General features: G+C 41.6%; 396 protein-coding genes, 1 tRNA gene, 1 rRNA gene, 2 pseudogenes, 4 riboswitches and 3 other annotated features (2 of these 407 cut by a window edge). Of the genes and pseudogenes, 81 read left to right on the top strand and 319 right to left on the bottom strand.

Annotated features, from left to right (window positions below; genetic code table 11):
* The 14 genes from IGI84_RS07335 to IGI84_RS07270 form a co-directional block, all read right to left on the bottom strand.
* Positions 1-675, bottom strand: a 16S ribosomal RNA gene (locus tag IGI84_RS07335) (it extends 885 nt beyond the left edge of the window).
* A 542-nt stretch (positions 676-1,217) separates the two neighbouring features.
* Positions 1,218-1,403, bottom strand: coding sequence for a hypothetical protein (locus IGI84_RS07330; RefSeq protein ID WP_005236216.1), 186 nt, complete (start codon positions 1,401-1,403; stop codon positions 1,218-1,220).
* Between the two features lie 138 nt (positions 1,404-1,541).
* Positions 1,542-2,063: a GNAT family N-acetyltransferase gene (locus tag IGI84_RS07325; protein WP_081118984.1), complete on the bottom strand. Its 522-nt coding sequence runs from the start codon at positions 2,061-2,063 to the stop codon at positions 1,542-1,544.
* A 57-nt stretch (positions 2,064-2,120) separates the two neighbouring features.
* Complete coding sequence (locus IGI84_RS07320) at positions 2,121-3,059, bottom strand: dihydroorotate oxidase (protein WP_430600941.1); 939 nt, start codon at positions 3,057-3,059, stop codon at positions 2,121-2,123.
* Positions 3,060-3,265: 206 nt separating this feature from the next.
* On the bottom strand, positions 3,266-4,306 hold the full coding sequence (locus tag IGI84_RS07315; RefSeq protein WP_200127608.1) for a galactitol-1-phosphate 5-dehydrogenase: 1,041 nt from the start codon (positions 4,304-4,306) through the stop codon (positions 3,266-3,268).
* A 17-nt stretch (positions 4,307-4,323) separates the two neighbouring features.
* A complete protein-coding gene (locus IGI84_RS07310) occupies positions 4,324-4,983 on the bottom strand; it encodes a class II aldolase/adducin family protein (RefSeq protein WP_081118981.1) in 660 nt (219 codons plus the stop codon).
* Positions 4,949-6,871, bottom strand: coding sequence for a PTS sugar transporter subunit IIA (locus IGI84_RS07305; RefSeq protein ID WP_220426104.1), 1,923 nt, complete (start codon positions 6,869-6,871; stop codon positions 4,949-4,951). Before IGI84_RS07305 ends, IGI84_RS07310 begins: the two co-directional genes overlap by 35 nt.
* 11 nt (positions 6,872-6,882) lie before the next feature.
* Positions 6,883-7,323, bottom strand: a complete 441-nt coding sequence (locus tag IGI84_RS07300) for a PTS sugar transporter subunit IIA (protein ID WP_008381342.1) — start codon at positions 7,321-7,323, stop codon at positions 6,883-6,885.
* 62 nt (positions 7,324-7,385) lie between these two features.
* Entirely contained in the window at positions 7,386-8,642 is a 1,257-nt protein-coding gene (locus tag IGI84_RS07295) for a PTS transporter subunit IIC (protein ID WP_081118979.1), read from the bottom strand.
* A 2-nt stretch (positions 8,643-8,644) separates the two neighbouring features.
* On the bottom strand, positions 8,645-8,947 hold the full coding sequence (locus tag IGI84_RS07290; protein WP_005236235.1) for a PTS sugar transporter subunit IIB: 303 nt from the start codon (positions 8,945-8,947) through the stop codon (positions 8,645-8,647).
* A gap of 24 nt (positions 8,948-8,971) precedes the next feature.
* Positions 8,972-10,045: an alcohol dehydrogenase catalytic domain-containing protein gene (locus IGI84_RS07285; protein ID WP_233619169.1), complete on the bottom strand. Its 1,074-nt coding sequence runs from the start codon at positions 10,043-10,045 to the stop codon at positions 8,972-8,974.
* 538 nt (positions 10,046-10,583) lie between these two features.
* Positions 10,584-10,901, bottom strand: coding sequence for a DUF2500 domain-containing protein (locus tag IGI84_RS07280; protein ID WP_081118978.1), 318 nt, complete (start codon positions 10,899-10,901; stop codon positions 10,584-10,586).
* A gap of 756 nt (positions 10,902-11,657) precedes the next feature.
* Entirely contained in the window at positions 11,658-11,987 is a 330-nt protein-coding gene (locus IGI84_RS07275) for a metal-sulfur cluster assembly factor (protein WP_005231940.1), read from the bottom strand.
* Positions 11,988-12,061: 74 nt separating this feature from the next.
* Entirely contained in the window at positions 12,062-12,997 is a 936-nt protein-coding gene (locus IGI84_RS07270; RefSeq protein ID WP_005230189.1) for a YitT family protein, read from the bottom strand.
* Positions 12,998-13,150: 153 nt separating this feature from the next.
* On the opposite strand from IGI84_RS07270, the gene IGI84_RS07265 reads away from it, so the two are divergent.
* Positions 13,151-13,642 (top strand): YajQ family cyclic di-GMP-binding protein, encoded by a 492-nt coding sequence (locus IGI84_RS07265; protein WP_005230187.1) that lies wholly within the window; start codon positions 13,151-13,153, stop codon positions 13,640-13,642.
* 90 nt (positions 13,643-13,732) lie between these two features.
* Here the strand turns inward: IGI84_RS07265 and IGI84_RS07260 are convergent, their stop codons facing one another.
* The 3 genes from IGI84_RS07260 to IGI84_RS07250 all read right to left on the bottom strand — a co-directional run bounded on the left by IGI84_RS07260 (position 13,733) and on the right by IGI84_RS07250 (position 17,703).
* Positions 13,733-16,219 (bottom strand): ATP-dependent DNA helicase, encoded by a 2,487-nt coding sequence (locus IGI84_RS07260; RefSeq protein WP_200124912.1) that lies wholly within the window; start codon positions 16,217-16,219, stop codon positions 13,733-13,735.
* 254 nt (positions 16,220-16,473) lie between these two features.
* Positions 16,474-17,010 carry a hypothetical protein gene (locus tag IGI84_RS07255; protein ID WP_081118975.1) on the bottom strand — a complete coding sequence of 179 codons (537 nt, stop codon included), beginning with the start codon at positions 17,008-17,010 and terminating at the stop codon, positions 16,474-16,476.
* A gap of 279 nt (positions 17,011-17,289) precedes the next feature.
* The gene (locus tag IGI84_RS07250) at positions 17,290-17,703 is read right to left on the bottom strand and encodes a GNAT family N-acetyltransferase (protein ID WP_200124914.1); all 414 of its coding nucleotides are present in this window, start codon (positions 17,701-17,703) and stop codon (positions 17,290-17,292) included.
* 98 nt (positions 17,704-17,801) lie between these two features.
* Between IGI84_RS07250 and IGI84_RS07245 the strand changes: the two genes are divergently transcribed.
* The 3 genes from IGI84_RS07245 (at position 17,802) to IGI84_RS07235 (ending at position 20,143) form a co-directional block, all read left to right on the top strand.
* Complete coding sequence (locus tag IGI84_RS07245; protein WP_077453727.1) at positions 17,802-18,422, top strand: MBL fold metallo-hydrolase; 621 nt, start codon at positions 17,802-17,804, stop codon at positions 18,420-18,422.
* A 33-nt stretch (positions 18,423-18,455) separates the two neighbouring features.
* Complete coding sequence (locus tag IGI84_RS07240) at positions 18,456-19,160, top strand: histidine phosphatase family protein (protein ID WP_077453728.1); 705 nt, start codon at positions 18,456-18,458, stop codon at positions 19,158-19,160.
* A 149-nt stretch (positions 19,161-19,309) separates the two neighbouring features.
* Positions 19,310-20,143, top strand: a complete 834-nt coding sequence (locus IGI84_RS07235; RefSeq protein ID WP_081118973.1) for an undecaprenyl-diphosphate phosphatase — start codon at positions 19,310-19,312, stop codon at positions 20,141-20,143.
* A 75-nt stretch (positions 20,144-20,218) separates the two neighbouring features.
* Here the strand turns inward: IGI84_RS07235 and IGI84_RS07230 are convergent, their stop codons facing one another.
* Both IGI84_RS07230 and IGI84_RS07225 read right to left on the bottom strand, forming a co-directional pair.
* Positions 20,219-20,842: a DUF47 domain-containing protein gene (locus IGI84_RS07230; protein WP_077453729.1), complete on the bottom strand. Its 624-nt coding sequence runs from the start codon at positions 20,840-20,842 to the stop codon at positions 20,219-20,221.
* Between the two features lie 12 nt (positions 20,843-20,854).
* A complete protein-coding gene (locus IGI84_RS07225; RefSeq protein WP_081118972.1) occupies positions 20,855-21,910 on the bottom strand; it encodes an inorganic phosphate transporter in 1,056 nt (351 codons plus the stop codon).
* A gap of 237 nt (positions 21,911-22,147) precedes the next feature.
* On the opposite strand from IGI84_RS07225, the gene rpsT reads away from it, so the two are divergent.
* Positions 22,148-22,402, top strand: coding sequence for a 30S ribosomal protein S20 (rpsT, locus tag IGI84_RS07220; protein WP_005230162.1), 255 nt, complete (start codon positions 22,148-22,150; stop codon positions 22,400-22,402).
* Positions 22,403-22,454: 52 nt separating this feature from the next.
* Here rpsT and holA read toward each other — a convergent pair whose 3' ends face one another.
* From holA to IGI84_RS07170, 10 genes are all read right to left on the bottom strand, one after another.
* Complete coding sequence (holA, locus tag IGI84_RS07215; protein WP_286088808.1) at positions 22,455-23,474, bottom strand: DNA polymerase III subunit delta; 1,020 nt, start codon at positions 23,472-23,474, stop codon at positions 22,455-22,457.
* Positions 23,475-23,505: 31 nt separating this feature from the next.
* The gene (locus IGI84_RS07210) at positions 23,506-25,749 is read right to left on the bottom strand and encodes a DNA internalization-related competence protein ComEC/Rec2 (protein WP_220426148.1); all 2,244 of its coding nucleotides are present in this window, start codon (positions 25,747-25,749) and stop codon (positions 23,506-23,508) included.
* On the bottom strand, positions 25,721-26,218 hold the full coding sequence (locus tag IGI84_RS07205) for a ComE operon protein 2 (protein WP_005230159.1): 498 nt from the start codon (positions 26,216-26,218) through the stop codon (positions 25,721-25,723). Before IGI84_RS07205 ends, IGI84_RS07210 begins: the two co-directional genes overlap by 29 nt.
* A gap of 93 nt (positions 26,219-26,311) precedes the next feature.
* Complete coding sequence (locus IGI84_RS07200; protein ID WP_081118969.1) at positions 26,312-26,953, bottom strand: ComEA family DNA-binding protein; 642 nt, start codon at positions 26,951-26,953, stop codon at positions 26,312-26,314.
* A gap of 119 nt (positions 26,954-27,072) precedes the next feature.
* A complete protein-coding gene (locus tag IGI84_RS07195; RefSeq protein WP_081118968.1) occupies positions 27,073-28,113 on the bottom strand; it encodes a CAP domain-containing protein in 1,041 nt (346 codons plus the stop codon).
* Between the two features lie 305 nt (positions 28,114-28,418).
* Positions 28,419-29,036 (bottom strand): HAD-IA family hydrolase, encoded by a 618-nt coding sequence (locus IGI84_RS07190; protein WP_081118967.1) that lies wholly within the window; start codon positions 29,034-29,036, stop codon positions 28,419-28,421.
* A 216-nt stretch (positions 29,037-29,252) separates the two neighbouring features.
* A complete protein-coding gene (locus tag IGI84_RS07185) occupies positions 29,253-30,812 on the bottom strand; it encodes a TPM domain-containing protein (RefSeq protein ID WP_200124927.1) in 1,560 nt (519 codons plus the stop codon).
* 174 nt (positions 30,813-30,986) lie between these two features.
* Positions 30,987-32,336, bottom strand: coding sequence for a PFL family protein (locus IGI84_RS07180; protein WP_081118965.1), 1,350 nt, complete (start codon positions 32,334-32,336; stop codon positions 30,987-30,989).
* A gap of 8 nt (positions 32,337-32,344) precedes the next feature.
* Positions 32,345-32,611: an ACT domain-containing protein gene (locus IGI84_RS07175; protein ID WP_081118964.1), complete on the bottom strand. Its 267-nt coding sequence runs from the start codon at positions 32,609-32,611 to the stop codon at positions 32,345-32,347.
* A gap of 103 nt (positions 32,612-32,714) precedes the next feature.
* Positions 32,715-33,377, bottom strand: coding sequence for a 2,3-bisphosphoglycerate-dependent phosphoglycerate mutase (locus IGI84_RS07170; protein ID WP_081118963.1), 663 nt, complete (start codon positions 33,375-33,377; stop codon positions 32,715-32,717).
* A 415-nt stretch (positions 33,378-33,792) separates the two neighbouring features.
* On the opposite strand from IGI84_RS07170, the gene IGI84_RS07165 reads away from it, so the two are divergent.
* Genes IGI84_RS07165 through IGI84_RS07155 form a run of 3 tightly spaced genes read left to right on the top strand, consistent with a single transcriptional unit; the run spans position 33,793 to position 37,161 of the window.
* Positions 33,793-35,274 carry an ABC transporter permease subunit gene (locus tag IGI84_RS07165; protein WP_081118961.1) on the top strand — a complete coding sequence of 494 codons (1,482 nt, stop codon included), beginning with the start codon at positions 33,793-33,795 and terminating at the stop codon, positions 35,272-35,274.
* Positions 35,267-35,989 (top strand): amino acid ABC transporter ATP-binding protein, encoded by a 723-nt coding sequence (locus tag IGI84_RS07160; protein ID WP_200124929.1) that lies wholly within the window; start codon positions 35,267-35,269, stop codon positions 35,987-35,989. Before IGI84_RS07165 ends, IGI84_RS07160 begins: the two co-directional genes overlap by 8 nt.
* 17 nt (positions 35,990-36,006) lie before the next feature.
* Positions 36,007-37,161: a pyridoxal phosphate-dependent aminotransferase gene (locus tag IGI84_RS07155; RefSeq protein WP_200124931.1), complete on the top strand. Its 1,155-nt coding sequence runs from the start codon at positions 36,007-36,009 to the stop codon at positions 37,159-37,161.
* 134 nt (positions 37,162-37,295) lie between these two features.
* Here IGI84_RS07155 and IGI84_RS07150 read toward each other — a convergent pair whose 3' ends face one another.
* The gene (locus tag IGI84_RS07150; protein ID WP_200124933.1) at positions 37,296-38,003 is read right to left on the bottom strand and encodes a DUF4811 domain-containing protein; all 708 of its coding nucleotides are present in this window, start codon (positions 38,001-38,003) and stop codon (positions 37,296-37,298) included.
* A complete protein-coding gene (locus tag IGI84_RS07145; protein WP_216682762.1) occupies positions 38,000-39,478 on the bottom strand; it encodes an MDR family MFS transporter in 1,479 nt (492 codons plus the stop codon). The genes IGI84_RS07150 and IGI84_RS07145 overlap by 4 nt, the downstream gene beginning before the upstream one ends.
* 137 nt (positions 39,479-39,615) lie before the next feature.
* Between IGI84_RS07145 and IGI84_RS07140 the strand changes: the two genes are divergently transcribed.
* The 3 genes from IGI84_RS07140 to spxB all read left to right on the top strand — a co-directional run bounded on the left by IGI84_RS07140 (position 39,616) and on the right by spxB (position 42,829).
* Positions 39,616-40,101 carry a MerR family transcriptional regulator gene (locus tag IGI84_RS07140; protein WP_081118958.1) on the top strand — a complete coding sequence of 162 codons (486 nt, stop codon included), beginning with the start codon at positions 39,616-39,618 and terminating at the stop codon, positions 40,099-40,101.
* A 174-nt stretch (positions 40,102-40,275) separates the two neighbouring features.
* Positions 40,276-40,968, top strand: coding sequence for an N-acetylmannosamine-6-phosphate 2-epimerase (locus IGI84_RS07135; protein WP_216682761.1), 693 nt, complete (start codon positions 40,276-40,278; stop codon positions 40,966-40,968).
* Positions 40,969-41,095: 127 nt separating this feature from the next.
* Positions 41,096-42,829: a pyruvate oxidase gene (gene spxB, locus IGI84_RS07130; protein WP_430600940.1), complete on the top strand. Its 1,734-nt coding sequence runs from the start codon at positions 41,096-41,098 to the stop codon at positions 42,827-42,829.
* 75 nt (positions 42,830-42,904) lie between these two features.
* Here the strand turns inward: spxB and IGI84_RS07125 are convergent, their stop codons facing one another.
* The gene (locus IGI84_RS07125; RefSeq protein ID WP_005236316.1) at positions 42,905-43,033 is read right to left on the bottom strand and encodes a hypothetical protein; all 129 of its coding nucleotides are present in this window, start codon (positions 43,031-43,033) and stop codon (positions 42,905-42,907) included.
* A gap of 409 nt (positions 43,034-43,442) precedes the next feature.
* Between IGI84_RS07125 and IGI84_RS07120 the strand changes: the two genes are divergently transcribed.
* Positions 43,443-43,988: an NfeD family protein gene (locus IGI84_RS07120; RefSeq protein ID WP_142962551.1), complete on the top strand. Its 546-nt coding sequence runs from the start codon at positions 43,443-43,445 to the stop codon at positions 43,986-43,988.
* Positions 43,989-44,013: 25 nt separating this feature from the next.
* On the top strand, positions 44,014-45,468 hold the full coding sequence (locus IGI84_RS07115) for a flotillin family protein (protein WP_142962552.1): 1,455 nt from the start codon (positions 44,014-44,016) through the stop codon (positions 45,466-45,468).
* Between the two features lie 78 nt (positions 45,469-45,546).
* Here the strand turns inward: IGI84_RS07115 and IGI84_RS07110 are convergent, their stop codons facing one another.
* From IGI84_RS07110 to IGI84_RS07100, 3 genes are all read right to left on the bottom strand, one after another.
* Positions 45,547-46,116, bottom strand: coding sequence for a sugar O-acetyltransferase (locus tag IGI84_RS07110; RefSeq protein ID WP_142962553.1), 570 nt, complete (start codon positions 46,114-46,116; stop codon positions 45,547-45,549).
* 22 nt (positions 46,117-46,138) lie between these two features.
* Entirely contained in the window at positions 46,139-46,651 is a 513-nt protein-coding gene (locus tag IGI84_RS07105; RefSeq protein WP_142962554.1) for a cyclophilin-like fold protein, read from the bottom strand.
* A gap of 124 nt (positions 46,652-46,775) precedes the next feature.
* Positions 46,776-47,873, bottom strand: coding sequence for an alpha/beta hydrolase (locus IGI84_RS07100; protein ID WP_430600939.1), 1,098 nt, complete (start codon positions 47,871-47,873; stop codon positions 46,776-46,778).
* 207 nt (positions 47,874-48,080) lie between these two features.
* Between IGI84_RS07100 and IGI84_RS07095 the strand changes: the two genes are divergently transcribed.
* Positions 48,081-48,971, top strand: coding sequence for a LysR family transcriptional regulator (locus IGI84_RS07095; RefSeq protein ID WP_220426150.1), 891 nt, complete (start codon positions 48,081-48,083; stop codon positions 48,969-48,971).
* 296 nt (positions 48,972-49,267) lie between these two features.
* Here the strand turns inward: IGI84_RS07095 and IGI84_RS07090 are convergent, their stop codons facing one another.
* The 23 genes from IGI84_RS07090 to IGI84_RS06980 form a co-directional block, all read right to left on the bottom strand.
* Positions 49,268-49,729 carry a DUF3788 domain-containing protein gene (locus tag IGI84_RS07090; protein ID WP_220426151.1) on the bottom strand — a complete coding sequence of 154 codons (462 nt, stop codon included), beginning with the start codon at positions 49,727-49,729 and terminating at the stop codon, positions 49,268-49,270.
* Positions 49,730-49,765: 36 nt separating this feature from the next.
* Complete coding sequence (locus IGI84_RS07085) at positions 49,766-49,969, bottom strand: DUF3788 family protein (RefSeq protein WP_430600960.1); 204 nt, start codon at positions 49,967-49,969, stop codon at positions 49,766-49,768.
* Positions 49,962-50,261, bottom strand: a complete 300-nt coding sequence (locus tag IGI84_RS07080) for a DUF3788 family protein (RefSeq protein WP_430600938.1) — start codon at positions 50,259-50,261, stop codon at positions 49,962-49,964. The genes IGI84_RS07085 and IGI84_RS07080 overlap by 8 nt, the downstream gene beginning before the upstream one ends.
* A 323-nt stretch (positions 50,262-50,584) precedes the next feature.
* On the bottom strand, positions 50,585-51,073 hold the full coding sequence (locus IGI84_RS07075) for a hypothetical protein (protein ID WP_081118935.1): 489 nt from the start codon (positions 51,071-51,073) through the stop codon (positions 50,585-50,587).
* A 59-nt stretch (positions 51,074-51,132) separates the two neighbouring features.
* A complete protein-coding gene (locus tag IGI84_RS07070) occupies positions 51,133-51,435 on the bottom strand; it encodes an antibiotic biosynthesis monooxygenase family protein (protein WP_081118934.1) in 303 nt (100 codons plus the stop codon).
* A 171-nt stretch (positions 51,436-51,606) separates the two neighbouring features.
* Positions 51,607-51,954, bottom strand: a complete 348-nt coding sequence (locus IGI84_RS07065; RefSeq protein WP_170920159.1) for a hypothetical protein — start codon at positions 51,952-51,954, stop codon at positions 51,607-51,609.
* A 283-nt stretch (positions 51,955-52,237) separates the two neighbouring features.
* Positions 52,238-53,221 carry a serine hydrolase domain-containing protein gene (locus IGI84_RS07060; protein WP_430600937.1) on the bottom strand — a complete coding sequence of 328 codons (984 nt, stop codon included), beginning with the start codon at positions 53,219-53,221 and terminating at the stop codon, positions 52,238-52,240.
* 139 nt (positions 53,222-53,360) lie between these two features.
* Positions 53,361-53,897, bottom strand: coding sequence for a CDP-alcohol phosphatidyltransferase family protein (locus IGI84_RS07055; protein WP_081118931.1), 537 nt, complete (start codon positions 53,895-53,897; stop codon positions 53,361-53,363).
* A 133-nt stretch (positions 53,898-54,030) separates the two neighbouring features.
* The gene (locus tag IGI84_RS07050) at positions 54,031-54,723 is read right to left on the bottom strand and encodes a M23 family metallopeptidase (RefSeq protein WP_430600936.1); all 693 of its coding nucleotides are present in this window, start codon (positions 54,721-54,723) and stop codon (positions 54,031-54,033) included.
* A gap of 320 nt (positions 54,724-55,043) precedes the next feature.
* Entirely contained in the window at positions 55,044-57,017 is a 1,974-nt protein-coding gene (locus IGI84_RS07045) for an ABC transporter permease (RefSeq protein ID WP_220426153.1), read from the bottom strand.
* Positions 57,018-57,020: 3 nt separating this feature from the next.
* Positions 57,021-57,779: an ABC transporter ATP-binding protein gene (locus tag IGI84_RS07040; RefSeq protein WP_010749611.1), complete on the bottom strand. Its 759-nt coding sequence runs from the start codon at positions 57,777-57,779 to the stop codon at positions 57,021-57,023.
* A gap of 93 nt (positions 57,780-57,872) precedes the next feature.
* Positions 57,873-58,856, bottom strand: a complete 984-nt coding sequence (locus tag IGI84_RS07035; RefSeq protein ID WP_081118927.1) for a sensor histidine kinase — start codon at positions 58,854-58,856, stop codon at positions 57,873-57,875.
* Positions 58,849-59,541, bottom strand: coding sequence for a response regulator transcription factor (locus tag IGI84_RS07030; protein WP_081118926.1), 693 nt, complete (start codon positions 59,539-59,541; stop codon positions 58,849-58,851). The genes IGI84_RS07035 and IGI84_RS07030 overlap by 8 nt, the downstream gene beginning before the upstream one ends.
* Positions 59,542-59,650: 109 nt before the next feature.
* Entirely contained in the window at positions 59,651-60,481 is an 831-nt protein-coding gene (locus IGI84_RS07025; protein ID WP_081118925.1) for a prenyltransferase, read from the bottom strand.
* Positions 60,482-60,816: 335 nt separating this feature from the next.
* Positions 60,817-61,245: a VOC family protein gene (locus IGI84_RS07020; protein WP_081118924.1), complete on the bottom strand. Its 429-nt coding sequence runs from the start codon at positions 61,243-61,245 to the stop codon at positions 60,817-60,819.
* Between the two features lie 74 nt (positions 61,246-61,319).
* Positions 61,320-62,981: a phosphoenolpyruvate carboxykinase (ATP) gene (locus IGI84_RS07015; RefSeq protein WP_081118923.1), complete on the bottom strand. Its 1,662-nt coding sequence runs from the start codon at positions 62,979-62,981 to the stop codon at positions 61,320-61,322.
* A 558-nt stretch (positions 62,982-63,539) separates the two neighbouring features.
* Positions 63,540-64,301, bottom strand: coding sequence for an SDR family NAD(P)-dependent oxidoreductase (locus IGI84_RS07010; RefSeq protein ID WP_081118922.1), 762 nt, complete (start codon positions 64,299-64,301; stop codon positions 63,540-63,542).
* 1 nt (position 64,302) lies between these two features.
* Entirely contained in the window at positions 64,303-64,734 is a 432-nt protein-coding gene (locus IGI84_RS07005) for a MerR family transcriptional regulator (protein ID WP_081118921.1), read from the bottom strand.
* 183 nt (positions 64,735-64,917) lie between these two features.
* Entirely contained in the window at positions 64,918-66,291 is a 1,374-nt protein-coding gene (rlmD, locus tag IGI84_RS07000; protein ID WP_081118920.1) for a 23S rRNA (uracil(1939)-C(5))-methyltransferase RlmD, read from the bottom strand.
* Between the two features lie 240 nt (positions 66,292-66,531).
* Positions 66,532-68,370, bottom strand: coding sequence for a translational GTPase TypA (gene typA / locus IGI84_RS06995; protein ID WP_016611080.1), 1,839 nt, complete (start codon positions 68,368-68,370; stop codon positions 66,532-66,534).
* A gap of 129 nt (positions 68,371-68,499) precedes the next feature.
* Positions 68,500-69,267 (bottom strand): inositol monophosphatase family protein, encoded by a 768-nt coding sequence (locus IGI84_RS06990; protein WP_430600935.1) that lies wholly within the window; start codon positions 69,265-69,267, stop codon positions 68,500-68,502.
* Between the two features lie 8 nt (positions 69,268-69,275).
* Complete coding sequence (locus IGI84_RS06985; protein WP_081118917.1) at positions 69,276-69,548, bottom strand: UPF0223 family protein; 273 nt, start codon at positions 69,546-69,548, stop codon at positions 69,276-69,278.
* Positions 69,549-69,756: 208 nt separating this feature from the next.
* Positions 69,757-70,662, bottom strand: coding sequence for a hypothetical protein (locus IGI84_RS06980; protein WP_081118916.1), 906 nt, complete (start codon positions 70,660-70,662; stop codon positions 69,757-69,759).
* A gap of 188 nt (positions 70,663-70,850) precedes the next feature.
* Here IGI84_RS06980 and IGI84_RS06975 point away from each other — a divergent pair, with 188 nt between their 5' ends.
* A complete protein-coding gene (locus tag IGI84_RS06975; RefSeq protein WP_077453782.1) occupies positions 70,851-71,375 on the top strand; it encodes a type 1 glutamine amidotransferase domain-containing protein in 525 nt (174 codons plus the stop codon).
* A 74-nt stretch (positions 71,376-71,449) separates the two neighbouring features.
* Here IGI84_RS06975 and IGI84_RS06970 read toward each other — a convergent pair whose 3' ends face one another.
* The 19 genes from IGI84_RS06970 to purC form a co-directional block, all read right to left on the bottom strand.
* On the bottom strand, positions 71,450-72,649 hold the full coding sequence (locus IGI84_RS06970) for an MFS transporter (protein WP_081118915.1): 1,200 nt from the start codon (positions 72,647-72,649) through the stop codon (positions 71,450-71,452).
* Between the two features lie 162 nt (positions 72,650-72,811).
* Positions 72,812-74,083 (bottom strand): O-acetylhomoserine aminocarboxypropyltransferase/cysteine synthase family protein, encoded by a 1,272-nt coding sequence (locus tag IGI84_RS06965; RefSeq protein WP_081118914.1) that lies wholly within the window; start codon positions 74,081-74,083, stop codon positions 72,812-72,814.
* A gap of 50 nt (positions 74,084-74,133) precedes the next feature.
* Positions 74,134-74,387, bottom strand: a binding site (T-box leader).
* A 110-nt stretch (positions 74,388-74,497) separates the two neighbouring features.
* Complete coding sequence (lpdA, locus tag IGI84_RS06960) at positions 74,498-75,904, bottom strand: dihydrolipoyl dehydrogenase (protein ID WP_005230052.1); 1,407 nt, start codon at positions 75,902-75,904, stop codon at positions 74,498-74,500.
* 7 nt (positions 75,905-75,911) lie between these two features.
* Positions 75,912-77,558 carry a dihydrolipoyllysine-residue acetyltransferase gene (locus tag IGI84_RS06955; RefSeq protein ID WP_430600934.1) on the bottom strand — a complete coding sequence of 549 codons (1,647 nt, stop codon included), beginning with the start codon at positions 77,556-77,558 and terminating at the stop codon, positions 75,912-75,914.
* Between the two features lie 25 nt (positions 77,559-77,583).
* The gene (locus tag IGI84_RS06950) at positions 77,584-78,561 is read right to left on the bottom strand and encodes an alpha-ketoacid dehydrogenase subunit beta (protein WP_005230047.1); all 978 of its coding nucleotides are present in this window, start codon (positions 78,559-78,561) and stop codon (positions 77,584-77,586) included.
* A gap of 2 nt (positions 78,562-78,563) precedes the next feature.
* Entirely contained in the window at positions 78,564-79,673 is a 1,110-nt protein-coding gene (gene pdhA, locus IGI84_RS06945; RefSeq protein ID WP_005231936.1) for a pyruvate dehydrogenase (acetyl-transferring) E1 component subunit alpha, read from the bottom strand.
* A 435-nt stretch (positions 79,674-80,108) separates the two neighbouring features.
* Positions 80,109-82,700: a magnesium-translocating P-type ATPase gene (gene mgtA, locus IGI84_RS06940; protein WP_081118912.1), complete on the bottom strand. Its 2,592-nt coding sequence runs from the start codon at positions 82,698-82,700 to the stop codon at positions 80,109-80,111.
* Between the two features lie 187 nt (positions 82,701-82,887).
* Positions 82,888-83,059, bottom strand: a riboswitch (M-box (ykoK) riboswitch).
* A gap of 389 nt (positions 83,060-83,448) precedes the next feature.
* Entirely contained in the window at positions 83,449-84,549 is a 1,101-nt protein-coding gene (gene wecB / locus IGI84_RS06935; protein ID WP_081118546.1) for a non-hydrolyzing UDP-N-acetylglucosamine 2-epimerase, read from the bottom strand.
* A gap of 122 nt (positions 84,550-84,671) precedes the next feature.
* A complete protein-coding gene (guaC, locus tag IGI84_RS06930) occupies positions 84,672-85,649 on the bottom strand; it encodes a GMP reductase (protein WP_005230038.1) in 978 nt (325 codons plus the stop codon).
* A 210-nt stretch (positions 85,650-85,859) separates the two neighbouring features.
* A complete protein-coding gene (locus tag IGI84_RS06925) occupies positions 85,860-86,774 on the bottom strand; it encodes an aldo/keto reductase (protein ID WP_081118545.1) in 915 nt (304 codons plus the stop codon).
* Between the two features lie 169 nt (positions 86,775-86,943).
* Positions 86,944-88,230, bottom strand: coding sequence for a phosphoribosylamine--glycine ligase (purD, locus tag IGI84_RS06920; protein WP_081118544.1), 1,287 nt, complete (start codon positions 88,228-88,230; stop codon positions 86,944-86,946).
* 16 nt (positions 88,231-88,246) lie between these two features.
* Positions 88,247-89,782, bottom strand: a complete 1,536-nt coding sequence (gene purH, locus IGI84_RS06915; protein ID WP_081118543.1) for a bifunctional phosphoribosylaminoimidazolecarboxamide formyltransferase/IMP cyclohydrolase — start codon at positions 89,780-89,782, stop codon at positions 88,247-88,249.
* The gene (gene purN / locus IGI84_RS06910; RefSeq protein ID WP_081118542.1) at positions 89,775-90,359 is read right to left on the bottom strand and encodes a phosphoribosylglycinamide formyltransferase; all 585 of its coding nucleotides are present in this window, start codon (positions 90,357-90,359) and stop codon (positions 89,775-89,777) included. Before purN ends, purH begins: the two co-directional genes overlap by 8 nt.
* Positions 90,356-91,402: a phosphoribosylformylglycinamidine cyclo-ligase gene (gene purM / locus IGI84_RS06905; protein WP_081118541.1), complete on the bottom strand. Its 1,047-nt coding sequence runs from the start codon at positions 91,400-91,402 to the stop codon at positions 90,356-90,358. Before purM ends, purN begins: the two co-directional genes overlap by 4 nt.
* 115 nt (positions 91,403-91,517) lie before the next feature.
* Entirely contained in the window at positions 91,518-92,942 is a 1,425-nt protein-coding gene (gene purF / locus IGI84_RS06900; RefSeq protein WP_010749590.1) for an amidophosphoribosyltransferase, read from the bottom strand.
* On the bottom strand, positions 92,927-95,155 hold the full coding sequence (purL, locus tag IGI84_RS06895; protein WP_170920135.1) for a phosphoribosylformylglycinamidine synthase subunit PurL: 2,229 nt from the start codon (positions 95,153-95,155) through the stop codon (positions 92,927-92,929). The genes purF and purL overlap by 16 nt, the downstream gene beginning before the upstream one ends.
* Positions 95,148-95,825 carry a phosphoribosylformylglycinamidine synthase subunit PurQ gene (gene purQ / locus IGI84_RS06890; protein ID WP_016620871.1) on the bottom strand — a complete coding sequence of 226 codons (678 nt, stop codon included), beginning with the start codon at positions 95,823-95,825 and terminating at the stop codon, positions 95,148-95,150. The genes purL and purQ overlap by 8 nt, the downstream gene beginning before the upstream one ends.
* Positions 95,822-96,094, bottom strand: a complete 273-nt coding sequence (gene purS, locus IGI84_RS06885; protein WP_081118540.1) for a phosphoribosylformylglycinamidine synthase subunit PurS — start codon at positions 96,092-96,094, stop codon at positions 95,822-95,824. Before purS ends, purQ begins: the two co-directional genes overlap by 4 nt.
* Positions 96,085-96,810 carry a phosphoribosylaminoimidazolesuccinocarboxamide synthase gene (gene purC, locus IGI84_RS06880; protein WP_081118539.1) on the bottom strand — a complete coding sequence of 242 codons (726 nt, stop codon included), beginning with the start codon at positions 96,808-96,810 and terminating at the stop codon, positions 96,085-96,087. The genes purS and purC overlap by 10 nt, the downstream gene beginning before the upstream one ends.
* A gap of 214 nt (positions 96,811-97,024) precedes the next feature.
* Here purC and IGI84_RS06875 point away from each other — a divergent pair, with 214 nt between their 5' ends.
* The 3 genes from IGI84_RS06875 (at position 97,025) to IGI84_RS06865 (ending at position 100,216) form a co-directional block, all read left to right on the top strand.
* Entirely contained in the window at positions 97,025-97,459 is a 435-nt protein-coding gene (locus tag IGI84_RS06875; protein ID WP_081118538.1) for a hypothetical protein, read from the top strand.
* A gap of 101 nt (positions 97,460-97,560) precedes the next feature.
* Positions 97,561-98,166: a DUF1054 domain-containing protein gene (locus IGI84_RS06870; RefSeq protein ID WP_081118537.1), complete on the top strand. Its 606-nt coding sequence runs from the start codon at positions 97,561-97,563 to the stop codon at positions 98,164-98,166.
* 1 nt (position 98,167) lies between these two features.
* Entirely contained in the window at positions 98,168-100,216 is a 2,049-nt protein-coding gene (locus IGI84_RS06865) for a penicillin-binding transpeptidase domain-containing protein (RefSeq protein WP_081118536.1), read from the top strand.
* 45 nt (positions 100,217-100,261) lie between these two features.
* Here IGI84_RS06865 and purB read toward each other — a convergent pair whose 3' ends face one another.
* The 9 genes from purB to IGI84_RS06820 form a co-directional block, all read right to left on the bottom strand.
* Positions 100,262-101,560, bottom strand: coding sequence for an adenylosuccinate lyase (gene purB / locus IGI84_RS06860; RefSeq protein ID WP_200125005.1), 1,299 nt, complete (start codon positions 101,558-101,560; stop codon positions 100,262-100,264).
* Positions 101,561-101,573: 13 nt separating this feature from the next.
* Positions 101,574-102,692 (bottom strand): 5-(carboxyamino)imidazole ribonucleotide synthase, encoded by a 1,119-nt coding sequence (gene purK, locus IGI84_RS06855; RefSeq protein WP_170920134.1) that lies wholly within the window; start codon positions 102,690-102,692, stop codon positions 101,574-101,576.
* Positions 102,685-103,173 (bottom strand): 5-(carboxyamino)imidazole ribonucleotide mutase, encoded by a 489-nt coding sequence (gene purE, locus IGI84_RS06850; protein ID WP_081118533.1) that lies wholly within the window; start codon positions 103,171-103,173, stop codon positions 102,685-102,687. Before purE ends, purK begins: the two co-directional genes overlap by 8 nt.
* Before the next feature lie 328 nt (positions 103,174-103,501).
* A complete protein-coding gene (locus IGI84_RS06845; RefSeq protein WP_081118532.1) occupies positions 103,502-104,806 on the bottom strand; it encodes a nucleobase:cation symporter-2 family protein in 1,305 nt (434 codons plus the stop codon).
* Positions 104,806-105,387, bottom strand: coding sequence for a xanthine phosphoribosyltransferase (locus IGI84_RS06840; RefSeq protein WP_081118531.1), 582 nt, complete (start codon positions 105,385-105,387; stop codon positions 104,806-104,808). Before IGI84_RS06840 ends, IGI84_RS06845 begins: the two co-directional genes overlap by 1 nt.
* Positions 105,388-105,463: 76 nt before the next feature.
* Positions 105,464-105,561: riboswitch (purine riboswitch) on the bottom strand.
* A gap of 82 nt (positions 105,562-105,643) precedes the next feature.
* Positions 105,644-106,321 carry a hypothetical protein gene (locus tag IGI84_RS06835; RefSeq protein ID WP_010749577.1) on the bottom strand — a complete coding sequence of 226 codons (678 nt, stop codon included), beginning with the start codon at positions 106,319-106,321 and terminating at the stop codon, positions 105,644-105,646.
* A 20-nt stretch (positions 106,322-106,341) separates the two neighbouring features.
* Positions 106,342-106,947, bottom strand: a complete 606-nt coding sequence (locus tag IGI84_RS06830) for a glycoside hydrolase family 73 protein (RefSeq protein WP_005229997.1) — start codon at positions 106,945-106,947, stop codon at positions 106,342-106,344.
* Positions 106,944-107,954, bottom strand: a complete 1,011-nt coding sequence (locus IGI84_RS06825; protein ID WP_081118552.1) for a M15 family metallopeptidase — start codon at positions 107,952-107,954, stop codon at positions 106,944-106,946. Before IGI84_RS06825 ends, IGI84_RS06830 begins: the two co-directional genes overlap by 4 nt.
* Before the next feature lie 31 nt (positions 107,955-107,985).
* The gene (locus IGI84_RS06820) at positions 107,986-108,489 is read right to left on the bottom strand and encodes a hypothetical protein (RefSeq protein ID WP_081118530.1); all 504 of its coding nucleotides are present in this window, start codon (positions 108,487-108,489) and stop codon (positions 107,986-107,988) included.
* Between the two features lie 123 nt (positions 108,490-108,612).
* Here IGI84_RS06820 and IGI84_RS06815 point away from each other — a divergent pair, with 123 nt between their 5' ends.
* The gene (locus IGI84_RS06815; RefSeq protein ID WP_081118529.1) at positions 108,613-109,569 is read left to right on the top strand and encodes a Gfo/Idh/MocA family protein; all 957 of its coding nucleotides are present in this window, start codon (positions 108,613-108,615) and stop codon (positions 109,567-109,569) included.
* A 31-nt stretch (positions 109,570-109,600) separates the two neighbouring features.
* Here the strand turns inward: IGI84_RS06815 and IGI84_RS06810 are convergent, their stop codons facing one another.
* On the bottom strand, positions 109,601-110,563 hold the full coding sequence (locus IGI84_RS06810) for an aromatic acid exporter family protein (protein ID WP_077453806.1): 963 nt from the start codon (positions 110,561-110,563) through the stop codon (positions 109,601-109,603).
* 98 nt (positions 110,564-110,661) lie between these two features.
* Here IGI84_RS06810 and IGI84_RS06805 point away from each other — a divergent pair, with 98 nt between their 5' ends.
* Entirely contained in the window at positions 110,662-111,261 is a 600-nt protein-coding gene (locus IGI84_RS06805; RefSeq protein WP_077453807.1) for an FUSC family protein, read from the top strand.
* Positions 111,262-111,305: 44 nt separating this feature from the next.
* Here the strand turns inward: IGI84_RS06805 and IGI84_RS06800 are convergent, their stop codons facing one another.
* From IGI84_RS06800 to IGI84_RS06780, 5 genes are all read right to left on the bottom strand, one after another.
* Positions 111,306-114,728, bottom strand: a complete 3,423-nt coding sequence (locus IGI84_RS06800; RefSeq protein WP_220426157.1) for an FtsX-like permease family protein — start codon at positions 114,726-114,728, stop codon at positions 111,306-111,308.
* Positions 114,729-115,430 carry an ABC transporter ATP-binding protein gene (locus tag IGI84_RS06795; protein ID WP_081118527.1) on the bottom strand — a complete coding sequence of 234 codons (702 nt, stop codon included), beginning with the start codon at positions 115,428-115,430 and terminating at the stop codon, positions 114,729-114,731. It abuts the gene before it with no gap.
* 159 nt (positions 115,431-115,589) lie between these two features.
* On the bottom strand, positions 115,590-116,429 hold the full coding sequence (locus IGI84_RS06790; protein WP_200125009.1) for an SDR family oxidoreductase: 840 nt from the start codon (positions 116,427-116,429) through the stop codon (positions 115,590-115,592).
* A 122-nt stretch (positions 116,430-116,551) separates the two neighbouring features.
* Entirely contained in the window at positions 116,552-117,697 is a 1,146-nt protein-coding gene (gene nagA / locus IGI84_RS06785; protein WP_200125010.1) for an N-acetylglucosamine-6-phosphate deacetylase, read from the bottom strand.
* A gap of 68 nt (positions 117,698-117,765) precedes the next feature.
* The gene (locus IGI84_RS06780) at positions 117,766-118,611 is read right to left on the bottom strand and encodes a helix-turn-helix domain-containing protein (protein ID WP_086292566.1); all 846 of its coding nucleotides are present in this window, start codon (positions 118,609-118,611) and stop codon (positions 117,766-117,768) included.
* A gap of 160 nt (positions 118,612-118,771) precedes the next feature.
* Between IGI84_RS06780 and IGI84_RS06775 the strand changes: the two genes are divergently transcribed.
* The gene (locus IGI84_RS06775; protein WP_077453812.1) at positions 118,772-118,951 is read left to right on the top strand and encodes a DUF2187 domain-containing protein; all 180 of its coding nucleotides are present in this window, start codon (positions 118,772-118,774) and stop codon (positions 118,949-118,951) included.
* 54 nt (positions 118,952-119,005) lie between these two features.
* Here the strand turns inward: IGI84_RS06775 and IGI84_RS06770 are convergent, their stop codons facing one another.
* The 4 genes from IGI84_RS06770 to IGI84_RS06755 form a co-directional block, all read right to left on the bottom strand.
* On the bottom strand, positions 119,006-120,223 hold the full coding sequence (locus tag IGI84_RS06770) for a pyridoxal phosphate-dependent aminotransferase (protein WP_081118523.1): 1,218 nt from the start codon (positions 120,221-120,223) through the stop codon (positions 119,006-119,008).
* 168 nt (positions 120,224-120,391) lie between these two features.
* Positions 120,392-121,267 (bottom strand): ABC transporter ATP-binding protein, encoded by an 876-nt coding sequence (locus IGI84_RS06765; protein ID WP_081118522.1) that lies wholly within the window; start codon positions 121,265-121,267, stop codon positions 120,392-120,394.
* A 10-nt stretch (positions 121,268-121,277) separates the two neighbouring features.
* A complete protein-coding gene (locus IGI84_RS06760) occupies positions 121,278-122,492 on the bottom strand; it encodes an ABC transporter permease subunit (RefSeq protein WP_200125013.1) in 1,215 nt (404 codons plus the stop codon).
* Positions 122,489-123,601: a hypothetical protein gene (locus IGI84_RS06755; protein WP_200125015.1), complete on the bottom strand. Its 1,113-nt coding sequence runs from the start codon at positions 123,599-123,601 to the stop codon at positions 122,489-122,491. Before IGI84_RS06755 ends, IGI84_RS06760 begins: the two co-directional genes overlap by 4 nt.
* A gap of 192 nt (positions 123,602-123,793) precedes the next feature.
* On the opposite strand from IGI84_RS06755, the gene IGI84_RS06750 reads away from it, so the two are divergent.
* The 4 genes from IGI84_RS06750 to IGI84_RS06735 all read left to right on the top strand — a co-directional run bounded on the left by IGI84_RS06750 (position 123,794) and on the right by IGI84_RS06735 (position 126,913).
* Positions 123,794-123,876, top strand: a tRNA-Leu gene (locus IGI84_RS06750).
* A gap of 413 nt (positions 123,877-124,289) precedes the next feature.
* Positions 124,290-125,147: a hypothetical protein gene (locus tag IGI84_RS06745; protein WP_233618934.1), complete on the top strand. Its 858-nt coding sequence runs from the start codon at positions 124,290-124,292 to the stop codon at positions 125,145-125,147.
* 133 nt (positions 125,148-125,280) lie between these two features.
* On the top strand, positions 125,281-125,610 hold the full coding sequence (locus IGI84_RS06740; protein ID WP_233618935.1) for an Ltp family lipoprotein: 330 nt from the start codon (positions 125,281-125,283) through the stop codon (positions 125,608-125,610).
* A gap of 31 nt (positions 125,611-125,641) precedes the next feature.
* Positions 125,642-126,913, top strand: coding sequence for a hypothetical protein (locus tag IGI84_RS06735; RefSeq protein WP_430600933.1), 1,272 nt, complete (start codon positions 125,642-125,644; stop codon positions 126,911-126,913).
* An 88-nt stretch (positions 126,914-127,001) separates the two neighbouring features.
* Here the strand turns inward: IGI84_RS06735 and IGI84_RS06730 are convergent, their stop codons facing one another.
* The 12 genes from IGI84_RS06730 to IGI84_RS06675 all read right to left on the bottom strand — a co-directional run bounded on the left by IGI84_RS06730 (position 127,002) and on the right by IGI84_RS06675 (position 138,866).
* Entirely contained in the window at positions 127,002-127,229 is a 228-nt protein-coding gene (locus IGI84_RS06730; protein WP_086292574.1) for a hypothetical protein, read from the bottom strand.
* Between the two features lie 64 nt (positions 127,230-127,293).
* On the bottom strand, positions 127,294-128,166 hold the full coding sequence (locus tag IGI84_RS06725; protein WP_200125019.1) for a VOC family protein: 873 nt from the start codon (positions 128,164-128,166) through the stop codon (positions 127,294-127,296).
* 160 nt (positions 128,167-128,326) lie between these two features.
* Complete coding sequence (locus IGI84_RS06720) at positions 128,327-129,160, bottom strand: sugar phosphate isomerase/epimerase family protein (protein ID WP_200125301.1); 834 nt, start codon at positions 129,158-129,160, stop codon at positions 128,327-128,329.
* A gap of 149 nt (positions 129,161-129,309) precedes the next feature.
* The gene (locus tag IGI84_RS06715) at positions 129,310-130,803 is read right to left on the bottom strand and encodes an extracellular solute-binding protein (protein ID WP_086292580.1); all 1,494 of its coding nucleotides are present in this window, start codon (positions 130,801-130,803) and stop codon (positions 129,310-129,312) included.
* Between the two features lie 3 nt (positions 130,804-130,806).
* Positions 130,807-132,399 carry a glycoside hydrolase family 43 protein gene (locus IGI84_RS06710; protein WP_200125021.1) on the bottom strand — a complete coding sequence of 531 codons (1,593 nt, stop codon included), beginning with the start codon at positions 132,397-132,399 and terminating at the stop codon, positions 130,807-130,809.
* On the bottom strand, positions 132,396-132,842 hold the full coding sequence (locus IGI84_RS06705) for a DUF4064 domain-containing protein (RefSeq protein WP_200125022.1): 447 nt from the start codon (positions 132,840-132,842) through the stop codon (positions 132,396-132,398). Before IGI84_RS06705 ends, IGI84_RS06710 begins: the two co-directional genes overlap by 4 nt.
* Entirely contained in the window at positions 132,839-133,756 is a 918-nt protein-coding gene (locus IGI84_RS06700) for a pectinesterase family protein (RefSeq protein WP_200125024.1), read from the bottom strand. The genes IGI84_RS06705 and IGI84_RS06700 overlap by 4 nt, the downstream gene beginning before the upstream one ends.
* A complete protein-coding gene (locus IGI84_RS06695) occupies positions 133,717-134,607 on the bottom strand; it encodes a dienelactone hydrolase family protein (protein WP_077453824.1) in 891 nt (296 codons plus the stop codon). The genes IGI84_RS06700 and IGI84_RS06695 overlap by 40 nt, the downstream gene beginning before the upstream one ends.
* Positions 134,604-135,920, bottom strand: coding sequence for a glycoside hydrolase family 28 protein (locus IGI84_RS06690; protein ID WP_200125026.1), 1,317 nt, complete (start codon positions 135,918-135,920; stop codon positions 134,604-134,606). Before IGI84_RS06690 ends, IGI84_RS06695 begins: the two co-directional genes overlap by 4 nt.
* Entirely contained in the window at positions 135,917-137,038 is a 1,122-nt protein-coding gene (locus IGI84_RS06685; RefSeq protein WP_200125028.1) for a glycoside hydrolase family 88/105 protein, read from the bottom strand. Before IGI84_RS06685 ends, IGI84_RS06690 begins: the two co-directional genes overlap by 4 nt.
* A gap of 166 nt (positions 137,039-137,204) precedes the next feature.
* Entirely contained in the window at positions 137,205-137,882 is a 678-nt protein-coding gene (locus IGI84_RS06680; protein WP_077453827.1) for a YesL family protein, read from the bottom strand.
* A gap of 15 nt (positions 137,883-137,897) precedes the next feature.
* Positions 137,898-138,866 carry an ABC transporter permease gene (locus tag IGI84_RS06675; RefSeq protein ID WP_077453828.1) on the bottom strand — a complete coding sequence of 323 codons (969 nt, stop codon included), beginning with the start codon at positions 138,864-138,866 and terminating at the stop codon, positions 137,898-137,900.
* Between the two features lie 258 nt (positions 138,867-139,124).
* On the opposite strand from IGI84_RS06675, the gene IGI84_RS06670 reads away from it, so the two are divergent.
* Complete coding sequence (locus IGI84_RS06670) at positions 139,125-140,012, top strand: carbohydrate ABC transporter permease (RefSeq protein WP_015509917.1); 888 nt, start codon at positions 139,125-139,127, stop codon at positions 140,010-140,012.
* Positions 140,013-140,072: 60 nt separating this feature from the next.
* On the opposite strand, the gene IGI84_RS06665 is transcribed toward IGI84_RS06670, so the two are convergent.
* Positions 140,073-142,286: an AraC family transcriptional regulator gene (locus IGI84_RS06665; protein ID WP_200125030.1), complete on the bottom strand. Its 2,214-nt coding sequence runs from the start codon at positions 142,284-142,286 to the stop codon at positions 140,073-140,075.
* Positions 142,287-142,448: 162 nt separating this feature from the next.
* Between IGI84_RS06665 and IGI84_RS06660 the strand changes: the two genes are divergently transcribed.
* The 5 genes from IGI84_RS06660 to IGI84_RS06640 all read left to right on the top strand — a co-directional run bounded on the left by IGI84_RS06660 (position 142,449) and on the right by IGI84_RS06640 (position 148,518).
* Positions 142,449-143,429 carry a LacI family DNA-binding transcriptional regulator gene (locus IGI84_RS06660; protein ID WP_005229927.1) on the top strand — a complete coding sequence of 327 codons (981 nt, stop codon included), beginning with the start codon at positions 142,449-142,451 and terminating at the stop codon, positions 143,427-143,429.
* A gap of 70 nt (positions 143,430-143,499) precedes the next feature.
* Positions 143,500-144,903, top strand: coding sequence for a tagaturonate reductase (locus IGI84_RS06655; RefSeq protein ID WP_081118509.1), 1,404 nt, complete (start codon positions 143,500-143,502; stop codon positions 144,901-144,903).
* A 12-nt stretch (positions 144,904-144,915) separates the two neighbouring features.
* Positions 144,916-146,427: a UxaA family hydrolase gene (locus tag IGI84_RS06650; protein ID WP_200125032.1), complete on the top strand. Its 1,512-nt coding sequence runs from the start codon at positions 144,916-144,918 to the stop codon at positions 146,425-146,427.
* A gap of 20 nt (positions 146,428-146,447) precedes the next feature.
* Positions 146,448-147,836 (top strand): glucuronate isomerase, encoded by a 1,389-nt coding sequence (uxaC, locus tag IGI84_RS06645; protein WP_200125034.1) that lies wholly within the window; start codon positions 146,448-146,450, stop codon positions 147,834-147,836.
* A 10-nt stretch (positions 147,837-147,846) separates the two neighbouring features.
* Positions 147,847-148,518 carry a rhamnogalacturonan acetylesterase gene (locus tag IGI84_RS06640; protein WP_081118506.1) on the top strand — a complete coding sequence of 224 codons (672 nt, stop codon included), beginning with the start codon at positions 147,847-147,849 and terminating at the stop codon, positions 148,516-148,518.
* 258 nt (positions 148,519-148,776) lie between these two features.
* Here IGI84_RS06640 and IGI84_RS06635 read toward each other — a convergent pair whose 3' ends face one another.
* The 5 genes from IGI84_RS06635 to IGI84_RS06615 all read right to left on the bottom strand — a co-directional run bounded on the left by IGI84_RS06635 (position 148,777) and on the right by IGI84_RS06615 (position 152,972).
* Positions 148,777-149,583 (bottom strand): gluconate 5-dehydrogenase, encoded by an 807-nt coding sequence (locus tag IGI84_RS06635; protein WP_430600932.1) that lies wholly within the window; start codon positions 149,581-149,583, stop codon positions 148,777-148,779.
* A gap of 22 nt (positions 149,584-149,605) precedes the next feature.
* Positions 149,606-150,448, bottom strand: a complete 843-nt coding sequence (gene kduI, locus IGI84_RS06630; RefSeq protein WP_430600931.1) for a 5-dehydro-4-deoxy-D-glucuronate isomerase — start codon at positions 150,446-150,448, stop codon at positions 149,606-149,608.
* 13 nt (positions 150,449-150,461) lie between these two features.
* Positions 150,462-151,460, bottom strand: coding sequence for a sugar kinase (locus IGI84_RS06625; RefSeq protein WP_081118503.1), 999 nt, complete (start codon positions 151,458-151,460; stop codon positions 150,462-150,464).
* A gap of 1 nt (position 151,461) precedes the next feature.
* A complete protein-coding gene (locus IGI84_RS06620) occupies positions 151,462-152,109 on the bottom strand; it encodes a bifunctional 4-hydroxy-2-oxoglutarate aldolase/2-dehydro-3-deoxy-phosphogluconate aldolase (RefSeq protein WP_081118502.1) in 648 nt (215 codons plus the stop codon).
* 110 nt (positions 152,110-152,219) lie between these two features.
* The gene (locus IGI84_RS06615) at positions 152,220-152,972 is read right to left on the bottom strand and encodes an IclR family transcriptional regulator (protein ID WP_081118501.1); all 753 of its coding nucleotides are present in this window, start codon (positions 152,970-152,972) and stop codon (positions 152,220-152,222) included.
* Positions 152,973-153,123: 151 nt separating this feature from the next.
* On the opposite strand from IGI84_RS06615, the gene IGI84_RS06610 reads away from it, so the two are divergent.
* Positions 153,124-153,864 (top strand): MurR/RpiR family transcriptional regulator, encoded by a 741-nt coding sequence (locus tag IGI84_RS06610; protein ID WP_060792114.1) that lies wholly within the window; start codon positions 153,124-153,126, stop codon positions 153,862-153,864.
* 18 nt (positions 153,865-153,882) lie between these two features.
* Here IGI84_RS06610 and IGI84_RS06605 read toward each other — a convergent pair whose 3' ends face one another.
* From IGI84_RS06605 to recQ, 13 genes are all read right to left on the bottom strand, one after another.
* Complete coding sequence (locus IGI84_RS06605) at positions 153,883-155,256, bottom strand: gluconokinase (protein WP_233618937.1); 1,374 nt, start codon at positions 155,254-155,256, stop codon at positions 153,883-153,885.
* Positions 155,257-155,475: 219 nt separating this feature from the next.
* Complete coding sequence (locus tag IGI84_RS06600) at positions 155,476-156,807, bottom strand: 6-phospho-alpha-glucosidase (protein ID WP_077453863.1); 1,332 nt, start codon at positions 156,805-156,807, stop codon at positions 155,476-155,478.
* A complete protein-coding gene (locus IGI84_RS06595; RefSeq protein WP_081118500.1) occupies positions 156,807-158,435 on the bottom strand; it encodes a PTS transporter subunit EIIC in 1,629 nt (542 codons plus the stop codon). The genes IGI84_RS06600 and IGI84_RS06595 overlap by 1 nt, the downstream gene beginning before the upstream one ends.
* A 164-nt stretch (positions 158,436-158,599) precedes the next feature.
* Complete coding sequence (locus tag IGI84_RS06590; protein WP_081118499.1) at positions 158,600-159,178, bottom strand: hypothetical protein; 579 nt, start codon at positions 159,176-159,178, stop codon at positions 158,600-158,602.
* Positions 159,179-159,191: 13 nt separating this feature from the next.
* Positions 159,192-160,835, bottom strand: coding sequence for an ABC transporter (locus IGI84_RS06585; protein WP_081118498.1), 1,644 nt, complete (start codon positions 160,833-160,835; stop codon positions 159,192-159,194).
* 18 nt (positions 160,836-160,853) lie between these two features.
* Positions 160,854-161,729: a carbohydrate ABC transporter permease gene (locus tag IGI84_RS06580; protein ID WP_077453844.1), complete on the bottom strand. Its 876-nt coding sequence runs from the start codon at positions 161,727-161,729 to the stop codon at positions 160,854-160,856.
* A 12-nt stretch (positions 161,730-161,741) separates the two neighbouring features.
* Positions 161,742-162,689: an ABC transporter permease gene (locus IGI84_RS06575; RefSeq protein WP_081118497.1), complete on the bottom strand. Its 948-nt coding sequence runs from the start codon at positions 162,687-162,689 to the stop codon at positions 161,742-161,744.
* 57 nt (positions 162,690-162,746) lie between these two features.
* On the bottom strand, positions 162,747-163,664 hold the full coding sequence (locus tag IGI84_RS06570; protein WP_232845359.1) for an ROK family protein: 918 nt from the start codon (positions 163,662-163,664) through the stop codon (positions 162,747-162,749).
* Positions 163,665-163,677: 13 nt separating this feature from the next.
* Entirely contained in the window at positions 163,678-164,679 is a 1,002-nt protein-coding gene (locus IGI84_RS06565; RefSeq protein WP_200125038.1) for a LacI family DNA-binding transcriptional regulator, read from the bottom strand.
* Between the two features lie 223 nt (positions 164,680-164,902).
* On the bottom strand, positions 164,903-167,047 hold the full coding sequence (locus tag IGI84_RS06560; protein ID WP_220426159.1) for a glycoside hydrolase family 3 N-terminal domain-containing protein: 2,145 nt from the start codon (positions 167,045-167,047) through the stop codon (positions 164,903-164,905).
* Positions 167,048-167,406: 359 nt separating this feature from the next.
* Entirely contained in the window at positions 167,407-168,147 is a 741-nt protein-coding gene (locus tag IGI84_RS06555) for a MurR/RpiR family transcriptional regulator (protein ID WP_081118493.1), read from the bottom strand.
* 57 nt (positions 168,148-168,204) lie between these two features.
* Entirely contained in the window at positions 168,205-168,624 is a 420-nt protein-coding gene (locus tag IGI84_RS06550; RefSeq protein ID WP_430600930.1) for a GNAT family N-acetyltransferase, read from the bottom strand.
* A 57-nt stretch (positions 168,625-168,681) separates the two neighbouring features.
* A complete protein-coding gene (gene recQ, locus IGI84_RS06545; protein ID WP_081118491.1) occupies positions 168,682-170,448 on the bottom strand; it encodes a DNA helicase RecQ in 1,767 nt (588 codons plus the stop codon).
* A 118-nt stretch (positions 170,449-170,566) separates the two neighbouring features.
* On the opposite strand from recQ, the gene IGI84_RS06540 reads away from it, so the two are divergent.
* Positions 170,567-171,682, top strand: a complete 1,116-nt coding sequence (locus tag IGI84_RS06540) for an NAD(P)/FAD-dependent oxidoreductase (RefSeq protein ID WP_081118490.1) — start codon at positions 170,567-170,569, stop codon at positions 171,680-171,682.
* Between the two features lie 92 nt (positions 171,683-171,774).
* Here the strand turns inward: IGI84_RS06540 and IGI84_RS06535 are convergent, their stop codons facing one another.
* Together IGI84_RS06535 and IGI84_RS06530 are read right to left on the bottom strand one after the other, a co-directional pair.
* Positions 171,775-172,785, bottom strand: a complete 1,011-nt coding sequence (locus tag IGI84_RS06535) for a plasmid pRiA4b ORF-3 family protein (RefSeq protein ID WP_081118489.1) — start codon at positions 172,783-172,785, stop codon at positions 171,775-171,777.
* 66 nt (positions 172,786-172,851) lie between these two features.
* Entirely contained in the window at positions 172,852-174,396 is a 1,545-nt protein-coding gene (locus tag IGI84_RS06530; RefSeq protein WP_081118488.1) for a metal ABC transporter solute-binding protein, Zn/Mn family, read from the bottom strand.
* A 323-nt stretch (positions 174,397-174,719) separates the two neighbouring features.
* Positions 174,720-174,819: riboswitch (TPP riboswitch) on the top strand.
* Positions 174,820-174,913: 94 nt separating this feature from the next.
* Here IGI84_RS06530 and IGI84_RS06525 point away from each other — a divergent pair.
* The 4 genes from IGI84_RS06525 to IGI84_RS06510 are packed head-to-tail and all read left to right on the top strand — an operon-like array spanning position 174,914 to position 178,148.
* Entirely contained in the window at positions 174,914-175,537 is a 624-nt protein-coding gene (locus IGI84_RS06525) for a YkoF family thiamine/hydroxymethylpyrimidine-binding protein (protein WP_081118487.1), read from the top strand.
* Positions 175,530-176,132 (top strand): ECF transporter S component, encoded by a 603-nt coding sequence (locus IGI84_RS06520; protein WP_077453856.1) that lies wholly within the window; start codon positions 175,530-175,532, stop codon positions 176,130-176,132. Before IGI84_RS06525 ends, IGI84_RS06520 begins: the two co-directional genes overlap by 8 nt.
* Positions 176,129-177,541: an ABC transporter ATP-binding protein gene (locus tag IGI84_RS06515; RefSeq protein WP_081118486.1), complete on the top strand. Its 1,413-nt coding sequence runs from the start codon at positions 176,129-176,131 to the stop codon at positions 177,539-177,541. Before IGI84_RS06520 ends, IGI84_RS06515 begins: the two co-directional genes overlap by 4 nt.
* A complete protein-coding gene (locus IGI84_RS06510; protein ID WP_081118485.1) occupies positions 177,468-178,148 on the top strand; it encodes an energy-coupling factor transporter transmembrane component T in 681 nt (226 codons plus the stop codon). The genes IGI84_RS06515 and IGI84_RS06510 overlap by 74 nt, the downstream gene beginning before the upstream one ends.
* 58 nt (positions 178,149-178,206) lie before the next feature.
* On the opposite strand, the gene IGI84_RS06505 is transcribed toward IGI84_RS06510, so the two are convergent.
* Complete coding sequence (locus tag IGI84_RS06505) at positions 178,207-178,725, bottom strand: signal peptidase I (protein WP_077453859.1); 519 nt, start codon at positions 178,723-178,725, stop codon at positions 178,207-178,209.
* 178 nt (positions 178,726-178,903) lie between these two features.
* Here IGI84_RS06505 and IGI84_RS06500 point away from each other — a divergent pair, with 178 nt between their 5' ends.
* Together IGI84_RS06500 and proS are read left to right on the top strand one after the other, a co-directional pair.
* Positions 178,904-180,745, top strand: coding sequence for a hypothetical protein (locus tag IGI84_RS06500; RefSeq protein WP_233618938.1), 1,842 nt, complete (start codon positions 178,904-178,906; stop codon positions 180,743-180,745).
* Between the two features lie 96 nt (positions 180,746-180,841).
* Positions 180,842-181,046 (top strand) — a binding site (T-box leader).
* A gap of 41 nt (positions 181,047-181,087) precedes the next feature.
* A complete protein-coding gene (gene proS / locus IGI84_RS06495; RefSeq protein WP_081118482.1) occupies positions 181,088-182,521 on the top strand; it encodes a proline--tRNA ligase in 1,434 nt (477 codons plus the stop codon).
* Positions 182,522-182,568: 47 nt separating this feature from the next.
* On the opposite strand, the gene IGI84_RS06490 is transcribed toward proS, so the two are convergent.
* The 6 genes from IGI84_RS06490 to IGI84_RS06465 form a co-directional block, all read right to left on the bottom strand.
* Entirely contained in the window at positions 182,569-183,573 is a 1,005-nt protein-coding gene (locus tag IGI84_RS06490; RefSeq protein ID WP_077452469.1) for a lipoate--protein ligase, read from the bottom strand.
* A gap of 18 nt (positions 183,574-183,591) precedes the next feature.
* Positions 183,592-184,332 carry an MBL fold metallo-hydrolase gene (locus tag IGI84_RS06485; RefSeq protein ID WP_081118481.1) on the bottom strand — a complete coding sequence of 247 codons (741 nt, stop codon included), beginning with the start codon at positions 184,330-184,332 and terminating at the stop codon, positions 183,592-183,594.
* Positions 184,333-184,538: 206 nt separating this feature from the next.
* Positions 184,539-185,324: a DUF975 family protein gene (locus IGI84_RS06480; protein WP_233618939.1), complete on the bottom strand. Its 786-nt coding sequence runs from the start codon at positions 185,322-185,324 to the stop codon at positions 184,539-184,541.
* Between the two features lie 9 nt (positions 185,325-185,333).
* Complete coding sequence (locus tag IGI84_RS06475) at positions 185,334-186,416, bottom strand: M42 family metallopeptidase (protein WP_077452472.1); 1,083 nt, start codon at positions 186,414-186,416, stop codon at positions 185,334-185,336.
* A gap of 134 nt (positions 186,417-186,550) precedes the next feature.
* Complete coding sequence (locus tag IGI84_RS06470; RefSeq protein WP_081118479.1) at positions 186,551-188,605, bottom strand: FtsX-like permease family protein; 2,055 nt, start codon at positions 188,603-188,605, stop codon at positions 186,551-186,553.
* Positions 188,595-189,359 carry an ABC transporter ATP-binding protein gene (locus IGI84_RS06465; protein ID WP_005236606.1) on the bottom strand — a complete coding sequence of 255 codons (765 nt, stop codon included), beginning with the start codon at positions 189,357-189,359 and terminating at the stop codon, positions 188,595-188,597. Before IGI84_RS06465 ends, IGI84_RS06470 begins: the two co-directional genes overlap by 11 nt.
* Before the next feature lie 286 nt (positions 189,360-189,645).
* Between IGI84_RS06465 and nrdD the strand changes: the two genes are divergently transcribed.
* Positions 189,646-191,841, top strand: a complete 2,196-nt coding sequence (nrdD, locus tag IGI84_RS06460) for an anaerobic ribonucleoside-triphosphate reductase (protein WP_077452475.1) — start codon at positions 189,646-189,648, stop codon at positions 191,839-191,841.
* A gap of 83 nt (positions 191,842-191,924) precedes the next feature.
* Entirely contained in the window at positions 191,925-192,521 is a 597-nt protein-coding gene (gene nrdG, locus IGI84_RS06455) for an anaerobic ribonucleoside-triphosphate reductase activating protein (protein ID WP_140965525.1), read from the top strand.
* Positions 192,522-192,601: 80 nt separating this feature from the next.
* Here nrdG and IGI84_RS06450 read toward each other — a convergent pair.
* From IGI84_RS06450 to dnaX, 13 genes and pseudogenes are all read right to left on the bottom strand, one after another.
* Positions 192,602-193,257 (bottom strand): annotated as a pseudogene (locus IGI84_RS06450) (DNA alkylation repair protein).
* Positions 193,258-193,276: 19 nt separating this feature from the next.
* Positions 193,277-194,401, bottom strand: coding sequence for a DNA polymerase IV (gene dinB, locus IGI84_RS06445; RefSeq protein WP_086292651.1), 1,125 nt, complete (start codon positions 194,399-194,401; stop codon positions 193,277-193,279).
* Between the two features lie 150 nt (positions 194,402-194,551).
* On the bottom strand, positions 194,552-194,893 hold the full coding sequence (locus IGI84_RS06440) for a P-II family nitrogen regulator (RefSeq protein ID WP_086292653.1): 342 nt from the start codon (positions 194,891-194,893) through the stop codon (positions 194,552-194,554).
* Positions 194,894-194,909: 16 nt separating this feature from the next.
* A complete protein-coding gene (locus tag IGI84_RS06435; RefSeq protein WP_081118474.1) occupies positions 194,910-196,127 on the bottom strand; it encodes an ammonium transporter in 1,218 nt (405 codons plus the stop codon).
* Positions 196,128-196,299: 172 nt separating this feature from the next.
* Positions 196,300-197,160: a 16S rRNA (cytidine(1402)-2'-O)-methyltransferase gene (gene rsmI, locus IGI84_RS06430; RefSeq protein WP_200125053.1), complete on the bottom strand. Its 861-nt coding sequence runs from the start codon at positions 197,158-197,160 to the stop codon at positions 196,300-196,302.
* 74 nt (positions 197,161-197,234) lie between these two features.
* Positions 197,235-197,582 carry a DNA replication initiation control protein YabA gene (locus tag IGI84_RS06425; protein ID WP_077452675.1) on the bottom strand — a complete coding sequence of 116 codons (348 nt, stop codon included), beginning with the start codon at positions 197,580-197,582 and terminating at the stop codon, positions 197,235-197,237.
* A gap of 19 nt (positions 197,583-197,601) precedes the next feature.
* A complete protein-coding gene (locus IGI84_RS06420; RefSeq protein ID WP_200125055.1) occupies positions 197,602-198,402 on the bottom strand; it encodes a PSP1 domain-containing protein in 801 nt (266 codons plus the stop codon).
* Between the two features lie 29 nt (positions 198,403-198,431).
* Positions 198,432-199,364 (bottom strand): DNA polymerase III subunit delta', encoded by a 933-nt coding sequence (gene holB / locus IGI84_RS06415; protein WP_081118471.1) that lies wholly within the window; start codon positions 199,362-199,364, stop codon positions 198,432-198,434.
* A gap of 14 nt (positions 199,365-199,378) precedes the next feature.
* Positions 199,379-199,708: a cyclic-di-AMP receptor gene (locus IGI84_RS06410; RefSeq protein WP_005229817.1), complete on the bottom strand. Its 330-nt coding sequence runs from the start codon at positions 199,706-199,708 to the stop codon at positions 199,379-199,381.
* A 32-nt stretch (positions 199,709-199,740) separates the two neighbouring features.
* Positions 199,741-200,388, bottom strand: coding sequence for a dTMP kinase (tmk, locus tag IGI84_RS06405; RefSeq protein ID WP_005229815.1), 648 nt, complete (start codon positions 200,386-200,388; stop codon positions 199,741-199,743).
* Positions 200,389-200,409: 21 nt separating this feature from the next.
* Positions 200,410-201,006, bottom strand: coding sequence for a recombination mediator RecR (gene recR / locus IGI84_RS06400; RefSeq protein ID WP_005229813.1), 597 nt, complete (start codon positions 201,004-201,006; stop codon positions 200,410-200,412).
* A 14-nt stretch (positions 201,007-201,020) separates the two neighbouring features.
* Positions 201,021-201,335: a YbaB/EbfC family nucleoid-associated protein gene (locus IGI84_RS06395; protein ID WP_081118470.1), complete on the bottom strand. Its 315-nt coding sequence runs from the start codon at positions 201,333-201,335 to the stop codon at positions 201,021-201,023.
* Between the two features lie 20 nt (positions 201,336-201,355).
* Complete coding sequence (gene dnaX, locus IGI84_RS06390) at positions 201,356-203,077, bottom strand: DNA polymerase III subunit gamma/tau (protein WP_200125057.1); 1,722 nt, start codon at positions 203,075-203,077, stop codon at positions 201,356-201,358.
* 283 nt (positions 203,078-203,360) lie between these two features.
* Between dnaX and IGI84_RS06385 the strand changes: the two genes are divergently transcribed.
* The 5 genes from IGI84_RS06385 (at position 203,361) to IGI84_RS06365 (ending at position 208,635) form a co-directional block, all read left to right on the top strand.
* Positions 203,361-204,587, top strand: a complete 1,227-nt coding sequence (locus IGI84_RS06385; RefSeq protein ID WP_077452484.1) for an SPFH domain-containing protein — start codon at positions 203,361-203,363, stop codon at positions 204,585-204,587.
* A 16-nt stretch (positions 204,588-204,603) separates the two neighbouring features.
* Positions 204,604-205,725: an ATP-binding protein gene (locus IGI84_RS06380; protein ID WP_077452485.1), complete on the top strand. Its 1,122-nt coding sequence runs from the start codon at positions 204,604-204,606 to the stop codon at positions 205,723-205,725.
* On the top strand, positions 205,722-206,540 hold the full coding sequence (locus IGI84_RS06375; RefSeq protein WP_077452486.1) for a TPM domain-containing protein: 819 nt from the start codon (positions 205,722-205,724) through the stop codon (positions 206,538-206,540). The genes IGI84_RS06380 and IGI84_RS06375 overlap by 4 nt, the downstream gene beginning before the upstream one ends.
* 97 nt (positions 206,541-206,637) lie before the next feature.
* Positions 206,638-208,188: an ATP-binding cassette domain-containing protein gene (locus IGI84_RS06370; RefSeq protein ID WP_430600929.1), complete on the top strand. Its 1,551-nt coding sequence runs from the start codon at positions 206,638-206,640 to the stop codon at positions 208,186-208,188.
* 9 nt (positions 208,189-208,197) lie between these two features.
* On the top strand, positions 208,198-208,635 hold the full coding sequence (locus tag IGI84_RS06365; protein ID WP_144771550.1) for a helix-turn-helix domain-containing protein: 438 nt from the start codon (positions 208,198-208,200) through the stop codon (positions 208,633-208,635).
* Positions 208,636-208,730: 95 nt separating this feature from the next.
* Here IGI84_RS06365 and IGI84_RS06360 read toward each other — a convergent pair whose 3' ends face one another.
* Positions 208,731-209,699, bottom strand: a complete 969-nt coding sequence (locus tag IGI84_RS06360; protein ID WP_096742531.1) for a pyridoxal-phosphate dependent enzyme — start codon at positions 209,697-209,699, stop codon at positions 208,731-208,733.
* A 210-nt stretch (positions 209,700-209,909) separates the two neighbouring features.
* Here IGI84_RS06360 and IGI84_RS06355 point away from each other — a divergent pair, with 210 nt between their 5' ends.
* Together IGI84_RS06355 and IGI84_RS06350 are read left to right on the top strand one after the other, a co-directional pair.
* Entirely contained in the window at positions 209,910-210,929 is a 1,020-nt protein-coding gene (locus IGI84_RS06355; RefSeq protein ID WP_140965515.1) for a branched-chain amino acid aminotransferase, read from the top strand.
* Positions 210,930-211,077: 148 nt separating this feature from the next.
* Positions 211,078-211,251 carry a hypothetical protein gene (locus IGI84_RS06350; RefSeq protein WP_005231922.1) on the top strand — a complete coding sequence of 58 codons (174 nt, stop codon included), beginning with the start codon at positions 211,078-211,080 and terminating at the stop codon, positions 211,249-211,251.
* 115 nt (positions 211,252-211,366) lie between these two features.
* On the opposite strand, the gene rplL is transcribed toward IGI84_RS06350, so the two are convergent.
* The 4 genes from rplL to rplK all read right to left on the bottom strand — a co-directional run bounded on the left by rplL (position 211,367) and on the right by rplK (position 213,768).
* Entirely contained in the window at positions 211,367-211,738 is a 372-nt protein-coding gene (gene rplL / locus IGI84_RS06345; protein ID WP_003127081.1) for a 50S ribosomal protein L7/L12, read from the bottom strand.
* A gap of 61 nt (positions 211,739-211,799) precedes the next feature.
* A complete protein-coding gene (gene rplJ / locus IGI84_RS06340) occupies positions 211,800-212,300 on the bottom strand; it encodes a 50S ribosomal protein L10 (protein ID WP_016610861.1) in 501 nt (166 codons plus the stop codon).
* Positions 212,301-212,365: 65 nt separating this feature from the next.
* Positions 212,366-212,492, bottom strand: a sequence feature (ribosomal protein L10 leader region).
* A 63-nt stretch (positions 212,493-212,555) separates the two neighbouring features.
* The gene (gene rplA, locus IGI84_RS06335; RefSeq protein ID WP_005229790.1) at positions 212,556-213,245 is read right to left on the bottom strand and encodes a 50S ribosomal protein L1; all 690 of its coding nucleotides are present in this window, start codon (positions 213,243-213,245) and stop codon (positions 212,556-212,558) included.
* 100 nt (positions 213,246-213,345) lie between these two features.
* On the bottom strand, positions 213,346-213,768 hold the full coding sequence (gene rplK, locus IGI84_RS06330; RefSeq protein ID WP_005229787.1) for a 50S ribosomal protein L11: 423 nt from the start codon (positions 213,766-213,768) through the stop codon (positions 213,346-213,348).
* Between the two features lie 317 nt (positions 213,769-214,085).
* Here rplK and sdaAB point away from each other — a divergent pair, with 317 nt between their 5' ends.
* The gene (sdaAB, locus tag IGI84_RS06325; RefSeq protein ID WP_005229781.1) at positions 214,086-214,751 is read left to right on the top strand and encodes an L-serine ammonia-lyase, iron-sulfur-dependent subunit beta; all 666 of its coding nucleotides are present in this window, start codon (positions 214,086-214,088) and stop codon (positions 214,749-214,751) included.
* 13 nt (positions 214,752-214,764) lie between these two features.
* Positions 214,765-215,637, top strand: a complete 873-nt coding sequence (sdaAA, locus tag IGI84_RS06320) for an L-serine ammonia-lyase, iron-sulfur-dependent, subunit alpha (RefSeq protein ID WP_077452491.1) — start codon at positions 214,765-214,767, stop codon at positions 215,635-215,637.
* 152 nt (positions 215,638-215,789) lie between these two features.
* Here the strand turns inward: sdaAA and IGI84_RS06315 are convergent, their stop codons facing one another.
* The 4 genes from IGI84_RS06315 to rpmG form a co-directional block, all read right to left on the bottom strand.
* A complete protein-coding gene (locus IGI84_RS06315) occupies positions 215,790-217,280 on the bottom strand; it encodes a DUF1576 domain-containing protein (RefSeq protein ID WP_200125137.1) in 1,491 nt (496 codons plus the stop codon).
* Between the two features lie 128 nt (positions 217,281-217,408).
* Positions 217,409-217,951, bottom strand: a complete 543-nt coding sequence (nusG, locus tag IGI84_RS06310) for a transcription termination/antitermination protein NusG (protein WP_005229769.1) — start codon at positions 217,949-217,951, stop codon at positions 217,409-217,411.
* A 118-nt stretch (positions 217,952-218,069) separates the two neighbouring features.
* Complete coding sequence (gene secE / locus IGI84_RS06305) at positions 218,070-218,240, bottom strand: preprotein translocase subunit SecE (protein WP_005229766.1); 171 nt, start codon at positions 218,238-218,240, stop codon at positions 218,070-218,072.
* Positions 218,241-218,252: 12 nt separating this feature from the next.
* Positions 218,253-218,405 (bottom strand): 50S ribosomal protein L33, encoded by a 153-nt coding sequence (gene rpmG, locus IGI84_RS06300; protein ID WP_005229764.1) that lies wholly within the window; start codon positions 218,403-218,405, stop codon positions 218,253-218,255.
* 155 nt (positions 218,406-218,560) lie between these two features.
* Between rpmG and cbpA the strand changes: the two genes are divergently transcribed.
* Entirely contained in the window at positions 218,561-219,199 is a 639-nt protein-coding gene (gene cbpA / locus IGI84_RS06295; protein WP_077452493.1) for a cyclic di-AMP binding protein CbpA, read from the top strand.
* 82 nt (positions 219,200-219,281) lie between these two features.
* Here the strand turns inward: cbpA and IGI84_RS06290 are convergent, their stop codons facing one another.
* Entirely contained in the window at positions 219,282-219,791 is a 510-nt protein-coding gene (locus tag IGI84_RS06290) for a QueT transporter family protein (protein ID WP_430600928.1), read from the bottom strand.
* Between the two features lie 307 nt (positions 219,792-220,098).
* Between IGI84_RS06290 and IGI84_RS06285 the strand changes: the two genes are divergently transcribed.
* The 4 genes and pseudogenes from IGI84_RS06285 to IGI84_RS06270 all read left to right on the top strand — a co-directional run bounded on the left by IGI84_RS06285 (position 220,099) and on the right by IGI84_RS06270 (position 222,222).
* On the top strand, positions 220,099-220,743 hold the full coding sequence (locus tag IGI84_RS06285; RefSeq protein WP_430600959.1) for an SHOCT domain-containing protein: 645 nt from the start codon (positions 220,099-220,101) through the stop codon (positions 220,741-220,743).
* 93 nt (positions 220,744-220,836) lie between these two features.
* Positions 220,837-221,127, top strand: coding sequence for a DUF5960 family protein (locus IGI84_RS06280; protein ID WP_087664259.1), 291 nt, complete (start codon positions 220,837-220,839; stop codon positions 221,125-221,127).
* A gap of 1 nt (position 221,128) precedes the next feature.
* A pseudogene (locus IGI84_RS06275) lies at positions 221,129-221,329 on the top strand (hypothetical protein); the annotation flags it as partial.
* A gap of 167 nt (positions 221,330-221,496) precedes the next feature.
* Positions 221,497-222,222, top strand: coding sequence for a hypothetical protein (locus IGI84_RS06270; RefSeq protein ID WP_430600927.1), 726 nt, complete (start codon positions 221,497-221,499; stop codon positions 222,220-222,222).
* Positions 222,223-222,288: 66 nt separating this feature from the next.
* Here IGI84_RS06270 and IGI84_RS06265 read toward each other — a convergent pair whose 3' ends face one another.
* The 20 genes from IGI84_RS06265 to IGI84_RS06170 form a co-directional block, all read right to left on the bottom strand.
* Entirely contained in the window at positions 222,289-223,185 is an 897-nt protein-coding gene (locus tag IGI84_RS06265) for a peptidoglycan recognition protein family protein (RefSeq protein ID WP_430600926.1), read from the bottom strand.
* Positions 223,186-223,494, bottom strand: coding sequence for a hypothetical protein (locus IGI84_RS06260; RefSeq protein WP_430600925.1), 309 nt, complete (start codon positions 223,492-223,494; stop codon positions 223,186-223,188). It lies immediately after the preceding gene.
* A gap of 35 nt (positions 223,495-223,529) precedes the next feature.
* Entirely contained in the window at positions 223,530-223,865 is a 336-nt protein-coding gene (locus IGI84_RS06255; RefSeq protein ID WP_430600924.1) for a phage holin, LLH family, read from the bottom strand.
* A complete protein-coding gene (locus IGI84_RS06250) occupies positions 223,866-224,273 on the bottom strand; it encodes a hypothetical protein (RefSeq protein WP_016611208.1) in 408 nt (135 codons plus the stop codon).
* A 481-nt stretch (positions 224,274-224,754) separates the two neighbouring features.
* Positions 224,755-225,495 carry a 7-cyano-7-deazaguanine synthase gene (locus tag IGI84_RS06245; protein WP_325906790.1) on the bottom strand — a complete coding sequence of 247 codons (741 nt, stop codon included), beginning with the start codon at positions 225,493-225,495 and terminating at the stop codon, positions 224,755-224,757.
* A gap of 57 nt (positions 225,496-225,552) precedes the next feature.
* On the bottom strand, positions 225,553-228,387 hold the full coding sequence (locus tag IGI84_RS06240; RefSeq protein WP_430600923.1) for a M14 family metallopeptidase: 2,835 nt from the start codon (positions 228,385-228,387) through the stop codon (positions 225,553-225,555).
* 11 nt (positions 228,388-228,398) lie between these two features.
* Entirely contained in the window at positions 228,399-231,257 is a 2,859-nt protein-coding gene (locus tag IGI84_RS06235) for a phage tail spike protein (RefSeq protein WP_430600922.1), read from the bottom strand.
* Complete coding sequence (locus IGI84_RS06230; RefSeq protein ID WP_430600921.1) at positions 231,254-232,036, bottom strand: distal tail protein Dit; 783 nt, start codon at positions 232,034-232,036, stop codon at positions 231,254-231,256. Before IGI84_RS06230 ends, IGI84_RS06235 begins: the two co-directional genes overlap by 4 nt.
* 10 nt (positions 232,037-232,046) lie before the next feature.
* Complete coding sequence (locus tag IGI84_RS06225) at positions 232,047-234,761, bottom strand: phage tail protein (protein ID WP_430600920.1); 2,715 nt, start codon at positions 234,759-234,761, stop codon at positions 232,047-232,049.
* A 16-nt stretch (positions 234,762-234,777) separates the two neighbouring features.
* Positions 234,778-235,038 (bottom strand): hypothetical protein, encoded by a 261-nt coding sequence (locus IGI84_RS06220; RefSeq protein WP_010747521.1) that lies wholly within the window; start codon positions 235,036-235,038, stop codon positions 234,778-234,780.
* A 53-nt stretch (positions 235,039-235,091) separates the two neighbouring features.
* The gene (locus IGI84_RS06215; protein WP_016611218.1) at positions 235,092-235,442 is read right to left on the bottom strand and encodes a tail assembly chaperone; all 351 of its coding nucleotides are present in this window, start codon (positions 235,440-235,442) and stop codon (positions 235,092-235,094) included.
* A gap of 43 nt (positions 235,443-235,485) precedes the next feature.
* Positions 235,486-235,992 (bottom strand): phage major tail protein, TP901-1 family, encoded by a 507-nt coding sequence (locus IGI84_RS06210; protein ID WP_430600919.1) that lies wholly within the window; start codon positions 235,990-235,992, stop codon positions 235,486-235,488.
* Entirely contained in the window at positions 235,993-236,388 is a 396-nt protein-coding gene (locus IGI84_RS06205) for a phage capsid protein (protein ID WP_430600918.1), read from the bottom strand. It abuts the gene before it with no gap.
* On the bottom strand, positions 236,389-236,730 hold the full coding sequence (locus IGI84_RS06200) for an HK97-gp10 family putative phage morphogenesis protein (protein WP_010747517.1): 342 nt from the start codon (positions 236,728-236,730) through the stop codon (positions 236,389-236,391).
* The gene (locus IGI84_RS06195; protein ID WP_430600917.1) at positions 236,723-237,052 is read right to left on the bottom strand and encodes a hypothetical protein; all 330 of its coding nucleotides are present in this window, start codon (positions 237,050-237,052) and stop codon (positions 236,723-236,725) included. Before IGI84_RS06195 ends, IGI84_RS06200 begins: the two co-directional genes overlap by 8 nt.
* On the bottom strand, positions 237,049-237,387 hold the full coding sequence (locus tag IGI84_RS06190; RefSeq protein WP_270375355.1) for a phage head-tail connector protein: 339 nt from the start codon (positions 237,385-237,387) through the stop codon (positions 237,049-237,051). The genes IGI84_RS06195 and IGI84_RS06190 overlap by 4 nt, the downstream gene beginning before the upstream one ends.
* A 39-nt stretch (positions 237,388-237,426) precedes the next feature.
* Positions 237,427-237,633: a hypothetical protein gene (locus IGI84_RS06185; RefSeq protein WP_195960552.1), complete on the bottom strand. Its 207-nt coding sequence runs from the start codon at positions 237,631-237,633 to the stop codon at positions 237,427-237,429.
* Positions 237,634-237,643: 10 nt separating this feature from the next.
* Positions 237,644-238,651 (bottom strand): major capsid protein, encoded by a 1,008-nt coding sequence (locus IGI84_RS06180; protein ID WP_422705306.1) that lies wholly within the window; start codon positions 238,649-238,651, stop codon positions 237,644-237,646.
* Between the two features lie 24 nt (positions 238,652-238,675).
* Entirely contained in the window at positions 238,676-239,029 is a 354-nt protein-coding gene (locus tag IGI84_RS06175) for a hypothetical protein (protein ID WP_430600916.1), read from the bottom strand.
* Between the two features lie 11 nt (positions 239,030-239,040).
* Positions 239,041-239,661 (bottom strand): DUF4355 domain-containing protein, encoded by a 621-nt coding sequence (locus tag IGI84_RS06170; RefSeq protein ID WP_430600915.1) that lies wholly within the window; start codon positions 239,659-239,661, stop codon positions 239,041-239,043.
* Positions 239,662-239,836: 175 nt separating this feature from the next.
* Here IGI84_RS06170 and IGI84_RS06165 point away from each other — a divergent pair, with 175 nt between their 5' ends.
* Positions 239,837-240,037 carry a hypothetical protein gene (locus tag IGI84_RS06165; protein ID WP_430600914.1) on the top strand — a complete coding sequence of 67 codons (201 nt, stop codon included), beginning with the start codon at positions 239,837-239,839 and terminating at the stop codon, positions 240,035-240,037.
* Positions 240,038-240,066: 29 nt separating this feature from the next.
* Here IGI84_RS06165 and IGI84_RS06160 read toward each other — a convergent pair whose 3' ends face one another.
* The 31 genes from IGI84_RS06160 to IGI84_RS06010 form a co-directional block, all read right to left on the bottom strand.
* A complete protein-coding gene (locus IGI84_RS06160) occupies positions 240,067-240,291 on the bottom strand; it encodes a hypothetical protein (RefSeq protein WP_430600913.1) in 225 nt (74 codons plus the stop codon).
* Positions 240,292-240,293: 2 nt separating this feature from the next.
* Positions 240,294-241,247, bottom strand: a complete 954-nt coding sequence (locus tag IGI84_RS06155) for a minor capsid protein (RefSeq protein ID WP_430600912.1) — start codon at positions 241,245-241,247, stop codon at positions 240,294-240,296.
* An 11-nt stretch (positions 241,248-241,258) separates the two neighbouring features.
* Positions 241,259-241,489, bottom strand: coding sequence for a hypothetical protein (locus IGI84_RS06150; RefSeq protein ID WP_325844197.1), 231 nt, complete (start codon positions 241,487-241,489; stop codon positions 241,259-241,261).
* Positions 241,443-243,065: a phage portal protein gene (locus tag IGI84_RS06145; protein ID WP_430600911.1), complete on the bottom strand. Its 1,623-nt coding sequence runs from the start codon at positions 243,063-243,065 to the stop codon at positions 241,443-241,445. Before IGI84_RS06145 ends, IGI84_RS06150 begins: the two co-directional genes overlap by 47 nt.
* Positions 243,066-243,075: 10 nt before the next feature.
* A complete protein-coding gene (terL, locus tag IGI84_RS06140) occupies positions 243,076-244,488 on the bottom strand; it encodes a phage terminase large subunit (protein WP_430600910.1) in 1,413 nt (470 codons plus the stop codon).
* Positions 244,481-244,882 carry a phBC6A51 family helix-turn-helix protein gene (locus IGI84_RS06135; RefSeq protein ID WP_430600909.1) on the bottom strand — a complete coding sequence of 134 codons (402 nt, stop codon included), beginning with the start codon at positions 244,880-244,882 and terminating at the stop codon, positions 244,481-244,483. The genes terL and IGI84_RS06135 overlap by 8 nt, the downstream gene beginning before the upstream one ends.
* A 17-nt stretch (positions 244,883-244,899) precedes the next feature.
* The gene (locus IGI84_RS06130; protein WP_430600908.1) at positions 244,900-245,214 is read right to left on the bottom strand and encodes a hypothetical protein; all 315 of its coding nucleotides are present in this window, start codon (positions 245,212-245,214) and stop codon (positions 244,900-244,902) included.
* Between the two features lie 325 nt (positions 245,215-245,539).
* The gene (locus tag IGI84_RS06125; RefSeq protein WP_430600907.1) at positions 245,540-246,751 is read right to left on the bottom strand and encodes a helix-turn-helix domain-containing protein; all 1,212 of its coding nucleotides are present in this window, start codon (positions 246,749-246,751) and stop codon (positions 245,540-245,542) included.
* 239 nt (positions 246,752-246,990) lie between these two features.
* On the bottom strand, positions 246,991-247,404 hold the full coding sequence (locus tag IGI84_RS06120) for a hypothetical protein (protein WP_113849809.1): 414 nt from the start codon (positions 247,402-247,404) through the stop codon (positions 246,991-246,993).
* Positions 247,405-247,441: 37 nt separating this feature from the next.
* Positions 247,442-247,762, bottom strand: a complete 321-nt coding sequence (locus tag IGI84_RS06115; RefSeq protein ID WP_430600906.1) for a hypothetical protein — start codon at positions 247,760-247,762, stop codon at positions 247,442-247,444.
* Positions 247,762-247,914 (bottom strand): hypothetical protein, encoded by a 153-nt coding sequence (locus IGI84_RS06110; protein WP_430600905.1) that lies wholly within the window; start codon positions 247,912-247,914, stop codon positions 247,762-247,764. The genes IGI84_RS06115 and IGI84_RS06110 overlap by 1 nt, the downstream gene beginning before the upstream one ends.
* Positions 247,911-248,111: a hypothetical protein gene (locus IGI84_RS06105; protein ID WP_430600904.1), complete on the bottom strand. Its 201-nt coding sequence runs from the start codon at positions 248,109-248,111 to the stop codon at positions 247,911-247,913. The genes IGI84_RS06110 and IGI84_RS06105 overlap by 4 nt, the downstream gene beginning before the upstream one ends.
* Entirely contained in the window at positions 248,108-248,296 is a 189-nt protein-coding gene (locus tag IGI84_RS06100) for a hypothetical protein (RefSeq protein ID WP_430600903.1), read from the bottom strand. The genes IGI84_RS06105 and IGI84_RS06100 overlap by 4 nt, the downstream gene beginning before the upstream one ends.
* Positions 248,286-248,663: a YopX family protein gene (locus IGI84_RS06095; RefSeq protein ID WP_430600902.1), complete on the bottom strand. Its 378-nt coding sequence runs from the start codon at positions 248,661-248,663 to the stop codon at positions 248,286-248,288. The genes IGI84_RS06100 and IGI84_RS06095 overlap by 11 nt, the downstream gene beginning before the upstream one ends.
* A 296-nt stretch (positions 248,664-248,959) precedes the next feature.
* Positions 248,960-249,826 carry a DNA cytosine methyltransferase gene (locus IGI84_RS06090; RefSeq protein WP_430600901.1) on the bottom strand — a complete coding sequence of 289 codons (867 nt, stop codon included), beginning with the start codon at positions 249,824-249,826 and terminating at the stop codon, positions 248,960-248,962.
* A gap of 41 nt (positions 249,827-249,867) precedes the next feature.
* Complete coding sequence (locus IGI84_RS06085; RefSeq protein ID WP_430600900.1) at positions 249,868-250,041, bottom strand: hypothetical protein; 174 nt, start codon at positions 250,039-250,041, stop codon at positions 249,868-249,870.
* Between the two features lie 31 nt (positions 250,042-250,072).
* Positions 250,073-250,378, bottom strand: coding sequence for a hypothetical protein (locus IGI84_RS06080; RefSeq protein WP_430600899.1), 306 nt, complete (start codon positions 250,376-250,378; stop codon positions 250,073-250,075).
* Between the two features lie 36 nt (positions 250,379-250,414).
* Positions 250,415-250,726 (bottom strand): hypothetical protein, encoded by a 312-nt coding sequence (locus IGI84_RS06075; RefSeq protein ID WP_228073940.1) that lies wholly within the window; start codon positions 250,724-250,726, stop codon positions 250,415-250,417.
* Positions 250,726-250,959 (bottom strand): hypothetical protein, encoded by a 234-nt coding sequence (locus tag IGI84_RS06070; protein ID WP_430600898.1) that lies wholly within the window; start codon positions 250,957-250,959, stop codon positions 250,726-250,728. The genes IGI84_RS06075 and IGI84_RS06070 overlap by 1 nt, the downstream gene beginning before the upstream one ends.
* A gap of 151 nt (positions 250,960-251,110) precedes the next feature.
* Positions 251,111-251,581, bottom strand: a complete 471-nt coding sequence (gene ssb, locus IGI84_RS06065) for a single-stranded DNA-binding protein (protein ID WP_430600897.1) — start codon at positions 251,579-251,581, stop codon at positions 251,111-251,113.
* Positions 251,578-251,979 (bottom strand): hypothetical protein, encoded by a 402-nt coding sequence (locus IGI84_RS06060; RefSeq protein ID WP_430600896.1) that lies wholly within the window; start codon positions 251,977-251,979, stop codon positions 251,578-251,580. Before IGI84_RS06060 ends, ssb begins: the two co-directional genes overlap by 4 nt.
* The gene (locus IGI84_RS06055) at positions 251,976-252,260 is read right to left on the bottom strand and encodes a RusA family crossover junction endodeoxyribonuclease (RefSeq protein WP_430600895.1); all 285 of its coding nucleotides are present in this window, start codon (positions 252,258-252,260) and stop codon (positions 251,976-251,978) included. Before IGI84_RS06055 ends, IGI84_RS06060 begins: the two co-directional genes overlap by 4 nt.
* 80 nt (positions 252,261-252,340) lie before the next feature.
* Positions 252,341-252,754, bottom strand: a complete 414-nt coding sequence (locus tag IGI84_RS06050; protein WP_430600894.1) for a hypothetical protein — start codon at positions 252,752-252,754, stop codon at positions 252,341-252,343.
* A gap of 186 nt (positions 252,755-252,940) precedes the next feature.
* Positions 252,941-253,783, bottom strand: a complete 843-nt coding sequence (locus tag IGI84_RS06045; protein WP_430600893.1) for an ATP-binding protein — start codon at positions 253,781-253,783, stop codon at positions 252,941-252,943.
* 4 nt (positions 253,784-253,787) lie between these two features.
* A complete protein-coding gene (locus tag IGI84_RS06040) occupies positions 253,788-254,564 on the bottom strand; it encodes a phage replisome organizer N-terminal domain-containing protein (RefSeq protein ID WP_430600892.1) in 777 nt (258 codons plus the stop codon).
* A 1-nt stretch (position 254,565) separates the two neighbouring features.
* Positions 254,566-255,285: a putative HNHc nuclease gene (locus IGI84_RS06035; protein ID WP_430600891.1), complete on the bottom strand. Its 720-nt coding sequence runs from the start codon at positions 255,283-255,285 to the stop codon at positions 254,566-254,568.
* A 5-nt stretch (positions 255,286-255,290) separates the two neighbouring features.
* Positions 255,291-255,974 (bottom strand): ERF family protein, encoded by a 684-nt coding sequence (locus tag IGI84_RS06030; RefSeq protein ID WP_430600890.1) that lies wholly within the window; start codon positions 255,972-255,974, stop codon positions 255,291-255,293.
* Positions 255,974-256,309 (bottom strand): hypothetical protein, encoded by a 336-nt coding sequence (locus IGI84_RS06025; protein ID WP_430600889.1) that lies wholly within the window; start codon positions 256,307-256,309, stop codon positions 255,974-255,976. The genes IGI84_RS06030 and IGI84_RS06025 overlap by 1 nt, the downstream gene beginning before the upstream one ends.
* Before the next feature lie 164 nt (positions 256,310-256,473).
* Positions 256,474-256,656 carry a hypothetical protein gene (locus IGI84_RS06020; RefSeq protein WP_430600888.1) on the bottom strand — a complete coding sequence of 61 codons (183 nt, stop codon included), beginning with the start codon at positions 256,654-256,656 and terminating at the stop codon, positions 256,474-256,476.
* Positions 256,657-256,776: 120 nt separating this feature from the next.
* On the bottom strand, positions 256,777-257,082 hold the full coding sequence (locus tag IGI84_RS06015; protein WP_086317090.1) for a DUF771 domain-containing protein: 306 nt from the start codon (positions 257,080-257,082) through the stop codon (positions 256,777-256,779).
* On the bottom strand, positions 257,082-257,318 hold the full coding sequence (locus tag IGI84_RS06010) for a hypothetical protein (protein WP_430600887.1): 237 nt from the start codon (positions 257,316-257,318) through the stop codon (positions 257,082-257,084). Before IGI84_RS06010 ends, IGI84_RS06015 begins: the two co-directional genes overlap by 1 nt.
* 291 nt (positions 257,319-257,609) lie before the next feature.
* On the opposite strand from IGI84_RS06010, the gene IGI84_RS06005 reads away from it, so the two are divergent.
* The 3 genes from IGI84_RS06005 (at position 257,610) to IGI84_RS05995 (ending at position 259,517) form a co-directional block, all read left to right on the top strand.
* Complete coding sequence (locus IGI84_RS06005; RefSeq protein WP_262119601.1) at positions 257,610-257,927, top strand: helix-turn-helix domain-containing protein; 318 nt, start codon at positions 257,610-257,612, stop codon at positions 257,925-257,927.
* Positions 257,928-257,939: 12 nt separating this feature from the next.
* Positions 257,940-258,287, top strand: a complete 348-nt coding sequence (locus IGI84_RS06000; RefSeq protein WP_167823148.1) for an ImmA/IrrE family metallo-endopeptidase — start codon at positions 257,940-257,942, stop codon at positions 258,285-258,287.
* Positions 258,288-258,389: 102 nt separating this feature from the next.
* Positions 258,390-259,517 carry a tyrosine-type recombinase/integrase gene (locus IGI84_RS05995; protein WP_430600886.1) on the top strand — a complete coding sequence of 376 codons (1,128 nt, stop codon included), beginning with the start codon at positions 258,390-258,392 and terminating at the stop codon, positions 259,515-259,517.
* 687 nt (positions 259,518-260,204) lie between these two features.
* On the opposite strand, the gene IGI84_RS05990 is transcribed toward IGI84_RS05995, so the two are convergent.
* Positions 260,205-260,903, bottom strand: coding sequence for a hypothetical protein (locus tag IGI84_RS05990; RefSeq protein WP_200125139.1), 699 nt, complete (start codon positions 260,901-260,903; stop codon positions 260,205-260,207).
* A gap of 340 nt (positions 260,904-261,243) precedes the next feature.
* On the opposite strand from IGI84_RS05990, the gene IGI84_RS05985 reads away from it, so the two are divergent.
* Positions 261,244-261,771, top strand: coding sequence for an FUSC family protein (locus IGI84_RS05985; RefSeq protein WP_200125141.1), 528 nt, complete (start codon positions 261,244-261,246; stop codon positions 261,769-261,771).
* 59 nt (positions 261,772-261,830) lie between these two features.
* Here IGI84_RS05985 and bsh read toward each other — a convergent pair whose 3' ends face one another.
* On the bottom strand, positions 261,831-262,805 hold the full coding sequence (gene bsh, locus IGI84_RS05980; protein WP_096742526.1) for a choloylglycine hydrolase: 975 nt from the start codon (positions 262,803-262,805) through the stop codon (positions 261,831-261,833).
* A 654-nt stretch (positions 262,806-263,459) separates the two neighbouring features.
* Between bsh and IGI84_RS05975 the strand changes: the two genes are divergently transcribed.
* Positions 263,460-264,431 carry a diacylglycerol/lipid kinase family protein gene (locus IGI84_RS05975; RefSeq protein ID WP_200125143.1) on the top strand — a complete coding sequence of 324 codons (972 nt, stop codon included), beginning with the start codon at positions 263,460-263,462 and terminating at the stop codon, positions 264,429-264,431.
* 54 nt (positions 264,432-264,485) lie between these two features.
* Here the strand turns inward: IGI84_RS05975 and IGI84_RS05970 are convergent, their stop codons facing one another.
* From IGI84_RS05970 to IGI84_RS05960, 3 genes are read right to left on the bottom strand one after another with little or no spacing between them, the layout of a single operon-like run.
* Complete coding sequence (locus IGI84_RS05970; protein WP_200125145.1) at positions 264,486-265,658, bottom strand: ABC transporter permease; 1,173 nt, start codon at positions 265,656-265,658, stop codon at positions 264,486-264,488.
* On the bottom strand, positions 265,645-266,790 hold the full coding sequence (locus tag IGI84_RS05965) for an ABC transporter permease (protein ID WP_220426161.1): 1,146 nt from the start codon (positions 266,788-266,790) through the stop codon (positions 265,645-265,647). Before IGI84_RS05965 ends, IGI84_RS05970 begins: the two co-directional genes overlap by 14 nt.
* A 12-nt stretch (positions 266,791-266,802) precedes the next feature.
* The gene (locus tag IGI84_RS05960) at positions 266,803-267,735 is read right to left on the bottom strand and encodes an ABC transporter ATP-binding protein (protein ID WP_200125149.1); all 933 of its coding nucleotides are present in this window, start codon (positions 267,733-267,735) and stop codon (positions 266,803-266,805) included.
* An 86-nt stretch (positions 267,736-267,821) separates the two neighbouring features.
* On the opposite strand from IGI84_RS05960, the gene IGI84_RS05955 reads away from it, so the two are divergent.
* Together IGI84_RS05955 and IGI84_RS05950 are read left to right on the top strand one after the other, a co-directional pair.
* On the top strand, positions 267,822-268,931 hold the full coding sequence (locus IGI84_RS05955; RefSeq protein ID WP_430600958.1) for a sensor histidine kinase: 1,110 nt from the start codon (positions 267,822-267,824) through the stop codon (positions 268,929-268,931).
* Positions 268,928-269,551 carry a response regulator transcription factor gene (locus IGI84_RS05950; RefSeq protein WP_200125152.1) on the top strand — a complete coding sequence of 208 codons (624 nt, stop codon included), beginning with the start codon at positions 268,928-268,930 and terminating at the stop codon, positions 269,549-269,551. The genes IGI84_RS05955 and IGI84_RS05950 overlap by 4 nt, the downstream gene beginning before the upstream one ends.
* Positions 269,552-269,655: 104 nt before the next feature.
* Here the strand turns inward: IGI84_RS05950 and IGI84_RS05945 are convergent, their stop codons facing one another.
* The 5 genes from IGI84_RS05945 to IGI84_RS05925 all read right to left on the bottom strand — a co-directional run bounded on the left by IGI84_RS05945 (position 269,656) and on the right by IGI84_RS05925 (position 275,029).
* Positions 269,656-269,883 carry a cold-shock protein gene (locus tag IGI84_RS05945; protein ID WP_077452503.1) on the bottom strand — a complete coding sequence of 76 codons (228 nt, stop codon included), beginning with the start codon at positions 269,881-269,883 and terminating at the stop codon, positions 269,656-269,658.
* Positions 269,884-269,984: 101 nt separating this feature from the next.
* Positions 269,985-272,639 carry an SF1B family DNA helicase RecD2 gene (gene recD2 / locus IGI84_RS05940; RefSeq protein ID WP_200125154.1) on the bottom strand — a complete coding sequence of 885 codons (2,655 nt, stop codon included), beginning with the start codon at positions 272,637-272,639 and terminating at the stop codon, positions 269,985-269,987.
* A gap of 20 nt (positions 272,640-272,659) precedes the next feature.
* Complete coding sequence (locus tag IGI84_RS05935; RefSeq protein ID WP_086292693.1) at positions 272,660-273,313, bottom strand: histidine phosphatase family protein; 654 nt, start codon at positions 273,311-273,313, stop codon at positions 272,660-272,662.
* A 17-nt stretch (positions 273,314-273,330) separates the two neighbouring features.
* A complete protein-coding gene (trmL, locus tag IGI84_RS05930) occupies positions 273,331-273,834 on the bottom strand; it encodes a tRNA (uridine(34)/cytosine(34)/5-carboxymethylaminomethyluridine(34)-2'-O)-methyltransferase TrmL (protein WP_077452506.1) in 504 nt (167 codons plus the stop codon).
* Between the two features lie 352 nt (positions 273,835-274,186).
* On the bottom strand, positions 274,187-275,029 hold the full coding sequence (locus tag IGI84_RS05925; RefSeq protein ID WP_200125156.1) for a methyltransferase domain-containing protein: 843 nt from the start codon (positions 275,027-275,029) through the stop codon (positions 274,187-274,189).
* Positions 275,030-275,131: 102 nt separating this feature from the next.
* On the opposite strand from IGI84_RS05925, the gene IGI84_RS05920 reads away from it, so the two are divergent.
* Positions 275,132-275,773 carry a copper homeostasis protein CutC gene (locus IGI84_RS05920; protein WP_430600885.1) on the top strand — a complete coding sequence of 214 codons (642 nt, stop codon included), beginning with the start codon at positions 275,132-275,134 and terminating at the stop codon, positions 275,771-275,773.
* A gap of 75 nt (positions 275,774-275,848) precedes the next feature.
* Here IGI84_RS05920 and IGI84_RS05915 read toward each other — a convergent pair whose 3' ends face one another.
* Positions 275,849-277,630: an ABC transporter ATP-binding protein gene (locus IGI84_RS05915; RefSeq protein WP_077452509.1), complete on the bottom strand. Its 1,782-nt coding sequence runs from the start codon at positions 277,628-277,630 to the stop codon at positions 275,849-275,851.
* Positions 277,617-279,368 carry an ABC transporter ATP-binding protein gene (locus tag IGI84_RS05910; RefSeq protein ID WP_430600884.1) on the bottom strand — a complete coding sequence of 584 codons (1,752 nt, stop codon included), beginning with the start codon at positions 279,366-279,368 and terminating at the stop codon, positions 277,617-277,619. Before IGI84_RS05910 ends, IGI84_RS05915 begins: the two co-directional genes overlap by 14 nt.
* 144 nt (positions 279,369-279,512) lie before the next feature.
* Between IGI84_RS05910 and IGI84_RS05905 the strand changes: the two genes are divergently transcribed.
* Entirely contained in the window at positions 279,513-280,349 is an 837-nt protein-coding gene (locus IGI84_RS05905) for an AraC family transcriptional regulator (RefSeq protein WP_081118450.1), read from the top strand.
* A gap of 59 nt (positions 280,350-280,408) precedes the next feature.
* On the opposite strand, the gene mgtE is transcribed toward IGI84_RS05905, so the two are convergent.
* Genes mgtE through IGI84_RS05885 form a run of 4 tightly spaced genes read right to left on the bottom strand, consistent with a single transcriptional unit; the run spans position 280,409 to position 284,166 of the window.
* On the bottom strand, positions 280,409-281,773 hold the full coding sequence (mgtE, locus tag IGI84_RS05900) for a magnesium transporter (protein ID WP_081118449.1): 1,365 nt from the start codon (positions 281,771-281,773) through the stop codon (positions 280,409-280,411).
* A gap of 17 nt (positions 281,774-281,790) precedes the next feature.
* Positions 281,791-282,690 carry an RluA family pseudouridine synthase gene (locus tag IGI84_RS05895; protein ID WP_081118448.1) on the bottom strand — a complete coding sequence of 300 codons (900 nt, stop codon included), beginning with the start codon at positions 282,688-282,690 and terminating at the stop codon, positions 281,791-281,793.
* Between the two features lie 4 nt (positions 282,691-282,694).
* Complete coding sequence (locus IGI84_RS05890; RefSeq protein ID WP_170920136.1) at positions 282,695-283,492, bottom strand: NAD kinase; 798 nt, start codon at positions 283,490-283,492, stop codon at positions 282,695-282,697.
* 5 nt (positions 283,493-283,497) lie between these two features.
* Positions 283,498-284,166, bottom strand: coding sequence for a GTP pyrophosphokinase (locus IGI84_RS05885; protein ID WP_077452515.1), 669 nt, complete (start codon positions 284,164-284,166; stop codon positions 283,498-283,500).
* A 195-nt stretch (positions 284,167-284,361) separates the two neighbouring features.
* Between IGI84_RS05885 and IGI84_RS05880 the strand changes: the two genes are divergently transcribed.
* Positions 284,362-284,937 carry a CYTH domain-containing protein gene (locus tag IGI84_RS05880; protein ID WP_200125158.1) on the top strand — a complete coding sequence of 192 codons (576 nt, stop codon included), beginning with the start codon at positions 284,362-284,364 and terminating at the stop codon, positions 284,935-284,937.
* Between the two features lie 108 nt (positions 284,938-285,045).
* Positions 285,046-285,702, top strand: a complete 657-nt coding sequence (locus IGI84_RS05875) for a DsbA family protein (protein ID WP_077452517.1) — start codon at positions 285,046-285,048, stop codon at positions 285,700-285,702.
* Positions 285,703-285,833: 131 nt separating this feature from the next.
* Here the strand turns inward: IGI84_RS05875 and pepF are convergent, their stop codons facing one another.
* The 5 genes from pepF to IGI84_RS05850 all read right to left on the bottom strand — a co-directional run bounded on the left by pepF (position 285,834) and on the right by IGI84_RS05850 (position 292,451).
* The gene (gene pepF, locus IGI84_RS05870; RefSeq protein WP_077452518.1) at positions 285,834-287,651 is read right to left on the bottom strand and encodes an oligoendopeptidase F; all 1,818 of its coding nucleotides are present in this window, start codon (positions 287,649-287,651) and stop codon (positions 285,834-285,836) included.
* A gap of 60 nt (positions 287,652-287,711) precedes the next feature.
* Positions 287,712-288,710: a competence protein CoiA gene (locus tag IGI84_RS05865; RefSeq protein ID WP_200125162.1), complete on the bottom strand. Its 999-nt coding sequence runs from the start codon at positions 288,708-288,710 to the stop codon at positions 287,712-287,714.
* Between the two features lie 101 nt (positions 288,711-288,811).
* A complete protein-coding gene (locus IGI84_RS05860) occupies positions 288,812-289,462 on the bottom strand; it encodes an adaptor protein MecA (protein ID WP_077452520.1) in 651 nt (216 codons plus the stop codon).
* Between the two features lie 152 nt (positions 289,463-289,614).
* On the bottom strand, positions 289,615-290,013 hold the full coding sequence (spxA, locus tag IGI84_RS05855) for a transcriptional regulator SpxA (protein WP_003127030.1): 399 nt from the start codon (positions 290,011-290,013) through the stop codon (positions 289,615-289,617).
* A 701-nt stretch (positions 290,014-290,714) separates the two neighbouring features.
* Complete coding sequence (locus IGI84_RS05850) at positions 290,715-292,451, bottom strand: ABC transporter ATP-binding protein (RefSeq protein WP_077452521.1); 1,737 nt, start codon at positions 292,449-292,451, stop codon at positions 290,715-290,717.
* Between the two features lie 244 nt (positions 292,452-292,695).
* On the opposite strand from IGI84_RS05850, the gene IGI84_RS05845 reads away from it, so the two are divergent.
* On the top strand, positions 292,696-293,430 hold the full coding sequence (locus tag IGI84_RS05845) for an HAD family hydrolase (protein WP_077452522.1): 735 nt from the start codon (positions 292,696-292,698) through the stop codon (positions 293,428-293,430).
* A 47-nt stretch (positions 293,431-293,477) separates the two neighbouring features.
* On the opposite strand, the gene IGI84_RS05840 is transcribed toward IGI84_RS05845, so the two are convergent.
* From IGI84_RS05840 to IGI84_RS05830, 3 genes are read right to left on the bottom strand one after another with little or no spacing between them, the layout of a single operon-like run.
* Positions 293,478-296,642, bottom strand: coding sequence for an SNF2 helicase associated domain-containing protein (locus IGI84_RS05840; RefSeq protein WP_430600883.1), 3,165 nt, complete (start codon positions 296,640-296,642; stop codon positions 293,478-293,480).
* A gap of 16 nt (positions 296,643-296,658) precedes the next feature.
* Positions 296,659-299,787, bottom strand: coding sequence for an SbcC/MukB-like Walker B domain-containing protein (locus IGI84_RS05835; RefSeq protein ID WP_200125166.1), 3,129 nt, complete (start codon positions 299,785-299,787; stop codon positions 296,659-296,661).
* Positions 299,788-299,789: 2 nt separating this feature from the next.
* On the bottom strand, positions 299,790-300,911 hold the full coding sequence (locus IGI84_RS05830; RefSeq protein ID WP_200125168.1) for an exonuclease SbcCD subunit D: 1,122 nt from the start codon (positions 300,909-300,911) through the stop codon (positions 299,790-299,792).
* Between the two features lie 255 nt (positions 300,912-301,166).
* Here IGI84_RS05830 and anmK point away from each other — a divergent pair, with 255 nt between their 5' ends.
* The 3 genes from anmK to IGI84_RS05815 all read left to right on the top strand — a co-directional run bounded on the left by anmK (position 301,167) and on the right by IGI84_RS05815 (position 304,853).
* A complete protein-coding gene (gene anmK / locus IGI84_RS05825) occupies positions 301,167-302,327 on the top strand; it encodes an anhydro-N-acetylmuramic acid kinase AnmK (RefSeq protein ID WP_194195357.1) in 1,161 nt (386 codons plus the stop codon).
* 21 nt (positions 302,328-302,348) lie between these two features.
* Positions 302,349-303,644 (top strand): PTS sugar transporter subunit IIC, encoded by a 1,296-nt coding sequence (locus tag IGI84_RS05820; RefSeq protein WP_005229683.1) that lies wholly within the window; start codon positions 302,349-302,351, stop codon positions 303,642-303,644.
* Between the two features lie 117 nt (positions 303,645-303,761).
* Entirely contained in the window at positions 303,762-304,853 is a 1,092-nt protein-coding gene (locus tag IGI84_RS05815; protein WP_081119128.1) for a DUF871 domain-containing protein, read from the top strand.
* Positions 304,854-304,906: 53 nt separating this feature from the next.
* Here IGI84_RS05815 and IGI84_RS05810 read toward each other — a convergent pair whose 3' ends face one another.
* Positions 304,907-305,542, bottom strand: a complete 636-nt coding sequence (locus IGI84_RS05810) for a lysophospholipid acyltransferase family protein (RefSeq protein WP_005229679.1) — start codon at positions 305,540-305,542, stop codon at positions 304,907-304,909.
* A 137-nt stretch (positions 305,543-305,679) separates the two neighbouring features.
* Between IGI84_RS05810 and IGI84_RS05805 the strand changes: the two genes are divergently transcribed.
* Positions 305,680-306,414, top strand: a complete 735-nt coding sequence (locus IGI84_RS05805; RefSeq protein WP_200125172.1) for a tRNA1(Val) (adenine(37)-N6)-methyltransferase — start codon at positions 305,680-305,682, stop codon at positions 306,412-306,414.
* Positions 306,404-306,682, top strand: a complete 279-nt coding sequence (locus tag IGI84_RS05800) for a GIY-YIG nuclease family protein (RefSeq protein ID WP_005229675.1) — start codon at positions 306,404-306,406, stop codon at positions 306,680-306,682. Before IGI84_RS05805 ends, IGI84_RS05800 begins: the two co-directional genes overlap by 11 nt.
* 82 nt (positions 306,683-306,764) lie before the next feature.
* On the opposite strand, the gene IGI84_RS05795 is transcribed toward IGI84_RS05800, so the two are convergent.
* A complete protein-coding gene (locus IGI84_RS05795) occupies positions 306,765-307,457 on the bottom strand; it encodes a hypothetical protein (RefSeq protein WP_077452530.1) in 693 nt (230 codons plus the stop codon).
* A 231-nt stretch (positions 307,458-307,688) separates the two neighbouring features.
* A riboswitch (Fluoride riboswitch) is annotated at positions 307,689-307,761 on the top strand.
* Between the two features lie 91 nt (positions 307,762-307,852).
* On the opposite strand from IGI84_RS05795, the gene IGI84_RS05790 reads away from it, so the two are divergent.
* A complete protein-coding gene (locus IGI84_RS05790) occupies positions 307,853-309,064 on the top strand; it encodes a chloride channel protein (protein WP_200125174.1) in 1,212 nt (403 codons plus the stop codon).
* 62 nt (positions 309,065-309,126) lie between these two features.
* Here IGI84_RS05790 and efp read toward each other — a convergent pair whose 3' ends face one another.
* From efp to parE, 17 genes are all read right to left on the bottom strand, one after another.
* Positions 309,127-309,687 (bottom strand): elongation factor P, encoded by a 561-nt coding sequence (gene efp, locus IGI84_RS05785; RefSeq protein ID WP_005229668.1) that lies wholly within the window; start codon positions 309,685-309,687, stop codon positions 309,127-309,129.
* A 74-nt stretch (positions 309,688-309,761) separates the two neighbouring features.
* Positions 309,762-310,700: a cation diffusion facilitator family transporter gene (locus IGI84_RS05780; protein ID WP_086293416.1), complete on the bottom strand. Its 939-nt coding sequence runs from the start codon at positions 310,698-310,700 to the stop codon at positions 309,762-309,764.
* A 104-nt stretch (positions 310,701-310,804) separates the two neighbouring features.
* Entirely contained in the window at positions 310,805-311,374 is a 570-nt protein-coding gene (locus tag IGI84_RS05775; protein ID WP_005236782.1) for a DUF2179 domain-containing protein, read from the bottom strand.
* Between the two features lie 349 nt (positions 311,375-311,723).
* A complete protein-coding gene (locus tag IGI84_RS05770) occupies positions 311,724-312,485 on the bottom strand; it encodes a hypothetical protein (protein ID WP_140965470.1) in 762 nt (253 codons plus the stop codon).
* A gap of 81 nt (positions 312,486-312,566) precedes the next feature.
* Positions 312,567-315,020, bottom strand: a complete 2,454-nt coding sequence (locus IGI84_RS05765) for a glycogen/starch/alpha-glucan phosphorylase (protein ID WP_200125176.1) — start codon at positions 315,018-315,020, stop codon at positions 312,567-312,569.
* Positions 315,021-315,137: 117 nt separating this feature from the next.
* A complete protein-coding gene (glgA, locus tag IGI84_RS05760; protein WP_081119136.1) occupies positions 315,138-316,571 on the bottom strand; it encodes a glycogen synthase GlgA in 1,434 nt (477 codons plus the stop codon).
* Positions 316,568-317,719 carry a glucose-1-phosphate adenylyltransferase subunit GlgD gene (glgD, locus tag IGI84_RS05755; protein ID WP_077452536.1) on the bottom strand — a complete coding sequence of 384 codons (1,152 nt, stop codon included), beginning with the start codon at positions 317,717-317,719 and terminating at the stop codon, positions 316,568-316,570. Before glgD ends, glgA begins: the two co-directional genes overlap by 4 nt.
* Positions 317,709-318,851, bottom strand: a complete 1,143-nt coding sequence (locus IGI84_RS05750; protein WP_016610807.1) for a glucose-1-phosphate adenylyltransferase — start codon at positions 318,849-318,851, stop codon at positions 317,709-317,711. Before IGI84_RS05750 ends, glgD begins: the two co-directional genes overlap by 11 nt.
* A gap of 31 nt (positions 318,852-318,882) precedes the next feature.
* Positions 318,883-320,802 carry a 1,4-alpha-glucan branching protein GlgB gene (glgB, locus tag IGI84_RS05745; protein ID WP_200125178.1) on the bottom strand — a complete coding sequence of 640 codons (1,920 nt, stop codon included), beginning with the start codon at positions 320,800-320,802 and terminating at the stop codon, positions 318,883-318,885.
* Between the two features lie 203 nt (positions 320,803-321,005).
* Positions 321,006-321,413 (bottom strand): hypothetical protein, encoded by a 408-nt coding sequence (locus IGI84_RS05740; RefSeq protein WP_430600882.1) that lies wholly within the window; start codon positions 321,411-321,413, stop codon positions 321,006-321,008.
* 94 nt (positions 321,414-321,507) lie between these two features.
* Positions 321,508-321,954 (bottom strand): hypothetical protein, encoded by a 447-nt coding sequence (locus tag IGI84_RS05735; protein WP_200125180.1) that lies wholly within the window; start codon positions 321,952-321,954, stop codon positions 321,508-321,510.
* 197 nt (positions 321,955-322,151) lie between these two features.
* The gene (locus IGI84_RS05730) at positions 322,152-322,961 is read right to left on the bottom strand and encodes a DUF1803 domain-containing protein (RefSeq protein ID WP_200125182.1); all 810 of its coding nucleotides are present in this window, start codon (positions 322,959-322,961) and stop codon (positions 322,152-322,154) included.
* An 88-nt stretch (positions 322,962-323,049) separates the two neighbouring features.
* On the bottom strand, positions 323,050-323,979 hold the full coding sequence (locus tag IGI84_RS05725; RefSeq protein WP_200125184.1) for a manganese-dependent inorganic pyrophosphatase: 930 nt from the start codon (positions 323,977-323,979) through the stop codon (positions 323,050-323,052).
* A gap of 94 nt (positions 323,980-324,073) precedes the next feature.
* On the bottom strand, positions 324,074-324,829 hold the full coding sequence (gene pflA, locus IGI84_RS05720; RefSeq protein WP_430600881.1) for a pyruvate formate-lyase-activating protein: 756 nt from the start codon (positions 324,827-324,829) through the stop codon (positions 324,074-324,076).
* A 104-nt stretch (positions 324,830-324,933) separates the two neighbouring features.
* Positions 324,934-327,162: a formate C-acetyltransferase gene (gene pflB / locus IGI84_RS05715; RefSeq protein ID WP_200125186.1), complete on the bottom strand. Its 2,229-nt coding sequence runs from the start codon at positions 327,160-327,162 to the stop codon at positions 324,934-324,936.
* A gap of 269 nt (positions 327,163-327,431) precedes the next feature.
* A complete protein-coding gene (parC, locus tag IGI84_RS05710; RefSeq protein WP_200125188.1) occupies positions 327,432-329,894 on the bottom strand; it encodes a DNA topoisomerase IV subunit A in 2,463 nt (820 codons plus the stop codon).
* A gap of 11 nt (positions 329,895-329,905) precedes the next feature.
* Positions 329,906-331,933, bottom strand: coding sequence for a DNA topoisomerase IV subunit B (gene parE, locus IGI84_RS05705; protein WP_077452542.1), 2,028 nt, complete (start codon positions 331,931-331,933; stop codon positions 329,906-329,908).
* A 284-nt stretch (positions 331,934-332,217) separates the two neighbouring features.
* Between parE and plsY the strand changes: the two genes are divergently transcribed.
* Positions 332,218-332,856: a glycerol-3-phosphate 1-O-acyltransferase PlsY gene (gene plsY, locus IGI84_RS05700; protein ID WP_200125190.1), complete on the top strand. Its 639-nt coding sequence runs from the start codon at positions 332,218-332,220 to the stop codon at positions 332,854-332,856.
* A 51-nt stretch (positions 332,857-332,907) separates the two neighbouring features.
* Here plsY and IGI84_RS05695 read toward each other — a convergent pair whose 3' ends face one another.
* From IGI84_RS05695 to IGI84_RS05625, 15 genes are all read right to left on the bottom strand, one after another.
* Entirely contained in the window at positions 332,908-333,783 is an 876-nt protein-coding gene (locus IGI84_RS05695; protein ID WP_200125192.1) for an aldose 1-epimerase family protein, read from the bottom strand.
* Between the two features lie 11 nt (positions 333,784-333,794).
* The gene (codY, locus tag IGI84_RS05690) at positions 333,795-334,586 is read right to left on the bottom strand and encodes a GTP-sensing pleiotropic transcriptional regulator CodY (protein ID WP_005236817.1); all 792 of its coding nucleotides are present in this window, start codon (positions 334,584-334,586) and stop codon (positions 333,795-333,797) included.
* A gap of 13 nt (positions 334,587-334,599) precedes the next feature.
* Positions 334,600-335,997, bottom strand: a complete 1,398-nt coding sequence (hslU, locus tag IGI84_RS05685; protein ID WP_005236820.1) for an ATP-dependent protease ATPase subunit HslU — start codon at positions 335,995-335,997, stop codon at positions 334,600-334,602.
* Positions 335,998-336,011: 14 nt separating this feature from the next.
* A complete protein-coding gene (hslV, locus tag IGI84_RS05680) occupies positions 336,012-336,554 on the bottom strand; it encodes an ATP-dependent protease subunit HslV (protein ID WP_005229630.1) in 543 nt (180 codons plus the stop codon).
* Between the two features lie 22 nt (positions 336,555-336,576).
* Positions 336,577-337,515, bottom strand: a complete 939-nt coding sequence (xerC, locus tag IGI84_RS05675; protein WP_077452546.1) for a tyrosine recombinase XerC — start codon at positions 337,513-337,515, stop codon at positions 336,577-336,579.
* A gap of 195 nt (positions 337,516-337,710) precedes the next feature.
* Positions 337,711-339,147 (bottom strand): flotillin family protein, encoded by a 1,437-nt coding sequence (locus IGI84_RS05670; RefSeq protein WP_077452547.1) that lies wholly within the window; start codon positions 339,145-339,147, stop codon positions 337,711-337,713.
* A gap of 13 nt (positions 339,148-339,160) precedes the next feature.
* The gene (locus IGI84_RS05665; protein ID WP_086292746.1) at positions 339,161-339,586 is read right to left on the bottom strand and encodes a hypothetical protein; all 426 of its coding nucleotides are present in this window, start codon (positions 339,584-339,586) and stop codon (positions 339,161-339,163) included.
* A 119-nt stretch (positions 339,587-339,705) separates the two neighbouring features.
* Positions 339,706-341,007: an FADH(2)-oxidizing methylenetetrahydrofolate--tRNA-(uracil(54)-C(5))-methyltransferase TrmFO gene (gene trmFO, locus IGI84_RS05660; RefSeq protein WP_200125194.1), complete on the bottom strand. Its 1,302-nt coding sequence runs from the start codon at positions 341,005-341,007 to the stop codon at positions 339,706-339,708.
* A 152-nt stretch (positions 341,008-341,159) separates the two neighbouring features.
* Complete coding sequence (topA, locus tag IGI84_RS05655) at positions 341,160-343,238, bottom strand: type I DNA topoisomerase (RefSeq protein WP_081119148.1); 2,079 nt, start codon at positions 343,236-343,238, stop codon at positions 341,160-341,162.
* Positions 343,239-343,380: 142 nt separating this feature from the next.
* Complete coding sequence (dprA, locus tag IGI84_RS05650; protein ID WP_200125196.1) at positions 343,381-344,259, bottom strand: DNA-processing protein DprA; 879 nt, start codon at positions 344,257-344,259, stop codon at positions 343,381-343,383.
* A 68-nt stretch (positions 344,260-344,327) separates the two neighbouring features.
* On the bottom strand, positions 344,328-345,092 hold the full coding sequence (locus IGI84_RS05645; protein ID WP_077452551.1) for a ribonuclease HII: 765 nt from the start codon (positions 345,090-345,092) through the stop codon (positions 344,328-344,330).
* Positions 345,076-345,942: a ribosome biogenesis GTPase YlqF gene (gene ylqF, locus IGI84_RS05640; protein WP_016613223.1), complete on the bottom strand. Its 867-nt coding sequence runs from the start codon at positions 345,940-345,942 to the stop codon at positions 345,076-345,078. Before ylqF ends, IGI84_RS05645 begins: the two co-directional genes overlap by 17 nt.
* A 423-nt stretch (positions 345,943-346,365) precedes the next feature.
* Entirely contained in the window at positions 346,366-347,271 is a 906-nt protein-coding gene (locus IGI84_RS05635; RefSeq protein WP_200125200.1) for a class C sortase, read from the bottom strand.
* A gap of 22 nt (positions 347,272-347,293) precedes the next feature.
* The gene (locus tag IGI84_RS05630; protein ID WP_200125202.1) at positions 347,294-349,162 is read right to left on the bottom strand and encodes a SpaH/EbpB family LPXTG-anchored major pilin; all 1,869 of its coding nucleotides are present in this window, start codon (positions 349,160-349,162) and stop codon (positions 347,294-347,296) included.
* Between the two features lie 52 nt (positions 349,163-349,214).
* Positions 349,215-352,790 carry a SpaA isopeptide-forming pilin-related protein gene (locus IGI84_RS05625; protein WP_430600880.1) on the bottom strand — a complete coding sequence of 1,192 codons (3,576 nt, stop codon included), beginning with the start codon at positions 352,788-352,790 and terminating at the stop codon, positions 349,215-349,217.
* Between the two features lie 333 nt (positions 352,791-353,123).
* On the opposite strand from IGI84_RS05625, the gene IGI84_RS05620 reads away from it, so the two are divergent.
* Positions 353,124-354,608: a helix-turn-helix domain-containing protein gene (locus IGI84_RS05620; protein WP_200125203.1), complete on the top strand. Its 1,485-nt coding sequence runs from the start codon at positions 353,124-353,126 to the stop codon at positions 354,606-354,608.
* A gap of 134 nt (positions 354,609-354,742) precedes the next feature.
* Here the strand turns inward: IGI84_RS05620 and lepB are convergent, their stop codons facing one another.
* From lepB to IGI84_RS05585, 7 genes are all read right to left on the bottom strand, one after another.
* The gene (lepB, locus tag IGI84_RS05615) at positions 354,743-355,291 is read right to left on the bottom strand and encodes a signal peptidase I (RefSeq protein ID WP_077452557.1); all 549 of its coding nucleotides are present in this window, start codon (positions 355,289-355,291) and stop codon (positions 354,743-354,745) included.
* A 32-nt stretch (positions 355,292-355,323) separates the two neighbouring features.
* A complete protein-coding gene (locus IGI84_RS05610; RefSeq protein ID WP_200125205.1) occupies positions 355,324-356,754 on the bottom strand; it encodes a S41 family peptidase in 1,431 nt (476 codons plus the stop codon).
* Positions 356,755-356,829: 75 nt separating this feature from the next.
* Positions 356,830-357,051: a YozE family protein gene (locus IGI84_RS05605; RefSeq protein ID WP_005229600.1), complete on the bottom strand. Its 222-nt coding sequence runs from the start codon at positions 357,049-357,051 to the stop codon at positions 356,830-356,832.
* Positions 357,044-357,565 (bottom strand): peptide-methionine (S)-S-oxide reductase MsrA, encoded by a 522-nt coding sequence (msrA, locus tag IGI84_RS05600; RefSeq protein WP_077452559.1) that lies wholly within the window; start codon positions 357,563-357,565, stop codon positions 357,044-357,046. The genes IGI84_RS05605 and msrA overlap by 8 nt, the downstream gene beginning before the upstream one ends.
* Entirely contained in the window at positions 357,565-358,215 is a 651-nt protein-coding gene (locus IGI84_RS05595; protein ID WP_077452560.1) for a YpmS family protein, read from the bottom strand. The genes msrA and IGI84_RS05595 overlap by 1 nt, the downstream gene beginning before the upstream one ends.
* Positions 358,212-359,198, bottom strand: a complete 987-nt coding sequence (locus tag IGI84_RS05590) for an SGNH/GDSL hydrolase family protein (RefSeq protein ID WP_200125207.1) — start codon at positions 359,196-359,198, stop codon at positions 358,212-358,214. Before IGI84_RS05590 ends, IGI84_RS05595 begins: the two co-directional genes overlap by 4 nt.
* 210 nt (positions 359,199-359,408) lie before the next feature.
* Positions 359,409-360,251: a DegV family protein gene (locus tag IGI84_RS05585; protein WP_081119177.1), complete on the bottom strand. Its 843-nt coding sequence runs from the start codon at positions 360,249-360,251 to the stop codon at positions 359,409-359,411.
* 126 nt (positions 360,252-360,377) lie between these two features.
* Here IGI84_RS05585 and trhA point away from each other — a divergent pair, with 126 nt between their 5' ends.
* The gene (trhA, locus tag IGI84_RS05580) at positions 360,378-361,031 is read left to right on the top strand and encodes a PAQR family membrane homeostasis protein TrhA (protein WP_086292773.1); all 654 of its coding nucleotides are present in this window, start codon (positions 360,378-360,380) and stop codon (positions 361,029-361,031) included.
* A 61-nt stretch (positions 361,032-361,092) separates the two neighbouring features.
* Here trhA and IGI84_RS05575 read toward each other — a convergent pair whose 3' ends face one another.
* From IGI84_RS05575 to IGI84_RS05510, 14 genes are all read right to left on the bottom strand, one after another.
* Positions 361,093-361,581 (bottom strand): dihydrofolate reductase, encoded by a 489-nt coding sequence (locus IGI84_RS05575; protein WP_086292775.1) that lies wholly within the window; start codon positions 361,579-361,581, stop codon positions 361,093-361,095.
* 5 nt (positions 361,582-361,586) lie between these two features.
* Positions 361,587-362,333, bottom strand: coding sequence for a hypothetical protein (locus tag IGI84_RS05570; protein ID WP_200125209.1), 747 nt, complete (start codon positions 362,331-362,333; stop codon positions 361,587-361,589).
* A 43-nt stretch (positions 362,334-362,376) separates the two neighbouring features.
* Positions 362,377-363,324 carry a thymidylate synthase gene (locus IGI84_RS05565; protein ID WP_430600879.1) on the bottom strand — a complete coding sequence of 316 codons (948 nt, stop codon included), beginning with the start codon at positions 363,322-363,324 and terminating at the stop codon, positions 362,377-362,379.
* Between the two features lie 17 nt (positions 363,325-363,341).
* Positions 363,342-365,249, bottom strand: coding sequence for an ABC-F family ATP-binding cassette domain-containing protein (locus IGI84_RS05560; protein ID WP_140965433.1), 1,908 nt, complete (start codon positions 365,247-365,249; stop codon positions 363,342-363,344).
* Positions 365,250-365,451: 202 nt separating this feature from the next.
* On the bottom strand, positions 365,452-367,488 hold the full coding sequence (locus IGI84_RS05555) for a cation:proton antiporter (protein WP_200125213.1): 2,037 nt from the start codon (positions 367,486-367,488) through the stop codon (positions 365,452-365,454).
* A gap of 3 nt (positions 367,489-367,491) precedes the next feature.
* Complete coding sequence (locus tag IGI84_RS05550; protein WP_008379625.1) at positions 367,492-367,773, bottom strand: hypothetical protein; 282 nt, start codon at positions 367,771-367,773, stop codon at positions 367,492-367,494.
* Positions 367,774-367,963: 190 nt separating this feature from the next.
* A complete protein-coding gene (locus IGI84_RS05545; RefSeq protein WP_086292783.1) occupies positions 367,964-370,084 on the bottom strand; it encodes a peptidoglycan D,D-transpeptidase FtsI family protein in 2,121 nt (706 codons plus the stop codon).
* Positions 370,085-370,395: 311 nt separating this feature from the next.
* Positions 370,396-371,424: an LCP family protein gene (locus IGI84_RS05540; protein ID WP_081119167.1), complete on the bottom strand. Its 1,029-nt coding sequence runs from the start codon at positions 371,422-371,424 to the stop codon at positions 370,396-370,398.
* A gap of 173 nt (positions 371,425-371,597) precedes the next feature.
* The gene (locus tag IGI84_RS05535) at positions 371,598-372,407 is read right to left on the bottom strand and encodes an ABC transporter permease (protein WP_005236888.1); all 810 of its coding nucleotides are present in this window, start codon (positions 372,405-372,407) and stop codon (positions 371,598-371,600) included.
* Between the two features lie 42 nt (positions 372,408-372,449).
* Positions 372,450-373,499 carry an ABC transporter ATP-binding protein gene (locus IGI84_RS05530; RefSeq protein WP_194195331.1) on the bottom strand — a complete coding sequence of 350 codons (1,050 nt, stop codon included), beginning with the start codon at positions 373,497-373,499 and terminating at the stop codon, positions 372,450-372,452.
* Positions 373,500-373,517: 18 nt separating this feature from the next.
* A complete protein-coding gene (gene tagD, locus IGI84_RS05525; protein WP_005236890.1) occupies positions 373,518-373,943 on the bottom strand; it encodes a glycerol-3-phosphate cytidylyltransferase in 426 nt (141 codons plus the stop codon).
* Positions 373,944-374,226: 283 nt separating this feature from the next.
* Positions 374,227-374,427: a cold-shock protein gene (locus IGI84_RS05520; RefSeq protein ID WP_005229578.1), complete on the bottom strand. Its 201-nt coding sequence runs from the start codon at positions 374,425-374,427 to the stop codon at positions 374,227-374,229.
* 144 nt (positions 374,428-374,571) lie between these two features.
* Positions 374,572-375,177 (bottom strand): superoxide dismutase, encoded by a 606-nt coding sequence (locus IGI84_RS05515; RefSeq protein ID WP_140965429.1) that lies wholly within the window; start codon positions 375,175-375,177, stop codon positions 374,572-374,574.
* Between the two features lie 76 nt (positions 375,178-375,253).
* On the bottom strand, positions 375,254-375,697 hold the full coding sequence (locus tag IGI84_RS05510; RefSeq protein WP_034878673.1) for a GtrA family protein: 444 nt from the start codon (positions 375,695-375,697) through the stop codon (positions 375,254-375,256).
* A gap of 132 nt (positions 375,698-375,829) precedes the next feature.
* On the opposite strand from IGI84_RS05510, the gene IGI84_RS05505 reads away from it, so the two are divergent.
* A complete protein-coding gene (locus IGI84_RS05505) occupies positions 375,830-376,639 on the top strand; it encodes a DUF1189 domain-containing protein (RefSeq protein ID WP_430600878.1) in 810 nt (269 codons plus the stop codon).
* 26 nt (positions 376,640-376,665) lie between these two features.
* Positions 376,666-377,661 carry a phosphoglycerate dehydrogenase gene (locus tag IGI84_RS05500; RefSeq protein ID WP_200125215.1) on the top strand — a complete coding sequence of 332 codons (996 nt, stop codon included), beginning with the start codon at positions 376,666-376,668 and terminating at the stop codon, positions 377,659-377,661.
* A 64-nt stretch (positions 377,662-377,725) separates the two neighbouring features.
* Here the strand turns inward: IGI84_RS05500 and IGI84_RS05495 are convergent, their stop codons facing one another.
* The 21 genes from IGI84_RS05495 to IGI84_RS05395 form a co-directional block, all read right to left on the bottom strand.
* Entirely contained in the window at positions 377,726-378,670 is a 945-nt protein-coding gene (locus tag IGI84_RS05495) for a glycosyltransferase family 2 protein (RefSeq protein ID WP_200125217.1), read from the bottom strand.
* 58 nt (positions 378,671-378,728) lie between these two features.
* Entirely contained in the window at positions 378,729-379,028 is a 300-nt protein-coding gene (locus tag IGI84_RS05490; protein WP_081119174.1) for a HesB/YadR/YfhF family protein, read from the bottom strand.
* A gap of 11 nt (positions 379,029-379,039) precedes the next feature.
* Complete coding sequence (locus IGI84_RS05485) at positions 379,040-379,705, bottom strand: potassium channel family protein (protein WP_005229566.1); 666 nt, start codon at positions 379,703-379,705, stop codon at positions 379,040-379,042.
* Positions 379,706-379,791: 86 nt separating this feature from the next.
* Positions 379,792-380,421 (bottom strand): response regulator transcription factor, encoded by a 630-nt coding sequence (locus IGI84_RS05480; protein ID WP_077452576.1) that lies wholly within the window; start codon positions 380,419-380,421, stop codon positions 379,792-379,794.
* 3 nt (positions 380,422-380,424) lie between these two features.
* Positions 380,425-381,492 (bottom strand): sensor histidine kinase, encoded by a 1,068-nt coding sequence (locus IGI84_RS05475; protein WP_077452577.1) that lies wholly within the window; start codon positions 381,490-381,492, stop codon positions 380,425-380,427.
* Positions 381,489-382,220, bottom strand: a complete 732-nt coding sequence (gene liaF / locus IGI84_RS05470; RefSeq protein WP_010749367.1) for a cell wall-active antibiotics response protein LiaF — start codon at positions 382,218-382,220, stop codon at positions 381,489-381,491. The genes IGI84_RS05475 and liaF overlap by 4 nt, the downstream gene beginning before the upstream one ends.
* Positions 382,221-382,372: 152 nt before the next feature.
* Complete coding sequence (greA, locus tag IGI84_RS05465; protein WP_005229556.1) at positions 382,373-382,852, bottom strand: transcription elongation factor GreA; 480 nt, start codon at positions 382,850-382,852, stop codon at positions 382,373-382,375.
* A gap of 115 nt (positions 382,853-382,967) precedes the next feature.
* Entirely contained in the window at positions 382,968-384,311 is a 1,344-nt protein-coding gene (gene mltG / locus IGI84_RS05460) for an endolytic transglycosylase MltG (protein WP_086292795.1), read from the bottom strand.
* 101 nt (positions 384,312-384,412) lie between these two features.
* Entirely contained in the window at positions 384,413-385,669 is a 1,257-nt protein-coding gene (locus IGI84_RS05455; RefSeq protein ID WP_430600876.1) for an N-acetylmuramoyl-L-alanine amidase, read from the bottom strand.
* Positions 385,670-385,689: 20 nt separating this feature from the next.
* Positions 385,690-387,222 (bottom strand): hypothetical protein, encoded by a 1,533-nt coding sequence (locus IGI84_RS05450; protein ID WP_430600875.1) that lies wholly within the window; start codon positions 387,220-387,222, stop codon positions 385,690-385,692.
* A gap of 88 nt (positions 387,223-387,310) precedes the next feature.
* Positions 387,311-388,150: a dTDP-4-dehydrorhamnose reductase gene (gene rfbD, locus IGI84_RS05445; protein WP_200125221.1), complete on the bottom strand. Its 840-nt coding sequence runs from the start codon at positions 388,148-388,150 to the stop codon at positions 387,311-387,313.
* Between the two features lie 55 nt (positions 388,151-388,205).
* On the bottom strand, positions 388,206-389,234 hold the full coding sequence (rfbB, locus tag IGI84_RS05440; protein ID WP_200125223.1) for a dTDP-glucose 4,6-dehydratase: 1,029 nt from the start codon (positions 389,232-389,234) through the stop codon (positions 388,206-388,208).
* A gap of 15 nt (positions 389,235-389,249) precedes the next feature.
* Entirely contained in the window at positions 389,250-389,831 is a 582-nt protein-coding gene (gene rfbC / locus IGI84_RS05435; RefSeq protein ID WP_200125225.1) for a dTDP-4-dehydrorhamnose 3,5-epimerase, read from the bottom strand.
* Between the two features lie 2 nt (positions 389,832-389,833).
* Positions 389,834-390,703, bottom strand: coding sequence for a glucose-1-phosphate thymidylyltransferase RfbA (gene rfbA, locus IGI84_RS05430; RefSeq protein WP_194195325.1), 870 nt, complete (start codon positions 390,701-390,703; stop codon positions 389,834-389,836).
* 1 nt (position 390,704) lies between these two features.
* A complete protein-coding gene (locus IGI84_RS05425; protein ID WP_200125227.1) occupies positions 390,705-392,177 on the bottom strand; it encodes a glycosyltransferase in 1,473 nt (490 codons plus the stop codon).
* A 1-nt stretch (position 392,178) separates the two neighbouring features.
* Positions 392,179-393,276 carry a CDP-glycerol glycerophosphotransferase family protein gene (locus IGI84_RS05420; RefSeq protein WP_194195323.1) on the bottom strand — a complete coding sequence of 366 codons (1,098 nt, stop codon included), beginning with the start codon at positions 393,274-393,276 and terminating at the stop codon, positions 392,179-392,181.
* Position 393,277: 1 nt separating this feature from the next.
* Positions 393,278-394,306 (bottom strand): ribitol-5-phosphate dehydrogenase, encoded by a 1,029-nt coding sequence (locus tag IGI84_RS05415; protein WP_087627731.1) that lies wholly within the window; start codon positions 394,304-394,306, stop codon positions 393,278-393,280.
* Positions 394,306-395,007, bottom strand: coding sequence for an IspD/TarI family cytidylyltransferase (locus tag IGI84_RS05410; protein ID WP_194195322.1), 702 nt, complete (start codon positions 395,005-395,007; stop codon positions 394,306-394,308). The genes IGI84_RS05415 and IGI84_RS05410 overlap by 1 nt, the downstream gene beginning before the upstream one ends.
* Positions 395,008-395,024: 17 nt before the next feature.
* The gene (locus IGI84_RS05405) at positions 395,025-397,007 is read right to left on the bottom strand and encodes a CDP-glycerol glycerophosphotransferase family protein (protein WP_200125229.1); all 1,983 of its coding nucleotides are present in this window, start codon (positions 397,005-397,007) and stop codon (positions 395,025-395,027) included.
* Positions 396,997-397,749 carry a WecB/TagA/CpsF family glycosyltransferase gene (locus tag IGI84_RS05400; protein WP_200125231.1) on the bottom strand — a complete coding sequence of 251 codons (753 nt, stop codon included), beginning with the start codon at positions 397,747-397,749 and terminating at the stop codon, positions 396,997-396,999. Before IGI84_RS05400 ends, IGI84_RS05405 begins: the two co-directional genes overlap by 11 nt.
* The gene (locus IGI84_RS05395; RefSeq protein ID WP_200125306.1) at positions 397,739-398,896 is read right to left on the bottom strand and encodes a CDP-glycerol glycerophosphotransferase family protein; all 1,158 of its coding nucleotides are present in this window, start codon (positions 398,894-398,896) and stop codon (positions 397,739-397,741) included. Before IGI84_RS05395 ends, IGI84_RS05400 begins: the two co-directional genes overlap by 11 nt.
* A gap of 203 nt (positions 398,897-399,099) precedes the next feature.
* Here IGI84_RS05395 and IGI84_RS05390 point away from each other — a divergent pair, with 203 nt between their 5' ends.
* Positions 399,100-400,845 (top strand): hypothetical protein, encoded by a 1,746-nt coding sequence (locus tag IGI84_RS05390; protein ID WP_200125233.1) that lies wholly within the window; start codon positions 399,100-399,102, stop codon positions 400,843-400,845.
* Positions 400,846-401,088: 243 nt separating this feature from the next.
* Here the strand turns inward: IGI84_RS05390 and asnS are convergent, their stop codons facing one another.
* The 4 genes from asnS to IGI84_RS05370 are packed head-to-tail and all read right to left on the bottom strand — an operon-like array spanning position 401,089 to position 406,980.
* A complete protein-coding gene (asnS, locus tag IGI84_RS05385; protein WP_005236932.1) occupies positions 401,089-402,387 on the bottom strand; it encodes an asparagine--tRNA ligase in 1,299 nt (432 codons plus the stop codon).
* A gap of 43 nt (positions 402,388-402,430) precedes the next feature.
* Positions 402,431-403,624, bottom strand: coding sequence for a pyridoxal phosphate-dependent aminotransferase (locus tag IGI84_RS05380; protein WP_200125235.1), 1,194 nt, complete (start codon positions 403,622-403,624; stop codon positions 402,431-402,433).
* A gap of 50 nt (positions 403,625-403,674) precedes the next feature.
* Positions 403,675-404,175 (bottom strand): DUF5590 domain-containing protein, encoded by a 501-nt coding sequence (locus tag IGI84_RS05375; RefSeq protein WP_081118745.1) that lies wholly within the window; start codon positions 404,173-404,175, stop codon positions 403,675-403,677.
* Between the two features lie 48 nt (positions 404,176-404,223).
* The gene (locus tag IGI84_RS05370; RefSeq protein ID WP_200125237.1) at positions 404,224-406,980 is read right to left on the bottom strand and encodes a helicase C-terminal domain-containing protein; all 2,757 of its coding nucleotides are present in this window, start codon (positions 406,978-406,980) and stop codon (positions 404,224-404,226) included.
* A gap of 212 nt (positions 406,981-407,192) precedes the next feature.
* On the opposite strand from IGI84_RS05370, the gene IGI84_RS05365 reads away from it, so the two are divergent.
* The gene (locus tag IGI84_RS05365; protein ID WP_200125239.1) at positions 407,193-407,963 is read left to right on the top strand and encodes an SDR family oxidoreductase; all 771 of its coding nucleotides are present in this window, start codon (positions 407,193-407,195) and stop codon (positions 407,961-407,963) included.
* Positions 407,964-408,061: 98 nt separating this feature from the next.
* Here IGI84_RS05365 and IGI84_RS05360 read toward each other — a convergent pair whose 3' ends face one another.
* The 5 genes from IGI84_RS05360 to IGI84_RS05340 form a co-directional block, all read right to left on the bottom strand.
* Complete coding sequence (locus tag IGI84_RS05360) at positions 408,062-408,694, bottom strand: YfbR-like 5'-deoxynucleotidase (RefSeq protein ID WP_086292805.1); 633 nt, start codon at positions 408,692-408,694, stop codon at positions 408,062-408,064.
* Positions 408,695-408,800: 106 nt separating this feature from the next.
* Complete coding sequence (locus IGI84_RS05355; protein WP_003126918.1) at positions 408,801-409,001, bottom strand: cold-shock protein; 201 nt, start codon at positions 408,999-409,001, stop codon at positions 408,801-408,803.
* Between the two features lie 278 nt (positions 409,002-409,279).
* Entirely contained in the window at positions 409,280-410,404 is a 1,125-nt protein-coding gene (locus tag IGI84_RS05350; protein WP_081118748.1) for a hypothetical protein, read from the bottom strand.
* Positions 410,405-410,511: 107 nt separating this feature from the next.
* On the bottom strand, positions 410,512-411,207 hold the full coding sequence (locus IGI84_RS05345) for a ThuA domain-containing protein (RefSeq protein WP_200125241.1): 696 nt from the start codon (positions 411,205-411,207) through the stop codon (positions 410,512-410,514).
* A gap of 96 nt (positions 411,208-411,303) precedes the next feature.
* Positions 411,304-412,157, bottom strand: partial view of a haloacid dehalogenase-like hydrolase gene (locus tag IGI84_RS05340; RefSeq protein ID WP_200125243.1) — the 3' portion only. The gene runs 79 nt beyond the window's last position; the window shows 854 of its 933 coding nt (coding positions 80-933); its start codon lies off the right edge, out of view; its stop codon occupies positions 411,304-411,306.

The following is a 412,157-nucleotide window of genomic DNA, read 5'->3' as shown; positions in this document are numbered from 1 at the left end:
CACTCAAGTCTCCCAGTTTCCAATGACCCTCCCCGGTTGAGCCGGGGGCTTTCACATCAGACTTAAGAAACCGCCTGCGCTCGCTTTACGCCCAATAAATCCGGACAACGCTTGCCACCTACGTATTACCGCGGCTGCTGGCACGTAGTTAGCCGTGGCTTTCTGGTTAGATACCGTCAAGGGATGAACATTTTACTCTCATCCTTGTTCTTCTCTAACAACAGAGTTTTACGATCCGAAAACCTTCTTCACTCACGCGGCGTTGCTCGGTCAGACTTTCGTCCATTGCCGAAGATTCCCTACTGCTGCCTCCCGTAGGAGTCTGGGCCGTGTCTCAGTCCCAGTGTGGCCGATCACCCTCTCAGGTCGGCTATGCATCGTTGCCTTGGTGAGCCGTTACCTCACCAACTAGCTAATGCACCGCGGGTCCATCCATCAGTGACGCAAAAGCGCCTTTCAACTTTCTTCCATGCGGAAAATAGTGTTATACGGTATTAGCACCTGTTTCCAAGTGTTATCCCCTTCTGATGGGCAGGTTACCCACGTGTTACTCACCCGTTCGCCACTCTTTTTCTTTCGGTGGAGCAAGCTCCGGTGAAAGAAAAAGCGTTCGACTTGCATGTATTAGGCACGCCGCCAGCGTTCGTCCTGAGCCAGGATCAAACTCTCATAATGATTTGTTTGAATGACCATACGGTCATTAAGCTCATAAAAATTAACTTTGCTAGCTATTGCTTGCATGTATTTGTTTCAATAAATTGAAACGTCCTACACATTGGTTCGTTTGCTTGCTTTGTTCAGTTTTCAAAGGTCTACCGTGCTGTGTTAGCAACTTTTATATCATATCAGAGCGACAGTTGATTGTCAACTCTTTTTTAAAAGTTTTTTCGCTCGTTGTTTTTCAACTTCGCAGCGGCTGTCTCAGCGACTTTATTAGAATAACAAATGATTTGTTATTTGTCAATAACTTTTTCCAATTAATTTTGTTGATGTATCAACATCGATTAACTGTTTTAAGATTGCGACTTCGTTATAATATCATCTGTTTCATTTTTGGTCAAGTCTTTTTTCGAAGTTTTTTCAAAAGCATTTTTGACCCGCTGGCTCAATTGCCAACGTTGAATACTTTATCATTCTAAGAATGAAAGAGCAAGCTTTTTTCTGAAAAATTTTCAACTAAGTCGAGATAAACAAAAAAACTACCCAAAATAGGTAGTTTAATCAATATCGATCGTACGAAAACGGATCTGATTTTGATCGTCTCGTTTTAAGGTTGTTTCTTCTTTCAGATAAGAAAACTTCTTCTCATTGATCGCTGGATTCTCAAGCATTTCTTCATAACCCGCAAAAATATCATGGATATATTTTTTATAAGCTTTTTTCTTTTTGATTCTTTTCTTCATTTGGCACCGTCCTTTACGTGCTTATCTTAGCAAGCCGAAAGGATTCTGACAACCATTATCCGCATTTTCATACCAAAAATTCACTTTGACACAACTATTCCATTAATTCAGCCAAGTAACACTCATGGAATAGAATGTTTAGCTTGCGGTCAAACGTTTTTGAAAAGCCAATCGCTCTCCGTTCGGAAAAGGGAATGTTACCTCTCCTTTGTATTGATAGCCAGCTGCTTGGATATTCTTTTGCATACCAATATTGGCTTTATACGTATCGATACGTAAATCAACGATTCCTTGCTCTAATGCAACCACTTCAAGAGCTTGCAGCAATTTGGCGCTTAACTTTTGCCCTTTAAAATGAGAACTGACAACGACGCGATGGATGGATAGATATGGACCGTTTCCTTCCCACCCTGCGCCGGTAATTGCATTGTAGACAGGATCATCACCAGAAACCAACGCGGCAGACGCTGCGATTTTTCCATCTTTCACCAACACATAGCTTTCACCATTGGCAATATCTGCTTTGATTTGATTTTCTTTAGGACCGTACCCATCTTGCCATTGCGGAGATCCTTGTGCTTTTAAGAAAGCAATGCCTTCTTCAAAAAGCGCCATCAACTCAACCAGATCTTCCTCCGTTGTTTTACGAAACTTCTCCATTAAAAACCTCCTTTCTTCTATAAAAAGAAGCGGATAGTAAAGCATTCAAAATCGTTCTTAATCAATCGTTTTTAATTTCCCATGAAATTCACTGATTGATTGATAGCCTTTTTCTTTCATGATCGCTGCTAATTCTTTCGTCAATCGTTCAAAGATCGCTGGTCCTTCTTTTTGCAGTTCTGTGCCGATCTGCAACATAGAAGCGCCACATAACAAATGTTCATACGCATCTTGACCATTACGAATCCCACCAGTACCGATAATTTTGATTTCTGGCTTGAGACGTGTATAGAAAGCCCGCACATTGGCTAATGCCGTTGGTTTCACATATTCGCCTCCTAGACCACCAAACCCATCTTTTGGTTTGATGACTACCGAGTCAGTAGCAGGATCGATGAATAAAGCATTCCCAATACTGTTGATTGAATTGATGTAGGTTAACGGATACTTGTTAAATATCTTAGCCATCTCATCAAAGTGAGCCAAATCAAAGTATGGCGGCAATTTGACACCTAAAGGTTTTGTGAAAAAACCAAAGACTGTTTCCAGAATTTGATCGGTCAAAGGAAAATCATAGGCAACTTGGGGTTTTCCTGGCACGTTTGGACAAGAAAGATTTAACTCAGTGATTCCTTCAAAATCACTTTCTTGGATTTTCTTCAATAACTCAATGTTTTCAGCCACGCTCATACCAGCGACAGAGAAAAAGAAGGGCGCTTGCTGGGTCATTTCCTGCTGTTTTTTGATGGCATAGTCTAAGTAGTAGTCCACCCCTAGATTTGGTAATCCCATCGAATTGATGCTTCCTAACGGTAAATCGGTATAACGTGGTTCTGGATTTCCGGCACGCGCTTCTAGTGTTGCACTCTTCGTGACAAATGATCCAGCTGTTGATGATGCTAATTCATCTAATTCCTCGATCGTCATACAATGGACTCCTGATGCATTCATAAACGGATTTTTATATGTAAATTTCCCAAAATTCGTAGCTAACATTGATTCATTCCTCCAATCTTTTCAACTAGTTTACCGTTTCATTTCTGAAAATGCAACGATGTCTTTGAGTGGGACAGGTTTTAGAAGGAGCAACCTCTGTAATCAGAGTAGCAAATCAAAAAAACCATATCCATACAGCTTGTTAAAACTTACTGAATAAATATGGTTTTGAAAACAATCTGTTTATATTGTACTCAAATGTTTTTTTAGAGCATGATCATGATTTTATTAAAGCTTTCACTTCTATTTACCGCTAAATCAAATGCTCTTTGAAGATCCTCTAATGGAAAGCGATGGGAAATCATATGACTGACACTCAAGCGTCCGCTTTCTAAAAAGGTGATTGAATCAAACCATTCTTTACCTGGGAAAGGTGCAGAATAACTATTCCAAAAACCCTTAATGGTTAATTCACTGCGAAAGATTTTTTCAAATGCTCGTTGTCTAATCAAAACATCAGAATAAGCGATCCCTTGAAATCCAATTTTCCCGCCTTTTTTTGTCACTAAGAGACATTGTTCTTCGGTTATTTTAGTACCTGCACATTCCATTGCAATATCCACGCCTAAACCATCCGTTATTCGGGAGATCTCTGTTTCAAGATCTTGAAGAATAGGATTAATCGTATCGGTGACACCTAAATCTATTGCTTGTTCCAGTTTCTCTGATTGAATATCAATACCAATGATCGTTTTCACACCCGCAATTTTTAACCATTGGATCGTCAGCAATCCAATCGTTCCTAACCCAAAAACTGCAACGACATCGCCCACTTTAGGTTCGATTCCATAAACACCATGCGCTGAGACAGCAAGAGGCTCAATCATGGCCGCTTCTTCAAAAGACAACTTAGTCCCTATTTTCACGATATTGCTCGCTGGCACGGATACGTACTCTGCAAATCCCCCAAACCGTTGCGATCCCATCATGATATAGTCCGTACATAATTGATACTTCCCGATAGCACAGTATGCACAGTTACGACAAGGAATAAACGGGACAACAGCGACCCGATCGTCTTTTTTTAAATGATGAACAGAACGACCAACTTTTACAATAGTCCCAGCCATCTCGTGCCCCATGATCATGGGTAACTGGTATTTCCAGCCTTTACTCATTTTGTGGATATCTGACCCACAGATTCCTGAAGCTTCTACTTTTACAATCACTTCATTCTGATGGCATTGTGGAACATCCATTTCTCGAATCTCAAATTCATTCAGTCCAATTAAGAAACCAGCCCTCATCTACTCTCCTCCAATCTTCATTCACGGGATTCATAGGTAACGTTTGTTTTGTCAGTATAATATTCATAGCCCTGCTGGAGAAGCGCTTGCGAATGTAAATGCACATAAGCATTTGTTTCTAGTCTTTCCAGATAATCATTTGCAAAAGCCAAATTAGTGGCTCCAACAATTACCCCATGTTCTCGCAATAACATTCCATAAGGTAGTTTTGCTTCATTTGTCACCATGTTTTGAGAGTAGTCACCAACCAAGTGTGCTAACTTTTCAGTTGTTGCAGGTGCATAATCCAAACAACGGATCGTAGCCGGTCCGAAACGAAGGTTTTCACAGACGATGGGCATGTCAGTCCCTATACAACTGTAAACCATCAAATTTAATGGATGAGCATGAATCACTGCTTTGATCCGTGGATCTGAGTGATAAAAACTCATATGCATATTGATTTCCCTGGTCAAGTGACCAGTACCTTCGATGAGGGATAGTTTCTTATCTACCAAAAGAATTTGCGCTGCCTCTAATTCCCACAGATACTGAACAGATGCCAAAGTAGGTGTCATCAAGAAATGATCTTCTGAAACTTTTATAGAGATATTGCCACCAGCAGCATCCGTTAGCTTCCTGTCAAATAAAGATTTGGCAATCTTACATATGAATTTCCTTTCTTCTAAATAATCCATCGGGTTCCTCCTGTCTAAAACGTAAATATTTTTCAATCAATCCATATTTCCCAAGAAACATAATATCTTCAACAATTTCTAAATATTCTTCACTTCTTACAAGAGCGACGAAGAAAACATAAGTCACTTGAAAATAATCCTCAGATCCGTAAGAGATCTTTTGTTTATTCGTCAAGAGGCTAATCGTGCTACGGTGGACATTTCCCCGATTGTTCGCATGAGCTAAAGCAACACCTTCACTTATTACGATATAAGGTCCATTTTGTTTCACATTTTCAACGACTTCTTCTACATAGCTCTGCTCAATACACTCGTTATGTGTCAACACTTTCCCTGCTAAGCGTAAAGAATGCTCCCAAGAACATTTTTGGTCGATTCTGATAACATGCGAATTTAACAAGTAATCATGCAATTTTCTTTGTGGTTGTTGGACAAATTGATCAAATTTTTCTTCAGTCTCTTCTTCATTAATCGTAAACAAACGGTCAACCGTCTTTACTATTTTTTGGATATCTTCTTGAGTCACAAAAGGTGTTATCCTTAAAACATCCTCTTCCAAAAAAGGCAAAGGATCAGCAGTTAAGATTAAACGATTGGCTTTTTGACGGAAGCACATCTTACGATAAGTAGCAAGTGTTAGCACATTCATAATTTTGAACTGCTTGTATCGACTAATTTTCATAGCAATCATTTTCGCTATCGATAAATTTTCACACACGATCCAGATATCGATTTTGCTCATCTTATATTCTTGTCGGGTTAAGGCAGTTGCGATATGAATAGCGATCGTAGTAATAAATGATTCATTGAAGGATCGGGACAGGTAGTTTTCAATGACACCACTATTAGCCCTTACAGCTACGATAATATCCATAAACTGATGCCGCAAAAGACCGATATTTTCAATATCCAAAATAATGTTCTCTTCTTCAATAATTTGTAAGTGATTGTATAGATCAGAAATTAAGTCAAATTCGTACTTTAGAGTCGTCCCTAAATCTTCATCAATTTTATTCAGAAAATAGATGACCAAATTATACAATTCAGCATCCTTCACATTTTTTCGCTTTTTCAAATGACAAAATTCTGCTATTGCCTGTTTGTCTTCGAAAGAGATCGTTCGATCAAATCTTTTTTCAATTTGATCGATGAGTATGCTCAGGTTTTCCGACATAACGACAAATTTGGGAGATTCACCTTGTTCTTTGCGGGGCATATTGATAACGATAAAAATATAGACGAAAAGATCAAACTGCTGATACTTTTCTGAATACTTTAACTCGTTAAAAATGAATCCCAGAAAGTCTAAATACTCCATTGACCCGTCAAATGACCGAAGGATTTGCATCCCGACATAATTAATGTATCCTTTTGCGTCTATATTTTCTAAAAACAATGTAAACAAATACTCTCTTTTCTCCGATTGAATCATCTTAAGGATAACCCCTTCTCCCCTAAGCGTTTCGATATATTTACTCATGATCACTTCTTGTTTTTTCAACGTATTGATATCGCGGATGATTGTTAATCGACTGACGTAAAACAAATCAGCAAAATGATCCATCGTAAGAACATCTTCTGTTATCAATAAATTGATCAGAAGTAATGTGCGTCTTTCATCAGGATTCAAGGAATAGTCGTAAGGGGACAATTCTAAAACAAGCTGATAAGCTTCTGACAAATCAAGTTCATCAGGAACCTGTAAGTATCCGCTTTCAATTTTCACTTGCGGCATATCGTGAGTATTTAGAAACGAGTTCAAGACTTTGATTTCACTCGTGAATTTCTTTGGCGAGAGATTCAAGTTTTTATAAAGTTGCTCCAATCTAATTTTCGTTATTTTGTTATATAGTAGGAGATAGATGATTTCAGCAGTAATTTTCCTCACAGCACTCCTCCTTAATGAATAGACAAATTCTCTCTTAGAAAATCAACAAGTTTTTCAGGTTCACACTTGCTTAATTGAACAATAAAATTTCGAGATTGGATGCTTAAAATCAATTTTTGAAGAAATTCAATATAGGTATGCTCATCTTTTAGTGCCATGCAAAATACATGTTCGACTGCTAAGTCATCTACTTGCGTATCCATCTGTTTAAAAGTCACAGGCTTTTTTAGTCTTGCGTAACAGACAGAAGATTCTTTCACAGAGAGATCAAAGGTATGCGGAATCGCAACTGGCGGGTCAACTGGCAGACCAGTAGGAAAATGATGTTCGCGTTCGATACAAGACTCGATAAAACTATTCCCGACGAGCCCTTCGTTAAGCAGTTCAAGTCCGCATTGTTTAATCACTTCTATATTGGAGCGCTCATTCAATTCGATTGCTTTAAATTTCATACACTATTTCTCTCCCACTAAGCCATTTATTTTGTCAACAATTCGTTTATTCATTTGGTCAATTACCCAGCGATTCGATGAAATAAGCTGATTATAATATTTGCTAAATTGTAGCCCCAGAAACTATCTGTCACAACCCCTTCCACAGGTACACCGGTCGCATTCATCATTTCGGTTGCTTCAGGTGCAAAGGTGTTTGTTCCAATTAGAACGATAACTAAGAAGAAAAAGCCAGTGACAAGCGTTCGAAAAAGATTGCCATTTGATGCTAATGCTAGTAGTGGAATCATATATACGATTACTGTTAAAACACCAACTGGAAAATAATGCATACCAGGGATAATAAATGCTAAGAATATTGCTATCGGAATCAGAATCACTGTCGTTGTGATCGCTGTCGGATCTCCAAGACCAAGAGCAATGTCCATGCCGATATATAATTTTTTCCCTTCGCCAATATGTTTCTTCATAAATTCTTTGGCAGCTTCCCCGATCGCAGTCAAGCCTTCCATCATAACAGAAACCATTTTGGGTATCAGTACTAGTACTGCTGAAACTCCAACCCCCATAGAAATCGCTACCGTAAATTCTTGGCGTGTCAATACGCCTAGAAAAGTTCCGACCAACAAACCGATAACTGCTGGATCTCCAAAAAAACCAATTTTACTTTCGACTTTTTCCAAACTGATATCGATTTTGTTAAGACCAGGAATCAGATCAATCAATTTATTTACTAATAGTCCAAAAGGATAAGCGAAAGTAATAAATGAAAATGTCGTACAAGTCGTGCCTTCCAGTCCGTAATACGCCTCCCATCTTGGAGCAAACCACTGAGCCACGAATAAAGTGACAATTGATAAGCCAACCGTAACAGTCAAACCTAGCCAAAAACTATCAAACAAGGCATACGCTAATGCTCCAGGAATCAAAAAATGAATATAGTTCCAAATGTCGACATTCATGACCGTTGTCCATTTCAAAAGAATAAACAATACATTTAATCCCACGATCATCAAAATAGCAATCGCTGCAAAAGGTACTGACCACGAAGCCGCTCCCACAGCAGCCCAGCCAACATCCATCGTGGTATATCCTGATCCCATTTCCTGATAATAATCGATGGCTGGTTGCAAGGAAGTACCCAGGAGTCCTACAACAAGCCCCAACCCTTGAAAGCCGATGCCGACTAAAAGCCCAGTTTTAAGTGCTTTGCCAATTTTCATCCTAAAGACACAGCTTAAAATAAAAATGACAACGGGTAGCATAACCGATGCCCCCATATCCATGATGTTTTGAATAACTGATAATACAGCTTCCATTTTTATCCCCCTTTTATAATTCGATGGCACTCTTCAACGATTTTCTGCGCGGTCTGCTCTTCGTTGATTCCCGATATCAAACTGAAAACAGGAAGAATCGGTACTTTTACTGGCTTGACATATCGAGTAGTCACCAAGATTAAATCCACTGTTTCTGCTTTTGAGGGAATTTGATTAATATTCCCTTTGGTGATGGAAGCCTGAATGTTGCTCTGAGCTAAGATTTGTTTGACTTTCTCTTGAACAACCGTTGACGTGGCGATCCCACTACCACAAGCAATATAGATCTCAATTTTTTTATTCATTTTCTTTCTCCTCCTTTCCTTACTCTATTTTTGAGATTTCAATAAAGAATAAATTTTATACTCTTCTTCTGGTAGTAAAACGACTTTTAACGCCTTCCCTTCTCTCGTCAATTCGATGGCCTGATTGATGTCAGCTAAAGGCAAAACATGAGAAATAATTTTTTCAGCAGGAAACTGATCAGATAAGGATAAATGGAAAGATTTTTCGACTTGAATACTATTTGCACCATAATGACCATAAATCCAGAGATTGTTATAATGAACTGCATTCGTATCTATAGGCGTTAATTGATTCTTTGCTACACCACCAAAAAAGACGACAATTCCACATTTTCTAGCCATAAAAATACTTTGTTGCTGTGCTTCTATTGATGGATTAGCTGAAATCACTTTATGTGCGCCATGTCCATTCGTATACTCTTTCACCTTTTCTACAGAATCTTCTTTGGAAGAATCGATCCTATGATCCACATTAAACGCTTCCATAAGAGCTAGTCTGTCAGCATTTTTATCAATCACGATTACCTTGCTTGCTCCGCGAATCCTTGCTAGAATCGCTAAAAAGACCCCAATTGGACCTGCACCAATAATGACGACCGAATCGCCTAACGAAACCTGAATATTCTCCATGCATGCATAAGTGGAGGATAAGGGTTCAGCTAATGTTGCCGCGATAGGCTCTCGTCCTTCTGGCACTTCAAAAATCGCTCCTCGTTCTACTCTTGTTGCACTATATGCTATATACTCTGCAAAACCACCTTGAAGATCGGTATAACTTTCAGCTTCCGTACAACATTCGTGCTTCCCATTACGACAATTTTCGCAACGTAGGCAATGAGCCATAGGGTATACATAAACCATCTGCCCTCTTTGATACTTCGTCACATTTTCATCAATTTCGACGATCTCACCAACGATTTCGTGTCCATAAATATGAGGGTAGCGCCCCGCTTTTGAATCGGTCAGCAAATTGCGAATATCAGAGCCGCACAGACCAACTGCCTTAACCTTCAATAGAAAACCTCCCTCTGGACAGCAGGGTCGCTCTACTTGTTCATAGCGAATATCTCCTGGTCCATACATCAACGCAGCCTTCATTTTTTTCACAAATGTTCAACTCCATTCATTCTTTCTTATTTTACATGTTCATTGTAAGGTGCGTCGGATGTACCTCACAAGTAACACTTTTTGCATTTCAAGTTCTATATTTGTTACTTGAATGAGAAAATGTTTGTGAAAAACCAAGAACGATTTTTCCTTCTTGGAACTATTTTGAAGCCAGGTAAAAACAAAAAAGCCTCTTAGCAATGAGCCAAGAGGTTTTGGTGAAGCAAACTATTCTATTTATGAGTATTTAAAACTATAGGTAGCTCATCACTTCTTCCATTCGAACGGATGAATGAACTAAATTGAGCCGATCCTCGTAGGAAACTTTCCTCGGTCTTGGTTTCAATATGCGACCTCAGTAAGGAGAAATTCTCAAGTGTTACTCGATGATACTTGCGTTTTCCATCGAAAGCGTACAATTCAAATCATTTCAAATGATAAGACACTTGAATAGGAGTTTTTTAATTGACTTTTCAACTTTTTTTTAAATTGAAAACGAATAAACACATACTATATACATACAAATTTTTTACCTATCAAGTGAATTAAACCTTTTTCTTTGATACCTCAACACTCCAGTATCTCCGATGACGTATAATTTGTATTTTCCATGCCCTACTTTAAATTCTAATCTTTCGCCACTTGCGATTTCAAATAAAAGATAATAGGTAATGGATTGATTCGTAAAGCCGTTTGCAGCAATATTCGTGCTACTAGTCATTCGTTTGTCTACTAGCGTGGCAAGTACTGCCACTTCTGGCGTAGATTGATCCTTTAAGAATTCGACAATATGATATAAGATAACTGCGACGAAAATAAAAGCAAATAAAGTAAACAGAAAATCCACAAAACACACTCCTTTTTGTTTTTTATGATCAAGGGAATCAAGCAAATCATTTTTACAACTTAAATATAATTATACATTAATTCAATTAATTAATCTCGAACCTCTAATAAAAATATGTTACTTGCTAAATGATTGACCGAAACTGTAGTTTGGCTATCGTTTTCCTATATGTATGGTTGCATAGAACACATTTGTATATTTGTTAACCAAGAGTCAGTTGATAGGATAAAACCACATGACCTTTGAAAAAGCATTCCTAGAATCATCCTTCTTCATTCTACATTGACTCCTTAAGGAAAATTCATCGTATCCCAAAGCCTCTGACTAAATTCAGTAACGTTTATTTAGACATGTTTTCTGGGATGCACCTTAAGGTTATCAATGTGGATGAATAAGAATTTAATCTGTGCTCTCTTTTTGTCAAAATGATCGAAGGTTTATAGAAAGTATTACTATTTCGGCAAAGTTAAATACTAACTCACTTTGAGTTGTCATATGAATGGAAAATACTTTGAACTTTCAGGTTAAAAATATATGATTTTCTTTAATGCTTTTAGTAAAAAAGCATAACTTTTTCACCAAGTAACTGTTTATTTAAGAAAGTATTCTATAAAAAAACTCTTCTACCAACTTTTTCAAAGTTAATAAAAGAGTTCTGTGTTTATATCCTCATTTTGCCAACTGTCCACCACCTAAGAAAACAGCTTATTCCAACTAGTTAACAAATATGAAACACCATTGTATGATTGAAAATCCTTAACGAATCCCCAAAGCAATCCGTGCATAACGACTCATTTTATCAGTCGTCCATGCGGGATACCAAACTAATTTTACCTCTGGATTTTTGACTTCTGGAATATCGCTTAATGCTTCGTGTATCGATTCAGTCAATACGTCGGCTAAGGGACAGCCCATTGTTGTTAAGGTCATTTTGATTACGGTATTGCCTGTTTCTGCATCAAATTCGACTTCATAAACTAAGCCTAGATTCACTATATCAATCCCCAACTCAGGGTCAATCACGGTTTCCAAGGCAGCCAAGACACGCTCTTTGATTGCTTCTGCTTCTACTTCAGTATATGCCACGGTTGAAGACCTCCTTTAATTCTTGTTTCAAATAATACCTTCTTTTGCAAGATTTGTAAATGGACGATCCTTGATTATGGACGGCTTTTCTTGTGTATTTTCAGTTCTGGGAAGACTCCTGTCGTTTTAAAGGTCCGTTGTTCATCATCTGTCGCAAAACGGCCTGTAATCGATTGGGTCGGCACAAAATTAATAAACGCATTGCCGTCAGCTTCTAAAACGGCTTGTTCTAAATCGTAGATCTCGTAGCGCGTCACGACCATCATGATCATATTGCCAGGTACGCCTGAATACCCTCCGACTGAGGGGAACAAAGTCATGCCGCGAAACACATGCTTAGAAATATTTTTCCCAACAGCTTCCGCATTGGTCGTAATAATCATCGCCGTTACCTTTTGATGACTTGTGTGCAGCATGTCCACCACGTAGCTCATCGCGAAAATCGAAATGATCGTGTACAAGGCACTTTCCCAAGAAAAGACGAAACCTGAGACCATGACAATGATGCCGTTTAAAATAAACATATATTTACCGACCGTTTTTCCAGTCGTTTTTGATAATATCAACGAAAGGATATCCATTCCGCCGGTGGTAAAACCCATTTTCAGTGAAAACGCAACGCCGACGCCTAACAGTACGCCACCGAGCAAAGCGTTAACCAAAATATTGTCAGTGATCGCTCCTTGCGGAAGGATCATCGTTAAGACAGAAACGACAACGACATTGATAAAGCTCAATAGTGTCGATGATTTCCCGAGTTTGATGAACCCGAGAACAAAAATAGGCAAGTTTAAGAGGAAAATAAACAGCCCTGTACTAAGGTGAACGCCAAAATGTTCCAAGGCAAGTGCCACGATCAATTGGGCGACCCCGTTCATCCCAGCAGAAAGAACGTTTGCGGGAATCAAAAAGAAATTTAAAGCAATGGCTGCGGTGATACCTGACAGCAAAATAACCCCTATTTTTTTCAATCGTTCTGATTGTTCGTGCTTCGTTAATAACTTACTCACAATGATCTAGCTCCTTCACTAAAAATCTCCTTCCAAAGAATAGCAGTTTGTGTGAAAAAATGAAACAATTATTTGCAAAAATTTACTTTTCATTCCCGCATCGTTCGCCTCCATGTTAAAATCATAAGTAAGAGATGAGAGGAGTGATTGATTTTGGCAAAAGAAGCAAGTTTTGATGTCGTATCTGAGATCAACACAGAAGAAGTGAAAAACGCCATTCAACAGGCGGAAAAAGAATTGAAAAACCGATTTGATTTTAAAGGCTCCACGGTAGAAATCAAGATGACTGAGGGCAAATTGACGATTGTTGGGGATGACGAATTTAAGCTGGAGCAAATCAAAGATGTGCTCTTTGCGAAGCTGATCAAACGGAATGTACCAACGAAAAATATACAATTTGGCGAAACGGAGCATGCCTTGGGGGCAAAAGCTCGTCAAACGGCAGAATTGATCAATGGCATCGATAAAGAAAACGCCAAAAAAATAACCACAGCGATCAAAAACGCCAAGCTAAAAGTTAAAACCCAAATTCAAGACAATCAAATTCGGGTAACCGGCAAAAGTCGTGACGATCTGCAAGAGGTGATCCAATTATTGCGTAAACTGCCTTTAACGATCGATTTACAGTTTACAAATTATCGCTAATAAAAAAACTAGAACAGAGTCTAACGTGTTGGTTAGGCAAAATCAGCTTTATCTGCTGATTTTGCACAACCTCTCCTGAAAGCTCTGCTTCTAGTTTTTTTCTTGCCAAAAATGAGTCAATGCCTTTGATAACTCTTGCGGCCGTCGAATCTGCAAGGCATGCTGCCAGTGTAGCGGGAAAAGTTCTTGGTAACGCGGTGTCCGAAAGCGCTGATCCAGCAATAACACCACGCCGCGATCGCTGACATCTCGGATCACTCGACCGGCTGCTTGCAGGACTTTATTCATCCCGGGCAGCTGATAGGCATACGCAAAGCCAGCTGCCTTTTTTTCATCGTAATATTCCCGAATCAATTCTTGTTCGTGATTGATTTGCGGCAGTCCGACACCTACCACTGCGGCACCGATCAAGCGATCGCCTTTTAGGTCGATCCCTTCAGAAAAAATTCCTCCAAGGACACAAAATGCCACCAATGTTTTTGGTTGACTCTCTTGTTTATCTTGAATTGTTTCTAGCACGGATGATTCTTGCTGATTCACGGATTGAAACTTTGCAAGAAACGCTTCACGTTCAGCTTCATTCATAGCTGTCCCCTGAATCAAGACCTCCACCTCTGGCGTCTGTTGAGAAAATGCTGCCGCCACATCATCCAAGTAACGATAAGAGGGGAAAAAGACCATATAGTTTCCCGCTTTCGCTGCCGTCATTTGCTGGATCGCATCAACGATCGCAGGAATGCTGGCTTCACGTTGGCGATACGTCGTTTGGATATAGTCCGCAATAAAAATCCCCTGATTTTTCGGATCAAAAGGACTTGGCAAGCGATAGCGCAAAGCTTCATCGCCGCCACCTAATACTTCTTGATAATACGACAAAGGGGTAAAGCTCGCAGAAAACAACAGGCTGGCCTTGCCCTTATCTAACACGGATTCCAAAAACGGCGCTGGTTCGATGCAAAATTGCCGTAGTTTGATATCATAGCGGTCGATCTCCACCGTCGTTTCGTAGTGATCATCATAAAATTCACTGATCTTCAAATAATGGTTAGCTTCAAAATACACTTGCAACACTTCTTCTTGCAATTCATGCTCAGGATTTGCCGGCAACCATTCCTTCATCAATTCAGCTAATTTGTAAAGCTGGTTGACCATTGTATCATGAGGAGCCGCTTGATGATGGTACTCCCATCCTTCCTCTTTTGCTAATTGGGCTATAGCCACAAATTCTTTATCAACTTTGTTTAGTGCGCGTTTTAGTTTCTGTTGATCTTTCGGCAGCTTCTTCTTTAATTCCTTAAATGGCTGTCGCGAGATTGTTGCGGAATACATTTCTTTTGAACGGTTAACTAAGTTATGGGCTTCATCTACTAAAAAGAGATACTCTTCTTCTGGTTCTTCAAAAAATCTCCGTAAATAAACGGTTGGATCAAACAAATAATTATAATCACCTATAATGACATCGCAAAAGACACTGACATCCAGTGAAAGCTCGAAGGGACAAACCGTATGTTTCATTCCATAAGTCTCGATCACTTCTCGGGTTATTTGGTTTTCGTGATGCAACAGATCCCACAAAGCTTCGTTGATTCGATTGTAATAGCCTTGTGCATAAGGACAATGCTCAGGCGTACAATTTCGTTCATCCAAAAAGCAAATTTTGTCTTTGGCAGTGATCGTGACACTCTTAGTTTCACTACCGTTGTCTGCTAACTTGCTCAATGCATCTTCAGCCACTTGTCTGGTGATCGTCTTCGCCGTCAGATAGAAGACCCGATCAGCCCCTTCTTCCCCGAGAACTTTTAATGCGGGAAACAATGTTGACATGGTTTTTCCAGTTCCAGTGGGCGCTTCCGCAAAAAGTCGTTTGCCATTTTTTAGTGTTTTATACGCCGCCGCTGCTAGCTCTCGCTGCCCTTTACGAAAGGTTTCAAAAGGAAAAGATAGCAGCTGCAAAGATGTATTTCGGACACGACGCCAATTCTCTTGAAAGACTAGCCACTTATGATACTCCTGAAGTAAGTCTTTATAAAAAACTGCCAGTTCTGAAAACTGAAACGTTCTTCTCGTACGAGTAATCTGCTTTTCAGTCGTTTGATAATAAGTCAATTGTACGGCAATCCGATCGATTGGCTTCTTCGCTTCTTCTTGATCAGCAGAAACGGCTTCTTTTTTCTCCTGATCTTCACTCTCACTAAGCGCTGCTTGTTCATTTTCTTGTAGTAAAAACAAATAAGCATAAACCATTCCCTGGGCAAAAAACAAGTCGATTTGATCATCAGGAATATCTTCGAAAGCTGGTTCTGAAGTTTTGATCTCATCAATCACCCAAGAATCAACGGAAGCATCAAAAAAGAGACCATCGGCACGTCCTTCGACAGTGATGGCATCTTTCTCAATTTGGCTTTCTCGTTTGAAGAAGACTTCTTTTTGATACCCATCCCCGGCCTCTTTTTGTAGTTGGCGATGGATCCGGGCGCCTTCTTGCGCGGTATGATTACTGACTTTGCGGCTATCAATATCGCCTCGGCGCAAAATAAATTCTACGATTTTTCTAACCGCAACTTTTCCTTTATACACGTGTTCACCTTCTTGTTTGCCATTATAGCGGATAGTTTGCTTTTGGAAAAGCGAACAGAAACAGCTTTTCGTCCTCTGCGAATGGTATTTTCTCCAAACAGGTTTTATCCCTAAAAAAACACTTGTGGCAAAATGCCTACTCATCAAATAATCAACACCATTCCCACTTCCAGAAAATGGGTTTGTCGAAAGTTTATAAAAAAACCTACTCTACTCACCTAAGCAAGTAAAGCAGGAATATTTTTTAAGGAAAATTATTGATCCACCTGAATATCATAACTGACACCATTTTGGTCATAAGCTTGTTGATTGTCTAAATCTAAGGTGAACTCAAAGGTCCGTCCATCTGCTTTGATCGTCAAATGCTTCCCTTCAACCGTGTAGGATGCATCTTGGTAGGTGATCTCATAGATTTGATAGGGATCATTCGACAGCTGAACCTCTGAATGGGAAAAATGTCGCTGAAAATCACTTTCGATTTGGCCTTCATACAGGGTAACATCGCTGGCGCTGGCAGAACTATCTTCTAAATCCGCCATCGGCAAATACTGCTTAACGATCGTCAATTCATTCTCATGAAAATCATAAACCCCTTGGCTTTGCGGAAAGATGACACTCTCATCTTGGATCAGCATTAAATCAAGGCCGCCATTTTCAACCGCTTTCGAGGCGGAAGTAACGGTTTCAGAAGCTTCTTTTGAATCGTCGATGGCTAACTCCTCCTGGCCACAGCTCGCTAAAACGAATGCGGCGAAGCATAGAGTCAACAAAAATTGCAGCGATTTTTTCATAAAAACACCTTCTTACAAAAAAGTTGATGTATACCAATCAAAACTAACGCAAGATAGAGATGACACATTTTCCTCGTAGTTGGTCACGAAGAATGTTCATAGTTCCGTCAAAAACTAAACCAGTTTCAAACGAATCACACGCTTTCTTATTTTAATTAGTATAACAGCAGTTTTTTGCTAGTGCGGTTTCTTAGAAAAATTTTCGAATTCCCACAATAATTCTAAGCTTTTCTCTCATCAAACTATTCTTTATCTGACCACTTGCCTCAGAAGGATCTTTCACAGCATCTTCACAAAATAAAGTTTATCTGTACCAAGCACTGGTGTATCAGAAAGCACACCAAATGTTTCGAAGCCTGCTGCTTGATAGAAATGCGGCGCTTGGTAGTCTTGGGTGGTGACTGTCACAGAACGACATCCTACTTTTTTCCCATAATCAAAGAGCGCTTGAATCAATTGTTTCCCTATTCCTTGATTTTGATGGTCTGGATTGACTGCCAATAATTGAATATGGATCGTATTGCCTGTTCGTTTCCCAATCAATCCACCGAGTTGATCCTGATTGTCAAAAAAAGCCAAAGAGAGCTGTTCTTGATCGAAAAAGGCACTCACTACCTCCGTTTTTTTAGATGAATGATTGAGCCATTGACAGACTGCCTGACGATTGTCTTCTACGTTTATCGTTTTTATCATTAATTTTTCACTCCTAAAAACCTTTCTTTGTTTCCTCTAATACTTTAAGCTATACTTATAGTCAGACACAAGCATTTATGATCCTAGGAGGTTTTAGCATGAAAATCATTGGTTTAGTGACAGGGCCCGTTCAAGAAAATTGTTACCTTATTTGGAAAGAAGATTTTTTGTTGATTGTTGATCCTGGAGCAGAAGCAGCGAGATTGATCGCTGAGATCGAAAAAACCGGCGCAAAACCAGCAGCGATTTTATTGACCCACACTCATTATGACCATATTGGCGCAGTTGACCATTTGCGGGATTATTATCAGATCCCCGTTTACGTGAGTCCGCTCGAGCAAGAGTGGCTGAGTGATCCTATGAAAAATCTTTCTGGACGCCATCCTGAATTAGGTCCCATCACCGCACGTCCAGCAGAAATTGAGCTTGAACTGAAAGAGTATGAGATAGCTGGCATGTCCTTTAAGGTGGTTGCAACGCCGGGTCATTCTATCGGCAGCGTCAGTTTTATTTTTGACAAGTTTGTCGTTTCCGGAGACGCCTTATTCAAAGGCAGCATTGGGCGGACAGACCTGCCAACCGGAAATTTGGAACAATTGCTGACCAGCATCCAAACGCAACTCTTTGTTTTACCGAATCAAATGGCCGTTTATCCTGGCCACGGGGAACCAACAACGATCGAGATTGAGAAACGGACCAATCCGTTTTTTAACGCATAAACGAATTACGAACCAAAGGAGGAATTACTACTTATGGCAAAAACGGAATTGTATGTCGTGCGTCACGGGAAAACCATGTTCAACACATTGCAGCGGGTGCAAGGCTGGTGTGACACACCATTAACTCGAACCGGTGAACAAGGCATCCACTATTTAGGACTTGGATTACGCGATGTGGATTTTGTGGAAGCAGTATCCAGTGACAGCGGCCGAGCGATTGAGACTATGCGTTTGATCTTAGGTGAACATGTCCGCGGACCGGAAATCCCTTACCATATCGACAAACGGATTCGTGAATGGTGCTTTGGCTCCCTTGAAGGGGCCTACGATGCAGAGATGTGGGGCGTTCTACCAAGAATCCTTGATTTTCCTGATTACGATGAGATGATTGCCAATCATGTCTCGTTTGAGGCGATCGCCAATGCGATTTACCACGCCGATACAGCCAACTGGGCAGAAACCTTCGACGTTTTGACCGAACGTGTGAAAACCGGTTTTGAAGATATCGCCTATCGCGTTGAGAAAAAAGGCGGCGGGAATGCGTTAGTTGTTTCTCATGGCTTAACGATCGCTTTTCTTTTGCATTTGATCAATGATGAGAACAATGTTCGTATGGATATTGAAAATGGTTCGGTCACTCGACTGATCTACGAAGATGGCAGCTTTACGATCGCCGAAGTTGGTAACACAGAATACATCAAAAAAGGCTTAGCGCTCTCTCAAGAGCTTTTATCCTAAAGAAGAACGTTGAACAACAAATCAATTTCTTTAATAAAGGAGCAGTTTTTGTTTTAAAAACTGCCCTCTTTTTTTAGGAAAAAGATTGGTATTCGAATCAGGAAACGGTATACTAAGAGTTGTATTTTGTCATAGAAAGGACTGGACCAATGTTTTTTACAAATTTTATAAAAGCGATTTTATTTGGGATCATCGAAGGGATCACGGAATGGCTGCCAATTAGCAGCACCGGTCACTTGATTCTTGCCGACGAATTTATCGGTTTGAATGTTACCCCCGAATTTATGACGATGTTCAATGTTGTCATTCAATTGGGCGCGATTTTAGCAGTCGTCTACTTATATTTCCATAAACTAAACCCTTTTTCACCGCAAAAAAATGAGATAGAGAAAAAAGATACGTGGACGTTATGGGTTAAAGTTATCGTTGCGGTCTTACCATCGGTTATTATCGGATTACCGTTAGATGATTGGTTAGATGCGCATTTCTACAATTTCTTTTCGGTTTCGATCGTTTTGATCGTTTACGGGATCGGCTTTATTGTAGTTGAAAAACGAAACAAAAATAAAGCACCAAAATGCACCGATTTGAACAAATTCACCTACAAAGCGGCTTTGATCGTCGGCATGTTCCAAGTATTGGCATTGATCCCAGGAACATCTCGTTCTGGTGCCACCATTTTAGGTGCTATCATGATCGGCGCTTCTCGCTATGTTGCTGCTGAATTTTCATTTTTCTTAGGTATTCCAACCATGTTTGGTGCCAGCGCATTAAAAATTTTCAAATTTTTGAAAGATGGCAATGCCTTTGATTTCCAAGGAACCGTCATCTTATTGACAGGAACCATCGTATCATTCATCGTTTCGATCATTGCGATCCGCTTCTTGATGAATTACATCAAACGGAATGACTTTACCGTTTTCGGATGGTACCGTATCGTTTTAGGAATTATTTTGATTGGCTATTGGCTGATCCAATTATAAGCAAAAAGAGCAACTATTGGGCATTTCAATGCTGCAATAGTTGCTCTTTTTTCGTTAAGTAGAATTCTTATTCCATCACGTGTTTTTGATTACCATACCGTCAATAATATCAACCGCACTTTCGGTATCGTTGATGATGGATTCAAAACGATCATAAATATCTTTCCATTTAATGATTTCCAGCACATCCGTTTCGTCTGTAAACAACGCTTTCTTCATTTTTGAATACAAAAGATCTGCTTCTGATTCAATCGTATTCACATCATTGATCATTTGACGCAACGTTTTTGAATTTTTGAACTTAGGAAATTCTTTTAAAGCCGTTTCAACGCCTTGTGTCGCTTGAACGATCATTTCAGCAAATAAGTTCGTCTCGGGGCGGATCTTCGTAATGACCAAATTCTCAAATAAATAAGTCAGTCCCATAATACCATCCAAAATATCATCTAAGCGCTCAGAGATGACCAAGATGTCTTCGCGATCGATCGGTGTGATAAATGAGTCGTACAACTCATTCGTTAGCTCAGCGATCACTTTATCCCCTTCTTTTTCTAATCCATGAATCTCGGCTGCTGCTTCACTTAACGCTGTTTCAGAGTAATCATTGATCAACAGCGAAAAACGTTTCGCAGCTAGATGACCATTTGTTGCCAACTGCTCCATTGCTGCAAAATAATCGAATCCTTTTTTTCGTGCCATTTCTTTCTCTCCTTACAAAATTAGCAATAAAAATTTGACCATTAGAAACGCAATCAATCCACAGCCAGGAAAGGTTAAAATCCAAGCATAGATCATTTCTTTTACAATGCGCCAATCAACGCTAGAAAAACGCCGAGACGCTCCAACGCCCATGATAGCGGTCGTTTTCGTGTGCGTTGTTGAAACTGGGATACCAAATACAGAAGACAAGAACAAACAGATTGCTGCAGTAACATCTGCAGAAAAGCCTTGGTATTTTTCCAGCTTTACCATATCCATTCCCACTGATTTGATGATCTTCATCCCACCGACCGATGTACCGATCCCCATGGTCAATGAGCAAAGAACCATCACCCACAGTGGGATCGCAAAGCCATTACCAGTCTTTTCAGCAAGATTGTTGTAAAAAAGGCCTAACATGAACACACCCATGAATTTTTGGCCATCTTGGGCACCATGCAAGAAGGCATTGGCACCAGCCGCAATGGCTTGCCCAACCGTAAAAATTTTGTTGGCTTTTCGCCGTTGCGTATCACGAAAGAGCCAAACGATCAGTTTTGTGATCAAAAATCCACCAATAAACCCCATTAACGTAGACACTACGAGTCCGATCAAGACTTTCAGCCATTCTTCACCGTTGACTGCATGTAAACCACCCAGGGCCATGGCAGCTCCTGTCAATCCCGCGATCAATGCGTGAGATTCACTGGTTGGGATCCCAAAGTACCAAGCAGCGACCGTCCAGACGACAATCGAGAATAAAGCAGCGGCTAAAGCAATCTGCGAGACTCGAAAGCTTCCACCTGAGTCAAATGTCACAATGTTGCTGATCGTTTCTGCTACTTGCGCATTAAAATACGTCATCACCAGTACACCTAAGAAATTCATGACGACGGCCATGCCAATGGCGATATTTGGACGCAAGACTCTTGTTGAGACCGCGGTTGCAATAGCATTAGGAGCATCCGTCCAGCCGTTGACGAAAATCACCCCTAATGACAAGACAATCGTTAGAAACAAAGCGATATTCACATAGATTCCCCCATTTAAAAATTCCGAAGTAATCATAGCATAGAAAGCTCTTTCTGTGTAAACTTTTTATAACTATTCTGTAAAAAATATGTAAAGAAGTATTTTTAAATTCCATAAAGCAAAAAATAGCGTGGCCGAAAAATCATTTTTTTGTGTTAAGTAAAATTTCTTTACAACTTTTATTGCAATCACTCTTGGCATTAGGTATAATGACTAGTGTTGATTTATACGTTTTCTAAACGTAATTGAACTTTTTTTTCGGAGGTGAAATACATGCCAAACATTGAATCTGCAATCAAACGTGTTCGCACAAGCGAAGCGGCTAATGCTAAGAATTCATCTCAAGTAAGCACAATGCGTACAGCAATCAAAAAATTTGATCAAGCTGTTGAAGCTGGTGCTGATAACGTAGATGCGTTATATAAAGATGCTGTTAAAGCAATCGATATGGCTGAGACTAAAGGATTAATCCACAAGAACAAAGCTAGTCGCGACAAATCTCGTTTAAGTAAAAAAATTGCAAAATAAGCAAATTAAGAAAGGCGCAGCAATCGATGATTGCTGCGCCTTTCTTTTTGACTTACTGTTTGCCATGTTTTAAAACAAATAGCTGGAACAAATACTCTTTGTCCATCTGACCACTTTTTACTAAGTAATCATTTTCGATCAATTCACTATATAGTGCTGCTAATTGCTTTTCTCCAAACCCACGAGCTTGCTGCATCGCTAACTTCACTCGGTACGGATGAATCCCCAACGTTTCTGCGATATTGGCTTGCTGGTAGCCAATTTTCATCAAAATCGCCGCCTGTAACAGCAGACGGACTTGGCTGATCAAGATAGCATTGATCTTGATCGTCTCTTCCCCTTGCAATAATAGATCGTCATACAAGCGCAACGCATCCGATACGTTCCCCTTTAAGACATCGCTGGTTAATTCAAAGACATTGTGTTCCAACGTCTTAGGGATCAACTGCAAGACGATCTCTTTCGTGATTTTATTGCCGTTTCCTGCATACAATCGCAGTTTCTGTAACTCCTGCATCGCTTTTGAAAGTTGCAGATCCGTTAACCGTAAAAACAAATCAAACGCCTCTCGGCTCATCTCGATGCCGTCATTGGCCAACGACTGTTGAAGATACTGACGCACGTCGGCTTCTTTCATAGGTGCGACATCAATCACAACTGCGGCTTTCTTCAGCTGCTTAGTAATTTTTTTCCGTTCATCTAATTTATCGACATCTGCAAAAATCACCATTACCGATGATTCCAATGGGTCTTTGATATAATTCAAAAAATCATCTAGGTCATGCTCAGGTGCATTGCTCTTTTTTTCAGCCGTTAAGAAAAATGGCCGCTCGACGAAAAGTAAGCGCTGATCGCCAAAAAAAGGCAACGATTGGGCTTCTTGGATCACCATATCAAGGGGATCTTTCTCCATGTCAAAGGAAGCAAAATTCAGATCATCTTTCCCAACGGAAAAACGCTCCAAAAAGGCCGTGCGAACTTGCTCTTGTAAAAACATTTCACTGCCGATGACTAGATAAATCGATTGCAACTCCTTGGTCCGAATTGCTTGCAACGCTTTTTGTAATTCCATCGTTCCCCCCGCTTTCATTCTTATCCTACCATTAGTCAATCGGATAGTCTAGCAGCGTTTTTATCAAAAATGATTGTTGTTTTTCAGACCAAATAAATTGGATCATGCCCTGGTGATCCGTTCGCAAAACGGTCTGATTTGCCAACGTTTCCAGCACCTCTTCATGAGGATGCCCGTACCGATTGTTCCGTCCACTTGAAACGATCCCGAATTGGGGGTCGATTGCCGCAACAAACTCAGGTGCCGTCGAGGTTCGACTGCCATGATGCCCTAGTTTCAATACATCAACTTTTAAATTCGGATAATCATGAATCAACTTTTTTTCCCCTGCTTGTTCGAGATCACCAGTAAACAAAAATGTTTTATCCCCTACCTTGGTTTTAATCACCATCGAATCTTCGTTTTGTCCTGCACCTGATTCTGGTGCCAATACTTGCAACTGAAGGAAATCACCTACCACCTGGCCAACCGTCGTCCAAACAACGCTTGTCTGCTTAGGCAGTTCGTTTAATAGCTTGGCAATCCGGTGATCTTGTTCACTTCCTGGTACAAGATATAACGTTTCAACGGGGATCGCCTTCATCAATGCTAGTGCGTCCCCCATATGATCCGTGTCCCCATGAGTTAAAAACAAACCAGTAATCTTCCTGACTCCCTCCCCCTTCAAAAAAGGAATCAATGTAGATTCCGCGGCAGCTTGTCGTTTACGCTCTTGCCAGGTTTCTTTCGGAAAAGACAGAGACCCTCCAGTATCGATCACATAAACTTCGCGATTTTTTTCTGCCTGTAAAACAATGCTGTCTCCTTGCCCAACATCGACATAGCTAATCGTCGGTACAACGCTGTTTTTTTGGTAGACCGTTGGTATAACGAGTGAGAAACAGATCACCAACAACCACCGTGTCTTTTGATAAAAAAACAGGCCAAGCAGACAACAGATGCCAGCCAATCCCACAGGTATAGCACCAATTGTCAGGGAAATGCCCCCAACAGCGCCTATAATTATTTCCAAAAGCAGCAAAAGTCCTTCGAAAAGGACAATCAGCCCCCTGATGGGTGGGAAAAGTGTACTGACCATAAACAATAAAAGACATGCTGGTAGCAAAATTACTTGAAAAAACGGCAGAAAGAAAAACGTCAATAAGCCGCCAAAGAGCGGAAATTCATAAAAAACTGCGACAATGATGGGTGCTGCAAGTACAGGTAAGAATTGGCAACACCAAAACCATGACCATCCAACTGGTCGTTGCATCAGTAGCAAAAACGTCATCAAAAGGCTTAGTTGCCCCGATGTTTGAAGCAATACTTTGGGATCAACGAATAAAAGAGCCGTTAAGACAATCCCATAGCGATCACTCCCCGATAGGCGTTGAGGAAAAAGGGCGTTCACTTGATTAACAGCCAATGCCAAGACGGCGCGCCATACACTAATGCCACCCCCACACAGACCGATCGCCCCTAAGAAAAAGACCACCAAAGGCAACAACATTTCTTTTTGCGTGAAACCCAATCGGCATAAGATCTCGCGAAACCATTTGAAAAATAAGACGACATGCATTCCTGAAATCGTAAAAAAATGCAACAAGCCACTTGCACTGTAAATTTGTCGCACCTCTTGAAACGCGTGATCTTTAAAACCAAAGAGCAATGCATTGATATAGGTAGCGGATCGTTCAGGAAAGATTCGTTGAACAGAAGAAATAACATCCGCTCGAACTTTTGCAAGCGAAAAGCCTGAGTCTGCTGCTTCCATTCCTACCATTTGTTCGATATGGACTGTGCCAATAATTGATCGACTGGCTAGATAGGCAGAATAGTCAAACCCGTGGCGGTTTCGTGGTTTTTCAGGAAGAGAAAAAAATCCTTTCACCAGCAGCTTTCTTCCCCAATCGGATCGATCCTGCCATTGCTGTTTTTCAGTCTCTGAAGAAATCGTGTAACGACCAATCACTTTACCTGCGGAGGATTTTGCTTCAAACGTAAGCAGATCACCATTGATTTTGATCGTGTCTGGCAGCACATTGACTACCCCTCGATACTCACCTTCTTGTATGTCCCCAGTCCGAAATAGAGAGACGCGGACACTTAACAGCAACAGTCCGACAAAACAAACCATGCACAAAAATGCCTGTCGTTTTAAGACAAGCATCCCGAAATAATAAAGTGCAATGAGTCCCAGTAAGATGGACTGCACATAGTAAGCAGTCACCGAACAAGCAAAAATAATACTAAGAAATAAAAATGAATCAGTTCTCTTTTGTTGGTTGTGCATCATTCAGCACACCAAATGAAAGTTTTTCAAAATACACCGGATCGAGTTCAACTTGGTGGACGGAAGCACCTACTTGTTGAATCAGTTCCATTGCATACTGATTATTGCGATAGTCATTCAAATAATGGATCGTTTTGACCCCTGCTTGCAAAATTGCTTTCGTACAGGGAAGGCAAGGAAAGTGCGTCACATAGATTTCCGCATTGTCTGTAGACACCCCTAATTTTGCACATTGCAATAAGGCATTCATTTCTGCATGAATAGTCCGAATACAATGGTCATCCACAACATAACAGCCATCGTCGATGCAGTGTACATCGCCACTGACGGATCCGTTGTAGCCTCCAGCAATAATTCGGCGATCTTTGACTAATGTAGCTCCGACCTCAAGTCGGGAACACGTACTGCGTAAAGACAGTAAAACAGCTTGAGCCATAAAATACTGGTCCCAAGGGATTCTCGTATTGCTCATTCGTTTGCTCCTTTGCGATTGATTAGTTCTATTCTAATCGAATTTCTTGAATTTTCAACCGTCATTTCTTAGTATTGCTTACTTTTATTTGGTTCAGTCCGTCACTGTAATCATCTCTTTCAAGGACTCAAAGGTCTTCTCTCCGATGCCTGTGATCTTTTTTAGGTCATCAATCTGTTTAAAAAAACCATATTCTTCGCGGTAAGCGATGATTGCTTCTGCTTTTTTGGCACCCACACCCGGCAGTTCTTGCAGTTGCTGCGCATTGGCTTGATTCAGATTGATTTGTGTCACTGCAGTCTGGCTGTCGTTTACTCCTGAAGCATTTATCTCCATAAACCCTTCATCCTCTTGATGGAGAACGATCACCATCTGTTGATCTTGCAGCACTTGTGCTAAGTTTATCGCTGTTTCTAACGCCTCTTCTGTCAGACCACCTGCTTGTTCGATCAGTTCATACATCCGCGCACCTGATTTTAAGCGATAAATTCCCGGTTGGTGCACTTCCCCTTTGATATCTATGACAATCTCAGATTCTTCATCGTGAGGACTTTCTTCTTGAAGGGTTCCACCTTCCACCATTTCAGACGTTTGCCCTGCTGCATCTGCCATTGAATGCCAGTTTGTTTCTTTGTTCTTCGAAAACGGCACAAACCAGATAATCAACAAAACCACCAGCACCGCACCTACAAGTGCAATCCGCCAGTAATCTTTAAGCATTTTCCATTGATCCATTTTCACCACCTCATAGATGAAATACGCAAAAAGTAATCAAGGACAGAAAAAAAGTCAACACTTTCCACGTGTCGACTTTTTCACTAGTTAAGAGTTTCTGTTTCACGCAATTCAGGAATTCACGACGCCGAGCCTCGATGATACAACGTTGTATAATAAGGCTGTTCGCTGGTATCGATCGCAATACCGATCCCCAGGTAGTCATACCCTTCAGTTAAGATCGTTGCCCGATGTCCTTCTGAATTCATTAAGCCTTGGTGAGCGTAAATGCTGCTGGCTTGGCCAAATGCTAAGTTTTCTCCTGCGGCGGTGAAGCTGATCCCGTCTTCTTGCATCCGATCAAAGGGGCTTGACCCATCCAAAGCAATATGATCAAAATACCGATTTTCAGCCATATCTTGGCTATGCTTACGGGCAGTCTCACTTGTTGCAGCACTAAATTCTAATGGCTCCAATCCAAATTTTACTCGAGTCGCATTCGTAAGTTCAAACAGCTGCGTACGCAGACCGCTTAATACCGCTGTCTGATTTTGCCTAAAATCATCTGCATGCAAGACCTCTAGCTCTTGATTGATGATTTGGATCGCGGTCACTGTGTCTTCGGCATGAACATCATAGAAAAAAGTAATCAATTGATCATCATGTAAAAAGAGATCATAGTTCGCATCTGGCTGGATTCGATACCGTCGTGATCCTCGTTGAAAACTTTCTTGACGCGTACCCATCTGATTACGAACGTTTGCTTTTGAAGACCCGATACCTAGCGTGTCATCGATAAGAATCGTATCTTGATTCGTATAGATCCCTTGCGCAATATCATGTTCATCATACATCACCATCATGAAGTTACGAAAATCATCGTGATAGGAAGTCCAGTTCAGTCCATACCGATTCGCTGATTCATTGATCGCTTCCCCAAAGGTTTCTTCGATCACTTGTCGTGATTCATTATATAAATATGTCTGGGCAGGTGTTTCTGCCGCTGGCCTTGCTGAAGTGTCTTGTGAAAGAGAAAATTGGGACGAGAGAGATTGAGTGATCTCGTTGAGGCGGGCATCCCGAAAGGCCAAACGACCGTCATGCCATGTGATCATCTGGCTTGCAAAATAAAGAAGCCCGATGAGAAAAATGCTTTTGAATAAGAATTTTAGTTTTTTCATACGACTCCTCCGTCAATGATTTTTTTATCTGCTAGCTGTAACGCGATCGGTGATCCACTTCACTCATCCTTAGTTTAGGTCGCTGAAGAAACCTTCTTGTCTTTTCTAAAGACTATCATTCCTGTGGGAAGTTGACCAGTTGCAGCATGAAATTTCTTAGATTGTCTATGTCTTTTTAAGCTCCTGTTAAGAAACTTTTTTTACTCACGAAAACTTTGCAGTGCCATCGAACGCTCCATTAAAATAAATACTCCTCATCAACAGGAAGAACTAATTAGTCTTCTATGCAAAAAAGCCTTGATTTCTCAAGACTTAATGATTTCTTGTATTTCAGCCATTGATTGGACGGTATGGTCGGCAGATACATCTTTTAAGATACCTTCTATATCATAAAAAATTGTCTTAACACCTGCTCCTTGTCCTGCAAAAACATCCATCGTACGATCGCCGATCATGACAGTTTGATCTTTGTCCAGCTGATATTTCTCGACAAGATAAATTAATGAAGTCGGATCAGGTTTACGGGGAAAGTTGTTTTCCGGTCCTACGATCTCAACGATCAGGTCTGCCATCTGTTCTTTTTCTAGCAGTTCTTTCGTTGAGATAACATCGCGGTGGGTCAAAATGTAGTTCTTGCCACCAGCAGCAACCACGGCTTCTAATGTTTCTTTGGTTCCTGCAAAGGAAAGCGGCAAACGATCATCCAGCGCTTCATTTGCTTTGAATGCTTTAGTGAACTCTTGAAAATCTAAGTTGTATTTTTCAGCAACTTTTTTGGAAGATGAATCTTTCAATATATAATAAATCTCCGCTGGATCTGGATCGAAGCCATACTCCTTCAATGTCTTGATAAAAGCTTTTAACATGATTGGGTAGCTGTCGTAAAGTGTTCCGTCAAAATCCCATATGTAAGATTGGTACATGATATCCCTCGTTTTCTCCCTTTTTCAAATGAATGAAAGTTCCATTCATTTTCAGTAACTCTAAAAAGTTTACCACACTTTGTTTGGTTTGTCTTATTTATCAAGGGATTTCCTCCACAAGAAAAAACGCCATTGACCATACAATCCTTCCGCTTGCACAAACCTACATGCAAGCGAATGTATTGCAGAACAATGAACGTTCCTCACTACGAAAAATTACCAGCTACCAGAAACACCGCCACCGCTGCTACTTCCTCCGCTAAAACCGCCAAAATCATTCGAAGAACTTTGCGTATCGGCAATGACTTGTTCTTGATGGGTCACATGATTATTCATCATCACAAAGAACAACGCCATATTCATCCCATGCGGGTCATACTCTTGGCGAGCATTATTTAAAACTGCTGCTCGATCAGAAGCATCAAATGAGGATAATTTGTTTGCTAAATCTGGGTGATTTTGATAAACCTGTTTCAAGTCAACTTGGAACAAGGCATCTGTTTTCACTTCCGCTAGAACATTAGAAACTTCTTTCGAAATGGCTTGTACCATCTCAGGATAGGTCGCTTTTTCCGTCACAAGTTGAGCTAAATAACGCCCCTGCTCATTGCGTCTTCTGATCTCTTCTTTAGCTTGCTTAGCTATTTCTGCTCGATACGCATCTGCTAAAGGCAAATTCTCAGGTAACACCGCATCAGTTAAATCGTAGTCTGCCATCTGTTCAGACACTTCCCTGCCTAATTGGGCTTCATAGGTTTTTAAGGTGTCATGTTGTGTAAGGATCACCTGACCGAAATGTTTGACCGTGGTTTTTTTCTTCATCAGCAAGTTTGAAAAATAAGATCCAATTGCTGGATTCGTCAAGGCATGTTGGATAACTCGTTTATCCGCAGTCGACAATCCAGTGATCGAGCTCAATTTCGCTGGCACGTAAGTACTCGTCACATACTGCGTAAATGCTTGTTGACAATCTTTGGCTGTCTGATACTGATGGTAACGCTGATAGTTCTTTCTATTGCTAGCCCATTTCAAGAAATCTTTCTGTTGGAAGTGACTATCTTCTAACAGATGTTTCGGCAACGGCAGGTACTCCGCAAAACGCTGTTTGGTTTTAAGATGACGAAAACTAATGAACCCTACAAGGCCTGCAGCTGCTGCCGCTACAACACCACTAACGATTTTTCCAATAGTGAACCACATCTGCTTGTTGGCTTCTGCTTCTTGTGCCTGTTTTTCTGCTAACATTTGCTTGCCATCTTGATAGATCGTCCCTAAACCAATCGTTTCATCCGCTTCTTTCATGCGCTGATAGACTTCATTAGAAGCTGCCAATATCGCTGTATCATAATCTTCATCTCGTAATGCGTCTTTGGCATCTTCATCCACTAAATCATCTTCCGATAGCTCACTGAAGACATAGGATAGTCCATCGCCATAACCCAGACGAAATTCACGATCATCAATAGCAAAGAGAAACAATAGTCCATTATTGTCCTCTGGATTTCCTAAACCATACTCATTGAACAGTTCCAAATTACGCTCTTCAATCGATTGCCCGTCTAAGGAAGGGATCGTGATCACAGCATATTCTGGCGCTCCGGTCAATGATTGGAACCCCTCTTTATTCAAGGCATCGATCTGTTCGATCGTCTCTTGTGAAAGGACCCCGGCATCATCACGAACAAATGTCTGTCCAAAGGCAATTGATGGTTGAAGGACAAAAAATCCCATCAAACCAACAAAAACCAACATCCCAAGTTGGAAGATTTTCTTCATTTTTACCACCCCTTTTTATCGTGTTATCTTTCATTGTATTCGATTCCAAACAATAAAACATCCGTCTTAGGAATGAAAAAAATAGTAACAGGACCAAAAAACCTTTAAAAGACAGCATTCTGATTAGTCTTTTAAAGGTCATTTCATCATATTTTCTTACAAAATGAACACGAGCTAGTTTTTAAATGAATGGATCGGTGCGGGAATACGACCGCCACGCAAAATGAAATCGGTAGACTGCGCAAGATTGGTTTTCATCACTGGCGCCGTCCCTAATAAACCACCAAACTCGATGCGATCGCCGATTTCTTTGTCTTTCGCTGGAATGATTCGGACAGCTGTCGTCTTGTGGTTGATGACACCGATCGCTGCTTCATCCGCGATCATTGCGGCGATCGTCTCAGCCGAAGTATCTCCCGGAATCGCAATCATATCTAAACCGACAGAGCAGATCGCCGTCATGGCTTCAAGTTTTTCTAAATTCAATAAACCAGCTTCTACTGCTTTGATCATCCCTGCGTCTTCAGAAACGGGGATAAAGGCACCCGACAGACCACCAACATGGTTGCAGGCCATTACGCCGCCTTTTTTGACTGCATCATTTAACAATGCTAGTGCAGCTGTCGTTCCGTGGGTACCGACAGATTCTAAGCCCATTTCTTCTAAAATCAATGCCACGCTATCGCCGACTGCAGGAGTCGGTGCCAGCGAAAGATCGACGATCCCAAATGGAACGCCCAAGCGCTCTGAAGCCACGCGCCCGACTAATTGCCCCATCCGCGTGATCTTGAAAGCTGTTTTTTTAACGGTTTCCGCCACGACATCAAAGGACTCGCCTTTGACTTTTTCCAAGGCACGTTTGACGACACCAGGTCCGCTTACACCGACGTTGATTTCCACATCAGCTTCACCGACCCCATGAAAAGCCCCCGCCATAAAGGGATTGTCTTCCACTGCATTGGCAAAAACAACCAGCTTTGCACAGCCCATATCTGATGCTTCAGCAGTCTTCTTGACTGTTTCTCCCATCAAACGCACTGCATCCATGTTGATTCCGGCTTTCGTTGATCCAATATTGACCGACGAACAGACAAAATTGGTTTGTGCCAAGGCTTCTGGAATCGATTCGATCAATGCAAGGTCGCCGCCTTGATAGCCTTTTTCTACTAGCGCACTATAGCCGCCGATGAAATTGACCCCAACTTCTTGCGCCGCTCGATCCAAGGTCTGCGCAACTTTGATACAGTCGGCTGGCGTCGGCTGGCAAGCGGCCACTACGATCGCTACAGGGGTAACCGAAATCCGCTTGTTAATGATCGGAATACCATATTCACTTTCGATCTCTTCGCCGACTTTGACAAGGTCTTTCGCTTTTGTTGTAATTTTTTGAAAAATTTTCTCACAGGTACGATCAATATCGGCGTCAATACAATCCAATAATGAGATCCCCATCGTGATCGTACGAATATCTAAATTTTCTTCTTCCACCATGCGAATGGTTTCAAGTATTTGATTTGTCTCCATAGTGCCTCCTATAATTTGTGCATGGTATCAAAAATTTCTTGATTTTGAATGCTGATTTTCACACCTAATGTCTGACCTACTTGGTGAAGCTCCTCACGAATACCGTCAAAATCCTGATTGGCATCCATGTTTAAAAGCATCATCATCGTGAAGTAATCTTCCATGATCGTTTGGGACACATCTAAAATATTGATTTCTAATTCTGCTAATTTCTGGCTGACACCAGCAATGATCCCAACCTTGTCTTTTCCAATAACGGTTAATACGGCTTTCATATCCTCCCGCCTTTCATTAAATTTTTCTTATTATAGCACAACAAAACCACATTTTCGATGTAACATCAAACGAAAATGCGGTTTATTCTATAAATGTTCGTTATTACGCCCGTTTAATCAAGTTTGCCTGGCTATCAAACTCATAAATGATCGGCTGTGCGTTAGGAATATCGATCGTATCCATGGCATCTTTGGGCACGTTCTCCAAGTACTTGACTAACGCCCGCAAGCTGTTCCCATGACCAGTGATGAGGATATTCTTATGATCTTTAAGTAACGGAACCACCTGGTCTTGCCAAAATGGGACTACTCGCGCCACCACCATCCCCAGATTTTCGCCCTTAGGTATCAAGCGGGGGTCTAAAGAATCATAGCGGCGGTCTAAATCATTTTCCTCCACATATAAAGGCGGTTCATCATATCCACGTCGCCATTTTTGCACCTGTTCTTTTCCATATTGTGCGACCATCTCATCTTTATTGACCCCTACTAATTGGCCATAATGACGTTCATTTAGGCGCCATGTTTTTTTCACAGGAACCCAAAGCTGATCGCTGGCTTCCAGAACGGCATCGCAGGTGATGATCGTTCGCTGCAGCACAGATGCAAAGGCAAAATCAAAGGAAATCCCTAATTCTTTGATCTGTTCCCCCGCAGCCCAAGCTTGTTGTCGGCCTTTTTCGGTCAGAGAAACATCCAGCCACCCTGTCCAATAATTTTCGAAATTTGCTTCACTTTCGCCATGTCGAATCAATACGACCTTCATTCTATCGCCTCCTCTTCTCTTTTATTATCGCAAGAAATCTAGAAAATGTCTTATGTTTCGTTTTTGTCGCTTTGTTTCAACCCACTTCTCATTTTGTCATTGCAGATCCTGGTTCTCGTTTAAGCGAAGCTGTTTCCTTTCTTCATTATCCGTTATTTTCTAAGCATCCTTTCAAATAGACGTATTTAGAAAATGGCTGCTGCTCCTTCACCACTTTCTTCTTGCTTGGATTGCAAATAATTTGAATAAATGGTGTGACCCTCTACAACAATTTTTGACTTTTTTTCTCTGACTTATTGACTTCAACTGATGTTATGCTATGATAGTTTCTATCACTTATATGTATTTTTATACATTTATTAGTTATTATTTGCATTTTTAATAGATGCGTAGAAAAAGTTAAAGGGGCGTTTACATGAAAAGGTTTAGTAAGGGAACTGTTTTATTAGGGATCATCACAGCGTTGCTGCCGTTTTTCTTTGTCGGACAAGCACATGCAGAAGAAACCGATCCAATCTATGAAAAAGTCAAAGAAAATGGTGTATTGGTCGTGGGTTTATCTGCCGATTATGCACCTTATGAATTCCGCGCCAATGTTGACGGAAAAAATGAAATCGTGGGAATCGATATTTCCATTGCCAAAAAAATTGCAGATGACTTAGGGGTCGACCTGAAAATCGAGGAACTTGGGTTTGATGCGTTGTTAGGAGCGTTAAAAACGGGCAAAATCGATGTCGTCATCTCTGGAATGGCTGCTACGGATGAGCGCCGCAAAGAAGTCAATTTCACTGACACTTATATGGAAGTCCAACAGACCGTTTTAGTTCGAGCAGAAGACGCGGATCGTTTTCAATCGACGGCTGATTTTGATGGTGTGGCTGTCGGTGCACAACGTCAAACCACCCAAGAAGAGCTGGCAAATACAGAATTGACTGGCTCCACCGTCACCTCTTTGCAAAGGGTGCCTGATTTGATCACCAATCTAAAATCACGCAAAATTGATGCGATCGTGATGGAAGGTCCCGTTGCCGAAGCATATGTGACGGCGAATGATACCTTGGCATTAGCTGAAAATGTCACGTTTGAAAACGGTGTGAAGGAGACCGCCATCGCCATCTCGAAAGAAGCGCCGGTTTTATTGGAAAAACTCAATTCCTCTATCGAAACTATCATTAGTAATGATCTTCTAAGCCAATACAAAGAAGATGCCTATCGTTTGATGTTTACTGAAGATGGCACGATCGATGAAGAGCAAAGCTTTTGGGAAAAATATCTACCCTTTTACATCACTGGAACTGGCTATACGATCTTCCTAGCCTTGGTTGGGGTATTATTCGGCTCTATCGGTGGCAGCTTGTTAGCCTTTATGAAGCTTTCTAAGTCAAAAGCATTGAAAGTCATTGCCGCTGTCTATATTGAATATGTTCGGGGAACACCTTTGTTAGTACAAATATTTATTGTATACTTTGGAACAGGCGTTTTAGGCTTAGAGCTTTCGAAATTAGCTGCCGGCTGTATTGCCTTAGCACTAAACAGTGCCGCCTATGTGGCAGAAATCATTCGTGCCGGGATCAATGCCGTCAATAAAGGACAGCTGGAAGCCGCTCGTTCATTAGGAATGAATCAGATCCAAGCGATGCGCTTCATCATTTTCCCGCAAGCCATCAAAAACATCTTGCCTGCTCTAGGAAATGAATTTGTCACAGTCATCAAAGAGTCTTCGGTCGTATCGGTGATCGGTGTGTCTGAACTGATTTTCCAAACAGGCGTCGTTCAAGGGGCCAGCTTCAAACCGTTTTTACCATACGTTATCGTATCATTGATCTACTTCGTATTGACCTTCGCCCTCTCACGTCTATTGGGTGTTGCTGAAAGGAGAATGAAAACTAGTGATTAAAGTTGAAAAATTAGTGAAAACATTTGGCGAAAATACCGTCTTAAAAGAAATCGATCTTGAAGTGACACCTGGTGAAGTCGTTGTGATCATCGGACCCTCAGGAAGTGGAAAAAGTACTTTCTTACGCTGCTTGAATCTGCTTGAACAGCCGACTGGTGGGAAAATCACCTTCGAAGGCAATGATTTATTGGTAAAAGGGGTGAAAATCGATCAGATTCGTCAAAAAATGGGAATGGTCTTTCAAAGCTTTAATCTATTCCCTCATAAAACGGTCTTAGAAAATCTGACTATCAGCCCGATCAAAGTCAAACAGCAAGAGCAAGCCGCTGCCGAAGAGACAGCGAAAGGATTGCTGGAACAAGTTGGCTTAGCTGAAAAAGCAGATAGTTACCCCTCTAGCCTTTCTGGCGGGCAGCAGCAACGGGTCGCTATTGCTAGAGCGTTGGCAATGGATCCTGATGTAATGCTCTTTGACGAACCAACCTCAGCATTAGACCCAGAAATGGTCGGAGAAGTGTTGACGGTTATGCAAGCTTTAGCAGAAAAAGGCATGACGATGGTGGTCGTTACCCACGAAATGGGCTTCGCCAAAGAAGTTGCCGATCGTGTCATCTTTATGGCTGACGGTATCATTCAAGAACAAGGAACACCAGAACAGATCTTTGAGCATCCGCAAAATGCGCGGACACAGGATTTTTTAAGCAAAGTTTTATAGAAATTGGAGATGACAAAATGAACCGTCCGTTGATTGCAGAACGTTTTTTACAACCAGAAGAAAATCTTTTAATGGAGATCGCCACTCTTGCGAAGAAAACCCAAAATTTGATTGATTTGTCGATTGGTGATCCTGATTTGATTACAGATGCGACAATCATTGAAGCAGCTTTTGCTGACGTCAAAGCGGGTCATACAAAATACACCGCTTCAGACGGCAGTGCTGATTTTATCCAAACTGTCGTTGATTTTTATCAAAAGCAATACCAGCTTACTTTTTCTCCTAGTCAAGTACGAGGAACTGTCGGTGCATTGCATGGCATGTACTTAGCTTTGGCTGCCATCATTGATCCTGGTGATGAAGTGATTATTCATGAACCGTACTTTTCGCCTTACAAACAACAAGTGGAACTAGTCGGTGGTGTGCCAGTCTTTATTCCGACCTTTGAAAAAGATGGCTTTCAAATCGATGTCGAAGTCTTAAAATCCGCCATCACTGAGAAAACTCGGGCGATCATTATCAATTCACCAAACAATCCTACTGGTGCTGTTTTTTCTCCAGAAACTTTTGAAAAAATCGCAGCAGTTGCCATTGAACATGACTTGCTGATCCTCTCAGATGAAGTCTATGAAGCCTTTTGCTTTGATGATACCTTTGTACCGATGGCAGCCTTCGCACCTGAGAACACCATCACTTTCAGCAGTTTCTCAAAAGCCTTTGCCATGACTGGCTGGCGGATCGGCTACATGATTGCACCTGAATCGATCAATCTTACGGCAAAACTGATCAATGAGGCGATCGCCTATTCGGCACCAACCCCTTCACAACGGGCAGGTATCTACGCATTGAATCACTATGATACCCTCGTGCCGCAAGTGGTTGCTGTCTTTAAGGAACGACTGACTTACATTGAACAACGGGTTGCTGAGATCCCCTTCCTTTCCTTATCTCCAGTCAAAGGAAGCATGTATGCCTTCATCAACATTGAACAAACGGGGTTGGACTCTGTCAGCTTTGTCGAGAAATTATTAAAGGAAACCAGTGTGCTGATGATTCCTGGGAAAGCCTTTGGAGAAACGACCGGCGATGGCTATGTTCGCTTAGCTGCCACCCAATCGTTGGACTTGTTAAAAGAAGCTTTCGACCGGATTGCCGCGTGCTCATTTGACTAAAGAAAATCCCACTCACTTCTAGTGTGTGGGATTTTTTTTGGTGGCAGCCGTTTTTCAAAAGTATCATGTTCCATATAAAAAAGGGACAGAAGAATCCGATTTGATTCTTCCATCCCATGACTATCTACTCGCTTTTACTTTTTTGCTTCTTCAAGCAATTTTGCCATCGCTTCTTTTTGATAAGCTTCTGTCAATTCAGCGATTTTTGCTTTTTGGGCTGCCTCATCCATAGTTGGATCAGCCATTAATGCAGCTTGCATGTTTTCTTGAACATACGCTTGTCCTTGTGTTTTCATGGTGTCCGCTTGTTCTTTCGCTAAAGAAGCCAGTTTTTTTGCTTGATCCACACTCAAGACTTCCCATGAATCTGGTAATGAGAACGTATTGGTACGGCTGACATATTGGCCATCGTTATCAGCGATTCCGAACAAGAAGCGTGATAGGTCACTTTTATAAACCCAGCGCGTCGTTTTTGTTTCTAATTGAGCTGAATCAGCCCCTGTTTCCACGACATTAGTCACTTTATCAGTACCGGTTTGTTTTGGTTCCTCTTGATCAGCATCCGTTTTATACAGGTAGATTTTTTCCGTACCATCTCCTAATGGCTGATACAATAGCAAATCAAAATTCTCGTTATCGGCACTAGAAACCAGTGGGGTTGTTTTAGCAGTCGTTTCTTTTTCCATTCCAAAATGATAGGTCAAATTGGCCATCAATGCGACGACACTTGCCACGAAGACTAGACCTAAGACCAATGATAAACCTGTTTGCAGCTTGTTTTTGGCAAAGACATTCAGTACCGCAAACCCTAACACGCTAAGAACGATCAAAAGCAAGATCATTTGTCCGCACCTCCTTCAAGAACCGTCAATCGTGGTTCTTTTTTCTTTAAGGAGAAGGCGATCAAGAATCCTAAGAAGCTAAAGACCGCTGCCACATAAAAGGCGGCATGGTAGCCAGATAAAGTCGCTTCGATTGCTTTTTCTTTGTATGCCAAAGGCGTTGCATCCAGCAAAGAATCACTTGGCAAGTTGCCCTTGGTGACGTTTGTCAAGACACTGATCAAGATAGCCGTACCAATTGAGCTGGCTACTTGACGGAAGGTATTGTTTACTGCGGTACCGTGACTGATCAAGTTTCCAGGCAAGGCATTCATTCCTGAAGTCGTTACTGGCATCATCACCATTGAGATCCCGAACATCCGAATCCCATAAAGAATAATGATATGCAAAATCGGTGTATCTTTTGTTAGGAAAGCAAATGGTAAGGTTGCGGCGGTCAAGATAAACATCCCGGTGATGGCTAAACGTTTTGCACCATACTTATCAAAGATCGCACCAGTGATCGGCATCATGATCCCCATGATCAACGCACCTGGTAATAACATCAATCCTGAATGGAACGCTGATTCACCACGAATGTTTTGGATATACAATGGGAGAACCATTTCAGCACCGATCATCGCCATATTCGTGACCCCTGAAAGGATCGACGCCAAGGTAAAGGTCGTTGATTTGAACACGCGCAACTCTAAGAACGGATGCTCAATGTGCAATTGACGCCATGCAAAGAAAGCAATGAAAAAGACACCGGCTGCAAGAAAACCGATTACTTCAATACTGCCCCACCCTTTGTCACCGACGCTTGAAAAGCCATAGAGCAATGTACCAAAACCAAGCGTTGATAAAATCGCTGAGAACAGATCGATTTTCGGATGCGACAATTCAATCACACTCTTCATTAGAAAGAGCGCTAAGACTAAGACTAAAACGACGATCGGAATGACCATTCCGAACAAATAACGCCAGTCATAATGATCAATGATCCAACCAGATAACGTTGGGCCTAAGGCTGGTGCCAACCCGATAACGATTCCGGACATACCCATGGCTGAACCGCGTTTTTCTGGTGGGAAGATCGACAACATGATATTTTGCAAAAGCGGCATGGAGATCCCTACACCAGCAGCTTGCACTAAGCGGCCAATCAATAATGTAGAAAAGTTCGGTGCAGCAAAGCAAGCGATCGTTCCAGCCAGGAAGATGCTCATGGCGGTTAAGTAAAGATTTCTTGAGCTGAACTTATTGATCAGCCATGCGGTGATCGGGATCATGATCCCATTGACCAGCAAGAAACCAGTTGTCAGCCATTGAACATCAGATGCTGAGATGTCAAAGGCATCCATCAAGGTTGGAAAAGCCGTTGTTAACAATGTTTGGTTCAAAACAGTACAAAACGTACCGATCAGCAAAACCATAACCAGTAAGGAACGGTTGTAAGGTTTGCCATAGATATCTAAAGGACGACTCGTTGACATATTTCACACTCTTTTCAGTATATTTTTCATAAAACCTTCTTTACTTTAAATCTTTCCCTAACGTTTGTCAACCTACTTGACATAAAAGTAAAACAAGTTACAATGTTAACAAATACCTTTACAAGAATGGAGTCCGTATGTCTCATCTTTTTCGAAAACTCGTTGATAATGAAAACTTGTTGGTCGGCATCAGCGAACTTAGTCAAATGTGTGCTATCTCCCCTCGCCAATTGCGTTATTGGGAACAAAAAGGATTTATTCAATCGGTCCCACAAGAAGAAAATGCCCCACGAAAATACCGACTGCCCACGGTCGTCAAAGTGGAAATGATCAAAACGTTTTTAGATGAAGGCTTTACGTTAGCCAAGGCTGTAGAAAAAGCCGACAAAAAAATCAAGACCGCCCATCATATTCGCAAAGTGTTTTCTGGGGTTTTACAGAATTTAGAAGTCATCAATGAACGGTTTACGATCATCAGTCTGGGACCAGTAGACGAAGACGGAAAAATCCTCCATATCATTCACGATGAAGAAACAGAACGATTGCAATACGAAGTGTTGCCTGCTAATCAAACGATCGATTTTGAAAAGTTCAAACAATGCACATCAAAACAAGCGGAATAAAGGATTCCCTATCCTCACCTCCTAATGAAGCAAGCACCCTTGATGACGGTGCTTGCTTCTTTTTGGTGTTCGCTTTCCTTTTAAAGAAGATGTCCTTTCATTTACAAGGAAAAAGCCTCATGATATAGTCGAAGGGAGAAACGAACCTTTACAAGAATGGGAAGTGTCATATATATGGAAAAAGAAGCTTTTATCCAACAAATCAAGGACGGAGTAATTGTTTCGTGTCAAGCCTTACCTGGAGAACCCTTATATACTGAAAACGGCGGTGTCATGCCCCTATTGGCAAAAGCAGCTCAAGAAGCTGGAGCTGTTGGCATCCGTGCCAATTCCGTTCGCGATATTCGCGAAATCCAAGCCGCTGTTGATCTGCCGATCATCGGAATCATCAAAAAAGACTATCCACCTGAAGAACCATTTATCACAGCGACCATCAAAGAGGTGCATGAATTAGCCGCTTTACATATTGCGGTGATCGCTTTGGACTGTACCTTGCGCAAACGTCATGATGGCTTGACGATCAATGCCTTTATCAAGCAAATCAAAGCTCTTTACCCCCATCAACTACTCATGGCAGATATCGCCACCTATGAGGAAGGCATCAATGCCTTTGAAGCGGGTGTCGATTTTGTTGGTACAACTTTGTCCGGCTATACGGCGAATAGTCCTACCAATGATGAACCGGATTATCAGTTGATCCAGCAATTGGTTGCGTCGAAGGTTCCGGTGATAGCCGAAGGCAAGATCCACACCCCGGAACAAGCAAAGAAAATCCACGAAATGGGTGTGACGGGTATCGTGGTTGGTGGTGCCATCACCCGACCAAAAGAGATCGCCAGCCGATTCGTGCAAGAGCTGCGCAACTGAGTCGTTCATTTCCTAAAATAAGTTTTTCTATGCGCCTTGTGATAGAAGGCGCATTCTTTGTTGTCTTTTTGAGAAACGTTTATACTTAAAAGAGAACGAATGACAACAGAGAAAGCGAGTGAAGAAAATGACAAAAATCAATGCTGGTACAGCAATGATCAAGGTTTTTGAAGCGTGGGGCATCGACCATATCTATGGAATCCCCGGTGGATCTTTCAACTCAACGATGGATGCTTTGTACCATGAACGGCAATCAGTCAAATATGTCCAAGTACGTCATGAAGAAGCGGGTGCGCTGGCAGCAGCGGCTGATGCCAAGCTAACGGGAAAAGTCGGTGCGGTTTTTGGTTCTGCTGGCCCCGGTGCCACCCACTTGATCAATGGCTTATATGATGCTCAAATGGATAACGTGCCCGTCGTTGCCTTGTTAGGACAAGTAGCTTCGAGCTCGATGAACTACAATGATTTTCAAGAAATGAATGAAAATCCGATGTTCGCAGATGTCAGTATCTACAATCGCACGGTCATGTCCCCAGAAAGTTTGCCCCACGTGGTGGACGAAGCCATTAAAGCCGCCTACAAATTTAAAGGAGTTGCTGTGGTAACGATCCCGGTCGATTACGGGTTTGCAGAAATCGACGAACAGGAGATTGCAACCGCAAAAAATCATAAGACAGGTGTTCTCCAGCCTGATGACGAGGATTTGCAGGCTGCCCTTCCTTATTTTGAACAAGCAAAAAAACCTGTCCTATATATCGGACAAGGTCTCTTTGGTCATTTTGATGCCATCGATGCTTTTTCTAAGCACTTCTCAATGCCTATCGCAGCATCTGTCTTAGCCAAAGGCATCGTGCCGGATCTTTATGAAAACTTTCTTGGTTTTGCCGGCCGGGTTGCGACAAAACCTGCCAATGAAGCTTTAGCAGAAGCTGATCTCATCGTGTTTGTCGGCAGTGACTTCCCTTTCGGACGCCGCTTTTTCAATCCTGATGCCAACTTTGTCCAAGTTGATATCGACGCCTCGAAATTTGGTCGTCGACATCAGACAGATGTCTCTGTTTTAGGAGATGGTGCGACCGCTCTTAGAAAATGGACAGAGATGGCAGCCCCACGTCCTGCAGATGCTTGGATAAAAGCCAATCAAGAAAACGCTCGGAAATGGCATGCATGGCATCATAGTTTTGACCATGATTCGCAAGAGCCCTTACGTCCCGAACCTGTCTATCGAGAAATCAACCGTATCGCAGCTCCTGATGCCCTGTTTGTCACAGATGTCGGTAATGTGACGATCCACAGTATCCGTCATTTAGAAATGACAGGTGAACAGCGTTTCACAACGTCTGGCTGGTTTGCGACGATGGGCAATGGCGTACCTGGCGGGATCGCCGCTCAATTGAGCTATCCGGATCGTCAAGTATTCACCTTTAGTGGGGATGGCGGTTTCGCGATGCAAATGCAAGACATCATTACTCAAGTAAAATACAATTTGCCGATCATCAATGTGGTCTTTTCCAATGACTCATTTGGCTTCATTGAAGCGGAACAAGAAGATACCGAGCAAACCAAGTTCGGTGTGCAACTAGCCGGTGCTGATTTTGGTAAAGTTGGGGAAGCATTAGGTGCGAAAGGCTTTACGGTAACTAAGGAAGAAGAATTAGCGTCCGTCTTTACACAAGCAAAAGAAAGCCACGGACCCGTCGTGATCGATGTCAAGATCGCCAACGAACGACCTCTTCCCGTCGAAGAACTGAAACTGGATCCTAAGCGCTTCAGTGCTGAAGAAATCGCAGCGTTTAAAGCAAAATACCAAGTCCATGATTTGCCAGCTTTGAGTGAGTTGTACGTGGATTCTGAAGAGTAAAAAAAAGAGAGAAAGACAGCAACCCTGTCCTTCTCTCTTTTTTAATCGATCATTTCGTATTAATAATCTATCGCCCTACTTATTATAAATTTTCGGGCCTTTACGCATGTTTTTCCGATCGTTTTTTGGGGATTCCATCTTTTTTGAACGGCCGCCGCCTTGTTTTTTCTTGATTAGTTCTAACATTTTTTCTTTTTGATCCATCGATTCCACCTCTATTTCTTAGCAATACGATCTGTCGGTTGAAAAGAAGTGTCCCTGACTTCTTTTATGTTTGCGAACAACTACTTTATTTCAATTGGGTTAGAGAACAAAATCTGCCTCTTGATGTGTCTACAATCAGCAGTTGCTTTTGACCTTTTTACTACCCTGATTTAATCTACTTTGATTTTCATTGTTTGTCAATGGTTGTTGAAAAAATCATGTGTATTTAAGGCTTCTCCTATCTAACAAACCCACCATTATTATATTATTTAATCAAATTATCTAATTATATGAAATATTTTTCTTATTTATTGGTATAATTATAATAGAATACCTATTCTATTCTTTTGCTTCCCTCGATCTTCTTCCAACTTTCTCCTAGCTTTCGTCGTACTCACAATCACACTATATGAAAGGAGGTGGATATGTGCTGCACACTTATGCACCTGAGCAAATTTATTTATATGTTTTGATTGGCTGTGCCATTTTAGCTTTTTTGCTGCTTCTGTTTGGCGATATCTTCGATTTCGATGGTCCAGTAGATCCAATGTTGATTATCCCATGGTTTGCCTTTACAAGCCTCTTCGGTTACTTAGGAGAAACTTTTCTGCCTGGCTATTCGCTCCTGCTTTTCATCATTAGTGGCTGTCTTTCGACAGGGCTCGTTTTTCTCTTAAATTTTTACGTGCTGATTCCCATGCGTAATGCCGAAGCAACACTTTCGAGTTCTGAGAAAGACTTTGAAGGTCGCATCGCAACGGTGCTGACGCCTATCCCTTGTAAAGGAATGGGCGAAATTCAACTTACAAGTGTCACTGGTTCAAGTAATCGACCAGCTACGGCTTTCCAGCCGATCGATAAGCCATTAGCAGCAGGATCGAAGGTTTTGATTATTGAAGTCAAAGAACGCATTTGCTACGTCGTTCCTTACACAGAAAAATTTTTGAATCACTAAAAAAAATCACAAAAGAGGTGTATCTATGGATATTATATTATCACCAATTGTCTTCCCAATCGCGATCGTGGCATTTATTTTGCTAATGCTTTTGATCGTCTTTGTCACGAAATATCAAACAGCCAAGCCCGACGAAGCGTTGATCATCAGCGGAAGCTATCTAGGTAGTAAAAATGTACACGCCGATGAAAGCAACAACAAAATCAAAATCGTTCGTGGTGGCGGAGCCTTTGTTTTGCCAGTGTTTCAACGATCGAATCGAATCAGTTTGCTCTCCAGCAAGCTGGATGTCTCAACACCAGAAGTCTACACAGAACAAGGGGTTCCCGTGATGTGTGACGGAACTTCCATTATTAAGATTGGCTCATCCGTGGAAGAAATCGCAACAGCAGCAGAACAGTTTCTCGGAAAAACCCGGGAAGAACTGGAAAATGAAGCGCGAGAAGTCCTAGAAGGTCATCTGCGTTCGATCCTTGGTTCCATGACTGTAGAAGAAATCTATCAAAATCGTGACAAGTTCAGTCAAAGTGTGCAAGAAGTTGCCTCTGTCGATTTAGCAAAAATGGGCTTGATCATTGTCTCCTTTACGATCAAAGAAGTCCGCGATAAAAACGGCTATTTGGATTCTCTTGGAAAACCTAGAATCGCCCAAGTCAAACGGGATGCTGAAATTGCGGAAGCTGAAGCACTGAAAGAAACCCGCATCAAAAAAGCCCAATCGGAACAAGAATCGCAAACAGCGGAATCAAAACGCATGACGGAAATTGCTGAAGCGTTGAAGGAAAAAGAATTGAAGCTGGCGCTTTATAAGAAAGAACAAGACATCGCCAAAGCCGATGCCGATCAAGCCTATCATCTACAAAGTGCCATCATGAAACAAAAAGTCCGAGAACAAGAGATTGAAGTCGAAGTCGTTGAACGACAAAAACAAATCGAATTGGAAGAAAAAGAAATCTTACGTCGTGAGAAGCAATTTGATTCTGAGATCAAGAAAAAAGCTGATGCGGATCGTTATGCGCTTGAGCAAGAAGCATTAGCGAAAAAAGCGTCTGCGTTAGCAACCACTGAAGCCGAGCAATTCCGAACAGAGTCCCTGGCAAAAGCCGAAGCCGATAAAATTCGTTTGATTGGTTTGGCAGAAGCCGAGACCACTTTGGCGAAAGGAACGGCAGAAGCCGAAACGAAAGAAAAAATCGCCGAAGCCTTCAAGAAATATGATGAAGCAGCGATCCTTAGCATGATCGTTGAGATCATGCCGCAATTAGTCAAAGAAGCTGCCGCACCATTAGGCAATATCGATAAAATTTCAGTCGTTGATACAGGATCAGGTGAAGGCGGCGGTGCCAATCGTGTCACCAATTACGCCACCAATCTCTTGTCGACCACACAAGAAACATTGAAAGAAACCCTCGGTCTTGATATGAAATCGTTGATCGAAAACTTCGCCGGTTCCAATACGAGCGAGCCACCTCAAGAATAAGAAAACTGCTGTTAGTCTTCATCGCTTCAAAAGCGACAAGGCGAACAGCAGTTTTTTTCTTACTCATTGCTATTATGCTTACTCAGTAACCTCTTTGACATATTTTGCAGGTACACCAGCCACGATCGTGCGCTCAGCGACGTCTTTGGTCACCACTGCTCCAGCAGCAATAACCGCATGGTCACCGATCGTCACACCGGCAACGATCGTTGTATTTGAACCAATCCAGACATTCTTCCCAATCGTAATGGGTGCTGGATAAAGCGTGCTACGATCTTCAGGGTGAAGTCCATGATTCAAGGTAGCTAGAACAACGTTATGCCCAATTAGGGTACCATCACCGATCGTGATCCCTCCTTGGTCTTGAAAATGACACCCCGCATTGATAAAGACATCTTTGCCAATGCTGATATTCTTGCCATAATCTGTATAAAAGGGTGGAAACAGCGAAAATGTCGGCTCAACTGGTTTTCCTGTCAATTGGGCAAAAAGTTCTTGTAACTCATCAGACTCATGGTAGACTGTATTGATTTTCATCGTGAGTTTTCTCGCCTCTGCACTCAAAGTCACCATTTGTTTTGAAGCTTGCGAACCGCCAAGTAAGGGTTCGCCACTTGCCATGAGTTTGTTTAATTGATCGATCGTCATGTGTTTTACTCCTATTCATTCGTTATTCACGAGGATTTCTTAACGAAAAAATAACCTCTACGTCTTCCGCTCCCAGTGCTTCATTTAGCCCCACCGGATCTTCAATGACAGCGATACGATTATAGCCACCATAAGAATTGGTGAAGGTCTGATAAAACAGCACCAACGTATGACTATTCCAGCTCATGATTTCTCCTTCGTGAATGATTTCCGGCCGTTCTGTAGTCATTTCTGGCAAATTCTCAGAAAAACGATAATATTTCTCGTTGTTGTTCAAGTCACTCATTGTCAACGTGAAGGGCATTTGATTCATTAGGTGTTCAGACGCCTCATTTTCATAAAACTTCGCTATAAAATCCTGTTGTCCAACCGTAATGACGACAGCTGTTGCTGATTCAATAATCGGTTGTTCCTGATCCTGACTTGCCTCAGAGGAAGTTTCGCTGGCAGACAGCGCATGCCTTTTCTCTATTCCACTTGACCCACAGGCACTTAGTAGGAGCAGCAAGACAGCAGGGATGAGTTTTATCAGCATGGCTTCGCTCCTTTCTGCTGATGATTCGATGTAGAAACGAGCAACTGAATGCGTAGTTTCAAAAAAACACGACTGCTCAGCAGAAGAAAGATGAGCGAACAGTCGTGAAGACCGTTGTGACTATTTAATTCAAATGTTCTTGGAAGAATTCGGTCATTTGGTCAAAAGGAATCACATCTATTTGATCGTATAGATCAACATGCGAAGCATTAGGAATGACCGTCAGCTCTTTGTTATCGCCTTGTAATTGCTCAAAGGCGTCTTGACTGAAGTAAAGTGAGTGGGCTTCTTCTCCATGAAGCAATAAAACGGCGCTTTGGATCTCATCGATATACGACAAGAGCGGCATATTTAAGAACGACAGCGATGATGTCACGTTCCAACCGTCATTGGAATTTAACGAACGTTCATGATAGCCTCGTTCTGTTTTGTAATAATCAAAGTAATCCTGCATAAAGACAGGCGCATCTTCTGGCAGTGTATCTGGTACCCCACCTGCTCGTTCGTAGCTGCCATTGGCAAAATCGACTGTCCGCTGGGCGTTCATCTGCTGGCGCAATTCATGGCGTCCTTCAGCTCCCATTTCATCAAAATAACCTTGAGCATTGACTCTCGACATATCATACATGGTGGCCGAAACCGTCGCTTTCACACGGGTATCGATGGCTGCGGCATTCAATGCCATCCCGCCCCAACCACAAATTCCAATCAAACCAATTCTTTCTTCATCTACATTCTCTTGGACCGATAGAAAATCGACTGCTGCTTGGAAGTCTTCTGTATTTATGTCTGGGGAAGCCACATAGCGTGGTTCGCCACTGCTTTCACCTGTATAGGACGGATCAAAAGCGATCGTAACAAAACCACGCTCTGCCATCATTTGAGCATATAGACCAGATGCCTGCTCTTTGACTGCTCCAAAAGGTCCGCTAACGGCGATTGCTGGAAGTGGTCCTTGTGCATCAATTGGTTCATAAAGATCAGCAACTAAAGTGATGCCGTATCGATTCTGGAAAGTTACTTTTCGGTGATTCACCGTATCACTTTCCGGGAAGACTTTATCCCATTCATTTGTAAATGATACATTTTCTGTCATCGTTTCTCCTCCTGAACTGCCTTGTGTTGCTTCGTTTGCCTCCTCGTTATTGCTGCTGCAAGCACCTAAAACCAGCGGTACCAGCAAAACTAAAGACACAAGGGCCTTCTTTTGCCATTTTTTCATTTCTTTCGCCTTCTTTCTCGGTCAACTATCCTGTACCTTAGGGCGATCCTCCAATTTTCCTCAACTGATCAAGGTGTGAATTATCACTTTTTCTTGATTGAGCTATTTTTGGATAAACCTATTGTACTTGCAGCATCTTTCTATGTAAAATACTAATATCAAATACCTAACTATTCATATAAAGCATAGAAAAAGGAGTGTAGACCTATGGAATTAAAAAATTTAACCACCTTTCTAGCAGTTGCAGAAAAAGAAACGATTTCAGCTGCCGCAAAACATCTACATCTCTCTCAACCATCCCTGTCACGACAGTTAATGGACTTAGAAAAAGAATTGGGCGTGACGTTGTTCACCCGAGGCAATCGCAAAATCACACTAACAGAAGACGGACTGTTGTTTCGTAAACGGGCGGAAGAAATCGTAGAATTATTAGAAAAGACCCGCTCAGAATTTTTGTCGCCTCGAGATACGATCGCCGGCAATGTATCGATCGGAGCTGGAGAAACTTATGTGATTCAGTTGCTAGGAGCAATCATCAAAGAAGTCCAAGCTGAATACCCCAACATCAAATTTCACTTTTATAGCGGCAACGCCGATGAAGTCAAAGAACGTTTGGATAAAGGATTGTTGGATTTCGGTGTCGTAATCAGTCCAGCAGACGTCAAAAAGTACCATTCCTTACGCTTACCTGCCAAAGATACCTGGGGCGTGTTGATGCGAAAAGACAGTCCTCTAGCTGTCAAAGAAGTCATTACTCCAAAAGATCTCTGGGACGTTCCCTTGATTACTTCGCGACAAAGTTTGGTCAGCAGTGAACTTTCTAAATGGTTGAAAAAAGACCTGAAAAAATTGACGGTCGTCGCCACATATAACCTTGTTTACAATGCATCCAAGCTGGTAGAAGAAGGTGTCGGCTACGGCTTGACCCTAGATAAATTAGTCAACTTCGCCCCTGACAGTCCTTTATGTTTTAGAAAATTGAGTCCTGCATTGGAATCAAACCTTGATGTCATCTGGAAAAACACCCAAGTTTTTTCAAAGGCTTCTGGACTTTTCTTGGAGCGGATGAAGGAACAGTTTTCCGAGGACGGTTATTGAAAAATAAAAAACTAGGTGCTTCATCTTTTGACATGAAACACCTAGTTTTTCTTTATTAAATGAGATGATTTATTAGTTAAAATCAATTAAGGCATTTTCTCTCTTGAACTTGGACGTCTTTTTCCATCTGCAGAAATAGATAAAAAATAGTCTACGCCCTTTAAATCACAGCTGCTTATCACGGATTCCCTAAAAGTTATTGCACTTTCCGATAGCTATGGGTAAAAAATATACAAATTTCCTTAGTTTTTAAGAACGACAAATATAAGAATTTTATTTTCTCGAATGAAAATTGCCTAAATAGAATGCTTTCGAAACTCAGCGATTTGGTAAATATCATTCAAAGGACTATCACTAGCAACATCAAAAATCACAGAAAAAAACTTCATTTTCGTGCCATTAGTTGGCGCCTTATGAATGCTTTCTTTTGTCTCTTCACTGATTGGTAAAGACAATAACTGTGTTCGGACTTTCTCGCTAAAGTGAAAGGAAACTTTGAAGAAACCCTCCCACAACGAGAGCCAAAAAATTGGTTTCACTTTATTCGTTCCACGAGTCGTTGTCCATTTGTATTCGCCTTTGGACAACCACGCTTTTCCATCTTGGTAATAGCGCCAATCCATAAGAGAGATGCCCTCGTTTTCAAGGGTTTCGATAAAACGTTGATAAATGGCATATTCCTCCCCCAGTGATTCAGCAATCAGCTGCTCTGTTGGTTTCACGTTTCTGTCTCGAAACAATTGCTCTTTGCCTTCCATCCGTTCACTCAACTCCTTTACTGTCTTCATATTTAATTATTGAAAAAGACAGGTTGTAATCTCTTCGTGTGACATCCCTAAATCTAGTTGGCCAGACTTGTCCCTGTCTTCAGGTAATATTTTACGATTAGGTTTACGCTTTATAGAAAGCAAGCGAATGATATCTTCACAAAGCGAGTTATCATAGATATCAAAACCAAGCCATTTACCGTCATGGTAAGTTTTGGCTTGATCATATATAACCTACTTTTTTACTTAACAGTTCCCGTTCTTCTTCAAATGTCTCTCTTTCCCTTTTACCTAGAACAATACTAGCGATAAAATATCCTTGACGAATTGAGAGAGTAATCAATGTCTTACCCCCCCGCCTAAAACGCAAATTATGATAGTGCTTATGATTAGGATTTCCTTCAGCCCATAACTCATCCATTATATAATAGTTTCGGATATATCCGACTAACATTTCCCAAGCCTCACTTGCTGATCCAAGCATGGTTTTAACCTCATCATATGATTTTATTTCTTTACTCATTTACAAACCTCCTTTTGAAAAGTTCATAGTTTTCAAAAAATCCTTCCCACTAAATGTTGATAATACTACAGTACAAAATAAGCAACCCAGTCCTGTTTACATAAATTTGGCAAATCAGCTGTTACATAGGCTTCTTTGGGCACTCTTAATATAAGGTTCTGAAAGAATAAAAACGCTGATATTCAAATATGTAAAAATCCAGGTTCTTTCGTTCGTTGACCACTTGTATCTTTCTTTGTAGAATCATTTTTCATTTTGATAGCAGCGTATCCCAAAGAGTAATGCGCTCTTTTTCAAACGTCGTTAAATCGTATCTTTATTACCTAACGCTCCAGCAAGCCACTGCATGCTAATTTAATCTTATTGATATCATCAGTGATGATCCAATCATCCATATTTTTTTCACGATTGTATTGAAATGGCGTTATTTCTTCTAATTGAGCGATTTCATAAACAGCTAGATACTTTTTCCCTGCCCAACGATCGACTTGTTTTTTCGATAAATTCAACTCTTTTTCATAGCGTTTTACAAAATCTATGGATTCTTCTTTCGTCATCTTTTCAGATTCAATCACGTTGGCGAGGATGCCCCGATGAGTGATGGTCAAATCGCCGCCGGTCTCTACAAAATAAACAAGATCGTTGATTTTGGCTCTTCCTCCTAATGGTGATTTTCTTCCGGCTGCCCCCCGAATGATCATTGTTTTGTCACCTTGAATCAGTTTCTCAAGCTCTTTGGCTTCCTTATTTAAATAGACCAAATGTTCTGCCCGACCGGCTTTTCCTTGATACCATTCTGCTGTTTTTGTCATAAAAAGTTCCTCTTTTCATATGAATTGTTTTTTGCGCTGTTTATTCCATGGTGGCTAAGTTATTTGAACGTTTTTTCAATCGTATATAGGTGAGAGCGGCAACTGTTTAAATTGATGAACGAATAAAACTTTTGTGCAAAGGCATTTGGCGTGCCGCATCGGGCAAATGCTTCCGCATCTTCTTTCGTTTCGAACTTGGTGATGTCCGCCCAAATTTCTCCATCTACGAATAATTCAAAAGAAAGATACCCTCTTTGTTTGGAAATATATTCACGGTTTAATTGTTCAACGACTCGAACAAATTCTGCTGTTGAAACACCCTTTTTTAATTTGTATGAGTTATGAAAAGCAACCTGTGCCATCGTGTTCCCCTCCTTTCTGATTCCCTCAAGAAATAGAGCACTTAAAAAACGAATAGTTGTCGATTCAACATTCAAATGACTTTTTAACGTCCTGTTGTATTTCCACTTGTAATCTCTAGACAGTTGCAACGAAAAGTCCGTTCAACTGGAGAGCCTTCGATACTGAATCGATCACCCAACAACTTCCCCCAATAGCTTGTCGTGGGGAACGATCAAACATTTCTCCATTGCTTTCCAATAACTTTCATACAACCTTTTTTGAGCTTTGCCATAGTTTTCTTCGGTATCAAACTCCCAATAGTGGGCATATTTCACACATTTTATGACTCTTGTCAATGGATCTGGTATGCGCCCTTCCTTGATGGTGCTCATTTCTTTAATGTAATGGGTTCGTTTCATTAATCGAAAGAACATAGCCCCCTCCATGACCTTCATTGCCTCTGTTGCTTCTTGCATGATTGCTTCAAAGGTATCGACTTCACTTGGTTTCACTTGATAGATACTGATTTCTGAAAACACTCCTACCGCTCCTTTCGCTTGTGATTTTCTTCTCAATTATAGTATACCAAGTTTACGACGGTGATTGTTTGGTCATTTTATTCATTTCTTATTTATCTTCCGTTTATTATTCATTTAGCCACCTATATGTGGTACCAAATTGCTAGATTATAAATTCATAAAACGAGTAGCCAAGTTTTCTCAATAGGTCCCTGCTTGTCGCGATCAAGAAAAGATTCATAAAGCTGTTACCTACAAAAAAGCAGTCGACTTATGACAGCGGACTGCTTTTACTTATTGCTCGTTATTGAAATAGAAATGGTTTAAGATCTGTCTCGATAAAGTCGATTCGATCAAAGACAGTTGGCTTAAAATAAGCCGTAATGGTGATAACAATCTCTGATTCGGGATCGATATAAAGGACATTTCCACTATTGCCGATGGCGGCATAGGTGCTTTTCTCAGTATCCAAAATCCACCACAAATATCCATAACTCATGTTTTGAAATTTCTCGATGTTTGTCTCTAGCGGATTGACCATTTCAGTGAACCATTGTGAGGAAAACACTTGTTTTCCTTGATGGATGCCATGGTTCAAGCATAGCTCACCAATTTTGGCTAAATCTTTTGCTGAAAGACAAAGCCCGTAACCTGCAGTGCCAATATTTAAAGGATCGCAAAACCAAACTGGTTTTTTTGGTGCCTTGTCCATCGTAAAGTGCTTATGCTCTTCTGCCGTTTCCGCATAATAACTGGTCATTTCGGCTACACCAAGAGGTCGAAATAAATAATGGTTCGCATAATCAACAGTCGTCATTCCAGAAGCTTTCGCTAACAAACCAGTGAGAATCTGCAGACAAACGGTTTGATAATTGAATTCATTTGTCACTCCTTTTCTTCCTCCCAATAAATCAAGCGAGGCGCTGGTCCAGTCATCACTCGAGCAAACCTTTGTCCATGGATCACCTTTGCATTTATACGGCGCTCGCATCGTTAATAGGTGTTTGATGGTAATGTCGTAAATCGTTTTTTCGCCCCGTTTTACTTGATAGTCTGGAAAATAATCGAGGACTTTGTCATTGACACTCCTGATGAAGCCTTGATCGATCGCTATCCCGACTAGTAGAGAAACGATACTTTTCGTAGCGGACATAAGGTGGCAAGTGTCCTCTGGCTTATACTCATGCCATTCATCCGAGTAAACTTCCTTTCCTTTTTGGTAGGCAGAAATTTGGCAAATATTGGGCTGGTTTTTACTGATACATGCATGCAGTTCTTGTCTATTCATTTGTAAGCCTCCCTTTAAAGATAAGCATAAGGCCATTAAAAATGGTTTTCAACGTTATTTTTAAAATTGTTTTTAACGAATCTTTTAAAAGACTACTAGCGATGAATAAGCAAAAAAGGCCCTCAATGATAGAGGCGCCTTACTTAAAACTTTCGATTATCGATTTTTGATTTCTATCCAGTTTTTTTGAGAGGATCGTTATCAGCAATTCTTCTAATGCGGAAATAGTGGCGATGATCCCCAAAATCAAGATAACAATTTTTTCATGGAACATGATGAGCAACAACGGGAAAATACATAAAAGAAATCCGACTGCTTTGTTGAGCCATGTATGCAGACTGCTAAAAGACCGATATTTTACATAGCCAATCAGATAACTGACGAAACGGATGATAGCGATCACCAAGATCCAAACCATGATTGCTTGGGTTTCCAGAAGCCGTGGTAGTAAAGAAAGAAAAACGGAGAGAAAAAAGCTAACATCTGCGAAACTGTCTAGTAAGGCACCGACCTCACTGGTGAGCTTCATCCTTCTTGCAAGCAGCCCATCGACAAGGTCACTTAAAAAACAATAGGAATAGAGCAGCCAAAACCATCCAGACATTGGCTGAAGGAATAGTAAAAGTGGTGATAGAATCAGTCGAGAAGTGGTAAGGATATTGGGTAATTGCTTCATTTGATTCCCCCAGAGATACATTTTCTGAATACCTAAGATTGTTGCAAATTTTTTAAAGAAGCTCAGAAACGTTTAAATGTTCTTTCTTCTAATCATTTCGGCGATGTCCCTATTAATGTTTCACAGCTTGTCCCTAATGCTCCTGCAAAAATCTTATCCGTTCTGTACTATCTGGCATCTGATTCCAAACCTTTATCCATCGTCCTTCTCGGTAAACCTCGTATTCTTCAAAGCGGCAAAGAAGCCCTTTTGCATGAGCGATATCACTGGTGTCCATCACTTGAAAATGTAGATGAGGCGAAGTCGAATTTCCTGAATGGCCGACGTTTCCGATCACCATCCCTTTGGTGATGTTTTGTCCTACGGAAACAGTGACAGATCCATTTTGCAGATGGACAAATGCCATATAAACGCCCTCAGAAGCTTTTATCACAATGTAGTTGCCAGCTATTTGTTGATAATCATCTTTTTGTTCATTAAAAAACAAACCATTTTTTACAGCGATCGAAAAATCTCTGATCCAGTGAACGATTTTCCGTTCCCGATAGCCATCTCTTGCAACAATTACTTCGCCATCACAAGGCGCATAGATTTTTTCGTCCCAACAATAACAGCTCTCCAGCGGAACCCCTAAGAAGAAATAGCGCAGAAAGCTTCGATCATGAAAAGCTTTGGTTTTCCCCTCAAAATTAACTTGTAAAAAATCAAAGGCATAACGCAACCCCATTCGATCGGTACCATGGCTAGGAATCTTCTCGGCTGGTGTAGTCGGCGCAAGCCATTCACCTCTTAAGGGGAATCCAATGGTTATCGGCTGCTCTTTCATAGGGCTTTCTCCTTTTTGGATCACATGATCCCTTTTATTTGGAAATGACTATCATCCGCACGGCACTCTACACCTGCGCTTTACTCCTTTTCACTATAGGTCACCTAAGGCTTTTTTTCAACTCTAAAAAAGTGGGCTAACGGGCGTGTTATCAAAAAAACACCTCAATCATGTAGCAATTCCAAAATGTTAGACCAAAAATTCTAACTTTTGAGCGTCGCTTCACGAATGGGGTGTTCTTACATTTTATTTTTGTAGCTCCTGTCGGTGACGGCTAATCCATCCAGCTATCATCTGACAAAATAGCGTTTGTCCATCTTCTACTGTTTGCGCTCCACCAATCGATAGTAGACTCTTGCGGTGATGAAATACACCAGCAGATAAATCATTGTAAACAACAGGACAGAAATAATCGTTACCGTAATCAATAAGTTACGATCCGTCAGACCAAAAAGAATCAGTAATTTTCGAATCATTGGTAAAGCAAACGCCAAATGGATGATCGCTGCCACCAAAGGAAATGAGAAGATCATCAAAACTTGCTGCTGGATCACTTGCTTGACTTCCTTATGGCTTAACCCAACTTTTTGCAAGATCTCGAAACGTTCTTTGTCCTCCATCCCTTCGGAAACTTGTTTATAATAAATGATCAATGCAGCAGCTAAAATAAAGATCACACCAAAAATCAAGCCTAAGAAGAAGAAGCCGCCGGTAAAGGTTTTTGTCTCAACTTCAAAAAGATCTTTTGATTCAACGCTCGCCTGAGCATCTGCTGCCAGAAGTTCGCTGCGAATCTCTTTTGCGATGGCTTCGCGATCGCTTGCTTCTGCTGCTTGAAAATTAAAGACTGTTGTTGTCACTGGTTGCTGGTAAAGTTGAAACTCTTCGTTTTGATACCAAGCGCTTAGCTTTTCGGCAAGCCACTGATCATCCGCCACGAGAACAAGATGCTGAACGGGGTTTTCTACTTTCGTGAATGTTGGCAGTTCTTTCAATTCCCGCAAGCGAAATTGACGATCATCGATCGTCGTCTTTTCTGGTAACGCTTGATGCGTCCAGGTGGCAGGAAAAACGAATAGTTCGTCGTCAGCTGGTCCTGTTTTCCCAGTGATTTCATGGTATTCAGAACTGGTAAGAAAAATAAGATACACGGCTTTATCTAAACTACCGCTATTTTCTTCAAAAGTGGTTGAGGGAACAAAATTTGGTTCCTCAAAGGTAAAAAGCAACGGTCTTGTTGTAGTGACTTGCTGGCGCTCTTTGATCGTTAGCTTCTCTTCAAGTCCATTAATTGCTGTGTTGATTTGCTGGGAATCAGCCGCTGACTCAATTTGAACATCGTAAGGAAAACGGGTTTCGATCACATTCTTTTGTCCAAAATAAAGACTGGCGGTCGTAGCAACGGTCACTAACACCATCGTTGATAAAATACAAATGCTTGCTAAACCAGCCGCATTTTGCTTCATCCGATACAACATGGTAGAGACATTGATAAAATGGGTCGTTTGATAATAATAGGTCGTTCGTTTTCTTAAAAACTGCAATGCTTTGATACTGCCCGCAATAAACAACAAATAGGTAGCCAAGATTACGAGGACGACGGCGACAAAGAACAGGCCTAATGCACTGATAGGAAACTTGATCGTCACAGAGATCGTATAGCCTGCCACTAAACAAAGGACACCTAATAGTGCCAAAATACCTTTTGCTCGTGGTTCTTTTTCATTTCGCTTGCTTCCCTGCAGTAATTGAAGTGGATTGGTTTTGCGTACTTGCAGTATGTCAAATAAAAATAAACAACCAAAGACGAACATAAAATACAGGATCACCAAGCCAATACTCTCAAATGACAGTTTGAAGACAAAGAACTCGCCTACGGCTAAGATTTTCTTCAGTATCAAAAATCCTAATCGTGCAAACAATAAGCCACTGATCAGTCCGGCGGCAAGGCTAATGAGAAAACTGTAAAAGAGTTCCCAAAAGACCACGAAGGCTATCTCACGTTTTCCTAGTCCTAAAACATTGTAGAGACCAAATTCTTTTTTTCGCTGCTTGATCAAAAAGTTATTGGTGTAAAAGGAAAAGATCGCCGCAAAAATCATGAGGATGATATTTCCTAAACGAAACATGAAGATGGCGCTTTGACTACTAGGAAGTTCCTTCATTCCTGGATTGTTCACGATGATTTGCGTCATCATCAAAACAGCCACCAAGAAACTCATAGATAATAAAAAGGGTGTGTAAGCTTTGGCATTTTTACGCAAATTGGAGAAGGCGATTTTTTGAAAGAACATTCGTTACTCCTCCTTTGCAAAGACAGCAGTCATTGTTTCGGCTATTGCTTCTAGAAAAGCGGTATTGCTGCGATCCCCTCGATACAGCTGGTGAAACACATACCCGTCTTTGATAAACAAGACGCGTTGTGCGCGACTGGCTGCGATCGAACTGTGAGTGACCATCACGATCGTCTGTCCATTTTGATTGATCTGTTGAAATAATGTCAGTAATTGATCAGAGGTTTTCGAATCCAGCGCTCCGGTTGGCTCATCTGCTAATAGCAGTTCCGGTTTTGTGATGATTGCTCGTGCGACAGCAACTCGTTGTTTTTGTCCGCCAGACAATTCATACGGATAGTGCTGCAATAAATCGGCGATCCCTAAAGTTTGTACGATAGGTTGAAGCTGCTTTTCCATTTGTTTGACGGAAACTTTTGATAAAACTAATGGCAATAAAATATTGTCTTTTACCGAAAAGGTGTCCAATAAATTAAAGTCTTGAAAAACAAAGCCTAAGTGATCCCGTCGAAAACTCGCTGCGTCTTTTTCTTTGATCGTGGTCAGATCGATGCCATTCAGCTGCATTTCACCCGCTGTTGGTTGGTCTAACGTCGCCATCAAGTTCAGCAACGTACTCTTTCCCGAACCTGATTCCCCCATGATAGCGACATATTCCCCTTCTTCTACCATAAAGGTAATATTTTTCAACGCTTCAACGGGTTGTCCGTTCAGCTGGCTTTGATAGATTTTTTTTACTTGTTGAATGTTTAAAAGTGTCATCTTGTTCCCTCCTTCCTTTTTAGAATAAGCTGACTGGCAGAAAAAAGCGACTTACAATAAAAACCGCAAACTTACAGTGTTGAAAGTTTGCGGCTATCGGTTATTTGTGGTGGGAAAATGAAGCGTGACGATGGTTCCGTGTCCTACTTCAGAATCAATCGCTAAACGGCAGCCGATTTTTTCAGCCGCTTGTTGACTCATATATAAGCCTAGCCCGCTCGCTCGTTGCTGAAAGCGACCATTTTGTCCCGTATATCCTTTCTCAAAAACCCTTGGCAAGTCTTCCTTGCGAATACCAATGCCGCTATCTTGAATCACCAAGGCATTGTCTTTAGTGAAAACAGTGATGCCACCGGTTTCGGTATACTTCAAGCTGTTGAAAAGAACCTGTTCAAAAATAAAAACGAGCCACTTTCGATCGGATGTCACCGTCAAATCCACCGCCATGTCCAGTTGCAGATTCTTTTTCGAGAAAAACAAGGCATACTTTTTGATCGTTTGACGAACGAGGGGCGCTAAAGCAATCGACTCAAAGACAAAATCTTCATTGGCTAAATTTTGTCGTAAATAATTCAACATCATTTGCAAGTAATCATTCACCTTAAATAATTCCGCTTTGACCTCCGTCGGTGACAACGAATCGCTTTGCACCAAAAGATCTAGCGCCGCTAGAGGCGTTTTGATTTGATGAAGCCACAAACCGAAATCTTCATAAATTTCTTCATTTTTCATGGTTGCTTTGTAATCGGACAGCGTTTTTTCTTTTGCCAGCTGCCTTAGAAGGGCTTGGTATTCGTCTTCTAAACGATTTCGAGTGGCAGGCAAGAACGCCAACGCCGCTTCCGTCATACGTTCTTTTCTTAATAAATGCTGCAGCTGCTTTCTTTTTTGTGCGTAACGAAAATAATGAAAAAGGGAAAGTCCCCCTAAGATCACCCCTGAAAAGACCACATAGTCAATGAAGGGCTCCAATGAAAGGCTATGGAGAAAGAATAGCCCAAATAAGCCCGCACTAAATAGCAGGTAAACGAGATAAAACTTTCCATTAAGCACGAAATATTCTTTCACGTTAGTCATAGGCGTGTTCCTTTTCGATCAAATAGCCTTTATTCTTTACCGTTTGGATCAAATCGGATAGTTCGATCTGGCTTAATTTTTTTCGCAAGCGGGTCATATTGACCGCTAATGTGTTATTATCGATGAATTCTTCACTATTCCAGAGCATTTCAATGATGGTCTCTTTGGCTACGATCTTCCCTCGATGCTGCAAAAGCAAGGAAAGAATCCGAGCTTCATTTGGAGACAGTGGTAACTGTTCCCCCTGTTTTTTTAATACATTTTCTGTGGGATAAAAGGTTACTTGCCCTATCTCAAAGGTCAGCGCTTGTTGGTGGCTATACTGATAGCTGCGCCGCAGCAACGCTTGGATTTTTGCCAAAACGAAGGCTAAATCAAAGGGTTTTGTTAAATAATCATCCGCCCCCATGTTCATCGCCATGATCTGATTCATCTGTTGATCCATCGACGAAAGGAAAATGATCGGAACTTCTGACGTCTTGCGAATTTCTTGGCACCAATGATACCCGTTGTAATAAGGCAGCGAAATATCTAAAAGAACGAGATCCGGTTTGATCTCATGAAACTCTTGCAAGATACTAGCAAAATTCTTTGCCGAAATACATTCGTACCCCCATTGCTGCAAATATTCTGCTAAAACAGAGACGATCGTTGCATCATCTTCAACAAGATATATTTTTTGCATGTCTTTCTCCCCTCTGTTGTTTAATCAACTGCTTCTTTACAGACAGTGTACCAGAAAAGAAAAAGAATCGTCTAGATGAGGGGAAAACTTTCAAAGGGCTGTTTTTTCCTCAATCCTCTGCCAATCGAGCAAGGATTTCTTGGTAACGCTGTGTAGCAAAGGGACTGATTTGTCCTTTTTTACAAAAATTCAGTTTCCCCAGTTTTGGTACGACCCGTTCTACGATGACATTGCCATTTTGAACTTTCGATTCAAACTGCTGCAAAGCCTCCAAAAACCGTGCGTCTTTTCTGGCAGCAGGATAAAAAGACAAGACATACAGATAATAAAAAAGATTGTACCCTCTAAAGGGATATTCTGTCTGCATAAATAATGTGCCCATCCCATAATGACAAGGACTGATTGGCTGCCGGATCTCCCAATGAGCAAGCAAAAATTCGATTGCTTGATGAAGCGTTTCCATCTGCTCACGATCATGAGTATATCGAAAGGCATCAAGGACCGTTAACGTCGTCATTGGAGTAGAAAAGTGGGTCTCCGGTCCGCGACCAAAACTATACTTATTACACTTCCAGCCGCCATCTGCTTCTTGAGTAGCAAGAAAATAGTGAAAGGTCTGTTGCAGCCGCTGGTCCCTTGCGTAACCAAGAGCACACAGCGTTCGCAAAGCCTGTGCTGTATGACAAGGATAGATCCCCCCTGACGGCGAAATTTTAAATCTGCCATCTTCTCTCCATCCTTGAAAGATCAATGCAGCTGTCTCTTTTAATAAGTTCTCCTCACGTGACATGCCAAGTTCAAGTAAATAAAGAGGACTTTCTAAGGTCGTAAAGGGTGCTCCTTTTAGTAATTTATGGTCTGGCGTCGACCATAAATCGGCGCCATGATCATATTGATGGGAAATGATTGCTTCGATGTCTTGCTGAATGCTCTGATCCATATTGATCTTCCTCCATCTCTTAAGTGTCCTGCGATCAACGCAACAACAATCCTTATTGACCCACAGTGCAACAGCTTCTAGAATGATAAAATCGACGTTTTTCAACACATGAGTTAGATTTTCATCTTCGAATTGTCCAAATGAATTTTAGAAATCAAATAGTTTTTTCCAAACGGACGTACTTTAAAAAAAGAGTGTTCTAGTTTTCCTGATAACCGGTTCTAAAAAAGATTCTCTCTGAAATCGCAAGGTCATCCGAATCTATAATGAAAGATCACCTGAATAGGAACACGCTCATGCAACAAGTTCATGCCACACTCTTTTAGTTAAAGGAATCAGGCATAATGAAATAGTTCAAAACGAATGCCTTCTGGGCTTTCAAAGAATAAGGCATAGTAGTTAGGGGCGATGCGCTCTTTGTACTCCATTGGTCGATCGTGAAGGATCTTTACCCCTAAGGCTTTTATTTTGGGAAAGATCGCATCTACTATTTCACGGCTTTCCGCCTTAAACGCTATGTGCTGAACAGAGCCAGGTTTTCTTGAATCGATTTTCTCGTTCTTCCATTCTTTTCGTGGGGAACAAATACCGAAATCAAATGAATCCCCTATATATTCTACTACTTCCATCTCAGCATGTTCTAAATACCCAAAATATTTCTTCTGAAGGTCGAAACCTAATAGTGCAAATAATTGGTCATAAAAGCCTTCTGCTTTTTTTACATCATTGACTGTGATTTGGATATGGTGAAACTGAATGCTCATAATCGCTCCTTTCTGGCTAACCAAATAAGTGTTTCAGGAAGAAAAGCCGCTTGCGAAAGTTTGATTCAATTGAATTAACTAGGAAGCTCACTTAATGTAGAAATCACCTTTTCCATTGCCTTTGCTACTTCTTTAGGCAACTTATTATAGCCATCATTTTCTGTCTCCTGAGCCAAAATAAAGTCCAACCGTCCTTGCATCCGCTCTCTTAAATAAGCAACATAAGAGACATCTTGAAAATCAACTTCAAAGCCTGTTACTGGCAGGAAACTCATCTCTGTGATCCCGCCAAAATTTTTAAATTCAGCCTTATCTTCTACGATTTTTTCAATCAATGTCAGCGTGATTTCAGGCGTGACTTTCTTGTCTTTGAAAAAGCCTGTATTTAGAATATAACAAGCCGTTTGGTTTTCTTTGAATAAGTGCATGAAATGAGCAAAATCTTCTCCTAAAGGATAAACTCTAAATGGATTGGCATAAGGTTCGATGACCAGTTTATCTATATCCGTGGTCTCGACAACATGTTCAGCTGTCGTACGCTTCGTAGCTAAGGTCAAACCAAAAACAGCGGCTAAAATCGGATCGTCAATTTTTACTACAGGAGGCAGCGTGTCATCTTTCATGATCCAAAATACTGCATCGATTGGCGAATCTAAATGATCCACCCGATTAGGTGTGACATACCGTGATTTGACGGTTCGGCCATTCCCGTTACGAATATCTTGGGTCACGAGGACCTTTTTTCCTCCCTCGTCCAAAGTAACCCCAACATTTTGACAGGTGATAAAGTAGCGGACATTTGGGTTGGTTAATGGATAATCTTGCGTTTTATCAAAATAAGAAGGCTCCAGAGCAGTGGACGCACCATTTGTTTGATTAATCACAAACGCATCGTCATGCAGAACCTTGATCTCATATTTGCCATCATGTTCCGCCAATGTGATAGTCGATTTTCCTGATCCTGAAAGACCAAAAGCAGCCATCGTAAATGTTCGATTCGGTAACTGATATTGCTTCATTCCCCCATGACACGCCACAAAGCCATTGCGATGCGCGGTAGCCCAAGCCAAAGTTAATGTCGCTTTTTTCAATTCACCAAAATAGTTTAAGCCTAAGACTGCCGCAACATTGTGTTCAGGATCAAAGAGAGACAGCCCATAAGGAAAATCAGGATGAGACCAATCTGGATCAGCGTACAAAAAAATGTCCGTCTCTGGATATTCTTTGGAACGTTGATACCTTTCCTCCCATGATTTCGTCATCAATTGAAAATTCAACAAATAAGAGTAAAAATTGGTTTCATAGTGCTCTGGTAACAACAGGTGAGCTTTGACCATAAACGCTTCGTCTAATCCTACAACAACTTCACTGCCATAAAATTTTTTACGTGTCCCTTGAAATAAAGCATCTCTTAAAATCCCTTCATACAATTTTCGATCAATCCCGGGATGTCCGATGATGCGTCGAGCTGCTGCTGTCCTTCCGACTACTTTTCCGTCATTGAACACGATGACTTTTGCATCCTCTGGTAAACCTAGCTCTTCGGTGTGGGTGACCGGCATATCCGTAAGAATAGCGCCAGAAGATTCTTTTGCTAAGTGATAAGCAGTGGCTAGATCATCAATCCAAGTGACATTGTTCCCATAAAAAGCTGACTCTATCAACACTTTAAAACTCGACAAATGCGTATTCTGCGGTGTAATCTCTTTGTGTGAAAATGCACGAATCGTTGCCATGTGCAATCCCTCCTAACAAAAATTTTCTATTCACTACGTTTATTATAATACTTTCTAATCACCACATGCCATATTTTTATACACATTAACTATAAATTGCTAATCATCACATAGTTTGAGCTTGGAGGTCTGTTTCTCTTTGGTTTTGGTGCAAGCGGACAAACTAATCGGGAAAAACAGCCAGAACGATTTCCCTCTCTCCTTTGAAAAAGAACCATTTAACCGAATAATGAATTATGGTGAAATATCAAAAAAAACTGAGATATAGCAAATTCTGAATTAGTTTTTATTTTAAACTTTATTCTTTCATAGAAATGATAAGCATTTAATAGGCTAAATGAATAATTTTTGATTAGTTTGTTATTATCCGTTTGACTATTCCAACAATTCGTTTGTTTTCTGTGAACACCCTGTCTTTTTATAAAATTTACTACGCCACAATCATGATAATCATAGGAAGAAGGATTGGCTGACAGATTATTCAGAAAAGAACTATAAATTATTCTTATAAAAGAAATTTAAGCATTTGAGGGTAAGGTAGACTATTCTATGCTCAGGTTACAACATTTTTTTGGTCAGCCAACCGATGAAGGAATATGGTAATATCCGTGAACTTGCCACCAAAAGCTTATTATATACGCCAGGAATAACAACTGCCTTTCTCTTGCACATTGCATGAAAGCCAGCTTTGGCAACCTTGTCAGGTGACATCACAAACAGCTTGAACAGCAATGTATTTTCTATATCTGCTTTCTCGGCAAACTTTGTGTTGGTGGAGCCGGGACAGAGGGTAGTTACCGATACGCCTGTACCACGCAATTCCGAGTTGACAGCTTTTGAAAGGTGCAGGACGTATGCCTTTGTTGCAGCATATACTGCATCTTTGGGGCAGGCAATATAAGAACCGGTGGAACCAACATTCAAAACCCGGCCAACCCCATTCTCGGTCATTGCAGGGATAAATAGTTTCATCATGTCTGTCACAAAATTCACATGCAGCTCAATCATCTCACGCTCACGCTGGGCATTTGTTTCTGCAAATAAGCCTGCTTCATTAAACCCCGCATTATTTACCAAGATATCAATGCTCCAGTTGTTTGCTTTGATCATCTCATATATGCTCTGTGCTGCGCCCGGCTGCTCTAGATCATACACTAAACTGTCAACTCGGTTATGGGGCGTTTGTAAGTTTTTCTGCTGTTCCAACAATTGATCAGGATTTCGGGATACCAGAATCACATGATATCCTTTTTCTGCAAAAATAGCGCTTAACGAATATCCTATGCCACTGGTTGTACCGGTGATCAATACAGTTTTCATTTCATTCACCCGCCTGTCTATTGTCGAACAATTCAGATTCTTCTAAAAAAGAACGGCATGGTTTGCTTTGACTGCGTTCCATCATTTCCTGGTAAAAAGCAACTTTGGCTTCCATCCATTTTAATGAAGACTGCATCAGCTTAATTTTCTCTTCGACAGACTGCTTGTACTGTAATACGAGTTTATACCTATCTGGAATTGTTTCAGGCCCTTGCAGCAAAAGCTGTGTGTACTTTCGTATTTCACGAATAGGCACCCCAGTTTCACGCATCATCACAATCATATACAGCCATTCAATGTTCTCTTCTGAATAAACTCTGTTTCCTGCTGCATTCCTCTCAATGGGAGGCAGCAATCCAGCTTTCTCATAATAGTGCAGGGCAGGAACAGAAATTCCTATTTTTTTAGCAACCTCATGTGCGATATATTCCATATTTTTTCACCTCATTATAAAGCATACACTATAAAGTGCGCTTTAGCACAAGACTAAATAAATCATATTGAGAATTTATTTAGTAATAAAAACCCACAGTTCACCGCTAACTTCGGCTACTGTGGGTTTTGATCGTTAAGAACTTACTTATCTATGCTGGTAAAAGAATAGTTAGTCATTTTCTCAGCCTTCTTGCTTTGATAACAACACGACACACTCCACATGGGTCGTTTGCGGGAACAAATCAACAGGTTGGACTTCTTTTGTCACATACCCTTCTTCTTCAAACAACGCGAGGTCACGAGCCAAGGTTGCTGGATTGCAGGAAATGTAGACGATGCGCTCTGGTTTAACCGCAGCGGTCGTTTCAATAAAGCTGGCATCTAAACCTTTGCGAGGTGGATCAACGAAGACGACCGTCGGTTGAATGCCTTCGCGTAGCCATTGCGGCATGATTTTTTCGGCTTTACCGATAAAGTAATGCACGTTTTCGACACCATTTCTTTTGGCATTGGCTTTGGCATCGTTCACTGCTTCAGGAATGACTTCCATCCCTAACACTTCTTTCACGCGATCAGCCAAACTAATCCCAATCGTTCCGATTCCTGCATAAGCATCCACAACGACATCATTTTCAGACAGTTGCGCCATCTCGAAGGCGGTTTGATACAAGACTTCTGTTTGCGCTGTGTTGACTTGGTAGAAAGATTTCGCTGAGATTTGGAAGGTTTTACCTAATAATTGATCATCGATCGATGACTTGCCATACAACACACGCTCGAATTCGCCCATGATCACATTGGTTTTTTCTTCATTGATGTTTTGAATGACAGAAACAACTTCTGGAATCTCTTCGTGGATCACTTCCGCGATCTCTTCTCCCTTGAAGAATTTCGGTTTACGTGTCACTAATACGACCATCATTTCACCTGAGTGATGCCCACGACGCACGACAATGTGGCGTAAGAAACCTTCATGGGCTTCTTCATTGTAGGCTTTGACATTGAACCGCTGCAAAATATCTCTGACTTTGATGATTGCTTGATCGATGTTTGGATCTTGAATATAAAAGTCTTCGATCGGTACCAGAGTATGGCTGTTTTTGCGGTAAAATCCAGTCGTTAATTTTCCATGAATCTTTTGCACAGGGATTTGCGCTTTGTTGCGATAACCAAATGGTTTTTCCATCCCAATTGGTTCATTGACCTTGATTTCAGGCAGTTTGGCGATTTTAGCCAAAACATTCTCTACTTGCTGCTGTTTGAAGGCTAATTGTTTGTCATAGCTCAAATGACTCAACGGGGCGATCCCGGTGCGCAACAATGCTTCATTCGGTAATTCTTGCCGATCAGGACTTGCTTGCAACAGTTTCATCACTTTGGCAAAACCAAATTTGTTGCCGACTTTCAACACTTTGACTAAGGCACGTTCATTTGGCAGGGTGTTTTCAATAAATAATAAGTACCCATCGACTTTGGCGATCCCATTTCCTTCATGGGAAAGGTCCAAAATATCGACTTCAAGTTCCTGATTCTTTTTAACAGGATAATTTTTCATAGATTTCTCCTTTGTGCTTACTTTCTCCATTTTAAAAAGGAATGGTCGAAATTGCAAGCGCTGCTTATTTTAACGGTTCAACAGATCGGGTAGACGTGCAAAAAAGAACCGAAGGAGGGAAATCGGCTGATTGCTTTTCTAGGGGTTGCGGCGAAGAGCCGCTGCACCACAGGAGCAATCCCTTTTCCATCCTTCGGAAAATCGAACAGATCAGAAGTTGGTAAAAACCTCGATCATTGTTTATTTGTCAGCTGTTTTTTTCTTTTTCTGTGATTTTTCCCGTTCGCTCTTGTTTAAGATTTGTTTTCTCAAACGAATGCTTTCTGGTGTTACTTCACAGTATTCGTCATCGTTCAAGAACTCCAATGATTCTTCTAGTGAAAGGATTCTTGGTTTCTTGATGACAGATGTTTGGTCTTTCGTCGCTGAACGGACGTTGGTCATTTGTTTTGCCTTCGTAATATTGACCGTTAAGTCATTGTCACGAGAGTTTTCGCCGACGATCATTCCTTCATATACTTCAGTACCTGGTTCAACGAAGACCGTTCCACGTTCTTCAATACTCATGATTGAGTAAGTTGTTGCTTTTCCTGTATCGATCGATACAAGTGCGCCGTGGTGGCGTCCGCCGATTTGCCCTTGAATCATTGGCAAGTATTGGTCGAAGGTATGGTGCATGATACCGTAGCCGCGAGTCATTGATAAGAATTCTGTCGTATAGCCGATCAAGCCACGAGCTGGTGCTAAGAAAATGATCCGTACTTGTCCATTTCCTGTATTGATCATATCTTGCATTTCTGCTTTACGAATCCCTAGTGATTCAATCACTGAACCCATGTATTCTTCTGGTGTGTCGATTTGCACTCGTTCAAATGGTTCGCATTTCACGCCATCAATTTCGCGTTCGATAACTTCTGGACGAGAAACTTGCAATTCAAAGCCTTCACGACGCATGTTTTCGATCAAGATCGACAAATGAAGTTCGCCACGTCCTGAAACAGTCCAAGAATCTGGTCCGATTGGTTCAACACGTAGAGACACGTCTGTTTGTAGTTGCGCCATCAAGCGTTCTTCAATTTTACGAGCGGTTACGAATTTCCCTTCACGACCTGCAAATGGTGAGTTGTTCACGACAAAGGTCATTTGTAACGTTGGCTCATCAATGTGTAAAACAGGCAATGAATCTTGGTGATCGATCGGTGTGACTGTTTCACCAACGAAGATGTCTTCCATCCCAGAAACAGCGATCAAATCGCCAGCTTTCGCTTCTTGGATTTCTAAACGTTTCAAACCGAAGAAACCGAATAATTTTGTGACACGGAATTTCTTCACTTGGCCATCAAGTTTCATCAAAGCAACTTGGTCACCAACTTTGATCGTTCCACGGAAGACACGTCCGATTCCGATACGTCCAACGTAGTCATTGTAATCAAGTAAAGATACTTGGAATTGCAATGGCTCATCGCTGTTGTCGATTGGCGCTGGAATATGTTCGATAATCGTATCAAACAATGGTGCCATCGTTTTTTGTTGATCGGCAGGATCATCTGATTCACTTGAGGTCCCGTTGATCGCTGAAGCGTAGATCACTGGGAAGTCCAATTGGTCATCGTCTGCACCTAATTCGATAAATAGTTCTAAGACTTCATCTACCACGTGCTCAGGACGAGCAGATGGTTTGTCGATTTTGTTAACAACAACGATTGGGACTAAATGTTGTTCCAACGCTTTTTTCAATACGAAACGTGTTTGAGGCATCGTACCTTCATAAGCATCAACAACTAAAACAACACCATCGACCATTTTCATGATCCGCTCTACTTCACCACCGAAGTCCGCGTGTCCTGGGGTATCCATGATATTGATTTTGGTTCCGTTGTATTCAACCGCTGTATTTTTCGCTAAGATCGTGATACCACGTTCTTTTTCGATCGCATTTGAATCCATCGCCCGTTCTTGTAATTGGGTATGGCTATCTAACGTTTGGGATTGTTTCAATAATTCATCAACTAATGTAGTTTTTCCGTGGTCAACGTGGGCAATAATAGCGACGTTGCGGATATCATTTCTAATATTCAATTTATAAACTCCTTTTTTGGTGACATTGCACTCGACAAGCCATTATACCAGAATTTCTTTCTGAAATATAGTGCAAAGTTTTCATTTTTACAGAAAAAACCAGATATTAAAAAAATATCTGGTTTTTTCTTATTGATTGACGATCGCCAATAATTCTTCAAAAGCTTTCGGTGTACCGCCGACAAACAATTCCCGTCCATTCAGGGATAATGGATCACCTTTGATGTTTGCCATTTTTAATCCAAGGGTTTCTAACAAAACGCCCCCTGGCGCATAATCCCATGGCGCAAGATGAGAAAGATAGCCTGCTCTTTGTCCTTTAGCGAGGGCGATCAGCTCTACTCCAGCACATCCAGTCATACGAATACCTAATGCTTTGTCACTGACCTCAGTTTCATGGTGGCGGTTATGGATCAACATGGGTGAATTCAAGCCAACGAGACCTTCGGATAAGGCAATATCTTTCGGGGGTTCGATCTTCTTGCCATTGTTATAGACACCAATCTCTGGACCACCCCATAAGAATTCATCTTTCATGACATTATAGACAAAGCCAAAGCGCCCTTTGCCCTCTTCGTAAATCGCGATCATGATACAAAAGTTTTCTTTTTCTAAAACGAAATTCATCGTTCCATCGATCGGATCAATGATGAAGACCCGCCCACTCATGTCAGCAAGTGTGTCCAGTCCGTTTTCTTCACCTAAAATTTTGGCATCCGGATCATAGGATTGGATCTTACCAATCAGAAAATCTTGCGTGGCTTTATCCAATTCTGTCACTAAGTCTTTCCGTCCTGATTTTGTCTCGACCACCAAGTCTTCTTTATTTAAATTGTCTTTGATCGTTTCGCCTGCAGCGATCATCCACTGGCGAACTTCATTAACGATTTCATGCATTCGTTGATCTACCCTTTCATTTTTAGTTTTCCCTCAGTCTTTTTCGCTGCCTGCACGGCATGGTATAACGAATAGCCTGATAGTTCTTCAAATTCTCTACCTAAACGGCGTTCCTCGCCAATGCTGGGAACGACTTTTTTAAAGGCTTGATACGCCTCAAGAAACGTACTACTAGGAAGGCCTTTTTCATAGGCTTGTTCTAACCGTTCCCACATCTTCATGACGATGACCATTTCATCCGTCGACCAATCTAAGTCCAGAGGATATTGATAATCCCGCATATTACCACTCCTATTCATCTTATTCAGTGTACCACAAAATTGAAAATAGGTCAGAGCCTCCACTGCAAAAAAAAGTACATCCTGGCAATGAATGTACCTCTTGTTTACAAACTATTGGGATTTTTAGAAGCTGAACTCCATGAATCTCAAATAAGAAGGAAATTCCTTTGTTCTTTCAACGAGATCGCTGATTAAAAGATGGCCGATTTCAAAAAGGTTCGTCTAGAAAAGCCCGCAAAAACAAAAAATTTTTAATGATAGCAATTGATTTCCACCACTGTTTACTAATGAAAAACTCTGGGTAATCCGTTCCCCATTGCCATGGAATGACAAATGATCCGTCTGCTTGTTGGTGTTCTAAAATTTTTTGAGCTTCTTTTTTACATAATTCTTCACTAAAGATCCCAAGCAGCTGCTCTCTTGTAAAGAAAAAATTTGAAGGTTTGCTGACATAAGATGTGAACCACTCTTCTGGCTCGTTTGAGACTGTATGGCGAATTTGCTGAAATAAGATCTCGCGAAAGCGTTCATTTGCTAAAACAGGCTGATACTGGATTTCTTCACAGTCTTGTAATAATTCTAGATAGACGACTAATGTGTGCATTTCACTGGTTGGCTCATTAAGAAAACTTGCAACCGCTGTTTCGGCGATTGCTTGTGCTTTTTGATAGAGGGTCGTTTCCCCTGTCCTTAAGATCGTACCAGCTAGACTGACCGTTGGGTTGTCTGCTGGCACGCCCACAGGACTCTCCCACCAAATCGCATGCGGATAGGATACCGTTGACGGCACTTGGTTGAACCATTTCCCTTCAGAAAATTCTTTTCCACTAGCTAAATACCTTAGAATCCCTTGGACTTGTGGATTTGTCGAATGAAGGCATTCAAGCTCTCTTAAAATTCGACATGCCTCCCACACTGCAATTGGTGTACTGTTGGGATTCCAATGATCAGGTTCCAAACCATGCCCATACCCCCCATCTTCATTTTGGTAGACTTGTAACGCCTGTAAGACAGCCTCGCGAGATCCATTTTCAAAATGGTACTGCCAACGAGCAAGGTCTACAGGGCGCGCGTTTTTGTAAATAAATTTTCGAGCTTTTTCGAATGCTTCCACATCTTCGTCTCCTTTGGCTTTCTTTTATTATCGCTCACTTTCCTAATGATTACAACGCTTACATCAATACCATTGCTCTGAATGACCATTCTCAAAATAGCTCCTTGGCATTTTTTAAGAAGCATACTTTTGGTGTTTCTCTTTGCATGATGTTACAGTAAGAATAACAAGAAAAAGGAGGAATTCTCTTGCGTTTAGAAAACAAAAAAATCATTGCCTTAGTCGACAATGATTTCGAAGATTTAGAACTGTGGTATCCGGTCCATCGGTTACGGGAAGAAGGCGCACAAGTCGATTTAGTCGGTGAAGAAGCGCATAAAACGTATATTGGCAAATACGGCGTACCCGCAGAATCAGCCTTTGCTTTTTCTGATATTCATGCCGATGACTACGATGCCATCTTAGTTCCAGGTGGTTGGGCGCCTGATAAATTGCGACGTTTCCCAGAGGTCATCTCTTTCGTGCAAACGATGGACAAAGACCAAAAAATCATTGGTCAAATCTGTCATGCAGGCTGGGTCTTGATTTCTGCGAATATCCTGCAAGGCAAGACGGTCACCAGTACACCAGGCATCAAAGATGATATGACAAATGCTGGAGCCACATGGGTCGATACACCTGTTGTTACGGATGGACATATCGTTTCCAGCCGCCGTCCCCCAGATCTACCAGACTATATGCGGGAATTTATCGCTGTATTAGAAAAGAAATAGTACCCGTTGATCAGATTCAAAAGAGTTGCGACCGAAGCAAATACGGCCGCAACTCTTTTTTTTTTACCTATCGATCATTCGCTTACGATCGCTAATTTCTTGTCGCTTTTAGGGATTTTTTTCACACCGATAAAGGTCAATGCAGCACCCAAAACGGCAAACCCAGTCCCAATCAAAAGCATTTCCCAGACACCGAAGCTTTGGATCAGCATCCCCCCTAAAAGATTGCCGATCACGCCACCGATCGTGGTAGCAATAATGATGATCGTTTGTCCAAAAACCCGGTCTTCATCTGCCAAACTATGGTTGAACAAATAAGCCGAAGCTGGAATAAACAAAGCAAAACTAACCCCTTGCATCAAATGGCTCATTTCCATCAGGATGATGGAGCTGATCAACAGCATCAGCACCCCACGAATGGCAAAGGCAACACTGGAAAACAACAGCCAAAAACGGCTAGACCGTATCCTCACTAACTGTTCAAAGAAAATCATGCCTGGCAGTTCGCATAACGCCGCAACCATCAGGGCGATGCCAACTTCCTTACTGCCACCGCCAATATCGGCAAAAATTTGTGCCAAAAAACTGTTGATCATCGTGTGGAAGCTGAAGAGAAAGCTAAACCCGACAAAGAGAAAGAGTAAAAAAGGATATTTTTTCAAAAAGGCACCTGAATGCCTTTGTTCTGTAAGCATCACGGGCATTTCTGGCTTCTTGATCGCTGGCAGCAAAAGCAAAATAATGAGAAACAAAACGGCCTGCCCGATAGCAATCATTGGCAAAAGGGCTGCCGAAAACTCCTCCAAGAGCTGCCCCAGTAAAAAGGAGGTCCCCGCAAATCCTAGTGATCCACCCGCACGCGAAAAGCCAAAATTGATTTTGTTGCCGCTATTCGTGTATTCAAATGCCAAGGCGTTGAGAAAGGACTGCATGGAAACGAGCAAAATCCCTCCTAAAACATAAGTCAGTATCGATAATGCAGGGAAAATCACACCTGCTAAGAGCACCGTGACCACGCCGATTGTCATCGTTTTCAATACAACGATCAGCGGTACTTTGCTTTTTTTGATAATGACTTGACTGATGAAGGGCTGCAAAATCGTAGACGCAATATTGACTAAGGCTAAAATACCGCCAATTTTTGCTGGATCGACCTTGAAATAAATCAAAAAAAGGGTCGCAAAGCCATAGATTGAGCAAAACATCATCCAATAAAGAAATTGCAAACTTGTGTAGTAAAACCGAATCCTCTTGTCACTCGCATGATTACGCATACATCCCCCACCTTATCCATATTCCTTAGCAACTAAATATAGCATAGAACCGATGGATTTACTATCCTTCTAACAACAGAAACCGCAGTTTTATTTGAAACACTAACCGACAACAAAAAAGCGCAGCATAGTATCCTGCGCTTTTCCTACTGCTTCAACTATTTAGAGCTGTTGGAAGGCTTGCGTGAGATCTTCCAAGAGATCGTTAATGTTTTCCAATCCAACGGATAGGCGAATCGTCTCTGGACGAATTTTGGCTGCTGCAAGTTCTTCTACGCTAAGCTGGGAATGGGTCGTCGAAGCTGGATGGATGATCAAGGACTTTGCATCCCCGACATTTGCCAGCAAAGAGAAGAGCTTGGTTGCGCCACAAAAGGTTTTGCTTGCTTCTGCCCCACCCTTTAATCCGAAGGAAAAGACCGAACTGGTCCCTTTGGGGAAATACTCCTGCGCCCGCTTAAAATAAGGACTGTCCGGCAGGGTTGGGAAATGAACCCAAGAAACTTCCGAGTGCTTGGCTAAAAATTCAGCAACTTGTTGCGCATTTTCTACATGACGTTCCATCCGCAACGAAAGCGTTTCGATGCCTAAAAGCAACACCCATGAATTGAAGGGAGAAATCGCAGCACCTGTATCCCGTAAAAGAATCGTTCGGGCCCGAGTGATATAGGCAGCGTTACCAGCGGCTTCTACCCATGAGATTCCATGGTAACTATGATCGGGATCGACCAGCTTGGGAAATTTGCCGTTTGTCCAATCAAAGTTGCCACTATCAATAATAGCCCCTCCTAAAGCAGCCCCGTGACCACCGAGGTATTTTGTCGTGGAATAAACGATGATGTCCGCCCCATGCTCAAACCCTCGAAACAGATAGGGAGTCGCAAAGGTGTTGTCAATGATCAGGGGAATCCCGGCTTCATGAGCGATCGCTGCAATCTTTTTAAAGTCGGCAATATCAATATCTGGATTGCCTAAAGACTCTAGAAAAACTGCTTTGGTATTTTCCTGGATGGCTGCTTTTAGTGCTAGTAGATCTTCACTATCGACAAAGCTTGTGGTAATGCCAAAATCTGGCAACGTATGAGCGAATAAATTATAGGTCCCCCCATAAATTGAAGCAGCAGAAACGATATGATCTCCTGCTTGTGCAAGATTTAAAATCGCATAGGTGATTGCTGCTGAGCCAGAAGCCGTTGCTAACGCACCGACACCGCCTTCTAAAAGGGCTAATCGTTCTTCTAGAACCGCGGTCGTCGGATTGGTAATACGGGTATAGATATTGCCGCTCTCACCAAGACTAAATCTCGCTGCCGCTTGGTCAGCATCATCAAACACATAGGATGTGGTTTGATAAATGGGTACGGCGCGACTTCCTGTGGTAGGATCTGGTGTTTGTCCTCCGTGTAATTGAATCGTCTCAAATCGTTCTGTCATACTATTCCTCCTTAATAATGCAAATAAAAAAGCCCTCTGATATCGAAATATCAAAGGACGTGTTTACGTGTTACCACCTTTATTCAAGCAGACTTTTCAGCATGCTTCTCAGCAAGTACGCGACAAATAAACGTCGTTATACTTTGACGCGATAGCGGGCGCACCCGGATCTCCTTATCTTTCGTACAAGTTCAGAAGATCACCTCTGAGGCCATTTTCGATTGATTCTACAAGTTCTTCTTGCACCTTACGAAGACTCTCTAGGCTTGCCAAATCAATGTACTTTCCTCATCAACGGTTGAAATATTAAGAGCATCGTATCATTTCCAGAAGATTCTGTCAATAGCTTAGGATCGCTTTATTTTTGGTGATAAAAAAACTCGTTCACCAAATGATGAACGAGTTTCACAAAGCTTAAATGTGGATTGGTAATCCTAGAGCTAACTCAGCAGCATCCATTGTGATCTCACCTAGAGATGGATGTGGATGGATCGTTAACGCGATATCTTCTGCGTTCATGCCAGATTCAATAGCAAGAGCAAGTTCTGAAACCATATCGCTTGCTCCTAGACCAGCAATTTGCGCACCGATGATCACATTGTCTTCAACCGTTGTTACTAAGCGGATGAATCCTTCAGTTTTCCCTAGAGATAACGCACGACCGTTACCTGAGAATGGGAATTTGAATGCTTTTGCTTCAATTCCAGCATCTTTGGCATCTTTGATCGTCATACCGACAGAAGCCAATTCTGGGTCAGTAAAGGCAACTGCTGGCATCGCTTTGTAATCAACGGCAACTTTTTTACCAGAGATTGCTTCAGCAGCGATTTTTGCTTCGTAGCTAGCTTTATGTGCTAATGCAGCACCAGGTACGATATCACCAATTGCGTAGATGTTTGATACGTTGGTACGGCCTTGTTTGTCAACCGTGATCAATCCGCGTTCGCCTACTTCAACACCTGCTTGTTCTAAGCCCATGTCATCAGTATTTGGACGACGACCAACAGTAACCATTACGTAATCAGCAGTAACTGATTCTTCTTTACCATCTACGGCATATTTCACAGTTACGCTATCGCCATTGTCAATTGCTTCTTTCGCCATTGCGTTGGTAACGACTGTTACACCTTTTTTCGCAAAGTCTTCTTCAACCAATTTGACCATGTCTTTTTCATAGGTTGGCAAGATTTGAGGAGAGCCTTCAAGGATCGTTACTTCTGCCCCTAGGTTTGCATAAGCTGCACCTAGTTCAGAACCGATGACACCGCCACCGATAACAACGAATTTTTTAGGAACTTCTTTTAATGCCAATCCGCCAGTTGAATCAAGAACACGTCCGCCGAATTTGAAACCAGGGATTTCAATTGGACGAGAACCTGTTGCGATGATTGCATTGTTGAAAGAGTATGTTTGTGCTGAATCTGGGTGGATGACACGCAATGTGTGATCATCAACGAAGAAAGCTTCTCCTTCAATCGTTTCTACTTTGTGTTTTTTCAATAGGAAACCAACACCTGAAGTTAATGTTTTAACGACTTTGTTGTCTTTCCATTCTTGAGTTTTGGTAAAATCAAGGGAAACATTTTCACTTGTTACACCAAACATTGTTGAATCCAAAGATTCTTGGTAATGATGACCTGCAGCGATCAAGGCTTTTGAAGGGATACAACCAACGTTCAAACAAACGCCGCCGATATATTCTCTTTCAATGATTGCTACTTTTTGTCCCATTTCAGCAGCGCGGATGGCAGCTACATAGCCGCCAGGTCCCGCACCGATTACAACTGTATCTAATTCAACAGCAAAATCTCCAACTACCATTTGTTAATCATCCTTCCATCATTAATAGCTCTGGATCAGCTAATAGACGTTTGATATTATTCATTGCTTGTTGCGCTGTTGCGCCATCAACGATACGGTGGTCGAAGCTTAAGGAAAGTTTCATCACACGTCCGACAACGATTTCGCCTTCAGCGTTTACGATTGGTTGTTGCGCGATCGTACCTACACCCAAAATAGCTACTTCAGGGTAGTTGATTACTGGTGTGAACCAGCCGCCACCAACTGAACCGATGTTACTGATTGTGATGGTACCATTACGCATATCATCTGCAGCCAATTTGCCGTCATGAGCAAGTTTTGCTTTTTCGTTGATTTCATCAGCGATAGCAAACATGCCTTTACGATCTGCATCTTTTACGTTTGGTACATACAACCCATGGTCAGTATCTGTTGCGATACCGATGTTGTAATAGTTTTTGTATACGATCTCTTGTTTTGCATCATCGATTGACGCATTCAAGATAGGGAATTTTTTCACTGTTGCAGTCAATGCTTTTACAACATATGGTAAGAAAGTAAGTTTTGTGCCGTTTGCAGCAGCAACTTCTTTGAATTTCTTACGGTTATCCCATAGGTTTGTTACTTCAACTTCATCATGCAAGGTTACATGAGGAGCTGTTTGTTTGCTGTTTACCATCGCTTTAGCGATTGCTTTACGTGTAGGTGTTAAGGCCACACGTTCTTCTAAATCACCTAAGTTTGATTTGAAGGCTTTTGCTGGAGCTGCTGGTTTGCTTTCAGTTGCTGCAGCTTTTGTTTCTTCTTTCGCAGGAGCTTGAGTTTCAGCTTTTGCAGCTTGTCCGCCACCTGATAGGAAGTTTTCGATGTCTTCTTTTGTTACACGGTCGCCTTTACCTGTTGCTGATACTTGAGAAATATCCACATCTTTTTCACGAGCAAATTGACGGACAGAAGGCATAGCCAAGACGCGTTTGTTAGGATCTGCTGCTTCAACAACACTTGCCGAACCAGAAGTTTCCACTTTTTCTTTTGGTGCTTCTCCAGATGTGCTTGATGAAGCAGGCGCACTGTTGTGACCAGGTGCGTCGATTTCAACTAAAACATCCCCAACATTTGCGACTGTTCCTTCAGCAACAACGATGTTTTTCACTGTTCCTGTTACTGGAGATGGAATTTCTTCCACTGATTTGTCGTTTTGAACTTCAAGCAACGTATCATCTTCATTGATGGTATCTCCTGCTTTAACGAACCATTTTACGATTTCGCCTTCTGCAATCCCTTCACCGATATCTGGTAATTTGAATTGGAAAACGCCTGCGCCTTCAGAAGAACCAGCTGATGCTTCAGCCGTTTCCGTTGTAGGTTCTGCCGCTGGTTTTGCTGGTGTTTGAGACTCTGCTGCTACACCTGCATCGCCTTCGTTGTCTTCATGTCCTGGTGCATCGATCTCAACAAGGACATCCCCAACGTTTGCGACTGTACCTTCAGGGACAACGATGTTTTTCACTGTTCCTGTTACTGGAGATGGAATTTCTTCCACTGATTTATCATTTTGAACTTCTAGTAAGGTATCATCTTCATTGATGGTATCCCCTGCTTTGACGAACCATTTTACGATTTCGCCTTCTGCAATTCCTTCACCGATATCCGGTAATTTAAATTGAAATGCCATTTTCTATTCTTCCCTTCTTCAACTATTAAAAGTTCACGATTTCTTTCACTTTGTCTTCGATGTCTTTTGCATTTGGCAACCAAATGTTTTCAGCTTGACCGAATGGGAAGATCGTATCTGGTGCAGACACGCGTCCGATTGGAGCTTCTAGTGATAGAACCGCACGTTCAGAAATTTCAGAAACGACTTGAGCGCCAACACCTGCTTGTTTTTGTGCTTCTTGAACGACAACTACACGACCAGTTTTTTCAACTGATTTGATGATTGTTTCAACATCAAGAGGAGCAACTGTACGCAAGTCGATGATTTCAGCGTTGATGTTTTCTTTTGCTAAGTTGTCAGCAGCTTTGATTGCTTCACGAACCATCGCACCATAAGTGATGATTGAAACATCAGAACCTTCACGAGTGACTGCTGCTTTGTCTAAAGGAACTTCGTATGCTTCTTCTGGCACTTCTTCACGGAATGAACGGTAAAGTTTCATGTGCTCTAAGAAAACAACTGGGTCATTGCTGCGGATAGAAGCAATCAATAATCCTTTTGCATCATATGGGTTTGATGGAATAACGACACGGATACCAGGTGATTGAGCGATCAATCCTTCCAAGTTATCTGAGTGTAATTCTGGTGTGTGCACACCGCCACCAAATGGTGAGCGAATAGTGATTGGTAAATTACGTGTACCACCCATACGGTAACGAGTACGCGCCATTTGACCAACGATTTCGTCAAATGTTTCAAATACGAAACCAAAGAATTGGATTTCTGGAACTGGACGGAAACCTTCTAATGCTAAACCGAAAGCCAAGCCGCCGATACCAGATTCAGCAAGAGGGGTATCGAAGACACGATCTTCGCCGAATTTTTCTTGTAAACCTTCTGTTGCACGGAAAACCCCGCCGTTTTTACCGACATCTTCACCAAAGACTAAAATCTCTTTGTCATTTTCCATTTCAACAGCTAAGGCATCTGTAATTGCTTGAATCATTGTTTTTTGTGCCATGACTATTTCGACTCCTTCGCTTCGTAAGTTGCAATTTGTTCTTTAATGTTTTGTGGTTGAACTTCAAACATGTTTTTCAAGAAATCTGAAACTTTTTGTTTTGGCACGCGGTCAGCTTCAGCGATCGCTGCTTTGATTTCTTCTTTTGTTTGTTCAATGACTTGTTCTTCTTTTTCTTCAGACCAAAGTCCTTTTTCAGTTAAGTAAGTACGGAAACGTACCAATGGATCTTTTTGTTGCCATTCGCTGTCCATGTCTTTTGAACGGTAACGGGTTGGATCATCACCAGACAATGTATGTGGACCGTAACGGTAAGTCAAGGTTTCAATCAATACAGGACCGTTGCCGTTTGCTGCCCATTCACGAGCTGCTTTAGAAACATAGTACACTGCCAATGGATCCATACCGTCAACTTGGATACCAGGGATCCCAGCTGCTGCAGCTTTTTGTGCCAAGGTTGGTGCCGCACTTTGTACTTCACGAGGTGTAGAGATCGCAAAACCATTGTTTTGGATGTAGAATACAGCGTTTGCATGGTAAGCCCCTGCAAAGTTGATTGCTTCATAGAAGTCCCCTTGTGAAGAACCGCCATCACCTGTATAAGTAAATACTACATTTTTCTTGTTACGTTTTTTCAATCCTAAAGCAACACCGGCTGCTTGGACGTATTGTGCACCAATGATGATTTGTGGTGGCAATGCTTTTAAATCTTCTGGGTAAAGGTTCCCAGCAACGTGACCACGTGACCATAAGAAAGCTTCTTTCAATGGCAGGCCGTGTTGGATCAATTGTGGTACATCACGGTAACCAGGTAATAAAACGTCTTCTTTTTCAAAAGCAAATTGACTTGCTAATTGGCTTGCTTCTTGTCCAGCAGTTGGCGCGAAGAAACCTAGACGACCTTGACGGTTTAACGCAGTTGAGCGTTGGTCTAATACACGAGACCATACCATACGAGTCATCAATTCAACTAATTCGTCGTCACTTAAATCTGGTACTAACTCTTGATTTACAATTTTCCCGTCTTTGTCCAAAGCTTGGTAAGTTGGAAAATCCGCATTGACTTGCTCCAAAATCGCTTGGAAATCAAGTGCTTTTTGTTTTTTTGCCATCTTGACACACTTTCCTCTCTGATATAAAAATTCACTTTCGTATGTAACAGGGTTTAAATCTGTACTATCGAAATTTCATTTACTCTTATAAATTATCATTTAACTTCGAAAATGACAAGTGAAAAGGGTATTTTTTTTAATAAAAGAATTCCCACTGTAGCAACTCTTAAGAAAACATTAGTGAAATTAATCACATTAAAGCAATCGCTTTCTTCGATTTTTTCTTTTCAGATTCTTTTTTTTATTTAAGAATAGTACAGCAATCATCATTATACAAAACAGATTAAGCATAATCCTTTTATTATCACTTGTGAAAGATTTGACTTGAATCTAAGAGAAATTTCTTAATATGAGAAAAAAATAATACAGAGAACGGATAAAAAGAAACAGATCGGCGATTCTCCCCCTGTTAGGAAGAACGCCGACCTGTTTTTTTTAAATCCATTCTCTCGTGACATGAATGTAAATGCGTTTCGCAAACTCAACTGTTACTAAATAAGCTAGATTGATACCGACATACCATGGCCAGTAACTTGATGGCAGTGCTGCAAAATCAAAGACGGTATGCAATGGCGTCAAGATGACCAAGAAGCCAACTGCAATCGCTAGAACACTTGAAATCAAAACTGCAGGTGATGCGATACTTTTGATAAATGGTAATTTTCTCGTTCTGATCATGTGAACGACTAAGGTTTGTGTCGTTAAGCCAATCATAAACCATCCTGCTTGGAACAAGGCTTGCTCTTGGATGGTATTTGCACTAAAGACATGCCACATCATAAAGAAGGTCAAAATATCGAAGATGCTGCTAACAGGTCCAATGCCGACGGTAAACTTCAATAGTCCACCCACTTGCCATTTAACTGGTTTTTCTAACTCTTCTTTATCTACGTTGTCCCATGGGATCGTCAATTGGGCCATATCATACACCAAGTTTTGAACCAACAGTTGAATGGACAACATTGGTAAGAAAGGTAAAAAGGCACTAGCAACTAAAATCGAGAACACATTCCCGAAATTCGAACTCAAAGTCATTTTGATGTACTTCATCATATTGGTAAATACTTTGCGGCCTTCGATGACTCCTTTATCAAGGACATTCAAACTTTTTTCTAATAAAATGATCGAGCTGGCATCTTTGGTGATATCTGCTGCGGTATCAACCGAGATACCTACATCTGCCGTGCGCAAAGCAGGCGCATCGTTAATGCCATCTCCCATAAAGCCAACCGTATGGCCTGCCGCTTGAATGGTTTCAATGATTCGGGATTTTTGCATTGGATTTAATTTTGCAAACAGATTGGTTTTTGCAGCTTTCTCTGCTAACTCTTCATCTGACAGATGATCTATATCGGTTCCTAGCAAGTATTCATCAGCATCGATCCCAACATCTCGACAAACTTTTTGCGCAACGATCGCATTATCTCCCGTCAGCACTTTGACATTGATGCCATGGCCATGTAAAGAAGCAATCGCTGTTTTTGCTGTTTCTTTTGCTGGATCTAAGAAGCCCATAAAGCCAATCATGATCATGTCTTGTTCATCTTCTACAGAATAAACGGCATCTGCGTGGGCATCCCGTTTTACAGCAACAGTCAACACGCGCATTCCTTGTTTGTTCAAGCGCAAATTCACTTGACGCAATTGTTCTCTCAATTGAGGAGTCAATTCCATCACTTTGCCATCAACTTCTACATACTTGCAGACTTGTTCCATTTCCTCGGCTGCCCCTTTAGTGACCATCAGTTGATGACCATCTGCATTGACAACAACCGTCAAGCGGCGACGTGAGAAGTCAAACGGAATCTCATCGATTTTTGTCACATCGTTAAATGGCGCTGACAAGCCTTCTTCTTCATAGTAGTTTAAGACAGCAATATCCATCAGGTTTTTCCACCCTGTTTGATAGTAAGAATTTAAATACGTCATATCAAGGACTTGTTTATCTTCTACGCCAAATGGGTTTAAATGCTGTACCAGTACAACACGATCTTCGGTGATCGTACCCGTTTTATCGGTACATAAAACATCCATTGCGCCTAAGTTTTGTATAGAAGGCAATTCTTTGACGATCACTTTTTCTTTTGATAAAGAGATCGCCCCTTTGGCTAAGTTGCTGGTGACGATCATTGGTAGCATTTCTGGCGTCAAACCAACTGCTACTGCTATCGCGAAGAACAACGCTTCGCCCCAATCGCCCTTGGTCAATCCGTTGATCAGTAATACGATCGGGAAAAGAACCATGACCATTCGCAACAATAGTTTGCTGACTTTCGTTAAGCCATCTTCAAAAGTTGTTTTGCCGCGTTTCGTCGTCGCATTTTTGGCAATATCACCGAAGAAAGTACTTTGACCGGTTTTCAAAATAATCGCTTTTCCTTGACCACTTAAGACATCGGTACCCATGAAAACAAGATCTTGCATGTCTAAAGCTGAAATTTGGGCATCACTTTCTTTGATCCCAGCATCCACAAATTTTTCAACTGGCATTGACTCGCCAGTTAATGATGATTGATTGATAAATAAATCTTTGGTCCAAATCAAGATGGCATCAGCAGGGATCATATCGCCGGTTGCTAAGGTGACGATGTCTCCTGGAACGACTTCATCCATTGGAATTTCTCTCGTGATTCCATCTCGAGTGACGGAACAAGTATTTTCAATAAGTTCTTTTAACGCTAAGCTTGCTTTTTGGGAACGGTATTCTTGGACGAAAGTAATCATGACACTTGCCAAAATCATGATTCCCATCACGATCACTGCTTCAATATCGCCTGTTACAAAAGAAATAACCATTAATAATGCCAAAACTAACACAAAAGGATCTTTGAAAGCACCTAGGATCATCAACCAAGCAGGTGTTGGTTTTTGCGCATCCACTTTGTTTGGACCATACTCTGCCAAACGTTCTGCAGCATCTTCTTCCGATAACCCTTGGAAAGATGTCCGCATTTCCATCAGCAATTCTCTTTCGGTCAATTTTGCCAGTAATTTTAATTCTTGATCTTTCGATAGTTTTTTTAACATCTTTTTTTCCTCCTAGCACTTAGGAGTTGCTTACGCCACCCCTAGCGATTCGATAACTACTCCGCTGTTTCATCTGGGGACTGGGGTATTCCATGTGAATCTTCCTTTCTTTTTATTAGGTAAGTCACTGTGGAACGCGCGTAAAAGACACAAAAAAACGCACGCTCCCAATAAGCATGCGTAAAAAACTCATGATCATTGTAGAGCTTTAGCACTATAGGGCGTAGATAGCAAATCTGCTATCAGCTACTTTGGGTTTAACCTTCACGATTAGACCTGTCCTACCAACTAAGTATCTCTCGATACTTTTGCGGCAGCAGCTTGTGTCCATATAGGAGCCTCACCTAACAATTATTTGTATAAAATGTCAGTTCGTCGGAAGTCTTCCTTCCAACTACCCACATAATAACTGCTATCCTAGCCAATGTCAACCGCAACAATGGGAAAAAGCACCCTTTTTTCTTAGATTTTCGTTCGTTTTTAAATGAAAGGTCTTACAATAAAATAACAATATTAAAGAACTGTTGTAATTTTATACGTGATAAAACTTTTTTCATGAATAGATAGAAAGTTTCTCCTAACAAAAGCCATAGCACAACAAGCCGTTCGTCTATCCCCTTAAACGAGAAAATGAAAAAGATGATACAGTACATTCCTTAAACTTGCACAAAAAAATAGACAGCCATTTATCAAATAGCTGTCTAATCATCTATTGTTTTTCATACTGAGAGATTGTTCTTTCTAACTCTCACGAAAAATGTTCAACTAAAATCTGAAGGATTCGCTGGCTTGCTTTCCCATCGCCATAGGGATTTTCTGCATGTGCCATGGCATTGTAAGCTTCTGGATCTTCTAGCAGTCGCTTTGTTTCTTGATAAACCGCAACTTCAGACGTACCGATCAGTTTTAACGTACCTGCAGCAATTCCTTCCGGACGCTCTGTTGTATCTCTCAGGACCAAAACAGGAACGCCTAACGACGGTGCTTCTTCTTGGACACCACCAGAATCCGTTAAAATCAAGGTACTTTGATTGGCAACATTGTGAAAATCAATGACATCTAAAGGCTCAATCAGCGTGACATTTTCTAGTTCCCCAAGTATCTCCATAGCAATCCCTCGGACTTGAGGATTCTTGTGCATAGGAAAAACCACTTTGATGGTTGGTTTCTCCTTAGCGATCTTCGCTAAAGCGCGGAAGACTTGCTGCATCGGAACACCTAAGTTCTCGCGACGGTGCATTGTCAGAAGAATCATGGTTTGATCTGCTGCAGAAAGTTCTGGATGCTGATAGTCCTCTGAGATCGTATAACGCATCGCATCAATGGCGGTATTACCTGTTACAAAAATTGCATCTTTATTGCGATTTTCCGCTAATAAATTTTCTTTACTTTGGGCAGTTGGCGCAAAATAAAAATCCGCTAATACATCGATCAGCTGACGATTGGCTTCCTCCGGATAAGGAGATTTTTTGTTCCATGTGCGCAAACCGGCTTCCACATGCCCCACAGGAATCTGCTGATAGAAAGCTGCCGTCGCGGCGGCGTATGCTGTGGTTGTATCCCCATGAACCAGCACGATATCAGGAGTTTCTTTTTGCAAGATTGGTTCCAGATCCAGTAAAACTTTGGTGGTGATCCCTGTCAAGGTTTGCCCTAAAGTCATAATATCCAGATCATAGTCTGGTATGATTTCAAAAACCGTTAAAACTTGATCCAACATTTCTCGATGCTGCGCCGTCACCACAACGATCGATTCAAAACGCGGGTCGTTTTCCAATTCCTTTACTAGTGGCGCCATTTTGATGGCTTCCGGTCTGGTACCGAACACAGACATCACTTTGATTGTCATTTGGTCACCCGCTCCTCTACTTCTCATTGCTTCTATTATAACGAAGAAAACAGAAAAACAAAATGGTTGTTTCAACAAAAAAAAGAAACGACCACTAAAAGGCCGTTTCTTCCGTATCCAGCTTAAATAGTATCTCCATTGAAAATCGAATTTTTCACGATTACGTAATCCACTTTACGAATCGATTCTAAATCTTTTCCACCTGCATAAGAGATCGATGACTGCAAGTCTTGCTGCATCTCAACTAACGTATCTTTTAAAGAACCTTTGTATTGAATCCAAATTTTCTTTCCTTCTACGTTTTTCTTTTCACCTTTTTGAAATTCTGATGCAGAACCAAAGTATTCTTTCATCACAACACCATTTTCTACCTTGGTTTCTCCTGGTGATTCTTCATGCCCAGCAAACAATGAACCGATCATGACCATGGTTGCACCAAAGCGGACAGATTTAGCGATATCGCCGTGTGTCCGAATGCCACCATCTGCAATGATTGGTTTGCGAGCAGCTTTGGCACACCAGCGTAATGCTGCCAATTGCCATCCGCCAGTTCCGAAACCAGTTTTGATTTTTGTGATACAAACTTTCCCAGGTCCAATGCCGACTTTCGTTGCATCTGCGCCAGCGTTTTCCAATTCACGAACTGCTTCTGGTGTTCCAACATTTCCAGCGATCACAAACGTTGCTGGCAAATGCTTCTTGATGTGTTGAATCATATTGATCACGGCGTTTGAGTGGCCATGAGCAATATCTATCGTAATAAAATCAGGAACAAGCTCTTTGTCAGCTAGTTCTTCCACAAAGGCATATTCATTTTCTTTGACACCCACACTGATAGAAGCAATCAAGCCGCGGCTTTTCATTTTTTTGATAAATGGAATCCGTGCCTCTTCATCAAAGCGGTGCATAATATAAAAATAGCCATTTTCAGCTAAAAATTCTGCGATTGAATCATCAATAATTGTTTGCATATTTGCAGGAACAACAGGCATTTTAAACGAGTGTCCGCCTAATGTCACCGTTGTATCACATTCTGAACGGCTGTTCACGATACACTTATTAGGAATCAGTTGTATATCTTCGTAATCAAAAACTTTCATGTCAAACATAAAAATATCCTCCAAATCTTACTAAGAGTGAAGCAAGCATCAAATGGCATCAGCCTATTTTTAACGCCCACAACAATTTAAACCACCTGGAAATGAAATACAAGCTTTTTAGAAATACTTTTCCAAAAAAAAGGATGAATGTTCGTGTTTGACGAACATTCATCCTTACAACTACTGAATAAAACGGAGTTTACGGATAAATTAAGGCAAGATGTTCCCTGCTGCTTTATACACTTCATACCATTCATGGCGGGTCAATACGATCGAAGAAGCTTGCGCGATTTCTTCGATTCGATGCGGGGTCATTGTTCCGGCAATCACTTGCATATTTGCTGGATGACGTAAGATCCACGCAGAGGCAATACCTGTCGGTGTCGTTTGATACTTGTCCGCTAGTTCGGTCAATTTTTCGTTTAACTCTGGGAATTTCTCGTTACCGATAAAGACCCCTTCGAAGAAACCATACTGATACGGAGACCAAGCTTGGATCGTCATCTCATGCAAGCGAGAATATTCCAAAATTTCTCCATCATGATCGACACTACCAGCATCCGTCATGTTGACATGAATTCCTTGATCGATCATTCCCGTATGCATGATCCCGAATTGCAGTTGATTCGCTACTAAAGGTTGGGAAACATATTTTTTCAATAGCTCGATTTGACCAGGTTTTTGATTGCTGACACCGAAGTATTTCACTTTGCCGTCTTTTTCTAATTGATCAAAGGCAGCTGCCACTTCTTCTGGTTCAAACAAAGTATCAGGGCGATGCAGCAATAGCGCATCCAAATGATCGGTTTTCAATCGTTGCAAACTACCTTCCACAGAAGAAATGATATGCTCTTTCGAAAAATCAAACATTTCACCTGGAACGATGCCACATTTTGATTGAATGAACAAATCTTCTCTTTTGGCATCCGTTTTTGCTAACGCTTCCGCAAAAATCGTTTCACACTCCCCGCGACCATAAATATCCGCATGGTCAAAGAAGGTAATGTCATTTTCAATCGCAGTCGTCAAGACCTTCACAGGATCTTTGGCATTGTTGATTCGCATCAAGCCTAAAATCACACTAGATACTTCTAAATCAGTAGGACCGAATTTAATATTTTTCACGTAAAGTTCCTCCTTATTTAAACTACACTCCTATTTTAGCACAACAAGATGAAAACGCTATACCAACGTCAAAAAAACCTCCCATAAAACGAAAACCACCAGCACAACCGATCGGTTCTACTGGCAGTCCTCTTTTACTTTCAATTTTCCTTACGCATAGAAACGTTCTTTACTTCATCGCCTTTGATGAGTTGCTATATTGCAAGGCTTTATCGCCGATATCGTTTCGATAATACAAGCCAGATAAAGACAACTTGCTGATTGCTTCATAGACGTTCTTTTGCGCAGTAGCTAAATCCTCAGCTGACGCTTCTACAAGAAAAACGCGCCCACCAGCTGCCGTCAAACCATCTTGGTCGGTAGCTTCCTTAACTCCTGCATAAAAGAATTGAATCCCTTCTCCTTGAGGGCTTGGGACAGGCATTCCTTGCTGATACTTGCCCGGATATCCTTGCGATGCAATCACGACACCGATCGAAGCCGATTGATTCCATCGGATCGCGGGCACTCGATCCTGCAATAGATCATCAATGATCTGGGCTAAACTGCTATCTAAACGACTTAACACGACTTGTGTTTCTGGATCGCCGAAACGCGCATTGAATTCGATGACTTTCGGTCCATCATTGGTAGCAATCAGACCTGCATAGAGAATCCCCGTAAACGGTGTCTTATTACGAATCATCCCTTTTGCTGCAGGAAGTAAAACTTCTGCTACTGCTTGATCGACCATTTCTTGCGGAATCTGCGGTACCGGTGTGTATGCCCCCATACCTCCTGTATTCGGCCCTAAATCGCCATCAAAGGCACGTTTATGGTCTTGAGCAATGACCATTGGATAGACGGCTTCGTCCTTAACAAACGCCAAGAGCGAAAACTCTTCGCCAGCCAAAAACTCTTCGATCACCACTTTTGCACCACTTTCACCGAAAGCATTTTGCTCTAGCATCGCTTCGACAGCCGCATTCGCCTCATCAACGGTTTCAGCGACGACTACGCCTTTGCCCGCAGCTAAGCCATCCGCTTTGATAACGATTGGTGCACCTTTAAGCTGGATATATGCTTTTGCTTGCGCACTATCTGTAAAACTTTGGTAGTCTGCTGTCGGAATCTGATTGTCCCGCATCAATTCTTTGGCAAACTCTTTTGATCCTTCGATCATCGCTGCTTGTCGATTGGGGCCAAAAATTGCCAAGCCCGCCGCCTGAAAATCATCTACGATGCCATTTAGTAACGGAACTTCCGGACCAACGAAGGTCCAATCAACCTCCTGCTCTTGAGCAAAAGCAATTAGGCTTTCATGATCGGACTCTTCAATTGCGACTGTCTTGATCCCGTCTTTTCGCATACCGGGATTGCCCTTCGCACAAAAGACTGTTTCCACTTGAGGATCCTGCAGAAACTTTTTTGCGACGGCATGCTCTCTACCGCCACTACCAATAACAAGTATTTTCATCGTCTTCTCCTATTTCTTAGTGTTTAAAATGACGAACACCAGTAAAGACCATCGCCACACCGTATTTATCTGCCATGTCGATCGACTCTTGATCTTTGATACTGCCACCAGGTTGAATAATCGCTTTGATTCCTTGTTGCGCTGCATATTCAACACTGTCATCCATTGGGAAAAAGGCGTCGCTTGCCAGCACTGAACCAGCCAATTTATTGTTTTCACGGGCTTGTTCCACAGCGATTTTCACTGAACCCACGCGGTTCATTTGACCAGCGCCGATCCCGACGGTTTGCTGTTGATTGGCTAAAACGATGGCATTAGATTTCACGTGTTTCACCGCTTTCCAAGCAAAAGCCAAAGCTGCGATTTCTTCTGTTGTTGGCTTTCTCTTTGTCACCACGGTCCAATCTTCTGGTGTTTCTATTTGATCATCTGGTTCTTGCACCAATAAGCCCCCAAGGACAGAGACAACTTCTGGCTGTTTGGCTGCTTTTTGGAAATCAACAACCAGCAGGCGCAGATTTTTTTTCTTCGTTAAAATTTCTAGTGCTTCTTCTTCAAATGCAGGTGCAATAATGATCTCAAGAAAAATCCGCTGCAGTTGCTCCGCAGTTGCCACATCAACTGGACGATTCAAGACGATGATCCCGCCAAAAATCGACACTGGGTCTGCTTCGTAAGCTTCTTGGAAAGCTTCAGCAATCGTTTCTCCACTTCCGATCCCACATGGATTCATGTGCTTGAGGGCTACCGCAGTTGGCTCTGTAAATTCTTCTGCGATCCGCAAGGCAGCATCAGCATCTTTAATGTTGTTGTAAGACAATTCTTTGCCGTGGATTTGTTTTGCGCTGGCAATCGAATATGGCACGGGTAGTGCGTCTTGATAGAAGGAAGCTTTCTGATGGCTATTTTCACCATAACGCAATGTTTGTTTCAAAACATAGGTTTTCGTCAAGGTCTCCGTTTCTGTTTCAGCCACCGCTTTGGTCAAGTATTCACCAATCAAGGCATCGTAGGCTGCGGTATGGCGGAAGACTTTGGCAGCTAATTTCTTTCTTGATGCCAACGTCGTATTGCCTTCCTTCAGCTCAGCTAAAACCCAGTCGTAATCCTTGGGATCAACGACAACAGTTACTGAGGCATGGTTTTTCGCCGCAGAACGCAGCATGCTTGGTCCGCCGATGTCGATATTTTCGATTGCGTCGGCTTCTGTGACCTCAGGCTTACTGATCGTTTCTTTAAATGGATAAAGATTGACGACAACGAGGTCGATTGGTAAAATACCGTGCTCAGCCATTGCCTCCATATGAGAAGGCAGATCACGTCGCCCTAACAGACCCCCATGCACCCGCGGATGTAGCGTCTTGACCCTACCGTCCATCATTTCAGGAAATTCTGTGATCGCTTCGATGCCGATCGGTTGAAGCCCTGCTTTCTCTAAGACGGTTTTGGTCCCGCCAGTTGAAATGATCTCAAATCCTAAATTGGTCAATTCTTGGACAAATGGTACCAGTCCTTCTTTGTCAGACACACTGATTAATGCACGTTTATTCACGATTTGATAGCCCCTTTTCCACAATTTCAGCTAAAACAGCTGGATAGATTTGGTGTTCCACTTGATGAATTTTCTCTGTCACACTTGTTAATGTATCGTCGGTGTCGATCCGAACGATTTCTTGGGCAATGATTGGCCCTGTGTCAATGCCAGCATCGACATAATGAACCGTCACCCCCGTCACTTTCACGCCATAAGCGAAGGCATCGGCAATCCCAGACTTACCTGGGAAGCTTGGCAACAAGGAGGGATGGATATTGATGACTCGTCCTTCATAAGCGGATAATAAGGTGTTGCCGATGATCCGCATGTACCCTGCTAAAACAATAAAATCGATGGCATGATCCTGCAATTCTTCGATCAATTTACTTTCAAAAGCTGCTTTTGACGCAAATGCCGCTGGCTCCAAGACAAGCGTTTCATAGTCTCTCGCGCGGGCTTTTTCTATTACTGGCGCTGTAGGTTTATCGGAAAAGACCAACCCGATCTGCGCTCCTTTGATTTTATTTGCTTGGATCGCATCGGCGATCGCGGTAAAATTGCTGCCCGTTCCAGAAGCAAAGACGGCGATCCTCATCGGACTGCCTCTTTGAAGCAAACGGCTTCGTTGTTACGTTTGGTCACTTTCCCGATCCGGTATGCTTGTTCTTCATTGGCGGATAGAAGTGCCATCACTGCCGCAACATTTTCTGGCGCAACGGCTAAGACCATACCGATACCCATATTGAAAATCTCGAACATTTCTTGGTGAGGAATCGCGCCATGAGCAGCGATCAGATCAAATATCGGCAACTGCGGCCAAGTGCCTAAGGCGATTTCTGCCGCCAGACCTTCCGGCAGCATCCGCGGGATATTTTCAACAAAGCCGCCACCAGTGATATGAGAAATTCCAGCGAGCAATCCTTCTGTCAATAAAGGTTTCAATGCATCAACGTAAATTCTCGTTGGCGTCAATAAACTTTCTGCAAGTGTTTGGTTGCCAAGTTCCGCAAACGTTTCTGCTCCTGTATAGCCATGCTGTTCAAAAAAGACTTTTCTGACTAAAGAGTACCCATTGGAGTGAATGCCTGATGAAGGCAAACCAATCAGCTCATCGCCTTCTTTGATGGTTTCTCCAGTGATCAAGCGACTTTTTTCGACGATCCCTACGGCAAAGCCAGCAAGATCATATTCTTCTGGCTGATATATCCCCGGCATTTCAGCGGTTTCCCCACCAATCAGGGCAGCACCCGCTTGCACACAGCCCTCCGCGACACCAGCAATGATTTGTTCGATCTTTGCCGGATCGTTTTTACCAACTGCAACATAGTCAAGGAAGTAGATAGGTTCTGCCCCTTGAGCGACGATATCATTCACGCACATCGCGACGCAATCAATGCCGATCGTTGCGTGCTGTTCTTGTTGGATCGCCAACAAAAGCTTGGTTCCTACACCATCAGTTCCAGAAACAAGTACGGGTTCTTTTAATTGGTACGATGATAAGTCAAAACAGCCACCAAAGCCCCCGATTGCCCCCATCACGCCTAGCCGTTCTGTTCGTTTCACATGCTTTTTGATCCGTTCGACTACTTCATAACCGGCCTCGACATCGACACCGGCTTTTGCATATGCATTTGCCACGTTCGTTCCTCCTCAATCATTCATCCGCTTTTCTTCATTCAGCTCACTCGTCGTTAACGTAAGCAAACCATCAGTCCTTCACTGCTGCGCTTGAAAAACCATTCTTGCCTACTTTTTATTCAGCTAAAGACGCGAGATAGTTTTCTTCATAATCATACAAAGGGGTTGGATAATCGCCATTGAAATAGGCCATACACAAGCCTGAGTAAGGTGCGTCAAAATCTAAACCGATCGCTTCGATCAACCCGTCTTCACTTAAAAAGGCCAAAGAATCTGCTTCGATTTTTTCACAAATCTCAGCTTCCGTATATTTGGCTGCGATCAATTCTTTTCTCGTTTGAATGTCGATCCCGTAAAAACATGGATAGCGCAAAGGCGGCGAACCGATACGCACATGAACTTCTTTCGCACCTGCCTCTTTTAGCAGTTGCACGATACGGCGGCTGGTGGTTCCTCGGACGATCGAATCGTCGACTAGAATCACTCGTTTGCCTTCGACTACGCCACGAACAGCTGAGAGCTTCATCCGCACGCCTTGTTCCCTTAACTCCTGCGTCGGTTGAATAAACGTTCGTGCAATGTATTGATTTTTTACTAAGCCCAATTCATAAGGAATACCTGAAGCTTCGGCATAGCCGCTGGCAGCAGATAAGGATGAATTCGGTACACCAATGACCATATCCGCTTCGATCGGCGCCTCTTGTGCTAAGCGACGGCCCATATTTTTACGGGCACGATGGACATTGACGCCAGCGATGTTGGAATCAGGACGGGCAAAATAAATAAACTCCATCGAGCAAATCGCCGGCTGTACTTCTTGGGTATACTGCTCGATTTGAATGCCTGCATCATCAATGATCACGACTTCGCCCGGTCGGACATCACGAATAAATTCCGCACCGATGACTTCCAACGCACAGGTTTCTGAAGCTACCACATAGGCACCATTGACCATTTTCCCGATTGACAATGGCCGAAAGCCATTGGGGTCTAGTGCTGCGATCATGGCATTTTCGGTCAGTAAAAGGTACGCAAATCCACCTTTAACTTGATTCAATGCCTCCTTGACCCGATCCATAAAAAGCGGTTCTTCACTGCGGCGGATCAAGTGCATGAGAATCTCTGTATCGGAATTCGAGTGGAAAATCGCACCAGCCTTTTCTAAGGATTTCCGTAGACTTTTCGCATTCGTCAAGTTGCCGTTATGAGCTAAGCCAATCTGCTGATCAAAAAATTTGAATAAAAATGGTTGAATATTATCAACGCTACCATTACCAGCAGTTGCGTAGCGAACATGACCAATGGCAGCATCTCCTGTCAGACGCTGGAGGACACGTTCATCCGAAAACACTTCCGCTAGTAACCCTAAATCACGGTGGCCATTGAGTTTCCCGGCATCATTCGTGACGATCCCTGCACCTTCTTGGCCGCGATGTTGCAAACTGTGTAGTCCGAAGTAGGTGACACGAGCGGCATCTGGATGACCCCAAACACCAAAAACCCCACATTCCTCGTTGAGGCTCTTTACTTCATTAAACATGGAATGGCTTCCTCCCATTTCAATTTCGCCTCAGCAAGGGGCATCTCGATCGCATCATCTTGTGCCTGCATGCGAATCTGGCCATCAGCAGTCACTTCGCCGATCGCTGTTGCCGCAGCGCCTACCAGTGCTTCAAAAGCCGCTTGCTTATCAGGTGCGACTGAAAGCACAAAACGGGATTGGGTTTCTGAAAACAATTGTGCTGCTGGCAATGATACGGTCACATTTAGACCAAAGCCCTTGTCAAAGGCGGATTCGGCTAAAGCGATCGCTAAACCACCTTCGGCACAGTCATGGGCACTTTGAACAAGACCTGCTTGGATCGCTGCGGTAACCAAATGTTGGTTCGTTTTTTCTGTTTCAAGATCAAAGGACATTAAACGCCCAGCGATTTTTCCTGTCTGCAGTTTTTGCAATTCAGACCCATTGAAATCAGCATGGGTTTCCCCTAGGACATAGATTACATCCCCTGCTGCTTGGAAATGCTGCGTCGTGATATGCGCCAGCTCTTCAATCAATCCGACCATCCCAATAACAGGCGTTGGATAGACCGATTGTCCGTCTGTTTCGTTGTATAACGAGACGTTTCCAGAAATGACTGGCGTCTCTAACACACGACAAGCTTCTGAGATCCCGTCAGCAGCCGTAGATAACTCCCAGAATCCTTCTGGTTTATCTGGCGAGCCGAAGTTAAGGCAGTCAGTGATCGCCAATGGACGCCCACCGGAAGCGACGATATTTCGAGCTGCTTCTGCAACTGCGATCTGTCCGCCGACTTCTGGATCTAAGTAGAGGTAACGAGCATTACAGTCAGTCGTCATCGCCAAGGCTTTATTGGTTCCCTTGATTCGTAAAACAGCGGCATCACTGCCGGGGCCTACCACGGTATTGGTACGAACTTGCGAATCGTAGGTTTCAAAAATCGAGCGTTTCGAAGCGATCGTCGGCTGCTGCAGTAGATCCGCAAATACAGACGTTGCTGAATGAATCACTGGAACAAAGTCCGGTGTTTCCTTAAACACTTTGATCCGTGCTGGTTCTGCCATCTCTTTGTAGTAAGTCGGTGCATCTTCAGCTAAAGCATCCACTGGTAAATTAGCGACTTCCTGTCCATGATGGAACAAACGATAGTTGCCATCATCCGTCACTTCACCAATCACGACTGCTTCTAGATCGTATTTCTTAAAGAGGGCTTCCACTTCAGCTTCATGCCCTTTTTTGACACAGATCAGCATCCGCTCTTGGGATTCTGACAACATCATTTCATAAGGCGTCATATTGGTTTCTCGCTGTGGGACATCATCTAACGTTAAGCGCAAACCTGATCCAGCTTTTGATGCCATCTCGGCACTAGAAGAAACCAATCCAGCAGCGCCCATATCTTGAATCCCGACTAAAATGTCCGAATGATCCACGATCAATTCCAAACAAGCTTCCAACAAGAGTTTTTCCATAAAAGGATCACCGACTTGTACGGCGGAACGTTGTTGTTCTTCTCCTTCGACAAATTCTCCCGATGCAAAAGTCGCCCCATGTATCCCGTCGCGTCCTGTTTTTGCGCCGACATACATGATGGTGTTCCCAACACCTTTGGCTTGCCCTTTTTGAATATCCTTGTGGGCAATGATCCCTACACACATGGCATTGACTAATGGATTGCCTTCATAACAAGGATCAAATGCCACTTCACCACCGACGGTCGGAATCCCGATACAGTTGCCATAGCCACTGATCCCAGCAACGACTTCTTCCAAAAGATATTTCGTTCTTGGATTGTCTAACTCACCAAATCGTAAGGAGTCTAAAACAGCAATCGGTCTTGCTCCCATACTGAAGATGTCGCGGATGATCCCACCAACACCAGTTGCTGCTCCTTCATAAGGTTCCACCGCAGAAGGATGATTATGGCTTTCCGCTTTGAAAACGACGGCTAGATCATCGCCGATATCCACGATACCCGCACCTTCTCCTGGTCCTTGCAGCACTTGCGACCCTTCTGTCGGGAATTTCCGCAAAACAGGTTTGGAATTTTTGTAAGAACAATGTTCACTCCACATCACTGAAAACAGTCCAGTTTCGGTATAGTTTGGTAAACGCCCCAAAATATCTTCTGAGATCATCCGATATTCTTCTTGGGTCAATCCCCATTGCTCGTATAATTTCGTGTCTTTGATTTCTTGTGGTGTAGGTTCTTTTACGATCATTTTATCCATTTACCGGCACCTTCCCAAAATTTTTCAATAATGAAGCAAAAAACTTCTTGCCATCTTCTGAGCCTAATAAACTTTCCATCGCTCGTTCTGGATGAGGCATCATGCCTAGAACATTGCCTGCTTTGTTGCAGATACCAGCGATATTGTGTAGACTACCGTTGACGTTATCTTCATAACGGAAAACGATTTGATTGTTGGCAACCAATTCCTGATAAGTCGTTTCATCACAATAATAATTGCCCTCACCATGAGCGACAGGAAGCGTAATGACTTGATCCGTTTCATATTCAGAAGTAAAAGCTGTTTGATTATTCACTTGTAGACGGACCGGCTTGCAAATAAAATGCAATGATTCATTTCTTTGTAAAACTCCCGGTAACAAGCCCGCTTCCGTTAAAATTTGGAACCCATTGCAGGTACCAAAGACAGGTTTGCCTTCATTTGCTAAACGAATGACTTCTGACATGATCGCTGAAAAACGAGCGATTGCACCGCATCTCAAATAGTCACCATAGGAAAATCCTCCTGGGAGCAAAACACCGTCAAAACCGGCTAAGCTTTCTGCATCATGGCGCACATATTCTGCTTCTGCACCCATAATATCTTTGATTGCCCACATCAAATCAACATCACAATTTGATCCAGGAAAGACGATCACTGCAAATTTCATAGGGCTGCTTCCTCCATTTGAACCATTTCATAACGGTAGGTTTCCATATTGACGTTTGCTAAAAGTTTGTCACAGATCGCTTCAATCTCCTCTGCTACTGCTGCTTGTGTTTGATTGTTGGCAGGTGTCACTTTGATTTCAAAGTATTTCCCGATGCGAATATCACTGACATCTTGATACCCTAAGCGATGAACAGCTCCTTTAACGGCTTCTCCTTGAGGGTCCAAAACAGATTCCTTATAAGTGACGTAAACTTTGACTAAATACATGTTGAATTCTCCTTTTCTAAACGATTTAAAACTTCTTCATAAACAGGAACGATATCCCCTAAATCACGACGATAGACATCTTTATCAAGATGTTCATTTGTACCCATATCCCATAAGCGGCAAGTATCTGGTGAAATCTCATCAGCCAGGAGCAACTCGCCCTTCTTGGTTTTGCCGATCTCGATTTTAAAATCGATCAATCGAATGTTGATACTTGCAAAGATTTCCAGTAACGCAGCGTTGACTTGTATCGCCAGTTTTTTGATCTGGTCCAGTTCCTCTTTTGTGGCAAGACCCAGATAGAACACATGATCATCATTGATAAACGGATCATCTAAGCGATCCTCTTTGTAGTAAAACTCCACGATCGGCTTTGGCAGTTTGGTTCCTTCTTCGATGCCCAAGCGCTTTGAAAAACTACCAGCAGCCGTATTGCGAACAACGACTTCTAAAGGAATCATGGTGACAGCTCGAATTAATTGTTCGTGTTTAGACACTAATTGAAGAAAGTGACTTGGGACATTTTTATCCGCTAAGCGCTGAAAAAGATGCGCAGTGATCTGATTGTTCAAGGCACCCTTTCCTACAACGGCATCTTTCTTTAAACCGTTCAGCGCAGTTGCTTGGTCCAGATAAAGGACTCTCAACACATCTTCTTCGTTGGTTTTAAACAATTTCTTGGCTTTTCCTTCATAAAGAAGCACTTCTGATTCCATATTCCACCTCAGTTAAGTATTATTTTTCACATAGCGATGACACACATCTTTATTTGCTTATTATTCTAACAACGCTGAAAAAGCGGGTCAACGATTATCTGTACATTTACACATTAATAAACACGAATGTTCGTTTTTTATCCCGTCAAACAAGTTTACCTCTCCCGTTTGACTGGCGAAGGATTTTATAAAGCGTTTACAACAATCTTTTTTCATGCTATATTTAGGTCGTATTGTAGCTACATTCAAGGAGGAGTACTATATGTGGTCGCTAAAGAATCGTGCTGAACTTTTTTTAGCTCATTTATCAGACAAAGAAAAACAACAGCTCCATAACGAATTATTGGCCGTGCAGCAAATCCTTTCCATCAACCAACAAACAAGTTTCTATGTATTCAGTCCCTTCAAAAAAGGGGCACGTCCTCACTATGCGGAAGAACAAAAAAGAGTCTTACAATTTCAAAATGGCCGCAATGACGAATTGATCATTCACCAGATTCATCGTCAAAGCTTATTTAAACATACGTATTCTTTCCGTATTTATTTTAACTTAGAAGAAATGGATTTTTCTTTCTTGGATGATCTTCTGCATCTTTTGAAGGAACAAAGCCTTGCCCCTACCTTTAACTTAAGTCCCGCTGCGAATTAGCTAGTGATCACTAAATAAAAAAAAGATAAAAAAAACAAAAGCCCGAAATTTTACGGGCTTTTTTTGTTATACTGTTTTCAGACAAAAGAAAGGACACGATTATGCTATTTACAAAACAGTCATTTGATGTTTTTGCTTTAGAAACATTAGAAGAAAGAATGGAAAAAATCCGTTCAGAGATCCAGCCGATTTTCCAAACCATCGGCGAGGCAGCGATCCCATTATTTGAAGAAAGTTGTCACGAACCTTTTTATTTGCATATTGCTCAGCATCGGCGTAGAACCGTCTACCCTCCTGCCGAAACGTGGGCGGGGATCGGCCCTAACAAGCGTGGTTATAAAATGGACGCCCACTTTCAAATTGGGATCAATCAAGCGTATGTTTTTGTTTGGCTCAGTGTGATCGATCAACCGAAAAATCAAGCAACGATCGCGGAATCTTGGCTGGCTCAAAAAGAATTATTTGATCAATTGCCAGCAGACTTTACGCTATCTCCTGATCATACCAAATACGATCACTTCCCTATCGCTATGTGGCCAACCTACTTAGAACGATTACAGAAAGTCAAAAAAAGTGAACTTCAGATTGGTAAGATCTTTCCAAAAGAAATGATCGAAGACGTTGAGATGGCGGATATTTTAGCAGTTTATCAAACGCTGTTGCCGCTTTATCACGCCCGTTTGTCGGCACTAAAGGAGGAACAATAATATGTCAGAAAACCGGCGCTCTCGCAACGAAAAACCAGCGAAAAAACCTAAGCGTTTCGTCTGGCTGGCACTCCCTGCCGCCTTATTAGTACTTGGTGGCGGTTATTATGGCTATACAGTCTATCAAAATCGACAAGAAGAAGCAGCAGCAAAAAAAGTCCTCAATTCCTTTATCGATGCTATATCTGATCAGAAGTACAGCGATCTATCTGCTTTACTGACCGAAGAAAGTTTGGAATCAAACGGCTTTACCGCAGACGAAGTCTCAGCAAAATACGAAGCGATTTTCACTGGTATCGGTGCCGAATCATTTAAAGCTTCAGGAATTGAGGTAACGCCCGATGATAAGGATTCCGATCAATTCAATTTCCAATACAACGGTTCCTTAACCACCTCGTTAGGTGAATTAACAGAGCTGTCTTATAGTGGCACGATTACTCTGACTGATGACCAAGCCAAGATCGATTGGTCGCCTCAATTGATTTTTCCGGGAATGGAAGGACAAGACAAAATCAGTATCTCGGTAGATAATGCCACACGTGGAGAAATCCTCGACCGAAATAATGAACCGCTAGCAGAAAATGGCACGCTCTATCAACTAGGCGTCATTCCGGGGCAGCTGGGTACGGGAGACGAAAAAACCGCCAATATCAAAGCAATCGCGGAGCGTTTTGACCTAACAGAAGATGCGATCGATCAAGCATTGGCGCAATCGTGGGTCCAAGATGAGTTGTTCGTTCCCTTAAAGATTATCGAACCAACCGATGAAATGCCAACTGGAACAAGTTTAAAAGAAACGACGGGACGGACTTATCCTCTTGGAGAAGCCGCTGCCCAGTTGATTGGTTATCTAGGGAACGTGACTGCAGAAGATATCGAAAAGGATGAAACGCTAGCAAGCAACGGACAAATTGGTCGTAGTGGTCTGGAAGCTGCCTTTGACAAAGAGTTGCGGGGCGAAAATGGCGGAAAAATCGCCATCACAGATGAAGACGGTGCTGAAAAATCGGTTCTTTTAGAAAAAGAACGCGCAGATGGTAAAGATATCCAACTGACCATTGACGCACAAGCCCAAAAGACAGCTTTTGATGCCTTACAAAATCAGGCGGGGTCCACGGTCGTCACAGAACCAAAAACCGGTGATCTGCTGGTGTTAGCCAGCTCACCGAGTTATGATCCCAATAAAATGACCCAAGGGATCTCCCAAGAAGACTACGATGCGTATGAACAAAACGAAGACTTGCCTTTCATCAGCCGCTTTGCTACTGCCTATGCACCAGGTTCGACCTTTAAGACCATCACGGCAGCGATTGGCTTAGAAAATGGTACGATCGACCCTACCCAAAGTATTGCGATCGATGGATTGAAGTGGCAAAAAGACAGCTCGTGGGGGGACTACTTTGTCACCAGAGTCAGCGACGTAGCTTCTGTCAATCTAAAAGATGCACTGGTTTACTCTGATAACATCTATATGGCACAACAAACCTTAGCTATGGGTGAAGATGCTTTTCGTAACGGTTTGTCGAAATTGATTTTTGGTGAAACGTTGGATTTACCGATTGCGATGAATCCTGCTCAAATTTCCAATGAAGACTCCTTCAACTCAGAGATTTTACTGGCAGATACCGGCTATGGACAAGGAGAACTGTTACTGAATCCCATTCAGCAAGCTGCTGCTTATTCGGTCTTTGCCAATCAAGGAAAACTGGTTTATCCTCGTTTATTGAAAGAGACAGAACAAAAGGACAAAGAAGTCTTTAAAGCAGAGACGATTGAGCAAATCAATCAAGATTTGACGGCGGTTGTCTCAGATGTCAACGGAACGGCACACTCTTTGGCAGCGCTGAACATTCCACTAGCTGCCAAAACAGGAACTGCTGAAATCAAAGAAAAGCAAGATGAAAAAGGCCAAGAAAACAGCTTCTTATTCGCCTTCGATTCGCAAGATCAAGGATTTCTAATGGTTTCCATGTTAGAAGATCGCCAGGATAACCAATCAGCAACTGGTTTAGCCCCTGATCTATTGACCTACTTAGCTGAACATTATTAAAAAAGCCGCAACCTTAAGACGGATGTCTCAAGGTTGCAGCTTTTTTTATTCGGCTAAACCGACACGTTCAAAAATCGTGTCAACTTGTTTTAAATGATGGTTGTAATCAAAGGCATCGTCCAAGTCGGCTTTGGTCAAAATATCCGTGATCGCTGGATCAGCTTCTAACAATGGACGGAAATCCGTTTGCTCATCCCAAGCTTGCGCTGTTTTTGGCTGAACCAAGTCATAGGCTTGCTCTCTTGTCATTCCGTGATCGATCAATTTCAACATCACTCGTTGGCTGTAGATCAATCCAAAGGTCGCATTCATATTGCGCTTCATATTCTCTGGGAAAACGGTCAGATTTTTGACGATATTACCAAAGCGATTCAGCATGTAATCGATCAAAATCGTCGTATCCGGAATAATGATCCGTTCTGCCGATGAATGTGAGATATCCCGTTCATGCCAAAGGGAGACATTTTCATAAGCCGTCACCATATGACCGCGAACGACTCTTGCAAGTCCTGCCATATTTTCAGAACCGATTGGATTACGCTTATGGGGCATAGCAGAAGAACCTTTTTGTCCTTTGGCGAAGAATTCTTCGACTTCCCGCGTTTCTGATTTTTGTAGTCCACGGATCTCGGTGGCAAATTTCTCAATGCTGGTTGCGATCAATGCCATTGCTGAGAAATATTCTGCATGTAGGTCACGAGGCAATACTTGCGTGGAAATATCTTGCGCACGAATCCCTAGTTTTTCACAGACATACTCTTCGACAAACGGAGGGATATTTGCAAAGGTTCCAACGGCACCACTGATCTTGCCCGCTTCGACCCCTTTTGCAGCCCGCTCAAAACGTTCGACATTGCGTTTCATTTCTGAATACCACAAGGCTAATTTCAAGCCGAAGGTCGTTGGTTCCGCATGAACGCCATGGGTACGTCCCATCATCACGGTATGCTTGTATTCTTTGGCTTTCTCACCAATGATCGTCACGAAACGGTTCAAATCTTCCCGAATCAAATCGTTGGCTTGTTTCATCAAGTAGCCATACGCCGTATCAACAACATCCGTCGACGTCAAGCCGTAGTGGACCCATTTACTTTCATCACCCAAAGATTCAGAGACTGCTCGGGTAAAAGCAACCACATCATGTCGCGTTTGCGCTTCGATCTCTAAGATACGGTCGATATCAAAGGATGCTTTTTCACGAATCAATGCAACATCCTCTTTCGGTATCTCTCCTAATTCCGCCCAAGCTTCGTCAGCTAAAATCTCGACTTCTAGCCACGCTTGGTAGCGATTTTGATCGGTCCAAATAGCACCCATTTCTGGTCTTGTATAACGCTCTAACATGTTTTTATCTCCTTTAATCCCAAATATTGGTTTGATAGATTTCTTCAGTGGTTTCTGCAATGTCTTCCGTCAAAATAGTGATATGTCCCATTTTGCGACCGGTTTTTGCTTCTTCTTTGCCATAGTAATGAAATTGCCAAGAAGGTTTTGTGGCAATCAACTCATAGGTTTCTGTCAATTCATCGCCTAAGACATTGACCATGACTGCAGGTGAAAGCAAAGAAACTTCCGGCAACGGCCAGCCACAGATGCCGCGGATATGAGCGTCAAACTGACTCATGGAGCAAGCTTCGATCGAATAGTGACCCGAATTATGCGGACGTGGCGCCAATTCATTGACATACAAGCCGCCGCTTTTGGTCAGGAACATCTCGATGGCTAAAACGCCTTGCAGATCCAATGCCTTCGCAATAATATGAGCGATCCGTTTGGCTTCTTCCGCGACTTCTGGATCAATGTGCGCAGGAGCGATCGTTTGATGCAAAATATTGTTGCGATGGATGTTTTCTACCACTGGGAAAGTGGTAAAAGTTTCTCCATTACCAGCAACTAAAATCGACAATTCTTTTTCAAAAGGAATCCATGCTTCTAATTCGCAAGTTCCTTCGCGAAGCAAATTCATGGAAGGCGCCAAATCAGCCGTACTGTAAAGCACGTGCTGTCCTTTTCCGTCATAGCCGCCTCTGGTGGTTTTTAATACACAAGGGTAACCAATGCTGTCGATGGCATCTTGGATGTCTGTCGGGCTGATGATGGTGGCATAAGGTGCAATCACGATATTGTTTGCCTCTAAAAAGGACTTCTCTAATAAACGATCTTGGGTGATTGCTAACAGATCGGTGCCTTGAGGGATATGGGAATAAGGCAAAATAGAGTTCAATGCTTCAACGCTGACATTTTCGAATTCATAGGTGATTACATCGGCACGTCGAGCCATTTCTTCTAAAGCAAACACATCATCATAAGCAGCAACAATATGCCAATCAGCGACTTGGGCTGTTGGACAATTGGCAGTAGGGTCTAAAACGCCAACCCGAAAGCCCATTTCTTTGGCACTCATTGCCATCATACGACCTAGCTGTCCTCCGCCAACGATTCCAATCGTTGCGTTGGGCATTAAAGGTTTAATCAAGTTGATCACTACTTTCCAATACGATTTCTTTTAATGTATTTCTTCGTGCGTCTAATTTCTCCGCTATCTCTAAATCATACATGGAAAGCATCTGGGCTGCAAGTAGTCCTGCGTTAGTTGCGCCAGCTTTTCCGATCGCCGTTGTTGCTACTGGTACACCACCTGGCATTTGCACGATCGATAAAAGGGAATCCAAACCGTTTAATGCGCGGGATTGCACGGGAACACCAATGACCGGCAATGTTGTTTTAGCTGCCACCATTCCCGGCAAATGGGCTGCTCCCCCTGCTCCTGCAACAATGACTTTGATTCCTTCTGCACGGGCTGTTTCTGCAAATTCGAACATCAAATCTGGTGTACGATGTGCCGAAACGACTTTTTTCTGATAAGGTATCGCTAACTCATCTAAAATCAAGCAGCACTCCTTCATTGTTTCCCAATCTGATTGGCTCCCCATAATCACTGCAACTGCTGGTTTCATTCGATTTTCCCTCCAACGATTTTTTACTAGTTTCTTCTGAATAAACCTCAGAAGTATTTTTACGAAAATCCTTTTGTTAGCAACCTTTTGTCGCTGCGTCTGAGATATCCCGAAGCCACACGGCTCTGCTAACAATCACTTTCACCTCTAAATAGTAACGAGTAGCCCGTGCATTGTCAAAATATTTTCGAACTATCAACGAAATTTACTTCCCATTGTTCGTTTTTTTCTCAATGATCCGTATTCATCAAGTCAGATAACCGATAATAAGAAAAATAAAGGAACAATGCAAAAAATCCAGACGAATCCTCGTCTGGATCAAATCAACTTACTGTTGCAAGCTCAATTCCGTCACTTCGTCTGTTTCTTTCGGCAATCCATTGAAGAACAGATTCAAAACAATGGCAGTCAAACTACTCATGACGATCCCATTGCCTGTAAACATTTGAACAGTTTCAGGCATTTGACTGAATAAGGTGGGCATCATATTGAACCCTAAACCAAAACCGATCGATACTGCAATCACTAACAAGTTCTTGTCATTCATAAAATCAACTTTGCTCAGCATTCGCATCCCTTGGACAGCGACCATGCCAAACATCACTAACATACCGCCCCCCAGTACTGCTTCTGGAATAATTTGCGCAATGGCACCGACTTTTGGAAATAACCCTAATACGATCAAAAAGATAGCTGAAAAGAAAATCGGGCGTCGCGTCTTAATACCTGAAAGTTGAACCAACCCTACGTTTTGTGAAAACCCAGTATAAGGAAACGTATTGAAAATCCCACCAAGAATCACTGCCAAGCCTTCCGCACGATAGCCGCGCTTTAAGTCATTGCCTGTGATCGGTCTCTCAGTGATGTCTCCCAATGCAAAATAAACGCCGGTTGATTCTACCAAGCTAACGATAGAAATAATGATCATCAAGACGATCGACCACAGATCAAAGGTTGGTAAACCGAAATAAAAAGGCTGAGGCAAATGAAAGACAGGCGCATGGGCAATGGCAGAAAGATCCACCAATCCTAAGAGCGCTGCTAGAATAGTCCCACCGATCAAACCGATCAAAACGGCAATCGAGCGAATAAAGCCTTTGCCAAACACCTGCACGCCAATGATCAAGGCAATCGTCACAAAACCTAACAATAAATTCGTGGGATCACCAAAGTTAGCAGCTGCGGCATCCCCTCCACCGATTTTAGTGATGGCAACTGGAATCAAGGTCAAGCCAATGACAGTAATCACCGTTCCCGTCACCAATGGGGGAAACAAGACTTTGATTTTCGAAAAAATGCCAGCGATCAGAACAATGAAAATCCCAGCGGCAATGATCGCTCCGTAAATCGCACTGATCCCCGATTTAGTACCGATCAAAATCAATGGGGAGACAGCTTGGATGGCACAGCCTAAAACGACTGGTAGGCCGATCCCGAAAAAGCGGGTAACGACTAGTTGCAAAAGCGTAGCGATTCCGCACATGAAAATATCGATCGAGATCAAATACGTCATTTGTGCTTCATTGAAGCCCAGACCTGTTCCAATCAACAAAGGAACGGCAACAGCTCCTGCATACATCGCTAGCAAATGCTGCAAGCCTAAAACTGCTGAACGGCTATTCGTTTCTTTCATTAGGCATCTCCTTCTAAAAAGCTGACTTGTCCCTCAGACAATGAGGCGATCCGTGCTAGTGAAACAACAGGAATCCCCATTTCTTCAAGTAATTGTCGACCACTTTGGAATGATTTTTCAATCACGATACCGATACCGACGACGTTGGCTCCTGCTTGTTGACACAGTTCGATCAACCCTTTTGCTGCTTGTCCGTTTGCTAAAAAATCATCAATAATCAAGACCGTATCATCTGAAGATAAGAATTTCTTTGAAATCGACACTTGGCTGGTCACTTGCTTGGTAAAGGAATAGACAGATGCAGTCAGTAGCTCTTCATCCATCGTCAGACTCTTTGCTTTACGGGCAAAGATCATTGGTACTTGTAACTGTTCTGCAGTATAGAGTGCTGGTGCGATCCCTGAAGCTTCGATGGTCACTACTTTTGTGATGCCACTTCCTTGAAACCGTTGCGCAAAGACTGTACCGATTTCTTTCATCAACTCATAATCCACTTGGTGGGTCAAAAATTGGTCCACTTTAAGAACCCCTTCGCCCAGCACATTTCCGTGTGTTTTGATACGCTCAACTAATTTTTCCATCCTAGCTCTCCTCGTTCCTTTCTATTCCATCCTGAAAAAAAAGACACTCTTTTTGCCAAAGCAAAAAAAGTGTCTAACAGGCACAATTTTTACTTATAGTCCGATATTTACGGTATCGGGTAGAGACTGTCGACCATATTTCGACGATATACAAGTAATTTTTAAATGATAGATTCGATTATGCCTGTCTTTGATTAAAAACACAAGCATGGAATGCCCTTTATAAATAAAAATATTCTCATTTGTGGATCATTTCCTACTCTGGCTTCTCCATATCGCGATAGTGCTCCATCTTTTTACTGAAAAGCTCCCCATTGGACGGCGGCGTGTAGGTGATGGCATTAGCGCCTGCTTCAATCGTTTCTAAGATGCTTTCATCGGTTGGTCCACCGGTTGCGATGATCGGCAGCTTCGGATATTTTTTACGGAAAAAAGCCACGGTATCTGCTGTGTCCTTGCCAGCACTGATATTGATGACTTTCACACCAGCTTCAAGCTTGGCATCAATTTCGGTATACTTACTCGTTACGGTACTGATAACGGGAATATCTACAACTTTACAGACTTGCTCCACAGTTTTCAGTGGCGTCGGTCCGTTTAAAACGACCCCGATCGATCCTTGGGCTTCAGCAAACATGCTCATATAAGACGAGCGAAATCCTTGGGTCAAGCCGCCACCGACACCAGAAAACACTGGAATATCTGCTGCTTCGATGATTGCTTTCGTAATTGCTGGGTGTGGTGTAAAGGGATAGACCGCAATCACAGCATCCGCATTTGTATTACGGATGATCGCAATATCCGTAGTGAAAATAATGGAGCGGATTTGTTTGCCAAATATTTGAATACCGCTAGCCTCTCGAATAACTTTAGGCACTTTCACGATATCTTTGCGTAAATCAGTGGTGATTTTTGGCATATATTTTTCTTCCATAAGCAGCCAACTCTCTTTTCTTATTGATCAAATCGATTCAATTGGTAGGTTTCAATGACTTGAATGATTTTGCTGGCATAATCTGGATCCGTTGCATACCCTGCATCTTGTAATGCTTGTGCGGCACTGCGGTAGTCGTTTGCTGTCAAGACATTTACATAAAGTGCAGGATTCCAATCCACACCATTTACAAACAACATCGTATGATCATCCATTGATTCTTCCCAAGTATCATAGACACGAAAATCTCCTTGAATCGTGACCCATTCTCCATTATAAAACTCTTGGGTATCTAATGTCACCTTTTTTGAATGGCCAAACGACTTGATGCCAAATAAATTATTGTATTCACTGGCTAGAGAACTTTGACCCCAATCTGATTCAAGGATTGCCTGTCCAATAATGATACTTGGTAAAATCCCGTAGCCCTTTTGCAGTTCTTGTGCGTAAGGAGCGATGCGATCAATAAATTCTTCATGGGAGATGGCTTCCGTGTTTGTTTCTTCCTCTTTTGGAAGGGGGTCTGCCAAACTATTCAAGGAAAAAATAAAGGCAATCCCAATTAAGAATAGCCCTAGAAAAACTAGCGGGAAGCGGGTCTTCTGTTTTTTTCGTCTTGCACTCATTTTTTCACTTCCTTTGTCTGACTAAACGCATTCTTGGCGAATAAATTGCCTCCATTCATCAACAACTCATCTTGTGGACGATCACTACTTTTCTGGCTTTTAGCAAGAGAATCCTCATAGATCCAGTTTTCTTCCAAAGGATTTTCCAATTCATAGTATGACAGTTCTGCTTCTTTTTTAGCGATGTGTTCTTTTGCTTCTTCGAGAAACTCTTCAAAGGTCAACGCATGTTCCTCAATGTATGTCGCCACTTCGACTCCTACATATCTTAGATGCCATGGCTCATAATCGATTTGGGTTATATCATGTTTTCCTTTCGGATAACGGATGATAAACCCATACTCCCTTGCATGAGCTTGTAACCATTTTCCCCCATCAGTATCACCGAACCCCTCATTGAGCAGTTCGCCTGTATGATTTTGATACCAGTCCTGATCGACAACATCAACAGCAAGCCCAGTATGGTGTTCGCTATACCCCGGTTCAGTAAAGGTCAGTTTCGTGATACGAATTGCTTCTTCTTTTGTATGACCTTGACTCATTAGGGTGTTGACATTGGCATTGAATATCTCCTCTTGATACGCTACTGAACGGTAGGCAGAGACCATCGCCAAAGGATGTCCTGCAGATTTTGCAGCGTCTGCCAGCTTTTCATATGCTGATACGATGCGTTGATCGACGAGATAGCCATTCGACAACTTCCCCAAATCTTTTTGGGCAATTTCCTTTTCGATTTTATTGCTTGGTCCTACCAAAACCAATGACCAATCATCCAATGAAACGGTTGGGAAATTCTCTTCGTTCACTTCATCACTAACAGCTGCCTGCTCTTGGGCATCTTCTGCGCTTCCCATAGAAGCTTGACTGCTGGATTCTGTTGTTGCGCTCGTCACCGTTTGATCGATAGAACGAGCGATGTTTCCATTCTTAGTTGGGGTGACTGCGGTCACCCGGTTCACTTGAATGGTTAAAAGAACCAAGAACAAGAAGCCCGCCGCCGCAGCCATTCCATAATACTTTTTCAAAAAACCCCTACCTTTAATTATAAGTTTCTTCCAAATTCTCTTTGACCCACTCTAACAGTTCGATTTTTTCATTGCGAATTTGCTGTTGAACAATAGCCGGCAAACGGAAGTTTAATATATCATCATAACCCCATTCATCATACGTAATACTGACTCTCAAATCAAGGTATTGGGCTGTTTCTTCAGATTCTGTTAACAATTCGACTTTCGCTAAATCACTAGCTAACCACGTTCTGGCGATTTGCGTCTTCATTTTTTTAAACTCGACGACCGCTTGATTGCGTTTTTCTGGATAAATCACAGTCTGTCGAATGATTTTTTGGATCAGCATCCATTCATAATCCGAAAACAAGAGCTTCACTTTCTGATTTTCAGCAGGTGACAGACTCATTGCGCCGTTTTTCCATGCTTCCCACTGTTCCTCAGTAATACCTAAATGCGTTTCATAAAACTGTTTTTCTGATGTGTATTGCTCAATGATCGTATTTAAAATAATGGCAATTGATACATTATGCATATGTTATCCCTCCTCTTCTATATTTTACTGAAAGTCTGTCATAATGGAAACTTTTTGCGATTGTTTTTGATTATTTTAAAGAATTGATTTCTTTTGTTATACTAAATACGAAGGAGATGATCAATGATGAAAAAATACCGTTGGGGAATGATTGGCCTTGGAGATATCGCAACGCAATTTGCTGCTGGCTTTTCTAATGAAGCAAGTGAACTGTATGGGGTCAGTGCCCGCAGTCTCGCTAAAGTCCAAGCCTTTGCCGAAAAATATGCTATTCCCCATGCTTATGAAAGCACAGATGCTATGTTGGAAGATCCACAGATCGACATTGTTTATATTGCTGTACCTAATGATCTTCATCATGAATTTATTATGAAAGCTCTAATGGCAGGAAAACATGTCCTCTGCGAAAAAGCCATCACCACCAGTGCCGATGAGCTGGCGGAAGAACTAGCCTTAGCCAAAGAAAAAAATCTAGTCTTAGAAGAAGCAATGACGATTTTCAATATGCCGGTTTACGCCCGGTTGAAAGAAGAGATCGATGCCGGACGCTTAGGAAAATTAAAAATGATCCAAGCGCCATTTGGCAGCTACAAAGATCCAGACCCAAGCAATCGTTTCTTTAATCCAGATTTAGGCGGCGGTGCTTTGTTGGATATTGGTACGTATGCTGTTTCATTTGCCCGCTTTTTCATGACGGATACACCAGAAGTGACGTTTAGCAGCATGAAACCCTTCTCTACAGGGGTGGATGAACAATCAGTCACGATCCTACAAAATCCAGCCGATGAAATGGCTAGTGTCACGCTGACTTTCCAAGCGAAAATGCCTAAAACCGGTATCGTCGCTTTCGAAGAAGGATACATTACCGTAGATGAATACCCTCGTGCGGACAAAGCCGTGATTCATTTCCGCGATGGAACAAATGAAGTGATTGAAGCGGGCGACAGCAGTCAAGCCCTTAATTATGAAATTGCGAATATGATCAAAGCCATCGACGGCGAAATCAAAGGATCGATCCACTTGACCACCGATGTCATTGATGTTTTGGATCAAATGCAAGCTTTTTGGGAACAGCAGTAAAAATGAAAAGACTCCTTTGCGGGAGTCTTTTTTAACGTTCCATAGTTTCAATCTGTTCAGAAAAGTCGGCTTTGATTTCAATAAAACTTTTAAAAGTTTGCAGAAACTGAAACAACTGAGCGCGATTTTCAAATTCTGCTCTTGTTTGGGGCAATGGCTTTTGTCGATAATCTTCATAAAGCGCAGCGATTTTTGCCAAGATTTCTTTGCCATTGTTGTTTTCATGAAAGGACTCAGCGGTAAAGGATAGTAGCTCTTGAAACGCATTTGTATAGGCTTCTTCTACCCAAAATAATTGTAAAAGATCAACCATTTCCAAGAGTAAGCGGGCTTGGCTTTGCCGCATAGTAAAGTACTCTTCATAATAGGAGCCTTCTCCTCGCCATTGATTTTCGCTATGAACCATCGCTTGCTGCTTGCCCTGTTTGATCTCTCCTAACAGTGCTTGACAGACATGGGGAAGCGTCGCTTTTTCTTTTTCTGTTAACGCGATCGACATATCTTTTAAAAGACTTTTAAACGTTTCTTCCACCAACTGCTGTTTTTCTTTCAATGCCCGTTCGCCGTCTGGCATATACAAGTTAAATAAAAGTGCAAAGCCGATGCCAATACTCATCAACAAAAAAGCATTTCCAATCAGTGGCCAAGCAAACGAACGTTCCATCATATAATGGGTCACCAAGACCGAATTGACCACGATCCCATCGGTTAATTTGAAAGAGACTGCCGTCGGAATAAATAGGAAGAGAAAAAGAACAAAGCCCAGCGGACCAAAGCCTAAAAGATGGAAGCTGACAAAAGCTAAGAGCGTCGCGATCGCCAAGGAGACCAAACGACCGATCCCTGTAAAGAGCGAGGTTTTCTTTGTATTCCCTACACTCAAAATTGCGATGATCCCTGCTGCTGGTGCATACAATAGACCGATCTGCTGTGCCAGAAACATGGACAAGCCCGCAGCAATTGCCGTCTTGACTGTTCTCAATCCGATTTTCATTTTTGTCACCTCCTTTGAAGAGTATACTAAATTGTGAGGAATAAGACTAGAATTTCTCAACCGCTTTGGGTATGATTAAGTAAAGGGGGCATTCTACCATGAAACTGGGGCGTTTTCGCTTAGGTATGCGAACGATAAAAACAGCCATCGCTGTCATGCTTTGTATCCTGCTCTTTCATTTCCTTGATCGCGGCCAGCCTTTGATTGCTGCCTTATCTGCTGTCTTTTCATTGCGGCAAGACCTGACCACAACGATCTCTTTTGGGAAATCACGGGTGTTAGGAAATACGATCGGTGGCGGTACAGCTATTTTTTATTTTTTAACCAAGCAATATTTTCAAAATGACTTTCTGATTGAATTGTTTGTCCTGCCCGCACTGGTCATCTTTGTTATCGTTTTTTCAGATGGCATCAATAACAATTCTGGCATTATCTCTGCCATTGCAACGATGCTTTTGATCACTTCCAGTGTCCCTCAAGGGGAATCGATCATCTTTGCATTGGACCGTGTACTTGATACTTTTATTGGCACCTTAGTAGCCTTGTCGATCAATTTCGTTATTCGACCGCCTGAGGAAGAGAAAAAAGATGAGATCCAAGAAGATCTGGTCGTTCTAAGGCAAAAAGAACTTGAACTAAAAGCCATGCTAGAAGAAGTCCAAGGGGAAATCTCTGAACAAGAAAAACAAGACAAATAAAAACAGCCTTTTTCCAGAATGCTTCTGAAAAAAGGCTGTTTTTGTTACTCATTGGCTTTCAAGGCATCAATCATATTGACCTGTTTCAACTTGAAATACATCGCGATCCCTACCACGCCTGAAAACAAGCAGGTCAATCCAGCGGCATACACATAGCTCATTGGTTCGACTGTCGGTGAAAACATAGCGATATCGACTTCAATGGTCTGTAGGACAAATTGATGCTGAAGCACCCCTAATAATAAACCAAATGCAATGCCGAAGATCGTCAGAAAGATATTTTCTCGAAAGACGTACATCGTCACTTCTCGATCATAAAAGCCTAACACTTTGATGGTCGACAACTCTCGAATGCGTTCCGCTATATTGATGTTGTTCAAGTTATACAACACGATAAAGGCTAATGCTCCTGCTGACGAGATCAAGATCCAAATAACGATGTTCAAGGTTGCTGTCGTGTCATCCAAGGCATCTGCTGAAGCTGAAAGGAAGGAAACATTGATGATATTGTCTTGTGCCATCAGGTCAGCTGCGATCGCTTCTTCTTCCGTTTTACTTAAGTGCTGATTGAATTTCAATAATTCACTGTTGTAAGAAGGCGTTTCCTGAAAAACTTTTTCGTACATTTCAGGTGTCAAATAAGCAAAATGCCCCGTGTAGTTTTCTGCAATGGCAGCTACCTCTAGTTGAAATTCTTCGCCGCTTTCATTCGTTAACGTCAGGGTGTCCCCCACTGATAAACCAAACAACTTAGCAAGTTTTTCATTGATGATCGCACCATCTTTTCCTAGTTCGTAAGCTTCTCCTGAAACCCGATCATTCAAGTGGACAAATCTCGATAGAGCCGCAGGATCTTCTGGCACGGTTACGGTCACTTCTTGCTGCGTCACCCCCGGTTGAGCCAACGTCAGGCTTTCGGTATGCAAGAACAATCCTTCGTCAAAACCGTCGATTTCTTCTGCAGCAGCTTTTGTTTCATTCATTGCCTGGGAGTCCTCGTCATCAAAGGTGATCACTGCCTGATATTGCCAGATCTTCTCAAACTGTAAAGGAATGATATTGCTGATGGAATCTCTTAAGCCAAATCCAGTCAAGATCATGGACGTACATCCGGCGATCCCTAAGATGGTCATGAGCATTCTTGACTTGTAGCGAAACAAGTTTCGCATTGTAACTTTTTGAATAAAACTTAAGTGCCGCCATAAAAAAGTGATTCTTTCTAAGAGAATTCGTTTTCCTGTTTTTGGCGCCTTTGGTCTTAGCAAGGATGCCGATGACTGTCTTAAATCAAAACGTAAAACCAGTAGCGCGATACCGATGGTACAAAGCAAGCTGACTCCCACAGCAATCAATGAAAGCCGCAAATACCATGGGGTGTCATACTCCGTGAGATTGTATAGCGGTCCATAAGCTTGAATGATGATTGCTGGAAAAAAGGAAAAGCCTACTGCTAGACCCAATACAGCACCTGTGATGCCTGCTGCAGAGGAATATAGTAAGAACTTCTGGCCAATTTCCCAGTTACGATAGCCTAGTGCTTTCAACGTTCCGATCTCACTGCGTTTTTCATCGATCATCCGCGTCATAGTGGTTAGACTCACTAAGGCTGCGATCAAAAAGAAAATGACAGGAAAAATCGTGGCTAAAGACGAAACGCGTTCCGCATTGTCTTGATACTCTGAATAACCAGGATTGGCATCCCGATTTGCTACACGATAAACTGCCGGTTTTAGCTCCAACAATTCTTGCTCTTTTTCCGCAACTTCTTTTTTGGCAACTTCAAGTTTTTCGCGTTCTTTGGGCGCTCTTTCTTTAAATTCAGCAAGCTTTTCTTGAAGGGTTGCTTCGTTTTCTTGGTATTCCAGCCAGCCCTTGTCTAGCAAAGACCGACCATTGGCTTGCTCAGAAGCTAAAGTCTCCCGAGCAACACTCAGCTGCGATTCTCCTTGTGTGATCTGGGTCTGTGCCTGTGCCAATTCTTGGCGTCCGGCACTGATTTGGCCCCAGCCAGCGTTGACTTGCTGCTGTGCCTGCTGAAGTTGCGCTTCTTGGTCATTGATCGTAGCCAATTGCCCGAGTAATTGGGCACGTTGTTGCTCACCTTCGGTAATGAGTGGATTTAATACATCTTCAGCTGCCGTCAGCATAGTAGCAATCATCGTTTCATCGATTTCCTCCAGATCAGGAATCGGACCAATGACATCTGTCGGCAGGTTCAACTGTGCCAGAGCGGCCGTTACTTGTGCATAGACGGTAGGCAGCTGGGCCATTTGCTCCTCTGCAGAAAGTTGACCCACACTTTTGATTTGATCCATACCTTGGTATGCCAGAGCAAGTTGCTCCTCCACTTGTTGGACGCCATTTTGTAGTTCGGTTTTTTGTGCCGAAATAGGCGCTAATTGGGCTTGGGCCGATTTTATTTGGGCTTCTTGCTGAAGCAACGCTTGTTCGCTTTGATCCAGCAGTCGCTGGTTTTCCGCCAATGCTTGCTTGCCCTCAGCTATTTTTTGTGCTTCACTAGTCAACTGCTCTTGGGCAGCTTGAATTTTTTCCTGGAAGGCTGCTTCTTGTTCCGTCAGTTCCCGGTGCGCCTGCGCTAATTTTTCTTGTGCGTCGTCGAGTTCCCTTTGCGCTTCTTGCAGAGCCTTTTCTCCGTCGCGGATCTGTTCTTTGGCTTCGTCAATGGCTGGTTGTGCTTCATCGATCAGCTCTTGTCTGCGTCCTTGCGCCCGAGGAGCCAACTTTTTCTCAACTTCATCACTTATTTGATCTCTTTTCGTCTGATACGCTTCTGAATAGCTTTCCATTTGAGATAAGTCATCAAAGCGAACTAAAATTCGAGCGTACGCACTTTCTTTAAGATCCTCCTCAGGAATCACCGCAAAGTAATCCACGGTCCCATTACCAACGGTACTGTTCCCCCGATGAAAGTTCTCAATATATTCGGGACTATTGACAAAGCCCACAATCGTGAAGGTATGGGTTTTTAATTGATTTTCGCCACTTTCTGGTAACTCAAAGGATTCATCTAATTCGAAACTACCACTATTTTGCGCCGCTTGATCTAAGGCGATTTCCCCTGATTTTTGTGGCAATCGACCAGAAGTCACCTCATATTGATTGACAGGTCGTTCAGTTGAAAGAGAGAAGACACGAATCACAGCACGATGATTTTCGGCATTGATATCGGCGATCTGCTCCGCCTCAACCGCCTTAACACCAGGCATTTCCTCAATGATTTGGCGATCCGTATCCGACAACCCCAAAGTTGAAGCAATCGTGAGGTCGGCTAATTGTTGGCGAGAAAAGTAATCTTCAGCAGCTTGTTTCATATTAGGGCCGGTGGCGCTGATCCCGACAAAAAAAGCGACTCCTAAAAAGATAATGCCTAAAATGGACAGAAACCGCCCGGGTGCTTGTCTAATTTCACGTAAACTGGAACGTAATAATGTTTTTTTCATAGGCATTTACCAAGAAATAGAGGCAATTGGAATCGGATGAGTATTTTTTTCCATCTTGCGAACCTTTGCGTCATTGATATGGATCACGCGATCCGCCATGGGAGCCAATGCACTGTTATGTGTAATGATCAAAACGGTCGTCCCGGTCTCGCGAGCTGTTTTTTCTAAAATAGCCAAAATCTGTTTTCCTGTTTCATAGTCAAGTGCCCCAGTTGGTTCATCACAAAGCAGCAGTTTGGGCTTCTTGGCTATGGCACGAGCGATCGTGACCCTTTGCTGTTCACCGCCAGACAATTGTGCAGGAAAGTGATCCAAGCGATCACCTAATCCAACTTGGGTCAAAATCTCAGCTGCATCAAGTGCTTCGGGTACGATTTGTGCCGATAGTTCCACATTTTCTCTAGCCGTCAAATTCGGCACCAAATTATAAAATTGAAAGACAAATCCGACGTCTTTGCGACGATAGGTCGTTAGTTGTTTAGCATCAAAGCTAGCAATATCCGTTCCATCGACAATCACTTGGCCGCTGTCGCATTGATCCATCCCGCCTAGTATGTTCAATACGGTGGATTTACCGGCACCACTAGGTCCAAGGATCAGCGCGATCTCACCTTTCTCTACGGAAAAAGAAACGCCATCATTGGCAGCAATCACCGTATCGCCCATTGTGTATTTCTTCACTTCTTTCACTACATCAATATAACTCATTTTATTCCTCCAAGAATTCCAGCGCCGCATGTGCTTTCTCGCTTATCAGTGTATCACATTTTTTCCCTTGAAAGAAACCGCAAAAAAGCAGCACAAGGTCGTGCTGCTAAAAACAAGACATTTATTCAAAGTGATCCAGATTGGCAAAGGCAAAACAAATCATTTTGTGTGGTCCGCAATTCTTTGTTGCGTTTCTTGCCAAAGTTTCTGTGCTTGTTGCTGCTCCTTCGGGATCTCGGTTGGGACTGCTTGACGATCAACAAAGTAGTGGCCACTGATCCCCGCAACGTCTGGACTTAGCGCTAAGTAAATCGCTGTATCTGCCCCTTCTTCGGCTGTTTTAAAAAAAGGCGTCAACATTTTATAAATAGATTGACCAAATCCTGTTTGTCGGCTGACCCCTAAGCTCGTCGCCACAGCTCCCGGATGCAAGGCATTGGCAGTAACGGTCGTATTGCGTAGCTGAAACGCAAGCGCATCTGTAAATAAAATCAGGGCTTTTTTTGAGCGGCCATATTCCCGCCAAGGGAAAAAATCCGGTACATCGAAAAAGCGCTGATCCTTTTTCTTTACAAATTTGTAGGCACCGGATGCCACATTGACGATCCTGCCGGCATCGGCACGCTTCAATAGAGGTAGTAACTGGCGGGTCAGTTCAAAGTGACCCACGTAATTCACTCCCAGCATTTGCTCGAATCCATCGGTCGTTTGTTCTTTTTTTAGGTTCACGATGCCTGCATTATTGATCAGTACATCCAATTTCTTAAAGCGGGCGTTGATTTCGGCGGCTGACTTGCGCACACTAGCCAGTGACCCCAGATCACCAATCACTAGATCGATCGCTGAATTTCCTGTCTCTTCCTTCAAACGTTGCTGTGCTGCCTGTCCTCGTTCGGCAGAACGGCAATACAAAATCACATGCATCCCTGCTTTTGCTAACTCTTTGGCTGTTGCAAAGCCCATGCCGGCATTGGCGCCGGTTACTAAAATCGTCTTCAAATCCCAATCATCTCCTTCATAGGATGTCGTTTTCTTTCATCATAACTGAAAACAAAAAAATCTGCTTAAAAAACAGATCAAGAGAAGCTCTCTTCTTGTTTCTTGAAGCAGATTGTTTCATTTTACGCTTGGTAGCGGCAGACACCATCTAAATAGGTGGCTGTTACATTCATTTCTTGATCCAAAACGATAAAGTCAGCTGGGCGACCTTCTTTGATCATGCCGCAAGCATGGTCTATTTTGCAACTAATTGCTGGAATCAAGCTGGCCATCATAACCGCTTCTTGAGGGGTAGCGATTCCCCAGTCTACTACATTTTTCACAGCTTCTTTTAGTTTCAAAATGCTGCCGGCAAGATTGCCAGTTTCCATGCGAGCCGTTCCATCTTTCACCACTACTGGAAATTCACCTAAAATGTAATCACCGTCTGGCATGCCGCCAGCCATCATACAGTCAGTGATCAAGGCAACATGGTCGTGACCAGCTTTTTCCATCAAAATCTCAGCTGCTTGAGGATGCACATGGTGGCCATCACAAATCAACTCTGAAAAAACTTCTTTTAATGAAAGTAGGGCACCAACCATTCCAGGCTCGCGATGGTTTAATCCGCGCATTCCGTTGAAGGCATGAACAAAAACGCTAGCCCCCGCTTCAACTGCTGTTTGCGCTTCTTGTAATGTACCGTTACTATGGCCTAGAGCAACCACTACGCCTTCTTCCGTCACTTGCGAAACAAATTCATTCACACCTTCGCGCTCAGGAGCCAAGGCGATTTTCTTGATAATTCCACCAGAAGCTTCTTGCCATTCATGGAAGGTATCGATATCAGGATCACCAAAATAAATCGGATTTTGTGCACCTTTGTGTTCCTCAGTAAAGAATGGGCCTTCAAAATAGATTCCTTGGATTTTTGCTCCTGTAACTTCGTCTTTGACTTTCCCAACGGTTTCTGCTACATCACGCAACCGTTCTTTGCTTGATGTTAAGGTTGTTGGTAAGAAAGATGTCACACCGCAAGACAAAAGACCTTCTGACATGGCTTTGATGCCCTCTGCATCGTTGTCCATCACATCATGGTTCATAAACCCGTGGATATGAGTATCCACAAGACCCGGTGCTACCCATTTGCCTGAATAATCTTCTACGTCTGCATCAGCAGGGACTTCATCGACGATCGCGCCGAATTTTCCCTCCTTGACCTCCAAGTAACCAGGGCCATGAACCGCTGATTTCAGAAAGAATTTGTCTGCGTAAATATATTTATTCATCTTGATCGCTCCTCTATTTCATTTCTTCCTTAAAAGTACTCTTATTTGCAGCAGAAGTCAAGAAAGGTCTACACCACTTTATCAGATTGGCGAATATCCATGACGGCACGATACAGTTGAAAACTTTTTTCAGCCGCTTTTTCTTCTTTTAGTCTTTGAAGCAATTGTCCTTTTAGTTCAAACAATTCTTCTAGAAAATACAAGCTATTTTTCTCTCTCGCTAGGGCAATGCCTTCGTTCGTCACTTTTAGTGCGAGACAGTCTTCCTGTTGTTCCTTCAGAAAGACCGCATAATTGTAATAAATTTTGGTCAACGCCGTAGATAGACGTTCCGGTGGCAAAGCATGCATGGCATCATAAGCTTTTTCTAGATAGAAGCGTGCTTCACCCAATTGCAGCAAGTCACTGTAGACGCGCCCCATGCAGCTAAGAATGCGAATTTCCATCACGGAAACATTGGTTTTATCCTGTTGATAGGAATAGGCCAATCCTTTTTTTAATGCCTCGAGGGCGGTATCATAGTTTTGATCGAGAAAATAATCGCAACTTCCTAAGTAGTAGTAATACATTTGCATATCCGAATCTAAATACAGATACTCTTTGATTGCCTTGTCTTCCATTTTTTCCCGCATTTCTCGAAACTGTTTATGGACAAAATGCGATTCGATTTCCGCAAAAATTTGATTGGTTTTGTTGATCTCTTCCGAATGAAGCATCATCACTTGATCCAAGGTGACACCTAAACGTTGACAGATTTGATACATCACCCAGACATTGGGCAGCTCTTCATTGTTTTCAATACGACTTAAAACACTTTGCGAACAAATATCTTCCGCTAACATCTTCTGTGTCATCTTTCGTTTTAGACGAATAGTACGGATGATTTGACCAAAAGATTCTTCTTTTTTCTTCATGATCGTCCTCCATGGGAAATTCTTATAAGAACCGAACGTTTCTTGTCAAAAATGCGAATTCGCATTTTTAATTTTCTTTATTTTAGCACATAATGACAAAAAGGAAAGCAATTTCAAGAATGTCTTGTTATTTTTCCACAATTTCAAATGAGGTGTTAAGATGACGATCGACAGTACGATCTTTTTTACATGGGAAGGCAAAAAATACCAAGGGATAATCGAACGGGAATATGAAAATTCGGTCCTCGTTCAAGTGACCGATCCTAGTGCTGAAATGCTGGATAAGTTTACCAATCGAATGATTGTCAGCAAAAAAATTTGTCAACCAGTTGCCGAATAAAAACATAAGCACCGCTCCTCACAATTATTGAAGGAGCGGTGCTTTTTTATGTTCTTATTTCTGACGATAGGACGCCAAAAATTCTGTCATTTTTTCAGCAGTCGTTTTTAAGTCTTCCATATTAGGAAGATAAACGATTCGGAAATGATCTGGCTGTTGCCAGTTGAACCCACCGCCGTGAACCAGCAAGATGTGGTGCTCGTGTAAAAAGTCTAAAACAAATTGTTCATCATTGGTGATATTAAAGCGTTGAATATCAATTTTAGGGAAAATATAAAAGGCGGCTTTCGGTTTCACCGCTGACAATCCCGGAATGTCATTGATTGCCTTGTAGATAAACTCTCTTTGTTCGTAGATACGACCACCTGGTAGTAGCAACTCATCGGAACTTTGATAGCCGCCAAGTGCGGTCTGGACGATTTGTTGCGATAAAACATTGGAACACAGCCGCATTGAAGACAACATATTCAAGCCTTCGATATAGTCTTTCACATTGGACTTGTCGCCACTGAGGACCATCCAGCCCACCCGGAAACCTGCCACTCGATGAGACTTAGACAAGCCACCTAACGTCACAACGAATCGATCTGGCGCTAATGTAGCAATCGGCACATGGACATAATCATCCATGACTAAACGGTCGTAGATCTCATCAGAAAAAATGATCAAGTCATGCTCACGGGCAACCTCGACGATTTGTTGCAAAACTTCTTTTGGATAAACGGCGCCGGTGGGATTATTTGGATTAATAATAACGATCGCCTTGGTTTTGCTGGTGACCTTAGCTTTGATGTCCTCGATATCAGGATTCCAATCTGCTTGCTCATCACAAATATAATGGACGGGCTTTCCGCCAGCTAACGAGATCGACGCTGTCCATAAGGGATAGTCAGGCATCGGCACTAACACTTCATCCCCATTGTTGCAAAGACCTTGCATGCACATCGTGATCAGCTCAGAAACGCCGTTACCGGTATAAATATCATTGATGGTCACATCAGGAAATTTCTGTAATTGATAATATTGTTCGATCGCTTTACGGGCAGAAAATATCCCTTTCGAATCAGAATAGCCTTCCGATTCTCGCACGTTCATAATCAGGTCTCTAACGATCTCATTTGGGGCTTCGAACCCAAAAGGCGCTGGATTCCCCGTATTTAATTTCAAGATACTGATGCCTTCTTCTTGCATCCGATCGGCTTCTTCTAAAACTGGGCCGCGTACATCATAACTGACCCCTTCAAGTTTTGACGACTTCGAAAATTTCTTCATATTCCATTTCTCCTTTAACCATAGGTCAACGTCAGGTTATTGGTTCTCGTCGTTGATCTCTTTTCAGATTGAACCTATTATAGCAAAAAACTTTTACCTATGGCGAAATTTTTTTGCTTCTCCTTCATCTGTGCTTGTCCCGCTCTCATCTCGTAAATAGTGCGACAGTCAGTGATTTTCAGGAAAATACGTCAAATACAATTCATTTAGTGCCAAGTGCCCCACAGAAAAATCAGTGATCCCTGCAGCAATAAACCGTTGCGGTAGCTGAGGATCGCTGATTTCTACCAGATAGATCCGTCCTTGCAGATCGATGGTCACCGTCGTTAATTCTGGAAAAGCCACCAAAAAATCTGCCGAGTCCGTTTTTAAGTACAACGGTTCATTGACTAACGACTTGCGACCAAAGTATTCGTGAATGATCTTGCCGTCTTTTAAAAACAAGACCCGATCCGCGTAGGAATCCAAATTCGTCAAAATATGCGAAGCAATCACGATCGCTTTCTTTTGCGCTCGCAAGGCTTTCAACACGTTGGAGATCAATTCGACATTGGTTGGATCCAAGCCATTCATGACTTCATCCATCAGCATATATGGCGTATCCGTCACGATCTGCATCGCAAAACAAAGACGTTGCCGCATCCCAAGTGAATAGGTGCCCACGGGGCGTTTGATATAGTCACTCATCCGCAAGCGCTCAATCGTTTCGTCCACTAAGTGTTCCTCTGAACGCCACATTCGCTGATACAGCTTGAGATGCTCGAAACCACTCAAATCATTGTACAAATCATTTTGGTCAGGAAAAAATGAAATTTGTTGATGCGCTGCCACTTCTGATTTTTTGGTCACATATACTTGACTGCCATTCAAAAATACTGCGCCTTCATTCGGCTGGATGAAATTCATCGCCACATTTAATAGCGTGGATTTCCCAGTACCGTTTGGGGCGACTAATCCGACGATTTCACCGGGAGAAAAGGCGATGGAAAGTTGATCCAATACATTTCTCGTATACGTGACCGTCACATTTTTCAGTTCTAACATATCGTTCCTCCTATGCCAAATGAAATTTTTTGCGTTGGATCATCACGAAGAAACATATTTCGATCAGAAGCCATACGCCTCCTAATAAAAGCAACCCTTTTTCCATCGTAAACCCTGCAGAACCAAAATAAAAACGTGTCCAGCCTGAAAGGACTTGTCCCACATTTTGATACAGATAGACATACAGCGTTTTATCAAGGTAAGCACTGAACCAACGTCTTTGGAAAATATAGGGTGAAAGCAAGCAAAAACCAGCCACAAGCAAATTAACCAGTTCTGAGCGAAACAGGGCACTGAACAACAAGATGCCGCGACAATAAATAAACTGCAAGAAAAGCGTCGCAAGAAAACATTGGCCTATAAAAAGACCGATGGCTTGTGTTTCAAAAGCGTTGAAATCGGTGATTGGGTAGCGGGCATCAAAGGTCGATGATAAAATCGTGACCGGCAGTTCCAGGGAACCAAAGCCGAATTGAATACCAGAACCCAACCAGAGAAAGAACATAGTCCCGAGCGTTGCAATTGCAGAAGCGACCATCAATACTGCCGTTTTGCTCCAAAGAATCTCTTCTGCCGATAATGGCAGTGAAAGAAACAGGGATTTATGTCTTCGTTCTTTTGGTAAACAATCAATCGCCAAAAATAAAGAAACAGCAAGCAATAGAATCGGTAAATATCCAGTAAAACTTCGCTGCAATGCCTGTATCCCCGTTTTTTGCTCCATGACTGCTTGAGAGAGTTTCTTATTCGGCAACTGGCTGAAGGCTTCCATAAGCTTAGCGGTTGAAGCATAACCAAAGCGACCGTCATAGGCAGCGTAGTAATTTTGAAACGTATAATAATCCGGTGTATAAAAAACATTTCGTTCATCGGTAAACTGCAACGCCAATTGGTACCACGTACTTGTTCCTTGTGCATAAGCTTGCCAGTCTTCACCAGCTAGTGCATCTAAACGTTGTTTTTCCGCTTCGTTCCATGGGGTAAACATTTCAACTGCTAAGCTTGCCGACCAATGGTCAGAAGGATTGGCTGCTTGTTGATCAAGAAAATCTTGTCGCACAGTATAGCGTTGTTGCATTTCCGTTTCATCTACTCGTTCAATCGGGCGAAAGTCTCTTTGCCAAAAACTGTAAACGCCGCTGTAGATAAGAAGCAAGCAAAAAAGACCAATGGATTTCTTGCTCTTTAAGAGTTGACGTAATTCAAAGAAAAAATAGTCTTTCATCCTTTGCCTCCTTTCAACAAGCGATTCTGTTTATCCGCAACGAGCATGATGCTTAAACAAAGGAAGATCCACACCACCGTGAGCAGCCAACTAGCATAGACTCCCCAAGAAGTACCAGAACCCAAAGCAAAGGCGCCCGAATAAAATTTATCCATAGCAGCTAGATGAACTGGTAACAGTGGGATCTTTTGCAGCATCGGAATCAAGCCTAACCCATAAAAAAGCACTAGCAAAAAGAAAGAGACATATCGATTGGCTGCGATCATATTCATAACAAAACCTAAGCATTCGATCAAACCAATCAGCAAGGCAAAAGAAACCATACTATATAAAACGCTTTGCCAAAAAGGTACGGCGACCCAATCCCCACTGAGATAGACGGCTACTGGATACTGCCAATCCCCGAACTCCCCCAAAAGGCTCATTGAAAGAAAGACACCTAAGAAGAACACAACCAAAACGCCTAAATTTGTAATCCCTTTGACCACAATTTTACTTAACATCCGAATCGGAAAAATCTGCGGGTACGAGCGAATCAAAGAGAAGTGTTCTCTTTCTTCTATCAAATTGTCACTGGCAAAAAAAGCCCAAAAGAAGAACCCAAAATTCAGCAAAAGCGTTATTGCCAAAGCGACAGCGGTCTGGGTATTGGCAGCCGTGAGGACCGGCTCTTTTTCTTGCTCGGCTAAGGCTTGATAGACCGTTCGCTCTTGTTCGATCGTCCACATAGGCGGTAAAAAGGCTTTGTCATCAACTTCAGACGCCCAAATCTGCTTTTTTAGTTCTGCAATTTGAATACTCGTTTGATTAAATCGTTCGTATTCCTCCATAATCAAGTTGGATAACTGCCGTGAGGTCAATGTATTATTTTCAAGCAAAAGTTGATACACCTCTTGCTCATCAGGCGAGCCCGACTGATTGGCTTGGTAGCGATCAACAAGTCTTGAGGCTTCGGCTTTTTCTGCAGTGATCATGGCGGGCAAGTTGATGGGTTCCATTAGTTTCAAATAAACGGAAAAACAGCAGCCTAAACTAAAGGCACCCATGAGTAGGAAGATAAATATTCTTTGTTTCGCAGATTTGGCTAATTGGTTTCTAAAGTAATTCATTTGCTCTCCTCTCAAAAAATCATTCATTCTTTTAGCATACCGTTTATGACAAAAATTGCAATCCATTGTCTGAATATTCTTTTAAATAGCTCTAGGAAAAGTTATTGACAAACCTGTCAAAAATCAGGTAAGATATTTTTTAGACGCGGTGTGACAGAACTACTTCAGCCTGCGTTACCTTCTATAGTATCTGCGGAAATGACGGAATGGCAGACGTGCAAGATTGAGGGTCTTGTGAGCAATCGCTCGTGTGGGTTCAAATCCCATTTTCCGCATCAGTACAGCTTCCCCATTGTGGGAAGCTGTTTTTTGTTTGCACAAAAAATTCCCCCCTGGCGATCCTTCAATGAATTCTCTCGATCGCTTGATCTTGAGCACCTACTCCTAAAAAGTTAATAGTAACCCTCCTTTCCCTAAACACAAAAAGCCCAATAAAAATTCTTTTATCATTGCATATGAATCTGTTTTTCATATAAAATGAAAAATATAACGATTATTGATGAAAACTAGTTCGATGTTCCGTTTTTTTTTATTAGTGTATCAGAAATAGTTTCTTGAATGAACGAGTGATGGAAAATCTTTTCAGCATTTATTCCATTCACCTGACTTCTTCCTTCCCCCCGATGAACAAACAACAAACCTCTTCCGACCGTTTTCTCAGTTACTTTCGATAGAAAGAAGGAGCCTAATGAAAAAAAGAGTACGGATCATCCTATTGTCATTCGTTATTTTGCTTATCGGCTGCGGCAAGGCAGATGAAGAACTGTCAGAGACCGTTGCACTTGGCATCGAGGCACGACTGGAATATACAAATCAGTCTGGAACGGGCTGGAGCTATTATCAACCAGCAACCTTAGAGTTGTTGATTGCCGGCAGTCAAGCCGAATTGGCTATTTTGGAAGAACTTGATTCTTCCGACGAAGATCTTCAGCAATTGATCAGCCACACGAGTGATTTGATGGCAACCGCTGAACGAGCACTAGTGGAGCGTCGGATCGATGTCCCTGCTTGGTTTGCTGCCCGCATTGGTTATAGCCAGGCTCTGGTTGCGATTCATGAACGGAGCCCTATCATTCTCAGTAATCAAGACAACCTCAACAGTCTACTGGAGGTAGCAAACGAAACGATTCCTGAAGCCGACCCGAGGGAAAAGCTGGGGCTGTTGGCAGACGATATCGAGCAGCTTCAGCAGCTCACAGAAGATGCGCTTACCCTTCATCGCAAGATCGAACTTGACGATGGACTCATTGCCACTGTTTACCAAACAAGCGAAACGAATGTTGACGTCTTGGTTTTTGCGATGCCCGATGAGGAGTACGCATCTGGATTTACTGTTCTTAATCGGGAAACTGCCGACGAGCAAAAAGCTGCCTTCTATGAAACGACTTTACGAGCGCTGGTCATAAATATTCCTCGTGAATCCTTGATGTTTATGAATCGATTCGATCAATCTTCTGATGAACATCAGTTGGCGGTGATGACCTATGGCTTTGATCATGACATTGACCAAGACATGGTCGCTACCGTTTATCAGCAGCTTCAATAAGCTAGCGCCAAACGCAACGCCAGCAAAACAATAATGAACAAACTCAGACCGAGAGTAAGAAATCTTCAGAACAAAGACGAGGGATAGCCCGTGCCAAAGCCTATACTAGACGGATGACTCTTCCCGTACTCGCATGATACGACAACTAGAATTTGAGGGCGTTTCCCATGATGATGCGCAATGGGCAGTGGACCACCTCACTATCGACTGGAACGAACAAGCGTTGCAAAAAGCAAACAGCTACCGTCTCAGGATGAATCTACCTCATGCCAATATCCGTCGTTTATTGGCTTCAGAAGTCTTTTCAGCAGAACAAATCGACTATGCGATGACAACCATGGATAATTACAAACTAACAAAAAAAGGAGCATCGCGATGCCCTTATGTTGCCCCTTATATTGTTGCTATTTTTTATAACCAAGAAAAGTCTCGATTTGATGTGTTCATTCGAATAAAAAAGTGAAGTTTACCAGAGACTCACGAGGAGGAGAAAAATGAAAAAACAAGTTTTGCTGCCCTTATTGCTGCTATTATGCCTGATTTCAGGATGCGGAGCGAGAAATTCAGCAAGTCCTGAGGAACTTTCTGAGCGCATTGGTGCCGCTTTAGATGCCGGTTGGGAACATACCTATCATGCAGAAACTCTTACTTATGAGTTAAGTATTGAAAATCTCGAACTGATGATTCGAGGCAAAGAAGCAGAATTGGCCTTTCTAGACCAGGTCAATAGCAACTCAAAACACAAGACGGCATTCATTGAAAACACGGAAACAATGATCGCACTCGCTCAAGAAGCGATCGAAGCTCGCTATCTGGATATGCCGCGTTGGGTTACCGCTCGCAATGGCCGTATCGAAGCCTTACTTGCCATCCATGAGGAAAGCCCGATCATCGTCAGTAGACGAGCAAAATTGCAAGAATTATTCAACGAATACGAAGAGGATTTGGCACTAGTGACAGTTGGGGCAAACAATCCACTTGCCGATGAAGAAACGATCAATGAAGATTCACGAGAAAAGCTTGGTTTGACACCTGATACACTTGAACACTTACACCAACAAAGCGAAGACCAAGAAATCGAGTGGCAGACCGCTATTGATTTGGCGAACGGTGTGACCATGAATGTCTTTTCAACAAAACATGAGCCAGTGGAGATTCTCACATTTACGAATGCTGGCGAGACCTATCCTTCCGCAATCACTTTGTTTAATGGCCAAACGACGGAAATCGTTCCCGAGATAATGACTCCTTACGAAGCCGTTTCCGCTTATTTTAACGAAATAGCCGCTGCTGTTTATGAAACGATTCCATCTGGCTATCTATTTCTGGTTGAATCACTATGGCTTGAACTGGAAAACGACAATCGTTTTCACTTCAGAACCTACGTGTTTGATAACGAAGTGACCGAGGAAACGATTTTAGCAGGGTTTCATCGCGCCCCGACTGTAGCAGCACGCTATGAGCGCGAAAACAATGCGACAGAACGAGAACGGGAAGCCTTTTTCCTCGTTAGAGCGCAAGGAAATCGTCGCTTTTATTCAAAACAAGAGATGGCAGAACTGTTAGAAATAGAAGGTTTTACTGCGGAGGAAACACAATGGGCACTAGAAACCCTCGATGTAGATTGGTATCGCCATGCTTTAGGACGCGCCAATCAATCCCGTCGGGTGTTAGGGATCCGCCAAAGAAATATGGCTGCTCATCTTGAAGGGAACGGCTTCTTACCTGATGAGATCGAATTTGCGATTGAAAACATGGACAATTAGTATGTAAAAGACGAGACAAAACTTCCCATTTTTTCTTAGCGTAAACAAAAAACCGACCAATCTTCCTGTTTAAGATTGGCCGGTTTCTTTATTTTTTGGTTTTGATTGGTACCATGGTTTTGCGCCGATGCTGCTTCATTATTGCTTGAAGACCATAGACCCCAACTCCGATAATTCCAGCAAAAGCCGAAAAAGCAATAAAAATCACAGGAGACGCCCCACTTTCTATTAATTGTTTCCCTTGGACAAAGAAAAATAAGCCCATGCTGATCAATAATGCTAGAAATAGTGATTGTCCCGCCCCGTTTTTTTTCATGCTTGCTCTCCTTTTACTTGATTATAGGTTATTCTCTCATTTCATGAATGAAAAAACCTCCATCTTAAGGCTGATTCTTTCTTTCGATGATCAGATTGATCCCATTCGGATCAGTCAAATGCAAGCGGCTGTCTGTTTCTAACCCATAAGAAACGCCACTTGCCTTTAGATGACTTCGTAATGTAGAAAAAGCCAAAGCTGGCAAAATGATCGTAAAATACGCTAAGCCTAGATCCTTTTCTTCCATAGCTGGAACATTTCTTCCCATCCAAATATTCGATCCGATATGGTGATGATACGCACCAGCAGCAAAAAACTTTGCTTGGCTACCAAAATCTGAAGTCAAACGCATGCCTAAAACTTCTGTGTAGAATTCTTCTGTTTTTGCCAAGTCCGCCACTTTCAAATGGACATGCCCTACCGTAGTGCCAACTGGAAAGGTCGTTTGAGATCGGTCAGCGGCTCCCAGCACGCCTTGTGCGTCCATTTCGACAGTAACGCCTACGATCTCACCGTCTGCTCGAATATCCCATTCACTCTTTGGTTTGTCACGATACACTTCGATCCCGTTTCCTTCTGGATCGGTCAGGTATAACGCTTCACTATACCCATGGTCGCTGGCACCATCGAGGGGGGCTTTGGCCTCCAAATAATGAATCAGCATATTTCCTAGGTCTTTGCGGCTAGGCAAAAGAAATGCCGTATGGAAAAGGCCTGTTTTCCGTGTCAAAGGCAACGGATCGCTTACCTTCTTTAGAACTAAAAGCTCTTGCGCTCCCACGCCTAATCGCGCGTGATCTACACTTTGTTCCAATAAAGTCAGACCGATAACGTCCGAATAAAACTGGCTCATTTTTTCTATGTTTGCTACTTTTAAAACGACTTTACCAATTGCGGCAGTTGCATCGATTTGATAAGTTGATTGACTCATGGTCATCGCTATTTCCTCTTTTCTAAACAGTTAAGTTCACTTGTTACTTTAAGTATAGCACTAACTTTTAGTAAGTAAATAAATCTGCTTGTTTAGCGACGGAGCAATCGACTGCTCGTTGCTTCATAAATCGTGTCTTCAACAGTCGCAAGCAGTGAAGAACCAATTAGTTTTGTATTGCTTCAATCAGTGAAATGGCCGGCTGCATCGCTTCTTCGGTTGTCCCTTCTAACACAACATAACAATATGGCTTGTATTCAGCGGTGATGGCCAATAGTTGTTGATAATCAATCATTCCTTCTCCCAATGGCACTACCTTGATTTTACCATCGATTACTTGATAGTCTTTCAAGTGCATGCAAACGATGGCATCGCCAAAGCGGGAAAAAGCTTCCCTTGTCAAAGCGACTTGCTCTTGATAGTTCTTCGCAGTAATCAGATTGGTTGGATCAAAGATGATCCCTAAATAGTCAGAGGGTACCCGTTCCAGCAATTCTTCGATTCGGTCGATCGATGAGAGTGGATGATTTAAGCCCGCTTCAATTCCTAGCATCACTTGATGTCTCTTAGCCACTTGGACCAAACGCTTGATCACCTGAACCAAATCATCGAAAACGACGTCACTAAAATTTTCCTCGGTATACCCCATATTTGGCAAAACCGAACCAGTTTCACTTGCGACCATAGCTGCATCAAAATATTTGGCATGTGCGAGATAGGTCTCGAATCTGGATAAAATCGCTTCCCGTTCTTCCAGATCAGGATGGATCAGATTACAATAACAACTTAATAAAGCGACCTGAACGTGAGATTGACCAAAAACTCGTTTGAAAAAGCGGCCTAACCCAGGGCTTAATTGCTCTGGCTCTGCCCATTGCGGGAAGGATTTATTTAATGCAAATTGAATATTATGAATGTTTTGAGCGGCAATTTTTTGCGCTAATTCTTCTGGGGACCCATAATTCTTTACGTCATGCCCCCGAACAGTTAGTTGAAACATAGCTTCTCCTTTCTTCACTGCTTTTGAAGCAAAAAGAAGACCAAGCAGCGAATCACTTCAACTGGTCTTGGTCTTCAAATCATTCAGCAGTAGCGGCTCCTCACTTCATCTATTTCTTCTCAATAGATGATCAGAACCTTTTGTGACCTTTATTGTTGTGAACGATAGTCTTCCGTGAACTCGTCAATGATTTGCTGTCCACCATTTCTTAAGAAGGTTTCGATTGCTGTATCAAACCCATCGATCTCGATTTCCCCAGTCATATATTGGTAGTAAGCGTCTGAGATTCCTTCAATCAAGCTTGACCATGAACGATCATAGGTTTCAGAGGTCAGCGATTGTGCAGGATTGATCACCGCAAACTCTTCATTTTCGCGAATCTTTTCATTGGCTAAGTTGACATATGGGTTGCTTGAAGGGAAAACTGTTACTAATTCTGATGGACGAGACGAAGAAAATGGTTGTACTTCTTGTTGCCACTTCGTATCATCTAAACGGACATAAACACCCTCATCATCAATTTCATAATGAACACCTTCGATCCCTTGCGTCATCAAGGTAAACGGCTCTTCGTCCATCAAATCATTGATAAATTTCAAAACAACACGTAAGTCTTCTTCGGTTTCAACATTGTTTTTCGGAATGGCTAACCAACCGCCCATTCCACCATTGGTATCAGAAAGGATACGACGTTCCACATTTTCATGGACGATATCATTGATCAAGACCCATTCCATATGCTCTTCATCAGTACCAGCAGCATCATCAATGTAGTTACGTACTTCTTGCAGACCACTCAATACGATCCCACCACGACCTTGAACGATATAGTTCTTCTGGTCATTTTTCGCCATTACCGCAAAATCAGAATTCATCCAGCCGTTATCATAGATATTACGGAACCATTCCATTGCTTCTTTGTATTCTGGTTGCATAAAGGATGGCATCACTTCATCATCATCCGTGATCGTAAACCAATTGTCTGCGCCAAAGTAACCAGAAAGTGAACGGAAACCAACGTTAAAGGACTCATCACGCTCTACGAAACCAACCGTATCATCTACACCGTTGCCATCTGGATCACCTTCCGTAAAGGCCTGAGCGACAGCCGCTAATTCTTCTAATGTCGATGGCACGTCCAAGCCTAAATTATCCAACCAATCTTTTCTGACAAGGACGCCATAACGAGCGATCGGTTTTAAAAACGGAACACCATAGATATGACCATCGATCCGCGAGGACTCTAAGCGATCCTCAGAAATTTCTGCCAAATTGGGAAACTCTTCTAAATACGGTTCCACATCCCAGAACATCCCGGACGCTAGCGAGCTCCGGACGGTCGTGTTATTGATTTCTGTCAGACTAACGATATCTGCTAAAGAATTTGATGCTAATGCTGCATTCAAGCGTTCTGTTTTTGATGCGTCCGGCACCCAAGTGAAATCGATCTCGATCCCTGTATATTCTTCTAATTTTTGCGTCACATCCCCAGACGGAGGCGAAGCGGTATGCAACATCGCCATCCAAGAAATGCTTGATTTTGTTTCACCTTCTGTACCTTCAGATGAACCTCCGCCATCGCCGCAGCCTGCTAAAAACAGTCCGGCACATAATAATAAACTTGCAACTTTCAACTTTTTCATTTGTTAACCTTCTTTCTCTATTTTTAGGGAGCCATCATCGCGCTGATCTTTCCCTTGATACGTAAAATATTCAAAATCGGCATAGCTTCCGGCAAAGTGATCTAAATCATGCGCACTGATTCCTATGAAATTCCCCGTAAAACCACCAGACAAGAACTGAATGTTTTGCTTTTTAAAGGGATGCCACGTTTGTGATTGCCGATAGAACCATTGGGCTTCTAGATAAGAACCGACTACTTTCAATCTGATTGGCTCACTTGCAGCAGCGAGGGGCAATTTATCTGGGAACAAGTGAAATTCTCCTTCACAACAGCGCAGCAACCGAAGGACCTTGCCTGCTTCTTCATCATAGGTCACATAGAAAAACAAATAGTTTTCTTCGTTTAAGAAAAGCGACAATCCAGCCATCTGGTTAAACGATTGGGGTTGATATTCCATCACTGTTTCAGCTTCAAAACAAAAGTCTTGTTGGCGAATCGCTAATAAGTGCTTATGAAAGTTCGATTGCATCGATTCTCCACCGATCAATCGCAAATACCCTGGTCGCTCAGTCAGATTGCACCACTGTTCATTGGGCAGCAATCGTCTACCGTTCCATGCTTTTTGCAACGATCCTTGAAAATCATCAACAAAAACAGCAGGTGATGTCTCTTGCTTCTGAACCTCGCTAGCGAGCCTGATGGTTTGATCTGGGATCGTATCATCATTGCTAAGACGCAGCCATCCTTCGTGATCCCAATAGACGGTTTGGAGTGCCGTCTCTCGTCCAAGGATCGCTGCCCCTGCTACTGGCCGAGTCATCAAATAGCTCATGACCCATTCTCCTGATGGCGCAATCGTCAAACTGCCATGACCTGTACATTGAAAGGGGGAATTTTTTCGCTGATAGGCACGCATCATGGGAAAATGCGGGTCTACTTCATAAGGCCCAGTGATGGTCTTACTACGACAAACCGTTACCGCATGACCTGCACCCGTTCCTCCTTCTGCCGTCAGTAAGTAATAAAACTCGTTATGGTAATAAAGATGTGGTGCTTCAGTCTTCGCCAGCTGGGTTCCAGAAAAAATTGGCACTCTGTTACCGATCAAGCGGCCTTGTGCTTCAGAGTATTCCTGGAGCACGATCCCTACCGATTTATTTGGTGTATCCTTACGATAATCCCAAAGCGCATTCAATAACCAGATACGTCCCTCTTGATCATGAAACAAGGAAGGATCAAAGCCACTACCATTTAAGTAAATGGGTTCACTCCATGGCCCATGAATCGTAGGAGCCGTGATGAGATAGTTTCGACAGTCTTTGAAGGGACGTGTCGTGTTGCGAACATTTGTATAGACACAATAGTATTGTCCGTTTGCGTAACTGATTTGCGGTGCCCAAATGCTGCAATTTGCTGCGTTGCCTAATAAATCCACTTGATTGGTCAGAATATCTGTTTCATGGGACCAATTGACTAGATCTTGAGAACAGTAGACCCGGATTCCTGGTAACCACTCAAAAGAAGAAACCGCTAAATAATAAGTATCCTCGACTTTTAAAATACTCGGATCAGGATGAAACCCTCTTAAAATCGGATTATTGATCATTGCCTTCATGCAACCCCTCCTTGTTTGCTGACTGTGTCCGTTGTTTTTTTCTTGTGTCGGTCATCACGATGGAGAAAACAAAAACCCGCCGCTAAAAAGAAACAAAAGGCAATCGGAAAAGCGATCATTTGACTACCAATCAATGTCACGACACCAGTCAAAAAATAAAGAACACACGCTTGTTTTCGATAATTACGATAGCGAACAAGCATCGTCGCCACTGAAACCAATATCAGGAGTGCCAACAGCGTGAAGCCAAACCAAGCACCGAGTGTTTGAAATTGCGCCAATGCTGCTTCTGCCGTCATTTGCTTCAGTACAGTAGGAAACGCACGTTGAAAGATCTCTTCGAACTGCTGGACAGTCATTTGATTGATCACCAAGGAAAAGCCGCCCATAAACACCAGAGCGAGAACCATCCCGATCCAGCCAGACCATTTTGCCTTGCTCATTTTTCTATCACTCCTTCGATAGTCACCCATTCAGGACGTTGGAGACTTCTTTGGTAACAACACATTCGCTCCGTGAACGCGACCGTTTGGTGGCTTGCTGCTTTTCCCCAATCAGACCAGCCGCAAGGGACGAGCTGTTGATCAAAGCAGCAGGATAAAAAGGTGACTTTGGCGTCATTGCGCCAAGGACGGCCTAAATAATAGACTTTGTCCCCTGTCACCCGACACCGATCGAAGGTTAACCCGCTTGCTTGTTTGCTAGTTGAGGCAGCAGTAATGTAGTTCGTTTGTAGTGTATTTTTACAATGCAAGCGACACTCTTCAAAGATGGCGGAACCACCGCCAAAAATAAAATCGACTGTTCCACTGATCCTGCAATGCAAAAACAAACTCTGTTGTTGGTCAAAGATTGTTTTTCGCCAAGGACTGATCATTGGTTCGCCCTCTTTGGTATATTTTGGCAATGGTCCCAGGCACAAGGTATCTTGAAAAGCATCGAGATGACAGTGTTCGAAGCGTATGTCATCCCCTTCGATATAGGCGGCAACTGCTTGCCCGACTGCTTGCCCATACCCTGCGTCATTGATGATGGTCAGGTTCTTTACAAAGACTTCTCGGCTATTGATAAAGAGCGTCGCTGTTTGAAAGGTTCCTCTTTTTTGCCCATTCTCATCGGTTTGCTCGGCAGCCAAGTGGTAGCATAAGAACGTGTTGGGTTCCGCGATCAACGTAAGCTGGTTTTTATAGATTTTCACCTGTTCCTGGTACACGCCAGAGGCGATCGTGATCTCACAAGGTGCGTTTAAGGCTTCAGCAGCCAGCACAGCTGCTTGGATACTCGTAAAATCACCCTTTTGCGGGTCTTTACTAACCTTTAGCTTGATAGGAGGTGCTGTTTTAGAAATTCGATCCACTGCGCTCTCATCTCCTTGGTTTCTTCATGACCACCTGGCAAGCTGCGCGCCTGCCAATGCTCCTTGTAGCCCATTGCTTCATAATGCTGCCCGACCTGTTGATCCAAACGAGCGACGCCGCTTGAGGGGCATCCACGATCTTTTTTGCCAACCAAACTCAAACGCGGGCGTGGTGCAATCTGTTTTTGGATCGCCGCAGTCGTAAAGTCTTTCAACACATTAGGAACATAATAGTAAAACCCATGTTTGCTTAGACGGTCCTCTTCGATCAATGCTTGATAGTCCACTTGTGCTGCCATGTCCACCACCACTGATATCCGTTCATCAAGCGCTGCCAACCACCAACTCATCAAGCCGCCCATGGAAAGTCCCAATGTGGCGATAGCGGAATGTTTCACTTCTTTGCGGGAAGCAAGATACGTCAAAAACTGTTGATTGTCATAGATTCGCTGCCCCCATAACGTTTTGCCTTGCAAGAGAAATCGCTTGTAGCTATCATTTTCACCATTTTTTCGTTCGCCAAAGCCCCACATATCGATTACCCCAACGGCGACGCCCAACTTCATAAATGTAGCGAATAGGCTTTCTTTTTGCATATAACACGGACTTTGTCGCAGTTCTTCTTTCCCTAGCGTGAAGTCACCGCCATGAGAATGATTGAACAAAACGAGTGGAACAGGTTGCTGAGAGCTAGGATAAACAAAGTATGCAGGGACATCTTCTTCTTGATTTAATCGTAGAAGTAAATGTTCCAAGGTATAATTTTGCACCTGCTCTTTTGTTTGCTGAACCACTTGTGGTGCAACTTTCATATCAGGACCTAGCAGCTGAAGTAACTGAGGATCCCTCACAAAAAATCTCCTTGAAATGCCAGAGGCTGACGATTCTCAAATGACTGTGTGACGGTGATTTCCCGACTATTCTCGATATGGAACGCTTCAGTTACGCCTTCCAAATTGATACGATCAAACTGAATATTCCGTCCACAGCCAATATAAAAGCCTTGTTTTGTCATCTCTTCGATACCTGTCATCATTGCAGGCTTTCCTGGAATTGGGTGTTCAGCCATAGAGATGGCAATATCTTGGAAAGTGATATCTGAAATAAATTGTTCAGCCAAGCCATAAACAAATCCAGCAGCCGCATGGACATTCCGAGCCGAGATATTTGCAAAATGAATTCTCCGGAAATGAGGGGTTTCCTCGGTGATCGGGTACGGATTTTTATCCCAAACATACTTCTCTTTGCCTTTCGGTCCACAGAAATAGTAAAGATTTAAAGTGAATGGACAGATGACATTATCCATCACAATGTTATTCACTCGAATATCTTCGATCGTTCCGCCACGTCCACGACGGGATTTCAAACGAATCCCACGATCGGTATCTTGAAAAATACAATTACTGATGGTGACATTACGAATATCGCCGCTCATCTCACTACCTAGAACGACTGCCCCATGCCCATGAAGCATATGGCAATTTACGATCGTGATATTCTCACAGGCGACCCGTTCTTTAGTGTCCTCCGTTCCTGATTTGATTGCGATGCAATCATCGCCAACATCAATATGACAGTTACTGATGCGGACATTTTTACAAGATTCAGGATCGATCCCATCCGTATTTGGCGAATCCGCTGGATTTTTGATGCGAAGATTATCGATCGTTAGATCTTGGCAAAGAATCGGATTGACGGTCCAACTTGGTGAATCGACAAGACGGATATCTTTCAACGTAATTTGTTGGCAAGAGTCAAAACTGATTAATTTTGGTCGTGGATAAGCAAGCTCTTCACGGTTTTCTCGAAAGGTTTTCCACCATCTTTGCCCTTGTCCATCAAGCATTCCTAGTCCTGTGACAGCGATATTTTCCGCATTCTCGGCATATAAACAAGAGGCATAAACTTCCCGTTTGACCCCTTCCCAGCGAGACACGACAACGGGATAGTCTTTGGGATCATCAGAAAATACTAAGGTCGCCCCCAATAGTAGGTGCAGTTCAATGTTACTTTTTAAAAAGAGCGCACCTGTCGGATAGCGTCCTGCAGAAAAAGTGATTCTGCCTCCTCCTTGTTGATGCAATTCATCAATTTTTTCTTGAATCGCTTCTGTCAACAGACCTTCTTTTCCTTGTAAATCAGCTGTAGTTAATTGGATATTCATTTCTTGCTTCCTTCCTCCGTTAGTGGTTGCAGCAGTAAACTTGCTTGTAAAAAGGCACCGTATCCTTTGAAATCATTCGTGATAACGGGTTCACTGATATAGTAAACAAACGTACCATCCCGATTATCTGGTCCACCAAGACCAGCAACTTCACAGTTTCTGATCAAATTCAACCAGCCTTCTTTTGTTAAAAAGACAAACTCATCCAGCAATCCTTGATAGGTTTCTTGGGCAAACACTTGCCATTTTTGATCGATGATCCCTGCTTTGACTGCTTTCGCTGTTGCGTAACAAATCATTGAAGAAGCGGATGCTTCTAAATAATTCCCACGCTCACTGCCTTTATCTAAGACTTGATACCACACTTTTTTCTGGGGATCTCTTACTTTAGCAAGAGCTTCTAGACAGGAGACAAACATGTTTTCTAATGGATTCTTCTGCTCTGACTTCCCTAATAGCACCATCGTATCTGCGAGAGCCATCATGAACCATCCCATTGACCGTCCCCAGAAATTTTTTGAACAACCGGTCTCAGGATGTGCCCACGGCTGGACTTTTTGTTCATCCCACGCGTGATACAAAAGACCCGTTTTTGGATCTAGGGTATGCGTAAAGCATAAGGTGAATTGCTTGATGACATCTTCCAATGCTTCTTCTTTCTCAAATGTCCGTGCGTATTCTGTTAGAAATGGGGCCCCCATATATAAGCCATCTAACCACATTTGATATGGATAGATTTTTTTATGCCAGAACCCGCCTTCGCTTGTTCTTGGCATCTGCCGTAATTGTTGATACAGCGTGTCCAAGGCGATCTTGTATTTTGAAGCACCTGTTTCTTTGTATAGTAAGAATAAACATTTGCCATTATTGATGTAATCAATATTCATCGCATCCATCTGATAATTTTTGATACGACCGTCTTCGTCAATATAAAAATCCATCGTGTTTTGGATATAGTCGAAATAGCGTTTGTCACCAGTCTGTTCATAGGCTTCTTTCACGCCTTGTAAAACAACCCCGATGTCATAGGACCATTTTCCGTGATAAATTTTTTCTTTGCATAAGTAGTCATAGCGCTCAAATAACGTGTTCAAAGCAATTTCCGAATAGTTCTTCATGTACGATACTTCCTTTTATTGTAGTCTCCTCAATTCATAGAGCTGTTTTCAATGAATCTGTTTTACTGGCTGTATTTCATGAGGGTTCAGCTTGTTTTGCTATTTCCAGGTGTTCTCTAGTGACTGTTTTGTTCACGAACCAGTAAAAGTCTTTGAGCCGTTTTCTTTAGATAATGACCTCATCTCCTTTACTGGCAACGGTTTGCTCCGTAGTCGATGCCGCTTTTGAAACCACCTGATCTGTTTCAATTGGGTGGATATCTTGAAGAATTTTTTTACCAGCAAGGGCAAAAACACCACCAACTAAGCTACTCCCCATCAAAAAGAGACCGATCAAGAAATAACTGCCAAGGACTAAATATCCAAGGATCAAAATCGTCCAACTAATGATCGAATAATGCAGATAGCCTAAACCTAACAAGGCACTCCCCCGCAGGATCTCAAGCACGGTCGCAAAGTTGGTAGCCGCCATGACGGTATACACGTGCATGAATAAAAAGAGGAACGCAATCAAAAAGAGGACATTCGCCACTTGGATAAACCATGGAAATGGCGCGAATATATTGGTGATCACGATTGCTGCGATAATCAAAAACAACCAACTGATCAGCACCGATTGCCGGAACCGTTCTTTACTATAGTAGAAAAAACTTTTGATCAAAGGCGGTCGTTCATGAAGACGAAGCCAGCGATCATAATATTTCATCATGGCATACGACGCAGGGCCAATGCCAAAGAGGATGCCTCCCAGGAGAGTCACACTTAGCCAAAGAAAGTGAAGGGCGATCAGCGTCAAAAATGCGAGTAATCCTTCGTTGATTTTCGTGATCTTTTCGATCGTCATGTGATCCCTTCTTTCTTAATAAATCCCGTCTTCGCCAATTTTTTTCGCCAAACGATTGGCAAAGATGACAAGAATCAAGCCAACAAGTCCTTTAAACAGCCCAACAGCTGTCGAGTAACTCAATTGACCATTTTGAATCCCGGCGGTATAGACAAAGGTATCAAAGATTTGGGCAACCTCACGGTTCATAGAGTTCATCAACAAGAACATATGCTCAAATCCCATATCTAAGATTGAACCGATCTTTAAAATCAATAAGGTTACGATCGTCGGACGAATACAAGGCAATGTGATATGCCACATTTTTCGTAGCTTGCCAGCCCCATCCATATCCGCCGCTTCATAAAGCTGTTCATCAACATTGGTAATAGCGGCTAGATAAACGATCGTCCCCCAACCGGCACCTTTCCAAAGGTCTTGGAAAATGTACATTGGACGCAACCACGTGCGACTTGTTAGAAACGGGATACGTTCGCCACCAAGACTTTCGATCATGTTATTGATCACACCACCTTCTGTCGTTAATAAAACATAGAAGATGGAAACAACGATGACCCACGACATAAAATGAGGCAAATAAATGATGGTTTGAATCCCTTTTTTCAAACGGCGATTGTTTACTTCATTTAGCATAAGTGCCAATACTATAGGAAAAGGGAAGGAAATCGTGATATTTAAGAAGAACATGATCAATGTATTGCGCATCAACATCACGAAGGTATCTTCAGTAAAGAGCCGAATAAAATGAGTGAATCCAACAAAGGGGCTTCCTAGAATCCCCAAGAATGGTTGGTAGTCTTGAAAAGCGATGACTAACCCGCCCATCGGTATGTAACGGAAAATAAGAAAATATAAAATCCCCGGCAATACCATAATATAGAGGGCACGATTTTTTCTGATTTGCGCCCATTTTTTCTTTTTCAGCCGCAGCCGCTGTTCTTCTTCATTTAGTGGTGAGAAGTAATTATCAACTTTTGTTTCCATATTGTTCCTCCGATTTTTTTTGATTTGATAGTCCCATGGTAGCGTGAAAAAAAGATAACGTATATAATCATTTTCTCAGCTTTGAAAAGGCATACATTTTTTAGGATTATCTCGCAGTCGAATTGGATAATCCTTTATTTATCAACGTTTGTCATTATTGTGATTTTTTTAACATGTAAAAGTGATTATATACGTTGTCCCCGCCTCATGATACGTTGGAAGTACCTATTTAAGTAAAAAAAGATGGAGGTTTTTTCTATGCAACAAACCCTGAAAAAAACGAACCGCCCGAAAAGTGAACGGGTCGTTCAAGGATTTATTATTGGCTTTCTACTACTCTTCACCTTAACGTGTCTCTTACCTTTTCTAAACATTCTCGGAAGCTCCTTTGCTTCTTCTTCTGAGATCGCGACACGAACATTTATCATTATCCCTCGTGAATTTAGCTTAAATGCTTACCGGTATATTCTCTCGACACCCACGATTTTTACCAGTATTGGTGTTTCCCTTTTTGTGACCATCGTCGGAACAGTTCTTTCAATGATCTTGACCTCTTTTATGGCCTATGCTCTTTCAAGAAAATATTTGCATGGACGCGGCATCTTCAACTTTATTGTCGTATTTACCATGTTGTTTAGCGGTGGGATGATCCCAAGTTTTATTTTGGTACAAAGCCTCGGCTTGATCGATTCTCTCTGGGCACTGATCTTACCGAGTGCGATCAGTGCATATAATATGATCATTATGAGAAACTTTTTCCAAGGAATTCCTGATAGTTTAGAAGAATCAGCAAAAATGGATGGTTGCTCTGATTGGGGCGTCTTTTTCCGTATCATCTTACCCCTTTCCTTACCATCGATTGCGACGATCTCTTTGTTCTACGCTGTTAGTTATTGGAATACTTATCAATCAGCGATTTTGTACATCAATGATTCAGCGAAATGGCCGATCCAAGTGCTCCTTCGACAAATCGTGATCGTCTCCAGCGGGATGAACGCCGATGCCGCGAGTGTCGATGTTGTCCCCCCAGCACAATCCGTAAAAATGGCCGTGATCGTCGTTGCGACGCTGCCAATGTTGATCGCCTATCCATTTGTTCAGAAGTATTTCGTGAAAGGGGCAATGGTTGGTTCCGTCAAAGGGTAACCAACAGGCAGCCAAGAAAAACGCGCTTTTTGATCGTTAATCAAAAAGCGCGTTTTTCTTTTATTCTTTGGAACGTTTGCGATACTCTCCGGGCGTCATCTGTTCTTTCTTTTTGAAAAAGCGGATGAAGTTTTGAGAGTTAGTATATTGAAGGTTGGCGGCGATTTCCTTGATCGTCATATCCGTTTCCCGCAACCATTTTTTGGCGATTTGCAACCGATAATTTTGTAAGTAATCGGCAAAATTGATGGATAATTCCTTTTTAAACACATTACTTAAGTAATTGGCATTATAATGCAGCTGTTCAGCAATGCTATCTAAGGAAAGATCCTGATCGTATTGTTGGTGTACGATCAAGACCATCTTTTCAGACAAGGAGCGAATTTCTCGATCTGTTTTGGCTTGTGTCGTTTCAACGATAGGTAAAACTAACTCTTGATAGATGCTTTGCTCAACTTTGACTAAGCTGGTTTGGTTGAGCACGGATTGATAAACTTTACGACTATTTTGCAAGCTGGTATGATCTGCTCCTAAAAGTTGCCCTAGCTGAACGATACTGTTGATCAACTTAAACAAGGCGCTTTCAATCGTCAACGGATTTTTATTTTCATGGATGATTTCCCGTACAACTTCCGTGTAACTCGCTTTGATGGTCGCTAGCTCCCCACTACGCATCGCATCCAAAAAGGTACTTTCTGCTTCTCTAGGGTATTGAACGATCGCGTTCTTGTCCAATTGTGCCGCAATGTCGTCAAAAAAGATAATGACTTCTTCCCCTAAATTCATTCGATAGTGCAAGGCTTCTTTGGCGTTATCAACCGCTAATTTGGTTTCTACGAGGCGGTCGTAGGATTGTGAGACCCCACAACTTATTTTAATTCTTAAATAGTCTTTTGCCGCTTGATGGATCTTTTGACAATAGGTCAATACTTGTTTTTGATCAATCGTTTTCGGAAGTTTTAAAATCGTTCCTTGGGTTTCTTGACTAGAGATGATTGGCTGAAAACGCAAATTCGCCGGAATGATCTCAGAAACGAGATTCTCAATGGCAAGCAAGAAAATATCACTGGTCGCTGTTTCTCGCCCACACAAATCATCGATTTGAATCAGTAATACGGCAAAGTGTTCCGTTTCGGATACTTCATACCCAAATTGTGACAGTTTTAAGTGAATATCTGCTTCTGAGATACAGCCGCGAAACAAGTTTAATAAAAACAAGGATTCTAACTCGGGCTTTTGATGTTCAACTTTAACAGCAAGATCATGGTTTTGATGCAAGACTTGGTCGATATCGGAAATCAATTGATTGACTTCTAATTTTTGACCTTGTTTTTTGGGCTTTAAAAGCTCTCCGATCCGATTGATGGGTGAAGTAGCCACGATCGCAATGCGATAAGATACTAATAAAAACAGGAAAATCAATAGACTACCAATCACGATCAAACCGCTTCTTAACTCACGAATTGCTTGCGAAACACTGGCTGGCGCCAGACGGATCACATGATACCACTGATTGTAATCCGATTGTGTGACCACATACTTGTTGTTTTCTTTGTCAGTGAAGATGCCATCGCCGTGGGCAGCTGTGACCATTGTTTCGTGTAAGTCAGGATCGATCACTTCACCATTATCGAAAAGCAGTTGTCCATCCGCATGAAAAATATTCAGAAAGGAATCATCATGATCTGCCACCAACTGCGCAATGGTATGGTCTTGGATTTCAGCGATCCCCAAAGCAGTGGTTTCCTGCCGAAACACAGGCAACGTCATTACCATTTTTAAATAACCGTCTTCTGGCAACCAATACAAGTAGCGTTGGTTGTCGATCAGCGCTTGAAAAGCAGCGAATTCTGTATCATCGATCTGTTTTAAGGAGCCTTCTTCGATTTTCCAATGCTGATTCAAATTCACCAATTGGTAGCTGGCGTTTTCGATCCCCATCACACCAATGTAAGCCAGTTGCGAATTGATCTCGCGCACTTGTCGATAATTCGTCACGGAAAACGGCTGTTCCATCGTATCGGAAAAACTTTGAGTACTGCTATATGTAGAAAAGGCATACTCCACCATCTGAATTTTTTGATCCAGATTTTGTTTGACTTGGTTGACCAAATTATGTTGACTTTGCAAAAAGGTTTCTTGAATGTTTTGATACGTTCGATGATAAATGACTCCACTAAAGCCGATAATTAAAGCGCTACCAATCAAAGAGACCCAAATGAAAATTTTATAGAACAAGTTGGACGTTTGATGATAGCTTAAAAAGAATTTCATAGACTCCCTCCCATTACCTAACTATCTTCTTTTATACTAGCACATCCCAGAAAAAGTTCCTATGTTATTTTGAAAAATGTTTCACGTGTGCATCCTTGGTGTATTGACATTCTCGTGGGAACAAGCTATGCTTGAATCAAGCAAAAAGGAAGAAGGTTTTCTATGGTCACGATCAAAGATATCGCCAAAGTCGCTGGTGTTTCACATACAACTGTTTCTCGTGCGTTAAACGATAGCCCATTAATTAAGCCAGAAACAAAAAAGAAGATCGCAGCCATCGCTGAATCTTTACACTATGTGCCCAATGTCAATGCCAAAAGTCTGGTGAATCAAAAATCCTATATCATTGGTCTTTATTTTTCCCATCTATCCATTGGTACTTCCGATAGCTTTTTAGTCGAAGTGATCAAAGGAATCAGTGATACCCTACCATCCGAATATACTTTAGCGGTTCATGAATTATTGCAATCCGATACATTTGATGAAGAGCCGAATCGTTTAGATGGAGCGATCGTGATGAGTCAAAGTGATCGGGATGACGGCTTTATTGCTGCTCTTTCAAAGAAAAACATTCCCATCGTCGTTTTGAATCGTCAATTGCAGGATGCAACCTTGATGAATGTCACTAGTAATGATGCCCAAGGGGTCTATCAAATGATCACCTATGTGCTTGAACAAGGCTTTCGAAAGATCGCCATGATTGAAGGGATCGCTTCCTTTGGTTCCGCTAGAGAGCGTCGTAAAGGATTTATGAAAGCGATTCAAGAAAAGCAGCTTGTCTGCCCGAAAGAATACTTCGTAGCTGGCGACTACTCTTTGGAAAGTGGTCAGCTGGGTGCCCAGCAACTACTCGCTTTACCTGAACCACCTGAAGTGATTTTTTGCGCCAATGATGATATGGCGATCGGTGCGATCAATGCCTGTCATCAAGCAGGACGAAAGATCCCAGAGGAGATCGGTATCATCGGTTTTGATGATAGTTCTTTTTCTCCCTATACGTATCCCCCATTAACAACGATCCGCAAACCAGTTTATGAAATGAGTCAATTGGCAGCAACTCTGCTGTTGCAAGCATTTGCCAATCAAGTAGTTGAGAAACAACATTTCTTTGATACCTCGTTAATCATTCGTCAATCGCTGTAAGCCTCTTGTTTTCAAGAGAGCTTACGCAAAAATGTTAACGTGTGCATAACTATTTTTTAAGGAGGATTCTATGAAAAAAATTACCGAACAAACCCATCAAACTTATCCAGCCCGAGTAATTCAATTCGGGGAAGGCAATTTTATGCGGGGCTTTTTTAACTGGCAGCTGCAGCAAATGAACAAGCAAGGTCTTTTTAACGGCAGTGCCGTTGTGGTACAGCCGATCGATCACGGCTTGAAAGAGCTGTTGGCACAACAAGAAAATCTCTACACCGTTATCTTAGAAGGACTTGTCGATGGCGCTTTATCTCAAACATTTGAAGTCGTCTCCACTATCGATCAAGTGCTGAATCCTTATCAGCAATGGGAAGACTATCTTGCTTTAGCCGAAGATGAGCAACTCGAGATCATCGTTTCTAATACGACGGAAGCAGGTATTGCGTTTCACCCAGAGGATACCTTGCACGATACCCCTCCCCACAGTTTCCCTGCAAAACTGACCGCTCTTTTGTATCGTCGTTTTCAACGACAAAAACCGGGATTTTTGATCATTCCTTGCGAATTGATCGATCGGAATGGGGAAAAATTAAAAGAGATCGTCTTACAATATGCCGCATTATGGTCTTTGGAGTCAGACTTCGTCAACTGGTTAGAAAAAGAAAACACCTTCTGCTGTAGCTTAGTCGATCGGATCGTTCCAGGATATCCTCGCGACAAAGTGGCACAATACCAAGAGATTCTTGGCTATGAGGATGCCGTAATGGTCACTGCAGAACCCTTTATGTTATGGGTGATCGAAGGAAGCGGCGTAGCTGAAAAGCTCCCCTTGCAAGAAGCTGGGTTGAATGTGATCGTGACAGAAGATATGACCCCTTACCGTGAACAAAAAGTACATTTATTAAATGGCCCTCATACGGCGATGGTTCCACTCGGTCTTTTAGCGGGTTTAGAAACCGTTGAAGAAGTAATGAACGACCGTGATTTTGCAGCCTTTTTGGATGGTCTTTTTCAGGAAGAGTTGATTCCAATGCTTGATTTGCCTAAAGCGCAGCTTACAGCTTATGCGGAACAAATCAAAGAGCGCTTCAGAAATCCTTATGTGAAGCATCAGCTGCAATCGATCGCTTTAAACAGTGTTTCAAAATTCCATGCGCGTCTTCAACCAGTCTTAAGTCGTTATGTCCAACAAAACCAGCAGGTACCAAAACGAATCACTGCCGCATTGGCAGGGTTGCTGACTTTCTATCTCACACGACCCTTTCAAGATGATGAGCTAGTGACAACCATATTTCAGCAAGTGAAACAATTACCAGCAGAAGAACAGATCGCCGCTCTATTAAAAAATGAGCAACTTTGGCATGCAGACCTGAGCTTTATGACAGAGACGATCAATGAAATGTGCGCTTGTCTAAAACAAGACGGACCACGCCAGTTACTTGCGTCGATTGACAGCCCTGAGCCAAGTTTGAAATAAAGGAGAATCTTTATGTCCACCACATTAACAGAAACGCCCGCACAACTATTGAAATTGCACCCTAAAGACAATGTCGCAGTCGCATTAAAACCACTAGCTGCTAATACGACCCTTGCATTTGAAGGCCAAACGATCACCCTTTTTGAGGATATTCCGCAAGGACACAAAATCGCCCTCAAAGATCTAGCACAATCACAAGACGTGATCAAATACGGCTATCCCATTGGACATCTCTTAGCTGACGTTAAAACCGGCCAATGGTTGCATACCCACAATGTCAAAACCAACCTTTCTGGTACCTTAGCATACACCTATGCCCCCGATTTGCATCCTGTCCGTTATCCAAAAAGGGCTGCGACGTTCCAAGGGTACCGTCGAGCAAACGGCAAAGTTGGAATTCGTAATGATTTACTGATCGTGCCAACAGTTGGTTGTATCAATGGCATCGCAGAGATCATTGTTGAAAACTTCAAGAAGAATCATCCAGATCTTGGCACGTTTGATCATATTACGATCCTTAAACATCCCTACGGCTGCTCTCAGTTAGGCCAAGATCATCAAAACACTCGTCAAATTTTAATTGATGCGGTGCATCATCCAAATGCCGGTGGCGTCTTGGTCTTTGGCTTAGGTTGTGAGAACAACACCGTTTCCGAGTTTAAGAAAAACCTGGGTGACTACGATCCAAAGCGCGTCAAATTTATGGTGGCACAGGAAAGCGACGATGAAATTGCGGTCGGCGAAAGCTTATTAGAAGAATTACTGGAAGCAGCAAAAGAAGATCAACGAGAAGCCGTTCCCTTGAGTGAGCTAAAGATCGGGTTGAAATGTGGGGGTTCCGACGGGTTTTCTGGGATCACCGCCAACCCTTTGTTGGGGGCATTTTCTGACTTTTTAGTTTCTCAAGGTGGCAGTACGGTCTTGACGGAAGTACCCGAAATGTTTGGCGCTGAACAAGTCTTGATGGCGCGTGCACAAGATGAAGCAACCTTTGAAAAAATCCTCCATCTAATCAACGACTTTAAAGATTATTTTCTTGCTTACGGTGAACCAGTCTATGAAAATCCTTCTCCTGGCAATAAGGCAGGCGGCATCACTACGCTAGAAGATAAGTCATTAGGCTGTACCCAAAAATCTGGGACTTCCGCTGTCGTCGATGTCTTAAAATATGGGGAAAAACTCCGTAAGCCAGGCTTGAGCCTGCTGGAAGGTCCAGGAAACGACCTTGTTGCCGCTTCTGCACTGGCTTCTGCCGATTGCCAACTCGTCTTATTTACCACGGGTCGCGGCACGCCATTTGGTGCCTATGTGCCGACCATGAAAGTTGCCACGAATCAAGAGATTTACCATAAGAAACCCCACTGGATGGATTTCAACGCCGGTCGCTTGTTGGAAGAGCCGATGGAGGTCGTGCTGGAAGATTTTATTCAAGCGATCATCGAAACTGCCAGTGGAAAACCGACGCGTAATGAAGCCAACAACGTTCGCGAGATCGCCATCTTTAAAAATGGCGTGACACTATAATCAAAGAAAAGAGGTTCGACATGTTTTTAAATGAAAACTACTTATTGCCAAATGAAATTGCTCAAACCCTTTACCATGAATATGCCAAAGAACTGCCGATCATTGATTACCACTGCCACCTAGACCCGAAAGAAATCTATGAGGATCGGCCCTTTAAAACTATCACCGAGGCATGGCTAAGTGGTGATCATTACAAATGGCGCTTGATGCGCGCTTGTGGCGTACCAGAAGAAGCGATCACCGGCAATGCCAGTGATTATGAAAAATTTTTGGCATGGTGTCAAACAGTGCCAAAATTGGTGGGAAATCCCCTTTACAGTTGGACCCATTTAGAATTAAAACGATTTTTTGCGATCGATCTTCCCGTTACTGAAGAAAATGCCGAAACCTTGTGGACGCTATGCAACGAAAAATTGCTGCAAAAAGACTTTACTCGAAGAGCTTTGATTGCTCGCAGTAAAGCCGAGATCGTTTGCACCACAGATGATCCAGTCGATGATCTTCACTATCATCACCAATTAAGCCAAACAGAACAACGTTTTCGGGTCTTGCCGACCTTTCGACCTGACAAAGCGTTACAAATCGACCATCCGAATTTTCTTGCCTATGTTACCAAACTCGAAAAGAGTGTCGAAAACGCGATCACTACCTATGATGCTTTCTTGAGAGCCTTGCGGGACCGTGTAACCTACTTTCACCAACATCACTGCCGCTTGTCTGACCATGCGCTGGATACTTTAGTGTATTTTACAGACGAACAGTTATCCCTTGAAGCAATATTTGCCAAAGCATTAGCTGGGGAATCTTTGGAGGAAAACGAAGTCTCGTTCTTCAAAACCAATGTTCTAGTTGAACTGATGAAGCTGTATCACGAACATGGTTGGACGATGCAACTGCATGTCCATGCGTACCGTAACTGCAATCAACGAATGTTTGAGCGCTTGGGACCAGATACGGGCTACGATGGCATCAATGATCAACCACTGACTCAAAGCTTGCAGAAATTATTGAACGCTGCTGATGCGCAGGACCATTTGCCTCAAACGATTCTCTACTCCTTAAATCCCAATGACTATGATGCACTCGTCGCTTTGATGGGGTGCTTCCAGCAAGAAGGCAATAATAAATTGCAGTTAGGATCTGGCTGGTGGTATAACGACACCCGCGCAGGCATGCGTCACCAATTGACGAAATTCGCAGACGGCAGTGTGATCTTTAACTTTGTCGGCATGCTGACGGATTCAAGAAGCTTTCTGTCTTACACCCGTCATGAATATTTCCGACGCGTCTTTTGTGAATGGCTTGCTGAGATCGTTGTACGTGGTGAAGCACCTGCTGATCTTCGTCAGCTAAAACCATTAGTAGAAAATGTTTGTTATCAAAATGCCAATAACTACTTCAAATTTTAGGAGAAAGACAATGGAAAAAATCGTCATCGTCGGTGATTCCACCGCATCGATCAAAGAGCCTAGCGCTCGTCCAGAAACGGGCTGGGGTGAAAAGATCTCACGCTATCTCCCCCAGCATCAAATCGTCAACTTGGCAAAAAATGGGCGTTCCTCCAAAAGCTTCATTGAAGAAGGACGCTTGTTGCAGGCAAAAAAAGAACTACATGCTGGTGATTATCTCTTGATTCAATTTGGACACAACGATCAAAAAACAGATAGTCGTGGTACGACACCTGTAGAATATCAGCATAATTTAGCAACCTTCGTGCAAACGGCACGCCAGCAGCAAGCGACACCGATCCTATTGACCTCGATCACTCGTTTGCATTACGTGGACCAACAACAACTTGATCCTTCGGCAGTCGGTCCTTACCCAGAAGCAATGCGTGCTTTGGCTACCTCCTTGGATGTGGTCTGTCTGGATCTTTTTGCCGCAACACAACGGTTCTTTTCAGCACTGGAACCACAACAGGCGAAAACCTATTTTCTTCATTTAGAAAAAAACCAGCACCCCAATTATCCAGCCGGCATTACGGATAACACGCATTTGAATGACCAAGGTGCTACAGCCGTCGCCAAATTAGTTGCCAAATGTTTGTCAAATGCTCCATTACCACTTGCACAACAAGTTCTTTTAGATTGAAACTCATTGCTCGTGTTGAATCTTCCCTTAACATAAATACGCTACCTGATTTTAAAAAGAGCAACTCAAGCAAAACGCTGCGAAGAGCATTTCCCTTCACAGCGTTTTGCTTTTCCTTCTTTTTAAAAGATTTGTTTGCAGTTCCTTTGCTTCAACCCATTAATCGCCAAGCTACCTTTTAAAGCCCTACATTTTTTGGGTGTTGTACCATAAAAATGGGAACGATTGCAATCGTCCCCATCCTTACTATTGATTGTTTTATTCAGGTTGTTTCCCGATATACGCCAAGATACCGCCGTCTACATATAAGACATGGCCATTGACAAAGTTGGATGCCTCAGAAGCTAAGAAAACCGTTGGTCCTGCTAAATCTTCTGGCTCACCCCAACGGGCAGCAGGTGTTTTCGCTACGATAAATTGATCAAATGGGTGACGAGAACCGTCTGGTTGGATCTCTCGTAATGATGCGGTTTGCGGTGTTGCAATATAACCAGGTCCGATCCCATTACATTGAATGTTAGCTGAACCAAATTCAGCACAAATGTTTTTCGTCAACATTTTCAAGCCGCCTTTAGCCGCTGCATAACCAGCCACTGTTTCTCTTCCCAATTCACTCATCATTGAGCAAATGTTGATGATTTTTCCATGTCCTTTTTTGATCATTGACGGTAAGACTGCTTTTGAAACGATAAATGGAGCGTTCAAGTCCACGTCAACGACTTGACGGAAGTCTTCAGCAGACATCTCCAACATCGGGATTCGTTTGATGATCCCAGCATTATTGACTAAGATATCGATCACGCCAACTTCTTCTTCGATCTGCTTGACCATTTCGTTGACTGCTTTTTCATCCGTTACATCACAGACATAGCCGTGGGCTTCAATCCCTGCTTCACGATAGTTTGCTAATCCTTTATCCACTGATTCTTGATCCAAGTTGTTAAAAACGATCGTTGCTCCTGCTGCTGCTAGTGAACGAGCGATCGTAAAACCGATCCCATAGACAGCGCCTGTCACTAATGCGATCTTACCATCTAAACGAAATTGATCCATTGAAAAATCCATAATTGATAAACCCTCTTTCTTTTTATTTTAAGTCGTCCATTGCCACCATATCCATGTCGGTATAGGTGATATTTTCGCCACACATTGCCCAGATAAAGGAGTAGTTACTGGTTCCAACACCCGAATGGATCGACCAGCTTGGAGAAATAACGGCTTGTTCTTCACTAACGACTAAATGCTTCGTTTCATCTGGTTTACCCATCATATGGAACACTTTTGTGTCTTCATTAGCAAAATCAAAATACACATATGCTTCCATCCGACGTTCATGGGTATGACTTGGCATCGTATTCCAAGCGCTGCCTGGTTCTAAGATCGTGTACCCCATTTGTAATTGACAGCTTTCACAAACATTTGGGTGAATGTATTGATAAATTTTCCGTTCATTTAAGGTCAAGCCCTCGCCTGTCTCCATTGGTGTGACTTGATCGATACTGATTTTTACATTTGGGTATTTCTTATGTGCTGGCACGCAAGATAGATAGAATTTCGCTGGATTTGCTGGATCATCTGAGTGGAACAAGACTTGTTTGGTTTCCTTGCCGATATAGTAGCCGTCTTGTTTTTTCATTGGTTCTTTTTGGCCATCGATCGTGATCGCACCGGGTCCTCCAATATTGATGACGCCTAATTCACGGCGTTCTAAGAAGTACTCCACCCCTAGTTCACTGCTTAATTGCACTTCTAACGCTTTTTCTGTCGGTGTCACTCCGCCAAAGATCATCCGATCATTGTGGGTATAGGTCAGCATGATTTGTCCCGGTGTGAAAATTTTCTCTACCAAAAATTCTCTGCGTAATTCTTCGGTACTATAGTGACGAATATCAAGTGGACTATGGGTATAGCGTGTTTCGATGTGTTGCATGTTTAACTTCCTCCTATCGGATAATTTTTCCTGAACCTGTTGCAATAAATTCTTGTATCTCATTGGCGCTAAACTGATTACAGTCGCCATGGATCGTATGCTTCAAGGCAGATGCGGCAGTTGCAAAATCAATGATTTCTTGGTCTTGTTTCTTCGTGACAAGACCATGTAGGATACCAGCTGAAAAGGCATCGCCTCCTCCAACGCGATCAACGATTGGATTGATCTCATGGGTTGCAGAAACGACATAATTGCCGTTGTGCCATAGGCTTCCTGTCAATTGATTGTGACTTGCTGAGAGCACCTGACGACTAGTTGAATAAAAGAGCTGGATATTTGGGTATTTCCGATGCATTTCTTGATAATAGTAGTCATCTTCGACTTCTTCTGTTGCAGCAGGTACATCCATAAAGACTTGGGCATCTAACTGTCCTGCTGAGCAATAATCGACATAGGGGAGCACTTCTTGCAAAAAGACGCGCGCTTCAGCGGTCGTCCACAGCTTTCCACGATAATTGATATCGAAACTGATTTTACAACCAGCTGCTTTCGCTTCTTTGATCAACGTCAGTAAAAGCGTCTGCCAAGTCGTTGAAAGAGCGGGCGTGATCCCTGAAAGGTGAACAATGTCAACCCCATCAAAAAGGTCAGACTGCCACTCATTTTCCTTCATTTGAGCAAAGCTAGAGCCTGCGCGATCATAAACCACTCGCGCTGCTCGTTCCCCGATACCGGTTTCAATATAGTAAGTACCTAGTCGGGAACCGCCACGAAGCACGTGGCGACAATCGACGCCATAGCTTCGTAAATGCTGAAAAACGGCATCTCCTAAAGCATTTTCCGGCACTTTACTAGCAAAAGAAACGCGATGACCAAAATTCGCCAAGGAGATCGCAACATTGGCTTCCCCACCGCCATAATGGGCAGCAAACCTCGAACTATGGGCAATTCGGTCGCCTAACGTTGTCGATAGACGCAACATGATTTCTCCTAGTGTCAGAATGTTTGCCATCTTACTTTCCTCGAATCTCTTTTAATTTTGCCGCATATTGTTTCGCTACTTCTGTTACTTTGTCAAAATCCCCACTTGCTGCTGGTGCTAACAAATTCCCCCCTACACCAACGGCTACGACACCCGCTGCAAACCATTCTTGCATGTTGTCTAAGCTGACACCACCAGTCGGCATAATGTTTAATTGCGGCAATGGCGCTTTGAAGGCCGAGATGATACTTGGGCCATACGCACTACCCGGGAATAGTTTAATGATATCTGCGCCTGCTTTTAAGGCGTCCTTCATTTCTGAAATGGTCATGCAACCAGGCAGATAAGGAATTTGATATAAATTACATAATTCAGCCGTTTCTTGATCAAAAGTTGGGCTGACAACATATTCTGCTCCTGCCATAATCGCTAAGCGGGCGGTAACTGCATCAAGAACGGTCCCAGCACCAACGACTACCGCTGGATTCTCTTTGAAGGTTGCTACCAATTCAGCGATTACATCCGCCGCTTGAGGCACTGTAAAAGTCAACTCAATGCCGGTGATCCCCCCTGCAACGATCGCTTTACTTGCTTGTAGTGCTTCTTCTTTTGAAGCGCCACGCACAACAGCGATCACGCCGCTTTCTTTTAGTTTCATTAAATTCGCTACTTTTTTCATTGAGGCCCTCCATTTATTTCCTATTTGGAAAACGGTATTTATTATAAAGAAACTTACACGTTTATTATACCGTTCTCTTTTTTATTTGCAAGGGCTTTCCATTAAAAAGTTTATAATGCTTGTTCAATTTGTTGTTTTGTCGCAATAATCGCATCGATCAATGTCATTTTGTATTCTGGGGTCAAGCGGTATTTCGGTAGGCTGATAGAAAACGCCCCAACGATCTCCTGATCTTTTATCAGTGAGGCGCCGATGCAATAGATTTCTTGTTCCATTTCTTCATCATCAAACGCTACTTGGTTTTCTTTTGCTTGCTCCAATTCTTTCTTCAACTTCAACTGGTTCGTAATGGTGTTTTCCGTATAAGCGGTTAAAGGCGTTGCTGCCAAGTACTCCTCTACTTGAGGGGCATCAAACTCCGCTAAAACGGCTTTCCCCATGGCAGAGCTATACAACGGTCTTGTGATCCCTACTTTTGAAGACATGCGGATCGTTTGATTCTGAGGCTCCAATTTATTGACATAAAGAATCTCATTGGCAGTCAAGACCCCTAAGTGGATCGTTTCATCCGCCGTTTTCTGCAATGCTTCCAAGTATGGCAAGCTGATTTCCACTAAATCAAGCTCTTGAATGTTTTGATTGGCATACTTGATCAGTTTAGACCCTAAGCGATAATTCTTCTCTTTGTCGCGTTTGACATAGCCGATCATTTGCAGCGTTTCCAATATTTTCAAAGCTGTGGATGGGGTCAGTTTCGTTGCTTCTGAAATTTCTTGCAATGGTTTACTGGGCGCTTCTGCGAGATAATCTAAAATGGTTGCTGCTTTTAGTAGTACGGTTCCATATGGTTTTTGTGTCATCATTTCTCCACCTTTATTTTCTATATAAGAAATTATAATATCTTTTTAGGAAATGCACAATCTTTTTTCCTATATATCAGCAAGACGCGATTCCTATTTTACTTTCTGTCGTTATTCATTGTATGATGAAGACAAGACAAAGGAGTGCCGAACAATGGACTTAAATGTATTGATCAAAGGAAAAAAATTGACTGACAATGAGCTGCAAATTCTTGATTATTTGCTTGCAAATACCGCTGCGATCGATGGACTGCCCTTAAGAGAAATCGCTAAAGCGATCTACACTTCCCCCGCAACCATCGTGCGGCTTGCGCAAAAATTAGGTTTTTCTGGCTATCTAGAGCTACTTTACTTCTTAAAGAATCGCTTGAAAAATCAGACGATCACTGAAGCCGCCATCGATTACCAAATTGACGCTGCCAGTATTGCAGATACGATCGATGCGATCAAAGAAATCTATGGACGAAACAAGGACAAGTTTATTACGATTTATGCAACAGGTTTTTCTGGGATCGTGGCAGAATACCTCCACAAAAAAATGCTGGTCAACGGCATCAAAACCTTATTAGTCAGTGCTTCTGACTCAGGTGGGATCATTAGTAACAACATCGAGAACATCAGTATGCTGATCACCATCTCTAAATCTGGCGAAACACAAAAAGTACTGGAGAAGATGGCATTAGCCAATGAACATCACATACCAACTGTTTTGTTTTGCGGGAACGGTGATCATCGCGCCAATCAACTAGCGACCTTTTCCTTTGAAGTGACCGATGAACGTCCCTACGACACCCAAAACATCCAGTACACTAGCTTCTTTGGTAAACTGCTCTTATTGATGGAATATATCGTCGACGCTTTTACCCATGTTGAAAAAGAAAACCAGCAACCTTAGTGGATTGCTGGTTTTGGCTTATGCTTGAAAATAGGTTTTTGCCAGTTCTTGATAGAGCGCTTGGTTCTGCGGATCAGGAACAAATTTTTCATCTGGCTGATCTTGCCGCACAACAGAGCTTTTGTATAAATCATACAAGCCGAATATCGGTTCGTTTTCATCGGAAAGATAACAGGTCAGCCCCAACACATCCGCGGTCATTTGACCTAAAAGTTTTGTTTGAAAGAAACCACCACTTACAGTGACTGCCCCTTCCAACTGCGCCATTTGCTTTAATAAATCGATGTTCATCAGCATGCCTTCGATGACTGCCCGCAACATGTCTGAGCGATTGTGTTTCAGGGTCAAGCCAGAAAAGCCGCCTGTGATCTCATTTGTCCAAAAAGGTGCCCGCTCCCCGTTTAAATAGGGAAAAAAACGTAAGCCGTTGCTGCCGATCGGTGATTCCTCCATGACTTGCGGCAGATAATGATAAAACCCATCAGGATCTTCTGATAAGGTCTCTTTTGCCCAAGCAAGGACACAGCCACCATTGTTTGAAGGTGCCCCTACGACATAGAGGTCATCTTGCAGATAGTAGCAAAAATTTTGTTTTTGGCGATCAAAGACGGTGGTCTCACTTACTTTACGAACCGCCGCACTGGTTCCGATCGTCAAGCTGTTGCGGATCCCTGTAGAAATATAGCCAGCATATGCTGCTAAACACCCATCACTAGCCCCACACATCACTTCTACCTCAGGCTTCAAGCCACACCGCTGCGCCATCTCCTCGGTAATCAAAAAACGATCAGTCGGTGCACATAAAGGCGCTAATTGGGCTTTTGAAAGGGATAAATAATTGAGAATTTTTTGACTCCATTGCTTTTCTTTCAAAGAAAAAAGACCGGTCGCTGATGCGGTACTATAATCGATCCGTGCTTGTCCGGTAAACAACGCCATTGCTAGTTCTTTTAAGCCAAACCATTTCGTCTCTTTGGAATATGAACCATTTGTTTGGAAATAAGCCAGTTTCGCAAAGGGAGACATCGCATGGATCGGTGTCCCTGTCTCTTCATAAAACGTTGCCGCCAGATCCGTTTGACGAAAGGCCGTCATCGTTTGACTCGCTTGATTGTCTGACCAAATGTAAATCTCTTCTGCTGTCTCACCAGCCACTGGCATCAAACTGTGCATGGCGGTACTGAACCCGATCACTGTGATTGCCGCTTTTAATTGAGCGGGAATCGTTGTGACACCACTGATCAATTGGCTACTGATCTGGGTTGCTGATTGGGTCTGTTTTAACCCGTGGCTATGGGTTTTGATTGGTAATGACTGTGAGTAAATGATTTTCCGATCTTCAATGACCCCAAATTTTATGGCTGTTGTGCCGATATCAATCCCTAAAAACATCGCATTGCTCCCTCTCATCTGATTCAATTAGCTTTATTCTACCATAGTTAGTGGCATATTCTAGCATACCTGTCTGATCGTTTTGTTGAGAAGACGTTTCGTAGTGATTTTCTTCAGAGAATTATCCTTCCACAGCAAAAATAAAAAAAGAAAGATTCTTGGAGAATCTTCCTCTTTCCAGTTAGCCAATCAGCAAATGTTTCGCAAATGTGAAACAAATCAAGACAATCCTGGCCAGTAATCACCATTTTCCGAGACCAAATCATCGAGTAACTCTTTGGCTACTTTTGCGCTAGGAATCGTTTTGGAAAGGCTTAACGCTTGCCACATTTTTTGATAGCTCTTTTCCACATATGCTTCGACCACTAATTTTTCCACAGTCACCTGCTGGAACATGAGGGCTTGTTGGAAGGCAGGAATTTTTCCTTGAGCAAGAGCTTCTGGTCCATCAGAACCGACGATACATGGCACTTCCACCATGGCATCATCCGGGAAGTTCGCAATCGCGCCGTTGTTTTCCACAATCATCACCATTCGCTCATGCGTATTAAAAGCGATGGCGCGTGCCAAATCAACGATAAAGGTTGCATGGGCATCAATCTCAAAAGCGATCCCTTCAGCAGATCCTTGGGCAGTGATCTTTTTGGCATGATCGAACACTCGTTTTTCCCGTCCTTCCATCACTTCATTGGAACGCGTATACTCTGGATGTTCTTTCATGTGGTCGTAGACGTAATCTGGGTATAAATAATATTTCAAGTACGTATTTGGCAGATATTCTGGTGTGAGCGCCAGGAGGTCTTTGGCTTTTTTGTGGGTGTCTTGCCAACTTGGGTCTGTATGTTGGGTATCCACTTCGATCTGTGTCAAATAGCCGTGTTCTGCAACGTAGTCCCGAATGGTTTGAATGTACTCCGTGCCTTCTTTGTCTTTGACGCTGGTCCACCAGCCAAAATGATTCAAGCCAAAGTAGCGAACTTCTAACTCTTCTGGCTGCTTGCCAATGATTTGCGACATCCGACGCAACGTGCCCACGGGCATGTCACAGATATTCAGAACTTTTGATTTAGGACGCAAGACTCGACATGCTTCAGCTACGATTGCAGCTGGATTGGAATAATTCAGCATCCAACAATCGGGGGAATACTTTTCCATGTAATCAATGATCTCCAGCATACCAGTGATGCTGCGCATCCCATAAGCGATCCCTCCTGGTCCACAGGTTTCTTGGCCAAAGACGCCATGACGCAAGGGGACTTTTTCATCTTTTTCCCGCATATCATACTTTCCTACTCGGATATGCGCCATACAGAAATCGACATCGCTGAAGGCTTCTTCAGGATCCGTCGTAAACGAAAATTCGATTTGCGGTGCTTGTTCTTTTAATAAGATCGCTAGGGCTTCACCGAGGATCGCTTGGCGTGCTTCATCATTGTCGTATAGTTTCAGCTTTCTTAAAGGAAAGCGTTCTTGATTGTCAAGCAGCATCATAACGATTCCCGGGGTAAAGGTACTGCCGCCCCCTGCGATCACTACTGAAAAATTTTTCATCATTCAATCTCTCCTTCTCTTCCAAGATAGTTTTCTAATTCTTCCCGCACTTTCGGCACGGTCAACCCGTAAACGACATGGACATTTTCACCATTTTTGATCACGCCTTTGGCTTGTGTTTCGTCTTTTAGCAGCGCTTCATCCACGAGTTCAGGATCCTTTAGTTTTAAACGTAAGCGGGTATAGCAGTTGTCAATGGTTTTGATATTGTCATCGCCACCTAGCGCTTTGGTGATGATTGCTGAGATACTTGTTTCACTAGTTGGATTAGTGGCGGCTTGATCACTCGCCATGACCCCGACACCTGCTCCAGCAAGTTGTTTTTCTTTGTACTCTTTCTTCGAATACAGTTTGGTCTCTGTTCCATCTTCTTCACGCCCGACCGTTTTCAAGTTCAGTTTCGTGATCAAAAAGCGGAACAAGAAGTAATAAAGAAAGAAGAAGACGACCCCGACGATCAAGTATACCGGCCAGCGAGTCTTCTCGATCCCTAAGGGCAAGTTGTACAAAAGAAAGTCGATGAAGCCATTCGGTCCGATGGCACGAGAACCAAAGAGATTTAACGCCACCATACTCAAGCCGCTAAGGGCAGAATGAATGACGAACAAAACAGGTGCCACGAACATAAAAGAAAATTCGATTGGTTCAGTCACACCTGCAATAAAGGAAGTAACGACAGCTGGAATCAAAATGGCTTTGACTTTGACTTTATTTTCTGGTTTTGCCGTTTGATACATCGCCAAACAAGCACCGATCAGTCCAAACATTTTTGAGATCCCACGAGCGTCCCAAATGACACTTTGCGATAATACGCGGACTGCTGGGTCAGCAATTTCCGCAAAATAAATATTCCGTGCCCCTTCAAAGACTTGACCGCCAACTTCTGCGACACCGCCTAATGAAGTATACAAAAACGGCGTATAGATCAAGTGATGCAAGCCAGTTGGAATCAATAAGCGTTCCAACATCCCGTACAAGAAGATGCCAAAGTTGCCCGTTTGTTGAATGATGCCGCCTAAACCGTCGATACCAGTTTGTATTACTGGCCATATAAACGTGGAAACGATGGCTAATAACACGACGACCGGAATCAAGACAATAAAGACGAAGCGCGCGCCGCCATAAACTTGAAAGGCATTGTTAAAGGTCGTATCGATAAAACGATTATGGATCAATGCTACGACGATCCCTAAAATGATACCCAGAAAGACCCCCATGTCCAACACTTGGATTCCTAAAACGATCGCTTGTCCTGAACCTTGAAGGGCATCGGCTGGAACCAACATCCCCCGAAGCTCCATGAATTTGTTCATGGCATTTAAGAAGACGAAATAACCTAACAACGCGGTAAATCCCGCTTCAGCCTTTTTCTTATTGGCTAACCCTAAAGCGATCCCAACACAAAAAATAATGCCTAAATTGGTTAAAATCGGTAATAAGGAAGCGGATAAGATACTACCAAAACCGGTGGTTATCGGATTATCCAAAAAGGGAAACTGCTCAAGCAAGCGGACATTCGTAAACACATTCCCAACGGCAATCAATATCCCTGCGATCGGCAAAATCAAAACGGGCACAAACATTGCCTTGGAGAATTTCTGCATCGCATCCATCACTTTTTCTTTCATTGAGGAAACTCCTTTGTAGTTGATTTGTAGGTTCATTATAGGAAACATTTGTTACTAATAGAATAGCAAACGTTTTCAATTCAATGCGTTTCAAAGATTGGAATGTGTTTCATCCTGTTTCCTTCCTTGCTAGTGGCGATTACCAGCAACAAAAAAAGAGTGAATCAAGATTGATCCACTCTTTTTAGATGCAACACTTTTTGATAGAAATACAAGGGCCCAGACAGACAAAACAGATAGAAGATACCTGGTGCTGATTGCCATGTGAAGAAATAGCCGATCGCTGCTAGGACTAAGATTCCGATCCCTTTATGGTAGTGCATCATCGTAAAGAAAAAACTACTACGAAAAAGGTCAAACAGTTTTTGCCGATCTTGCATTTTTGATTGCATCACATACAGGTTGATGTTGTAGGACAACAAAAAAGTAAGAAAAATGATGGTCAAAAAAGAGAAAAACAATGAATTCGTCAAAGCAGCAGAACGCCACAAGCTGAGTCCGCATAATAATGAGAAGAGATTGAAGACCCCTAGTGGCAGGGTCTTCAATAACGCACTTTTGCTATTTTTCAAAAAAGGGCTTAGCAGTTTTGCTTCAGGATGTTCGTAAGCATCGACCACCGCTCGCATAGCTGCTGGAAACGTGACGATCGGAAACGATACCACCAAAAACAAGAGATTCAATACCAGCATACGAAAAACGATTTCGCAAAGACGATAAAAACGACTCTCTAAAGCAAACATCACACACACACCTTTATTTTAATTTTTCAATATTTTCAGCGATTTTCTCATTTCGATAATCAACGATTGCTGACCAACCATTGTTTTCTCGTTCTTGTAAGTAATCTTCCCAAATCTGACGTCCCGCTTCTTCCGAGTCTGCCTGAATAAAGCTGACCAACGCTTGCACTCTTGCTGTGTTGATGGAAGTGAGATTTCTTGCTTCAGAACCGGTGCGAGGATCAATGTCTTCGATCTCAAAACGCGGCGCCAATTTGTCTTGCGACCATTCCACCATCTGCCGAATCGATGTTGCTGGTTTTTGTCCCATTTGAATGGCGTAATTGTCATTGCCAACGAACCAATAAGAACCTAAACCAATTTCCTTGTCAAAACGAGCTATGTCCGAATTTCTTAAGGCTTCTGTTTCTTCTGAGTATTCAACCACGCCATCTACGAGATTGTATGTTTCCCCTTCGATACCAAAGGTAGTGACCATCGTGCCATACTCACTTGCTAAATAGGTCAAAAGTTCCATGGCTTTTTGGGGTTCTTTTGTCGACGTCGTGATAAAGGTTTGTGTCCATCCACCAATATTTCCGCCAGTAAAAGTGGAATCATCGCCATTCGAATTTTTTGGACCATCGACGGCAATATAAGTTTGCTCAGGATTACGGGCATTATTATCAGACATAAACTCATTGAGTCCCTTCGTATTCGTATGCAGGTAAGCAAAATATCGCCCTTGTCCTAGTTTTTCTTTCATCGTGTTGTCATTGTCTGAAAACTGGTCGTTGGTGATGTATCCTTCATTGTACGCTTTTCTAAAAGTCTCGATCCACGTGATATACTCCTCATCAGCATCTCGATCATTAAATTGCCCATCAACACTTGGTGCAATGCTTAGAAAATCTTGCAAAGTACCACCATAGGCGCCATCCCCGCCATTGGAAATATCTAGTGCAGTCGAAGCAAATGGGACTAGAGCTGCACCATCATCTGCCGTCGGAAATGCTTCTTTTGCCTGTTTTAATGCATCTAAAAATCCTTCTGGCGTCGACATATCGGGTTCCCCTAATGCTTCATAAATATCTTTGCGGACAATGAAAACTTGGTCTCCTACTACATTACCGTCCTCATAATCTTGTGCAGTCGTGGAAAAGCTTGGGTATCCATAAATGTTGCCATCTTCTAAAGTAAACCATTGAACAGATTCCGGCTTCGCTGCATGTTCTAAGAAGTAAGGGTCATATTTTTCTGCCAAAAGATTTAATGGCAAGGCAAATTTTGTCGCTTCATTTGCAGCAGACAGGTTTTTATCGAAGGTCATGATATCTGGAAGATCGCCACCAGCTAGCATCGTATTAAGGTTCTCGTCATTTCCTGAAATAAATTCGACATTGATATTCATATCTTCTTTGATTTTTCGCGTCACAGTATCTTTGCCCCAACCCGGCTGAGCATACCAATCAAAATTGACATACCATTTCAAAGTAGCTTCATGGTCGGTGTCCTTTTGCCAGCTAGGCGTGTCTTTATCTGCTTCAAAGCGGGCTTCTGGCAGATCTTCTACGACGGCGGCCCCTTTGGACTCATTATTGGAATTGCCGCAGGCTCCTAATACTATGGTTGACGTAAGTGCGAGACCGATCCCTAAAAATAATTTGCTTGCTTTCATTTTTTTCTCTCCTTTTGTCTATTCTTTTACTGATCCAAGAGTCATCCCTTGAATAAAGTACTTTTGTAAAAATGGATAGATCACGACGACAGGAACCGTCGTGACGACCATGGTTGCTAATTGCAATGACTGTGAAGTCGTATTTCTGACCACATTGGTTCCGGTCGCCACTGCGGGCGATAGATTTTCCGAAACGATCCGAAATAGCAGCATTTGTAAAGGATATAAGCTGCGATCATCAACGTAGATATTAGCCGTCATATAATCGTTCCACTGAAAGACCCCGTGAAATAATGCGATGGTTGCCAAAACTGGAAGGGACAATGGCAAAATGATTTTCACGAAAATAATAAAAGGATTGGCGCCATCCATCATGGCAGATTCTTCCAGCGAAAATGGAATGCTCCGGAAAAAATTCATCAGAATCACCATGTCGTAAAAAGAAAATAAGACAGGTATGATGTAGACCCAAAAATTATTTAACAAGCCCAGTTCCTTAAATAAGAGAAATGTGGGTATCATCCCTCCAGAAACGAACATCGTTAAAATCCCCATGTTCATATAAATTTTCCGTCCCATTAGGTTTCTACGACTCATCCCGTAGGCGACCATTGCCGTCAGTGCCGTATGCAACACAACACCAATCACAGTTTTTGCAACTGAGATGACAAAGGCTTTATAGATCGCAGAATCTTCAAAAACGGTGTAGTAACTTTCTAGTGAAAATTTCCGGGGCCAAAAGTAGATCCCCCCTCTTGCGGCATCGGTCGCATCATTGAAAGATAACGCGACGATATTCCACAAAGGCAAAGCAATGATGGCTAAAAAGAACACCATAAAAATCACATTGGCAACATTGAATATTTTCTCATCTTTTGAAAATGTTTGCTTCATACTTTCCCTCCTCTAAAAAACTGATTCATCACTGATTTTTTTGGTCAAAAGATGACTTCCTACCACGAGGATCAAAGAAACAACCGACACAAACAGGCCAACGGCGGTCGCATAGGAGAAGTCTCCTTGTTGTATCCCCATTTTATAGACGAATGAATTAATGACTTCACTGGACTGATAATTGACAGGATTTTGTAAGACGAGTGTTTGATCAAGGTTTGAACCCAATAACCCACCAACGGATAAAACAAACGTCAATGCGATAATATGGCGGATCGAAGGGATCGTGATCCGCGTGATCTGCTGAAATTTCGTGGCACCATCCATTCTCGCTGCTTCATAAAGAGCTGGATTGATCCCTGTCATAGCAGCAATGTATAAAATCGTATTCCAGCCAACTTCTTTCCAAATATCGGAAATGACTGCGATGGCCCAATATTTTTCTGGGTCAGTCAAGAAACGGATCGGTTCATCGATCACCCCAACACCTAGCAACAAATTATTGACCAATCCCGTATCAGATAACCACGTAATAAACATGCCACCTAAGATGACCCAAGACAGAAAATGGGGCAAATAAGAGACCGTTTGAACGACCTTCTTTAAACGAACATGAACGATTTCATTGATCAATACCGCTAAGCCAATCGCCGCTGGAAAACCAATCAGCAGTTTAAAAAAGCTGATGCCTAGTGTATTACTCATCACCGTCCAAAACATTGAATCACTAAAAAACTCTTGAAAATACTGGGTACCGACCCACTCCGCATTTGCGATCGAATCAAGAACCGAGTAATCTTTAAACGCGATGACGATCCCATATAGTGGGATAAAATTAAAAATGATCATCAAGAGAATACCTGGCCAAACCATCGCTTGATAAAAGCTTTGGCTTTTTAGTTTTTGCAAAAATGACCTTTTCTGTGGGGTTGCTTTTAGCATGACACCTTTTGATTCCATTTTTCCACCCTTTCTAAAACGCTTACTTTTTCACCCAAAGGAAATACATGCTTTCCTTTATTGGTTCATCAATTGATAGACCGCACCAATCATACCAGCATCATTTTTTAATTTTGCTCGTTGAATCGGTGCAATCGTGCGACCTTCTAAATAACCAATACTTTCATGGCGAGCTTTTAGCTGGCTCATGGTCTCTTCAAGCCTTGTCATGAAACCATCATTTTCACTGACCCCACCACCAACCAAAATCAGCTCGGGATCAAATGTACTGATCAAATTCAGTAAGCCCACTGATAAATCTTGGAAGAACTGTGAAATCACTTGATTCGCTACTACTTCTCCTTGTTCTCCTCGCTGGAAAATCTCGATTGCATCTTTGGGCAGATCACTTCGCCCTAGTTGCTGAAGTGCCAGTTGGTATTGATGGCAAAGCCCTCCCACGATGGCAGCTCGTTGGTTCAAGGAAACTGACTCTAGATTTCCCTGTTCAGGCAATGAGTCGATCAGCATCCACCCAAATTCCCCCGCCATACCATGGCTGCCGCGATAGAGCCGATTGTTGACGATGATCCCGCCCCCAATGCCTGTTCCCACAACGAGACAAAGATAGTTTTCACAGGTCTGTGCGTGCCCCAACCATTTTTCAGCAATCGCCGCCGCATTGGCATCATTTTCAACAATGACCGGCAGCTTAACACGTCCCTCTAATTCTAGCTTCAAGTTGATTCCATACAGGGATTTGATTGATCCTGCCGTGATCATCGTGCCATCTTTTTGGATAATGCCTGGTGCGCTAATACCGACACCTTCGATCACTGCATCTTGCTGCAGCGATTTGATCAATACTTCGATAGACTGCAAAAAATTTTCTTTTTCATGAATCGTTGGCATCTGTCCTTTCTTTACAATTTCACCAGTTCTCAAGATCACACCATATTTGATAGCCGTTCCTCCAACATCAATTCCAATAAACATCGCTTCACCCTCATTATTCATTTACTTGTTTTGTCGATTGATTAATACTCAATTCTCCTGGTAAAACGTAGGAGATACCAAATGCGTTTTCCTCAATCAATTCTACTAAATGTTTTACTGCCGTGATCCCTTGCTGTTGGATCGGATTTTTCACTGTGGTCAAGCGAGGAGTAAAATAGTCTAAAAGATCAATACCATCAAAACCAATCACGCTGAAATCATCAGGCACCCGCCACTTGGTTTCGTGGATCGCCTTGACTGTTCCGATCGCACTAAGATCATTCCCTGCCAAAAATGCTGTGGGCAAGTCTTTTTGCTCTAACAAAAACTGCTGCACGCTGGCTCTCGTCCGTTCTTCTTCAAAGAATCCCTGCAATTGATAATCCGAGCGCCAAGAGATGCCGGCTTCTTTTAATGCTTCGCAATACCCTCTTAAGCGTTCATCACTGTCATAAACACCAGCAATCCCACTGATAAAAACGATTTTTTTATGTCCTAGTGACAAGAGATACTTAGTAGCAGCTTTTCCTTTTTCGAAGGAATCAAATACCACACTACCAAAGTTCTTCTCTTGAATGTTTCGATCGATAAAGACGGCTTTGATTTGTTCTCTTTCCATCGCTGCCAAATCCTGCTCTGTTAAAAAATCTTCAAATCCAATAATGCCATCAACCATCCCCCCTAAAATACTATTGAAAACCACTCGTTTATCCGTGGATAAGAAGACGTTGACTGCATACCCATGCGTTTCTGCCTCTCTGGCAATCGCTTCAACTAATACGCTAAAGTAAGGTCCTTTAATGCTAGTGGTGTAAAAACCAAGCATCTTGGTTTTTGTGTTTTTCAATTGTTTGCCCATTAAATTGGGGACATAATGCAAACGTTGCGCGGCAGCCAGCACTCGTTCTTTCGTTGCTGGTCGAACAACATTGACACCGTTCAGTGCTTTAGAAACAGTCGCAATGGATACGTTTGCCTCCTTTGCCACTTCCCGAATCGTGATTCGATTTGTCAAATGATTCTCCCCTCCTGAACGATTTCTCTCAAAAATAAAAACGTTTTTATTTTGCTAAAAAAATCAACGACCACTCTAAGATTGGTCATCCGATAAACCAACTATATATAAAAACGTTTTCACCCACAATGGTTCTAGAACTAGTTGGCGCATGTACCAGCACCTTGAAACCTGTGCCATCGTGGTACAAGTTGTACCTACAAAAAAAAGCCTCGAAAGGCTTTTAAATCGTGAGCGTCCCAATCAACTTCGCTGAGGCAGCAGCAAAGCCAAGGTATAAAGAAATCGTACCAGGATCACTTTTTGCCGAGAAATCGGAATGAACATAAGCAAAATCCTCTGGTGTAACATAGAAGGAATGCTGCGTTTCTTCAGCAGCAGCAAGATTGATTTTTTGCCATTGCTTTAATTCTCTCATCGGTCGTGCCACTTCAGTAACATCGTCTCTGCTATACAATTGAAGTGTTGTGGTATGAGGACTGTCTCCCTCATTTTTCAGCGTACAAATGATCTCAAATGGTTTATTTTTTTCATCAGGGTGAACGATTTGTGTCTTGCTAATCTTGCATTGTCCATAACCTATTCCTGCGCCAAAAGAAAAGAGAGGATCGTTTTTTTCATCCATATAGCGCGAAATATATTTTTGATCACTATTCTCTTCTGTCAATGGCCGACCTGTTGAGAGTTGAGCATAGGTCATCGGCAACTGTCCTTCTGCTCGAGGAAAACTCATAGCTAAACGTCCTTGCGGTTCAGACTCGCCCATCAACAAATCTGCCAACGCATTACCGCCTTCTGATCCAGGGAACCAGGCAATTATGATGGCTTGACAAAGAGGCTCGATAGCGGTCAAAACCAGTGGTCTGCCACAGAAAAGAATCGTTGCGATCTTAGGATTGACCTGACTAACTGCTTCAACTAATGCTTCTTGCTTTCTTGATAAAGAAAGTTTGGTCAGACTTGCCGCTTCTCCCGCTTCCTCGCTAGTTTCCCCCATAGCCAATAAAACAACCTCAGCTTCTTTAGCAACTTTACACGCCTCATCAATAAAGGTGCTCGTCAGCATTTCCCCGTCAGGATATGATAAGACAGTTAAGTCAATTTCTTTTTGAGAAAGTCCCTCCGCTAAGGAGACCGCAGCCTCCGGTTTGCCGATCCACGACCAAGCCCCCAAAAGATCCTTCGAAGCTGCTTTGGGGCCGATCAATGCGACCTTTTGCTTTTTTTGCAACGGTAACAGTGCTTGGTTTTTCAGAAGAACCGTTGTTTTCTTTGCTGCTTCTCGTGAAAGCAGACGGGTTTCTTTTAGGAGTCTAGGTGCTAAGTTTTCCGGTATTAACCCTCTATAAGGGTCTTCAAACAGGCCTAGCTTGTTCTTTAAATGTAACACATGAAAAACCGCCTTATTCAACTGCTCATTCATAGCAGGATCTGCATCAATGATTTGTTCTAGTGCATTTAAATAGCAATCACTCATCATATCCATTTCGACACCTGCAGTAAAGGCTTTTTTCGCTGCTTCCGTTCGATCAGCAGCCACACGATGGGCCATCAATTCAGCCACAGCTGCCCAATCTGAGATGATCAAGCCATCGAACCCAAGCTTTTCTCGCAATACATCCTGCAGCAATGGTTGATTGGCTGTAGCTGGCACACCATGGATCGTGTTAAAAGAAGTCATGACCAATTCTGCACCAGCTTCAATTGCTGCCTGAAAAGCGGGCAGATAATTTTGGTAAAGCTCAAGATCAGACAAATCGACCGTATGATAATCCCGCCCACCTTCTGCAGCGCCATAGCCGACAAAGTGTTTGACACAAGCAGCAATTCGCTGTTTATTTTCTGCAAGGGAAGCAGTTCCTTGATACCCTCGTACATAAGCAGCCGTCAGCACCGCAGATAAGGTCGGATCTTCTCCATTACTCTCTAAAACCCTTCCCCAGCGCGGATCTTTGACATGATCCGCCATTGGTGAAAACGTGACATGGATACCCGCTTCTGCCGCTTCCTTTGCCGAGGCTTTTGCGACTTCTTCCACTAATTGCGCATCAAAGGAGGATGCTAAGGCCAGTGGAATTGGGAAAATCGTTTCATATCCATGGATAACGTCTGCCATAAAAATAAGGGGAATTTTTAACCGACTTTTCTCTAGGTAAGACGTTTGGATCGTGTAGACTTGTTCAGCAGTATGGGTTCCCAACACTGAACCAATCGTCCCTAATTGTTCTTCGCTCATTTGCCATTGCTGCATCGGACCGGTGATTTCTCCCCCTTGTGCAAAAAAATCTGGCGTTAGTTGAACCAATTGGCCCACTTTTTCAGCTAAGGTCATTCGGTCAATTAGTTTTTTTAGTTTTATGGTTTCCACTATTCTTCTCTCCAATCATTAGGCTCGCTTCTTTTTCTTGTCGAAATTGCCGGATTTGCGCCTTCTCGACAGAAGCAAGATGGTGTCTATTCCTTTCATTTAGTATAATTAAAAACGTTTTCAAAAATAGATTGTTTTTATACTTTGGTGCAACTCTTCGCAGAAAGGAAAAATCATCATCATGGTACAAGGTGTACCACAAATATGTATAGCACCAAATCTCCTGATACATTCGCCATTGTCTCGTCCACGTTTCTAATAAAAAAACAAACAGCCGGATCATCCCAACAAAGGAACTTCCTTTTGATGGAATGAAGCTGTTTGTTGATTTATGATTAAACATACAAAAAATCCGTTCCCTATTCTTCTGCTGTTAAAGAAAACTGACGAACCGTCTCCGACAACGCTTCCACTAAGAAAAGGCAAGGAATTTGTGTCGTCAAATCTTCATATTTGTTGATGCGTTTTACATCAACCGAATAGTCCAAGACGTAATCGGACATCCGTCCCAAGGTGCTGTTGGCGTCACTGGTGATCGCTACCGTGGTGAAGTCAGGATTGTTACGAAAGCCATTGACCACTTCAATGATCTCAGTGGTCGTTCCAGTAATTGAAAGGACAACGATCATATTGTCTGAAGTATGTTTCAGCTTCGCAAAGATTGGATAGGTATTATCCACCAAAGCATAACTATTAAATCCGATCGTAGCAAAACGGCGAGCAGCATATTCACACATTGAACCTGACGCACCGATGCCATAAAATATAATATTCTCACATACCAGCATTCTTTCAGCGATTCGCCGGATTTTTCCTTCGATGTCTCGCGGGAAGCGTTCCGGATCCAAAACGGTCATACTGCTAAAAAAACTGACCGCCTCTAACTCAGGTGCTTTGAACTGGGTACGAAATTCTGTAAAGCTCTCATACCCTAATTTACGGATAAAGCGCATAACAGAAGAAGCTGAGGTGTGGGATTCAAGCGCGATCTCACGGACCCGCATATAGGGAATTTTATCACTTTGGCTCGACATATAATGATAAATCGCACGATCGGTCTCTGATAACTCATTGAAATCGATTTTTCCAAAAAAAGACATAGTAAACGCTCCTATTTTCTCATTCTCCTATCAATGTACCACAAGCTAGCAAAAACATCACAATTGTTTCACAAGAAATAATTCCATCGGTTGTTCAAATCCGGGAGAATTCACAAGCAAACCGCCGGCATCTTGATACCCTAATTTTCGATAGAAATGCTGAGCATTTTCATCGACTTGTGTGGACGTCATACAAAGAGCATGCCCTGCTACTTTTTGCTGTTGTTCCCAGTGATCGACCAAACGCTTCCCAAATCCCCTACCTTGATGGGATTCGGCGATTACTAGCATCGTACAAAAAGGAATCGTATCCCAGAAAAAATTATAGCGTAACAACCCAATTGGCTGTCCATTATCGATCAAGACATAAGCCGTTTGTTCAGCTACCTTTTTGAAGAATCGTTCCTTTGGCAAATGGGTATCCAATGAAAGCCAGAAGTCTTCATCTGTTGCTACCGCCAGTCGAATCGCAATCATGATTTTTACTCCTTTTCTTTGTTATTCTGCATTTTATCTCTGAGGAAGCCGTTTGTTTTAGTCGCTTACCTTCCCTCGGTAGTCCGAAAGCAAGGTAAGAAAGGCATCGCCATATTTATCCAATTTGTTTTGCCCAACACCTTTGATCTGTAAAAATTCGATTGGTGTTTTTGGTTGCACTTCTGCTAATTCTCGCAGGGTCTTATCAGAAAAGACGACATACGGTGGCAAGTTTTGTTCTTGTGCGAGATTCAATCGTAAGGTGCGCAGTTGATCGAACAGTTCATCATCAACCACTAACTGTTTGACTTTGGTTTGTTTTCGATAAACTTTCGCTTTTCCAAGCAATACATCGATACCGGCATTTGTCACACTTAACAAAGGGTATTGCCCTTCGGACGGCAAAAGGTACCCGGAGGCTGTCAAGTAATCGATCAGCTGAGTGACTTCCTTTTGGGACCAATCTTTCATTAATCCATAAGTCGGTAATTTTTCAAAGCCCCACTGTTTGACTTTTTGATCGCCTGAGCCAGTCAGCACTTTCCCCACCAAGGCTTTCCCGAAGCGTTCGCCCATTCGTTTCACACATGACAACACTTTTTGTGTATCCACGGTGATATCCACTTGTTCTCTTTCATCGAGACAATTGCTGCAACGACCGCAATCGGGTCCATCTTCTCCGAAATAACGCAAAATATAGCGTTGCAAACACAGCTGAGTATGTCCGTATTGGCTCATCTCCCGCAACTTCAAGTATTCGTTTTGGCGATAAAGAATATCTGATTCGGATTGATCGATAAAAAATTGCTGAATCTGCATGTCTTGCGGAGCATATAGTAAGATCGCATCACTGGGTTCGCCGTCTCGTCCGGCACGCCCGGCTTCCTGATAATAAGATTCCAAATTTCCAGGTATCTGGGCATGGATCACAAAGCGGACGTTGCTTTTGTTGATTCCCATCCCGAATGCATTGGTCGCTACCATCACTTGCAGGCGGTCATAAAGAAATTCTTCTTGGAAAAAGGAGCGCTCTTCTTCTGAAAGTCCGCCATGGTAATACCCGACAGAAACATGTTCATGTTTCAACAGCTGAAAGATCCGTTCCACTTCTTTGCGGGTGCTGGCATAAATGATACCTGATTGTCCTTGGTTCATTTTCAAATACGTCGTAATGTAGGTATCTTTTTGATCTTTGACAACTTGAAAAGCCAAATTTTCCCGAGCAAACCCGGTCTTGACTTGATTTTCAGCAGGAATTGAAAGTAAGTTTTCAATGTCTTCGGCAACTTTAGGTGTAGCTGTCGCCGTAAGGGCAACAATCGTTGGCTTTTGCTCCCAGTTTTCGATCGTTTCGGCGAGTCGCAGATAGCTCGGGCGAAAATCATGGCCCCATTGGGAAATGCAGTGGGCTTCATCAACGGCCAATAAAGCGATCGGCATCTGCCGCAATGAGTAGCGGAAAGATTCTGAGTCTAAGCGTTCTGGCGAAACATACAGCAGTTTGATCCGCCCTTGGCGTGCTTCTTGCAAGCGCTGGTTGATCTGTGCCCCTGTCAAGGAAGAATTGATATAAGCTGCTGGGATCCCCATATCAACGAGGCTATCTACTTGGTCTTTCATTAATGAAATCAAAGGGGAGATGACCAAGGTCACTCCATCCAACAAAAGCGCTGGCAATTGATAACAAATGGATTTCCCTCCACCTGTGGGCATGATCCCCAAAACATTTTGTTGTGTTAAAATAGATTGAATAATCGTCTCTTGACCTTCACGAAACTGTGAATAGCCAAAATGTTCTTTTAAGACTGTTTGAATAGTTTGCATAATACCCTCTTTTCCATTTCCTTATTATACGCAATTAAGTACGCAAAGAAAACGGCATTAAGAGAACTTTCGCTTTTTATTCGATTTTCAATGAAATCAACCAAAGGAGTCTTCTACTATGAAAAAAGTTATGATTATCGGCGGTGGGATCATCGGTTTGACCCTCGCCAATTATCTTGATAAAACCAAATTTGACGTGACTGTCATTGATTCCCTCATCGGTCAAGCAACATCTGCCAGCGCTGGCATCATTTCCCCTTGGCTATCCAAACGGCGCAATAAAAAATGGTACCAGTTAGCACAAGACGGCGCCGCTTTCTTCCCGAAATTGGTACGGGATTTTGCTTTAGATGAATCCATCTATGCCCCCTGTGGCACTTTGGTGGTGCGACCAGAAAAGGCGCTTCAAGAACTGGCAGAATTAGCTGAAAATCGACGTAAAGCGGCACCAGAAATCGGCGAAATCGACTTACTGACGGGCCCACAAACCAAAGAGGCATTGCCGTTACTAAAAGAAATGCCCTCTTTACGAATCACAGGCGGTGGCCGCTTAGATGGTCAGGCTTATCTTGCCCACTTAAAAGCAAACGCTCAGCAGCAACAAGTGACTTTTATTGAAGGAAAAGCTGAGGTCGTCAGAAACGACAACCATTGGCAAATCAAAACCAAGGATCACTTTCTTGAAACCGAGATTCTTTGCCTGACAGCTGGACCGGGATTGCTAGACTTATTATCACCTTTAGGTTATCAGGTCGATATCCGTCCACAAAAAGGCCAGTTGCTTTCCTTTGCCACCAACCTGCCGACAAACAGTTGGCCGGTCGCCATGCTAGAGGGTGAAGGTGACTTGATTCCCTTCTCTAATGGTCAAATTTTACTAGGAGCCACCCATGAAAACGATGCGGGTTGGGATTTAACGCCTACGGAAGCTGCCAAACAGCAATTGATGACAGGAATCGGTGCTTTTCTTGAAGACCCCGAAGCACTCTTTGCAACGCCAATGACTATGCGAGTCGGCACACGTGCTTACACCTCTGATTTTGCACCTTTCTTTGGGGAAGTGCCTGATGAAGCAAATTTGTTCGCCGCCAGTGGACTTGGTTCTTCTGGGTTAACGACCGGGCCTTATATTGGTTATCTGCTAGCCAATCGGATTAATGATACGCACACTCAACCAACAGATTTCTCAATTTACACCAAGCCGATGACAGAATATATCAAGAAACGCCTTTAACAGGAAACTGCTAAAAAACCACCAGAATCGTTACGGTCTGGTGGTTTTGTTGTTTGATTCTTATAAAATTACGGACAATTTCTAGCTACTAGCTAAACATATTCTCCAGTTTCCCAATAATCGAGTAAGACTTCATTGATGATCTCACGATCCAGTGGTTCTCGCATATCATCATCAAAGGCATCTTCGATCGGGACATCGCCAACAGCTTTGATACAAACTGGAACGACGGGATCTGGGTGATCTTCTGCGGTCAACACTTTTTCAATTTTGATCTTATGCGTCCAATCTGCCCCCATATCATAAATGTAGGTCATGGACTTGCAATACTGAAAATCTTGGTCAATACCGGACGCATCGGTTGGAACGGAATTGCCTAAGCCGATCGATTTCGAACCGGCAATAAACAAGTACAAATGTTGATTCATCCACTCAAAGGCAATCTGGATCAACATATGCAACTGCTCATAGGTCACTCCTGCAGGAATGATCAAACGACGCCAAATTGGCGGACGGTATCCTTCTAAATCAATACGAACTTGATAGGCGACCGGCGTATCCGCCGTGTCATCAAAAGCCGTATGTTTCGTTGGGAATGGGACGATTTTTGGCGAGATTGCAGCAATACGCGGGTCATCAATGGGCAATAGTTCATGTTCTTCGGGATCGGTGTCTTGAATCATCGCTAACATCGCTTCTTTCTTTTCAGCTGACCAAAACTGTGGTTTGGACATCCGTGCGAAAAAGATAGGTTGTTTTTCAGCCAATACAAAGGCGATTTCTTGGTATTGCGATTTGGTGATGTGCTTTTCTTTGTACATGCAGTAATAAAAGTCTTCAATGGCTGTTTTGGCAAACGGAAGAAAATTTAAACTGTACGGTACTTCATGGGGAAGCATATCTGTATATACCCACTCAATGAAGGCTTTGTCTTTTAACTTGGGCATGCCGCCCTCTTTTTCCGTACAAAAGATCAAGTAAAAAACAGGATCTAAGTAATGTTCAAGATCGTCGTCACTAACCACACTAGGTCCGCCATACAAATCAACGTGATCCATCATGCGGTCAATCACTTTCGCTAATTTCTTCAATGTTTTTTCCAAAAAAATTCTCGCTCCTTCCTATCAAGTTTACTTTGACGAAAAGAGCGAGGATTGTCAATCTTTTTTTTAATGGGAGAGCATTTCCTGTGCAATTTCTAATCCGCTCATCCCCGTTGGATAATAGGTCGGCCAATGTTCCATTTCCTCTAGTAACGCTTCATGACTCTCGTTACCAAAGTAGATATGGAAATGATGGGATGCGCCAGGAGCGATCATATGGTCACTAAATTGGATATATTTGAATGCCGCATCTTCATCGGTGCTTTCAAATAAGAAGCGCACACCACGATTGCCAGCTGAGTAGTTCAAGATCTCTTTGCCAGAATACACATAATTTGCTTCTTTCTCGGTACCATCATCGAAAATAAATGTCATTGTGTTGTCTGTGATCTTGATCTGAGCAACATCTGTTTGATAACCAGTCGTGTAATATTCTTTGTATTCGTCAGCCGTCATTTTCTTGTCCATTTTTGCTTTATAATCAAATACTTGGTCCAGTGTTCCGTCTTGTAAAAATGGATAAACGGATTGCCAATCTCCTGCCCAGTCAGATAAAGCACGGTCTTGTACGTCGGCATCCTCAAAATAGCCGTTATAAACTGTTTTTTCTTTTTCAGCTTCAGCCATTTCTTTGTCATTTGCAACATCGGTGGTTTTTCTCAAAGCATCACGGTTTTGTTCCATAATCGAAATGTAGTCTTCCCCGTTGTCCATCTGTTCTTGGGTCAACCCTTCTAATGGATTCAAAACAGCCAATTCGACGCCTGCTTCTGACGCTAACGTTCGGGCAATGCTGTCTTTGGCGTTTTCTTCAAAATAGATCGTTTGAATGCCTGTTTCTTGGACGAACTCTTTTAGTTCTGCGATTCGTGAAGCGGAAGGCTCTTCACTTGGTGAAAGACCTGAGATTGGCACTTGCGTTAGCCCATACTCCAAAGCTAAATAACCAAAAGCAGCGTGTTGGGTCACGAAATGATTTTGCGCTGGATTGCTGAACGCTTCTTCATATGATTCATGGAGGTCTTGTAACTGTGCCAAATAATTCGCCGCATTTTCAGCAAAGGCTGCCGCTTTCGCTGGATAAGCCTCACTCAGCTGGTCACGGATCGCCTCTACTTGTTTCATGGCTAAGCTTGGGGCTAACCAGACATGGGGATCTAATTCATGAGAATGACCATCATCGCCATGATCATGGTCATGATCGTGGTCGTGATCATCGTCACCGGGTAACAGGACCATTCCTTCGGTGGCTTTGACCACTGTCACGTCTCCATCATTTAATGTGGCTTCAATCGAAGGAACCCACATTTCCATATTTTCATTGTTGTAGACAAAGACATCCGCATCTTGGATCTTTGCCATGTCCTTTGCGGAAGGTTCATAATCGTGGGAATCAGTGCCCGCGGGCATCAATAATTCAACCTCCCCTTCATCCCCTACAACTTGACGAGTAAAATCATACATCGGATAAAACGTAGCCATGACCTGAATTTGTTCATTCTCAGAGGAGGCGTTTCCTGATTGCTCGGTCGCATCAGATCCTCCTTGTCCACAAGCAGCCAAAGTCAGGGCCACAGCAGATAACATAGTTATTTTAAAAAACTTCTTCATTTTTGAAAATACACTCCTTTTTATTTTCCTCTTTTTCTTCCCTTTGGAAAAACGTTGATAAATCAATTACGATTTATAAAAACAAAACGTAACGTTTACGTTTTACCATCGGTTTTATACTTTACACAACTATTTTAATCCTGTCAACTTCTTTTTTAGATGTTTTTTTATATGTAAAAACCTTCATATGTACCACTGCTGATATCACGGAAGGATCGCTAAGTAACTCCTTTGATTCGTCGGAATCGAGCGATTTGCAAAAGTCACTATCTATTGTCCTTTGTCGCCTCCTATGCTACACTCGAGGGGTAATTGAATAGAAGATTATCCACTAGGGGCGCTTTATGCTGAGATAGACGTATGTCTGGTCCCTTAGAACCTGATTTGGTTAGTACCAACGTAGGGAAGTGGCAGCGCATGATTTTTCGCGTTCCCATTTTTTCTGTCTACGTGTGGATAGAAAAAGGAGGAACGCTTTTTTTGTAGACAGAAAAACAATCGAGAGGAGAAGAGAAAAATGTCAAATAAACCAATCGTCTGTGCAAAAGATGGAATCGATATCACGGGGTGCCGGGTGAGCTTGTACCCAATGAAAGACCATTTCGCGCAACAAATTTTAACAAGTATCGAAAAAACGAATACGAGTGCTGTTTGGCAGCAAACCGACCTGTTTAGCACCCTTTTTCGTGGGGAAGCGCCCAGTGTCCTAGACGCAGCAGCAGCGCTATTTATCAACGCCTACGAATCCAAGACACACCTCGTGGGTGAGTTTACCTTTTCCAAGGGCTGCCCCGGGGACACTGCGGGGGACACGTTTTTGAATGGCGAACAGGCGCAACCCAATAAAGGAAAGAACCTTGCGAATGGTGACTTTTTGGTTGATTGCAAATATTCGTTTTATGTATTTGGCGAAAATCATTATATGGAAGAAATCGCCACGATCGTCCAGCTGGCAGAAACTCATGGCTTGAGCCCTCGTTCCGCTCACTATGTGACGATGCTGACGGGATCAGCAAGTCAACTCTTTGCTTATTTTGAAGCCGCATTAGCTTATGCCCATGACCATCTTCCCCACTATGTTCTGGAAGCGACGGTTTCAGTCAATAGCCCTTCAAAAAAGGAGGCGATGCCACATGACTAAGTGGGCGTTGAAAGATGTCATCATGGTAGGAATTGCTTCGCTGATTTTTGGCGTGATCTATCTTGGGGCTGTCCATTTCGGATTGCTATTAGGGACACTTCTAACCCCCTTTGGTTTATCTGTCTTAGCCAATGAGTTTATCTTTGGTGTTTGGTTCATGGCGGCAGCTTTTGCCGGATATGTGCTACGTAAGCCGGGGGCAGCTACGATCACTGAAATGATTGCGGCTCTTTTAGAAGTGTTTATGGGGAATTTTTATGGACCTATTATTTTTATTAGTGGTTTTGTACAAGGGATTGGAACCGAGGCCGGCTTTGCATTAGGCCGCTACCGCCGCTATGGCTGGTTTCCTTTAGTTACTGGAGCCGTGGGCGCCACGATCACGAGTTTTCTTTGGGGAATTCTTCGATCAAATTTCGTTGACTTGCAATGGCAGTTGCTGTTGGCGATCTTTCTTATTCGCTTGCTTTCTTCGTTGTTCTTTTCAGCCTTTTTGGTGAAGATCGTCTGTGACCATCTGGCACGAATGGGAGTCCTCAACAGTTACCCTATCGCTAACGATCAAACGATCACCGTCCAACGGGAAATCGTATGAGTCTGTTAGTAAAAAACGGCTGTTTTTTGGTGGATCAAAAGCGACTTGAATTGACTCTGTCTTTGGCCCCTGGTGAAACAAAGGGAATTTATGGTGCTTCAGGATCAGGGAAAAGCACCCTTTTCCATCTCTTAGCGGGACTCAACGAGAAGGGGTTTGATGGAGGGACGTATACGATTGACGGCCAAACGATGAACCAGCTTTCCATTCGGGAAAGAAGCACGACCGTCAGCTTATTGTTTCAAAATCCTGACATGCAGTTTTGTATGGCAACACCTCGAGAAGAGCTGCTTTTTTGTTTAGAGAATCAATGTATCCCCCAAAAAGACATGCCAAACAAAGTGGCTGACGCTTTGGCATTTTGCGAGATCACTCATCTTGCAGATCAACCTTTCACGACCTTGTCTGGGGGTGAAAAACAGTTAGCCGCATTGGCTTGCTGTTTGATCCTAGAAAGCCAATACTTGCTTTTGGATGAGCCCTTTGCGAATTTGGATGCGGACACCAGCAAAAAAGTCATCCGAAAACTGCAGCACATTCAACAAAAGAAAGCCATTGGTATTTTATTGATCGACCATCAAATCAAAGAGACTGCTAACTGGGTCGATGAGTGGCTATTGATTGAAGAAGGTTTCAGAACGATCGATCAAGCAGCGATCCGTGACCTTGATCAACACATGCGAAAGACACTGCCGCTTGCAAAAATCAAGTCGTCTTCTAACAAAAAACGGCTATCTTTTCAGCAATTCCGATTACCGATCCGCAACCATGAGATTGTTTTTCCCAATTTTGCATTTGATGGAGGCACGCTGATTGGGATCACTGGACGCAGCGGCAGTGGCAAATCTTCGTTTTTAAAAGCTATTTTGCAGCAGCATGCCTACAAAGGGGATATTCTCTTGGCAGGTCAACCAATCAAGAAGTATCCGTCACCTTTTCGCTCCATCAGTTGGATCATGCAAAATCCGCAAGACCAATTTTTGGCTGCCACCGTTGCCCAAGAGCTTAGCCAAGGTAGCGCCCCGACCGAGAGCGAAAAGCTACTAGCAAAATTACGCCTGCAAAATAAGAGCACTCAGTCACCTTTTCGACTGAGTCAAGGACAGCAACGGCGCTTGGCTGTTGCCTCTTTACTGCAACGCCCGGTCGACTTGCTGCTCGTGGACGAACCGACCTATGGTCAAGATATCAAACAAGCTTGGCAGATCATGCAGCTATTAGCCGAAAAAGCAACCACTGGCACGTTAGTTTTGATCGTTAGCCATGATATCTTGTTATTGCAACAGTTCTGCTCCCAAATCATTGATTTTAATCTTTATGAAAAGGAGGATGCAGATGCGCACGCTAAATCCAACAGTCAAATTATTCGCCATTTTAGGGCTCGCCTTACTGGTTTCTTTTCAAAATAATTTCAGATTAAACCTGCTGCTCTCGGTCCTGTTCTTTGGTATTACTATAAACGAACGCTCCTTGAAAAAAAGTCTTTTGCTCTTTTCTGCATTGACATTGGCAGCTACAGGGGTTTTTTTCACTGGACTCCTTTATTACCAAGGCAATCAAGGCGGTCCTTCCTCCGCAGCAGCTATTCGCTATGGTCTTGATATGGCAAGCCGTATCTATTGCTTTGGCATTCTAGGAAGCTCCTTCAGTGTATCCACCACGATCAATGAATTGATTTATTCACTGCAGCAACAGCTGCGTCTGCCTGCCGTTTTTGCCTACGGTCTACTGGCTGCGTTTCAAATTGCTCCCATTATTCCAGCAGAGTATCAGAATATCCGTAATAGCATGCGTTCCAGAGGAATCTCGGTCAATCCGTTTTCATTTAAAATGCTAATCCCTTTATTGGTCAAATCGATTCGTTGGTCTGAATTATTGGCGACTGCCATGCTTTCAAGAGGTTTTGACAGCGAAGCCAAGCGAACTTACGCAAATACCTTTCGCATCACTTTCATGGATGCACTATTTCTATCCTTATGCCTGGTAATGGGAATGGGGGGGACACTCATCCTATAATCAATAAAGAGAGAAAAAGACAAAGAAACCCTGACGTTTCTTTGTCTTTGTTTATATATTAAGAAGTGATCGTCTTTTTTACTGAACCAGATTTTATTTGATAAAACGTGACGAACAAGGTCGTTGCTAAAATATACAAGGCGAAAAGCAGATACATGTTTTTAAACAGCTGGATCGTCGTTTGATTCAACCAAGCCCCAACTTTTGGGATATAAAAAATCGGCTGGCCAATCACTTGGCTTTTTTGAATTTCTTTTGGCTCCATCTGGTTTTGATTGTCGCCAATGGTGTACAGTACTGATTGGTTTTCCGCAACCGCAACGATTCGCCGGGTCCGCATTTGTCTACCTTGATCGACATAATACGTTACTTCGTTGCCAACCACTAAATTATCTTCTGAAGCATTTTTTACAAAAAGCAGCGTTCCTTTAGAGTATGTCGGTTCCATTGCATCACTCGTAACAATAGCCATTGTGAAACCAAATGCATGCGGTATTACAACAGTTAAGACAGATAGCAGCATGAACATCAGAACAAAAAGTGAGAGCATGATACTTTGTTTTGGAAAAAGCTTCATTCTTTCCTCTCCTTCTAAGCTTCAGTTTATTTAATGATTCTATAACATAATTCTTTTTTTTTCAAATATTTAAAAACGATTCATTGAATTTTTATACGCAACTCTGTCTATTATTATTTGACTTTATTTAATCATATATATTATGCTAAAGGCGATTAAAAAACAGAGGAGAAAAAACATGCCTTTTTTAAATAACAAATTGTTTTTAAAACGTTGGATCCCCTTCATCCTTCTGGTTCTATTTTTACTGGGAAGTATCGTCTTTTTTCTCGTTCTTTTTTTATTCCCAACTTCTGATATCCATGCAGTGGAGAAAAAGGAAGATTGGATTTTCTATGCCGAGGACAATCCCGAATCAACTTTTATTAGTCGTTATGTGAAACATTTACCTAGTGTGAAAGCCAATGATCGTTTTGTGATGAAGCGAAAAATGACCAATGATTATAAATACCCTACGATGTTGCTAATTGGCGACCACCAACACATGACCGTCTATCTCGATGATCAAGAAATTTACACCAACGAGAAGCCAAATGATCCATTGACTCTCAACCATCCAGGTAAAACACTGGCCTTTATTACCTTGCCTGAGGATTACGTTGGTAAGACATTAAAAATATACGTAACTAGCCCTTTTGACACCTATTCCGGCTTTCCCGCCGAAGTCTTTTTTGGACCTGCAAATGCACTGATCGGCTATGTCTTCAGTCTGTCAATTTTAAATATCTATATCCTCTTATTTACAGGATTTATTTGTATCATCAACTTGTTTTATGTCATCGTTTCTTTTATCAATCAACGAAAGCTTAAATTGTCTTCTATCCTATTCAGTGGTTTTGCTTTAACTGCAGGTTTGGAAGCAGGCTTTAGCGATATGCTTGGTGGACTACTGTTTCCTCCAATCGTGAATTCTGCGATGTTAAATATTCTTTCTATCATTACGCCAATGTTTCTGATTGGGTTTTACTGTACAAACATGCACTTTGTTCGTAAGTATTACCAGAAATGGTTATATTTTCATTACTCCTTCGGTCTCTTTGCGATCCTTTTCGCTCTTTTTCAAACAAAAAGTTTACCCACTATCATGAATTACATGTTTTTACTGAATATCACCAGCACCTTTGTTACTTCTTTTGCGGCGATTTATGAAGCATTGAAAAAAAATCCATTTTTTGTCATTTGTGCGCCTTGGATCGTCGTTGCGGCTATCGGTCATTGTTTCTTGTATATTCAGGATATTTTAGTTTTGCCACAATCTGATGTCAATTGGCGTTCGATCATCTTTTTCTTACTAATTATCATCTTTACTTGTTACGGCTTTCTTGAACTCTTTTTTTCCAGCGAAGGCAAAAACAAGCGGATCGATACGGCAGATATCAAACTCCGTCTTTATGAGAAACAGCAAGCGAATAACCCAGAACAATCATTAAAAATGCAACAAGTTTTGCAAGCCATCAAAAAAAGAACTCATACAGTCAAGGACATGTTGGAAGATCAACAATTGGCAGCGGCGTACGAAGGTCTTTGTGAGATCGAAGAACAGATCAAACAACAGCTAACACGTCCATCCGTTGAAAAAGAATCACTCACAACGATGCTGATTACTAATTATCAACACACAGCTACTCAAAAAAGAATCACCTTTGCCTGTGATGGCATCATAGAACCACTGGAACAATTGGAGGAAAATGATCGTCTATCCTTGATCGCTCATTGCCTAGAGTACGCCATCCGATACACTTGTGCGGTCACTGATCCTCAAAAGCGAAGACTCGCGTTGAGGGTGAATGACACGAACGGCCAGTTGCATATCGACTGCCAAATGCCGCTTCTCTCAAATGAAGAAGCAGAAAAACTACAGAACAATGAAACCAAACGACAGGCGATGCAGGCTGACATACAAATGCTCGAACAACTTTGTTTAGCCTACCAAGGAAGTATCCGGATCGAAGAAACTGACGGGCTACACCTCTTGCATTTGACACTTAGGGCGAAGATAGATCCGCTGTCTTTCGACTGACCGTCTTGCTACATTAGTCTTAAAGGAGCGTTTTTAAGAAAAAGCGAAAAAACTCTTGCTTTTTTCGCTTTTTCGCTTTAGCATGATAAAGAACAGCAACAAGCATTGGAATAGTAGTTTTATAATGGTCTTAGAGAGTCGATGGCAGCTGAAAAATCGATACCCACTGATAAAATGAACCTACCCAATGGCAATGACCGCAAAACGGTCGGTGGAAAGGCCTTATCCTTTACGAGTTGGATTATCCCTATCGATAATCAACAAAGGTGGTACCGCGAAATCCAAGCATTTCGTCCTTTTTTAGGACGAGATGCTTTTTTATTTTTTTAAGGAGGAAAAAGAATGACACAAAAAAATGATTTTACAGAATGGTATATTCAAACGATCCAAAAAGCCGAATTGATGGCTTACTCCCCAGTGAAAGGCTCCATTATTTTCCGTCCTGACGGCTTCGAACTTTGGGAGCACATCCAAGAAGAGTTCAATCGATTCTTGAAAAAAGAGGGCATTCGCAATGCGTACTTCCCAATGCTGATTCCGCAAAATTTCTTTATGAAAGAAGCCGATCATATTGAAGGGTTTGCGCCTGAATTGCCATGGGTCACAGAAGTCGGCAATGAAAAATTGGAAGAACCTTTGGCCTTGCGACCAACCTCAGAAACCATGATTGGCTCTGCCTTTTCTGATTGGATCAACTCCTACCGTGACCTGCCTTATGAAATCAATCAATGGGCAAACGTCTTTCGTTGGGAAAAGAAAACATTGCCTTTCTTGCGTACCTCAGAGTTTTTATGGCAAGAAGGTCATACCGCTCATGAAAATGAAGAAGATGCACGTCAACGCACCATGAAAGTCTTAGATGAATATGCCCGCCTTTGCGAAGAATTCCTAGCGATCCCTGTTTATCGCGGACAAAAAACCCCTTCTGAGCGTTTTGCTGGAGCAGTTGATACTTATTCAATCGAAGCGATGATGAAAGACGGTAAAGCAGTCCAAGCAGGAACCAGCCACTACATGGGGACAAAATTTGCTGAAGCATTTGATATTACGTATTTAACGAAAGAAAACAAGCATACCCATGCCCACACAACCTCTTGGGGTGTCTCTACCCGCTTGTTGGGTGCCTTGATCATGACCCATGGCGATGAAAATGGTTTAGTTTTCCCACCAACCATTGCACCAACCCAAGTTGTGTTGTTACCAGTCGGTCCTTGGAAAAAGAATCCAGCCATCTTAGAAAAATTAGAAGAACTGTATGGCAACTTTAAAGCCAAGGGCATTCGTGTTCGTTTGGATGATTCTGATAACTCATCTGGCTATAAGTTCAACGAATGGGAACTAAAAGGCGCTTGCTTGCGAATCGAATGTGGCCCAAGAGATTTAGAAGCTGGCAAAGTGATGGTCAAAGTCCGCGACCTGGCTGACAAGCAAACGGTGGCTCTTGAGGACTTAGAAGCCTTCGTTGATCAAGAACTGCACGCAATGACCCCACGCTTATTGCAAGCGGCGAAGGAACGGAACAAAGAAAATGAGTACACCAACATCGATACATTAGATGAACTAAAAGCACATATCGAAACGTGCAAACAAGAAGAAAAAGTCACTGGCTTTGTCTTGATCGGTTGGGACGGCTCGGAAGAAACGGAAGCGAAAATCAAAGAAGAAACCGGCTTTACTACCCGGAACATTCCGTTTGAAGCACCAATTGAAAAAACAGTCGATATCGTCAGCGGCAAACCTGCCAAGCATACCGTTTGGATCGCCCGCGCATACTAATAGAAAAACGAAGCAGCCAGAATTGAAAAGGCTGCTTCGTTTTTTGATTAATAAATCAATGAAAGAAAATCTTCAGGCGTGATGTTGCCAAAATATTTTTTGACATCAATGTTGGCAATGACTTGTGCCAAATCTTCTTTCGCATAGCGAGTACCGATCAGGGCTTCTTCTACATCCGCAATGTCCCCTAAGCCGAAAAAGTCACCAAAGATTTTGGCATCCGTAATTTTTCCTTCTGCCACATTCAAACGAACTTCGATGGATCCGATTGGAAAGCGATGACGGCGTTCAATATCAAAGGCTGGAGATTTACCGTAATTCCAATCCCAGTTGCGATAATACTTATCGGAAATCTCATTGATCTTGACCCAATCTTCTTCTGTTAATTCATATGTTTTGACTTCTTCCACGGAATCGACACCAAAAATCTTCAATAAGATTTCTTGACGGAACTCTTCAGTCGTCATGTCTTGCTTCTCTTTTGGCAAGAATGGTTTGATGTTGGTTACTCTTGAGCGGATCGATTTGATACCTTTTGATTCGATTTTGTCTTTGCGGACTTTCAATGCGTTGACCACTTCATTGATGTCACTGTCAAACATGATCGTGCCATGAGCAAACATCCGGCCATTCGTTGCGTACATCGCATTCCCAGAAAACTTCATGTCATTGATCACAAGGTCGTTGCGGCCTTTTAGTTGCGCTCCTTCAACCCCCATCTCATGCAAGGCTTGGACGATTGGTTTCGTCAGCTTTTCAAAATCTCTGAAAGAATTGCCATCGTCAGGCATAATAAAACTGAAATTCAAGTTTCCGAAATCATGATAGACTGCACCGCCGCCGCTGAAACGACGAACGACATGGATCCCATGTTCATCCACATATTCCTTATTGATCTCTTCGATCGTATTTTGATTGCGTCCAATGATAATCGATGGTTCATTAATGTAAAAAAGTAAGATGGGTTCATCCACTTTCATTTCTTGAAGAAGAAAAATCTCGATGGCTAAATTGATGCGTGGGTCATTCAGTTCGTTCGGTACAAAAAGCATACTATTCGTTCCTCCTAATTAGATGATTTCAATTATTTTTTGAACAGCCGCCAATTCAACGGGGATCCCATTGGCAGCTAGTGCAGCCTCTTCTCGTAACTGTTCTAAGTCACCATGTTGCGGCAAATGCGTCACCATTAATTTTTTTACCTGCGCTGCATGGGCGATCTCGCCTGCTTCTTTTGACGTAAAATGAGCCTTGTGCCGCTCATTGCCTGCAAAAAGATAGGTATCTGCCAAGAATAAGTCAGCCCCTTCAGCAAACGAAACAAAAGATTCTAAATAGCCAGAGTCTCCAGTAAAAACAAAGACCTTGCCGGTGTTTTTCTCAACAAATCGCATGGCATAGCAAGTGACTGGATGGATCGTCTTCATAAAGGTAATGGTGAACGGGCCCAATTCCAATGACTCCGTTTGGAGATAATCAATTCCTTGAGTCACTCCAGGCATCGTCAAGCTTTCAAAATGAACCGTATCCTCCCCATGGCCGTAGATCGGCAAAATCTGGCGTTCTTCGCTTCCAGGATATAATTGCCAATAGTATTGCAATACCCCTAAATCCGCAATATGATCGTGATGGTAATGCGTCAAAATCACTGCATCTAAGTCTAAGGGATCAAGGATTTTTTCTAGTTGGACCAAGGTGGTACTTCCCGCATCAAGCAGCAAATGAAAGCCTTCTGACTCAACTAAATAGCCAGTAGTCCCTTCACCGTTATACGGATAGGCACCTAAACAACCTAAGACAGTTATTTTCACTTGTGTTTCCTCCTCTTTGGCTCAAGCTGATTTTCTACTTCTTTAATGCTATCACATCTCTGCTGATTTGACTAAAATCTGACCATTTTTTTTTGCGAAAAGGATCAAGAAAATGAGAAAAAAACGACGTCTATTGATGAATCCCTTGAATGAGTGTTCTACTCTATCCTTAAGGAACCATTCCAATGGTACGTCGTTTTTTTTGCTTACCTAATTAGCGCTCGTTGTTCATTGATCAATTCTTCATAGAATGCTGCGTTCACCGCATACGCATAGGCGTTTGCCCACAACATCCCAATCATAAGCGCCAAGAAACCCAGAATAAACCAGCCAATCAATGATAATTGCAGCCAAATGTATTGGCCCAGATGTGGTCGCAAGAGAGCAAAGGCTACTTTGATAGACTGAAGAACCCCTAATTCCGGCTGATCATAGCGTAGATAGATTGCTAATTGGATCACACCAGTAACGACTTGCGACAAAAAGAAGAACAAGATGATGGAGAGAATCGTCCCAACCACAAAAGCGATCGAACCGTTAAACATCGATACATCAATAGAAATTCCCCGATTAAAATTAAATACCAAGCCCAAATATTGATTAAGGCCTGATAAGACAAATTGCGGCAAGAAAATCGCAAAACTCAAAAGATAATTTAAAAGCGCGCTCACTAAATTTAGTAGCAAAAACGGCACATAGAATCGTTTATCAAATACGAGAAAAATATCCGCCACTTTGATCCCTTTACCACGAACCAGATAGAGTGCCATAATACTCAATGCTACTGAAAAAGCAAAGAAGACAAAATTGTCCAAAATAAAATCAAGCCAATTTCCTGCGTTGTTTGTCCCTACGGAAGAGCCTAAACTACTGAACAGTGAATTGACGACCGCTTGTACGGCAACCGTTGCTAAAATACTTAAGACGAATGTTCCCCAGAATCCGCGCAAGGAGTTTTTAGCCGTCTCTCGAATCATTGTATTTGATCTCATAGACTCACCTTAATAACTACGCAATGCTTTAACGGTCTTATCGTCTAAGCGGCGAACCACTTCCGTTACAAGCTTGACTGTATTGAAGTAGTCATCCTCATGAATGACAGAAGTATGAGAATGCAGGTAACGAACTGGCACAGTAATAGCGATCGAAGGAACCCCATCACGAGTCAAATGCATTTGACCAGCATCGGTTCCCCCACCAGTGATCACGGTATATTGGAAAGGAATTTCCATCTCTTCGGCGACATCGATCACAAAATTCAATAATTTCTTGTGAGGAATCATGGAAGCATCGAAAATCAAGACTTGTGGGCCTTTGCCTAACACAGAATCCGCTTCTTTTGGTGTCATTCCAGGTGTGTCCCCAGCGGTACCAGTATCTAGGGCGATAGCGATATCGGGATTCACTAAGTGAGTGCTTGTTCGTGCCCCTCTTAGGCCAACTTCTTCCATCACGTCGCTGCCGGCAAACAAGCAGTTTGGATGTCCTTCGGCTGCCAAGGTTTCTAATACCCGTAGTGATACCGCCGTACCAATTCGATTGTCCCATGCTTTGGCTAGCAAAAATTTGCTGTCGTTCATCCGTTTGTATTGGATATAGGGGGTGATCATATCTCCAGGACGGATCCCCCAGCCTTTGGCTTCTTCTTCACTTGAAGCGCCGATATCGATGAACATATCTTTGATATCGTAAGGTTTGTTTCGAGTCTCTGGACTCAAGACATGGGGTGGTTTTGAGCCGACGACACCGTGGATCAATTTGCCATCATTGGTTTTGATCTCGACTTGCTGTGCCAGCATCACTTGCCCCCACCAGCCACCAAGGGTTTGAAATTCAATAAAGCCTTTTTCCGTAATTTTCGTTACCATAAAGCCGACTTCATCCATATGTCCCGAAATAAAAATTTTCGGACCGCCGCCATCACCAACATGTTTCGCAATGACACTTCCTAACCCATCAAAAAAGATATCTTCAGCAAAGTCTTTGGCATATTCTTTAAAGACTTCACGCACTTCCTCCTCATTCCCAGGAACCCCACGTGCAGTCGTTAGGTCTATTAAAAGCTGTTCTTCTTTTTTCTCCATCTTGCTTCCTCCTTTGTCTCATTGATTATGATTATACCATTCTCTTAATCTGGTGCCAGAGGGAAATACAAAAAGATTGGTTAAATGAAAAAAACGATCCTAGTTTCCTAGAATCGTTTTATCGTATAAATAGATCAAGTTTCAATAATCCGCAGACACAGCTTGACGGTAATCAAATAGGCAAATAGATAGACAACTGCTGCTACTCCTGCAAACAAATGAGCGACCCAATACCCGGGACTGTCGATGATCTGTGTGAAGGTATTGATAGCAAATACCGCATGCAAAATCGCTAATAAGGTGCCGGGCATAAAAATCCAAATGTTTTGCCAGTACACCAACTTGCGCACTTCGTTACGGGTGTAGCCTAATTTTGTCAATAGTCGGTAATTGTGCTTTTCCCGCTCCGTGTTAGAAAATTGTCGAACGATCAAACTACTAGACGTGGTGATCAAAACGATCACCCCAACAAACAGCGATACGAACAAAATGATTCCTGCTTGTCGCCGCACCCCCCGCATTGTTGTAAAGCGATTGGCTAACGTTAGCCGATAAGCGGTCGTCTGACCACTATCATTGCTTGAATCCCGTGCGGTCTCTGGATAAAAGCGTACGTTTTTTTGGTCGTCGCTAAATTCATAGGTCAAAGGATGCGCCCACTCGATCGGCAATTCTTCATCTAACAACTGCGTTAGCGCTTCTGTTTGCACCTTTTCGGTTTGCAAATAAGCAATGCTATAGGTGAATCCCTCGATTTGTTGGTACGCATCATCTTGAATGACAAGGACATTTGGCAAAGAATAGCGCAAGGCATAATCCCCAAAGTAGTCCTGCTGTGCTTGGATAAGTTTAAACTCATGTTGACTGCCAACTTTGACTTCATCCCGATACGTGACAAATGAACGAGTCACGTCGTACTGACTATCAAAAAGGACCGCTTGCTTGTCTGTACTCAGTCGAATTTCAGGAGCATTTGGAACCAGTTTTCGTAGACGCTGATAATCAGAAAGTGCCACCAGATTCACCATCATATTTTCTACACTTTCATCTTGCAACTCTCCTAGGTAGCGAGTCTGCACCGTCATATTGGTCATTTTGTAAGGAATCGTTTGCTCCGCTGTAATTGGCATACCCGACTTTTCTAAAAGGGTACGCAAGGTCCCCGCCTGCTCTCCTGACACTTGAAAAGAGGTTGGGTAGATACGGTTCGTTGCTTGGTAATTTAATGAGATGACCCCCATTGTTCCCCCAATCAGTGAGATCGCGATCGCGGTAATGATCGTCAAAAGGGCATAGCTTTTCCACGTCCTTTGCAAGTATGCACGCACGTTATTGTAAGCAATCAATTTTGCCCCTTTAATGAGGTGTTTTTTGGGTTTGCTCAAAAAATACAACAGTGCCGGCAACGTACAATCAAAAAAGAGATAGGTTGCCGTTACACAGCAAAATAGAATCAGTAATGGGATCCATAGAATCGCTGAAAAGTCTTGCGTATACGTGATATAGTTGGTCCATGTTTCCCGCAGGGTTAATGACAGATAGTAGCCTACTCCAAGTAGAATCAGACCTAGAACCCCCATTAAGGAACGAAACGGAGTCATTTTCATTTTTTTGATCGGTAAGCGGTATTCGGTCTTGATCAATTCACTCATTGGGGTACGCCAAACAAAAAGGATCACTTGAATACTCAAAATGATCATCGCCGCGATAAAAACAAAGACCGTCGAAAAAATCGATTGTGGGGAATTAAAGAAATGACTGGTTAAATTCAGGCCCATTGCCCGAATCAAAATCATTGAAAAGAATTTCGAAAAAATAATTCCCATAAAAATACCGGTTACTAAAGAGAAAAAATTCAGTAGAAACGTTTCCCGCAGCAGCAACCAAGCAAGACGACCTTGACGTAACCCCAAAAGCTGATAGACACTGATTTCCTTTTGTCGCTGGCTAAGAAAAAAATGATTGGCACTCAGCATAAAAAACAAGACAACAAATGCTACCACACTGCTGCCGAATCCTAATACCCCTTCGATCCGGATATCTTGCTGAACTCTTTGATTCAAGAGACGATCGTTCATCAAAGCATTAAATGAATAGAAAATCATCACGGCAGTCATCATACAGATAAAATACACCATATAATTGCGAAACTGCCGCAAAAAACTCCGCCAGCCGATTTTAAACAACATGGCGCGGACCGCCTCCAATCGTTGCCTGCATATCGATGATTTTTTCGAAAAATTCCTGACGACTGCCTTTTTTGACAACTTCTGCAAAGAAGACGCCATCGCGGATGAATAAAATCCGATTGCAGTAGCTGGCGGTGAAAGGATCATGAGTGACCATCAAGATCGTTGTTTTCTCTTGTTGATTGATTTGTGCCAAATACCGTAACAATTCTGTCGCCGCTTTTGAATCAAGGGCTCCGGTGGGTTCATCAGCAAAAAGGACCGCCGGACGACTGATGATTGCGCGAGCAGCAGCAACCCTTTGTTTTTGCCCTACAGACAATTCTTCTGGGTAACGATCCAATAAGTGTTCGATCCCTAACAAATTGGCCGTCTCCTCGATACGTACTTGGGTTTCCTTCACGGGCAAGCGATCAATGGCTAACGGAAGCAAGATATTGTCTCTGGCTGTCAATGTCTCTAAAAGATTAAAATCTTGAAAGATGAAGCCAATCTGCTGACGCCGAAAATCGCTGAGGGCTTTTTCCGACATTCGGGTAATGTCTTTGCCATCGATATAGATCGAGCCTAAGCTAGGTCGCATGATAGAAGACAACAGATTCATCAAGGTCGTTTTCCCAGCACCGCTTGGTCCCATAACCCCAACAAATTCTCCTTGATCCACTGCAAAAGAAAGGTTATCTAATACTTTGGTTTGATTGAATCGAGTGCCGTAACTTTTGGTCAGATGCTTCACATCAATCATATTTTTCACATAGAACCCTCCTTAAAAAAAATTCTCTCCTTATGGTAGCATACTTTTCATTGAATCGTTCTGCTTAAAAACAGAGAAAAAATAAATTTAAAAAAGTTTTTTATTCATTATGTGAAACATGGAACAACCAAATCCTTAATCTTATCAGTTTTCTCAGAAAACACCCCAATGAATATACACCATATATTGTGTATATCCAATTTACTACCCCTTATTCACCACTATATATAGTTGCTCATTTCTATAATATGTTTTATTATATTGAGGAAGATAAGGAGTGGTAGAAATGATGAACATTAAGAGAAATCCTGAGCAAGGGTTGGAAAGACAGTCCGCTTTGCGTCAGTTAAAAATCGTAAAACGTGATGGACGGCTTGTCGATTTTGATGATCAAAAAATTTACGATGCGTTAGTGAAAGCCCTAAGAAAAGTCAACGGCGAGCTTTCTCCCATCGACCACGAAAAAATCACCGAGATCGTTGACAGTGTCGATCACGAGATCGCGGAACGTTTTCGTACAAATGTAAAAATCTATGAGATTCAAAATATCGTCGAGCATATCTTGTTAGCAAAAAACGAGTATGCCTTGGCTGAAGAATATATCAACTATCGGACCCATCGTGATTTCGAGCGCAGCAAAGCAACAGACATCAACTTTACGATCAACAAATTGATGAATAAAGATCAATCGGTCGTCAATGAAAATGCCAATAAAGATAGCAATGTGTTCAACACACAACGTGATTTGACCGCCGGGATCGTAGGAAAATCGATCGGTTTGAAAATGCTGCCTCCTCACGTGGCAAATGCCCATCAAAAAGGCGACATTCATTACCATGACTTGGATTATCATCCTTACACACCAATGACCAACTGCTGCCTGATCGATTTTAAAGGCATGCTAAATAATGGGTTTAAAATTGGGAACGCCGAAGTGGAGTCGCCAAAATCGATCCAAACGGCCACCGCTCAAATCTCACAAATCATTGCAAACGTAGCATCGAGTCAATATGGCGGCTGTTCTGCTGATCGAACGGATGAATTATTGGCTCCTTTTGCTGAGTTGAATTATCAAAAGCATCTAAAAGATGCCGAAGAATGGATCGAGACGCCCGAACGTCGGGAAGCGTACGCGAAGAGCAAAACCCGCAAAGATATCTATGATGCAATGCAAAGTCTAGAATACGAAATCAATACGTTATTCACCTCGAACGGACAAACGCCGTTCACTTCCCTTGGCTTTGGTTTAGGAACCAACTGGTTCGAACGGGAAATTCAACGAGCGATTCTCCAAATTCGCATCAACGGGTTAGGCAGTGAAAAGCGCACCGCTATTTTCCCAAAATTGATTTTTAGTATTCGCCGCGGGGTCAACTTGGCCCCTACCGATCCAAATTACGATATCAAAGAACTGGCATTAGAATGTGCCACTAAACGGATGTACCCGGATATTTTGAATTATGATAAATTGGTTGAATTGACCGGTAGCTTTAAAGTGCCGATGGGCTGTCGTTCTTTCTTGCAAGGCTGGAAAAACGAACGTGGTGAAGAAATCAATGTCGGTCGGATGAATCTAGGTGTCGTGACATTGAATATTCCACGGATCGCCTTAGAAGCAAATGGCGATCAAGAAAAATTCTGGTCGCTGCTGGAGGACCGTCTGCAAATCGTTAAAGATGCCCTTGTCTATCGCGTAGAGCGCTGTAAAGAAGCGAGTCCCGCCAATGCGCCGATCCTTTATATGTATGGGGCTTTCGGTGAACGTTTGGATCGCAAAGACAATGTCAACGAATTATTCAAAAATAAACGGGCCACTGTTTCACTTGGCTACATTGGTTTATACGAAGCTGCTTCTGCTTTTTATGGCGGAACTTGGGAACAAGACCCAGAAGCAAAAGCCTTTACGATGGCGATCGTGAAAGAATTGAAAGCTCATGCGGATGCCTGGGGCGATGAATACGGTTATCATTTCAGCGTGTACTCGACGCCAAGTGAAAGCCTGACTGATCGTTTCTGCCGCTTAGATACCGAAAAATTCGGTGAAGTTGAAAATATTACCGACAAAGAATATTATACGAACAGCTTCCACTATGATGTGCGGAAAAATCCGACACCATTTGAGAAACTTGATTTTGAAAAGGACTATCCAAAATACTGTTCTGGTGGCTTTATTCATTACTGTGAATATCCAGTCTTGCAGCAAAATCCAAAAGCGTTAGAAGCGGTTTGGGATTACGCATACGATCGGGTCGCTTATCTTGGAACAAATACCCCTATCGATCACTGTTACGAGTGCGGATATGAAGGAGACTTTAATCCAACCGAACGAGGCTTTGAATGTCCACAATGTGGCAATCACGATCCAAAAAGTTGTGATGTTGTCAAAAGAACCTGTGGGTATCTTGGAAATCCTCAAGCTCGTCCAATGGTCAACGGTCGTCACAAAGAAATCTCTGCTCGGGTCAAACATTTGCAAGAATAATCATAAAAGGAGTGTTAGATTTCCTCTACACTCCTTTTATCGAAGACCAACCCCTGTAATTCACAATAGAAAGAAGTTTTCTTATGAGAAATCCTAAGCCCCAAGAATGGAAAGCAAACGAGTACAGTCAAAATTATATTGCTGATTACAAAGCCTTCAACTTTGTGGATGGTGAAGGCATTCGAAATAGTTTGTATGTGAGTGGCTGTCTGTTTGCTTGTGAAGGCTGTTTCAACAAAGCCGTCCAAAACTTTCGCTATGGGACACCTTTTACGCAAGAACTAGAGGATCGAATCATTGAAGATCTGCGACATGAGTATGTTCAAGGACTGACGCTCCTAGGCGGCGAACCTTTCTTAAACACGACAGTCTGTCTGAAAGTCGTTGATCGCGTTCGTGCTGAGTTCGGGCACAGCAAAGATATTTGGAGCTGGTCCGGCTACACCTATGAAGAATTGCTTTTGGAAACACCTGATAAACTGGAACTCTTATCCAAAATCGATATTTTGGTGGACGGCCGCTTTGAACTCAGTAAGCGAAACCTAAACTTGCAATTTCGTGGCAGCAGCAATCAACGAATCATTGATCTTGCTGCATCCCGTGAACAAGGAAAAGCGGTTATCTGGGCAAAGTGCAAAGATGCGGAAGCAAGCTACGAACAAATCAAAAAACAAATTTAACGATCAAAACACCGTGCATCTTTCAAAAAAGATACTGCACGGTGTTTTTTATTGCGATATTCAGCCAGTAAAGCTACTTTTTAAAGGTACTTACTCGCTTCACGAACCGTCAAAGGCGCCAGACTTGTTTGATAGCGCAGGAGAAAATCTTGAACCCACTGAGGATTTGTCTTGGCATAATCTCGCAAGGTCCAGCCAATGGCTTTGTTGACAAAAATTCAGAACTACCCAAATTGTTGACAAGGATCTCTTCTAGCAATGGTTCATCCATCTGTTCTTTTTACAACAGTTGGTGGAGAATCGCCACGCGCCGTAGCCAAAGATTATTGTCAAGACTCCAGCGAAGCATCTCAACCTTTAACGCTGGCAATCGGCGAACAAGTTTTCTAACGACCTCACTCAGTGCGTCCACGCTGTCCCACCAAGCTTTCGTTATGACCAACTGTTCAATTTTTGCTAGATCAACGGCTATTAAAAAGGGCTCCATCACCACTAAATAATCAATCCCAAAGTACTGGTGTTCTCGATAGTTACTTTGCCAACAATGATCGATAAAATCCCAATCGACCGTTTTCGTTTGTTTTGCTGCTTTAAAGGCTGTTTTTTCTTGCTGGCGGCGCAACGGCGCAGGAATGCCCAGAAAATCAAACTGATGCCGCATGTAGGCGGCCATTTTTTCACTTCGCTCCTGATCAGCCAACCCCACCATCGTGTCATATACTTGATAGAGTGTCATTTTGCTCCTCCTCTTTTACCTACTGCTCGTCAGATAGTTGCCATAAGGGCAGTACGATATTTTCATAGGTCAGTGGATCAAGATTTGTGACGGTGATCCCCAAAAGACGGATGCCTTTTTCCAAACCTAAAATTTCTTCCCAGATCAGACTTGCTTCGGAAAACAGCTGTTCTTTTTTATGAACATAGGTTGGCAAGGTCACTCGCTTGGTGATCGTAGAGTAATCACTGTAACGGACTTTTAACACGACTGTTTTGCCATGTTTTTGTGTGCGCTTCAGTGATCTTTCGACTTCTTCTGCGATAGCCCGTAATTGGCTCAAAACTTGTTCTTCACTAGTTAATGGATTGCCGTATGTATGCTCTTTTCCAACTGATTTTCGTTCTCTGGTCACACTGACTGGTGAATCATGGATTCCTCTAACTTTCCGATACAAGGAATACCCCATTTTGCCAAATTCGCGGATCAACGCCATCTCACTCCAAGCGTATAGATCGGCTCCTGTAAAAATGCCTAACTCATGCATCCTGGGGACAGTTTTCTTCCCGATCCCATGAAATTTATCGATGGGTAGTTGGTGTAAAAAGGCCACTGCCTCATCCGGCATCACCACCGTTAAACCTCGTGGTTTATGATAATCGGAAGATAGTTTTGCCAAGAATTTGTTGTAACTGACACCCGCCGAACAGGTCAAATGAGTCTCTTGCCAAATGTCTCGTTGAATCAAACGAGCGATCTTGATCGCGGAAGGACAATTGATTTTGTTAACTGTCACATCTAGATACGCTTCATCGATAGAAACTGGTTCGATGATGTCGGTGTATCGGTGAAAAATTTCTCTGACTTGCTGGGACACTTCACGATACTTTTGATGATTCCCCGGTTTAAAAATCGCTTGCGGACAAAGCTCGTAGGCTTTTTGCGCACTCATTGCCGAATGGATACCATATTGTCGCGCCAAATAATTCGCTGTCGTGACCACTCCTCGTCCGCCAGTATCGCTTGGGTGACGGGCAATCACGAGGGGATGCTTGGCCAGCTCAGGATCATCCCGTTCTTCCACCGAAGCAAAAAAAGCATCCATATCAATATGAATAATTTTGCGGCTCGTATCATTTTTTAAGGGAAATTGCAGTTCCGACATCGTTGCTCACCTCACTTCTCATTATAAACGAACAGAGGTTCCCTATCAAGCAAGGAATCAAGCGAAGCACGCAAAAAGGACCAATTTTCATTGGTCCTTCCCTCTACGTTCACTGCTTTTGCTGCAAAGTTCATAGTCTAAGAATTTCTGTTATAAGGCGGCTTCCCCTCGTTCATTGGTGCGAATCCGAATCGCTTCTTCCAACGGGTAGACGAATATTTTGCCATCACCGACTTCATCTGTTCGACAGATCGATAAAATCAACTCAATCACATCGTTAACTTTTTCATCTGCTAAAACGAAACGGACATTTACTTTTGGTAAAAGAGTCGTGATCACTTCTTGGCCACGAATAAACTCTTTTAGGCCTTTTTGATTGCCACATCCGAGGACTTGACTGACCGTCATCCCGCTGATCAGATCCGATTGATCCAATGCGGCTTTTAGCTCCTCTAATTTTTCTTGGCGAATAATCGCTTCAACTTTTTTCATGACTGCTCCTCCACTCTTAAGAATCTAACCCCATAAAGGTAGGATAGGCCGTTTCATCATGTTCGATCCGATCCATCCCCACCGCTTCTTCTTGCTGAGAGACCCGAATCGGCATCACCCATTTGATCAAGGTGATAATGACAAAGGATAGGATACCGGCAAACAAAATCGTGAACACGATACTTTCGGCCTGTGCGATAAAAAGATCAATACCGCCATAAAGCAATCCTGAATGTCCACCAACAGCTGGATCAGCAAAAATCCCGGTCATCAAACCGCCAAAGATTCCGCCTACCCCATGACAACCAAAGGCATCCAATGCATCATCTAAGCCTAATCGATGTTTGATGACGGAAATAAAGAAGTAACAAAACGGACTGACTAAAGCGCCAATGATAAAGGAAGACCAAAGGGAGACAAACCCCGCCCCTGGAGTAATCGCAACTAAGCCCACCACTGCTCCGGTACAAGCACCGACGATCGTCGGTTTGCCCACGACGAGTTTTTCAATCAACATCCAAGACAGCATCGCACTGGCTGCTGCCGTATTCGTGGTCATCAAGGCGTGGATCGCTAGGCCATCAGCTGCTAGAGCAGAGCCGGCATTAAAGCCAAACCAACCGAACCATAGCAATCCCGCTCCTAGAACAACGAATGGAATATTATGAGGTCGATATTCCGTTTGATGAAATTCTCGTCGTTTGCCGACAACGATCGCTAAGACTAACCCACTGATTCCTGAGCTGATATGAACGACATTGCCTCCTGCAAAGTCGATCGAGCCGATCGCATCTAAGAAGCCGCCGCCCCACACCATATGCGCCATTGGAAAATACACGAAAACCAGCCAGAAGCCAATAAATAGGAAAATAGCAGAGAACCGCATTCTGCCAACAACTGATCCAGTGATGATCGCCGTTGTGATCAAAGCAAACATCATTTGAAAGGCAGCAAATAACCCTTCAGGAATTCCCTCTCCTTCTGACATCGAAACATGATTGAAAAAGACTTTGTCTAAATTGCCAATAAATGATCCTGTCCCGCTAAAGGATAATGTATACCCTAGAGCGACCCAGAGGACGGACGCCAAGCCCATCGTACAAATCACCATCATCATGGTATTGAGGATGTTTTTGCGTCGTTCCAATCCTCCATAAAAAAATGCCAATGCTGGAGTCATTAGAAAAACCATACCGCTACAAATTAAAATAAATGCAATATTCCCTGTATCCATTTTACACGCCTCCCTTTCTATATGTTAGCTATCCTAACACCATATTTTCGAATAATCTAGATTTTTCTGAGAAAAACATGAATTTCCTGAAAATAGCTGACTTTATATGTTAGGTAATGTCACATAAGTAGGCGTGTGATACAAAAAAATACCGAGAGAAGTCTCGGTATGATTACTCTTCTATTTGGTGATACGCTTGATAGACAAGCTGTTTCTTTACTTGATTACGCTTAGCCACTTCTTTGATCGCTTCTTTTGAGGACAATTCGGCCTCTTGCATCAAGGCAGCCACTTGTTCTGCGTAACTTCCTTCATAAACAATTTCTTGTATTTCAGAAGACCCTTCCACCAACAGACAGCATTCTCCTTTGATTGACTGCTGTTCTAGATAGTCAGTCAGTTCTGAAAAAGTTCCGCGCAAGTATTCTTCGTGGATTTTCGTCAATTCACGGCAGATGACTGCCTGCCGTTCACCAAATACCTCTTGCATCGTTTCAATCGTCGCAGCGATTCGATAGGGTGATTCATAGAAAATCATCGTTGCTTTCTGGGTCGCTAATTCACTCAAGGCTTGTTTTTGTTCTTTTTTCTTACGAGGTAAAAAGCCATAAAAGAGGTTTGGTTGCGGTGATAAGCCAGAAGCAATCAGCGCGGTCAAACCAGCCGTAGGTCCTGGAAGCGCAATCACCGCAATTCCTTCGACCAAGCACGCCTTGACTAATTCATGCCCCGGATCACTGATGGAGGGCATACCAGCATCGCTGCATTGGGCAATGGTCTTGCCCATCTGCAGCTGTTCTACCAACTGCGGAACTCGCTCTTTATAATTGTGTTCATGTAAGCTTTTTTGCGGTGTCGTGATCTCAAAATGATTCAACAATTTCTGGGTATTACGAGTATCTTCACTTGCGATCAGGTCCGCTTCTTTTAAAATTTTGACACACCGGACCGTCATATCTTCCAAGTTTCCGATCGGCGTCGGAACAAGATACAATTTTCCAGTGTCTTGTTTATAACTTTGCTGCTTTAGCATGTTCTGCTCCTTTCGAAAAAAAGACCAGTGGAAACTGATCTTTTTTCTAACGAACCTATTAGACTGTCAGTCAGTTATTTGCCGCTTTCACGATAGATCACTTCTAGACAAAATGCACAAGGTTCATCATGTTCTCTGCGAGAACCGTATAAGTCATAACAAACATGAAATCCTTCTTCGTAAATCTTTTCTAAATTCATTCGTGATTTAGAAAGTTCTTGTTTGACCGATTCAGCGGGTGCATCTGCCACTTGGTTCAACTCACGAATGTGTTCACGTAAGCGTTGATTTTCCAATTCTAATGTCGTATTTTTTTCGACGATTTCTTGCAAAGACTGCTTCATTTCTGCTAGATTATTTAAGGAATTTTGCAACTCCGATTCTAACTGATTCAATCCGTCATATATTGATCGTTTGTCCATGCTCATTATGGTCACCTACTTATTTTGTCACTAGCTCTTCATAATCATATTCGATTGGTGTTTGCCGATCATGCAAACGGACTTTGATCACTCGGCTTAACAGATCTAGCCCAACCACACGTCCTTTGCCATCTGGCGTTTCAACTTCCTTGCCGCGATCCGGCAATTCTTTTTTTGCCCGCTCATACTCTTCACTCTCGTACTTAAGACAACACATCAAGCGACCGCATAATCCTGAGATTTTCGTAGGATTCAAAGAAAGTCCTTGATCTTTAGCCATCTTAATGGATACGGGAATAAAATCTCCTAGAAACGTCGCACAGCACAGTTTTCGCCCACAAGGACCCACTCCCCCTAGTGCTTTGGCTTCATCTCTGACGCCGATTTGGCGCAGTTCGATCCGGGTATGAAATTCACTTGCCAAGTCTTTGACTAATTCACGAAAATCAACACGGCTTTCTGCGGTAAACGAGAAAATCAGCTTTGTTCGCTCGAAGGTATAAGCTACTCGAATCAGTTTCATCGGCAGCTGGTGCGCCCGGATTTTTTCTTTTCCGATTTTTAAGGCTTCATCTGCCGCTTGTTGATTGGCTGCTGCCTGTTCCAAATCTTTCTTCGTCGCCCGACGTAAGATAGGTTTGACTACCTGAGGCAAATCGCTCTCATTCATTTCTCTGCTTTTGGTAACCACCGTAGCAAGACATTTGGCATCTTGTGATTCCACGATGACTTGGTCATTTATGGTATAGGTCTGTTTTTTCGGTGCGTAAAAATAAATCTGGCCTACGTCATGATAACGCACTCCGACAACTTCGATCATCTCTGGTCTCCTTTTCCGGCTGCTGCGTTTTATCCATAGATGATTTTCACGGAAAATTGTTCTGCCACACCTTGGAAAGACACATTGGCTTGCAGCTTTTTTTGTGCTTGCAATGCGGCTTCAATGGCACGATTGATCTCTTTTCCCCATAAACCTTGCGCCAACAATCGATCCCGCTCCTCTTGAAAGTAAAATAACAAGAGCAAAAAGATTTCTGATTGCTGATTTTTTTCTTTTGCTAGACCCAATAATTTTTTCTGAACAAAAATAAATGCTTGCGGGTCTTTCTTCAAAAGGTAATTCACCCAACGCTTAACAGCATCCTTAGTTTCATTAAACCATTCATCTTGCGAGATTTCAACTGCTTTATGATAACTATTGGTCAAGTGACTTAGAAGTCGGCTTGTCTCTTTAGAAAGTCCCTCTTCTTGTAACTTTTCTTGCAGTTTTTCTTTTGACAAAGGAGAGAAATGAATGATCTGACAGCGGGACTGGATGGTTGGCAAAATACGACCAAGGCTCTCCGTTTCTAAGATTGCCAAAAAGTTTCCCACCGGTTCTTCCAAAAACTTTAATAAACTGTTGGCAGCGCTGTTGTTCATTTTATCTGCTTGAGACAAAATAAAAATCTTTAAACGGCTCTCAAAACCGCTTTTTGAGAATTCTTCTTGTAGTTGCCGAATCTGATCAACTTTGATCATCTGTCCATCTGGTTCTATTTGGATAACGTCCGGATGCTCTCCTTGAGCAATCCGCACACAGTTACTGCATTTCCCGCAAGGTGCTTCTTCTTGCACGTCGGTACAAAAAAGGCGTTTTGCGAGCCATAGACTTAACTCATGCTTGCCAGTCCCCTTGTCCCCTTCAAAAAGATAAGCATGAGCAATGCGCCCATGCTTGATACTTTTTTTTAGTTGGGCAAAAACAAGAGGCTGATATTCTTGTAGAAATAACTCCTCCATGAAATGCTCCTTTTTTAATATTGATGGAATCCGTCAACTGGCAGTACGAATACGGTGGCGCCACCAACTTCGACTTCGACTGGATAAGGAACTTGACCATCTAAGGATATATCTAGAGACATCGGTGTCGAGACATACTGCTTTCTTGATTGACAGGTTTTTTTGATCAATTCTAACGCATCTTGCACACGATCATCTTCAATACCAATGATAAAGGTACTATTACCAGCCTTTAAAAACCCACCCGTTGATGACAATTTTGTTGCACGGATATTGGCATCAATAAACTCATTTGCCAAACGATTACTGTCTTTGTCTTGTACGATTGCCATAATTAATTTCATGGGACCATCTCCTTTGTGTTATCCAGCCTACCTTAGATTGATTTGAAGTAAGCAGGATACGATTCAACGATTGCTGAATAGCTGGATTCAACAACTTCTTGTAACCCCATTCTAGCATCAATCTTATGAATGCGTACAGGATTTTCTTCCGCCAGCTTTAGATACGCATGACGGACGCGTTGATGAAACTCCAATCCTTCCGAATCAAGACGGTCATATTGATGGGCACGGTTTTCCTGAATGCGTCGCAAACCAGTATCTGAGTCGACATCTAGGTACAACGTAAAATCAGGGGTCGTTCCCTCCGTCGCAAACTCGTTGATCCGGGCGATTTCAGGAATCCCGATCCGCCGGCCAGCTCCTTGATAAGCCAACGAACTGTCGACAAAACGGTCACAGATCACGATGTGCCCGGCATTCAATGCCGGCAGGACAACCTCAATCAAGTGTTGTCGACGAGCTGCTGCGTAAAGCAAGGCTTCTGTCCGCTCATCCATTTCCTCATTTCGAGGATCTAATATAATTTTACGTATCTTTTCAGCAATCTTGACTCCGCCAGGTTCTCTTGTCTTGACGATCTTTCTTGTTGCTTCGAGCTGTAATCGAGGATACAACTCTTCGATCACACTGGTCTTACCAGCGCCATCAGGTCCTTCGATGGTTATAAACAATCCATTCACCCTAATTGCCTCCAATATCTATTATAATTCTCGGCGACCTTCTACTGCTTTAAGCAAGGTCACTTCATCCGCGTACTCAATATCGCTGCCCACAGATAACCCATGAGCCAAACGCGTGACTTTAATACCAGCAGGCTTAATCAAACGCGACATATACATCGCCGTTGCTTCGCCTTCCGTGGTCGCATTGGTCGCAATTATCACTTCTTTGACCTGATCATCGTGCAGCCGCTGTATTAGCGATGCAATGTTGATATCTTCTGGTCCGGTTCCCTCCATTGGGGATAGCACACCGTGAAGCACATGATAAAGTCCATGATACTCGCGGACTTTTTCTAACGCCATCACATCTTTAGGCTCTTCCACCACTAAAATCGTTTCTTTGTCTCTTGTGGGATCACTGCAGATCTCACAAGGATCTTCTTCCGTTATATTTCCACAGATACTACAAAAGTGCAAATCTCGTTTGACACTAAGCAGTGATTTGGCAAACTCATTCACGACTTCTTCTTTCATATCAATCGTATAAAACGCCAAACGTGTTGCGGTTTTTTGGCCGATTCCCGGCAGTTTCATGTAACTGTCGATCAATCGGGCGATCGGTTCAGGATATTGCACCGTCATTTCTCCTTTTATAGACCCGGAATGTTTCGTGTATATTTGCCCATTGTTTGTTCCGATTCTTTTTCAATTTTCTTTAAACCATCGTTTACTGCCAGGATGATCATATCTTGCAGCATTTCCACGTCGTCTGCATCAACGATTGCTTCATTGATAGCAATGTCTTGTAACGTCTTATCGCCAGTAAAGGTCGCTTTGACATAGCCATTTGTCGATTCGCCGATAAATTGTTTGCTGTTCAGCGCTTCTTGTTCTTTCATCATTTCTTTTTGCATTTTTTGCATTTGTTTCATCATGCCTTGCATATTTCCCATGCCTCGCATCATTATCCATCACTCCATTTTCATTAATTTTCTTCAATGCTGGTTAATTCACCAAATAACTCTTGCGCTTTGGTTACTAAGTCATCATTTTCTGGTTCGACAGAGACCACTTCGGTATCCTCTTGCTCTACTTCAATTTCCGACTCTTCCGTTGCTTGACCGCCAGCCAAAAACTCTTGTCTTAGCGCCGGCCAACTTTCTTTTGTAATAAAGACAGCCTGCGGCGCGTAGTCTTTGATCATACGGGACAATTGATTATGGATCATCAATTGAAACTCTTGGTCGTTACTTGCTCGTTGGCATAAAATCTCATAGTCAAAAGCGATCACGACGCCCGATTCGCTGGCAGCTTTTGCTTCACTGGAGTGCAGCATCGCTCTTTGCGTCACGGAAAGAGACATCAAAAGATCGTCCCAGACATTACGAACATTTGCCAAGTCTTTCTTCGTGGCACTTTTCAGTACTTGGAACACGCGTTCCTTTGGTAAACGGAACGTAGTGGTTGCCTTGGTTTTCTTCACTGGCGCGTTGGTCTCAGCAACGGCACCCGCTGGTCGATTCTCTTGCAGTCGTTGTACTTCTGCTTGAAGCTTTTGCAGTGCTTGACGCAACTGCGCCACTTCTTGACTATTGTCAGCTGAATTGCTAGCAACAGCAGCACTTTCTGGATCATTGGCTAATTTGACCACAGCCACTTCCAAATAAATCGTAGGATTGTTGGTAAATCGTACTTCATTTTGCGTATCGTTTAAGACCGTGATCCAGTGATAGATCTTTGCTGGCGGGGTATTTTTTGCCAGTGTTTGAAACGCTTCCGTCAACTGCAACGACTTTTCAGATAGCAGCTGCGGCGCTTGTTGATACATCAGCAAGTCTCGACAATAAACCAACAAGTTTTCCAATAAACGGCGGGCTTCTTTACCAGAGGCTAATAACTCCCGCAAGGTCGCTAACGCATCGGCAACTTCTTTTTCCCCACAAGCCTGCATCAGACGGTCCATCATTTCATAGGACAAGCTGCCCGTCACTTCTAAAGCATCTTGGGTCGTTACGGTTCCATCACTAAAAGCGATCGCCTGGTCGGTAATACTCAAGGCATCCCGCATCCCGCCTTCTGCGGCTCGCGCAATGATCTGTAAAGCTTCTGCTTCGTAATTGATCTCACTAGTAGTAAGGACCGTTTCCAAATGACCCACGATGTCTTGTGTATTGATTCGTTTGAAATCAAAGCGTTGGGTACGAGAAATGATCGTTGCTGGAATCTTATGGGGCTCTGTTGTTGCCAAAATAAAGACAACATTTTTCCTTGGTTCTTCCAATGTTTTTAGTAACGCGTTGAAGGCCCCTGTCGACAGCATGTGCACTTCATCGATGATATAAACCTTGTATTCAGCTTGGGTCGGTGCATAGTTCGCACGATCACGAATAAAGCGAATTTCTTCTACACCGTTGTTGCTTGCCGCATCGATTTCGATCACGTCTTCTTGCGTCCCTGCTGTGATTGAGCGACACATGCCGCACTCATTGCAAGGCTCACCGTTGACCTGGTTTGGACAATTGATGGCTTTGGCAAAAATTTTCGCTGCACTTGTTTTCCCGGTTCCTCGAGGACCCGTAAACAAATAGGCATGCGAGATCTGGTTTTGATCGATTGCATTTTTTAAGGTTTGGGTAATTGCTTTTTGTCCGACAACATCATCAAAACGCTGAGAACGCCAAACACGATATAATGCTTGATAGGCCATAGTTTTCCACACTCATTTCAAAATTCGCTACCTTCTATTATACGTAATATCAGCTAAAAAAACCACCGTTTGCGTGGTGGAATCTCAAAAGAAATGGAAATTTAATTCGAAGAGCCATTCCGCGCGCTTTCACTCACTATATCCTTTTGTTCCTCCCTATTTTCAAGAAAAAAGACCATTCCTCTTCTCCAACTTTAGACTGATAACGTATATCTCTCCTCCTATGGTATAATGAATCTATGTTCATCTATTGTGATGAAAACAATTTAAAGGAGGACTGAAAATGGGTATTATCAAAGCGGCAACAAGCACAATTGGCGGCGGATTAGCAGATCAATGGCTAGAGGTGATCGAGCCTGACAATATGAGTGATTCGACAGTAATGACAAAAGGTGTCAAAGTGCGGCGTAATGACAAACGCGGTGCCAACAGAAAAGGCACGGAAGATGTCATCACTGATGGCTCAGTGATCCATGTCTATCCGAATATGATGATGTTATTGGTTGATGGCGGGCGAATCATCGATTATACCGCCGAAGAAGGCTACTATACAGTGAAAAACGAATTAGCGCCTTCGATGTTGAATGGTTCATTGAAAGATGCGATTTCTGAAACCTTCGACCGCTTTAAGTTTGGTGGCGTTACACCGCAAAAACAACAAGTTTTTTATATCAATCTACAAGAAATCAAAGGGATTCGCTTCGGTACTTCATCGCCTTTGAATTATTTTGACAACTTTTATAACGCAGAACTTTTCTTGCGGGCGCACGGAAACTATTCCTTACGAATTACCGATCCAATTTTGTTCTATACGAATGCGATCCCCAAAAACAAAAGTCAAGTCGATATTAACGACATCAATGAGCAGTACTTAGCTGAATTCTTGACCGCCCTACAAACAGCGATCAACAAAATGTCAGCAGATGGCGAACGAATTTCTTACGTTCCATCTAAGAGTATGGAATTAAGCAAATATATGGGAACGGTTCTTGATGACAGCTGGCGAGAACTCCGAGGAATGGAAATCGTTTCGGTTGCTGTCGCAAGCATCTCTTATACGGATGATTCCGTAAAACTGATCAACATGCGGAACCAAGGGGCAATGTTAGGCGACCCTTCGATTCGTGAAGGCTATGTTCAAGGTTCGGTTGCTCGTGGTATGGAATCTGCCGGTAGCAATGCCGCTGGGGCTACGACTGGGTTTGTTGGCATGGGCATGGGGATGAACGCTGGTGGCGGTTATTTGAACCAAGCGTCACAAAACAACCAACAGCAAATGCAGCAACAGGCTTCCGCACAAACCAACGCAGATCATTGGGACTGTCCACAATGCGGCACCTCTAATACTGGTAAATTCTGCAGCAATTGCGGGACGCCAAAACCAACGAGCGATGGACCAAGCCTAAAAATGAAATGCAGCGATTGTGGTGAAGTGATCGATTTAGCCAACGGTATTCCAAAATTCTGTCCGAATTGCGGCAAACCTTTCAAAGGTGTCCCAGTAGACTAATTGAGGAGGATTGCTGATGGATGTTATCACACATAAGTGCCCCAATTGTGGGGGCGCTTTAACCTTTGATCCTGGCGATCAAAAATTTCATTGTCCATTTTGTCTGAGTATTTTTACTGAAGACGAAGTCACTGCCTTTGAAGAAAAGCAAAAAGAAGCGCAGATGGCCGATACTCCAGTCTCAGATCCTTCTGCAGCGACCGAGACCGAACCGTCCCTTCAAGAAGAAGTTAGAGAGCAAGCCGATGCACAAGCGGGGCAGATGGACCTTTTCACCTGCCCCAGCTGCGGTGCTGAAATCGTGACGGATGCGACTACAGCCGCAACTTATTGCTACTTTTGCCATAATCCGGTCGTTTTATCTGGTCGGCTTTCGGGAGAATTTTTGCCAAACAAAGTCCTTCCCTTTGCGATCGAAAAAGAAGAAGCAACGAAAAAGTTTTTAGAATGGGCACAAAAGAAAAAATTCGTCCCACGGGATTTCTTCGACCAAGCACAAGTAGAGAAATTGACTGGCGTATACTTCCCTTATTGGGTCGTCGATGCCGAGATGAATGGTTCGCTTTCAGGAATGGGTACCTCCTTGCGTATTTGGCGGGTTGGTGACATTGAATATACTGAGCATAAACAATACGACGTCTTGCGGCGAGGCAAAATCAAGGTGAACGAATTACTCAAGCATGCACTGTCAAAAAACGTCCAACAAAAAATGGTAACTGGCGTTCAACCGTTCCCCCTTGAAAAAGCCGTTGCGTTTCGCAGTCAGTATTTAGCCGGCTTCCAAGCAGAAAAAAGAGACATTGAGTACATCGATCTTTCCGACGAAGTCAAAAACGAATTATCGGGTTATGCTGAAAACCTGCTAGCAGGCACCGTCAATGGCTATACTAGTTTTAAACGCAACAATCGATCCATCAATCTAACAAAAGAAGAAAACAACTACGTTTTGCTTCCTGTATGGCTAGTGACCTATCGAGCCGATGATGAAAACAAGAGCGCCTTTTATTATGCGATGAATGGGCAAACAGGAAAAGTCAGCGGTGTTTTACCGATCAGTTACAAACGCTTGGGAATCGTCAGCGGCGCCATTTTCGCGGCAACGACCATCCTCGCATTGATTGGAGCGTATTTCTTATGAAAAAACTATCTTATTTGTTGCTTCTGCTAGTTGGCTTTTTCTTAACCACCCTGCCCGCCTTCGCAGCCGAAGAGACAGTCGCAGACCACGCTGGACTCTTTACCGAACAAGAGATCCAGAAGTTGAACGAGGAAGCAGAAGCGCTGAATGCGAAGATCAAAGGCGAAGTTTTTATTCAAACAACGAACAGCAATACGGGAGATATCGAGTTGTACACTGATCGATATCTTTCAAGACGGATCGGCAATGACAACAACGGTTCGGCATTGGTGATCGATATGGCGCAACGGGAATTTCACGTTTCTACTTCCGGAAATATGATCGATTATCTTACCGATTCACGTCTAGATAAGCTACTTGATGCGGTATTTGACCAGATGGCAGAGGGAAATTATTATCAAGCGGCATTGGTCTATCTGCAAAAAGCAGAAAGTTTTGTGGAAGCGGGTGTTCCTGCCGATCACTATCGTATCGATCGTGATACCGGAAAAATTACTTATTACAAAGTGATAACGCCACTAGAAATTGCTATTTGCTTAGCGATCGCGGCAGTGATCAGTATCGCCTTTTTCATCATTGTTAAATCCCGTTATCAATTAAAAATGGGCGGCTACAAATTTAACTATCTAGAAAAATCAAGTATTGATCTAACCCAAAAAGAAGATCGCTTAGTCAATTCCTTTGTCACAACCAGACGCATCCCCCGTCCTTCGAATAATGGTGGAGGCGGCGGTGGTTTTTCTGGCGGCGGTGGCGGCAGTACGACCCACTCTTCCGGTGGCGGTACATTCGGTGGCGGCGGACGCAGCTTTTGATTTTTCAAGAGTTCCTTTAATCAGGAACTCTTTTTTTGTTGACATTTTTCATAAAAACATCTACCATTTAGGAAAATATAGGAAATGAGTTGATTTTATGTTTGAAATTATTAGAAACAATAAACTTTTTATCAGTTTGAGTAGTTTGCTAGTTTTTTTGACTGTCCTGACAAACCTCGCTTTCCCTTTGCTTCTACAAGAAGATCACGCACTGCGCTTTGATCATCTCGTCGGCTTATTAGCGTTCATATTAAGCATTACTTATTGCGCGCAATTCTTATTGATTGTGATGAAAGAGCGCTATGCAGCTTCGATGAATGTGCGCCATCTCTTAGAATTGTTAAAAAAAATGAAAAGGAAGAGTTATGTTGAGCTCTCTGAAAAGGAGCCCACTTATCTATTAAACCGCATCTTTGGCGTTGTTGATTCCTTATACTTGTTTATTTGCGGTAGTTTTAGCGAAGCTATTCGCTGCTTTTTCTTAATGCTGATCCCACTTTTTTTGTGTTTCCAATTGCATTATTTACTGGGTTTCATTTTACTATTGCTATTTCCCATCAATGTTTTTGGGTTTCGATGGATCAATCAACAGTTGAGTATTAAGATGAAAAATATGCAAGAAGCATTTGCTCTCAGCAATAAGGAAATGTTAACAACATTGTCCCATATTGATACAATGAAGCAATGGAGTGACGCTGTTCTTGAGCAGCTGTTTTCCTCTCAATTGACATCGATGTATCAAACATTAGCAAACACCAATACATTTGCCCAAACGACTAGTTTAGTCCTTAACGCGATCAATCAGATCGCCCAGATCGGCATCTATTTGTTTATGATTCAAGGAATATTACAAGATGAACTGCCAACCTCTGCGTTGATTTTGATTGGCGTGCTATTACCCATTTACTTTTCTGCGTTAAGTGGTTTAACGAAAATCAATCTTGATACCGCTACTCTGAGGACCAATCAACGTTTTGTTAACGAAGAATTGGCTGCTCCCGATGACTTCTGGAACCAAACGACTGAAGCTACTCTGAGTCTTACTGTCGACCACCCTGTCGTATCCATTGGCAACCACAGCTTTTCCTTTCTCATTGAAGAAACCTTGAAACCTGGTGAACATATTTACTTGGCTGGCGCTTCAGGAAAAGGAAAATCAACGTTTTTAAAGGCAATTGCTGGCCTTTATCCATCAGAAGGAATTTCGCTTTCAACGAAGAGTAAATGCATCAAGCCAAGAAACCCTGAAACAGATAAAACCATCTACCTTGCTCAAGACCCTACGATTCTCTCTCGGACAATTGAAGAAAATCTTGTATGGGGAAGAAAAATGACGGAAGAAGAAAAAACAATTAACGAAACCTCTGGTATTTTAGCGCCTATTTTTCAACAGCGCTCATGGACTAGCAGGCTTACGGAAAATGGTGCCGACTTGTCTGGAGGAGAAAAGCAAAGAATCGCTCTAGCTCGCATCTTATTAAGTGATGCCGAAATCATTCTTTTAGACGAAGCTACCAGCAGCCTTGATGATGAAGCTGCCGAAAAGATTATGAAGTGTTTAAAAAAACATGCAGAAAAACGCATTATCATCTATACTAGTCATAAGAAAGAGGAGCAACGCTTTTGTGATCGTACAATCGCTTTGTAGGAGGGACCGATGAAAGATTATTATACCGTTGAAGAAGTCGCTGAAAAACTGGGCGTAACGACTCGAACCATCCGAAATTATCAAAAGACCAACCAACTTAAAGGGACAAAAATTGGCGGGCAGTGGCGCTTTTCTTACAAAGATGTGGCTTCGTTGATGGGCGAACCATTTGAAGATCCCCTGCTTTCTTTTGCTTCAATACGTTCAGAAAAACAGATACCCGAAAGCTTACTTGCCATTGATTTCTTTATTGAATCAGAGGAATTGCTACAACAGCAAAAAAAAATCGTTATTGATGAATTCAATGCACTTTACTCAGGGGAAAGTCGGCGTTTTTACTTTGAAAAAATCAACCCAACGATGGCACGATTTACATTGGTCGGACCCTTGAAATATGTAACAACCTTTGGACAGTGGATCGAAGCAATCCTTTCTCCTCCAAAGTAATCATCTGAGCACCTGCTTTGAATTTAAAAGAAGAGACCCAATTAGTAGAATGTCTAATCAGGTCTCTTCTTTCTTTTTTGGAAGGCTTGTTGCACTCAGATGATTTCCTTAAACACAGAGAAATCAATATTTCCGCCGGAGACCAATGCCACAGTTTTCTTTCCTCGAAGCAAATGATCGATCTGTCCACTTAAAATCGCCGCCGTACTTAATGCACCGGCACCTTCTGCAATGACTTTTTCCTTCAAAGCCAAGTAATGGATCGCTTGTTCGATGTCGGATTCTTCAACTAAGACTGTTTCATCGATACGGGTCTTTAAAACATCATAGGTCAGCTCCCCTGCCAAAGCGACATCACAGCCGTCGGCGATTGTTCGGCTACGGCGATTGGCTACTAGCTTTTGCTGCCAAAGTGAGGCGATCATGCCATAAACGCCATAGGATTGAACGCCGATGATCTTGACTTCTGGACGAAGTTCTTTTAAGGCTAAAGCGATCCCAGCGATCAACCCACCACCGCCGATGGGAATAATGACATTATCAACATCCGGAAGATCCTCCAACAGTTCGATCGCAATCGTTCCTTGCCCCTCCATTACTGCACGATCATCAAAAGGAGAGACAAATACTTCGCCACTGTCTTGCATGGCCTCTAGTGTCAGTTGTTTGGTTTCATCAAACGTCTCTCCTGCTAAAACGACTTGTGCGCCATAGCTTCTTGTCGCCTCTATTTTTGTTTTGGCGGCCGTCAATGGCATAAAGATTCGGACATTGACCCCCAGTAACGATCCGGCGAGGGCAACACCTTGTGCATGATTTCCTGCAGAACAGGCAATGACACCGCGAAGTTTTTCTGCATCAGTCAATGAAGCGAGTTTGTTATACGCCCCACGCGCTTTAAAGGAGCCGGTGCGCTGTAAATTTTCTAATTTCAAAAATATCGTGCCCTCTTTTTCTTTACCTAAAATATTACTTGGTGCAAGTGGTGTATGGATCATGATTGGTTTCAATCGTCGATACGCAGCAGCGATCCCTAGACTATCCGTCAACACTTCCTCAATCACAAACGTTCCCCCTTTTTTGTTTTTTTATACTCTCATTGAAGCACAGAACTTGTAGAAAAACAATCTGGGGAACTCGTACAAGCAAAGATCACTTCCTCTTTCTTTACACGTTAATGTCACCAAATATTCTTACAGAAGAATTTTCAGAAAATAATGACATTTCTTTTCTGAAGTGCTATACTTAGAAAAATTAAAAAAGGGTGTGAACGAATGACAATCGATTGGTCAAATTTAGGGTTTTCTTATATCAAAACGCCATGGCGTTTTTTGGCAACATGGAAAGACGGTTCTTGGAATGAAGGCGAACTTACCGAGGATAATTATCTGCATATCCACGAGGGATCAACCGCTCTTCATTATGGACAGCAATGTTTTGAAGGACTAAAAGCCTACCGAAGAAAAGATGGCGGCATCAATTTGTTCCGTCCAGACGAAAATAGCAAACGGATGAACCGCAGTGCCTATCGTCTGCGCATGCCAGAGGTTCCTGAGGATTTCTTCTTAGATGCGGTAAAACAAGTTGTAAAAGCAAATCAGGAATATGTTCCGCCTTATGGCAGCGGCGCCACCTTGTATATTCGTCCGCTATTGATTGGCGTCGGAGAAAACATCGGTGTCAGTCCAGCACCAGAGTATATTTTTACGGTTTTTTGTATGCCTGTCGGCCCTTACTTTAAGGGCGGATTGACACCGACGAATTTCATTGTTTCTGATTATGATCGCGCGGCACCAAATGGTACTGGTGCAGCCAAAGTTGGCGGAAATTATGCGGCGAGTTTATTGCCTGGATACGAAGCCCATCAACGGAAATTTTCTGACTGCATCTATCTTGATCCAGAAACACATACCAAAATCGAAGAAGTCGGTTCTGCCAACTTTTTCGGGATCACGGCTGACAATGAATTTGTGACACCAAAATCTCCTTCTATTTTGCCAAGTATCACAAAATATTCATTGCTGCATCTAGCGCAACATTCATTAGGATTGACCCCGGTTGAAGGTGATGTTTATCTCAATGAGCTGGATCGTTTTGTCGAAGCGGGTGCCTGCGGAACAGCTGCTGTTATTTCTCCGATCGGCGGGATCCAAAACGGTGAGGATTTCCATGTGTTCTATAGCGAAACGGAAGTTGGTCCACAAACCAAAGCATTGTATGACCAATTGACCGGCATTCAATTCGGAGACATTGCCGCACCAACTGGTTGGATCTTTGACGTCCCATTGGGTTAAGCGAACTGTGTATATCCTCTTCAGCTGAACGATCCGTTGTGATCGTTCGGTTTTTCTCTTTCTATCGATCAATTTATCATCACTACATTAGAATTGATTGCCACAACTCTTTTGACTTGTTACAATCATAGCAAAGGGAGGCATAATGATGGGCAAACGACTCGGCTATTCTTTGCTAGCAACAGCATTGTATTTGGTGGTTTCCAATATCGGTAATCTCGTTTTTGGTATCAACCGCAGTTTTAGCTGGACCACAACATTGTGGGAAGCATTTTTCTTTTTTATTTTTGTGTTCCTATTCCAACAATTTCGAAAAAAATAAGCAGTGATCCTCGCTAGTAAGAAACGGGGATCGCTGCTTATTCCTTTTGCAGGGATTTCATTTATTAAAAAAAGCGCCAAACCCTTCATACAAAAGGATTTGACACTAAGAAAAATTATTTAACTGTTACTGAAGCGCCAACTTCTTCTAAAGCTGCTTTCAATGCTTCAGCTTCGTCTTTAGAGATGCCTTCTTTAACTGCTGAAGGAGCTCCGTCAACGACTGCTTTCGCTTCTTTCAAGCCTAAGCCAGTTGCTTCACGAACTGCTTTGATAACTTTAACTTTTTGATCGCCAGCTGCAGTCAATTCTACAGTGAATTCAGTTTGTTCTTCAGCAGCACCAGCATCGCCAGCTCCACCAGCTACAGCTACAGGAGCTGCAGCAGATACGCCAAATTCTTCTTCGATAGCTTTAATTAAATCGTTTAATTCTAAGATTGTCGCGCCTTTTAGCTCTTCGACAATGTTTTCAATGTTCAATGCCATTTTGTTTTCCTCCATTTAAGTAAGTAGTTTAGTTTTTTAATACTGAAAAATCATGCGGCAATTATGCTGCATCTTCTTCTTTTTCTGCCACTGCTTTGACAGCGTAAGCCACGTTGCGGATAGGTGCTTGTAGCACAGATAGCAACATAGAAAGAAGTCCTTCGCGGTTTGGCAATTTCGCCAATGCAGTAATTTCTTCCAATGAAGAAACTTTGCCTTCGATGATACCGCCTTTGATTTCTAAAGCTTTTGCGTCTTTTGCGAAATCGTTAATGATTTTTGCAGGTGCAACAACGTCTTCGTTACTGAATGCTACGGCAGTAGGACCAGTGAATACTTCACCTAAACCTTCTAGACCAGCTTTTTCAGCAGCACGAGAAAGAATTGAGTTTTTGATAACTTTCATCTCAACGTTTGCATCACGCAATTGTTTACGTAAGCGAGTTACTTCATCAACAGTTAGTCCACGGTAGTCAACAACGACTACAGATGCGGCTGCAGAGAATTTTTCACTCACTTCATCAACGATCGCGGATTTTTTAGCGATAGCTGCTTCACTCATTTATATTTCACCTCCTGATTTTGATGGAAGAGTTTCTTCGAAACGAACGGTTCCTTTGTCTTAAAAAAAGACAATAAAAAACTCTATGCCACCGTAGACATAGAGGGACTATTGAAGGTTCTCAATAAACGTCCTCGGTAGGAAATTAAGGCAAATGCCACCTACTGTCTTCGGTACAGTTAAACTTTTAACCTTGACTACCTTACCATAGATAAGGCAGTCAAGTCAATAAAAGTTTTAAATTTTTGTATTAAATTAGAAAGAAGCTTGTTCTACATGGATCCCAGGTCCAAATGTTGTTGTAACTGAGATATTTTTCATGTATTGACCTTTTGCTGCTGAAGGTTTAGCTTTCAACAATGTTTCATGGATCGTTTTGAAGTTTTCGATCAATTTGTCATCTTCAAAAGAAACTTTTCCGATTGGTACGTGGATGTTTCCAGCTTTGTCAACACGGTAAGTAACTTTACCAGCTTTTACTTCGTTAACTGCTTTTGTTACGTCCATTGTTACTGTACCAGTTTTAGGGTTAGGCATCAAACCTTTAGGGCCTAATACACGACCTAATTTACCAACAGTAGCCATCATGTCAGGCGTTGCAACAACAACGTCAAAGTCGAACCAGCCACCTTGGATTTTTTGAACCATATCGTCGTCACCAACGAAATCAGCACCAGCTGCTTCTGCTTCTTTGGCTTTATCGCCTTTAGCAAAAACTAAAACTGTTTGTGTTTTACCAGTACCGTTTGGTAATACAACCGCGCCACGGATTTGTTGATCCGCTTTTTTAGGGTCTACGTTTAATTTGTAAGCAACTTCAACCGTTGCGTCGAATTTTGCAATATTTGTTTCTTTTGCCAAAGCTACTGCTTCTTCAACTGAATAAGCTTTTGTAGCATCAACTTTTTTCAATGCTTCTTGCATTTTTTTGCTTTTTTTAGCCATTTTGTTTCCTCCTTGATGTGGTTATAACGGTAGAACCTCCCACGTGTCCCATATTTTTCAATATGAAGCCGACTGAGAAGCTACTTCCTTAGGGCTGTAATTATTCTACAGTGATCCCCATGCTTCGTGCAGTTCCTTCAACCATGCGCATTGCTGCTTCAACGTCAGCTGCGTTTAGGTCTTCCATTTTCAATTCAGCGATTTCTTTTACTTGATCGCGTGAAACTTTTGCAACTTTTGTTTTGTTTGGTTCGCCTGAACCTTTTTCAACGTTTGCTGCTTTTTTCAACAATACTGCTGCTGGTGGTGTTTTTGTAACGAAAGTAAATGAACGGTCTTCGTATACAGAGATCACTACTGGAATGATCAAACCTGCTTGATCAGCTGTACGAGCATTAAATTCTTTAGTGAATCCCATGATGTTGATACCCGCTTGACCTAGCGCAGGACCTACCGGCGGAGCTGGTGTTGCTTTACCTGCAGGAATTTGCAATTTAACGATTTTTTCTACTTTTTTTGCCACGAGACATACCTCCTTGAGTCCGTGATGTGGTTAATTGGAGATCCAAATTTCTCCTCCCACTTTGGTGATTCATGTGCACACACAAAAAACGTGTGACGAAAGCACACTGGAATATTATAGCATCTTTAAGGAATAATTCAAGGTTTTTCAGCTGATTTTTTCGAAAAAATACTCACCAGCGCTTTTCGTTATTCCTTCGATAAAAAAATAAATAAAAATCCCTTGCTTTTGGTCTGCTTTTTTCATTCTCTCATTTTTTTATGCTACACTACTACTGGAATTCTTCCCTATTCGTTTACTACTATCGAGGTGAAAAAATGGAACAATTAAAATACCGCAGTGTATTTGATATAATCGGACCCATCATGGTGGGTCCCAGCAGTTCTCATACAGCCGGTGCTGCCCGGATCGGAAAAATCGTTCGCAGTATTTTTGGTGAACAACCAGACAGTGTAGATATCCTGCTGTATGAATCGTTTGCCAAAACCTATCGCGGTCATGGAACCGATATTGCGTTAGTTGGCGGTCTCTTAGGCATGGAGCCAGATGACGCTCGCCTAGCAGACTCTTTAAAAATCGCTTATGAGAAAGGGATCGAAGTCTTATTCGTCCCTAAAAAAGAAAAAGCGGAACATCCAAATATGGTCAAGATGATTTTGACAAAAGGTAGCCACAAACTATCCGTCACTGGTATTTCGATTGGTGGTGGCAATATTCAAATCTCAGAGCTTAACGGCTTCAAAATTTCTCTGACGCTGGGTACGCCAACTTATGTGATCGTCCATCAAGATGTTCCAGGAATGATTGCGAAAGTAACCAATTTACTATCAGAGGCTCAAATCAATATCGGTACGATGACCGTTACAAGAGAAGCTGTCGGTGATAAAGCCATCATGATCATCGAAGTCGATCAGCGTAATGATCAGCTGGCGCAACAAATCAAAGTTTTGCCGCACGTTTACAGCGCTGCGTATTTTGATTAAAGGAGATAGGAACATGTTCTATACAATAGAAGAACTAGTAACACAAAGTAAAAATTATCCTTCCGTTGCAGAGATGATGATTGCGATCGAAGCAGAAAATACTGGCCGAAGTCGCGAACAGATCCTTGCAATCATGGAAAAGAATTTAGTTGTTATGGAACAATCAGTCGCTGAAGGTGTCTCTGGTGTTAAATCGGTGACGGGATTGACCGGTGGCGATGCGACACGGATGAACGACTACCTTGCTGCCGGTGATTTTTTAAGCGGAGAAACCATTCTACAAGCGGTCCAAAATGCCATTGCAGTCAATGAAGTCAACGCGAAAATGGGCTTGATTTGCGCCACTCCGACTGCCGGTAGTGCGGGTGTTGTTTCTGGTGTATTGATGGCCGTGCGTGAGCGTTTGGCACTGACTCGAGCGCAACAAGTCGACTTTTTGTTTACAGCCGGCGCCTTTGGTCTGGTGATTGCCAACAATGCCTCGATTTCCGGTGCCGAAGGCGGTTGTCAAGCGGAGATCGGTTCTGCTAGCGCAATGGCTGCGGCGGCTTTGGTTTGTGCAAAAGGTGGCACCCCTCACCAAGCGGCTCAAGCGGTGGCGATCACGTTAAAAAATATGATGGGCTTGATTTGTGACCCTGTCGCGGGCTTAGTCGAAGTCCCCTGCGTGAAGCGCAATGCCCTGGGATCTTCCCAAGCCTTTATCTCTGCCGACATGGCACTGGCAGGAATCGAAAGTGTCATCCCACCAGATGAAGTGGTCTTAGCGATGTATCAAGTCGGTCGGCAAATGCCTAGCATTTTCAAGGAAACGGCTGAAGGCGGTCTAGCCATGACCCCAACTGCCCAACGCCTACAGGCAGAAATCTTAGAAGCCAATCGTTGATTTTTTTAGAAATGAACACCAATAAAAACCAACCAAGAACAACCAATCATTGCTTGTTCTTGGTTGGTTTTCATTTTCCCATGATTTCCAGCGACAAAAAGACAAGTAACCCCCGTTTGTTAAACAAGTAACAAATGACATTGGCGGTTTTTCTACTCCCACTCGCCTACTCCATAGCGTTTCTTTTGGGCAACGGGTTTTAATACCTTCACAGGCTCGGAAAATTTAGGTTTTCCTTCTGTTTGATCCAATGGGACTAATGGCTGTTCACTTTCTTGTACTTTCGAGACTGTTTGTGTTTTTTCTTTCTGGGTAGCTGGCACCTGATCGGCTGATTTTTGCCAAAGCTGTTTGCTGAGATCCAACAAGGGAATGATCATCATGGCGACTAACCCGCCAGAAAAACCATTATTATACAAATTCAAGCCACCATGTAAGAAATCAATATTCAGTACCATAGAGGCGTGGACAAAGCCAACCACCAAGCCCCCTTTCCAGCCATAGGCATTCGTTACTGCACAGAGCATCATCCCAAAAATCGCTGATGTGACTGTGACCGTCTCGTTGATAGTATACACACTCAATAGGTTGGCGATCGTCACTCCTGCCAATAAAGGGAGTGAGTTAAAGACATGAGAGCCACAAGCAGAAAAGCCGATGACACAAAAGATCGCACCGATGACAGGTCCATTTAAAACCGCACCAATACTGACTACATAAGCCACCAACAAGAACGTCATCAAGCCCATGTTAATCATGGTATTGTAGACGCCGGTATCACGTAAAATATCGCGTTCGATTTTGCCACTATGAGACCAAATCGCTCGCATATTCAACCGTTTTTTCTTGATCGCCATCAGCGAACCATAGCCTACGAGCATACTTCCTAAAACCAGCATCATGAAAATCAAACGCGGTTGCTGTTCTTGTGACACCATTGTTCGCAGCTCGATCGTTAGGCCAAACATCCGACAGATAGCGGCAACTAGTGTACATAGCATTCCTGAAGTGAACCCCGCACTGTAAAGACTGACACTTTGAAATAGCGCTTGAAAGTACAGTGCCATGGGAACCATCAAAAAACCGGTAAAAATTCCAATGCCATACCCCATCACTAAGCTAAAATAAGGTGGCAAGGAATCATTGAAAGCAAAATAGCTGACGATTGGGGAAACCGATGACCCATAGAGGGCGATCAACAGAAATTTTTTCAATGGTTCGTTCATAAAATACGAATACAGTCGAACGCCTAAAAATATTGGGATAAAATTCAGTAGATTTTTTCCAAAAAAACCATACCCAGTCACCATAAAGATAGCGGACACCGCACCGCCTGTGATCGGCACCCGATAATGATAACAAATCGAGATCGCTACAAACGTCATCAAACTGCTGTTTAATAAAGCCGTCCCTACAGAAGTCATAGCAATATAATCTGTCACAAGATGACTTTCCGAAAATAAAATCAACTTGAGCTCTTCGACTACCACCCTTGGATCGAAAAACAACATGGCAAAGAAAAACAGCAGCAAATTAAAAAGAAACAACAAGCTATACCCATTATGTACAGAAATCATCCCTTTAGTATGGGGATGAAAAACATTGTGAAACTTTACTCTAAAAAAAGTAACTAATTTTGACATAGGACCCCTTCCTCTTATAAAGCGCTTACTCATTTTGAGAAAAAAAGTGGGCCAACGAATTGGTCCACTTTATTCTCATTACTGTTATTTTACCGTAAATGAGCCGTTCATGCTAGTCTATCCAGCAGTTAAATTTTATCTACTTGCTCAAAATCAAGTTCCGTACTGGTTTCACGACCGAACATATCGATGTTCACTTTTAGTTTTTGTTTTTCTTCGTCGATTTCTGCTACTTGACCTTCTAAACCAGAGAACGCACCTTCGATGATTTTGACGGTTTCGCCGATTTCTACTTCTAACTCAACTGTTCGGGTGCTCATACCAATCGAACGCAAAATCGAATTGATTTCTTCTTGTAATAAAGGCGCCGGCTTGCTTCCTGCACCATGAGAGCCAACGAAACCAGTCACACCTGGTGTATTCCGAACCACGTACCAAGATTCATCCGTCATGACCATCTCAACTAGCACATAACCAGGAAAGGTTTTATGAACGATTTCTTTGGTTTTGCCATTTTTTTCTTCTGTTTCCACTTCTTCGGGAACAACGACACGGAAAATATAATCACCCATCCCCATACTTTGTGCACGTGACTCTAGGTTTGCTTTTACTTTGTTCTCGTAACCTGAATACGTATGTAGAACATACCAATTTTTTTCAAAAGATTCCATTTTTTTCGGACTCCCCATCTTTTTGTAAAATAAAAAAACCTCAGCTGCACCGAAGTTTTTCCTCAAAGCGATTATAGCATGATTTGCGATAAATGACTAGCGCTATCAGTAAGAAGTCTTACTTTAGGATCCAATTGAAGACTGTTTGAATCAGTGTGTCCATCACAAAGAACATCAATGCAAAAATAATGGTTGTTTGAATCACCACAAAGGTATCTTTGCGTAATTGTTTTTTTGATGGCCAAGAAACGTTTTTCATTTCTTCAACAACATTTTTCAAAAATTTCATTCGATTCCCTCCTTACTTCGTTTCACGATGCAAAGTATACTGATTGCAATACTTGCAAAATTTGTTGATTTCAAGGCGTTCGCCTTTTTTACCTTCACTGACTGATTTTGAATAGTTGCGGGATCCGCAGACAGAACAAGCCAAAGCAGCTTTTTTCGTTGCCATCTTAGTGTCCTCCCCCTTTTTATAAAGTTTTCCAACACTAAAAATACCACTTATTTAAGATTGTGTCAATTTTTGATTTTCTGTCGTATAAATATAGTTTCTGCTGATTTTGTGGTATGATAATGGTGTTAAATGGGTATTTGGGAGGGAAAATTATGTTATTAAAAACAATGGTTTACAAAAAACGCGATTTAACAACGGTAAAGGAAACAGCTACCTTAGAAGAAGCGCTGGCAATTTTAGAAGAGTCTGGTTATCGTTGTGTGCCTATCCTAGATGAATCAGGAAAGATTTTTAGAGGAAATATTTATAAAATGCACATCTATCGCCATAAAGCAAACGGCGGTGACATGACTTTACCCGTCACCTATCTGCTAAAAAATGCGACGAAGTTCATCTATGTCAACTCTTCATTTTTTAAGGTTTTCTTTACGATCAAAGAATTGCCTTATATTGCGGTACTAGATGAAAACAATCAATTTTACGGCATTTTGACCCACAGCTCCTTATTGAATATGTTGTCACAATCATGGAGCGTTGAGCAAGGAAGCTATGTGTTGACGATCGCATCAACAGGTCAACAAGGCGACTTAGCGGTTATCTCAAAAATAATCGCAAAATACAGCAGTATCGCCAGCTGTATCACACTGGATATCGGCAAAGACGAATTTATTCGTCGTACGATGATCACTTTACCAGCAAACACATCAAAAGAATTATGCGACAAGATCGTTACGCAACTAGAAGCAAAAAACTTCAAAGTTGTGGAGATCGAAGACTTAAAAGCAGAATAAAACAAAAGATCATTCCTTCATTTCTTAGGAATGATCTTTTTCTTGTTTTTTGAGAACCATCAAAGCAAAAAACAAGTTTTCTTTAAACGCGTTTATCAAAACGAACAGCACGATTGATAATATACATCACAGGTGCCGTAATCGTCATTACAATAAATTCACTCAATGCCGTTGTTGCAAATGTTGGCCAGAAAGGCAATGCTAAGGTGATATTTAGCATAATCGCAATCAGGAACATGCTTAATGAAAAAACATTGGTGTTAAATGCCAGTCTTAAGAAAACATTTGGAATCTTCTTCTGTACCAGCGCAGTCGCTCCTAAAGCCAAAAAGCTTCCGACCCCACCGAATACGACATCCAAGATCCCCATTCCAAAGAACAAGTTATACACAACAACCCCGCCGACGACACCCCACATCAATTTTCTGTTGAAAACGACTAAGTGATTCAATCCTTCAGATATCCTGAATTGAATCGCTCCTGAGGCAACTGGTGCGACTAGAACCGTTACAGCTATATAAAGTGCCATGATGATCCCATTCGCTGCGACGACACGCAAACGTTGATTGGTTAGATTTGTTGATTTTTCCATATGATCCCTACTTTCTCCGAGTTTTGATTACGCGGGATGGTTGATGAACCGCGGTGCGCTTCGCACAAGTACTTATTATACACAAGAATATTGTTTTATCAACCTTTCCATATATATTGCCATCTTTTTGTTTTCCGTTTTTTGTATTAATTTGGAGAAACTGTGTGGATTTTTTGTGGATGAAACTATTAAAAATGGTGTTATTTAATTTCTTTACTGGTTTTGCTTAGTGAAACACTATCGTTTTTGTTTACAAAGTATGACTTTTTTCTGATACAATGAAGCTATAAAATTAATGAAAAGAGGAATGGTTATGGGGTTGTTCGATAGCAAGGAGTTTAATGAGCGAGCTAAGCAAGAAAAAGCAGAGCGCAAAGCTAATAATGCAAAAATTTTGGAATACTTCTCTAAACATAGTGATTATATTGTAGATAAATTATATTTTGACGATAAAAATAAAAAGCTTTTTATAAATAAAATCTTTCCTGCTGACCGATCTAAAGATGTTTTCAATTACAATGAAATTATCAGCTTCACACCCATATTCGAAGGCGGAAAGAAACGGAAACATCACGGTATTACACGTGCGGTTGTTGGTGGCGTTTTGGCTGGGCCAGTTGGAGCATTAGTTGGTGCAGGAACAGGCGGAAAAGACTTTGACACTGTCAGCAGTTTAGGTTTTATGATTCATCTAACAGATAACCGTTCAGAAAAAATTATGCTACTGACATCAGAAACAAAACTAAAAAGCATAATTGGCGGCCAATATATGGATGATTACAATAAAATATCGGCAAAGCTTGATCAAATTTTAGCTGCTAAAGAACCGCAAGCCTCCAATTCTTCTAGCAGCAACGCCGATGAGTTGAGAAAATTCAAAGGCCTTCTTGATGATGGAATTATTTCTCAAGCGGAATTTGATGAAAAGAAAAAAGAACTATTGGGATTATAACTTTGAGCCTGTTTATCAGGCTTTTTTCTTAACCTTTTGTTCGCTTTACAACAAGAACAAACGTTCGTATAATTCTTGCGAGGAGTGATTGATATGCAAATACCATTAGCGCATCAAAGAACCTACGCATTAGAAAGATATTACTACGAGTTTATCGAGAGGATGGGTCCAGCACATTTCATGTATGACCAGTTTGTTAGGACAATGGAAAATTTTGGGAAACCCTATTTCACTGTACCCATCAGCTATAGTCATTACTCGGAAGAGTTGGCTTTTGTATTTAAAATAGACGGTGAAAATTATCTGTTCGATCACGTTAGGACACAAGACAAGATACTTCGAAAATACGATTCTAGCATTAAGTATAAGCCCGGCGGTAACTGATATGAACATAATCAGTCAATATGAGCAGGGTTACCTATCTTTCTGTGAGTTTATAAATGAATTCCCGGACAGTATTTCTGAATCTCAGGAAGCTTTATTCGGCGCAAGATGCGTCGAGTTTTACGTTGCTGTCACGTTAGGTAAAACGGATAGTCGCTATTATGTACAAGCTTATGGAGGAGATAATCAAAAAATAGGTGAAGACAGTTTTACTTAATTTCAAACTAAAATTTTTTCAGTTTATTTTGGATTATAAGAGTCTATAAGTTTTCTTACTAAATTTATAATGTTCTCATTTTGTTCTCTATCATTATATTGAATTTAATAATAAAATCATCATATAAAAATATTATAATAATGAGGTGCAAGATGGATTCAGTAACTTCAAAGCTTTCTAATACCTGGATAATTAATACACACGGTGAAAATCATACGCCTGAAAACTCTTCATATATATTAGATGACGTTCTAACAGTATTTACTTTGTATGTTCCAATTGATAAGAACCGAGTAATGAATATTTTAGAAGATCCATCTGGTCCTATGTACCTTAATGATAGGATAACAATTCTTTTGAAAACCGCTGGAAGCACTTATTATGCACAAAATGCTTATCAAATGGCACATGAACTTTGTCATTTTGCTGCCTTTTATGGAATTAAAAACGAGTCTTTTAAATGGTTTGAAGAAAGCATTTGTGACTTATCATCTCATTTTTTTCTGCACGAACTCGCTGATTTTTGGAAAAATTCTTCCGACGAGCTAAAGAAATCATATAGTTCTAATTTTATTAGCTACGATAACTTAGCTCGAAAAAAAATCAAAAAGTTTGATTTAAAAGACTTGTCAAATCTTAATTCTGAAACTTATACTTACTTGTGCGAGCATAAAATTGACCGTGAGATGAACACTTATGTCGCCAATAAACTGTTTCCAATATTTAGAAAAACTCCTGATTTATGGAAAGCTATACCTCATTTACAGTTTGCTGATGCCGACCATGATTTCATACGATTCTTAAGATCCTGGAGAGACTGTAGCCCAGCTGAAACACAACAAGGTATTACCAAAATAATTCATCATTTTGCAAATTAGTACATTTACTCTAGATATTAATTTTAAAATAAGCCCCCTATCCGAAAATCGGTTAGAGGGCTTATTTTATAGCAAGTTATTGTTTAATCTTCTTTGTAATGCAGATACAACGTTGGAAACTGGGCTGATGATACCGTCTTGTGTCGTGCCCAATCGTTTCTGCAATGCTTTGATTGTGGCTTGGCCCATTAAACCATCTTGAGAGACTCCTAACAATTTCTGTAATGCGCGAATTACATTAGATCCTCTCAATGTTTGATCGAATTGCGCAGCATAAATATTCTGATTAAATTTCTGCTTATACTGATGACTGATGACACCGTCTTGTTTGGTCCCAAAATATTGTTGCAACCGTTTTGCTGTGGATGGTCCAAATTTTCCATCTACTGACAACAGGGTATAACCCGGCTTAGTAGATGGGGTGCTAGGTTTGACTGTTGAAGTTGACGATCCAGAATTATTATTCGATGTGCTATCTCCGTTGTAGTACTTTTTGATTTGGTCCACAAAATATTGTTTGATAGCTGCTACACCTTTTCCGTGCAAATCCCACGCTCTGTGAGGACACGATGTAGAACTCAACTCACGATGCAAAGGAAAAACAGCTGAAGCAGGATTTAAACCGTACTTCTTACACAAATCAGCAGCTAATTTAAATGCTTTTTGTTCATTCGCAAGATACGTGGATTCATTTCCCATAGATTGACATACTTCAATCCCCAAGTAATTAGCATTACCTTTACTGTTGCCTGTATGCCACGCCTTGTTGCTGTCCTTCTCAGCTTGATATATTCCATCACTAGCAACGTAGTAATGAGCAAATCCTAAAGAAGGCGTATGGCTTTCTAGCCAGTTTTTATAAAATGCTGCAGTTGCACCTTGGCTTCCGGCATCATTATGCAAAACGATTGCTGTTGGGTTTGATCCACGAGCGCCCGCAATTCCTGAATAACTTACTACCATTTATTCCACCTCCACTAATTTATGATTTGGCAATGACAACATTTGACCTTCTAATTCAATCTTGGTAAAGATTTCATTCGATCTTAAAACTTTGTATTTTCCAGTTAAGTAAAAGAAGTCACCAATTTGGAATCCATCGAATTCTTTAGGAAGTCCATCCGATGCAACCTCTTTAAATCCATTTTCTTCGTATCGATTGACTGTCTCTGTTTCTCCTTTTTCGAATGGATCTAACTGAACATATTCTTCTCCAACTTCTTTGACTTGTAATTTTCCGAGCACAGTTACATATGAGCCTTCTTTGAACATTATTCTTCCTCCTTTAGATATAGAAAAAGAGCGGCTTATTCAGCCACTCCTTGGTCAACGCCATCTTTCATCCCTTTTACTGCTGATTCAATTAACAGATTCAGCTCGTCTTCAGTGAACCTGATCCCGTTCTTGTTAAACAAGTCCACTAACTGAGCTTTGGCTTCTTGCAACTTAGCATCTCCATTTGCTTCTGCGTAAACTTGCTGAACTGCTGATACAACAATCGCCACATAGTTCTTCTTGCTTTCCAACTGAGCTAAGACACCTTTCTTCTTCAAATACTCTGAACCCCTTTGGCCAATAAATGCTGCCACCAAGCCAACCACAACAATCAATAAATTTAACAATGCGTCTTGTAATGCTTCCATCTAAATTCCACCTTTCAAAATAGTATTCTCGTTTTTCAATGTTTCGTTTTCTCCTTCGAGTTCTTGAATGCGTTCATCACGTTCTTCAACTTGCAACTCAAGAAACCCAATTTGTTCCTTGTATGCCGTCACTTGCTTCTCGTGTTCTTCCTTAAACTCCCTAAATTCTGATCTAACCGCTGCTAGTTCATCTTTAAACTCCTTCACTTGCAATCGATATCCTTCGATAATGTTTCCCATGTTTTGGATATACAAAGCCTCTGCGTTGTTATCCCCTTCTGTCTTCACTTCTTCAACTTTGTTCTTCCCCTGCACTTTAGCCACTAATTTCGGACCGTATACCGCCGAAAGAAAAACGCCGATAATTGTCATGATTTGCGGGAATCCGCTGGTCCAAAATCTATCCATCTACTTCATCCTTTATAATTATTTCCTGTTGATGTGCCTTCAGGATATTTGTGCTCATTAGCGCTATCGTGAAGCAATAAATCCACGATGGATTAGTACTGCCGTCTATGAATGTGACCAAGAAACAAGAGCCTAAAAGAAGCCACAAAAACAGTAATACGAAGTACAGAGGAAGTTTGAGATACACATTATCAATTATTAATCCAAACACTTTAAGAGCGCCGATAATGATAAACATCAAACCAAAATAACGACCACCAATAAATCCGAAGATATTATTGATAGCCGCATATGCGTTTGAATATGAAAGTATGTTTGAGTTGAAAAAGTGATAGAACCCATAACCAATTGATCCTAGAGAGAATGCGAAAGAGGTACTTCGTTTGTTGATATATCTAAGAATAAACTTTATTTCGTCCCACATATTTCACCTGCTTTCCAAAATAAAAAGCACACTCAATTGAGCGTGCTTCTCGTTCTATTAATTCCTACCCATTATTTGCTTCATCTTGTAATAAATTTTATTTTCTAATTTATTGTACTTAGCAATTCCTTCTGAAGGGACACGTCTTCCTAATCCTTCATTTCTGGTGTATTTACACGGGTTACAGTAGCCACAAGGGGTTTTTCTCCATGTGGGGTTAAAGCAAAACCACGTCATTTCCATCAAACTATCAAAACCGCTTTTCTTAGCAATTTCGCTCATTTGTGTTTTAGTTAAATCTAGCACCGGAAATGAGTAGTATTTAAACAAATCGTAGTCAGTTCCCAGAGCTCTATCTTTTAAAACATACGAGTAAGATCCATTTCCATCGTCTTTTTTTTCCACAAGAGGCCTTACAAAAAATTCTGCTTTATCATCTTTGTGTATATTTAACTCTAAGTCTTCTAAGTTATTCGCTTCTGCATACCGACCTAACCAATCATATTGAGTCCCCATGTATGATTCATTTAGTAATCTATTAAACTTATCAGTAATGATTTGATTGGTAGGGATTTCGTTTTTTTCTATATATATTGTTTCCATTATTAATCCTTTTGAATTAGGAAAACTAGAGTTTATTTTGTTTTTGATTTCCTTCATCGTTTTTAATTCTATTTTATTAGACGCTCTATTTCTATCAACTACATAATATGGCTGTACCATCTCTTTTTTGTTAATTACTAAATCAAGCACTCTAAATGTTGAATCCCAACCGCCGGTCCACAAAACTTTCTTCATTTTTTCCTCCTAATGTTTACCTAATAATACAATAATACACTAGTTTGTTTGTCAAAATCAATTTATTTTGATAGATGTTAGAATACCAGTTTCGTCAATTATTTGAACAAACTTAGATCCTTTTTGACTAACAAAATAATCCTTGTTCCATGGAATTGTGTAGATAAATCTATATATATTATTTCCATACCACTCAGTAAGCCTTGTTAATCCGAGAGAGCTATGAGGGGTCTCTCCTGTGATATAAACAGTTCCTTCAGGTGTAATAGCTTCTATCCCGTTCTCTTTTTCAACCCACATTCTGATTGTGCCAGATGTGTTAGTTACAGTTATGGATCTATTTCCACCGTATTTCTTTTCCATGTGAGTCGCAACTTCGTTAAGAGTTTTCCATCCAATGCCAACAATATCTACGGAATATGCTGGATATAATAAAGAAATTGGATTGTTCATAAAACAATGCATATCAATGAAGCCGTCAGCATCAATGTTATCTAATACCATATCTCTAATATACTGGCTTTCTACTTCTGAAAACGGTTCGGTACCATACACTGAACTAGGATTATCTGGGAAATTGTAATCAAAATTTCTATTAATGTCTACACCCCTTGAATTATAACGCCCAGTCACATTAAATCCTGATGGATTTGCTACTGGTATAAAGATAATCTGAACATTATTATAAAGCCACTCAAGTTGAGGGCTTTTCGTAGGGTTTTGTACCAAATCCTTTAAGAAATAGTATAGTGCAACCCCTACATCTCTTGGATCTCCGCCCTCGCCATGTCCGTGAACATTACAAGTTAATAGCAACTTGTACTTCGGCGCAACCGGCATCGTTTTGACTTGCCAAATATCCCAAGTATTTGATTGGTCTTTACCTAAAATAACCTTTTCTAGATAGGATGTGCTGCTGATCAAATTATCCCACATAGGATAAAAGGTTTCAGTTGTTAATTCTTCTATATCAATTGCCTCTGAGCCATCGTGATCAGGAATTCGATTCACCGTGTTGTAGAAAATACTTTGGTTGATTTCGTCTTCTTGCTCCTGAGATGTATTCTTAGATTCTATTATAGCAACAGCGTATTTGCTTTTACTTATCGAAGCACTCCCAAAAAACCAGTTTCCTGTATAAGCGAGAATATTTTTTAGCTGATTTATATTTGGAGGATTAGGGAAATCTGTTGTCAGATCAATGAGACTCGGTTCTGTCATCTGTACTATTGCTCCATTAGCTTCTTCTGCAGAATCATAAATCGTTCGAATGTAAATACTGTTTTCAGATAATTCGCTTGAGATTATTTCAACTGTGTACCATTTATCGATCTCAGGATCAACAATAGAAGCTACTTCTACCGAAGCTTGAGTAATAGATATTTTGTTGCATCTGTTTTTAGTTTTAATTTTCATGCTTAAAAAATAGAAGTTGCCAGCTTTTAAATTGTAGTTTACAAAAGCTCTCTGCGTATTTGCCGAACCATTACCAGTTAAAGTCAAAACTCCGTTAGCTGCAGTTACCGTAGTGTCTGGAATCGAAGTTGTAACCCAAAAACTATTGTTGTTTAATCTCGCATTTGGAAAAACATTATTGATTGTTATTTCTGTCAAGTCTACACCATTGTTAATGGTTGCTATATCTTGTGTCGTTTCTAAAATCTTTTTAGTAACTGTTTTTGATGCCGAAAAGAAAACTTTACCCTCTTCAAAATAATTGGTATAGCTTTCAAAAAGCCATCTGCATTCCTCTAAGGTTGGTTCGTTTCCAACCCCAAAAATAACCGTTAAATCTACGACGATAGGTTTACCCACAACCATCTCTTTCCCTGATGCTGAGCTTGCATCTGCGTATATGTGACGCAAGTTGAACGATCTATAAGTTTCACTAATTAGCTTCTGTACTCCATCTAAACGATAAATCTGATTACTTACAGGATTGTAGACGGGAAAAGTATTATTACAAAACTCAGTTCTAATTTCTTTGCAATCTGAATTTGAGACATTAACCATGGAGCAAAAATAGTAAGTATGATCTTTTTTTATATCTAAGGCATCCAAATTTTGATATACCATTGGATTTTCGACTGTTCCTGTCCCTGTAACACGCAGCGTTTGTTGATTTTGGTTAGCCGTTAAGGTAGCACTAGGTGTCGAGGCGCTCGCCCAGCTATTAGTCCCATTTTGGAAAGTTGTGTTTTTAAGAAGATTTCGACCTTGCGATAACAACACTTCAGAAAGATTTTCTACTATTTTTGGTTCTGTCACAGCATTTTCAGCAATATTGGTTGTACTCACAGCTCCTTCGCCAACGACAGCAACACTACCACCTGTCATTGCTTCTTTTACAGATTGGGATAACATCGGCATAGTAATCTGCTCATTTCCATTTTTATCGACTTTGTTAGAAAGTCCGTTTGCCAAGTTAATATTTGTTGCGTTGATGTCTGTACGAAACTCATTCGCATCTGCCAAGACAGCTACCAGCGCACTAAATTCTGCTTTATCTACGATCCCCACGGGATGCCCCGCTAATTTTTGCACTGTTAACTCAAATTCTTTTAAATTCGTTACTTTTCCATCTTGAATTACCTGGATACTTGCATATACTTTCCCCGGTGTCATCATATGTTCCGGATACTCAATACTAAACACATTAGTCGATTTATTTATAACTGTAAATGCAGACAGATCAGTAATTCCGCTTGCTTCATTATGCCAATTAAGATTTAAAGTCAAGCCCGGCACTTCACCAACATTTCCGTTGTTAGTAACCTGAACAGTAAGCGTGCGACCTTTATAATCACCTTGTGAAACGAACTGCTTCTGCACAAAGCTATCATTCGCTCTATCAATCACTAAATCGACATCTCTAAATTGATCTAGTTCCAAATCCATCACTCCTAAAAATTTATGTGTTCTCTTGGGTTAATAAAATCACTATTGGATGGCCAAGGACCATTCGTAAAGAATTGGAAGTGCAAATGCGGTCCAGTACTTGGGCCAGTGGTCCCCATATTTCCGATTTGCTGTCCCTGATTGACTGTATCACCGACAGAAACTCTCAGTTGGCTTTGATGTGCATACCCTGTGTAAAGCCCGTCAGCGTGCTTAATAACAACATAGTTTCCATACCAATCGGGATAACTACCTGATATAACCACTTCACCAGCAGCAGATGCATAAATCGGCGTAGTGGCATTTCCGTTTACAAGGTCAATCCCGTTATGCAGCTCGTATGATCCAGTAATTGGATGATATCTATAACCGAACTCGCTAGTCACTGTAACTGGCTTACTAATCGGAACTACATATCCCGAACTTTCATTCACTTTCACATATTGTCGAATCATAGCAGCATAGTGGAAGTTCCCGCCGTTTACATATAGATAGGTTCTGCCATCTGCTTGAGATACAGCATTCACGTATGAATAGGTTGCACCAGTTGTATTTCCTAGGGATGGCGCAACGACAGTTCTTGAATAAACTTCGGCCAAATCAGTGGTATTTACTCCTCCTCTATTTGAGAGCCAAGGGATATAGGCACTCCCGAAGTTGTAACCTTGCATTACTCCCCAGATGTCTACGTTCTGATCTTGGCCGTTCTTAATTTGTTGTGCTAAATGCTTACAACCTTGGTTTACCGAAGCTTCACCTGTAAGATAACCAGGACCAGGATAGCCTGCTGATTCAGAAGACTGCATGATATCATCTGTGCCGTCTGTACCGGGATTTTCAACCATTATCAGCGCATAAGCTAAGCCAATATAATCCGAGATACCGTATAGTTTCGTATACTTTTCAAGCCAAGCAACGATATTGGCATTGCCTGTTATATTGCTGCCGATATTAATCGGATCATATGTTGCACCACCAGGACCAACGCCACCACCACTTCCGCCAGGATAAACTTGTTGCCCTTGGATTCTAATTTGACCCTGCACATCTAAGTCGCCCGTTATACGGACATTTCCTTGGTGTGTAACATCTCCACGATAAATCCCCGATCCATCTCCAAGAAATACCCATCCATATCCTTCTTTTGTCGAGATAAGAATGTACTTTCCATCGCCTTCTGTTTTAATTACAAGCGAGTTATCTTCAAGCGGTGTCGGCGTTGACGCTTCTGGAAAAGGATTGCCAGCTGAGTCGGTCGTCCCAATGGTTCCAATTTGTCGATTGGCTCCCCAGAACTCCATTCCTTTGCTGGTTAACTCCATAATCTTTTTGCCGTTTTTCATCGCCTGTAACGATCCAGCTGACAATTTCAAAATCTCACCTAGCTTGTTAAACGATGTTTCGAAAATATCAGCAATGATTGATCCGGTTTGGATAAAGTCAGCATTGAATTTTCCATCAATGGTCCAAGCTGTTTTAAATGGGCTAGTGTAGAAATCGCCGTCTATGAATCCAATCCCATCTGAATTAGCGACTAAGAAATGGCTTGAGGTTTGAATAGAATCGCCGTCCATCCATACCATCTGAAATGGCTGCCGACTTTCTCCTCGCTGAGGATGATTGGCCGGATAATCGGATGGTGACATCAAAATAACCGCACCTCCATGAGCGCCACGGATGATATCTGATTGCCATTTGCTGATTTCAGTTGAATCATAGAACGTCATCTTAGTTTCAGCCAGATTGGTTACACTATTTTGAACACTTGCTGCTTGCCTAGTGCTCGACGTGTTCAAGTTATCGCCTAATCCGCATTCTACCTTGTTCCTGATACGATCGATTTTGACGCTGAAAACACGAGTTTTGTAATGATAGTTCTTGTCTGATCGGTGTATAGTTACCGTGTTACCGATTGAATCCCCACCCAGTACAGAAGTTTTGAATTGAATCAGCGGACGTGAGTATTCTACGAGATTCTCATAGGTCGCTTGCAGCAACTCTCTAGGGTCTTCTATATCTTCCAAAATTAGAACAGTTTCCCGTTTACGCTTGCTTCCGTTCTTCATCGGTATGCCGTAAAGTTCTGTCATTTCAGGATATTCAAGCCAATTCTGTCCTTTAGGTTTATTTAACGGATTACCATTCGACTTTTTCCATTCGATGTCGGTGAATTCAATTCTTCGTCCGTAGCCGTCCCCGACCTCTTCACCTTTACCCCGTCCGATAATCGAAGTATATAATTGCGATCGATCTCTTTGACGCACGACTTCAAGCGCATTTGATCCATATACGAATCGCTTATTACTAAATATGCCAATCTGCTTATAAATTTCAACCCATTTATCTGTGATTTTGTTCCCATCAATTTTACATTTGAAAACAATCTCGCAGCCGAAAGTCTGTAATTGCTTTAAAGCATCTTTAACGCTTAGATAGTAAAACGTTCCTGAAATTGCTGGAAGCGTAGGATCGACATAACCTACACGCCACTCAGCGTTTGTATAACCAAGAATCTGTTCTGCTACTTGTTTGATACTTCGATTGCTAGGGCGCATATCAAGTACGATAAACGAATGCAATTCATCTACTGCAAAGTTAACCCCTGTAAAGCTTAAACGTCCTCTAGGGTCGCTATCAGCGGTTATTTTGTACAACGAGAACGAATCATCATTTTCACGAACAGCCATAAATGCAGCGTCTCGAATTTTCTTATCATCCAATACACTAACGCTCAAAGTATCGTTCATCAGCTCACTTTTATCAGCTGTGATTTCTTTCGATTGTATGGATTCAATAATTTTGCTTTCTCCGCACACTTTTAGCAGTTCTTGTTCATCATTAAGAAAGTAAATGCTTTCGCTCATAGCGCCACCACCCGATAAAATACTTCAAGAGATCCATTGTTTGTCTTAACAACATCCCCTTTTTTGATATAGAAATCTTCAAGTTGTCCGCCTGCCCAATCCAAGATGTTGGTTTTATCTACACCGTTTACATACACACTACCTTCTTTGTTTCGAAACTCAACTACATCTCCCGCAACGATGCTTGCGCCTGTGATCGACATCGAGAGAGAGCCATTGGTTACTTTAACGCTTGTTGGTGAGCTCAATTTAACTCTTACGACATCAGGGACGATCGTGTATGGAATGTACGTGGCAATTTCGCCATCTGATTTATATTGCTTTGAATACTTTCTTGGATCAGCACAATAGATATCAAAACTTGAAACGATTCTGTTTGTGTCGCCTGCAACGGTATTAGTAGATGAAAACCGACCGTGATAGATGTAGTCTAATTCATCGTTGAATTGAATCGGAACATCTTTTGTTTTATAGAGATACCACATCAAAAGATCAAACTTTTTTTGTAATTTTTCTGGATCGTTATCTTCGAGTTTGTATTTCACTGTCAGCGTTCTTGAAGGCAAAGTCTGGTTCGTAACAATGCTTCCGACTTGAATTGATTCTGATTCAATACCCACAGAAATCAGTTCTCTCCCTTCGACTGACAATGTTTGATATCCTTCGATTACCTTCTCAAATAGAATGCCATCATAATACATAGCGGAAGTAGGAATGTACTCCGGTATGTATCGTTCATTTTTCTGTGTGTCCATAAACGGATACATTCTGTTTTCCATTTCCTACCTCCTAAAATTGCATGTTTAAGTTAATGCCATTACCTTGAGCCTGACTAATGTCATCAACAAATTTAGAAAACTCGCTATCGCCAATTCGAACATTGAAAACAGCCGGTTGGTTATTGGTTCCGTAGCTGACTTCGTGCTGCACTTTCGACTGAATTTGGCTATTAACTGCCGAAATTCGGTTTCCAATGTCCATGTTTGATGCTTTATCAGCTAGTGTAGAGGATGCTTTATCCACGTATCTCGAGCCATCTAACATACCTTCTGCTAAACCTTGCGAAGTGAACATACCTAATTCAGCCATCACACGAGAAGGAGAGTGAATATTCAGCACATCTTTGATTTTTCCAGTAATAGAACCAGCAACATCTTTGACTGCATTCACTACATCATCAATCTTGCTTCTGATTCCATTTACTAATCCATCGATGATATCTTTCCCGATTTGCAACAGGTCAATTTGTCTGATTGTATCAAAGGTTTCTTTTACTCTGTCTACGGCATTTGAAACGCCGGTTTTCATGTCTTCCCAAGCTTGTGCTGCACCGTCTACAATTCTCTTCGCTGTATTAATGACAGCATTCTTGGTATTTTCCCAAGCAGTCGTGACACCGTCTTTGATCGCATTCCACATATTGATTGTGTTTGTCTTAATGGATTCCCACAAATCAATGAAGAATTGCTTCACGCTATTCCAAGTGTCAATCGCACCTTGTTTCATGCTTTCCCATGTTTCAGATAACCATGTTTTTAAGGCGTTCCAAGCGTCAATTGTGCCTTGTTTGATATTGGTCCATGTTTCAACAAAGAAAGCTACAATACTGTTAAATGTATCAATCGCAATCGTTTGAATCGTAGTCCATATATAGGCTAGTGCTGCTTTAATACCATTCCATATGTTTAAGAATGCCATCTGAGTGTTAGTTAAGAAGCTATCAAAGATCGCTGTAATGGAAGCCCAAATATTCGCTGCTGCAGTTTGGATATTGTTCCATATCCCGATCATGTTATTCATTGCTTCTTCCCAACCACCCGAGATTAAAGAAGTCACGAATAGCACAGGAGCCAGAATAACGTTTTTCATAATTTCAAATATCTGGCCAGCAATCTTCACTAAATTTGTCCAAAGTGTTTTCAGGAAAAAGCTCATATGGATAAACGCATTTCGAACACCGTACACAAGAGTTCCGAAACGGCTCATGATTCCATCTGCAATACCTTTAACGATAGAAGTAACTGTTGATTTAATCCCATTCCATAAGTCTGAGAACCACTGTGTGATCCCACCCCAAACCGAAACGATACTATCTACGCCATCACTAAAAGCTTGCTTTGTCCCTTGCCACATATCACTAGCTGAATCTTTGATACCTTGCCATAGATCTGCAAACCATTGCTTGGTATTTTGCCATCCCTTTTTGACGCTATCCACTGCTTGTTTACTGCCTTCTACTAAACCGTCCCAAGCATTCGAAAAGAATTCTGTCATTCCATTCCAAGCAGAGACGATCCAATCAACAGCAGCGCCAACAACGCTTTGAATTTCTTCCCAAAGACCAATCCAGAAATTTCTAAATCCTTCGCTTGTATTCCATAGATAAATGAATCCTGCTACAAGAGCGATAACCGCCGCTATAACGAGTCCGATTGGATTTAAGTTCATTAGGACGTTCATCATTTTTTGAGCGCCATTGTATAGCTCAACCGCTTTTCTGGCAGTACCCATGACACCTTGGTAGATACTTATATAGCCAATTACTGCCATGATTAGCGGTAAGAAAGGCTTAATCGTATCCCACAGGGTTGTCAAAAAGCTAATTGCCGGTGGGATGCTTTCAGTGATAGCTTTAAAAGCTACGTTTACTGCCCCTTTGATCTTGTCAAAATTTTCCGCAATCGATCCAAGCCCAGCGTCTTGCATTCCTTCGTCAATCGCCGTGATAACATTCGCTAAACCTTTTACAACTGCTGTTTTGATGTTCGCAAAGGAAGTCCTTATACCAGCTGAGTTCTTTTGGGCTAATTCAGCAAATCCACCGACACCTTCGTTCAGTTCGATTAAACGACTGTTAAAATCATCAAAAGTAATGTCGCCTTTCTTCAGAGCAGCATATAGGTCATTCGCTGAGTTAACGCCTTGATCACTAAAGGACTTCGATACCTTATCCATTGCAATTGGCATTGTCTCAAGCAAAGAGCGCCAAGACTGAAGATCGACTTCGCCTTTTGAGAGCATTTGTTGGTATTGTTGCGCCCCACGACTTGCATCAGCTGCAGAAGCACCACTGGCCAAGAATGCATTGTTCAAGGCTACTGCCGTGTCTGTACCTTTTTGCAAATCACCCGTTGAAATAGCTAGCTGTTGAGCGCTAGATACGATTTCATCTAAACTTGTTGGCAATCCGTCTATTCCGTCTGTCAGCTTGTTCATTGACTTGTCTACTTCTTCGGCGGAATAACCTAACGCTTGCATAACAACTGGGTATTTGTTCAATGTGTCGAAACGATCAATCGCACCGCCTAATGAACTAGTAACTAATCCAATAGCATTATCAATCAATTTAAAAACCCCGATACCTTTAGCGATATCGAGGATAGAAGTATTCGTTTTTTGAGTGCTGCTATCTAAGTTATTCATAGAACTATCAGCATTCTTCATGGTAGAAGAAAAATTCTTGTCGACAGCCGAAAGGATCGCTTCAACGCTATATGATTCCATAGTTTTCCTCCTTTCCTCAGGAGTTTACAAATCTCGGCGTTTCTTCTTTCTTGCCCAAGATTTCATTTTCGAGCTTTTCTTTATCAAAAAACTTTTTGAAAGATGTAAATACAGGAACTGTTTTTTTGCCTTCTTTTTTAGTCGACTGGACTTGCCAATTAACCCAAGCTTGCTGATGAATCGTTTCTTGCTCATCTAGTCGTTTTAACTGATAAGCCGTCATACGAATTTCAAACTCATAAGGTGTCATTCGCTCAATTTGTCGAATATCTGTCATACCTAGATACCTAAACGAATTAATAAGAATGTTTTCATAAACTTCTGCCGAGCTTATTGTTTCGCTAGTTTTTCCTTTGTTCTTTGCATCGCTAACTTTCCCGCATTGCTTTCGCTAAGTTCATTGATAACTTCGTCAAATAACGCTTCGATATCATCACAATCATCAATATAATCATCTAGTTCTGACTGCTTGATTTTAGGACTTTCTGTCTGGTTAGCCATATAAAGAACGTCTGCCAAAGTAGCGATATTGGTTGCATGTAATTCAGGAACCACTTTTGCTACCAATCCCATCCCAAATTGAACACCGTTCTGTTCTACAGGCTTTCTTTTATCCACTTCTCGAACAAATTTGACGCCGAATTTAAATGAGTAAGCTTTTCCGTTAATTGTTAATTCCATTGATCCATCCTCCTAAAAATAAAAAGCACTCAATCAAGAGTGCTTATCCTTCTGGTGTTTGTTTTGTTGTGTCTACAAATGCATATTGAACTGCATTTTGTTGTTCGGTTGTTAGTGTTGCATAGCCGTCCTGATGAATCATTTGCACGGCATATTCCAAAGAAACTTCAACATCATCTTCAGCGGAAGCCGTTTCTTCGTAGTTTGAGATATATACTTGCATATATTTGGCTGCAAATTTACCTGTATCGCCTTCTTGTGGTTCGAGTTTATCGATGATCCACGTTTCCACCAACTTGTTGTTCATAAATGCATCGTAAAGCATTTTGAGAGTTTCGCTGCCACGTTCATAAAAAGCAGTAGAACTGAAATCATATTCAATTGCTCCTACTGTTTGGACAGTGCCATCTTTAGTTTCGGTAGCATCTGTACTGCGTGACATACCGAATGTATGCTCGGTTTGATAAGTAACAGTTTTGGCAGCTTCTTCAGCTTGCTTTTCCAAGTCCCGATAGACCAAAATGACGTCAATACCTTTTTTTAGTGCCATTTAAATTCCTCCTATTAATCTAAAATTCAATTCAATAATCGCTCGTTTAAGCGGTGTGTTTGTGCTTGTATCTGTTACCGTCTGTATGTCGCTTGCATTGGTGTCTAGCGTCCATGAATATCCGTCAGATGTATTTAATTGCATCGCTTGCTCAAACAAAGCAGACGCCATCTCAGACACCTGTTTTCGCTTAGTGTGCAAACCCCATACGGAAATTACAATCACGACATTTCCCAAGACATGAGATTTGTTAGTGGAATGAAGTGTTTGAGTGTCTTCAAACTCAACAAACGGGTAGCTAGTAGCACTCGCAGGTTTGTAGTCGTATGTTTGATACCCCAATGCATTCGATCGTTTAAACATTTCATCAAAGATTGATTGTTCTCTAGTCTTCATCTATTCCACCAACTTATCCATATCTGATTTAAACTGCGCCTTCTGCTTATTGAAAGCTGGTCGCATAAATGGTTGAGCTGATTGGAACCTTGTTCCGTACTCCAAATAAGGAGCGTAATCGGCGGTAGGTTTCACCTTTCCTGTTAAACCGCCATCGCTCAAATCCATAGTTATTGATCGTCTCAAATTACCAGTATCAACTGGCGCTTTACGTTGTGCGCCTTGTGTCAATTCAGCTGTATTCTGTTTGACGATCTGCTTCACATCTTTCATATTTGCATTAGACTTGAGTTTCATCGTCAATTCGCTAACACCTTTGAGAGAAACATTCCTTCTAGCCACCAGAAGCCACCTCCTGGACGATAAACGTATTCTTCAAACGCAAATTCCGTTCAGTGACAATCTCAAACTTCTGTGTTTTGCTCCTTAGTTTGTTGAAGATTAAGACATAATCCCATTCCTTGGTATAAGGTCGAAGTAAACGAATAACTTTGGCACCTTGTTTAATGTCTCCGAACAAAACTTTCGAGCGATCAGTTCCCAAATCAGTTACATTAGCAAGCTTGATTTTTTCGTCTAAAGTCGGTTCTACATGCTCCCCTAACTCTGGATCATAATAGCCATCTTTTTCGATAACGAAAGTTACTTCTGTGTCATATCTCATAGGAACCTAGCCACCCCTCTACGAGGAACGCTATTTTCCCTTTGCTTCTCTTTGTATGCTGAAATGTCATCTTCAAACTCATCTAAAAGCTTTCCGTAGGAGATTGACTCACCTTCTTGTCCATACGAGCTCATACCTTCGTTACCCTTGCGGTTGAATCTCTTGATAGTACATTCAACTACGATATAGTTTAAAGCCGCAGGAACGGTCTCTAAGAAGCCTAAACGCACACATAGTTGGTTTGAGATTCGTTTGATAAAGTCAGTTAGTTGTTTATCGAGTTCTTCGTTATCAACTTCGAGCGATCGTTTTACTTCTTCTAAGGTTTCGTCCATGACTGCCTCCTTTCAAAAATAAAAAGGCTAGTCAAATGACTAACCTTTCTTTTTAGTTGATTTAGTTGGTTTCTTAACTTGTTTTTCCTCGATCTTAATCGGTTCTAAGAATCCTCCGCCAAACGCTTCAAGATTTTTCTCAATTTCATCAAAGCGCTCTTTGTTCAAATCAATCTCTTGACCAACTTTATAAGTTTCTTTCGTGTGAACATCAATGAAAACTTTAGCTACTTTATATTTGGCCATAGAGGGTCACCTACCCTTCTGCTAATACAGTTGCTTGGAACACGTTGTCTGCTTCAGGGAAGCTAGGAAGTGCAGTACCAGCTGCTTTTGTCCATGTTCCAACAGGGTCAAGATTTGATTCATAAACCATTGCAAAAATGTTTCCAACTTGATAATCATTAGTACCACCAGATAATAGCCGAGATTCTTCTGGCGTTACACCGAAAATAGATTCTCCCGGATTTTCATCACCGAACATGACAAGTTTATTTTCTGGGAAGTAGCGCTCTTTGACCAACACGCCTTGAGCATTTTCTTTATAGTACTTAGCATCGTACGTTGCGATTACTGGCAAATCAAATTGTTGTAACAACTGATTTAATGTTCCAGCCGTTGGCAGCAATCCAGCATCTTTGAAGTAAGCTTTGATACCAGCATTTTGCAAAATAGCATTACGCACTTTAGTCGAAGTTAAGATCCGAGTTGGTGTAGTATCTAGCGTACCCGCCCATGTAGTTAATAATCCGATAACATCGGTAGAAGAAGCAGCGAAATCAACGGTAGCTTTGTGTTCTGCCGGAACGCCATAATCAACAACTAGATCCAATCCATTTTCATCTAATGTTACGGTTCCGTTTGCCAATACTTCCATGCGCATTTTTTCAACACGTGCATTGACAGAAGAAACCATTGAAAATACATCGTTATATACTTCATTTTCCAAGAATGCTTGTTCTTCAGCAGTACGAGGATTACGCAATGCAATCAAGTCTTTTTCTTTCAACTGAATTTTGCGTTTAATGAAAGCTAATTCCTGAGCGCTGCGAGAAGCTACACGAGATGCAATTTCTGCCTCAGTATCAAATGCATGTACGCTTGCGATCGTTGGAATACGAGTACCTGCTTTTAAAATATCAAATTCAAGCCCTTGCACCTTTCGTGCTGGAAAAAGTGTTTCACCCAACAAAGCGGGAGCTTGACGATTGTTTACATAGTCTAAGACGTTACGTTGTGAAAATAATTCTGCGATATTTGCCATTTATTTTTTCCTCCTATATTCCTATTACTGTCCGCCTGCAGCGGCTGGTAAAGCGATCATTTTTCCTGCTTCATCATAAAGTTTGATTTCACGCATTGCTGTTTGAGCAGCATCGCTTGGTTTAACTGGTAACCGTTCAATTAGAATGTGTCCATCAACAATTACACCAACTGGCTGTGCTCCATTAGTTACATCAACATCATTGATCGTGATTCCTTCTGCTGTTGCATCGTTTGCAGGGAAGATAGAGCCCGCTGGTAAAACACCATTTGCAACTCCTGCATGAGTATCATCAACCTGTTTTGTGAATGAAATGAATTGTTGAGATTTTAGAAAATTGATTTCTTTGAATGTTTCTGATTTTTTAACATAAACCATTGATATTCCTCCTATTTAATTGCCCAAGGGTCATTCTCAGGCTTTTTCGTTTGGTTGTTTGCATTTTTTGCTAGCTGTGCACCACGAGAAATTGTTGTGCCATTTCCATCTAAAGGAACTTTACCACCAAGGCGCTTTTCATATTCCGCTTTGATTGCTTCACGTTCTGCTTCAACAGATGCTAGATACGTCTTAACGTTGCTTGACGTGGTTTCAGCGTCTTCTGAAACAATTAGTCGAAGCATTTCTTTCGTAGGCGTAGCGCCTTTCTCAGACAGCATTTCACTTGCTTGTTCAGACATCTTGGATAGCACTTCTTTACGTTGGAACTCAGCTAGTTTTGCTTCGAGTTGCTGTTTCTCGTAGTCTGCTTTCTCTTTGTCGTCCATTTCGGCAAGTTTGGCAGCTTCGTCTTTTTCTTGTTGTTGTTTGGCTTCCCATTTAGCAAACTTTGCTGCAATAATCTTGTCGACATCAGCGTCACTATACTTTTTATCCGCTTCTGTCTGGTCTGAACTATTCTTTTCTTTGTTGTCTGCGCTGTTTTCTGATGTATTATCCGGAGTAACATCAGTTACATCGTCTTCTGCAAAGAATTGCAAGTTCATTGGTAATAATTTTTTTGGTTCCATATTTGTTTCTCCTTCCATATCTTTTAACGTGGATAAATGCTTGCACTTTCCATAGCTTTTAAAGTCATCAATGCTTGGACTTTTTAAAAAGGGCTATATCCTTCGACACATATAGTGTTACTTGGTTGACAATATTTTTTTATTCTATATACTATCTGCCAAAGGAGGGATAGAAATGAATGAAAAAGTGATTGAACTGTTGACTTCAATGAACGAAAAGCTTGATTTGATTGTAAAGAGTCTTGTTGAGATCGAAAGCGACTCTGAATTAACAAGAATCAGCGCTGGAAGCACCGTTGAAACCTTGGAATTAATTCAAGAGAACGTTCTTGCGATTAAACATTTAACAACTGATCCAGACAGTCATATTGAATAAAGCACTAAAAATAAGCCGTTAGTTCTATGCTATCGGCTTTTGTATTTTCTATTTGGTTTGTATGTTTTTTTATTCTCCTTAAATTGATACGTTTCTTGAATGTTGTCTAGTCCGTCAATGATTCCATAGAATTTCATAGTGACTGCTGATACATCACCGACGCTTGATTCGATATTAATATCCGTTAAACCGTTAACCCGTGTACCATCAATGAATAGACCGTTGCTAATTGATACTTTGTTTAGTTTTGGCATGGTTATAACCCTCTTTCTTTAAGCGATTTCTCAAACACTTCTCTGTCAACATACGGTGCCGTACTACATCTGCAAAACGGATGCATGTTTGGCGCATTTGTTCCTGGTTCCATTTCATCAACATCAAATACTTTTCCATTCAGCGGTAAGCACAGACCACACGCTGAAGGTTCAGAAATGAATGTGTACTTTGTAATATCAGCATCACGATAACTTCGCTCTTGAATGCCAATCTGCACTCTAGTTGTTTCTGTAACCATCAAACGCTCGGTATTGAATCTAGTGTTCTCTCTACCTTTCTCAGTAAGGAATCTCGTTAATTCAGATGCCAACTGTTTGGGGTTTCTACCCATCGTCACACTACGTACAAGCAACTTATCTAAATCAGCTTTCAACTCTGCTTGGTACATCCATAGTCGTTCGCTGAATGTTGCAAATCCATCCGCTCTAAACGAACTGTTGATCACTTGCTCCACTAATTTGGCATAACCGCTTTTAGCGATCGTCATTTCTAGGATGCCTGCTTGTCGTTGCAGTTCTTTCAAGCCTGCACTGGTAAGCTCTCCCGAGAAGTACTTGTCCATATCGTTAAACGTGGCTATCAGTTCAAGTCCAATATTTGCTTTCAGTAATTCCAAACGATTGACACGCATTGTAAGATTGTATAGCTTCAATTCCTTGTTTGCTGTAGGTGAGAAGTCTTTTTCTTTAACATACTTCTTAGCCTTCCGAGCAAATGCTTTTACATCCATTTCACTAGCACGTTTCATCGCTTCGCTACGAGTGATTTTCTGCCCGTTGGAAAAACTATCCCACTGTGCGTCTATCTCTTTCTGTATCGCATCTTGTGCATATTGCAGGCGCTTCTTGATCTCGTTCATGCGTTTCTTGTCATCTTTAATCTGTTGCTCTTGCCAAGCTTTCTCACGTTTTATGAAGTAATCTTGTGATTTCACTTAATCACTCCTTACCAAGAAAATCTGACTAACTCAATTTTTGCATCAATCGAATGCTTATCCTCGTAATCTTCAACAGTAAAGCCGCCGTCTTGAAACTCTTTGCGAATATCATCTGTGATTACGTCTTTGCCGTACAGGACTTCTTTTTTTCCAATCTTCATAGCTTCAGCAATAGCATCTTTGATCTTTTCGCTATCCTTCTTCTGATACTGGTCCATCATCTGTTCTTTGAGATTCATCTTCTTCAACCTCCTTATCACTGTCAAACACACCAGAGCCCTCTTGTTTCTTCAGCCGTTTCAGCTCTTCTTCAAACGGCACGCCAGTCAATCTTTCAGCCATTTCGCACAACGTTTGATCTGATACGATGCCAACCATTCCAGCAATAACTTTCATAATCTCTTCGTCTGATTGCGGCACATTCGGCGTAAATTGAATTTGGATCTCGTTTACTTTGTTGTATAGTTGCTCTTGTTGCTTTTCATCAGAAACAAAAAAGGCTTTGACTGTATCAATCAAGCCTCGTGGTTTATCCAGTCCATCTTTAATGCTCCAAGAGTGTGTAAGCAACCGCAGACGGCGCATAATAGCTTTCTTAACCATTCGCTCCTTGTTCTTACGATCGTTGTCTGAACCCCAACCTTTGAAACGGAATCCGATACCTGATTGGTTAGACCCGATGTTCTCGTCAGTGAAATCAATAAGAGATGTGAAACGTAAGATATCAGCAACTGTCCGGCTGTCGTTAGCTTCCATTCCTGCAACGTCATACTCTTTCTTAAGGTAATACGCATCAGGTTCTGCACCTGCAACATTGTTGTCGTATATCTTTTTATCGCCTAATACAAGCATTCTTGCTTGCATCATAGCTTTGAATACTTCTAACTTGCTGTTGTCTCCTTCTTCATCGTCTGCTGTATCAGGGTTACCTTTGATCACCAAGTAGGCTTCCGATGAATCTTGTTGGAAGTTAGCCATCTCTGATCGTGATAGGTCGTATGCATCAATGGAATCCATTACATGCTCAAAATCACTTGTGCGCTCTTCGTTGTTTGGCCATTCATTGATCTGAACAGTGTCAAAATAGCTTTGAACTGCTCCGTTTTCATCTAGTACGGCATTTTCCAAATCATCATCTTTAGCTGTGAAGTAATAGTTGTATCCACAGTTTGTGTATAACTCGATCCGTGTGAACGACTTATCCAAAAATTTCTCAACGAAGTAATGTACGCCGCAAATCGAGTTTCTGTCTTTTGTGTTGTCATAAATCACAAATGTTTGTTCCGCATCAAACTTGGCTATTGTTTCTTTGCCGTATTCGTCACGTCCAACCCACTCATAAGCACGACCTAAGCCAAATGCATCACGGCTCATCAACTGATTATGGTAGTCCTCATTGGATTCACTAGCAAACCGATTAATTCGTTCAACAATAACTTGATCGCCGTTGTAACTAATCGGATTACCTAACAAGACACCTTGTTTGAACGACACAATAAAGTTAGCGAAATCGCTCGCTATGCGGTTGTCTGCTCTGCCGTCTGGCTTGTTTGGACGTCGCTTAATGTTATTGTCTGCATTCAAATATCGCTTTAGCTCTTTTAATCTAGGTACTTGTCTTTCACGATGATGCTTGATAAAGCCAACAATCATTTTCCACATATCTTCATGCTTGAAGTCGATACACTCGCTTATCGTTCCTGTCCGCTTATCTAACATGTCGATTTTCGGCAACTGACTAACTGGCACCTTATAAACAAGGTTCGCTTCTTCATCAAATCGCTTTTTCCCCAGCAGCTGAATATTCTGTTCCACTGTATCACCTCTACAATCCTAATTTTTTGAATGTGTCGATCGTCTTCATGACATCTATTTTTTCTGTTGTGTTCATGCTCATCGTTTCGGCGATGCCTGTTGTAGCATCTGGAGCATCGTCATGTTTGTTCTTTCCTTCTCGCTGGTATGTAGTCATTGCCTTGTAGTAATCAGGAAACCTTGTTCTCCAATCACTCGGCATCCGCACATATTGTTCAACCCAATGGCTATTCGAATATATCCTCGCTTCTTTATTGGCGCTTTGAAAGAAATCGGATATAGCAGCTGCACATTTCCCTTTTGCTTTTTCTCTTACAGAACGAGCAAAAGACCGACCTCCGTTGTTGCGCTCGATACGTGATGTATTCACTTTGAAGTTAATCAATTGATTCGCAACTGCGCTCTCTGTGTATTCCATAGGTTGTTGCGTATAAATAACGTCTAAAACATCTTGATAGCCATCTAGCGTTTCTCCCCAAACAATCGAGCAAAGGTAGTCCTTACCAGTATCGGCGGTATCGCAATAATGCCAAATCTTCTTATAGTTAGATCTATTGCTATAAGTCTTGAACTCTCCGTACAATCTCCCTTTAATATCGATAGGCTCTTGTTGATAGTTGGCACTAGCGATGTCGGCACCCATTGTTTTAACTTTACGCTGGTAATCCTCAAAAGAAAGGACATCTTCACAAAGCATCTGATCGTTCTTTTCATCATATGCTTGAAAGTTGATGTGCTTAACCTTATATCCGCTAAGAGGTAGTTCCTTCAAAGCTCTTCCTGCCAAATCATTGCTATGCCATCTAGTCATGTTGATAATGATCTTACCATTGCTTTCTAAGCGAGATAACATAGTGTTTACAAACCATTCCCAATGCTTATCCAAAACTGCAGCGTTGTTTGCTTCATCTGCATTCTTAATTACGTCGTCAATGATGATGATATCTGCGCCAAAACCAGTAGCTGTACCAGTAGGCGATGTAGCCAGGTAGTTATTATAGCCATCTTCCAAACTCCAAAGATTCATTGCGCCATCACCATATTTGATTTTTGCATCGAATATATCGGCGTACACTATCATATCTTTATCGGCTTTTATCTCTTGGATCGTGTTCCTCACATTCTTGGAAAATACAGTTGATAGAGTCTCATTGTACGAACCAGTCATAATCTTCTTGCTGTGATCATTTCCTAATACCCATTCAACAAACCGTCCAAGCGTTAATGACTTGCCGTGTCTAGGCGGCATATTAAGCACTAGAACATCATGCTCATTATCATTAAGGAATGACTGAAACTCTCCACAAACTGAAACAAGGTAATCTCTATCTGATTTATAAAACGACGGCATAATCAAGTGACAATAATCAAAGAAATATCGCTTTGCTAACTCAATCTTGGCACCTAGAGCAATTTTATCCATCCCGACTCGCCAACTTTCGCAATTCTTCTTCGGAAAGATTAGCAAAAGGATTGCTCACTTTCATATCACCAGTAATCTTAGTTTCTTGCTTCTCAGCGTAGATACCAGCAATTGTAAGAATCATTTTTCTGTCCTGATGACCTTTTTCAGTTAGTGCGAAGTTATATGCCGCATTTAAAACGTTAGCGGCTTTCCCTTTGATTAGCTCCATAGTCGTTTTATTTACCAAATCGACAAACTCTTGTTTCTTCATTGAATCATAGTACTTATTTCGACTAACACCAGCGAGATTACACAACTCTTGAACAGATTTACCGACATTCTCAGCGTTCAACAAGACTTCTAATAGTTTTTTCTCAGCTGGTGTAGGTTTGTATTTGTCATTTTCTGTCATGCAACCTCACCTTCTTTCTAAAAGTTCTTCTTAACTAGCATTGCTCCCTCTCGCTCATACTGTTTAATGAATTCTTCAACGTTTGTTTGTGTACGAGATACTACTGAAATAGATAACCAGCATGTTGCCAAAGGTCGGATATATCCGATATCAACATTTACGCAGTTCCCACTCCACACAGGTTTAATCTCATTGCTGATCATCTTGCCCTCTTTATCCAGAATAGGGTTCTCTGTAAAGTATCTGTCGTTCTCTCCCTCAATCGCCTTCTTATATGCTTCAGCAAATTCAGGTTCTACATCAATCGTTAGCAGCGCTTCATAGAATTTCACATTCCATACCTCCTTAACCTCTCCACAATATGCAGATCGCTCTTCCATCCATGCCCAATGTATATCAACCTGTGCCGATCGATATACTCGTCATCAAACTGCTGATAGCATTCAAGCAACGTGTGCTTAGGTTTCAATTCCGCTTGCCGGATGTTATTATGCCTTAGTATTCCTACTGATAGTTGGATGTAATAGTAATGCATATCAGTCACCCATGCGCTTTTTCATGCGATTCTTCTTTTTCCAAAGTTCTTCCCATTTGTCCATATCATGAGTAACATAGTAATGCCATTTCATTTGCAATCTTAGTAAAAGATATCTTACTTTAAATGTCATACGTCACCCTCAACCTTTCACTATCATATTCAAACAACTGCAGCACCTTCTTGCCCATGGTCCAACCGTTCTCAATCTCGTAGTTGTCATTCGGCTTAATGGTCCCTAACTGTCGATGGATCACACCTTGATAGTCGTTTGTCTGTTGCGTGTGGAAATGACCAGTGATTATCTCCCTTGTTGTTGCCTTACTCCATATATCGCTGAACTCAGTAGCGAACAACATCGGCAAATCCTTCCGCTTGCCATACTGCCCGTGAGTAATCATGATCGCCACGTTATCCAACATGAACGCTTGACGGTACTTATTATGGTAATTCACTTGGATGTCTGGATACTTGGCTTCTAGGTAAAGGAGAAACATGTATTCCAAATTCTCCGAATGGTTTCCGCCCGCATGTTCAACAGTCACTAGCTTCGAATGCCTCACACACTCAGTGATCAACACGTCAAAAAAAGAGCGAGCGTCTTTAATCGCTTGCTCCATATCCACATCATCTAACTGTGTGCCAGCCATCGTGACTGCCTTCTTAATCTGGCTGCTGTGGAATAAATCTCCTAGCTGACCAATAACAATCTGCTTATAGCCTTTCGATATAACTTCTATCATTCTCGCTAGTTTATCTTGTAAGTCCTCTAACTTAGTGATACCGAAATGCCAATCAGCCAAACCGATGAATAGGTTTCTATCTCCTGTTTTGATAGTTGTTAGTTTTACTGGCTTGATCGATTCAGTGAAGGCTGCTAAGTTAAATCCTTTAGGTTTCGGCTTAACAACTATCTTTGATTGATAAAGCTGTATAAGTCCATCTACTTGGTTGTTTTGTTCCCAAATATTGTTAGTCGCTTGGACCAGTTCCCAGTTATCGGGATCGTATCCGTGTGCTTGTAATACATAATCAGGATTCTTTGACTGCTCTTCAGTCATACGCAGCTTGATAAGGTTTGTCTGAGTACCATCTGATTTGATTTCTGTAGATACTACATTCTTCTTAGCCTTATCAGTTTGCTTAACACGCATATTCTTTTCGCTCGGTGGCAACTTCAACCTGGCACGTTTACTTCTAACGCTTGGCCAAGAAAACTCTTCTCCGAACTCCTCTGACAGCGTAGGCGCTATCTCTATATTTGTTAGTCCTTCATTTGCCAATTCCGACAATCGTTTGACCTGTTGTTCCGTCCATTTAGTAATGTCTGCCACCTCGCTTTTCTGCAAAATAAAAAGCCACTCTCAATGAGTGACTAAAAAGTACTATGTAACAAGTTTTCGCTGACTAGCAGTCGGGATAACTATAAACCCTAAAATTGTATCGCCCACAGAATAATTTTACGTATCAAAAGGAGGTTGAATGCCGTTGTGCGTTTCTGCTTGTGGGCGATATCTGATAATACTATTTTACCCCTATTGACAGTGAGACAACTATACGTTTTTGTCTCAAATTAGTTAATTTCACCAATTCTTCTGCCAAAATCGAATAATACTTTTTGCCGAATCCGATAAATTGTTGGCTTGCTATAACCGTGTTTATCGCCAAATGATTTCCAATCCATCCAACTATCTTCTCCCCAGTACTTAGTTTCGATCAATACTCTAATATCCGCACTTTGATCACTCAGAGTTTCCTTCACAGCTTTCTTCCACAACTCACGATTCATAATGTATGGATCAGACATTTCTTTTATTACTTGCGACTCAATCGGATTGCTCATGATATTACTTCTACCGCCACCGATATTTTCATCGACTTCTCGAAGCTTCAGCTCCTCTTTTCGAATAGCAATCTCTTTGTTATATGCATGGTAGTTAGCAAACTTTCTATCTAGCTCATTGATTAATGAATCATTCTTACTCAATCACTTGCCCTCCTTGTTTGTCTACATATTATTATGTTTAAATAAACATCATCACAATCCAACCAATGAGCATAAACATTAAATTGATTGATAAAACTCTTATAAAGCTGCTCAAAATCGTTTCATTCTCATTGTTGGGTTGTTTCTGCATAACGATAAAGCTCACTACCACGTCTAATCCTGTTGCTTGCCCCCAAGTTAAAACAGGCAGCCCAAACGTTTGAGGGATAACCCCATTCCAAAGGAACATAACGACATATCCCCCAAATGCGATTGAGAACCCTAAAACCGCAAACGCTCCAATCATTTTCAAAAATCCCACAGCAACTTCGCCTAATACATCTTTTTCTTCATTCATTAAATTTTCTCCCATTCATTTGTTTTTTGACTGTCCTCAAACTTTTCTTTGGCAATGTCTTTCTTCTCATTTTCATCTAATTCTTTACCGAAAATCACACTTGCAAATACCGCCGCTATTACAGCTACAATTATCAAAACCGCTTCTGTCATTTTCTTACCTTCTCAATTTCCCGCTCTAGCCATTCATCATTAGTTGCTAGCAATGCACCTTCTTTGGAGTAATATTCATTGATCAATCTTGCTGGATTTTCTTCGGTTCCCTCACCTTCAAACGAAACCACATGAATAACTTCCATCATTTTAACTTCACGAACATGACTTGATTTCTTAGGTAGTACCATCTTCATCCCCCTGCTTCCATAGCATCTCGTACCAATGGATCGTTAATAATAATCTTGTACTTCATCTGCTCATACTGCAGTTGCTCTTGAAGTTGTTCAATCTGCTTCTGTTGATCCACAATTGTATAGGAAAGCCAACTCAGACCTGCGATCGTCAACAGTATTCTGATAATTGAGTGACTAGTTTTCATTAGCTGGCTCCAATAGTTCTGGGTTTTCGTATATGTTGCCACATACAACGCAATAATCTTTGATGTTATATAGCCAATCCTCATCCCCTGCAGTGAAAGTTCCATTCTCGAAAACTATTTTTTCATAGTAGTGATATCCAGATTCAGAATACTTAATTGCTACTATATCCCCTTCGAAAATCTCCACGCCGTTCTTGTCTTTCAAGCGTGTTGATTGCATGAGGTACTCTGGTTTCACTTCTATCCAACCAAAACCATCGGTAGCCTCTACCAAAACCTCACCATCGCCGAATCGGTTACTCGTCACTCGGACTTGATCGTTCATAAATTTCGTATCTGGTTCCCACGCTCTAAATTTTGGTATCATTTTATCCCTCCTGTTTGCTATCGCTGACGATTGCGGAAATAATTGTGTTGCCACATCCTCTCTTTACCATAGTTAAATTTTTAATGGTCTACTTTTAACATTGAATGATATACTTAAAAAAAGGAGTGATTGAAATGTGGCTTTTCAGTTTAGTTTGGTACATTTTCATTGGTTTTTGTTTATATTGGGTCATTAGACTTGCTGTAAAACACGGTATTAATGATTCAAAAAATTAAATTCTAATTTTTTACTACTCTTCCCTTAGAGTAGTTTTTTTGTTTCGTCGGATAGCTGACTTAGCTATTAAAATATTTTTGTAATTGCTCGCCTATCCAACGTCCCATGTTCACAGGTACTGCATTTCCTATTTGCCTATACGCATCACTTTCTGTTCCTTCAAATTTAAACCAGTCGGGAAATCCCTGAAGCCGTTGGTATTCCAAAACAGTGTATGGTCGTATTCGATTTCCATCATCAACTAATCGAGTGCTGCGATCTTTGGCATAATGCGCCACACAGGTGGGAGCTTTCCCCTCTCTGGTTGTGATAATAGGTTTATCCCGATATCCGCCATTCAACCGTTTATAAACATATTCAGGTATATGAATTTCTGGATCATCTTCTAAAATATCCCCAACGGTCACAGGCATTTGATCAATAGCAAGGGGATAGTCTAAATTATTGAATGGCTTTCTAGTGCCAATCACAATCAGTCTCTTTCGCTCTTGTGGAAGCCACCAGTTAGCGTTGACTGGACATTCTACTCTGACATAGTAATCTGGCAGCTTAGTCACACACTCCATTACTACTTGAAATTTGCGCATCCCTGGAACATTCTCAATTACATATGCTTCGGGCTTTGCTAAAGCTATATGTCGAAAGAAGTGTAAGAATAAATCATCACCCGTTCTTGTTCCACTGATATCGGCAATATTCGAATACCTTGTACAAGGAAAAGTGCCGATATAAACATCCGCATCTTGTTGATCCAAAACGGTGATTTGAGTTATATCACTTTGATTGATCGTGTGTTCAAAATTATTTTTCAGTGTCCCTACGGCTTTCGAATCTATTTCATATGATTCAAGAATATGAATTCCAGCTTCAATCATTCCTAGATCCATACCGCCTGCACCGCTAAAGTAACTTTTTGCTGTTATCAATTCATCACTCCTTCAGTTGGTTATTTTGGTGGATACGAACTTTATTCCACACAATTACTTTCTTCATTTACTTCCAAAAATACAGTGGCGCCTTTTGATAATAATTTTTTTACTCTTTGAAACTCCTTAGAATCTACTTGGATTCGACTGTCATCTTCAAGGACTACAAAATACTTATCCGCTTTTTTTGATACTGCTACTACTTCCTTATCCATTTGTGAATCCCTCTTTCCGTAATTTCTGTCGTTAATCAACTGGTAAACGCCTTGTAAAGCCACAATTCATCCCCTGAACAAAGTCAAATGAATACTTCTGCACATAATACTCAGACTTATCGCTATAACTGTCTATTGCTTTTTCAACTAACATTTTCCATGTTTCTTTGTTTAAATTCTCTGGTTCGATACCACCTAATCCCCATAAATCGAACTCTTTACCCACCTCAATGAATCCGTACATTCCATTTTGATTGTTGTAAAGGTGAACTCGAACTCCTTTAAACCTGTTGCTATCGCTAAATTCATCTTGAATTTTATAGCCTTTGTATTCCATAGTTTTCACTTCCCTCAATTCCGCAATTTCTTCCGATTACTGACTCAATATCTCGACCGTTGCACCTGCGAAATTGCCTTTCTTCAAAGGTATCTGCAATCTGCATGCTCGATCCAAAGTCCATTTATTCAGCCCTGACATCTCTGCAGCTTCACGCTGTGTGCTGAATTCTTTGACTTCACCATCTGGAAAAGTAAATCTGACTGGCGTTGAGTTGTATCTATTCTGCTTTGGTCGATCGTAACTCTTTCCCCACAAAGCCTTTCTCAAAACTCTGATTTCGTCTTCATCAGCACCTGGCGTATTAACTAACTTTTCCAACCGATACAAATCTTCTTTGTTAGCCATTATTCCACCCTCTTCATATTTCGCAATTTAACTACTGTCCGATCGCTGCCAAACGTCACAATAGCTGAGTTCTCAAGTACTTTGACACACACTGCTTTGAAAGGTTTTGTAAAACGTTCGGTCACGCACCAATACTCGATGCCTGCTTTTACTCTCCGTTGCTTTTTGACTACACGTGGCGGCGGGCTATACTTGCCGTCTTGCACTCTTGTTACTGTATCTGCTAGTTTCATGCTTTACTCCTCCGCTCCATTTCCTCGGCTAGCCATTCTTGTTGCTTAATCAATCTCTCCACATGGCTGTCGGTCACTTTCTTTCTCCATACTAGGTCCTTATCCGACATGTTTCTGATTTGGATTTTAGTTGGTGTCATCTGCTCACCTCTTAAAATGGTAAATCGTCATCGCTGATATCAATTGACGAGTTTCCAAATGGGTCTGCCGTTGCGCTGTTTGTGTTTTGTTGGTTGCGAGTGTAATTATTCGTTTGACTATTTGAAACGCCGCTACCTTGTGTATTTTGGCTAGAATCGGCTTTCTTGCTTTCTAACAACTGGAAGTTGTCCGCAATCACTTCGGTGACATAAACTTTTTGTCCTTGTTGGTTTTCGTAAGAACGAGTTTGAATCCGCCCTGTTACTCCGATCAACACGCCTTTTTTAGCATAGTTCGCTAATGTTTCAGCTGGCTTTCTCCAAATAACACAATTGATGAAATCCGCTTCCCGAGTTCCATCAGCACTTGTGAAGTTTCGGTTAACTGCTAAGGTAAAGGTTGCAACTCCTGTACCACTGGTCGTGTATCTCAAATCTGGATCTTTCGTTAGTCTTCCGACTAGAGTGACATTGTTTATCATTTTTCTTCCTCCTTTACTAAAGCCCATCGAGAGAATTTTTCCAGTACTTCAAACTGCTCAAGAGCTGTCAACTCGCCATATGCTTTGATATAGGGTTTTTCTTTTTCAATCTGCTCAACCTCTTTAAAATCATGATTGCCCCAAACAGAATCAAACTGGTAGTACAGTGAGTTAATGACTTCAAAAGGAAACCAACAATTTTTCTTTCGATCTATCCAAGTTGATTTCAACCACTCCAACACAATCTGCTGATTCTCGTTGAGTTGCGGTTGATCGTGATCTTCAACGATGTCAACAATATCGTCCCAATTTACCCAGTAATCAAAGTTCGAGTAATTGAGTACAGCGCTACTTCCTTGAATTCGTTCTTCTTTCAAACGTTTTAATAATCTGTTCACATTGCTTCCTCCAATTCAATTTCAATCCTCGGGCAATCCTTATCCACTTCAAACCGATGCTCAAAGTTGGCTATCTCGCCCCATCCATCATTCGCGATCACTCTCGCTTCAATCATGCCGTCCAAGATAAACTTGATCCCGAATGCCACGTTGTCTTTATCCTTGCGCTTGTTTTTGCAGTACCAAGTGATTTTCAAATTGATCGGCGTTATCACTCTTAAGCCTGCCGCTTTCGCCATAAAGAATGCATAGCAACATTTTTCCGTATTCTCCTTTTTCAACTTAGCGCCTGCATATCGGTTTGTCCGCTGACTATTGATGAATTTGTTCAGGTCTGTTAGCTCTCCTGGTATCGTGATAATCAGAACATTCCCCTCGCTTTCAAGTATCGTTTGCAATGCTCTGGGTCCAAAGGTTTGTATTCAACCAGAATTGGCGCCAAATCATATTCGATCATCGTTTTCTTATACGCTTCGTTTGCGCTCATCCATCCTGCCAGATTATGAATGTTTTTCTTAAATTCGCACTGAGATAACGCAACTTGAATATAGGCTTTTCTATGAGCTTCCCAATATCTAAGCTCCTTTTCCAAATCTATTCCTATGGCTTCGTAATACCGCCTTTCTAAGTCGGTTAAGTTGATCAAATTGGTTATCGTCTGTTGCGAACGCCGTACACATTCAAGATATTTTTCCGAAATACAACTTGGCACCATTTCATGCTCTTTCAAATATTCTTGAAATTCTTTGCCTGTGCTAACGTCCTTATAGCGCATTTCGCTTGTCCAAGTGATCTAGAGTTATGACCGCTATATCCTTTTCTGTTAGTTTTAGCGTCTTGGCTACCACTGTGGGCTTAACTCCCTTATCTAGCAATGCAACGGCTCTGGCTACCGTATGTTTAGGGAAATCAAATCTCCATCCGTCCAGACAAATCACATGTTCTTGTATTAATGCTCCAGTCATTGATCTACACCTCTTATCCGTTTGTCAGTGGTTCTAGTAAATTGAATGTTATGCCGCTTTGAATTTTTTGATATTCTTGACAATATTCGCTCGCCGTAAGCTTTTTTGATTTCATCCGATGTTAAATTTGTGTTTACCATTAATGCTTTATTTTGCCTTGCTTCTAAAATAGAGTACAAGATATCGTTGTTAAAACTGGTGCTATCTTTTATGTTGTTACCACCAAGCTCTGCGCCCAAATCATCAATAACCACGAAGTCTACTGTTTTGATATCTTGTAAAAGGGCTATTTGATTTTTCGACTCAGCTTGATCGTTAAAAGAAGCCTTGCGCCTTTCCAACAACTCTCTGTAATTGACAAACAATACTTTCTTTGAGTATTGGCTTTCTTGCAGTATCGCCCAACAAACCGCCATGCATAGATGGCTTTTACCAACTCCAGACTTTCCAGACAAAATCATATGCGAAGGGTTCCCATTCAAAACCTCTTTGATAAAGTCCACTGCATAAGTCATAGCAACCGCAGTTTCTTCTTCTTTGGTCTGGTAGTTATCTAACGACTTGTCGAACAAGGCATAATCAGTAATCACTGATCTATACTTGAATAAATCATGATTCTTCTTTTTCAGACTGGTTTCGTATCGCTTGTTCGTATCTGCATCTACTTTTAGTTTTAAGGCATAATATCCACACACCATGCAAGTAGGTGCGCATCTATCTGAACCGTCTTTATTTTTCGTTTTCCAACCGTACAGAGCGCCGTTACACTCAGGACAAACTCCTCTGACTTCTAGCGTTTGCTCTATAAGTCTTGAAATACCTACTGCTACGCTTTCCAATAAATCACCATCCTAAATCGTCATATTCGCTAGATCCTGTATTTTCAAGCTTGCCGACAGATTTGTTTTTAAACCTAACTTCATTTGCTTCGACATCTTTTAGGGTATTGATATTGTTTTTGGACCAATTACGCATAATACCAACAGCATACGAATAAGGTTTATTGTCAATCGCTGCTTTTTTCATAGCAGCAGCAACCATTTCAACGCCAATGTCTTCAACCCACATAGATATATCTTCTGAGTTAAGCGGATTTAAGACCCCGAAGCATTCTTGATAGATATCAAAAGGATTAATACTAGCTTCTTGTTCTAGTTCTAACTCTTTCTCTTTCTCTTTCTCTTTCTCTAACTCTTTCTCTAGGCGACTATTTCCAGACAATTTCTGGACTTTGTCCTCCTTTGCTCTTTGAAGTCTTTTTTGAATAGCATATTCAGTTTCTGAGCCAACTAATTCGTTAAGTTGACTCAGATAAATTTCTCCGCCATCCATAATTTGTATCAGTCCAATTTTGTGGAATAGATCCATTGCAACTTTTACGGTGTCGGCGCTAGAATTTGTTAACTTGGCCAATGACTCTGGATCATAAGGGATCATCATATTGCCAACGTTTCTGACAAGCATTCCCTCAGTCTTCAATGATTTAAGGCAAAGTTTCAAATAAAATAGACAGTACTCTTTGCCGTTCGGTTGTTCTTCTAACCACTCGATTGTGTCTTCCTCAAAAAAATTCTCTTTGAGTTTGAGCCAGTAATATCGTTTTTTTTGCTTATCAGACACTTTATCCCTCCTCTATCGCTCTCTTAAACAGCTCTTCAGTTTCGTACTTTTCATCAAAACGCATTATTTGAGCGTTACTCATAATGCCGATCTTGATTAAAGCTTCTTTATCCAAATAAACCGGCTTGATCTGGTATCTCTTTAGAAATTCCTCTTGCCCAAGTTGGTGAGCAATATTGTGCGTTTTCCAATCCAAAGCCACGAATGGAAATAGCCGATGGTCAACGTTATTTCTATGACGATTTCCAACTGCCGTGACATGATGTATTTGCGCTCCTGGTCTACCAGAAACTGCACATTTCCGATACTTGCAGCAATAGTAGAAAAAGCTATCATGTTCTAGGAGATATGAGTATCTTTGCTTGAGTTGAACCCCTTCTCTTATGACAAATTGAATGAGTTTCGTTATCCAAATATTGCCTTCGTTCATACTTGCTACGGCGTGCGAGAAAGGTTCGTCTTCTGTGTACTTATAATCGTATTTGAGCATCTCTTCTACGTGTTCTGGATCATCAACATACCAATTAGCTATGTCTCGAATTAAAGCGTGAGAAAGCTTATTCTGCTTCGCTGAGAGTGGCTCATTATCTATGATTTTTACTTTGACCAGATTTTCTTTCTCACGAGCCATCATTTTGAGGTATTCGGCATTTATTTCGTCTTCAAATTCGATAGTCAATCTTTTCCCTTGATGATCGATTACTTTACCTAAATGAAACATTTACATCACTTCTTCTTTTTGGCTTCTTTTTCATACCCATTGACCCATTTAGTCAAAGTATTCATAACCAAACCGAAATCATAGCCGCTGAAATCATCAAGTGCTTTAGCTTGAGAGATCCCGTTTGACATCTTCGCTTGTTCGAAAAAGGCTTCTTTCGGCTGGCCTTTCAAGTCATGTAGTTTTTGTAACTGAATTTCAATCGCTTCTTTCTGCTCTGGTTCTGCTGGAATGCGTTTAAGAATTTCTTTTTGAAAAACATCTGGATCGACTTCATCAGTCGGAATGTTAAATTCTTTAAGAAAGAATGTTTTTTCGGCATAGGTTAGTGCTTGACCGTATGCGTATGAAGCATTCTCATCATCCGCCATAGCAGCAAACAAAATTTCTTCTCTTTCTGAAGGATTATCAGCGTTGACCCATGTATATTTCATGTCCAATGTCACTAAATAGTTGAAAACATCTTTTTTGGTCTTTTCGTTTATACCTACTTTTTGTCGTTCGATTTCTTTATGAAGAACTTCGGTTTTCAAATAGAGGTTTAAACTATTCATATGACGGTTAAATTCCGTTAGAACCGTTTCAGAACTCACAACAGCAAATTTCATATACTGTTTTTGTTCCTTTTTGATATACGGAATCTTTTTTCTGAGAGTGATTAATTTCTGAATAATATTTTTCTCCGCCATTAAATCAAATCCTTCCCTAAAACTGGTTCAGCGCTCCAAACTAAATCTTTGTCTTTTTCGTCAAATATGAATTCGCAGATGTCTTCGGCATGGACCAGATATTGTTTTGTTTTTTGGTAAACCTCATCCAATGAAAAGATGATTGTGCCTGGATTAGGCTTAACAAAAACGATAAACAATTCATCGTCAGCGTTGACTATACGAGGTTTGTAGCTTGTCATGATGCGTTCTTCCTTGTATTCATCAAAACCCTTAAATTGATGCGTATTCAGCATGACGTGGCTGCGTTCGTCTTGCATCAGCTTGTCGTAATTTGTTGCGATATAATCTGACATCTTTCCACTCCTCTTTATTTGTGGTAAACTTAGGTAAATATTTTTCGTAAGACTCTATGCTTGCCGGCCGGAGTCTTTTTTTGTGTCCATTTTTGCTTGTGCTTCATAGTAAATTTCTTTCCAGTCAAGCGTGCGATAGTATAGGTCAAGTACTTCCGCTCTAGTCATTTCTTCACCGTCCTTGATCGTAATTCAAATACTGCATCGTCATAGATCATTAGCAGTAACATTGCGACACAAGGGAATCCGATGACTAACCATGTTGGTGGTTCTGATGAAAGCAAGGCTCCCAATGCGAAGATGACAAGAATGAATATTGTACGTCTGATCCAGTAGATTTTCTTCATGCTGACTCCTCCTTGAAGTATCGATCGATCAAAGCGAGCGCTTCTTCTCTTGTCGAGACGGTGTGCTGCATTGTCGAACTGTTTGTTTCTATTGAGATAGTGATTTTCATTTGGTTCCTCCTATTCATTCGGAAAACTAGCAAACAGTCTTTTCAAAAAAGGTCTTATTTTTTCAGCATCAACAATCCATTTTGACTTAGTATTTCCCCCAGCCTTCTTAGCGATTCCATTTTTCTGAACGTATGGATCATTAATGATATGTTCCATGATCCATTTTCTTTCGTGTCTCGTAATTTCTTCCAAATCAGGAATTGTAAGCCATTCTGGTTTCAAACGTTCATCATATAATTGCTGCAAATATTCTTTGGCAAATTTCTCAAGCCAATCATTATCTGCAATGATTTCAATTCGAGGTTGTTCAATCATTACTTACCCTCCCGGTTCGAATTCTTCATCTCTTCTAATTCAGCGAGTGATATCCCTAGATCATCAGCGATAATTTGGCGATACTTTCTAGCATTTTCACCGTTTTGAATACCTGCGATTACTTGCTTCGTGTAAACAATTGATTTACCGCCGATCAGATCCGCCAAGTACTTTAAAGTCTTTCCTTCGCGGTTTCGTTTGATTTCTACAATTTCAGCAAAATCCGTGATAATCATTGTGTTCTCCTTCCTAAATAATTTTTAAGCTAATATCAAAGAAAGTAGTTGACGCTAGTTAACTTTTAAGCTATCATAAGTACATAGTTAAATAAGCGCACAAATAGCTCTACATTAATGATTCAAAGTTTGGCGACCACGAATAATTAATTAACATGAGTTTTTTCGTTGTACTTGTTAGCTTTAATATTAGCTTATGAACACAGTATAATAGCTTTTAAGTTAATTGTCAAACAGAAATAGCTTAAAAGTTAATATATTTTTTCGTAAGCACTAGAAAGGTTGATATAAGTGAGTTTAGTACAAAATATCAAACGACTTGCAGACGAGAAAAATGTTACTTTTGCTGAAATCGAAAGAAAAGTTGGTCTCTCTAATGGACAAATCAGAAGGTGGGATAACGCTTCTCCTAAAATTGAGAATGTACAAAAAGTTGCTGATTTTTTTGGAGCATCTATTGATGATTTATTGGAAAGGAAGGATATTACAAAAGAAGAGACTGAATTAAGAGCTGCTTTAAAAAATGTGCTTTCGTTTGACGGCGAAGAAATGACCGAAAGCGATAAAGAAGCAATAATTGCTTATATGATGGGCCGTAAAGGTAAATAATGAGGTGATTTTGTGAACGAGCTGCGAAGCCAATTGGATGAACTCGGGGTCAAAATAGTAGTTAAAGAAATGGAAAAAAAGGGATATTATGTTCCTGCGTGGAAAATCATTTTTGTAAATCAGAAATTATCTGATGATGAAATGAAAAGAGTGATAGTTCACGAGATGAAACATGTAATTGACCACGAAGACTACGTCGCTCTATATAAAAATTTTGTTGCTCATTCTAAGATGGAAAACGAAGCAAACAATTTTATGGTCAACTATATAATTAATGAGAATGATGGATTTTATAACTACAGCCAGGTTATAGAAACTTTCGATATAGGTATGGGATACGACATTAATTATTTCAAATAAAAGCACGCCTCTCTTTCTTGGCGGTCAGAAGGCGTGCAGAGCAATAAACATATAGGCTTATTTGCTATGCCTATTTTATCAAATATAAGGAGTTGGTACAATATGGCAAACATTAAAGAAGTAGCTAAAGACAATTGGCGCTACCGAGTTCGCTATAAGAAAAATGGAGTTTATAAAGAAGTTGCCAAGCAAGGTTTTAAAACAGAAAAAGAAGCATTAGCAGCATCGATCGAGGTTGAAAATCGGATAAAAAAGGGAAAAGCCTTATACAATGAATCAATGCTTGTAGGCGACTATTTAAAGATGTGGATCGATCTAAAAGCACGGACTGTCAAACAGTCAACTTTATATAGAATAAAAAAATCTATTCGTTTATACATTCTTCCACGATTCGAGTTTTACAAACTTACTGAAATCACAAGACTTGAATGTATAACATGGATCAACGAACTTTGCGATCACTTAAATGTAGATTCTGTCAAATCATATGTTGCCCCATTTAATAGCGCGCTCGAGGATGCTGTTGTAGAATACCAGCTACTAGAATCCAATCCAATGAAAAATATAAAGTATCCTAAATCACACAAAAACAAAAAAGAAATAAAATTCTTTGAAAAAGATGATTTGGTTTATTTTTTAGACATCAGCAAAAGTCACGCGGAAGAAAATGATTTTATGGACTACCTGTATTTTGTACTATCAACACTCTTATCGCGAACTGGTTTGCGACTAGGAGAAGCTTCTGCATTAAAATGGGATGATTGGAACAGAAATAAAATAGAAATCAACAAAACTTTGTATCGAGAGGGAAAAACTGACTATATAAACCCTCCAAAAACTCAATCAAGCTATAGAACAATTGTAATTGACAGATACTTAATCGAATTATTGAAGAATTTCAAAATCAAGAAAAACGAGCTAGCCCTCGCTTCATCCAGAAGCATACCTAATCAAGAGTATATTTTTACAGATGAACGCGGGAACTTTATCAAGCAGTCGAATTATAGAACCTACTTTTATAAAATGTGCGATTTAGCCGAGCTACCTCGCCTCTCGCCTCATGCACTAAGACATTCTCATGCAGTACACTTACTTGAAAGTGGGTCAAACATTAAATATGTATCGGAACGTTTAGGACATTCTTCGATAAATATGACCGCAAACGTGTATCTTCATGTTTCTAAAAAAATGGAAACTGAAGCTATATCTATGTATGAACGTTATTTCTAAAATAAGTTCTATTTTCATGTGGATGTTTTGTGGATGAAAAAGCTAAAAAGGAGCTTTATATGTTGGTTTGAAGGGTTTTAATGGAATATAAACGTTTTGGTTGATGAACCGCGGTGCGCTTCGCACAAGTACTTATTATACACATTAATAGCCATATATCAATGTTAAACTGGCCATTTAATCATCAAATCATCTCGAATTCACCTGACAAAAATTTATGCAGATGGAATTGCTCCCTCTATTCCTTCATTCGTTGATTCAAAGAAACACTTCGCAGCTTTCATTTTCTAGTCCTATTCGACGATCAATGAGTCATCCATCGTCAGATTTTCTAATGGCTTGTGATTCAATCTTTACCCTTGAAAGAGATGGCAAAAATATTATTTTTAGGCCTACCGAAGAGATGAACGATGAAGATGGTGGCTTTATGTTGAAACCTCGCTAAATGAAGACGCATCTCGTGATGGAAGGTTAAATGCTGAATTACTATAAGATCCGCCTAATCTACACACAGTAATCATCTTGAATACGTTAAACATCCCTTTTCGTTAATGGAAAGGGATGTTTAGAATGAATCAGACGATGCAGTTACTTTTTGAACAAAAATAGCTTTCTTCTCGTTGCCTCGTTACTTTTTGGCAAAGCAATTTCTCATAGATGTTTACTCAGCGAATGCCTGCCACACCTCTATTTAGCAGGCCGATAACCAGCTTTATACGCTTCCACTTCCGTCTTGAACATACGAATCGGACTTGTCGTTTTTTTATAGTATTGACTACCCGGTATGTGGTAAATCTTTTGCTTGGACCCTTTGATCAACCCTTTGCCTTGTTTGTCTACGTACTTTTTTAATCCATCTCGAAATGCATCATTCGTCGTTCCAGGTGCTTTCCCACCTTTTTTCACCAGTTTGACCTGGATTGCTTCCAGTTGAAAGCCAAAGCCGGACGTTCCTGAAGACTGCCCGTTTTTCGCCCATCCCATCCAGCCAAATTGTTGTGTATTGACTCGATAATAGACATCATAATACTTAGCGATCTCACCGGTGAGTTTGATTTGGATCGCCTCCAACCGTTGCCCTTTTCCACTTGTACCAGACAGAGTCCCATTTTTTCTAAACGATTTTTCCCATCCTTGTTTCTGAATGGAGGTTTTATATTCAATATTCCCTTTGTATTTTTCATTAGTAATTTTTATCTTGATTGCTTCAAGTCGCTTTGCTTTCCCTGTGGTCCCTGACGTCTGACCATTTGTTTTCCATGATTGCCACCCTTGAGACTGGATATTTGTTTGATAGCTCACACTTGGTGAAGATGCAGCAAAAACTGTCATCGGAAAAACAACGAAGCCAAGCAATAACACCAATAGTATAGAAACTTTTTTCATTTTAACCCCTCCTTATTTTTGATTATGCCAATAATATTGTTAAAAAACAATCTATTTATAAGCAATAAATAATTTTTCATCATTTCAACTCACTTAGAAAATGAACTGCTGGGTAAAGCGTAAAATCAACACTTCTAGAGGGCGTTCCAATTATTGTATTATTTCAAACTCGAAGTTGAAAAATGCTTAGCATCAAACTAGCTATTCAACTACTGATAGAAGGTGCATCTTGACTTACGAAGAAAAATCAGTGTTCGTTTTTCTGAGAATCGAAACGAATGACCGCCTGCATTGTGGTATAATCTAATTCGTTGAAATTTATTTTGGAAGGATGTCATGATTGAACTTATTTGGATTGACCTTTGGCTTAAGAAATGTAAAAACGGGAATCAGTGTATTCCTCTGTATTTTGATCAGTTTTCTTTTGAATCGAGAAACCTACGTCGTATCGACGATCACAGCTGTTTTCACATTAAGAGAAGATCATGAAAACACCGTCAAATACGGGAAACATCGGATTGCCGGTAATAGCTTTGGCGCAATTGCCTCCGTGTTTTGTATAGCAATTTTTAACTTTTTCGGACATTCGTCCTTTATACAAATGATTGCGATCCCTTTAGTGATCATGTTGATGATCGCTTTACTGGTCAAATTTGATTATTCCGAGGGAACAGTTGGTGCTTGTGCCACACTATTGACGATTTTATTTATGATTCCTCAAACTGAATCTTACTTGTATGCTTTTAATCGGATTGTTGATAGTTTTATCGGCATGACGATTGCGATATTGGTGAATCGCTTTTTTCCATTTCCGAATAAAAGTAACGCAGGGACGAAGACGACAACAAATGAGAGTGACTCATTTTAAAAATGGAAAAGAAAAAAACCATCTCAAAACAGCTTTGAGATGGTTTTTTTAAGAATGGATCAGTTACTGAAAAGAACTTGTTGGTCTTCAATTAATGGATAAGAAATCGGTGCATTACCTTCCAAATCTTCTTTATTCATATCAACTGCAACGATTTGACTATTTTCATACGTACGATAGTAATAGATTCCTTTATCTGTATTGCAGCAAGAAGTATAAATCGTGTACTCATAGCGCTCATTGCCTATGTCACAAAGTCCTTTTTGTTGCTCAACCGAACCTAAAATATGGAAGAACTGACTAATGCTTTCGGATTCAGATTCTCCAGAAACCGAATTCAATCGGGTAAAAGCTACTTTGACAAAGCGAGACATCGAAGAAAGATCTCCTGGCAGCCCTAAGCCTCCCATTCCACGACTATATTCATCAAAATCCAGCTTGTCAGAAAAATGAGTTTCCGGAGTTTTCGATGATAACACACGGTAGTTATTCAAATTGAACAATTGATAGTCAAATGGCGGATTATTTGTCAAAACTCCCACCGGATTTTCATGAATATGAAGGCCGTCACTCATACTTTCCACAACGATGGCACTTTTTTTATCAGCAATCATCCAATGCAAAGGCGATAAAGGCAATTCCTCACTAAAATTGATCCGAACGAGATTGACATTAGCTAATAACCCTTTTACCTCTTCGACAGTAGCGCATTGTCCTAAGAGCCATGGGATGAACTCAAAAGGCGTAACATTCTCTTTTCCTTCTTGAAACTCATTATAGAAAGCATTTTCTGGAAAATTCAAACCAGCGATACCTAAGCCTTTTTCGTTGACCGCATCATAATACAGTGGGTATTCAGCGACTCCAGCAGCAATCCCAATCATTGCGTAATGGTGATCTATTTCACTTACTTTGCGAAATTTGAATGGATAATTTCTCGGAGTAATGGTCACTACTTCTTTATAAGAAACATCATAATCAAAATTTCTGCCAAAATAATGATCTTTCGTTACATAAGTTAACGCAGTACACATAATACTTCCTCCTAAAATAAGTTTTTTACACTACTAATTTACTCCTATCGCTTTTTTTTAACAAGGAAAAAGCAATAAATAATAATAAAAATACAATTAAATGATTTAAAATCATTTTAATATACTGTATATAAGGCAATTTCAATCTAGTATTCTTTAGTTAGCCTACCTTCTCGCAAATTCACTTTGATTACAAATTCTTTAGAAGAGCCGTTCAAAAGCGGCGATGATCATAATCTCCACCCTTTTTCCTTTACCTTTCATTAAACTATTTAAATTTCTCTAAAAGGCATCGACAAAACAATGTAAGCGATTGCCCAATATAAAAAATGTGCTATACTATAAGTGTAAGGAGCAAGGATTCCCAGTAAAGCAGACGAAGCAGGTTCTGCAAGAAAAGAATTGTTGTCAACTTAGAAAAAAAGACAAAGGATGTGGGAATTTGAGTTACTCCTTACTAATTGAATAGGATTCGGCGATGGGCATCGTTACCTGAGGATCAAAGTGGACATAAGAACCTTTGAAAACCCAGAAAGCACAATCGTCGAATCTATTTTTTTGCTCTTTTTTTCAGGCATCGTCTCCCCGCCTTCTGTCGAAACATGCTATAATTAAACGCATTGAACGAAAAAACGATATGGAGCTATTCATAAAATGAACTATTATTATCACTTCCTCGTAAACCCTGCCTCAGGCAGTGGAAGGGGGAAAAAAGCGGCGGAGCGTGTGCAAAAAATCCTAAACAAGCATCGTTTCCCCCATCAACTCTATTTAACAAAATCGCCCGGCGACGAACGAAACATCACCCGAAAACTCTTAAAAGAACGCCTTTTGCCTTGGGACGATGTTTATTTAGAAAATGGCGAAATGCTATATCCATTGCTGGTCGTTATCGGGGGAGATGGAACGCTGCACCAAGTAGTATCAGAGTTACAACTTGAACAACAACAAATCCCCGTTGCTTACATCCCCGCTGGCTCAGGAAACGATTTTGCGCGAAGTATCGAGTTGCCGCGGGAACCGGAAAAAGCATTTTGGAAAATTGCGGGTACTACTAAGCCCCAAGAATTGGCCATTATCCACTATGATGAGCAGATCCAGGAGGAAAGCGGCATTGCGCTTAACAATGTCGGTATTGGCCTTGATGCGGCAATCGTCTACACCACCAATCACTCTGTGGCAAAAAGTAGTCTGAATAAGTTTAACCTCGGCTCCTTTTCCTATATCGCTGCAATTATTCGGGTTTTGTTTCGCCAAAAAGGCTTCCCGATCTTAGTTGAGTGTAATGGGCAACAATTCAGTTATAAGAAAGCTTTTCTATGCACTACGACCAACCATCCTTACTTTGGCGGCGGTGTTGCGATCGCCCCAACCGCTTCGGTCAAAGAGAAAAAGTTTGATTTTGTTCTTGTCGAGCGTGTATCGATTTTTAAGATTTTCTGGCTGATCGGTTTACTGATGCGAAAGAAACACATGAATTCACGTTACTTTCACCATCTTTCCACGTCGAAGCTGAGAATTATCTCTACCGTGCCCCAACATGGACAAGAAGACGGTGAGGAAATGGGCCAACGTCCCTTTGATATTACTTTTACAACAGCTAGTCAATTATTTTGGTGCCCATAAAGAAAACGATACAAATCGCTGCTGATTTGTATCGTTTTTCTATACGTTAGATTATTAATTTTTCGCCGAGTTGTATTGCCAACGACGGCTTTTTTCTCTTCCCAAAATAAATTGGATCATTGAAAATACTGCTGCAAATGTTACCAAGACAAAGCCATTGAACCAGAAGGATTCATTGAACCTTTGATTATACGTGAGGGTCTCACTGATCAAGGTATTGTTTTGAACAAACCAATAGGTTGGCGTGAATGCCGCGATTTTATTGACGATATCCGGCAGAAAGTTCGCGGACACAAAGACCCCACCGATAAAACAGCTTCCGGTTATAAAGATATTGCTGATACCGCCGATCGCTTCTGAATTTTTCACAAGAGAGGTGACACAAGCCGAGAAGCTGATGACAGGTAGTAAAAACAAAAACGTGTTCAAAATGTGGTACCAAGCTGCTGTATCCCAGGATGTGCGAATCACTAGTAACACCATCAGTAATAAAAAGCCGAAGGTTAAAAGCAGCGAGTAACTGATTAAGCTTAACAGGATTTTCCGCTGTAGCATCCGCTTTGGAAGAGGCGCACTCTGGTTTCGCTTGCTGATTTCTTGGCGGTTAAAGGCCAGATTGATCACACCAAACCCGCTAAATATTGATAGAAAGAGGCCATATGACAATAAGTTAAAGGTCATGCCTGTTAACATTTTTTTCATTCGTTGACTATATTCTGTACTGAGCTCAACTTGCCCTGTGACGGCTAGCGCTGTTTGTGTTTCTTCTATCGCCTCACTGACTGTTTTGCCTTCTTCTTGAAAAAGTAAAAGCGTCTGTAAGAACGTGTTCACTTGCTGGGTGACAATGGTTTTAGAAAAAGCATCTGGCCGGCTTTGAATCTCGATCGTTGGCATCTGGCCAGCCTCCACTTGTTTGGAGAAATCAGCTGGCAAATGCAAGACAATGTTTACACGATTAAAATAAAGGGCATCGTCAATTTCTTTTTGTGAGGTCCCCTCTAAAGCAACCAAGGTTTGCTTTTCCTTCAAGTACTCCCGAAGACCATCAACGACTGGCGACTCCTCCTCACTGATCAAAGCAATGTTGGCTTCTTGTAAAGAGGTGTTTTCGACGTCGATGCTTTGCGCATAAAAGAACGTGACACCAACTGTGATCAATACTCCAATTAGTAAGTTCGACTTATTTGCCTTCAGCAAAGTCCAAATCGTTTTATAAAGCGTCATAGCGCACCCCTCTTTCGATCCAAGCATTTCCAATTGACAAAAGGACGATAAAGCCAGTCAACCAGAAAAGATTGGTATAAAAGCTACTCAAATCTGTATAGTAATACAATTGATAGAGACTTTCACTGATCAAATTGACGGGATTTACTTGCCCCAGTATCGGCACATGTAGATCAAGCCAATACTTGATTTGTTCCGAGCCCATCATCCCAGCAAAAAAGCTCATTGCCATTGTAACGGAGACCAAAATGCCATCTTTTTGCACCAAATTCATTTTTGGCGTCAGATTTCCAATCAATGTCCCTAGCAAAATCGCACACAATGATCCTAATGCGGCAACCAGCAACAACCATTGCCAACGATCACCAAAGTCTACTTGATAGACAAAACGAAAGACGGCTAAGATAAGATAAATTTCGACTAACACAATCGTAAAACTCGCCGCCAAATTCGCACTTGAAACCAATGTCCGATTCCTTGGTATCAAGGAAAGCCGAATACCATTCGCGGATTGATTGGCTTGCTGATCCTGGACATTGCGGACACCCCACATCGTCCCAAAGAGGATCGCCATCCCGATCAAGGTAAAGAAATAGAAACTTTTGACACTCATGTCACGATCTGCATTCACTTCTTGAAAAGTCGCCTCCTGTTCAAATGCGGCCATAATTGGTGCAAGATCAAGCGTTTCAAGTTCTGCAGCTTTACTAGCAATGATCGCTGTACGTTGTAAAAATTGATCCATTACATTTTTCATCAACGTCTGACTCATGCCCGCTTGGCCCACATGCAGAGAAATGGTTTTGTCGTCAATCAGGAAATATCCAGCTAATTTACCGGCGGTCAGCTTTTCATCTGCCTCTGTTTCCTGTAATTCCTCGAGTGCAAATAATGGTTTTTCATTGATTTCCACTTGTTCAAGGACGGTGGGAAAATTTTCCGTAAGCGCGGTTTGATCCCCGGTTTTTACGATCCCCGTCGTGATTGTCTCTAAATTTCCCGCTTGATCGATCTCCCCAAAGGCCGCCATAAACATTAGGCCTAAGAGAATGGGAAACGCCAACGTCCAAAACAACATCGATTTATTTCGCAGTAGCACTTTTGTACGGTATTTATAAAAATGCCAAAACATGGTTTTCCCTCCTCAGTCTCTCAATTCCTTGCCTGTGATCTCTAAAAAGACATCATTTAAGGTTGCTTCTTTGGTTGCAATTTTTCCGTAACTGATTTTCTCTGCTTGTAAGAGTGTCAAAATGGGTAACAAGACCGTATTGAGTTCCGTTGTTGTTACTTCGAGCTGTCCGTCTTTGTAAACGATTCCGTTAGCAGTAATGGTGTTCTGAATCGCTACCAACACGTGGTCAGGCAATAAGGGGATGTCGATGGTCAAACGATCTGCCGTGCGTACCATGTCCTTCAGAGATTCCTTAGTCCCTTTGGCAATCACCTGTCCCTGATCCATAATCACGATCTGGTCACACAGAATTTCTACTTCTTCCATGTAATGGGTCGTGTAAACGATCGTTGCTCCTTGGCGATTTAGCTCTTTGATGCTCTCCAAAATTTTATTACGACTTTGGGGATCGACAGCTACTGTTGGTTCATCCAAAAAAATCAAACGTGGTTTATGTGCGATCCCGCAGGCGATATTCAACCGCCGTTTCAAGCCACCGCTCAGCTCTCCTGGATGAAAGGTCACGAAATTTTCCAAACCCACTAATTGAATCACTTCTTCGATCAATCCTTGCCGTTTCTCTTTGTCAGCAACATATAACCCGCAAAAATAATCGATATTTTCTTGCACACTAAGTTCTTCAAAGACGGCAACATCTTGAGGAACGACCCCGATCATTGCTTTAACGGCATAATTTTCAGGCGTCATGATTGATCCAAACAGTTTGATGGTGCCTTTGTCATAGTTTAACAAAGAGAGCATACAGTTGATGGCGGTCGATTTCCCGCTGCCGTTTGGTCCCAATAATCCTAAAACCTCTCCTTCTTGTACTTGCAGATCAAAATGATTCAATGCCACAAAATCACCATAGCGTTTAACTAATTTATCAATTTCGATAATCACGATGAAAAACTCCTTCCAAATTTCTTGTTAATCTGACTATAATAAACTTCAAGGAAAGAAACTAGTGACGATTGGCTAAACTAAGCATGACATTTGTCACAATGAAGGAGTTTATCATGTCTAAATCTCGACTACTCAGCGAAGCTGGCTTCCTACTCGCCGTCTCATTACTTTTATTGGTAAATCAAGGTTTTGTTGCTGTGCAGGTCATCTATCTACTGATCGCCGTTATATTTACTGGCGTCAGTTATTTACTGCCTAGAATAGCAAACTGGTTTTTTCAAGTTATTCTGTTGCTTCTATGTACGTTTTGGCCAGAGCTTGCCCTCTTTCTGCCTGCATTGATGCGGGTGATCGCTCCGGAAGATAGTAAAGATGATGTTCTATTTTTATTAGGATTTTTATTGATCGCAACGGTTGTCCATCATTCTCTCACGGAGCTCGCTTTTGTCATCCTTTTGTTGCTCTTTGCTTTTTACTTACGCAAAAAAGATCAGCGAATGTCTGATCTTGAGAAAAAGTACATCGCTTCAAAAGATACCCATTGGGAAAAGCAGCAACAGTTATCGCAGCAAAACAAAGCGCTAGCCCTATCACAAGAAACAAAGTTAGCCTTGCAAATTGCCGAAGAACGAAATCGAATTGCTCGCGATATCCATGACAATGTCGGCCATCTACTGTCGAGTGCCATTTTACAGATTGGCGCGCTTGAAATGATCAATCAAGAGCCAAAACTAAATGACCCCCTAGCAAATTTAAGTGCTACCGTTCATACAGGGATGGATCGCATTCGACAAAGTGTTCACGATCTCCACGAGACATCAATTTCTTTCCAGCAATCCTTAGAGTTTCTAATTGCTGATTTTCCATCACCTGTCACGATTGAAGGAAACCTATTTGAAGGGTTGAATGAAGCACAGCAAAACTGTTTCCTAATGGTCATCAAAGAAGCCTTAACCAACAGTATCAAACATAGTCACGCGAAAACCCTCGTGTTGCATTTTCGAACGCTGCCTGCATTTTTTCGCTTGCAAATCACGAATGATGGCGTCCGCACACCTCAAAATCCAGACACTGGAATCGGTCTGAAAACGATGCGTCAACGGGTCCAAGAACAACAAGGACAAGTTCATATTTTACAAGAAAACCAACGCTTTCAACTGACGATCATTTTACCAAAGGAGGAACACCCATGATTACTGTAGTTATTATTGACGATGATCCGTTTGTGACCACATCTTTGCAAACCATTTTAGAAAACACAGAAGAGATTCAGGTGCTGGGCATCGGCCATTGTGCCGAAGACGCACTGGAATTATATGAAACCTATCATCCTGACGTTTTGCTGACAGACATCCGCATGCCGGAACAAACGGGGATCGATGCTGCCAAAGAAATATTGGCTAAATTTCCCCAAGCGATCCTTTTGCTATTGACTACCTTCAAAGATGAAGAATACATTCGCGAAGCCTTTTCCATCGGTGTGAAAGGTTATTTGATCAAGCAGAATTTGCAAGCGATCATCCCTTCTGTCAAAGCCGCTTATAATGGCCAAGTTGTCTTCGGGAATGAAATCGTTGAGACCTTCACGCAGCTAATGAAGAACGAACCATCAATTAACAATCAAGCTTCTTTTAGCGAACGTGAATTTGCGATCATCAAAGAAGTAGCCGCTGGAAAAAACAATAAAGAAATTGCCGATGCTTTGTACTTGAGTGATGGTACTGTCCGTAATTACATCAGTCAATTACTGGAAAAACTGGAATTGCGGGATCGCACGCAATTAGCAATCTATTTTTATCAGCATTTACAGTAAGTCTCATCGATTGCAAAAAAAAGCCTGAAGAATGCGAAGCTGCATTCTTCAGGTTTTTTGTTTTCTACTCGATTATCCGACTGTCGTAGTTTTTAGTGGACAAGCTATGGATTTCCGGGACTGCCGGGATTCGTTGGATTGTTCGGTGTGTTAGGCGGGAAAATCGGCGCCTTTTCTAACGTTTTTTCTAACCCTGATTCATCCCGCTCGCCTCGTTCTGCATCGGGACTTTCATCTAGTTTAAATTCTTTTTCCATCTCATCTAGTTTCTTAAAGTCGTTGCCAGATTCTTTTGCTAATTTTGCTAATTTATCTTCGGTTTCTTTCGTCATAACGTAACGCCTCCTTTTGATTTTAGCTTAGCATAAGAAGCTAAAAAACCAAAAGAAAGCGCTCACTAAGGTACCTTTTTTAGTATTTTCTCATCTTTCAATCAGCCGTTTTTTGCGGGCATAAAGTCGTATGGAGAACAGTCCTTCATGCCAATCATTGGATCCACTAAATGCTTTTTGACCATCGTTAAGGTCAATACACCATCGTTCGACGTTTCTTCGATGAGTGCTTCTTCCCCCATAGTCCCTTCACTTAGGTCTTTTCCCCCTGACAGAGGCTTTGCAATTTCTGTCTGATTTGATGTCGACGGCTCAGTCTCAGCAAAAGCAAACAAGTCCAGCCCACTATCAGAGGTCTTTTCTGCAACTTGCTGGTTCGCAGCAGCTTCCGCACTGGATTGGTCCTGTAACTTCGTCGATGACGTTTTTACTTTCCTGTTTTCAGAGGAATCATCATAAAACGGATCATCCGCTTCTTCAAATTGGGCCAATTTTGCTCGTTGCAGCGGCGTCATTTTTTCCGTACCATTGATACGTTCTTTTAATGTCGTTAAGCGAGTAGCAGATTCGTGGCTGACACAAGTTTGGTAGGCTTGCGGTTCACCAAGTAAAATCAGCATTTCTTTGCTGCGGGTCACAGCAGTATAAAGCAGATTGCGTTGCAGCATACGTTGGTATTGATGAACCATCGGCAAAATAACCATTTGAAATTCACTACCTTGAGATTTATGGATCGAACAACAGTAAGATAATGTGATCTTATTCCATTCATTCCGCTTATAGGTCACTTCATTGGCATCAAACTGAATGACCAGTTCGTCAACCTTGTCTTCCGACTGTTTGGCTAGAGTGATCCCAACGATTTGGCCCATATCGCCATTAAACACGTTATCTTCTGGTGAGTTTACCAACTGCAAAACCTTATCACCGATACGATACACCGTATCATTGAAGGTCACCTCTTTTTTTGTCCCATCATTGGGGTTAAAAATCTCTTGCATCATTTTATTCAGAGCATCGATCCCGGCTGCCCCACGATACATCGGTGCCAACACTTGAATATCTTGCGGCGTGTAGCCTTTGTCTTTTGCCCGTTTCACGATCTGAGCGATCAACGGTTCGATTTTGTAAGCATCACACGCAAAGAAGGAGCGATCTTTTTGGTTTTGTGTAAAATCAGCAGGCAGCTGTCCGTTTTTGATGGCATGAGCCAGTGGAATGATGCTTGATCCATCTCCTTGACGATAGATTTCCGTCAATTCTTGTTTCGGGATCGCATCGATCGCTAGCAAGTCATGAAGGACTTGTCCTGGTCCCACAGAAGGAAGCTGATCTTTATCCCCCACAAAAATCACTTGCATGTTTGTAGGGATTGACTTAAAGAGCGTATTCGCCAACCATGTATCGACCATAGACATCTCATCGACGATCAATAAGCCGCCTTCTAATTCTTTCGGGCTAATCGATGGCGCTTTTTCACGTCCGTTCAAGCCTAACAAACGATGGATCGTCCCGCTTGGCAAGCCTGTCGTTTCATTCATCCGTTTGGCGGCTCGACCAGTCGGTGCTGCCAAGAGAATCGGAAAGGTTTCTTCACTGTATTTTGATGGCTCTAAGTCCAGATCGTTCAACTCAGCAAACAATTGTACGATCCCATTGATCACCGTCGTTTTCCCGGTACCCGGACCACCTGTCAAAATAAACAATGGCGAACGAATGGCTTCTTTGATTGCTTCTTCTTGCGAAGACCCATAGGTGATACCTAAATGCTTCTCAATTTTTCGCAGCGTTTTGCTGATTGTTTTCTCAGGATAGACGATTTCTTTTTTGCGGGAAAGCAAGCGCTCGATGGAACTAGCGATTCCCCATTCAGAAAAGTACAGACTGTTTTCGTACAAACGAGTTTCTTCTTGCTGGATTTTTCCTTCTTCCACTAATTGAATGATCGTTGATGCCAGGTCGTCTGGCGCAATCTCAATAGGACGACTCGTTTCTAATAAACGCAGTGTCTGCTCTAACAAGTCTTGGGCATGGATAAAGGTATTGCCTGTCTGCAAGGATTGCGCAAAGATCTGATGCAAGACCGCCGCTCGAAACCGTTGCGGCGACGAAGCTTCGATCCCTAGCTGCTCAGCGATGCCATCTGCGCGTTTAAAGCCAATGCCTTCAATGTCTTCCACCAACTGGTAAGGATTTTCTTCGATAATTGATAATGCTTCATTTTTGTAGGCTTGATAGATTGCAAAAGAAAGCTGACTACCAAAACCATAGCGGCTCAAGCCAACGATCACTTGATCCATCCCATGATTTTGCCGTACAGTATCTAAAATCATTTTTTGCTTACTTTCATTCAATCCTGGAATCTGCTCCAACAATGTTGGTTCTTCCAGCATCCGGTCGATCGCTTCTTCTCCTAAAAGGTCAACGATTTTTTCAGCGGTCTTCTTGCCGATCCCCGGAAATTTTTCTCCAGAAAGATAGGCGATCAACCCTTGTTCAGAGGTCGGTTGTTCTTGTTGGTAGCTTTCGGCCTTCAACTGGACACCATACTTGGGATGATTGACCAGCTCACCAAAAAACCGATACTTTTCCTCTTCTTGGATTTCGCCGAAACTACCAGTAACGACGATCTCCGAGTCTTTGTAGTCGGCATTATTCTCAGTGACTTTAACTAATAGTACTTTATAAAAATTGCTGGGATTCTGGAAAAAGATGGCGGCAACATGGCCGACAAAAAACGTTCTTTCTGGAATCATGGTGCCGCTCCTTTCATGGTTTACAACAAAGCGTCTAATCCTGCCTGATTGCTTAAAAAGCTTGCTTCATTCCAAAGTTTTAGTTCAAAAGGCAATACTTTTTGTTCATTCGTCTCTAATAAGCTAACGCTGTTATTGACTAATCCACCTTGCTCTCTTAATTCGGCTAATGGTTTGCCTGCAAGCCACTGAATAGCAGCCGTAAAGGATGCCCCATGCCCGACGAACAATAATGGGCCTTCATGCTGCATCACCGCATCCATGACGACGGTCTCGATCCGGCTCAATGTTTCTTGGATCGGCTCACCTTTAAAGGCACTTGGATCGTAACGATCCAAGTGATTACGCAGATCAGTCAGTTGTTGGGGATACTTCTCATGCATTTCATCGATGGACTGACCTTCCAATTCACCGAGTCCGATTTCTCGCAGATTCTCATTATAAATGATTTCAACTGGGTGTTGGAGTCTTGCTTGGATCTCTTGGGCAGTCACTTTTGCTCGCAAAGATGTACTTGAGTAAATCTTCTCAAAAGGAATAGCTGCCAGATAATCACCGAGTAATTTAATTTCGTCATAACTTTCTGGCAATAACGGCGAATCCCCCAGCATTCCTTGAAAGCGGCGTGCTTGGTTCCACTCTGTTTTTCCGTGACGGGTAAAGTATAATTGCATCGAAAAAGCCTCGCTTCTTAGTCTAATTTGTCGTTCTCATAATGATGCGTCAATTCCAATTCTGGGAAGCCTTGCTGTCGCAAAACTTCATAAATGATCAAAGCAGCCGTATTTGATAGGTTAAGGGAACGAACATGCTCATCATTCATTGGGATCCGCAAACATTTTTCGGCATGCTCACGCATAAAACTTTCTGGAAGCCCCGTCGTTTCTTTCCCGAAAATGAAGAACTGATCATCATCTGCGGTGTAATCGACGTCAGAATACACGCGATTGGCAAATTTCGAAATCAGATACAACGGACGCTCCCCTAAAAAGTCCATAAAAGCAGCTAAATCTTTATGATAGGTAATATTGACATCATGCCAATAATCAAGCCCAGCTCGTTTTAATTGCTTGTCATCCGTTGAAAAGCCTAAAGGCTCGATTAAGTGTAAATGAGTATTTGTTGCTGCGCACGTCCGTGCAATATTTCCCGTATTGGCCGGGATCTGAGGTTCAAAAAGAACGATGTGATTCATAGATAAAAACTCCTTTCGCTCGGATACTACCGATCGGTTCTCGCTTTCCTTTGTGTCTCTGTATCTTGCGTTTTACAATTGATTCTCAATAGATTCTTCAATAACTTCTATAGTACCATATTTTGGCACGCTTGTTTTTTAGAAACGACATTTTTTGTATAGAATTTTGGGCATAAAAAAAACGTACCAACTCGGTGTCGATCACTGCGAGTCGTTACGTTAGTGAAGCTCTTTTCACTAACTTTTATCAGAACAGGAACCTGATAAAAACCAATGAAAAATGACTTGAGAACAATATATCACTCCCATGGCATGATTGCAAGAGTAAATAACAAAAAAGTTCAAAATATTTTCAGGAAATTTTCGCAATCAACACCTCAACATCAACAGTGATCTGTCTCAAAGGAGCTTGCCGGAGCTTTTCTTTGCGTTCCTCCGAAGCCCCCCACTCTAACGGGGACATGGCAAGTAAATCTTGGCGATTTTCTTCAGGGATCGTAAAAACATGTGTCACTCTTTGACGGGAGGCGTCAGGGTAATGTTCAAAAAATTTAGTGACGACCCGTTCATTTGAGTATTGCTGTTTCGCTTCATCATTCGGATAAAAAGCAGCCCGCAATTCTTTTAAATAATCCGCCGCAGGGACGACTTTGATCAACTGTCCACCCTTTTTCAAAATACGATTGAACTCCCCATAATTTGACGGCGAAAATAGATTGAAAATCGTATCAAAGCTCGCTTCAGCAAACGGCAAGTTGGTCAGATCCGCCACACACCAAAAAGCCGGTACGTTTTGATTGGTTGCTAGATAAACTCCGTCTTTGGCGATATCAAAGCCGACAGCCGCCTGGGTCTCTTCATTGACCAGCTGAGCCAGAAAACTGCCTTCGCCGCAGCCGACATCTAAAAGATGCTTAGCATCCCCCAAAACTGCTTTGATGCATTCAATGACTGGTGCATACATGCCGCTAGCAATCATACGTTGACGCGGCAGAAACAGTGCTTGATCATAATCTGCTTTGACTTGATGATCCAAAAAGAAAAGTGTGCCTTTCTTTGATAAGTCAAATCGATGACGATTTGGACAAACCAAGCCATTTTCGGTCGGGAAAAATGCTTGGCGGCACAATGGACATTCAAATAAGTGATAATGGGCGTTTAAAAAAAGGCGCCCGCGATCGATTTTTTTTAACATTCAACTTCCCTCATCTCTGCTCTACTTTAGCATATTCTTGTGGTAGAATGCTAGTGGATAGAATAACAAATCAACTGAACAACCATCTATTGGAGGTAAATCATGTTAAAAGAATTTTGTGCAGAAAATTATACCAATATTCCCTTAGCAATCGCCCGAGGCGCACAGCGGATTGAACTCTGTGATAATTTAGCAGTCGGCGGAACAACACCAAGTACCGGTGTGCAAGAAGAAGTTTTGCAATATGCTGGTGAAAAAGGAATTCCCGTTATGACAATCATCCGACCTCGAGGCGGTGATTTTGTTTACAATGACACTGAGTTGAAAATCATGCACACCGACTTGATCGAAGCAAAAAAACTAGGAACAGACGGCGTTGTTCTAGGTTGCTTAACTCCTAGCGGCTGGTTAGACGAAGAAGCATTGGAGCTATTGTTAGAAACCGCAGAAGGCTTGCAGGTTACTTTTCACATGGCCTTCGACGCGATTCCTGCAGCGCGCCAATTTAAAGCGATCGATTGGTTAGCTGAGCATGACGTACAGCGGATTTTGACCCATGGTGGTGCTGCAGGGACTCCGATTGAAGACAACTTCGATCATCTGAAAGAATTGATCGCCTATGCTGGTGAGCGTTTAACGATTTTACCTGGCGGTGGCATTTCCTTTGAAAATGCCCAACATGTTGCTGATACATTAGGTGTAAAAGAAGTTCATGGAACCAGAATCGTCGACCTTAATGATTGAGCTTGCGTGACACAAAAGAATCACGCAAAGAAATCCCCACAAACGATGAGAACGCATCGTTTGTGGGGATTCTTTTTATATGGCTTGCAATAAGTCGTATTGTGATTGATACAAATGATGGTACAAGCCTTTTTGTGCCATTAGCTGATCATGGTTACCAGATTCAGCAATCGTGCCCCCTGCCACGTAAAAGATTCGATCAGAATTTTTGATTGTGGACAGCCGGTGAGCGATGATGAATGAAGTTCTGCCTTCTAACAGCTTCAACAGTCCTTCTTGCAGCAATTCTTCTGTCTTCGTATCGATACTAGAAGTAGCCTCATCTAAGATCAAGATTTTTGGATCAGCCAACAACGCTCGGGCAAAGGAAATCAGTTGCCGTTGCCCCGCAGATAAAGTACTTCCTCGTTCTTCGACGACGGTTTGATAGCCGTCTTTCAACTCCGTGATAAAGTCGTGAGCACGGACGATCTTCGCTGCTTCAATGATCTCTTCTTCTGTCGCATCTAATTTTCCATAGCGAATATTTTCTATGATCGTTCCTGAGAAAATAAAGGTATCTTGCAGCATGACCCCCATCTGTGAGCGCAGGGATTCCAGCGTCACGTCACGAACATCCATTCCATCCACTTTGACACTGCCTTCATTGACATCATAAAAGCGGCTCAGCAAGTTGATGATCGTGGTCTTTCCTGCACCGGTAGGACCAACCAAAGCAATGCTTTCCCCGGGTTCGATGTGGAAATTGACATCAGAAAGAATGTTTTTGCCTTCTTCGTATCGGAAGGTCACGTGTTCAAAATCAACGGTCCCTTTCATCGTCGGCAATACTTTTGCATCTGGTTTGTCTTCGATATCTGGGACTTCATCCATCGTTTCAAAAATCCGTTCAAGATAGGCTGTTGCTGTAATCAAAGAATTATAAAAATTCCCGATATTGATGACTGGATTCCAGAAATTATTGATATAACTGATAAAAGCGATCAGAGTACCTGTGCTGACATCGACACCGATTTGGCGAATGCCGACAAAATAAATCAAACAAGTCGTAATGACTGAAATGTTTTGCACCCCAGGCCACATGAGAAACTGAATTTTGACAGCTTTCATCCAGGAAGTCCGATAATCATTGCTGACTTCTTGGAAAATCTCTGCATTTTCTTCTTCCCGTGCGAAGGATTGGGTGATCTTGATGCCGGCAATACTTTCATGAATGTAGGCATTTAAATTGGACTGTTTATTACTCAACACCTGATAAGCTTTGCGCTGGTTATTTTTGATTACCATCACCATGATGAACAAGATTGGCAGCAACGCAAGGGAATACAGGGTCAATTTGAAGTCGATCGCAAACATAAAAATCAAGGTGATGATGACGTTGAAAACATCGGAAATCAAATTGATTAGTCCATTACTCAACAGGTCACTCAGTGTATTGATGTAGTTTACGATGCGGATCAAGATCTTGCCATGGGGCCTTGTATCGAAATAAGAAAACGGCAGCCGCTGCAAATGTTCAAAAATATCAAAGCGCATATCCTTCAATACGTCTTGCCCAATATTCGTAATATGGTAGATACGATAACGCATGCAGACGCCAATAACGATCAAGGTCACTAGAAAGGCAGCTCCTAAAAGCAGCAATTGATTGACATTTTTCTCAGGAATCGATGAGTCGATGGCGATCTTCGTGAAAACAGGCGCCAGCATTCCTGCTAAGTTTGCCAGGATGATCGTAAATAGTACTTTCCCAATACTTTTTTTATACGGTACGACGTATTGGGACAAACGCTTGAAATCCTTCCAGCTAAATTCCTGGTCTAATTCCTCATCCACATCAAATTTATTTCTCGCCATCGTCTTCACCTCCTGACAAGCCTAATTGTTTTTGATACACTTCATAGTACTTCCCTCGCAGTTTGACGAGTTCTTCGTGAGTGCCTTGTTCGACAACCCGACCTTTTTCCATCATCAAAATCTGATCGGCTTCTCGAACAGAGGAGATCCGATGAGCAATGATAAACGTCGTTTTCTCTCCTGTTAATTTTGTCAGCTCTTGTTGGATCTTCGATTCTGTCTCCATATCGACGGCAGACGTCGTGTCATCCAAAATCAAGATCGATGGATCTTTGGCTAAGGCCCGCGCAAGGGAGATCCGTTGTTTTTGTCCGCCAGAAAGTCCGACGCCTCGTTCACCGACAATCGTCTCGTAGCCTTGAGGCATTCGAGAAATAAAGGTATCTGCATCGGCGACTACGGCCATTTGGCGAATAAAGCCTTCATCTGCTAAAGGATTTCCAAAAGCAATATTGTCAGAGATAGTATTAGAAAACAAGAAGACATCTTGCATCACCATCGAAATATTTTCACGCATTTGACGCACAGGATACTCTTTGGCATTTTTTCCATCAATCAATACTTCCCCTTCAGTCGGATCATAAAAACGTCCAACTAAATTTACTAACGTCGTTTTTCCAGAGCCGGTTTCGCCTAAGATCCCTAACGTTTGTCCCGGCCCAATCTTGAAGTTGATGTTCTCCAGTACATTTTGCTCTGGATCATCTGAAAAATGGAAAGAGACATCTTTAAATTCCACAAATCCTTTGATCGGTTCTAATTTTTCTTGTTGGTGAACCGGTATTTTCGATTCTTGTGCCAGCATTTGTCGAATTTTGATACAGGCCGCAGAAAATCGCTGAACATCGTTGATCAACCAGCCACTCATACGCATGGGGTTGTTCAACATCCATAGATAACCATTAAACGCAACAAGATCTCCTAAGGTCATGTCCCCATTGATTACGAAAATTCCGCCTAAAACTAAGGCAATGACTGACAAACTTCCTGCTAAGCCATCAAGCCAGGGCAGATAGGTACGGGAAACTTTGGCAGATGCCATGTTGCGGGTCTTAAAATCTTCGTTGTAGGAGCGAAATTTTTCGATCTCAAAATTTTCACGAGCGAAGGCTTTTACGACCCGATTGCCGCCAATATTTTCTTCTACCATTGAGTTCAAGCGAGAAAAGCTCTCACGAATGTCAAAAAACAATTGGTGTGCCTTTTTAGACATGCGGTTGGTCAACAGAAAAATGATCGGTGTGACAGCCACCAGTGCCAGCATCAATTTCCAATCAATAAAGCTCATCACCACCACCGCTGAAAAGAACCATAAGATACATTCAGCGATATTATAGGTCACCCAAGAAACAAAGTGGCGAATGGCATCGGTATCCCCTGTCATTCGTGCCATAATATCTCCCACACGAGTGTGATTGAAAAAGTCGAAATCCAATTCTTGCAGTTTCTGATACAAATCTTCCCGTAAATCGTATAGCGTATTTTGTCCGACCCGTTCAAATAAAATCTGATAACTATAGCGGACAATGGTGCGAATGACGGTCGTCGCAATCATGATCAACAGTAATGGAATCAATAAGTGCGTTTTTTGCTGATTGATGACATCGTCGATCACCATTCCTCCCAAGTACGGATTAACAATGATCAGCGCTGCATTGATCACTAAAAATAGGATCGCCAATATGATTTTTCCGCGGTTCTTTTTGGCATAGCGCCAGATCCATTGTGTATTACTCATCTAATTCCCCCTCTCGTTGTTAAGCTTAGCGTTTTGAAAAGCGATTTAAATGGTTTTTCTTACTCATTTTGATGTAAAATATTAGTAAGAAGCACCATTCCTTTTTTTTACAGGAAATGGGCACCCAATTGGAGTGAATCAGCCATGAATTTAGTTAACCCTCGGACCTTCAATCCCGAAATCATCTATCTCTTTGATCCATGGACGCAATCAGAAAGTCATGGAGAAATGCACCATCATGACTTTTTAGAAATCAGTGTCTTGTTAGAAGGAGAAAGTATGTATTATTTTGAAAAAGAACCAGCGAAAAAAATTCGGGCTGGCAGTGTCATGCTTTTCAATCCTGGCGTCGATCACTGTGAATTGCAGCCTAAGGGCACTCGCTCTCATCAGCTGCATATTGGTTTGAAAAATATTTCTTTGGAAGGGTTTAAACGAAATTTTTTCCCTAACAAACATCCCTTGTTGGAGCTAGGCAAATACCATCATCAAGTTTTGGAAAAAGCATGGCAGTTGGTGAGAGAAAGCAGTGAAGAGCGGGATGAGTTTCAATTGATGCAAAAAGCTGTTTTGATGGAGATGCTCGTCTACATTTTACGTGGACTAAATGAAGACCACATCAATGTCGTTCCTTACCTTTCCAAAAGCCAACGAAGACAACAACAGATCGTCAACTATACCGTCTATTATTTGGAAAATCATTACAAAGAAGAAATCACGTTAGAGAAGCTCGCACAAGATCAATTTCTTAGCCCGACGTACCTTTCAAAGATTTTTAAAGAGGCGACAGGGGTCAGCCCCATTAACTATTTGATCGAAATTCGCTTAAAACGTGCCAAAGATATGTTGAAAAATGACAACCTCACGATCAAGGAAGTTGCCTCAGCCGTTGGCTATCAAGATGCTTATCATTTTAGCAAGTCTTTTAAAAAACTTTATGGTGTCTCCCCTTCTGGGGTGTTGCCAAAACCCAAAAATTAAAAAGCAAGCCAATGATCCTTCACTGGAAGAAAAATCATCGGCTTGCTTTTATTTTGTGTTCATTGAATAAAATAGTTCATAAAAAGACTGGCAATGTTGAAGTAGATCAAGACACTGGTCAAATCACTGAGGGTCGTAATAAACGGACCGCTCGCCACTGCCGGATCAAACCCAAGTTTGTCCATTAACATCGGAATCAAGCTTCCTGCTAAGTTGGCTACTGTGATAGCACACATCATTGCCATCCCAATGACAAAACCTAAAATTGGATTTTGTTTCCAGACGGCCACGATAGCAAAAATCGTTAATCCGGTAATAGCTCCTGTGAAAAGTCCTGTCAGCACTTCACCGACCACTGTCTTCATAAAACTATTTTCTTTGTCATCATTGATCGCTAAGCGACGGACGGCCACCGCTAAAGATTGGGTACCGGCATTGCCGGCGGTTCCGGTAATCAGTGAGATAAAGACAGCGAGAATACTCGCTTCACTGACTAATTCTTCATAATGGCTGATTAAACTGGCGGTGGCCATTCCGAGAAAGAGTAAGGTGATGAGCCAAGGCAATCGTCTCGAAGACGCCTTGATCGGGTTCTCACTGACTTCTTCCACATTGACCCCTGCCAAACCAGAGTAATCACTGGCTGCTTCATCATCGATAACGTCGATAATATCATCGACGGTCACGATCCCTAATAGATGATCGTCATAATCGGTAACAGGTAGCGCGAGAAAGTCATAATCCCGGAAGGTCTGAGCGACATCTTCTTGGTCATCTCCAACATGGACGGACATGACCCGCTCGTTTAAAATATCAGCGATCATGGTATCTTCATCATTGATGATCAAGTCTCTTAGAGAAATAACCCCAACAAGTTTGTTATCAGTATCCACAACATAAATATAATAAATCGTCTCAGCGACATCGGCGGCATTTTTTAAGACATACATCGCTGAACGAACCGTTTGGTTGGCCACAATGGAAACAAACTCGGTTGTCATCAATGATCCAGCTGTTTCATCTTCATAATGCAATAGTTCTTTGATCTCGCTAGCGGCTTCAGCCGTCATTAGACTCAAATATTTCGCCGTTTGTTTCTTGTCCAATGTATTCAGTAGATCGACAGCGTTATCGGTATACATCTCTGCTAACATCGTTGCAGCATATGCCGGACGCATTTCTGAAAGATAGTCCACCATGTTTTCGTCGTCTTCTTCAATGACGTCAAACATGTCTGCTAATTCTTTCGGCGATAGATACGTATAGACGATTTGTCGAGCGTCTGCTTCTAGAGATTGGTAGAATTGCCCCTGCTCGTAGATATGCAGATCCAAGAATGCCTCACGAAATCCCTGGATATCATTGTCTTTTAATGCTTGATTCAGTTGATCAAACCGTTCGGTTAATTCTTGATTTTCATCCAATCTCTTCACCTCATTTGTTATTGCTTAACGATAGCTGAACAAACAGCGGCCATGTCTGCAGGTAAAGGCAGGTCAAAAGCCAACGGTTCATTCGTAAAGGGATGCTGAAATTGCAGCTGACAGCAATGAAGTGCCTGTCGTTTGATCCCAAAAGCCATTGATCCCCCATACATCTCGTCTCCTAGTAAGGGACAACCGATCGCAGAAAAATGGACCCTTATTTGATGTGTCCGGCCTGTGTGTAGTTGAATGTCGACTAATGCGCAATCTGAATTGCGCTGTTTTAGCCAATACTCCGTACGTGCCTCTTTTCCTTCTTCACTGACCTTGCGTTTCAAAAGCGAGGTCAAGTCCCGAGCTATAGGCAAATCGATCTCGCTATGGGCGGATAATGCGGAAAGCTCTCCCGCAATGAGGGCTTGATATTTTTTGACAACTTGCTTCTTTCGTAACTGGCTATCCATCTTTGCATGGGCAAAGCCATGTTTTGCAAAAAGCATCAATCCTGATGTGTCACGGTCTAACCGCGTCACTACATGGATCACTTGGTCTTCATAGTGTTGCGCTTGATAGTAAGCTTTGACTCGATTAGCCATCGTGCCGGTCGGATGGTATTGTGCAGGAATCGATGAGATACCAGCCGGCTTATTCACGACTAATAGATGGGCATCTTCATACACGATCTCAATCGGTGTCGGGTCAGGCAGCATCGTTTCATGTTCCCCTTCAGGAGGAATTACAATAGTTACCCTATCATTTTGCGCCAAAGAAAACAAGACGTTTTGCTCGTGGTCGTTCACAAATATCTTTCCGCCTTGAAATTTGATTTTCGCTAGTAACCCCTTGGATACTCCTTGTTCCTTCAAAAAATATTTGACTTGCTGCCCTTGGCCGGTATAGTGATACGTAAATTCCATGAGTTCATTCTTCTCCAATAAAGGAATCTTTGACCCGATTCCAAAAATGCATATGCCGATAAGACGCAAAATGAATCCGTTCATCGGCAATACGGTAATAAATTGCATCGATTTCTTCTTGTTCGATGGTAAATTGATCGATCGTCACTAAATAGTCGGTACTTTGCTGCAGTTGCACTTTGACCCATTCATGGTGACCCACGACGATCGGCGAACCAAGGGTCCGAAAGACACGATTGTTCAACGAAGCAATCTCTGCCAATTGAAAGGCATTGATACTTGGGTGCAAGACTGCACCACCAACACTTTTGTTATAGGCAGTTGAACCGGTTGGCGTAGAAATCGATAAGCCATCCCCGCGAAATTTTTCAAAGAGGTCTTCTTTAATAGAAATATCGGCAACCATGGTGCGATTGCCACGCTTGATCGTTGATTCATTCAGTGCAAGGAAATGCTTATCTGGTTTGCCATTCGCATAAGTGATACGAACATCTAATAATGGATAGCTGACGCTTTTTTGATGGTCATTGCACAAAGACTCGACTAATTCTTCCAATTCATAATCTCGCCAGTCCGTATAAAAGCCGAGGTGACCCGTGTGGACCCCTAAAAACTGCACTTGATCCAACTTATGATTGTACAAGTGAAAAGCAGAAAGAAGCGTGCCATCTCCACCAACAGAGATCACTAATTCAGGGTTCTCTTGATCGATCTTGTTTTCAGACTGCTCCAGGAGAACAGTTAAACGCTTCGTCACTTCTACTGACTTACTTTCTTGATTATGGACGATTGCCACGCGGATGCCATTCATTCGGTCTCCTCCTTTGGCAACTTGGGCGTGTCATGTCCGCCACGCTTGCCTTTCCCATGAGAAAACAACCGCTGTGCCTCTTGGATCTCTTCACGAATATTAGACATCTCTTCATCTAACTGATAGGCAGCTTCTGCAGAACGTCGTAACCGCTCGCTAATTTCAGCAGGAAATTCTCCTTGGTATTTGTAGTTTAGTGAATGTTCGATCGTTGCCCAAAAATTCATCGCCAGTGTACGAATTTGAATCTCCGCTAAAATAATTTTTTCTCCATCGATCAATTGAACGGGATACTCGATCACTAGATGGTACGAACGATAGCCGCTGGCTTTTTTATTGGTGATATAGTCCCGTTCAATGATGACTTTCATGTCTTTGCGTGTTCGCAACAATTCAACGACTTGGTGAATGTCTTCCACAAATTGACACATGATTCGCAAACCGGCGATATCAGACATCTCTTCTTCAAGCCGATCCAATGCAATCCCTCGTAATTTGCTTTTCGTTAAAATACTATCCACTGGCTTGACACGACCCGTGACAAATTCAATGGGAACATGTTTGTTTTGTTCCCGATATTGTTTTCTTATGCCTCTTAATTTTACTTTTAATTCTGAAACCGCCTGTTCATAAGGCGCTAAGAATTCTTCCCAATCTCGAATCATTCTTCTCCCTCGATTCTGTTCATAACATACCCCTTATTCTACCATACTCTTGGAATAAAACTGAATGGACAGAAGTGCAGAAACAAAAGATTTTTTGTCTGATCCAATCGTTGCTGCTTTTCTTTGTATAGTTTCTTTGACGGAATAGTTGAAACAGCGTACACTATGGTTGCAATAGAAAGAGAGTGAAAATCGATGGTCGAACAAGTAGAGATTGAATATAAAACGATGCTGACGGAAAAAGAATACCACCAGTTGCTTACTTATTACAATTTATCAGAAACAGCCTTCAAGACACAGACCAATTATTACTTTGATACAGCAGACCATAAATTGCGGGAAAAGCAATTTGGTTTGCGTATTCGCACGACGACTACCCATGCGGAGTTAACACTAAAGACCCCCATTGAACACGGTCTACTAGAAACGACTGATCCTTTACCGAAGGAAATCGCTGCGTCATTAATTGATTCAGAAAAAATTCTATCTACGGGTGTAGTTGCTCAACGCTTAAGAACAGCGAATATCGAACCTGATTCATTACGCATGATCGCAGCATTAAAAACGAGACGGGCGGAATTCCCGATCAAAGAAGGATTACTCGCTTTGGATGAAAGCTGGTATGGTCAGCAACATGATTATGAATTGGAGCTAGAAGTAAGCGAGCCGCTCCAAGGAAAGCTTGCCTTTCAATCGTTGTTGCACACCTTTGATATTCCTTACCGACCAGCAAAAAACAAGATCATTCGTGCTGTTGAAGAAAAATCATAGTAGGCTGCCCTTTTGCTTACTTTTTTCGCGTTTTTTTGCTATATTTAATAAAACATACTTATTTTGTTTTTCAAGATACGAAAGAATCTTAATTGGGGAGAGATTCAAATGATCGAACTATTTTTATTTATTAATCCGATTGGGCCTATTTGTTATGATATCGAAAAAGAGATTCTCAACAGATTAAATACAAATCGAAAAAAAATCCATTTGCAGATCCTACCTTTCGTTAATTTATTTTCAGTAGGTGTTTCGATGGACTATTTGTCCATGAACAAGGCGGATTTGGTCTTGCGTAATGAACAGACCAACCAAATCTACGCTGCGTCACTGGACTATAAAGCAGCCCAGTTGCAAGGGAAAAAAATTGCTCGGGATTTCTTATTGAAACTGCAACAACGAATAGGGATCGAAAAACAGGAATATTGTGACACCTTAGTAAAAGAGCTATTTTCAGAAACGAACGGTGATTTAGAGATGTTCTTAGAAGACCGTACATCTGAGCTAGTGAAAAAGAACTTTGCCACCGACCAAAGGGTAGCGAAAGACATGGGCATCACGATCACACCTTCTGCTGTGGTGTATGATTTTTCAAGCGAAGAAGAATATGGTGTCCTCTTGGAAGGATCAGAAGAGCTAAAAAGTCTTCCACTTATCTTTGGCACAGCGACAGAGCTTGATACATTTTTACAAAGTGCACAATCCTTACAAGCACCAAAACTTTCCATGATTCATGAAATTGATCGCGGGTTGATTCTTTTATGAAACCCTATTCAATAGCAATGCTGCGCAACGAGCCAAACGATGACTTTACGTTTGGCTCGTTGCGCAGCGTTTTCATTGTGCGCGAACAAAAAACAAACCAATCCATTGTGGATTGGTTTGTACTGTTTCATTTATGCTTCGATTTCTTTAACGAGTGCTTCCAATTCATTCAAGCGTTGCTCAAATACTTTCATCGCATCTTCAATATAATCTGCTTTCGTCATATCGACGCCTGCTTTTTTCATGACTTCGATTGGATAATCACTACGTCCGGCTTTCAAATAGTTCAAATAGTTGGTTAAAGCATCCGGTTCGCCAGCTAAGATTTTCTTCGCCAAAGCAGAAGCTGCGGAAAAACCAGTTGAATATTGGTAGACATAGTAATTGTAATAGAAATGAGGGATTCGTGACCATTCGAGACGAATCTCAGGATCTTTTTCAACTGATGGTCCGTAGTATTTCGCATTTAACTCGGCATAATTCTCGCTTAAGAATTCACTGGTCAACGGTGTTCCTTTCGCATCTTCTACGTGCATGAAATGCTCGAACTCGGCAAATTGCGTTTGACGGAAAATCGTGCCTTTGAAGCCATCAAGAAAATGATTCAAGACATAGGCTCTAACCCGTGGATCAGTCTCAGTCTGAAGCATGTATTCCGTTAATATATTTTCGTTCGTCGTCGAAGCGATTTCTGCTAAGAAAATCGAATAATCGCCATAGGCATAAGGCTGGTTATTCCTTGTGAAATAACTATGCACACTGTGCCCCATCTCATGAACAAGGGTGAAGAGTTGATCCAATCGATCATTCCAGTTCATTAAGATATAAGGCAACGTGTCATAAGCACCTGACGAATAGGCACCACTGCGTTTGCCTTTGTTTTCAACGACATCGATCCACCGATTGCTGAAGGCTTCTTCAACTACAGCGAGATACTCTTCCCCTAATGGTTTTAGCGCTTCTTTCGCTTTTTCGACTGCTTCTTCATAGGTGTAGCGAATCGGTGCTTCCCCTAAAATCGGCGTGTACACATCATACATATGAAGTGTGTCGACAGCCAACAGGCGTTTTCTTAATGCCATATAACGGTGTAGTAACGGCAAATGTTGATTAACGACGTCCACTAACGTATCATAGACACTTTCAGGAATATGATTGGCACTCAAAGCGGCTTGGCGTGCGGAATCGTATTTACGGGCTTTGGCTTTAAAGTTGTGGGCTTTGATATTCGTACTTAAGGTTTGGGCAAAGGTATTACGGAATTGCTCATAGACGCCATAGAGACCTTTAAAGGCCGCTTCTCGAACAGAGCGATCTGTACTTTCCATCAACTCACCGTAGACACCATGTGACAGCTGCACTTTTTCCCCATTTTCGTCTTCAACGACTGGAAAATCCAAGTCAGCATTGTTTAAAACAGAGAAAATATTGCCAGGGGCACCAAAAATTTCGCCAGCACCGGCCAATAACGCTTCTTGATCGGCAGGCAAAACATGGGGCCGCTCGTTGATGGTTTTTTCGATCATATGACGATAAACTGCTAACTTAGGTTCTTGATCGAAATAGCCCCAAATCGTTTCATCGGACATCGTCAATAACTCGGGATCAAACCAAGCAACGGCTTCACTTACTTGCGCAACTAAACTGCTGGCTTTCGCATATAAGCCTTGATAAGTCGTATTAGCGGTGTCTTGGTCGTTTTTTAGATGGCTGTACACATACAGTTTCTCCAAGCGGCGAGAAAGATCTAAGACAAATTCTAAAGCGGCTAAAAAGGCTTGCGGACCGTCTGCTAAAGTGCCTTGGTAACGGCTGGCTTCTTTGACCTGTGCTTGAATTTCTTGAAATTCTATGTCAAAAGCCGCATCATCGGCATAGATTTTCGTTAAGTCCCACGTTTTTTCGACTGGGATCGATTCACGTGCTGGTAATTGTTTTGTTTCTGACATTCCCTTCACTCCTTGTTCATTGGTTAAAAATATCTTATCACACTTTTCAACGAAACCAAATCATTGGCTTGAAAAAGAAACCGAATTTTCTAAATATTGGCATTCTTGAAAGATTTCTCGCAATATTTCTCTTTGATCAAGCAAAGGAAAGTGCCATTGCCAATGCAACTGCCTCAGCCGGATCAACCACTGCTCAAAACTAATGGGACAATCACTTAAATAGAGAAAGCGAAAAATCAGTATGCGGTGTTCAAATAAAATGCCAAACCGACTTTCACAGTAGCACCACAGAGGCAGCTGTGAGACATTCCCATTCAACGGGTATACTATTTCTTGAATCTCTCTGATTTTGGGCAGTTTATTTCGTAGTTTTCGAATCACCCACAATCGATAATCGGTCGCTACCCATTCAGAAAAATTGTGGGTCTTCGATCCTTCTGTTTCGCACAAAGGTCGAAGTGTCTCTTTCCTGTAAGGCTCCCCTTTTTGTGTAGCAATTCGTCGACTGCTTACCCCTTCTTGATAATGCCATTTGATTTGGTGAAGCCTCACTAATGCTTGATTTCGCGTATCAATGAGCCACAAGCAAAAGCCAGTAGACTGATAAGTACAGCAGGCTTTTGCCAAAAACGACCACTGGCGTTTCGGATACAATTTGGTTCCGAGGATCCACCAAGGCTGATAGCCATTTGCTAAATAAGTGGTGGTTCGTTCCAGAAATCGTGAAAACTTGAGGGAAGAACACTGGACTTCAATGGCGATATTCTTGTAACAAAGGTCAGGACGCTGTTGGAGTTTAGGCAAAAAGGCTTCGATCTCAATCCCTGTATCTTGAAACCACTCAAACAAAAGTTGTTTTGCTTCCAAATGTTCCTTCGTTTCCCCTTCACTGTACGTCTGACAATCAGTACTGGTTTGATGGGCAAAGTGGGGCTGTCGCTTTGGTCCCTGCCTCAAAATCACTTCTTTCTGACATCCTGGGCAATAAAAAGGGCCCGATGATTTCTTTCTCCCTTTCGCTGCAATGACTTCTTTTCTTTGGTTCAACGCTTTCAGCATCTGGCTCACCTCAATAAAAAGATACGCCATTTTCTTTAATCACAATTGAAAAAGCCAAGAACATTGTCAAAATGTCCTTGGCTGGAAATGATTTTCATTCATTAATCATTCTTGAAGTAGAAACGAGTCAATTCAAGTGCATCGTTTTCCATAATCAACTCACCGTATTCAGATAAAACCTCTGGTGTCACTGACGTCCGCTGAGCAAACTCCATCAAATAAGAAAGTGCATTTTCCACTTCAATATCAGTAACATCTGCATCCATGAATCGAATTTCAATATAATAATGGTTGCCCATTTGGTAAAGATTGGTTGCAACAGAATCCAAATATACTTCGGATGCCAATTGAATCATATCTTCGAATCGCAACAACTCGAATACAAAACGATTGCCGATATCTTCTGCTTGCTCCGACTCTTGTAATTGAGCCGCCACATGTTTTTTCAACATATCGGTAATGTCTTCATTCGCTTCATCGTTCATCTCATCAAAATTTTCCATTCCTTCTGGTGGAAGATTTTTGCTAATAAACAATTCTAACCCATCGCCTTTAGGCAAGACTTGGAAAGTTACAGCTTCACTGCCTTTAAATTCTTCGTCAATATCAACTTCTTCAAGAATACTGTAAAAGAAGTTTTCAATTTCATTGTGATTTCCTAGAAGGTCAAGAAAAGTGATGCCTCTCGCAGCTAAGTCTTCACTTTTGATCAATACACGAATGGTGTTCTCATTGATATGTTCCATTTCCATATTAGCTACACCTCACTTTTGCTACTCACTATAGGTTCATTGTATCGAAACCTGATAAAAAGTAAAGAGAAAACGAATATCCTCTTAAGAAAAACGTAAAAACTCAAAAAAAGACTCACTTTCTACGAGAAAGCGAGTCGATGAAGTCAAATTTATAAGCCTGCCATTAATTGCGCTTGTCTTAGTTCCAGTTGGCGAACATCCCTTGGTAAGAACCGACGAATTTCATCTTCGTTAAACCCAACTTGCAATCGTTTTTCATCAATCATGATTGGCCGACGCAATAATCCTGGATTTTCTTGAACAAGTGTCAATAAATCTTTTAGGGGCAGGTCATCTAGATCCATATTCAACTTTTGGAATACTTTGGATCTGGTGGAAATAATTTCTTCTGTGCCATCTTCTGTCATCTGTAGAATTGCCTTAAGCTCAGAAATATTTAACGGTTCTGAAAAAATATTTCTTTCAACAAAAGGGATTTCGTGCTCTTGTAACCACGCACGAGCTTTGCGACAAGATGTGCAACTTGGGGAAGTGTATAGTGTCAACAACGTGCATCTCTCCTTTTTAATTTTCAATCAAGCAAGTCCTGTTCCCTCGCTTGATTTCAATTATACAGGTTTAACTAAAAAAAATCTAGTCTAAATCTCATATTTTTTAATAAAACTCGAAAGTTATATTAAAAGCGAAACCTCTTAGGCAAAAGGTTTCACTCAAAAACTTTGTTTTTAAATGAGAAAACTCAAATTTTTTTTTAATATTACTTCTTTTATACAACAGTGTGTCAAAGGTGTATCAAAAAGATGTCAGAATATTAAAATACTCTTTTAGTTGAATCGCGCGTTTTTTAATTTTCTATCTGTAATTACATGTGTAATCAAAATACAAGGAGAAAAACCAAGTCCATGGCTCAATCGTTTTCAAAGGAAAAATTTCACGAACCATTGTTGCCTTCAAACCGACAGGGCTACAATAAAAATATATGTTATTTTTTTCGGAGAAGATTTTCAACTCATCCCTTCAATCTTGATTCAATTGTATCACATTCCTTTTTAATCAGAAAACCATACAAGCATTTCTGTCATAATCGACATTAAAACAGCAGGAGAAATGAATATCTGCTTATAAATGAAAAGGGTTTCTCACAAAAATTTAGTGAAAAACGATCAACCCAAGAAGCCCGTCTTTTTATGCTTTTTCCTGACAAAACATAAAAAGGCTAGGGCTTTCTTGAATGGATCGTTCCTTTTTTCTATGAGAGAGACGGTTCCCCATCACGAGCGAATTGCGCATCATGCAATGCGCGATAATGTCCCCTTTTCGCCATCAATTCTTCATGGGTTCCTTCTTCCAAGATGCCTTTTTCACTAACGACAATGATTCGTGTTGCATGTTTGATCGTCGCAAGACGATGAGCAATGATCAAGGTTGTGCGACCATCTGCCAATGAATTCAAGGATTCTTGAATCACTTGCTCGGTTTCCGTATCTAACGCTGATGTTGCTTCATCTAATATCAAAATCGGCGGATTTTTCAAGAACATCCGAGCAATCGCTACCCGCTGCTTTTGGCCACCGGATAATTTGACTCCTCGTTCACCAATGACTGTATCCAACCCATCTGTCATTTGATCGATGACTTTTTCCAAGTGTGCTAACTTGACTGCCTTTAGAATCTCTTCTTCTGTTGCATCGAGTTTGCCATATGCAATATTTTCTCGAATCGTTCCTGGGAAAAGAAAGACATCTTGCTGGACAGTCCCAATCTGCTGACGTAAAGAAGCCAAGGTCATCTCCTGAATATTGATGTCATCGATCGTAATAGCACCTTCCGTGACTTCATAAAAACGTGGCAAGAGATTGCATAACGTGGTTTTCCCTGAACCACTTTGTCCTACGAAGGCGATCGTCTCGCCGGCTTTGATCGACAAATTGATGTGATTCAAGACTTTTGTCGCATCCGCATAAGAAAAAGAAACATCATGGTAGACGATATCTCCTTTTAATGATTGAACGGCCCGTGCCCCTGGTTTGTCTTTGATCGTCGGTTCTTTATCCAATTCTTCCGTCAATCGTTTGAAGCCGGCGATTCCTTTGGGATAACTCTCGATCATCGTATTGACCTTCTCAATTGGTCTAACAAAGACATTCGACAATAAAATAAACCCTACAAACTGGCCATTCGTCAGTTCACCGCGAATCACGTAGTAAGCACCAAAAATCAGAGCAAACAAGTTGATCAAGCGAATCAGGAAGTAATTGTACGCTGAACTGATCGCCATTACCTTATAAAAAAGGATCTTTGATTGACGATAGATTTCGCTCAATCCATCAAAGCGTTTGTGTTCGAACGTTTCATTGGCAAACGATTGAGTCACCCGAATGCCGCTGACAGATGCTTCCACTCCGGCGTTGAACTCACCGAGGTTGTCATAGATCTGTGTGTTGACTTTGGTCATTTTCTTATTGAAAAAAACTAAGGCGATCGTAATCAATGGAATCAACGCAAATGTCGCTACCGCTAATTGAACATGCATATTTAACATCAATAGGAATGAACCGACTAAAGTCATGATGGTAATAAAAACATCTTCTGGCCCATGGTGAGCGACTTCAGAAATTTCAAAGAGATCCGTAGTCAAACGACTGATCAGCTTGCCAGTCTTTTGATTGTCATAATATTCAAAAGATTGCGTTTGCAGATGTCGAAACAGTTCTTGACGCATATCTGTCTCAATATTGACCCCAAGTTTATGACCATAAAAAACTACGATATATTGCAACACAGTATTGATCACATAAAACAAGAACAAGCCTAAGCATGCCAATAGTATCAGGCGAAAGTTGTTCTGGGGCATGATCTTATCGATTACTTGGTTGACGGCTACGGGAAAGGCCAGTTCTAATAAACCAGCAAATACCGCACAAGTAAAATCCAACATAAATAGTGACCGATACGGTCGATAATAACGGAAAAACCTTTTTAACACATTTCCCCCTCCTCAATAGCTTTCATTATAAGCAACTCTTTGAAGAAATGCAAAATGAGAAACATGTGAAAATGGGTAAAATTCACTATAATTTTGAAAACCTATCAAGACGCGGATTTCTAAAAATAGTAAATAAAACCTTTATTTCACAAGGTTTTCCCTCTTTTTTTTAGAGTCATAATAGCTTATGATTGATTCGAAAACAAACTGAAAATTTTCACTAACTCTGAAAGGCGTGTCTCTTGTGATCACTAGTATTCTTTTTGATGTCGATGATACCTTATATGACCAGCAGCAACCATTTCGTAATGCCGTAACCTCATGCTTCCCACAAATTGCCCCCAAAGATCTAACCGCTCTATACTTACGGTTTCGGGTGCACAGTGATGAGCAGTTTGGACGGGTATTGGCCAATGAATGGACACTAGATCATTTTCGCTATCACCGACTGACGCATTCATTAACGGATTTAGGGTACTTACCTATTAAAATGGAAGAAAGCTGTAAATTCCAGCTGTGTTATGAACAAGAACTAGATGCCATTACGCTACATCCTGAAGTTGAGTCAACCTTGAACTATTTGTCTAAATTACCAATCAAGTTAGGGATTATTACTAACGGTCCCACCGACCATCAACAAAAGAAATTGGATCAGTTGCAATTGACTCGATGGATCAAACCAGAGCATATGATCATTTCCCAAGCAACTGGCTATCAAAAGCCGCAACTAGAAATTTTCCAATTGGCAGAAACCGACTTTGCTCTTGATCCAGAAACGACACTGTACGTTGGTGACAATTTTGATAATGACGTGGTCGGCTGCAAAAAAGCCGGGTGGCAAGCCTTGTGGTTCAATCATCGTCTCCGTCAAGCGCCTAATGGATTGGAAGATTTGCCAGATGTGTCGATCACTGCTTTCTCACAGCTGCAAGACAGTATTGACACACTAATGCAAGTGCCTGCATACATGTATAACTAAAAAAAGATGGACCTTCGCTCCTGCGGTAGGTCCATCTTTTTGATTGACTAATTTTCTTCACCGATACTCAAAATCAGACGAATATCTTCTTCGGTCATTTGTTGCAGCTGTGTTTCGTTGCCTTGGATCACTTTTTGGAAAAGTTCTCGTTTTTCTTGTTGCAGTGCATCCATTCGTTCTTCAATGGTTCCTTCAGCAATCATTCGCCAGACTTCGACAACATTTTTTTGACCGATCCGATGGGCTCGTCCAGCGGCTTGTTCTTCCACCGCCGGGTTCCACCACAAATCGTATAAGATTACAGTGTCTGCACCGGTCAGATTCAGTCCTGTTCCTCCTGCTTTTAATGAGATCAAGAAGACATCTTTTTCACCACTATTGAAGGCATCGACCATCGTCAAACGATCTTGTGGCGGGGTACTGCCGCGCAAATAAAAGGATTCAAACCCTTCTTGAGCTAGCTCTTCTTCAATGATCGAAAGCATGCTAGTGAATTGAGAAAATAGCAGCACACGACGGCCATTTTCTTTGGCTGCTAAGAGTAAATCTTTTACCTGTTCAAGTTTCCCAGAAGAACCTTCATAATCCTCCACGAATAATCGTGGGTCGCAACAGATTTGCCGCAGTCGAGTCAAACCAGCTAAGATACTGATTCGATTTTTACGGAAAGACGTAGAATCCATTTGCGCGATTTCTTCCCGCATTTGCCGCAAGTACGCCAAATAGATTTTCTTTTGTTCTTCTGTAAGGACACTGTAATAATTTGTCTCCAATTTTTGCGGCAAATCATGCAGCACGGATTTTTTGTCTCTTCGCAAAATAAAAGGTTTGATCATTTTCGCAATTTCTTGTGTGGACAGTTCTTTAAATTTCTGTTTGTTCGGGAAAAAGCCTGGCATAATCATTTGGAACAAGGACCACAATTCTTCTAGATTGTTCTCGATTGGTGTGCCACTGAGGGCGAACCGCTGTGGAACTTCCAAGGATCGCAAGGCCTGTGCCGTTTTGGTCGCACTGTTTTTGACCATTTGCGCTTCATCTAAAATCAAACAAGTCAGATCTAGTGCTTGATAGGCATCAATATCTTGCCGCAAACTTGCATAAGAAGTGATGCGAACGTCCGCTGGCTGCGCCATCTGCCCTTCGCGCTCTTCTTTCGTTCCGCTGATGACAGTCGCTGAAATCGTCGGCGCAAACCGTTTGATCTCTTGTTGCCAGTTGAACGTTAGACTGGCAGGTGCCACGATCAATGCATTCAACTTTTGTTTCTCTTGTTTTTCTGAAAGTAAGTAGCTGATCGTCTGAACGGTCTTCCCTAACCCCATTTCATCGGCAAGAATACCGCCAAATTGATAATGGCTCAACATTTTTAACCAACGAAAGCCAACTTCTTGGTATTGCCGCAACTCAGCATGCAAGTTTTCTGGCAGCTGCGCCTCAAAGTTTTCTGGGTGGATTAAGTCTTCCGTCATTTGCTGAAAGCCCGCGCTAAAGCTGGCTTGATCAGCAAACTGCTCTTGCAGGAGAAGCCCTTGATTCATAGGAACTTGGATCGCCCCATCCTTCGCTTCGAGTGAAAGACGCAATTTTTTCAGGGCAGCACTTGCTTCTTGAAACTCTTCGGATTCCAATGAAAGGACTTGCCCATTTTCTGTGGTATAAAATTGCGCAGATTGCAACAGACTCCGCAAAACATCGTTAATCTCTGATTCTTGAATGCCGCTAACATCAAACTTGATATCTAACCAAGAACCATTTTCTTCGATGACGATTTCTGGACGATGATGTTGGGCATCAAGATAGAGTTCCCGCAGCTTCTTGCCGATGCGAACTTCACCTAGTTGTCTCAACACCGGAATCTCTCTTGTGAAAAAGGCATAGAGTTGTTCACCTATCGGGAGGTTTTTTTGCCAGTTCTTACTGCTAGCTTGATAGCCAAAGGTTTCAATAATGGCTTCGATCCGTGCTTCTTGTTGGAAATCACGTAAAATCTCTGGATGATTTTCTGGCATGTATTGATGTTTTTCATCACTTGAAAAAACGACTTCTCCATAAGTAAAATCAACTTGTAGATCTACTTGACCTTTGATTTTCCGCAAGGAGAAAACTGCTTTCAATTCAGATTCTTCGATGTCATTTTGAACCTCAGGAGCCACTTGGACACGCCCAATTTTTCGCAAATAAGGCAAAACTTTCATAAAGAGATTCGCCAGCTCTTCTTTTGGATAATCAATGATCGGCTGTTCAAACCGTTTAAACAGCTGCTGCATCGTGACATAGATCTCCTTTTGCTCGACAGTCAATTCATAAAAGGTTCCGTCCAACAGCCCCCAGTTATAATAACTAAGTAAGTGGTCGAAGTCTTTTACGAACTGCAGCGGAAAATGATCCGCTTCTTTTGTGACTGAAAACGTCAATGGTTCCCCCGATTGGAAGTCTACTTGGCTGACCTTGGTTTCACCAATGGTGATTTGCGTATAGACATCATTGAATTGCAATAGCAGTTCCTGGCCGAATTCAACGGGCAGCAGCAAGTATTTTTTGTCAAGTTTGCCATTGATTTGAATGCCGGCTTGCCCCATTAATTGCTGGGTTTGCGCGATTCCTGCCAATCGATTTAATAAAGCTTGATTTTTCTCATCAAAGGCATCCGCAGAAAGGAAAAAGGTCTGTTGCTTATTGGCCGTATAGTGCTTGTTTTCTTGATACATCTGTAAAAATTTGTAAATGTCTTTGACGACATAATTCCTGGCCGTGCCACGATGCCCGACCTTCAAAGAGACGCCTAAAATATCCATCTCTTGGTGATATGGATTTGTCGCAATCGTATCTACCCGAAATTCAATCTGTAACGGTTTACTCGCTTCTTTTTCGCTGTTTAAGCGGGCAAAACCATTGGAAAACATCTCTGAAGCAGAAAAGGCTTTTTTGATGGGGGTTTGTTCATTGATTTTTCGTGCTTTTCCTTGTTTGCGTAAATAGAGTTCGACGGCCACCGTATGTTTGCAATAATGGTGCTCTTCCCAATAAGGACATTGGCAATAATCCACTTCTTTGGCAGTAGCATCCAAAGTAACTAAATACAATTCTGTTCCTAGTACTTCTGCGTGCCACACATTTTTCTCTTTATCCGGTGTGACAGACAAGACACGACCTTCATTAACGTAGGTTCTACCTCGCTCGATTACTTTTTCTGGAATACTCCACTTCATAAGAGCCCTCCTCTCCTTATTCTTTTATTCGGATCCGGCTTTGCCCGCTGCCGTTAGTCTCTACGAAAACTTGTTGCAGGATTCTTGCCCGCAATTCTCGAACATGACTGATGATTCCAATCATGCGACCTTCATTTTCGATCATTTCTAATGCTTCCATCGCCATTTCCAATGATTCTTCATCAAGCGAGCCAAAGCCTTCATCGATGAAGAGTGCTTCGATCTCAATCCCGCCAGCTCGTTGCTGGATCACATCTGCCAAAGAGATCGCCAACGCTAAGGCTGCAATAAAGCTTTCGCCACCTGACAGCGTATGGGCTCTTCTGACTTGACCGGCATTATCGTCATAGATATCGATCTCTAATCCTGTTGAGCTCCGATAGCTCCCGACTTTATCTGCTAATTCAAATTGATAACGGCCGCGGGTCAAACGGGCCAAGCGTTCGTTGGCGACATCTAAGATCTCCGTCAAAAATTGCTGTAGTACATACCGTTCCAAACTGGTTTTTTTGACGTTTTCACCATTGATGGTTTCTGCTAATTGCTGAAGTTGGCCTAATTGGGCAAGTTCTTCGACATTTTGCTGATAAATGACTTGCAACTCGTCAAACAACCGTTGATTGCCATTGACTTTCTCCTGTTTGCGGACTGTTTTTTGCTGCAATTCCTCCATCACAGTCTGCAACTGAAGGTAGGCCGTTTCCAATTGGTTTAAATCTATCGTAGCTTGCTCTTTTAACTGCGCATCTAACAATGCTAGCCGCTGCTGAACAAACGCCGTTTCTTGCTCATAGGTTTTGATTTCTTCTGAGAGAACGGTTGTTTGAGGGGCTTGGGCAATCAAGTCCCGCATCGTTTCTTCAGTCATACCAGCTTCTTGGAGTCGCTGCGTCAGTCGTTGTTCTGCTTTTGTCTTAGCCGCTTGCTTTTCTTCAAAAAATTGCTGCAGATTTTTCAGCTTCTCTGATAGGATCGCTTGTTGCTCGTTTATCTGCGCTTCTTGTCGGGCATCCGCCTCGATTTGTTGCGTATATTCCATTAGTAAACCATTGGTTTCTCCTAAATCAGCTTGTAATTGTTCATACGTTGCGCCTGCAAGTTGTTCCTGTAAAGAAGCCAATTTCCCCTCCGCAAGCTGGCGCGCTTCTTGAGCTTTTTTCACTTGCTCACTGACTTGCTGATAGGACTCGTTGAATGTTGCTAGCTGCTCATTTACTGCCTGATGTTTCTTCTGCGCTTCTTCATAAGAAGCGGCTTTTTGTTGATTAAACGATTGCCGTTTCTTTAGTTCCGCTACCGTCGTTTCCTCGGTAATCGCCTCTTGGCTTTCTATCGGCTGCAAGGCAGCAAATGCCTGTTGAACTGCAGTCCAAGCTAATTCCACTTGCTTCTGCGCAGCAGCACTGGTGGCTTGCCATTCGCTGATTCGCAATGTGGCTTGCTCCTGCAGCGTTTGATTTGCCGATACTTGCTGCTGGATCTTCGTCAATTTTTCTTGTGTTTGCTCAAGTCTTTGTTCACTGGCAATGATGTCTTCGATGCGATAGGTCGTGTGCTCCTGTGTATTCGGATGATCCAATGATCCGCAAACCGGACAGGGTTCATTTTCTTCCAGCAAAAGACGAAGCCGAGCAATTTGCATTCGAGCATTTTGACTGGTTTCTTGTTTTAACGTTTTTTGCAGCTCCAGCAAGGATGCTGCTAATTGCTGTTGTTCAAGAACCAACTCCGAATGAATTTGTTGCTGTTCCCCTGCTTTTTGCTCGGCTTCACGAAACAGCATTTTTGCCTGCTGCCATTTTTCTACCTGAGCCTGCGTTTCTACCAATTTCACCGCTTCTGCTTGAAACCCTCGCAAGGTGTCGATTTCTTCTGCAAGATGCTGTGCTTGCGTTTTGGCACTTGCTTGCGCTTGATTTATTTTCGTTAACTCGATGGTCTGTTGTTGTGCGGCTTTTTCAAGCTGCGCCACTTCCTCTTGCTGGGCTTGTGTGCGCTGTGCTAGCGGGATCTGCTGCTGGATTCGTTGAACTTTTTGACTAGCAGCTTCCTGTTTTTTCTTGATGCCGTCAATCAACGATCGTTGGTCTTGCCAGCTTATTTGTTGCTGCTGAATTTCTTGCAGTTGCTGCTTTGTTTCGTTGATTTGCTGAGCAGCTTGCTGTGCTTCTTTCACTCGTTCTTCTTTTTGCTGCATGATTTCTTGATGATCAAGCGCCCACACCAACTGGTTCAACTGGGCTTTTTTCTGAGCGATCTCGGTTTTTTTAGCATGCAGCTCTCGGGCTTTTTCTTGTAGACCTTGCCTTTCGATCCGCGCATTTTCGATTTCTTTTGCACGGTAAAAAGCCTCTTGCGCAGCTTTCATTTCTTGCATTGTCTGGTCTTTTCTCTGCAATAACTGCTGAAGTTGGATCTGTTGTTTTTCTAAATCTTGCCCCCACAAAGTCAGACATTCCGCAACCGTTAAAACTTCCTGCTCTTCTTCCCATTCAAAACGCTCCATGATCTGCGAAGCGACTAGTTGCTGCTGTTCAAGCTTTCTGCTTTGCGCTTTGACTTGTTCTTTTAGCCATTCATTAAATTGCTGGTACATTTCCGTACCAAATAGATTTCGCAAAACGCGTTCTTTCTCATTACTGCTAGCAATCAGAAAATTACGAAATTCTCCTTGCGGCAACATCATGATTTGAAAAAACTGTTTGGCATCCAGTTGCAGCAGATCCTTGATAAACGCATCAACCTCTGTCCGTTTACTGATCTGCTTTTTCTCTTTGCCATCTGCGTCAAAAATCGTCAATTGAACTTTTGCCGTTTGGTTGGTGACCCCGTCACCACGTTTTTTTGCTAACGTTTGTTCCGGTTTCCGTTGGATCTGGTAGGTAAAACGCTGATGTTCAAAAGTAAAGGTGACGCTGGTCTCTTCGGTTGGTGAAGCAAACATCGAACGCATTTCTTTGCCTGAACGCAGATTCCCCGATGTTTCACCAAATAAGGCAAATGTCATGCCATCGAAAATCGTCGTTTTTCCTGCACCAGTTTTACCGCTGATCAAAAACAACCCGCCAGCTTGCAGCTGACTGAAATCCAATTTTTCATCGATGAATGGCCCAAAATTTTTCATTTGTAAAGACTTTGGTTGCATGACTATTCCCTCTTTTCCACGACAAATGCTTCATTTAACCCTTGTTCGATCCATTTGGTTTGTGAATCGAGCAATGAATCTCCTGTCATCTCTTGAAAGAAATGACTGATCAAAGTCTGTGGATCGGTTTCTCGTGTCGTTAATTGTCTTTTTTTTGTCTGTTCCCGTCCATTCAACCGTTCGACAGATAAAACAAACGGATAAATTTTTCGCAACTGATTCATCATATTTGGGATCACAGCACGATCCGTCAGCAGAAAATGCCAAAACGCCTCACGATCCAGATCACGGTAAAAAACCGGATCAATCAACTCCTCAAAGGACGCCGTCAGCTGCTGGATATCCCTTTTTGGTGTCAGCGGAATAAATTCATTGGTATCTTTTACGGTATCAACAAGATAGATCCCTTTTTGGTTCGTCCGTTCAGAAAGAGAAAATTTCAGCGGTGAGCCGCTGTAGCCGATTTTCGGATGTTTCAGAGCCGTATTGGCATGTAAATGGCCTAAAACCACCCGATCAAAAGGTGCAAAAGCGGTGGTCGGCACACTGTCCAATCCGCCAACTTGAATTTTCGTTTCAGAATCCGTTTGGCTAGCGCCCGCCACAAAAAAATGGGTCACTAACACTTGTTTTTTTGACGAATCAAAGTGCTTGGTCATCTCCTCAATCACTCTTTGGACACTATCTGAAATTTTCATTAACGGTTCGTCAAAAAATATCCGGGCCTCGATCGGTTCGAAATAAGGCAGTAAAAAGAATTGTGTATCGTCAAACTCAACCGGTTGTAAACTTTGTTCGATGCTAGTGGACAGATAAAAACGTGTTTGTTGAAACCACTGACTGCCGGTTTCTAGCCGCGTTGGGCTATCATGGTTTCCTGAGATAGCCAATAATGGCAGTTCATTCGTTAAATTGATTTCAGCGATTTTTTCATTTAGTAATTTGACTGCATCAACAGCAGGAACAGAACGATCATAAAGGTCCCCCGCAATGACGATGGCATCGACCTTTTCTGTTCTTGCTAGCGCTATGATTTGATCAATGATTGCTCGTTGGTCTTCCAGCAGATCATAGCCATGTAGTTTTTTTCCGATGTGCCAATCAGCTGTATGTATAAAGCGCATTTCTTCACCTTCTTAAAAAATATCCTTCCAATCATTATACCACTTTCCCTGATAGTTCGACATCTCTCTTCCAGCGAAATTTCATTTACCACCCATTTTTGATAAAAATAGCGAACACCTGACATCATTATGTTGAAATGTTTTTTCAATTATAAATTTATATCTTGAAATATAATTACACTTCATTTACAATGAGTGTGAAATCGAATTCAACAATCGCTTTCATCACTATTTTATAAAGAAAGGAGAAACGATATGCTAGCAATAGGACTCATGTCAGGAACCAGTTTGGATGGGATCGACGCTGCTTTAGTAAAAATCAACGGCTGCGGTACCGAAACTGACGTTCAGCTGATGGAAATGGTTACTCTGCCCATTGGTGAAGAATTGAAGGAACAAATAAAAACCGCTTGTGATCCGGTGGAATCAAATGTTCCCCTCATCTGCCAATTAAATACTGAATTAGGGTATCAATTTTTGAAAGCGTGTCAAATCCTCTGCCAAAAAGCCGGTATTGAAGAAAAAAGCATTGATTTTGTTGCCAGCCACGGACAAACGATCTGGCACTCCCCCGATGCTGATCCAGCGAAAAACAGCACCTTGCAAATTGGCGAACCTTCGATTATCGCTTATGGCTTACAAACGAAAGTCGTTGCCGATTTTCGAGTGATGGATATGGCTGCTGGTGGTCAAGGTGCCCCTCTTGTTCCTTATACAGACTATCTGCTCTATCAATCAGACACCAAAAATCGTTTGCTGCAAAATATTGGCGGCATCGGCAATGTTACTGTACTACCAAAAAGTGGCGGCTTAAACGAGCTGTATGCCTTTGATACAGGTCCAGGGAATATGGTCATCGATGAATTAATGGTTCAGCTATTCGGTCAGCCTTATGATGCGTTTGGTGATACAGCCCGAGCGGGAGCAATTATACCCACCTTGCAAAAGGAATTAAGAACTCATTTTTATTTGTCCCAGCAACCGCCGAAAAGCACCGGGCGTGAGCTTTTTGGAAAACAATTCGTGCAGCAGTTATTGACCAAGTATCCCGAAGCAGCACCTGAAGACTTGGTGAGGACTTTAACCGATTTCACCGCTTTTTCCATCGCTGACAGTTACCAACGGTTCATTTTTCCTCAGTTGGGAACAAACGATATGGAAGTGATTCTCTCGGGCGGCGGTGCCCATAATCATCTGCTGATTGAGCTGATCCAAGGCTATTTACCCGAATCAGTAGCCGTTGTAACACAAGATGACATTGGCGGTTCGAACGATGCCAAAGAAGCGGTGGCTTTTGCCATCTTAGGAAATGAAACCCTTCACAGCCGTGTCAATAATGCCCCTGCAGCAACCGGGGCAGCCCAAGGCGTGATTTTAGGAAAAATCATTCCAAATCCATGGGAAGCAAAAATGTGAAACACCTTAGGAGGATAAACCATGTTAGATAAATTCACTCAATTCATCGAGCGCCATTTGGCAGGACCGATGGAAAAACTTGGCAGCCAGCGTCACTTGCGGGCGGTTCGTGACGGGATCGTCTCAACCTTGCCATTGATCATCGTCAGTTCGTTCTTTATGATTTTAGCCTTTCCACCGCTGCCTCAAAGTTGGGGCATCTATCAATTCTTGTCTAGCAATGCCACAACGATCTTATTGCCTTATCGAATGACGATGTACATTATGAGCTTGTATGCGGCATTTGGGATCGGATACAGTCTTTCTCGCTCTTATAAGCTTGATGGTCTTTCTGGTGGGATCCTAGCTACGACCGCCTTCTTACTGACCTTCACCCCGGTCAATATCCCAGCAGAAGCTTTGGATGCTGCTGGAACGGTCGGCTTTGTCTTACCAATGGCCAATTTAGGGAGTGCTGGAATGTTCGTGGCGATCATCACCTCGATCCTTGCTGTTGAAATCTATCGATTAACGGACAAATCGAAATTTAAAATCACGATGCCAGAACAAGTCCCACCAGCAGTCGCTCGCTCTTTCGAAGCCTTGACCCCTACTTTAGTCATTATTTTAGGAATGGGCGCGATCACTTACTATATCGGTTTTGACTGGCACACGATCGTTGCAAAAGTCGTCGATCCTTTAGTCAGTGCCGCAGATACCTTGCCAAGTGTGCTTTTGATCACCTTCTTGACGACCTTCTTCTGGTCATTCGGGATCCATGGTGCTTCTATCGTTGGGTCACTGGCTCGTCCATTATGGTTACAGTTGTTAGAAGGAAATACCACAGCGCTTGCTTCAGGAGATATGATTCCCAATATCGCAGCCGAACCATTTTATCAATGGTTCATCTGGATCGGTGGGGCGGGTTCAACGATTGGTTTGGCTATCTTGTTAGCGTTTCGCACCAAATCGGAATTCGGTTCAAAACTAGGAAAAACAGCCTTAATCCCAGCTATTTTCAACATCAACGAACCACTGATTTTTGGTACACCGATCGTTTTGAACCCAATCTTGATCCCACCTTTCATCATTGCACCACTGATCAATGGCGTCATTGCGTGGGTCGCTACCTCAGCTGGTTTAGTCAATGCAGTTACGGTCAATGCCCCTTGGACGTTGCCTGGACCCATTGGCGCTTTCTTAGCGACTGGCGGCGATTGGCGTGCGATCGTGCTAAATGTTCTTTTGATTCTTTTATCGATCCTGATCTATTACCCATTCGTAAAAATCTATGACAAAAACGAATTGGAAAAAGAAAATCAACCAGTCGCACAATAATGTGTAAATAACGGTCGTACGAAGTACCCACCAAGACAAACAGAAGAAGCGGTCCTCAGCAGCTTTTTCCAATACCAAGAGGTGCTTCGTGCGTTTTTTTAGAAAGAAGGAAAACCATTGAAACGAGAAATTGGCCTTTCGATTTACCCCGACCATAGCGATCCGTTACTGGATCAAGACTATTTAAAAAAAGCTGCTGCCCTTGGTTACTCTCGCTTATTTATGAGTATGCTAGAAGTCAGCGAAGGCAAAGAGACCGTCAGAAAAAAATTCTCTTCGATTATCGGGTTTGCCAAGAACCTTGGCTTTGAAACGATAGTAGATATTTCGCCAGCTGTTTTTAGTGATCTGGCGATCTCTTATGACGATCTTAGCTTCTTTGCAGAATTAGGTGCGGACGGTATCCGCTTGGATCAAGGGTTTGATGGCAATAAAGAAGCCCAGCTGACCTTTAATCCATTTGGCTTGGCGATTGAATTGAATATGAGTAATGATGTGAACTATTTAGAAAATATCCTTTCTTATCAAGCCAATGAACCTTTTTTATATGGTTGCCACAATTTTTACCCCCAACGAGGCACAGGCTTAACGGAGGCTTTTTTCCGCAGCTGCAGCCAACGTTTCAAAAAATATGGGTTGAAAACAGCCGCCTTCATCACTAGTCAATCAGCCAAAATTGGTCCTTGGGAAGTCAATGATGGTCTGCCAACCTTAGAATCTTGTCGCGATTTACCATTGGCGCTGCAAGGAAAGCTGCTTTTTGCTTCTGGGTTGATCGATACGGTGATTATTGGCAATGCCTATGCGTCGGATGCAGAACTGAAAGCTCTGGCGGCGATCGATCGCTACAAACTGACCTTTGGCGTTTCCGTAGAAGCAGAAGCCAGCGAAATCGAACGGAGGATTTTAGCTGAAACCAATCATTTTCGTCGCGGTGACAGTAATGCGTTAGTCGCTCGTTCCACACAATCACGGGTGAAATACCGTCCCATCGAAAACCTCCCTCATACAAACCAAGAACCGTTTGCTTATGGGGACATCGTTATCGGCAATGATACCTTTGGTCAGTACAAAAACGAATTGCAGATCGTTTTGACCCCTCACCAAGACGCCCGAAAAAACAAAGTCGGCGCTATTCCCAAAGAGGAGTTGCCTTTGTTGGAATATTTGAAACCATGGACCAAATTTGCTTTCGAATTGTTGGATTAAATCGTTAGAAAAAAGCCGCTGATCACAAAAGGATCAGCGGCTTTTCTTGCGTATTAATCTTCTCTTTTGGACTCATCGATTTGATAAACAAATGACGGATCGATCGCTTGATCCAGTGTGTCAAATGCACCTTGGATGCGCCGTTCCACTTCCGCCAAGCCCTCTTTGTCCATCTTTTTGATGTCACTGATGTCAATGGGCTCCCCAAAGCGGACAGTCACTCGCTTGCGTTTAAATAAATCCTTTAACGTCAGCGGTCCTTGATAAACAGAGGGAACGATCTTGACTTTGGCCATTTTTGCGATCAACGCCATGCCACCTTTTAAAGCCGTTGCATGTCTTGTACCACTTGGAAACATGATCAAACTAAGATCGGTTTCCTTCAAAATTTTGACTGGCGTCTTTACCGCACTCGGTCCCGGTTTGTCCCGTTTGACTGGAAAAGCATTGGCATGGATCAAAATGAACCGTAAAATCGGGTTTTTGAACAGCTCTTCTTTCGCCATAAAACTAAATTTCTTTGGCCGAGCAGCCACTGCTAGGTACAATGGATCCCACCAGGTTCGGTGAGGAGCCACTAAAATATAGTTTTCATTTTTAGGTAAAACCTCTTTGTTTTGATAACGAGCATTGCCGTTGATCAAAAATAATACTACGCGAACCACACCGCGCATAAAGCGAAAAAACATACTCATTTTCCTTTCTATTTCTCTCCTATTCAAGTATGCAAAAAAACGGTTTAAATGACAAGCATTTTTTAGCGTTTCCCATTATTCTTAATCGTAGTATAATACATTGAAATGAATTTAGAACAGGAGTATGCTTCATGTTGCAACCGAACGAACGCATCGACCAATTGTATGCCGATGACATCAAGATCATTCAAAGTTCCGAAGTTTTTTCTTTTTCATTAGATGCTGTCTTATTAGCAAATTACGCTAGAGTGCCAAAAAGAGGTGTGATCGTTGACCTTTGTGCAGGGAATGGTGCAGTCGGTTTATTTATCAGCAAAAAAACGACCGCTCATATTTATCAGGTCGAATTACAGGAACGCTTAGCGGATATGGCGCAGCGCAGTATCGAATTAAACGACTTGCAAGACCAGCTGACGGTCTATCCTATGGACTTGAAGGACCTCTTTCAAAAAATCAGGCCTGATTCCGTCGATCTTTTGGTCTGCAATCCGCCTTATTTTAAAAATGTACCGACGGCGATCAAAAACCCGAACCCCTATTTAGCGATCGCCCGACACGAGATCACCACAACTTTAGATGAAGTGATCCAAACCGCCAGCAAAGCATTAAAAATGAACGGACGGTTTGCGATGGTTCATCGACCGGATCGCTTTCTCGATATTTTGGACCATATGCGTGCCCATCGAATCGCCCCAAAACGCGTCCGCTTCGTCTATCCGAAAGTAGGCAAAGAGGCAAATATTTTATTGATTGAAGGAATCAAGGATGGTAAGGCGGATGGCTTTAAAATTGATTCCCCTCTCATTACCTATGATGAAACAGGTGCCTATAGTTCAGAAGTGAAGGCGATGCTCTATGGCTGCTGAGAATCATTATTTTTATGTCTTGCGTTGCAACGATCAGTCCTTCTACGGTGGTTATACCACAGATTTGAGTCGCCGCTTATTAGAGCACAACAAAGGGATCGGGGCAAAATATACCCGTCCTGCTAGTCGCAGACCTTTGCAAATGATTCATGCAGAAAGCTTTTCCACTCGCAGTGAAGCCACTCAAGCAGAAGCCGCCTTCAAAAAATTGTCTCGCAAAAAGAAAGAGGACTACCTGAGCAGCCATAGCGAGAGTAATGTTATCTGACCAAGCAAAAAAACTACCTGCGCAAGGAAGATTCCTGCTTGAGGAAACTTCCTTGCGTGACTTAGGTAGTTTTGTTTTATGGTTATTCATTCCTATTCGGTAACGCCCATTGGGTTTGACTTTTCCCGAATTCTTTCGGGATCACAGAATCAACGGATTGATATTCGAGGGTTTCTTGGGTCTTTGGAATCGTAATTGCCGTTAAATAGTTGTTGGTTTCGGAATAGAATCCAATTGTTTCAAAGGAAGGATCCGTCAAATGGTATTGAACCCCCTGCAGTTTAGCAGTTGTTTCCTCTTCCACAAATGTCGGTTGATAGCGAGCATAGTAAACCTGGGCGCCCATTTTAAAATATACGGAGTTATGAGCAGAACCAAGATATTCAATCTCCCGTTCCACCGGTATTGCTTGATAGATCCCTAAAGTTTCAATCGCTTCATTGCTTTGGATGCGCTGATAAATTGCTGTAGTATCAGATTCATAATATTTATAGCCTAGAAACATTTTTTCGCGGTCTCGGATATTCGGTGTGATCAGCGCATTATACGTTTTGAATTCACCATACATTTGATCACCAATAAAAAAACCTAATAGACACGTAACGACTATGCCGCCAAGCAATAGCGTCACTTTCGGGTTGCGGTTTTCTCGATAAAGCAGAACCATCAGGAACCCTAATAACGCAATCAAACCAACCACCATGAGAATTGGTAGGATCACATAGTAAAAACGCTCACTTTGCAGCCATTTTTCGCTCGTCATAAATGCAATCATTTTTTCTTCCCCTTCGATTCCTCCCTACCCACTGTTTTTCCCTTGGTCAAACAGTAGAAGGATCGTCCTTTCATCCCTTTTCTTGTCAGTGACTCTTACGACGCACAATTCACATGTAAATTCTTATGAAATTAATTTTACCATAAGTATGTATAAAAGATAAGTATTCGTTGGATTGATTTTCACGACCAGCATCCATTGACAAAAGGAGGGTTTTATCAGATAATATTGATGCTAATCGGGAATGAATGTCTCCCTCAGTTCTTACTGAAACCGCAATTTTGCTAATGACTTCTACCACTTTTTTTAGTGTGTAGTAGTCATTTTTTATTTTCACTCGTTCGTCATAGTTGCAAGAGCATTATTCCTATATTTTTTAAAGGATCGTGATAGAAATGAAGAAACAAAAAACCACGTATTTTGAACTGGTTGCATTAGGATTGCTCAGTCTGGTGATTGGGGTGCTTGCTGGAGCCGTCGATACTTTCTTTGGTAAAATCCTACTTTCCTTAAGTGCTTTTCGTGAAAGTCATTTTTTGCCCTTGATTCTCCTTTTACCAATTATCGGTATTTGTTTTACTTACCTTTTCCAAAAGTATGGTGACCGAAGTCCTCAAGGAATGAATTTAGTGTTTTTAGTCGGACATGAAGAAGAAAAAGACATTCCGTTGCGCTTGATCCCATTTGTGATGGTGGGAACCTGGCTAACGCATTTATTTGGAGGAAGTGCCGGCAGAGAAGGGGTGGCAGTTCAATTAGGAGCCACCATTGCCAATCGTTTAGGAAAATGGCTCCGACTAGAAAATTATGCCAGCACCCTGATCATGATTGGGATGGCTGCGGGATTTGCTGGTTTATTTGAAACCCCGATCGCTGCGACGTTCTTCGCACTGGAGGTACTTGTCATCGGTAAATTCAGTCATTATGCACTCTTACCGACTTTGCTGGCTGCTTTCACCGCTAGTACGACTTCTCAATTGTTAGGATTAGAAAAGTTTAGTTTTGCTTTGTCACCGTCCCCCGATTTGACTTTGGCTGTTTTTCTGAAATTACTTTTAATTGGCTTACTATTTGGTATTGTTGGCGGCAGTTTTGCGGGATTATTAGAAACGATGAAACGGATCATGAAACGGCGGTTTCCTCATCCTCTCTGGCGTATCGGCATCGGTTCACTCGTGCTAGTCTTACTTTTTGTCCTTTTGTACCATGGTCGTTATTCAGGTTTAGGAACGAATTTGATCAGCGCCAGTTTTGCTGATCAACCCATTTATTCTTATGACTGGCTGTTTAAGTTGGTGTTAACCGTACTGACCATCAGCATTGGTTTTTTGGGTGGAGAAGTCACCCCTTTGTTTGCGATCGGCGCCTCTTTGGGCGTCGTGCTGGCACCACTCTTTGGACTGCCCATTGAACTGGTGGCAGCCCTAGGCTATGCCAGTGTCTTTGGCAGTGCTACTAGCACTTTATTTGCACCGATCTTTATTGGTGGGGAAGTTTTTGGTTTTGAAAATCTGCCGTTGTTTGTAATCGTCTGCTCCGTCGCCTACTTTGTCAGCAACCCCTATAGTATCTATCCCTTACAAAAGTCATTGGCAGATGGGAAATGATGCACTTTTGATCCCTCATCCAGAGCAAAAGAAAAAACCGCGAACAAATCGCGGTTTTTTTCTTATTTCGCACGTTTCAAGTAGGTACCTTCAGCTGTATTGATTTCTAGCATTTCGCCTTCTTCAACAAAGTCAGGAACATTGACAACTAAGCCCGTTTCCATCGTTGCTGGCTTGCCTGAACCAGTCACAGTCGCCCCTTTGATTGATGGCTGTGTTTCAACGACTTTCAAGATCACACTTGATGGTAATTGCACGCCGATTACTTCGCTGCCGAAGAATTGGATTTTTACTTCCATATTTTCAAGAATGAATTTCATTTCTTCTTCGACCACTTCAACTGGAATTTCGTATTGTTCATACGTTTCCAGATCCATGAAGAATGCTGTATCATCCATTGTGTACAAATATTGTACAGCTTTCGTATCGATATGCGCTTTTTCAAATTTTTCTTCGGGACGGAAGGTTGTATCGTAAGTCGAACCAGTCCGAACGTCTCGTAATTTCATACGCATAACCGTATTTCCTTTACCTGGTTTGTGATGGCTAGCATCTAATACTTTGATAAGTTTGCCGTCTTGAACGAATGTCATTCCAGCTCTTAAGTCACTTGCATTGATCATAATTTTGAAATCTCCTTCACTATGTGATAATCCTTGTCTATTGTATCAAAAAAAGCTGCTTTATTCTAGCTAAATCAGTGGGAAGGTCGCACAAGTTTACGGCGCTTCTCCATATAGTGAGGGTCATACTCATCTGTCTCAATATAAATATAGACTTTTTTATCTGCCATCTGGTGTCGAATCTCGGCTTCAATCTCATTAATGATCTCATAGCCGACCTCTTCTTGTTTTGCGGCAATATCAACTTTTGCCGCAATCAAAATTTCTGCTGGTCCTAAATGAACCGTTTTAACATCAATCAAGCGATCAACATCTGGCCGTTCAAATGCTCTTTTGATCACTGCTAGATCCCGTTTTGTGACACTTTCGCCAATCAGTAGACTATAAAATTCGCGGGCTAAGAAAATGGCTGCTACCATCAATAAGAGACCAATCAATAAACCACTGAAGGCATCAAAAAATGCGTTCCCCGTAATCATGGTTAAAATCGTACCAAATAGTGCGATCATTAGGCCGATCATTGCACAAAAGTCTTCTGTGAAAATAATCAGAATCTCACTATGCCGACTTTCTTTCAAAAAACGATAGATTGGTTGACGTTCCACATTCAGTTCGCGGATCTCCTTGATCGCGATCCACAACGAACTTCCTTCAACGATCATCCCGAAAATCAAAATAGCGATCACCAACCAAGCGTTACCAACTTCATGGGCAGGATGCAGCAGCTTTTCTACCGCTTCCATCACACCGAGTGCGCCCCCACCAAAGAAGAGCATCATGGCAACGATCGTGCTGAAAAAATATTTCGCTCGACCTTCACCAAACTGATGCAGTTCACTTTGTCCCTTTGTTGCCCGTTTATCCCCGATCAACAAAAAGATTTGATTGCTACAATCTACGACACTATGAATGCTTTCATTCAGCATGGCCGCACTGCCACTTAGTGCATAACCGACAAACTTACTGATTGCCACCAAAATGTTTGAGATCAAGGCAGCGATGACCGCCATCATGCCATTTGCTTTCTTTTCCACACCTAACGCTTCCTCTCATCAATAAACTCCCTGCTTTATACTCAGCTATTCTTCTCGAATGAATCATGCCTGACTAAACGCCTTCAATCAACAGGTGCTTGTTTTTTTAGCTTCGCTTCTCGGCGGCTGATTTTTTTGGTCCAAAAACCGCCTGAAATATACTTGGGTTCATAACTGATGATGAACGCTCGTTCTTCCACTGCTTTGATCGTCTGATAGAGCTTTTTCTCACTTTTTCTTTGGGAGAGAATCTCTAAAATCAGTCGCGGTCCTTCTAAGCCTTCTCCATAACTTTGTGTAACTCCGTAGCCTTCTTGTCGTAAGATCTTAGGCAAACTTTTTTCCTCATCCGTATTACTAGGCAAGATCACGGTAACCATTGTGTACCCGAGAGCCAGCTTATCTTCGATTTTGATCCCGATACTGACTCCAGCGGCATAGCCTAGCGCATAGAACAAGAGATTCAGTGGGTTATCCAAACGATCCAATACCATAGATAATCCTAAAATATAGATCGTGATCTCAATCATACTCACTAATGGGGCAATCACACGATACCCTTTCATTGTCAATAAAAATCGCAATGTATTCAATGTAACATAGGCGAGATTGATAAAGAAAATCATCGCCAGCATTTGTAGATCAACTTCCATCTTTGATTCCCCCTTGTTCTTAGCATATCAAAAGGTCAGCGAAAATTAAAATATTTGAGCAGGAGTTAACTACTAAAACACTATAATAAAATCAATCAAACACCTCCATGAACAATAGCACCGTTTTTTTCAAAGACGCTCAGAAAATGAGTACACAATTTGCGATTCACTCCCTTTCATAATCTACAAAAACCAGTTTCTCCATCGAGTGATTCAGACCTCCGACTGTCATACATTCATTTGTTACAATGACTACTCAAAAAACCAGTTAGATTTAAGTTTCTAACTGGTTTCATCCGTATTTTTTCTTTCAATTCTGGTTCCTGCTATTTATTTTCTGTTTGCTAAGTTACTCCGAACGAAAATAACCGTTTGCTGAATCCTCCCGTTGATCGTCTTCAATCATTCCTTGTAAAGAACGATCTAGAACGGACCGCTTTTTATCGCCATTTTTTTTGTTATTAGCGCGAAACTCACTGCGAGTCATGCCCACCGATTGGGGGCGATTGAATTTCTTTACCGTCGGATCATTTTCTTCTTTGACTTGGTAGGCTGCTGGTTCGTTATCAAATAACAAATAACTCTCTTGTTTTTTTGCCATTGCATCCATCAAGTCATTAGACGTAATTTCTGGTTTTTGTTCATCAGGGATTATTGAAGCTGGGATATATTTAGGAACAAAATACGAACGCCCTGAGTACTCTTTTTTTGGTGATGAAGCTACTTCCGCTCGTTCTTGTTTGCTTGTGACTTGATAAGAAGAGTGCTTAGCATCCTTACCAAAAAAATTGGTTTTTCCTGTCGGCATCTGCTCTTTCACCGGACGTTTTCCATACTGAGGTAAGTTGGCACGGTGGTTGGCGAGTTCTTCTTTTTGACGCACATTATGTCCGCGATCCCGTTGGCTTGACTGCACTTTACGCTGCAAAGATTGATTTTCTTCCTTGTGAGAATGACTCACGGTATCTTTGATTTCTGTTAAAATCCAATCATCTGCTTTACTGAAGGCGGGGCGATGCTCAGATTGCAGTTTCACACCATCTGTATCATCATAAGCAGGAAAACGGAAGTGTTTTCGTTTCACATCTAAATAATTTGCCACTGTACTCATCCTCTTACATGCATTTTTTTCATCATACCACAAATAAAAGAGAATTTCACGAAAGACTACACCATTTCAACCGAAGTCACTTCAACTGTTCCCCAAGGGAGGCACTGACTCCGTCAAGCTTGCCGCATTTGGTTCTTTGATATGGGCAAATAATGGATCGATCTGCCAAATATCTGCTGCATAATTTCGCACCGTTTCATCCGCTGAAAACTTCCCAGCATTCGCAATATTCATTAGACTGATTTTTTGCCAGCGATGGGTATCTTGATAAGCAATATCTACCCGATGCTGTGCATCACAATAGGCGAGGAAATCTCTTAATAAAAAGTACTCATCATTGTATTTCAAAAGTGAATCAAAGATCTCGCGACCTTCTACTTGGATATTCGGGATCGTCCCATCTATAAAGGCATTGACTACCCGTTGTAATACTGGATCTGACTCATAATACGCATAGGCAGAATAATTACGCTGGGCGTAATACTGATACACTTCTTCTTCCGTTAGCCCAAAGATCGCAATGTTTTCATCACCGATCGCATCTCGAATCTCAATATTCGCACCATCTAAAGTGGCGATCGTTACTGCCCCATTCAGCATTAATTTCATATTACTTGTTCCCGATGCTTCTTTTGAAGCCAACGAAATTTGTTCACTGACATCCGCTGCTGGAATAATTTTTTCTGCCAAAGAAACGTTGTAATTTTCTAAAAAGACAACCTTGATTTTGTCATTGATGCTTTCATCATGATTGATCAGATTCGCCACTTCATTGATGACTTTGATGATTGATTTGGCATAGTGATAGCTTGGTGCTGCTTTAGCGCCAAAGATAAAGACTCTTGGATGAAACGTTGCAGTCGGATCGTCTTTGACCTCAAAGTAGAGCTTCAAGATGTGCATGAGATTTAACAATTGTCGCTTGTAGGCATGTAGTCGTTTGATTTGCACATCAAAGATTGCTGTTGGGTCAACTGTGACACCAGTCGTATGTTGAATGTAACGAGCCAGCGCTCGTTTATTGCTCATTTTTGCGTCGGCAATTTGTTGCAGAACGGTTTCGTCCTCATAATAGTTTTTGAGCAGTTGCAGGTCTAATGGATCATTGCGCCAGCTTGTACCGATGGACTGATCCAGCACTTTGGCTAATGGTTGATTGGCTAGCTGAAGCCAACGCCGTTGCGCGATGCCGTTGGTCTTATTGTTGAAACGGGCAGGATAAATAAGATAAAAGTCATGGAGTACCACTGATTTTAGTAAATCAGAATGGAGCTTGGCTACGCCATTGACACTGTGGCTGCCGACGATCGCGAGATGTGCCATATGGACTTGATCATCAATAATGATTCGCGTCCGTTCCAGTAAGGCTTGCGGATGGACCCCTTGCATCGTTTCCACAAAACGGCGATCAATTTCTTTGATGATCTGATCCATTCTTGGCAAAACTTCTTCAATCATGCGCACAGGCCATTTTTCTAAAGCTTCCGCCATAATCGTATGGTTCGTATAACTCATGACTTTCACGGTAATCGACCACGCTTTTTCCCAAGCAAGACCTTCTTCATCAACTAAAATGCGCATCAGTTCTGGGACACAAAGGGCTGGGTGCGTATCATTGATGTGGATCGCTACTCGTTCACTCATCATGGCCAAAGGTAAATTCAATTTTTTATAATAACGGACGATACTTTGGATCCCTGCAGATACAAAAAAGTATTCTTGCATCAGCCGAGTCCGTTTGCCTGTCTCATTGGAATCATCAGGATACAAGACCGCTGTCAGATTTTCCAATGCTTGACGCGATTCTAGTGTGGCATAGTGCGCCTCATCTTCTGCAGGGACCTCAACACTCCATAAGCGCAAGGTGTTGAGATGGTGATTTTGATAGCCAACCATTGCTGTATCATAAGGAACCGCCCGCCAGGTAAAGCCACCTTCATAGACTGGGGCTAATTTTCCGTCCTCTCCGGTAACGAGATAGACCTGTCCGCCGAAACGAATTGGCACCGCCTTGCTTTCTTTGCGGACTTCCCAAACATTCCCCGAACGCAACCAATCATCGGGCAATTCTACTTGATGACCGTCAATAAATTTTTGTTTAAATAATCCGTAACGATACCGAATCCCATTGCCATTTCCCGGCAAACCTAAAGAAGCTAATGAATCCATAAAACAAGACGCCAAGCGACCGAGTCCCCCGTTGCCTAAAGCCATGTCTTTTTCTGTTTCCGCAACATCGTCAAGTGAAACCCCTAGCTCTTCAAAAACGGCTTCTGCTTGCTCCAACAGCTGCATATTCAACAGATTGCTCTTTAACATTTTGCCGGGTAAAAATTCGATAGAAAAATAATACGCTTGTTTTTGATCCTCCAACAAGAGATTTTTTCTGGTCTGGCGCCAGTCTTCTGAATACAATTGCTTCACAACATTGGCTAGTGCCTGAAACAATTCCTGCGGCGATGCTTCATCGATCTCTATCGCAAACAGTTCGTGCACGTTGGTTTCTAGCAGTTCACGCAATCGTTCTTTTGTCATAGGGTTACACTCCTTTATGCTAACCGTTTATAAAAAAGAAGAATTCTTGCCGCCAGAATGGCTAGTCATACAACTAACCGTTCTGTTGCAGACAAGGATTCTTCTGTCTTAAAACAATCAAACTTTGATATTATTATACAACTCAACATAAAGATCTGAGCTTTGATTCCAGCTAAAATCTTTTTTCATTGCTTGCTTGACTAAAGCGTTCCAGGTTGTCTGATCCGATTCGTACAATTCGATTCCTTGTTTCAAGGCATTCATCAAGTAGAATGGTGAAAACTCTTGAAAGCCAAAGCCGGTACCTTGTTTGGTGATCGGATTATAGGAATCTACCGTATCTTTCAAGCCACCGATTTCATGGACGACGGGTAATGTACCATAACGCATCGCGATCATCTGCGATAGTCCACATGGTTCAAAGGCGGAAGGCATCAAGAAGAGATCCGCTGCTGCGTATAACTTTTGCGCCAATGCGATATCAAAAGAAATCGCGGCGGCACATTTGTCAGGATATTTCTGCGCAAAGTAACGAAAGCCTTCTTCAAAATCATGCTCACCGGTTCCCAATAGGATAAACTGGACATCAAATTGCAAGAGGTTTTCCATTTCTTCAAGAACTAAATGGAACCCCTTTTGAGTGGTCAAACGACTGACAACGGAAATCAACGGAACCTCTTTACGAGTTGGCAAGCCAAACTGTTCTTGTAGCGCTCGCTTGTTTTTGGCTTTTCCTGATAAATCCTCGACACTGAAAGGATAGTCCAAATGAGGATCGGTTTCTGGATCGTTCATTTCATAATCAATTCCGTTTAAGATGCCGCTGAGTTTGCCGCTTTCCATACGTAAAATGACTTCAAGCCCACAGCCGAACTCAGAGGTTTTGATTTCTTCACTATAGGAAGGACTGACGGTCGTGATGCGGTCAGCATACAAGATTCCTGCCTTCATAAAGTTCAAGCAATCGTTTAAGCGCAAGGTTCCATCATCGTATCTTTCCGTACCCATCCCAAAAAGATCTGGTAATATATCGCGACTATACCACCCTTGAAACCCAATGTTATGGATCGTCAAAACGGTGCGTATGTTTTGATACGCTTGAATCCAATGATATTTTTCTTTGATCAAGAACGGAATCATCGCCGTATGGTAGTCATTGACATGAACGATGTCTGGAATAAATTCAATGCGTTCCATCATTTCGATCACGGCTAATTGGAAGAAAGCAAAGCGTTCCCCATCATCATAAAAATCATAGAGACGTTCGCGACCAAAATAATAGAGATTGTCTATGAAATAATAGGTCACAGAGCCTAGAACTAATTTTTTGATCCCACAATATTGCTTGCGCCAGCCGACCGCCACTTCAAAGGAAAAACAATCCTCCATTTGGTCTTGGTATTCGGCAGGCATTTTCGTAAAGTAAGGTAAGACGACAACTGTTTCGACGCCTTTTTTGACCAACTCTTTTGGCAATGCACCTGCAACATCCCCTAATCCGCCTGTTTTAAAAAACGGGGCGCATTCTGCTGCTGTAAACAAAACCTTCATGCGCTTGCTCCTCCGATAACATCTTCTGTCACATGAGAATTCTTCTTAATAACGATCGGCGCATCTTTGGTTCCCTGAACTTTTACACCTTCTGCGATGGTCACATTTTTATCTAAGATCGCATAAGAAACTTCCGCACCTGCTTTGATTTCGTTATTCCCGAAAATGATTGCGCCTTTGACTTTTGCCTCAGGATGGATTTTCGTACGACGGGCAACCAGTGACTGTTCGACCATACCTTCCACGATGCAACCAGAAGCAAAATGGCTGTTTTTCACCTCAGACGTCTCCGAGTAATAGGTTGGTACTTCATTCTTCAATTTGGTATAAATTTTTTGATTCGAATAAAGCAATGAAGTGAATTTGTGAACATCTAACATATCCATGTTGGTTTGATAATAAGAAGAGATGTCGTAAATATTACTTAAATAACCAGTATATTCATAAAGGCCGGTATTCTCTACAGAGATCATTTCTCTTAAAAATTGACCGAGATCCGCCGTTGCGCCAACCGTTTGGCCTTCTTTAAGAGCCGTGATCAGTCGATCCGTTTGAATAATAAAAATATCCGTACATAAATTGACTAAGGAGCCAACTTCCCCTTTTTTCGCTTGGATCGCTTCTTCTAAGTGACCTTCACTGTCAACATTGAACAACAAGTCGCTTTCAGAAACATGATCACTGCCGATACGTTTATACACCACAGTCATTTCATTGCCTTGTAGTTGATGAATTTTCAGCAATGCACGCAAATCAATGTTGCATAAGATCTTACTGCCCATAAATACAGTATGATCTGATTTGGATTTTTCCAGATAGTCAATGACATTATAGTAGTACTCTTGCCCTTCGGCTTGCTTTTTCAATGAGTCTTGGAATAAGTGGATAAAGAACCGGTTTTGTACGCCGTCCAAGTTCCACTCTTTTCCGCCACCGATATGATCGAAGACCGACTGCGTTTCTCCTTCATTGAAAATCATATAGACTTGTTTGATATTGGCATTTTCGATACTTGAAAGATTGAAATCTAGCAAGCGATATTTGCAATCAAATAACAAGGTTGATAGCGGACGATTTTCCGTTAATGGCATCAAGTCTTGGTATCGCTGTAGGTTCCCTAAAATCGCACACATTTTATTAGTTCTCATCAATCGTCACCCCTAAAATTTCAGAATAGCCGACTACGGCAATTTCGTCTGTTCCATCGATTTCTGCGTCGTCACCAATCACTGCATTTTCCCCAACGATCACTCGGTTTAATTTGACGTTTCTGCCGATCACCGCTCCTGGCATGATCACACTGTCTTTGATTGTCGAGCCTTCTTTCACTTGCACATTCTCTGATAAAATGCTGTGCTCGATCTCCCCAGCAACATAGCAGCCATCCATCACAAGCGAATTTCTTGCAGCACCGGTTTCAGTCACAAAATGTGGGGGTGCGATTGGATTTTTAGAGAACACTTGCCAGCTTTTATCACGGATATTCAACTCCATGGCTGGATCAATAAATTCCATGTTGGCTTCCCATAAGGAATCGATTGTTCCTACGTCTTTCCAATAGCCAGAGAAGCGATAGGCAAAAACGTTGTCGCCGCTTTCGAGATAAGAAGGAATGACATGTTTCCCAAAATCGACCATTTCGCCGTCTTTTGTGTAGTTACTCAATAGCATACTGCGTAGACGACTCCAATCAAATATATAGATCCCCATCGAAGCAAGATTGCTTTTTGGTTCGGCTGGTTTTTCATCAAATTCGATGATGCGGTCATTTTTATCAGTATTCATGATCCCGAAACGAGAAGCATCTTTCATCGGAACTTCGAGAACTGCAACCGTCAATGAAGCATCATTTTCTTTGTGTTTTTCCAGCATTTCTTCATAATCCATTTTATAGATATGATCGCCGGATAAAATCAAGACATATTGCGGGTCCATCTCATCAATATAGGCGATGTTTTGATAGATGGCATGGGCGGTTCCTTCAAACCATTTTTCGCCTTCTGAATTTGAATATGGCTGTAAGATGGTCACTCCGGTACTGATGCCATCCAATCCCCAGCTCGCACCATTGCCGATATGGTTGTTTAGTGCTAATGGCTGGTACTGAGTGACAACACCCACATTTTTGATTCCTGAATTGACACAATTACTCAACGTGAAATCGATGATCCGATATCTGCCACCAAATGGAACCGCTGGTTTAGCAATATTCTTTGTTAATTTCCCTAATCGAGTCCCTTGTCCCCCTGCGAGGATCATTGCTAACATCTCTGTTTTCATTTTGTTTGGTGATCTACTCACCTTTCCCCCTTTACTCTTTTTTTCGTGATTTTGTTGGTCCTTTTTTACGAGTCATTTTGATTTTTTCTGGTTTGATGATCAAAGCCCCAAGTGCAGGCAAAATTGTTTTGATTTGATAATCATATCGTTTAAAAGGGGTATGACTGGTTTGACAGTCTTGGTTATTAGCAATCCAAGTTCCGCCAAATATATCCCGTTCCGTGTTTAAAATCTCACGATATGTTCCTTCATACGGAACACCGATCGCAAAATCGTGCCGCTCCACCGGTGTTAGATTGACCACCACGATCAAGAAATCTTTTTTGGTTTTCCCTTGTCGCAAGAAAGTCAATGTCGTTTCATCTAAGTTATCTGCATCGATCACTTCCAACGATTCTTCCTGATCGTCTAGCTCCCAAAGACCTCGTTCTTCTTTGTACAATTCATTCAAGGTTTGGGTGAAGAACTGCATTTTTGCATTTAGGGAATCGTTTAGATCGACCCATTCAAGACCGTGATCGTACTTCCATTCTAAAAACTGACCCCATTCACTTCCCATAAACAATAGTTTTTTTCCTGGATGCATCATCATGTACGTATAAAGATTGCGTAATTGTGAAAACTGCTTGTAGCGGTCTCCCCACATTTTGTGCATCAAACTTTTTTTACCATGAACAACTTCATCATGCGAGAGAGGCAAAATATAATTTTCTTGCATCCGATACATAAAAGAAAAAGAAAGCAAACTTAAATGGTCTTTGCGGAAAATCGGATCCATCTCGTAAAAACGCAAGACATCGTTCATCCAGCCCATATTCCATTTATAATCAAATCCTAACGCGCCCTCTTCGACCATTCCTGTTATTTTGGTCTCAGAAGTACTTTCTTCTGCTATCATGACCACTGCTGGATGGGCTAATTTAATAACGGAATTAAGCTTCTGCAAGAAGTAATAGCCTTCAAAATTGCGATTGCCGCCTTCGTGATTGGGCTCCCAAGGTCCTTCGTCATAATCGCGGTAAATCATGTTGGAAACAGCATCCACTCGAATCCCATCGATATGATAGAACTCAATCCAAAACAAGGCGCTTGAGATCAGAAAGCTTTGGACTTGCGGTTTCCCTAGATCAAAATTGATTGCTCCCCAGCGCACATTTTTGGCTCGATTCTCGTCCATGTATTCGAAGGTTGGTGTCCCGTCATAATAAGCGAGGCTGTCGTCATTGACACAAAAATGTCCAGGTACCCAGTCAACAAAGACACCAATATTTTCTAAGTGGCATGCCTCTACAAAGTCTTGGAACTCTTCTGGTGTCCCATAATAGGAACTGAGCGCAAAATAACCTGTCAACTGATAGCCCCAAGAGGTACCTAATGGATGTTCCATCAATGGCATAAATTCAATATGGGTATAACCCATTTTTTTCACATAAGGAATAAGTTCATCTTTTAATTCAGAGAAGCGATAAGGGGTGCCTTCTTCGTGATGCTTCCACGAGCTGGCATGAACTTCATAAATATTTAGAGGTCGGTTAAATGTTTTCTGTCTTTTTTTGCGGCCTTGCCACAGTCCGTCCCGCCATTTTTTGGGAGGAATCTTGTGCAAGACTGCCGCTGTTCCTGGTCGAGCTTCAAAATGGACAGCAAAAGGGTCAATCTTTAACACTTCTCGTCCATTTGCTTGTTTGACTTTGTATTTATAAAGCTGGCCTGCTTCTACTTGATTGGTCTCAATTTCCCATACTCCAGATTCTGCCCTTTTATTCATTGGCAAAGTGTCTGTCCATTGGTTGAAATCGCCAACAAGCCAAACTTGTTGAGCCTTTGGTGCCCAAACGCGAAACACATAGCCGTTATCGACTTGATGGGCTCCTAAGAAATGTTGGACATAAAAATTTTCACCACTCAGAAAGTCTTTTTCTGCAGTCAGTTCCTGTTGTTTGGTAACCACTCTCTCATCAGTCCTCCTTCAATTCATCTTGATCGCTTATTCTGTGACCATCGATCACTGTCACGATTTTACCCTTTGAGAAAGATTCGCAAGCAAACGTTCTCTACTGCTAGCATAGCATAAAATAAATTTCTAGTAACGTAATAACCCTATGATACGAACGAATTGTTCTGGACAGAAAAAAACAGCTTGAACGTATCTGTTCAACCTGTTTCAGCTCTACTTTTTAGCTTTTGGAAAATGAAGTATGTGACTACACATAACTGAAACAAACTTACCAATACTAGGATAAAAACAACCATCATCGGAAGTGTCTCAGTTAATTCAACATATACCAACAGTGTCCCAAATGCAGAAGAGGCGGAGCAAAAACACCAAAATCGAAACCCATAAAAACTCGTCACTACGGTATAAAGACTAATGATCCCCAATAAGAAAAGCTGAGTAAATCGGTCAAATACCGTATCGGTATAATAAATTTCACCTAACAAGACTTGGATCGTACCAAAACTAGTTGGTACTTTGTAAAGCGTCAGCAGTGCGCCGATCAGGCTGAATGCACCAATCAGAAGATGACTGCCAGCTAAGCCGATTCGAATGTTTAGTTTCACGCATCTTTCACAACCTTCAATATTTGATCCTTTTTTGAAAACAACTGTTTCTACAGTCACTTTCTTTCCCCGCTAGAGCCGAAATCATCTTCAACTATTTTTCTTGCCAAAGCTCTTTTACTTGCCCGTCAGTATACACTTTATAGGCTTTATTTACCGCCAATGATTTACCAGTGTGACCAATCAAGTAGTAATTCCCATCACAGTCAAACTCACTCTCACTTAATAGTTTATAACTCGTTACTGGACCATCAGCCATTTTCTTTGCCAAGTAACGCAGAGCATGGGCTGGATTCACTAAGTAATTTTGATTCACTAGCCAATCAATAACCACGGAAACGATTGTATTTGCCCCAAATCGTTCCTTTTGCTTCAATGCCAGAATGAGATCTCCGTCAGAAAAACGTGTTTCATCGATCCCCGCATTTGTAATTGCTTGCCGAGCAGCTTCTATTTCTGTCATCGATACGAATGTAATCATTTCTGCTTTCGTTTTATGCCCTTCCAACTGTTCAAACTCAACCGTTTTATATCCTTCCATTTTTATATCCCCTTTCAAAGTTCTGAAATCATCATATCACCAAGAAATCAAAACTCCAAACAAAACGATTGTTGTTTTTTAATTTTTATTCATCAAATTATCATTTTAAAGAAAACTAAAAAAAGCTGTTAGAATGATGTCTAACAGCTTTTAAAAAATCATATAATTTTAAACAAATAACACAATTATTAGAAATATCAAATATTATTGAAAAATAAAGTGTTGTATGAACCTATCCTTATTGCTAATTGAGCAATCACTAATCGTTGCAAGAAACTATCCTTTTCAGAAGGAGGATAACGACCGTTTTTTAGATTATCACAATTTATTTCTTCCAGCAAGAAATCTAGCTCGGAACTGACAATTTTCAATCGTTGGAGCGATTCTAGAAAAATACTTGAACGCACTTTTTTGTTTTTACGGATACGTTCAAAGATGACACTTACTTGATCTAAGTAATAGACTGGATCGACATCGCCAATCAAATCCATTAGTTCGTCATAAACCGCTAGATTTTGTAGCTGGCGATTTGCTTCAAAAAAAGCCGGTAGTGTCGGTGGCCATGGCGCTTCTGCGTAAGTGATCATCTGAAACGTCTCATGAGTCAACGAATACACGACTCCTTGCTCCACTCCTTGCAAACAACCATAAAAATATTTGTTTTCAGCACTTGTCACCGTAAAGCTTTTGATAAAATCAGCAATCTCTTGTGTTGACCAATCAAGGGCTTCTTGATAAAAACCGTCACTTTCTTGCAACTGCTTTTGATCTTCTTCAGTATAAACAGGAAAACCTAAAAAATAGCGTCGATTTTTACGGATGATCAAAGCTGATGCGATCAAGCGGTCAAGAGTTTTATCAAATGACACCTGCGGAAACTTCGCTTTTAGCTCTCGTAATGTCGGCGGTTCTTGACAGCTTAGAAGCACATGAACCAAATCATGGAATTCAGAAGATGCCACTATCGGTTGTAATGAACGATAATGGGGACTATAAAAAAATTTCACTGTAAGGACTCCTTATTCAAAAAATCATGAAAAATGCTGGCTTGATCTACCAAAACAGATCTCACCAGCATTCTGACATTTATTCAAATTATCCTTCAAAAACTGCGGTTAATTGAGGAACGATTTGTTTTTTACGAGAAACAACTCCTGGTAAGAAGGCACGATTGTTGGTTAATGTCGTGTTAAACGCTGCTTCTACTGGGGTAATTGGTTCACCAACAACTAATAGCTCAGAATTACTGTCTAAGATATCAGTAGCAACCAGCAAGAACAAATCGTAGCCATTTGCTGACATTGATTCTTTCATGGCAGCTTCCAACTCTGTTTGACGGTCAAAGACTTCTTTTAAATCGACCGTATTGACTTGCCCGATACGGATGTTTTTCCCGCCCATTGGGAAGCTTTTTGCATCCAAGTCCAGCAATTCTGCTGCTGATTTCGTCCCAAGGTTTGTGCCGGCTTTCAACATATCCAATCCGTATGCTTCCAGTTCAACACCTGCTAAAACCGCTAATTCTTTTGCTGCCGCTACATCTTCATCGGTACATGTTGGCGATTTGAATAACAATGTATCGGAGATGATCGCTGAAAGCATGATTCCTGCGATCGCTTTTGGTATTTCCACTTGATTTTCTTTGTATAACTTCAAGACGATCGTACTGGTACAACCAACAGGTTCTGCACGATAGTACAGTGGGTTAGCTGTCTCAAAGTTAGCGATACGGTGATGATCGACCACTGCTAATACAGTAACATCCGCAATATCTGCTGCACTTTGTTGAAATTCGTTATGATCCACTAGCATTACTTCTTGGGTTTCCTTTGCCACTGAATCGATCACACGAGGAGCAGCCAGACCAAAGGTATCTAGTGCAAATTGTGTTTCTTCATTTGGTGTACCAAGCGCGACTGCTTCACAGTCTTTCCCGAGTTGATTTTGTAAGTTCGCAAAAGCAATCGCTGCACCAATGGCATCGGTATCAGGATTTTGATGACCGAACACTAATATTTTCGACATTTCTTCATCGCTCCTATTTCAATTGATATTCACTTTCTAATCATAGTAAAAAAACAGGAAAGAAGCAATAGCAATCTCTTCTTTCCTGTTTTAATCAACGGGTTAAGTAGCCTTTATAGTCGTCTACATGAAGCAAACGTTTGGCATTTTTCACCCGATCTTCTGTTGGTGGTTCGATGCCTTCAAGGGGATATTTAAAACCAAGCTCATCCCACTTGTATTTTCCCATCGTGTGATAAGGCAAGATCTCCACTTTATCGACATTCTTCAGTGTTTTGATAAACTCATCCAAACGGATCAAAAATTCATCATAGTCGCTTCTAAATGGAACCAGCACGTGGCGAATCCAGACAGGTTGATTGATTTCTGAAAGATAATTCGCCATATCCAAAATGTTATCATTGGATTGAGTAGTTAACTCTTTATGGGCTTTGTTATCGATATGTTTGATATCAAACAACAGCAAATCAGTCACAGTCATCAACTCTTGAAACTTACTGAAAAAAGGCTCTTCTCGTGTAAATGGTTTTCCGCAAGTATCCAATGTTGTGCTGACCCCTTCTGCTTTGGCTTTGCGAAACAAATCGATCAGAAAATCCATTTGAAGTAACGGTTCCCCACCACTGACAGTGATCCCACCTTTTTGTCCCCAGAATTCACGGTATTTCAACGCTTCTTCTAAGACGTCATCGGTCGTTCGTTCGACACCCGTGCCAATCTTCCAAGTATCTGGATTATGACAAAACTGGCAACGCATGCGGCATCCTTGCATGAATACAATAAAACGGATACCCGGTCCATCTACCGATCCAAAACTTTCTGTTGAATGTACTTGTCCTGTTACTGCCATAATGCTCTTCCTTTCTTCGAAACGACGGATGATCTTGTTCCGTCTGATACTTTCAAAACAAGAGGCGGCGGATTTTCCCGTCCGCCGCCTGAATTTGTTACTTATTACATTGCTTCGTGCATTGTACGAGCAATGACATCATCTTGTTGTTCTTTGGTCAATTTAATGAAGTTAACCGCATAACCAGAAACCCGAATCGTTAATTGTGGGTATTTTTCTGGATGAGCTTGCGCATCAAGTAATGTATCACGGTTAAATACGTTAATATTTAAGTGGTGACCACCTTTTGCAGCATAGCCATCTAACATTGTTGCTAGATTTTCTTGTTGTGTTTCATCGTCACGACCTAATGCTTTAGGTACGATTGAGAAGGTGTTTGAAATACCATCTAATGAGTAATCATATGGCAATTTCGCAACTGATGAAAGACTTGCCAACGCTCCATGAGTATCGCGACCATGCATTGGATTTGCTCCTGGAGCAAATGGTGCACCTGCACGACGTCCATCAGGCGTGTTCCCTGTTTTCTTACCATAAACCACGTTAGAAGTGATTGTAAGGATCGATGTTGTGTGTTTTGAATCACGGTAAGTTTTGGTGCGTTTCACTTTCTTCATGAAGGCTTTCAACAAGTTGACTGCGATATCATCTACGCGGTCATCATTGTTTCCGTATTTAGGATAATCGCCTTCGATTTCGTAATCTTCAACAATGCCGTTTTCATCACGGATCGTACGAACTTTGGCATATTTGATTGCTGATAATGAGTCAACTGCTACAGAGAAACCAGCGATACCAGTAGCCATCGTACGTAAAATGTCTGTATCTTGTAGCGCCATTTCAATGCGTTCATAAGAATATTTGTCGTGCATGTAATGAATGATGTTCAATGTGTTCACATACAGCTCACAAATCCAATCCATCATTGTGTCATATTTTTCCATTACTTCGTTGTAATCCAAGTATTCAGAAGTAATTGGTTGGAATTTTGGTCCAACTTGTGCTTTTGATTTTTCATCGACCCCACCGTTGATTGCATACAACAATGTTTTCGCTAAGTTGGCACGAGCACCAAAGAATTGCATTTGTTTCCCGATACGCATTGCTGATACACAACAAGCGATTCCGTAGTCATCGCCCCAATGCCCACGCATCACATCATCGTTTTCATATTGAATCGCTGATGTTTGGATCGACATTTTCGCACAGAATGTTTTGAAGTTATGAGGCAAACGTGTTGACCATAAAACAGTCAAGTTTGGTTCTGGCGCTGGGCCTAAGTTTGCTAGAGTGTGTAAGAAACGGAAGCTGTTTTTTGTTACCATATGACGTCCGTCTTCACCCATACCAGCGATTGATTCAGTTACCCAAGTTGGGTCCCCAGAGAACAAGGCATTGTAATCAGGTGTCCGAGCAAATTTCACAAGACGTAGTTTCATGACAAAATGGTCAACGATTTCTTGTGCTTCTACTTCAGTGATCACACCGTTTTTCAAATCACGCTCTACATAAATATCAAGGAAAGTTGACGTACGTCCCAATGACATTGCTGCACCGTTTTGTTCTTTGATGGCTGCTAAGTAACCAAGATATAACCATTGGAATGCTTCTTTTGCCGTTTGAGCAGGTTTAGAAATATCAAATCCGTAAATGTTTCCTAGTTCTTTCAATTCGCTTAACGCACGAATTTGTTCACTTAATTCTTCCCGTTGGCGGATAATGTCTTCAGACATGGTTCCGTTTCCGCAATATAGTAGGTCTTGTTGTTTTTCTTTGATCAAGAAATCCACTCCGTATAATGCAACACGACGGTAGTCACCAATGATCCGGCCACGACCGTATGCATCAGGAAGACCTGTGATTACACCAGAACGACGAGCTGCTCTGATTTCAGGTGTATAGGCATCAAATACTCCTTGGTTATGTGTTTTACGGTAGTCGCGGAAAATGTGAGAAACTTCCGCATCAATTTCATAGCCGTAAGATTCTGCTGCTTGTTCTGACATGCGGATGCCGCCAAATGGTTGCAAGCTGCGTTTAAATGGTTTTTCCGTTTGGAAACCAACAACTGTTTCTAAGTCTTTGTCTAAGTAGCCAGGTCCATGAGAAGTAATCGTTGAAACGACTTTTGTATCCATATCCAATACGCCGCCAGCTTCACGCTCTTGCTTGTTCAGTTCCATGACTTGATCCCATAGCTTTGTCGTTGCTTCAGTAGCATCTGCTAGGAATTCATCTGTTCCGTCATAAGGTGTGTAGTTTTCTTGGATGAAGTCGCGTACGTTTACTTCTTCTTTCCAAGTTTTTCCTTTAAATCCATTCCATTGTTCCATCTGATGGACCTCCTTAAATTTTCTGTTCACTAATGTAACAGCTTTACGTGAACAGTATAACACACGCCTGAATGATTGCAAGCATTTTCAAGAATTATTTTGAACAATTTAATTATTTTTAAGATGTTTATTATTAAAAACGTTGATTTATAGGTATATTTTAAATGTGAATCTTTTATTAAAGTACGTTTTTAGCAAATGTGAAAGATTAATTAAGAGGTAAAAAACAGCCACCCTGTACTGGTACAGAATGGCTGTTTTGTTATAATTTATAGTACAGAATCCTCCGCGATTGCAGGACTGATTTGTGTTTTCACTTCGTAGATTTGTCCCCCTGTTTTCTCATCCATAATAAATGAGCCATTGGAGGTCCGATCATTGATCGGGATTTGATTCGTGATGACTTCAAAGGCTTGTCCTTTTTGGTTGGTCACTAGCAGTTGCTGATTTTCCCCACTGCCCATATAGACGACGCGATGAGGATTTTTCTTCAATTCACGCAAGACCATCAAACCACGCTTCGCCCGTCCTAATTGGGTAATCTCTTGAGCCAGCATGCGTTTTGCTGCGCCACGTTGAGTAATCAGAACGATTGGTGTATCCCCTTCGGAATAAACTAACAACCCATTGATAAGATAATCACCCGCTTTAAGGTTCATCGCTTTGACTCCCGCTGCTTTTGGTCCCACAACCGGCACTTCATTAAGCGAATACCGTAAGCCAAAGGCAAGATGACTGACTAAAAAGACATCCATTTCTTCCGTTTGATCCGTCAAAAAGACATTGACCAATTCATCGGTTTCATCTTTTAGCTTCATGATCGTCATTGGCCGTGTCTTATAGGTACGCCAAGGTTCAAATTCCGTCATCCGCGTTTGTTTGATCATGCCGTTTTTACTGATCAGCACAAAGTTTTTCAAAGGATCGATCTCTTTGTAAGCAAAGACCCCAATGATCATTTCATCTTGGGCCAGCGTCATGACCGTTTGCGAAATATGTTCGCCTAGATCTTTCCATTTTAAATCAGGCAATTCATGAACCGGACGATAGATCGTGTTTCCTTTATTGGTTACCAACAACAGATGATCTAACGTGTTCATTTGACTGCTATAAAGTAAAGAGTCGCCTTCTTTCATGCCGATCTCTTCTGGTTTTGAAGCGCCGTAAGAACGCAAACTGCTACGTTTGACATAGCCGTCTCTTGTGACTGTTACGACGACTTCTTCTTGTGCAACTAAGACTTGTGTTTCAATCTTGATTTCTTGAATTTCTGCTTCGATCTCAGTCAACCGCGGGGTCGTATATTTTTTCTTGATTTCCCGCAATTCCTTTTTGATCACTTTCAGTAATTCGCTTTCCTCATTTAAGATTGTTGTCAATTCAGCGATCGTTTCAGCAAGTTCTTTCGCCTCTGCTTGCAATTGCGTGATATCCGTATTGGTCAAGCGGTACAACTGCAAGTTCACAATGGCTTCTGCTTGCTCTTCCGTAAAGCCGTGTTGAACCACCAGATTGCTTTTGGCATCTTTTTTGTCTTTACTGCCGCGAATGGTGGCGATCACTTCATCAAGGATCGATAGAGCTTTGATCAGACCATCAACGATATGCTGTCTCTTTTGGGCTTTTTGCAGTTCAAAACGACTGCGTTTTTCAATCACTTCACGGCGATGCTTGATGTAGCTTTCTAAAATCCGTTTCAAACCGACTTGTTGGGGGCGCATATTGTCAATGGCTACCATATTGAAGTTGTAGTTGATCTGCAATTCGGTATTTTTAAATAGATAATTTAAAATTCCTTGTGCATTTGCTTCTTTTTTCAGCTCGACAACGATCTGCAAACCAGTACGGTCGGTTTCATCCCGTACTTCAGCAATCCCGTCGATCCGTTTATTCAAACGGATCTCATCCATTTTTTTGACTAAATTGGCTTTATTGACCTCATAGGGAATTTCATTGATGACGATTTGCTGTTTGCCGCCTTTAATGTCTTCAATCTTGGTTTTCGAACGCAGGATCACTTTGCCTTTACCTGTTTCATAGGCTTTTTTGATTTCTTCTTTCCCTTGTAAAATCCCTCCTGTTGGAAAATCAGGGCCAGGAATATACTTCATCAGCTGATCCAAAGAAGCTTGCGGATGGTCGATCAAATAGACCGTTCCATCAATGATCTCTCCTAAATTGTGTGTGGGAATTTCCGTTGCATACCCAGCTGAGATCCCCGTTGAGCCATTGACTAACAGATTCGGGTATTTTGCTGGTAGAACAGTTGGTTCTTTTTCGGTATCATCGAAGTTCCACACCAATTCGACCGTGTTTTTTTCGATATCTTTTAACAGCTCACCGCTTAATTCTGAAAGCCGTGCTTCCGTATAACGCATGGCTGCTGGTGGATCGCCATCCATACTCCCGTTGTTCCCGTGCATTTCAATCAAAATCTGACGTAGTTTCCAGTCTTGGCTCATGCGGACCATTGCTTCATAGATACTTGAGTCGCCATGGGGGTGAAAATTCCCCATGATATTTCCGACTGATTTCGCTGATTTGCGGAAGCCTTTGTCATACGTATTGCCGTCTTGGTTCATGGCAAACAAGATGCGCCGCTGAACCGGTTTTAACCCATCACGAATATCCGGCAATGCCCGTTCTTGAATGATGTATTTGGAATATCGTCCGAAGCGATCTCCCATCACTTCTTCCAATGTCAATTCTTGTATATTGCTTCTGTGTTCCAAGAGACCACCTCCTATTCCTTAACTAACTGTTTGCTTTCTGCTTGTTCGGTATCCATTAACTTTTCATCAACTAATTCCGGTACTGTATCTTCTTTTTTATCCAAAATACTGCCATCTTCTTCTAAACTGAATTGAACATGGCTTTCGATCCACTTCCGACGTGGTTCTACTTTATCTCCCATCAATGTGGTGACGCGACGTTCTGCTTGAGCCGCATCATCGATCCTTACTCGAATCAGCGTCCGCGTTTCTGGGTCCATCGTCGTTTCCCACAATTGATCGGCATTCATTTCCCCCAACCCTTTGTAGCGCTGAAGCATATAGCCTTTGCCGATTTTTTGGGTCAGTTTGCTTAGTTCATCATCGGTCCAAGCGTATTCGACTACTGCCTTTTTCCCTAACCCTTTGGACACTTTGTACAAAGGCGGCAAAGCAATGTAAACTTTTCCTGCTTCGATCAACGGTTTCATGTAACGGTAGAAAAACGTCAATAGCAATACTTGGATGTGTGCCCCATCGGTGTCCGCATCGGTCATGATGATCACTTTATCATAGTTGCAGTCTTCAATCGAAAACTCTGGGCCAACACCGGCACCGATAGTATAGATCATGGTATTGATCTCTTCATTTTTCAAAATATCCTGCATTTTGGCTTTTTCCGTATTGATAACTTTGCCTCGTAACGGTAAAATCGCTTGGAACTTGCGGTCACGGCCTTGCTTCGCTGAACCACCAGCAGAATCCCCCTCCACCAGGTACAATTCATTTTTCTTAGGATTACGAGATTGTGCAGGCGTTAATTTTCCAGAAAGCAGTGACTCCCCTTTTTTGCGTTTCTTTCCAGTGCGGCTTTCTTCTCTCGCTTTTCTGGCAGCTTCACGGGCCTCTCTTGCTTTGATCGCTTTACGAACCAGCATTTGACTCATTTCACTGTTTTCTTGCAGGTAATAGCCTAGCTGCTCGCCAATCACATTGTCTACCGCATTTCTTGCTAAGGGTGTTCCTAATTTCCCTTTGGTCTGTCCTTCAAATTGCAAAAGATTTTCCGGAACACGGATCGACAGCACGGCCGCTAAGCCTTCCCGAAAATCACTGCCTTCAAGGTTCTTATCTTTTTCCTTCAACAAATTCACCTTGCGGGCATACTCATTGAAAGCTTTCGTCATTGATGTCTTCATCCCCACTTCATGGGTACCACCATCTTTGGTACGTACATTATTGACAAAAGACAAGACATTTTCCGAATAGCCATCATTGTATTGAAAGGCAAGTTCTACCTCGATGGCTTCTTTCGTGCCAGAAAAATAAACCACCTGGGTCAAGGTATCTTTTTCTTCATTTAAATAATCAACAAATTCTTTGATGCCTTCCTCATATAAAAAGACTTCATGAATTGGTTCTTCCCCTCGTTCATCCGTCAGGGAGATTTTGACCCCTTTCAACAAGAAGGCTGATTCTCTCAAACGTTCTGCGAGAATCTCATAGGAGAATTTGGTTGCAGAAAAGATTGTATCGTCTGGTTTAAAGGTGACTGTTGTTCCCGTTGGTTTACGGGTTTTGCCGATTTTTTTCAAGGTACCGGCTGGTTTCCCACCGTCTTTGAAGCTCTGTTTGTATTCGATACCGTCACGAACGATGACCACTTCTAGCCAGCTGGATAAGGCATTTACAACACTGGCACCAACCCCATGAAGGCCGCCAGAGGTTTTGTAGCCGCCTTGGCCAAACTTCCCGCCGGCATGTAATACTGTGAAGATGACTTCAACAGTCGGGATTCCAGATGCATGTGTCCCGACCGGCATTCCTCGGCCATTGTCTCGAACACTGATACTATTGTCTTTATGGATCGTAACATCGATTTCATTGCCGTATCCTGAGAGTGCCTCATCAACCGCATTATCGACGATTTCATACACTAAGTGGTGCAAGCCGCGGCTATCGGTCGAGCCGATATACATTCCTGGCCGTTTTCTTACTGCTTCCAGGCCCTCTAAGACCTGAATGGAAGCATCATTATATTCTGTGGTTTTCTTTGCCAAACCCACCGCTCCTTTAATCTTGATCAGTCCTTTTTTGCTGCTGAAAGAACTGCAAAAAAAATCTTAACACAAAATACGCTTTTTTCAAGCGAACATTTTTCTAAACTATCTTATCCTTTTTCCTTTGTTTGCACAAGCTAGAGTCACAAAATGGCTCGTTTGTGTTTCACAGCTCTGAGAAAAGCTGTTTTTCTTCTTTGTCTGACCAGCGAAAGATTTTCTTATTGTTGGAAAGGCGTTTTCATGCTAAAATTGCCCTAGCCTTGCAAAGAAAGTTGGTTATTATGAATACGATTCTTTTATTTATTGTTGCTTACCTTTTAGGTTCGATCCCCTCGGGTGTTTGGATTGGCCAACTGTTTTTCAAAAAAGATATTCGCCAATTCGGCAGCGGCAATACGGGAACGACCAATACATTTCGCGTGTTAGGAAAAAAAGCCGGGATCGTTGTTTTATTGATGGATATCTTAAAAGGAACTTTGGCGACCAGCTTGCCGATCATCTTTGGTCTCCATACCGTCAATCCGCTCTGGTTTGGGGTCTGTGCAATCTTAGGTCACACCTTCCCAATCTTTGCCAAATTTAAAGGCGGCAAAGCAGTGGCGACAAGTGCTGGGATGCTCTTAGGATACAATCCGCTCTTTTTCATTTATTCTTCATTGATTTTTGTTATCTGTCTTTATGTGACCAGTATGGTGAGCCTGACCAGTATGATCGCGGCGTGTTTGATCACTTTATCGACGATTGTTTTGCCTTTTATCGCCCCTGCGATCTTGCCTGAGCAAAATTGGCTGCTGACCTTTATCGCCATCGGCGTAACGATTTTTATCTTTATTCGCCATCGTGAAAACATCACCCGCATCAAAGACGGAACCGAAAGTCGAGTACCCTTTGGACTGAATAAGCGTCAAACGAACAAATAAGCAGAAGCTGAGAAAAGTCATTGCGCTTTTCCCAGCTTCTTTTTGCATACATTATTTAACTGTGATTGAGTACTTTGTTTCAAATACTTCTTCAGGTGGAAGTGCTTGAATCCCCAGTTTTTCTGAAAGCTCACCGGAAGCTTCCAGTGTGTCTGCGATACCGCACCATGGTTCTATACATAGAAACGGCGATTTCACTGGATACGTGGACCAAAAACCGACATACGGCATATTATTGTAGCTTAACGTGACACTATGAGGCGATTTCTCACTGCGAATCGAGTAGGAATGTAATCCTTTCGTTTCATAAACTAGCGCATCATTTGCAAACATGTCATGGGTCAAGCGTAAATCCGTATTCGTTTGACCGAGTGTGCGTTGCTCATAATCAATATAGTTGCCTTTTAACGGCAATTTCACCCGTGATTTTTTTGGAGAAAAAGAAAGATAATAGTCTTCAAAAGTCAGCCCTTTTTCAAGTGGGACGTTGAATGCAGGGTGTCCACCAATGGAGAAATAGAGTTCTTTTTGACCGCTATTCTTCACTTGGTATTTGACGACTAAACCATCACCGCCTAATTCATAACTGACATACAGCTGAAAATCAAACGGATACTTTGCTTTGGTTTCAGTCGAACTTTCTAGTAAAAACAAAGCGTAATCTGTGCGTTGTTCAACGACAGTAAACAACATGTCTCTGGCAAATCCATGACGAGGCAAATGATAACTCTTGCCCTCATGCTGATAGGTGTCCTCTTTTAAGGCACCGACGATCGGAAATAAGATCGGTGCATGCTTTCCCCAGTGGTTTGGATCAGCTTGCCAAATATATTCAAGGTCATTGCTCGTATCGACTAAGCTTTGCAGCTCAGCCCCTTTTTCTGCAATTTTTGCTTGCAGATGACCGGCCGTGATGGTAACTGTCATGGTCTCATCTCCTAATATTGATGTTTCGTCAATTCCTCTTTAAAGCGACTGTTAAGCACTTTTAAATAGGTGCCTTTCATCCCCAAAGAGCGGGATTCAATAATACCGGCAGACTCTAATTTACGTAAAGCATTTACGATCACCGACCGTGTAATACCAATGCGATCAGCGATACTTGATGCGGTCAGACGACCTTCGTCTCCTTCTAGTGCCTCAAAAATCGCTTGAACAGCTTTCAACTCACTATAAGAAAGGGTGTTGATCGCCATTTGAACAGCCGTTGTACTGCGAACGTCTTCTTCGATACTGCGGGATTTTTGGTACAAGAATTGCATACCCACAACTGTTGCACTGTATTCCGCTAATACCAAATCGTCATCATCAAAAGATTTATCGATTCTAGAAAGAATGATTGTTCCTAAACGTTCCCCTGCACCGTAAATCGGTACGATAGTTGTTAGTCCGTTGGGATACAACTCACGGCCTTCCACAGGAAAAGCGGTCATATCATCACTGATTGGCACATTAGCTTCTGTGGAGGTCAGGTGATCGACTAAATCTGTATAATTTTTAGGAAACTGTTTTTCAACAAACATTTTTTTGATACGTTCGTTATTAACATCGTGGTTCTCAACAAAACCTAACACACTACCGTCGATGCTAATAATATACGCATTGCTGTCTAGGATATTTCCTAAAATGACAGCCATTTTGTCGTAAGGCAAATCAGAAGCTAAATTAAAGGTGTTTTTTTGCTGCAATAATTCGTTGATTTGTCTAGTCTTTTCTAATAATGTTTTCATTGGTCCGCTCCCTTTATAAAATATACCGGCTTAAGTCTTCATCTTTTGCGATGGACGCAAGTTTTTCTTCCACATACGCTTCTGTGATCGTAATTTCACCCATTTGCATCTCAGATGCTTCAAACAATAAATCTTCAAGTAGTTTTTCTAGAATTGTATGCAAACGACGAGCACCAATATTGTCGGTATCGCGATTGACTTGATACGCGATTTCGGCAATTTTTTCGATGGCTTCCATCGTAAAGACCACTTTGACATTCTCGGTTCCTAACAAGGCGATGTATTGTTTGACTAAAGCATTGTTTGGCTCCGTTAAAATTTTAACAAAGTCTTCTTTTGTCAAGTCATCTAGTTCCACGCGAATCGGGAAACGCCCTTGCAACTCAGGGATCAGATCGCTTGGTTTTGATAGATGGAACGCGCCTGAGGCGATAAAGAGAATATGATCTGTTTGTAACGTGCCATATTTCGTATTGACTTGCGATCCTTCAACGATCGGTAAGATATCTCTTTGCACCCCTTCACGAGAAACTTCTCCTGACTGCTGTGATTTCGAAGATACCTTGTCGATTTCATCAAGAAAAATGATGCCGCTAGATTCTGCTAAACGTAACGCTTCACTATGAATATCCGCGTCGTTGACCAGTTTGGAGGATTCTTCTTGAATCAACAATTCTCGTGCTTCTTTCACAGTTACCGTGCGCTCGATTTTCTTTTGCGGTTTCAATGCCCCTAAGGTTTCATTCAAATCAATCCCCATTTGTTCTAAGCCATTGTTCATCATTGGTGCTTGATTTTTCGGCTCATCGACTTGGATCGTCACTTCTCGGTTGTCTAAAAGCCCCTTTTCTAATTGCTCGAAAATGGCTTGACGGTTGCTGCGAATCTCATCCGTCAATTCTTCTTTTGGCTCTTCTGGTTGTTGTGCGGCGTTGAACATATTCATCATTTGTTCATAAGGATTGGTATTCTTTTTTTGTTCCTTTTTAATACCAGGAACTAGGACTTTTACTAAACGACGGTTGGCTTTTTTCTCCGCTTGGATCCGCACGTTTTTATATTGTTCTTTTTTCACGATTTGGATCGCATTCTCAACGAGGTCACGTACCATCGATTCTACGTCTCGACCGACATAGCCGACTTCCGTGAATTTCGTCGCTTCTAACTTAACGAAAGGTGCATCAACGATCTTTGCTAAGCGTCGCGCAATTTCCGTTTTCCCAACGCCCGTTGGTCCGATCATCAAAATATTTTTTGGTGTGACATCTTGTTGCATCTTTTCATCTAATTGTAGCCGGCGGTAGCGATTTCTCAAAGCAACCGCCACTGATTTTTTGGCGTTGGTTTGTCCAACGATGTATTCATCTAATTCTTTCACGATTTCTCGTGGTGATTTGTTTTGGTTTGTCATATCGTCATCCCTCTTTAAAACTCTTCTACAATGATATTGTGATTCGTAAAGACACAAATGTCTGCTGCGATATTCAAGGCACCTTCAGCGATTTCTTTGGCAGATAGTTCGCCGCCATAACGTTTCATCGCACGGGCTGCCGCCAAGGCATAGTTTCCGCCTGAACCAATGGCTAAGATCCCTTCATCTGGCGAAATGACCTCGCCTGTCCCAGAGACTAAGAGCATCTCCTTATCATTCATGACGATCAGCATCGCCTCTAATTTTTGCATCGACTGCTGCGTCCGCCATTCTTGTGCCAATTCTACTGCAGCTCGTTGCAAATTTCCGTTGTATTCATTTAGTTTTCCTTCAAATTTTTCTTCCAAGGTAAAGGCATCTGCCACACTGCCGGCAAAGCCAACGATCACTTCACCGTTGTATATTCGACGAACTTTCCGAGCGGTTCCTTTCATAACGACCTGTTCTCCCATCGTTACTTGTCCGTCACCGGCCATGGCAAACTTGCCGTCTTTTTCAACCGCACAGATGGTGGTTGAATGAAATTCTGACTTCATTTACGTTCCTCCTGTACCAATTTTACGCGCGTGGATGAAATTGGCGATAATTTTTTTGTAAACTGTCTTTGGTGACATGCGCATAGATCTGTGTCGTCGATAGATTGGCATGCCCCAACAATTCTTGAACGGTCCGCATATCGGCACCGTTATTTAATAAATGGGTCGCAAACGTATGCCGAAGCATATGAGGATGGATTTTACTGTCTAAACTGCTTTTTCGAATGATTTGATTCAACACATACTCGATCCCTGTTGCAGTGATCCCATCACCAAGATGATTCACGAAAAGAATATCGTGTTCTTTGTTCTGCTTTTCCATCAGTTGTTTGCGTCCTGAGGAAAGGTAGCGCTTGACTGCCGCTTGTGCGTAACTGCCGAAAGGAACATAACGATCTTTGTTGCCTTTTCCGTGGATCAACAATACGCCGCTTTCCCAATCGATCGCACCCAGCGTCAGACTACTACATTCGCTGACCCGCAGACCTGAACCGTAAAGGACTTCTAACAATGCTTGATTGCGCTGTTGTAATGGCTCATCACCGGCAACACTTTGAAAGAGTGCATCCATTTCCTTTTCATAAAAAAAACGCGGCAATTTGGCGTTTTTCTTTTTTAAATGAATGTAGGCGAAAGGATTCTCTTTGACGATCTCATGCTTGGTTAGAAATTGGTAAAATGATCGCAAGCTAGCCATTTTGCGACTAATGGAATTACGACTGTACTCTCGTTCTGTCAAATAGCTTAGATAGACGCGAACATCACGGTACTCCACTGCTAATGGGTCTTCATTGCCAGACTCTTTTAAGAAGTAAAAAAAATCGCTCATATCTTCTTGATACGCTTTTTTTGTCTTTTCCGAATACCCTCTTTCAACAATAAGATAACGAAAAAACTCTTCTTGTAACTGATCTGTTTGCAAAGTAACCCCCCTTTTCATGATTCGAAATAACTTTAGCATAGACCACAAAAAAAAACAAATGAATTGTCAGAATTTAATCAATATTTCAAAGTTTAGACATAATTGTGAAAACTTTCTAAGAATCTTCGTAAGATTCTTATCTCTCTTCAAAAGATCCCTCAAAAAAGCCAGAAAAACGTACCAGTCCTTCTCCTCAAAAGATAGAGGGACTGATACGTTTCCACTTATTTGCTTTTATTCGATTGGATCCGTTGTTGGCTGATGCGAACCATTGCTTTCAGATACAGCCTGAACTAGCTCTTTGTTTCCTTGTTTTGTGGACATCGTGTCATTGATCAACCCAACTAAGTCTAATCCGGTTGTCTCTTTGATCGTATCAAAAGTTCGCGCTAAACCAGCTTCTCCCATTGATTGAAGCCCATCGTTGCCGCCAAAGCTGACCACTTTATCAATATTGCTCAGTGGCGCATTGACTTCTTTCGCGATTTCAGGCAGCACTTTGATGAACTCCATTAAAATACCGGCTTCGTTTAGTTTGGTCAAAGCAATCGCCATCTTTTCACGGCTTTCCGCTTCGGCTTGACCGACTTTTGCGATCCGTTCCGCGTCGGCACTACCTAGTTTTTCAATTCGTTCGGCTTCTGCTTGGGCAGCTAATTTGACTTTTTCCGCTTCGGCTTGTGCTCGGGCGATTTCACGTGCTTTGTCTGCTAGAGCGTTTTGTTCAACGACATATTTATCTGCTTCGGCTTTTTTACGGACAGTTGCATTCAATTCTTTTTCCGTCAATTCCGCTTGTTTTTCTTGGATCTCAATATTTTTTTCTTGTTCGATCAACTGAACTTTCATTTGTTCGCCGACCGCGATTTGTTCTGCTTTCGCATCCGCAACTTCGCGTTCTTGTTTGTACTGCGCTTGTTTCAATGCCATATCTTTAGTCGCTTCTGCGATTTCTGTTTGGCGACGGATCTCTTCATGCTGTGCCAATTGCTCATTCTCAGCTTGCTTGATCCGCGTTTCTCTTAAGGCATTGGATTCCGCTACTTCGGCATTTTTTTTCACTTCAGCAATCTGAGGGCGTCCTAACGCATCCAAGTAGCCATTGCTGTCGCTGACATCTTTGATCGTAAACGAAACGATCTCCAACCCCATTTTTTTCAAGTCCGTAGAGGCAACTTCTTGCACTTGTTCCGCAAAATCATCTCGGTTTTTGTAGATAGCTTCTACCGTCATCGTTCCTAGAATCGCCCGTAAGTGACCTTCTAAGACTTCTTGGGCTTCATCTTCCAATTCACCTGTGGATTTACCTAAGTATTGTTCGGCGGCTGTCTTGATCGATTCGGTACTATTACCGACCTTCACAAGCACCGTCGCACTGGCTTTGATCGGTACGCCTTGTTCCGTATAAACTTCTGGTGTCCCAATCTCTAACTTGTGGGTCAATAAACTTAATTTATGAGCTTTTTGAACAATAGGAATCACAAATGTCCCACTGTTTTTTAAGATCTTGATGCCTTCTTTTCCTAAGAATGATCCTGTAACGATCAACGCTTCATCGGGTTTCCCGATACGGTAACGTATCATCAAAAAGGCAACCAATAAAACAACGAGGACAATGATCCATAAAATTGGATTACTTAAAAAATCGACTGCTGATCCTGTATCCACCATAACCTAACACTTCCTATTCTATAAAATTTTTACTTTCAACCACCAACGCGATCCCTTTTTTATCAAAATCGACAATGATGACTTTGGTGCCGACTGGCAATCGAACATTGTTTTCACGATCTTCTTCTCGAAAAAACCGAGCGGGATAAACAGAACGTGCACTTTGACTCCCTATTTCCATGACTTCGCCGATTGTGTCTCCGACAATCTTTTCCGTCAGTTCGCCGATCACAAACTCATTGCGGCTAATGACATTGCTGCGGTTTTTGTCTGTGATGCGATTGTAAAGCCACATAAAGGGACCTAACAGCAAACTAAATGCAACAAAGACAACGAAAATGACCCCGACCAAGAGGATCAGCCATCCTAAAAATTGGATCACTGTAGGAAAACGCTGTAAATAGTTTTGAATCAAATGAACCCATTCTCCGATCACCATCTTCACCACCTTCTCTCATTGTTACTGTCTATCATAAGTCACCTTGATTAAAGTTTCAAGACAAATTAAAAAAAAACCTTCTTACCAATTATCAGTAAGAAGGTGTTGACTCATCACTCTTATAGTTGTTCTTTGGCTTTTTCTAAAGCAGCTAACGCTCGATTTGCCAATGCTTCATAACGAGATTTCTTGTCTCTGATTCGCTCTGGAAGTTCTGGCAATAACCCAAAGTTTGCATTCATTGGTTGGAAGTGTTTGCCTTCAGCATGGGTGATATAATACGCCATACTACCAATTGTTGTTTCTTGCGGCATAATGATCGGTGCTTCGCCTTTTGCAAGTTTGGCCGCGTTGATGCCAGCCATCAATCCACTGGCTGCACTTTCAACATACCCTTCGACCCCTGTCATTTGACCAGCAAAAAAGAGGTCCTCACGTTTTTTCGATTGATAGGTTTGGTGTAACAACTCTGGTGAATTCATAAAACTATTCCGATGCATCACGCCGTAGCGCACAAATTCGGCCTCTTCCAAACCAGGGATCATCCGGAATACCCGCTTTTGCTCGCCCCATTTCAAATGTGTTTGAAAACCAACGATGTTGTACAGAGAAGCAGCTGCATTATCTTGCCGCAGCTGAATCACTGCGTAAGGACGCTTGCCGGTTTTCGGATCTTCCAAACCAACGGGTTTCATCGGACCAAACAACATGGTTTTCGGTCCACGGCCAGCCATAACTTCGATTGGCATACATCCTTCAAAGAATTTTTCTTTTTCGAATTCTTTCAAAGGGGCCACTTCCGCATTGACTAAAGCTTCACGAAACGCATAAAACTCCTCTTCGTTCATCGGACAGTTTAGATAGGCTGCTTCGCCTTTGTCGTAGCGTGATTTCAAATAAACTTTATCCATATTGATGGTGGATTTATCGACGATCGGTGCTGCTGCGTCATAGAAATAAAATCCTTCTGATCCGTTAAAAGCTTGGATCGCTTTGGATAAAGGTTCAGAAGTCAAAGGTCCAGTTGCAATCACGGTGATCCCATCTGGAATTTCAGTGATCTCCTCTTCGATGACAGTGACTAAAGGATGTTCTTTGACACGTTTGGTGACTAACTCTGAAAAATCATCACGATCAACAGCTAAAGCACCACCTGCTGGAACCGCTGTTTTGTCTGCAGAGGTAATAATGACTGAATCTAAGCGACGCATCTCTTCTTTCAAAACACCGACCGCATTTGTTAAATTGTTGCCTCGTAGTGAATTCGTACAAACAAGCTCAGCAAAATTATTTGTATGATGGGCTTCTGTCGATTTCTTAGGACGCATTTCATAAAGCTTTACTGCGACACCTGCTTGCGCTGCTTGCCACGCAGCCTCGCTTCCGGCTAAACCGGCACCAATAACATTGATTTCTTTCATAGTGCTCTCCTTTTATTTCAAAAGCTCGCCTCTTCTCATAAGAAACTGCTTGTATTAATCAAAAGGACCGGCACTTTCTTTTGTCAGCCAACATCGAGGCTGACCCTTCAAAAGAATGCGCCGATTCTTTTTATAACAGAGAATCCTGTTAGTTATTTTTGCACATTTTCTTCATAGTCGCCATTGATACACACGACTTGCTTGCCGCCTTTGACTTTCTTCTCGACTAAGTAATTATCACATTTCGGACAATTACGGCCTACAGGTTTGTCCCAAGAAGTAAAGTCACAGTCGGGATAGCGGGTACATCCATAAAACAACCGATTTTTTTTCGATTTGCGTTCAACAACTTGGCCTTGGTGACAGACCGGGCACTCAACGCCGATTTCTTTGACGATTGGTTTCGTGTTGCGACAGTCAGGGAAATTGCTGCAGGCATAAAATTTTCCGTAGCGACCTAATTTGATCACCATTGGATGGCCACAAAGATCACAGTCAAAGCCTGCAGGTTCGTCTTTGATTTGGATTTTTTCGATACTTTCTTCTGCGGTCGTCAATTCTTTTTCAAATGGACGGTAGAATTGATCGACGACTTTGACCCATTCTTCTTTCCCAGCTTCAATGCTATCCAAGCTATTTTCCATTTCAGCAGTAAAATGCATATCAACGATTTGCGGGAAGAATTCCTCGATCAATGAATTGACGATCTCACCAAGTTCAGTTGGCTCAAAACGTTTTTGCGTCAATTTCACATAATAACGCCGCTGGATCGTTTCTAGCGTTGGTGCATAAGTTGAAGGACGGCCGACACCGTTCTCTTCAAGGGTTTTGATCAAGGTGGCTTCACTGTAGCGGGCAGGTGGTTGAGTGAAATGCTGTTTCGGTTCGATCGATACGGATTGGACCACATCTCCTTCAACTAACTCTGGCAAGATGTTCTCTTTGTCTTCTTTGCCATCATCGCGCCCTTCCACATAGACCTGCATAAACCCTTTAAATTTGATTTTTGAACCATTGGCAATAAAGATGACACCATTTTGATCCAAAGTAACTTTCATTGTGTCCAAAATCGCCGGTGTCATTTGACTAGCCACAAAGCGAGACCAGATCAAGCGATACAGTTTTAGTTGGTCTTTATCTAAGAATTTCTCCATGGCTTCTGGCGTACGCATCACACTGGTTGGTCTTACCGCTTCATGGGCATCCTGCGCTCCTTGTGCATTGGCGCGTTTTTTGCCACCGTGCGCTGAAAACTCTGAACCATAGGTAGTTTCAATAAATTCTGCCGCTTCGCCTTTGGCTGTGTCTGCGATTCGGGTCGAATCGGTACGCATATAGGTGATCAAACCGACGGTGCCTTGTTTACCAAGGGCGATCCCTTCATAGAGCTGCTGTGCAACCATCATGGTTTTCCGCGTTCGAAAGTTCAGTTTACGGGCTGCTTCTTGTTGCAAGCTACTGGTGGTAAAAGGTGCCGCCGGGTTGCGTTTGCGTTCTTTCTTTTCAACCTTCGTCACTTGAAAGTCTTTACCAGAAAGGCGATCAGTGACTTCTTTAATACTTTCAGCATTCGGTAATTTTTTCTTTTTGCCATCTAGGCCCCAAAAATTGGCTTTAAATTTCTTCGTGGCTTTTTTAAAGTTCCCATCGATGCTCCAGTATTCTTCAGGCACAAAATCACGGATCTCTTTTTCACGATCAATAATGATCTTAAGCGCCACCGATTGAACACGGCCAGCACTCAATCCTTTTTTCACTTTACGCCAAAGGATCGGACTCAATGAATACCCGACTAATCGGTCTAAGATCCGCCGTGCTTGTTGGGCATCGACGAGATCCACATCGATCGTTCTTGGCTCTTTGAAGGCTGCTTTGACGGCATCTTTGGTGATTTCATTAAAGACGACTCGGTTTTTATCTTTTAAATCTAACCCTAGCAGAAAAGCTAAATGCCAAGCAATGGCTTCTCCTTCTCTATCCGGGTCACTTGCGAGGTAGACTTTCTCGGCTTTTTTTGCAGCTGAACGGAGGCTTTTGATCACATCGCCTTTGCCACGGATCGAAATGTAATGCGGCTCATAGTCATTTTCGACATCAATTCCCATTTTACTTTTAGGGAGATCACGAATATGACCGACACTTGCGACGACTTTGTAATTTCGTCCAAGGTATTTTTCAATGGTTTTCGCCTTTGCTGGCGATTCCACGATTACTAAATATTTATATGCCATATAAAGAATGGCTCCTTCCTGAATTTTTCCTACTATTATATTCTATCAATCAGTGAACCTATCGTATGCAGATGAAACATACAAATCGTAGCTTATCATAGCTTTCAAGAAAAGGTTTGTCAAGGAAGGTTGATTGGAAAAATCAAAAAAAGGCTAACTCCTGTAAAATATCTGACACACTAATCGTACATTTTGCGCCATCTTGAATCAAGTGGTGACAACCTTTTGACTGATCGGAAATCATTTCACCAGGTACTGCAAAAACTTCGCGGCCATTTTCCATTGCTAATTGTGCCGTAATCAAAGAACCGCTTCTTTCTTTAGCTTCAATCACACAGATCCCTTTTGAAATACCAGCAATGATGCGATTGCGCAAGGGAAAGTGATGTCTTTGCGGTTTAGTATCGTGAGAATATTCACTCAGTACTAGATGTTCTTGACGAATCTGCTGAAATAATGGAAACGCAGAAGCAGGATAACAATGGTCCAACCCAGACGCAATCACCGCAATGGTTTTCCCACGATTTCTGATGGCTGATTCATGGGCAAAACTGTCAACACCATTTGCCAATCCACTGACGATCGTATAATTTTCCGTCACTAGCGGTGGAATCAGCTTTTCGCAAACTTTACGCGCGTAGCGAGAAGCTGTTCTTGCGCCGACAAAGCCAATCATGGGCGTTTGCAGCAATTGCAGATTTCCTTCATAAAAAAGCATCAATGGTGGGTCCGCAATTTGTCTTAAAAGCATCGGATACTCCGCCGAAAAAAAGGTAAGGTAGTTTTGATCCCCCATCTTTTGTGTGATGTGCTCTTCTGTCAATTGTTCCCATGATCGCCGAAAAACCGCACGGTGTTGTGGAAGGACGCCGATGGCAATCATCTCTTCCAACGAACAACGCATCTCTTTTGTTTCCAGCCAATACCAAATAATCTTCCAGCAGCCTTGCAGACCGATTCCCTGACAGTAGTACAGTTTTATCAACTGTTTTTCAAAATCTGTTGCTTGTTGATATTTCATAAACAAAGCCCTCTTTTCTTAGTGATCTTACTTATAAGATTCGCTAAAAAAAGAGGGATGGATGAAATTTATAGGTATTGTTTAACTGGGGCAAAGGTTTTTCGATGAATAGGGCAAATTCCATGGGCAGCTAACCCTTCTAAATGAACTTTGGTCCCATACCCAGCATTTTGATCAAACCCATAAAAAGGATACACATCATGAAAATCTTTCATTAAATTGTCACGATAGACTTTGGCAATGATACTTGCTGCGGCAATCGAAATGGAGCGGGCATCGCCTTTGATCAGGCTTTGTTGAGGAATGTCGGTCTCGATCGTCATCGCATCAATGAGCAAATGTTCCGGCTTGACCGCTAAGTCGATCAAAGCTTCTTTCATCGCCAGGCGGCTCGCTTGATAGATATTTATCCGATCGATTTCTTCAGGACTAACCACACCGATACCGACAGCAACAGCCTTGTTTTGAATTTCGATAAACAGTTCTTCTCTTTTCTTCGCAGAAAGCTGTTTTGAATCATTCAACCCCAAAATTTGGCATTCTTTAGGCAGAATCACCGCAGCTGACACCACGGGTCCTGCTAAAGGTCCGCGTCCTACTTCATCTAAACCGGCGATAAAACGGGCGCCTTGTTGAAATGCTTCGTTTTCAAAACGCATCATTTCTTCATATTTCTCCCGCAAAAGCTGCTGTTTGACTAATTGTTTCTCATATTGTTGCAACAGCTTTTGGACCCCCGCGCGTTCATCTGCTAGCAATTCCTGCAAAAATGCCGGGTCATTAAAGGTTGGATCAAATAATCGCTCTTTGATTGTCTTAATCGATTGTTTCATCTTGACTTTCCATTTCCTCCACTCGATCTAGTGTGTAACGGCCTAATTTTCCTTGCCGAATGTCAAAGACAACAAGTTCGCTTCCTCGATCATAATTGTCTTTATAGCCACGTTTTTCCGTGATCTTCATTAAAAGGTCTGGCGCTAATAACGCCTCTTCCTCCGCCTTTAATTGGTAACGATTGGCGATTCTTTCAGGATAATAACGAGCGAAAAAATCAAGTCCATACAATGCGATATCATCCAAATGGATCAGCTGGTCTTTGATCGCTCCGGTCAATGCCAGCTTCTTGCCGATCTCTGGATCTTCAAATTTTGGCCATAAGATCCCGGGCGTATCTAGCAGCTCTAGATCAGTCCCAAAACGCAGCCATTGCTGCCCTTTGGTCACACCAGGTTTATTGCCCGTCTGAGCAATTTTCTTCCCTACTAAGCGGTTCATCAAGGTTGATTTTCCGACATTCGGGATGCCGATCACCATCGCCCGAATCGCACGGGGTTTCAATCCTCTGGCTTTGTCACGAGCGATTTTTTCCTTCAAGACTTGCTTAGCCGTCGGGACAATCGCTTTGACGCCTTGATTGTCTTGGGCGTTGATCGCCAAGGCTAAATAGCCTTGTGCTTGGAAATAATGCTCCCATTTTTTGGTTTGAACGGGATCTGCTAGATCCGCTTTATTGATCAAGATCAATCGTGGTTTTTGCTGTAATAATTGATCCAGCATGGGGTTGCGGGATGAAATCGGCAAGCGTGCGTCCACGAGTTCAAAAACGATATCCACGAATTTTAATTTTTCACTTACTTCACGTCTGGCTTTCGCCATATGGCCTGGAAACCATTGAATGGTCATTTGAACGTTTTCCTCCTTGGTACTTCTTCGAATTGGTAAAAAGACAGTAATATCTAAATCCCTGCAGTATATACCTGACAAGAACAAGGACTATTTGCTCTAAAACCATCAGAGAAACTAGTCACACTGGGCATTTTGCTAAAGTTGCTTTAGGACAATGTTCTTGTTCCAACCTCGTGCATAGGTAAAGCTTTCAGCGCGATTCTCATGCGTCATACGCGCTTTCTCGCTTTTTAATTTTGGGGAAGTGATTGGAAAAAGCTTGTCTACCCACTCATTCTTCCTTTTTTCTGACACCTTTACCATTAGACCGACTGCTTTTTACTACCTTTTATCTTCGTTATTGTACCATATTTCACACGACATGTTTCGTTCTGAGTAAGGTTAACAAGTCATTTTCTAGTGGATCTAGAGGAAAACCTGCTATCTTTGCTTCTTATCACTGGGAGTGATCAAATCATGCTGTTTTTTTCTTTTGATTCTGCTAATCACCAGCAGGAGTAGTAATAGTATGGTGCTTACAACTAGCAGCACCCACAAATCCTGCTGGTTTGCTTTTTTTGCGGCATTTGTTTCATTTTCTTCATTGTAAGGAACCCGTTTGCCGCGAACCAATAAACGATGGCTATTGACCATATAGGGTGTGCAGGTTAGTAAGGTGACATAATCACTGCCTTTGACAATTTTTAGTGCTTCGGTATCATCAGGGGCGACCGTTTTGATCTGATCTATTTGATACGCCAACGTATCATCAAACGTTTCGATATAAAACGCATCGCCGATCTGCAGCTTAGGCAGATCCGTAAAGAGGGTTGCACTCGTTAACCCACGGTGTCCGCACAGAACTGCATGGGTATCTTCCCCACCTATTGGATACGAAGCGCCCTCCAATAATGTTGCACCTCTTTTTAACAACGTATCGGTGGTTTGATCAAAAATCGGGAGAGCGACATCGATTACAGGGATCTTTAAAACACCGATCGTATGTCGTTCATAGTAATCAGGGGTGTCGACTGATTCTGAGTCCTTTGTTTCTGCTGAAGCTTGCGTTTCTTTGATTCCAGGAGTACTTGCCCGCTGTGCCAGTTCTTGATTCGTTCGTTCCAACTGGTTCCTCTTTTGCTGTTTTTCTATTTCACTCATTTTTTTGGCTTGGCTTTGGTAGTAACTGATCAACTGCTGATCCAAAAAGGTGTTGAGTTGATTACTTACAAAAGGATAACTGATGATCAGGACTCCTATCAGCAGCAAAATACCCATTAAAACATCCAACAAAGTCACTTTTTTAGTAAGTGATTTCGCGCCATTTCTTTTCCTTTTGATCGTCATCGTGCATCTTCATCTCATTTACTTACCCTTTCCGTTTTACAAAGTAACACCCAGCTAAACCAACGATCACCACTCCGATGGCGCCCATTAAATACGTGCCGACACCACCAGTTGCCGGTAAAGTTCCTTTGCGGCGGTTAGGGACTTTTTCAGGTTCTAGCAATTGCTCTTTCGTTCCATAGGATGTTTCATGGACTTCAAAAGCGATGCGATTTGTTAACAGCACATAATTTTTTGGTGCTTTTACTTCTTCCAAATAGTAGGTGCCAAATTTCAACCCGATAATGTCGACTAATCCATCTGCACCTGAGGTAAATTTCGTCGCTTCATCCGCTGTTTGCACCCAAGATACTTGTTTGGTTCCCTCTTCGATTTTCAAGTAGTTGGCCTCATCATGGTCTTGATCCCGTACAACAAAAACTGCATCTGCCAATGTTTCGGTAGCGGTCACAGCCCCATCGACTTTTAAAAACCGTTTGCCCCCTGTCAAAACTTCCACGCTTGGAGGCGTTTGATCCGTCATGAAATCCGTTTCAACATTTGCTTCATTCGTAAAGCCATTGATAGGCATCGCCTGTTCATTTAAATACATATAATACACAAAGCGTAATTGATTTCCCGGCGTTAATTGCGGCAAAAATTCTGGATTGATAGTTACCGTAAAGCCATGCTCTTTTTCCGTTACTTGGTAATTCGTCGCGTCGATTTTCTGCTCTCCATCATACAACGCATAGCCTGTTTCTCCTTCAGCTGTATTTTCAAAAGTTAATGCTGGATCATGGGCATCGATCAATTGAAAATGTTTGTATTTGTTTTCAGCTCCTACTTTATCTTGAATACCTGATGGGATATTGACCGTTAGGTGATATTGGATTCTTTCGCCGATCTCCACGTCTTTTCCGTCTAATTGTGGTGTTGTTTTGGTAACATTTGTTGTGTCATTTTTGATTGTTAGCTCAACAGTAACGTTACTTCCTGAATCAATCGTGAAATCCTTGATCCTTTCTTCCTCGATTAAGGCGGCTTGACTTGGGGCTTTCGTTTCCTCTAATTGATAGGCGCCTGTTTCTAGTTGTGCAATCTTTAGCTGTCCTTTTTGGTTCTCACTCACATTGATACCAGCGTCTCCGGCAGCATATTGTTTACCTGTTAAAAAACGGTACGCTGCTTGTTTGTCGGTCGTCCACATATAGAGTCCATCGGCTGCACTTACAATATATTTCTTGGTCTGTTGGTTTCCTTCTTGCTTTGAAACAACAAATTCCGCATTATTCAGTGGTTCGTTTTCCCCCGTTCCTCGCTTATTCACAAGGAGCATTCCTTCATTTGTGACGAGATTTTTCGGATAAAGATGGATCGTGTCAAGCTCTTCTTCTCCATATACATAAGAGCCATCTGCTTGTGAGATCATTTCATACACAGGAAAGGCGATCACCATATTCTCAGCAGAGGTAACGCCGTCTTTAGGTTCTTCCACAATGGTGTAAACAGCATCCCGATCGGCTTGTTTTTTCGGCAATTCAAAAATCAAATCACCGGCTGTATCTGTTTTCCCGCTAGCTACAGGAGAACCTGGCGTCAAGTTTTGGACTTGACGCTTAGCTTCTTCAACGGATGCCCCTGCAGATCGTTTTTCGTAATAGGCTGCTGTCACATCATAGACAGAAAAAGTAACATCGGCTAACCCTTGGTATTGATCAAACTCTGCCATCTCGGTCCCACTATTTTGAATCAATGAACCTGGTAGATTGACCATTTTCTTTTTATGCAGATGAACCTGTGCCAAATTGGTCTCTGCGGATACTTGCTGATTTTTTGATCCAAAAAAGACAAATGGCAAAAATATAAAAAGAAGCCAAATTATGCTCGTATGATTAAAAATTTTTTTCATTGTTCTTTCCTCTCTTCTAAATTTTTTTGTTTTTCTTTCGCTAATGGAAGAATTACTTTAATGAAGGCTTATCTTTGCGCTTAACGTACAAATAGCTTCCAGCTAAAAGGACTAGCAGACCTGTTGAAAGAATCGCCAGCCATCCATGCCAATTCCCTCCGGTTTCAGGAAGAGACACTTTCACTTGATTGGTTACGATCAATTCTATTTGATTGTTCTTTTCTCCAGAAACAAGAAGATTCGGTTGTTGTTCTTCATCGATAAAGACCTGACCATCCTCTTCAATCTTGATTTGGACAGGTACTGTTAAACCTGCATAGCCTGCGGGTGTACCAGTTTCTTCCAAGGTATAGCTGCCGGGTGTAAGATCTTGGAAGTGAAATACCGCTAGTGCTTCTCCGTTTTCAGGCAGTTCGACAGTTCGTCCGTTTCCACTTAGCCGGAATTTTGCCCCCTCAAGTGCTTGTCCCAGTTCATCCTGTTTATTGACCACCAAATCAAATGGTTTTAACTGATTGGCGTGGGTAAGGGTCCAACAATTGGCATCCCCATCGACGTTTTCCCCTAGATACTGGATTTTTCCGTCCGTACCAACGACAAATTCATAGTCACCGGCAACCGTATCGTATCCAAGCGGACCGGCTGTTTCTGTGATGCGATAAGACCCTGGTTCCCCGATTATAAATCCGGCGAGTCCAGCATCATCCGACGTTTCTGCGGCGATTTCTTGATAATCCCCCGTTGCAGTTTTTTGTTGCAGAGAAAAGACAGCCCCAGCTAACAGTACTTGCTGTTCTTTTTGTACCGTGTATTTTCGAATAGCGACTGGAATTTCTGTAAAGGGATTGGTGATCTCCAGCGTAATCGTATGATCGTCCAGTGTGACGGGTTGCCCATCGATCGTCGCATGCCCTTGCGCATCGACATGAATCTGCCACTGGGTTTGCTCAGCCAAATAATGTCCCGCCGGTGCAGTGACTTCCTTTAAATGATACGTCTGACTTTTTTGCAACGCAGTATCTGCTGGTAGCCCGTACGTTCCATCCCCTTGATCCACAAGGGTCACTGTCTCCCCTGCCCCCGTCAATTCAAAAACGGCACCTGTCAACTTCACCTCTCCTACAGCGGATTTTTTGATCAGGTTTAATGCCAGGGGCACAAACGTCTTTGTGTTTTTCCATGTATAAGCGTCCACTTTTGTCGCTTCATAGCCTGACACTGTTCGTTCACTTGTGACTTGATAATCAAAAGTTTCTCCTTGGTTATTATAAAGCGGCAGTAGACGGGTTTCTTCGTAATTCGTTCCATCCTTTTCAGAAACCGCGGGAACCTTGCTTCGTTCCCAAGTTGTCTGATCTTGCGCATCGGTCTCAGTAAGTTCGAGATATCCTGTTTGCCAGCTCTCCTTGCTAGTAACCGGGCTTCTACTTATTTCAAAATAAACGGATTCTGGGCGACTTGACACATCACCATCGTATTCCTCCCAGACTTTTTTGATCGTCAACTCCTTACCAGGTGCTTTGGCAGATGGCACACCAAACAATGCCTTTTGATCGGATTGATGATTCGGATAAAACACCGTTTCACCATTCATTTGATACCAAATATCTGGTTTAAAATCCGCTACTTCTGTTTGAATCCGCACTTGATAATGAATTTGCAGTTCCTGTCCTTCGCCTAAATAAAGACTAGAAGCGTTGAGGGTATTGTCAGATACCGTGACCTCAGGCTGCACCGTTAGATCAGCAGAACCGACACTTTTGATGGACAAGCTATTTTCTTCGTATAAAAAAGGCTGCGAAATGGGGTCAGTAATCTCTCCATCAGTGACTGTCGCCGAAATATGAAGGGCTTTTTTCTCGAGATAGTCGGCAATATCCGCTGCTCCATTGGCTGACTCATAATAAAGATGCCCCTCTTCATCTGCAGAAACCATCTGTCTCATTTTGTTCTCAACATCGGCCTTTGTATACCCAGCTGTTTGATCTCCTTGCAGTTGAATCCCCAATCCGTGAATCTCAATCCCGCGCTCTTTTAACGCCATCGCCTCACCGATCGTAGCGACAAACGTATTGTCGATCCGTTTAGAGTTACCGTATTGATCAGGTGCAAAATACCCATTGTGGATAAACGATGTATTCATGGGCTGATCTTGAGTAAGTGAAAAGGCGGTTCCAAAATAACTGTCGTCTGCTTGCGTCTGCACTTTGGACACATGGTAACTGTAAGTAGGCACGCCATCTGTTAGCAAAACGATGACTTTCTTATGTCCATTTTGCGTCGATAGCATATCCCCTGCTTGGCGCAGCCCTCTTTGGGTAAAGGTTCCCCCAGCTGCTGTTTCTGGTGTCATGGTCCGGATCGTCTCTTTGACTTCCGAAAATTTTCCTAATTGGCAGATTTTGTTTTGGTAATTGCTACCATCACTGGAATAACCGACATAGCCCATGTAGACACTTTCTTGAATGCCGCTTCCTTCAATTTGATTCAAAAAGCGTTCCACACCTTTTTTTACTTCAGTGATGCGTCCCATCTCATTCATACTGCCTGACCAATCCATGACCAACACGACATCGATGGGATCGACTTGACGTTGAACATTCCCTCGTACATTTAGGTAAACATCAAATAGTCCCGGGGTATTCGTCTCTTTGGCAAATTTTCGCAGAGCGAAATCTGCTTCGTCACCTACACCACCATACTCAATATACGAGTTGGTCACATTTTCTGGATCACCATTCCAGATAGTTACGCCATCCCAGGTTTCTCCTGCATCCTTGTTCCCCTGATGATTTAAGACGTTACTCTTTTCATCGGTTTTCCAATTCGCCGAAGGATACGTCCCGCTTTGGTCTGTCGTATAATCTGGTTCAATCGAAGCAAAAGCCTGTGAACCGTTCATTTTTTGATAAAGACGTTCTTGTTTAAACGGTTCAATGAGTGTTTCATCTTCAGAAGAACTTGACGTCGTTCCTGTTTCCTTTGTCTCTTCCTGCGTTTCTTCGTTTAAAACACCTTTTGAGTCTTCATTCGACACTTGTTCCGAAGTTGACTCTGTGCCGGTTTCTGCAGCTTGCGAATCAGTTGAGCTGACTTCCACCCTATCTGAGGAAGCAGATTCTGTGACAAGCGGAATATCAACTATCAATTCATCCAAAGACGCCAATTTGTGCGACTCTTGATTTTCATGATCATATTCTTCAATCTGAAGCGCCAACTTCAGTTTTTTTGTTTCATTGGGTAGTTGAAACGTTACTTCTTGTTCACAGGGTGTTTTCAAGAAGTCTTGTGTTGTTAGCCAAGACTGTGCAGATTCATCCTCAATAACAACCATCTCTTTGTTGTTCGTTTTCGTTAGCGATTGTTCTTTCGTTTCATCCAGTGCATATAATTGCAGCCAGATGCGTTGCTGCTTGTTTTTTTGTGATAGCTGATAACGTAAAGTAAATTGATTGCCCTCCCGTTGACCTGTCAGCTTGATCTGCTCCGTTTCGGTAATAGCGATCGTATTTTCTTCTTGTGCACTTGCTGTCCCATTTGTTTGCAAACCTGAAGAAATGATGAATAATATCCCCCCTAACATACAGAAAATGAAAGAGAACCAGTGGTGTCTCTTTGCAAAAAACATAAAAAAACCTCCTTTCAAATTACAAGCTGATCATACAAAAAAGAAGAACAATACACCGCTTTTTTTCATTTTCAGAAAAATGGGAAAACTCTTATTTTTGTGCGTTATTTAAATAGAATTTAGGTGCATATTTTATGATGGAAACCTATCATTTTATGTTATTTAAAAACTGAAGAAAATTATCAATTTTCAAATCCTCTTTGTATTTTTCTTCTTTATGAGACACTTTTTGAAAAGATTTGTCTCAGTTTTTATAAAAAAAAGCAAAAGTTTTGAGACGTGTCTTTACACAGTTATATAAATAAGTTATTACTAAAATAAGAAGGTGATCATTTGATTGAAAAAATACTCTTAGATTCCCGAGCATTAGACAAAATCGGACTCTACGGAAAATTATTATCAATTGCTCCGGGTGAATACAACATAGAGTTCGTGAAAAATCTGACCCATTTAAGTACAACGAGATTGAAAAGTTTACTTTCCTCGATCCAAGAGGACCTGCAAAACCTTTCCCCAGTAAATCTTTCATTACATAAAAACACCCTCAGTCTCCCTAAAAATTTGATTGAATACAATCAATATCAGCAGTTTTTAGCCCAAGTAAGTATTTCTTATAAAATGTTGTTAAGTATCTTGACCAACCAAGATGAAAGCTTGCTGGCATTTTGCCAAAGAAACTATATCAGTCGTTCGACTTGTTTCCGACAAACTAAAAAGCTGCAGGATCATTTAAAGGAATTCAACATAACCTTAAACCAATCGGCCATGACGCTTACCGGTTCAGAGATGGTGATTCGCATCTTGTTGTTTAATTTTATCTGGCATATTTCTTTAGGAGATAGTTTGGCACAGGCATATAATCAAGAGATCGAAGAGTTATTTGTTACCTATGAAGGAACAAAATACCAAAGTAAATATGAAATTGGTAAAAAAGAAGCATTACTCCATTGCAAAATTTGTCTTTTCCGGATCAAGGATGGTCACTCAACGAATCTTTATGAATTAACGAATAAGTCCTTTATTCCCAGTTGCGAAAGTCTTGATTTCTTTTCTGCTTTCTTTAAGCTCATTGATTCAGCAATAGACATTCTTGAGATCAATTCATTGTTTTTTCTTTTTTATTACTGGCCGATGCTGACTTCCGCAAACGATGTGCGTCTGCCGATCGTTGCAAATTGTTACAAGCATGAAAAACAGGAACTAAAAGAACTGATGACTGAATTTGAAGACCATTGCCAAAAATTTCTCTGCGATTTTGACTTTGATCACCAATCGTTTCTTTATATGAATACATATCTTACCTTGCTGAAATTCTGCATATTCAAGCAAAAAGTCCCTCTTTCCAATTTTTTCGAAGCAAACGTGATCAAAGATAAATACCCATTACATACGATTTTGACAAATACCATTCAAAGTTTTTGGCGTAAAATAGCAAATCGTAAAGGTTATGAATGGTTGAAAACCTGTTATGCCGATCTTGCCTTTTATCAAGCCTGTTTGCTTTACCCCGTTTACATCGAAAAGGAACAGAAATATAAGCTTAAAGTGGCTTTCGTCTATGTATCCAATTATTTGGTTTCAATGGAAGTTTTTAATATATGTGAGCGACTACCATTCGTTGCGATAGAGCGGATCACACTGCCAACTGAAGAACCATTTGATTTTTATATCCTGAGTGCGCCTCAGCTTTTCCCTCCCTATACAACCGAAAAAAATTCGGCAATCATTGATTTTTGTCGCTATTATGACTTTGAAACAGATCTCTGTCAGAAATTACTGGCTGCTTTTAATGAAAAAATCAAAAAGTTGACGGGTTAAAATCAACTGGCGCACTTCGGCAAACGCAAGGAGGTCTTTTGAAAAAGATTGAAAACTATACAAATAACCCCTTGGATTCAATCGATGAATCCAAGGGGTTATGCATTATTTGTCTGTGTGTATAATTACATAGTTTAAATCAACCGAATATGGGTCAATGGATAATAAACAAAACGAGCATTGCCTAAAATAGCCTCTCCTGATATTGGTCCAAAGGAACGACTATCTTTGGAGGCACGTCGATTGTCACCAATGACAAAGTAACTATCTTTCCCTAATTTCTCAACGCCTAATAAAGATTCTAAATCAAAATCATTGGTATAAGAAGCAGACTCGTGGTCATTGCTACGGTTTTTCACTAGAAAATCTTCATCTACTGGTTCATCATCAATGTAAAGCTGATCATTGACATATTTCACTGACTCACCCGGTAAGCCAATCACCCGCTTGATATAGGTCGAACCATCCGGCAGTTGGAAAACAACGACATCAAAACGTTGGATCGGCGAAATCTTCTCAATGACCACCATGTCTCCTTGTTTTAAAGTTCCTTCCATCGAATTTCCTTCAACAGGAACTGGGATCAACAAGAATGCCCGAATCAAGAAGGCTGTTGCAAAAGCGATCAACGCATATTTCACTACTAGCCAAAAACGATCAACCCAAAGTTTTTTCGACGCCACACGTCTGCCTCCTCTCCAACTTTTCACTTAGTTTATTGTTCAGAAAGCAAGGACAGTGCTTTTAAGTATGCTGGGTCCTCTGCTTTGAGTTTCGCCGTTACTTCTTTTTCAATTGCTTGGGCCGTGTCTGCATCGACTTCCCCAGTTCCCTTTAAATCATGGGCTTCTTGGAAGGACTGCACAGCTGCGGTCGTCTCATCATTGAAGGTATCACCACTGGTTGAATACCCCAACGCTTTAAGAAACTGATTTAGATTGTTGACTGCCGTTGACGATTGGCCAGCTTTTAAAGCATGGTCCCGTGGTAATGGCGGGAAATACGCATATTCTGGATAGTCCTCTTCATAATCCGGCATCACGCCTTGATCATTGACCCAATTTTCATTCGGGGTCAACCATTTCATGACCGTCATTTTTAATTCACTGTTATCCCCCAGATCCTTCACATTCTGGACAGTCCCCTTACCAAAGGTTTCCGTACCAACGACTGGAATATTCGCTGATTCTTGCAAGGCTGCAGCAAAAATTTCCGATGCGGAGGCACTGCCTCCATCGACTATAACAACGACCGGCTCTGTGACTTTGAATCCTTCGTCCAAAGTTTCACTCGCTTTGGTTTCACTGATTACCCCTTGGTTATTGGCAAATTTCACGATCGTTTGACCGTTTTCCAAAAACATACTCGCCATGATCTGGACTTGGTCTAGCAGTCCACCAGGATTTTGTCTTAAATCTAGTACAAACGACTTTGCACCGGCTTCCCGCAGTTCGGTGATGGTTTCTTTCAACTCAGCTGCCGTGTTTTCACCAAAGGAAGTAATGTCGATACGACCGATCGTTTCATCACTTTCAGCGATTTCTCCATGAACCGTTTCGATGGGGATCACATCCCGAGTAATCTCCACATCAAATGTGTCCTCTCCACGTTGAATCGTTAAGGTGACTTTCGTCCCTTTCTCACCACGAATCTTACCCACGACTTCAGATAATTCTTGACCCTGCGTATCTTCACCATCTACCTTGACGATTCGGTCATTCATTCGCAGGCCGCTTTTTTCAGCAGGCGTATTTTTTATCGGGGCTTGTGCGACTTCTGGATAGTCTTCCACGATCGACAAGGTAGCACCAATCCCTTCAAAACTGCCAGAAAGTGATTGTTCTAAGTTATCCGCATCCGATTGATTCAAATACGTTGTATAAGGATCATCTAGCGCATCAGTCATTCCCTGTAGGGCGCCTTCTATCAAGGCATCCTCATCGACTTCTTGGTAATAATTCGCGAGGATCTGGTCATATAGCGACTGGATTTTCTCCATCCCGCTGGCTTCTGTGCTCGTTTCTGTCACCGGTTGCGTCGTCTGCTGATTTTGCTGAGCCGTTTGCCATAAATAGACACCGCCTCCTGACAAAATTGCGACACAAACGAGAGAAACGATATATCGGCTCGTCGTTAAACCTTTCATTCACAACACCTCTCTGAGAAAAAACAGCTTCGTTCTGTGGATTTTATGCAACCATACAAAACGAAGGACAGTTTTTTATTTGTTATTTTCGAGATACTCTGCCCAAATACGATCAAAAATATCCATGGATGGCAAATAATCAACATTTAGTTCCAGATAAGAAGAGACTTCATCATAGTCATCGCTGTGCTTCGGAAACTGGATATCATGACTTGCATGAGTAGCAAAGATCTGGGCCTCATCTGTATGACTCGGTCCTTTGACTGCCATTAAATAGCTATAAAAACTTTTACGCATGTTCTTGCTCCCAATGATTTTCTAAAAAGGCTGCTCTACGGGCGTGATTGCGAGCAAAATTCTCAGGATTCTTTTTGTAATACTCTTGGTGCTCTTCTTCCGCTAAATAAAAGGGTTGGGCTGGTTCGATCGTGGTCACGATCGGATCGGTAAAGCGACCGGAAGCTTGAAGTGCCTCTTTGCTGGCTTCGGCTTTTTGTCGTTGCTCTTCATTAAAATAGAAGATAGCCGGACGATAATTGTCGCCACGATCTTCAAATTGCCCAAACGCATCCGTTGGATCTGTTTGCTGCCAATAAATCGTCAAAAGATCTTCATAACTGATTTTTTCAGGATCAAAGATGATTTCCACTGCTTCGGTATGCCCGGTTTGATGGCTTTTGACTTCTTCATAGGTTGGATTTTCGGTATGTCCTGCGGTATAGCCAGAAAAAATCGAATGCACGCCCTCTAGTTCATCAAAGGGTTGGATCATACACCAGAAGCACCCACCGGCAAAAATTGCTCGTTCCATTATTCATCCTCCGTTTCAGCTGGTAAATATAAACTCATTTGAATTTCATCATCCACAAGATTGATTTTGTTGGCTTTGATAAACAAGCCGTTTTGCATGCGGAATTGATCCAATCGAATCAAAATAATTTGTTCATCGGCATTGACATCGATCCATTCAGGAAATTTAAAACTACGTTTGATCATTTTCATCACTTCACTGGTGGGCAGATCCAAGGTGCCGATTGATAAGCTTTTGGCCTTTAATTGGACATTGCCTTCTTCCGTCACATAAGGATCAAAATAGAGATAGAAGGTGATAGGAAATCCTAATACTTGAAACTCGCCTGTTAAGAGTGCTTCATTTCTTAGCTCAAAATTATATTTGACCTCTTGATCCTTTTGAAAATCAGATAGATAAAAATCAATCAATTGATTGACTTGGCTTTTGTTGCTGTTAACGGTCAGAACAGGACTGCCCTCCCGTTGAACAAGTTCGGCACTTTCATTTAAGCCGGTTTCCCGCTGCTGAAAAATTCTTGAAGCAAAGAAAACCGTTGTCCCTAAAAGGATACCGACCAACACTAGGAAGGCAATTTTCCAGTAGTTGATCGCTTTTTTATTCGTTGTAGCTGTTTTTTCCGGCTGCTTCGTTGATTCGCTTGGTTTCATTTTGTATCCTCCTCTAGCAACCAATAGTTTTGCGTTTTGATCACTTCATCGCGAACGGCATTCGCCATCAGTTGATACCCAAGATTATTGGGATGGAAGCGATCGCCTTCATACAAAACATTGTTTGTAATGTTATTTCCAACGGCTTGCGATGAATCAGTGGTCGTTGAAGGACTACTTTGCGTTTCATCCGAAGCTGTCGTTGATGAATCAGATAAGCGTTCTGTGTCCGATGATTCGGCAGTTCCCTCTGATTCCCCTCCTTCGGTATCAGCAATACCGACCTCATCACTTAACCCTTTATAGAGCAAATCGTTGATAGGAATAAAAAAGGCCTTTTCTTGCTGATTGACGAACGTTTCCGTTTGCTTATTCCAGTTATCAATGATCGTTTGCATATCCGTGATTTCTGGGAAATTCAGATAAAATGGATTGTAGATGCCCAAGACATAGATTGGTGCATCACTATTCAAATCGCGAATTTGAGCAAACAAGTCTTTTAAACGTTCTTTGTAATCTTCCATCGGTTCCGTAAACGTCTCAATGCTCAAGCCGAAGAAATTGCTCTGAATCACTTTTAGTACATCGTTACCGCCGACAGTCAAGGTAATCAAATCCGCTTGACTGAGGTCTTGCCGCAAGTCTTCATCATTTTTGACTCGCTTTAAAATCTGATCACTTCTTTCACCAGCGACCCCATAATTTTTGGCTACCAAATTGTTCAAATCATAGCGGTCCTCTAAATCCCCCGCTAAAATTGGCACAAAGCCGCCACGAGCTGTTTCATCACCAACCCCTTCCGTTAATGAATCCCCAAGTGCGAGATACTCGATGGCGGATTTTTTTGAGTCATTGGCCGCCAGCTTATTAACAGGGGTCAACAGTGGTTGCGCTTTGGGAACAGCAAAATGAAACAAGAAGCCAGTTCCAATGGCTATCAGTCCCACAACAAGTAAATAAGTTACTATTTTTTTCCATTTCACAGGTATTCAAACTCCTTTGTAATCTTTGCTATTTTAACAAAATTCTCATAAAATTCCTAGTCGCAATCCTTCAAACTTAAGAAAGAAAACAGCTCCCTACTCTCTGAGTAGACAAAAATCGCAGCTTCATTCTGCTTTTTCTTCTTTTCAGCTTTTCATACACCAAAAAGCGATTCGTCGTCAAACGAATCGCTGAAAGAAACATCCTTTTTATTCCGTACTGTAAGTAATCGCAAAAGCACCTTTGCCAGTGTGAGTGGCGATGATCGGTGTTGTGTGAAGCAATGGGATCTCCAAGTCAGGAAACAGTTCTGCTAGTTCTTTTTGGAAACGTTCCGTGATTTCTAATCCTTCAGCATGAGAAATACCAATTTTCGTCACTTTAGGCATATTCTTCAATTCTACTTTTAATTCCTCAAACCATTTATTAAACGTCTTGACACCGCGTCCTTTGACGACTGGAATCAGTTCTGAATGATCAAAATCCATGATCACTTTCATGTTCAGCAAACTCGATAAAAGACCTTTGGCACGACTGATACGACCGCCTTTTACTAAGTTTTCTAACGTTGAAACGCCGATAAATAATTTCGTATGTTCACGCACCAAATCCACTTCAGGTAACACTTCTTCTAGTGTCTTACCGGCTTTAGCCAATTCAGCTGCCCGAATCACTTGAAAAGCCAGCGCTTGATCTGTCGTGTCGCTATCAATCACCGTGACTTTGGCTTTTGATAAATGACTGGCTTGACGAGCCGCTTCCACGGTTCCGCTCAGGCCTTTGGTCATATGGATCGATAAAATTTCACTGCCATCTTTGCCTAATTCATCATATAATTCTACAAAATGACCGATCGGCGGCTGGCTAGTTTTAGGTAATTCTTTGGCTTGCGCCATCATTTGCATAAATTTTTCTCCCGGTAGCGTTTCATCATCTGGATAAACGACACCATCAATCATTACAGATAAAGGCACAACATGGATAGCCAAAGCATCACGGACACTTGGTTCCATCGTACTGGAAGAATCTGTCACAATTTTAAGATTTGCCATCATATATTCACTCTCTCTTTAAATCAAGTCTTTTTTCATGGTAAAATAACCACAGACCATTTATACTAAGTATAACAGAGAGAAAATTTTTTTTCATCTAATTTCGATTCGAAAGGACGGTGCCGAATGCAGCACATGAAGTTTAGTCGCAGATATTTGATCGTCAATGAAGTATTAAATGCAGTAACTCACGGGATCGGATTAGGACTGAGTATCGCAGGACTGGTCATTCTCTTAATCAAGGGGGCAAATCTAGGGTCACCTATCCACATCGTTTCCTATGCCATATATGGGTCAATGATGATTTTGCTCTTCCTCTTTTCTACCTTATTTCACAGTTTGATTTTTACCAAAGCAAAAAAGGTCTTCCAAGTCTTTGATCATGCCTCCATTTTCTTGCTGATCGCCGGAAGCTATACTCCTTTTTGTTTGCTTAGTATCCAAGGCTGGCTTGGCTGGTCACTCTTCGTCTTGATTTGGCTACTCGCAATTAGCGGCATCGTTTATAAGTCACTGACTCTTCATAAAAAAGAGACCGTCTCTAAAATTTCCACCCTGATCTACATCATCATGGGCTGGCTATGTGTCGTCGCCTTTAAACCTCTGATCGAACATTTAGGCTATTGGGGAACATTTTTACTAGCAAGCGGTGGTGTTTCTTATACTGTGGGTGCGCTATTCTATAGTTTAAAATCCGTTCGATTCATGCATGTGGTTTGGCACTTATTCGTTATGTTAGGAGCTGGACTAATGTACTTCTCTGTCTTGTTTTATACCTAAACAGTAAGTGCGATTAAATAAAAGATCAGGGAACCTTCATTAGAGAAAGGTCCCTGATCTTTTATTTTTTATGATAAAACTCGAATCGATGGGGATAATGGTTTTTTTCATCGATGATCCCATCGACCATATGATCAAGTTTCCATTGCGTCCAATCAATCTCTGGGAAATACACATCTCCGTTAAACTCCGCATCGATCACTGTACGGTACAATTGATCGCAATCGTCAATCATCGCTTCAAAAACACCCGCTCCACCAGTTAAAAAAACAGGATGCTCTTGCTGCTTCACATACGTTAAGATTTCCTCTCGGTCATGCATCACCAAGGCACCGTTGGCTTGATAATCTCGATCACTTGTCAAAACGATCGTCGTCCGTTGTGGCAACAATCTTTTTCCCATGCCTTCAAAGGTTTTGCGCCCCATAATGATCGTATTATTGATGGTTTGCTCTTTAAAAAATTTCAAATCATTCGGCAAATGCCACGGCAGTGTGCCATCCGCTCCGATCAACCCCTTTTGATCTTGTGCCCAAAGTGCGATCAACATAAATATTACATCCCTTCTGTATAAAATGATTCAGAAATATCCGCAGCGACTTGCAGTCGCTGCATCAGCTGAAAAGCCGATTCATGCTCAAATGGATCTTTGTTGCGCTCATCAAAGCGCAAGCCATCACAGGCTTGGTAAACAATTGTGCCGCCACTTCTTTGGACATTTCTTGGCCATTCTCCATCGTTTAAACGCGCGTTGTTGTTTTTCAGCAAGGTCGGTATCAGGGAGATCGGAAAGAGAGCACTGCCGGCTGCGACATCAATTTCTTCTATTTGAAAAAAGTCGGCGGCGATCTCGTTGATCAAGCACTCCGTTCTTTGCCACGTTTGCGGATGACTCGCAAATGCCCTTGCAGTTCGTCCTAGGATACAATACGTATTCTCTGGTAATGGCTGTTTGCTTATTGCCACAAGTTCTTCTGGGTACGTCTCGATCCACGTCACGACGCGATCAAAATCACAAATATGCAATGAATCCAGCATTGGTAGGTTGTGCTGTGCAGCAAAAACAAGCCTTCTGCGGGCATCTGCCGCTCCTTTTGCTGGTATAAAAATGGCAATGCACTGCTGATTTGACCGAATGGCTTCTTTTAGCTCCGGCACCGTTTCTTCGGATACGGATAGCCAAACTGCATCATAGTGCTGATCCAAGAAATCAATGACTTGCTCAATGAGCGCTGCATTAATCGATCCAGCATGTCTCTGATGAAAGGTCGCCGCAAAGCCTCGTTTGTGGGTATTTTCCATTACGCCTCATTCCTTTCTTTATGAAATGAAACCAAACAACCACTTAAACTGCAATCGGCGCTTTGATCGTTGGATGCGGATCATACCCAACCAGCGTAATATCTTCCATTTCAAAATCGAAGATCGATTGTTTTTCAGGATTTAACTGTAAGGTTGGCGCAGGACGCACTGTACGAGTCAATTGTTCTTTCATTTGTTCCATATGATTGCTATAAAGATGAGCATCGCCTAATGTATGGACAAAATCTCCGACTTCTAGTCCAGTTTCATGAGCAATCAGGTGCGTCAATAGCGCATAACTAGCAATATTGAAGGGAACACCTAAAAAGACATCGGCACTGCGTTGATACAACTGACAGCTTAAGCGACCCTCATGAACATAAAATTGAAACATTGTGTGACAAGGCGGCAACGCCATCGTCGGTACATCTTCTGGATTCCAAGCAGAGACGATCAAGCGACGAGAGTCTGGCGTTGTTTTGATCATGTCGATCACTTCTTTGATTTGATCGATAAACCCACCCGTACTTTTTTCCCAATGCCGCCATTGGTACCCGTAAACATGACCCAAATCGCCGAAAGTTTCAGCGAAAGCATCATCGGCAAAGATTTTTTCACAAAACTGTTTCAACTCATGTTGGTACTGTTCATTGAAAGCTTCATCCACCAATGAACGGCGACCAAAGTCTGTCATATCAGGACCTGTATAAGCATCACTTTTAATATAGCGTTCAAACGCCCATTCATCCCAAATGTGGTTATTATGCTCTAGCAGATAACGAATGTTGGTATCTCCTTTTAGAAACCATAATAATTCACTTTTGATCAAACCAAAAGGAACTCTCTTGGTTGTCAACAATGGAAAGCCTTGGGACAGGTCAAAACGCATTTGGTGACCAAAGACACTGCGCGTTCCCGTTCCTGTACGGTCGCTTTTATCATTGCCTTCTGTTAAAATCTTTTTTCCTAGCTCTAAATATGCTTGTTCCATCGTTTTTCTCCTTTACTCTAGACAAATTCGCTCAAATATTCCCAACGATCTATTTTTTCTGCCAGTTGCGTTTCAACCTCGCTGATTTCTTGCTGTAATTTTTGGAGCTTCGTAAAGTCCGCACCTTGATGATTCATTTCTTCAGTTAAAGCGGCTGCTTTTTCTTCTAATGCCGCAATATCATCCTCAATCGTCGCCCACTCTTTTTGTTCCATATAACTCAGTTTCTTTTTGACAGGCGCTGCAGCAGTCGCCTCACTTTCAGCAGAATGTGAATCGGTTTTTGTTTCTTTTGGCTCTAGTACACTCGAACTAGCTTTATTGGTATTGGCTGCTAGATATTCATTGATGGAACCAAAGTAGGACTTAATCTTGCCATTTCCTTCGAAGATCAGCAATTTTTGGGCAACTTTATCTAAAAAGTAACGGTCATGGGAAACAGTGATGACTGCACCTGGAAATGTTTCCAAATAATTTTCCAAAATCGTCAAGGTATCAATATCCAAATCGTTGGTTGGTTCATCTAACAAGAGAACATTTGGCTGTCCAATCAATAGCTTGAGTAAAAATAGTCGTCGTTTTTCCCCGCCAGACAGCTTGCCGATCTTGGTGCCATGCATGGATCGCGGAAACAAAAACTGTTCCAGCATTTCTGCGACACTGACTTGTGAGCCATCCACTTTTTGCACTTCCTCGGCTGCTTCTTGCAAATAAGCAATCATTCGCTGATCAGGGTTCATCGCTTCAATCGTTTGCGTATAATAAGCCATTTTCACCGTCACGCCCATCGTACGCTCCCCTTCTTCTAAAGGCAGGCGTCCAGCTAAAATATTGAGCAACGTTGATTTGCCCGCACCGTTTTCTCCTGTGATCCCTAAGCGTTCTCTTGATTGAATCAACAAATCAAAGTGTGACAAAATCGTTTTGTTTTCAATCTGGAAACTCGCATCTTTTAGTTCTAAGACTTGTTTGCCTAAGCGTGTCGTAGCAACATCAATGGCCACTTCGCCGTTCCGTTTTACTTGATGTAGGTTTTCTTTTAAATCATCGAAACGATCGATCCGGGCCTGTTGTTTCGTTGTACGGGCTTTTGCACCAGTACGAATCCAAGCCAACTCATGTTTGTACAACTGCTTGCGTTTGTCTTCTTGCGTCTCCTCCACACGTTCTCGTTCTGCTCGAGCATGAAGATACGTCTCGTAATTGCCTTGATATTCATGCAACTTGCCAAAGGACAATTCAAAAATCCGATTAACGACTCGATCCAAAAAGTAGCGATCGTGGGTCACCATCAGTAACGCACCCCGATAATTCTTTAAATAGCCTTCCAACCATTGAATTGCATCATAGTCCAAGTGGTTAGTCGGTTCATCCAATAACAACAGGTCTGGTTCATCGATCAACACTTGAGCCATAGCTACTCGTTTCTTTTGACCTCCAGATAACTCACTGACCTTTTTCTCTAACTCACTGATCCCAAGCTTTTGTAAAATAATCTTGGCAGTTGTATCTGTATTCCAAGCATCGGCTTTATTCATCGCTTCTTCTGCCAACTGATAATTCCGTTGCGTTTGTTGATCCAAGCCATTATTCTCTAAGGCAATCAGCGCTTTTTCATAGTCACGAACAACGCGAATCAGCGGACTTGTGCCTTGAAAAACAGCATCTACAACAGATAATTCTTCTTGTAACTGATTGTCTTGAGCCAAGAAACCGATGCGATAATCTTGGGCGGCAAATACCGTTTGGCGATCGCCATCTCCGCGATCCAAACCGGCTAAGATCCGTAACAAACTCGATTTTCCCGTGCCATTGACACCGATCAAACCGATTCGATCTTTTTCATGTATCAGAAAAGAAAGCTGATCAAACAGTGTTTTTTCACCGTAAGTTTTGGTTAATTCACTTACTTTTAATTCTTTCACAGAATCCCTCCTGAGTTTTTTCTTCGCTCATTGTACCACATTTCATCAACGGAGACGATGAGAGAAAAAAATCAATTTATGTAAAAAAAGAATGCCTTCGTCAGTTTATTCCATGGATGATCCATGTTGATCACCTACGGGGAATAACCTGACGAAGACACTCCATAAAACATGCATCACTTCATGCACCTTTTGAGACATATTATCGGCGGAACATCCGCTGTTTCGGCTGTTCTTCCGCTCGAGACATCGCATACGATTCTAACAGATTGACATTGCGTCGATATTCATTCGCAGAAATCGTCGAGATTTTTTCAGCAACTTCATATTCATCGATCGTCTTGCGCTCGAGATAATAGCCCCAAAGGACTTTCTTGACAAAAATCGGATCTTGCTCGATCATGATCGTTTCAATGAAATTGCTATGTTCAAACCGTTTGATGCTCATTTCTCGTTGACGAATAAAGAAATTGATCAGCGAGGAATCATAGACATCTTCTAAATTGCTCAAACTGTGAAAAATGTATTCGCTGTTTTTTAAGTAGATTTTTTGTACTTCAGAAATGTCTCGTTGTTTCAAGGCATCTTTCAGTTGCTGCCGTCGCTGTAAAAACAAACGAGGATGGATCAATACACGAATAAAGCGCTGAATAAAGAAGAGCCAAAAACTAAAGAATGAGAGAATTTGTTTTGCGAGGGAATGCTGTTGCTGAGAAATAAACCGTGAATAAAAACGATAGCCATTTAGACTGACTTTCCCATTTCGATAGGCTTCATCCAAGCCATCTTGTTCGATCGACAAGATCAACCCTTGAATTTCTTGGATTTCTTGTTTTTCTGAATCTGTCAAACTATTGCGATACAATTCCCAACGGCGATTTTCATAGGAATTGATGACAGCATCAATCGCTAAGCGACCTTTATCAGAAAGCTCTTGTTTTTCTTCTGCTTCCAATTGTTCGATGACGTCTTCTAAGATCAGCAAGTGATTGAAGTCGACACTTTCGGCAGCTTCACCATCTGCCAAATAAGGCAAGACCATCACGCTGATGATCAATGTCAGCAAAATCACACAGGCGGTCAAAAACAAGAGCAAGCTCCGTTCCTGAAACGGTGTCTCATGCACCATCACCGGTAAAATAAAGATAGCTGCCAAACTGACTGTTCCCTTGACGCCACCAAAAGTCAACAAGGCGACTTGATTCATGGATACTTGTTTTTTTGACTGTAAGAACCAGTAATAAAATAGTAAAAAGAGAAAACGAACGAGGAAAATCATCGCTGTGACGACTAAAATCGTGATGACTAGATGCCAGTTTGCATAATTTTTGCTTTCCCAGATCGGTGAGAAGACTTGTGACAACTCGATCCCTAGAAAGAGAAACACTAATGCGTTCAATGTAAAGACTATGGTCGACCACGTGCTTTCCGAAATGTTCGCCAACTCTGCATCAAACAACGAGATTCGCCGTTTTCTTTGGGCTTGGGCTACACCTGCCACAACTGCTGCGATAATCCCTGAGACTCCGATCATTTCTGCCAGCAAATAGGCAGCAAATGGCAAGAGCAGTTCAATCAATAAGTATACTGTGACATCTTGTGCCGAGATTTTTTCAATAAAACGTAAAATCCGGCGTTTCAGCCACACAATCAAGTAACCGATAAGCCCGCCGCCGATACTAGAGAAAAGGAGTTGGAAACCTGCGTTGGCTGCTGAAAAACTCCCGGTGGTCAAAGCCACGATAGCAAACTGTAATGCGGTAACCCCCGAAGCATCATTCAGTAAGCCCTCGCCTTCCAGAATATGCATAATATTTTTGGAAATTTTCAAACGTTTTGCTAATGAGGAGACTGCCACTGCATCAGTTGGTCCTAAAGCAGCACCAAAAGCGAAGCAAGCAGCCAGAGGAATCGTCGGCATTAGCCAATGGAGTGTTCCCCCGACGGCAAATAATGTCATTAACACGCCACCAAAAGCCAAAAACAGCACGATCTTGCTGTTTTTTAAGATTTCCGGAACGTCTGCCCGCTCCCCTTCACGAAATAGCAATGGACCAATGATCATTACTAAGAACATTTCTGGCTCAAAGGCGATCTCTTGGCCCATCTCTGTAAGACCTAATAAAATTCCTAAAATAATTTGAATAAAAAAGATCGGTACCGAGGGCAATATTTTGCTCGCCACATTTGATAATGTGACAAGAATTGCAATGATAATGACGAGTTCAATAAATTCCATCCATTACCCTCTTTTCTTTCGAATTGCTAATAACAGCTCAAGAAAATCTTCTTTTTTTAAAAGGATCTTGTCGTTTAGAAGACCTAACTCCTTTTCGTTATTTTCAATCTCGCATTGGACACGTCGTGATTCCAAGCGGTAAAGATCATGTTTCATTCGTTCAAATTTTCGGAAAAGCAATGGATTTTTCCGTTGCAAATAATCCCGAATCTCCTTTTTTTCAGCTGGTGTAAATTGTCCCAACTGTTTCATTAACTCTTGTTTACTTAAACATTCCTTGTTCATAATTACGTTTTTTACCCCTTTTATCATCAGTTTATCTTTTTATTTAACGTGCAAATCAAAATTATCTCTTGACCGCTAGTATTCTAAGCCAATCATTCAAAAATAGCAAGTCTTTCTCACTAAATGTTGGTTTTCTATCAGTTTTCTTATAAAACAAAAAAACCGCAGTCTTCACTGCGATTTTTTATGCTTATTTCATATATAAGTCGTAGTAAGCATCCATGATTTCTTTGGCGATTTGAATATTTGGATGGGTATCTGTGTCCCCTTTTAATTGAGGCATTACGATCGCGATGGCAATATCCGCATCGCTGCTAGGTCCGTAGGCAACGATGTTTAGGTTAACTAAGCTGATGGTATTGCCATTACTATCCACAATTGGTGTTTCGGCAGTACCTGTTTTGGCAGAGACCTCCATTTTCGCAGAAGCCAATCCTTTGGCAGTTGCCCAAGCATCCGTTCCATGAACTGCATCATAAAATCCATTTTGAACAATTTGCATTTGAGCATCTGTTAAACCAACTTCGTTCAATACCGTTGGTTCGATCTCTTCAATCAGTGAGCCAAGACCACCAGTTTCATCATTGCCGTAAATGCCGTCGACGATGTGAGGCTGCAATCTTTTGCCACCATTAGCAACAGTTGCTGCATATTGTGCCAGTTGCAACGTCGTATAGGTATCAAACTGACCAAAAGCCAAGTCAAGGATCTTCCCACCATCACTGACCGGGTCCATGTTATCGATCGATGTGCTGATACCAGTCGCTTCTCCCGGTAAATCGATCCCAGTTTCAGTTCCCATACCAAAAGAGGCAAAAGACGAACGTAGTTTTTCATAGACATCCCCTTGACGATCCACTGTTGGAATCGAGATACCTGACTGATAATTGATGCCCATCAAACGTAAAGCGACTTGCATCATATAGGAGTTAGAAGAAACTTCCAACGCCTGCTCCGCAGAAAGGTTACGATTATTTGCCCCAGTTGGGTTGAAAATTGAGGCTTTGACATCGGAGCCAATTCTGATTGGTTGATCCAATAACACTTCATTGCCGTTTAAGACCCCATTTTCCCAGCCGGCAGCCAAAGTCCCGGCTTTGACAACGGACCCTGGTACAAAGGAATTAATGAAGGTACCAATGGCATTTTCCTGCAATTCATTTGAACCTGTGTCATGATGATAACCAGACATTGACAAAACGCCGCCGGTTTTTGGATTTAACGCCACTGCGTATACCCCTGGAGAATATTCAGCTGCCCCAGAATCAATCAGTTTTTGGAAATTGTCTTGCAAAATTTTGTCAACTTTCGCCTGAAACTCAGCATCCAATGTTAGAACAAGGTTATCCCCTTTTGCTCCAGCAAAGGTTTCTTTTTGACTTTCAATATTATTATTGTTATCAAGGGAGATCTCAGAAATGGATTTTGTACCTTGTAAGACTTCTTCATACTGCTGCTCTAAATAGCTACGTCCAACACGGTCATTACGAGCATAGCCTTTTTCTAAAAATTCGTCTAGAACTTCTTCAGGAATTCCTTGTTCTTCACTAGTCACCGTTCCGATCAAACTAGCCAGAGAACTTCCTTCAACGATCTTTCGTGTCCAATCGGTACCGGTGGAGATTCCCGGTAAATCGACCATGTTTTCAGCAACAATAGCTAATTCACGGTCAGACACATCCGACGTCTTAATAAAGACCGTACTCAAAGATTGGGCGCTATTCATCCGCTTAAAAATCGTGGCTGCTTCTAATTCTGCATCAGAAAAATTGATTTCATCTTCTGTCACTTTATCAACGGTTGCCGCATATTGTTCAGAAGTACCTAAAGAACGCTCTTCATCACTCAATCGGTCAGTTGCTGCTTCAAGATTGTCTTCATCTGCCAGCCAAAAATCCTTAAGATCTCGATCAGACAAGTTTTTGTCCACAGGAACTTCGATCAACTCGCTCAATTTTTTGGCCGTTTCTAACAGATCTTGAGCGGTCATTTTGTTTCCGCGGGTAAATGTGATTGCCGCATTGGCTTGATTTTCCACCAGCGCTTTTCCAGAAGCGTCATAGATCATTCCCCGTGGGGCGCTTCCTTTGACTTCCACTACAGATGAAGCTTTCAACTGCTGCTCAATATTGTCGCCATTGACGATCTGTAGATAGCCTAATTGAACGATCAAAGATACAAACAAAGCAAAAATAATAAAAAACAAAAAGTTCAATCGAAATGGAACATGAGATTTGCGATACGATTTAGCCTTTGGTTCTTCTGGCCCCTTACGTATCCCTTGGACAACTTTATCTTTCAAATTCTTCATCTCATCTATCCTTCCAATCTATAATGACTACTGTCCTATTTTACCAAAAAATTCGATTCGAAACAGAAAAAACAAAAAATATCCATTAATCCTTAGAAAAAACTATAAAAATTGGCGTCATTCCGAGTAAATGTTTCACAGTTTGATTGTTTCATTTTCATTCTTTCATGAAAAAATTGTTTTTTTAAGCTTTCTTATGTTTTTTCATTTGATGATCTCGTGAAACAAGATTCCCCCTGGTACTTTTGTGGAAAACTAAAAGCAGGAGGACTTTCGGTCACCCTGCTTTTTTAGGCTTCTAAAGATACTAGCTACTCCCCAGTTGTTGAATTTTCTTCTGAGAAGGTCAAACTGTCGTCGTATAACTGATAATTAGGCGATCCGTTAGTATATTCATCGCCTTGGGTCAAACCCTCGTTCGTCGGAAGCTGCAACTGCTCCTTTAACAAATTTTGCGTATGCAACAACTGATTCGTCCCCAATAACTGATAATACACTCCACCAATCAGTTGCCCTTCTCCTTGGAGTTGCTCTTGTTTGATGGTCGTAAAAGCAGGAATATAATTGGTACCGATGTCCATCATATCATTCCACGTAAGATCCGTCTTCGAATTCTTTTCAACCGCTTTGAGAATCTTTTGGTAATTACTGATGCCATCCAGACTCATAACTTTTTGAAGAATTTTCGTAACCACTTCTCTTTGCCGTCTTTGGCGACCGATATCCCCTTCCGGATCTTGTTTGCGCATCCTTGCATAAGCCAAACCTGTTTTCCCATCTAAGGTGATTCGCCCTTCAGGGACATGAACGCCTTCTAAAGTAAAATCGATAGCATTTGTCACCTCGATACCTCCAACTGCATCGATCAGATCCCGCATCCCTTGCATATTGATCGTCACATAGTGATCGATAGGAATGTCCAAGAGATTTTCAACAGAGTCCATGGCCATAGCCTCCCCACCGAAAGCATAGGCATGATTCAGCTTATCGATCGTATTGTAACCAACGATTTGTGTGTAAATATCACGATCAAGGCTAATGATCGTTGACTGTTTTTTTTCAGGATTGACCGTCACCACCATCATACTATCCGAGCGACCTTGCTCGGTTCGACCTAATGCCCCAGTGTCGATTCCCATCAGCAAAATGGAAAACGGATCTCGATCTTCAATGCTGATCGCTTCCTCTCGTTTGTCTGTTTTCCGATCAACAGCGTGAGAGATTTGATTAAACGTGGCATTTGTCTCTCGATAAACCTGCATCCCGTAGATCGTTACTCCAATGATTCCAACTACTAACACGACTAAAATACCTAAAATTACCTTTTGATATCTCCGCATCTTACACCTCACCAATAAAAATTCACTCATCAAATAAATTTTCCCACAAAACGCATCTTTCAGCAATCGCTATCATGCATCAACTTCCTATTTAATGCTTCCGTAACTTCTTTGAAATAAACAAAAATAAAGTGCACCCTCTAAGCTAGAGAGTGCACCGCAAATAGTCTTTTTTAAATATAATCCACAAAACGAGCGCGGAACTTCATATGCAAATGACTTCCTAGAATAAGAAGCATCAAAGTTAGACACCAGAAGATAAGTGTATAAGTTGTTTTTTCCCAAACCCATGCACGGGAAAGCAACGAGTCTCGAAAGCCCTCAATAATATAATAAAAAGGATTGAGTCTTAAAATTTTAACTAACCATACCGGCATATTGCGATTATTTATATCCCATATTGGTCCAGACACATAGAAAAGCAAACGTAGGACCGATTGTAAGAAGATATGATAATCCCGAACCAACACTGTGATTGTTGCATTCAACACCCCGTATGCAAACAAAAAACTAACCATACAGAAAAAATAATAAAAATACTGAATCCAATAAATGGTAGGTGTATTTCCAGTAAATAATAATGATCCCACAACAATTGCTACCATCGGAATATATGATGACAGATTACTAACAATATTGATTGTTGGTAAAATACTTACGGGAAATTTCATTTTAGCAACCATTCCAACTTGTCTGTGAATGCTGTTTGATGCTCCTAAAACAGATGAACTTATATAAAACCATGCTGTGATACCAACTAACATCCATATAATAAATGGAAATCCGTCTACCTGACGATTATTATTTACGCCCAATCCAAATACTAGATAATAGATTCCGATTTGAATGGCCGGATTCAAAATTTGCCAAGCTAGCCCTAAATAATGACTTTGGTAAGTGGCTTTATCTTCATAGCGAGACATTCGAAAAATCATACCACTATGCTGAATTTGTTCCTTTAAAACTGCAATTATTTCTTTCACAAGGCTCTTCCTCTTCTACATAATATAAGTAAGTATCGATGATTACCGTACGATAACTTTCGTAATAACTTCTATAGGATTCTTAAGCGCATAACCCAAAGATCTTCCACTAAATGTAACGATACTGAAAAAAAGAATACTCAAAATTGTTAAAGATAAAACGAGTTTAGTAAAAATAGTCATTTTTTCTCCAAATAAAGTTCGTTTCGTATTTTTTTCCAGTTCGGTAGCATCTAAATTCTGATTTAAAGTTTGTGGATCATTTTTGGCTTTTTCAACTAATTTTTCAATACTAAATTGTTTTTGTTTTTCTTTATATTCATCCTGATATTTTTTCTGTTCTTTTTTGGGTAATTTTTTAAACCAATCAATAAACTCACGATATTCTTTCATCACTTCATTAGTGGGTCCAAACATTTTTAAATCACCGTAATGCATCCAAATCGTTTTATCACAAAGTTTTTCTACCTGTCCCAGTGAATGAGAAACGAAGAAAATAGTTTTCCCATTTTCTTTAAATTCCATAATCTTATCCACACATTTTTGGTAAAAAGTTTCATCTCCTACAGATAAAGCTTCATCAATTACTAATATGTCCGGATTGTTGTGGACAGCAATAGCAAAGCCCAAACGAGATTTCATACCACTGGAATAGCTTTTTACAGGTTGATTAATAAAATCTCCTAAATCAGCAAAAGCAACGATGTCATCTAATTTGTCATCAATCTCTTTATTCGTCATTCCTGACATCAGGCCTTTTAAACGAATATTTTCTAGTCCGGTCAGTTGGATTTTCAATCCAGCACCGATTGCAATGATCGAAGTTTCTCCGTTAACCTCCATCGTTCCTGATGTAGGAGGAATAATTCCACTAATCAAGTTCGAAAGTGTTGATTTCCCTGATCCATTAATACCAATGATTCCTACTGATTCACCAGCATTTACTTCAAAACTTACGCCTTTTAATGCCCAGAATGTACTCATATTTTTTTTATAAAATTTAAATAGAGATTTTACTTTATCTGATTTTTTCTTCAGAAGATCGTATTCTTTTGTTACTAAAGTACTACGAACTTTAACTTGTTTATCCATCTTATCTTCTCATCCATTCTAAAAATCTTTGCTTACATTGTTTTGATTGAACATTGTCAGGTCAGCCTTTATTTGGGTTGTTGAAACTTCTGGCGTTCTTGGAAGATAAACTACCTCAACTCCTGATTCAGTAGTTAGATAATCAAATTTACCTGACCAGTCGTCCCCTATTACAAAAATATCGACGTTATATTTCTTCATGTCCGTTATTTTTTGCTCCCAATTTTCTTCTGGAATAACAAGATCGACATATCTTATTGCTTCTAAAAGCTGTTTCCTTTTTTCATAGCTAAAATAACTAGTCTTACCTTTTTGTAATAAATTGAACTCATCGGTTGATAATCCCACAATCAAGTAATCACCTTTTTGCTTAGCAGTTCTCAATAGATTAATATGACCATAATGAAGCAAATCAAATGTTCCATAGGTAATAACTCGTTTCATTTTTAGTCCCTTCTTATTTCAAAATAAAAATCACTAATAGATTATATCATAAAACCCAGAAAAAAAAGATTCTTAGGAAAGAATTAACAAATTTGAAAGATTATTAACCCTAAATATTTGCTTTAATTTCCTATTTTTCATATAAAAAGCAGCAACCTATATGATGGTACCTCCTCATCTCTGAGTCTAGCAAGAAATAGAAACTAATATAAGTGTATCAAAAAAGCAGATATTCATGCTCCTTTGAGATGAATAATCTGCTTTGTCTACAGTCTACTTGATTTTAGACTTTCGTCACTTCCGCTGCTTGCGGTCCGCGAGCACCTTCAACGATCGTAAATTCAACTTCTTGACCTTCTTCAAGTGATTTAAAACCGTCTCCTTGAATGGCAGAAAAGTGAACAAATACATCATCGCCACCGTCAACTGTAATAAAACCAAACCCTTTTTCGTTGTTGAACCATTTTACTTTCCCATGTTCCATAGTGTGTAAAGCCTCCAATAATTATAATCCGACGATTCCGTCGCCTTTATTATAGCGGATTATGTAAGCGTTAGCAATATCAAAACGATTCTTTCTATCCACAAAAAAAGAAGCCTTTTAGCAGGCTTCTTTCTAGTAAATTGTTTAAGCTTTTGCGAAATATTCGTTTACTTTGTCCCAGTTAACAACACTCCAGAAAGCATTGATGTAATCTGGACGAACATTTTTGTATTTCAAGTAATACGCATGTTCCCAAACATCTAAACCTAAAACAGGTGTTTGACCATCCATCAATGGTGAATCTTGATTCGCTGTTGAAGTAACCGCTAGTTTACCATCTTTCACGACTAACCATGCCCAACCTGAACCAAAACGTCCGGTTGCAGCAGTTTTAAATTCTTCTTTAAAGTCTTCAAAGCTGCCAAAAGTTTCTTCAATTGCCTCTTTGATGGCTCCAGTAGGTTCGCCACCAGCATTTGGGCCTAAGATTTCCCAGAAGAACGTGTGGTTGGCATGGCCGCCACCATTGTTACGAACTGCTGTTTGAATATCTTCTGGTACAGAAGAAAAGTCAGCTAATAATTCTTCAACTGTTTTTTCACCTAATTCAGGATGTTTTTCAATCGCTGCGTTTAAGTTTGTTACATAAGTGTTATGGTGTTTATCATGATGCAAATGCATCGTTTCTTCATCAATGTATGGTTCTAATGCATCGTATGCGTAAGGTAAATCTGGTAATGTGTAAGTCATAAAAAAATTCCTCCTCAATGATAATGTTTACATAAGTAACATTATCAGACTATCAGACTTTGTTCAAAAAATATGCTTACTTTTTCTCACTTTTTTTCGTATTGAAAATCAAAAATTTACTAAACACATAGTTTGCCAAAACAACAACAACTTGGGTGACCAGCTTGGCAACTAGATCGCCGGTTGCCAAAATTGAAATAAATAGATACATACAAAGCATATCTAAGCCTAATGATAAGACGCGAAAGAAAATGAACTTCCCAAATGCCGCCCATGACTCTTGCTTTGTCTCGGTTTTTGCTTCAAAGACCCATAACTTATTTGTAAAGTAGGCGAACAAAACAGAAGCAATCCAGGAAATCACATTCGCTGTCTGGTAATAAAAACCAAATCCTTCACGAAAAACGAGGTAGACGACAATGTTGACTACAGTCGTTAATCCACCAAAAAATAAATACGTAATCGGCTCCCACAACTTTTTTTGCTGCAAGAACTGCTTGTATTCGTTGTACTTTTGCATTCTTTTGCCTACTTTCATTTCTTTATTTATTCATTCATTCGATTATTGGTTCTTTTTTTGTGAATTCCTTGTAATTCAAAGAACCCTTCGTTACAATTACTCTAGTTATACCACAAAGGAGTTCATCAGCAAATGACTATCGTCCAACTATTTAAAATTGCTTTTTTCCGAATACCTGATTTAAAATTTGTCAAAAAAGCAGAATTTTCCAAAGTAATCGTTTTTCTATTAAGCGCCTCCGTGCTTATCGCGGTACCGATGACCATCAATGTATTAGGTGTCTTTCGCGATGTGCAAGCAGACGGACAAAAAATTGGAGAATCGATCCCAGATTTTACGATCGAAAATGGCAAGCTTGCTACAGCGCCGGGTACGCAAGGTTTCATTTATCAAACCGATTCGATCATCTTTACTTTCGATCCAGATGGCAACCGTACGCCAGCAGATATTGCATCTGATGTCACTGGCTCTGTCATCGCTGTTGCCTTGTTAAAAGATCAGCTGGTCATCCGTATCCCCTCTTCTGGCTTATCGACGTCAATGTTAGATTCTAATCAATTAGAATTTGATTACAGTGAGCCTGCGCTGCGCAATCTTAACGGTCAGGCGATTCGAGAAGCGCTATCCAACCAAGCGATCCCCTGGCTAATCAAACTCATTGTCTTTTTTGTTGCATTGTATCCATCATTTGTCAGCTTGCTGATCACCTTAGTGATGGGGACCTTTATTGCAACGATCTATACAAGATTAAAACGATTCTCCTATACTTTCTTTGAAAATTTAAAGATTCTGATCATAAGTGCTGCATTGCCTACGCTTATTAGTGTAATCGTACAACTACTATTGCCTTCCTTCGATGCAACCACCTTTATTTTGTTTGGTTCTTTATTCTTATTCACACAAGGGGTCAAACATTCTCCAAAAATTCAGTTTAAAACCTAATCTAGGCCATGTTCAATTCCTTGAACATGGTTTTTTTCTCATTCTTTGCTACACTTAAGTTAAAAGGAGGCTTGGCAATGAAAAAAATAATCTTAGCCACTCGAGAGTTTCGCGACACATACGTGAAACAAATCGAAAAAGACTATCAATTTCTTGTGTACAGAAAGGACCAAGCAATTGATTGGTCACAAGTAGAAATTACCATAGGTTGGAAGCCCGAATGGAAGGACTACCTACTAACGGAGAAAACAAATTTGAAATGGGTCCAAGCAATTTCAGCAGGCGTAGACACCTTACCCTTAAAAGAGTTTGCGAAATATGGCATTCGCTTATCTAATGGTAGCGGCATCCATGCTGAATCGATTACAGACCATCTATTGGCTCTACTATTTATGGAAAACCGCGGGATTTTCCAAGCAATCCAACAACAAAGAAAACAGCAATGGTCACCAAATACAATCCCCTATACAAAATTGTCAGACCAAGAGATTTTGATCGTTGGTACGGGACAAATTGGCCAAAAGTTAGCTCAAGCATTGACCTTTTTTGGTGTAAGTCCCATTGGTATCAATACTAGCGGGCATGACGTGACAGGTTTTGAAAAAACGTTTGCGTTATCTGACTTACACGCTTGCGCAAAAACCGCCGATTGCGTCATCAACATCCTTCCTCTGACGGAAGAAACCACTCACTTGTATGATGCAGCTTTTTTTGCCCAAATGAAACCTAGTGCTTCCTTTTATAATGTCGGCCGCGGGCCAAGTGTGGATACCACTGCATTAGCAAAAGCCCTAGAAAAAAAGCAGATAGCATTTGCCGCACTGGATGTTTTTGAAGAAGAGCCATTGCCCGAAAATGATCCGTTATGGCACATCGAAAACCTTTTGATAACCCCTCATATCTCAGGGCACACGCCCCATTTTCAAAAGGCATTTATGGCTATTTTCTTAGCGAACTTCCAACAATTTTTGGCAAAACAAGAACTTGTAAAAAATGAGATAAACTTGGATAAAGGCTACTAACATATTCTTTCCGCAAAAAAAGTGTACAGTTGGAGGCGAAACCTTCAGATTGTACACTTTTAATTTATCGTTGTTTTTCTTGGTCTTTTTCAGTTTCTTTCAAGAAATATAAGGGTCTATTTTTGGTTTCTAAAAAAATTTTCCCAATATATTTCCCGATGATTCCCAAACAAAGCAATTGCAAGCCGCCCACAAATAAGAAAATGCTAACCATCGATGGCCAACCAGTTGTTGGATCACCAAAGATAAAGGTTCTGATCACAATAAATACCAAAGCAATCAGAGAGCCCAAGCAAGAAAGCGCCCCAATAAACGAAGCAATGTTCAGAGGGGTATCCGAAAAGTTGACAATCCCGTCGATCGAATATTGAAATAGTTTCCAAAATGACCACGAAGTCTCACCAGCGACTCGTTCCCGGTTCTCATAGGCGATGTATTCTGTATCAAAGCCGACCCAACTGAAGATCCCTTTGGAAAAGCGATTGTATTCTGACAGCTGTAAAACGGCATCTACCATATTACGGCGCATCAAGCGAAAATCTCGGGCACCATTTACCATTTCGGTATCGGCAATTTTGTTGATAATATTATAAAAAGCATCTGAGAAAAAACTACGGATCTTCGGTTCTCCTTTGCGATCCGCCCGTCTAGTCCCCACACAATCAAGCTCTGGTTTTGCTTCCAGCATCGCAAACATTTCTGGCAGTAATGTCGGCGGGTCTTGTAGATCTGCGTCCATCACAGTGACAAAATCGCCTTTCGCCGCTTGTAAGCCTGCATAAAGTGCAGCTTCTTTGCCAAAGTTTCTCGAAAAAGATAAATAGCGAACACTTTCGGGGTGGGCACGATATAACTCTCTTAAAACAGGTAGTGTTTGATCTGAAGAGCCATCATTGACAAAAATATATTCAAAGGGCATATTTAATTGTCTCTTCACTTTTTCTGTTTCCTCAAAGAATATCGGCAAGCTCGCCTCTTCATTAAAACAAGGTACAACAATTGATAACATCGGTTTCATCTCCTAGAGCCAATCGAGTTACATCGGTCATCATTTGACCAAACTCATATTATTTTTTATCTTCACTAAAATCATACTTGGGTTCATCTAACCTTTGATCATAATCAACTGTCAGATCATAGCCTTTGAAAAACCACTCATCCGCTTCATCAATAAAAAAAAGCAAGCCGTCAATTGTTCGTTCAACGATCGGACGTTCTGGTTTATCGACTGACATCCCCACGGAAAATCCGTCATGCACTTGTGTTTTGCCATAAATTTTTCCAAAAAAACGAATCCCGCTTCCTTGGTCTACCACCAATTCTTTTTTGAACCATTGCATTGCTTCAGGACTTATTGTTAAGTTCATTTTCTTCACTCCTAATCATTCATATGTTCATCAAGTATATCTACATCATCTGTATTGCCGATCACGAGTAAATTGTCATTTTCACGCACGATCGCCTCTGCATCTGGCGAAACGATCACTTGTCCTGGTCCCCGACGAATCGCAACAACTGTCAGACCATACTTTTGTCGAAAATTCAGCTCAATCAGGGATTTATTGAAAAAGCGTGGATTGGACACACGAATTTCTGCTAGAGAAAATTCATCAGATAGTTCAATATAATCTAAGATATTTTTGGAAACTAGATTATGGGCGATGCGAATCCCCATATCACGTTCAGGATGGACGACACGGTCTGCGCCGAGTTTTTCCAGTACACGGGCATGGTATTCGTTTTGGGCTTTGGCTAAGATATTAGGAACACCCATTTCTTTAACCATCAAGGTCACCAAAATACTAGCTTGAATATCCTCACCGATCGCAACAATGACATGGTCAAAGTTTCGGATACCCAATGAGCGTAACGTCATCTCATCCTGTGCGTTACCAACCACCGCATGGGTGGCGATATTCATGTACTCATTCACCCGATCTTCGTTACTATCGATCGCCAGTACTTCTTGTCCAGATTCAATCAACGTGCGACAAATACTGCCACCAAAACGGCCCAGACCGATTATTGCATAATTTTGCTTCACCACAAACGCTCCTTTTTTACCAGATCATAATTTAGTATAACAAAAACCTCCTCAACTGACCATGAGGAGGCATAATTATCGAGAATTTATTTTATCAAACCGTGTTTAAAAGCATATATTGTCGCTTGTGTACGATCTTCAACTTCCAATTTTGATAAGATATTCGATACATGTGTCTTAACAGTTTTCAAGGTAATAAAGAGCGAATCCGCAATCTCTTGGTTACTCTTTCCTTCGGCGATCAACAGTAACACTTCTTGTTCCCGATTGGTCAAATCTTCATGTAGGATTGGTGTCCGATTCGTCAAACGATCCATCATTTTCGTGGTGACTTCGGGTTCTAAGACCCGCTCTCCTCGCTGGGTGGCACGAATGGCTTCCGCAATCTCATGAGCAGTAGACGTCTTTAACAGATAACCGGCCGCACCCGCTTCAATAGCTGGATAGACTTTTTCATCATCAATAAAACTAGTGACAATAATGATTTTTGCATCCGGCCAATCCTTTAAAATCAATTTCGTAGATTCGATCCCATCCATTTCATCCATCACTAAGTCCATCAAAATCACGTCTGGTCGCAGCTCCAAGGCCTTTTCATACCCTACTCGGCCATTTTCCGCTTCCCCAATCACTTCTATATCGTCTTGAATCGATAAGTAAGAAGATACCCCCAGACGAACCATTTCATGGTCATCAACTAACAACACGTTTATCATCCGTTATGCCTCCTTCAACAATGGAACTTTGATTTCAATGCTGGTTCCTTGCTTTTTAAAACTAATAATTTTCAACGTACCACCAACGGCACTCACCCGTTCTCGGATATTCATTAAGCCATAGCTGCCGGCCTTTTGATCTTGGGGATCAAAGCCAACTCCGTCATCGATCACCCGCAATAACACGTTATTATCGATGCGATGCAAGTATACTTCTAACTCATCAGCTTTCGCGTGACGCAGTGTATTAGACAAGAGTTCTTGGATCACACGAAAGAGTTGATCTTCAATCGAACTAGGCATCGTAAAGTCTTCAATATCCCAAGTCAATAGAATTTTGATTTTAGTCTCTAATTCCTTTAACAATTGCTCGATTCCTTGCTTTAGACTCTTCCCTTCCAAAGTTACAGGTCGTAGATGAAGCAAGAGCGCCCGCATTTCAGATTGCGAAGCATTGATAATGTCTGTGACCATCGCTAACTGTTTCTTTTGGCTTTCTGGAGCATCTGTTCGAATCGCTTGCTCATTTAGTGCAGACATCATCATCATGGCGGCAAACAGCTGTTGAGAAACAGAGTCGTGCAATTCACGAGCCAGACGCTGCCTTTCTGCTTCTAAAATCTCTTCTTTCGTCTGACCATCAACAAACTGCGGTTTCGCATTCAATTGCTGTAATTCCATCGACATCTGTTTCATCTTCGATTGGATACTGGCAATATCACGATCCACATTCGCAATCAAATGGTTTTCAGACGCATGGGGGATTTTTGTTTCCAATAAAGGGCTATCGATATAGCCGCTGGCTAACAGTCTTAACTTTTCTTCCACCGGACCGTATTGACGGTTGCGAAAAAAAGAAATCAGTAAAAAGACAGCTAAAGCAATCAATGCAGATATTACAAGTAAGTGAAAGACGATTGGGATAAAGAAGAGCTTGATTTGAAAGACTTCTATCAGCCAATTATTTTTCCCACTGGCATACAAATAGGAAAACAGCATCAAAATCATGGTAAAAAAACTTGCTAAGCCTGCATAAAACGCGATCATGCCTCTTGAAAATTTCCCGATCATACCCGAATCACCTCAACATCACCAACAAGGGTATTCGTTAAAATTTTCAAACGCCGACTATTTTCGCCATAATCGGGGCTGTAGATTGTCACTTTTTCATTTTTCAAGCTCGTTTCTTCACCTTCAAAGATAACGGAGCCAATAAAAGTACTGTGCTCTAATTTGATTGCTATGCCAGCAGGCACTAAAATACGAGTTCTGCCAAAGCCTTTTCGTACGATCACGACGTTTTCTTTCTTAGGCAATAAAGTGTTGCCTAGATCAATGAAAGTGTCTCCCGTCAAAATATCTAAATTGATGTCATCCCATTCATAAACTTGACTGCCGATTCGTTCATTGCCTAACCACTGCTGTTTTTGTTTCAGTGGATGATCAGCTTTTGGTTCTTCGGTTTCAACGATGATCATTTGTTTTTTGCGCCAGAAGGAATTTTTAGTCAAATCGATTCCGGTAATCTCGACTCCTTTTAATCCAATAAATAAAATCGCAAAAATCAGCATCAGCCACAATGCTGGACTATTTAACAAACTGATCAAAATAGCAATGGAACTTGAGACCATCAAGAAATTTTTAAAATTGCTCTTGCGCTCACTTCGGTTCACCAGAACCAAGCACGTCACACCAAGTATTAATAAAAATAATAATGGCGGATTAGATAAAATTTGCCATACCGCAAAAAGCAGTAAGAGCGCTTCAACAATAAAGAAAAAACGCCAAGGACTTTTCATTCAAGCTCCTCCTCCTAGTAATTCTACTCTATCATACCTGAAAAAAAGGGTTTGTCCATCCGTCGCTGGTCCGAAAAAAGACCCTGTATGATCAATTTCCCTAAAGGAGAATGAACAACAGGGTCAACTAGATTGATCGAGTGATCAAGCAATTAGCTTTTCTTTACTTCTGTGATTCTTACTTGCATATCTCCGCCTGGCGTTGAGATCGTCACTTCATCGTTGACTTTTTTCCCGATCAAAGCACGAGCGATTGGTGAATCATTGGAAATTTTACCAGAAAAGGGATCTGCTTCAGCACTACCGACGATCATGTACTCTTCTTCGTCACCATCAGGCAACTCCACAAAAATCACTGTTTTTCCGATGGAAACTTCATCAGAGTCGACACCCTCATTATCAATGATTTCTGCAAATCGAATCATATTTTCTAAAGTAGTGATTCGGCCTTCGACAAACGCTTGTTCATCTTTGGCAGACTCATACTCTGAGTTTTCGGATAAATCGCCAAAACTGCGGGCTACCTTGATACGTTCAATGATTTCACCGCGTTTTACCGTTTTCAATTCTTCTAATTCTTGTTCTAGCTTTTCTTTTCCTTCAAGTGTCATTGGGTAAACTTTTTCTACCATAGTTCTTTTCTCCTTTTAGTAACTTCTAATAAATCGCAAAAGGTAATCTTTTGCGATGAGTCCACAAAAGATTACCATGCTTTTTTTTAAATGTAAACTATAAACCTGTGAAAATTTAATTTGAGGTATTGTTTACGTATTGTTCCACTAATTGCATATGCTGTTCATAGGTTTCTGCAAAGTAAACTTCTTGAGTATGAATATCAGCAACGAAATAATAGTAGTTGTTCGGTGTTGGATCTAAGACCGCTTGGATCGCTGCTTCACTTGGATTGTTGAATGGCCCAGGTCCGTAGCCAGTATGCACATAGAGATTATAAGGAGAGTCAACTTGAGTGTCCTCATAAGTAACTAGCTCTTTATGCTCACCTAACGCGTATAGAATCGAAATATCCGATTGCAGCGGCATATCAATTGCTAAGCGATTGAAGAATACCTGTGCGATATTTTTACGATCTTCTAACTTACTACCTTCTTTTTCAACAAGCGATGCTAAAGTAAGAACTTCTTGGACGGTCATTTCTTTTTGAGCGATTTGATCGAAATATTTCGACATGACCGCATTTGATTTATCCACCATTTGAGTAACGACTTCTTCTAGGGTATTCCCTGTATAGTAGTCATACGTCGCTGGGAACAAGTATCCTTCGAGTCGGTAACGTACACCTTGTGCATCGCCGGCACTTGCTAAAAGATCAGGATAAGTTGCTTTCATTTTTTCAAAGAACTCGTCACTTTCCATCAAAGCTAAGAAATCATCTTTCGAGATATTCGTTGCTTCCGCTAGAGCATCACCGATTTGATCTACATCAAATCCTTCAGGAATGGTGACTTTGGCGTCAGAGGTGACCGATCCTTCGCCATTTTGTAGCATCTTCGCTATTTGATCCAATGTCATACTTGGCGCAAACTGATAATTTCCCGCTTGAAATCCAGTTAAATTATTGAATTTCGTATAATAGTTAAAGATCATACCACTCTTAATGATATTGTCTTCTTCCAATATTTCTCCAATTGCTTTGTTGGACGATCCACTAGGGATCTCAACAGCGACAGTTTCCGTGTCATCAGGATTCAAAGGCTGTAGCCCGGATGATACATAACGATACATTGAAAATCCTAAAACTCCACCGATAACGAGCAAAGCAAGAACTACGATCAAAACGATCCGATTGACAATTCGGTCTTCTTTTTTGCGTTGCTGCTTGCGCAATTGCGTTTCTCCACCTTCAGCTATGGGTAATTCTTCCGCTGCTGCCCTACGACTTGCAGCAGTTTGCTTTGCTTTTTTATTTTTGGTCTTTCCACTTGCAGTTCGCGAACCCACCTCTTCTTGAGGCTGTTGAATAGGACGCTCGTTCAAACCTTGGTCTTCCTGGGTTTGATCTGATTGAGGTTGCTTTAAAGCTCCTAATACTTCGTCTTTAAAGGATTTATCCTCTGGATGTTGTTTACTCAAAACAACTCCTCCTAACTTTCGTAATACTGGCTTGTACCATTATACACGAAAGTTAGGAGGAATGAAATGATTAATAAATTACTCAAACGCTTCTTTTAAAATTATAGTTTTTCACCTGTTGCGTCTTGAATCAATTGTTTCGCTATTGTATCAATATTTCTCCTGATTTTTGCCACATCGTTAGGATTTGAGATAAATCCAAGTTCCGTTAGTCGATAGTCAATTCCTCTATCTTTAAAGACTCTTAAATTCAATAGGTCATTACGCAAGCTCAATCCTCGATTATTTGCATAAGCAGAGTGCCAACCTACATGCTGACGAATAGTCTCAGCCATAGCTATACTCGATAATGAAGGAACAAGATCTTTATGAACAATAACATGTCCACCTGTTGATAAGGTTCCACCAGCATCTAAATGGATTTCGGTAACAGACAAAATTTTTGAACTAACTAAATATGCGCCACCCATGATCTGGGTGTCCTGATACATGTCCTTTGATGTATCATAAAAATTGATTTTACTCGTTTTTAATTTCGCAGCATATTTTCTTAAATACGGTAACAGTTCATTACGTGTGAAATCACGTTCGTTAGTTCCGCTGCCGACTGCCCCTGGATCCCAAACCCCATGCCCCATTACAAAAAGGTACTCACTTTTTTCAACAAAAGGTTTTTCCGTTGAGCCAGGTGCTTTTTGACCTTTAGGAACCAGTTGGATTTCTAATGCTTCAGCACGTTTACCCAAAGAAATAGTTCCAGCTTTCTGGTCATTGACTGCCCAATCAAGCCAACCATATGTTTGTGAGTGAACACGGTAATAAATATCATAGAGTCTCGCTGCTTTTCCTGTCAGTTTTACCTGAAGTGCTTCCAGTCTCTTACCTTGTCCAGTAGTCCCAGATAGCGCCCCATTCGATTGATAAGCTTGCCAGCCAATGCCTTGGACATGTGACCGGTAAGAAATACCACCATCAAATTCACTGTTTTCCAATTTGATCTGTATAGCTTCTAAGCGCAAGCCTCTTCCTGTTGTTCCTCCAGTGACTTTGCTTCCTGTTGTATTTACCCATCCAACTCTTTGAGAGTGAGATGAGAGGTCAATGGTAGTTTTTCCTAACGTATTACTAGAAACAAATGCTTGTCCTGCCTGATTTGGCTCAGATAATCTTCTTGGCTTCACAATGATTTGAATCGCTTCAATTGCTAGATTAAATCCTGTTGTACCTGCTTCAGCACCATTTTTAGTCCAACTTAACCATCCTAGACCTGAAACGTGTACTCTATAATAAATATTTGCATATTTGGCTAAGTCGCCAGTCAGTTCAAGTTTTATAGCTTCCAATGGCGTATCAATCATACCAATTTCTTGTCCGGCATTTACATAAGATGACAAGATCCATTTTGAGAAAGCCCGCTGTAGCGCACACTTCCAGATATTTTATCATTGATTGTTACCATTGAAAATTTTTGGACAGGTTGTTTTTCACCAACTGTACCTGATGTTGTACCATTGTTTACTGCAGTTTGCCAACTATTTCCCACAAAACTTGTATATGAGCTATTGATTGTTCCAGATTCCATTAGGCTAGGAGTAGATAGATCATCTGGTTCTTCAAAAGTAACTTGAATTGCTTCAATCCGCAAACCCATGCCTGTGGTACCAGCAGTCTCACCATTTTTTGCCCAACCTAGCCAGCCAAGATCTCGGACATGAACTCTATAATAAATATCCTGACTTGTACTATTGATTTGAATAGACTCCATTTGTCGCGTGGAACTAATATCACCAATGACTTCTGAGGTACTACTCCAGTTCCCCCACCCTGTTGATTGAAAGTGACCTCGATAACTGATACTATCAGGATCTTTTAATCCCGTTTTTAAAATTTTGAAACCTGTGATCTTTTTTGATTGTCCTGTTGTACCACTAATTTCTCCATCAGATTTTACACTTTGCCAAGAATCATTCTCCAAATAACTTTGATAAGAAATACTAGGCGTTTCATTGTTCTCTTTGCTCCTAGTCGTCATTTGTTTGGATTCAACAGCTATTTTCAATGTGAAGTGATACGTCTGAACATCTAGGTTTGAGTTAAAATTTTTAACTGCCACTGTAAGGCTTAACGGACTTAATTCCGTAGCAACAAGTTCTTTGGTTGAACCTTCTTGCAAACGCCATTCAGTGTCATTCAACTCATACTCTGGTAGTTCATCAGAAAATATATCTTCTAAATCAACAATATACAGATCGTTTTTTTGGTCAGCACTTATTGAAGTGGTTTGCGTTCCTCCATAAAATTTTGTGAGATTGATATTTTTTGATAAATCAAATGATACAATTTTGTTGTCAGAAATATCTAATTGTTCTAGTTGAACGAATGGGCTTAGATCAATCTCCGCTATAAAATTCTTGCTAACATCAAGAGTAACTAAATTTTTGAAGGTTTCAATGCCGCTTAATGATGAAATTTCTAAATTTGATAAATTTAATTCGGTTATTTTAGATGGATCTTCATCAAAGAAACCATCATGATCACTATCAAAATTTTCTATTAAATAGTTTCGAAAATTTTCGTCAGGAAAAATTGTTTCATCCAATGAAACTTTTTTTTCATCCACTATTGATTCTTCGGTAGATTCTTCAACTATACTACTATCGACAGTTGGATTTGTTTCATTCGTCATCGAAGATGATTCTGAGCTTGTATTAGATTGACTGCCTTCATACGAAGGATTCTCAGTTGTTCTTTCAGTAGTATCTGAAGAAATTCCATTTTCAGAAGAAATACTACCGGTCGTTGCCTCATCTATATTTATGGTTTCAGCTACAGTTGTTAAAGTTGGCACAGCGACATTTAAACTTAATATAAGAACACTAAACAAATATGCTACTTTTTTTTTCAACCCCATTTTTTTCTCCTTTTCCTAAAACCTATTATAACTTTCTAAATTACCTCAGCTGTCATAGAGCCACAACAGATTAATCAGTTTTTACCAACTAGCTAATATTTTGCAACATCATTCTTAATGCCTCTTGCCATGTTGGGATTTCAAATCCCAACTCTTTTGCTTTTGAAAGATCCATTATCGAATATTGTGGGCGTTTTGCCTTTTGTAGAAATTCAGCTGAGGTCACAGGCTTGACGGACACATCTGTGTCCTTCAAGATCTCTTTGGCAAATTCGTACCATGAACAATGATTGTCATTGGATAAATGATAGATTCCTTTAGGGGCATCGTTTGTGATCACATATGTCATAAACTCCGCCAGGGTGCGGGTCCAAGTAGGACGGCCGAACTGATCATTGACCACGGTCAATGTTTCGTGTTCTTTGGCTAAACGCTGCATGGTAAAGACGAAATTATGTCCGTATTGACCAAAGACCCATGAGGTACGGATAATATAGTACTTGCTCATGATCGACTGCACGGCTTCTTCACCTAGTAATTTGGTCCGGCCATATTCATTTTGCGGATTGACTTGGTCGTCCGTCGCATATTCGCCGTCTTTTTTGGTACCATCAAAGACATAGTCGGTACTGATATAAATCAAGGTTGCCCCAACGGCTTCGGCTGCCAATGCAACGTTTTTGGTGCCGTCAACGTTGATTTTTTCGTCTAATTCCTTGCCCTCATCTTCGGCTTTATCCACCGCAGTATAGGCGGCACAATGAAAGATCACCGTTGGTTGTATTGCTTTGATTTTATTCATTGTAGCTTGTGCATCTGTGATATCCATCTCAGCGGAATCTGTCGATAGATAAGCAGCACCTTGTTCATCCAATAGATGACGTAATTCTGTGCCTAATTGGCCGTTTCCTCCTGTAATTAAATACATGTATCTCTTCCTTTCGAAAAAAGCAGGAAATCTCGCTTCCTGCTTTTTTGTTGAATTATTGACCTTGCTTGGCGTAACTTGCTTCAACGCGGGCTTTTTCTGCCTGCCACCATTCGGGGTTATTGCGGTACCATTCGATGGTATCCGCCAACCCATCTTTAAAGTTGGTGAATTGCGGGCTCCACCCCAGCTCTTCTTTTAGTTTTGTTGCATCGATCGCATAACGCAAATCATGGCCTGGTCGATCATTGACATGATCGTAAGCATCCTTGGATTGTCCCATCAATGTTAAAATCATCTCGATTACTGCTTTGTTGTCTTTCTCGCCATCGGCACCGATCAGATACGTTTCTCCGATGCGTCCTTTGGTCAAGATGGCCCAGACAGCAGAAGAATGATCATTGGTATGGATCCAGTCACGGACGTTTTTGCCTTCGCCATATAATTTAGGTCGAATGCCGCTTAATACATTCGTGATTTGACGAGGGATGAATTTCTCGATGTGTTGATACGGTCCATAATTGTTGGAACAATTAGAGAGCGTTGCTTGTAATCCAAAAGAACGTACCCAAGCTTTGACCAAGAGATCGGAGCCTGCTTTGGTGGATGAATATGGACTTGATGGATTGTATGGTGTTTGATCGGTAAACTTCTCCCCCGGCCCCTCACCATGGCCTGGCAGGTCTTCTCTCAGGGGCAGATCCCCATAGACTTCATCTGTCGATACATGATGATATCGGACTTGATGCTTTCGACAAGCTTCAATCAATGTATACGTGCCGATCAGGTTGGTTTGCACAAAAGGAAATGGATCTTTCAATGAATTATCATTATGGGATTCTGCCGCATAATGGACGACCGCATCTGTTTGTTGGACCAGTTCATCAACTAATGCTGCATCGGCGATATCCCCCACCACCAATGAAACACGGTCTTCTGGCAAGCCAGCTAAATTGGCCTTATTCCCTGCATACGTTAATTTGTCCAAAACCGTGATGTGGACATCTGGATGATGCGCCACGACGTAATGAACAAAGTTGGAGCCGATAAATCCAGCACCACCGGTTACAATGATTCGTTTCATAATTAAATACGCTCCTTATATTTCTCCGTAGACGAAGGTATTTTCTGCCTCAAAGGCTTTCAAGGTCGGATGATGCTGATCTTTTTCTGACAGGATTGCCTGTTCTTTGGCGATCGGCCAATCAATTGACAAATCTGGATCATCAAACGCAATCCCGGCATCTGCTTGTGCATTGTAATAATTGTCGCATTTGTACAAGAAATTGACATTGGGTGTCAAAGTCACAAACCCATGGGCGAAGCCTTTTGGCACCAACAATTGTCGGTGATTACTTTCAGATAAAATGTAGCCTTCCCATTGACCATAGGAAGGAGAACCTTTTCGAATGTCGACGATCACATCCAGTACTGCACCGCTTACCACCCGAATCAATTTGGTTTGGGCCGCTTCGCCTTTTTGAAAATGCAGTCCCCGCAAAACGCCAGCTTCTGCTGATAACGAATGATTGTCTTGGACAAAGTCATGGCCAATGCCCGCTTCTTTGAAATCAGCTTGCGAATAGCTTTCGGTAAAAAAACCACGATGATCACCAAAGACAGCCGGTTCAATGATCAAGACATCTGCTAATTTTGTTTTTGTTACTTTTATTTTTCCCATCGTTATGCCTCTTTTGCTAGGTTCAATAAATATTGACCATATTGATTTTTCTTCAGTGGTTGTGCCAAATCGATCAATGCTTCACGATTGATATACCCCATGCGATAAGCAATTTCTTCCAAGCAAGCCACTTTTAAATTTTGTCGTTTTTCAATTGTTTCAATAAACGTTGACGCCTCTAATAATGACTCATGGGTTCCAGTATCTAACCAAGCATACCCGCGTCCCATGACTTCAACGGATAGTTGCCCTAATTCTAGATATTTTTGATTGATATCCGTGATCTCAAGCTCTCCGCGTTCTGAGGGTTTGATTTCTTTCGCGATTTCTACGACTTGTTTATCGTAAAAATACAGCCCAGTAACAGCATAATTTGATTTTGGAGTATCGGGTTTTTCTTCGATCGATACAGCTTGCATCTCATCGTCAAATTCCACGACCCCAAAACGTTCAGGATCAGTGACATGGTAGCCGAACACTGTAGCACCTTGTTCTTTTTGCGCTGCTCGCTGCAACATATTTGACAAACCGCCACCATAATAAATATTGTCACCAAGAATCAAACAAACACTATCATCACCAATGAATTCTTCGCCGATGATGAAGGCTTGCGCTAACCCGTCTGGACTTGGTTGAACGGCATACTCGATGTGGATGCCTAATTCATGACCATCGCCAAATAATTCTTCAAAACGCGGGGTGTCTTGCGGTGTCGAAATAATTAAAATCTCCGTAATTCCCGCCAACATCAACGTCGACATAGGATAATAGATCATCGGTTTGTCATAGATCGGCATTAATTGTTTGGATGTTGCTTTGGTTAAGGGATACAGGCGTGTCCCTGATCCACCTGCTAGAATGATACCTTTCATATTAATTTACCTTTTCTTTCTTAATGGATAAATTGTCAAAGTCTTTCGTTGTATAGGCAGTGAACTGATATTTATTCGTGTCAATACGCATATTGATTTTTTTTAAATTTCGATCTTTACCAAGTCTTCTGCGATGATGTATAGGCTTATGAGATTCAATAAAAAGATCCCATATTAACCCATTTTCCAATTTTTTGATAGGCAAAATAAATACGGCTTCTCCGACTGCATTGATTTCAGCTGCCTTGATTGTAATTTCTTGACCGTCAGTTCTTTCTTTACAAATTAGATACTGATCATTTGCAATGAGGGTGTGGTGTAAACTTGCTCCAATATAGAGTTTCTTTTTAAATGCCGTTACACTGTTTAAATAGATTGACGTTTTGTTTAAGAAGCTGACATTCAATCGCTCTTTGTAGCCATTTGCATACTGCATTTGATAGTATATCTGTCCGTTGTCGATTTCATAATCGGAAGATTGGTTGAGCTTTTTGCTTACTTTTTCGAACTCAATGAGTTCATCCATTTTGTCTTCGCATATTTTTTGAACAAAGATGGCATGTTCTTTTTTTAGCTTAGATATGACAGATTCACCGACATAATGAAGAAAGAAATCTCTTGCTGCCGAAAAGTATTTTTTTCTCAATTGGTACTCATATTTTTCATTTAGAATGGACGCTCTTAGAATACTAAAACTAATCAAGCGGTTGACATAAGCAACCTTAAGATCTAGTTGCTTGGCTTGATCAAACCTGCTCTTTTCGATATAATGCAATACTTTTTTTTGTGCAATAAAATGTAATTCTGGATTCTGAGGTATAGATGCTACACTCAGGTTCTCTCCAGGTCTTCTGACTACATAATAATAATCATAGTCACTAAGAATAGAAATAACTTTAGCATCAAGATAGGCACGCATAACGAATAGTTTATCTTCATCTCCGGGCCTGATTTCCGTTTCAAAACGTATGTCTTGATCAATCAGCATTTTTCTTCTGAACATCTTATGCGGAGCAATCGTATAGATCAGGTTATCTTTAATAATATCTGCATGTGTAATATTTCCTTTTAAAAATTGGCTTTTCGGTACTCCTCTACCATTGATTCCTTTATATTTACCGAAAATTACATCCGAATTATTTTCGGTAGCAAAAGCATACAGCCTTTTTAAAGCATCCTCACCTAAATAATCATCATTATCTAAAAATTGTACGTATTCCCCTTTAGCCATTTCAATTGCATCATTTCGTGGAACCATCGGTCCACCTGAATTTGTTTCTCTTTTTATAATACGCAGGTTGGGTAAATCGGTGCGATATGACTCAAGAATCTCCAAACTGTTGTCTGTTGATAAATCATCAACTGCTAAAATTTCGAAATCAGATTTATCCATTGTCTGATTTTTTAAAGAGTCTAAAGTTGGTTTAATAAAGTTTCCTGCATTATAAACAGGAATAATGACACTAATTTTCATATTACCCCTCTACTTCCTTGGTAAGAAAGTCAAACAATCGTTGAGAATTTTGACCATCATAATAATCAAATATTTTATTTTTCATTTTTAAGATATAATCTGTTGTATTTTTATAATCTCCACTTTTCATATAAAGCATCAAGCTGTCAAGAGAGTCAAAAATTGGTGCTTCAATGTAAGATTTAAAATCAACATAAAACCCAAAATCATCTTTATACGCATTAAAATCAGGTGCGTAAATCAATACCGGCCTCTCAAAATAAAAGAATTCAAGCATAACTGACGAGTAGTCGGTTATTAAAATATCTACTTGCGATAAAATATCATCGATTCTATTGCTATCTTGAAAAATATGGACATTCTCCGATATAGGCCATTCTGGGACTCTCATATATGGATGTAAGGAAACATATAAAATATCATCTTTGAAATCTCGTACAAATTCCTTTATGAACATTTGGACTAACGCAATATTTTCCTCATCCGTACGACGAAAAGTGGGTGCATATAAAACTGTCCTAACGTCTACCTTATCATTATTGATTTTATGATTGATTAGCCGATCAATTTTGGGACTTCCAATTGCTAATATATCTTCAGGTCTCATATCAAAAGCTTCTGCATAAAATGGAATGTCTAACTGACTATTCACAACCGCATAATCATAATTGGTATGAGGTTTTATGATCTGTTTTTTGTTGCTTTCAATAGATAGTCCAAACCTTTTCAAATGACCAATTGCATGCCAAATTTGTACAACGATATTCTTTTTATTCTTCTTTATACAATATATCGGAAAATAATAATCATCTACAATGAAAAATCTAGAAGTTGCCAGTGCATGCATACTGACTATTGAATAATAAAAATAATTGAGCCGGCCGCGCAAACTTCTTTCAAATTTAAAGGCAATCACCTTTATTTGATAATTAGATTGTTCTTCAAATATAGTCTGTAAATTTTTCAATCCGGAAAACAAATCTTGGTTGCGATTTGTAGCTAAAGTAACTTTTTGGGGATTGAATTTACAAAAAATGAGACAATATTGATAAATGATTTGAAAAAAAGATTTTATTACCAGCAATTTTATTTTTTTCACATCAGATATCCCATTTCATCACGGATTTTCCCCAACTGCTGATTAAATCATCTTCAAAGAATTCAACAACATCTGATAAATGGCGAATCGTTTTGCGAATGCCAATTAAATTAACCAAACGTTGTCTTGTCTCTTCGTGTGCGCTTAAAAAGTCAACCGTCTTTTGAAATGCTTCTCTACCGCTACGAGAACTGCCAATCATAGTTAACCCTTTTTCAAGGATCATCCGTGTATTTACTTCGACATAATGTTCAGAAACTCCCATTAAAGCAATCACTCCTTGTGGCTTGATCAAATCAATAATTTGGTTGATTGCATCTTGACTACCCATTCCACCAGTACACTCAATGGCATTTGAAATTTCTAAATTTGCAGGAATATCATCCACTTGATATGTTTCATCCGCAAATGAAAAATAATCCAGCTTTTCTTTATGTTTTCCAAAAACGATCAATTTAGCATCTGGATACATATTTTTCAAAAGAACTGAGGAAATATAGCCAAGATTGCCATCCCCCCAAACGCCAAAAACTTGTTGATTGTCATTCATTTTTTGATCCAAGCGGCTGATTGCGTGCATCGCTACTGAAATCAACTCAATAAAGGCTGCTAATTCAGATTCAATATTATCTGGAAGAGCCACTGCTCGATCACGGCGCAAGTATACATATTCTTGCATATAACCATCATAGCCGCTAGAGCGAAATTTAGTACTTCGCAAATAATTTTCCTCAATGACGGGATCCTCTTCAAATGGTGTGTTAGGTATCATCACAACCCGTTGTTTTTTTTCGAACTCGCCCTTCGGATCAAAAATAACTTCGCCGATTCCTTCATGGATCAATGCCATTGGCAATTTTTGACTCATGACTTTCTTATCTCTACTACCGGTAAAATAGCGTTGATCTGCATGACAGATCGATAGATAGGTTGGGCGGACGACGATACAATCTGATTGCTCGATTTTCTCATCAACGATAACCGTTTCAAATTGACGTGGTGAAACCAATCGATATACTTGGTTTAACATTACTCTCTCTCCTCAATGATTGCTTTAGCAATTTTCAAATCAAATGGTGTAGTCACTTTAATATTGGCAGTTGACCCTTCTACGAGTCCTACTTTTTCTCCTGAGAGCAAGCAAATTTTACATGAATCACTTAAAGTTTTGATATCTTCTTCAGAAAGTTTATTTAGACAATCCAAAAACACATTGATATTGAACGTTTGTGGTGTTTGACCTTGATACATTTCGTCTCGGATTGGTATTTCTGTTACTTCAGAGCCATTGCCCCGGACGATCGTATCGGTAGCAGGGATCACTGTATCAATGGCATTGTACGTTTTAGACAAGCGGATATTGTCCTCAATGATACGGCGAGAAATGAATGGTCGTACAGCATCATGCACAACGATCACATCATCGTCATGTTGTCCAAAAGATTCATGGATAAACGCGATCCCACTTTTCAATGTGTCATTTCTTTCTTTACCGCCAGCAATGATTTTGACCCGGTCATCATGAATATATTTGGCGATGATATCTTTGGCGTGCTGAATCCAGTTTTCTGGACAAGAAACAATAATCGCATCAAAGGCATCATTTAAGACAAATTTCTCTAATGTATGAATAATAATTGGTCGATTGCCTAATTGTAAAAATTGTTTTGGCATACCTACATTACCCATTCGTGTTCCTTTACCGCCCGCTAAAATTTGTGCATATAACATAGTTTGTTCTCCTCACCTTAGTCGATTTCTTCTGTTTTTATTTCTTGTTTCTTTTTGTTTGTGGATTCTCCCCAATTAGGAATAAATTTCCCATCTGCTGTATATCTTGAATCAACTGCTTCTTCTGTCTTATTTTCTTCATAGAAATCATTGATTAGATAATCAACAAAGCGTTCACTTGCTTTGCCATCAAGATCGTCAAAGAAATAATGAACAAAATCATCAATTTTTTTATAATCGATTTTTTCTTCTCTAATTTGCGTGATCAATTCATTGGTATTGGTTGCAAAAGATCCCGGTATAAAGTCCAAGTAGTCATAATAAAAGTTTCTTGAACTCATATAATCCGCTAGGTCGGGACTAAAGAAAATCATTTGCTTATTTAGTAATGCATATTCAAAACATACCGATGAATAGTCGGTGATCAAGATATCTGTCACCAATAACAAATCATTAATTTCACGATACGTTGACACATCATAAAAGAAATCGGTATATTTATAGGGAATATTGGGATCATTTTGAACAAAAGGATGTATTTTCAATAAGAAAACATAATCCTTACCCGAAAATTCTCGATAAATCTTTTTGAAATCAATCATTTCATAGGGATAATAAGCTGATTGCTGTCCATTTCCTCTGAATGTTGGTGCAAATAGAATCACTTTTTTACCTTTTAAAAAAGGTAATTCATTATAAACTTTCTCTACAACGACCGCTTTTTCAACCTCATCAAAGAATAGATCTGTTCTTGGTATACCGATCGGTAAAATATTATCGATAGAGATACCAAATCCCTCAGCATACTTATCCGAGATATTATGAGAACTAACTAATGCCCGGGTATAGTTTTTATGGTTGACACTATCCGGTTTAGGTCCCCCGGGCATCCCAACACGGCTATAGCCGAAAGTTTTAAATGCGCCAACTGCATGCCATACTTGAATCAATTCAGATTTTTCTCTAATCTTCAAAGGATAGATCAGTGGATAAAAGTCATCAACGATGATGTATTTACTTGTTGCAATTGCTTTTGCCAAAAGTCTGATTTCTGAGAAAGACTTCTTTTCTTTAATACTTGATTTTAAGTAAAATCTTATATCCACATCCAAATTTTTTTCCAAAAGTTTGCGATAGATATACTCAAAATTTCCAGAAATATCGATCCTACTATCAGACAAAAAAGAAATCTTCTTCTTGTTTACAGGTTTCAAATGATAATATTTATAGAAAAAGGAGAATAAATACCGTTTGAACACGCGAGATAGCGGGCCGTCTACGATTATTTCTTCTGTAGAATATTCTAACGGGTCAATATCTGAGAGTTTCTTGGACAAGATCGTGATAAAGCTCCCAGCAAAATGATGAACGATCGTCAGACTGAACTTTTTGTTACTGCGGGCTGAAAAGCTGTACATTTTTGTGGAAACTATTATGTCGTTTGTTGCATGTTTAACTTTTCCGACAGTGTCTCTTTTGGTTATCCAGCCACCAGCATCCCGCAGAAATTGTGTAACTTCTATCAACATTTCGTAATTACCGACTTCGATTGGTTTGCCATCACTAAATGTAGAAAAATTGATCGTGCCTCTGTATTTTACCCAACTTTCTCCCTCTTTGGCTTTTTTATTGATCAAGGGTACCGTAAATTCCTGATTGGTCTCTTTGTTGATAATAATCAAATTTTTACGTATCAAATCATCTGAAATAGTCTCATCTGTTTCGAAATAGGCATAGCCATCGATTTTAAAAAATGAATTATTGAATTCGATCTGATCAACGCCTCGTTTAAGAACATACTGATTATTGACACTTTTGCCAGCTGCACTTCCTTTGCTGCTTGCTTTATTGATTACATAGTCGCTTAGAATTTGATCCATTACAATACTACGCAATTCTTTGCTATCAATTTTGGTTTCTTCCGTGTTATTCTTAACAACTACTGTCGAATTTCCTGTAATTTTTCGCTTAACACGCCCTAAAAATGATCTAATCCCCATTTGTCCACCTCATAGTCTTATTTCGATAGTTCCAGTATAAACTTTTCCCCAAAAAAACAGGTAATTGCAACATTCTTCCAATCCTTGCAGGGTTACTCACCGAGCGGTATAACCACTCCAAGTGCCACTTGATAAAAAGGTCAGGCGCGCGCTTCACATGACCACTCAATACATCAAAGCTTCCACCTACATCTTGAAAGATGTGTACGTTGAGATCTTGAAAATGTTTTGCTAAAAATTGCTCTTGTCGTGGAAATCCTAACGCAACAAAAAGAAAATCAGGCGATACTGCATTGATTTGCTTGACGATTTCTTCATCTGTTGATGTTACATACCCGTCAATCATACCAACAATCCGAAGATTAGGATACATTTCTCTCACATGCTTATCTGTATCTTTTAAAACATTCGGCTTGGCGCCGTACAAGAATATCGATTTTTGATGTCTATCAGCATATGCGAGCATTTCCAGCATTAAATCATATCCAGCAACGCGTTCTTTGATCGGACCGCCTGTCAACTTTGAAACCAGCACAATACCAATACCATCCGGAATCCGATGGGTACTTTGTTTAATAAAGGCTACGATTTCAGGATAACCTGCTGCTTCAGTAACAATTTGGGGATTGACACTGATCAGCAACATCTTTTTGTCTTCAGACAAATAATTTGGTACATCCTTTACAATATCTTCCATCGTCAATGCATCTACAGGTATTCCCATCACTATATCAGTTTTCATATTGTTTATCGATCCAATCTATTAATTGTTTGGCAGCATTACCTTGTGGGAATGCATTCCATTTCTTATTAAATTCTGTGCTATCATCATGACTTGTTGTCAATATTTCCCTAGCTAATGCTTCATTTGAGTCAACACTTATTTTGGATGTTTCTTCAACAAAAGATTCTTGCACACCTACTGTTTCAATATACTCATTCAAGTCATAGCAAAAATATATAGTTTTTCCTGCTGAATTCGCTAATGAATATTCAAAGGGTACTGAAGAATAGTCTGTGATCAAACAATCCGCTACAAAGAGCAAGTCGCTTAACGGCCAATGATCTAATTTTGATGCTTGGTTGCCGTTATCGGCAATTTTTTTCTTCAAAAAATGATCATGAGGATGAGGATGTATCATAAAATGCCACCCTTCACCCAGTGCTTGTTGCATGTAATCAATCTCAATTGGATTTTCTTGGTAATGTTCTCGATAAGTAGGTACATACAGAGCGAGTTTCTTTTGCTCTGGATTATCTTCATGATATTTTTTTACTACTTGCTCTTTGATTTTTTGATCAAAGTAACGATCAGTCAATGGATAGCCGAAAGGCAGAACCTCGATCGATGTATGATAACTTTTGGCAAAGATATCTGCCATGTGTTGTGAACTGACAACGTAATGTGTATACCGCGCATAGACTTCTTGATATCTTTTTTTATCGATTTGTGTAGCATGTTTCGCATAGTTCGCTTCTAAACCAAATTTTTTGATAGCCCCATTTGCATGCCAAATCTGAATGATTTTGGTGGATTCTAAAAAATCAATCCCACCTAGAACAGCAAAATAATTATCACAGACAATCACTTTGCTATTTTTCAAAATTGGCACAATTTTTCTTAGTAACACATCAAAGGTATCGAGATGATAGGCTTGGCACCCTTTTTTTTTGTACTCTATTGCCATCCCTTGAGCATTTTTTGTATAGCAAATAACCAATCTTCCTTGGTATCTTTCATAAAGTTTTTCCAGTATATACTCGCTTGTACTAGGAAAACTCAACATAAAAATGACTTGGTCATGTTGATGACGTGCAAATTTGCTGGCCTGTCTGACGCAAAGCAGATAAAATGATTTTGATAATGACTTCACTGAACGAATTTGCATAATTCCCCTCTTTTTCACACTAACGTTTATTTTAACCGATATTCGCACAAAAGAAAATATTTGTAATAAAACCGTCATATTTTCTCTCTGATTCTATAGTTTAGACACAGCATGATATTAGCTATTTTTCATTGTTCCCTTTATAATGATGTGATAATATATTATTTCAACGAAATTTTATAAGCACCAGAAAGGAATTAATTATGAATACTCATAAAAAAACAGGTTTTAGCTTATTAGCTATTGCCATTCTTGCTCTATTTTTTATTTCACCCCAACTTTTCCAACGATCCTTGATTGTTGCCAATGACTGGATTTTTCATATGAATCGCTATTATGATACATCTATGCAAATCCAGACTGGTCATTTCAACTACTTCCAATCCTTATTTGGATTTAATCAATCCGGTCGAGTAATCAACGCGATGTACGGAGCTGATTTTGCTTACTTTGCCGGCTTTGTTTTGGCGGTTGTCAAAAATTGGTATCATTTCGAATTAATTCTTAATTTTTTGTGTTTTTTCATCGCAGGCTCTTCGATGTATATACTTACGCGATCTGCTAAACTGAACAATAAAATTGCTATTTTATGTGCTGTTTTATATATGGGTTCTCCTTTGATTGTCTGGTGGACTACGACCCAAGGGTTTTCTGGAATGGGAGCTGCTTTCTTACCTCTAGCTTTTGTTCCAGCTCTTCGCATGATACAAAATCGTGAATATCCAATTCAGCCTATTGTTTTTGGGAGTATTTTTGCCCTACTTTTGTCTATTCATATGTTTACCACATTGCTAGCATGTATAGCCATTTTACCTTTTTATATTATTGGTCTAATCCGCTCAGATCAAAAAATTCAAATGTTTAAACAGACAATCCTTGCTGTGTTCATTGCTGTTTGTTTGTCTTTGAATACATTTGCTGCCATACTTGATCTGCATTCTGATACTTTAATCATGCCTTTAAATGCCGCTGGACTATATAACGGTGGAACATTTCTCTCCTTAGGTGCGATGGACTATAATAATTTTGGCTTGATATTCTCGCTTATATTTATCTTTCAACTGGTCATAACAGTTGCCTATTGGAAAAATATGTCAACACTGATCAAAATAACCAATGTCACTGGACTCATATTTTTTGTTATTTCTTCAAAATACTTCCCTTGGAATCATCTCACAGAACAGTTACCTGCTCTGCTGAGTATTCAGTTTTTGAGACGCTTTTCAGGTATTACCTGTGTATTGCTGATTCTCGGATTCGGTTATTCAATGAACCACTTGCGTCATTATCTCAACAAAGATGAAACCAAGAAAGCCTTAATGATTGGTTTAGCCGTTTTAGGATTGATCAGTACGACAAGCGGTTGGCAACTAATAGATAAACAAGCCCAAAGATGGAATTCTGATTCTCCTCTTTCCGGTGATACGAATGCAGCACAACCTATTGAGTCTGATCCTAATAAAATAAGAACAGGATTGACCAGTTCCGACTTATCTCAGGCATTCACAATTACACAGAAACCTACACCTGATTATTTGCCTACAAAGACCAATTTAATCAATGGCTATTCAACTTATTCAAATGAAGTATTGCATAACAAGCTTGCGATTACTAAGACCGTCACGAATGATGCAAAACTTAAAATCACTTGGGATAGCAATCAAACTGAGGACAAAAACATCTTGCTGCCAGTAATTGTTTATAACAATAGTACATTAAATTTAAATGGAAAAGAGTTAACTGCTGATGATTACCAACTATCTGATATTGGTGCCTTAAAACTGAGGAACAATCATGACAAAAATACCTTAGTGATTGGATATCAGCCATCAATCTTCTTTACTATTTCACTTTATATCAAAGGATTAGCCTTCATTGTTCTTGTTTTATATAGCATCTGGAAACTCACTCAAAGCAGAATACTGCACAAAACGAAAGATAAAGAGTGATCGAGAGGTTTCTATTCAGACGATTTTTCTCAAAAAAGAGCTTGTGATATAAGTAAAAAGACGACATTAATTTCCAAACATTTGGAATTTGATGTCGTCTTTTGAATTTAAAAAAACTACTATTTCTAAATTAATGATGGATTACAAGCAAAATTTAACGAACAATTAATATTGATTTTGATGCTTTGTTCAACTATTAAACTGCTTAAACATTTTATGTTATACTCGTCGTTTTTTTCTTTTTTACGGATAAATCCGATTCAACAACCGTGGAAACGGAATGGATTCTCTTACGTGCTCGATTCCTGATAACCAGGTAACGGTCCGTTCTAATCCAAGACCAAAGCCGGTGTGAGGGACTGAACCGTACTTGCGTAGGTCTAAATACCATGAGTACTCGTTTTCGTCCAAGCCGTGGGCGCGGATTTGTTCTAGCAGGTATTCATGATCGATGGCACGTTCAGAACCGCCTATGATCTCGCCATAGCCTTCTGGTGCAATCATATCGGCACAGATCACGACATCTTCTCTCGTTGGATGTGGCTTCATATAGAAAGGTTTGATGGCTTTTGGATAGTTTAAGATAAAGACGGGCTGATCGAATGAATTGGCAATAAAGGTCTCATGTGGTGAGCCAAAGTCATCGCCCCATTGAATATCATCAAAGCCGTTCTTTTGTAATAATTCCACTGCATCATCGTAAGAGATTCGTGGGAATGGTAATTTGGTGTATTTTTTCAAGACTTCACGGTCACGGCCTAAGACGTCAAGTGCATAGTCACAGTTATCAAGCACATTTTGCACTAAGAATGCCACGTACTGCTCTTGGACTTCCAAACTTTCTTCTTGATGCATAAAGGCCATTTCTGGTTCAATCATCCAAAATTCAATCAAGTGACGACGTGTCTTTGATTTTTCAGCACGGAAGGTTGGTCCAAAAGAAAAGACTTTGCCAAACGCCATAGCAGCAGCCTCCATGTACAATTGACCGGACTGAGATAGATATGCTTTTTGATCGAAATAGTTGGTTTCAAATAAATCGGTCGTTCCTTCTGGTGCTGATCCGGTTAGGATCGGTGGATCGATTTTGATAAAGCCATTCTTGTTGAAGAATTCATATGTTGCCCGAATGATTTCGTTTCGGATTTGCATGATGGCATGTTGTTTTGACGAACGCAACCATAAGTGACGATGGTCCATCAAGAAATCTGTTCCGTGTTCTTTTGGTGTAATTGGGTAATCGTGGCTTTCCCCGACAACTTCTAAACCAGAAATACCAATTTCATAGCCAAATTTTGAGCGGCTGTCTTCTCTGATTTCCCCAGTGACCAGTACGGCAGTTTCCTGATTTAGATTTTTCGCTAATTGGAAAACTTCTTCCCCTACTTCACTTTTTACAACGATTCCTTGGAAATACGCTGTTCCGTCGCGAAGTTGTAAGAAGGCGATCTTGCCACTAGAGCGTTTGTTAGCAACCCATGCTCCGATTTGAACGGTTTCGCCAACGTGTTTTTTTGCATCTAAAATTTGAATAGATTCCACTTGATTCTCTCCTATCTAATTAATAAAGGCACCATAGAGCATTTTAAGCTTTTTGGCGTTTCTTTTCAACAAAATCATGGATTCGTTTGGTAGCTTCCGCTAACGTGTCCCAATCAGTTGCATAGCTGATCCGTAAATAATCCGGTGTGCCAAAACCAGCACCAGTCACTACTGCCACGTGGGCTTCCATTAGTAAAGCTTCTACGAAGGCATCAATGCTTTGATAGCCGCACATTGTCATGGCTTCTTTGACATTTGGGAACAAGTAAAACGCGCCTTGGGGTTTCGTCACTTTAAAACCAGGAATAGCGGCAATTAACGGATATAGTTTATTCAAGCGTTCTTCAAAGGCCTGACGCATCACTTCGATCGATTCTTGATTACCAGTCAGTGCCTCAACTGCTGCGTATTGGCTAGCAGCCGGCGGGTTGCTGGTAGCTTGGGAAGCGATATCGACCATCGCTTTGATGATTTTTGCATCGCCGACAGCAAATCCGATCCGCCACCCAGTCATAGAATAGGTTTTAGAAACGCCGTTGATCACGATGGTTTGTTTGCGGATCTCTTCTGATAAGCTAGCGATTGATGTAAAGGTATTGCCGTTATAAACCAAACGACCATAGATATCATCGGCAATGATCCAAATATTGTTTTCCACTGCCCAGTTGCCGATTGCTGTTAATTCTTCTTTTGAGTATATCGCCCCTGTTGGGTTGGCAGGCGAGTTTAAAATGATGGCTTTCGTTTGTACTGTACGAGCGGCTTCTAATTGAGCAACAGAAACTTTAAAATCTGCTGCTTGCTTAGCTTCAACAAATACAGGTGTACCTTCTGCTAAACGGACTTGTTCCGCATAACTGACCCAGTAAGGCACTGGAATGAGTACTTCATCCTCTTCATCAAGAAGCGCTTGAAACAGTGTATAAAGGGCAAATTTCGCGCCATCTGTCACGATCACTTGGTTTGAATCATAGTCAGCACCATAAAACTCTTTCATATAAGCAAGAATCGCCTGTTTTAGCTCTGGAATCCCAGCAGTTGCTGTGTAAAAACTAGCTTTGCCGCTCTCAATCGCTGCAATCGCTGCTTGGCGAATGTTCTTCGGGGTAATAAAGTCGGGCTCACCGACGGTTAGACTTAATACGTCTACACCTTGGTCTACTAATGCTTTTGCCTTAGCAGATGCCGCTAACGTAGCGGAGGGTTCTAATTTTTCTGCTCTTTTTGAAAGTACCATGTTTATCATCCTTCCTACAATCCAAATTTCTGTCTATCATAAGCGGCTTTCTATAGTTCGGTGACCGCTTTGATTTCTTCTCCATCTTTGAAACCAATCAAATAATAGTTCAAGCGGCCTTGGTCGTCTTTAGTCATGACTTCCCAAGCGGGCTCGCCTTTAAAAATACCCAATGCTGCTTTTTGGATTTGCTGCCCTTGATGGTTGTCGCGAACGAAGGCCTTGGCCTGTGCTTCCGTCAATCCATCCCCTTGATTATAAACGGAAACCTTTTCGCCGCTTTTAGGAATGATCACGACGATCTCATTGTTATTGGTATCTTTTCCAACAATGCTAAAAGATGTCTCCTCACGGGTGAACCAATAAAATTGTTCGACCTCTGCTAAATCAGTGTATCTTTCTGCTATTTCGATCGCTTCGTTTCTTGCTTGTCGCATTGGACGAGAAGAACGGAGATAGAAAATAGAAGCGAAGAGAATAACGACCAGTAAAACCGTGATCGCACTCAGCAAAATAATTACTCGCCGATGTTCTTTGTCTTTTGTTTTCACACTTCGTACTCCAATCTTAAATAAAACTCATTATATCAGATGTTTGACTCATTTTTCAAAATCAACCGCCGCTTTTTCCTCTTGCGCAAAAAAATGTTGAATATCTTCGGCAATTTCGGTTGGGCTGGCTTCAATCAGAGGCAAGTTTTTGGGTAGACCTTTGACCATCCGTTTGCCATACTTTGTTGATAACAAGCGTCGATCAAGGACGACCATCACGCCTGTATCCTCTTCAGAACGGATCAAGCGCCCCAACGCTTGGCGTAGCCGTAGAATCGCTTTAGGTAAGGCATCTTCTTTGAAAGAATCGATGCCTTCTGCTTCCAAGAAGGCATGCCGTGCTTGGACCATTGGTTGCTTAGGATTCTCAAAAGGCAAGCGAGTCACCACAGCGATCTTCAAGGCCTGACCTGGTAGGTCGACCCCTTCCCAAAAACTGCTAGTCCCTAATAAGATGCCATTTTCCGCTAATAAAAATTTCTTTAAGATTTTCTCACGGGTTCCGCCAGTTCCTTGAGCAACGATTTCTCTGCCATAATGCAGGGCTTTTTTATTCAATCGATCATAGACATTTTTCAAAGTTTCATGCGCCGTAAACAACACAAGCGCTGGTTGCGGATTGTCAAACAAAATTGGGACTAACGCTTCGACTAAATAATCCGCGTATTCAGCAGCTGATGCTTGTTGGATCGAGAGACCTTTTTTAACTACATAGAGTCGAGTTTGTTTGCTGTAGTCATAAAAAGCGGGAATCGTTTTGACTGGCACATCGGTCAAGCCGATCTGATGGGCAAAATATTCTTTGTTGCCTGGGATCTTCAATGTTCCCCCAAGATAAATGATGTGCTGATAGCGGTGATACCATGTGCTCTCCACGATCGAATGCCCTTCTAGATCAGCTAATTCAATCACAGCATTTCCTGACTGGGAATGCTTTTTCAACCAATGAACGTAACGAGGATGCCACCAAGTCAACCATGCGGTCACCGTTTGTTCCTGGGTTTCCATTTGACTAAAGAAATCAAACAAACGGGCAATCACGATTCGTTGTCTTGCATACCACCGATCATTGGTCAACTCGAATCGCTGACGCAACTGTTGTTGGATCTCATCGATTTCTTGATAGTAAAGGCTCAATTTCTGATGCAGCTTGTCTTGTGCTAACGTGCCATCGTAGAGGTCGTCATGGTGCACGACTTGTAGCTCTGGCGCATCGATCGATAAGGTGCGAAAATACTGCTCTTGTGTCTCGACCAAGATCGACAACGCGTTTCGGTACAACGAGAACATCCGTTGTAAAAAATCATCCTCGGTAATGATTTGGGCAATTTCTTCAAATAGTCCTTCTTCATTTAGCTGTAAAAACTGCCGCTTGAAGTGAGCAGAGTCAAAGACATGTTGACTAAAGCCTTCTGCTTGCTGCGGCAACTGTTGGGCTTCATCGATCAATAAGTAATCACTCGCTGGCAAAAGCGGCTGCACTCGCCGGTTTTCCTGCATCAAAAAGGCATGGTTGACGATCAAAACATTGCTTTGCGCCATCCGCTGATATAAATGTCGGACAAAATCTTGTTCATAGAAGGGTTGATCTTTGGCTAAAAAGGCAACGCCGCGATGGCGGATGTCGGTAAATAAGGGATGATCAAGTCGAACCAAGTTCAATTCATCGAAATCTCCCGTCTCTGTTTTAGTTAGCCAAACTAAGATCCCCATTTGGTATTGCGCATATTGCTTTTGCTCTACCGGTTGATCAAGGGTCGCTTTAAAACGCTGCAAATCAATGTAATGACGATGGCTTTTGACCAAGACCGCTTGCATAGGTTGCTGCAGTACTTGGTTTACCAAAGGAATGTCTTTGTTGATGATTTGATTTTGCAATAGAATTGAAGAGGTACTAACGATCAATGGATTTTCTGGTGTCACTAAGTAAGCAGCTGGAAACAAGTAACCGATGGTTTTCCCCATGCCTGTTTCTGCTTCAATGATCAGATTTTTCTCTGGCTGGGTGTAATGCGTATACACTGCATTCATCAAGCGTGCTTGTTGTTTCCGATAGACTAAGTGCTGCCCAAAGCGCTGTTCTTTTTCCACTTTAACTTTCGGATACGTTTCTTGAAAATGCGTAGCTTCAAAAAGCGGAACGGTCTTTTTCCGCAAGACGATACCGTCGATCACTTCGAAATCTTCTGCCAACTCTGGGCCTTTTTCTTTTAAGATCCCATGGATATAGTCACTCGTTTGCATACCCATTTGACCGCTTAAAAGCGCAATTTGTTTAAGGGTCGTCCGTGGCAGTTCTCGCATGATCGCTTCGATATACAAAAATAAAGCTGCGGTCACTTCTGCATCACTATCTGCTTGATGCGGGTTATCATGACGAAAGCCAATGCTGTCTGCTAGGTCACCTAAACGAAAGCTGCTTTCTGTTGGTAAAAACACTTGTGCCAATTCCACCGTATCGATTCCGGGAAGTGATAAAGGTGGCAGCCCGCAACGCACAAATTCATTGCTTAAAAAATGATAATCAAAATAAATATTATGCGCCACAAAAATCGTGTTGCTGAGTAAGTTATAGATCGTATCAGCTATGTCTTCGAAATATGGCGCTTTGCTTACTTGTTGGTTTGTGATGTGTGTCAATCGTTGAATTTGCTTAGAAATTCTGCGGTCAGGGTTGATATCTGCGGCAAAACGATTGATGATCTTGCCATCTTGGACTAGGACACAGCCAAATTGAATAATTCGATCAACCGTCGAATCGGTTCCTGTTGTTTCAAGATCCACCACAGCGTATATGGGTTTCATTGTATTCCTCCTTGCACACTGTCTGCATTATACTACAAAATCAATGGCGATTACATCTGTTTTCCCACTAGATACAAGGGTTCTCAGGAGGTAAAACTAGAAAGCTAACCGTTCGCGTGTCCCATCTGAAAGAGTTTGTTGCTGGTCGCTGATCGCTTTTTTCGACAAAAAAAGGGATCTTTTTTATAATTTACTATAAGGAGGCGAAAAAAATGAATGATTTCAAAAACAAACGAGTGATTGTAACGGGGGCTGCTTCAGGAATTGGAAAAGCAGTGGCAGAACAATTTCTAGCCCATGGTGCTCTTGTTGGGTTGATTGATCGCAACGAAGAGGAGCTGCAGGAGTTTCTTGCTGACTATGACGCACAAGCCCATTATCGAGCGGTTGACGTCACCGAAGCGGATAAGCTGCAAGAAGCAATGAGTGGTCTTGTGGAAGAACTAGGTGGACTTGATGTACTCCATGTCAATGCCGGCATCAACGGTACATGGACACCGATCGAAGAGCTGACGGTGACAGAATGGGATCAGACGATCAACACAAATTTACGCAGTACCTTTATTACCGTCAAAGCGGCCATTCCCTTTATGAAAACAAACGGTGGCAGCATTGTCATTACGAGTTCAGTCAATGGAAACCGCATCTTCAGCAATTTTGGTGCGACAGCTTATAGTACATCTAAGGCAGGACAAGTTGCCTTTACAAAAATGGCTGCGCTGGAACTTTCCGGTTATAATATTCGGGTCAATGCTATCTGTCCTGGGGCGATCGCAACGAATATCGATGCCAACACAGAAATTGAAGAAGAAGTTGCTCGCGTTGAGATCCCCGTCAAATATCCAGAACGTTCTCGACCATTAAAGCAAGAAACAGGCGTGCCAGAACAAGTCGCCAACCTTGTGCTTTTTCTTTCTTCAGAGGCTGCGGGCAATATTTCTGGAACGGAAGTCTATATTGATGGAGCGGAATCTTTACTTTAATCCAACAAAAAAACGAAAAATCAAACCTGATACCCTCACTTGTTTCATTGAAGCCCTTGAGATGGATCATTTCTTGATTTTTCGTTTTTTCGTTTTGGTTATTTTTCCACCAAAGCCGCGATTTCTTCTAGAAAGGCAGTCTTGCCATAAAAATCTGCATTTAGTAACTCTGGAAAAATGGCTTCAAAGAAATAAGTGACACACGGACGATGCTGAAACTCTTTGACGGTTAAAACGGCCTCTCGAAACATTTCTTTGTATACTTTATCTGGGTTGCTCTTTGAGATCTCTTCAAAAGATTCATACAAAAGATCGATCTTATCCGCAATTGCTAATAGCTGCCCTTCAAGGCTGTTGTCTTTGCCATCCGCTAGGCGTCTGCGATACGTTGCTTGAAAGCTTCCTGGAATTTCTTCTTCGATGAAGGCATCGGTCATTTTTTCTTCAACGGTTGATAACATTGCCCGCAATTCTTTGTTCGCATATTTGACCGGCGTTTTGATATCACCGATGAAACGTTCCGTGTAATCATGGTTCAAGGCTTTTTCATAAAGAATTTGCCAGTTGACTTGATTTCCCGCTTGTTCTTCGATATCAGCTAAGGTCTGGGCAATCATCGTTACTCGAAATGAATGAGCAGCTACACTGTGCTCAGTAAACTTAAAAAAACCCGGCGCTCGTTGGATCTTTTCTAAATTAGCCAATCCGAGAATAAATTCATTCAATCCCATAAATGTGCCTCCTTTTTTTAAGAGTATAACAACTCCTTTGTCTGCAAGCAACTATCTCGCGCACAAAAAAAGAGCAGCTAAGCTGCTCTTAAAAGGCATTCACTAATTATGCTTTGTTAACGTTAGTCGCTTGAGGGCCACGTTGTCCGTCTTCGATATCGAAAGTCACTGCTTGACCTTCTTCTAAAGTTTTGAAGCCTTCGCCTTGGATAGCTGAGAAATGAACGAATACATCGTTACCGTTTTCTGCAGTGATGAATCCAAAACCTTTGTCTGAGTTAAACCATTTAACTGTACCTGTTTCCATAATAAAAATCCTCCTTGTGTTTATACACATATTTTGCAATTACTTGTATAAGGTGAAAATGTGGAAGATGTTTAAGATGAAACAAGCTACCATAATTTACCGTAACAAAAACTACACTTTGTATTATAGCACATTATCTTCATTATGACTAATAGAAAATCAAAAAAAATGAAAACGCCTTTATTTTTTTATAATTCACAAAAAGACTGCTGCATTAAAGATCTGCAACAGCCTTCTCTTTTATGGAAACGATTTATTTATGAACGACGCAACTGTGTTTAGTAACGCAAAATCGCCGTCAAACTTTTTTCTCCAGGGGCATCTTTTTGTTCCAAGATAGATACCTCACCGCCGTTTTCTAAAACATCGATTGCCAGCGTATTTAACACTTGGCGACGATCATACTCTGTATCAGGATCTTCTCCAAACCCATCGGCGAGATTTGAGGTAGCCACAAACAAATTGGCGATCCGGCCTTCTTTGGCTGCAGGCACGATATCAACCAATTGGTCAATAAATTTTCGATCCAACAGCTTGCCGTATTCCCCAACTTCTTTTTGTGTCAACTCCGCAATCAGCTTTTGCGTACACGTTTGGATCTCTTTCAAAGATAACGACGCTGGTGAAGAAGAAATACTTGGATCTGCTTTGAAAAAGTTGGTTTTTGCCACTTTTTTAAACAGCGTTTGATTTTCTGGCAACGCAAAAAGATACATTGGTAAATGCTCTTCGTTTGAAAAATCATTCTTGAAAAATGCATCAACTGCTTGGTAGTAGTTGACGTGATCGATCTCGACCTCTTCGTCTTTGGCACTAAAGCCATGATAAGCGACGCCTTCTCCTCCTGAGTTAGGGCCACCTTGGGCACTGTAATTAAAGTTGCCGCCGCCAGTGATTTCTTCCCCCAGCGCTTTTTCGATCGTTGTCGGTGCCTCTTCTGGCAACTCGACTTCACGCACTTGATTGTTTTCAACTTGATAGACTTGCATTGAATCGCGATTCAACGCTAAGAGATAAAATGGGTAATTAAATTGTGCGTTTTTGATGACAGCTAATACATAAGGAGTTTCCCCTACGTAATATTGATCATCCACACGAATACTTAACCGATGGACCAGTACCTCTTCTGGGGTAATAATCACCGCCACACTTGTTGTACTGTTGCGCCAAAATGATTGATCTGCAAGCAGTTCATCAATTTTCGTTTGAAAAAGATCCCAAGAATGTTCTGGGTATTTTTTTTCAAAGCGGCGCTTCGCATCTTTGGCAAAGTTCTTAAATTTGATTTGATCCTTTTCGACATTCTGGTGGCCGACATGCGTATTGAGCATGATCGTGACAAATGGTCCTTTGATTCCGTCAGATATTACCTGCGATAAAAAACTTTTTCCAAATTTTCCCATTCCACATTACCTCCTGCTTAATCAAATACAAATAAAGTGTACCATGCTTATTTTCTTCCATAAAGTAAAACGATTGCACGCGTTTATTTCCTCATTCGTTTTTCTGATTACTCACTATACTGGCTATTTTTCAGTGGATCAGCCAATGTATTTCTGGTGGCCCATAGAAAGCCTCGTTTGGTCCAAGTCTGAATGGTCGGCTCTTTCAGCTCTTTTAGACTGTGTCCAACGGATTGGAAAAAGACTCTGCCCTTGCCCCATTTTTTGATCCACATCATTGGCAGTATGACTTCTTGGTTAGCTGCATTCGGATGATCGTTGGCTACAAATGTTGAGGTAGCTAACACAGTGACAGCTGGATCAACCAGGCAATAGTATTGCTCCGTCGTCAACTGAGGGATCGATTGCGTATTTGCCGTAATATAGTGATCTGTCGTAAGATCGATGCTATAGGTCGTTTCCAAGCCGCCAGGATGTGCCAAAAAACAGCCGCCAGTCAGAAACAACCAGCCTTTACTGGCTTGAAAAGCCGAGGCAAAACCGCCATGAACCCCTGCTAATCCCAATCCTTCTGCTACAGCCTGAGTGACATTTTGCAGCGGCTCATCAGGCAATTCTCCTCGCGTCCAATTCATGATCAACAGATCCAGCCTTTTTAATTCTTCTTTATGATAGAGAGGTTCAAAATCTGAGGCGAGTGTCACTTGATATCCTTCTGACTCCAGCAACGTTTGATAAAACTGACTGGTCTCTTTTGGGGCGTGTCCTTCCCAACCTCCGTAAATGATCAATGCTTGTTTCATTTTATGTTCCCTCCTTTCTTTCTAACTTAGCGAAAAAAATGCAAAAAGCGAAGCAGAACGATTCTTCGTTTTCCTTCGCTAGTAGTTTTTTCTGATTTAACGGTTGATTGAACGCCCGACACGATTGATCGTATGGCGCATGCCTCTAATCGCAACCGATGTTTCGAAAATATTTTCAGTCGGTGCCATGCCGCCATAACCGGCATCACCGATATGCTGCAGATCGACCCCACAAGTTTTGTTGATAATGGCTAATTGTCGCAACGTTTCCGGACGCGCACTCTCTTGACTCGTTCCTATCGCTGACATCGTCAATAAGTCATATTGTTTGGCAATTTGAACAGCTTCAATCAGATCCTTTTCTAGAAAGCCTTGAATCGAGCCAACGGAAGGCAGTAACAAAATATCTGCCCCAGCTTCAGCGTAAGAAATGATGGCTTCTCGATCAACCACAGGTTCATCTGAGCCGGCACTGTGCATTTTTCCAGCGATGATCAACCCAGAGAAATGTTCTTTTGCCAATTTTACTGCTTTAGCGATTTCTCGGTTGGTCACACCTGTTCCAGGATTGCCTGTAAAGCAGAGAAAGTCCACCCCGAGTTCTTGGGCTTTTTTGATGGTGTCAACCGAACTTGTTCGGCCTTGACTGATGCTGATCTTTTCACTCATCATCTCCGTCGTAGCTGGGATCGGCTCAAGATTGATGCCGACAGGTCGTCCAATCAGTTGTTTTAGTTGAGGAATCGGGTTTTCAATCGTTTGTGTAGGATCAAGCAGCTGCTCCAATGTGATACCAGGCATCCCAAAAATAGCTGGACGATAACAATCAAAGCCATTCAACAAAATCAAGTCAGCCCCAAAAGCTGCCGCGACTTCTGCGTTGGTGATATCGCCAGCTTGCGGCATGGTTTGAACCACCGTTTCACAGACGATCACTCGTCCTTCGCTCG

Source organism: Enterococcus sp. DIV0008 (assembly GCF_050542615.1).
Classification (GTDB): Bacteria; Bacillota; Bacilli; order Lactobacillales; family Enterococcaceae; genus Enterococcus_D; species Enterococcus_D innesii.
The sequence above is the reverse complement of the archived record's forward strand: the minus strand, read 5'-3'. Positions and strand labels throughout refer to the sequence as shown.

Coding starts and splice junctions, on each gene's coding strand:
- IGI84_RS07330 (WP_005236216.1), bottom strand. CDS start 1,403: ATGAAGAAAAGAATCAAAAAGAAAAAAGCTTATAAAAAATATATCCAT.
- IGI84_RS07325 (WP_081118984.1), bottom strand. CDS start 2,063: ATGGAGAAGTTTCGTAAAACAACGGAGGAAGATCTGGTTGAGTTGATG.
- IGI84_RS07320 (WP_430600941.1), bottom strand. CDS start 3,059: ATGTTAGCTACGAATTTTGGGAAATTTACATATAAAAATCCGTTTATG.
- IGI84_RS07315 (WP_200127608.1), bottom strand. CDS start 4,306: ATGAGGGCTGGTTTCTTAATTGGACTGAATGAATTTGAGATTCGAGAA.
- IGI84_RS07310 (WP_081118981.1), bottom strand. CDS start 4,983: ATGGATTATTTAGAAGAAAGGAAATTCATATGTAAGATTGCCAAATCT.
- IGI84_RS07300 (WP_008381342.1), bottom strand. CDS start 7,323: ATGAAATTTAAAGCAATCGAATTGAATGAGCGCTCCAATATAGAAGTG.
- IGI84_RS07295 (WP_081118979.1), bottom strand. CDS start 8,642: ATGGAAGCTGTATTATCAGTTATTCAAAACATCATGGATATGGGGGCA.
- IGI84_RS07290 (WP_005236235.1), bottom strand. CDS start 8,947: ATGAATAAAAAAATTGAGATCTATATTGCTTGTGGTAGTGGGATCGCC.
- IGI84_RS07285 (WP_233619169.1), bottom strand. CDS start 10,045: ATGAAGGCTGCGTTGATGTATGGACCAGGAGATATTCGCTATGAACAA.
- IGI84_RS07255 (WP_081118975.1), bottom strand. CDS start 17,010: ATGAAAAAATCGCTGCAATTTTTGTTGACTCTATGCTTCGCCGCATTC.
- IGI84_RS07250 (WP_200124914.1), bottom strand. CDS start 17,703: ATGATAAAAACGATAAACGTAGAAGACAATCGTCAGGCAGTCTGTCAA.
- IGI84_RS07245 (WP_077453727.1), top strand. CDS start 17,802: ATGAAAATCATTGGTTTAGTGACAGGGCCCGTTCAAGAAAATTGTTAC.
- IGI84_RS07240 (WP_077453728.1), top strand. CDS start 18,456: ATGGCAAAAACGGAATTGTATGTCGTGCGTCACGGGAAAACCATGTTC.
- IGI84_RS07235 (WP_081118973.1), top strand. CDS start 19,310: ATGTTTTTTACAAATTTTATAAAAGCGATTTTATTTGGGATCATCGAA.
- IGI84_RS07230 (WP_077453729.1), bottom strand. CDS start 20,842: ATGGCACGAAAAAAAGGATTCGATTATTTTGCAGCAATGGAGCAGTTG.
- IGI84_RS07225 (WP_081118972.1), bottom strand. CDS start 21,910: ATGATTACTTCGGAATTTTTAAATGGGGGAATCTATGTGAATATCGCT.
- rpsT (WP_005230162.1), top strand. CDS start 22,148: ATGCCAAACATTGAATCTGCAATCAAACGTGTTCGCACAAGCGAAGCG.
- holA (WP_286088808.1), bottom strand. CDS start 23,474: ATGGAATTACAAAAAGCGTTGCAAGCAATTCGGACCAAGGAGTTGCAA.
- IGI84_RS07210 (WP_220426148.1), bottom strand. CDS start 25,749: ATGATGCACAACCAACAAAAGAGAACTGATTCATTTTTATTTCTTAGT.
- IGI84_RS07205 (WP_005230159.1), bottom strand. CDS start 26,218: ATGAGCAATACGAGAATCCCTTGGGACCAGTATTTTATGGCTCAAGCT.
- IGI84_RS07200 (WP_081118969.1), bottom strand. CDS start 26,953: ATGGATCAATGGAAAATGCTTAAAGATTACTGGCGGATTGCACTTGTA.
- IGI84_RS07195 (WP_081118968.1), bottom strand. CDS start 28,113: ATGAAAAAACTAAAATTCTTATTCAAAAGCATTTTTCTCATCGGGCTT.
- IGI84_RS07190 (WP_081118967.1), bottom strand. CDS start 29,036: ATGTACCAATCTTACATATGGGATTTTGACGGAACACTTTACGACAGC.
- IGI84_RS07185 (WP_200124927.1), bottom strand. CDS start 30,812: ATGAAGAAAATCTTCCAACTTGGGATGTTGGTTTTTGTTGGTTTGATG.
- IGI84_RS07180 (WP_081118965.1), bottom strand. CDS start 32,336: ATGGAGACAAATCAAATACTTGAAACCATTCGCATGGTGGAAGAAGAA.
- IGI84_RS07175 (WP_081118964.1), bottom strand. CDS start 32,611: ATGAAAGCCGTATTAACCGTTATTGGAAAAGACAAGGTTGGGATCATT.
- IGI84_RS07170 (WP_081118963.1), bottom strand. CDS start 33,377: ATGAAGGTCGTATTGATTCGACATGGCGAAAGTGAAGCAAATTTCGAA.
- IGI84_RS07165 (WP_081118961.1), top strand. CDS start 33,793: ATGAAAAGGTTTAGTAAGGGAACTGTTTTATTAGGGATCATCACAGCG.
- IGI84_RS07155 (WP_200124931.1), top strand. CDS start 36,007: ATGAACCGTCCGTTGATTGCAGAACGTTTTTTACAACCAGAAGAAAAT.
- IGI84_RS07150 (WP_200124933.1), bottom strand. CDS start 38,003: ATGATCTTGCTTTTGATCGTTCTTAGCGTGTTAGGGTTTGCGGTACTG.
- IGI84_RS07145 (WP_216682762.1), bottom strand. CDS start 39,478: ATGTCAACGAGTCGTCCTTTAGATATCTATGGCAAACCTTACAACCGT.
- IGI84_RS07140 (WP_081118958.1), top strand. CDS start 39,616: ATGTCTCATCTTTTTCGAAAACTCGTTGATAATGAAAACTTGTTGGTC.
- IGI84_RS07135 (WP_216682761.1), top strand. CDS start 40,276: ATGGAAAAAGAAGCTTTTATCCAACAAATCAAGGACGGAGTAATTGTT.
- spxB (WP_430600940.1), top strand. CDS start 41,096: ATGACAAAAATCAATGCTGGTACAGCAATGATCAAGGTTTTTGAAGCG.
- IGI84_RS07125 (WP_005236316.1), bottom strand. CDS start 43,033: ATGGATCAAAAAGAAAAAATGTTAGAACTAATCAAGAAAAAACAAGGC.
- IGI84_RS07120 (WP_142962551.1), top strand. CDS start 43,443: ATGAAAGGAGGTGGATATGTGCTGCACACTTATGCACCTGAGCAAATT.
- IGI84_RS07115 (WP_142962552.1), top strand. CDS start 44,014: ATGGATATTATATTATCACCAATTGTCTTCCCAATCGCGATCGTGGCA.
- IGI84_RS07110 (WP_142962553.1), bottom strand. CDS start 46,116: ATGACGATCGATCAATTAAACAAACTCATGGCAAGTGGCGAACCCTTA.
- IGI84_RS07105 (WP_142962554.1), bottom strand. CDS start 46,651: ATGCTGATAAAACTCATCCCTGCTGTCTTGCTGCTCCTACTAAGTGCC.
- IGI84_RS07100 (WP_430600939.1), bottom strand. CDS start 47,873: ATGAAAAAATGGCAAAAGAAGGCCCTTGTGTCTTTAGTTTTGCTGGTA.
- IGI84_RS07095 (WP_220426150.1), top strand. CDS start 48,081: ATGGAATTAAAAAATTTAACCACCTTTCTAGCAGTTGCAGAAAAAGAA.
- IGI84_RS07090 (WP_220426151.1), bottom strand. CDS start 49,729: ATGGAAGGCAAAGAGCAATTGTTTCGAGACAGAAACGTGAAACCAACA.
- IGI84_RS07080 (WP_430600938.1), bottom strand. CDS start 50,261: ATGAGTAAAGAAATAAAATCATATGATGAGGTTAAAACCATGCTTGGA.
- IGI84_RS07075 (WP_081118935.1), bottom strand. CDS start 51,073: ATGACAAAAACAGCAGAATGGTATCAAGGAAAAGCCGGTCGGGCAGAA.
- IGI84_RS07070 (WP_081118934.1), bottom strand. CDS start 51,435: ATGGCACAGGTTGCTTTTCATAACTCATACAAATTAAAAAAGGGTGTT.
- IGI84_RS07060 (WP_430600937.1), bottom strand. CDS start 53,221: ATGAATAGACAAGAACTGCATGCATGTATCAGTAAAAACCAGCCCAAT.
- IGI84_RS07055 (WP_081118931.1), bottom strand. CDS start 53,897: ATGAAGCAATTACCCAATATCCTTACCACTTCTCGACTGATTCTATCA.
- IGI84_RS07050 (WP_430600936.1), bottom strand. CDS start 54,723: ATGAAAGAGCAGCCGATAACCATTGGATTCCCCTTAAGAGGTGAATGG.
- IGI84_RS07045 (WP_220426153.1), bottom strand. CDS start 57,017: ATGTTCTTTCAAAAAATCGCCTTCTCCAATTTGCGTAAAAATGCCAAA.
- IGI84_RS07040 (WP_010749611.1), bottom strand. CDS start 57,779: ATGACACTTTTAAACATTCAACAAGTAAAAAAAATCTATCAAAGCCAG.
- IGI84_RS07035 (WP_081118927.1), bottom strand. CDS start 58,856: ATGACTAACGTGAAAGAATATTTCGTGCTTAATGGAAAGTTTTATCTC.
- IGI84_RS07030 (WP_081118926.1), bottom strand. CDS start 59,541: ATGCAAAAAATATATCTTGTTGAAGATGATGCAACGATCGTCTCTGTT.
- IGI84_RS07025 (WP_081118925.1), bottom strand. CDS start 60,481: ATGGATCAGAGCATTCAGCAAGACATCGAAGCAATCATTTCCCATCAA.
- IGI84_RS07020 (WP_081118924.1), bottom strand. CDS start 61,245: ATGAGCATTCAGTTTCACCATATCCAAATCACAGTCAATGATGTAAAA.
- IGI84_RS07015 (WP_081118923.1), bottom strand. CDS start 62,981: ATGGCAACGATTCGTGCATTTTCACACAAAGAGATTACACCGCAGAAT.
- IGI84_RS07010 (WP_081118922.1), bottom strand. CDS start 64,301: ATGAAAACTGTATTGATCACCGGTACAACCAGTGGCATAGGATATTCG.
- IGI84_RS07005 (WP_081118921.1), bottom strand. CDS start 64,734: ATGGAATATATCGCACATGAGGTTGCTAAAAAAATAGGAATTTCTGTT.
- rlmD (WP_081118920.1), bottom strand. CDS start 66,291: ATGAAAAATTATCCTGTTAAAAAGAATCAGGAACTTGAAGTCGATATT.
- IGI84_RS06990 (WP_430600935.1), bottom strand. CDS start 69,267: ATGCATGAAATCGTTAATGAAGTTCGCCAGTGGATGATCGCTGCAGGC.
- IGI84_RS06985 (WP_081118917.1), bottom strand. CDS start 69,548: ATGCGGGATTATCAATATCCTCTGGACTTAGATTGGTCGACGGATGAA.
- IGI84_RS06970 (WP_081118915.1), bottom strand. CDS start 72,649: ATGCGTAATCATGCGAGTGACAAGAGGATTCGGTTTTACTACACAAGT.
- IGI84_RS06965 (WP_081118914.1), bottom strand. CDS start 74,083: ATGACAGAACGATTTGAGACGATTCAATTACACGGAGGACAAACACCA.
- lpdA (WP_005230052.1), bottom strand. CDS start 75,904: ATGGTAGTTGGAGATTTTGCTGTTGAATTAGATACAGTTGTAATCGGT.
- IGI84_RS06955 (WP_430600934.1), bottom strand. CDS start 77,558: ATGGCATTTCAATTTAAATTACCGGATATCGGTGAAGGAATTGCAGAA.
- IGI84_RS06950 (WP_005230047.1), bottom strand. CDS start 78,561: ATGGCACAAAAAACAATGATTCAAGCAATTACAGATGCCTTAGCTGTT.
- pdhA (WP_005231936.1), bottom strand. CDS start 79,673: ATGGCAAAAAAACAAAAAGCACTTGATTTCCAAGCGATTTTGGAGCAA.
- mgtA (WP_081118912.1), bottom strand. CDS start 82,700: ATGTTAAAAAAACTATCGAAAGATCAAGAATTAAAATTACTGGCAAAA.
- wecB (WP_081118546.1), bottom strand. CDS start 84,549: ATGACAATCAAAGTGATGTCTGTGTTCGGTACCAGACCGGAAGCCATC.
- guaC (WP_005230038.1), bottom strand. CDS start 85,649: ATGAAAGTTTTTGATTACGAAGATATACAACTGATTCCTAATAAGTGT.
- purD (WP_081118544.1), bottom strand. CDS start 88,230: ATGAAAATACTTGTTATTGGTAGTGGCGGTAGAGAGCATGCCGTCGCA.
- purN (WP_081118542.1), bottom strand. CDS start 90,359: ATGAGGATCGCCGTCTTTGCTTCTGGAACGGGCAGCAATTTTACCGCG.
- purF (WP_010749590.1), bottom strand. CDS start 92,942: ATGTTTAATGAAGTAAAGAGCCTCAACGAGGAATGTGGGGTTTTTGGT.
- purL (WP_170920135.1), bottom strand. CDS start 95,155: ATGGATAAAATGATCGTAAAAGAACCTACACCACAAGAAATCAAAGAC.
- purQ (WP_016620871.1), bottom strand. CDS start 95,825: ATGAAATTTGCAGTGATCGTCTTTCCTGGATCAAATTGTGATGTTGAT.
- purS (WP_081118540.1), bottom strand. CDS start 96,094: ATGTATTTAGTCAAAGTTTACGTCACTTATAAGGAATCTGTTTTGGAC.
- purC (WP_081118539.1), bottom strand. CDS start 96,810: ATGGAATCAGAAGTGCTTCTTTATGAAGGAAAAGCCAAGAAATTGTTT.
- IGI84_RS06875 (WP_081118538.1), top strand. CDS start 97,025: ATGCTATATTTAGGTCGTATTGTAGCTACATTCAAGGAGGAGTACTAT.
- IGI84_RS06870 (WP_081118537.1), top strand. CDS start 97,561: ATGCTATTTACAAAACAGTCATTTGATGTTTTTGCTTTAGAAACATTA.
- IGI84_RS06865 (WP_081118536.1), top strand. CDS start 98,168: ATGTCAGAAAACCGGCGCTCTCGCAACGAAAAACCAGCGAAAAAACCT.
- purB (WP_200125005.1), bottom strand. CDS start 101,560: ATGTTAGAGCGTTATACAAGACCAGAAATGGGTGCTATTTGGACCGAT.
- purE (WP_081118533.1), bottom strand. CDS start 103,173: ATGAAACCAGCAGTTGCAGTGATTATGGGGAGCCAATCAGATTGGGAA.
- IGI84_RS06845 (WP_081118532.1), bottom strand. CDS start 104,806: ATGAAAGAAACGAATAGCCGTTCAGCAGTTTTAGGCTTGCAGCATTTG.
- IGI84_RS06840 (WP_081118531.1), bottom strand. CDS start 105,387: ATGGAAAAATTAGTTGAGCGTATCAAAACACACGGAAATGTGCTGGGC.
- IGI84_RS06835 (WP_010749577.1), bottom strand. CDS start 106,321: ATGGAAGAAAAATATATGCCAAAAATCACCACTGATTTACGCAAAGAT.
- IGI84_RS06830 (WP_005229997.1), bottom strand. CDS start 106,947: ATGAGTGCAAGACGAAAAAAACAGAAGACCCGCTTCCCGCTAGTTTTT.
- IGI84_RS06825 (WP_081118552.1), bottom strand. CDS start 107,954: ATGGCTGCGGCGGCGGGCTTCTTGTTCTTGGTTCTTTTAACCATTCAA.
- IGI84_RS06820 (WP_081118530.1), bottom strand. CDS start 108,489: ATGCATAATGTATCAATTGCCATTATTTTAAATACGATCATTGAGCAA.
- IGI84_RS06815 (WP_081118529.1), top strand. CDS start 108,613: ATGATGAAAAAATACCGTTGGGGAATGATTGGCCTTGGAGATATCGCA.
- IGI84_RS06810 (WP_077453806.1), bottom strand. CDS start 110,563: ATGAAAATCGGATTGAGAACAGTCAAGACGGCAATTGCTGCGGGCTTG.
- IGI84_RS06805 (WP_077453807.1), top strand. CDS start 110,662: ATGAAACTGGGGCGTTTTCGCTTAGGTATGCGAACGATAAAAACAGCC.
- IGI84_RS06800 (WP_220426157.1), bottom strand. CDS start 114,728: ATGCCTATGAAAAAAACATTATTACGTTCCAGTTTACGTGAAATTAGA.
- IGI84_RS06795 (WP_081118527.1), bottom strand. CDS start 115,430: ATGAGTTATATTGATGTAGTGAAAGAAGTGAAGAAATACACAATGGGC.
- nagA (WP_200125010.1), bottom strand. CDS start 117,697: ATGAATAAATATATTTACGCAGACAAATTCTTTCTGAAATCAGCGGTT.
- IGI84_RS06780 (WP_086292566.1), bottom strand. CDS start 118,611: ATGAAGAAAAAAGAAGAATCTTTTGGTCAAATCATCCGTACTATTCGT.
- IGI84_RS06775 (WP_077453812.1), top strand. CDS start 118,772: ATGACGATCGACAGTACGATCTTTTTTACATGGGAAGGCAAAAAATAC.
- IGI84_RS06770 (WP_081118523.1), bottom strand. CDS start 120,223: ATGAAGAAATTTTCGAAGTCGTCAAAACTTGAAGGGGTCAGTTATGAT.
- IGI84_RS06765 (WP_081118522.1), bottom strand. CDS start 121,267: ATGTTAGAACTGAAAAATGTGACGGTCACGTATACGAGAAATGTATTG.
- IGI84_RS06760 (WP_200125013.1), bottom strand. CDS start 122,492: ATGAAAGACTATTTTTTCTTTGAATTACGTCAACTCTTAAAGAGCAAG.
- IGI84_RS06755 (WP_200125015.1), bottom strand. CDS start 123,601: ATGAATTACTTTAGAAACCAATTAGCCAAATCTGCGAAACAAAGAATA.
- IGI84_RS06745 (WP_233618934.1), top strand. CDS start 124,290: ATGAAAAAAAGAGTACGGATCATCCTATTGTCATTCGTTATTTTGCTT.
- IGI84_RS06740 (WP_233618935.1), top strand. CDS start 125,281: ATGATACGACAACTAGAATTTGAGGGCGTTTCCCATGATGATGCGCAA.
- IGI84_RS06735 (WP_430600933.1), top strand. CDS start 125,642: ATGAAAAAACAAGTTTTGCTGCCCTTATTGCTGCTATTATGCCTGATT.
- IGI84_RS06730 (WP_086292574.1), bottom strand. CDS start 127,229: ATGAAAAAAAACGGGGCGGGACAATCACTATTTCTAGCATTATTGATC.
- IGI84_RS06725 (WP_200125019.1), bottom strand. CDS start 128,166: ATGACCATGAGTCAATCAACTTATCAAATCGATGCAACTGCCGCAATT.
- IGI84_RS06720 (WP_200125301.1), bottom strand. CDS start 129,160: ATGTTTCAACTAACTGTTCGGGGGCATGACGTAAAGAATTATGGGTCC.
- IGI84_RS06715 (WP_086292580.1), bottom strand. CDS start 130,803: ATGAAAAAGTTGAAAGTTGCAAGTTTATTATTATGTGCCGGACTGTTT.
- IGI84_RS06710 (WP_200125021.1), bottom strand. CDS start 132,399: ATGAAGGCAATGATCAATAATCCGATTTTAAGAGGGTTTCATCCTGAT.
- IGI84_RS06705 (WP_200125022.1), bottom strand. CDS start 132,842: ATGAGCAAGGCAAAATGGTCTGGCTGGATCGGGATGGTTCTCGCTCTG.
- IGI84_RS06690 (WP_200125026.1), bottom strand. CDS start 135,920: ATGAATATCCAATTAACTACAGCTGATTTACAAGGAAAAGAAGGTCTG.
- IGI84_RS06685 (WP_200125028.1), bottom strand. CDS start 137,038: ATGAAGAACTATTCGGAAATTGCTTTGAACACGTTATTTGAGCGCTAT.
- IGI84_RS06680 (WP_077453827.1), bottom strand. CDS start 137,882: ATGACGATCGAAAAGATCACGAAAATCAACGAAGGATTACTCGCATTT.
- IGI84_RS06675 (WP_077453828.1), bottom strand. CDS start 138,866: ATGGAAACAAAAGTTGATAATTACTTCTCACCACTAAATGAAGAAGAA.
- IGI84_RS06670 (WP_015509917.1), top strand. CDS start 139,125: ATGCAACAAACCCTGAAAAAAACGAACCGCCCGAAAAGTGAACGGGTC.
- IGI84_RS06665 (WP_200125030.1), bottom strand. CDS start 142,286: ATGAAATTCTTTTTAAGCTATCATCAAACGTCCAACTTGTTCTATAAA.
- IGI84_RS06660 (WP_005229927.1), top strand. CDS start 142,449: ATGGTCACGATCAAAGATATCGCCAAAGTCGCTGGTGTTTCACATACA.
- IGI84_RS06655 (WP_081118509.1), top strand. CDS start 143,500: ATGAAAAAAATTACCGAACAAACCCATCAAACTTATCCAGCCCGAGTA.
- IGI84_RS06650 (WP_200125032.1), top strand. CDS start 144,916: ATGTCCACCACATTAACAGAAACGCCCGCACAACTATTGAAATTGCAC.
- uxaC (WP_200125034.1), top strand. CDS start 146,448: ATGTTTTTAAATGAAAACTACTTATTGCCAAATGAAATTGCTCAAACC.
- IGI84_RS06640 (WP_081118506.1), top strand. CDS start 147,847: ATGGAAAAAATCGTCATCGTCGGTGATTCCACCGCATCGATCAAAGAG.
- IGI84_RS06635 (WP_430600932.1), bottom strand. CDS start 149,583: ATGGATTTTTCAATGGATCAATTTCGTTTAGATGGTAAGATCGCATTA.
- kduI (WP_430600931.1), bottom strand. CDS start 150,448: ATGCAACACATCGAAACACGCTATACCCATAGTCCACTTGATATTCGT.
- IGI84_RS06625 (WP_081118503.1), bottom strand. CDS start 151,460: ATGGCAAACATTCTGACACTAGGAGAAATCATGTTGCGTCTATCGACA.
- IGI84_RS06620 (WP_081118502.1), bottom strand. CDS start 152,109: ATGAAAAAAGTAGCGAATTTAATGAAACTAAAAGAAAGCGGCGTGATC.
- IGI84_RS06615 (WP_081118501.1), bottom strand. CDS start 152,972: ATGATGACACAAAAACCATATGGAACCGTACTACTAAAAGCAGCAACC.
- IGI84_RS06610 (WP_060792114.1), top strand. CDS start 153,124: ATGGACTTAAATGTATTGATCAAAGGAAAAAAATTGACTGACAATGAG.
- IGI84_RS06605 (WP_233618937.1), bottom strand. CDS start 155,256: ATGTTTTTAGGGATTGATATCGGCACAACAGCCATAAAATTTGGGGTC.
- IGI84_RS06600 (WP_077453863.1), bottom strand. CDS start 156,807: ATGAAAAATTTTTCAGTAGTGATCGCAGGGGGCGGCAGTACCTTTACC.
- IGI84_RS06595 (WP_081118500.1), bottom strand. CDS start 158,435: ATGAAAGAAAAAGTGATGGATGCGATGCAGAAATTCTCCAAGGCAATG.
- IGI84_RS06590 (WP_081118499.1), bottom strand. CDS start 159,178: ATGTTTGCTTTAGAGAGTCGTTTTTATCGTCTTTGCGAAATCGTTTTT.
- IGI84_RS06585 (WP_081118498.1), bottom strand. CDS start 160,835: ATGAAAGCAAGCAAATTATTTTTAGGGATCGGTCTCGCACTTACGTCA.
- IGI84_RS06580 (WP_077453844.1), bottom strand. CDS start 161,729: ATGAAGCAAACATTTTCAAAAGATGAGAAAATATTCAATGTTGCCAAT.
- IGI84_RS06575 (WP_081118497.1), bottom strand. CDS start 162,689: ATGGAATCAAAAGGTGTCATGCTAAAAGCAACCCCACAGAAAAGGTCA.
- IGI84_RS06570 (WP_232845359.1), bottom strand. CDS start 163,664: ATGTTTATTGGAATTGATGTTGGAGGAACGGCTATCAAATATGGTGTG.
- IGI84_RS06555 (WP_081118493.1), bottom strand. CDS start 168,147: ATGTCTTTTTTTGGAAAAATCGATTTCAATGAGTTATCAGAGACCGAT.
- IGI84_RS06550 (WP_430600930.1), bottom strand. CDS start 168,624: ATGATTGCGATTCGACTGGCGGTAGCAACAGATGAAGACTTCTGGCTT.
- recQ (WP_081118491.1), bottom strand. CDS start 170,448: ATGCAAACTATTCAAACAGTCTTAAAAGAACATTTTGGCTATTCACAG.
- IGI84_RS06540 (WP_081118490.1), top strand. CDS start 170,567: ATGAAAAAAGTTATGATTATCGGCGGTGGGATCATCGGTTTGACCCTC.
- IGI84_RS06530 (WP_081118488.1), bottom strand. CDS start 174,396: ATGAAGAAGTTTTTTAAAATAACTATGTTATCTGCTGTGGCCCTGACT.
- IGI84_RS06525 (WP_081118487.1), top strand. CDS start 174,914: ATGTCAAATAAACCAATCGTCTGTGCAAAAGATGGAATCGATATCACG.
- IGI84_RS06520 (WP_077453856.1), top strand. CDS start 175,530: ATGACTAAGTGGGCGTTGAAAGATGTCATCATGGTAGGAATTGCTTCG.
- IGI84_RS06515 (WP_081118486.1), top strand. CDS start 176,129: ATGAGTCTGTTAGTAAAAAACGGCTGTTTTTTGGTGGATCAAAAGCGA.
- IGI84_RS06510 (WP_081118485.1), top strand. CDS start 177,468: ATGCGCACGCTAAATCCAACAGTCAAATTATTCGCCATTTTAGGGCTC.
- IGI84_RS06505 (WP_077453859.1), bottom strand. CDS start 178,725: ATGAAGCTTTTTCCAAAACAAAGTATCATGCTCTCACTTTTTGTTCTG.
- IGI84_RS06500 (WP_233618938.1), top strand. CDS start 178,904: ATGCCTTTTTTAAATAACAAATTGTTTTTAAAACGTTGGATCCCCTTC.
- proS (WP_081118482.1), top strand. CDS start 181,088: ATGACACAAAAAAATGATTTTACAGAATGGTATATTCAAACGATCCAA.
- IGI84_RS06490 (WP_077452469.1), bottom strand. CDS start 183,573: ATGCTTTTTGTACCGAACGAACTGAATGACCCACGCATCAATTTAGCC.
- IGI84_RS06480 (WP_233618939.1), bottom strand. CDS start 185,324: ATGAGATCAAATACAATGATTCGAGAGACGGCTAAAAACTCCTTGCGC.
- IGI84_RS06475 (WP_077452472.1), bottom strand. CDS start 186,416: ATGGAGAAAAAAGAAGAACAGCTTTTAATAGACCTAACGACTGCACGT.
- IGI84_RS06470 (WP_081118479.1), bottom strand. CDS start 188,605: ATGTTGTTTAAAATCGGCTGGCGGAGTTTTTTGCGGCAGTTTCGCAAT.
- nrdD (WP_077452475.1), top strand. CDS start 189,646: ATGATGAACATTAAGAGAAATCCTGAGCAAGGGTTGGAAAGACAGTCC.
- nrdG (WP_140965525.1), top strand. CDS start 191,925: ATGAGAAATCCTAAGCCCCAAGAATGGAAAGCAAACGAGTACAGTCAA.
- dinB (WP_086292651.1), bottom strand. CDS start 194,401: ATGTCGGAACTGCAATTTCCCTTAAAAAATGATACGAGCCGCAAAATT.
- IGI84_RS06440 (WP_086292653.1), bottom strand. CDS start 194,893: ATGAAAAAAGTTGAAGCGATTATTCGCCAAGAAAAATTAGAGGAGCTA.
- IGI84_RS06435 (WP_081118474.1), bottom strand. CDS start 196,127: ATGGATACAGGGAATATTGCATTTATTTTAATTTGTAGCGGTATGGTT.
- rsmI (WP_200125053.1), bottom strand. CDS start 197,160: ATGCTAAAGCAGCAAAGTTATAAACAAGACACTGGAAAATTGTATCTT.
- IGI84_RS06425 (WP_077452675.1), bottom strand. CDS start 197,582: ATGGACAAACGATCAATATATGACGGATTGAATCAGTTAGAATCGGAG.
- IGI84_RS06420 (WP_200125055.1), bottom strand. CDS start 198,402: ATGATCGAAGTTGTCGGAGTGCGTTATCATGACGTAGGCCAGATTTAT.
- holB (WP_081118471.1), bottom strand. CDS start 199,364: ATGGAGGAGTTATTTCTACAAGAATATCAGCCTCTTGTTTTTGCCCAA.
- IGI84_RS06410 (WP_005229817.1), bottom strand. CDS start 199,708: ATGAAATTAATTATGGCAATCGTACAAGACAAAGACAGTAATCGTTTG.
- IGI84_RS06395 (WP_081118470.1), bottom strand. CDS start 201,335: ATGATGCGAGGCATGGGAAATATGCAAGGCATGATGAAACAAATGCAA.
- dnaX (WP_200125057.1), bottom strand. CDS start 203,077: ATGGCCTATCAAGCATTATATCGTGTTTGGCGTTCTCAGCGTTTTGAT.
- IGI84_RS06385 (WP_077452484.1), top strand. CDS start 203,361: ATGGGTATTATCAAAGCGGCAACAAGCACAATTGGCGGCGGATTAGCA.
- IGI84_RS06380 (WP_077452485.1), top strand. CDS start 204,604: ATGGATGTTATCACACATAAGTGCCCCAATTGTGGGGGCGCTTTAACC.
- IGI84_RS06375 (WP_077452486.1), top strand. CDS start 205,722: ATGAAAAAACTATCTTATTTGTTGCTTCTGCTAGTTGGCTTTTTCTTA.
- IGI84_RS06370 (WP_430600929.1), top strand. CDS start 206,638: ATGTTTGAAATTATTAGAAACAATAAACTTTTTATCAGTTTGAGTAGT.
- IGI84_RS06365 (WP_144771550.1), top strand. CDS start 208,198: ATGAAAGATTATTATACCGTTGAAGAAGTCGCTGAAAAACTGGGCGTA.
- IGI84_RS06355 (WP_140965515.1), top strand. CDS start 209,910: ATGACAATCGATTGGTCAAATTTAGGGTTTTCTTATATCAAAACGCCA.
- IGI84_RS06350 (WP_005231922.1), top strand. CDS start 211,078: ATGGGCAAACGACTCGGCTATTCTTTGCTAGCAACAGCATTGTATTTG.
- rplL (WP_003127081.1), bottom strand. CDS start 211,738: ATGGCATTGAACATTGAAAACATTGTCGAAGAGCTAAAAGGCGCGACA.
- rplJ (WP_016610861.1), bottom strand. CDS start 212,300: ATGAGTGAAGCAGCTATCGCTAAAAAATCCGCGATCGTTGATGAAGTG.
- rplA (WP_005229790.1), bottom strand. CDS start 213,245: ATGGCTAAAAAAAGCAAAAAAATGCAAGAAGCATTGAAAAAAGTTGAT.
- sdaAB (WP_005229781.1), top strand. CDS start 214,086: ATGGAACAATTAAAATACCGCAGTGTATTTGATATAATCGGACCCATC.
- sdaAA (WP_077452491.1), top strand. CDS start 214,765: ATGTTCTATACAATAGAAGAACTAGTAACACAAAGTAAAAATTATCCT.
- IGI84_RS06315 (WP_200125137.1), bottom strand. CDS start 217,280: ATGTCAAAATTAGTTACTTTTTTTAGAGTAAAGTTTCACAATGTTTTT.
- nusG (WP_005229769.1), bottom strand. CDS start 217,951: ATGGAATCTTTTGAAAAAAATTGGTATGTTCTACATACGTATTCAGGT.
- secE (WP_005229766.1), bottom strand. CDS start 218,240: ATGAAATTTTTGAAAAATGTTGTTGAAGAAATGAAAAACGTTTCTTGG.
- rpmG (WP_005229764.1), bottom strand. CDS start 218,405: ATGGCAACGAAAAAAGCTGCTTTGGCTTGTTCTGTCTGCGGATCCCGC.
- cbpA (WP_077452493.1), top strand. CDS start 218,561: ATGTTATTAAAAACAATGGTTTACAAAAAACGCGATTTAACAACGGTA.
- IGI84_RS06290 (WP_430600928.1), bottom strand. CDS start 219,791: ATGGAAAAATCAACAAATCTAACCAATCAACGTTTGCGTGTCGTCGCA.
- IGI84_RS06285 (WP_430600959.1), top strand. CDS start 220,099: ATGGTTATGGGGTTGTTCGATAGCAAGGAGTTTAATGAGCGAGCTAAG.
- IGI84_RS06280 (WP_087664259.1), top strand. CDS start 220,837: ATGCAAATACCATTAGCGCATCAAAGAACCTACGCATTAGAAAGATAT.
- IGI84_RS06270 (WP_430600927.1), top strand. CDS start 221,497: ATGGATTCAGTAACTTCAAAGCTTTCTAATACCTGGATAATTAATACA.
- IGI84_RS06265 (WP_430600926.1), bottom strand. CDS start 223,185: ATGGTAGTAAGTTATTCAGGAATTGCGGGCGCTCGTGGATCAAACCCA.
- IGI84_RS06260 (WP_430600925.1), bottom strand. CDS start 223,494: ATGTTCAAAGAAGGCTCATATGTAACTGTGCTCGGAAAATTACAAGTC.
- IGI84_RS06255 (WP_430600924.1), bottom strand. CDS start 223,865: ATGGAAGCATTACAAGACGCATTGTTAAATTTATTGATTGTTGTGGTT.
- IGI84_RS06250 (WP_016611208.1), bottom strand. CDS start 224,273: ATGGATAGATTTTGGACCAGCGGATTCCCGCAAATCATGACAATTATC.
- IGI84_RS06245 (WP_325906790.1), bottom strand. CDS start 225,495: ATGAAGAAAGTTTTGTGGACCGGCGGTTGGGATTCAACATTTAGAGTG.
- IGI84_RS06235 (WP_430600922.1), bottom strand. CDS start 231,257: ATGAGCGAAAGCATTTACTTTCTTAATGATGAACAAGAACTGCTAAAA.
- IGI84_RS06230 (WP_430600921.1), bottom strand. CDS start 232,036: ATGGAAAACAGAATGTATCCGTTTATGGACACACAGAAAAATGAACGA.
- IGI84_RS06225 (WP_430600920.1), bottom strand. CDS start 234,761: ATGGAATCATATAGCGTTGAAGCGATCCTTTCGGCTGTCGACAAGAAT.
- IGI84_RS06220 (WP_010747521.1), bottom strand. CDS start 235,038: ATGACAGATATTCGACAAATTGAGCGAATGACACCTTATGAGTTTGAA.
- IGI84_RS06215 (WP_016611218.1), bottom strand. CDS start 235,442: ATGGAATTAACAATTAACGGAAAAGCTTACTCATTTAAATTCGGCGTC.
- IGI84_RS06210 (WP_430600919.1), bottom strand. CDS start 235,992: ATGGCACTAAAAAAAGGTATTGACGTCATTTTGGTCTATCGGGACTTG.
- IGI84_RS06205 (WP_430600918.1), bottom strand. CDS start 236,388: ATGAAGACTAGAGAACAATCAATCTTTGATGAAATGTTTAAACGATCG.
- IGI84_RS06195 (WP_430600917.1), bottom strand. CDS start 237,052: ATGAGATATGACACAGAAGTAACTTTCGTTATCGAAAAAGATGGCTAT.
- IGI84_RS06190 (WP_270375355.1), bottom strand. CDS start 237,387: ATGGACGAAACCTTAGAAGAAGTAAAACGATCGCTCGAAGTTGATAAC.
- IGI84_RS06185 (WP_195960552.1), bottom strand. CDS start 237,633: ATGGCCAAATATAAAGTAGCTAAAGTTTTCATTGATGTTCACACGAAA.
- IGI84_RS06180 (WP_422705306.1), bottom strand. CDS start 238,651: ATGGCAAATATCGCAGAATTATTTTCACAACGTAACGTCTTAGACTAT.
- IGI84_RS06175 (WP_430600916.1), bottom strand. CDS start 239,029: ATGGTTTATGTTAAAAAATCAGAAACATTCAAAGAAATCAATTTTCTA.
- IGI84_RS06170 (WP_430600915.1), bottom strand. CDS start 239,661: ATGGAACCAAAAAAATTATTACCAATGAACTTGCAATTCTTTGCAGAA.
- IGI84_RS06165 (WP_430600914.1), top strand. CDS start 239,837: ATGAATGAAAAAGTGATTGAACTGTTGACTTCAATGAACGAAAAGCTT.
- IGI84_RS06160 (WP_430600913.1), bottom strand. CDS start 240,291: ATGCCAAAACTAAACAAAGTATCAATTAGCAACGGTCTATTCATTGAT.
- IGI84_RS06150 (WP_325844197.1), bottom strand. CDS start 241,489: ATGAATCTCAAAGAACAGATGATGGACCAGTATCAGAAGAAGGATAGC.
- terL (WP_430600910.1), bottom strand. CDS start 244,488: ATGGATAAAATTGCTCTAGGTGCCAAGATTGAGTTAGCAAAGCGATAT.
- IGI84_RS06135 (WP_430600909.1), bottom strand. CDS start 244,882: ATGACAGAAAATGACAAATACAAACCTACACCAGCTGAGAAAAAACTA.
- IGI84_RS06115 (WP_430600906.1), bottom strand. CDS start 247,762: ATGAATGAAGAAAAAGATGTATTAGGCGAAGTTGCTGTGGGATTTTTG.
- IGI84_RS06110 (WP_430600905.1), bottom strand. CDS start 247,914: ATGACAGAAGCGGTTTTGATAATTGTAGCTGTAATAGCGGCGGTATTT.
- IGI84_RS06105 (WP_430600904.1), bottom strand. CDS start 248,111: ATGAAGATGGTACTACCTAAGAAATCAAGTCATGTTCGTGAAGTTAAA.
- IGI84_RS06100 (WP_430600903.1), bottom strand. CDS start 248,296: ATGAAAACTAGTCACTCAATTATCAGAATACTGTTGACGATCGCAGGT.
- IGI84_RS06095 (WP_430600902.1), bottom strand. CDS start 248,663: ATGATACCAAAATTTAGAGCGTGGGAACCAGATACGAAATTTATGAAC.
- IGI84_RS06085 (WP_430600900.1), bottom strand. CDS start 250,041: ATGGATAAGGAAGTAGTAGCAGTATCAAAAAAAGCGGATAAGTATTTT.
- IGI84_RS06080 (WP_430600899.1), bottom strand. CDS start 250,378: ATGGAATACAAAGGCTATAAAATTCAAGATGAATTTAGCGATAGCAAC.
- IGI84_RS06075 (WP_228073940.1), bottom strand. CDS start 250,726: ATGGCTAACAAAGAAGATTTGTATCGGTTGGAAAAGTTAGTTAATACG.
- IGI84_RS06070 (WP_430600898.1), bottom strand. CDS start 250,959: ATGAAACTAGCAGATACAGTAACAAGAGTGCAAGACGGCAAGTATAGC.
- ssb (WP_430600897.1), bottom strand. CDS start 251,581: ATGATAAACAATGTCACTCTAGTCGGAAGACTAACGAAAGATCCAGAT.
- IGI84_RS06050 (WP_430600894.1), bottom strand. CDS start 252,754: ATGCGCTATAAGGACGTTAGCACAGGCAAAGAATTTCAAGAATATTTG.
- IGI84_RS06035 (WP_430600891.1), bottom strand. CDS start 255,285: ATGTTTCATTTAGGTAAAGTAATCGATCATCAAGGGAAAAGATTGACT.
- IGI84_RS06030 (WP_430600890.1), bottom strand. CDS start 255,974: ATGGCGGAGAAAAATATTATTCAGAAATTAATCACTCTCAGAAAAAAG.
- IGI84_RS06025 (WP_430600889.1), bottom strand. CDS start 256,309: ATGTCAGATTATATCGCAACAAATTACGACAAGCTGATGCAAGACGAA.
- IGI84_RS06020 (WP_430600888.1), bottom strand. CDS start 256,656: ATGAAGAAAATCTACTGGATCAGACGTACAATATTCATTCTTGTCATC.
- IGI84_RS06015 (WP_086317090.1), bottom strand. CDS start 257,082: ATGATTGAACAACCTCGAATTGAAATCATTGCAGATAATGATTGGCTT.
- IGI84_RS06010 (WP_430600887.1), bottom strand. CDS start 257,318: ATGATTATCACGGATTTTGCTGAAATTGTAGAAATCAAACGAAACCGC.
- IGI84_RS05995 (WP_430600886.1), top strand. CDS start 258,390: ATGGCAAACATTAAAGAAGTAGCTAAAGACAATTGGCGCTACCGAGTT.
- IGI84_RS05990 (WP_200125139.1), bottom strand. CDS start 260,903: ATGAAAAAAGTTTCTATACTATTGGTGTTATTGCTTGGCTTCGTTGTT.
- bsh (WP_096742526.1), bottom strand. CDS start 262,805: ATGTGTACTGCGTTAACTTATGTAACGAAAGATCATTATTTTGGCAGA.
- IGI84_RS05975 (WP_200125143.1), top strand. CDS start 263,460: ATGAACTATTATTATCACTTCCTCGTAAACCCTGCCTCAGGCAGTGGA.
- IGI84_RS05970 (WP_200125145.1), bottom strand. CDS start 265,658: ATGACGCTTTATAAAACGATTTGGACTTTGCTGAAGGCAAATAAGTCG.
- IGI84_RS05965 (WP_220426161.1), bottom strand. CDS start 266,790: ATGTTTTGGCATTTTTATAAATACCGTACAAAAGTGCTACTGCGAAAT.
- IGI84_RS05955 (WP_430600958.1), top strand. CDS start 267,822: ATGACATTTGTCACAATGAAGGAGTTTATCATGTCTAAATCTCGACTA.
- IGI84_RS05950 (WP_200125152.1), top strand. CDS start 268,928: ATGATTACTGTAGTTATTATTGACGATGATCCGTTTGTGACCACATCT.
- IGI84_RS05945 (WP_077452503.1), bottom strand. CDS start 269,883: ATGACGAAAGAAACCGAAGATAAATTAGCAAAATTAGCAAAAGAATCT.
- recD2 (WP_200125154.1), bottom strand. CDS start 272,639: ATGATTCCAGAAAGAACGTTTTTTGTCGGCCATGTTGCCGCCATCTTT.
- IGI84_RS05935 (WP_086292693.1), bottom strand. CDS start 273,313: ATGCAATTATACTTTACCCGTCACGGAAAAACAGAGTGGAACCAAGCA.
- trmL (WP_077452506.1), bottom strand. CDS start 273,834: ATGAATCACATCGTTCTTTTTGAACCTCAGATCCCGGCCAATACGGGA.
- IGI84_RS05925 (WP_200125156.1), bottom strand. CDS start 275,029: ATGTTAAAAAAAATCGATCGCGGGCGCCTTTTTTTAAACGCCCATTAT.
- IGI84_RS05920 (WP_430600885.1), top strand. CDS start 275,132: ATGTTAAAAGAATTTTGTGCAGAAAATTATACCAATATTCCCTTAGCA.
- IGI84_RS05915 (WP_077452509.1), bottom strand. CDS start 277,630: ATGGCGAGAAATAAATTTGATGTGGATGAGGAATTAGACCAGGAATTT.
- IGI84_RS05910 (WP_430600884.1), bottom strand. CDS start 279,368: ATGAGTAATACACAATGGATCTGGCGCTATGCCAAAAAGAACCGCGGA.
- IGI84_RS05905 (WP_081118450.1), top strand. CDS start 279,513: ATGAATTTAGTTAACCCTCGGACCTTCAATCCCGAAATCATCTATCTC.
- IGI84_RS05895 (WP_081118448.1), bottom strand. CDS start 282,690: ATGGAATTTACGTATCACTATACCGGCCAAGGGCAGCAAGTCAAATAT.
- IGI84_RS05885 (WP_077452515.1), bottom strand. CDS start 284,166: ATGATTCGAGATTGGGAAGAATTCTTAGCGCCTTATGAACAGGCGGTT.
- IGI84_RS05880 (WP_200125158.1), top strand. CDS start 284,362: ATGGTCGAACAAGTAGAGATTGAATATAAAACGATGCTGACGGAAAAA.
- IGI84_RS05875 (WP_077452517.1), top strand. CDS start 285,046: ATGATCGAACTATTTTTATTTATTAATCCGATTGGGCCTATTTGTTAT.
- pepF (WP_077452518.1), bottom strand. CDS start 287,651: ATGTCAGAAACAAAACAATTACCAGCACGTGAATCGATCCCAGTCGAA.
- IGI84_RS05865 (WP_200125162.1), bottom strand. CDS start 288,710: ATGCTGAAAGCGTTGAACCAAAGAAAAGAAGTCATTGCAGCGAAAGGG.
- IGI84_RS05860 (WP_077452520.1), bottom strand. CDS start 289,462: ATGGAAATGGAACATATCAATGAGAACACCATTCGTGTATTGATCAAA.
- IGI84_RS05840 (WP_430600883.1), bottom strand. CDS start 296,642: ATGAAGTGGAGTATTCCAGAAAAAGTAATCGAGCGAGGTAGAACCTAC.
- IGI84_RS05835 (WP_200125166.1), bottom strand. CDS start 299,787: ATGCAACCAAAGTCTTTACAAATGAAAAATTTTGGGCCATTCATCGAT.
- IGI84_RS05830 (WP_200125168.1), bottom strand. CDS start 300,911: ATGCGCTTTATACATACAGCTGATTGGCACATCGGAAAAAAACTACAT.
- anmK (WP_194195357.1), top strand. CDS start 301,167: ATGCTAGCAATAGGACTCATGTCAGGAACCAGTTTGGATGGGATCGAC.
- IGI84_RS05820 (WP_005229683.1), top strand. CDS start 302,349: ATGTTAGATAAATTCACTCAATTCATCGAGCGCCATTTGGCAGGACCG.
- IGI84_RS05810 (WP_005229679.1), bottom strand. CDS start 305,542: ATGTTTTTTCGCTTTATGCGCGGTGTGGTTCGCGTAGTATTATTTTTG.
- IGI84_RS05805 (WP_200125172.1), top strand. CDS start 305,680: ATGTTGCAACCGAACGAACGCATCGACCAATTGTATGCCGATGACATC.
- IGI84_RS05800 (WP_005229675.1), top strand. CDS start 306,404: ATGGCTGCTGAGAATCATTATTTTTATGTCTTGCGTTGCAACGATCAG.
- IGI84_RS05795 (WP_077452530.1), bottom strand. CDS start 307,457: ATGATTGCATTTATGACGAGCGAAAAATGGCTGCAAAGTGAGCGTTTT.
- IGI84_RS05790 (WP_200125174.1), top strand. CDS start 307,853: ATGAAGAAACAAAAAACCACGTATTTTGAACTGGTTGCATTAGGATTG.
- efp (WP_005229668.1), bottom strand. CDS start 309,687: ATGATCAATGCAAGTGACTTAAGAGCTGGAATGACATTCGTTCAAGAC.
- IGI84_RS05780 (WP_086293416.1), bottom strand. CDS start 310,700: ATGATGGCGGTCATCGCTGCCTTGATCTCAAACATTTTGGTGGCAATC.
- IGI84_RS05775 (WP_005236782.1), bottom strand. CDS start 311,374: ATGGAAGTTGATCTACAAATGCTGGCGATGATTTTCTTTATCAATCTC.
- IGI84_RS05770 (WP_140965470.1), bottom strand. CDS start 312,485: ATGAGTACAGTGGCAAATTATTTAGATGTGAAACGAAAACACTTCCGT.
- IGI84_RS05765 (WP_200125176.1), bottom strand. CDS start 315,020: ATGACAAAAGAACGATTGCGTGAACTGCTAGAAACCAACGTGCACGAA.
- glgA (WP_081119136.1), bottom strand. CDS start 316,571: ATGAAGGTTTTGTTTACAGCAGCAGAATGCGCCCCGTTTTTTAAAACA.
- glgD (WP_077452536.1), bottom strand. CDS start 317,719: ATGAGAACTAATAAAATGTGTGCGATTTTAGGGAACCTACAGCGATAC.
- IGI84_RS05750 (WP_016610807.1), bottom strand. CDS start 318,851: ATGAAAACAGAGATGTTAGCAATGATCCTCGCAGGGGGACAAGGGACT.
- IGI84_RS05735 (WP_200125180.1), bottom strand. CDS start 321,954: ATGGAAGGATATAAAACGGTTGAGTTTGAACAGTTGGAAGGGCATAAA.
- IGI84_RS05725 (WP_200125184.1), bottom strand. CDS start 323,979: ATGTCGAAAATATTAGTGTTCGGTCATCAAAATCCTGATACCGATGCC.
- pflA (WP_430600881.1), bottom strand. CDS start 324,829: ATGGCAGTAACAGGACAAGTACATTCAACAGAAAGTTTTGGATCGGTA.
- pflB (WP_200125186.1), bottom strand. CDS start 327,162: ATGGAACAATGGAATGGATTTAAAGGAAAAACTTGGAAAGAAGAAGTA.
- plsY (WP_200125190.1), top strand. CDS start 332,218: ATGAATACGATTCTTTTATTTATTGTTGCTTACCTTTTAGGTTCGATC.
- IGI84_RS05695 (WP_200125192.1), bottom strand. CDS start 333,783: ATGACAGTTACCATCACGGCCGGTCATCTGCAAGCAAAAATTGCAGAA.
- codY (WP_005236817.1), bottom strand. CDS start 334,586: ATGAAAACATTATTAGAAAAGACTAGACAAATCAACGAATTATTGCAG.
- hslU (WP_005236820.1), bottom strand. CDS start 335,997: ATGACAAACCAAAACAAATCACCACGAGAAATCGTGAAAGAATTAGAT.
- hslV (WP_005229630.1), bottom strand. CDS start 336,554: ATGAAGTCAGAATTTCATTCAACCACCATCTGTGCGGTTGAAAAAGAC.
- xerC (WP_077452546.1), bottom strand. CDS start 337,515: ATGCTAAAGTTATTTCGAATCATGAAAAGGGGGGTTACTTTGCAAACA.
- IGI84_RS05670 (WP_077452547.1), bottom strand. CDS start 339,147: ATGGTGGATACAGGATCAGCAGTCGATTTTTTAAGTAATCCAATTTTA.
- IGI84_RS05665 (WP_086292746.1), bottom strand. CDS start 339,586: ATGGTGATCGGAGAATGGGTTCATTTGATTCAAAACTATTTACAGCGT.
- trmFO (WP_200125194.1), bottom strand. CDS start 341,007: ATGAAAGAAATCAATGTTATTGGTGCCGGTTTAGCCGGAAGCGAGGCT.
- topA (WP_081119148.1), bottom strand. CDS start 343,238: ATGGCATATAAATATTTAGTAATCGTGGAATCGCCAGCAAAGGCGAAA.
- dprA (WP_200125196.1), bottom strand. CDS start 344,259: ATGAAATATCAACAAGCAACAGATTTTGAAAAACAGTTGATAAAACTG.
- IGI84_RS05645 (WP_077452551.1), bottom strand. CDS start 345,092: ATGAAACAATCGATTAAGACAATCAAAGAGCGATTATTTGATCCAACC.
- ylqF (WP_016613223.1), bottom strand. CDS start 345,942: ATGACCATTCAATGGTTTCCAGGCCATATGGCGAAAGCCAGACGTGAA.
- IGI84_RS05635 (WP_200125200.1), bottom strand. CDS start 347,271: ATGACGATCAAAAGGAAAAGAAATGGCGCGAAATCACTTACTAAAAAA.
- IGI84_RS05630 (WP_200125202.1), bottom strand. CDS start 349,162: ATGAAAAAAATTTTTAATCATACGAGCATAATTTGGCTTCTTTTTATA.
- IGI84_RS05625 (WP_430600880.1), bottom strand. CDS start 352,790: ATGTTTTTTGCAAAGAGACACCACTGGTTCTCTTTCATTTTCTGTATG.
- IGI84_RS05610 (WP_200125205.1), bottom strand. CDS start 356,754: ATGAAAGGTTTAACGACGAGCCGATATATCGTTTCTCTCGTTTGTGTC.
- IGI84_RS05605 (WP_005229600.1), bottom strand. CDS start 357,051: ATGCGTAAAAGTTTTTATAGCTATTTAATGGCAGTCAAAGGACCGAGT.
- msrA (WP_077452559.1), bottom strand. CDS start 357,565: ATGGAACGAGCAATTTTTGCCGGTGGGTGCTTCTGGTGTATGATCCAA.
- IGI84_RS05595 (WP_077452560.1), bottom strand. CDS start 358,215: ATGAAACCAAGCGAATCAACGAAGCAGCCGGAAAAAACAGCTACAACG.
- IGI84_RS05585 (WP_081119177.1), bottom strand. CDS start 360,251: ATGGCAAATCTTAAAATTGTGACAGATTCTTCCAGTACGATGGAACCA.
- trhA (WP_086292773.1), top strand. CDS start 360,378: ATGCAGCACATGAAGTTTAGTCGCAGATATTTGATCGTCAATGAAGTA.
- IGI84_RS05575 (WP_086292775.1), bottom strand. CDS start 361,581: ATGTTGATCGCACTTTGGGCACAAGATCAAAAGGGGTTGATCGGAGCG.
- IGI84_RS05570 (WP_200125209.1), bottom strand. CDS start 362,333: ATGGAAAATACCCACAAACGAGGCTTTGCGGCGACCTTTCATCAGAGA.
- IGI84_RS05565 (WP_430600879.1), bottom strand. CDS start 363,324: ATGGAACAAGCATATTTAGAGCTAGGAAAAAAGATTTTAACAGAAGGC.
- IGI84_RS05555 (WP_200125213.1), bottom strand. CDS start 367,488: ATGGAATTTATTGAACTCGTCATTATCATTGCAATTCTTGTCACATTA.
- IGI84_RS05550 (WP_008379625.1), bottom strand. CDS start 367,773: ATGAACAAGGAATGTTTAAGTAAACAAGAGTTAATGAAACAGTTGGGA.
- IGI84_RS05545 (WP_086292783.1), bottom strand. CDS start 370,084: ATGAAGAATTTGAAAGATAAAGTTGTCCAAGGGATACGTAAGGGGCCA.
- IGI84_RS05540 (WP_081119167.1), bottom strand. CDS start 371,424: ATGCGGAGATATCAAAAGGTAATTTTAGGTATTTTAGTCGTGTTAGTA.
- IGI84_RS05530 (WP_194195331.1), bottom strand. CDS start 373,499: ATGGATAAACAAGTTAAAGTTCGTAGTACTTTAGTAACAAAAGAATAC.
- tagD (WP_005236890.1), bottom strand. CDS start 373,943: ATGAAACGAGTTATTACCTATGGAACATTTGATTTGCTTCATTATGGT.
- IGI84_RS05520 (WP_005229578.1), bottom strand. CDS start 374,427: ATGGAACATGGGAAAGTAAAATGGTTCAACAACGAAAAAGGGTTTGGT.
- IGI84_RS05515 (WP_140965429.1), bottom strand. CDS start 375,177: ATGACTTACACATTACCAGATTTACCTTACGCATACGATGCATTAGAA.
- IGI84_RS05510 (WP_034878673.1), bottom strand. CDS start 375,697: ATGCAAAAGTACAACGAATACAAGCAGTTCTTGCAGCAAAAAAAGTTG.
- IGI84_RS05505 (WP_430600878.1), top strand. CDS start 375,830: ATGACTATCGTCCAACTATTTAAAATTGCTTTTTTCCGAATACCTGAT.
- IGI84_RS05500 (WP_200125215.1), top strand. CDS start 376,666: ATGGTTTTTTTCTCATTCTTTGCTACACTTAAGTTAAAAGGAGGCTTG.
- IGI84_RS05495 (WP_200125217.1), bottom strand. CDS start 378,670: ATGTTATCAATTGTTGTACCTTGTTTTAATGAAGAGGCGAGCTTGCCG.
- IGI84_RS05490 (WP_081119174.1), bottom strand. CDS start 379,028: ATGAACTTAACAATAAGTCCTGAAGCAATGCAATGGTTCAAAAAAGAA.
- IGI84_RS05480 (WP_077452576.1), bottom strand. CDS start 380,421: ATGATAAACGTGTTGTTAGTTGATGACCATGAAATGGTTCGTCTGGGG.
- IGI84_RS05475 (WP_077452577.1), bottom strand. CDS start 381,492: ATGATCGGGAAATTTTCAAGAGGCATGATCGCGTTTTATGCAGGCTTA.
- liaF (WP_010749367.1), bottom strand. CDS start 382,220: ATGAAAAGTCCTTGGCGTTTTTTCTTTATTGTTGAAGCGCTCTTACTG.
- greA (WP_005229556.1), bottom strand. CDS start 382,852: ATGGTAGAAAAAGTTTACCCAATGACACTTGAAGGAAAAGAAAAGCTA.
- IGI84_RS05455 (WP_430600876.1), bottom strand. CDS start 385,669: ATGATTGATACGCCATTGGAAGCTATAAAACTTGAACTGACTGGCGAC.
- IGI84_RS05450 (WP_430600875.1), bottom strand. CDS start 387,222: ATGGGGTTGAAAAAAAAAGTAGCATATTTGTTTAGTGTTCTTATATTA.
- rfbD (WP_200125221.1), bottom strand. CDS start 388,150: ATGTATTTAATTACAGGAGGAAACGGCCAATTAGGCACAGAATTACGT.
- rfbB (WP_200125223.1), bottom strand. CDS start 389,234: ATGAAACGAATCATTGTAACCGGTGGTGCTGGATTTATCGGCTCCAAC.
- rfbC (WP_200125225.1), bottom strand. CDS start 389,831: ATGGGAAAAATAAAAGTAACAAAAACAAAATTAGCAGATGTCTTGATC.
- rfbA (WP_194195325.1), bottom strand. CDS start 390,703: ATGAAAGGTATCATTCTAGCAGGTGGATCAGGGACACGCCTGTATCCC.
- IGI84_RS05425 (WP_200125227.1), bottom strand. CDS start 392,177: ATGAAAATTAGTGTCATTATTCCTGTTTATAATGCAGGAAACTTTATT.
- IGI84_RS05415 (WP_087627731.1), bottom strand. CDS start 394,306: ATGTTAAACCAAGTATATCGATTGGTTTCACCACGTCAATTTGAAACG.
- IGI84_RS05410 (WP_194195322.1), bottom strand. CDS start 395,007: ATGTTATATGCACAAATTTTAGCGGGCGGTAAAGGAACACGAATGGGT.
- IGI84_RS05405 (WP_200125229.1), bottom strand. CDS start 397,007: ATGGGGATTAGATCATTTTTAGGGCGTGTTAAGCGAAAAATTACAGGA.
- IGI84_RS05400 (WP_200125231.1), bottom strand. CDS start 397,749: ATGAAAACTGATATAGTGATGGGAATACCTGTAGATGCATTGACGATG.
- IGI84_RS05395 (WP_200125306.1), bottom strand. CDS start 398,896: ATGCAAATTCGTTCAGTGAAGTCATTATCAAAATCATTTTATCTGCTT.
- IGI84_RS05390 (WP_200125233.1), top strand. CDS start 399,100: ATGAATACTCATAAAAAAACAGGTTTTAGCTTATTAGCTATTGCCATT.
- IGI84_RS05380 (WP_200125235.1), bottom strand. CDS start 403,624: ATGGTACTTTCAAAAAGAGCAGAAAAATTAGAACCCTCCGCTACGTTA.
- IGI84_RS05370 (WP_200125237.1), bottom strand. CDS start 406,980: ATGAAACCCATATACGCTGTGGTGGATCTTGAAACAACAGGAACCGAT.
- IGI84_RS05365 (WP_200125239.1), top strand. CDS start 407,193: ATGAATGATTTCAAAAACAAACGAGTGATTGTAACGGGGGCTGCTTCA.
- IGI84_RS05360 (WP_086292805.1), bottom strand. CDS start 408,694: ATGGGATTGAATGAATTTATTCTCGGATTGGCTAATTTAGAAAAGATC.
- IGI84_RS05355 (WP_003126918.1), bottom strand. CDS start 409,001: ATGGAAACAGGTACAGTTAAATGGTTTAACTCAGACAAAGGTTTTGGA.
- IGI84_RS05350 (WP_081118748.1), bottom strand. CDS start 410,404: ATGGGAAAATTTGGAAAAAGTTTTTTATCGCAGGTAATATCTGACGGA.
- IGI84_RS05345 (WP_200125241.1), bottom strand. CDS start 411,207: ATGAAACAAGCATTGATCATTTACGGAGGTTGGGAAGGACACGCCCCA.